General features: G+C 64.7%; 415 protein-coding genes, 7 tRNA genes, 2 rRNA genes, 1 other RNA gene and 4 pseudogenes (2 of these 429 cut by a window edge). 240 read left to right on the top strand and 189 right to left on the bottom strand.

Annotated elements, in window-relative coordinates; translation table 11 throughout:
* The 4 genes from ACV7JP_RS04410 to ACV7JP_RS04395 form a co-directional block, all read left to right on the top strand.
* A 23S ribosomal RNA gene (locus ACV7JP_RS04410) occupies positions 1–2,572 on the top strand (it extends 369 nt beyond the left edge of the window).
* A gap of 154 nt (positions 2,573–2,726) precedes the next feature.
* Positions 2,727–2,842: ribosomal RNA gene (rrf, locus tag ACV7JP_RS04405) — 5S ribosomal RNA — on the top strand.
* Positions 2,843–2,961: 119 nt separating this feature from the next.
* Positions 2,962–3,038: transfer RNA gene (locus tag ACV7JP_RS04400), tRNA-Met, on the top strand.
* 245 nt (positions 3,039–3,283) lie between these two features.
* Positions 3,284–3,574, top strand: a complete 291-nt coding sequence (locus tag ACV7JP_RS04395; protein ID WP_457798023.1) for a hypothetical protein — start codon at positions 3,284–3,286, stop codon at positions 3,572–3,574.
* Between the two features lie 274 nt (positions 3,575–3,848).
* On the opposite strand, the gene ACV7JP_RS04390 is transcribed toward ACV7JP_RS04395, so the two are convergent.
* The gene (locus ACV7JP_RS04390) at positions 3,849–4,073 is read right to left on the bottom strand and encodes a hypothetical protein (RefSeq protein WP_457798022.1); all 225 of its coding nucleotides are present in this window, start codon (positions 4,071–4,073) and stop codon (positions 3,849–3,851) included.
* Between the two features lie 194 nt (positions 4,074–4,267).
* Here ACV7JP_RS04390 and ACV7JP_RS04385 point away from each other — a divergent pair, with 194 nt between their 5' ends.
* The 7 genes and pseudogenes from ACV7JP_RS04385 (at position 4,268) to tnpC (ACV7JP_RS04355) (ending at position 9,187) form a co-directional block, all read left to right on the top strand.
* On the top strand, positions 4,268–4,867 hold the full coding sequence (locus ACV7JP_RS04385) for a glycosyltransferase family 2 protein (protein ID WP_457798021.1): 600 nt from the start codon (positions 4,268–4,270) through the stop codon (positions 4,865–4,867).
* Positions 4,771–5,316 (top strand): glycosyltransferase family 2 protein, encoded by a 546-nt coding sequence (locus tag ACV7JP_RS04380; protein ID WP_457799137.1) that lies wholly within the window; start codon positions 4,771–4,773, stop codon positions 5,314–5,316. The genes ACV7JP_RS04385 and ACV7JP_RS04380 overlap by 97 nt, the downstream gene beginning before the upstream one ends.
* 257 nt (positions 5,317–5,573) lie before the next feature.
* The gene (locus ACV7JP_RS04375) at positions 5,574–6,608 is read left to right on the top strand and encodes a hypothetical protein (RefSeq protein WP_457798020.1); all 1,035 of its coding nucleotides are present in this window, start codon (positions 5,574–5,576) and stop codon (positions 6,606–6,608) included.
* A gap of 177 nt (positions 6,609–6,785) precedes the next feature.
* Positions 6,786–7,031, top strand: a complete 246-nt coding sequence (locus ACV7JP_RS04370) for a transposase (RefSeq protein ID WP_457796555.1) — start codon at positions 6,786–6,788, stop codon at positions 7,029–7,031.
* A gap of 77 nt (positions 7,032–7,108) precedes the next feature.
* Positions 7,109–7,237 (top strand): hypothetical protein, encoded by a 129-nt coding sequence (locus tag ACV7JP_RS04365; RefSeq protein ID WP_457797107.1) that lies wholly within the window; start codon positions 7,109–7,111, stop codon positions 7,235–7,237.
* On the top strand, positions 7,234–7,590 hold the full coding sequence (gene tnpB / locus ACV7JP_RS04360; RefSeq protein WP_457798019.1) for an IS66 family insertion sequence element accessory protein TnpB: 357 nt from the start codon (positions 7,234–7,236) through the stop codon (positions 7,588–7,590). Before ACV7JP_RS04365 ends, tnpB (ACV7JP_RS04360) begins: the two co-directional genes overlap by 4 nt.
* A gap of 67 nt (positions 7,591–7,657) precedes the next feature.
* Positions 7,658–9,187, top strand: a pseudogene (tnpC, locus tag ACV7JP_RS04355) (IS66 family transposase).
* Positions 9,188–9,217: 30 nt separating this feature from the next.
* On the opposite strand, the gene ACV7JP_RS04350 reads toward tnpC (ACV7JP_RS04355), so the two are convergent.
* The 3 genes from ACV7JP_RS04350 to ACV7JP_RS04340 form a co-directional block, all read right to left on the bottom strand.
* Positions 9,218–10,096: a serine hydrolase domain-containing protein gene (locus tag ACV7JP_RS04350; protein WP_457798018.1), complete on the bottom strand. Its 879-nt coding sequence runs from the start codon at positions 10,094–10,096 to the stop codon at positions 9,218–9,220.
* Positions 10,097–10,191: 95 nt separating this feature from the next.
* A complete protein-coding gene (locus ACV7JP_RS04345; RefSeq protein WP_457798017.1) occupies positions 10,192–11,472 on the bottom strand; it encodes a hypothetical protein in 1,281 nt (426 codons plus the stop codon).
* The gene (locus ACV7JP_RS04340; protein WP_457799030.1) at positions 11,465–12,118 is read right to left on the bottom strand and encodes an ABC transporter ATP-binding protein; all 654 of its coding nucleotides are present in this window, start codon (positions 12,116–12,118) and stop codon (positions 11,465–11,467) included. The genes ACV7JP_RS04345 and ACV7JP_RS04340 overlap by 8 nt, the downstream gene beginning before the upstream one ends.
* Positions 12,119–12,242: 124 nt before the next feature.
* Here ACV7JP_RS04340 and ACV7JP_RS04335 point away from each other — a divergent pair, with 124 nt between their 5' ends.
* The gene (locus tag ACV7JP_RS04335) at positions 12,243–14,675 is read left to right on the top strand and encodes a rhamnosyltransferase WsaF family glycosyltransferase (RefSeq protein ID WP_457798016.1); all 2,433 of its coding nucleotides are present in this window, start codon (positions 12,243–12,245) and stop codon (positions 14,673–14,675) included.
* Here ACV7JP_RS04335 and rfbD (ACV7JP_RS04330) read toward each other — a convergent pair whose 3' ends face one another.
* The 3 genes from rfbD (ACV7JP_RS04330) to ACV7JP_RS04320 form a co-directional block, all read right to left on the bottom strand.
* Entirely contained in the window at positions 14,676–15,623 is a 948-nt protein-coding gene (gene rfbD, locus ACV7JP_RS04330; RefSeq protein WP_457798015.1) for a dTDP-4-dehydrorhamnose reductase, read from the bottom strand.
* A 47-nt stretch (positions 15,624–15,670) separates the two neighbouring features.
* Entirely contained in the window at positions 15,671–16,978 is a 1,308-nt protein-coding gene (locus ACV7JP_RS04325) for a UDP-glucose dehydrogenase family protein (protein ID WP_457798014.1), read from the bottom strand.
* A gap of 322 nt (positions 16,979–17,300) precedes the next feature.
* Positions 17,301–17,759 carry a hypothetical protein gene (locus tag ACV7JP_RS04320; RefSeq protein WP_457798013.1) on the bottom strand — a complete coding sequence of 153 codons (459 nt, stop codon included), beginning with the start codon at positions 17,757–17,759 and terminating at the stop codon, positions 17,301–17,303.
* A 360-nt stretch (positions 17,760–18,119) separates the two neighbouring features.
* Here ACV7JP_RS04320 and ACV7JP_RS04315 point away from each other — a divergent pair, with 360 nt between their 5' ends.
* Positions 18,120–18,311 carry a hypothetical protein gene (locus ACV7JP_RS04315; protein WP_457798012.1) on the top strand — a complete coding sequence of 64 codons (192 nt, stop codon included), beginning with the start codon at positions 18,120–18,122 and terminating at the stop codon, positions 18,309–18,311.
* Between the two features lie 13 nt (positions 18,312–18,324).
* Here the strand turns inward: ACV7JP_RS04315 and ACV7JP_RS04310 are convergent, their stop codons facing one another.
* The 6 genes from ACV7JP_RS04310 to ACV7JP_RS04285 form a co-directional block, all read right to left on the bottom strand.
* The gene (locus ACV7JP_RS04310) at positions 18,325–19,254 is read right to left on the bottom strand and encodes a patatin-like phospholipase family protein (protein WP_457798011.1); all 930 of its coding nucleotides are present in this window, start codon (positions 19,252–19,254) and stop codon (positions 18,325–18,327) included.
* A gap of 52 nt (positions 19,255–19,306) precedes the next feature.
* Positions 19,307–21,907 (bottom strand): PAS domain S-box protein, encoded by a 2,601-nt coding sequence (locus tag ACV7JP_RS04305; RefSeq protein WP_457798010.1) that lies wholly within the window; start codon positions 21,905–21,907, stop codon positions 19,307–19,309.
* Positions 21,908–21,928: 21 nt separating this feature from the next.
* Complete coding sequence (locus tag ACV7JP_RS04300) at positions 21,929–25,213, bottom strand: NAD-glutamate dehydrogenase domain-containing protein (protein ID WP_457798009.1); 3,285 nt, start codon at positions 25,211–25,213, stop codon at positions 21,929–21,931.
* Positions 25,214–25,254: 41 nt separating this feature from the next.
* Positions 25,255–25,680, bottom strand: coding sequence for an ATP-binding protein (locus ACV7JP_RS04295; RefSeq protein WP_457798008.1), 426 nt, complete (start codon positions 25,678–25,680; stop codon positions 25,255–25,257).
* 10 nt (positions 25,681–25,690) lie between these two features.
* The gene (locus tag ACV7JP_RS04290; RefSeq protein WP_457798007.1) at positions 25,691–26,023 is read right to left on the bottom strand and encodes an STAS domain-containing protein; all 333 of its coding nucleotides are present in this window, start codon (positions 26,021–26,023) and stop codon (positions 25,691–25,693) included.
* 404 nt (positions 26,024–26,427) lie between these two features.
* A tRNA-Ser gene (locus ACV7JP_RS04285) sits at positions 26,428–26,517 on the bottom strand.
* A gap of 221 nt (positions 26,518–26,738) precedes the next feature.
* On the opposite strand from ACV7JP_RS04285, the gene ACV7JP_RS04280 reads away from it, so the two are divergent.
* The 4 genes from ACV7JP_RS04280 (at position 26,739) to ACV7JP_RS04265 (ending at position 31,604) form a co-directional block, all read left to right on the top strand.
* Positions 26,739–26,828: transfer RNA gene (locus ACV7JP_RS04280), tRNA-Ser, on the top strand.
* 334 nt (positions 26,829–27,162) lie between these two features.
* Positions 27,163–28,968: a trypsin-like peptidase domain-containing protein gene (locus tag ACV7JP_RS04275; protein WP_457798006.1), complete on the top strand. Its 1,806-nt coding sequence runs from the start codon at positions 27,163–27,165 to the stop codon at positions 28,966–28,968.
* Positions 28,969–29,030: 62 nt separating this feature from the next.
* Entirely contained in the window at positions 29,031–29,861 is an 831-nt protein-coding gene (locus ACV7JP_RS04270) for a protein phosphatase 2C domain-containing protein (protein WP_457798005.1), read from the top strand.
* 3 nt (positions 29,862–29,864) lie between these two features.
* Positions 29,865–31,604: a serine/threonine-protein kinase gene (locus ACV7JP_RS04265; RefSeq protein WP_457798004.1), complete on the top strand. Its 1,740-nt coding sequence runs from the start codon at positions 29,865–29,867 to the stop codon at positions 31,602–31,604.
* 15 nt (positions 31,605–31,619) lie between these two features.
* Here the strand turns inward: ACV7JP_RS04265 and ACV7JP_RS04260 are convergent, their stop codons facing one another.
* Together ACV7JP_RS04260 and ACV7JP_RS04255 are read right to left on the bottom strand one after the other, a co-directional pair.
* Entirely contained in the window at positions 31,620–31,916 is a 297-nt protein-coding gene (locus tag ACV7JP_RS04260) for a hypothetical protein (protein ID WP_457798003.1), read from the bottom strand.
* A 671-nt stretch (positions 31,917–32,587) separates the two neighbouring features.
* Positions 32,588–34,336: a glycoside hydrolase family 99-like domain-containing protein gene (locus ACV7JP_RS04255; RefSeq protein WP_457798002.1), complete on the bottom strand. Its 1,749-nt coding sequence runs from the start codon at positions 34,334–34,336 to the stop codon at positions 32,588–32,590.
* Between the two features lie 99 nt (positions 34,337–34,435).
* Between ACV7JP_RS04255 and ACV7JP_RS04250 the strand changes: the two genes are divergently transcribed.
* On the top strand, positions 34,436–35,200 hold the full coding sequence (locus ACV7JP_RS04250) for a class I SAM-dependent methyltransferase (protein WP_457798001.1): 765 nt from the start codon (positions 34,436–34,438) through the stop codon (positions 35,198–35,200).
* A gap of 43 nt (positions 35,201–35,243) precedes the next feature.
* On the opposite strand, the gene ACV7JP_RS04245 is transcribed toward ACV7JP_RS04250, so the two are convergent.
* Genes ACV7JP_RS04245 through ACV7JP_RS04235 form a run of 3 tightly spaced genes read right to left on the bottom strand, consistent with a single transcriptional unit; the run spans position 35,244 to position 38,253 of the window.
* Positions 35,244–35,903 (bottom strand): HAD family hydrolase, encoded by a 660-nt coding sequence (locus ACV7JP_RS04245; protein ID WP_457798000.1) that lies wholly within the window; start codon positions 35,901–35,903, stop codon positions 35,244–35,246.
* Positions 35,900–36,646, bottom strand: coding sequence for a 3-deoxy-manno-octulosonate cytidylyltransferase (locus tag ACV7JP_RS04240; protein ID WP_457797999.1), 747 nt, complete (start codon positions 36,644–36,646; stop codon positions 35,900–35,902). Before ACV7JP_RS04240 ends, ACV7JP_RS04245 begins: the two co-directional genes overlap by 4 nt.
* Complete coding sequence (locus tag ACV7JP_RS04235; RefSeq protein WP_457797998.1) at positions 36,643–38,253, bottom strand: aldolase catalytic domain-containing protein; 1,611 nt, start codon at positions 38,251–38,253, stop codon at positions 36,643–36,645. Before ACV7JP_RS04235 ends, ACV7JP_RS04240 begins: the two co-directional genes overlap by 4 nt.
* 309 nt (positions 38,254–38,562) lie before the next feature.
* On the opposite strand from ACV7JP_RS04235, the gene ACV7JP_RS04230 reads away from it, so the two are divergent.
* The gene (locus tag ACV7JP_RS04230; protein WP_457797997.1) at positions 38,563–39,426 is read left to right on the top strand and encodes a hypothetical protein; all 864 of its coding nucleotides are present in this window, start codon (positions 38,563–38,565) and stop codon (positions 39,424–39,426) included.
* A gap of 168 nt (positions 39,427–39,594) precedes the next feature.
* Positions 39,595–40,332: a class I SAM-dependent methyltransferase gene (locus ACV7JP_RS04225; protein ID WP_457797996.1), complete on the top strand. Its 738-nt coding sequence runs from the start codon at positions 39,595–39,597 to the stop codon at positions 40,330–40,332.
* A 262-nt stretch (positions 40,333–40,594) separates the two neighbouring features.
* On the opposite strand, the gene ACV7JP_RS04220 is transcribed toward ACV7JP_RS04225, so the two are convergent.
* The 6 genes from ACV7JP_RS04220 to ACV7JP_RS04195 form a co-directional block, all read right to left on the bottom strand.
* Positions 40,595–41,008: a hypothetical protein gene (locus ACV7JP_RS04220; protein WP_457797995.1), complete on the bottom strand. Its 414-nt coding sequence runs from the start codon at positions 41,006–41,008 to the stop codon at positions 40,595–40,597.
* 111 nt (positions 41,009–41,119) lie between these two features.
* A complete protein-coding gene (locus tag ACV7JP_RS04215; RefSeq protein WP_457797994.1) occupies positions 41,120–41,560 on the bottom strand; it encodes a hypothetical protein in 441 nt (146 codons plus the stop codon).
* Positions 41,561–41,635: 75 nt separating this feature from the next.
* On the bottom strand, positions 41,636–45,442 hold the full coding sequence (locus tag ACV7JP_RS04210; protein WP_457797993.1) for a glycoside hydrolase family 99-like domain-containing protein: 3,807 nt from the start codon (positions 45,440–45,442) through the stop codon (positions 41,636–41,638).
* 406 nt (positions 45,443–45,848) lie between these two features.
* Positions 45,849–47,075 carry a patatin-like phospholipase family protein gene (locus ACV7JP_RS04205; protein WP_457797992.1) on the bottom strand — a complete coding sequence of 409 codons (1,227 nt, stop codon included), beginning with the start codon at positions 47,073–47,075 and terminating at the stop codon, positions 45,849–45,851.
* Between the two features lie 271 nt (positions 47,076–47,346).
* A complete protein-coding gene (locus ACV7JP_RS04200; RefSeq protein WP_457797991.1) occupies positions 47,347–47,640 on the bottom strand; it encodes an HdeA/HdeB family chaperone in 294 nt (97 codons plus the stop codon).
* A gap of 23 nt (positions 47,641–47,663) precedes the next feature.
* The gene (locus tag ACV7JP_RS04195; protein WP_457797990.1) at positions 47,664–47,960 is read right to left on the bottom strand and encodes an HdeA/HdeB family chaperone; all 297 of its coding nucleotides are present in this window, start codon (positions 47,958–47,960) and stop codon (positions 47,664–47,666) included.
* A 340-nt stretch (positions 47,961–48,300) separates the two neighbouring features.
* On the opposite strand from ACV7JP_RS04195, the gene ACV7JP_RS04190 reads away from it, so the two are divergent.
* From ACV7JP_RS04190 to ACV7JP_RS04180, 3 genes are read left to right on the top strand one after another with little or no spacing between them, the layout of a single operon-like run.
* Positions 48,301–49,464, top strand: coding sequence for an efflux RND transporter periplasmic adaptor subunit (locus tag ACV7JP_RS04190; RefSeq protein WP_457797989.1), 1,164 nt, complete (start codon positions 48,301–48,303; stop codon positions 49,462–49,464).
* Between the two features lie 11 nt (positions 49,465–49,475).
* Positions 49,476–52,613 (top strand): efflux RND transporter permease subunit, encoded by a 3,138-nt coding sequence (locus ACV7JP_RS04185; RefSeq protein ID WP_457797988.1) that lies wholly within the window; start codon positions 49,476–49,478, stop codon positions 52,611–52,613.
* Positions 52,614–52,631: 18 nt separating this feature from the next.
* Positions 52,632–52,940 carry a hypothetical protein gene (locus ACV7JP_RS04180; RefSeq protein WP_457797987.1) on the top strand — a complete coding sequence of 103 codons (309 nt, stop codon included), beginning with the start codon at positions 52,632–52,634 and terminating at the stop codon, positions 52,938–52,940.
* Here the strand turns inward: ACV7JP_RS04180 and ACV7JP_RS04175 are convergent.
* Complete coding sequence (locus tag ACV7JP_RS04175; protein ID WP_457797986.1) at positions 52,916–53,908, bottom strand: alginate O-acetyltransferase AlgX-related protein; 993 nt, start codon at positions 53,906–53,908, stop codon at positions 52,916–52,918. The two genes, ACV7JP_RS04180 and ACV7JP_RS04175, sit on opposite strands and share 25 nt — an antisense overlap.
* A complete protein-coding gene (locus ACV7JP_RS04170; RefSeq protein ID WP_457797985.1) occupies positions 53,905–55,077 on the bottom strand; it encodes a class I SAM-dependent methyltransferase in 1,173 nt (390 codons plus the stop codon). Before ACV7JP_RS04170 ends, ACV7JP_RS04175 begins: the two co-directional genes overlap by 4 nt.
* A 139-nt stretch (positions 55,078–55,216) precedes the next feature.
* On the opposite strand from ACV7JP_RS04170, the gene ACV7JP_RS04165 reads away from it, so the two are divergent.
* From ACV7JP_RS04165 to ACV7JP_RS04155, 3 genes are read left to right on the top strand one after another with little or no spacing between them, the layout of a single operon-like run.
* The gene (locus tag ACV7JP_RS04165; protein ID WP_457797984.1) at positions 55,217–55,471 is read left to right on the top strand and encodes a hypothetical protein; all 255 of its coding nucleotides are present in this window, start codon (positions 55,217–55,219) and stop codon (positions 55,469–55,471) included.
* Entirely contained in the window at positions 55,468–56,238 is a 771-nt protein-coding gene (locus ACV7JP_RS04160; RefSeq protein WP_457797983.1) for a hypothetical protein, read from the top strand. The genes ACV7JP_RS04165 and ACV7JP_RS04160 overlap by 4 nt, the downstream gene beginning before the upstream one ends.
* Complete coding sequence (locus tag ACV7JP_RS04155; RefSeq protein WP_457797982.1) at positions 56,235–57,383, top strand: GSCFA domain-containing protein; 1,149 nt, start codon at positions 56,235–56,237, stop codon at positions 57,381–57,383. Before ACV7JP_RS04160 ends, ACV7JP_RS04155 begins: the two co-directional genes overlap by 4 nt.
* Before the next feature lie 20 nt (positions 57,384–57,403).
* Here the strand turns inward: ACV7JP_RS04155 and ACV7JP_RS04150 are convergent, their stop codons facing one another.
* A complete protein-coding gene (locus tag ACV7JP_RS04150; protein ID WP_457797981.1) occupies positions 57,404–58,213 on the bottom strand; it encodes an ABC transporter permease in 810 nt (269 codons plus the stop codon).
* 163 nt (positions 58,214–58,376) lie between these two features.
* Here ACV7JP_RS04150 and ACV7JP_RS04145 point away from each other — a divergent pair, with 163 nt between their 5' ends.
* The 4 genes and pseudogenes from ACV7JP_RS04145 to ACV7JP_RS04130 all read left to right on the top strand — a co-directional run bounded on the left by ACV7JP_RS04145 (position 58,377) and on the right by ACV7JP_RS04130 (position 62,780).
* Positions 58,377–60,662, top strand: a complete 2,286-nt coding sequence (locus ACV7JP_RS04145) for a tetratricopeptide repeat protein (protein ID WP_457797980.1) — start codon at positions 58,377–58,379, stop codon at positions 60,660–60,662.
* 274 nt (positions 60,663–60,936) lie between these two features.
* Positions 60,937–61,386, top strand: a pseudogene (locus tag ACV7JP_RS04140) (HdeD family acid-resistance protein); the annotation flags it as partial.
* A 171-nt stretch (positions 61,387–61,557) separates the two neighbouring features.
* A complete protein-coding gene (gene aqpZ, locus ACV7JP_RS04135; RefSeq protein WP_457799029.1) occupies positions 61,558–62,274 on the top strand; it encodes an aquaporin Z in 717 nt (238 codons plus the stop codon).
* A gap of 104 nt (positions 62,275–62,378) precedes the next feature.
* Positions 62,379–62,780: an META domain-containing protein gene (locus tag ACV7JP_RS04130; RefSeq protein ID WP_457797979.1), complete on the top strand. Its 402-nt coding sequence runs from the start codon at positions 62,379–62,381 to the stop codon at positions 62,778–62,780.
* A 2-nt stretch (positions 62,781–62,782) separates the two neighbouring features.
* Here the strand turns inward: ACV7JP_RS04130 and ACV7JP_RS04125 are convergent, their stop codons facing one another.
* A complete protein-coding gene (locus ACV7JP_RS04125) occupies positions 62,783–64,357 on the bottom strand; it encodes a phytoene desaturase family protein (RefSeq protein ID WP_457797978.1) in 1,575 nt (524 codons plus the stop codon).
* 119 nt (positions 64,358–64,476) lie between these two features.
* Between ACV7JP_RS04125 and msrB the strand changes: the two genes are divergently transcribed.
* The 14 genes from msrB (at position 64,477) to ACV7JP_RS04055 (ending at position 82,502) form a co-directional block, all read left to right on the top strand.
* On the top strand, positions 64,477–64,893 hold the full coding sequence (gene msrB, locus ACV7JP_RS04120) for a peptide-methionine (R)-S-oxide reductase MsrB (protein WP_457797977.1): 417 nt from the start codon (positions 64,477–64,479) through the stop codon (positions 64,891–64,893).
* A 646-nt stretch (positions 64,894–65,539) separates the two neighbouring features.
* Positions 65,540–67,276, top strand: coding sequence for a formate--tetrahydrofolate ligase (locus ACV7JP_RS04115; protein WP_457797976.1), 1,737 nt, complete (start codon positions 65,540–65,542; stop codon positions 67,274–67,276).
* 89 nt (positions 67,277–67,365) lie between these two features.
* Positions 67,366–68,559 (top strand): aminotransferase class V-fold PLP-dependent enzyme, encoded by a 1,194-nt coding sequence (locus ACV7JP_RS04110; protein WP_457797975.1) that lies wholly within the window; start codon positions 67,366–67,368, stop codon positions 68,557–68,559.
* A gap of 119 nt (positions 68,560–68,678) precedes the next feature.
* Positions 68,679–69,620, top strand: coding sequence for a D-2-hydroxyacid dehydrogenase (locus tag ACV7JP_RS04105; RefSeq protein WP_457797974.1), 942 nt, complete (start codon positions 68,679–68,681; stop codon positions 69,618–69,620).
* Positions 69,621–69,755: 135 nt separating this feature from the next.
* Positions 69,756–70,616, top strand: coding sequence for an NADP-dependent methylenetetrahydromethanopterin/methylenetetrahydrofolate dehydrogenase (locus ACV7JP_RS04100; RefSeq protein WP_457797973.1), 861 nt, complete (start codon positions 69,756–69,758; stop codon positions 70,614–70,616).
* A 1-nt stretch (position 70,617) separates the two neighbouring features.
* Positions 70,618–71,247: a methenyltetrahydrofolate cyclohydrolase gene (fchA, locus tag ACV7JP_RS04095; protein WP_457797972.1), complete on the top strand. Its 630-nt coding sequence runs from the start codon at positions 70,618–70,620 to the stop codon at positions 71,245–71,247.
* A gap of 227 nt (positions 71,248–71,474) precedes the next feature.
* Positions 71,475–72,647, top strand: a complete 1,173-nt coding sequence (locus tag ACV7JP_RS04090) for a malate--CoA ligase subunit beta (RefSeq protein WP_457797971.1) — start codon at positions 71,475–71,477, stop codon at positions 72,645–72,647.
* A gap of 17 nt (positions 72,648–72,664) precedes the next feature.
* Positions 72,665–73,552 (top strand): succinate--CoA ligase subunit alpha, encoded by an 888-nt coding sequence (gene sucD, locus ACV7JP_RS04085; protein ID WP_457797970.1) that lies wholly within the window; start codon positions 72,665–72,667, stop codon positions 73,550–73,552.
* Positions 73,553–73,658: 106 nt separating this feature from the next.
* Positions 73,659–76,406, top strand: a complete 2,748-nt coding sequence (locus tag ACV7JP_RS04080; protein ID WP_457797969.1) for a phosphoenolpyruvate carboxylase — start codon at positions 73,659–73,661, stop codon at positions 76,404–76,406.
* An 82-nt stretch (positions 76,407–76,488) separates the two neighbouring features.
* Entirely contained in the window at positions 76,489–77,463 is a 975-nt protein-coding gene (locus ACV7JP_RS04075; protein ID WP_457797968.1) for an HpcH/HpaI aldolase/citrate lyase family protein, read from the top strand.
* Positions 77,464–77,661: 198 nt separating this feature from the next.
* Positions 77,662–79,026, top strand: coding sequence for a glycerate kinase type-2 family protein (locus ACV7JP_RS04070; RefSeq protein WP_457797967.1), 1,365 nt, complete (start codon positions 77,662–77,664; stop codon positions 79,024–79,026).
* 126 nt (positions 79,027–79,152) lie between these two features.
* Entirely contained in the window at positions 79,153–80,004 is an 852-nt protein-coding gene (locus tag ACV7JP_RS04065) for an NADPH-dependent oxidoreductase (protein ID WP_457797966.1), read from the top strand.
* 146 nt (positions 80,005–80,150) lie between these two features.
* Positions 80,151–81,449 carry an MFS transporter gene (locus ACV7JP_RS04060; protein ID WP_457797965.1) on the top strand — a complete coding sequence of 433 codons (1,299 nt, stop codon included), beginning with the start codon at positions 80,151–80,153 and terminating at the stop codon, positions 81,447–81,449.
* A gap of 51 nt (positions 81,450–81,500) precedes the next feature.
* The gene (locus ACV7JP_RS04055) at positions 81,501–82,502 is read left to right on the top strand and encodes a hypothetical protein (protein ID WP_457797964.1); all 1,002 of its coding nucleotides are present in this window, start codon (positions 81,501–81,503) and stop codon (positions 82,500–82,502) included.
* A 473-nt stretch (positions 82,503–82,975) separates the two neighbouring features.
* On the opposite strand, the gene ACV7JP_RS04050 is transcribed toward ACV7JP_RS04055, so the two are convergent.
* The 3 genes from ACV7JP_RS04050 to ACV7JP_RS04040 all read right to left on the bottom strand — a co-directional run bounded on the left by ACV7JP_RS04050 (position 82,976) and on the right by ACV7JP_RS04040 (position 88,251).
* A complete protein-coding gene (locus ACV7JP_RS04050; protein ID WP_457797963.1) occupies positions 82,976–84,787 on the bottom strand; it encodes an ABC-F family ATP-binding cassette domain-containing protein in 1,812 nt (603 codons plus the stop codon).
* A 288-nt stretch (positions 84,788–85,075) separates the two neighbouring features.
* Positions 85,076–86,560: a hypothetical protein gene (locus tag ACV7JP_RS04045; protein WP_457797962.1), complete on the bottom strand. Its 1,485-nt coding sequence runs from the start codon at positions 86,558–86,560 to the stop codon at positions 85,076–85,078.
* 89 nt (positions 86,561–86,649) lie between these two features.
* Complete coding sequence (locus ACV7JP_RS04040; protein WP_457797961.1) at positions 86,650–88,251, bottom strand: L,D-transpeptidase scaffold domain-containing protein; 1,602 nt, start codon at positions 88,249–88,251, stop codon at positions 86,650–86,652.
* 405 nt (positions 88,252–88,656) lie between these two features.
* On the opposite strand from ACV7JP_RS04040, the gene ACV7JP_RS04035 reads away from it, so the two are divergent.
* Positions 88,657–88,953 (top strand): type II toxin-antitoxin system HicB family antitoxin, encoded by a 297-nt coding sequence (locus ACV7JP_RS04035; RefSeq protein WP_457797960.1) that lies wholly within the window; start codon positions 88,657–88,659, stop codon positions 88,951–88,953.
* Here the strand turns inward: ACV7JP_RS04035 and ACV7JP_RS04030 are convergent, their stop codons facing one another.
* The 10 genes from ACV7JP_RS04030 to ACV7JP_RS03985 all read right to left on the bottom strand — a co-directional run bounded on the left by ACV7JP_RS04030 (position 88,954) and on the right by ACV7JP_RS03985 (position 95,867).
* Positions 88,954–89,148, bottom strand: a complete 195-nt coding sequence (locus ACV7JP_RS04030; RefSeq protein ID WP_457797959.1) for a type II toxin-antitoxin system HicA family toxin — start codon at positions 89,146–89,148, stop codon at positions 88,954–88,956.
* A gap of 447 nt (positions 89,149–89,595) precedes the next feature.
* Complete coding sequence (locus ACV7JP_RS04025) at positions 89,596–91,914, bottom strand: ATP-dependent helicase (protein WP_457797958.1); 2,319 nt, start codon at positions 91,912–91,914, stop codon at positions 89,596–89,598.
* A 295-nt stretch (positions 91,915–92,209) separates the two neighbouring features.
* Positions 92,210–92,455, bottom strand: a complete 246-nt coding sequence (locus ACV7JP_RS04020) for a ribbon-helix-helix domain-containing protein (RefSeq protein ID WP_457797957.1) — start codon at positions 92,453–92,455, stop codon at positions 92,210–92,212.
* Entirely contained in the window at positions 92,452–92,643 is a 192-nt protein-coding gene (locus ACV7JP_RS04015; protein WP_457797956.1) for a DUF4169 family protein, read from the bottom strand. Before ACV7JP_RS04015 ends, ACV7JP_RS04020 begins: the two co-directional genes overlap by 4 nt.
* Positions 92,644–92,647: 4 nt before the next feature.
* On the bottom strand, positions 92,648–93,241 hold the full coding sequence (locus tag ACV7JP_RS04010) for an SspB family protein (RefSeq protein WP_457797955.1): 594 nt from the start codon (positions 93,239–93,241) through the stop codon (positions 92,648–92,650).
* Positions 93,242–93,292: 51 nt separating this feature from the next.
* Positions 93,293–93,645: a transfer-messenger RNA gene (gene ssrA / locus ACV7JP_RS04005) on the bottom strand.
* Positions 93,646–93,722: 77 nt separating this feature from the next.
* Positions 93,723–94,040: a ComEA family DNA-binding protein gene (locus ACV7JP_RS04000; protein ID WP_457797954.1), complete on the bottom strand. Its 318-nt coding sequence runs from the start codon at positions 94,038–94,040 to the stop codon at positions 93,723–93,725.
* A gap of 100 nt (positions 94,041–94,140) precedes the next feature.
* Positions 94,141–94,392 (bottom strand): hypothetical protein, encoded by a 252-nt coding sequence (locus ACV7JP_RS03995; protein ID WP_457797953.1) that lies wholly within the window; start codon positions 94,390–94,392, stop codon positions 94,141–94,143.
* Positions 94,389–94,997, bottom strand: a complete 609-nt coding sequence (gene pth / locus ACV7JP_RS03990) for an aminoacyl-tRNA hydrolase (protein WP_457797952.1) — start codon at positions 94,995–94,997, stop codon at positions 94,389–94,391. Before pth ends, ACV7JP_RS03995 begins: the two co-directional genes overlap by 4 nt.
* A 246-nt stretch (positions 94,998–95,243) precedes the next feature.
* Positions 95,244–95,867 carry a 50S ribosomal protein L25/general stress protein Ctc gene (locus ACV7JP_RS03985; RefSeq protein WP_457797951.1) on the bottom strand — a complete coding sequence of 208 codons (624 nt, stop codon included), beginning with the start codon at positions 95,865–95,867 and terminating at the stop codon, positions 95,244–95,246.
* Positions 95,868–96,185: 318 nt separating this feature from the next.
* On the opposite strand from ACV7JP_RS03985, the gene ACV7JP_RS03980 reads away from it, so the two are divergent.
* The 4 genes from ACV7JP_RS03980 (at position 96,186) to ACV7JP_RS03965 (ending at position 100,780) form a co-directional block, all read left to right on the top strand.
* On the top strand, positions 96,186–97,283 hold the full coding sequence (locus ACV7JP_RS03980) for a hypothetical protein (RefSeq protein ID WP_457797950.1): 1,098 nt from the start codon (positions 96,186–96,188) through the stop codon (positions 97,281–97,283).
* Positions 97,284–97,440: 157 nt separating this feature from the next.
* Entirely contained in the window at positions 97,441–98,658 is a 1,218-nt protein-coding gene (locus tag ACV7JP_RS03975; protein WP_457797949.1) for a beta-ketoacyl-[acyl-carrier-protein] synthase family protein, read from the top strand.
* Between the two features lie 301 nt (positions 98,659–98,959).
* On the top strand, positions 98,960–100,255 hold the full coding sequence (gene murA, locus ACV7JP_RS03970) for a UDP-N-acetylglucosamine 1-carboxyvinyltransferase (RefSeq protein ID WP_457797948.1): 1,296 nt from the start codon (positions 98,960–98,962) through the stop codon (positions 100,253–100,255).
* A gap of 93 nt (positions 100,256–100,348) precedes the next feature.
* Complete coding sequence (locus ACV7JP_RS03965; RefSeq protein WP_457797947.1) at positions 100,349–100,780, top strand: SH3 domain-containing protein; 432 nt, start codon at positions 100,349–100,351, stop codon at positions 100,778–100,780.
* A gap of 97 nt (positions 100,781–100,877) precedes the next feature.
* Here ACV7JP_RS03965 and ACV7JP_RS03960 read toward each other — a convergent pair whose 3' ends face one another.
* From ACV7JP_RS03960 to ACV7JP_RS03925, 8 genes are all read right to left on the bottom strand, one after another.
* On the bottom strand, positions 100,878–102,092 hold the full coding sequence (locus ACV7JP_RS03960; protein WP_457797946.1) for an LL-diaminopimelate aminotransferase: 1,215 nt from the start codon (positions 102,090–102,092) through the stop codon (positions 100,878–100,880).
* A gap of 85 nt (positions 102,093–102,177) precedes the next feature.
* Positions 102,178–102,495, bottom strand: coding sequence for a hypothetical protein (locus tag ACV7JP_RS03955; RefSeq protein ID WP_457797945.1), 318 nt, complete (start codon positions 102,493–102,495; stop codon positions 102,178–102,180).
* 194 nt (positions 102,496–102,689) lie between these two features.
* Complete coding sequence (gene hemH, locus ACV7JP_RS03950) at positions 102,690–103,700, bottom strand: ferrochelatase (protein ID WP_457797944.1); 1,011 nt, start codon at positions 103,698–103,700, stop codon at positions 102,690–102,692.
* Positions 103,701–103,893: 193 nt separating this feature from the next.
* The gene (locus ACV7JP_RS03945) at positions 103,894–104,406 is read right to left on the bottom strand and encodes a chromate transporter (protein WP_457799028.1); all 513 of its coding nucleotides are present in this window, start codon (positions 104,404–104,406) and stop codon (positions 103,894–103,896) included.
* Between the two features lie 5 nt (positions 104,407–104,411).
* The gene (locus tag ACV7JP_RS03940) at positions 104,412–104,990 is read right to left on the bottom strand and encodes a chromate transporter (RefSeq protein ID WP_457797943.1); all 579 of its coding nucleotides are present in this window, start codon (positions 104,988–104,990) and stop codon (positions 104,412–104,414) included.
* Positions 104,983–105,900, bottom strand: coding sequence for a hypothetical protein (locus ACV7JP_RS03935; RefSeq protein ID WP_457797942.1), 918 nt, complete (start codon positions 105,898–105,900; stop codon positions 104,983–104,985). The genes ACV7JP_RS03940 and ACV7JP_RS03935 overlap by 8 nt, the downstream gene beginning before the upstream one ends.
* A 125-nt stretch (positions 105,901–106,025) precedes the next feature.
* Positions 106,026–106,847: a 3-methyl-2-oxobutanoate hydroxymethyltransferase gene (panB, locus tag ACV7JP_RS03930; protein ID WP_457797941.1), complete on the bottom strand. Its 822-nt coding sequence runs from the start codon at positions 106,845–106,847 to the stop codon at positions 106,026–106,028.
* A gap of 77 nt (positions 106,848–106,924) precedes the next feature.
* On the bottom strand, positions 106,925–107,059 hold the full coding sequence (locus ACV7JP_RS03925; RefSeq protein WP_457797940.1) for a hypothetical protein: 135 nt from the start codon (positions 107,057–107,059) through the stop codon (positions 106,925–106,927).
* 483 nt (positions 107,060–107,542) lie between these two features.
* On the opposite strand from ACV7JP_RS03925, the gene rpsF reads away from it, so the two are divergent.
* Entirely contained in the window at positions 107,543–107,971 is a 429-nt protein-coding gene (gene rpsF / locus ACV7JP_RS03920; RefSeq protein WP_457797939.1) for a 30S ribosomal protein S6, read from the top strand.
* Positions 107,968–108,204 carry a 30S ribosomal protein S18 gene (gene rpsR, locus ACV7JP_RS03915; RefSeq protein ID WP_457797938.1) on the top strand — a complete coding sequence of 79 codons (237 nt, stop codon included), beginning with the start codon at positions 107,968–107,970 and terminating at the stop codon, positions 108,202–108,204. The genes rpsF and rpsR overlap by 4 nt, the downstream gene beginning before the upstream one ends.
* A gap of 192 nt (positions 108,205–108,396) precedes the next feature.
* On the opposite strand, the gene ACV7JP_RS03910 is transcribed toward rpsR, so the two are convergent.
* Positions 108,397–110,214, bottom strand: coding sequence for a glucan ABC transporter ATP-binding protein/ permease (locus tag ACV7JP_RS03910; protein WP_457797937.1), 1,818 nt, complete (start codon positions 110,212–110,214; stop codon positions 108,397–108,399).
* 139 nt (positions 110,215–110,353) lie between these two features.
* Here ACV7JP_RS03910 and ACV7JP_RS03905 point away from each other — a divergent pair, with 139 nt between their 5' ends.
* Positions 110,354–112,333, top strand: coding sequence for a putative bifunctional diguanylate cyclase/phosphodiesterase (locus ACV7JP_RS03905; protein WP_457797936.1), 1,980 nt, complete (start codon positions 110,354–110,356; stop codon positions 112,331–112,333).
* Positions 112,334–112,369: 36 nt separating this feature from the next.
* Here ACV7JP_RS03905 and ACV7JP_RS03900 read toward each other — a convergent pair whose 3' ends face one another.
* From ACV7JP_RS03900 to ACV7JP_RS03880, 5 genes are all read right to left on the bottom strand, one after another.
* Positions 112,370–112,672 (bottom strand): HPr family phosphocarrier protein, encoded by a 303-nt coding sequence (locus ACV7JP_RS03900; protein ID WP_457797935.1) that lies wholly within the window; start codon positions 112,670–112,672, stop codon positions 112,370–112,372.
* 6 nt (positions 112,673–112,678) lie between these two features.
* A complete protein-coding gene (locus ACV7JP_RS03895) occupies positions 112,679–113,080 on the bottom strand; it encodes a PTS sugar transporter subunit IIA (RefSeq protein ID WP_457797934.1) in 402 nt (133 codons plus the stop codon).
* A 203-nt stretch (positions 113,081–113,283) separates the two neighbouring features.
* Positions 113,284–113,745: an HPr kinase/phosphorylase gene (locus tag ACV7JP_RS03890; protein WP_457797933.1), complete on the bottom strand. Its 462-nt coding sequence runs from the start codon at positions 113,743–113,745 to the stop codon at positions 113,284–113,286.
* Positions 113,742–115,556, bottom strand: coding sequence for a stimulus-sensing domain-containing protein (locus tag ACV7JP_RS03885; protein ID WP_457799027.1), 1,815 nt, complete (start codon positions 115,554–115,556; stop codon positions 113,742–113,744). Before ACV7JP_RS03885 ends, ACV7JP_RS03890 begins: the two co-directional genes overlap by 4 nt.
* A 108-nt stretch (positions 115,557–115,664) precedes the next feature.
* Positions 115,665–116,363 carry a response regulator gene (locus tag ACV7JP_RS03880; RefSeq protein WP_457797932.1) on the bottom strand — a complete coding sequence of 233 codons (699 nt, stop codon included), beginning with the start codon at positions 116,361–116,363 and terminating at the stop codon, positions 115,665–115,667.
* Between the two features lie 353 nt (positions 116,364–116,716).
* Between ACV7JP_RS03880 and ACV7JP_RS03875 the strand changes: the two genes are divergently transcribed.
* Complete coding sequence (locus ACV7JP_RS03875) at positions 116,717–117,472, top strand: HugZ family pyridoxamine 5'-phosphate oxidase (RefSeq protein WP_457797931.1); 756 nt, start codon at positions 116,717–116,719, stop codon at positions 117,470–117,472.
* A 63-nt stretch (positions 117,473–117,535) separates the two neighbouring features.
* Here the strand turns inward: ACV7JP_RS03875 and ACV7JP_RS03870 are convergent, their stop codons facing one another.
* Positions 117,536–117,775, bottom strand: a complete 240-nt coding sequence (locus tag ACV7JP_RS03870; protein WP_457797930.1) for a YdcH family protein — start codon at positions 117,773–117,775, stop codon at positions 117,536–117,538.
* A 521-nt stretch (positions 117,776–118,296) separates the two neighbouring features.
* On the opposite strand from ACV7JP_RS03870, the gene rpsL reads away from it, so the two are divergent.
* From rpsL to ACV7JP_RS03665, 41 genes are all read left to right on the top strand, one after another.
* A complete protein-coding gene (gene rpsL / locus ACV7JP_RS03865; RefSeq protein ID WP_026015930.1) occupies positions 118,297–118,668 on the top strand; it encodes a 30S ribosomal protein S12 in 372 nt (123 codons plus the stop codon).
* A 108-nt stretch (positions 118,669–118,776) separates the two neighbouring features.
* Positions 118,777–119,247: a 30S ribosomal protein S7 gene (gene rpsG / locus ACV7JP_RS03860; protein WP_165056196.1), complete on the top strand. Its 471-nt coding sequence runs from the start codon at positions 118,777–118,779 to the stop codon at positions 119,245–119,247.
* Positions 119,248–119,280: 33 nt separating this feature from the next.
* On the top strand, positions 119,281–121,356 hold the full coding sequence (fusA, locus tag ACV7JP_RS03855) for an elongation factor G (RefSeq protein ID WP_457797929.1): 2,076 nt from the start codon (positions 119,281–119,283) through the stop codon (positions 121,354–121,356).
* Positions 121,357–121,403: 47 nt separating this feature from the next.
* Positions 121,404–122,594 (top strand): elongation factor Tu, encoded by a 1,191-nt coding sequence (gene tuf / locus ACV7JP_RS03850; RefSeq protein WP_457796767.1) that lies wholly within the window; start codon positions 121,404–121,406, stop codon positions 122,592–122,594.
* A 118-nt stretch (positions 122,595–122,712) separates the two neighbouring features.
* Positions 122,713–123,021 (top strand): 30S ribosomal protein S10, encoded by a 309-nt coding sequence (gene rpsJ / locus ACV7JP_RS03845; protein WP_003613511.1) that lies wholly within the window; start codon positions 122,713–122,715, stop codon positions 123,019–123,021.
* Between the two features lie 56 nt (positions 123,022–123,077).
* On the top strand, positions 123,078–123,797 hold the full coding sequence (gene rplC, locus ACV7JP_RS03840; protein ID WP_457797928.1) for a 50S ribosomal protein L3: 720 nt from the start codon (positions 123,078–123,080) through the stop codon (positions 123,795–123,797).
* Between the two features lie 3 nt (positions 123,798–123,800).
* Positions 123,801–124,421 carry a 50S ribosomal protein L4 gene (gene rplD / locus ACV7JP_RS03835; RefSeq protein WP_457797927.1) on the top strand — a complete coding sequence of 207 codons (621 nt, stop codon included), beginning with the start codon at positions 123,801–123,803 and terminating at the stop codon, positions 124,419–124,421.
* Positions 124,418–124,714, top strand: a complete 297-nt coding sequence (locus ACV7JP_RS03830) for a 50S ribosomal protein L23 (RefSeq protein WP_457797926.1) — start codon at positions 124,418–124,420, stop codon at positions 124,712–124,714. Before rplD ends, ACV7JP_RS03830 begins: the two co-directional genes overlap by 4 nt.
* A 22-nt stretch (positions 124,715–124,736) precedes the next feature.
* Positions 124,737–125,576: a 50S ribosomal protein L2 gene (gene rplB, locus ACV7JP_RS03825; RefSeq protein ID WP_457797925.1), complete on the top strand. Its 840-nt coding sequence runs from the start codon at positions 124,737–124,739 to the stop codon at positions 125,574–125,576.
* A 3-nt stretch (positions 125,577–125,579) separates the two neighbouring features.
* Entirely contained in the window at positions 125,580–125,858 is a 279-nt protein-coding gene (rpsS, locus tag ACV7JP_RS03820) for a 30S ribosomal protein S19 (RefSeq protein ID WP_016917716.1), read from the top strand.
* Positions 125,859–125,861: 3 nt separating this feature from the next.
* Entirely contained in the window at positions 125,862–126,248 is a 387-nt protein-coding gene (rplV, locus tag ACV7JP_RS03815; RefSeq protein WP_457797924.1) for a 50S ribosomal protein L22, read from the top strand.
* A gap of 12 nt (positions 126,249–126,260) precedes the next feature.
* Positions 126,261–127,025, top strand: coding sequence for a 30S ribosomal protein S3 (gene rpsC / locus ACV7JP_RS03810; RefSeq protein ID WP_457797923.1), 765 nt, complete (start codon positions 126,261–126,263; stop codon positions 127,023–127,025).
* Positions 127,026–127,058: 33 nt separating this feature from the next.
* Positions 127,059–127,472 (top strand): 50S ribosomal protein L16, encoded by a 414-nt coding sequence (rplP, locus tag ACV7JP_RS03805; protein WP_016917719.1) that lies wholly within the window; start codon positions 127,059–127,061, stop codon positions 127,470–127,472.
* A 12-nt stretch (positions 127,473–127,484) separates the two neighbouring features.
* Positions 127,485–127,697: a 50S ribosomal protein L29 gene (rpmC, locus tag ACV7JP_RS03800; RefSeq protein WP_457797922.1), complete on the top strand. Its 213-nt coding sequence runs from the start codon at positions 127,485–127,487 to the stop codon at positions 127,695–127,697.
* A 6-nt stretch (positions 127,698–127,703) separates the two neighbouring features.
* Positions 127,704–127,946: a 30S ribosomal protein S17 gene (gene rpsQ / locus ACV7JP_RS03795; RefSeq protein WP_016917721.1), complete on the top strand. Its 243-nt coding sequence runs from the start codon at positions 127,704–127,706 to the stop codon at positions 127,944–127,946.
* Positions 127,947–128,148: 202 nt separating this feature from the next.
* Positions 128,149–128,517, top strand: coding sequence for a 50S ribosomal protein L14 (gene rplN, locus ACV7JP_RS03790; RefSeq protein WP_016917723.1), 369 nt, complete (start codon positions 128,149–128,151; stop codon positions 128,515–128,517).
* Positions 128,517–128,834 (top strand): 50S ribosomal protein L24, encoded by a 318-nt coding sequence (gene rplX / locus ACV7JP_RS03785; protein WP_457797921.1) that lies wholly within the window; start codon positions 128,517–128,519, stop codon positions 128,832–128,834. Before rplN ends, rplX begins: the two co-directional genes overlap by 1 nt.
* Entirely contained in the window at positions 128,827–129,459 is a 633-nt protein-coding gene (gene rplE, locus ACV7JP_RS03780; protein ID WP_457797920.1) for a 50S ribosomal protein L5, read from the top strand. The genes rplX and rplE overlap by 8 nt, the downstream gene beginning before the upstream one ends.
* Positions 129,460–129,610: 151 nt before the next feature.
* Positions 129,611–129,916, top strand: a complete 306-nt coding sequence (rpsN, locus tag ACV7JP_RS03775; protein WP_457797919.1) for a 30S ribosomal protein S14 — start codon at positions 129,611–129,613, stop codon at positions 129,914–129,916.
* Positions 129,917–129,929: 13 nt separating this feature from the next.
* The gene (gene rpsH, locus ACV7JP_RS03770; protein ID WP_457797918.1) at positions 129,930–130,328 is read left to right on the top strand and encodes a 30S ribosomal protein S8; all 399 of its coding nucleotides are present in this window, start codon (positions 129,930–129,932) and stop codon (positions 130,326–130,328) included.
* Between the two features lie 37 nt (positions 130,329–130,365).
* Positions 130,366–130,899: a 50S ribosomal protein L6 gene (gene rplF / locus ACV7JP_RS03765; RefSeq protein ID WP_457797917.1), complete on the top strand. Its 534-nt coding sequence runs from the start codon at positions 130,366–130,368 to the stop codon at positions 130,897–130,899.
* A gap of 12 nt (positions 130,900–130,911) precedes the next feature.
* Positions 130,912–131,274 (top strand): 50S ribosomal protein L18, encoded by a 363-nt coding sequence (gene rplR / locus ACV7JP_RS03760; protein WP_457797916.1) that lies wholly within the window; start codon positions 130,912–130,914, stop codon positions 131,272–131,274.
* A gap of 215 nt (positions 131,275–131,489) precedes the next feature.
* Positions 131,490–132,062, top strand: a complete 573-nt coding sequence (gene rpsE / locus ACV7JP_RS03755; RefSeq protein WP_457797915.1) for a 30S ribosomal protein S5 — start codon at positions 131,490–131,492, stop codon at positions 132,060–132,062.
* Positions 132,063–132,077: 15 nt separating this feature from the next.
* Positions 132,078–132,263, top strand: coding sequence for a 50S ribosomal protein L30 (gene rpmD, locus ACV7JP_RS03750; protein WP_016917731.1), 186 nt, complete (start codon positions 132,078–132,080; stop codon positions 132,261–132,263).
* Positions 132,264–132,273: 10 nt separating this feature from the next.
* Positions 132,274–132,750: a 50S ribosomal protein L15 gene (rplO, locus tag ACV7JP_RS03745; protein ID WP_457797914.1), complete on the top strand. Its 477-nt coding sequence runs from the start codon at positions 132,274–132,276 to the stop codon at positions 132,748–132,750.
* Positions 132,751–132,910: 160 nt separating this feature from the next.
* Positions 132,911–134,245, top strand: a complete 1,335-nt coding sequence (gene secY / locus ACV7JP_RS03740; RefSeq protein ID WP_457797913.1) for a preprotein translocase subunit SecY — start codon at positions 132,911–132,913, stop codon at positions 134,243–134,245.
* Complete coding sequence (locus ACV7JP_RS03735; RefSeq protein WP_457797912.1) at positions 134,242–134,823, top strand: adenylate kinase; 582 nt, start codon at positions 134,242–134,244, stop codon at positions 134,821–134,823. The genes secY and ACV7JP_RS03735 overlap by 4 nt, the downstream gene beginning before the upstream one ends.
* Before the next feature lie 261 nt (positions 134,824–135,084).
* Positions 135,085–136,380: an Hsp70 family protein gene (locus ACV7JP_RS03730; RefSeq protein WP_457797911.1), complete on the top strand. Its 1,296-nt coding sequence runs from the start codon at positions 135,085–135,087 to the stop codon at positions 136,378–136,380.
* A 234-nt stretch (positions 136,381–136,614) separates the two neighbouring features.
* Positions 136,615–136,983 carry a 30S ribosomal protein S13 gene (gene rpsM / locus ACV7JP_RS03725; RefSeq protein ID WP_457797910.1) on the top strand — a complete coding sequence of 123 codons (369 nt, stop codon included), beginning with the start codon at positions 136,615–136,617 and terminating at the stop codon, positions 136,981–136,983.
* Positions 136,984–137,110: 127 nt separating this feature from the next.
* Complete coding sequence (gene rpsK / locus ACV7JP_RS03720; RefSeq protein ID WP_014890740.1) at positions 137,111–137,500, top strand: 30S ribosomal protein S11; 390 nt, start codon at positions 137,111–137,113, stop codon at positions 137,498–137,500.
* 210 nt (positions 137,501–137,710) lie between these two features.
* Positions 137,711–138,730, top strand: coding sequence for a DNA-directed RNA polymerase subunit alpha (locus ACV7JP_RS03715; protein ID WP_457797909.1), 1,020 nt, complete (start codon positions 137,711–137,713; stop codon positions 138,728–138,730).
* Between the two features lie 287 nt (positions 138,731–139,017).
* Complete coding sequence (gene rplQ, locus ACV7JP_RS03710; protein WP_457797908.1) at positions 139,018–139,434, top strand: 50S ribosomal protein L17; 417 nt, start codon at positions 139,018–139,020, stop codon at positions 139,432–139,434.
* A gap of 5 nt (positions 139,435–139,439) precedes the next feature.
* Positions 139,440–139,841: a DUF4260 family protein gene (locus tag ACV7JP_RS03705; RefSeq protein WP_457797907.1), complete on the top strand. Its 402-nt coding sequence runs from the start codon at positions 139,440–139,442 to the stop codon at positions 139,839–139,841.
* Between the two features lie 206 nt (positions 139,842–140,047).
* Positions 140,048–141,499, top strand: coding sequence for a DegQ family serine endoprotease (locus ACV7JP_RS03700; RefSeq protein ID WP_457797906.1), 1,452 nt, complete (start codon positions 140,048–140,050; stop codon positions 141,497–141,499).
* 26 nt (positions 141,500–141,525) lie between these two features.
* On the top strand, positions 141,526–141,846 hold the full coding sequence (cutA, locus tag ACV7JP_RS03695) for a divalent-cation tolerance protein CutA (RefSeq protein WP_457797905.1): 321 nt from the start codon (positions 141,526–141,528) through the stop codon (positions 141,844–141,846).
* Between the two features lie 87 nt (positions 141,847–141,933).
* Complete coding sequence (sppA, locus tag ACV7JP_RS03690) at positions 141,934–142,905, top strand: signal peptide peptidase SppA (RefSeq protein WP_457797904.1); 972 nt, start codon at positions 141,934–141,936, stop codon at positions 142,903–142,905.
* A gap of 49 nt (positions 142,906–142,954) precedes the next feature.
* Entirely contained in the window at positions 142,955–143,245 is a 291-nt protein-coding gene (gene ihfB / locus ACV7JP_RS03685) for an integration host factor subunit beta (protein ID WP_457799026.1), read from the top strand.
* A 112-nt stretch (positions 143,246–143,357) separates the two neighbouring features.
* The gene (locus ACV7JP_RS03680) at positions 143,358–143,699 is read left to right on the top strand and encodes a LapA family protein (protein WP_457797903.1); all 342 of its coding nucleotides are present in this window, start codon (positions 143,358–143,360) and stop codon (positions 143,697–143,699) included.
* Positions 143,700–143,816: 117 nt separating this feature from the next.
* A tRNA-Thr gene (locus ACV7JP_RS03675) sits at positions 143,817–143,892 on the top strand.
* A gap of 310 nt (positions 143,893–144,202) precedes the next feature.
* A complete protein-coding gene (gene cas5c / locus ACV7JP_RS03670) occupies positions 144,203–145,090 on the top strand; it encodes a type I-C CRISPR-associated protein Cas5c (protein ID WP_457797902.1) in 888 nt (295 codons plus the stop codon).
* Positions 145,087–145,506 carry a type I-C CRISPR-associated protein Cas8c/Csd1 gene (locus ACV7JP_RS03665; RefSeq protein WP_457797901.1) on the top strand — a complete coding sequence of 140 codons (420 nt, stop codon included), beginning with the start codon at positions 145,087–145,089 and terminating at the stop codon, positions 145,504–145,506. The genes cas5c and ACV7JP_RS03665 overlap by 4 nt, the downstream gene beginning before the upstream one ends.
* A gap of 301 nt (positions 145,507–145,807) precedes the next feature.
* On the opposite strand, the gene ACV7JP_RS03660 is transcribed toward ACV7JP_RS03665, so the two are convergent.
* On the bottom strand, positions 145,808–146,077 hold the full coding sequence (locus ACV7JP_RS03660) for a hypothetical protein (protein WP_457797900.1): 270 nt from the start codon (positions 146,075–146,077) through the stop codon (positions 145,808–145,810).
* A gap of 438 nt (positions 146,078–146,515) precedes the next feature.
* Between ACV7JP_RS03660 and ACV7JP_RS03655 the strand changes: the two genes are divergently transcribed.
* From ACV7JP_RS03655 to ACV7JP_RS03640, 4 genes are read left to right on the top strand one after another with little or no spacing between them, the layout of a single operon-like run.
* Positions 146,516–148,777, top strand: a complete 2,262-nt coding sequence (locus ACV7JP_RS03655; RefSeq protein ID WP_457799025.1) for an acyl-CoA dehydrogenase — start codon at positions 146,516–146,518, stop codon at positions 148,775–148,777.
* Positions 148,774–150,057: an acetyl-CoA C-acetyltransferase gene (locus tag ACV7JP_RS03650; protein ID WP_457799024.1), complete on the top strand. Its 1,284-nt coding sequence runs from the start codon at positions 148,774–148,776 to the stop codon at positions 150,055–150,057. Before ACV7JP_RS03655 ends, ACV7JP_RS03650 begins: the two co-directional genes overlap by 4 nt.
* Positions 150,058–150,071: 14 nt before the next feature.
* Positions 150,072–152,162, top strand: a complete 2,091-nt coding sequence (locus ACV7JP_RS03645) for a 3-hydroxyacyl-CoA dehydrogenase NAD-binding domain-containing protein (protein WP_457797899.1) — start codon at positions 150,072–150,074, stop codon at positions 152,160–152,162.
* Positions 152,159–154,060 carry an acetyl-CoA hydrolase/transferase C-terminal domain-containing protein gene (locus ACV7JP_RS03640; protein WP_457797898.1) on the top strand — a complete coding sequence of 634 codons (1,902 nt, stop codon included), beginning with the start codon at positions 152,159–152,161 and terminating at the stop codon, positions 154,058–154,060. The genes ACV7JP_RS03645 and ACV7JP_RS03640 overlap by 4 nt, the downstream gene beginning before the upstream one ends.
* 36 nt (positions 154,061–154,096) lie before the next feature.
* On the opposite strand, the gene ACV7JP_RS03635 is transcribed toward ACV7JP_RS03640, so the two are convergent.
* Positions 154,097–155,260, bottom strand: coding sequence for an NADH-quinone oxidoreductase subunit D (locus tag ACV7JP_RS03635; protein ID WP_457797897.1), 1,164 nt, complete (start codon positions 155,258–155,260; stop codon positions 154,097–154,099).
* Between the two features lie 373 nt (positions 155,261–155,633).
* On the opposite strand from ACV7JP_RS03635, the gene ACV7JP_RS03630 reads away from it, so the two are divergent.
* The 6 genes from ACV7JP_RS03630 to ACV7JP_RS03605 all read left to right on the top strand — a co-directional run bounded on the left by ACV7JP_RS03630 (position 155,634) and on the right by ACV7JP_RS03605 (position 163,571).
* Positions 155,634–155,906, top strand: coding sequence for a hypothetical protein (locus ACV7JP_RS03630; RefSeq protein WP_457797896.1), 273 nt, complete (start codon positions 155,634–155,636; stop codon positions 155,904–155,906).
* 250 nt (positions 155,907–156,156) lie between these two features.
* On the top strand, positions 156,157–156,321 hold the full coding sequence (locus ACV7JP_RS03625; RefSeq protein ID WP_457797895.1) for a hypothetical protein: 165 nt from the start codon (positions 156,157–156,159) through the stop codon (positions 156,319–156,321).
* Positions 156,322–157,376: 1,055 nt separating this feature from the next.
* Entirely contained in the window at positions 157,377–157,736 is a 360-nt protein-coding gene (locus tag ACV7JP_RS03620) for a FixH family protein (protein ID WP_457797894.1), read from the top strand.
* Entirely contained in the window at positions 157,733–158,971 is a 1,239-nt protein-coding gene (locus tag ACV7JP_RS03615; protein WP_457797893.1) for a TolC family protein, read from the top strand. The genes ACV7JP_RS03620 and ACV7JP_RS03615 overlap by 4 nt, the downstream gene beginning before the upstream one ends.
* Positions 158,968–160,347 carry an efflux RND transporter periplasmic adaptor subunit gene (locus tag ACV7JP_RS03610; protein ID WP_457797892.1) on the top strand — a complete coding sequence of 460 codons (1,380 nt, stop codon included), beginning with the start codon at positions 158,968–158,970 and terminating at the stop codon, positions 160,345–160,347. Before ACV7JP_RS03615 ends, ACV7JP_RS03610 begins: the two co-directional genes overlap by 4 nt.
* The gene (locus ACV7JP_RS03605; protein ID WP_457797891.1) at positions 160,344–163,571 is read left to right on the top strand and encodes an efflux RND transporter permease subunit; all 3,228 of its coding nucleotides are present in this window, start codon (positions 160,344–160,346) and stop codon (positions 163,569–163,571) included. The genes ACV7JP_RS03610 and ACV7JP_RS03605 overlap by 4 nt, the downstream gene beginning before the upstream one ends.
* A gap of 1,021 nt (positions 163,572–164,592) precedes the next feature.
* Here ACV7JP_RS03605 and ACV7JP_RS03600 read toward each other — a convergent pair.
* Positions 164,593–166,872 carry a copper-transporting P-type ATPase gene (locus tag ACV7JP_RS03600; RefSeq protein ID WP_457797890.1) on the bottom strand — a complete coding sequence of 760 codons (2,280 nt, stop codon included), beginning with the start codon at positions 166,870–166,872 and terminating at the stop codon, positions 164,593–164,595.
* A gap of 394 nt (positions 166,873–167,266) precedes the next feature.
* On the opposite strand from ACV7JP_RS03600, the gene ACV7JP_RS03595 reads away from it, so the two are divergent.
* A complete protein-coding gene (locus ACV7JP_RS03595) occupies positions 167,267–167,584 on the top strand; it encodes a hypothetical protein (protein ID WP_457797889.1) in 318 nt (105 codons plus the stop codon).
* Positions 167,585–168,217: 633 nt separating this feature from the next.
* On the opposite strand, the gene ACV7JP_RS03590 is transcribed toward ACV7JP_RS03595, so the two are convergent.
* Positions 168,218–168,952 (bottom strand): YkgJ family cysteine cluster protein, encoded by a 735-nt coding sequence (locus tag ACV7JP_RS03590; RefSeq protein ID WP_457797888.1) that lies wholly within the window; start codon positions 168,950–168,952, stop codon positions 168,218–168,220.
* A 228-nt stretch (positions 168,953–169,180) separates the two neighbouring features.
* On the opposite strand from ACV7JP_RS03590, the gene ACV7JP_RS03585 reads away from it, so the two are divergent.
* Positions 169,181–169,993 carry an amino acid kinase family protein gene (locus ACV7JP_RS03585; protein WP_457797887.1) on the top strand — a complete coding sequence of 271 codons (813 nt, stop codon included), beginning with the start codon at positions 169,181–169,183 and terminating at the stop codon, positions 169,991–169,993.
* Between the two features lie 9 nt (positions 169,994–170,002).
* Complete coding sequence (locus tag ACV7JP_RS03580; RefSeq protein ID WP_457797886.1) at positions 170,003–170,836, top strand: amino acid kinase family protein; 834 nt, start codon at positions 170,003–170,005, stop codon at positions 170,834–170,836.
* Positions 170,837–170,928: 92 nt separating this feature from the next.
* On the opposite strand, the gene ACV7JP_RS03575 is transcribed toward ACV7JP_RS03580, so the two are convergent.
* The 6 genes from ACV7JP_RS03575 to ACV7JP_RS03550 all read right to left on the bottom strand — a co-directional run bounded on the left by ACV7JP_RS03575 (position 170,929) and on the right by ACV7JP_RS03550 (position 178,316).
* Entirely contained in the window at positions 170,929–173,145 is a 2,217-nt protein-coding gene (locus tag ACV7JP_RS03575; RefSeq protein WP_457797885.1) for a TonB-dependent receptor plug domain-containing protein, read from the bottom strand.
* Between the two features lie 13 nt (positions 173,146–173,158).
* Entirely contained in the window at positions 173,159–174,460 is a 1,302-nt protein-coding gene (locus tag ACV7JP_RS03570; RefSeq protein WP_457797884.1) for a di-heme oxidoreductase family protein, read from the bottom strand.
* Positions 174,457–175,797, bottom strand: coding sequence for an ABC transporter substrate-binding protein (locus tag ACV7JP_RS03565; RefSeq protein ID WP_457797883.1), 1,341 nt, complete (start codon positions 175,795–175,797; stop codon positions 174,457–174,459). Before ACV7JP_RS03565 ends, ACV7JP_RS03570 begins: the two co-directional genes overlap by 4 nt.
* Before the next feature lie 202 nt (positions 175,798–175,999).
* Entirely contained in the window at positions 176,000–176,794 is a 795-nt protein-coding gene (locus ACV7JP_RS03560) for a TOBE domain-containing protein (protein ID WP_457797882.1), read from the bottom strand.
* A gap of 98 nt (positions 176,795–176,892) precedes the next feature.
* Positions 176,893–177,438: a DUF2478 domain-containing protein gene (locus ACV7JP_RS03555; RefSeq protein WP_457797881.1), complete on the bottom strand. Its 546-nt coding sequence runs from the start codon at positions 177,436–177,438 to the stop codon at positions 176,893–176,895.
* 14 nt (positions 177,439–177,452) lie between these two features.
* Positions 177,453–178,316, bottom strand: a complete 864-nt coding sequence (locus ACV7JP_RS03550) for a xanthine dehydrogenase (protein WP_457797880.1) — start codon at positions 178,314–178,316, stop codon at positions 177,453–177,455.
* 689 nt (positions 178,317–179,005) lie between these two features.
* On the opposite strand from ACV7JP_RS03550, the pseudogene fdhF (ACV7JP_RS03545) reads away from it, so the two are divergent.
* Positions 179,006–181,884 (top strand): annotated as a pseudogene (fdhF, locus tag ACV7JP_RS03545) (formate dehydrogenase subunit alpha).
* 50 nt (positions 181,885–181,934) lie between these two features.
* On the opposite strand, the gene cysK reads toward fdhF (ACV7JP_RS03545), so the two are convergent.
* Positions 181,935–182,918 carry a cysteine synthase A gene (gene cysK, locus ACV7JP_RS03540; RefSeq protein ID WP_457797879.1) on the bottom strand — a complete coding sequence of 328 codons (984 nt, stop codon included), beginning with the start codon at positions 182,916–182,918 and terminating at the stop codon, positions 181,935–181,937.
* 51 nt (positions 182,919–182,969) lie between these two features.
* Positions 182,970–183,917, bottom strand: a complete 948-nt coding sequence (gene epsC, locus ACV7JP_RS03535; protein ID WP_457797878.1) for a serine O-acetyltransferase EpsC — start codon at positions 183,915–183,917, stop codon at positions 182,970–182,972.
* A gap of 326 nt (positions 183,918–184,243) precedes the next feature.
* Here epsC and ACV7JP_RS03530 point away from each other — a divergent pair, with 326 nt between their 5' ends.
* The 6 genes from ACV7JP_RS03530 to ACV7JP_RS03505 all read left to right on the top strand — a co-directional run bounded on the left by ACV7JP_RS03530 (position 184,244) and on the right by ACV7JP_RS03505 (position 189,775).
* The gene (locus ACV7JP_RS03530) at positions 184,244–185,191 is read left to right on the top strand and encodes a family 2A encapsulin nanocompartment shell protein (RefSeq protein ID WP_457797877.1); all 948 of its coding nucleotides are present in this window, start codon (positions 184,244–184,246) and stop codon (positions 185,189–185,191) included.
* 66 nt (positions 185,192–185,257) lie between these two features.
* On the top strand, positions 185,258–187,516 hold the full coding sequence (locus tag ACV7JP_RS03525; RefSeq protein WP_457797876.1) for a family 2A encapsulin nanocompartment cargo protein cysteine desulfurase: 2,259 nt from the start codon (positions 185,258–185,260) through the stop codon (positions 187,514–187,516).
* Positions 187,517–187,599: 83 nt separating this feature from the next.
* A complete protein-coding gene (locus ACV7JP_RS03520; protein WP_457797875.1) occupies positions 187,600–188,049 on the top strand; it encodes an RrF2 family transcriptional regulator in 450 nt (149 codons plus the stop codon).
* A 57-nt stretch (positions 188,050–188,106) separates the two neighbouring features.
* The gene (locus ACV7JP_RS03515) at positions 188,107–189,138 is read left to right on the top strand and encodes a sulfate ABC transporter substrate-binding protein (RefSeq protein WP_457797874.1); all 1,032 of its coding nucleotides are present in this window, start codon (positions 188,107–188,109) and stop codon (positions 189,136–189,138) included.
* A gap of 16 nt (positions 189,139–189,154) precedes the next feature.
* On the top strand, positions 189,155–189,421 hold the full coding sequence (locus ACV7JP_RS03510) for a hypothetical protein (protein WP_457797873.1): 267 nt from the start codon (positions 189,155–189,157) through the stop codon (positions 189,419–189,421).
* A 93-nt stretch (positions 189,422–189,514) separates the two neighbouring features.
* Positions 189,515–189,775 (top strand): hypothetical protein, encoded by a 261-nt coding sequence (locus ACV7JP_RS03505; protein ID WP_457797872.1) that lies wholly within the window; start codon positions 189,515–189,517, stop codon positions 189,773–189,775.
* 10 nt (positions 189,776–189,785) lie between these two features.
* On the opposite strand, the gene ACV7JP_RS03500 is transcribed toward ACV7JP_RS03505, so the two are convergent.
* Positions 189,786–190,211 (bottom strand): DsrE family protein, encoded by a 426-nt coding sequence (locus ACV7JP_RS03500; RefSeq protein WP_457797871.1) that lies wholly within the window; start codon positions 190,209–190,211, stop codon positions 189,786–189,788.
* 72 nt (positions 190,212–190,283) lie between these two features.
* Between ACV7JP_RS03500 and ACV7JP_RS03495 the strand changes: the two genes are divergently transcribed.
* Complete coding sequence (locus ACV7JP_RS03495) at positions 190,284–191,438, top strand: hypothetical protein (RefSeq protein ID WP_457797870.1); 1,155 nt, start codon at positions 190,284–190,286, stop codon at positions 191,436–191,438.
* A gap of 30 nt (positions 191,439–191,468) precedes the next feature.
* On the opposite strand, the gene smbP is transcribed toward ACV7JP_RS03495, so the two are convergent.
* The 13 genes from smbP to ACV7JP_RS03430 form a co-directional block, all read right to left on the bottom strand.
* Positions 191,469–191,822 (bottom strand): small metal-binding protein SmbP, encoded by a 354-nt coding sequence (smbP, locus tag ACV7JP_RS03490; protein ID WP_457797869.1) that lies wholly within the window; start codon positions 191,820–191,822, stop codon positions 191,469–191,471.
* 124 nt (positions 191,823–191,946) lie between these two features.
* Positions 191,947–192,429, bottom strand: coding sequence for an MEKHLA domain-containing protein (locus ACV7JP_RS03485; protein ID WP_457797868.1), 483 nt, complete (start codon positions 192,427–192,429; stop codon positions 191,947–191,949).
* Positions 192,430–192,453: 24 nt separating this feature from the next.
* Positions 192,454–193,968 carry a SpoVR family protein gene (locus ACV7JP_RS03480; protein ID WP_457797867.1) on the bottom strand — a complete coding sequence of 505 codons (1,515 nt, stop codon included), beginning with the start codon at positions 193,966–193,968 and terminating at the stop codon, positions 192,454–192,456.
* Positions 193,965–195,254 (bottom strand): YeaH/YhbH family protein, encoded by a 1,290-nt coding sequence (locus ACV7JP_RS03475; protein WP_457797866.1) that lies wholly within the window; start codon positions 195,252–195,254, stop codon positions 193,965–193,967. Before ACV7JP_RS03475 ends, ACV7JP_RS03480 begins: the two co-directional genes overlap by 4 nt.
* 42 nt (positions 195,255–195,296) lie before the next feature.
* Positions 195,297–197,240 (bottom strand): PrkA family serine protein kinase, encoded by a 1,944-nt coding sequence (locus tag ACV7JP_RS03470; RefSeq protein ID WP_457797865.1) that lies wholly within the window; start codon positions 197,238–197,240, stop codon positions 195,297–195,299.
* A 154-nt stretch (positions 197,241–197,394) separates the two neighbouring features.
* The gene (locus ACV7JP_RS03465; RefSeq protein WP_457797864.1) at positions 197,395–198,090 is read right to left on the bottom strand and encodes a class I SAM-dependent methyltransferase; all 696 of its coding nucleotides are present in this window, start codon (positions 198,088–198,090) and stop codon (positions 197,395–197,397) included.
* Between the two features lie 270 nt (positions 198,091–198,360).
* Positions 198,361–198,651, bottom strand: a complete 291-nt coding sequence (locus tag ACV7JP_RS03460; protein WP_457797863.1) for a hypothetical protein — start codon at positions 198,649–198,651, stop codon at positions 198,361–198,363.
* Positions 198,652–198,774: 123 nt separating this feature from the next.
* Positions 198,775–199,671: a glucose-1-phosphate thymidylyltransferase RfbA gene (gene rfbA / locus ACV7JP_RS03455; RefSeq protein WP_457797862.1), complete on the bottom strand. Its 897-nt coding sequence runs from the start codon at positions 199,669–199,671 to the stop codon at positions 198,775–198,777.
* Between the two features lie 9 nt (positions 199,672–199,680).
* A complete protein-coding gene (gene rfbD / locus ACV7JP_RS03450; protein WP_457799023.1) occupies positions 199,681–200,562 on the bottom strand; it encodes a dTDP-4-dehydrorhamnose reductase in 882 nt (293 codons plus the stop codon).
* A gap of 5 nt (positions 200,563–200,567) precedes the next feature.
* Complete coding sequence (gene rfbC / locus ACV7JP_RS03445) at positions 200,568–201,122, bottom strand: dTDP-4-dehydrorhamnose 3,5-epimerase (RefSeq protein WP_457797861.1); 555 nt, start codon at positions 201,120–201,122, stop codon at positions 200,568–200,570.
* A gap of 138 nt (positions 201,123–201,260) precedes the next feature.
* Entirely contained in the window at positions 201,261–202,313 is a 1,053-nt protein-coding gene (gene rfbB, locus ACV7JP_RS03440; protein WP_457797860.1) for a dTDP-glucose 4,6-dehydratase, read from the bottom strand.
* 155 nt (positions 202,314–202,468) lie between these two features.
* Positions 202,469–203,314, bottom strand: coding sequence for a class I SAM-dependent methyltransferase (locus ACV7JP_RS03435; RefSeq protein WP_457797859.1), 846 nt, complete (start codon positions 203,312–203,314; stop codon positions 202,469–202,471).
* Between the two features lie 34 nt (positions 203,315–203,348).
* Complete coding sequence (locus ACV7JP_RS03430; protein ID WP_457797858.1) at positions 203,349–206,018, bottom strand: glycoside hydrolase family 99-like domain-containing protein; 2,670 nt, start codon at positions 206,016–206,018, stop codon at positions 203,349–203,351.
* A gap of 343 nt (positions 206,019–206,361) precedes the next feature.
* On the opposite strand from ACV7JP_RS03430, the gene ACV7JP_RS03425 reads away from it, so the two are divergent.
* On the top strand, positions 206,362–206,943 hold the full coding sequence (locus ACV7JP_RS03425) for a nitroreductase family protein (protein ID WP_457797857.1): 582 nt from the start codon (positions 206,362–206,364) through the stop codon (positions 206,941–206,943).
* Positions 206,944–206,967: 24 nt separating this feature from the next.
* Here the strand turns inward: ACV7JP_RS03425 and ACV7JP_RS03420 are convergent, their stop codons facing one another.
* Positions 206,968–207,765: an ankyrin repeat domain-containing protein gene (locus ACV7JP_RS03420; RefSeq protein ID WP_457797856.1), complete on the bottom strand. Its 798-nt coding sequence runs from the start codon at positions 207,763–207,765 to the stop codon at positions 206,968–206,970.
* A 164-nt stretch (positions 207,766–207,929) separates the two neighbouring features.
* On the opposite strand from ACV7JP_RS03420, the gene ACV7JP_RS03415 reads away from it, so the two are divergent.
* From ACV7JP_RS03415 to ACV7JP_RS03405, 3 genes are all read left to right on the top strand, one after another.
* Positions 207,930–209,033 carry a DUF2235 domain-containing protein gene (locus ACV7JP_RS03415; RefSeq protein ID WP_457797855.1) on the top strand — a complete coding sequence of 368 codons (1,104 nt, stop codon included), beginning with the start codon at positions 207,930–207,932 and terminating at the stop codon, positions 209,031–209,033.
* A gap of 25 nt (positions 209,034–209,058) precedes the next feature.
* Positions 209,059–210,981 carry a hypothetical protein gene (locus tag ACV7JP_RS03410; RefSeq protein WP_457797854.1) on the top strand — a complete coding sequence of 641 codons (1,923 nt, stop codon included), beginning with the start codon at positions 209,059–209,061 and terminating at the stop codon, positions 210,979–210,981.
* Positions 210,982–211,104: 123 nt separating this feature from the next.
* Entirely contained in the window at positions 211,105–212,394 is a 1,290-nt protein-coding gene (locus tag ACV7JP_RS03405; protein WP_457797853.1) for an MBL fold metallo-hydrolase, read from the top strand.
* Positions 212,395–212,415: 21 nt separating this feature from the next.
* Here ACV7JP_RS03405 and ACV7JP_RS03400 read toward each other — a convergent pair whose 3' ends face one another.
* Positions 212,416–213,066 carry a response regulator gene (locus tag ACV7JP_RS03400; RefSeq protein ID WP_457797852.1) on the bottom strand — a complete coding sequence of 217 codons (651 nt, stop codon included), beginning with the start codon at positions 213,064–213,066 and terminating at the stop codon, positions 212,416–212,418.
* Positions 213,063–214,460 (bottom strand): sensor histidine kinase, encoded by a 1,398-nt coding sequence (locus ACV7JP_RS03395; protein WP_457797851.1) that lies wholly within the window; start codon positions 214,458–214,460, stop codon positions 213,063–213,065. The genes ACV7JP_RS03400 and ACV7JP_RS03395 overlap by 4 nt, the downstream gene beginning before the upstream one ends.
* 256 nt (positions 214,461–214,716) lie before the next feature.
* Here ACV7JP_RS03395 and ACV7JP_RS03390 point away from each other — a divergent pair, with 256 nt between their 5' ends.
* The gene (locus tag ACV7JP_RS03390; protein WP_457797850.1) at positions 214,717–215,142 is read left to right on the top strand and encodes a regulator; all 426 of its coding nucleotides are present in this window, start codon (positions 214,717–214,719) and stop codon (positions 215,140–215,142) included.
* A 48-nt stretch (positions 215,143–215,190) separates the two neighbouring features.
* Here the strand turns inward: ACV7JP_RS03390 and ACV7JP_RS03385 are convergent, their stop codons facing one another.
* From ACV7JP_RS03385 to ACV7JP_RS03365, 5 genes are all read right to left on the bottom strand, one after another.
* On the bottom strand, positions 215,191–217,143 hold the full coding sequence (locus ACV7JP_RS03385) for a carbamoyltransferase C-terminal domain-containing protein (protein WP_457797849.1): 1,953 nt from the start codon (positions 217,141–217,143) through the stop codon (positions 215,191–215,193).
* 429 nt (positions 217,144–217,572) lie between these two features.
* Positions 217,573–218,004: a PIN domain-containing protein gene (locus ACV7JP_RS03380; protein WP_457799022.1), complete on the bottom strand. Its 432-nt coding sequence runs from the start codon at positions 218,002–218,004 to the stop codon at positions 217,573–217,575.
* Positions 218,000–218,446: a helix-turn-helix domain-containing protein gene (locus tag ACV7JP_RS03375; RefSeq protein ID WP_457797848.1), complete on the bottom strand. Its 447-nt coding sequence runs from the start codon at positions 218,444–218,446 to the stop codon at positions 218,000–218,002. Before ACV7JP_RS03375 ends, ACV7JP_RS03380 begins: the two co-directional genes overlap by 5 nt.
* Positions 218,447–218,593: 147 nt before the next feature.
* A tRNA-Val gene (locus ACV7JP_RS03370) sits at positions 218,594–218,668 on the bottom strand.
* Between the two features lie 52 nt (positions 218,669–218,720).
* Positions 218,721–219,416, bottom strand: a complete 696-nt coding sequence (locus tag ACV7JP_RS03365; RefSeq protein WP_457797847.1) for an HAD family hydrolase — start codon at positions 219,414–219,416, stop codon at positions 218,721–218,723.
* Positions 219,417–219,531: 115 nt separating this feature from the next.
* On the opposite strand from ACV7JP_RS03365, the gene ACV7JP_RS03360 reads away from it, so the two are divergent.
* The 4 genes from ACV7JP_RS03360 (at position 219,532) to ACV7JP_RS03345 (ending at position 222,726) form a co-directional block, all read left to right on the top strand.
* Positions 219,532–219,927, top strand: coding sequence for a hypothetical protein (locus ACV7JP_RS03360; protein WP_457797846.1), 396 nt, complete (start codon positions 219,532–219,534; stop codon positions 219,925–219,927).
* A gap of 226 nt (positions 219,928–220,153) precedes the next feature.
* Positions 220,154–220,852 (top strand): ribose-5-phosphate isomerase RpiA, encoded by a 699-nt coding sequence (gene rpiA / locus ACV7JP_RS03355; RefSeq protein WP_457799021.1) that lies wholly within the window; start codon positions 220,154–220,156, stop codon positions 220,850–220,852.
* Positions 220,849–222,231: a glutathione-disulfide reductase gene (gene gor / locus ACV7JP_RS03350; protein ID WP_457797845.1), complete on the top strand. Its 1,383-nt coding sequence runs from the start codon at positions 220,849–220,851 to the stop codon at positions 222,229–222,231. The genes rpiA and gor overlap by 4 nt, the downstream gene beginning before the upstream one ends.
* Before the next feature lie 99 nt (positions 222,232–222,330).
* Positions 222,331–222,726, top strand: a complete 396-nt coding sequence (locus ACV7JP_RS03345) for a cytidine deaminase family protein (RefSeq protein WP_457797844.1) — start codon at positions 222,331–222,333, stop codon at positions 222,724–222,726.
* 236 nt (positions 222,727–222,962) lie between these two features.
* Here the strand turns inward: ACV7JP_RS03345 and ACV7JP_RS03340 are convergent, their stop codons facing one another.
* Positions 222,963–224,252 (bottom strand): acyltransferase family protein, encoded by a 1,290-nt coding sequence (locus ACV7JP_RS03340; protein WP_457797843.1) that lies wholly within the window; start codon positions 224,250–224,252, stop codon positions 222,963–222,965.
* Positions 224,253–224,537: 285 nt separating this feature from the next.
* On the opposite strand from ACV7JP_RS03340, the gene ACV7JP_RS03335 reads away from it, so the two are divergent.
* Positions 224,538–225,917: a class II 3-deoxy-7-phosphoheptulonate synthase gene (locus tag ACV7JP_RS03335; protein ID WP_457797842.1), complete on the top strand. Its 1,380-nt coding sequence runs from the start codon at positions 224,538–224,540 to the stop codon at positions 225,915–225,917.
* A gap of 101 nt (positions 225,918–226,018) precedes the next feature.
* Complete coding sequence (locus ACV7JP_RS03330; RefSeq protein ID WP_457797841.1) at positions 226,019–226,450, top strand: DUF1810 domain-containing protein; 432 nt, start codon at positions 226,019–226,021, stop codon at positions 226,448–226,450.
* Positions 226,451–226,498: 48 nt separating this feature from the next.
* On the opposite strand, the gene ACV7JP_RS03325 is transcribed toward ACV7JP_RS03330, so the two are convergent.
* The gene (locus ACV7JP_RS03325) at positions 226,499–227,641 is read right to left on the bottom strand and encodes a ceramide glucosyltransferase (protein WP_457797840.1); all 1,143 of its coding nucleotides are present in this window, start codon (positions 227,639–227,641) and stop codon (positions 226,499–226,501) included.
* Between the two features lie 205 nt (positions 227,642–227,846).
* Between ACV7JP_RS03325 and gltX the strand changes: the two genes are divergently transcribed.
* Positions 227,847–229,199 (top strand): glutamate--tRNA ligase, encoded by a 1,353-nt coding sequence (gene gltX, locus ACV7JP_RS03320; protein WP_457797839.1) that lies wholly within the window; start codon positions 227,847–227,849, stop codon positions 229,197–229,199.
* 23 nt (positions 229,200–229,222) lie between these two features.
* On the opposite strand, the gene ACV7JP_RS03315 is transcribed toward gltX, so the two are convergent.
* On the bottom strand, positions 229,223–229,798 hold the full coding sequence (locus tag ACV7JP_RS03315; protein WP_457797838.1) for an NnrU family protein: 576 nt from the start codon (positions 229,796–229,798) through the stop codon (positions 229,223–229,225).
* A 115-nt stretch (positions 229,799–229,913) separates the two neighbouring features.
* On the bottom strand, positions 229,914–230,264 hold the full coding sequence (locus ACV7JP_RS03310; RefSeq protein WP_457797837.1) for a hypothetical protein: 351 nt from the start codon (positions 230,262–230,264) through the stop codon (positions 229,914–229,916).
* Between the two features lie 149 nt (positions 230,265–230,413).
* Here ACV7JP_RS03310 and ACV7JP_RS03305 point away from each other — a divergent pair, with 149 nt between their 5' ends.
* The 9 genes from ACV7JP_RS03305 to ACV7JP_RS03265 all read left to right on the top strand — a co-directional run bounded on the left by ACV7JP_RS03305 (position 230,414) and on the right by ACV7JP_RS03265 (position 237,506).
* Complete coding sequence (locus ACV7JP_RS03305) at positions 230,414–230,986, top strand: hypothetical protein (RefSeq protein WP_457797836.1); 573 nt, start codon at positions 230,414–230,416, stop codon at positions 230,984–230,986.
* Between the two features lie 222 nt (positions 230,987–231,208).
* Positions 231,209–232,519 carry a tetratricopeptide repeat protein gene (locus ACV7JP_RS03300; RefSeq protein ID WP_457797835.1) on the top strand — a complete coding sequence of 437 codons (1,311 nt, stop codon included), beginning with the start codon at positions 231,209–231,211 and terminating at the stop codon, positions 232,517–232,519.
* A 72-nt stretch (positions 232,520–232,591) separates the two neighbouring features.
* Positions 232,592–232,996, top strand: a complete 405-nt coding sequence (mce, locus tag ACV7JP_RS03295; protein WP_457797834.1) for a methylmalonyl-CoA epimerase — start codon at positions 232,592–232,594, stop codon at positions 232,994–232,996.
* A gap of 4 nt (positions 232,997–233,000) precedes the next feature.
* Entirely contained in the window at positions 233,001–233,240 is a 240-nt protein-coding gene (locus ACV7JP_RS03290; protein ID WP_457797833.1) for a DUF1467 family protein, read from the top strand.
* Between the two features lie 158 nt (positions 233,241–233,398).
* Positions 233,399–233,474 (top strand) — tRNA-Lys (locus tag ACV7JP_RS03285).
* 189 nt (positions 233,475–233,663) lie between these two features.
* Positions 233,664–234,089, top strand: a complete 426-nt coding sequence (locus tag ACV7JP_RS03280) for a group II truncated hemoglobin (protein ID WP_457797832.1) — start codon at positions 233,664–233,666, stop codon at positions 234,087–234,089.
* 135 nt (positions 234,090–234,224) lie between these two features.
* Positions 234,225–235,244 carry a patatin-like phospholipase family protein gene (locus ACV7JP_RS03275; RefSeq protein WP_457797831.1) on the top strand — a complete coding sequence of 340 codons (1,020 nt, stop codon included), beginning with the start codon at positions 234,225–234,227 and terminating at the stop codon, positions 235,242–235,244.
* A gap of 4 nt (positions 235,245–235,248) precedes the next feature.
* Entirely contained in the window at positions 235,249–236,697 is a 1,449-nt protein-coding gene (locus ACV7JP_RS03270; protein WP_457797830.1) for a GntP family permease, read from the top strand.
* 269 nt (positions 236,698–236,966) lie between these two features.
* Positions 236,967–237,506, top strand: coding sequence for a hypothetical protein (locus tag ACV7JP_RS03265; RefSeq protein ID WP_457797829.1), 540 nt, complete (start codon positions 236,967–236,969; stop codon positions 237,504–237,506).
* A gap of 105 nt (positions 237,507–237,611) precedes the next feature.
* Here the strand turns inward: ACV7JP_RS03265 and ACV7JP_RS03260 are convergent, their stop codons facing one another.
* Positions 237,612–240,737: a chemotaxis protein CheB gene (locus ACV7JP_RS03260; RefSeq protein ID WP_457797828.1), complete on the bottom strand. Its 3,126-nt coding sequence runs from the start codon at positions 240,735–240,737 to the stop codon at positions 237,612–237,614.
* A gap of 89 nt (positions 240,738–240,826) precedes the next feature.
* Between ACV7JP_RS03260 and ACV7JP_RS03255 the strand changes: the two genes are divergently transcribed.
* On the top strand, positions 240,827–241,837 hold the full coding sequence (locus ACV7JP_RS03255; RefSeq protein ID WP_457797827.1) for a chemotaxis protein CheB: 1,011 nt from the start codon (positions 240,827–240,829) through the stop codon (positions 241,835–241,837).
* A 45-nt stretch (positions 241,838–241,882) separates the two neighbouring features.
* On the opposite strand, the gene ACV7JP_RS03250 is transcribed toward ACV7JP_RS03255, so the two are convergent.
* Positions 241,883–243,724, bottom strand: a complete 1,842-nt coding sequence (locus ACV7JP_RS03250) for a hybrid sensor histidine kinase/response regulator (protein ID WP_457797826.1) — start codon at positions 243,722–243,724, stop codon at positions 241,883–241,885.
* Here ACV7JP_RS03250 and ACV7JP_RS03245 point away from each other — a divergent pair.
* From ACV7JP_RS03245 to ACV7JP_RS03225, 5 genes are all read left to right on the top strand, one after another.
* Positions 243,683–244,318, top strand: coding sequence for a hypothetical protein (locus ACV7JP_RS03245; RefSeq protein WP_457797825.1), 636 nt, complete (start codon positions 243,683–243,685; stop codon positions 244,316–244,318). The two genes, ACV7JP_RS03250 and ACV7JP_RS03245, sit on opposite strands and share 42 nt — an antisense overlap.
* 462 nt (positions 244,319–244,780) lie before the next feature.
* Positions 244,781–245,596 carry a division plane positioning ATPase MipZ gene (locus tag ACV7JP_RS03240; protein WP_457797824.1) on the top strand — a complete coding sequence of 272 codons (816 nt, stop codon included), beginning with the start codon at positions 244,781–244,783 and terminating at the stop codon, positions 245,594–245,596.
* A 76-nt stretch (positions 245,597–245,672) separates the two neighbouring features.
* Complete coding sequence (locus tag ACV7JP_RS03235; protein ID WP_457797823.1) at positions 245,673–245,912, top strand: hypothetical protein; 240 nt, start codon at positions 245,673–245,675, stop codon at positions 245,910–245,912.
* Positions 245,913–246,017: 105 nt separating this feature from the next.
* A complete protein-coding gene (locus ACV7JP_RS03230; RefSeq protein ID WP_457797822.1) occupies positions 246,018–246,248 on the top strand; it encodes a hypothetical protein in 231 nt (76 codons plus the stop codon).
* A 351-nt stretch (positions 246,249–246,599) separates the two neighbouring features.
* Positions 246,600–246,863, top strand: coding sequence for a hypothetical protein (locus tag ACV7JP_RS03225; protein WP_457797821.1), 264 nt, complete (start codon positions 246,600–246,602; stop codon positions 246,861–246,863).
* Between the two features lie 68 nt (positions 246,864–246,931).
* Here the strand turns inward: ACV7JP_RS03225 and mmsB are convergent, their stop codons facing one another.
* On the bottom strand, positions 246,932–247,822 hold the full coding sequence (gene mmsB, locus ACV7JP_RS03220; RefSeq protein ID WP_457797820.1) for a 3-hydroxyisobutyrate dehydrogenase: 891 nt from the start codon (positions 247,820–247,822) through the stop codon (positions 246,932–246,934).
* Between the two features lie 16 nt (positions 247,823–247,838).
* Positions 247,839–249,335, bottom strand: a complete 1,497-nt coding sequence (locus ACV7JP_RS03215) for a CoA-acylating methylmalonate-semialdehyde dehydrogenase (RefSeq protein WP_457799020.1) — start codon at positions 249,333–249,335, stop codon at positions 247,839–247,841.
* Between the two features lie 99 nt (positions 249,336–249,434).
* Between ACV7JP_RS03215 and phhA the strand changes: the two genes are divergently transcribed.
* Positions 249,435–250,325, top strand: coding sequence for a phenylalanine 4-monooxygenase (gene phhA, locus ACV7JP_RS03210; protein ID WP_457797819.1), 891 nt, complete (start codon positions 249,435–249,437; stop codon positions 250,323–250,325).
* Between the two features lie 3 nt (positions 250,326–250,328).
* Here the strand turns inward: phhA and ACV7JP_RS03205 are convergent, their stop codons facing one another.
* The 3 genes from ACV7JP_RS03205 to hppD are packed head-to-tail and all read right to left on the bottom strand — an operon-like array spanning position 250,329 to position 253,745.
* Entirely contained in the window at positions 250,329–251,336 is a 1,008-nt protein-coding gene (locus ACV7JP_RS03205) for a fumarylacetoacetate hydrolase family protein (RefSeq protein ID WP_457797818.1), read from the bottom strand.
* 7 nt (positions 251,337–251,343) lie between these two features.
* Positions 251,344–252,636 (bottom strand): homogentisate 1,2-dioxygenase, encoded by a 1,293-nt coding sequence (gene hmgA / locus ACV7JP_RS03200; RefSeq protein ID WP_457797817.1) that lies wholly within the window; start codon positions 252,634–252,636, stop codon positions 251,344–251,346.
* Entirely contained in the window at positions 252,633–253,745 is a 1,113-nt protein-coding gene (gene hppD / locus ACV7JP_RS03195) for a 4-hydroxyphenylpyruvate dioxygenase (RefSeq protein WP_457797816.1), read from the bottom strand. Before hppD ends, hmgA begins: the two co-directional genes overlap by 4 nt.
* Before the next feature lie 105 nt (positions 253,746–253,850).
* Here hppD and maiA point away from each other — a divergent pair, with 105 nt between their 5' ends.
* From maiA to ACV7JP_RS03150, 9 genes are all read left to right on the top strand, one after another.
* On the top strand, positions 253,851–254,486 hold the full coding sequence (gene maiA / locus ACV7JP_RS03190; RefSeq protein ID WP_457797815.1) for a maleylacetoacetate isomerase: 636 nt from the start codon (positions 253,851–253,853) through the stop codon (positions 254,484–254,486).
* Between the two features lie 81 nt (positions 254,487–254,567).
* On the top strand, positions 254,568–255,737 hold the full coding sequence (locus ACV7JP_RS03185; RefSeq protein ID WP_457797814.1) for an isovaleryl-CoA dehydrogenase: 1,170 nt from the start codon (positions 254,568–254,570) through the stop codon (positions 255,735–255,737).
* Between the two features lie 18 nt (positions 255,738–255,755).
* Entirely contained in the window at positions 255,756–257,360 is a 1,605-nt protein-coding gene (locus ACV7JP_RS03180; RefSeq protein WP_457797813.1) for a carboxyl transferase domain-containing protein, read from the top strand.
* A gap of 6 nt (positions 257,361–257,366) precedes the next feature.
* Positions 257,367–258,158, top strand: coding sequence for an enoyl-CoA hydratase-related protein (locus ACV7JP_RS03175; protein ID WP_457797812.1), 792 nt, complete (start codon positions 257,367–257,369; stop codon positions 258,156–258,158).
* Between the two features lies 1 nt (position 258,159).
* A complete protein-coding gene (locus ACV7JP_RS03170; RefSeq protein ID WP_457797811.1) occupies positions 258,160–260,151 on the top strand; it encodes an acetyl/propionyl/methylcrotonyl-CoA carboxylase subunit alpha in 1,992 nt (663 codons plus the stop codon).
* A complete protein-coding gene (locus tag ACV7JP_RS03165) occupies positions 260,138–261,103 on the top strand; it encodes a hydroxymethylglutaryl-CoA lyase (RefSeq protein ID WP_457797810.1) in 966 nt (321 codons plus the stop codon). The genes ACV7JP_RS03170 and ACV7JP_RS03165 overlap by 14 nt, the downstream gene beginning before the upstream one ends.
* Positions 261,104–261,105: 2 nt before the next feature.
* Positions 261,106–262,275: an acyl-CoA dehydrogenase family protein gene (locus ACV7JP_RS03160; protein WP_457797809.1), complete on the top strand. Its 1,170-nt coding sequence runs from the start codon at positions 261,106–261,108 to the stop codon at positions 262,273–262,275.
* On the top strand, positions 262,275–263,330 hold the full coding sequence (locus tag ACV7JP_RS03155) for an enoyl-CoA hydratase/isomerase family protein (RefSeq protein ID WP_457797808.1): 1,056 nt from the start codon (positions 262,275–262,277) through the stop codon (positions 263,328–263,330). Before ACV7JP_RS03160 ends, ACV7JP_RS03155 begins: the two co-directional genes overlap by 1 nt.
* 66 nt (positions 263,331–263,396) lie before the next feature.
* A complete protein-coding gene (locus ACV7JP_RS03150; protein ID WP_457797807.1) occupies positions 263,397–264,563 on the top strand; it encodes an acetyl-CoA C-acyltransferase in 1,167 nt (388 codons plus the stop codon).
* 56 nt (positions 264,564–264,619) lie between these two features.
* Here the strand turns inward: ACV7JP_RS03150 and ACV7JP_RS03145 are convergent, their stop codons facing one another.
* Positions 264,620–265,741, bottom strand: coding sequence for a Glu/Leu/Phe/Val family dehydrogenase (locus ACV7JP_RS03145; RefSeq protein ID WP_457797806.1), 1,122 nt, complete (start codon positions 265,739–265,741; stop codon positions 264,620–264,622).
* Between the two features lie 171 nt (positions 265,742–265,912).
* Here ACV7JP_RS03145 and pdhA point away from each other — a divergent pair, with 171 nt between their 5' ends.
* From pdhA to ACV7JP_RS03115, 6 genes are all read left to right on the top strand, one after another.
* Entirely contained in the window at positions 265,913–266,998 is a 1,086-nt protein-coding gene (gene pdhA / locus ACV7JP_RS03140) for a pyruvate dehydrogenase (acetyl-transferring) E1 component subunit alpha (RefSeq protein WP_457797805.1), read from the top strand.
* On the top strand, positions 266,991–267,971 hold the full coding sequence (locus ACV7JP_RS03135) for an alpha-ketoacid dehydrogenase subunit beta (protein ID WP_457797804.1): 981 nt from the start codon (positions 266,991–266,993) through the stop codon (positions 267,969–267,971). Before pdhA ends, ACV7JP_RS03135 begins: the two co-directional genes overlap by 8 nt.
* Positions 267,968–269,062 carry a dihydrolipoamide acetyltransferase family protein gene (locus ACV7JP_RS03130; RefSeq protein WP_457797803.1) on the top strand — a complete coding sequence of 365 codons (1,095 nt, stop codon included), beginning with the start codon at positions 267,968–267,970 and terminating at the stop codon, positions 269,060–269,062. The genes ACV7JP_RS03135 and ACV7JP_RS03130 overlap by 4 nt, the downstream gene beginning before the upstream one ends.
* Before the next feature lie 252 nt (positions 269,063–269,314).
* Positions 269,315–270,373, top strand: a complete 1,059-nt coding sequence (locus ACV7JP_RS03125) for a glycosyltransferase (protein WP_457797802.1) — start codon at positions 269,315–269,317, stop codon at positions 270,371–270,373.
* On the top strand, positions 270,366–271,511 hold the full coding sequence (glf, locus tag ACV7JP_RS03120) for a UDP-galactopyranose mutase (protein ID WP_457797801.1): 1,146 nt from the start codon (positions 270,366–270,368) through the stop codon (positions 271,509–271,511). Before ACV7JP_RS03125 ends, glf begins: the two co-directional genes overlap by 8 nt.
* 72 nt (positions 271,512–271,583) lie before the next feature.
* Positions 271,584–272,459, top strand: coding sequence for a manganese catalase family protein (locus tag ACV7JP_RS03115; protein WP_457797800.1), 876 nt, complete (start codon positions 271,584–271,586; stop codon positions 272,457–272,459).
* Positions 272,460–272,502: 43 nt separating this feature from the next.
* On the opposite strand, the gene ACV7JP_RS03110 is transcribed toward ACV7JP_RS03115, so the two are convergent.
* From ACV7JP_RS03110 to ACV7JP_RS03095, 4 genes are all read right to left on the bottom strand, one after another.
* A complete protein-coding gene (locus tag ACV7JP_RS03110; protein WP_457797799.1) occupies positions 272,503–274,020 on the bottom strand; it encodes an FAD-dependent oxidoreductase in 1,518 nt (505 codons plus the stop codon).
* 12 nt (positions 274,021–274,032) lie between these two features.
* Entirely contained in the window at positions 274,033–274,824 is a 792-nt protein-coding gene (locus ACV7JP_RS03105) for an SDR family NAD(P)-dependent oxidoreductase (protein ID WP_457797798.1), read from the bottom strand.
* A gap of 106 nt (positions 274,825–274,930) precedes the next feature.
* Positions 274,931–275,557: a response regulator FixJ gene (gene fixJ / locus ACV7JP_RS03100; protein WP_457797797.1), complete on the bottom strand. Its 627-nt coding sequence runs from the start codon at positions 275,555–275,557 to the stop codon at positions 274,931–274,933.
* On the bottom strand, positions 275,554–277,413 hold the full coding sequence (locus ACV7JP_RS03095) for a PAS domain S-box protein (RefSeq protein ID WP_457797796.1): 1,860 nt from the start codon (positions 277,411–277,413) through the stop codon (positions 275,554–275,556). Before ACV7JP_RS03095 ends, fixJ begins: the two co-directional genes overlap by 4 nt.
* Positions 277,414–277,702: 289 nt before the next feature.
* On the opposite strand from ACV7JP_RS03095, the gene ACV7JP_RS03090 reads away from it, so the two are divergent.
* Positions 277,703–282,064 carry a PAS domain S-box protein gene (locus ACV7JP_RS03090; RefSeq protein WP_457797795.1) on the top strand — a complete coding sequence of 1,454 codons (4,362 nt, stop codon included), beginning with the start codon at positions 277,703–277,705 and terminating at the stop codon, positions 282,062–282,064.
* A 62-nt stretch (positions 282,065–282,126) separates the two neighbouring features.
* Here the strand turns inward: ACV7JP_RS03090 and ACV7JP_RS03085 are convergent.
* Positions 282,127–282,203 (bottom strand) — tRNA-Asp (locus ACV7JP_RS03085).
* A gap of 296 nt (positions 282,204–282,499) precedes the next feature.
* Here ACV7JP_RS03085 and ACV7JP_RS03080 point away from each other — a divergent pair.
* The 6 genes from ACV7JP_RS03080 to ACV7JP_RS03055 all read left to right on the top strand — a co-directional run bounded on the left by ACV7JP_RS03080 (position 282,500) and on the right by ACV7JP_RS03055 (position 288,430).
* Entirely contained in the window at positions 282,500–282,802 is a 303-nt protein-coding gene (locus tag ACV7JP_RS03080; RefSeq protein ID WP_457797794.1) for an FAD assembly factor SdhE, read from the top strand.
* Positions 282,799–286,335, top strand: a complete 3,537-nt coding sequence (mfd, locus tag ACV7JP_RS03075) for a transcription-repair coupling factor (RefSeq protein ID WP_457797793.1) — start codon at positions 282,799–282,801, stop codon at positions 286,333–286,335. The genes ACV7JP_RS03080 and mfd overlap by 4 nt, the downstream gene beginning before the upstream one ends.
* Positions 286,336–286,494: 159 nt before the next feature.
* A complete protein-coding gene (locus ACV7JP_RS03070) occupies positions 286,495–286,716 on the top strand; it encodes a hypothetical protein (RefSeq protein ID WP_457797792.1) in 222 nt (73 codons plus the stop codon).
* 188 nt (positions 286,717–286,904) lie between these two features.
* Entirely contained in the window at positions 286,905–287,690 is a 786-nt protein-coding gene (locus tag ACV7JP_RS03065) for a Spy/CpxP family protein refolding chaperone (protein ID WP_457797791.1), read from the top strand.
* Between the two features lie 174 nt (positions 287,691–287,864).
* Complete coding sequence (locus ACV7JP_RS03060) at positions 287,865–288,152, top strand: hypothetical protein (RefSeq protein WP_457797790.1); 288 nt, start codon at positions 287,865–287,867, stop codon at positions 288,150–288,152.
* A gap of 110 nt (positions 288,153–288,262) precedes the next feature.
* Entirely contained in the window at positions 288,263–288,430 is a 168-nt protein-coding gene (locus tag ACV7JP_RS03055; RefSeq protein ID WP_457797789.1) for a hypothetical protein, read from the top strand.
* 17 nt (positions 288,431–288,447) lie between these two features.
* On the opposite strand, the gene ACV7JP_RS03050 is transcribed toward ACV7JP_RS03055, so the two are convergent.
* Positions 288,448–290,055: a multicopper oxidase family protein gene (locus ACV7JP_RS03050; RefSeq protein WP_457797788.1), complete on the bottom strand. Its 1,608-nt coding sequence runs from the start codon at positions 290,053–290,055 to the stop codon at positions 288,448–288,450.
* A 234-nt stretch (positions 290,056–290,289) separates the two neighbouring features.
* Here ACV7JP_RS03050 and ACV7JP_RS03045 point away from each other — a divergent pair, with 234 nt between their 5' ends.
* Positions 290,290–291,315, top strand: a complete 1,026-nt coding sequence (locus tag ACV7JP_RS03045; protein ID WP_457797787.1) for a TonB family protein — start codon at positions 290,290–290,292, stop codon at positions 291,313–291,315.
* Between the two features lie 86 nt (positions 291,316–291,401).
* Here ACV7JP_RS03045 and ACV7JP_RS03040 read toward each other — a convergent pair whose 3' ends face one another.
* From ACV7JP_RS03040 to lgt, 3 genes are all read right to left on the bottom strand, one after another.
* The gene (locus ACV7JP_RS03040) at positions 291,402–292,178 is read right to left on the bottom strand and encodes a polyphenol oxidase family protein (RefSeq protein ID WP_457797786.1); all 777 of its coding nucleotides are present in this window, start codon (positions 292,176–292,178) and stop codon (positions 291,402–291,404) included.
* A gap of 129 nt (positions 292,179–292,307) precedes the next feature.
* Entirely contained in the window at positions 292,308–293,390 is a 1,083-nt protein-coding gene (locus ACV7JP_RS03035) for a class I SAM-dependent methyltransferase (protein WP_457797785.1), read from the bottom strand.
* Positions 293,387–294,211 carry a prolipoprotein diacylglyceryl transferase gene (lgt, locus tag ACV7JP_RS03030; protein ID WP_457797784.1) on the bottom strand — a complete coding sequence of 275 codons (825 nt, stop codon included), beginning with the start codon at positions 294,209–294,211 and terminating at the stop codon, positions 293,387–293,389. The genes ACV7JP_RS03035 and lgt overlap by 4 nt, the downstream gene beginning before the upstream one ends.
* 414 nt (positions 294,212–294,625) lie before the next feature.
* Here lgt and ACV7JP_RS03025 point away from each other — a divergent pair, with 414 nt between their 5' ends.
* Positions 294,626–295,156 carry a hypothetical protein gene (locus ACV7JP_RS03025; RefSeq protein ID WP_457797783.1) on the top strand — a complete coding sequence of 177 codons (531 nt, stop codon included), beginning with the start codon at positions 294,626–294,628 and terminating at the stop codon, positions 295,154–295,156.
* A gap of 108 nt (positions 295,157–295,264) precedes the next feature.
* On the opposite strand, the gene ACV7JP_RS03020 is transcribed toward ACV7JP_RS03025, so the two are convergent.
* The 3 genes from ACV7JP_RS03020 to ACV7JP_RS03010 form a co-directional block, all read right to left on the bottom strand.
* Complete coding sequence (locus ACV7JP_RS03020) at positions 295,265–297,472, bottom strand: 3-hydroxyacyl-CoA dehydrogenase NAD-binding domain-containing protein (protein WP_457797782.1); 2,208 nt, start codon at positions 297,470–297,472, stop codon at positions 295,265–295,267.
* Positions 297,473–297,599: 127 nt separating this feature from the next.
* Complete coding sequence (locus tag ACV7JP_RS03015; RefSeq protein WP_457797781.1) at positions 297,600–298,808, bottom strand: acetyl-CoA C-acetyltransferase; 1,209 nt, start codon at positions 298,806–298,808, stop codon at positions 297,600–297,602.
* A 267-nt stretch (positions 298,809–299,075) separates the two neighbouring features.
* On the bottom strand, positions 299,076–300,869 hold the full coding sequence (locus ACV7JP_RS03010) for an acyl-CoA dehydrogenase C-terminal domain-containing protein (RefSeq protein WP_457797780.1): 1,794 nt from the start codon (positions 300,867–300,869) through the stop codon (positions 299,076–299,078).
* A 366-nt stretch (positions 300,870–301,235) separates the two neighbouring features.
* Here ACV7JP_RS03010 and ACV7JP_RS03005 point away from each other — a divergent pair, with 366 nt between their 5' ends.
* The 3 genes from ACV7JP_RS03005 to ACV7JP_RS02995 all read left to right on the top strand — a co-directional run bounded on the left by ACV7JP_RS03005 (position 301,236) and on the right by ACV7JP_RS02995 (position 306,960).
* Entirely contained in the window at positions 301,236–305,819 is a 4,584-nt protein-coding gene (locus ACV7JP_RS03005) for a peptidoglycan-binding protein (protein WP_457797779.1), read from the top strand.
* Between the two features lie 127 nt (positions 305,820–305,946).
* Positions 305,947–306,231: a hypothetical protein gene (locus ACV7JP_RS03000; RefSeq protein ID WP_457797778.1), complete on the top strand. Its 285-nt coding sequence runs from the start codon at positions 305,947–305,949 to the stop codon at positions 306,229–306,231.
* Between the two features lie 138 nt (positions 306,232–306,369).
* Complete coding sequence (locus ACV7JP_RS02995; protein ID WP_457797777.1) at positions 306,370–306,960, top strand: hypothetical protein; 591 nt, start codon at positions 306,370–306,372, stop codon at positions 306,958–306,960.
* 61 nt (positions 306,961–307,021) lie between these two features.
* Here ACV7JP_RS02995 and ACV7JP_RS02990 read toward each other — a convergent pair whose 3' ends face one another.
* Genes ACV7JP_RS02990 through ACV7JP_RS02975 form a run of 4 tightly spaced genes read right to left on the bottom strand, consistent with a single transcriptional unit; the run spans position 307,022 to position 311,139 of the window.
* Complete coding sequence (locus ACV7JP_RS02990; RefSeq protein WP_457797776.1) at positions 307,022–307,324, bottom strand: DUF5132 domain-containing protein; 303 nt, start codon at positions 307,322–307,324, stop codon at positions 307,022–307,024.
* Between the two features lie 55 nt (positions 307,325–307,379).
* A complete protein-coding gene (locus ACV7JP_RS02985) occupies positions 307,380–310,322 on the bottom strand; it encodes an HAD-IC family P-type ATPase (RefSeq protein WP_457797775.1) in 2,943 nt (980 codons plus the stop codon).
* A gap of 12 nt (positions 310,323–310,334) precedes the next feature.
* On the bottom strand, positions 310,335–310,811 hold the full coding sequence (locus tag ACV7JP_RS02980) for a hypothetical protein (protein WP_457797774.1): 477 nt from the start codon (positions 310,809–310,811) through the stop codon (positions 310,335–310,337).
* Positions 310,804–311,139: a DUF5132 domain-containing protein gene (locus ACV7JP_RS02975; protein ID WP_457797773.1), complete on the bottom strand. Its 336-nt coding sequence runs from the start codon at positions 311,137–311,139 to the stop codon at positions 310,804–310,806. The genes ACV7JP_RS02980 and ACV7JP_RS02975 overlap by 8 nt, the downstream gene beginning before the upstream one ends.
* Positions 311,140–311,404: 265 nt before the next feature.
* Here ACV7JP_RS02975 and ACV7JP_RS02970 point away from each other — a divergent pair, with 265 nt between their 5' ends.
* Positions 311,405–312,580: a lytic murein transglycosylase gene (locus ACV7JP_RS02970; protein WP_457797772.1), complete on the top strand. Its 1,176-nt coding sequence runs from the start codon at positions 311,405–311,407 to the stop codon at positions 312,578–312,580.
* Here ACV7JP_RS02970 and ACV7JP_RS02965 read toward each other — a convergent pair.
* Complete coding sequence (locus ACV7JP_RS02965) at positions 312,549–313,730, bottom strand: AI-2E family transporter (protein WP_457797771.1); 1,182 nt, start codon at positions 313,728–313,730, stop codon at positions 312,549–312,551. The genes ACV7JP_RS02970 and ACV7JP_RS02965 overlap by 32 nt on opposite strands.
* A gap of 334 nt (positions 313,731–314,064) precedes the next feature.
* On the opposite strand from ACV7JP_RS02965, the gene ACV7JP_RS02960 reads away from it, so the two are divergent.
* From ACV7JP_RS02960 to lptA, 4 genes are all read left to right on the top strand, one after another.
* Positions 314,065–314,328 (top strand): hypothetical protein, encoded by a 264-nt coding sequence (locus ACV7JP_RS02960; protein WP_457797770.1) that lies wholly within the window; start codon positions 314,065–314,067, stop codon positions 314,326–314,328.
* Positions 314,329–314,394: 66 nt separating this feature from the next.
* Entirely contained in the window at positions 314,395–315,009 is a 615-nt protein-coding gene (locus tag ACV7JP_RS02955; protein ID WP_457797769.1) for a ribonuclease D, read from the top strand.
* A 47-nt stretch (positions 315,010–315,056) separates the two neighbouring features.
* Positions 315,057–315,833 carry an LPS export ABC transporter periplasmic protein LptC gene (gene lptC, locus ACV7JP_RS02950; protein ID WP_457797768.1) on the top strand — a complete coding sequence of 259 codons (777 nt, stop codon included), beginning with the start codon at positions 315,057–315,059 and terminating at the stop codon, positions 315,831–315,833.
* Positions 315,834–315,840: 7 nt separating this feature from the next.
* Positions 315,841–316,383: a lipopolysaccharide transport periplasmic protein LptA gene (gene lptA, locus ACV7JP_RS02945; protein WP_457797767.1), complete on the top strand. Its 543-nt coding sequence runs from the start codon at positions 315,841–315,843 to the stop codon at positions 316,381–316,383.
* 34 nt (positions 316,384–316,417) lie between these two features.
* Here lptA and ACV7JP_RS02940 read toward each other — a convergent pair whose 3' ends face one another.
* A complete protein-coding gene (locus ACV7JP_RS02940) occupies positions 316,418–316,915 on the bottom strand; it encodes a transglycosylase SLT domain-containing protein (protein ID WP_457797766.1) in 498 nt (165 codons plus the stop codon).
* Positions 316,916–317,218: 303 nt separating this feature from the next.
* On the opposite strand from ACV7JP_RS02940, the gene ACV7JP_RS02935 reads away from it, so the two are divergent.
* Genes ACV7JP_RS02935 through ACV7JP_RS02925 form a run of 3 tightly spaced genes read left to right on the top strand, consistent with a single transcriptional unit; the run spans position 317,219 to position 318,244 of the window.
* Positions 317,219–317,524: a DUF3175 domain-containing protein gene (locus tag ACV7JP_RS02935; RefSeq protein WP_457797765.1), complete on the top strand. Its 306-nt coding sequence runs from the start codon at positions 317,219–317,221 to the stop codon at positions 317,522–317,524.
* A 32-nt stretch (positions 317,525–317,556) separates the two neighbouring features.
* Positions 317,557–317,808, top strand: a complete 252-nt coding sequence (locus tag ACV7JP_RS02930; protein ID WP_457797764.1) for a type II toxin-antitoxin system Phd/YefM family antitoxin — start codon at positions 317,557–317,559, stop codon at positions 317,806–317,808.
* Positions 317,809–317,818: 10 nt separating this feature from the next.
* Positions 317,819–318,244 (top strand): type II toxin-antitoxin system VapC family toxin, encoded by a 426-nt coding sequence (locus tag ACV7JP_RS02925; protein WP_457797763.1) that lies wholly within the window; start codon positions 317,819–317,821, stop codon positions 318,242–318,244.
* Between the two features lie 162 nt (positions 318,245–318,406).
* Here ACV7JP_RS02925 and ettA read toward each other — a convergent pair whose 3' ends face one another.
* Both ettA and ACV7JP_RS02915 read right to left on the bottom strand, forming a co-directional pair.
* Positions 318,407–320,059, bottom strand: a complete 1,653-nt coding sequence (gene ettA / locus ACV7JP_RS02920; RefSeq protein WP_457797762.1) for an energy-dependent translational throttle protein EttA — start codon at positions 320,057–320,059, stop codon at positions 318,407–318,409.
* 193 nt (positions 320,060–320,252) lie between these two features.
* Positions 320,253–320,744 (bottom strand): YcgN family cysteine cluster protein, encoded by a 492-nt coding sequence (locus tag ACV7JP_RS02915; RefSeq protein WP_457797761.1) that lies wholly within the window; start codon positions 320,742–320,744, stop codon positions 320,253–320,255.
* Between the two features lie 137 nt (positions 320,745–320,881).
* On the opposite strand from ACV7JP_RS02915, the gene ACV7JP_RS02910 reads away from it, so the two are divergent.
* Genes ACV7JP_RS02910 through ACV7JP_RS02900 form a run of 3 tightly spaced genes read left to right on the top strand, consistent with a single transcriptional unit; the run spans position 320,882 to position 324,289 of the window.
* Complete coding sequence (locus ACV7JP_RS02910; RefSeq protein ID WP_457797760.1) at positions 320,882–323,104, top strand: transglycosylase domain-containing protein; 2,223 nt, start codon at positions 320,882–320,884, stop codon at positions 323,102–323,104.
* A 13-nt stretch (positions 323,105–323,117) separates the two neighbouring features.
* On the top strand, positions 323,118–323,705 hold the full coding sequence (locus ACV7JP_RS02905; RefSeq protein ID WP_457797759.1) for a DUF1214 domain-containing protein: 588 nt from the start codon (positions 323,118–323,120) through the stop codon (positions 323,703–323,705).
* Positions 323,696–324,289, top strand: coding sequence for a DUF1254 domain-containing protein (locus ACV7JP_RS02900; protein ID WP_457797758.1), 594 nt, complete (start codon positions 323,696–323,698; stop codon positions 324,287–324,289). The genes ACV7JP_RS02905 and ACV7JP_RS02900 overlap by 10 nt, the downstream gene beginning before the upstream one ends.
* A gap of 178 nt (positions 324,290–324,467) precedes the next feature.
* On the opposite strand, the gene ACV7JP_RS02895 is transcribed toward ACV7JP_RS02900, so the two are convergent.
* The 5 genes from ACV7JP_RS02895 to ACV7JP_RS02875 form a co-directional block, all read right to left on the bottom strand.
* Complete coding sequence (locus ACV7JP_RS02895) at positions 324,468–324,869, bottom strand: DUF1178 family protein (RefSeq protein ID WP_457797757.1); 402 nt, start codon at positions 324,867–324,869, stop codon at positions 324,468–324,470.
* A 2-nt stretch (positions 324,870–324,871) separates the two neighbouring features.
* Positions 324,872–325,135, bottom strand: coding sequence for a glutaredoxin 3 (grxC, locus tag ACV7JP_RS02890; protein WP_457797756.1), 264 nt, complete (start codon positions 325,133–325,135; stop codon positions 324,872–324,874).
* Between the two features lie 51 nt (positions 325,136–325,186).
* The gene (locus ACV7JP_RS02885; RefSeq protein ID WP_457797755.1) at positions 325,187–325,954 is read right to left on the bottom strand and encodes a ComF family protein; all 768 of its coding nucleotides are present in this window, start codon (positions 325,952–325,954) and stop codon (positions 325,187–325,189) included.
* A 253-nt stretch (positions 325,955–326,207) separates the two neighbouring features.
* Positions 326,208–327,362, bottom strand: a complete 1,155-nt coding sequence (locus ACV7JP_RS02880; protein ID WP_457797754.1) for a CobW family GTP-binding protein — start codon at positions 327,360–327,362, stop codon at positions 326,208–326,210.
* Entirely contained in the window at positions 327,359–328,900 is a 1,542-nt protein-coding gene (locus ACV7JP_RS02875; RefSeq protein WP_457797753.1) for a D-alanyl-D-alanine carboxypeptidase family protein, read from the bottom strand. The genes ACV7JP_RS02880 and ACV7JP_RS02875 overlap by 4 nt, the downstream gene beginning before the upstream one ends.
* Before the next feature lie 463 nt (positions 328,901–329,363).
* Between ACV7JP_RS02875 and ACV7JP_RS02870 the strand changes: the two genes are divergently transcribed.
* The 12 genes from ACV7JP_RS02870 to ACV7JP_RS02815 all read left to right on the top strand — a co-directional run bounded on the left by ACV7JP_RS02870 (position 329,364) and on the right by ACV7JP_RS02815 (position 342,744).
* On the top strand, positions 329,364–330,263 hold the full coding sequence (locus ACV7JP_RS02870; protein ID WP_457797752.1) for a LysR family transcriptional regulator: 900 nt from the start codon (positions 329,364–329,366) through the stop codon (positions 330,261–330,263).
* Positions 330,264–330,391: 128 nt separating this feature from the next.
* Positions 330,392–330,868, top strand: a complete 477-nt coding sequence (locus tag ACV7JP_RS02865; protein ID WP_457797751.1) for a formate dehydrogenase subunit gamma — start codon at positions 330,392–330,394, stop codon at positions 330,866–330,868.
* Positions 330,865–332,415, top strand: coding sequence for a formate dehydrogenase beta subunit (locus ACV7JP_RS02860; RefSeq protein WP_457797750.1), 1,551 nt, complete (start codon positions 330,865–330,867; stop codon positions 332,413–332,415). Before ACV7JP_RS02865 ends, ACV7JP_RS02860 begins: the two co-directional genes overlap by 4 nt.
* A 10-nt stretch (positions 332,416–332,425) precedes the next feature.
* Positions 332,426–335,305, top strand: coding sequence for a formate dehydrogenase subunit alpha (fdhF, locus tag ACV7JP_RS02855; protein ID WP_457797749.1), 2,880 nt, complete (start codon positions 332,426–332,428; stop codon positions 335,303–335,305).
* Positions 335,302–336,129, top strand: coding sequence for a formate dehydrogenase accessory sulfurtransferase FdhD (gene fdhD / locus ACV7JP_RS02850; RefSeq protein ID WP_457797748.1), 828 nt, complete (start codon positions 335,302–335,304; stop codon positions 336,127–336,129). Before fdhF (ACV7JP_RS02855) ends, fdhD begins: the two co-directional genes overlap by 4 nt.
* Positions 336,119–336,352 carry a formate dehydrogenase subunit delta gene (locus tag ACV7JP_RS02845; RefSeq protein WP_457797747.1) on the top strand — a complete coding sequence of 78 codons (234 nt, stop codon included), beginning with the start codon at positions 336,119–336,121 and terminating at the stop codon, positions 336,350–336,352. Before fdhD ends, ACV7JP_RS02845 begins: the two co-directional genes overlap by 11 nt.
* A 319-nt stretch (positions 336,353–336,671) precedes the next feature.
* Positions 336,672–337,181, top strand: a complete 510-nt coding sequence (locus tag ACV7JP_RS02840) for a YchJ family protein (RefSeq protein ID WP_457797746.1) — start codon at positions 336,672–336,674, stop codon at positions 337,179–337,181.
* A 224-nt stretch (positions 337,182–337,405) separates the two neighbouring features.
* Positions 337,406–338,293, top strand: a complete 888-nt coding sequence (locus ACV7JP_RS02835; RefSeq protein WP_457797745.1) for a flagellin — start codon at positions 337,406–337,408, stop codon at positions 338,291–338,293.
* Positions 338,294–338,466: 173 nt separating this feature from the next.
* Positions 338,467–340,089: a flagellar basal-body MS-ring/collar protein FliF gene (gene fliF / locus ACV7JP_RS02830; protein WP_457797744.1), complete on the top strand. Its 1,623-nt coding sequence runs from the start codon at positions 338,467–338,469 to the stop codon at positions 340,087–340,089.
* A gap of 8 nt (positions 340,090–340,097) precedes the next feature.
* Entirely contained in the window at positions 340,098–340,709 is a 612-nt protein-coding gene (locus tag ACV7JP_RS02825; RefSeq protein WP_457797743.1) for a hypothetical protein, read from the top strand.
* Complete coding sequence (locus ACV7JP_RS02820; protein ID WP_457797742.1) at positions 340,706–341,626, top strand: flagellar motor protein MotB; 921 nt, start codon at positions 340,706–340,708, stop codon at positions 341,624–341,626. The genes ACV7JP_RS02825 and ACV7JP_RS02820 overlap by 4 nt, the downstream gene beginning before the upstream one ends.
* Complete coding sequence (locus ACV7JP_RS02815; RefSeq protein WP_457797741.1) at positions 341,623–342,744, top strand: hypothetical protein; 1,122 nt, start codon at positions 341,623–341,625, stop codon at positions 342,742–342,744. Before ACV7JP_RS02820 ends, ACV7JP_RS02815 begins: the two co-directional genes overlap by 4 nt.
* A 50-nt stretch (positions 342,745–342,794) precedes the next feature.
* Here the strand turns inward: ACV7JP_RS02815 and ACV7JP_RS02810 are convergent, their stop codons facing one another.
* Positions 342,795–343,055, bottom strand: a complete 261-nt coding sequence (locus tag ACV7JP_RS02810) for a hypothetical protein (protein ID WP_457797740.1) — start codon at positions 343,053–343,055, stop codon at positions 342,795–342,797.
* Positions 343,056–343,259: 204 nt separating this feature from the next.
* Here ACV7JP_RS02810 and ACV7JP_RS02805 point away from each other — a divergent pair, with 204 nt between their 5' ends.
* The 7 genes from ACV7JP_RS02805 (at position 343,260) to ACV7JP_RS02775 (ending at position 348,653) form a co-directional block, all read left to right on the top strand.
* Positions 343,260–343,781, top strand: coding sequence for a flagellar hook-length control protein FliK (locus ACV7JP_RS02805; RefSeq protein ID WP_457797739.1), 522 nt, complete (start codon positions 343,260–343,262; stop codon positions 343,779–343,781).
* 37 nt (positions 343,782–343,818) lie between these two features.
* Positions 343,819–344,286, top strand: a complete 468-nt coding sequence (locus ACV7JP_RS02800) for a transglycosylase SLT domain-containing protein (protein WP_457797738.1) — start codon at positions 343,819–343,821, stop codon at positions 344,284–344,286.
* A gap of 77 nt (positions 344,287–344,363) precedes the next feature.
* Positions 344,364–345,239 (top strand): flagellar motor stator protein MotA, encoded by an 876-nt coding sequence (gene motA / locus ACV7JP_RS02795; protein ID WP_457797737.1) that lies wholly within the window; start codon positions 344,364–344,366, stop codon positions 345,237–345,239.
* Positions 345,236–346,162 carry a FliM/FliN family flagellar motor switch protein gene (locus tag ACV7JP_RS02790; RefSeq protein ID WP_457797736.1) on the top strand — a complete coding sequence of 309 codons (927 nt, stop codon included), beginning with the start codon at positions 345,236–345,238 and terminating at the stop codon, positions 346,160–346,162. Before motA ends, ACV7JP_RS02790 begins: the two co-directional genes overlap by 4 nt.
* Before the next feature lie 23 nt (positions 346,163–346,185).
* Positions 346,186–346,539 (top strand): flagellar motor switch protein FliN, encoded by a 354-nt coding sequence (gene fliN, locus ACV7JP_RS02785; RefSeq protein ID WP_457797735.1) that lies wholly within the window; start codon positions 346,186–346,188, stop codon positions 346,537–346,539.
* 13 nt (positions 346,540–346,552) lie between these two features.
* A complete protein-coding gene (locus ACV7JP_RS02780; RefSeq protein ID WP_457797734.1) occupies positions 346,553–347,569 on the top strand; it encodes a flagellar motor switch protein FliG in 1,017 nt (338 codons plus the stop codon).
* 10 nt (positions 347,570–347,579) lie between these two features.
* Positions 347,580–348,653, top strand: coding sequence for an EscU/YscU/HrcU family type III secretion system export apparatus switch protein (locus ACV7JP_RS02775; protein WP_457797733.1), 1,074 nt, complete (start codon positions 347,580–347,582; stop codon positions 348,651–348,653).
* On the opposite strand, the gene flgI is transcribed toward ACV7JP_RS02775, so the two are convergent.
* The 14 genes from flgI to ACV7JP_RS02705 all read right to left on the bottom strand — a co-directional run bounded on the left by flgI (position 348,647) and on the right by ACV7JP_RS02705 (position 359,931).
* Positions 348,647–349,750, bottom strand: a complete 1,104-nt coding sequence (gene flgI / locus ACV7JP_RS02770; protein ID WP_457797732.1) for a flagellar basal body P-ring protein FlgI — start codon at positions 349,748–349,750, stop codon at positions 348,647–348,649. The two genes, ACV7JP_RS02775 and flgI, sit on opposite strands and share 7 nt — an antisense overlap.
* Entirely contained in the window at positions 349,747–350,196 is a 450-nt protein-coding gene (gene flgA / locus ACV7JP_RS02765) for a flagellar basal body P-ring formation chaperone FlgA (RefSeq protein ID WP_457797731.1), read from the bottom strand. The genes flgI and flgA overlap by 4 nt, the downstream gene beginning before the upstream one ends.
* On the bottom strand, positions 350,193–350,981 hold the full coding sequence (gene flgG, locus ACV7JP_RS02760) for a flagellar basal-body rod protein FlgG (RefSeq protein WP_457797730.1): 789 nt from the start codon (positions 350,979–350,981) through the stop codon (positions 350,193–350,195). Before flgG ends, flgA begins: the two co-directional genes overlap by 4 nt.
* 12 nt (positions 350,982–350,993) lie before the next feature.
* Positions 350,994–351,320: a flagellar hook-basal body complex protein FliE gene (locus tag ACV7JP_RS02755; RefSeq protein WP_457797729.1), complete on the bottom strand. Its 327-nt coding sequence runs from the start codon at positions 351,318–351,320 to the stop codon at positions 350,994–350,996.
* Positions 351,320–351,739: a flagellar basal body rod protein FlgC gene (flgC, locus tag ACV7JP_RS02750; RefSeq protein WP_457797728.1), complete on the bottom strand. Its 420-nt coding sequence runs from the start codon at positions 351,737–351,739 to the stop codon at positions 351,320–351,322. Before flgC ends, ACV7JP_RS02755 begins: the two co-directional genes overlap by 1 nt.
* Complete coding sequence (locus ACV7JP_RS02745; RefSeq protein ID WP_457797727.1) at positions 351,736–352,116, bottom strand: flagellar basal body protein; 381 nt, start codon at positions 352,114–352,116, stop codon at positions 351,736–351,738. Before ACV7JP_RS02745 ends, flgC begins: the two co-directional genes overlap by 4 nt.
* Positions 352,117–352,182: 66 nt before the next feature.
* Positions 352,183–352,746: a methylated-DNA--[protein]-cysteine S-methyltransferase gene (locus ACV7JP_RS02740; protein ID WP_457797726.1), complete on the bottom strand. Its 564-nt coding sequence runs from the start codon at positions 352,744–352,746 to the stop codon at positions 352,183–352,185.
* A 48-nt stretch (positions 352,747–352,794) separates the two neighbouring features.
* Positions 352,795–353,448 (bottom strand): glutathione S-transferase family protein, encoded by a 654-nt coding sequence (locus ACV7JP_RS02735; protein WP_457797725.1) that lies wholly within the window; start codon positions 353,446–353,448, stop codon positions 352,795–352,797.
* Positions 353,445–353,810, bottom strand: a complete 366-nt coding sequence (locus ACV7JP_RS02730; RefSeq protein ID WP_457799019.1) for a DUF779 domain-containing protein — start codon at positions 353,808–353,810, stop codon at positions 353,445–353,447. The genes ACV7JP_RS02735 and ACV7JP_RS02730 overlap by 4 nt, the downstream gene beginning before the upstream one ends.
* A gap of 3 nt (positions 353,811–353,813) precedes the next feature.
* On the bottom strand, positions 353,814–354,338 hold the full coding sequence (locus ACV7JP_RS02725) for a GrpB family protein (protein ID WP_457797724.1): 525 nt from the start codon (positions 354,336–354,338) through the stop codon (positions 353,814–353,816).
* 77 nt (positions 354,339–354,415) lie between these two features.
* Entirely contained in the window at positions 354,416–355,933 is a 1,518-nt protein-coding gene (adh, locus tag ACV7JP_RS02720; protein ID WP_457797723.1) for an aldehyde dehydrogenase, read from the bottom strand.
* A 268-nt stretch (positions 355,934–356,201) separates the two neighbouring features.
* Positions 356,202–356,831, bottom strand: coding sequence for an RdgB/HAM1 family non-canonical purine NTP pyrophosphatase (gene rdgB / locus ACV7JP_RS02715; protein WP_457797722.1), 630 nt, complete (start codon positions 356,829–356,831; stop codon positions 356,202–356,204).
* Positions 356,832–357,039: 208 nt separating this feature from the next.
* Positions 357,040–358,278 (bottom strand): argininosuccinate synthase, encoded by a 1,239-nt coding sequence (locus ACV7JP_RS02710; protein WP_457797721.1) that lies wholly within the window; start codon positions 358,276–358,278, stop codon positions 357,040–357,042.
* Positions 358,279–358,596: 318 nt separating this feature from the next.
* On the bottom strand, positions 358,597–359,931 hold the full coding sequence (locus ACV7JP_RS02705; protein ID WP_457795810.1) for an IS4 family transposase: 1,335 nt from the start codon (positions 359,929–359,931) through the stop codon (positions 358,597–358,599).
* A 278-nt stretch (positions 359,932–360,209) separates the two neighbouring features.
* On the opposite strand from ACV7JP_RS02705, the gene ACV7JP_RS02700 reads away from it, so the two are divergent.
* From ACV7JP_RS02700 to ACV7JP_RS02690, 3 genes are read left to right on the top strand one after another with little or no spacing between them, the layout of a single operon-like run.
* A complete protein-coding gene (locus ACV7JP_RS02700; RefSeq protein WP_457797720.1) occupies positions 360,210–360,644 on the top strand; it encodes a Fur family transcriptional regulator in 435 nt (144 codons plus the stop codon).
* Between the two features lies 1 nt (position 360,645).
* Positions 360,646–361,473, top strand: coding sequence for a TPM domain-containing protein (locus tag ACV7JP_RS02695; RefSeq protein ID WP_457797719.1), 828 nt, complete (start codon positions 360,646–360,648; stop codon positions 361,471–361,473).
* On the top strand, positions 361,473–362,081 hold the full coding sequence (locus ACV7JP_RS02690) for a TPM domain-containing protein (RefSeq protein ID WP_457797718.1): 609 nt from the start codon (positions 361,473–361,475) through the stop codon (positions 362,079–362,081). The genes ACV7JP_RS02695 and ACV7JP_RS02690 overlap by 1 nt, the downstream gene beginning before the upstream one ends.
* 17 nt (positions 362,082–362,098) lie before the next feature.
* Here ACV7JP_RS02690 and ACV7JP_RS02685 read toward each other — a convergent pair whose 3' ends face one another.
* Positions 362,099–362,428: a hypothetical protein gene (locus ACV7JP_RS02685; protein ID WP_457797717.1), complete on the bottom strand. Its 330-nt coding sequence runs from the start codon at positions 362,426–362,428 to the stop codon at positions 362,099–362,101.
* 387 nt (positions 362,429–362,815) lie between these two features.
* Between ACV7JP_RS02685 and typA the strand changes: the two genes are divergently transcribed.
* Positions 362,816–364,639, top strand: a complete 1,824-nt coding sequence (gene typA, locus ACV7JP_RS02680; RefSeq protein ID WP_457797716.1) for a translational GTPase TypA — start codon at positions 362,816–362,818, stop codon at positions 364,637–364,639.
* A gap of 122 nt (positions 364,640–364,761) precedes the next feature.
* On the opposite strand, the gene ACV7JP_RS02675 is transcribed toward typA, so the two are convergent.
* Positions 364,762–365,013, bottom strand: coding sequence for a hypothetical protein (locus tag ACV7JP_RS02675; protein ID WP_457797715.1), 252 nt, complete (start codon positions 365,011–365,013; stop codon positions 364,762–364,764).
* Between the two features lie 186 nt (positions 365,014–365,199).
* On the opposite strand from ACV7JP_RS02675, the gene ACV7JP_RS02670 reads away from it, so the two are divergent.
* Positions 365,200–365,442, top strand: a complete 243-nt coding sequence (locus tag ACV7JP_RS02670) for a DUF6496 domain-containing protein (protein WP_457797714.1) — start codon at positions 365,200–365,202, stop codon at positions 365,440–365,442.
* A gap of 222 nt (positions 365,443–365,664) precedes the next feature.
* Here the strand turns inward: ACV7JP_RS02670 and ACV7JP_RS02665 are convergent, their stop codons facing one another.
* Positions 365,665–366,678, bottom strand: a complete 1,014-nt coding sequence (locus ACV7JP_RS02665) for an RluA family pseudouridine synthase (RefSeq protein ID WP_457797713.1) — start codon at positions 366,676–366,678, stop codon at positions 365,665–365,667.
* Positions 366,679–366,755: 77 nt separating this feature from the next.
* Here ACV7JP_RS02665 and ACV7JP_RS02660 point away from each other — a divergent pair, with 77 nt between their 5' ends.
* On the top strand, positions 366,756–368,129 hold the full coding sequence (locus ACV7JP_RS02660) for an NAD(P)/FAD-dependent oxidoreductase (RefSeq protein ID WP_457797712.1): 1,374 nt from the start codon (positions 366,756–366,758) through the stop codon (positions 368,127–368,129).
* Here ACV7JP_RS02660 and ACV7JP_RS02655 read toward each other — a convergent pair.
* A complete protein-coding gene (locus tag ACV7JP_RS02655; RefSeq protein ID WP_457797711.1) occupies positions 368,057–368,530 on the bottom strand; it encodes a DUF411 domain-containing protein in 474 nt (157 codons plus the stop codon). The two genes, ACV7JP_RS02660 and ACV7JP_RS02655, sit on opposite strands and share 73 nt — an antisense overlap.
* A gap of 130 nt (positions 368,531–368,660) precedes the next feature.
* Between ACV7JP_RS02655 and ACV7JP_RS02650 the strand changes: the two genes are divergently transcribed.
* The 4 genes from ACV7JP_RS02650 (at position 368,661) to ACV7JP_RS02635 (ending at position 371,992) form a co-directional block, all read left to right on the top strand.
* A complete protein-coding gene (locus tag ACV7JP_RS02650; protein ID WP_457797710.1) occupies positions 368,661–369,164 on the top strand; it encodes a Spy/CpxP family protein refolding chaperone in 504 nt (167 codons plus the stop codon).
* 57 nt (positions 369,165–369,221) lie between these two features.
* A complete protein-coding gene (locus ACV7JP_RS02645; RefSeq protein WP_457797709.1) occupies positions 369,222–370,016 on the top strand; it encodes a creatininase family protein in 795 nt (264 codons plus the stop codon).
* A 190-nt stretch (positions 370,017–370,206) separates the two neighbouring features.
* Complete coding sequence (locus tag ACV7JP_RS02640) at positions 370,207–371,652, top strand: DUF1254 domain-containing protein (RefSeq protein WP_457797708.1); 1,446 nt, start codon at positions 370,207–370,209, stop codon at positions 371,650–371,652.
* Positions 371,653–371,848: 196 nt separating this feature from the next.
* A complete protein-coding gene (locus ACV7JP_RS02635; protein WP_457797707.1) occupies positions 371,849–371,992 on the top strand; it encodes a hypothetical protein in 144 nt (47 codons plus the stop codon).
* Positions 371,993–372,159: 167 nt separating this feature from the next.
* Here the strand turns inward: ACV7JP_RS02635 and ACV7JP_RS02630 are convergent, their stop codons facing one another.
* Positions 372,160–373,716, bottom strand: a complete 1,557-nt coding sequence (locus tag ACV7JP_RS02630) for a glucan biosynthesis protein (RefSeq protein WP_457797706.1) — start codon at positions 373,714–373,716, stop codon at positions 372,160–372,162.
* Positions 373,717–374,400: 684 nt separating this feature from the next.
* On the opposite strand from ACV7JP_RS02630, the gene ACV7JP_RS02625 reads away from it, so the two are divergent.
* Positions 374,401–375,546 (top strand): type III PLP-dependent enzyme, encoded by a 1,146-nt coding sequence (locus tag ACV7JP_RS02625; protein WP_457797705.1) that lies wholly within the window; start codon positions 374,401–374,403, stop codon positions 375,544–375,546.
* A gap of 242 nt (positions 375,547–375,788) precedes the next feature.
* The gene (locus ACV7JP_RS02620; RefSeq protein ID WP_457797704.1) at positions 375,789–376,376 is read left to right on the top strand and encodes a GNAT family N-acetyltransferase; all 588 of its coding nucleotides are present in this window, start codon (positions 375,789–375,791) and stop codon (positions 376,374–376,376) included.
* A 21-nt stretch (positions 376,377–376,397) separates the two neighbouring features.
* Here the strand turns inward: ACV7JP_RS02620 and ACV7JP_RS02615 are convergent, their stop codons facing one another.
* From ACV7JP_RS02615 to ACV7JP_RS02580, 8 genes are all read right to left on the bottom strand, one after another.
* On the bottom strand, positions 376,398–377,003 hold the full coding sequence (locus tag ACV7JP_RS02615) for a phosphatase PAP2 family protein (protein ID WP_457797703.1): 606 nt from the start codon (positions 377,001–377,003) through the stop codon (positions 376,398–376,400).
* Between the two features lie 210 nt (positions 377,004–377,213).
* The gene (locus ACV7JP_RS02610) at positions 377,214–379,028 is read right to left on the bottom strand and encodes an aminopeptidase P family protein (protein ID WP_457797702.1); all 1,815 of its coding nucleotides are present in this window, start codon (positions 379,026–379,028) and stop codon (positions 377,214–377,216) included.
* Between the two features lie 138 nt (positions 379,029–379,166).
* Positions 379,167–379,580 (bottom strand): DUF2442 domain-containing protein, encoded by a 414-nt coding sequence (locus ACV7JP_RS02605; protein WP_457797701.1) that lies wholly within the window; start codon positions 379,578–379,580, stop codon positions 379,167–379,169.
* Positions 379,567–379,815 carry a DUF4160 domain-containing protein gene (locus ACV7JP_RS02600; RefSeq protein WP_457797700.1) on the bottom strand — a complete coding sequence of 83 codons (249 nt, stop codon included), beginning with the start codon at positions 379,813–379,815 and terminating at the stop codon, positions 379,567–379,569. The genes ACV7JP_RS02605 and ACV7JP_RS02600 overlap by 14 nt, the downstream gene beginning before the upstream one ends.
* Positions 379,816–379,976: 161 nt before the next feature.
* Positions 379,977–380,903 carry a 50S ribosomal protein L11 methyltransferase gene (locus tag ACV7JP_RS02595; RefSeq protein WP_457797699.1) on the bottom strand — a complete coding sequence of 309 codons (927 nt, stop codon included), beginning with the start codon at positions 380,901–380,903 and terminating at the stop codon, positions 379,977–379,979.
* A 73-nt stretch (positions 380,904–380,976) separates the two neighbouring features.
* Positions 380,977–382,758, bottom strand: coding sequence for an aspartate--tRNA ligase (gene aspS, locus ACV7JP_RS02590; protein WP_457797698.1), 1,782 nt, complete (start codon positions 382,756–382,758; stop codon positions 380,977–380,979).
* A gap of 247 nt (positions 382,759–383,005) precedes the next feature.
* On the bottom strand, positions 383,006–383,131 hold the full coding sequence (locus tag ACV7JP_RS02585) for a hypothetical protein (RefSeq protein ID WP_457797697.1): 126 nt from the start codon (positions 383,129–383,131) through the stop codon (positions 383,006–383,008).
* A 93-nt stretch (positions 383,132–383,224) separates the two neighbouring features.
* Entirely contained in the window at positions 383,225–383,410 is a 186-nt protein-coding gene (locus ACV7JP_RS02580; protein ID WP_457797696.1) for a DUF1192 domain-containing protein, read from the bottom strand.
* A gap of 226 nt (positions 383,411–383,636) precedes the next feature.
* On the opposite strand from ACV7JP_RS02580, the gene ppdK reads away from it, so the two are divergent.
* Entirely contained in the window at positions 383,637–386,315 is a 2,679-nt protein-coding gene (gene ppdK, locus ACV7JP_RS02575) for a pyruvate, phosphate dikinase (RefSeq protein WP_457797695.1), read from the top strand.
* A 144-nt stretch (positions 386,316–386,459) separates the two neighbouring features.
* Here the strand turns inward: ppdK and ACV7JP_RS02570 are convergent, their stop codons facing one another.
* Positions 386,460–387,131, bottom strand: a complete 672-nt coding sequence (locus ACV7JP_RS02570; protein ID WP_457797694.1) for a Crp/Fnr family transcriptional regulator — start codon at positions 387,129–387,131, stop codon at positions 386,460–386,462.
* Positions 387,132–387,237: 106 nt separating this feature from the next.
* Between ACV7JP_RS02570 and ACV7JP_RS02565 the strand changes: the two genes are divergently transcribed.
* Both ACV7JP_RS02565 and ACV7JP_RS02560 read left to right on the top strand, forming a co-directional pair.
* Positions 387,238–387,654: a secondary thiamine-phosphate synthase enzyme YjbQ gene (locus ACV7JP_RS02565; protein WP_457797693.1), complete on the top strand. Its 417-nt coding sequence runs from the start codon at positions 387,238–387,240 to the stop codon at positions 387,652–387,654.
* Positions 387,655–387,936: 282 nt separating this feature from the next.
* Entirely contained in the window at positions 387,937–389,196 is a 1,260-nt protein-coding gene (locus tag ACV7JP_RS02560) for a cell wall hydrolase (RefSeq protein WP_457797692.1), read from the top strand.
* Here ACV7JP_RS02560 and ACV7JP_RS02555 read toward each other — a convergent pair.
* From ACV7JP_RS02555 to ACV7JP_RS02545, 3 genes are all read right to left on the bottom strand, one after another.
* Positions 389,177–389,329: a hypothetical protein gene (locus ACV7JP_RS02555; protein WP_457797691.1), complete on the bottom strand. Its 153-nt coding sequence runs from the start codon at positions 389,327–389,329 to the stop codon at positions 389,177–389,179. The genes ACV7JP_RS02560 and ACV7JP_RS02555 overlap by 20 nt on opposite strands.
* Positions 389,330–389,451: 122 nt before the next feature.
* The gene (locus tag ACV7JP_RS02550) at positions 389,452–390,276 is read right to left on the bottom strand and encodes an aminotransferase class IV (protein ID WP_457797690.1); all 825 of its coding nucleotides are present in this window, start codon (positions 390,274–390,276) and stop codon (positions 389,452–389,454) included.
* A complete protein-coding gene (locus ACV7JP_RS02545) occupies positions 390,228–391,409 on the bottom strand; it encodes an aminodeoxychorismate synthase component I (protein WP_457797689.1) in 1,182 nt (393 codons plus the stop codon). Before ACV7JP_RS02545 ends, ACV7JP_RS02550 begins: the two co-directional genes overlap by 49 nt.
* 234 nt (positions 391,410–391,643) lie before the next feature.
* Between ACV7JP_RS02545 and ACV7JP_RS02540 the strand changes: the two genes are divergently transcribed.
* Positions 391,644–392,468 carry a TIGR00282 family metallophosphoesterase gene (locus tag ACV7JP_RS02540; protein WP_457799018.1) on the top strand — a complete coding sequence of 275 codons (825 nt, stop codon included), beginning with the start codon at positions 391,644–391,646 and terminating at the stop codon, positions 392,466–392,468.
* Between the two features lie 26 nt (positions 392,469–392,494).
* Here ACV7JP_RS02540 and ACV7JP_RS02535 read toward each other — a convergent pair whose 3' ends face one another.
* Positions 392,495–392,983 carry a hypothetical protein gene (locus tag ACV7JP_RS02535; RefSeq protein WP_457797688.1) on the bottom strand — a complete coding sequence of 163 codons (489 nt, stop codon included), beginning with the start codon at positions 392,981–392,983 and terminating at the stop codon, positions 392,495–392,497.
* 221 nt (positions 392,984–393,204) lie between these two features.
* Between ACV7JP_RS02535 and ypfJ the strand changes: the two genes are divergently transcribed.
* On the top strand, positions 393,205–394,101 hold the full coding sequence (gene ypfJ, locus ACV7JP_RS02530; RefSeq protein WP_457797687.1) for a KPN_02809 family neutral zinc metallopeptidase: 897 nt from the start codon (positions 393,205–393,207) through the stop codon (positions 394,099–394,101).
* 98 nt (positions 394,102–394,199) lie between these two features.
* Here the strand turns inward: ypfJ and ACV7JP_RS02525 are convergent, their stop codons facing one another.
* Positions 394,200–394,715 (bottom strand): transposase, encoded by a 516-nt coding sequence (locus tag ACV7JP_RS02525; RefSeq protein WP_457797686.1) that lies wholly within the window; start codon positions 394,713–394,715, stop codon positions 394,200–394,202.
* Between the two features lie 120 nt (positions 394,716–394,835).
* On the opposite strand from ACV7JP_RS02525, the gene ACV7JP_RS02520 reads away from it, so the two are divergent.
* The 3 genes from ACV7JP_RS02520 (at position 394,836) to ACV7JP_RS02510 (ending at position 398,850) form a co-directional block, all read left to right on the top strand.
* Positions 394,836–396,374, top strand: coding sequence for an NAD(P)H-hydrate dehydratase (locus ACV7JP_RS02520; RefSeq protein WP_457799017.1), 1,539 nt, complete (start codon positions 394,836–394,838; stop codon positions 396,372–396,374).
* Positions 396,375–396,607: 233 nt separating this feature from the next.
* Complete coding sequence (locus ACV7JP_RS02515; RefSeq protein WP_457797685.1) at positions 396,608–397,243, top strand: carbonic anhydrase; 636 nt, start codon at positions 396,608–396,610, stop codon at positions 397,241–397,243.
* Positions 397,244–397,281: 38 nt separating this feature from the next.
* Positions 397,282–398,850: a SulP family inorganic anion transporter gene (locus tag ACV7JP_RS02510; RefSeq protein ID WP_457797684.1), complete on the top strand. Its 1,569-nt coding sequence runs from the start codon at positions 397,282–397,284 to the stop codon at positions 398,848–398,850.
* Positions 398,851–398,892: 42 nt separating this feature from the next.
* Here the strand turns inward: ACV7JP_RS02510 and ACV7JP_RS02505 are convergent, their stop codons facing one another.
* From ACV7JP_RS02505 to ACV7JP_RS02495, 3 genes are all read right to left on the bottom strand, one after another.
* Positions 398,893–399,585: a tetratricopeptide repeat protein gene (locus ACV7JP_RS02505; RefSeq protein ID WP_457797683.1), complete on the bottom strand. Its 693-nt coding sequence runs from the start codon at positions 399,583–399,585 to the stop codon at positions 398,893–398,895.
* Positions 399,586–399,658: 73 nt separating this feature from the next.
* Positions 399,659–400,426 (bottom strand): glycerophosphodiester phosphodiesterase family protein, encoded by a 768-nt coding sequence (locus ACV7JP_RS02500; protein WP_457797682.1) that lies wholly within the window; start codon positions 400,424–400,426, stop codon positions 399,659–399,661.
* Complete coding sequence (locus tag ACV7JP_RS02495) at positions 400,423–400,905, bottom strand: RidA family protein (RefSeq protein WP_457797681.1); 483 nt, start codon at positions 400,903–400,905, stop codon at positions 400,423–400,425. The genes ACV7JP_RS02500 and ACV7JP_RS02495 overlap by 4 nt, the downstream gene beginning before the upstream one ends.
* A gap of 202 nt (positions 400,906–401,107) precedes the next feature.
* Between ACV7JP_RS02495 and ACV7JP_RS02490 the strand changes: the two genes are divergently transcribed.
* Positions 401,108–401,929 carry a cell envelope integrity EipB family protein gene (locus tag ACV7JP_RS02490; RefSeq protein ID WP_457797680.1) on the top strand — a complete coding sequence of 274 codons (822 nt, stop codon included), beginning with the start codon at positions 401,108–401,110 and terminating at the stop codon, positions 401,927–401,929.
* Between the two features lie 54 nt (positions 401,930–401,983).
* Positions 401,984–402,829 (top strand): DUF1217 domain-containing protein, encoded by an 846-nt coding sequence (locus tag ACV7JP_RS02485; RefSeq protein WP_457797679.1) that lies wholly within the window; start codon positions 401,984–401,986, stop codon positions 402,827–402,829.
* Between the two features lies 1 nt (position 402,830).
* On the opposite strand, the gene ACV7JP_RS02480 is transcribed toward ACV7JP_RS02485, so the two are convergent.
* The 5 genes from ACV7JP_RS02480 to ACV7JP_RS02460 form a co-directional block, all read right to left on the bottom strand.
* On the bottom strand, positions 402,831–403,889 hold the full coding sequence (locus ACV7JP_RS02480; RefSeq protein WP_457797678.1) for an SGNH/GDSL hydrolase family protein: 1,059 nt from the start codon (positions 403,887–403,889) through the stop codon (positions 402,831–402,833).
* Positions 403,890–404,047: 158 nt separating this feature from the next.
* The gene (locus ACV7JP_RS02475) at positions 404,048–404,284 is read right to left on the bottom strand and encodes a hypothetical protein (RefSeq protein WP_457797677.1); all 237 of its coding nucleotides are present in this window, start codon (positions 404,282–404,284) and stop codon (positions 404,048–404,050) included.
* Between the two features lie 90 nt (positions 404,285–404,374).
* Positions 404,375–405,106 carry a DUF1614 domain-containing protein gene (locus ACV7JP_RS02470; RefSeq protein WP_457797676.1) on the bottom strand — a complete coding sequence of 244 codons (732 nt, stop codon included), beginning with the start codon at positions 405,104–405,106 and terminating at the stop codon, positions 404,375–404,377.
* Positions 405,107–405,187: 81 nt separating this feature from the next.
* Positions 405,188–405,721 (bottom strand): restriction endonuclease, encoded by a 534-nt coding sequence (locus ACV7JP_RS02465; RefSeq protein ID WP_457797675.1) that lies wholly within the window; start codon positions 405,719–405,721, stop codon positions 405,188–405,190.
* A 42-nt stretch (positions 405,722–405,763) separates the two neighbouring features.
* Positions 405,764–406,582: a hypothetical protein gene (locus ACV7JP_RS02460; protein WP_457797674.1), complete on the bottom strand. Its 819-nt coding sequence runs from the start codon at positions 406,580–406,582 to the stop codon at positions 405,764–405,766.
* Positions 406,583–407,424: 842 nt separating this feature from the next.
* Here ACV7JP_RS02460 and ACV7JP_RS02455 point away from each other — a divergent pair.
* From ACV7JP_RS02455 to ACV7JP_RS02405, 11 genes are all read left to right on the top strand, one after another.
* Positions 407,425–407,898: a hypothetical protein gene (locus ACV7JP_RS02455; protein ID WP_457797673.1), complete on the top strand. Its 474-nt coding sequence runs from the start codon at positions 407,425–407,427 to the stop codon at positions 407,896–407,898.
* Positions 407,895–408,644: a DNA-methyltransferase gene (locus ACV7JP_RS02450; protein ID WP_457797672.1), complete on the top strand. Its 750-nt coding sequence runs from the start codon at positions 407,895–407,897 to the stop codon at positions 408,642–408,644. Before ACV7JP_RS02455 ends, ACV7JP_RS02450 begins: the two co-directional genes overlap by 4 nt.
* Positions 408,641–408,913: a hypothetical protein gene (locus ACV7JP_RS02445; protein ID WP_457797671.1), complete on the top strand. Its 273-nt coding sequence runs from the start codon at positions 408,641–408,643 to the stop codon at positions 408,911–408,913. Before ACV7JP_RS02450 ends, ACV7JP_RS02445 begins: the two co-directional genes overlap by 4 nt.
* On the top strand, positions 408,910–409,356 hold the full coding sequence (locus tag ACV7JP_RS02440) for a hypothetical protein (protein WP_457797670.1): 447 nt from the start codon (positions 408,910–408,912) through the stop codon (positions 409,354–409,356). Before ACV7JP_RS02445 ends, ACV7JP_RS02440 begins: the two co-directional genes overlap by 4 nt.
* Entirely contained in the window at positions 409,349–409,621 is a 273-nt protein-coding gene (locus ACV7JP_RS02435) for a hypothetical protein (protein ID WP_457797669.1), read from the top strand. Before ACV7JP_RS02440 ends, ACV7JP_RS02435 begins: the two co-directional genes overlap by 8 nt.
* Before the next feature lie 135 nt (positions 409,622–409,756).
* On the top strand, positions 409,757–410,167 hold the full coding sequence (locus ACV7JP_RS02430; RefSeq protein WP_457797668.1) for a hypothetical protein: 411 nt from the start codon (positions 409,757–409,759) through the stop codon (positions 410,165–410,167).
* Between the two features lie 39 nt (positions 410,168–410,206).
* Complete coding sequence (locus ACV7JP_RS02425; RefSeq protein WP_457797667.1) at positions 410,207–410,455, top strand: hypothetical protein; 249 nt, start codon at positions 410,207–410,209, stop codon at positions 410,453–410,455.
* A gap of 86 nt (positions 410,456–410,541) precedes the next feature.
* A complete protein-coding gene (locus ACV7JP_RS02420; RefSeq protein ID WP_457797666.1) occupies positions 410,542–410,742 on the top strand; it encodes a hypothetical protein in 201 nt (66 codons plus the stop codon).
* A 271-nt stretch (positions 410,743–411,013) separates the two neighbouring features.
* Positions 411,014–411,352, top strand: coding sequence for a hypothetical protein (locus ACV7JP_RS02415; protein ID WP_457797665.1), 339 nt, complete (start codon positions 411,014–411,016; stop codon positions 411,350–411,352).
* On the top strand, positions 411,352–411,642 hold the full coding sequence (locus ACV7JP_RS02410; protein WP_457797664.1) for a hypothetical protein: 291 nt from the start codon (positions 411,352–411,354) through the stop codon (positions 411,640–411,642). Before ACV7JP_RS02415 ends, ACV7JP_RS02410 begins: the two co-directional genes overlap by 1 nt.
* Before the next feature lie 27 nt (positions 411,643–411,669).
* Entirely contained in the window at positions 411,670–411,918 is a 249-nt protein-coding gene (locus ACV7JP_RS02405; RefSeq protein ID WP_457797663.1) for a hypothetical protein, read from the top strand.
* A 45-nt stretch (positions 411,919–411,963) separates the two neighbouring features.
* Here the strand turns inward: ACV7JP_RS02405 and ACV7JP_RS02400 are convergent, their stop codons facing one another.
* A complete protein-coding gene (locus ACV7JP_RS02400) occupies positions 411,964–412,296 on the bottom strand; it encodes a hypothetical protein (RefSeq protein ID WP_457797662.1) in 333 nt (110 codons plus the stop codon).
* A gap of 41 nt (positions 412,297–412,337) precedes the next feature.
* On the opposite strand from ACV7JP_RS02400, the gene ACV7JP_RS02395 reads away from it, so the two are divergent.
* From ACV7JP_RS02395 to ACV7JP_RS02370, 6 genes are all read left to right on the top strand, one after another.
* On the top strand, positions 412,338–412,781 hold the full coding sequence (locus ACV7JP_RS02395; RefSeq protein WP_457797661.1) for a hypothetical protein: 444 nt from the start codon (positions 412,338–412,340) through the stop codon (positions 412,779–412,781).
* Positions 412,782–412,800: 19 nt separating this feature from the next.
* Positions 412,801–413,256 carry a hypothetical protein gene (locus tag ACV7JP_RS02390; protein ID WP_457797660.1) on the top strand — a complete coding sequence of 152 codons (456 nt, stop codon included), beginning with the start codon at positions 412,801–412,803 and terminating at the stop codon, positions 413,254–413,256.
* A complete protein-coding gene (locus ACV7JP_RS02385) occupies positions 413,244–413,921 on the top strand; it encodes a hypothetical protein (protein ID WP_457797659.1) in 678 nt (225 codons plus the stop codon). Before ACV7JP_RS02390 ends, ACV7JP_RS02385 begins: the two co-directional genes overlap by 13 nt.
* A gap of 170 nt (positions 413,922–414,091) precedes the next feature.
* Positions 414,092–415,297, top strand: a complete 1,206-nt coding sequence (locus ACV7JP_RS02380) for a phosphoadenosine phosphosulfate reductase (protein WP_457797658.1) — start codon at positions 414,092–414,094, stop codon at positions 415,295–415,297.
* Entirely contained in the window at positions 415,285–415,941 is a 657-nt protein-coding gene (locus ACV7JP_RS02375) for an IbrB-like domain-containing protein (protein WP_457797657.1), read from the top strand. The genes ACV7JP_RS02380 and ACV7JP_RS02375 overlap by 13 nt, the downstream gene beginning before the upstream one ends.
* A gap of 262 nt (positions 415,942–416,203) precedes the next feature.
* Positions 416,204–416,647 (top strand): hypothetical protein, encoded by a 444-nt coding sequence (locus ACV7JP_RS02370; RefSeq protein WP_457797656.1) that lies wholly within the window; start codon positions 416,204–416,206, stop codon positions 416,645–416,647.
* Positions 416,648–416,988: 341 nt separating this feature from the next.
* Here the strand turns inward: ACV7JP_RS02370 and ACV7JP_RS02365 are convergent, their stop codons facing one another.
* The 19 genes and pseudogenes from ACV7JP_RS02365 to ACV7JP_RS02275 form a co-directional block, all read right to left on the bottom strand.
* A complete protein-coding gene (locus ACV7JP_RS02365; protein ID WP_457797655.1) occupies positions 416,989–417,267 on the bottom strand; it encodes a hypothetical protein in 279 nt (92 codons plus the stop codon).
* 153 nt (positions 417,268–417,420) lie between these two features.
* On the bottom strand, positions 417,421–417,705 hold the full coding sequence (locus ACV7JP_RS02360; protein WP_457797654.1) for a hypothetical protein: 285 nt from the start codon (positions 417,703–417,705) through the stop codon (positions 417,421–417,423).
* A gap of 52 nt (positions 417,706–417,757) precedes the next feature.
* The gene (locus ACV7JP_RS02355; protein ID WP_457797653.1) at positions 417,758–418,042 is read right to left on the bottom strand and encodes a DUF2829 domain-containing protein; all 285 of its coding nucleotides are present in this window, start codon (positions 418,040–418,042) and stop codon (positions 417,758–417,760) included.
* 61 nt (positions 418,043–418,103) lie between these two features.
* Complete coding sequence (locus ACV7JP_RS02350; RefSeq protein ID WP_457797652.1) at positions 418,104–418,508, bottom strand: septal ring lytic transglycosylase RlpA family protein; 405 nt, start codon at positions 418,506–418,508, stop codon at positions 418,104–418,106.
* Between the two features lie 185 nt (positions 418,509–418,693).
* Positions 418,694–418,834, bottom strand: coding sequence for a hypothetical protein (locus ACV7JP_RS02345; protein ID WP_457797651.1), 141 nt, complete (start codon positions 418,832–418,834; stop codon positions 418,694–418,696).
* Entirely contained in the window at positions 418,831–419,478 is a 648-nt protein-coding gene (locus ACV7JP_RS02340) for a hypothetical protein (RefSeq protein WP_457797650.1), read from the bottom strand. Before ACV7JP_RS02340 ends, ACV7JP_RS02345 begins: the two co-directional genes overlap by 4 nt.
* Positions 419,479–419,560: 82 nt before the next feature.
* Complete coding sequence (locus tag ACV7JP_RS02335; protein ID WP_457797649.1) at positions 419,561–419,704, bottom strand: hypothetical protein; 144 nt, start codon at positions 419,702–419,704, stop codon at positions 419,561–419,563.
* 314 nt (positions 419,705–420,018) lie between these two features.
* Positions 420,019–421,548, bottom strand: a pseudogene (gene tnpC, locus ACV7JP_RS02330) (IS66 family transposase).
* Between the two features lie 54 nt (positions 421,549–421,602).
* Positions 421,603–421,971: an IS66 family insertion sequence element accessory protein TnpB gene (tnpB, locus tag ACV7JP_RS02325; protein ID WP_457797227.1), complete on the bottom strand. Its 369-nt coding sequence runs from the start codon at positions 421,969–421,971 to the stop codon at positions 421,603–421,605.
* Entirely contained in the window at positions 421,968–422,096 is a 129-nt protein-coding gene (locus ACV7JP_RS02320; protein ID WP_457797107.1) for a hypothetical protein, read from the bottom strand. Before ACV7JP_RS02320 ends, tnpB (ACV7JP_RS02325) begins: the two co-directional genes overlap by 4 nt.
* A 77-nt stretch (positions 422,097–422,173) precedes the next feature.
* Positions 422,174–422,395 carry a transposase gene (locus ACV7JP_RS02315; protein WP_457797106.1) on the bottom strand — a complete coding sequence of 74 codons (222 nt, stop codon included), beginning with the start codon at positions 422,393–422,395 and terminating at the stop codon, positions 422,174–422,176.
* Positions 422,396–422,491: 96 nt separating this feature from the next.
* Positions 422,492–423,112: a hypothetical protein gene (locus ACV7JP_RS02310; RefSeq protein WP_457797648.1), complete on the bottom strand. Its 621-nt coding sequence runs from the start codon at positions 423,110–423,112 to the stop codon at positions 422,492–422,494.
* A 278-nt stretch (positions 423,113–423,390) separates the two neighbouring features.
* Positions 423,391–424,167, bottom strand: coding sequence for a hypothetical protein (locus ACV7JP_RS02305; RefSeq protein ID WP_457797647.1), 777 nt, complete (start codon positions 424,165–424,167; stop codon positions 423,391–423,393).
* 286 nt (positions 424,168–424,453) lie between these two features.
* Positions 424,454–424,669 carry a hypothetical protein gene (locus ACV7JP_RS02300; RefSeq protein WP_457797646.1) on the bottom strand — a complete coding sequence of 72 codons (216 nt, stop codon included), beginning with the start codon at positions 424,667–424,669 and terminating at the stop codon, positions 424,454–424,456.
* A gap of 388 nt (positions 424,670–425,057) precedes the next feature.
* Positions 425,058–426,914 carry a hypothetical protein gene (locus ACV7JP_RS02295; RefSeq protein ID WP_457797645.1) on the bottom strand — a complete coding sequence of 619 codons (1,857 nt, stop codon included), beginning with the start codon at positions 426,912–426,914 and terminating at the stop codon, positions 425,058–425,060.
* A gap of 14 nt (positions 426,915–426,928) precedes the next feature.
* On the bottom strand, positions 426,929–427,276 hold the full coding sequence (locus ACV7JP_RS02290; protein ID WP_457797644.1) for a hypothetical protein: 348 nt from the start codon (positions 427,274–427,276) through the stop codon (positions 426,929–426,931).
* Positions 427,276–427,623 (bottom strand): hypothetical protein, encoded by a 348-nt coding sequence (locus tag ACV7JP_RS02285; protein WP_457797643.1) that lies wholly within the window; start codon positions 427,621–427,623, stop codon positions 427,276–427,278. The genes ACV7JP_RS02290 and ACV7JP_RS02285 overlap by 1 nt, the downstream gene beginning before the upstream one ends.
* 9 nt (positions 427,624–427,632) lie before the next feature.
* A complete protein-coding gene (locus ACV7JP_RS02280) occupies positions 427,633–428,046 on the bottom strand; it encodes a hypothetical protein (RefSeq protein ID WP_457797642.1) in 414 nt (137 codons plus the stop codon).
* Between the two features lie 53 nt (positions 428,047–428,099).
* Positions 428,100–428,753, bottom strand: coding sequence for a hypothetical protein (locus ACV7JP_RS02275; RefSeq protein WP_457797641.1), 654 nt, complete (start codon positions 428,751–428,753; stop codon positions 428,100–428,102).
* 144 nt (positions 428,754–428,897) lie between these two features.
* Here ACV7JP_RS02275 and ACV7JP_RS02270 point away from each other — a divergent pair, with 144 nt between their 5' ends.
* Positions 428,898–428,986, top strand: the 5' portion of a protein-coding gene (locus ACV7JP_RS02270; protein WP_457797640.1) for a BrnT family toxin. The gene runs 217 nt beyond the window's last position; the window shows 89 of its 306 coding nt (coding positions 1–89); it begins with the start codon at positions 428,898–428,900; its stop codon lies beyond the right edge, outside the window.

Here is a 428,986-nt window from a genome sequence, read left to right as displayed (position 1 = left end):
AGCGAACCCGGTGAACTGAAACATCTAAGTAACCGGAGGAAAGGACATCAACGAGACTCCGTTAGTAGTGGCGAGCGAACGCGGACCAGGCCAACGCTTTTGATCTTCCAACTCGAACCGTCTGGAAAGTCGGGCCATAGCGGGTGACAGCCCCGTAGGGATTTCGAAGATTCAAGAGATACGAGTAGGGCGGGACACGTGCAATCCTGTCTGAACATGGGGAGACCACTCTCCAAGCCTAAGCATCCTCAGCGACCGATAGTGAACAAGCACCGTGAGGGAAAGGTGAAAAGCACCCCGACGAGGGGAGTGAAACAGTCCCTGAAACCGGATACCTACAAACAGTCGGAGCCCAAGGTTCGTCCTGGGTGACGGCGTACCTTTTGTATAATGGGTCAGCGACTTAAAGTAACGAGCAAGCTTAAGCCGATAGGCGTAGGCGCAGCGAAAGCGAGTCTGAACAGGGCGTTCAGTTCGTTGCTTTAGACCCGAAACCGAGTGATCTAGCCATGAGCAGGTTGAAGGTGCAGTAACATGCACTGGAGGACCGAACCGGTGTCTGTTGAAATAGACTCGGATGACTTGTGGTTAGGGGTGAAAGGCCAACCAAACTCGGAAATAGCTGGTTCTCCGCGAAAGCTATTTAGGTAGCGCCTCGCATGTATTCTCCAGGGGGTAGAGCACTGGATGGGCTAGGGGTCCCACAGACTTACCAAACCCAACCAAACTCCGAATACCTGGAAGAACTATGCGGGAGACACACGGTGGGTGCTAACGTCCATCGTGGAGAGGGAAACAACCCAGACCAACAGCTAAGGCCCCCAATTCGTGGCTAAGTGGGAAAGGATGTAAGAATCCCAAAACAACCAGGAGGTTGGCTTAGAAGCAGCCATCCTTTAAAGAAAGCGTAACAGCTCACTGGTCTAAATAAGGGTTCTCGCGCCGAAGATGTAACGGGGCTCAAGCCACGAGCCGAAGCTTTGGGTTCATCCGCAAGGATGAGCGGTAGCGGAGCGTTCCGTAAGCTGGTGAAGGAGCAGGCGTGAGCCGCTCTGGAGGCATCGGAAGTGCGAATGCTGACATGAGTAACGAGAAACACTGTGAAAGACAGTGTCGCCGAAAGTCCAAGGGTTCCTGCGTAAAGTTAATCTTCGCAGGGTTAGCCGGTCCCTAAGGCGAGGCCGAAAGGCGTAGTCGATGGGAATCACGTTAATATTCGTGAGCCAGCGGATGGTGACGCGTGGGGTAGATTGTCTGGACTTACTGGATTGTCCGGGCAGTGAACTCGCGCCAGGAAATAGCCTCCGCATCAGACCGTACCCGAAACCGACACAGGTGGACTGGTAGAGCATACCAAGGCGCTTGAGAGAATGACGTTGAAGGAACTCGGCAATTTACCTCCGTAACTTCGGGATAAGGAGGCCTTCGGCTCGCGCAAGCGGGTCGGAGGGCACAGACCAGGGTGGCAACTGTTTAACAAAAACACAGGGCTCTGCGAAATCGCAAGATGACGTATAGGGTCTGACGCCTGCCCGGTGCCGGAAGGTTAAGAGGAGAGGTGCAAGCCTTGAATTGAAGCCCCGGTAAACGGCGGCCGTAAATATAACGGTCCTAAGGTAGCGAAATTCCTTGTCGGGTAAGTTCCGACCTGCACGAATGGCGTAATGACTTCCCCGCTGTCTCCAACGTCAGCTCAGTGAAATTGAATTCCCCGTGAAGATGCGGGTTCCTGCGGTCAGACGGAAAGACCCCGTGCACCTTTACTGTAACTTTGCATTGGCATTCGTGTCGGCATGTGTAGGATAGGTGGTAGGCTTTGAAGCATGGGCGCCAGCTCGTGTGGAGCCACCCTTGAAATACCACCCTTATCGTCATGGATGTCTAACCGGGCGCCGTCATCCGGCGTCGGGACAATGCATGGTAGGCAGTTTGACTGGGGCGGTCGCCTCCCAAAGAGTAACGGAGGCGCGCGATGGTGGGCTCAGAGCGGTCGGAAATCGCTCGTCGAGTGCAATGGCATAAGCCTGCCTGACTGCGAGACAGACAAGTCGAGCAGAGACGAAAGTCGGTCATAGTGATCCGGTGGTCCCTCGTGGAAGGGCCATCGCTCAACGGATAAAAGGTACGCCGGGGATAACAGGCTGATAACCCCAAGAGTCCATATCGACGGGGTTGTTTGGCACCTCGATGTCGGCTCATCACATCCTGGGGCTGGAGAAGGTCCCAAGGGTTCGGCTGTTCGCCGATTAAAGTGGTACGTGAGCTGGGTTCAGAACGTCGTGAGACAGTTCGGTCCCTATCTGCCGTGGGTGTAGGAGAATTGAGAGGATTTGTCCCTAGTACGAGAGGACCGGGATGAACATACCTCTGGTGGACCTGTTGTGGCGCCAGCCGCAGTGCAGGGTAGCTATGTATGGACGGGATAACCGCTGAAGGCATCTAAGCGGGAAACCCACCTCAAAACCAGTTCTCCCTCGAGAGCCGTGGAAGACGACCACGTTGATAGGCCGGGTGTGGAAGCGCAGCAATGTGTGAAGCTTACCGGTACTAATCGCTCAATTGGCTTGATCGCTCTCATTTATCAACGCCCATCGCGCAACAACGGCGCAATGAGCAAACGGAAAGACCGGAAGCGAAATAGCGAATAGGGAGTAGCGAATAGCAATAATTCCATTCGCCACTCCCTATTCGCTATTCGCCCCTTGCTTCGAAATGTGTTTCGCCGGCCTGGTGGCCTTCGGCGAAGCGATCAGACCCGATCCCATCCCGAACTCGGCCGTCAAACGCTTCCGCGCCAATGGTACTATGTCTCAAGACCTGGGAGAGTAGGTCGTCGCCAGGCCTGCCAAACACATCAAATCCTCTTCAGCGATCGCGCATGCAAATGGCAAGCGAATAGGGAGTGGCGAATAGCGAGTAGACTAAACTATTCGCCATTCGCCACTCCCTATTCGCTCCTGCCGCGGGGTGGAGCAGCCCGGTAGCTCGTCAGGCTCATAACCTGAAGGTCGTAGGTTCAAATCCTACCCCCGCATCCAGGAAAACAAACCCATTCGCCATCCCCCTACGCCGTCGTTGACCGCAGACGGACGCGCGCGTAACCTCCATAAAGCAGTGGGTTCCTTCACAATAAATCTTTACCCAGGATTCTCGCTTCTCCTCCGCCCAGTTGCCCGCAATCCGTCCCGCTCCCCCCAGACAAGGCGACCAAAGGTCAATCTTGCCAACTCAATGCCGTCGCCTTCTAATACGATCCATGGCCCTCGAGCCACGGAAAGACGTTGTGAAGGAAGGGGCCTCCTTTGTCGCCCTGAGCTCCGAGCCTTGGCTCGCAATCATTCCCACGACGCCCTTCGAAAAGCCCGGATTCCTGCGGCTTTCCTACGCCATCCGCGAAGGCGACGCCCCCACGCGGCCGATTCTGCGTTACTGGTTCGGGCCGGAAATCTATCGCGAACATCTATTGCCCGCGCCCCATGAAGGCGTCGGCTTGTGGATCGGGCGTGTGCCGGGCGGGTGCACGGATGTCTGGATCAGCCCGACCAACCGTCCCGGCGCTTTGATTTCAGCCTGATAGACATCGCTCCCGCGAATATTCGCGACGTCTTCAACCGACTCAGGCGATTCCCGAAGCGACTTTTCTTCGCCGTGGCCGCTGGTCTCGTGGGGCTCGGCGAGGAGTCGGATCTGAATTGGCGCTGGGCGCTCGGGAGCGAGCCGATCACTTCTTATCCGGCCTGGCGCCGCGAGCGGCGCAGCCGCAAACTCGCCGAACCGAGTCCGCAACCGGACATAAAAAGCAGCGCGCGCTTTTGGTTTTTCGTCGATCTCGACGGCGCGTCCTCGCGTCAGATCGACGCAAGCTGCGCCTCGATCGAACGGCAATCGCTCAAGCATTGGCGCGCACGTCTCGTGGGAACGCCGGCCGATCGCTCCGGGCTCGAGCGGAAGGCGGCGTGGGAGAAGAAGCCGGGCTTCGATCGCAGGAGCAGCCGCGCGCCACCGACTTCCTCGCCCGCCTTTGCGCCGGCGACGTCGTTCACGAGGATGCGGTCGCCTGTTTTGACGCACATTTTTGCCGCCATCCCGAACATAGGCTGGCCTATTGCGACGAAATACGCGGCGACGCGGACCAAGCGGCCCCGGTTTTCAAACCCGGTTGGAGCCCGACGCTTCATCTGTCATATCCCTATATTGGTCGCGCCGCTTTCTTCAGAGCTATCGACGACGCGGCCGGCGCCGATGAATTCGCCGCCGGCCTGTCGCCGTGCGAGGCGGGCGCGTTGCGCCTCCCCTTGTTCGAATTTCCGGAAGCGACCGCTCCCAGCTTGAAAAATTCGACGCGGTCTGCCGCGACGCCCGGCCATCGGTCAGTATCGTCATCCCGACCCGCGACAAGGCCGATCTCCTCAAGGAATGCCTGCAAAGCCTTTTCGAGCGAACGAGCTATGGGAATTTCGACGTCGTCCTCGTCGACAATGACAGCGCCGAACCTCAGGCCCTCAAGCTGATCCAGGATTTCGAGGCGGCGCATGAACGACTGAAGGTCGTCAGATTTCCCGGCGATTTCAATTTCTCGAGGCTCAGCAACGCCGGAGCGCAAGCCTGCGCCGGCGAATTTCTGCTCTTCCTCAACAATGACACTCAAATCATCAGTCCGGACTGGATCGAGCGGCTTCTTTATTTCGCGCGCCAGCCGGATAAGGGCGCGGTCGGCGCAAGCTTCTCTATCCGAACCGCCGGACGCAACATGTCGGCGTGCTCCTCGGGATGGGCGGGGTCGCCGGCCATTTCGGCGCGGGGCTGGATGAATCCGAGCCGGGGTGGTGGGGCCGCAATCTCGCGCCGCATGAGGTTTCAGCCGTGACGGGCGCCTGCTTGATGGTGGCGCGCTCGAAATTCGAGGCGGTCGACCGATTCGACGAAATCCATCTTCCGGTCGATCTAAATGACGTTGATCTCTGCCTCCGCCTCGCCGAGCGCGGCTGGCGCACGATTTGTCATTCGCAGGTCGTTTTGATCCACCATCAATCGGCGAGCCGTGGCGGCGGATTGCGTCTGCAGCAGGTCTATGAGCGCGAGAGGCGTTTCTTTCGGGAGCGCTGGCGCGCGGTCATCCGGGACGATCCCTATTTCCATCCGGGCCTATCCCTGACGCCACGACGGAAATGCTTCCGTGAGCTCGGCTTGCGTCGCAGCGCCGTGGCGACTATTTTTCGAACGTTCCGTCAGAGGGACCGCATGAGCGAATCGCGATGCGCTGCGCGCCGGCTGGCGCGACTTTCCCTCGACAGCGCCCCGGCCAAAGGCAAATGAAGAAGCAGGAGCCTTCCAGACCCCGAAGCTTCTGGCATGGATTCGCGCGACGCAGAGGGCGCTTGCGCCCGATTCCCGCGCCGTAGCCTTGCGAGCAATCTCGGCGACGATCTTCGGCGCCGGCTCCCCGCTCTGTCCCAAGGCGCGGACATCGTATCCGACGCGCTGTCGACGATCGGCGCCGGAGGCGGCTGGATGCGGGCGAGTTTCCTCGCGGCGGTTGTGCTGCCGACTTTCGTTTTTTTCTGTATTCGGCCTTGTGGCAGTCCCAGCGTTATGTCGCCGAAACGCGGCTGACGGTGCGGGAAGCGCAGAAGAAGGAGCAGCACAAGCTCGGCGACGCCGCCGCGATGGTCGCGAAAATGACGGGCGCGTCGGGCGGCTCGCGAGACGTCCAGAACTCCTTCATGGTGCTCAATTACATCAAGAGCCGCGCCATTATCGTGGACCTGGGCGGACGCGCTTATCTCGATCGAAAATTCGGGGAGCCGGGGGTCGATTATTTCTCGCGTCTGTCGAAGGGATCGAATCTCGAGGATCTCTGGAAATACTGGCTCGGTCACATTTCGGCGAGCGTGGACACGCTCTCCGGCATTCTCACCGTGCGCGTCGACGCCTTCCAGCCAGACGACGCGCTTGATCTCGCCAAGGACATCGTTCGGCTGAGCGAGGAACTGGTCAATAAAATCACCTTGCGCAATCGCGGCGACGCCCTTGCGCGCGCCGAAAGCGAGGTGTCGCTCGCGCGCCAGAAGCTGGCCGACACGCGAGAGAAGGTTCTGCAGTTCCGCAACGAGAATTTCCTCATCGATCCCGGCTCGCGCGCCTCGAGCCTCGGCGAGATGATCGTGAAATTGACCATGGAGCGAATCGATCTCGTCAATGCGCTATCGACGGCCGCGTCGTCCCTTTCGAACGACGCGCCGAGCCAACGGTTCCAGCGAACCCGCCTCGCGGCGATCGACCAGCAAATCGCCGATCTCAAGAGGAAGCTGACGGACAGTCAGGGATCGGACGTGGTGTCGGCTCAAATCGCTTCATACGAAAAGCTCAAGCTCGAAGAGCAGTTCGCGGAGCGGCTCTACGCCATTTCGCAATCGGCCTATGAGAGCGCGCGGCAGGATCTGCAGCGCCAGCAGCTCTATCTGGTGACGATCGTCACCCCGACCATGCCGGAATCCGCGACCTATCCGAAGGTCGTCGGCAACACCATCCTGCTTTTCTGCACCTTGCTGATCGTCTGGGCGATCCTTGCGCTCGTCGCCGCCAGCGTCCAGGAACAATTGACCTGATTCGCCGATCTCGGCGAATTGGCCAAAGCGATCGCTTCGCTCAGGAATTTCGGCTTTGGAGCAACCTCACGATCAACGATCGTTCGAGAAACCGTTAAAGTGTAAGCGCTGTTCTGCTCCCACCTGTTTTGAGCGAGCGGTAGGGACGATAATCGGAGCGATAGAGGGCTCCGACACATGTCGATTTCAGAGCGTAAACATATGCCGGAGCCTGAAGCGTTTCCGGCGCGGCGGATCGAGGTCTTCACGGGCTCGGGGCGTCGGAGGACGTGGGGCGCGGATCAGAAAGCGGCGATTGTCGCTGAGAGCTTCGCGGAGGGCGCGAGCGTTTGTGAAGTGGCGCGGCGGCATGGTCTGACGCCGCAGCAGCTTTTACGTGGCGTCGTCAGGCGCGCAAAGAGACCGAGGCTCGCGAGGACGTAGGCGCGCCGCCATTGTTCGTTCCCGCAGTCACGCAAGGGCCTGCGCCCGCGCCGCTCACCAAACGCGAACGACGCGCTGTGCGCCAGGAAGTCGATTCGACGCCGACGATCGAACTTGAAGTTGATGGCGTCACGGTTCGGGTCGGACGCGGCGCGCAAGCAAAGACCATCGCTGCGGTGATCCGGGCGTTGAAAGCCGCCAAATGATCGGTCCGACGGGCGCGGTGCGCGTGATGGTGGCGACGAAGCCGGTCGACTTCCGCAAGGGCGCGGAGGGTCTCGCGGCGCTGGTGCGCGAGACGATACAGTGCGATCCCTTCGACGGCGCGATCTACGTCTTTCGCGCGAAGAGGGCGGACCGCATCAAGCTTGTCTTCTGGGACGGCACGGGTGTGTGCCTCTTCGCCAAGCGACTGGAGGACGGCGAGTTCCGCTGGCCGAAGATCGAAGACGGGGTGATGCGGTTGTCGGCGGCGCAATTTTCGGCGCTGCTGGAGGGGCTAGACTGGCGGCGCGCACACTGCGCGAAGGAGACGTCGGCGCCGGCCTTGTCGGGATGATGCGACACAGTGAATCAGGGCGTCGGAGAGCGTCGAAAGACGGCACAAAATATGGTCTTCTGCGTCTATGGCGCAGGCGGTCGAGACGCTTCCCGACGATCCTAACGAACTGAAGGCGATGCTCCTCGCCGAGCGGGCGCGCAACGATCGTCTCGTGCAGATCATCAAGGAGATGCAGCGCCATCGCTTTGGACGACGCGCCGAGACCCTTCCCGAAGACCAGATGCTGCTCGCGCTCGAAGAGGTCGAACAGACGGAAGCGGGCGCCGCCGCGGAGGAGGAAGCCAAGTCCGCCACCGAACGCGAGAAGGCGTCCAGAAAGCGCCGCACGAACCGTGGCGCGCTGCCTGCGCATCTCCCGCGCATCGAAACCATCGTCGACATCGAGGATAAAGCCTGTCCCTGCTGCAAGGGGGCGCTCCATCAGATCGGTGAGGATGTCTCCGAGCGGCTCGACGTCGTGCCGGCGCAGTTCCGCGTGCTGGTGACGCGGCGTCCCAAATACGCCTGCCGCGCCTGCGAGGGCGCTATCGTGCAGGCGTCGGCCCCGGCGCGGCTGATCGAGGGCGGCCTGCCGACCGAGGCGACAATCGCCCATACTGGTCTCCAAATACGCCGATCACTTGCCGCTCTATCGCCAAGCACAGATCTACGCCCGGCAGGGGATCGCCCTCGACCGTTCGACGCTCGCCGACTGGGCTGGCCGCGCCGCCTGGCATTTGCGGCCCGTGCACGAGCGGCTTCTGGAACACATCAGATCGTCGACAAAAATCTTCGCCGACGAGACAAGGGCGCCGGTGCTTGACCCCGGGCGCGGGCGCACCAAGACCGGCCAACTTTGGGCTTATGCGCGTGACGACCGGCCATGGGGCGGCGCCGATCCGCCAATCGCAGTCTATGTCTATGCGCAAAACCGAAAGTCCGAGCAGCCGCTCACGCATCTTGCCGGCTTCACGGGCGTCGTGCAGGTCGACGGTTACGCCGGCTATCGCGCGCTGACGCAGAAGAACAGCGTGTCGCTCGCCTTCTGCTGGTCTCACGTCCGCCGGCGCTTCTACGAACTCGCCGCAGCAGGTCCCGCGCCGATCGCCAGTGAGGCTCTGGCGCGCATCGGCGCGCTCTACGCCATCGAGAGCGACATCCGCGGGCAGAACCCGGACGACCGGCGCGCAGCGCGACAGGAAAATCCCGCCCGATCCTCGACGCCCTCGAGCCATGGCTGCGCGAGAAGCTCGCGCTGATCAGCCAGAAGACCAAGCTCGCCGAGGCGATCCGCTACGCGCTTTCACGCTGGGACGGCTTGACGCGCTTTATCGACGACGGGCGCACCGAGATCGACTCCAATATCGTCGAGCGCGCGATCCGTCCCATTGCCCTCAATCGCAAGAACGCGCTCTTCGCGGGTTCGGACGGAGGCGGCGAAAACTGGGCGATCGTCGCGTCGCTCATCGAGACCTGCAAACTGAACGGCGTCGATCCGATGGCCTATATGGCCGATGTCCTCGCGAAGATCGTCGACGGACATCTCGCGAGCAAACTCGACGAGCTCATGCCATGGGCCTACGCGCAGCCGGTCGCTCTCAAACACGTGGCCTGAAAACAGCGGTTACGTTAAAGTCGCCGTTCGTCAGGACAAGAGTTCGAAGACCTCCGCTTCGGCAATACGGTCCGAAGGCGGAGCCGTCCAAACTGCGGCCGCCTTGCGGCCTCGCGCATAAACCGCGATCCTGCTGCCGGGGCCTTCGCCAGTATGACCGAGCGGGTGATTTAGAGGATCGCTTGCCCATAGCATGAGGCCAAGCCCGTAGGCCGGATCGGGATGGTTGGCGCTGCGATGCTCGGGGAGCGGACGCCCTTTCACCATCTCGGCCAATGTTTCGGGCCTGAGCAGATTGCCTGCCATTAACGCCGACAATAAGCGAGCGGCGTCCGCGACCGTTCCGGTAATTAGGCCGTGATAGACCCAACCCGGATGATAATTGCTGGCGCTTCCCATTTGAACGCTCGCGAGATCAGCCGGCGTTGTGGCCAAGCGAGCAGTCGCCAGCCCGGCAGGTGCGAATACGAGCCGCCGAAGCGCCGCCGCCAATGTCTGACCGGACACACGCTCAATCAATCGCGCGACTTTGAAATATCCAATATTTGAATAGACCCAACCACTTCCGGGTTCGTAACGTGGTTGGCCCGCATCGAGCGCGGTGAGAAGCTGGTCGACCGGCCACGGCGACTTACCCGCCGCCACATCCTCATGGTACCGGGGCAGGGAGCCGTAGTCCGGCAGCCCTGCTTCATGGCGGAGAAGCTGGCGCAGGTTAAAGCGCTTGCCGTCTATCGGCTCATTCAGGGCGAGCAAGCCGCTTTCCACGAGGCGGAGAGAAGCAATTGCAAGAACGGTCTTTGCGAAACTCCACCAGGGAACCGAATCGGCGATCCCCGAATGGGTCACGACATGAGCTTCATCGATAAGGACGCCTGATTTCATGTCGTATAACACAGTTATCGCCATGATCGCGCGAAGCTGGCCTGCTACCGGACGAACTTTCGCTCTCGGGAATGGCGAGGAGGGGTCGGAGACCGAAATTCAAACTGAGGCGCCGCCGCTCACTTCGCCATATGATCGCGGACCAGAAAGGCGGCGCCGGCGAGAAGCGCCCAGGCGAACACGGCCGGCGCGACGATGATCGACCATTCCAGCCAGCGGCGCGGATAGACGGATTTTTCCGCGAGCGTCGGACGCAGGAAGGGGACAAGATAGGCCCGCTGGCGCTCAAGATCGATGCGGGCGCTTTCATAGGCTGACGACGCCAGCGCATATTGCTGCTGGGCGAGACTGAGTTCGACCTGCCGCTCCGAGAGAATGCCCGCCCGGCCGGCGAGCGAGGCGTTGTTCTCGGCGCTCGCGATCTCCGCCGTATATTCGGCGATCTGCTTCTTGAGGCTCTCCACGCGCGCATTGAGCAGCTTGACCTGCGGGGACTGCGTCGCCGCGGCGCTCGACTGAAGCGCCAGGCTTTCCTGCGCGGCGGCGAGATCCAGCCGAAGCCGGGTGATGATCTTGTTGATCGCCTCGGCCGCCGCCGGCGCGTCGAGAACGCCCTCCGCATTGCGCGCGTCCCGCATATTGGCGGTCGCGACCTTCAAATGCTCCTCGGCGCGCGTCAGCTCCGACTGGGCCTGCTCCAGGGCGTCGCGCCGCGAGCGCGTCGACATTTCATTGACGAGCTTTTCGGAGAGGTCGATGATCTTCTGCGAGAGGAGGAGCGAGTCTTCCGGCGAGAAGGCCCGCACTTGGACGGAAATGATCCCGGACATCAGATCGACGCTGGCGTCGACCCTCTTCTTCCAATATTTTTCCAAGGTTTCTATCGGATCATCCGGGTCGAAGCGCGAAAAATAATCGACGCCGGGCCGCGAGAAGATGCGCCTCAGATCGATGGTCTTGTCGAGCGTGTAGACCATCGACCGGCCCAGAATATATTTGGTGACGACCTGAGAGTCCTGGAGCTGCTTCTCGTCGCCGCCGCCGACGCCGAGCGCCGCAAACGAGCTTTCCGATCCATGCAGCGCGAATTTCGTCTCCGTCAGATATTGCTTGCTCGCAATCAGGCCCCAATAGACCGAAGCGGCGATCACCGGCGCCACGACGCAGGCCGCGAAGCTCGCCCAGAGGCCCTTCTGGAACGCCCGTTCGCCACGGCGGACGGCATAGCCGCCGCCCGTGATCATGCTCGACGGCGCGCGCGATCTGTTGGCCGCCCGACGCAGGGCGCGGGAGATGGATTTCGCGATGCGATCCGCGTCCTCGGGCCCGATCGCCTCATGCGGCCGGGGAAAGGCGACCTGTCGGGCGCTCGGCCCGTTCTGCAAGACGGGGTCAGGCATTGAGCTTCTTATAGAGTTCGATGGCGTCGTCGAGTTCGCGGAAGACATGCATCTGCCCGCCGGCGAGAACGATGCCGCGGTCGCAATAATCCTTGATGGTGTGCATGGCGTGGGACACCATGATGATGTCGGCCTTTTTCCGCCGCTTGTCGAATTCCTCCTTGCACCGCGCCGCGAAGCGGGCGTCTCCGACCGCCGTCACTTCGTCGATCAGATAGCAGTCGAAATCGATCGCCATCGAGAGGCCGAAGGCCAGGCGCGCGATCATGCCGGAGGAATAGGTCATGGTGGACACGTCCATATAGGCGCCGACCTCCGCGAAATCCTCTACGAAGCTGATGATCTTGCGCGGGTCGAGACCATAGACGCGGGAGATGAACTTGACGTTCTCCCGGCCCGTGAGCTTCGGATGGAGCCCGCCCGTAAAGCCCAGCGGCCAGGAAACCCGCACCTTGCGCCGAATGCGGCCGCCATTCGGCAACTCGCTTCCGGCGAGAATGCGCACCAGCGTGGACTTTCCGGCGCCGTTGACGCCGAGAATGCCATAGCTGCGCCCCGCCTGGAAATCGAGACTGATGTGGTTGAGGACGACCTTTCGATGTCCATTCGACTTGTAATATTTATAAACGTCTTCGAGCTCGATCATGTCCGATGTCGGTCGCGGATCCGGCGGATTCAAATATGCCATCATTCTGGCTAATCCATGACGCGAGCGGCTCGCCCGCTCCGCGGCTGGCTATTATAGCCAGAGCTAGAGTAGACAGATAGGCATGAGACAGGAAACCACTTTTCAGGCGGTGCGGCGGCACCTCCGCAATGGTTACGTCATCCTGACCACGCGCGGACCCGTCGCCCTGTACGGCGCGGCGATGCGCGAGGCCGCCAAGCTCATCGATTCGCCTGTCGGCGTCTTCCTGGCGCCGCGCGACATCTTCCGCGACGGGCCGCATTTTCTGCGGGAGCACGGGCTGCGCGCGACGATCGGCGCGGTGCTGCGCCAGACGGCGGCGACCTACGACCCGCCGCTCGGACGCCGCCGCAACCCCATCAACGACCCGCTGCGCGAGCGGGCGATCAATTATTATCACACCTATGAGCTGACCAAGCCCGATGGCGTCGTCCCGTCGCGCCGGCCCGCCAATGAGATGGATTTCGCGCTCGAAATCCCCTTCGCTTTCGCGCCGTCGCCCTCGGCGAGGGGGCCCGTCGCCGCGATCGTCCACGCCTTCTATCCCGAGATTCTGCCGCTTGTCCTCGAAAAGCTGGAGAACATTCCCGGCGCGGTCGATCTCTTCTTGTCGACCGACGCCGCTGAGAAGAAGCAGGCGTTGGAGGCGGCGTCGCGCGGCTGGCGCAAGGGCCGGGTCGAAATCCGGTTGACGCCCAATCGCGGCCGCGACATCGCCGCGAAGTTCTTCGGCTTTCGGGAGGTCTACGCCGATTACGACCTCTTCGTGCATCTGCACACCAAGCGCTCGCCCCATGGCGGCGCGGAGCTGGCGCGCTGGCGGGATTATCTCATGGACCACCTTCTCGGCTCTCCCGAGATCGTGCGCTCCATCCTCGCGCTCTTCGACGACCCGAAGATCGGCGTCGTCTTTCCTCAGCATCTTTTCGAGCTGCGCGGCATTCTGAATTGGGGGTACGACTACGATCTCGCGCGCGCTTTGATGAGGCGCATGGGCGTCGAGATCGACAAGAACATGGTGCTGGAATTTCCATCCGGCTCCATGTTCTGGGGCCGTAGCGCCGCCTTCCGGCCGCTGCTCGACCTCGATATCGGCTTCGACGACTTTCCGGAGGAGGGGGCGCATGTCGACGGCACGCTCGCCCATGCGATCGAGCGCGTCCTGCTGATGATCGCGGAGTCGAAAGGCTTCGAATGGCTGAAGGTCGCGCGGCGCGATCTTTATCCGATGCCCAGCACGCTTCTGACGGTCGACGGGCCGGAGGACATTCTCCGGCACCGCCTGAAAGTGTTCCAGCCCTGTCTCGGCAATGTCGATAACGGGCTGCGCCCGCAGGATCGCGGCATTGTCGAGATCAAGCCGCTGCTCTCCTATCCGTCCCGCAATCCGCGTCCCCGCCTCAATCTGCTGACGCCGACGGTCAATCCGCATCAGATCTTCGGCGGCGTCGCCACGGCGATTAAGCTCTTCACCGCGGTCGCCGACGCGCTCGGCGACGATTACGACCGCCGCATCGTCGCGACCGACGCCGACATCGAGCCGGAGGCCTATGAAAGTCTCCCGGATTATGAGGCCGTCCCCCATGCGGCGAGCCTCGATCTCGGCCGTCATCTGCTCGTCGACGCCTATGAGCGCGACGGCAGCCGCCTCGATCTGCGCGCGGGCGACATTTTCATCGCCACGGCCTGGTGGACGGCGCTTTTCGCGCTCGATCTCGAGCGCGACCGCGCGCGGCTATTCGGCGGCGAGCTGCCCTTCATCTATCTCGTGCAGGATGACGAGCCTTATTTCCAGGGCCGCAGCGCGCGCTACGCGCTCGCCGAATCGACCTACCGCCGCGCGGGCGCCATCGCCGTCATCAATTCCGAGGAGCTCTATACGGTGATGAGCCGGAAATACGCTTTCCGGGAAGCCTATTGCGCGCCCTACGCTATGGATGCGCAAATTTCCGCCGCGCTCCGTCCGGCCCCGCGCGAAAGGCTGATGCTCGTCTACGGGCGGCCGCATGTGAATCGCAACGCTTTCGAACTGATCTGCGACGGCCTCTTTCGCTGGCAGCAGCGCGATCCGATTCGCGCGAGCCGCTGGCGCATCCTCTTCCTGGGGGAGGAATTTCCCGAGACGCTCGTCTATCCGGTCCAGAACGCCTCCGTCGGCGGCAAGGTCAGCCTCGCCGATTATGCGAGCTATCTCAGCCGGGCGAGCGTCGGCATATCGCTCATGCTCTCGCCGCATCCGAGCTATCCGCCGCTCGAAATGGCCGAGGCGGGCCTTCTGACCCTCACCAACCAATTCGAAGGCAAGAACCTCACAAGCCGCTTCGACAATATCGTTTCGCTGGAGCTGCTAGAGCCCGCGGCGCTCGCCGACGCCATCGAGTCGGCGGTCGCCGCCATGGAGCCGCGCATCGGCGAGACGATTCCGCGCGTTGCGCCGCGCGCGCCGGTCTTACAGGGCGCGCAGATTTTCGAGGTCGCCGCTTTCGCCGAAAGGCTGCGTCGGTTGCGCGCCTGATCATTCCCGCGTCCGCAGCAGCCGGATCACGCAACTTTCGATCGACTGGCGCCAGGGCGGGAGGCTGATTCCATGGCGCGCTTTCAGCTTGGCGTTGTCCAGCCTCGAATTGGCCGGGCGGCGCGCGGGCGTCGGATAGTCGGACGTCCCGATGCGATTGATCCGCACCGCGCGGCGGCCGGCCTTTTCCGCGACGGCGAAGGTCGCCTCGGCGACATCCGCCCAGCTCGCTTCTCCCGCGCCGGTGAGATGGAAGACGCCGCGCAATTCGGTCGACGGATCGGCGACGAGGCGCCGCGCGAGAAGGACGAGAGCGTCGGCTATGTCGATGGCGTTGGTCGGATTGCCGAGCTGGTCCGCGACCACGCCCACTTCATCGCGCGTCTCGCCGAGGCGCAGCATGGTCTTCACGAAATTTGCGCCGAAGGGGCTGTACACCCAGGCCGTCCGCAGGATGACATGGTTGTCGTGGATCGCCGCGATCTTCTGTTCGCCCGCCAGCTTGGAGCGGCCATAGGCGCCTGTCGGGCCGGTCGGATCGTCCTCGCGATAGGGGCGGTCGAGCGTTCCCTCGAAGACGTAGTCCGTCGAGAGATGCAGCAGCGGTATCTTCAGCTCGGCCGCGGCTTCGGCCACATGGCCCGCGCCCTCGCCATTGACGCGCATGGCGACGTCCGGCTCGCTTTCCGCCTTGTCGACGGCGGTATAGGCGGCGGCGTTGATGATCGCGTCGCAACCCGCATGGCGCAGACTGGCGAGAACGGCGTTGCGCAGGCCGAGATCGAGCTGCGGACGGCCGAGCGCGATGATCTCCACATCCTTCGGCGCGCGCTCGATGAGGGCGCTGACGACCTGGCCTTTCAATCCCGTGACGGCAAGGCGAAGAGACATGGCCGCGCCTCCCTGGCTTCGCGCGCGATTGTAGGACGCGACGGCTCTAGGCGGCAAGGGAGCGGCGCCTCGCCCGGAGCGCGCTCTTCGCGCGATCCGCAGCCTTACTTGCGTCCGACGCTGATATAGGCGAATCCGCGCTTGCGGACGTCCGCCGGGCGGTAGACGTTGCGCAGATCGACGATGATCGGCTGCTTGAGCAGGCTTTTCACGCGGTCGAGATCGAGCGCGCGGAAAGCGTCCCATTCGGTGACGATGGCGAGCGCGTCGGCGCCCTCGATCGCCGAATAGGCGTCGTCGTGGAACGTCACCTCCGGCATGAGCGGCCGCGCCTGCTCCATGCTCTCCGGATCATAGGCGTGCACCTCGGCGCCGTCGCCCGCGAGCGAGGCCACGATGGCGAGCGAGGGCGCGTCGCGCATGTCGTCCGTATTGGGCTTGAAGGCGAGGCCGAGCAGCGCGATCTTCTTGCCGCGCACGGAGCCGCCGAGCGCCACGATGATCTTGCGCGCCATGGCCCGCTTGCGCGCGTCGTTCACCGCCACGACCGTCTCGACGATGCGCAGGCTCGCGCCTTCGTCCTGGCCGGTCTTGATCAAAGCCAGCGTATCCTTCGGGAAGCAGGAGCCGCCATAGCCCGGCCCCGCATGCAGGAACTTCGCGCCGATGCGCTTGTCGAGGCCGATGCCGCGCGCGACGTCCTGCACGTCGGCGCCGACCTTCTCGCACAGATCGGCGATCTCGTTGATGAAGGTGATCTTGGTCGCGAGAAAGGCGTTGGCCGCATATTTGGTGAGCTCGGAAGTGCGGCGGCCGACAAAGACGAGCGGCGGCGCGTTGAGCGAGAGGGGCCGGTAGATTTCCTCCATCACCTCGCGGGCGCGCGGATCCTCGACGCCGATGACCACGCGGTCGGGGCGCTTGAAATCCTCGATCGCCGCGCCTTCGCGCAGGAATTCCGGATTGGAGACGACGGCGAAATCCGCCTTGGGGTTCACTTCGCGAATGATGCGCTCGACCTCGTCGCCCGTGCCGACCGGAACGGTCGATTTATTGACGATCACGGCGAATCCGTCGCCGAGCGCCTGCGCGATCGTCTTGGCGGCGGCGAAGACATAGGAGAGGTCGGCGTGGCCGTCGCCGCGCCGCGACGGCGTGCCGACGCCGATGAAGACCGCGTCCGCGTCTTTCACGGCCGGCGCGAGATCGGTGGTGAAGGAAAGACGGTTCTGGCGAACATTGTTGGCGACGAGCTCGTCGAGGCCCGGCTCGAAGATCGGTATTTCGCCGCGCTTCAGGCGCTCGATCTTGGAGGCGTCGGCGTCGACGCAGATCACTTCATGACCGAAATCCGCAAAGCACGCGCCAGAAACAAGGCCCACATAGCCAGAGCCGATCATCGTGATTTTCATCGAAGCGAATTCTCCTTGCGTGGCGCGTCAACGGTCGGATGCGCGCTTGGCGCGTCACTCCATCGATTTCACAAGGCTCTTTGTCAATCTTCCTCGCTTCGGTCACGGAATGAAAACGCCGCGCGAGAAGTTTTTTGTGGAGGGCGTTTCGCCTCCAATCACGGCACTCTCTTTGAAAACGCCATAAAGTCAAAAGTTTGTGATGATTTTAGACGCAGCCCGGTCGGCTGCGCGGCGCGCCTCGCGTCATGAGCGCGACATGATCCGCGGGCAATGCGTCGTCCTTTGCGGCGCTTGCGGCTCCACGAAGATCGCGGCCGACTCAGCCGGCCGGTCCAAGCCACGCGGCGACGCGGTCGCGCCATTCCGCGAGGCTGCGCTTCGCCGCGAGCTTGCGCGCGCGGCCGGCGATCAGGCGATTCAGCGGCGCGCCCATGCGCATCACGCCGCCATAGCCGCAATCGCAGAGCAAGGCGTGGGCTTCTCGCTGCGAGAGACCAAAGAATGCGACGCCGTCTCCGACGCTGTCGCCGCTCATCCCCTCGAGACGGAGGAGGGGATCACGAAAGGCGATGGAGAGCGGCGACCCGTCCTGCTTCAGCGCGAGCCGTTCGCGCTTGCGATAGCATTCCATCGTGATGAAGAGCCGCGCCGGCTCGCGCGCCGCTTCGAGCAGGCAGGCGAGTCGCTCCAGCCGACGGCGCCGAAGCATCCAGGCGGGGCCATCCGGCCGCGACACGCGCGCGGCCAAGGAGAGTTCTTCGATGGTGCGAGGTTTCATCGGCGCCCGCCTGTCTTGCGTTGTTCCCGCGCGATCAAACTTGCCATGCGGCCGGGAGGTTCCCATCGAACGCGCGGCGCGCGCCGCGCGCAATTCCTGCGGCTTCGCTAATCCGGAAACGCCGAAGTTGCGAGCCATCGGCCTCGACCACGGCTTCCTGTCGCAAATTTCATAAAATCCAATGAGTTATGAAGTCGCTCCTTGATGCCGCCCATGTGCTTCCCATTTAAGCAGATAGAAAGCGACAGCAAGGCGATGAAACCGGCTCTAGACCCCGACGCACCGCCAATGGCTTGCATTAGATGCCTTGATCTTGCCCGGCGCTGGCTGACCCATTGCGACAAGCTCTCTTGCAGATCCATGCTCGACGCGCTCGCCAAGTTTTCCGACGTCCAGCTTGCGGATTCGTGCATATCGAGATGGGGCCTTGATCAGCCGCAGGGCGACGACAATGACATAAGCTGGTTCGAAGCGCATGAGGCGAGCCGCGAGCTGCTCATCTGGGCGTTTGCGACGCAACGCGCCTTCGCGACGGCCCAGGCTGATCCGTAAATCCCCCCGCAAATCAGCCGCTGGCCGCTCGCAACAAATCCATCAACTCGTCCTGCTTGCGGTGAACGGACAGCTCGCCTTCCGAAATCGCTTCCGCCGCGCGCTCGAACTCCAGCAAGCCGATATGCCCGACGCGCGGCGTGATGTGAACGTCCGGCGGATCGCCGGCGAGGCGCGAACGGGTCAGTCGATCCTGCATGATGCTCAATGAAGTGGTCATCACGCCGAACAAGCTTTCCTGATTCGCTTCCTGGCGGAAAAACGGAGGAGCTTCGTCCGCCACGGCGGAGTCCTGAACGCCGAGGACCAGCGGGTCGAATCCGATCGCCGTTCGCGGCGAGAGCGCGGTCCCGCGCATCTTGCCGATAATATCCGTGTTCAAATTGATGGCGATGACCAGATCCGCGCCCAAGGCCCGACATGGCGCGACGGGGAGAGGATTGACGAGCGCGCCATCCGCGAGCGCGCGCCCGCCCGATTTTACGGGCGGCAGCAGCCCTGGCAGGCCGATCGAGGCGCGAACGGCGTCGACGAGACCGCCATGCTGAAGCCATATCTCATGGCCGGTGACCAGATCCGTCGCGACGCCGACGAAAGCGCCCTGCAAATCCTCGACCCGTCGCGCGCCCAACAAGCTCCTCATCTCTTCGACGATGCGGTTGCCGCTGAGCAGGCTTCCGCGTCGGAAATGAAGATCGATATATCTGAAGATCCGCCGCCTCGTGAGGGAGAGCGTCCATTGCTCCAGCGCGTCCAGCTCCTTCGCCAGATAGCACGCGCCGACAAATGCGCCCGCCGAGGACCCGGCCACGATGTCGAAAGGAATTCCCAGCCGTTGCAGCGCCCTGATGGCGCCGATATGCGCCCAGCCCCTCGCGACGCCGCTGCTCAGCGCGAGCCCGATCTTGCGGCGTCCCAATGAGCGGGCGATCCCGGCGGCCATTTCCGGCGTCCTCCAAAGACCAGGCTGGTGAACCGGACGAGCGCGTTTCGCGTCACCTGACGTCCAGGACCACCAGCGCCATGTCGTCTCCAATCGCCGCCGGCGCGCAGAACGCCTTCACGTCTCGCAGAATATTATTGACGACCGCCGCCGGGGGGAGCGACCGCTTGGCCGCGAATCCGAGACAGAGTCGCTCCAGACCGAAAAAGTCGCCGGTCGGATCCTGCGCTTCGATCACCCCATCGGTGTGAAATAGAAGCCTGTCGCCGGGCGAAAGACGAATTTCGCGCTCTTCGAAATCGACGCAGCGCTTGGCGCCGAGAACGAGGCCGTCGCCGTCCAATTGCGTGCAGCGCGTCTCGCCCGATCGCAGCAGCAGGCCCGGATTATGGCCCGCATTGGCGTATTTCAATCGACGCATGCGGGGATCATAACGACAGCAGAACATCGTTATGAACAATCCCGACCGATCGAGGTCGTGATACAGCAGCTCATTGAGCTCGCGAAGCACATCGGCTGGATTGGCTCCCGCCGAACCGCGAAATTGCGCCCGCACCATGCTTCTGACCTCGGTCATGATCAGCGCCGCGCCGACGCTGTGGCCCGAAACGTCCGCGATGACCAGATCGACGCTTTCGCCATCCTGAAAGAAATCGAAATAGTCGCCGCCGACATGAGTCGCGGGCAAGCAGATTCCCGCGATTTCGGCTTCCGGCAGCCGCAGCGGCCGATCGGGCAAAAGCGAAAGTTGAATCTGCTTGGCGATCTCCAGGTCGCGGCGATTTTCTTCCGAACGGCGTTTTTCGGTCACATCGGTCTGGACGCCGATGTAATGGGTGATCTCCCCCGTATCGTCGGGAACGGGGGAAAGAAGCAGCTCGTTCCAGAACGCTTCGCCGTTCTTGCGGTAGTTTTTCAAGGTGACTTCGCAGCTCTGGCCGGTTTCGAGCGCATGCCGGATCTCCGCGATTGCGGCGGGATCGGTTCCGCGCCCTTGCAGCATATGCATGCCGCCCCTGAGCAGCTCGTCCTGCGTATAGCCGGTGATCCGGGCAAGCGCGGGATTGACATAGATGTTGGGATTTCCGGGCGCGCGGGCGTCCGAAATGACGATGCCGACATGGACCGCCTCCATCGCGCGGTTGCGCACGCGAAGGGCGTCCTCATATTCCTTCCGCGCCGTAATGTCCCGATCGACGCCGCGCCACTTCAGCAGGCGGCCGTTCTGGTCGAATATGGGCGTCCCGCTGGACTCCGTGAAAACCTGCCGGCCGTCCTTCCGCCGATAGCAATTGATGATTCGGTGGAAAGGTTTCGCCACGCCCGGACCGGGCGGGAAGGGCGACGTTTGCGCGTCGTCTCCATTGTTCCGCAAGACGCTCGCATAGCTTTTACCCAGCAAGTCCGCGGGCTCCAGCCCGAGAATGTCCCGCACGGCGTCGCTGCAATAGGTGTAGCGGCCCTCGGAGTCCTGCTCCCAAAGCCATTCGCCGACCATTTCGGCGACCTTGCGGAAACGCTCCTCGCTTTGGGCGAGCGCCTCCTTGTCGCGTCTTTGCTCCGTGATGTCCTGCTGAATCGAGAGATAGTGCCTGACGCTTCCCTGCTCGTCCCGCAAGGGGGAGATCGTCTCATAGGCCCAGTAGAGCTCGCCGTTCTTCCGGCGGTCCTGGATTTCCCCGCGCCACTCCGCGCCGGCTTTTATGGTCCGCCACAGACGCTGATATTGCTCTCTCGGCGTTTCGGCGGAACGCAGGATGCGCGGATTCTTTCCGACGATCTCGTCTTCCGCATAGCCGGTCAGCTTCGTGAAACAGCCATTCACATATTCTATGCGTCCGTTTTCGTCGGAAATCATGATCGCCACCGGGCTCTGCTCCACAGCGGCGGACAGCGTCCACAAACGGGTCTCGACCCTTTTTGTTTGCGTCAGATCATGCGTGACGCCGACGAAGAAGCGGCGTCCTTCCAGCCAGATTTCGCCGATCGAAAGGTAGATCGGGAAAACCGAGCCATCCTTTCGTTTCCCCGACACCTCCCGCCCGATGCCGATGATCTTGCGGATTCCCGTATTGCGATAGGCGGCCAGATAATGGTCATGCTCCTCCCGGTAAGGCGAGGGCATCAGCAGCTTGACGTTCGAGCCGAGCACTTCCTTGGCGTCGTAGCCGAACAGCCGCTCCGCGCCCGAGCTGAAGAACAGCACTTTTCCAAATTCGTCGATGATGACCAATCCGTCGGCCATTCCGCCAAAAATGGCTTCCAGCTTGACTTTGATGTCCTCGAGCGCGGCGCCGTCCAGACTCCAGGCCCCTTCCGGCCGCAGCCTCAGCAGGAATCCCACGACGCTTTTCGCTCCGAGGCGGTTGATCTCGCAGCTCGCGTCGATCTCTCTCTCGTCCTTCCGTTTGATCCTCACATCGATCCATTGCCGCGCCGGGGCGAAGAGCCAGGGGGCCGTCGGGTCCGCCGCGCCGCCCATGGCCATTTTCGGCCTGCCGGGGAAAGGACGGCCGAGCAGCTCCGCTTCTTCGAATCCGGTCATCTGCTCGGCGCGGCTATTCAAGGCCATTACCCGACCGCTGGCGTCGATCAGGCAGGCCGCCTCGTTATTCGCCTCCAGGAGCAATGTCGTGAGCGGCTTTTCTTGCACAACCCCATTCCTTCCCGCGCCTTATCCATGGGACGGTCGACGCGACGCTTCGCACGCTTCCGCCAGGGCTTGGAGTTCGGAGGCGAAGAGCGCGAAGGGCGCGATCGACTTCGGCTCGGCCTCGAGGATTTCCGAGCGCAGCCTTCGTAAGCGCGTCAATTGAGGCGCGGCGCCCGCGTGACGGAAAATCGCGTCCGGCGCATCCGTCCCCATCCGCAAGGCAATGGCGGCGATGCGGGCGGGGACGGCGCGAAGACGCTCATCGACCGAGGCCTGCAATCTTCCTTCCCAGGCGTCTCTCGCCGTCGTCTCGGCGGCGAGCGCGGCGATCTGGCGCAGCTCGAGGAAATCCACGAAGCTGTCGAAGACGCCGGCCGCCACGCCCATATCCTTGCCCGCCTGCTGAGCGAGCGCGACCAGAAAGGGAAAGTCGCGAAGCCTGTCGAGAAACAGCTCGCGGGAGGCCTCGGGCGCGTTTGAATCGAGCACCGACGCCTCGGCGCTTCTCGTGAAGTGGGCGAGATAATCCCGAAGATGGGCGCGCCATTCCTCGACCTGCCGATCCGGCCGGAGGCGGAGCCCTTTTTGCAGCGCCCACCGGCACAGATAGGCAAGCGAGTCCTCGAGCTGCAGGAGATACTGATATTGGCGGCCGCTGTTCATTCTTCCGTCCAGACTTCGGACCGCCTTACGCCAACGCTCCCCCTCCAGAACCAGGTCGAAGAACAGATAAAGCCCAACGGCGTCGAGGAGCATATCGGGCGCGAGAGGGTCGCCAAATAAGAGGAATCGCGCCCCCGCCTGATCGACGATCCTGTTGCAGACGACTGTGGCGGCGATCTCCTTGGCGAGAGGGTGGGACCTCATCCTTTCCCGATAGCGGGAGCGTATCGCATCCGGAAAATACGAGGCCAGCAGGTTTTCGATCCATTCGGCGTCGAAAAGGAAGTCCGTCTCCAAAAGCGCGCGCTTCAAGGCGAGCTTCGCGTGAGCGGTCAGCAGAGCGAGCTCGGGCCTCGTCAGCCCTTTTTCCGTTCTGGCGGCGAGCTCCCGCCGGCTGGGAAAGGCGTCACGCGACCGGTCAAACTCCCCCGAGACCTCAAAACGATCGGCGAGGTCCATATATGGGCCGATGTCGGCGACGGATCTTTCGCGCTCGAGCGAGATCGAGAGGCTTTGGCGATAATTGTCGTCCAGAACCGTGTCGCAGACCGCATCGGTCAGGCTCTCGAGAAGACGGCGGGCGCCGTCCGATCCGCCCGACGCCTCCCGATCCGGGTAGCGCAGAAGGATTTTCAGATTGACTTCATGATCCGAGAGATCGACGCCGGCCGAATTATCGACCGCATCCATGTTTATGCGTCCGCCGTTCAGGGCGTATTCGACGCGTCCTCGCTGCGTTAATCCGAGGTTGGCCCCTTCGGCGACGACTTTGACGCGCAACTGGCCGGCATTGACCCGCGCGCCGTCATTCGCCCTGTCGCCGACGTCTTCGTCGGTCTCCTCGCTCGCCTTCACATAAGTGCCGACCCCGCCCATCCAGAGGAGATCCGCCGGAGCCGTCAAAAGCAGGCGGATGAGAGTCTCTCCATCGACGAAGCGGTTCCTGCTCTGCAGCCACGATCGCGCTTCCGGGCTGAGCTCGATATCCTTCGCGTCGCGCCGGTAAATCCCTCCGCCGGCGGATATCTTCGAGGCGTTGTAATCCGCCCAGGTGGAGCGGGGCGTTTCGAAGAGACGGCGGCGCTCGTCATAGGACGACAAGGGATCCGGATTGGGATCGAGAAAAATATGTTCGCCGTTGAACGCGCCCAATAGCCTGATCGTGCGCGTCTCCAGCATCCCGTTTCCGAAAACGTCTCCGTCCATCGATCCCACGCCGACGACGGAAACCGGCTGATCGTCGACACTGCGTCCGAGCTCCCGGAAATGCCGCCGCACGCAGACCCAGGCGCCCCGGGCCGTTATTCCGAGGCGCTTATGATGAAAGCCGTTGGATCCGCCCGTGGCGAAGGCGTCGCCGAGCCAGAAGCCTCGCGACCGCGCGATTTCGTTGGCGATGTCCGACCAGGCTCCCGTGCCCTTGTCGGCGGCGACGACGAGATAGGGATCGGCGTCGTCATAGTCCACGCGGCCGGAGCGGCTGCGCTGGCCGGCTTCGTCGAAATCGTCGGTCAATTCGAGAAGAGCCAGGATAAAGCCGCGATAGGCGGCCTCTCCCAATTCTTCGCGCCGAGCGCCTTCCGGCCAAGGCGGCTTCAAGACGAATCCGCCCTTCGCCCCTTGCGGAACGATCAAGGCGTTCTTGATCATCTGCGTCTGCATGAGGCCGAGAATTTCGCTTCGCAGGTCATGGGCGCGATCCGACCATCGGATGCCTCCGCGCGCGACCTTGGCTCCCCGAAGATGTATGCCTTCCATGAAGGGCGCATCGACGAAGATTTCGACCATCGGCCTGGGAGACGGCGCGCCTATGACTCCCAGACTGTCTATCTTCAGCGCGAGCGTCTTCGATTTCCGATCGACGGAATAAAAATTCGTGCGAAGGGTCGCGTCGATCAGGTTGAACATGTCGCGGAGAATGCGATCATCGGTAAGGTTGGTCACCAAATCCAGACCGGAGCCGATGCGCTGCCTGATCTCGGCGACCGCGTCGAAAGAGCCGCGGCTGGCGTGATCCGGACGGAAGCGCGTATCGAAATAGGCGAAGAGCTGGCGCGTGACGTCGACCTGGCCGAGAATCGCCTGATAGAGCCGCGAACGATCGACGGGCCCGCCAAGTTGCAGATAATAGTTGCAATAGGTCCGAAGGACGCCGATCTCCCTCCAGCTCAGCTCCGCGAGCAGAATGAGCGCGTTGAGGGGATCGTCCTCCGCCTCTCCGGACAACAGGGCCGTCAGGGCCTCGAGGATTCGAGGCTTCGACCGCTGAAGCCTTGCGCCGTCGCCCGCGCTTATCAGGAAGCTTCGTATGAACCGCTCTTGCGCGGCGAGCTTTACGGCAAACCGGACCTGATCGACGACGGTCAGGCCAAGATTGTGCAGCACCGGGATGAGCTCGTCGAGCGCACGCGGCTCCGCCCCATAGATCCGGAGGTCGAATTCCGGCCGGTTACCAAGGCGGCGGAGGTCGATGGGCTCGCCGCCGGCGCCGAGCCTGAGCAGATCTCTCGCGCGTTGCCGCGGGGCGACCAGATCGCAATAGCCGGGAGAAAATTCGATCTCCGCGAGACGAAGGGAGTCTTTGAGGCGAGGCTTGCGTTTCGAGCGGCTCGCAAGGCGGCGCAGGTCGGTGTCTGTGTCCATGCCGAGCGCTCTCTAAGACGGTCCAGCCGCCGCACGTTGCGTCACTTCAGGCTCTTGTGCATTTCGAGAACATTGCCGGTCGGGCTTCTGTGATAGACGACCGAGTCCATCAGATTCCGGATAAAGAAAATTCCGCGACCGCGCTCGCCCAATTGCTCGACGTCGGGCGTCGGCACTTTGGAAATGTCGAATCCCTGGCCGTGATCATGGACGCAAATCCGGAGAATATTGTCCTCTATGGCCATACATACCTTCACCGTATGGTCCGTGGAGGCGTCGTCGCCATATTCAATCGCGTTCGCGACGGCTTCCGTCAAAACGAGATTGAGGTGATATCCGAGAGTGTCCTGATCATAGGCGGTCGATTCGAGCTCCTTCGCGACCTGTTCAGCGATATTGCCGATCAGGCGCAGATAGCGCATCTGATTTGGAACGACGATGTCCACGCTCATGACGGTCTCGGACATGTCTACATCGCTAGCTGACGCTCTGGCCGCCTAACGCATCCTGCAGGCGCGGATAGATTTCGAACACGCGATTGAGACGCGTCAGCTCGAACATCGACAGGACGCGGCGTTGGAGGCCGGACAAGACGAGCGTTCCCGATCGCTGGCTTGCATTCTTGTAACCCGAGAGCAGCGCGCCAAGGCCCGAGCTGTCGATGAATTTGACATCCGCCAGGTCGACGATGAGATGACGGCCGCCTTCCTCCAGCGTCCTTAGAATACGCTCCTTGAGCTCGCTCGAATTGTGGGCGTCGAGGCGCTCCTCTTTGACGGCGATGACGACCCGCTCATTCTGCATCCGCATGTCAAGGCGCATATCCCGTACCCGCTCAGTGGACATCGTCGCTGTCCGCAGGAAACTTACCTGTATCTAGATCGGCTCACCGGGCGGTCAATGCGCGCGGCGAGGCGCGCCTCCGGTCCTGCCCGTGCGATCGCGGGGCTCAATATGGGGGAGCGCCGTGAGCATCCGGATCTTGAACATGAGCGCGGCATGAACGGGCGACCGCCCGCGCTTCAGCAACGACAGCGCTCGCTCGGATTGAAGCGCGGCGCGGACTTCTCTCTTCGCCGATATGAACTCCCCCGGCTTCAGCCGTTGGAAATCGAGCCCCGCTGTGCCGTTGCCTGGGCTTCAGCGGAAGCCAAAAGGGCTAGGATTCCGCGCAAATGGAAAAAGCAGGAGGCGGCGCCTCTGATTTAAATTGCTGGCGGAGAGGGAGGGATTCGAACCCCCGATACAGTTGCCCGTATGCCGCATTTCGAGTGCGGTGCTTTCAACCACTCAGCCACCTCTCCGCGGCGCGCCGATTCGGCCCAAAAGGCCAGAAGCTTCGTGGCGCGTCGCCATTAGCATGCTGGGCGGCGGTCGATCAAGCGCCGCATCGCGGGTTGATTGCGGGGCGCCGGGGTTCGATTCGGGGCGCCGCCTGCGATAACTCGGGAAAGAAATGGGGTCGAAGGAATTATCGGACCGTCGCATTGCGTTCTGGGCCGTCATGAATATAGTGCGCGCCGACGGAGGGGTGGCCGAGTGGTTGAAGGCGCACGCCTGGAAAGTGTGTATACGGGAAACCGTATCGCGGGTTCGAATCCCGCCCCCTCCGCCAGTCGCCTCTGGCGGGGATTTAGTGTGGAACGGCGGCGGTCGTCGACGTCGCGCATTTCGGCGGATTATCCGCCTCTTCCTTCATTACGGCTGTTTTCGAAGTAGTTTCGCGCCGGAGCGGGCCGGTCCGTTCCGGTCCGTCGCGCCTGTCGCTAGATTTCCGAGATCGGCTCGGCGATCGGAAGCTTCGCCCTCGCCAGCGTCCGCTTAACAGACGCCTAAACCGTTATTGTCAATCGGGCGAAAAAGTGTCTATTCTGCGTCTGGACTGGGGCTAAGTCATTTTTACGAATTTCGTCAAACGGCCCCGCCTGTAGCGCATGCTGGGGGCGCGTATGAACATGGCGATCATCGAGCGAATTATCGTTCGGCATTTGTCGGGCACGAAGGCGAACCAGATCGAGCAATTGCCGCTTGGCGACCGAGGCGAATTCACGATCGGCCGCGATCCGTCCTCGGCGATCGCCTTCGATCCCGCCGGCGACAGCGTCGTCAGCCGGAAGCACGCGGTTATTCGCCTGGAGGGCGCGGGCGACAATCTCAAATTCAAGCTCTCGGACGCCGGAAGCAGCAATGGGACCTTCCTGAATGGCGAGCGGGTCGCCGGCGAGGTCGAGATCTTCCCGGAGGATAAAATCGAGCTGGGGCAGAAGGGGCCCGCCTTCGTTTTCGACGTCCAGCCGCGTCCCGCGAATTTCGCGGGACGCACGCAGGTGATCGGCGCCGCCGACGCCGCCGCGACCCGCCTCATCAAATCGGCCGAGACCGCGATCTCCACGGCCGTCAGCGCCTCGACCGCCGTGACCGATGAGGCGCCTTCCGTTCAGCAAAAGATCGGCGTCGGGCAGGAAACCGTGCAAAGGCTGCTCGGAGAGGAGCGCGGAAAGGCCAATCGGACGCTGACGGGCGTCATCGCGGCTGTTGTCGCCTTCTTCTTGATCGGCGGCGCGGCGCTGTTCTGGAAGCAGCGCCATGATCTTCAGGAAAAAGATGAGGAGGCGAGATTCGCGCAGCGCGAAACGGAAGAGCGGCTCTCGCAGATCCCCGACGACGTCAATCGCAAGATCGGCATGAAGCCGATCGACATCTACAACAAATACGCCAATGCCACCGTCGAAATCAGAAGGCTGTGGCGCCTGTACGACAAGCAGACGGGCAAGCCTCTCCAGCACAAGACGGTGATTTTCGACGGCAAGCTTTATCCCGCCTATGTCAGATTGCCCGGCAATCTCGGCATTGTCCGGTGGTTGACCCTCGAGGACGAGGCCGTCACCAATCTCAAGGTCGGCGGCGAGGGCAGCGGCAGCGGATTCGTTGTCGGAGAGCAGGGATTCATTCTGACCAATAAACATGTCGCCGCGCCCTGGCTCGTGCGCTACGGCTCCCACGGCGACGACATTGGCGTGCTCTATGACTACGCGCCGCCGTCGAAGAAAAGGGCGAAGCCGAAGGCCGCGCGGCTGATCAACATCACGAGCGCCGAGTTTTCCAAGGTCTATGACTGGATACCCGAATCGGGCGGCTATATTTTCCGCCCGGACGTTCCGACGGAGCTCGCCGGCAATACGCCCGATCCGACGACGAACGACAAGGGCTCCTTCGTCGGTCGCGACGACACGCTGGAAGTGCAGTTCCACGGCAGCCGCCTGAGCGTCAACGCCGAGCTCGTTCGCTCTTCGCCGGATTCCGACGCGGCGCTCATAAAAATCAATTCGCCTCAAACCTTGATCAAGACGGATCTCGCCACCGACGACACGGTTTCGATCGGCGAGAACGTCATCGTGCTCGGCTATCCCGCGATTTCCGTTGAAAACAAGATCATCCGCAACACCGAAGAGGCGGGGCGCATTCGCACCGTGACGGATGTCCTCACGGAAGCGACCGTCACGGAGGGAATCGTCTCGAAGCTCGCTACCGGCGTGAAGGCGACCGAGGGCGGCACTTTCGCAAGCGACATCGGCGACGCCATTCAGCTTGGAATCAATACGACGGGATCGGGGAATAGCGGCGGCCCCGTCTTCAACGCGTCCGGTAAGGTGATCGGTCTGTTCACCTATGGGCGCCAGCGCGACGGGGCCGCGATTTCCATGGCCGTGCCGATCAAATATGGACGCGAATTGCTGCAAGCCCAGAAACAGTAATCAGAGATAGTGCGATGGAGGCCGGGTCGGCGTCTGATTCTTCGCTGCGGATCGCAGGGGCGATGCGAACCGACGTCGGCTGCGTCAGACGGTTGAACGAGGACGCGGTCGCGTTCGTCACGCCCGCCGCGGACGCGCCGGACGGCCGGTTTGGGGCGCTCGCGATCGTCGCCGACGGCATGGGCGGGCATGCGGCCGGCGAGGTCGCGAGCTCGCTCGCCGTAGAGATCGTGTGGCGCATCTTCTATTCGATGGACGCGCCGCCTTCGCAAGTATTGCGGACCGCGCTGGAAGCCGCCAACAAGGCGATACTGGACTATGCCGCCGCGCATCCCGAATGCGCCGGGATGGGAACGACATGCACCGTCATCGGCGTGCGCGACCGCCGCTTATGGCTGGGACATATCGGCGACAGCCGCGCTTATATTCTGCGCGAAGGGCGTCTGACGCAGCTTTCCGACGACCAGACTCTTCATGCGCAAATGGTGCGTGACGGTCTCATGTCGCGAGAGGAAGCGGGAACCGGCCCCGGCAGCAACGTCATTCTTCAGGCCCTCGGGACGCGCGAAGAAATCGAGCCGACGGTCTGGGAGGAAGGTTTGCCGCTGCGCGCGGGCGACGCCGCCGTCCTGTGCTCCGACGGATTGTACAATCTCGTCGAGGACGAGAAGATCAGATCGGCCGTCGCCAATCATGCGCCGGCGGAGGCGTGCCTGCGGTTGATCGAAGCGGCGCGCGCCGGCGGCGGCTACGACAATATTTCGGTCGGCGTCTTCGTCGTCGAGGACGATGTTGCGGCTTCGCATGTTCAGTCCGCCACTCAGCGCATTTACGTCGGCGGCGCCGTTCAAGCCGCGGCGACGGCGACGATCCGCATTGAAGCCGAGGGGTAAGCCATGACCGACCCTCAAATGATCGGACATTACCGAGTTGTCAGCCTGCTCGGAACGGGCGCGATGGGCAAGGTCAACCGGGCGGTCGACACCTTCCTCGAACGCGAGGTCGCGATAAAGTCGCTGCGCGCCGAGCTCACGCAGGATCCCGACTTCGTCGGGCGCTTCAAGGCGGAGGCGACGAGCCTCGCGCGGCTGAACCATCCGAACATAACGACGCTTTATTCGCCAGTGCTCGACGGGGCGAATCTCTTCATGGTGATGGAGCTGGTTCACGGCCGCCCGCTTGACGACATTCTCCGGGAACGGGCCAAGCCCTTGCCGCTGAAGGAAAGCCTCGCGATCATCGCTCAGGCCGCGGACGGCCTCGCTTATGCCCATCAGACGGGCGTCATTCATCGCGACATAAAGCCGTCCAATCTCATGATCTCCGATGACGGCCGCGTGAAGATCATGGATTTTGGCATTGCGCGGGTGCGCGGCAGCGTCAGGATGACTCGCGCCGGAACGGCGGTTGGCACGCCGCTCTATATGTCTCCGGAACAGTGCCGGGGCGGCGAAGGCGACGAGCGCAGCGATCAATATTCCCTGGCGATTGTGCTCTATGAAATGCTCTCCGGCGCGCCGCCTTTCGCGGGCGCCACGGAATATGACGTGACGCAGGCGCAGATCAACGCGGAGCCGTCCGCGCTTGTCCCTCGGATATCCGGCGTCACGCCTGAAATCGAGTCGGCGATCATGACGGCGCTTTCGAAGCGTCCGGAGCAAAGATTCCCAAACATGCGCGCCTTCAGCGACGCGCTGGGGGCGACGGCCTTGCGGCTTGACGCGACGAACGTCATCAAGAGCGCGTCCCATCTCTTACAGGATGCGACCTCGGAACGGGACGTCGCCAGGCAGCCCGACTTTTCCACAAAGGCGCTCGCGCTGGCGAAAAGCCGCGCGGCGACGCTTTCGCGGCGGTTCCGGAACGCGCATCCCGCCCTTCAAGGGGCCATATACGGCGTCGCCGGCGCGACGCTCGTCGCCCTTGCCTATCTTGCGATCGATGGCTCCGCGACGCGTTCGACGGGGACAAGGGAGAAGCAGCAGGAGACGGCCGCCGGCCCAAAGGAATTGCAGCAGGTCGTCGTCGCTCGCCCGGACAATAATGCGCCCGCGCATCGCGACGTCAATTGCGCGACGTCCCTGTTTCCCTCGCCCAATGATCCGCTTGGCTGCAATAATAATCGCCCGCTCAAAACGGCGGAAACGAGTCTCTCGCCGGCGGCGATCGGCGAGTTGCGCTCGGCGATGAAGGAACGCAACCAATGGGACAGTGCTTTCGCCTTGGCGCAGAAGCTCGCCGAGGCGGGGGATCGCGAAGCCCAGTTTCATCTGGGCACCTTGTATCTGAAATCCGGAGCCCGCCAGAATTTCGAGGCGGCTTACGACTGGCTGAAGCGATCGGCGGATCAGAACTACTCCGACGCGCAGGTTTCGCTGGGACTGATGTATCGGGACGGCATTACGCCGGAAAAAAAGAAGAATTTCGTTGAAATGGTGAGCTGGTTCCAGAAGGCCGCCGCGCAAAACAATCCGCGGGCGAATTATTGGCTCGGCCGCGCTTACGAAAATGGCGTCGGCTCGCTGCAACGAGATACGGCGAAAGCGGAGGAGCTCTACACGAAAGCGATGCTTCAGGACCTGCCTGAAGCATCCAGCGCTCTCGAATCCATGAAGCAAAGGCGCGGAAGAAGGTAATCTTCCTTCTCGATATCAGTAGCCGCCCGTGCCCATCCCCCCGCCGCCGCCGCTGGAGGCGCCGCCGCCATGATGTCCCCCGCCGCGGCTGTGACGGCCGCCGCCATGATGAACGGCCGCGTGACCGCGGTGATGTGCGACGCGCGCGCGGGCGTGGCCATGTCCGTGAGACGCATGACGGGAATGGCCGCCATGCCGATAGCCGTAATGATGGTGGCGATGGCCGGCGAGGCCGCTCAGAACGATTCCCAGCAATCCGCCAAATTGGGCGGCGGCAGGCTGGGGGTCGAACAGGGCGGCGGGAACCGCCACCAAGCCCAGCAGCAACGCCTTTCGAAGAACATTGGGGCGCGAATGCGCGCGGTAAGCTTCCCCTTTGATAGAACTCGTGCCGAATTTACTCATCAACGCCCCCGATTCAAGACAAGTAACCAAGCTACTATTGTAGTGTAGTTTCCGCCTGTCAATATACCACAATCCGGGGGCGGCGCGCGCCTTTCGGCGCGCGAATGGAGTAGCGGAAAAACAAAAGGGAGCTGGGATTCGGGCGCGTCGCCGCTTCCGGACCGGAAGCAATGCGTCAAGGCGCGGCTAGGCTCGGTAAAGGCGTGACGATCGCGGACGACTCGCCTTCGCGTCACCTTGCCTCGAACATGTGCGCCAGCGCCTGGAGATCCTCGCAGGCGCTCCGCAATTGCGCGGACAGCGCTTCGAGCGCTTGCCTGGCGCCCGACTCCGTCTCAGGCTCGGCCGAGATCCGGAGATCATCCAAAGCCGATCGAATCGTAAGGCTGCTGATCAAGAGCGCCCGCCAATGATTTGGCCGTTCGTATCGCGTCATTGCGACTTCAGGCTACGATGCCGATCTTAAAGCTTTTACGACATTTCCATCGGCCTTGCGCGTTGCGGGCGACGGCCGCAATTGCGCCGCCAGCGCTTTCGGCGAGCTGATAATCGCCACCCGGCTCGCACCGGATGGATCGTTAAGGCCGGGCGCCTTTCGGAGCCAGGTATGGAACGCCAAATACGCCCGGGATTCGGCTGATGAGCGCCGCTCCGTCGCGCGCGTTCGGTTCGAGAATCCCCCCTTCATGCCATTCGTTCCAAGCGTAAAGCGCCAGGAAGCGGCTTGGTTCGCTATTCGGCCGTTCGTCCATCCAGGCATTGACGCCCCGGAGGCCTTTTTCAAAATTTCCGGCGGTGACTGGCTCCGCAAAATAAAAGATCGCCTGGGGCTCCTTCATGATTCCGAGACGAGGACGCTCGTCCATGTTCTCGGTAAAGCATGGCATAAACGCCCAGCCATGGGCGACGTCGGAAATCCATTGCGGTATCTTCGCATAATTTCCCGACAGGCTCTTTCGGTCGACCACCGGCGCGATACAGCTTCCCGCATCGAATAGACCGCTCGTACGGAACTTGTCGGGAATCTTGTAGTCCATCCGCGCCGTAATCAATAAATCCACGCCTATCAGCCTGTGCGCCGCATTCCGCAACGCCGCTATGAATTCGCCTAACGCGGTGAAATCTATGTCGCGCGGCTTCGACGCGTCGTCGTCGATCCTGAAGCCCGACGCATCGCAAATTTGAATAATCGGCCGGCCATCGCGCGTGCGCAGATAATTCGCACGAGAAATATATCTTCGGACGATCAAATCGGCGACGTTCTCATATTCGTTATGCGGCACGGACAAATACCAGCCGTGCTCGCAAACGGAAATCATGAAGTCGATATCAGAGCTGTTTTTGGCTCTGAGGAACGTTTCCAGGCCGTCATTTGATCGCTGGTATCCCGTGTCCTTGTCCCAGTACCAATAAAAATCAAAAAAACTGACGCCATGCGCGGTCGCCTGATCAATATGGCGCTCGAGCGTCTGCTCGTCGCCCTGATCGTACCATCCAATTTGCGGTTTGAGATAAGACCAGTCGCCTTCAAGCATGACCGGGCTCGAAGGATATCGGGGCTTCATTACCTCCGCCATCCGGCCGGTGTATAAATCGCGCACGCCGGCCCACCAATAATCGCTCTTTTCAAGATCAGTGCCGAAAAGCTGCTTTGTCTTCCGGGCCGCGGGTCCCTCGCCGCCGCGCCAGGCCCCCTTTGCGAACATGCCGAAGTAATATGCTCCAACCCGCTTGGGAAACGCATTGGCGAACACGTAGCCGACAATCGCGACATGCCGCAAGCCGTCCCGTGAATAAGAAGCCTTTTCGTCCTCGTCATCCTTCGCGGAGAGCGCACAGCGGGACTCGCTTTCGCCGCACCAAAGATGCAGAGATAGGAGCCCGGCCGATGGTTTCTCGAAAACATAACCGAGAAGGCCGGAGCGTTGAGCCGACCGCTGCGAAGGGCTCAACTCGCGCGCCGTGTAATAGAATGCGCCGTCTCCTTGGCGCAATCGATAAAGGGGTCTTGTCCCCTCGACCATTATGGAGGAGATCGCGAAGGCGTCGCCTTCGTCCTGCGCGCCCGGGCAGAAGCTGAAGATATTTTCGTTTTCCGCCGCAAAAACGCGCTCCGCCTCGCAGCGGTAGCGATGGATCGGGCTCAGATTTTCGGGATGGCGCCAAAGGTCCCAGACGGCTCTCGCCTGCGCGAAGACTGGCGCGGGCGCGGCGACGCATATTGCGAAGAGCGCGCACGCGACCCGCAACGACCTCCGGATTGCGCCATTCAGGACAGGCAATGCGGGAACCTCACGACGACCGCCCCAGTCTGAGCGGATTCGCATTCCAACTCCACGAATTTTTTAATATAATACAAGACCTTCGCCGGCCGGCAACCCAAGGCGGAAATCCGGGTTCGCCCAATCCCACTGGAGATGTGAATTATGTCGACCGCAAATAACGAAAATTACTATTTTGAGCACAATGGTTATTGCCCGGCCTGCGAGAAAAAGACGACCTTCATTGCGACAAGCCCTTACTTCCGGGGCAGCCTGAAATGTAAGAATTGCCAGTCCGTGCCGCGGCAGCGTCTCCTTATGCACGCCTTGACGACTTTTTTTCCTAACTGGCGCAGGCTCGCAATACATGAAAGCTCTCCCGGCTGGGATATTCTGAGCCGTCGCTTTGCGGAGGAATGTGAGTCATACGTTGCGAGCCAGTATGACACCGCCGTCCCCTTCGGGACCATTGTCGACGCCTACAAAATGCCGTGCAAGCTATATCAATGCGAAGATCTCGAACGGCAAACTTTCCCGGACGAAGTCTTTGACGTCGTCATCACGCAAGACGTGTTCGAGCACGTCTTTCGTCCGGACCTCGCGATCAAGGAAATCGCTCGCACCTTAAGACCTGGCGGCGCGACGCTGATGACGGTTCCGATCGTTCGCAAGACGGCGTCTTCCTTGCGTCGGGCGCGTCTAGAGAACGGGACCGTCGAACATCTGCTTCCAGCCGAGTATCACGGGAATCCGATCAGCAACGATGGCGCTCTGGTGACGATCGACTGGGGCTACGATATCGTTTCCTATTTGCAGCATCACTCCGGATTGTCCTTCATTATGCTTATGATGGACAATATTGATCTCGGAATTAGGGCCGGACTCAATGAAGTATTGATCGGCTTCAAAAAGGGCGTTCAGGAATTATGACGAGCGCTTCGAGATCGCATCCGCGCGGAAGCCGCCAGGAATCTCAATCAACGAGCGTGGAGCCGAGCTGAGTGAGATCGACGACGCTGCGTAATTCATGCCGCGCGACGTAATACGCGTAACCTTCAAACTCACTCCAGCCGCTCACAAAAATGAAATCCAATCCCTTGCCGGAAGCCGCTTCGTGATCGTAGCGGCTGTCTCCGAGGAATAAAGCGGGGCGTTGTATGTTCCCCGAGGCCAGCTCACGCGCGAGAATCTCATCCTTTGTATCGGGGCTTCCGAAGATTCCGCCGTCGAAGTAGCGCGCAATGTTCCGCAGAGAGAATATTTCACGCAGTTCAGCCTGATCGCCCCCTGAGGCCACGAGCCAACGGGCGCGCGGCGTTTTTTGGCGTAACAGCTCGATCCCCGGCGCCGTCTGACATGTCAGAAGCCCCTCGCGAACAGCGGAGGCATAGTTTTTCAGAAGCTCGTCCAGGCCGGGACCCTGCCGGCCCGGCGGGACGATATGGTTCAGGAAATAATCAAACTTCCGGTAGCGGGAGACGCCCCCATTGGCCAGGTGGTGACGCACCAGCTCATCCGCGGCGGCGTCGCCATAAGGCAGCGCCGCTTGGCGGAAGGCGTCCGTCTTCACGCGGTTGGAGTCGAGGATCACGCCGTCGCAGTCGAAAATTACGGTGGAATAGCCAAATTTCATCTCGCCATCCTGGCGCGAAGAACGGCCTCCACTTTCTCGACATCTTCCGGAATGTCGACAGCGACGCTTCCAGGCTTGGTTTCCACCATGACGATCCTGCGGCCGAGCTCAAGAAAGCGCAGGATCTCGATATCTTCGCATGACTCAAGATAGCTCTTGCGGCCGAAATTCTTGAAGTCGAGCAGCTCCTGCTTTGTGAAGCAATAGATACAAACTTGCTTCATATATCTTTTCGGCGCGCTTTTCTCTTCCTTGCTGGCAGGTAGCGCGGCGCGAGACATGTAAACCATTAGCTGGCTTTCATTCGCGACCACTTTCGGAAGATTCCGACTCTGCGGGTCTTCGTCGGCCGATATCCAGCAGAAGCCGTTTACGATATATTCCGGCGTTTCAAGCTTACGTCGGATACATTTCTGTATGTCGTCGGGATCGATGACGGGCTCGTCGCCCTGGACATTGACGTAAATGTCATAATCGATCATCTCACACGCTTCAGCCAGTCTATCCGTGCCCGTGAGAGCGGAAGGACTGGTCATCAATGCTTGAAAGCCCGCGGCTTCGACAATATCGGCGATACGCTTGTCGTCGGTCGCCACATAGACGTGATCCTTCCCGACGGCTTTGGCGGAGAGCTCGGCAACCCAAAGGATCATCGGCTTACCGAGCAGCGCTACTAACGGTTTGCCGGGATACCGGCTTGACGCATGCCTGGCGGGGATGACGATGCAGACCTTCACGCTCATATTCCATATATCGAGATTGCGCCCATATTCCTGTACTGGCTGGGCGTCACCGAAATGATCTTCGGCGTTCCGGCGACATCGCGGATCTGGCTCAGCAGATTTTCGACCTCGTCATTGCGCGGATCGCCAGCCGGATACCCGTCGAAGCCGGCCATAAGTATTTGGCGAGCTTTTCCGCTTGCCGCAATCGCTAAAGCGTAGGCTAGAACCAGAGATGTCGGCGCAATGCAGCAAGTGTCGAAAAACGCGAATACGCCGGGTTGCACGCCCAGGCCGAAATCCAGAACGTCCCTGCCTTTGAGCGCCATTTTCAAATCCACCGGCAGCATGGACATCGGGGCGATCAAAGGTTGAGGGAGGGTGGCGTACGTTTCGCAATCGGCCATTACGCGCACCGGATGGCAGGCGGCGCGCAGGTTGATCAGATCCGGGGCGATGGCCGATTGCGTATTGAGCGCGAGAACCAACGGCTTCTCGCGCCGAATGTAAGCTTCCAGAGCGCGCCTGTGAGCCGCTACGCCGGGCCCCGAGCCGAGAATCAGAACGTCGCGTCCGGATATCAGGCTTGCGGGAGACCAAGTTCCCCGCGGCGCCTCGCCATAGAAATTGCGCGCGCCATGCATGCGGTCCGCGTTGAACTTGTTGCCGCCCTCGTGGCGGAGACGCTCAATCACGGCAAGAATGTCCTCCTCGTCGTAACGAGTGTCCGCGAGCATTTCTTGAACATAAGTCGGGTGGATGCCGTATTTGCCGGATAGATAATAATACGGATTGGTGCCCCAGCCGCAACGCTGCTTCATGGGACGGAAATGCTTCCGAATGAGCGCCATGAGCGGAACGAAGTTCGCCCTTCGATTTCGCAGCGCCTCCGCCTCGATCACCAGCTCTTCGGTCCGGGCGTTTCCGGGACCGCGCCCCATGCCGGTGACCGTGGAATCGAGCCAGCTTGCTCCTTCCGCCTGAGCGCGAAGCGTATTTTGCAGGCCGAGCCCCATATTATCGTGGGCGTGCACGCCGATAGGCCCATCCCACGCCTCCCGCATCCAGCAAATGACGCGGGCGACGTCTTCCGGCGTCATGCTGCCCATGCTGTCCGCGAAATACAGTACGGACACCGGCCACTTTCCGGCTTCGCGCGCATAATCGAGCACTTCGTCCCGACTCCGCTCCGACACCTGCATCAGATTGATGCCGACCTTGTAGCCGCGATCCGCCAACCACCTTGCCGCAGGCAAGACGCCCCGGATTTCCCGGTAGTGGCAGGCGAAACGCACGAGTTCAACCGGCGAGGTCGTCGCCTGCTCAGGGAAAAGCCGCTCGAGCGCCGGCTCCAATCCAAGATCGGTGAGCATCTCCGCGCCGTTGAGCATCACGCCGATCGTCAGTCCGTCGGGCAGGACAAGCGAGCGGATGAATTCATCGGTGGCGAAGGCGTTGGGTCCCTTAAAGCCCTTGTTGTGCAAGGAGCGAAAGCCGATTTCCACAATATCGACCTGCGCGGCCTTCATTGCGTCGAGATAAGCCTGGATGAGTTCCGGCGAAAAGTCCCACGCATTATAGTAGCCGCCGTCACGCAACGTACAGTCCAGAAGCGTGCAATCAGTCACTGCAGCAATCCTCGGTTATTGCGCTCTTGCGTAAGCTATTCCGTCCGACCGGGAGCTTCAAGCCAAACTTTTGTGTTTGCTGTGTTTTTGTCTTGAAATCAGCTATTGGGACTGGCTGGCCCTTTCGGCTGCGCGGCGCGCGGGGACTCGGGCCCGAGCTTTGATCGCGGAGAGAGGCGGCCGGTCGTAGTTCTTGAAGAATCACGCTTTTTCATGCTACGCATAAATCAAGGTTGTGGATGTGAATGATGCCGCCGCCTGAATTCCCAGGCGGGTTATTCGAGGGCGAAACCGACGGTGAATAAGAATATGAGTAAAGTTGCCGTATTGTGCCCTATCGTTCGTCGTCCGGATCTCGTGGCGCAACAGCTCGACAACTATTTCGATTTCCACGGAGAGCATGGCGTTCACATACTTCATCCGGCGATCGGCAGCGGAAATCTTTTCGCTTCTTTGGACGATTTGGTCAGTCGACCTGTCGACTTCATCCTTAACGACGATCCCTGGCTCACGAGCTACAATAGCATCTTCGGTTCGATTTTATCTTCGCACGCCGTGCTCAAGGCCTATGGCGTCGCGGCTGATTTCGTCTATGTGCACACGGACGGCGACCTTCTTATAGAAGGGGACTTTATCCGGACGGTCAGAGAGGGTCGCAACGCTTTCACGTCGTATCCGGCGGGTCCCAACTGGACGCATTACGAAGCGATGATGAAGGACCAAGCTTTTCATGAGCTCAGAAAATATTGTTCGATAGACGACACGCAAATTTTCGTCGGCCGGCAAGAAGGATCGTTTTTCGAAACCGCTGTCTGGTTGGAGATGATGGAGCTGGCGCTGCGCTTTTTCCCGAGATCGCATTTCGAGGATCGCAGCAAGCATTGGCCGATAGAGGAGGCGATTCTCCCGACGCTGTGCATGCGTCTGTTGCAAAATAGCGACCATCCCAAAGGCCTTATCCTGACCAAGGACTGCAAGGTTTTTCGCGAGGGGCAGAATGCGCGCTTCCTGGAGGAAAACGTTCTCCAGATTTTCGACATCGAGCAGGCGCTGTCCGTTCATGAAAAAGAAGGCTGCTTTGGAATGAAGTGGTTTTCTCAGGATATTCATCATCCTGCGCGCAATTACGTCATGAACCGCAATCGCCGTCGGGCGATTGCCGATGAGCCTTGAGCATTCCGGACGGCGGCGAGGTTGCCCGGTGCGCGCAGAGGCTGCGCGCTTCGATCGTATGAAGCAACCAAACCGCTTGTGCGAATACCGTCTTCTCGCGCCGCCTTCCTGGGCCGTCGAGCTTCCATCGGTTGTTGTTGCGGGTGACGGTCACAGAGGGAGAAGAGAATGCGACAAAACTGGGTGAGCAACGAGCTTTGCCTTCTTGGCGACGTGCAGATTAAATTTGTTTCCGGGAATTTTTCGGAAGCGAAGACGACCGCGGATCAAATGATCGTTCTCAAGCCGCAGATCTGGTTCGAGCGATATAAGACTTTTATTCCCACCGACGTTCGTCGCATCGTCGAAGTCGGCATCTTTGAGGGCGGCAGCATCGTCTTACTGGCGGATCTGTTTCCGAACGCGGAAATCATCGGGATCGATCTCCGGAAGCAGAACGACTTCGTCTTGCAGCATATCGATGCGTTGGGATATGGCGATCGCGTAAAATTGCACTATGGCGTTTCGCAAACGGATCGGGCGGCTATCGAACAGATCATTTCTTCGGCATGGGGAGCCGAACCTATTGACCTCGTCATCGATGACGCCTCCCACGTCTATGATTTCTCGGTCGCGACTTTCGACATTCTTTTCCCCCGCGTTCGCGCCGGCGGTTTTTATGTCCTCGAGGACTGGGGATGGGCGCATTGGCCGAATTTCTCGGGCGATCTTGCAAATAGCGGCAGTCGAGCGCTTTCGAGCATGGTGCTTGAGCTGGTGATGGCGACCGCCGGCTATTCCCAAGCCGTCGCTGAGGTGCGCGCGCTCACCGCGATGGCTTTCATCAAGCGAGGCGAGGGCGCCGCTCCGCCTCTCGGCAAGATGATACGTCTAAACGGCAATAATCGTGTTTGGCACGGCGTGTAGCGAGCGTCTCGCGAAAAGGCGGGGATCTGGCCCGAAGCTTTGATTGTGGCGGAGGGCGGGGAAGCAGGCGTGGGCGCATCGGTCGCGATGCGCCGCCAATCCTCGAACTGCAATCAACGCTCGACAGCGCCAAGCATGGGACGCCGCGCCGGCGTCCGTTACGGCCGCCTTCATCGCAACTCGAAACCTTAATGTGAACGTGGGACGCGGATCGTTTTCGATCCCGTCCCACGCATTTATTACGCAAGGATCTTGGCGGTTCTCATTTGAGTGGGAAAAGCCTTCCCCAGTTCGCCACGTCCTTCACATATTCCTTCCTCGGCGCGCGCGACTCCAGTTCGCCTGAGGCGAAGAAATGCTTCGTCGCGGAATCGATCTTGCCCTCCCGCCGGGCTTTTGCGACATCCGGATATTGCCTGAGATACCAATATTCGTCGACGCGAATGGCGCCGCTTCGCCCTTCAAAAAATCCGTTCGCCACATAATGCTGGCGCGGGTCTTTGATTTTTCCCGACTTTACGGCCGCGTCGATGTCGGGGTTGTTCAGGAGATATTGGGACTTGTCGAAGTCCCCGCCCGATACGCTCAGCTGCAGCAGCAGCTTCAGCAGCTTGGCGGGCACCTGCACGTCGCCGTCACCCATTACAGCGTCTTTCGAAAGGCCGAGACGCTGCAAAATGAAGCTGAAACTAGGGACATACATGGGATTTCCTTTCTGGATTCCGCTGACCGCGCATCCGTCTCTGGCGTCAGGGGCGGAATTTAAGCGTTGGGCGGATAGCCGGCGTCAGAGCTTGAACGCGCGTTTCCATTCATTGATGTCGGACAGATATTCTTCCCGAGGGGCTCGACCCTCCACTTCTCCCACGCCGATGAAATGCATCGTCGCCGACCGCAGCGATCCGTCCTCGACGGCTTTCGCGACGTCCGGATAGTTTTTCTTGTACCAATCCTCATCGACTTTCGGGGTGGCGCCTTTCCGCCCCTCGAAGAAGCCGTGCCGGATGTAGTGGAACCTGACGTCGTCCACCTTGCCGTCTTTCACCGCTTCCGCCAGATCAGGGTTCGTCTCAAGGTAATTCTCCTTGTCGAACTCACCCACCGCTACCGCGAGTTGGAGAAGGAATCTCAACGAGGAGGCTGGGATCGTGACGATTTCATCGCTTTCCAGCGCTGCGCGGTTAACGTTGAGGCGCTGGGCAAAAAAGCCAAAGCTCGGTACGTACATTTCCGTTGTCTCCCGTGGTGTTGCTGTTGGGCGCCTTCTGCAATACAGGCGAAATAAGGTCGGCCGCAGGCGCGCCTATGCTTGGATGAGACCGAATTGCCGGTTCAATTCAAGGCGATAGGCTTCCTGTCGCTCCTTCACTGCGTCTGTAAGCGAGAACAGTTGAATTGCGAGGGCATGTGCGCGTGACACCTCATTGACATGGCTGGCGCCGCCCGTGGCGTGAGTCACGCTGGAGGCGTGCCGACGATGAACATTGTGAGGAGTGGCGCTATATCCGACGCGCGCTCCGGGCTGGGAAAGCGCGGATAGATAGAGCGCCCAATCCCCTGCAAAACGATAGTCGCGAAGAATCGCGTCGCACGCGTCGAGCGCCGCGAGTAGACTCGCTTTGCGCCAGACGACCGAGCTCACATTGAGAATGAGATTCTTGACGGACAGATATCGCCGGACGAATTCGAGCCCGTCAAAAATCTCGGTTTTCGTCAAAGCGTCCGGCTCGACCGTCGCGTAATAGCTTTTATAGCTGTCCCATTGGGGCGATCCGTCCGCATTTATGGTCCGGCTATCGCAGAACACGAATTTCACGTGTCCGTCCGAATCGAAGAGCTGCAGGACTTCCTGCAGGAACTCCGGTTCGGCGCTGTCGTCCGCCTCGGCGATCCAGATGAACTCGCCCTTGGCCATCGTCGCGGCCTTGCGCCATTGCGCGAACACCGACCCGGAATTTGCCTCGTTCGGCGCCAGGACGATTTCGCGATCAAACTGAGAAGCCGTCTCGGCGATGATTTCGAGGCTATTATCCTGCGAGCAATCGTCGAGCACGATCACCTCGCGAACAGGATGCGTCTGCGCGAATACCGACCCGAGCCGCTGCGGCAAATATTCCGCATAGTTGAAGTTCGGCACCGCGACCGAGACGGATCGCAGGCTTGGCAAGGAAAGGGACAACAAGGCCGCCGCATAATCCTCGAAATTGAATCGAGCCTTGATGCCGGCGCCGCGCTCCTTCCTCTTGGCGGGTTGCGGGGCGCAGATGATCGTCTCCACGACCGCCTCGCCCATCGCGACCGTGTCGCAGAACGGCACGACCTGGCCGATCGACGTTTCCCGTAGAAGATCGGGGATCCCACCCGCCTTGTCGAAGGCGATCACCGGCAGTCCGGCGCACATCGCTTCAAGGGCGACGGAAGGGTAGGGGTCCTCGCGCGAGGTGAGCACGAGGCAGTCCGCCGCGGAGTAGAAAGCGTCTACGTCCGTGCGAAACCCGGTGACGTGGAAGCGGCCGGTCGCGCATGCGGCCTCGACCTCCGGGCCGAGCCACTTCATCACTTGCGGGCAAACGTCGCCGACCCAGACGAAATGGATCTGCTCCCATTGCCTGCGCAGCAAGCGCCAGACTTGGATGAATAAATCGAAGCCTTTTCGAAGGTCGCCATAGCCGACGCCGATGACGATCGGGTTCGTCAGGCCGATCGAAAGCTCCTGACGCGCCGCCGCCGCTTTTTCCTCCGATGTCGTAACAGGATTGTACAGCCCCTGCGGCAAGACCAGGGATAGTTGCGGGTCCGGCGACGTTTCGGTTGCTTCGAAAACGGCGTCTCTGACCGCCGCGGCGGCGAAAACCACGCGTCGGGCCGATTCGAATGCGCGCTGCACCGGGCGAACCAGATTCCGCTCCGTGAGCATGCGCGGCAATTCGTGGATGAGGACAACCGTCTCCATCCCCGCTTCCTTCGCGATCGGCGCGACATGCGCCGCGGCGGCGGTGTTCACGATCGCGGTGAGATAGCCTCGTTGCCTGATCTCCTTGAGGAAGCTTCGGAGCTTCAACGCCTCCGACACGATATGCGTCTTAGCGACCGCCTCATATTCGGAAACCAGCGCGCCGCCGTCCAGAAGCAGGAAATTGACGTCAACGCCGTTCGCGCGCTTCAGCGTGCGGCCGATATTGAGCAGCAGATATTGCGCTCCCGCGGTGAAGGCGTCATGGCCGACAAGAAGAACGCGCGTTTTGGCGCTATATTTGCGGGTCCTGCCATACACCGCTCTCGCCGTGGCGTTTAAATATGCGGCGCCGAAGTGGAGATCCGGCTCCAGATAGGCGCCCTCACACCATTCGTTCCAGGCGTTCACGCAAACAAGCGGCTCCCCGAAAAAGGGATTGCTGCGCGCATGCGCGATGAGTTTCGTGAGCCATTTTTGATAGAGCTCGGGAGTGGAGCCCGTGATGACGAGCCCGCCGCCCTGACGACGGGCGTCGTTATCCCAGCTCGGCGTCAGCGTCTTGATGACGGGAAGCGACGTGGACGGCGGACTTTCGAGCGAGCTGCGAACGACGTCCTCATAGCTATATACCTGTCCCTTGAATTCAAAATCGAGCAAATGCAGCGATTGATTCTGCGTCCGAAGATTATTGACCAGCTTATGGGGCGGAAACTCAATCGCTCCGTCCATTCCGAATTTGCCGGGGTCCAGATCGCCGAACGCCTGGGCGCAGGCGAATATCGGGTTCTCTTTATGCTCGTCCCGCAAAATTTCGCGCCAACGCGCGATCGCCGCGGCCGCGTCGGGAATGCTCGACGCCCTGTAGATGAAGAAAAGCGGTCTGCCTTCAAGCCGGATATAGCGGGGGTCCTTGAAATGCCTCGCCAGGTCTGCGCAAAGGGCGGCGTCGTCCTCCTCGGCGTAGTCCTGCGAAATGAGAACTTCGCTCTCGGCGCCGTCCCAGCGCCGGGTCCAGTTTTCGTTCGCCCACATGATGCAGAAAGGGAAGTCCAGGCTGTCATCCGACAAAAAGCCCTCGATCGGCTTATGCATAAGCCGCTTCCCGTTGAACCAATAATAATAATAAACGAAGCCGAATATTCCCGAATCGCGCGCCAGGTCGATCTGGCGGCGCATGACTTCCGCTGATTCAAGATTGTAGAAGCCTAGATCTCTCGGAATGCGGGGCTGATAATGCCCCTGGAAGCGTGGCGATCCACGACCCACATTGGTCCATTCGGTGAACCCTTTTCCCCACCACTCGTCATTTTCGGGAAAGGGATGAAACTGCGGCAGATAATAGGCGAGCACCTTCGCTTGGGGCGCGCTCTCCCCGAGCGCAACGCTCTGAAACTCTTCGAAATAGGGTGACGGCTGCGTAAAGCGCCGAACCTCTCGCGCGACCGACGCATAGCCGTCGTCGGGCACGCCGCGGACGTTTGGTTCATGGCGGTGGGCAAAATAATGCAGGAGCGGGCACTCCGAGGCTTTGCCCGCCATATGACTCCAGAGATAGTAATTGGTGTCGAAGAGGGCGGATGGATTTCGTCCCTCCCGAAAGCCATATTCCACATAATGTTCGACAGGATCGACGTCCGCCTGAGCAATGTCTGGATATTTGGCGAGATATTGCGTGACGTCAAATTCCGGAATGGGACTGTATTGTCCGCTGCGGCGATTTTTCAGGTAATGCGCCAGAGCGTTGCTTTCTTCGGTCAGGCCGTAGCGACTCCGGTACCATATAGGATCGAACATCACACTCGGCCGGCGCCCTTCGCGCTCGCCGAAAAGCGCATAATGAACAAGGGGATTGATATTCGTCGTCGCAACGTCCGGATTGCAGGCGAGGTAATAGGCGGTTTCAAAATAAAAGTTCGGATTTCTCCCGTCGAGCGCGCCCTGAACGAAATAATCCTCATAAGGATCGTCGAGCTTATCGCCGAGGGCGCTATATCTTTTTCGATAAAAAGACACATCGATCAGTTGCAGCACCTCTTCCGGATCCACGAGATCGGGCAGACCGGCGCGCGTGAGCACTTCCCGAATTCTAACTGCAGCCATCGTCAGGGCAAGAGATGACGCCGCGTCCCCCTGCAACCGTCTGAAGAAATCCATACAGGTCCCCTACTATTGCCGGCAGCCAGCGCGAGGCCGGCTACTCAGGAACAATCTGCTTGTGCGCGAATATCATCAATAAAATAAATAGTTATCCGACGCAACCAAAGCGGGAGCGTTAATTTCGTTCTGGAGGCGCCTCTTCTTCAGGCGATTCCCGGCGGGCTGTTGAAAAACCTCCTGCGCTTTCGGGCGTTCGGGCATGACGCGATTCCCTTATCCTGACGACGAATGACGCGCCGCTTCGGCGAGCGATCGGCAATAAGCGCGGCTCTATCGCAAGCGCATGGTACAAGAAGATGACGCTCGCTTCGCCGCCCATGCATGGCGGACCGCGAAGATCCCTTCATCGGCCCGTCTCAAGCTCGCGGGCGGCCCGCGTCGCAATGGCGCGCGCCTTCCCGCGTCATTTCTTCGCCTGAAAGCCCGGCGGCGCATGATCCCAGGGATAGCTTGTCGACGCCTTGTCATAGGCGTAGCGATAGAGCGCGCGCATGAAGGTCTGGTCGAACTCTTCCGGATGAGGCGCCTGAAAGTCGTCGCCGACATAAGCGAGGTTGAAGGCGGCACCGGCGCGCTGCGTCACGAGATACATGCGGTAGAGGTCGCCGACGCCATTGTAGTTGATCATTGTCGAGACGGCCTTTTCGGCGATGGGCAGCGTTGTCTGCTCGACGTCGCTCCAGGCGGTGACGAGCCGCGAATTGCGGATGATATAGGCGACGGAGGATTGGCGCTTGTAGCCGGAGCGTTCCAAGGCGGCGCGCGTGTTCAGGCTTGGCGGGATCAGAAAGGCCTGGCTCACCGCGCCGCCGTCGACATGCATCTCCTGATAGGCCTTGCCGTCGGCCTCGACGTCGAAGATCACCGGCGGAAAGGCGGCGGGGATGGAGGCGGAGGCGAGCAGGATATGGCGGATGAGATCCGGGGCGCGCGGATCGCCGCTTGCGGCGAGCGCGCCGATGTTCCAGATCACGGGTCGGCCCGCGTCGAGATCGGTGGTCTGGATCAGCAGCAGCCGGCCCTTGTGATATTCGGCGGCGATTCGCGCGAGCATCGTCCCGTCCAAATAATGCGCGATCGTGCCATAGAGGGGCGCGCTGTCCGAGAGCGCGTCCTGGGCGAGCGCCGCATAGGGGACGAAGCGCTTCTCATAGACCTTTGACGGATTGATATTGGTGTAGACGTCGGTCAGCGCCGCGTCATATTCCGGCCCGAGAAATGCGAAAGGCGCGATCAGCGCGCCGGTGCTCACCCCCGTGACGAGCTTGAATTTCGGGCGGTCGCCGTGCTTCGTCCAACCGGCGAGCAGTCCCGCGCCGAAAGCGCCGTTGTCGCCGCCGCCGGAGAGCGACAGGACATGGGCCGTGGGAAGAACGCCGCCCTTCGAGACGCCAAGCGCCTTCGCCTCCCGGTCGAGCGAGAGCTCCTGTTCGGCCGACATGGCCGCCGGCTGATCGACGAAGAACCGGCCATTGGCGAGGTTAAGAACGCGCGTATGCTTGCGCTCGGAAATCGGAACCGGCGCGCGCGGATTGATCGCCGAGCAGGCGGAAAGCATAAGGAGCGAGATGGCGGCGAGCCGCCCGAGCGCGCAAAAGCGTTTCACGAAACCGGTCGTCGAGACACGCATCGACAATCTCTCTCATTTACGCGCCGCCGCCGCGCGCGCCCGAAAAGCTAAGGGTCTCGCGCGGCGACAATGCGCTCCATATCTTTGATCTGGAGCAACTTCTTATCGCTTGCACGTCAAGAGGCGCGCAGCAAGCGCGGGATGAAAGCTCTCTTGCGGCGGATGAAAATTTTCGCCCGGTGTGGCTGTAAGATCACGCAAATGACGGCGGCGGCGATCTTCATCGCCGCCGCCTCGAGCTTCCCGAACCGCCTTGGCCGGGCTATCCTGTTTAGCGGGCGTTCTTCTGAACCGCGTCCATCAGGGACGATTTCGGCAGCTTCTTGCAGTAGCGCGCGATCTTCTGACCGTTGCGCTTCACGTAGCGCGAGTCGATGACGGTGAGGTTGTTCTTCGACATGAAGTAGCCGCGCATCCAGTTCGCGATGAACTCCTGCGTGTCGGCGTCATAGCCCGCAAAGTCCTTGCAGGTGATTTCCGACATGTCGATCGTGACCTGCGCCGAGGCGGGCGCGGAGAGGGCGAAGCCGGCGGCGAGGCCGGCGAAAACGAGCTTGCGGATCATGTGAGTTGCCGTCCTTGCGATGATTACTTCTTCTCGAACGCGCGCTGCAGGCCGGCCATGACGGACTCGGACTTGTTGGCGGCGCACCACTCCATCACGCTGGCGACATTCTTCTGAAACAGCGCCGTGTCGATGAAGGTGCGGCCGCTCTTCTGAGCGAAAAAGCCGCTCATGAACGCCGCGAAATCGGACTGATCCTCGGCCGGCATGGCCAGAACCTCGCCGCAGGTGATCTTCGTCATGTCGATCTTGACTTGAGCCTGCGCTAGCGACGGCGCGAGCGCACCCGCCAAGGCCGTCACAAATATCAGCTTTCTCATTAGCTCTCCTCCAGAGAAACTTCTTAATATCAGCGCGCAAGGCCCTCTCCCCGCGCGCCGGCGGGCGGCTTGAAGCCGCAACCAGTGAGTATTGTTTCCGGGTGCAAAAACCAGCCGACGCAGGGGAGAACATGCCACAAAAGCATATTCAGGTCCAAGCTTTAGCAGAAGCTCGGCGTTAAACTTCCGCGAGAATATTCGTTAAACTTGATTTATATGGATTTGGGCCTCAGCGGCGGCCGCTCGCTGCAATGCGGTGGACGGGACAGCGACTCTGCCCTAGTTTCAGCCGTGGGACGGTTCACGGCGCCGTTCCCCTCCTCTCACAAGAGCAACAATCATGGATTGGACGCGGCTTCGCGCTTATCCCCGCCTCACATGGCTATCCATCGGCGTCTTCGCCTTGGCCGCGGCCGCGGTCGTCCGGACCGGCGTCGGCGCGCAGGAAGAGGCGCCGCCTCCTCCGGCGCCCGCCGTCACCGTGGCGCATCCGCTTGCCGAGACCGTGCCGCGCTGGGATGAATATACGGGGCGCTTCGCGCCCGTTCAGCGCGTGGAGGTGCGGCCGCGCGTCTCGGGCGCCGTCGAGAAGATCCATTTCACGGACGGCCAGATCGTGAAGGCCGGCGACCTTCTTTTCACGATCGATCCGCGGCCCTATCAGATCGCGGTGGACAGCGCGCGCGCGGAAGTTGTGCGCATGCAGGCGCAGACCTCGATGCTGTCCAAGGACGTCGCGCGCGGCGAATCGCTGGTCGGCGGCGGCACGATCACGCGGCGGGACATGGATCAGCGCCGCGGCGGCTCCGACTCCGCCCGGGCGCAGCTTCTCGGCGCCGAGGCCGCCTTGCGCAACGCCGAGCTCAATCTGGAATGGACTCAAGTGCGGGCGCCGATTTCCGGCCGCGTGTCGGATCGGCGCATCGATGTCGGCAATCTCGTCCAGTCCGGGACGACGCTGCTGACGACGATCGTCTCGCTCGATCCGATCCATTTCGAGTTCGACGTGTCGGAATCCGACTTCCTGCATTACGCCCGCAGCGGCGCGGCCCGGCAGAAGACGGCCAAGACGGTCGCCTATGTGCGCCTTGCCGACGAAAGCGACTGGAAGCGGACGGGCGCCATCGACTTTCTCGACAACCAGCTCAATGTCCATTCCGGCACGATCCGCGCCCGCGCCGTGCTCGACAATAAGGACCTGTTCCTCACGCCCGGCGCCTTCGGCCGCGTGCGCGTCAACGCCGGCAGTCTCGCCGCTTTGCTGATCCCCGACGCGGCCATCGCTTCCGATCAGACGAACAAGGTCGTCATGGCCGTCACGCCGGACAACAAGGTCGTCGCCAAGCCGGTTTCGCTCGGTCCCTTGCATAAGGGATTGCGCGTCGTCCTGTCGGGGCTCGATCCGAAGGATCTCGTCATCACCGCCGGTCTCGCCAATCCGATGGTGCGGCCGGGCGCCGCGGTCGCGCCGACCGAAGGCGCCATCGCTCCCCTGGCAAATTAGACGGAAGTCGCATGCGCTTTCCGCATTTCTTCATCGAGCGGCCGATCTTCGCCGCCGTCCTCTCCGTGCTGCTCACCATTGCGGGCCTCATCGCCCAGCGCACGCTGCCGGTGTCGGAATATCCCGACATCGCGCCGCCGACGGTGATGATCACGGCGACCTATCCCGGCGCCTCGGCCGAGGTCATCGCCCAGACGGTGGCGTCGCCCATCGAGCAGGAGGTGAACGGCGTCGACGACATGCTCTATATCGCCTCGCAATCGACGGGCGACGGTCTGCTGACGATCAACGTCGTCTTCAAGACCGGCGTGAATATCGACCTCGCGCAGGTGCTGGTGCAGAACCGCGTCGCCATCGCGACGCCGCGCCTGCCCGAGGAGGTGCAGCGCTTCGGCGTCGTGGTGAAGAAGGCCTCGCCCGATCTGATGATGGTCGTGCATCTGCGCTCGCCCGACGGCTCGCGCGGCCAGCAATATATTTCCAACTACGCCACGCTCTATGTGCGCGACGAGCTCGCGCGCCTCGACGGCGTCGGGGACGTGCGCGTCTTCGGCGCGCGCGACTATTCCATGCGCGTCTGGCTTGATCCCGACAAGGTCGCCGCGCGCGGCATGACGGCCGGCGAGGTCGTCGCCGCGCTGCGCGCCGCCAATCTCCAGGTCGCGGCGGGGGCCATCAATCAGCCCCCCGCCGCCTCGCCGGGCGCCTTCCAGCTATCGGTGCGCACGCTCGGGCGTCTCTCCGATCCGGCGCAATTCGCCGACATCGTGCTGCGCGCCGACGACAGCGGCCAGGTGCGGCTGCGCGACGTCGCCCGCGTCGAGATTGGCGCGCAGGACTACACGGTCAACGCCTATCTCGACCGCGATCCCGCGACCGCCATCGTCATCTTCCAGAAGCCGGGATCCAACGCGCTCGCCACCTCCGCCGCCGTCGAGGCGGCGATGGTCGAGATGGGGAAGTCGTTCCCCGCCGGCCTCGCCTACTCCATCGTCTACAACCCCACCGAGTTCATCCAGCAATCGGTGGACGAAGTGGTCCGAACGCTGGCCGAGGCCGTCGTGCTCGTCGTCTTCGTCGTCATCCTGTTTTTGCAGACATGGCGCGCGGCGATCATTCCGGTGGTGGCGATCCCGGTCTCCCTCATCGGCAGCTTCGCGGTGATGAAGCTTCTGGGCCTCACCTTCAACACGCTCTCGCTCTTCGGCCTGGTGCTCGCCATCGGCATCGTGGTCGATGACGCGATCGTCGTGGTGGAGAATGTCGAGCGCTATCTGGCGCAGGGCATGAGCCCGAAGGAGGCCGCGCACAAGACGATGGACGAGGTCGGCGGCGCGCTCATCGCCATCGCGCTCGTCCTCATCGCGGTTTTCATCCCCGTCGCCTATATCACCGGGCTGCAGGGCGCCTTCTACAAGCAGTTCGCCATCACCATCGCCTCGGCGACGCTCATCTCGGCCTTTGTGTCGCTCACGCTCTCGCCCGCTCTCGCCGCGATCCTTCTGAAGCCGCATGGCGCCCATGCGGAGGATCACGGCCTGGCGATCCTGCGCCATCCGCTGCGCGCCTTCTTCGACCGCTTCAACCATTTCTTCGATTCCATGTCGGAGCGCTACGGCGCCTTGACGGCGCGGCTGGTGCGCGTCGGCCTCGCCTCGCTCCTGGTCTATGGCCTGCTCATCGGCGTCGCGGCCGAGCTGCTTCGCCGCACGCCGACCGGCCTCGTGCCGACGCTCGATCGCGGCTATCTCATCGCCGCCTTCCAATTGCCGCCGGGCGCCTCGCTCGACCGCACCGACGCCGTCATGCGTCAGGCGACGAACATCATTCTCTCGAGGGCCGGCGTCGAATCGAGCGTCGTCTTCACGGGCTTCGACGGCGCGACCTTCACCAACTCCCCCAATGCCGGCGTGATCTTCGTCACGCTCAAATCCTTCGCGGAGCGCCACAAGGCGGGGCTGACCGCGGTCGGCATTCGCGACGACATTCGCATGGCGCTCTCCCCGATCAAGGAGGCCTTCGTCTTCGTGCTGGAGCCGCCGGCCGTGCCGGGCATCGGCACAGGCGGCGGCCTTAAGGGCTATGTGCAGGATCGCGGCGGCGTGGGTCTCCCGGCGCTCGAAGGCGCGACCTGGGGGCTCGCCGGCCCCGCCATGCACATGCCGGGCGTCGCGCAGGCCTTCACGCTCTTCAACACCCGCACGCCGCAGATCTACGCCGATATCGACCGCACCAAGGCGGAGATGATCGGCGTACCGATCTCGCGCGTCTTCGAGACCATGTCGGTCTATCTCGGGTCGGTCTTCGTCAACGACTTCAACATTCTCGGCCGCACCTACCGCGTCATGGCGCAGGCGGACAATCCGCACCGCCTGACGCTGCGCGATCTTTCCGAGCTCAAGACGCGCAGCGCCACGGGCGAGATGACGCCGCTCGGCGCCATCGCGACCTTCAAGGATACGACGGGCCCCTTCCGCGTGCCGCGCTACAATCTCTATCCGGCGGCGGAAGTGCAGGTCGATCTCAAGAAAGGCGTCTCCTCCGGCCAGGGAATCGCCATGATCGAGGCGCTCGCCAAGCAGACTCTGCCGCAGGGCTTCGGCTTCGAATGGACCGAGATCGCGCTGCAGGAGAAGCTCGCCGGCAACACCGCGATGCTCGCCTTCGGACTCGCGGTCGTCTTCGTTTTCCTGCTGCTCGCGGCGCTTTATGAGAGCGTCGTGCTGCCGCTCGCCGTCATTCTCATCGTGCCCATGTGCATTCTCGCCGCGATGAGCGGCGTGGCGCTGAAGGGGTTGGACCGCAATATCCTCGTCGAGATCGGCCTCGTCGTGCTCATCGGCCTCGCGGCGAAGAACGCCATTCTCATCGTGGAGTTTGCGCGCCAGGGCGAGGACGAAGGCAAGAACCGCTTCTCGGCGGCGATCGAGGCGGCGCGCACCCGCCTGCGCCCGATCCTGATGACGTCGCTCGCCTTCATCCTCGGCGTGCTGCCGCTCGCGGTTTCGCACGGCGCGGGCGCGGAGATGCGGCAGTCGCTCGGCGTCGCCGTGTTCAGCGGCATGCTCGGCGTCACCATCTTCGGCCTCGCATTCACGCCGATCTTTTACGTCTTGTCGCGCGCGCTGGCCGAGCGCTTCCGCCGATAGGAAGCTAAGGCGGCGGGAATGGCGCGCGACGTCGATCTGATGAGGCGGCTGCTGCTGGAGCTGAGGCGCCTGCAGCGTTCCCCGCCGGAAGGCTTTTTGCTGCCCCTCGACGAGATCGGTCTTCGTCTCTTCCGGCGCAAGACCGAGATCGTCGCCGCGCTCGATCTGCTGCGGGAGCTCGATTTCATCGAGGCGCCGGGCGCCTATGACGGCGCCTGGATCTTCCGGAAGCTCACCAGGCGGGGCGAGGAGCTCGCGGCCCTCGTCGCCGATGAAGACGACTGGAGCAAGGTGAAGGCGGCCTATGGCGACCTGCTCGGGCCCTGACGCCATTTCGCCCGCTTGTCGCGCAGCCACGCCTCGAAACGCCGGCGCCGGCCGAGCATGGCCTGCCTTATTTCCGTGGCGTGGAGGCTGAAGCGGTCATTGGGCGGCAGCGCCATGTAGCGCTCGGCGATCTCGGTGACGACGATGTCCGGCCTGGCGCGCTTGACGAGGCCCCAATCGACATTGGCCGACCAGACGAATTCGAGCTCGCGCACCGTCTCGGCGAAGAGCGCCGTGAAGAGATGGGGACTGACGCCCGAGAAGGAGTCTCCGAAAAGCATCAGCCGGCAATCATTGGGCGCCCGGGGATTTTTGAAGATCGCATGCGAGCCGACGTGGATCTCGCCGCCATATTCATGGGCCTCCAGAAGACGCACGACATTGTTGTGGTAGACGCGCGTCGCGTCCTGCAGCCAGGTCACCTCGCGGACGGGCTCATAGACGGGAGGATCGAGCTTGGAGCCGAGATCCATCAACCGAAGGTCGTCGACGAAAGGCCGCTCGACCAGCGCGTCGTTGCGCTCCAGGCCGAGCGCGTCGCAAAGCGTCTCATAGCCGAGCAGGCACCCCATCGGCGTCCAATGCGTGTCGGTGCGCCAGTAGAGGTCGACATTGTCGCGATGGGCGCGCATGAGCGCGATGAGATCGATATAGCCGCAAGCGGCGGGATCGCCATCGAAGAGGCGGACGAGGCGCAGGCCCGGCGCGAGATCGGGATCGACCAGCGGCGCGGCCAGCTTGTGCCCGTAGATCGTCAGCTTCTCCGGAATCACGATATGGGCGTAGCGCGCGCCGAGCGCGTCGCAGCGCGCCTTGCGCGCGATGATCGCGTCGCGCCAGCCCGTCAAGGCGGAATCGGGCAGATGGCCGCCGTCGCGCTGATAGAGCGTCGTGACGAAATTCGATCCTCCGGTCAGGAAGAGCCAGTCGTCGAGGCCTTTGTGCACGAGAAGGCTGGCGAGGCTCATCTTCCCGCCGAGTCCTTCGGGTCCGCCGGCTTGCGCGCGAAAAGAATCGTCGCCGCGGCGAGCTCGAACTGCTTTTCGACCGGCAGATCGCGCGCCCAGGGCTGCGCCAGCATCGGGCCGGGAAAGGCGACGAGGTCGCTCACCCGCAGCTTCAGAAAGGACTTCTTCGCGGCGGGCGGCAGGCCCTCCGCCCAGGAGCGCAATTGCCAGGCGATGGCCCAGACGGGATGTGTCGCCGGATTCACTTCCTGGCGCTCGATCGCGAGATAGGGCTCGAACAAGCTCCGCAGCCCCTCATGCGTCATGTTGAAATAATGATGCGGATAGCCGTGCAGCGGCTGCAGGAAGGGCACGCAGCATTTGAGCCAGCCGCCCGGCTTCAGAACGCGCGCGATCTCGCGGGCGCAGGCGAAAGGGTCTTTGACATGTTCGAGCACGGCGATGGAGACGACGCCGTCGAACGAACCGTCCCTGAAGGGCAGCTTGTCGGCGACGCCGATGACGTCCGTGGTCGGGTAGTCCTTCACCTCCAGATTGACGACATTGCTGTAATAGACCGGCCGAAAGCCCGCGCCGACGTCGAGCACCAGCCCGTCCGCGCAGCTTTCGATGAGGCGCACCGTTTCGTCGTCATAGCCGTTTTCGCTGACCGGAATGTCGTCGTCGAGCGCGTCTCGCGCGCGCGTATCCGCGTCGAGGAAGCAGAGCTTGCCATTGGCGTCGAGCGGGGCCTGCGGGTCAAAGAGGCGCGGGCGCAGCGCCGCGAGCTTTCGCGCGCGAATGGCGGGCAGGGGACTTTCCCGACGCTGGCGGCGTTGCTGGAAGCGCCCGATCGCGTCGAAATGCGCGCGCGCCGACGGGAACTTTCCCAGCGCGACGGCTTCCCGCGCATCCGGGTTCGCCGCAAGATAGCGCGCCTCGTCGAAATTCTCGGCCGTGGCCGCCTCTTCGTCGGAAACTTTTTGTCGCCGGCCTTCCACGGCGCCGAATTTTTTGAAATGCGCCCAGCCGGAAGCGAGCTTCCCCGATTTCACCACCGCCGCGACATCGGGATTCGCCGCCAGATAGCAGGATTCGTCGAAGGTTTCCTGGGTCGGAATCTCCTGGAGGGGCGCTGTCTGATAGGGATTGCTCATGAGATGGGGGCGCGGCTGCGAGGCAGGCAGCATTATCACAGGTCGCCCCCAAGAGAAAATTCGGCGACGCCCGGGGCGGGAGGGCGACTGCTTGGCCTTTCTTTCTGAGGGGCATATCTTGCCCCGAATAATCCGGCGGCCGGAAGGCCGCCTGATCCGCCAGAGGAAAGAGATGCCGGACAGCGAGGCGATAGAGGTCGAGGCGTTTTACCGGTATGGTTACCGGGGGCGGGAGATGATCGCGATCCGATCGCCCTTCGCCATGTCGTCCGATTCCGAAATCATCGGACGCCGCCTGCGCGTCGGCGCGGCCGAGCATCGCGTCCTTGGCGTCTGGCGCCAGATTTCCGGCCCCATCCAGAAAGGCGAGCCGATCGGCGCCGAGATCGAGGCGCCGGGCCCCGCGACCGGGCCCTCGGACGAATGAAGCTTCTCGGCCTCGGCCACAGCCATATCGTCGCCATCGCCAAGGGCTGCTACGAACTCCAGCACAGAGGCGCGACGGTCGGCGGGGAGAGTCTCGCATCCGCCTTCGTCTATCTCTACGATCCGGCGATCATGCCGACGATCGTCGAGGAGCCCGACGCGCCGCGGATCCATCCCAGGCTTGCGGAGATCATCGCGCGGGAACAGGCGACCTTCGGGCTGCTCTCCGTCGGCGGCAATGAGCATATCGCCATGTCGGTCGTGCAGCCCCGCGAGCCCGTCGATTTCATCCTCGGCGAAAATCCCGACCTGCCGCTCGCCGCGCGCGCCGCGATCGTGCCCGAGGCGGCGGTGCGGGAAACCATGCGCGAGAAGATGGCGCCGACGCTGGGCGTCCTCGCCGCCCTGAGGCGCGCGACGTCGGTCCCGCTATTTTGCCTCGAGCCGCCGCCGCCTCTGCCGGATTCGCGCATCCTCGCTTATCCTAAGGAATTTTTTCGAAAGGCCGTCGATCGCGGCAAGCTGTCGCCCGAGCTCTTCCGCTATAAGATGTGGCGCGTGCAGAGCGGCCTTTATCGTGCGGTCTGCGCGGCGGAGAATATCGAATTCGTCGGAGTCCCCGAGCGCTTCGTGACGCCGGCGGGCGTCCTTGCCGAGGAGGCGTGGGGGGGCGACGCCAGCCACGCAAATCAGCTATTTGGAGAGGCGATGGTGGCGAAGGCGATCGGGCGGATGGAAGCGCGGCTGGCGGCGGCTGTCGGAACATGAAGACCCATCCTTATTCCCGGCTGCCCTCTCACGCCTATTGGCGTCGGGCTGTCGCCGATGTTCCGCCCGGCGAACTTGATCCGGTCGTCGATCCGCCCTTCCGCGTCAGCGCGCGCGACAGGATCGTGACGGCGGGCAGCTGCTTCGCGCAGCATATCGGCCGGCGTCTCGCATCAAGCGGCTGCAATTATCTCGTGACCGAGGCGCCGCATCCCTTCCTCACCGAGGGAGCGGCGCGGGCGCTGAACTACGGCGTCTATTCGGCGCGCTACGGGAATGTCTATACGGCCCGGCAATTGCTGCAGCTTTTCGAGCGCGCCTTTGGCCGCTTCGCGCCGGAGGAGAATTACTGGATCGAGGGCGCGGGCGTCGTCGTCGATCCTTTCCGCCCGCAGATACAGGAGGGCGGCTTCAATTCCGTTCGCGAGCTCGATCTCGACCGGGAACGGCACTTCGCGGCGGTGCGGGAAGCGTTCGAGACGCTCGACGTCTTCATCTTCACCCTCGGGCTCACCGAGGCCTGGCGGTCCCGGGCGGACGGAGCCGTCTTCCCGCTCTGCCCAGGCGTCGCCGGCGGCGAGTTCGCGCCCGCCGCCCATGAATTCGTGAATTTCGGCGTGGAGGAGGTGGTCGCGGACATGACCGCCTTCCTGGAGCGCCTGCGCGGCGTCAATGCGGGCGCCCGCGTCATTCTCACGGTTTCGCCCGTTCCGCTGGTCGCGACGGCGGAGCGGCGGCATGTGGCGGTCTCGACCATGGCGTCGAAATCCATCCTGCGCGTCGCCTGCGACATGCTGGAGCGCCGCTTCGACCATGTCGCCTATTTCCCGTCTTACGAGATCGTCGCGGGCGGCTATTCCGGCGTCGACTATTTCGGCCCCGACCGCCGAAGCGTGACGCCCGAGGGCGTCGCGCATGTCATGGGCGTCTTCGATCGCCGCTTCATCAAGCGCAATCTCCTTGGAGAAGCGTTGCGCCGCACCGTGAAGGCGCTCGCGCCCGCGCCGAACGACGCCGTCGCCGATGCGATGCGGCTGATGTGCGACGAAGAAGCGTTGGAGCTGGCGGCGACGCCGTTGGACGAGGCCGAATCGGCGCCGGAGGCGCCGCCCGGCGATGATCCGGCGCAGCCGCGCGACGCATAGGTCGCAAGCCGCGCCTTCGTTTACGCCAGGATTTTTCCGCGGATGAAGCGCTCGCCGACCAATCCGAAAACGACGCCGAACATGGCGAGCCCCATGACCATCGTCTTATTGACCGGCTCCATCTCGTAGCTCGTATAATACGCGGCGCGCATCCATTCGACGAGTTGATAAATCGGATTGTACTCGATGTATTCGCGGACGTGCTCCGGCATCGAGCCGACCGGAAAATAGACTCCCGCGACCAGGAACAGGCCGATGGCGACGAAAATGAAGAACATGATGTAGAACATGCCGACGAGGGCCGCCATTATCGTATTGAAGAACCCCAGTCCGACGCCGAGAAAGATAGCCGCCCCCGTCGCGATGGCGGCCTCGTGAATGTCTATCGGCGCGAGGTCGACGTCCATTAGGTGAAGTCCGAGGAGAAATATTGCAAGGGCGATGATCGCGCTGAGCAGTTCGAGGATCGCGCGGCTGATCATCAGATGGATGGGCTGAATGAGCGGAATCGCCAGAAGCTGCCGATTTTCAAAGAGCGTGCGCGGCATCTCGCGCGCCGGATAAAGGCACAGAATGTAGGGAACGATGCCCGTGGCGACGAAGAGGCTGGGATTGTCGCCGATCGGCGCGACGATCGTTCTCACATAATACATCCCGGTGATCACCGTCATATGCAGCAGCGGGATCATCGTGCCCCAGATATAGCCGAAATGGCTGCGGCCGCCATAGCGCGTCCGCATGTCCTTGAGCAGGACCACGCCGACCAGATGATTGAACTTCGAAAATTTCGGGATGAAGCCCTCGAAAGGGTTCGCGCTGGACGGAGTCATCGACCTTCCGGATCTGCGTAATGAGCTGCGTCTTAGTTGCGAAGCAAGGCCAAAAAAAGACTCGCGCGGGCGCAAAGCGGGTCACCCGCGCCGTCGTCATATTGCCCTCCGGCGTCGCGCGGGCCACTCTCGCCGCGCCCGAGTCGCGGGCAAAGGGCCGTTCATGCTTTTCCATCCCCGCCTCCTGGCCGTTGTCGCCGCCTTCCTCCTATCGCTCGTCTCCGCTGCGGCGGCGGGGGAATCGCCGGCGCGCTTCGTCGGCTCCGGCGCCTGCGCCGCCTGCCATGAGAGGGAGCATGGCGACTGGCTGCGCTCGCAGCACAAGGCGGCGATGCAGGAGCCGAGCGAGGCGAGCGTGCGCGGCCGTTTCGACGGCGCGATTTTCAGGAAGGACGGCGCGGAGAGCGTCTTTTTCCGGAAAGACGCCAAGTTTTTTGTCCGAGCGGCGGGGCCCGATGGAGAACCGGGCGAATTCCCGGTCCGCTACGTCTTCGGCGTCGCGCCCTTGCAGCAATATCTGCTCGAATTGCCCGGCGGGCGCCTCCAGGCCTTCGGAATCGCCTGGGACTCGCGGCCCGCGGCGCAGGGCGGCCAGCGCTGGTTCAATCTTTATCCCGACCGCAAGCTCTCCCCCGGCGATCCGCTGCATTGGACGGGGATCGATCAGAACTGGAACTATCAATGCGCCTGGTGCCACTCCACCAATTTGCGGAAAAATTACGATCCCGGCTCGGGCGCCTTCGCGACGGCCTTTTCCGAAATCAGCGTGGGTTGCGAGGCCTGCCACGGCCCCGCTTCGAGACATGTGGACTGGGCCTCGAGGCCGAACGGGTCCGATCCGCTTCGCGGCTTCTCCTTCAGCCTGTCTCAGGCGGCCGTGAGCTGGAGCGCGGCGGGCGAGACGGCGACCCGCGCCGGTCCGCCCGCGAGCGACAAGGAAATTCTCGTCTGCGCCGGATGCCATGCGCGCCGCCAGCAATTCTCGGACGATCCGGTCGCGACCGCGCGCTTCTACGACGCCTTCCGCCCGGTCGCTCTGGAAGCCGGACTCTATCGCCCCGACGGCCAGCAGCGCGACGAGGTCTATAATTTCGGCTCCTTCATGCAGAGCCGCATGCATGAGGCGGGCGTCACATGCTCCAATTGCCACGAACCGCATTCAGGCGAATTGCGTCTCGACGGCAATGCGGTCTGCGGCCAGTGTCATGCGGCGAAGGTCTTCGACGCGCCCGCGCATCATCGCCACGCGCAGGGGTCCGCCGGCGCGCAATGCGCGAGCTGCCATATGCCGACGACCGTCTATATGGGCGTCGACGCCCGTCACGATCATTCCATGCGCATTCCGCGTCCCGACCGGACCGCTTCCCTCGCGACGCCCAACGCCTGCAACCAGTGCCATACGGAAAAGAGCGCCGCCTGGGCGGTCGAGACGCTCAAGGCCTGGGGCGCGGGGTCGAAGCCCGGCGCGCAGAGCTTCGCGGAGGCTTTCCAGCGCGCCGACGCCAATGCGCCGGGCGCGCAGGCCGAGCTGGCGCGGATCGCGTCGGACGCCGGCCAATCGGCGATCGCGCGGGCGAGCGCGCTGCAGCGCTTGAGCCTCGCGCCGTCGCCGGCCGCCTTGCCGGCCGCGAGGGACGCGCTCTCGGACAAGGAGCCGATGGTCCGCGCCGCCGCGATCGCCGTCCTCGCCAATGCCGACGCCGCGACGAAGCGCGAAGCGCTCGCGCCGCTCCTGTCCGACGAGACGCGGCTCGTGCGCATGGACGCCGCCCGCGCCCTTGCCGGCGAGGCCGAGGCGGCGCTCTCCGGCGAAGCGCGCAAGGCCTTCGACGCCGCGCTCGCCGAATATGAGGCAGGGCAGCGCTTCAACGCCGAGCGGCCCGAATCCCAGGCGAATCTCGGCGCGCTGAGCCTTGCGCGCGGAAGGATCGAGGCGGCGCGGGCCGCCTATGAGAAGGCGCTGGCGCTCGACCGGACATTCGTCCCCGCGGCGATCTCTCTCGCGGAGATCGCGCGCGGCGCCGGCGACGAGGCCGGCGCCGAGGCCGCGCTGCGCAGATCCCTCGCGTTGAATCCCGATTCTGGCGCGCTGGTCCATGCGCTCGGCCTCAGCCTGATCCGCCAGAAGCGGCGCGACGAGGCCTTGGCGAGCCTGGAGCAGGCGGCGCGGCTGGCGCCGGACGACGCCCGCTTCGCCTATGTCTATGGCGTGGCCCTCCACGACATGGGCGCGACCCGCAAGGCGACGGAGACGCTCGCGCGCGCCTTGTCGGACCATCCCTTCGACCGCGACATTCTGGCGGCGCTCGCCTCCTATGAGGCGGAGGCGGGGGAATACGCCGCCGCCTTGCCGCATGCCGAGCGGCTCGCCGAGCTCGAGCCGGAGGACCGGTCTATCCAGGGCATGGTCGCCGCCATCAAGGCGATGATCGGGCGGGAGGCGAGATAGCTTATGTCGCTTCCCCATTGACGAAAGCCTCGAAGAAAGCCGGGCCGCGGCGGCCATTCGCCTCTCGCCGAGCAGTCCGGACCGCCCCATTTCATCCGGGCAAGTGATTGGGTCGAAAAGCCTTGGTCTTCCGTCGAAGCATTTACTTGCCGTCAAGCTAAATGCAGCCGGAAATGTAGAGCTCGCTCTCGATTCAACTTTGCGTTGGCGTTCGGCGGCAAGCGCTGTTAGCTTTTCGTTGCGTTGCACATTTGCACATTGAGGAGGATGCGGAATGTCCAGTTTGTCCTCGGAAGATATCGTCCGGATAAGAGCGGCCGAGGCCGCGCCTTTCCGCCAAAAATGGGGATGGATGGTCGCCTTTGGCGCTTTCCTCGCCCTTGCCGGTTTTGCAGCCCTGGGCAGCGTCGTCGCCTCGACCGTCTTGACGGTGGTTTTCGTCGGCGCGGCGATGATCGCGAGCGGCCTCGTCGAGATCGCCTACGCTTTCGCCATGCGCTCCTGGAAGAAGTTTTTTCTCTGGATTCTGATCGGCCTGCTCTATGTCGTCGGCGGCGGCGCGGTGGTCGCCAATCCGCTGCTCGCGGCGGGCTTTCTCACGCTGCTCCTGGGCGCGGGGCTCGTCGCCTCGGGCCTGGTGCGCACTTTTCTCGCCTTTCAGCTTCCAAAGCATGCGCCCTGGGCGCTGGTCGCGTTCTCGGGCGTCGTCACCCTGTTGCTCGGCGGCGTCATCCTCGCGCAGTGGCCCACATCGAGCCTATGGGTGCTCGGAGCCTTTCTCGGCGTGGATCTGATCTTCGCCGGCGCGAGCTGGATGGGCTTCGGCCTTTCGCTCAAGCGCGCGGAAGGCGCGCATGCGACGGGCGTCGTCGGCAATGAAACGGGGAGCGTTCCGATGCTGGATGGTTTCGGCAAGGAGTTCGGCCGCAAGCTTTTCGCGGAATTTCTCGGCACGTTCTGGCTGGTTTTCGGGGGCTGCGGCAGCGCGCTCATCTCGGCGGGCTTCCCGCAGCTCGGCATCGGCTTCACGGGCGTTTCGCTCGCCTTCGGCCTCACGGTGCTGACCGGCGCCTACGCCTTCGGTCCCGTCTCGGGCGGACATTTCAACCCGGCGGTGTCGCTCGGTCTCGCTGCGGCCGGCCGCTTCTCCTGGAAGGAGCTCGGCCCCTACTGGATCGTGCAATTGCTCGGCGCGACGGCGGCGGCCTTCGTGCTGCTGAAAATCTGCCAGGGCAATATCGACTTCTCGCTCGCCAACGGCTTTGCCGCCAATGGCTATGAGGACCATTCGCCCAATGGCTACACATTGCAGTCCGGCTTCCTCGTCGAGACGGTGCTGACGGCCTTCTTCCTCCTCGTCATTCTCGGCACGACGGAGGGCCGCGCGCCCGTGGGCTTCGCGGCGCTCGCGATCGGCCTCACGCTGACTCTGATCCACCTCGTCTCGATCCCCGTGACCAACACCTCGGTCAATCCGGCGCGTTCGACCAGCCAGGCGCTCTTCGTCGGCGGCTGGGCCTTGGAGCAGTTGTGGCTCTTCTGGGTCGCGCCGCTGCTCGGCGGCGTCATTGGCGGCCTCATCCACCGCTTCACGCTCGCAGAGGACGCGTAGGCGCGAAAGCAATCCGGCGCGGGGCGCGAGCGGATCAAACGGAGCCGATAGGATGGACGGGCTCGGTCCTTATGGCTGAGCCCGCTTTCTTTGGAGGATGCGTCATGCGTTTTCTCGCCGCCGCGGCTTTCCTGCTTGGGTCATACGCCGCTACGACGTCGCTCGCCGCCTCGTCGTCGCTGGCGGGACGGTATCGCATCGTCTCCGTCGCCGGGGCGGAGGGATTCGACGCCGCCAGAACCCGCGCGGAGTTCGCCGCGAATGGCCGCTTCGCTTCGACGATCGGCTGCAACCGCATCGTCGGCGCGCCGAGGATTTCCGGTTCGGAGCTGAGCTTCGGGCCGATGGCGGCGACGCGTATGGCCTGTCCGCCGCCGCTCGATCGGGTCGAGCGCGCTTATCTCGAAGCGCTCCGCAATGTGCGCGGCTACAGGCGCTCGGGCAAGACGCTTCTCTTGCTCGGCGAGGGCGGCGAGACGCTCGTCACGCTGGCGCGCGCAAAGTAGCGCTATTCCTTCCCGTTCGCCTCGAGGCGGCGCTCCGCGAGGCGCGCCGCCTCGGCGCCCGAGAGCATGGCGCCGTTGAAGCCGTGCTCGCCGCCAAAGGCCGAAGCGAGATAGAGCCCGCCAATCGGCGTCGCCGGCGTGCGGGGGAAGCCCATCAGGATCGGCGCCTCCGGCGGCAGCGGCGCGAAGCCGTAGACGGCGCCTTCCGGCGTGTTGAGATAGCTCGACATGGAGAAGGCGTTGAGCAGCATGCGCGAGGTCACGAGGCTGGAGAAGCCGGGATATTCCTTTTCCAGCCGCGCCTGAATGGCGTCGAGCCAGGCCTCGCGCCGCGCGACCGCGTCTTCCTTGGAGACGCCCTTCCAATTATCCAGCCGGTCGAGGCCGAGCACGCTGAGCAGGATCGGCGGCTCGTCCCACAATCCCGCATCGACGGCGGTGAAGTTCGAAATGGCGTGGAGCGGCAACTCGCCCTTGGGCATCTCCGCCATCGCGGTCGCGCCGTCGCCATATTGGTCGAAGCGCCGCATGGTCGAGGGAAGCGAGATCGACAGGAAGTCGGTCAGCCCGACCGTCGAGGGCTTCGCTTTCAAGCCGAAATTCGCCGAGAAGAGAGAGGTTGAGAGCGGGCGGGCGCCGAAGGCCGCGTCCAATTTCGCGCGCGCGGGAGCGTCCATCATTGCGGCGGCGACGGAGGGCGCGCAATTCGCCATCACGACGCACGCCTCGATGCGCTCTTCGCCGTCATTCGTTCGGCGGGCGACGTGACGCGCCGCGATCGCGTTTCCGTCCGCGTCGGTCTCGATCTTCGTGACGAGACGCCCCATGCGCACGGCGCCGCCGGCCCTGGTGATGCATTTCGCGAGCTTGAGGCTCAATTGCCGCGAACCGCCCTTGATATAGGCGCCGCCCGAGGCGATATAGCCGCCCTGCGCGATGGCGTAGAAAATCCACCACAGCTTGCGCGGATCGTCGCCATAATAAGCGAGATTGGCGCCGAGCGCGCATTTGAGCGCTTCGGCGCCCGCGAAGTCGCGGGTGAAGATTTCATCGAGCGACTTCATCCAGCCCTCGGCGGCGGGCTGGACTTCCCAAAGGCCGCGCGTGAATTTGGCGAGCGAGCCTTCCTCGCGCGCCTGCTTCATCGTCCACATGGCGTCGTGGATCTGCTCCACCTCGCCGAGGAACCGTTTGATCGCGGCGCTTTTGTCCGGGAAGCGCGCGGCGAGGGCGTCATGCGCGGCCTCGAATCCCACGGGCAAAGCGAAAGGCTCGCCGACCGGACCGCCTTTCACCGTGTAGAGGGGCCCTGTCGGCAGCCATTCGATCTCGTCGAGAATGCCGAGCCGGCTCAGAATGTGATGCTTCACGTCGCGCGGATTGCGCGCGTCGGAGGTCTGGTGAAGCGAGGCCTCGACCCAGAGGTCGCCGACCTTATAGACCGAGGCGGCGCCGCCAATGCTGAAATTGCGCTCGAGCAGGCAGACGCTATAGCCGGCGTTGGCGAGCAGGGCGCCCGCGGTGAGGCCGCCCAATCCGGAGCCGACCACCACGGCGTCGTATTTCTTGTCGGTCATCGGGAAGTCGTCGCCTCTTTGCAATTGCCCGGGATAACGGGCGCTCTGGCCAAAGCCGGAATCGAACCCAACATAACATGGCGCGGCGCAAGGTCGCGGCCCCTTTCGAGGAAGCGTCAATGACAGATGAAATCTTCCCGATCACGCGCACGGACGAGGAATGGCGCGCGCGGCTGACGCGCGAGCAATATGACGTGATGCGCCGGCACGGCACCGAGCGGCCGGGAAGCTGCGCGCTCAATCACGAGAAGCGCCGCGGCGTCTTCCATTGCGCGGGCTGCGGCCAGCCGCTCTTCCGCTCCGGCGAAAAATTCGAGAGCGGCACGGGTTGGCCGAGCTTTTTCGATCCGCTGCCCGGCGCGCTGGGGTCGACGATCGACCGCAGCTACGGCATGGTGCGCACGGAAGCGCATTGCAGCCAGTGCGGTTCGCATCTCGGCCATGTCTTTCCCGACGGGCCTCCCCCGACCGGCTTGCGCTACTGCATCAACGGCGTCGCGCTGAATTTCATTCCGGAAGCCGAGCCCGTTCGATAAGATGCAACGATCGGGCGATAGGCCTGACGCTGCGACAGCCCCGTGCGACAAAAATTTTTTTACCTGCCTGTTTCCTGCGCGATTGGTCCCGCCCATACCCCCATCCAGGATGGGCGAGGGCGGGGCCGACCTGACCATAAAATCACGCAGGCCTCATCGCTATCCCCGCCTTGTCGGTCTGACGATATTTTAGATGAATGTGTTTTTCCTTCCGGAATGACCCTTTCAAAAGGTCCGTATAGGCCTGCCCGTTCGGGCAGTGTCCGGATAGAGGCCCTGCCTCGCTTGAAGAATATGCGGCGTGGATTGGGCCCATCTTCGCGCGAGCGGGACGAGCCCGAATGCTGCGCTGCGGCGTCGCGCAATATCGCGCGCGCGCCTGCTTGACGGGCAGTTTTTATTGCCGTCATACGAAATGCTACAATCACGACGTTCGATGGGCTCATTGCGCGCGAGGGCGGGTCCGGCTCGAGTCCGGCCTCAATGGGCGAAGGCGAACTTGCTAAGGTCGTTGAAAAAGGCGGAGGGGCAAGCCTCCCGCCCGGTCGCGAAGCGCGAGAGGCGCGATTGCCGCGCGGTCATGCGCGCGAGCGGCTGAAAAATTTCAAGGGTCCGTCAACACGGGCTCGAGAGGGAGTGGAGCTATATGTCGTCAACTACGTCAGCCGCCGCGCCGGGCGCGAGCGGGAAAGACAATCAGCACCTTTCGCCCAAGTCGGACATCGAGATTTCCCAGGCCGCCAAGATGCGGCCGATCATCGAGATCGCCAAGGAAAAGCTCGGCGTCCCGGCCGAATTCGTCCAGCCCTACGGCCACTACAAGGGCAAGATTTCCCTCGACTACATCGCCTCGCTGGAAGGCAAGCCGAACGGCAAGCTGATCCTCGTCACGGCGATCACGCCCACGCCCGCCGGCGAAGGCAAGACGACGACGACGGTCGGCCTCACCGACGGGCTGAACCATATCGGCAAGAAGGCGCTGTGCTGCCTGCGCGAGCCCTCGCTCGGCCCTTGCTTCGGCGTGAAGGGCGGCGCGGCCGGCGGCGGCTACGCTCAAGTCGTGCCGATGGAGGACATCAATCTCCACTTCACCGGCGACTTCCATGCGATCGGCGCGGCCAATAATCTGCTCGCGGCGCTCATCGACAATCACATCTATTGGGGAAATCAGCCGGCGATCGATTCGCGCCGCGTCTCCTGGCGCCGCGTCGTCGACATGAACGACCGCGCCCTGCGCTCGATCGTCTCCTCGCTCGGCGGCGTGTCGAACGGCTTCGCCCGCGAGGACGGCTTCGACATCACCGTGGCTTCCGAGGTCATGGCGATCTTCTGCCTCGCCTCGAGTTTCGCCGATCTTCAGCAGCGCCTCGGCAACATCATCGTCGGCCAGACGCGGGACAAGAAGAGCGTGCGCGCCTCCGAGGTGAAGGCGGCGGGCTCCATGGCCGCGCTGCTCAAGGACGCCATCGCGCCGAATCTCGTGCAGACGCTCGAGAACAATCCGGCGATCATCCATGGCGGCCCCTTCGCCAATATCGCGCATGGCTGCAACTCGGTCATCGCCACCAAGGCCGGCCTCAAGCTCGCCGACTATGTGGTGACCGAAGCCGGCTTCGGCGCCGATCTCGGCGCGGAGAAGTTCTTCGACATCAAATGCCGCAAGGCCGGCCTCAAGCCCGACATCACCGTGATCGTCGCAACCATTCGCGCGCTCAAGATGCATGGCGGCGTCGCCAAGGACGATCTGAAGGCCGAGAATGTCGCGGCGGTGGAGAAGGGCTTCGAGAATCTGAAGCGCCATATCGGCAATGTCCGCAAGTTCGGCGTGCCGGCGCTGGTCTCGATCAACAAATTCTCCTCCGACACGGCGGCCGAGATGGCGGCGCTCGACAAGCTCTGCAAGGGGGAAGGCGTGGATTGCGTCGTCGCCGACAATTGGGGCTCGGGCGGCGCCGGCGCCGCCGATCTCGCCCGCGCGGTTGTGCAGACGATCGAGACGCAGCCCTCGAACTTCAAGCCGCTCTATCCGGACGACATGCCGCTGCCCGAGAAGGTGCGCACCATCGCCAAAGAGCTCTACGGCGCCGCCGACATCTCCTATGATTCGAGCATCAAGGCGCGCTTCGCGGAGCTCGAGAAGGAAGGCTTCGGCCACTTCCCGGTCTGCATCGCCAAGACGCAATACAGCTTCTCGACGGATCAGAACGCCAAGGGCGCGCCCTCCGGCCACATCATTCCGATCCGCGAGCTGCGTCTCTCGGCCGGGGCCGAGTTCATCGTCGTGGTCTGCGGCGACATCATGACGATGCCGGGCCTGCCGAAGGTCCCGGCCGCCAATAATATCGCGGTGGATTCGAACGGCCGCATCGCCGGCCTGTTCTAAGCGCCTCGACAAAAGGAACGCCCCGGCGTCCGGCGGACGCCGCGGGTTCGTGAAACCCGGAAACCAATGCGCTCGAAAGGAGCATCTAAATGCAGAATTCCCGCGTTCCCGGCAAAAATTTCCTCTTCGTGCCGGGCCCGACCAACCTGCCCGACCGTATCGTGCGCGCCATGGCGGTCGCCTCCGAAGACCATCGCTCGCCGACCTTCCCCGACCTCGTGAAGCCGCTGTTCCCGGGCCTTAAGAAGGTTTTCGGCACCGAGAAGGGCCATGCCTTCATCTTCCCGGCTTCGGGCACCGGCGGCTGGGAAGCCGCGATCACCAACACGCTGTCTCCCGGCGACAAGGTTCTCGCCCAGCGTTTCGGCCAGTTCTCCCATCTGTGGATCGACCTCTGCAACCGCCTCGGCCTCGAGGTCATCAAGCAGGAGCGTCCCTGGGGCACGGGCAATGATCCGGACCTCATCGAAGAGACGCTGAAGGCCGACAAGAACCACGAGATCAAGGCCGTTCTCGCCACGCATAACGAGACCGCCACGGGCGTGACCTCGGACATCGGCGCCATCCGCAAGGCGATCGACAACGCCAAGCATCCGGCGCTGCTCTTCGTCGACGGCGTGTCCTCGGTCGCCTCGCTCGAGTTCAAGATGGACGAATGGGGCGTGGACGTCATCGTCTCCGGCTCGCAGAAGGGCTTCATGCTGCCGGCCGGCCTCGCGCTGATGGCGGCGAGCCCGAAGGCGATCGAGGCGGGCAAGACCAATAAGGGCCGTCGCGCCTATTTCGAGTTCCAGGACATGATCGCGCAGAATGCGAGCGGCTATTTCCCCTATACGCCGTCCGTCCCGCTGCTCTACGGCCTCAAGGAGTCGCTCGCGATCCTGTTCGAAGAGGGCCTCGACCAGGTCTATAAGCGCCATCACCACCTCGCCGAGGGCGTCCGCGCCGCGGTCAAGGCCTGGGGCCTCAAGACTTGCGCCCAGGAGCCGAAATGGGATTCGGACACGGTCACGGCGATCCTGGTTCCGGAAGGCTTCAACGCCGCCAAGGTCATCGAGACCGCCTATAAGCGCTACAACCTCGCGCTCGGCGCGGGCCTGTCGGAAGTCGCCGGCAAGGTCTTCCGCATCGGCCATCTGGGCGACCTCAACGAGCTGATGCTGCTCGGCGCCATCGCCGGCGCGGAGATGGCGATGCTCGACAACGGCATTCCGGTCACGGCCGGCTCCGGCGTTGCGGCGGCCCAGGCGGTCTACCGCGCCAATCCGCTGTTGAAGATGTAAGAGCGAGTAGCGAATAGGGAGTAGCGAGTAGCGGATTAGGCGAAGATGCGATCTATTCGCTATTCGCCATTCGCTATTCGCTCCCCAACTCAAAAAATGTTCCGGGGAGCTTCGTCACCATGTCGCACAAAATCGTCTTTCTCGACCGCGAAACGCTCGACGCCAATGTGCGCAAGCCGAATTTCCCGCACGAATATACGGAATACGCCCAGACCTCGCCGGACCAGATCGTCGAGCGCGCCAAGGATTGCGACATCGTCATCACCAATAAGGTGCCGCTGCGCGAAGCGACGCTGAAGCAGCTCCCCAAGCTGAAGCTCATCGCCGTCGCCGCCACGGGCACGGACGTGATCGACAAGGCCTACACCACGGCCAGCGGGATCACCGTCTCGAACATCCGCAACTACGCCTACAACACGCTGCCCGAGCATGTCTTCGCGCTGCTCTTCGCGCTGCGCCGCAATCTCGTGAACTATGTCGACAGCGTGCGCCGCGGCCGCTGGGGCTACGCCAATCAGTTCTGCTATTTCGACTATCCGATCTACGACATCGCCGGCTCGACGCTCGGCATCATCGGCTATGGCGCGCTCGGCAAGCAGGTTCAGCTGCGCGCCGAGGCGCTGGGCATGAAGGTGCTCGTCAACGACGTCATGGACATTCCCGGCAAGGTCGACGTCGCCACCATCCTGCGCGAGGCGGACGTCATCACGCTGAACATTCCGCTGACGCCGGAGACGAAGAACATGATCGGCGCGAAGGAGCTCGCGTCGATGAAGAAGACCGCCAGCATCATCAATACGGCGCGGGGCGGCATCATTGACGAACAGGCGCTGGCCGACGCGCTGCGCAATGGCGTAATCGCCGGCGCGGCCCTCGACGTGCTGACGGTCGAGCCGCCGAAGAACGGCAACATCCTGCTCGATCCGACGATCCCGAATCTCATCATCACGCCGCACGTCGCCTGGGCCTCGAAGGAGGCGATGCAGGTTCTGTCGGATCAGCTTATCGACAATATCGACGCCTTCGTCGCGGGCGAGCCACGCAATGTGGTGACGGCGTAAGGGCACGAACAAAGGTTCCGTCATTGCGAGCGAAGCAATCCAGAGCCGCAACGACCTCGCTGGATTGCTTCGTCGCTTCGCTCCTCGCAATGACGGGGGGAAGCGGCGAGACGTCCGCCAACGAACGAGACGCATATGACCAAGAAGCTTCTTTTCCTTTTCGACACCGATCCCGTCGCGAGCGTCTTCGATACGGTTGTCGGCTATGACGGCGGCGCCGATCACATTATCGGCTATGGCGGCGTGACGCCGGAGAATGTCGGCGCGCTGGTCGACGGCTGCATCTATACGCGCGGTCCGAAGGAGAAGCAGTTCACGGCGATCTTCGTCGGCGGCGGCTCCATGGTCGCGGGCGAAGCCGTGTTCAAGGCGGTGAAGAAGCGCTTCTTCTCCAATTTCCGCGTCTCGGCCATGCTCGACTCCAACGGCTCGAACACGACGGCCGCCGCGGGCGTCGCGCTCCTCGCCAAGGCGGGCGACCTCAAGGGCAAGAAGGCCGTGGTGCTCGCCGGCACCGGCCCGGTCGGCATGCGCGCCGCCGCCATGCTGAACATTGAGGGCGCCGAGGTCACGATCACCTCGCGCGAGCAGGCCCGCGCCGACGCGGCCGCCAAGGCGATTCAGGAGCGCTTCGGCTTCACGCCGAAGGCGGTGGAGGCCAAGGACAACGCCGCCCGCGCCGAGGCCATCAAGGGCGCGCAGATCGTTTTCGGCGCCGGCGCCATCGGCGTCGAGCTGCTCGCCGAAGCGGACTGGAAGGATAATCCGACGGTCGAGCTCCTCGCTGACTGCAACGCCCAGCCGCCGCTCGGCGTGGCGGGCGTCGAGGCGACCGACAAGGCCAAGGAGCGCCACGGCAAGATCGTCATCGGCGCGCTCGGCCTCGGCGGCCTGAAGCTGAAACTGCACCGCGAATGCGTCGGCAAGCTCTTCGAGAGCGCCGACAAGGTGTTCGACTGCGAAAACATTTACGCCCTTGCGAAAGAGCTGGCCTGATATGAGCGCGAAGACGGAAACGATCGGCAAATTCCTCGACGAGCTGGCGAGCAGCGCGCCGACGCCGGGCGGCGGCGGCGCGGCGGCGCTGTCGGGCGCCATGGGCGCCGCGCTCGTGTCGATGGTCTGCAATCTGACGATCGGCAAGAAGAACTATGAGGCCGTCTCCGAGGATCTGAAAAAGACCCTCGCCCGCGCTGAGGAACTGCGCGCCGAGCTGACCAGGGGCATTGACGAGGACGTCGTCGCCTTCAACACGCTGATGGGCGCTTATGGCCTGCCGAAAGCGACCGACGAGGAGAAAGCTGCGCGCACGGCCGCGATCCAGGAGGCGCTGAAGACCGCGACGCTCGCGCCGCTCGCGACCTGCAAGGTCTGCTACGAGGTGATCGCGCTGTCCAGGGAAGCCGCCGACAAGGGCAATCTCGGCGTGATCAGCGACGCGGGCGTCGCCGTGCTCGCGGCGAACGCCGGCCTGCGCTCCTGCGCGCTCAACGTCTTCATCAACGCCAAGTCGATCAAGGACCGCGACTTCGCCGAAACGCAGCTTGCCGAGGTCAACGCCTTGCTCGCCAAGGCGGCGGCGGAGACGGAAGCGGTCTACGAGGTCGTGCGCGGAAAGATCGGCTAGTGGCGAGCGTCGGACCCCCACCCCGACCCTCCCCCTTCCAGGGGGAGGGAGCAGGAGCGCCAAGCCAGCGTTCCCTCCCGGGTCAGCATTCCCTCCCCCTGGAAGGGGGAGGGTTAGGGAGGGGGTCTAAGCCTTGGTCGAAACGACTCGCCGGCATTGAGACCGGCGGCTGACGCGGAGCGCGCCGGCCGCCCAATAAACGCGAGAGAACCGCGAGGGAGAAACCGATGGACGTCCACGAGTACCAAGCCAAGGAAATTCTGGCGGCCCATGGAGTCGCGATCCCGCCGGGCACCGTGGCCTTCAGCCCGGACCAGGCGGTGTACGCCGCGACCGAACTCGGGGGCTCCCACTGGGTCGTAAAGGCGCAGATCCATGCGGGCGCGCGCGGCAAGGCCGGCGGCGTCAAGCTTTGCCGCACCTATCACGAAGTCCAGCAGGCGGCGCGCGATCTTCTCGGCAAGCGGCTCGTGACCTCGCAGACGGGTCCCGAAGGCAAGCCCGTGCAGCGCGTCTATGTCGAGGTCGCTGATCCCTTCGAGCGCGAGATCTATCTCGGCTATGTCCTCGACCGCAAATTGGAGCGCGTGCGCGTCATCGCCTCCAAGCATGGCGGCATGGATATTGAGGAGATCGCCCGCACGGCGCCGGACGAACTGCTCCAGGTGATCGTCGAGCCGGCGGTGGGCCTGCAGCAGTTCCAGGCGCGCGAGCTCGCCTTCCAGCTCGGCCTCAATCTCAAGCAGGTCTCGCGCGCGGTGCAGACCATCATGGGCGCCTATCGCGCCTTCCGCGACAATGACGCGACCATGCTCGAGATCAACCCGCTCGTCATCACCAAGGACGACAAGGTGCTCGCGCTCGACGCCAAGATGTCCTTCGACGACAATGCGCTGTTCCGCCGCCGCAACATCGTCGACATGAACGATCCCTCGCAGAGCGATCCGCGCGAGGCGCAGGCGCATGAGCACAGCCTGAACTATATCGGCCTCGACGGCGAGATCGGCTGCATCGTCAACGGCGCCGGGCTCGCCATGGCGACGATGGACATGATCAAGCATGCCGGCGGCAATCCGGCGAATTTCCTCGACGTGGGCGGCGGCGCCTCGCCCGAGCGCGTCGCCAACGCCTTCCGCCTCGTCCTTTCCGACCGCCGCGTAAAGGTCGTGCTGGTCAATATCTTCGCCGGCATCAATCGCTGCGACTGGGTCGCGCAGGGCGTCGTCGACGCGGTGCGTCAGGAGCGGATCGAAGGCGTGCCGCTCGTCGTCCGCCTCGCCGGCACCAATGTCGAAGCCGGCAAGAAGATCATCGCCGAGAGCGGCATTCCGATCATCCAGGCCGACACGCTCGCCGACGCGGCGAACAAGGCGGTCGCCGCCTGGCAGAGCGTGAAGTAAGCGCCGGGGAGGACATCATGAGCATTCTCATCGACGAAAAGACCCCGATCCTTGTCCAGGGAATCACCGGAGACAAGGGCAGCTTCCATACCAGGGAGATGATCGACTACGGCAGCAATGTCGTGGCCGGCGTCACGCCGGGCAAGGGCGGCAAGACCCATCATGGCGTGCCGGTGTTCAACACGGTGAAGGAGGCCGTGCGGGCGACGGGCGCCCAGGCCTCGATCACCTTCGTCGCGCCGGCCTTCTGCGCCGACGCCATCATGGAGGCGGCGGACGCCGGCATCCGCCTCATCTGCTCGATCACCGACGGCATTCCCGCGCAGGACATGATGAAGGTGAAGCGCTATTTCCTGCGCTTCCCGAAAGATCGCCGGCCCATGCTCGTCGGACCGAACTGCGCCGGCATCATCTCGCCCGGCAAGGCGATGCTCGGCATCATGCCCGGCCATATCTACAGCAAGGGCCCGGTCGGCCTCATCTCGCGGTCGGGCACGCTCGGCTATGAGGCGGCGTCTCAGCTCAAGGAGGTCGGCCTCGGCATCTCGACCTCGGTCGGCATTGGCGGCGATCCGATCAACGGCTCGTCTTTTCTCGATCATCTGGTCCTCTTCGACAAGGACCCGGAGACCGAGGCCGTGCTGATCATCGGCGAGATCGGCGGCCCGCAGGAGGCCGAGGCCTCGGCCTGGATCAAGGAGAACTTCTCCAAGCCCGTGATCGGCTTCGTCGCCGGCATGACGGCGCCGAAGGGGCGCCGCATGGGCCATGCCGGCGCGATCATTTCCGCGACCGGCGACAGCGCCGCCGAGAAGACCGAGATCATGAAGTCCTACGGTCTGACCGTGGCCCCCAATCCGGCGGAATTCGGCGCGACCGTCGCGCAGGTGCTCAAGCGCGCCTGACGCGAGCGCATAACGCAGCGCTCTCTTCGTATGAAGGCCTGCGCCGGCGATAGCTGGCGCCGGCCGCCAGCCGCCACAGGCGTTCTCGCACGCGCAGGGAGTCCTCATGACCGCCGAGATACAGAACACGAGACCCGCGATCAGCCTGCCCTCGGCTTTCGCGACGCGTTCTGTCACGGAGGCCTCCGCTTTTCTGCGCGAGCAATTGCTCGCGGTCATCCGCCGCCACATGCCGGAGATCGAGGCCGTGGTGCGCGACAACAAGGCCGGCGCCGGCCTGGCGCCGCGCCAGATGGCGCGCGCCCTGCAGGCGCAGGGCATTCTCTTCCAGCTCGTCTCCATCGCCGAGCAGGCCTACGCCATGCGGCGCCGCCGCCGCATCGAGCGCGAGAAGGGCCACGACAAGCTGCTCGGCACCTTCGACTATGTGCTGTCGAGCGCCGCCAATGCGGGCGTGCCCGCGTCGGAAGTGCATGCGCAATTGCAGACGCTGCGCATCCGCCCCGTCATCACCGCGCATCCGACCGAGGCCAAGCGCGTCTCGATCCTCGAGAAATATCGCCGCATCTATCTGCTGCTGCGCGAGCTGGAATCGACCCGCTGGACCGATCGCGAGCGCGAGGCGCTCGTGAAGTCGGTCTATGACCAGGTCGAGCTTCTGTGGCTCACCGGCGAGCTGCATCTCGAAAAGCCGACCGTCGATCACGAGGTCGCCTGGGGCCAGCATTTCTTTCAGGAGAGCCTTTTCGATCTCGCGCCCGAATTGCTGTCCTCCTTCGAGCGCGCCCTGAAGCGTCATTATCCGCACGAGAAGTTCGAGGTCACGCCCTTCTTCCAGTTCGGCTCCTGGATCGGCGGCGACCGCGACGGCAATCCTTTCGTCACCAATGAGGTGACGCGGCGCACCATGCGCCAGAACGCGACGGCGAGCCTCAACTACTATCGCAATCGCGCCGTCGAGCTCGTGCGCATGCTGTCGATCAGCGAGCGCGCCGCGGCCGTTCCGCCCGCCTTCAGGGAAGAGCTCAACCGCCGTCTTTCCGAGCTTCACGACGGCGCCGCCATCGCGCAGCGCAATTTCAACGAGCCCTATCGCCAGTTCGTCACGACGATCCTGCGCAAGATCGACAATACGCTCGCGGCGACGAATGACGACCCGACCTCCGGCCCGCGCTACACCAGCGCCGACAAGCTCATCGGCGATCTGCTGCTGCTCGAGTCGGTCTTGACGGAAGCCAAGAGCGACGCGCTCGCGACCGACCTGGTGCGCCCGCTGCGCCGCGCGGTGGAGATCTTCCGCTTCAGCACCGTGCGCCTCGACATTCGCCAGAACACGACGCGCACCACATCGGCCCTGCATGAGCTGTGGCGGCTCAAGACGGGCGGAGAAACGCCGCCGGAGGTGACGACCGAGGCATGGCGCGCCTGGCTGTTGCAGGAGCTCGAGACTCCGCGCGGCGCGCCGATCCCCCGCGACACGCTGACGGCGGACACGCGGGACGTCGTCGAAATGTTCGAGGTCGTCGCCGATATGCGCGCGCGTCTCGACCGCGAAGCCTTCGGAAGCTTCATCCTGTCCATGACGTCCTCGGCCAACGACGTTCTCGGCGTCTATCTGCTGGCCAAGGAAGCCGGCCTTTTCGCCGACGCCGCCGGCGTCGATCACGTCACCCTGCCGATCGTGCCGCTCTTCGAGACGATTGGCGATCTGCAAGACGCGCCGGCGATCATGCGCGACCTTCTGCAAATCCCGGTCGTTCGCCGCAGCACCCACGCGCAGGGCGATCTGCAGGAAGTGATGATCGGCTATTCCGACTCCAACAAGGATGGCGGCTTCCTCTCGTCGAACTGGGAGTTGTTCAAAGCGCAGGCGCGCCTCACCGAAGTCGGGCAGGAGATGGACATCGCCATCGCCTTCTTCCACGGACGCGGCGGCTCGGTCTCGCGCGGCGGCGCGCCGACGGGCCACGCCATCGCGGCGCAGCCGGCGGGCTCCATTCGCGGCCGCTTCCGCGTCACGGAGCAGGGCGAGGTCGTTTCCTTCAAATACGCCAATCGCGGCACGGCGGCCTATCAGATGGAGCTGCTCGCCTCCTCGGTCTTCGCCCATGCGCTGAAGTCCGAACGCGAGGACGCGCTGGTGCCGCGCAAGGATTTCGACGAGGCTCTCGAGGAGATCTCCTTCGCCTCCTTCGCGGTCTATGAGCGGCTCGTCGCCGATCCCGATCTCGTGACCTATTTCCAGGCCGCGAGTCCGCTCGAGGAGATTTCGCTGCTCAATATCGGCTCGCGTCCGGCCCGCCGCTTCGGCGCCAAGAGCCTCGCCGATCTGCGCGCGATTCCCTGGGTTTTCGCCTGGGCGCAGAACCGGCATTCCATCACCGGCTGGTACGGCGTCGGTTCGGGCCTCAAGGCCTTTCTCGAGGCGCGCGGCGACCGGGGCCTCGAATTGCTGCGCTGGATGTTCGAGGATTCACGGCTCTTCCGCCTGATCATGGACGAGGTGGAAAAGACGCTGGCGCTCGTCGATCTCTCCATAGCTCGAGCCTATGCCAGCCTCGTCGCCGACGAGGCGGTGCGCGAAAAGATCTACAAGCTGATCGAGGATGAATGGCGTCTTACGCGCGAAATGGTGCTGCGCGTGACGGGCGACCGCGACCTCACCGAGCGCTTCAAGGAATATGAGGCGCGGCTCACCCATCGGCTGCCGGTGATCAACGAGGTCAATCGCGAGCAGGTCGAATTGCTGCGCCGCTTCCGTTCGGCGCAGGACGAGGCGGAGAAGGAGGACGTGAAAGTGCCTCTGCTCATCTCCATCAGTTGCATCGCCGCGGGCCTTGGAGCCACCGGCTAAATGCATCCTGGCGCGTTTCCGGGGCCGGTTTCATTTCGGCGGGAAGCGCTTTCAAACCTGAGAAGAAGGAAGGGGAATTGTTATGAGCTTTACCTTGATCGAGCAGGCCACGCCGCGCCTGCACCGCTCCGAGCTGGCCGTGCCGGGCTCGGCGCCGGGCATGTTCGAGAAGGCCGCCGCCTCCAAGGCCGATGTCGTGTTCCTCGACCTCGAGGACGCCGTCGCGCCGGACGACAAGGAGCAGGCGCGCAAGAACATCATCCAGGGCCTCAACGACATTGATTGGGGCAAGAAGACGATGACGCTGCGCATCAACGGCCTCGACACGCATTACTGCTATCGCGACGTCGTCGACGTTCTCGAAGCCTGTCCGCGTCTCGACGTCGTGCTGATTCCCAAGGTCGGCGTGCCGCAGGACGTCTACGCCATCGACATGCTCATCACCCAGATCGAGCAGTACAAGAAGCGCGAGAAGCGCATCGGCATCGAGATCCTGATCGAGACCGCGCTCGGCATGGCCAATGTCGAAGCCATCGCCCAGTCGTCCAAGCGCCTCGAGGCCATGTCCTTCGGCGTCGCCGACTACGCCGCCTCGACCCGCGCCCGCACGACCGTCATTGGCGGCGTGAACCCGGATTACGGCGTGCTGACCGACAAGGACGCCAATGGCAATCGCGAATATTACTGGGCCGACCAGTGGCACGCCGCGCAGACCCGCATGATGGTCGCCTGCCGCGCCTATGGCCTGCGTCCGATCGACGGTCCGTTCGGCGACTTCAACGATCCGGAAGGCTACAAGGCCGCCGCCAGGCGCGCCGCGGTGCTCGGCTATGAGGGCAAGTGGGCGATCCACCCTTCCCAGATCGAGCTCGCCAACGAGGTCTATACGCCCTCCGAGGCGGAAGTGACCAAGGCCCGTCGCATCCTCGAGGCGATGGCCCAGGCCGCCAAGGAAGGCAAGGGCGCCGTGTCGCTCGACGGCCGCCTCATCGACATCGCCTCGATCCGCATGGCCGAGGCGCTGATCGAGAAGGCCAACGCCATCAGCGGGTCGTAAGGGACTCCCCCCTCCCCCCTCTCCCCGCTCAGCGGGGAGAGGGTTGGGGCAAGGGGCGAGGCGTCAGCCCGACGCTTGAACGCTGCAGCTATTGCCGCGTTTTCCGTTCCGGCCTAAACCCCAGCCCCTCACCCAACCTCTCTCCGCAAGCGGGGAGAGGAGTATTGGCGCCTCCCTTTGCTAGGTACGGAAACACGAATGCCCGCCGATCCCCGCCAGCTTCTCCGCGCCATGTTCGACGCCGCCGTCGGCGCGGCGCATCCTTCCCTGTGCCTGCCGCCGCATCTCGAAAAGATCGCGCCGCCCAAGGGCCGCACGATTGTCATCGGCGCCGGCAAGGCGGCCGCCTCCATGGCGGCGGCGGTCGAGGCGCATTGGAAAGGCGGGCCGCTCGAAGGCCTGGTCGTCACGCGCTACGAGCACGGCGCGGAAACGACGCAGATCGAGGTGATCGAGGCCTCGCACCCCGTGCCCGACGCCGCCGGCCGCGAGGCGGCCAAGCGCATCCTCGACAAGGTTCGGGGCCTGACCGAGGACGATCTCGTGCTCGCGCTGATTTCGGGCGGCGGCTCGGCGCTGATGGCGCTGCCGGCCGAGGGCGTGACGCTCGAAGAGAAGCAGGCCGTCAACAAGGCGCTCTTGAAGAGCGGCGCGAATATTTCCGAGATGAATTGCGTCCGCAAGCATCTCTCCGCCATCAAGGGCGGCCGTCTCGCCCGCGCCGCCGCGCCCGCGCGGGTGGTCGCCCTGATGATTTCCGACGTGCCGAATGACGATCTCTCCGTCATCGCCTCCGGCCCGACGGTTCCCGATCCGACGACTCGCCACGACGCGCTCGCGGTCATAGCGAAATACGGCATCAATGCGCCGGAAGCGGTGATCCGGCATTTGTCCAGCGACGCCTGCGAGACGCCGAAGCCCGGCGACGCAATTTTCAACCGCGTGGAAAACATCCTCATCGCCACGCCGCAGGGCTCGCTCGACGCCGCCGCGGCGGTGGCGCGCGAAGCGGGCTACACGCCCTGCATTCTTGGCGACCTTGAAGGCGAGTCCCGCGATGTTGCGCTCGTTCACGCGGGCATAGCGAAGCAGATCGCCATTCACGGCCAGCCCTTCGAGCCGCCGGTCGCCATCATCTCCGGCGGCGAGACGACCGTCACGGTGCGCGGCAACGGCAAGGGCGGGCGCGACGCGGAGTTCCTGCTCGGCCTCACCTTGGCGCTGGAAGGCTTCGGCGACATTTCCGCCATCGCCTGCGATACGGACGGCATTGACGGCGTCGAGACGAACGCCGGCGCCATCATGACCGCTGACAGCTTCGCCCGGGCCCAGGCCCAGGGCGTCGACCTCAAGGCGCTCTTCGCCAATAATGACGCCTTCACCGCCTTCGAGGCGCTGGGCGACCTCGTGGTGACGGGCCCGACGCGCACGAATGTCAACGATTTCCGCGTCATCCTCGTGCCGCGCCGCGCCAGGGCCGACGAGCCGCGCGCCGCCTTGCCGGCGGGAAAGACGGACGGAATCGGCGGCCAGGTTCTGCGCTGGTTCGGCCTCGGCAAGTAACGCGCCCGTGGTTGCTGCGGCGCCGCAAGGTTCTTGGAGCGGCGCGCGCGGCTTGCTAGATTGAGCGGGACACGCGCCGGGCTTCGCGCCCGGCGCAGTTTTGTACGGCCCAATCCCGGAAGCCCAATGAACAAGCCTGTGAGCCCCGAGACTTTTGACGCGCGCGGCGCCGCCGCCATGTTCGAGCGCTACCGCCGCGCGGATTCGCCCAAGCCCGCGATCTGGAACGACACGCTCGACCTTATCCTCGCGCACCGCTCGCACCGCAATTATCTCGATGAGCCCCTGCCGCAAGGCGCGCTGGAGACGATCGTCGCCGCCGCGCAATCGGCCTCGACCTCCTCCAATCTCCAGGTCTGGAGCGTCGTCGCGGTCGAAGATGAAGGCCGCAAGAACCGCCTCGCCGATCTCGCCGGCGGACAGAAGCACATCCGCGACTGCAAGCTGCTGCTGGTCTGGCTCTGCGATCTCGCGCGTCTCGAATTGCTCGGCAAGGAAAAGGGCCGCGACGGCGCCGCGCTCCCTTATCTCGAAATCTTCATGACCGGCGTCGTCGACGCCGCGCTCGCTGCGCAGAACGCCGTCGTCGCGCTCGAATCGCTTGGGCTCGGCTGTTGCTATATCGGCGCCATGCGCAACAAACCGGAGGAAGTGGCGAAAGAGCTGAATCTGCCGCCCAATGTCTTCGCGGTTTTCGGCATGACGATCGGCGTCCCCGATCCCGCCGCCAATGCCGGCGTCAAGCCGCGTCTCGGCCAGGGCGCCGTGCTGCATCACGAGCAATATCATTGGGACGACGCGCAGCGCGAGGCGATCGAGACGCTCGACGTCGTGTTCAAGGACTTCCAGCGCGAGCAGAATTTGCCCGAGCAGGGCTGGATCCGTCAGGTCCTGTCGCGCGTGCGGGGCGTGGACGCCATGAGCGGGCGCGACCGGCTGCGCGACGCGCTGAAGGCGCTCGGCTTCGAATTGCGTTAAGGCTATGGCGAGGGCGTCCTCGTCATTGCGAGCGAAGCGAAGCAATCTAGAGCCCGGTGACGGCGCTGGATTGCTTCGGAGTTCAAGCTCCTCGCAATGACGGCGGTTCGCCACACGAAACGCTCTAGCAAAAGGCGGTTCCGCAAGTGACGCTCACGGTCGACAAGCCCGCGACGCAGGCCGCCGACGGCGACGCCATTGTCGCCAAGGTGGCCCGGCGCCTCATCCCGCTTCTCGTCGCGGGCTTTTTCGTCGCCTATCTCGACCGCGTGAATGTCGGCTTCGCCGCGCTCACCATGAACAAGGAGCTCGGCTTCACCCCGGAGTTCTACGGCTGGGCGGCGGGCGTCTTCTTCATCGGTTACTGCCTCTTCGAGGCGCCGAGCAATTATGTGATGCACCGCGTCGGCGCGCGGTTCTGGATCGCGCGCATCATGGTCAGTTGGGGGCTGATCGCCGCCGTCACCGCCTGCATCTGGAGCGAGGAAAGCTTCGTCGTCCTGCGCTTCCTGTTGGGGGCGGCGGAGGCGGGCTTCGCGCCGGGCGTCATTCTGTATCTCACTTACTGGATACCGGCCGCGCAACGCGCGCATATTCTTGCGGCCTTCCTCATCGCCGTGCCCTTGGGCAGCGCCATCGGCTCGCCGATCTCGGGCGTCATCCTCTCGACAATGGACGGCGTCGCGGGCGTCGCCGGCTGGCGCTGGCTGTATTTTCTGGAAGCGCTGCCTTCGATGCTGCTTGGCGTCGTCTGCTTTTTTTATCTCCCCGATCGTCCCGGCGACGCCCGATGGCTCGAACCCGACGAGCGCCGTTGGCTTGCGGCGGCGCTCGCGCGCGAGGAGCCGGCGCGGGAAGCAAATCACTGGCGCGCGCTCGCCAACCCGCGCATCCTCATCCTCGGCGTCGCCTATTTCGGCGTGGTGATGGCGCTTTATGGCCTGAGCTTCTGGCTGCCGCAGATCATCAAGGGCTTCGGCGCGTCGACCCTCGCGACGGGATTTCTGGCGGCGATCCCCTATGGCTGCGGCGCCCTCGCCATGTGGTTTTGGAGCAAGAGCTCGGACCGCAATGGCGAGACGGTCTGGCATACGGCGATCGTCGCGATCGTCGGCAGCATCGGGCTCGCGGGGGCGGCCTATGCGCCGTCGCATCTCCTCGCGATGATTGCGCTGACATTCGCCGCCATCGGCTCCGTCGCGGCGCTGCCCACCTTCTGGAGCTTCTGCACCCTGGCGCTCGGCCCGGCCGACGCGGTGGTGGGCGTCGCCGTGATCAATTCCATCGGCAATCTGTCGGGGCTCGCCGGGCCGTGGCTGGTTGGCCTCATCAAGGGCGCGACGGGGGAGTTTTCGGATGCGCTGCTCGCCTTGGCGGCGGGACCGCTATTGACGGCGGCGCTGATTTTACGGGTTGAAAAAATCCGCTCGGGAGATGACGGATAAGCGCCTTGGCTGTAAAGTCCAACGCCGAAAATTTTTTCAGGAGGTTTTTCCATGAGCGCAGTCGACGCCATTACGACCACGGCAATTGCAAGTTTCAAAACCGTCGCCGATTTCGCTAAGTGGTTACTGGAGGTTGTCGCGGCCAATCCGCGCGGGGCCATTCTATTCGTCGTCGCTTTCGGCTCGGGCGCAACCTTCTTAAAAGTCTTGTTCTGGCCTCAGAGCCCGGGTGGATTTGGCGAAGTCGCCTTTCTAATCCTTCTCGGACTCGGCGCATTCCTCGGGATTATGGCGCAGCTTGGGCTCTCGGCGAAAAATCTGGGCATCGTTGACGCGCGGCAACCTTTCGGCCTGCCTGACGGGTCTGTCCGGGCGATTCTGACAATGGCGTTTATTGTTCTTGTCGGCGTGCTGGCAAGCTATCTCGTCACTGGCACGGATGGCAGAAAAGCGTTCCTGGATAATCCAATTCCGCTCGCGGTCGGCGTTCCGCTCACGGTCGCCGAGCGATATCAAAGGGACCACGCCGCGGACGGCGTCATCACAATCGGCCCCAGCGGCAAAGTAAAAGATGGCTCTTCCGATGCTTATGACGTCGGAATACTGCCAAGAGTGGATCATCGGCTCGGAGACGATGTCTCAAAGCAGATTCTTACGATGCTGTCGACGATCCTTGCGGCCATGATCGGTTTTTATTTTGGATCGACCCCCGCCGGAACATTCGATCCTGCGATCGTGAAGCGCTCCGACTACAGCAGCAGAATAACGGACCTGCTGTCTCGCGCGCCAAGCGTCGATTCCTTGCGAGAAACGATGGAAAAGCTGAAAGATCAGATGACGCCCGAAGAGGCGGCGTCTGCGACCAGGTTCACGGAGCGACTTGGCGAGCTGCGTAAGGCGATAGACGCCGCCAGAGACGCTCAGAACTCGCAGTCCACGTCATCGGACGAAATGCAAAGCGCTGCAATCGCGCTTGATAGCGCGGCGGCGGAGCTGGCGGCGATCAACGTTTTCGCGAAGCAGATACTCGATCGCGTGTCGAAGACCGCCTGAGATAGACATAATTGCGGGCTCGCGACGCCGGGCGACCGACCTCGCTTCGCGAGGCTGCCTTCTTTCACAAGCGGGAGAAGGGATGCGCGTCTTTATCCCTTCTCCCGTGAAACGGGAGAAGGTGGCCCTTGCGTAAGCAAGGGCCGGATGAGGGTCGCCTCAGCTACGACAATGTGGCGTGCCGTGCTTTACCTTGCCCGATGCCGATTGGCTCCAAAGGTGCTGGACCGGAGCAGGTCGTTCGAGTCTCGGTTGGTTGCGAAAGCCCTCGTCCCACTCCGCTTCGCGAGGCTGCGTTCTTCCGCAAGCGGGAGAAGGGATATGCGCCGGCGCCGCTCGTTATCATAAGTTTTCGCCTGGAACGTCATGGCGAGGAGCGAAGCGACGAAGCAATCCAGAATTGCGCGCGCTGCTCTGGATTGCTTCGCTTCGCTTCGCTCGCAATGACGCCCTTTGGGATGGATCGAGTTCCCTCACCCCTCAATCTCCTCCCGCTTGATCTCCAGCTCCAGCCACTCCTCCTCCGCCGCCGCCAGCTCGCATTCGATGGAAGCGAACATCTCGCTCGCTTTCGCAAATTTCGCGGCGTCCTTCGCGTAAAGCTCGGGATCGTCCAACAGCGCCTGCAATTTCGCGCGGCGGGCCTTCAGTTCCTCCATCTTCGCCGGCAGGATGCTAAGCGCATGCTGTTCCTTGAAGGAGAGCTTCGCTTTTGCGGGCGCCTTTTCGGCGGGCTTTTCCTTGGCGATCTTTTCCTTGGGCGCCGACGTCACCGCGCCGCGCGCGTCGACGCCGCGCCCGCGCTGCGCGACCATGTCGCTATAGCCGCCAGCATATTCGAGCCAGCGGCCGTCGCCTTCGCTCATCAGCACGCTCGTCGCGATGCGGTCGAGAAAGTCGCGGTCATGCGAGACGACGATCAGCGTGCCCGGATAATCGGCGAGCATTTCCTCCAAGAGATCGAGCGTTTCGAGATCGAGATCGTTTGTCGGCTCGTCGAGCACGAGAAGGTTCGACGGCTTGGCCAAAGCGCGCGCGAGCATCAGGCGGCCGCGTTCGCCGCCCGAGAGCTTGCCGATGGGCGTGCGCGCCTGTTCGGGCTTGAAGAGGAAGTCCTTCATATAGCCGACGACATGGCGCCGCTCGCCATTGATCTCGACCGTGTCGGAGCCGCCGCCGGTCAGCGCGTCCTGCAAGGTGGTCCCGGGCTTGAGGCTCGCGCGGCTCTGGTCGAGCGTCGCCATTTCGAGGCCGGCGCCGAGCTTCACCTTGCCGCCGTCCGGAGGCAGGACGCCGGTCAGGAGATTGACCAGCGTCGTCTTGCCCGCGCCATTGGCGCCGACAATGCCGAGCCTGTCGCCGCGCAGCACGCGGGTCGTGAAATTGTCGACGATGACGCGCTCGCCATAGCTTTTGCTGATCCGGAAAGCTTCGATCACGAGCTTGCCGGAAAGATTGGCCTCGCTCGCTTCGAGCTTGACCTCGCCTGTCGGCATGACGCGGTTCCTGCGCTCGGCGCGCAGCGCGTGGAGGCCGGCGAGGCGCTTGACGTTACGCTTGCGGCGGCCCGAGACGCCGTGGCGCAGCCAATGCTCCTCATTGGCGATCTTGCGCTCGAGCTTGTGCGCCTGCCTCTCTTCTTCCTCCAGCTCCCGGTCGCGCCAGGCCTCGAATTCCGCGAAGCCGCGCGAGAGATGCTTCGCCCGGCCGCGGTCGATCCAGACGGTTTCGCGCGTGAGGTCCTGCAAAAAGCGGCGGTCATGGCTGATGACGACCATGGCCGAGCGCGAGGCGGAGAGCCGTTCCTCCAGCCACAGGATCGTCGGCAGGTCGAGATGGTTCGTCGGTTCGTCGAGCAGCAGAATGTCGGGCTCCGGCGCCAGAACCCGCGCGAGCGCCGCCCGGCGCGCCTCGCCGCCGGAGAGTTTTGTCGGGTCCTCGTCTCCGGTTAGGCCGAGCTCAAGCAGTAGCGTGCGGGCGATATGCGGATCGTCGAGGGGCCCGAGTCCCGCCTCGACATAGGCGGCCGTCGTCGCGAAGCCGGAGAAGTCCGGCTCCTGCGGCAGATAGCGCAGGCTTGCGCCCGGCTGGAAAAAGCGCGCCCCGGCGTCCGATTCGAGCTCTCCCGCCGCGATCCGCAGCAGGGTCGATTTGCCGGACCCGTTGCGGCCCACAAGGGCGATGCGCGCGCCGGGCGCGACGGAAAGGTCGGCGCCCTCCAGAAGCGGTTTGCCGCCAAGGGTGAGCATGACGCCCTGCAGGGCGAGAAGGGGAGGGGGAGCCATTGCGCGCGAACCGGGCCTTGTCTTTTCGAGAGAGGCTTTTTCTATCGGTCCGCGCCGTTTGTCACCTGCTTCAACCCGCGCCTCCAAGGGAGATCAGCCAAACGCGGGGCATGATCGGTTCCCCCTGCGGGGTCGGGTGGGGTCAAGCCCGAACGATGCCGTGGCGGCGCGAACCCCACCCGGCGGTCTTCGACCGCCGACCTCCCTGTAAAGGGGAGGTACGGGGCGTTGCGGCCGCCGGCGATTGTCGTTCGCCTGATTGCCGCCTGCCGGCCGGCCGCCCGACTTTCAAGGAATATCCTGCCGCATCAGGAGCAATTGCCCGCCCTGGACGATCTCGCCTTTTGGCTCGATGTCGTAATGCGCCTGAACGGAAAGCAGGAAGGCGCGCTGGCGGGGCGAGCCGAGAAGCGGGGTCACGTCGACGATTCCCGACGATTCTTCGTCTATGGTGAGCCCGCCGTCCTTCTTGAAGAGATCCTTGTCGAACGCCGCGAGCGCGGCGAGTTCCTGCGTCTTGGGATCATATTGCAGGATATGGGCGAGATAGGGCGTTTTGCCGGGGTCCTCCTGAAGGACGATCCGTCCCTCCGCCGTGACGGTCATATTGTCCAGCATGTGATATTTCTCGCTCGCCCCTTTCGGGACGAGCGCGTCGGAGCCGTTCAGAAGCAGCCGCAGCGTCCCGCCCCGCTCGGGATGCGAGACGTCGTCGAATTCGACGGCCCAAAGCCGGCTCGGCAGGTCGAAATCGGCCGTGACGTTGAAGTAGAAGCGGTTCGGATCGACTGTATCCCAAGCGCCGTCCTCCGGGCGCTGGAACTCCGTCACGCCCTTCGATTTGCTCAGAAAATCGAGCGCCTCGCCGGAGAGCTCCGCGACATTCCCCAGCTCGACGAGGGTGAAGCGCGCGGGGGTCTCCGGATTTCTGTCCGTCGGCTCGACCGGCATATTTTCGAGCTTCAATCCATAGAGCCGTCCATGCGCCAGGCCGGCCTTTTCGACGGGTTCGCCCGAGGCCTGCTTTTCGCCGACATAGAAATAGACTTGGCCGATGGGACGCGAGTCGTCCGTCATCGCGACGATGGTGCGCCGGCCGCCGCGCGGATGGGCGAGAAGATTTTCGAAAGCCATCTTGCCGAGCCAGGGAAGCTCATACGACGTCCCCGCCGCGTCGCCGGTGACGATATGGGCGAAGGCCCGCCCGCCCTTTTGCCGTTCCTCGCCGCTCAGGAAGATGCGCCCGTCATATCCGAGCTTGCTTTCGGCGTCGTGAAAGGCCGAGCCGCCGGCGAGATCGCCCGAGCAGAGATTGCCGAGCGGCTCCGCGACCGACTCATAGGACCCCGTCGCGCGATTATAGAGCTTGACCGTCTTGATCAGATCGTCCCCGCTGACGACGCGCAGGCTCGCTTTGTCGATGACAAGCTTGCCGACGAAGGCGCCGGCGGCTCCATGCGCGCGCTTGACGCCGTCGGTCTGGCCAATCTCGTGGTTCATCAAAACGGTGATCGTGCCGTCGCCATTGTCGAAGGCGCCGAGACCGTCCGGAACGCCCACCATGCGCCAAAGCGCGCCGTCGGCCTTTTGTGCGACCGGATCGCCGGCCGTGAGCAGGGATACGAAGGAGACGCCGGGGGCGATCGCTTTGAGATAGGGCGCCGTCATCGTCGAGGGGCCGGTCGTTTCGGCCGCGCCGGCGCTCCCGGCAAAGGGCGTCGAACCAAAACCAATGAGAACGGCGCAAAGGCCGCCTCTGATCGCCTGTCGCATGCGAAGCTCCCGATGGAAGGTCGGAGCTGTTCTGTCCGGCGCCGATGACGGAATATTGACAGGCGCGGGCGGCCCGCGGCCTGCGCGGATCAGCCTCCGAGCCCCAGCGCCTTGCGCACCCGCGCGGAATAGCCGTACAAGTCCGGCCGCTGCGCCAGCCGCCCCGTGTCGTCCACATAGGCCGTGAAATAGACGATGTGGACCGGCAGGGGCTTGGAGAGATTGATGTAGCGCTCGCTGGGGCCGACGAGCTTCTTCACGCGCTCCTCCGACCAGCCGCTGCCGGGGCCGAGCACGGCCGAAGCCAGCGCGAAGGGCTGGTCGACGCGCATGCAGCCATGGCTGAAGGCGCGATGCGACTGCGCGAAGAGGCCGCGCGACGGCGTGTCGTGCATATAGACGGCGTAGTCGTTCGGGAAGACGAATTTGATGCGGCCGAGCGCGTTCTTCTCGCCCGGCGGCTGGCGCACCACCATCTGCCCGTTGCGGTAGGAGACCTGATAGCCGGCGCCGACGCCGCCATGCCACTCCTTCTGGATGATCGACTGCGGCACGTACCAGGACGGATTAACGATGATCTCCTTCATGGCGTTGGAGAAGATCGGCGTCGGCGTCTCCACCTTGCCGACGATCACGCGCGCGCGATGCGCGACCATGTTGTTGCGGATGACGGCGAGCTCGAAATCGGGGATGTTCACCTCTATTCGCTCGTCGCCCATGTCGCGCGGCAGCCAGCGCCAGCGCTCCATATTGGCGAGGATTTCCGCCTCGAGCGCCGAGGCCGAGGGGCCGCCGAGCGTCTCCATGCGGCGACGCTTGGACTTCGCGGCGGGCATGGCGTCGGTCTGCGCCACGCCTTCCTCGGCGGCGGCGAAGCGCTCATTGGCCTCCGGCAGGCCGGCGCGCCGGCCGCGCAGCTCGGCGAGCTTCTCGCGCAATTGCTGATAGCCGTAATGCGGCGGGTTGAAATCCTGCAGCGTCTCGCCGGCGCGATAGCCGGCGCTCGCGACCTGCGCGATCGCCTCCGCCGGATCGGGCAGCCAGGTTTTCGCGCCGATCAGCCGCGACAGGCGCTGCGGCTCCAGCCGCCCGCCGCGCGCCTGATTGGCGTAGGTCGCGACAGCCTCGGAGAGAGCCAGTTCGTCGGCGACGGAGGGCGCGCCGCTATCGGCGGCGGGGATGGCGAACCCGCGCAGATCGAGCCCGTCTTCATTGGCCGCGCGCAGCCGCGAGACAGCCGAGGCGGCGCCTTCGCGCCAGCCATTGGCGTCGGTCCAGAAAGGCTCGAATTGGCGCGCCGCATAGGCGGCCGCGATCCTGGCGCGCATGGCGCGGCGGGAGGCGTTGCGGGCGATGTCGGGCGCGTTGGTCCAGTCTTCCAGCGCCGAAGCGAGCGCGCGCTGATTCTCGGGCAGCAGATTCCAGGCCAGGTCGAGTTCGTCCGGCGCGGCGGGCTCGACCCGCAGCCCGGCGGCCGTGACGGCGACGACCGGCGGCGCGTCGGGCTCGACTGCGAGATCGTCCAGCGGCTGGGCGGTCGGCGCCTTTGCGAGGCCGGTCAGCGCGACGGCGGCGGGCGGCGTGAAGAGATCGGCGCGGCGCGGCGCGGCCTCAGCCGGCGCAGCCGCGAGCGCCGCCGTCAGCGCGGCGGCGGAAAAGGCGAATCGGGCAAAAACAATCCGAGCCTGCATGGCTCTCCTCGCACGAAACCGGAACCCGGCGCGGATTCGTAAACCAAAACCGTTAAGGATATTGCCGCTGCATCGCCGGATGACGCGACGGTTTCGACACAATATCTAGCGCGAGGGAGTCGGGCTGTTAATCAGCGCACATACGGCGGGCGCGCGCCTATGTCGCAAAAAGCGACACTGTGGCGCGGGGGCAACATGCCGGATGGCGGGGGCGGGCGGGCAGCCCGTCATGGCCGGGCTTGTCCCGGCCATCCACACCGGGACGTGATTGGGCGATTGCCGATGCAGTCCGGCGTGGATGCCCACGACAAACGCGGGCATGACGCGGGGGAGAACCGGCTCTCTCCTCCATAGCGGGTTTTGGCGTCTGGCGTTATGATGGGTGACTGTTGCAGAGGCCGCCAGATGAAGCCCTATATCGTCATCGTCCACAAGGACGAGAACAGCGCCTATGGCATGACCTTCCCCGACGCGCCGGGGTGCTTTTCGGCCGCCGATGAAATTGATGACCTCTTCGCGATGGCGAGCGAGGCGTTGGAGCTTTGGGGGGAGGGGATGCGTGAGGAAGGGCTGCCGATTACGGAGCCGAGGGATTTCGAGGCGCTGCGTGCTGATCCCGAATGGGCGGAGCAATTGAAGTCCGCCGACATTGTTATTGCGGTGGCGGCGCCGTGGGCGCAAAGGCGCGAGGCCGCCGAGTAATCAGTCCTTCGCCCAGCCGGCGCTCTCGTAAATGTTGATGATAGTTTTCAGCGGCATGTCTTTCTTTGGATGAGGAACGGTCACGCGGCCGGGCTTTACCGGGTGCTTGAACTGACGGTGCGAGCCCTTCGACCGCATGAGCCGCCAGCCTTCCCTTTCGAGGCGGCGGATGATGTCGCGGCTGTTCGTGAGCATGAGGCGCCTTCTGATTCGCAGGCGCTGATTATCTCCCTTGGGGGGAATGTTGTTTGCGTCGATTTCGAGTTACGAGTCTTATCCACATTATGGGGACGAATTACGGGAATTACGTGCATAAAATGACCTATTGCTTTTGACGTGCTCGAATCGCTCCGCCTCCAAAAAGCTCTCCAGCCTTGTCGAAATCCACCGTGCATTTGTTGCCGTCGACCGCCGCCACCGTGCCGGGGCCGAATTTGGTGTGGAACGCGGGCGTCCCGGCGCCGTGGCGCCAGCCCGGCATGGCCGGGCTGCTTATCGGAACCATCCACCGTCATGGCCGGGCTTGTCCCGGCCATCCACGCGGCAGTGCAGGCGCGGGCAATGAGTGGGATTGCGACGATCACCGACGCGAGGCCGGCGTGGGATGCCCGCGACGAGCGCGGGCATGACGGGGGAGAGAATTCACCCCGCGTCCAAAAAGCTCTCCAGCACCATCTTCCGCCCGGCCTTGTCGAAATCCACCGTGCACTTATTCCCGTCGACAGCCGCCACCGTGCCGGGGCCGAACTTCGTGTGAAAAACCCGCGTTCCGGCGCCGTAGCGCGAGCCCGTCGAGGAGCGCGCAATGACCTGGCCTTCGATCGTCAGGGGCTGCTTCGAACGAGAGGGGCGTGACGACGGTTCGGCGCGGGCGGCCTGGGCGCGCTTCCAGCCGGGCGTCGAATAGTCCGAGCCATATGTGTCGAGATTGGCGAAGCGCGAGACGGCGTAGCCGCCATATTGCGAGGCGCTCGGCGCCTCCACGACCTCGACATGCGTCGGCGGCAGATTGTCGACGAAGCGCGAAGGGACGGTCGGCTGCCAGAGGCCGCGAATGCGGCGGTTGCTTGCGAAGAAAATCTTCGCGCGGCGCTTCGCGCGCGTGAGGCCCACATAAGCGAGGCGGCGCTCTTCCTCCAGCCCCGCGCGGCCCTGCTCGTCGAGCGAACGCTGATGCGGAAAGAGTCCTTCCTCCCAGCCGGGGAGATAGACCGTCTCGAATTCGAGCCCCTTCGCCGCGTGCAGCGTCATCACCGAGACGCGCTCCTGCTCCTTCGACTCATCCGCCTCCATCACGAGCGAGACGTGCTCAAGAAAGGCCGCGAGATCGGGGAACTCCTCCATCGCGCGCACGAGTTCTTTCAGGTTTTCGAGGCGGCCGGCGGCTTCTGGCGTCTTGTCGTCGCGCCACATCTGCGTATAGCCGGATTCGTCGAGCACCATTTCGGCGAGCTCATGCTGGGGCTTCGAGTCGATGAGAGACCGCCAGCGATCGAAATCAACGATCAGGCTTTTCAGCGCGCCGCGCGGCTTGGGCTTCAACTCTTCCGTTTCGGTGAGAAAACGCGCCGCCTGCATCAGCGGAATACGCTCTCGCCGCGCATATTCGTGCAACAATTGCACCGTCGCGTCGCCCAATCCGCGCTTTGGCGTATTGATGATGCGCTCGAAAGCGAGGTCGTCGGCGGGCTGCGCGACGCAGCGCAGATAAGCGAGGGCGTCGCGAATTTCGGCGCGCTCATAGAAGCGCGGGCCGCCAATGATGCGGTAGGGCAGGCCGATCTCGACGAAGCGCTCCTCGAATTCGCGCATCTGGAAAGAGGCGCGCACGAGAATGGCGATCTCTTCGAGCGAATGGCCCTTGCGCTGCAATTGCTCGATGTCCTCGCCGATGACGCGGGCTTCCTCCTGGCTGTCCCAGACGCCGGTGAGCGTCGGCTTCTCGCCGTCCTCGCCGTCGGTGAACAGCGTCTTGCCGAGGCGGCCTTCATTATGTGCGATGAGATGCGAGGCGGCGGCGAGGATATGGCCTGTCGAGCGGTAATTGCGCTCGAGCCGCACGATCTTCGCGCCGGGAAAATCCTGCTCGAAGCGCAGAATGTTCTCGACCTCCGCGCCGCGCCAGCCATAGACGCTCTGATCGTCGTCGCCGACGCAGCAGACGTTCCGGCGGCCCTGCGAGATCAGCCGCAGCCAGAGATATTGGACAATATTGGTGTCCTGATATTCGTCGACGAGGATATATTTGAAGCGCTTCTGATAGTCCGCGAGCACGTCGGGGTTCTCGCGAAAGAGTCGCAGCGTTTCGAGCAGCAGATCGCCGAAATCCACGGCGTTGAGAATTTTGAGGCGCTCCTGATAGAGCGCATAAAGCGCCCCGCCTTTGCCGTTGGCGAAACTCTCCGCTTCGCCGGCCGGAACCTGGTTGGGAAGAAGTCCGCGATTTTTCCAGCCGTCGATGCGCTGCGCCAGCGCCCGCGCGGGCCAGCGCTTGTCGTCGATATTCTCGGCCTGCAGCACCTGCCTTAAGAGGCGGATCTGGTCGTCCGTGTCGAGAATGGTGAAATTGGGCTTGAGGCCGACAAGCTCGGCGTGGCGGCGCAGGATCTTCGCGCTGATGGCGTGGAAGGTGCCGAGCCATTGCATGGCCTGCGCGCCCTCGCCGACGAGCGTCTCGATGCGCTCGCGCATCTCTCGCGCGGCCTTGTTGGTGAAGGTGACGGCGAGAATTTCATAGGCGCGCGCTTGGCCCAGCGCGAGAATATGGGCGATGCGGGTCGTGAGCGCGCGCGTCTTGCCCGTGCCGGCGCCGGCGAGCACCAGAACCGGCCCGTCCAGAGTCTCGACGGCGGCGCGCTGCTCCGGGTTCAGACCGTCGAGATAGCGCGGCCGCTGCGCCGCCGCGGCGGCCCGCGCAGCGAGCCCGCCCTCTCGCGGCGCGTAATCGTCGAAACTGGACAAGGGGTTGCTCCTGATGATTCCGCCGCCAGCATATAGGAGAACGGAACGCGAATCACGAATTGGCGTGCGAGAGCGCAAATGCTGGGGGGTTCTATCCTTCCCCACAGCGAGAGGGCGTCCAAAGGACACCCAAGCGCCGATAAAGTTGCGTCGACGCCCCTCGTGCTTCGAGACGGCTCCTCCGGAGCCTCCTCAGCATGAGGGGCTTCTTGCCGCTTCGTCAGAAACTTAGGCCTCATTCTGAGGAGCGAGCGAAGCTCGCGTCTCGAAGGACGAGGCCGCTCGCGGAGGTTTGTCAGCGAACTTCGTTAGCTGCGCTCACCCTCTCCAACACAAACACGCGCAACGCCGAAGATAAATTCGCCTCGCCGCGCCCGGCGTCCACCTTCGCCACGAGCGCCGCGAGTGAAACGCCCTCCGCCGCCGCAATCTCCTTCAGCGCGCGCCAGAAGGGCTCCTCCAGCGAGACGCTGGTGCGGTGGCCGGCGATGACGGTGGAATGCTTGACGACGCGAATGGATGTTTGCGCTGCGTCGTTCACGCGGGCTCTTCCGGCTTCTCGAGCCGGTGCGCGTCGAGCTTCGCCGCCGCCAGCCGCCTCTCGGCTTCGGTCAGCGCGCGCTCGGCCTTTGTGCGGCCGAAGGCGACGCGGTTCGCCTGCGCGGCGTCTTCCTTCTCGCGCCGGTCGCGCGCCTTGCGGGCGCGGCGGAGATTGACGACGTCGCCCATGAAATCAGGTCTTCTTGCGGAAGGCGTCGATGGAGACGACCTTGGCGTCGCCTTCATCCTCCGCGCCCTCGGCGGCCGGCGCTTCCGCGCTCCGGGCCGCGGCGAGCTTTTCTTCCTGTTTCTCCGGCTTGGGCGCGGGCCTTGCGGGCGCGGCCTCGGTCGTTTCGTCGACGGCGCGCAGGGCCGGGCGCTGCGGCGGCGCTTCTTCCTCCTCCTCCTCGTCCTCGAACTCCCCGATGTCCGAGGCCTCGAAGCGCAGGCAGAATTCGACCGACGGATCGTAGAAATCGGTGATCGCCGCGAAGGGGATATAGAGATGCTCGGGGATGGAGCGGAAGGACAGGGTGACGCCGAAACCCGTGGGGCCGACTTCCAGATTGGAGAACTGGTGCTGCAGAATGATGGTGAGCTCGTGCGGATATTGCTCGGCGAGACGGCGCGAGATCTTCACGCCCGGCGCGTCGGTGCGAAAGATGATGGTGAAATGGTGGTCGCCGGGAAGGTAGCCGCTCGCCGCGACGTCTCCCAGAACTTTTCGCACGACGCCGCGCATCGCGTCCTGAACCAGAAGATCGTAACGAATAAGGTCCGTCGCCATGCGCTTTTCCCTGGCGCCTGACCTTCCCGAATCGCCCGCGCCGAAAATTAAAGTGGAGGCTTCTGTTGCCAGGCGCCTCCGAGCCCCGCCTAGAAGCGCTAACTCCTAGGACTTGATTCCCAGCTTAGGCGCTGCATTACGCAGCGACGGCCACCGGAGCATAGTTGTCGTTGGCAACTATAAGGTTTGACCCGATAACGGCGGTATCATGCCGAGCGAAAAATCACCCTTTACGCCCCCGTCGATCCTGTTTCGCCCCCGCCGCAGCCCGTCGTGACGGGCTCTGGTGGAGGCGCCGGGTACCGCCCCCGGGTCCGGATGGTTTATTACGGTGTTCGTTTATCGCCATAGCCGGTCATACCGGCGAGACGAATATAGGCGCTCCTTCGATTTTAAGGAAGGGGCGCATGTAACAGTCGCGTGAATAAGGAAGACGCCCGGCGCATGCGGGCGGGCGCCTCCCGATCGCGGCGCGATCCGGTCAGCGGACGAAGAGCTGGTCCTTCACCGGCGTCAGAATCTCGCCCGAGACGATCCTGCGGGCGGTCAGGTCCTCGACGGCCTTGAACGGGCGCCCTTTCACGATGGCCTCGGCGATCGTCTTGTCGAAGCCCTTCACCGCCATGAGCTGCTCGACGGTCGCGGCGTTCAGATCGAGGCGCCGGGCCTCGGTCGCCATCTTGGCCGAGGGGACTGGGGTCGCGCCCGGCGCGGCCGCCGCGGGCTTCGTCGCGGCGGTTTCGGCGAGCGCCAGGGCGGCGGCGAGAAGGGCGGCGGCGAGAAGGACGTTGCGGATCATCGCTTGAACTCCTGAAGGTCGAGACCTCGTCTCGATGGATCGCAGCGTCGTCCACTTGCCCTGAACCGCCGCTGAGAGCGGCGTTCATCCGCGATTTAACTCAAGGTCTCCGCCGCACGCAGGCGGGCTCCGCCGGCAGGCAGGCGACGCCGGCCATCGAGCAGTCGGCGCCGTCGGCCCCGCGGGCGCAAACGACGCAGCCGTCGGTCCACTCCGCGCAATCCGGGTGATCGTCGCCGAAAGCCGGGACCGGCCTTTGATCGGCGTGCGAGGCGGCGCCGGAAGGGGCGGGGCCGTCGGCCAAGGCGACGCCGGCGAGCAGAAACGTCAGCAGCGCCGGGAGCCGGATCATTCCCTTTCGCCCACCCGTTTCACCGCGCCGAAGCCTTTCGCCTCCATGGCGAGATGCAGCTTGTTCTGCAGTCCGGCGTCGTCGCCCTTCACGAGCAGGGCGGCGTTGTCGGCGAGGGCGTCGCAGAGCGCCTCGACCCACGGCTCCTCGCTCTTGGCGAAGTCGTTGAGGACGTAGCCATGCACGAGCGACTTGTCGCCGGGATGGCCGATGCCCATCCGCACGCGCTTATAGTCGTTGCCGACATGGGCGGTGATGGAGCGCAAGCCGTTATGGCCCGCGACGCCCCCGCCGACCTTGATGCGGCACTTCGCCGGCGCGAGATCGAGCTCGTCATGGAAGACGACGATGTCGGCCACGGGAATCTTGTGGAAGCGCGCGGCCTCGCCCACCGAGCGGCCGCTTTCGTTCATATAGGTCTGCGGCTCGAGCAGCAGCGCCTTCTCGCCGGCAATATTGCCTTCGCTCACAAGGCCCTGAAAGCGCGCGCGGGCGGTCGCGAAGCCGTGGCGGCGCGCAATGGCTTCGATCGCCATGAAGCCGATATTGTGGCGATTCCTGGCGTATTGGCGGCCGGGATTGCCGAGGCCGACGAAGAGCAGCATGGAAGGACCCGAAAGAAAATGGCCGGAAGAGTCCGGCCATTAACACAAGACGAGACGTCCCGCTTACCAAGGCGATCCGGTGAAGGTTTCCTCGTCCTGAGAGCGAGCGAAGCTCGCGTCTCGAAGGACGAGGAAACCTTCATTCCCGCAATCTGGACTCGCCCTCGTGCTTCGAGACGCCGCCTTTGGCGGCTCCTCAGCATGAGGGCGAGGAGCGTTGTCCTTCACCCGATCGCCGTGTCCCGCTTACTTCTTTCCCTTGGCCGGCGCGGCCGCGGCGGCCGGGGCCGCCTCTTCGCCGCCGCCGGCCGGCGGGGCGAGGCTCGCCACGGTGAAGTTCCGGTCCGGATTGGTGGGCTTGCAGCCCTCCGGCAGCGGGATCTGCGCGATCGTGAGCGAATCGTTGAAGTCCATGCCCGCGAGGTCGGCGGTGATCGCCTCGGGGATGTTGTCGGCCGGCACGTACATCTCCACCGCATGGTAGACGATGTTGAGCGAGCCGCCGCGCTTCAGGCCGGGAGACTGCTCCTGATTGACGAAATGGACCGGCACGTTCACCTTGAGGCGCGAGCCGGGCTTCAGGCGCAGAAAATCGACATGAAGCGGGAAGTCCCGCACGACGTCGAGCTGATAGTCGCGCGGAATCGCGCGCTCCTTCTTGCCGTCGATCTCGAGCTCGAAGATCGTCGTGAGGAAGTGGCCCGCGAAGATCAACTGGGTCGTGACCTTCTTGTCGAGCGAAATCGGCGTGGGCGCTTCGCCGCCGCCATATACGACTGCTGGAATGCGGCCCTCACGGCGAACGCTGCGGGCGGCCCCCTTGCCGGTCCCGCTGCGCACCGTGGCCGCGAGCGTCTTCATCTCGGCCATTGTCGGTGTCCTTTAGAAAAGAAAAAGCGCCGCTCGCCTCCAGGGGTGTCGGAAACGCAGGCGCCGGGCGGCAGCTTATAGGGGAGAGGATCGGAAGAGGCAAGGCGGCGCCGCCGCGGTACGCTTGCGCCGTCCGCCGAACGATGTTTGCCTGGGCGTATTTCCGATGCGGTTTTTGCCTGACTGCTTCGCGACGCGCTCGCGCGTCATTGCAAGCGGAAGGCGAAGCAATCCACGACGTCCAGCAAGCGGCTCCCGGATGCTTCGTCGCTTCGCTCCCGCAATGACGGGGAGCGCGATAATAGACGGAACCGGTATATGATGCGCCTTTGGTTTCTCTCCTTTTTCGCTTTCTTGCATCTTCTCCCCACGGCGAGCGCGCGCCCGAGGCGGGAGAGCCCGCCGCCGCCCGAGATGAAAATCACGCTCATGCGGAGCGGCGCGATCGACTGTCTGCCCGATTGCGTCGAATGGATCGCGCTCGAGGGCAAGTTCGACGGGCATACGCCGAAGCAGTTTCGCGAGGCTCTGGCGCTCGCTAAGTCCGCGCATCCGCCGATCCTGATCAGTTCGGGGGGCGGCGACGTCGACGCCGCGATGGCGATCGGCCGGATTATCCGCGCCAGGGGCCTCGACGTGATCGTGACGCGGGCGGAAGCCCTGGCGCCCGATCCCGCCGCGGCGCCGGCGGCCGATAATCGCGGGATAAGCGCAAAGCCGCAGGCCGTCGTGGATTACGGCCGCCCTGTCCTCAAGGGCGCCTTCTGCGCGTCCGCCTGCACGCTCGTCCTCGCATCGGGCGTTCGTCGCGTCGTCGCGCCCGGCGTGGGCGTCGGCGTCCACGAGATGCTTGTGCCCGAGCAAGACCAGCTTCAGCGCGTCCGCTATTATCAGACCCGGACCCTCGCCAGAGGCGGGCGCGTGGTCTCCAAGGAGACGCGGGTGGTCGGCGAGCGCGCGTTCACCCGTCATATCCCGCGCCACGACGCCCGCGCCGACGATTACAAGCGGGTCCTCGCCTATCTCGGGGAGATGGGGCTGCCCGCCGGCGAGATCCTCAAGGTGATGAAGACCGCCGCGCCGGAGGGGATGTCCTGGCTGTCGCGCCCGAGTCTGGAGCGTACAACCCTGCTCGCGACGGACTCTGCTACGCCGCAGGTTTTTCTCGGCCTTGAAAAGAGGGCTGTCGCCAAGACGGCGGCGGAGCCGGCGCCGGCTTCGGCGTCTTCCGAAAGGGCTGTCGCCCGCAATTCTGTCGACCAGTTCGCCAGGAGCGTAGGCGTCACGCCGGGCTGGATCATGCCCCTTGCTCTCGCCGTTCTGGCGATGTGCGCCGCGATTGCGATTTCGCTTGGGCGCGGGATGCGGCTCAGCGCTCCGCCGCCCGAGCGGCGCGATCCGCCGCTCGATCTGTGAGGCGCGGTCGCGATCCGGCGCCGCATTTCACAGCAGAGTCGCGCCTCTCTATAGTCCCGCCGTCGGCAAGGGTTGCGCTCGGCGGCCTCTTGCGTCACGCAAGCGGCCGGGGCGCGAATCGTTCCTGCCGCGTTTAAGCTAGGGAGATCAATCCGTTATGACGACAGAACATAATCGCCGCCGGGTCGTCGTCACGGGCATGGGCGCGGTTTCGGCCGCGGGCGTCGGCGCTGGCCCGCTCTGGGCGGCGGCGAAGGGCGGCGTTTCCTGCATTAGGCCGCTCAAGCTCGCGCGCGCCTATCCCGGCCGCATCAAGATCGCCGCGCAGGTGCCGGATTTCGATCCCGCCGCCCATCTCCAGGCCGAGCTTCTTCCTTATTGCGACGAATTCACGCAATACGCCGTCGTCGCGGCCGACGAGGCCGTGAAGCAGGCGGGCTTTTCCGGCAAGGAAATCGGCGGCCCGCGCACCGCGGTCATCATCGGCACCGGCATTGGCGGCGCCCATACGATCGACGACAATTGCTATCGGGAATATGCGGAGGGCCTCCGCCCCGACACGCTTTCCGTGCCGCGCCTCATTCCCAGCGCCGCGCCGACGACGCTGGGCATGCGCTACGGCGCCAAGGGGCCGACCTTCGCGCTCGCCTCCGCCTGCTCCTCGGCGACGCAGGCGATCGGCGAGGCTTTCGAGATGCTGCGGGCCGGCCGCGCCGACCGCGCCATCGCCGGCGGCGCGGAGGCCTGCGTCATCAATGGCTCCATGCGCGGCTGGGAAGGGCTGCGCGTGCTGACCCCCGATTTCTGCCGGCCCTTCTCCGCGAAGCGCAACGGCATGACCATCGGCGAGGGCGGGGCCGTCTTCATTCTGGAGACGCTCGAATCCGCGCAAGCGCGCGGCGCGGCGCCGCTCTGCGAGCTCGCGGGCTACGGCACGACGAGCGACGCTTTCGATCCCTTGCGCGCGGATGTCGACGGCCCGGCGCGCTGCATGCGGATGGCGCTGGAAAGCGCCGGCCTCGAGCCGAAGGACGTCGATTATCTCAACGCTCACGGCACGGCGACCTACGCCAACGACATCACCGAGTCGGAGGCCATGCGCGCGGTCTTCGGCGACAAGCCGCCGCCGGTCTCCTCGACCAAACCCATCCACGGCCACGCGCTCGGGGCCTCGGGCGGGCTGGAGCTCGCCGTCACCATCAGCGCGCTGCTCGAACAGATCGCGCCGCCGACGATCAATTTCATCGAGCCGGACCCCAAATGCCCGGTCGACGCCATTCCCAACGAGGCGCGTAAAATGCCGATCCGCACGGCGCTGTCCAACTCCTTCGCCTTTGGCGGAGTCAACGGCACGCTGGTGGTGAAGGCGCTGTAAGGCGCGTCTCGCGCGGCGGGGCGGCGATGTGCGCCGCCGCGCTTGTCACCCCTCTTGCAAAGGCCTAGGAAAGTCCCGCTTCCTAATGGACGCTCTTTCACGGCTGGTTGGCGATGACGGAAGAAGGCAAGGAGCCGGGCTCCGCCCCAAAAGGGGCGGATTCGGGCGAAAAAGCTGGCAAGGCCGGAGCCAGGAAGAACGCCGCCGCCCTTTCCGCGGCGCTCCGGGCCAATTTGGCGCGCCGCAAGGCCCGTGAGCGGGCGCTGCGGACGACCGCGCAAAAGAGCGACAGCGAGGGATAATGGACAAGATCAAAATCATCGGCGGCGAGCCCCTCAACGGCGTCATTCCCATTTCCGGGGCCAAGAACGCCGCTTTGCCGCTGATGATCGCCTCGCTCCTCACCAAGGAGACGCTGACGCTCGAAAACATGCCGCTGCTCGCCGACGTCACGCAGCTCGAGCGGATATTGGGCAATCACGGCGTCGATTTCACCATTTCCGGCAAGCGCAAGGGCGATACCGAGAACGCCGGCCGCACGGTGCATTTCACCGCCCGCGAGATCGTCGACACGACGGCGCCTTATGAGCTCGTCTCGCGCATGCGCGCGAGCTTCTGGGTCTTCGCGCCGCTGCTCGCCCGCATGGGCGAATGCCGCGTGTCGCTGCCGGGCGGCTGCGCCATCGGCACGCGTCCGGTCGACCTTCTGCTGAAGGCCCTGCAACAGCTCGGCGCCAGGATCGAGATCGAAAACGGCTATGTCGTCGGCTCGGTCAAGGACGGCCTTGTCGGCGGCGAGATCGATTTCGAGAAGGTCACGGTCGGCGGCACGCATACGGCGCTGATGGCGGCCACGCTCGCGCGGGGAACGACCGTCATCCGCAATGCGGCGCGCGAGCCGGAGATCGTGGATCTCGCCGAATGCCTCGCCAAAATGGGCGCGAGGATTTCCGGCGCCGGAACGCCGACCATCGAGGTCGAGGGCGTGACCTCGCTCGACGGCGCGCGCCATGCGGTGATGCCCGATCGCATCGAGGCCGGCACCTACGCCATGGCCGTGGCGATGACGGGCGGCGACGTGCTGCTCGCCGGCGCCCGCGCCGACAGCTTGCAGGCGGCGCTGGATGTGCTGGCGCAATCCGGCGCGACGGCCTCGGAGACGAATGAGGGGCTGCGCATCTATCGCAACGGCGCCGGCATCGCCCCGGTCGACGTCGAGACCGCGCCCTTCCCGGCTTTCCCGACCGACCTTCAGGCGCAGTTCATGGCGCTGATGACGCGGGCCGGGGGAACCTCTCGCATTCGCGAGACGATCTTCGAGAACCGCTTCATGCATGTTCAGGAGCTCGCGCGGCTCGGCGCCCATATCAAGCTCGAGGGCGATACGGCGATCGTGACGGGCGCCGATCATCTCGAAGGCGCGCCGGTCATGGCGACCGACCTTCGCGCCTCCGTGTCGCTGGTCATCGCGGCGCTCGCCGCGCGCGGCGAGACGACGATCAACCGCGTCTATCATCTCGATCGCGGCTTCGAGCGGCTGGAGAAGAAGCTCTCGGGCTGCGGCGCGCAGATCGAGCGCGTCGGCGGGCAGGGCTAGGCGGCGCGCCGGGGCATTAACCTACAATAATACTATGAAATAAGCTGCGAGCGTATACAATCTCTCGGACGAAACGAGGTCCGGGAGGCGCTGATGAAACGCGCGGTCATGATCGCGATCCTATTTTTGCCCGCCGCGGCGTTGGACGCCCGGGCTGCGCCCGGATGCGTCTATCAGGACGCCTATCTGTTCTCCTCCCCCGATTATGTGGGCGGTCTGATCGGGACAATCCCCGCGCCCGCGCCGGTCGAGGTGGTTCAGCGCGGCAAGAAGTGGAGCCTGATTTCTTACGACGGGCAGACCGGCTACGTGTCCACGAGCCATCTTTCGCGCAATTCGAGGGCGCAGGCCGATCCGCCGCCGAGCGTTTATGACGAGTCGGTCGCCGCGCCGACGCCGTTTTGGACAGGGTCCTGGGGACCGGACTGGACGAGCCGCACGGAATGGAGCCGAGAGAGCGCCGTTCCGCCGAGCGATCCCGCATGGGCGGCCTGCGGCGGTTCTTCCGGCGCTAAGCCGCGATAACCGCCCATCCGTCATTGCGAGCGAAGCGAAGCAATCCAGAGCCGTATCGCCGCTCTGGATTGCTTCGTCGCTTCGCTCCTCGCAATGACGGGGAGGCTTACCCGCGCGCGACGAGGGGCACGACGTTGTGGAGCTGGTCCGCCGAGTCGAAGAAGCGGCGCAGATTGCGGGCGGCCTGGCGGATGCGCTGCTCGTTCTCGACCAAAGCGAGGCGCAGATAGCCTTCGCCATGCTCGCCGAAGCCTTCGCCCGGCGCCACGGCGACGTCGGCCTTCTCGATGAGGAGCTTTGAAAACTCCAGGCTCGACATGGAGCGGAAGCGCTCCGGCACGGGCGCCCAGGCGAACATGGAGGCGGAGGGCGCCGGGATCGGCCAGCCGGCATGGGCGAAGCTCTCCACCATCACGTCGCGGCGCTTTCTGTAGATGGCGCGCATCTCCTTCACGCAATCGTCCGGGCCGTTGAGCGCGGCGGTCGCCGCCACCTGGATCGGCGTGAAGGCGCCATAGTCGAGATAGCTCTTCACGCGGCCGAGCGCCGCGCAGAGACGCTCATTGCCGACGGCGAAGCCGATGCGCCAGCCGGCCATGGAGAAGGTCTTCGACATCGAGGTGAACTCCACCGTCACGTCGATCGCGCCGGGCGCCTGCAGCACGGAGGGCGGCGGATCGTCGTCGAAGAAGACTTCGGCGTAAGCGAGATCGGAGAGGATGAAGATGTCGTGCTTCTTCGCGAAGGCGACCAGGTCCTTGTAGAAATCGAGCGAGGCGACCTCGGCCGTCGGATTGGACGGATAGCAGACGATCACCGCGATGGGCTTGGGGATCGAATGGATCATCGCGCGTTCGAGCGCCGAGAAATAATCCGGCGTCGGCGCGGAGGGCACGGAGCGGATGACGCCGCCCGCCATTAGAAAGCCGAAGGCGTGGATCGGGTAGGAGGGGTTCGGGACCAGCACCACGTCGCCGGGGGCCGTGATCGCCTGCGCCATATTGGCGAAGCCCTCCTTGGAGCCGAGCGTCGCGACGACCTGCGTCTCGGGATCGAGCTTCACGCCGAAGCGGCGGGAGTAATAGCCGGCCTGGGCGCGGCGCAGCCCCGCAATGCCCTTGCTCGCCGAATAGCGGTCGGTGCGCGGGCGTCCGGCTGTCTCGACGAGCTTGTCGACGACATGCTTGGGAGCGGGCAGGTCGGGATTGCCCATGCCCATGTCGATAATGTCGGCGCCCGCCGCGCGGGCTTTGGCCTTCAGGCGGTTCACCTGCTCGAAGACATAAGGGGGCAGGCGCTTGATGCGATAGAAGTCCGACATTGCTCGACCGGTTTCGATTCAGGAAGGCCGCGACTCTAGACCCTTGGCGCGGCTTCGCCAAATGGGCGCGAATGGGGAGGAAGATTTAATTCGGGATCTTCACCCGCGCCGCCCGGCGCCGATTTTCCGCCGCGGCCCGATCCAGCGCGGCCCCCGCCGCCTGCAACTCGGCGGCGCTTTTCTTGTGGTCGGACTGCGGGGCCGGGGCGAGGGGCACATAGTCGAGCCGCTCGGGCCGCGATTCGCGCACGAAATCCGGCGCCGCCGGCACGGGCTTGCGCAGGCCGAAGGCGTCGAAGAGGCCGCCGATCGCCTGGCCGCCGGTCGAGGGCGCCTCCTGAGCGGCGGCGGGGGCCGCGAGGGCGAGAGCGGCGGCGATCACGGCGAGGCGGAAGGTCTGCATGGGCCTATCGAAGCGGCGAATTTTGGCGCGAGCAAGAAGGCTTGGACGAGGGCGCCGCAGCGCTCTCCCTCGCCCCGCTTGCGGGGAGAGGGCCGGGGTGAGGGGCGAAGCGAGCGCGAGTGGCGACCAAGCTTTGCGAAGCGGCCTTGCCCCTCACCCTGACCCTCTCCCCGTTTTCACGGGGAGAGGGAATTTCACACCCAGCCGGCCAAGTCCCGCCGCGCGAGCGTTTCGATCAGCGCCATGCCTTCCGCGCTGTCGTTCAGGCAGGGCAGGCGGGCGAATTTCTCGCCGCCCTTCTCCAGGAAGAGGTTGCGGATTTCGGCGCCGAGCTCCTCGATCGTCTCCAGGCAGTCGGCCGAGAAGCCCGGCGCGACCACGGCGAGGCGCTTGACGCCCGCCGTCGCGAGTTCGCCCGCCACGTCGCTCGTATAGGGGCCGATCCATTTCGCGCGCCCGAAGCGCGACTGGAAGGAGAGTCGGAGCTTTTCTTCCGGCATGCCCAGCGCCTCGCGCAGCAGCCGCCAGGTCGCCTCGCAATGGGTCCGGTACGGATCGCCGCGATCGACCTGCAATTGCGGCAGGCCGTGGAAGGAGGCGAGCAGGATTTCGGGCTCGAAATCGAGCGCGGCGAGTTCGCGCCTTATGCTCGCCGCGAGCGCGGCGACGTAAGCCGGCTCGTCGTAATACGGCGCGCCGATGCGCAGCGCCGGCTGCCTGCGCATGCGCCTCAAGGCCGCGAAGGCGGCGTCGGCCGCCGAGGCGCTGGTCGAGGCGGCGTATTGCGGATAGAGCGGCAGCAGCGCGATGCGCGCGCAGCCTTTCGCCATCAGGGCGTCGATTTGAGCGGGGATCGAGGGGGAGCCGTAGCGCAGCGCGTAATCGACGATGACAGGCGCCTTGCCGCCGAGCGTCGCGGCCCAGGCCGCAAGCTTCTCGGCCTGAAGGCGCGTGATGGTCTTCAGCGGACCCTCGCCGGTTTCTTGGCTCCAGATCGATTCGTAGGCCTGCGCCGATTTCTTCGGCCGCGTGTTGAGCACGATTCCATGGAGCACGGGCAGCCAGACGAGGCGCGGCAGGTCGACGACGCGCGGATCGGAAAGAAACTGCGCCAGATAGCGGCGCACCGAAGGGACGTCCGGCGCGTCGGGCGTGCCGAGATTAACGAGCAGAAGGCCGACGGGGGTCTCGAAGGAAGCGGTCATATGGCGAATATCGTTCGGGCGCGCCCCCTCTCCCCGTAAGAACGGGGAGAGGGCTGGGGTGAGGGGCAAGGCCGCGACATGCAGGTTGAGGTTTCATTGAGGAGCTGCCGCGCAATCCATTCGCTTGGCGGCTTTGCCCCTCACCCTTACCCTCTCCCCGCAAGCGGGGCGAGGGAAAAACCCCGCTCATGGCTCAGCGAAACAGGAAGGCCCCCGCGACGCCCGCGAGCGCCATCAGCGGCAGCGGGTTCATATGCGTGACCATGAGTATCGCGAAGACGGCGATTGCGATGGCGGCGCCGGTCCAGCCCGCGACCGCCGCCTTGGCGATGGCGAAGACGCCCGCGAGCAAGAGGCCGATCGACACCGCGCTCAGCGCGCGCTGGATCGAGGCGCGCCACGGCCAGCCCGCGAGATGCTCCCAGATTCTGCCGACCCAGAGCGTCAGCAGCCCTGTCGGCAGAAAGAAGGCGAGCGTCGCCGCCAGCGCGCCTACAGGTCCGGCGACCCATTCGCCGATTCCGGCGATCATCATCATATTCGGCCCCGGCGCCATCTGGCCGAGGCTGTAAAGGCGCACGAGCTGGTCCGCCGTCAGCCAGTGGAAGACGTCGACGGTCAGCGTCTTCATCTCGGGATAGGCGGCCATGCCGCCGCCAATGGTCAGGAGCGACAGATAGGCGAAGACCCCGACGAGGCCGATCATCTGCTTCACGGGCCGTCCTTTCGCGGGCGAAACCAGAGGATCGCGACCGGCGCGACGGTGAAGAGCGCAAGAAGAACCGATTCGTGAAGCAGCGTCACGAAGGCGAGCGTCGCGGCGGCGAAGAAAGCGTCGGGCGGCTTACGGATGGTCTTTCGCCCGAGCTCGACGGTCACGTAAAGCACCATGCCGACCGCCGCCGCCGAAACGCCGTGCAGCATGGCGTTGACGACGGGAAAATCCTTATGCGCCGAGCCATAGGCGGCGGCGGCCGCGACCATGATCAACCCGCCGGGCAGGCAGACGCCGAGGACCGCCGCCGCGGCGCCGGCCGCGCCGCGCAGCCGGTCGCCGACGAGGATCGCCATATTGGACGCGTTGAGCCCCGGCAGCGATTGGCAGATCGAGAGAAGCTCGACGAAGGTCTCGTCGTCGAGCCATTTCAGCGAGCCGACAAGGCTCGATCGCAAATAGCCGATCACGCCGCCGCCCAGGCTCGTCGCGCCGATCATGAGGAAGGCGAGGAAAATCCTCGCGATCGAGACTGTCGGGCTGCCGGGCGGGGAATCCCGCAAAGTCTCACTCATGGCTTTGCGGCGGGGCGCCCTTCAGGCGATAGACCGCGCCCGTCTTGGTCGTGCCGAGGCTGATCCAATCCTGCGCCTCGCGCTGCAGCAGCCTGAAGAATTCGTCGCATTTCAACAGCGCCTTGGCGCTCAGCTCCTCGCGCCGCTGGAATTTGCATTGGAAGGAAAATTCGCCGACGAGCTGATGCTGGTCGCCGCGCGTGCGCCAGACGGCGACATTGCTCTCCGCCTCGAATCCCTTGCCGAAATCGAGCGCGCCGAGCTTTTGCAGCACCTCTTCGACCGCCGTCCGGTTCACGAGCTCGAGACGTTCGCCGTCATTGCGCAGCAGCGGCCGCAAGGCGGGAAAGACCTCGATGAGCGTTTCATGCGCGGTGAGGTCGTTGCTGAAACGCAGCGGATCGAGCTTGAATTCGACATTGTGAGAATAGAGCGAGCGCATGCCGCCGATGCGGTCCTTGCGCGGCAGCCATTCTTCCTTGAACTTGATGCGATACATGCCGGGAATGCTCGGCCGCATGTCGAGCCGGGAGGCGGCGTCGAGATCGGGATGGCGGAACTTGAAGACGATCTCCGGCTCGCCCGTGGGAAAGCCGTCTTCATAGGCCGTGCGGCGGCGCAGGATGAAGGCGTTGTTGTAGAGCGTGAAATCCTTCGTATCGAGGAAAAGGACCTCGCGAATCTGCGGGCGGACGCCCTCGCAGGAGTCCGTATCGAAATCGACGCGCGCCTCTTTCGCCGCCCTGCGAACGATCTTCTCGAATTCGCGAAAGCTTTGGACGGAAGTGAAGCGCAGGCCGTTCAGGATGATTTTCGCTTCGAGATAATGGACTTCGTCGAGCGGGTGGCCGTCGGCGTAGAAAGGCTCCTCGGGCGCGCTCGTTGCGGGATTGAAAGGATGATCGGCCAAACGCGCCCCCTCGCGATATAGGACGGACCGCCGGAGAGCGGCGCGCGGCCGCCCGGTAAATTGGCGGGGCGTCGAGGGTTTGTCTCATCGCCGCGCCGCCTTGGTCAAGCGCGCGGGCTGCGTCATCAGCCGCGCGTCCGGACCCATGCCTCGAAGGCCGCGCGCTCGTCATCCGCCATATGAAAGGCGTGCTCCGGACCGGGAAAGTCGCCGGCGCGCACTTCCGTCGCATAAGCGAGAACCGCGTCGCGCAGCGCGGCGCCGACCCGCCCGTAACGGCGATTATGCTTGAAATCGCGCATCGTCAGGCCCGCGAGGTCGTTGACGACGAGCACCTGCCCGTCCGTCTCCGGCCCGGCGCCGATGCCGATCGTCGCCGACCGGATCGCGCGGGTGATGCGCCCCGCGAGCTCCTGCGGCACCAGCTCCAGCACGAGAAGCTTCTGCCCGGCGGCGTCGGCGGCCAGCGCGTCGTCATAGAGCCTGGCGGCGGCCGCGGCGGTCTTGCCCTGCCGGCGCTTGACGTCCTGATGCTGCGACTCGAGCCCGAGATGGCCGCAGACGTCGAAGCCTTCCGCGACGAGCGCCGCGACGACGTCGGGCTGGGCGCCTTCGAATTTCACGCAATCGGCGCCGGCGGCGCGCAGCGCGCGGGAGCTTTCGAGCGCCATTTCGGGCGTGTCATAGGTGGCGTAGGGCAGATCGCCGATGAGGTAGACGTCCGGCGCGCCCCGCCGCACCGCGGCGATGTGATGCGCCATGTCGGAAAGCGTCACCTCGCGCTCGTGGGAATAGCCGAGAATATTCACGCCGACGCTGTCGCCGACGATAATGGCGTCGACGCCGGCTTCCGCCTCGATGCGCGCGGTGGGCGCGTCATAGGCGGTGATCACGACGATCTTCTCGCCGCGGCGTTTCTTTTCGAGGAAGAGATCGGCTTGCGACATGCAAGGCTCCCGCTGTCGGTGGTCTTCCGCTCGCCCCTGTTTTCAGAACGGCGACGCGCGATGGGGGCGAATCCGCGTCAGCGCGCGGCGTCCTTGCAGGCATGCGGCTGGCCGGGAACGCGAATCTCCTGGAGCCCGCCGCATTTGTCGCAGCCCGAAAGCGCGAGCGAAAGGGCGAGGAGCGCCGTTGCGATCGCGATTTTGCCTTTCATGCCGCTCCCCTCGATCCCTTTGCGCGCGGACCATAGCCGCGCGCAAGGGCGCCGGCAAGGATCGGGGACCTTCAATCGTTCCGGGCGCCGGGGCAAGCGGATGAGGCCGGGCATGACCGAATCCCGCCCCTTTACGGCTACCGCTGCGCACATCTCGAAAGTCGCCGACGCCGTCATGGCCGGGCTCGTCCCGGCCATCCACGCCGCGCAACTTCGCAAATGCGCGACGGCGCGGGCGCATCCGCCCTTGCATCCTGGCCAAACCTGCGTATAAGGCGCGGATCGTGAGGTTCCCGGCCGGGGGCTGAACGGAAGCGCCGCGTCCTTAAGGATCGTTTAAGGACAGGCGAGGGGCCCGCCCCGTCTTCCCGTGTCTCCGCCTTCGAACTTTCCTTCTCGAGCCTTTCCCCGGAACCTTTGTTCCCAGAAGCGCTCGAAGGGCTTGGCGCCGGAACGGCTCGCGACAATGGAAAGGCGAAAATCATGGCTCTCTACGAGCATGTCTATCTCGCCCGTCAGGACATTTCTCCCCAGCAGGTGGAGGCTCTGACCGGGCAGTTCAAGAATGTCATCGCGTCGCTCGGCGGCACGGTCGGCAAGGTCGAATATTGGGGCGTCAAGTCCCTGGCCTACCGCATCAAGAAGAACCGCAAGGCGCATTTCACGCTCATCAACATCGACGCCCCGCCGGCCGCCATCGCCGAGCTGGAGCGCCAGCAGAGCATCAATGAGGACATTCTCCGCGTCCTGACGCTGCGCGTCGAGGAGCTGGAGGAAGGCCCGTCCGCGCAGCTCCGCAAGCGCGACGATGACGACCGCGGCGAGCGTCGCGGCCCCGGCGGCCCGCGCGGCGATCGTGGCGAGCGTCGCCCCCGTCGTGAAGAAGGCCGCACCGAAGGAGAAGCCGAATGAGCGCCGCGCCCCGTCGTCCCTTCTTCCGCCGCCGCAAGTCCTGCCCCTTCTCCGGCGCCAACGCCCCGAAGATCGACTATAAGGACACGCGCCTGCTCTCCCGCTACATCTCGGAGCGCGGCAAGATCGTGCCGTCCCGCATCACCGCCGTCTCGGCCAAGAAGCAGCGCGAACTGGCCCAGGCCATCAAGCGCGCCCGCTTCCTGGGCCTGCTGCCTTACGTGATCCGCTAAGAGATCGCTTTTGACCGACTTGCGGCCGCGCCCCGAAAGGGGCGCGGTTTTTTTATGTGCGCTTGAGCCTTTCCCTGGTCATGGCGCTTGTTCCCGCCGTCGCAGGCCCGTCATTGCGAGCGAAGCGAAGCAATCCAGGGGCGTCATCATGGCTCTGGATTGCTTCGCTACGCTCGCAATGACGGGGGCGGACTATCCCGCTCGCGCCTGCGGGGCCGTCGGCTCGTGCAGCCCTTCCAGCCCCGCCGTCGGCTGCGGCGGCTCGGTCATGAATTGCGCGGCGGCCAGCGTCGCGAAGCGGCCGCCCTTGGCGACCAGCGCTTCGAAGGAGCCGCTTTCGACGATCTCGCCCTGATCGAAGACGAGGATGGAGTCGGCGTTGCGCACGGTCGCGAGGCGGTGGGCGATGACGAAGGTGGTGCGCCCCCTGGTCGCCGCCTCCAGCGCCTTCTGGATCTGCTTCTCGGTCGTCGCGTCGAGCGCCGAGGTCGCCTCGTCGAAGACGAGGATCGGCGGGTTCTTCAGCAAGGCGCGGGCGATGGAGAGGCGCTGGCGCTCGCCGCCCGACAGCGAGCGGCCGCGCTCGCCGACGCGCGTGGCGCGCCCGTCGCTCTGGCGCGAGACGAACTCCGAAGCCTGCGCCAGTTCGAGCGCTTGCGCAATCTCCTCATCCGTCGCGTCCGGATTGCCGATGCGCAAATTCTCCTCGATCGTGCGCGCGAAGAGCATCGGCTCCTGGAAGACGACGCCGATGTTCCGGCGCAGCGACAGCAGCGTGAATTCGCGAATGTCGCACCCGTCGATCTTCACCGCGCCCTCGTCCGGATCGAAGACGCGATGCAGGAGGCCGAGCGTCGTCGACTTGCCGGAGCCGGTGGCGCCGACCAGCGCGATGGTCTGGCCGGGCTTGGCCGAGAAGCTGACATTCTTCACCGCCTTGCGGCGGGCGTCATAGGAGAAGGCGACGTTCTCGAAGGCGACGGCGCCGGCGAGGCGGCCCGCGTCGCGCGCGCCGGGCCGGTCGGCGACGGCGGCTTGCGTGTCGAGAACCTCGAAAAACTCGCCGATCTTCGCCGATTGCTGAAAGAGAATGTTAACGAAACCCACGACTTGCTCGAGCCGGCCGATGAGCATGGTCGCGAAATTGGTGAAGGTGACGATCTCGCCGATCGTCGCCATGCCGTTCAAGTGGAGCCAGGCCCCGAGCATGAAGATGCACAGAATGGTAAGAGTCGCCGAGGCGCGGCTCGCCACGGCGACGAGCGCCCACCAGGAGAGCACCGGCATTTGCGCGGCCAGCACCTCCTCAATGATGCGGCGAAGCGCCCGCGACTCGCTCTCGACCCGTGTAAAGCTCTGAACGACGGGGATATTTCCCAAAGCGTCGGAAGCGTGCTCGGCGAGCGAGGAATTGTGGCGCTCGACCTGGCCCTGCAAGGCCTCCGTGCGCCGGAGGACGTAGCTCGTCGTCAGGTAGAAGACGACGACGAGCGCCATCAAGAGGCCGCCGAGCCGCCAATTGAGGAAGAGCGTCGACGGCAGAAGAATGAAAAGCGCGACGAAGGAGGCGCAATTTTCGCGAAAGAAGGACAGCCACAGGCCGAACATGGCCCCGGAGCCGTCGAGCATCGTCTTAAGGAGGCGTCCGGAATGCACATTCGTATGGAATGTGAGGGGAAGATTAAGGACATGCTCGAAATATTCGGACACGACGGCGAGGCGGCGGCGATGCGCGAGCCGGTCGGCGTTCAGTCCCACGAGGATGGCGCCGCCGATCGAGAACAGGCCGAAACCCGCCCAGGCCAGGAGGAGCGGCAGCAAGTCGCCCCAGGTCAGCGTGTGGCCGGGGGCCTGCGCCTGCGTCATGCGGTCGATGATGCGGCCAAAGAGTAGAGGTTCGGCGAATTGCGCGATCGCGAGCGACAGATTTGCAGCCACCAGTATCATGGCGAGCCGCGCCTGCGGGCGCAACTGGCCGAGGACGCGCGCATAAATCTTGAGGACCGTCATCGTCTCGCCCGCTCTTTCGCCCCAGGAGGCGCTTACAGGCGCGGGTCGCGTCGCGCAAGAGCTTGGCTGAGGCGTTCGTTTCCGCAAAAGTTCGAGTCGCCGCCGCCGGCGCGGCGATTGGCGTCGAGAGGGATCGTCAATGCTTGATCCCTTCTGGCGGAACGCGCGATCCTGCGCCCGGCGGTTGCGGGAAATGCTCGTCTATCCGAAAGATCCCGTTCGGGCGGCGCGGCTTCAGGAAGAGCAGTTCGCCGCGCTGCGCCGCAATACGCCGGGCATGATGGCGGCGAATATCGGCAACGCGCTCGCGCTGCTGTCGACGCTCATCGACACGCCGCTCGGCGCGCGGGTCGCGATCTGGACCGATGCGCTGCTTTTTGTCTCGCTTTACATTTATCTCCGCGCGCGGCGGCGCGGCGCCGAACCCCGCCCGGCGGCGGCGGGCCCGTCCAGCATCGGGCGCCGCGCGGTGGTCAATGCGGCCGTTCTCGGCGCGCTTTGGGCGGCCGTGCCGCCGCTCTTCTTCCTCGAGGCCAGTCCGGGCGCGCGGCTCATGGTCATTTCGCTCACCGCCGGCATGTTGTTCGGCGGCGCCTTCGCCCTGGCCCGCGCGCCGCTCGCCGCCACGGTTTTCGCCGGCCCCATCGTGCTCACCGCGGCGGCGACCCTGATCGCGGGCGACGATCCAGACCTGACGCGCATCGCGGTGGTGCTCTGCATCTACACGCTCGTCCTTCTCCGCAGCGTCTATGTGGAGGCGGAGAGTTTTCGCGACCGGGCGCTGTCGCAGATGGACGCCGAGCGCGAGGCCCGCACCGACGCCCTCACCGGCCTGCCGAACCGCTTGGCCTTCACCGACGCCATCGAACGCGAGCTCGCGCGCGTCAGCCGCTATGGCGGAGGCTTCCTGCTGCTCTGCGTCGACGTCGACAATTTCAAGACCATCAACGATCGCTATGGCCATCCCGCCGGCGACGAATTGCTGACGCAGGCGGCGCGGCGCATGCGGGCTTCCTTGCGGGCCTCCAATCTCGTCGCCCGCCTGGGCGGCGACGAATTTGCGATCATCGCCGCCGAGGTGACGACGCAGGAGGCGGCCAGCGCCGTGGCGCGGCGCGTCGTCGCCTGTTTCGACGAACCTTTCACGCTGGAGGGGCGGGCGGTTCAGGGCGCGGCGAGCGTCGGCGGGGCGCTGGCCCCGCGCGACGGCAAGGATCAGCGCTCGCTTTTCAAAAGCGCCGACGTCGCCCTTTACCAAGCCAAACAGAATGGCGGCTGGCGACTTTTCGAGCGCGCGGGGGAAAATGAGTCGGCCGAGGCGCCGCTCACGGAGCGCCATTTGCGGCTGGCCTTGTCGGACGGCCAGCTTTCGCTCGTCTATCAGCCGATCCTGAACGTCGCGACGGGCGAGATCGCCGGCTTCGAAGCGCTGCCGCGCTGGAATCATCCGTCGCGCGGCCAGATTCCGCCGGGGGTCTTCCTCCCCCTCGCCGAAGAGACCGGCCTCATCCACGACATCGGCCTCTGGGCGGCCGAAGCCGCGAGCGCGGCCGCGGCGCGCTTTTCGGATCGATTCCGGGTCTGCGTCAACGTTTCGGCGCTCCAGCTTCGCCAACCCGACTATGCGCGGCGCCTGCTGGAGGCGATCGCGCGCGCGCAACTTCCACCGACCCGCCTGGAAATCGAGATCGCCGAAAAAGCCATGCACGGCGTCGATCAGGCGTCGGACGAGCAAGTGCGAAAACTGTCCGAAGCGGGCGTCGCAATGTCGCTCGACGATTTTGGGTCCGGCTTCGCCTCGCTCGCGCAGTTCTGCAAATTGCCGTTGAAACGGGTGAAGGTCGACGGCCTGCTGGTGCGCGAGGCCCCGACGCGAAAGGATTGCGCGGCGATCGTCACCGGCGTGGCGCGGATGGCGAAAGGCTTCCACATGGTCGTCGGCGCCGATGGCGTCGAGACGCGGGAACAGCTCGACTGGCTGCGCGAGAACGGCGTGGGCGAAGCGCAGGGCCGTTTCATCGCCGCGCCCATGCCGCTCGACAGGCTCGAGGCTTTCGTGGCCGCCTGGAGTCCGGCGCGGCTGACGAGCGCGCCGGCCTCGGTCAGGATGCGCGCCTAAAAGGCGCGGCGAGAGGTCGGAGCCGGGCGATCCTGCTTATTCGTCTTCGCCGAAGCGGTTGGCGACCAGCGCCTCGAGCGCGTCGAGCGCCTCCGCCGCCTGGGGGCCGGCCGCCGAGACCGTGATGGTCGAGCCCAATCCGGCGCCCAGCGTCAAGATGCCCATGATCGAACTGCCGCCCACGGTCTCGCCGTCCTTGGCGACCGTGACCTCGGCGTCGAACTTCTCGCAGCATTGCACGAACTTCGCCGTCGCGCGCGCGTGAAGCCCCTTTTTATTGATGATGGGAAAATCGCGGGAAACGGCGCTTTCGGCCGCCTGTTCTTGCGCGTCGGGCATAGAGGATCACTTCGGGTTCAGAACTCGGCTCGCGATATACACGTATTTTCGGCCGGCGTCCTGCGCCTGAAGCACCGCCTGCTCCAGCGTCGCCGTGTCGCGCACGGAAGCAAGCTTGATGAGCATGGGGAGGTTGACGCCGGCGAGAACTTCCACATTGCTCCCATTCATGACCGAAATCGCCAGATTGGAGGGCGTGCCGCCGAACATGTCGGTGAGAAGCACGACGCCCTCGCCGCTATCGGCCTTGTGTATCGCTTCGAGAATGTCGGCGCGGCGACGCTCCATGTCGTCCTCAGGACCGATGGAAATCGACACGAGCTGCTTTTGCGGGCCCACCACGTGTTCGAGCGCGGCGCGGAACTCCGTGGCGAGGTGGCCGTGGGTCACCAAGACCATTCCGATCATTCGACCCTACCACTCATGAAGACGTCTCGCGTTGCGCGATGCCAAGTGACGGTTGTTCTGCAAAACCCGCCGCGGCCTTTCGCCCCCAGCGGCAGCATATACAAGCGGAGCCGCCGCGCCCATCCCATTTTGCCTCGGCGCTCGTCAGGCGCGCCATTTTGTGCGTCGCCGCGAAATTGGCAAGCAAAAAGCGCGACCGAACCTCAAATTGTCGTAATTCCCTGAAGGAAAAAGATGATTCGTGCAACCGAGGCATTGCCGCAATCCGCCGCGAACAGGCGTGGCAGGATAATTCCGCGCACCGACGCCGATTTTTCGTCTTCTTCTGGGTGGCGCGGCGGCGTTTCTCCCGGCGCGCAGACGTCGACGACGGCGTGCAGGACGCAGGCGGGCTCGCATTCGACGCGGATCAGGCCGAGACCCCGCGCTTCGATCATGCCGGCAATGGCCGGGTGCGGCCGCGCCACGAGCCGTCCGCCGCGCGCTTCGACGCTGACGCGGTCGTCGCCGACGAGCCGCGCGAAATCGCCCCGCGCCTCGAAGCGCGAGATCAGGTCGAGGGTCAGCGCGCTTTTTCCGCTTCCCGGCGGACCCCGCAGCAGCAGGCCTTTTTCGCCGAGAACGAGGGCGTTGGCGTGGATATAGGACGAAGGCGCGCCGGTCATCGCGCCGCGGGGAGCCAGACGACGAAGCGCGCGCCCAGAACCTCGTCGCCGGGCGCCGGCTCGTCCGTGCCGTCGGGATGGGCCTGGGTGCGGTTCAAGGCGCGAATGCGGCCGCCATGCGCCTCGATGATCTGCCGGGAGATGGCGAGGCCCAGTCCGGAATTCTGTCCGAAGCCCTGCTCCGGGCGATCGGTGTAGAAGCGTTCGAAGACGCGTTCGAAGGCGCCTTCGGGAATGCCGGGACCGTCGTCGTCCACGATGATCTCATAGCCGTCGAGCGGCGTTCCCCCGGGACCCTTGGCGCGCTCCGGCCAGAGCAGGACCCGCACGCTGCCGCCCGGCTTCGAGAAGGAGCGGGCGTTGTCGATGAGATTGTTGAACACCTGGCCGAGCCGCGAATCGTGGCCCCGCACGCGCCAGCGCCTGCGCATCGGCTCGTTCGACGAGTGCCGAACCGTCATCTCGATGCTCACGCCGTCGCCGCGCTCCACGCTGCGCGCAATGCCCACCACGGTGATCAGCGCCTTGAAGAGATCGACGTCGCCCATGTCGGCGCGCGCAAGCTCCGCGTCGAGGCGCGAGGCGTCGGAAATGTCGCTGATCAGCCGGTCGAGCCGACCGACATCGTGCTTGATGATGGCGAGCAGGCGGTCGCGGGAGGCGTCGGTCTTCGCAATCGGCAGCGTCTCGACGGCGCTTCGCAGCGAGGTGAGCGGATTCTTCAGCTCATGCGCGACGTCGGCGGCGAAATGCTCGATGGCCTCGATGCGGTTGTAAAGCGCCGTCGTCATGTCGCGCAGCGCGGCGGAGAGATGGCCGATCTCGTCCGGCCGGTCGGAGAAGTCCGGGATCTCGTGGCGCGATTTGGCGCCCCGGCGCACGCGCTCGGCGGCTTCGGCGAGACGGCGCATGGGCTCGGTGATGGTGTTGGTGAAGAAGAGCGAGAGCAGCAGCATCACGCCGGCCGAGACGAGGAAGATGCGGATGATGCCCCAGCGTTCCTGGGCGATGACCGCGTCGATGTCGCCGCCCATGGTGGAGAGCAGCAGCGCGCCGCGCACCGAGCGGAAGCGCTGCACCGGCACGGCGACGGCGATGATGGTCTCGCCCTTGTCATTGGCGCGCACGACCGAATGCGCGCGTCCCTCCAGCGCGCTCGCGACTTCCGGATAGGTCTTGCCGTTCCCCATGCCGATATCCTCGTAGAGGGGCAATTCGGGTCGGCGGGTCAGACGGCGCAGAAGGTCGAGCGTCTTTTGGAGGAAGGAGGAGGCGTCGATCGTCGTCGTTCTGCCGGGGGAGGGCAGATCGAAGCGCAGAATGTTGGAGCGGCCCGAGACCGAACGCGAATCGAGCAGCAGATAGCCGTCGCGGTCATAGATGCGCGCGCGCAGCCGCGTCGGCGAGACGAGGCGCTTGAGCAGCGGTCCGACGCGCTCCGGATTGAGGGAGAACTCCATCGCAAGCTGGCCCTCGCCCGGCGTCGCGCTTTCGCCCGGCGCGAGCTTGAGAAGCTTTTCCGGGTCGATCGTGATGGCGTCGGTGTCGACGGTCGCGGAAGCCGCGACCGCGGCGGCGATGATCTCGCCCTGCGTCTGCAGGCTCTGCACGCGCGCGTCGATCAGGCCTTCGCGGAACTGGTTGAGATAGAGAAAGCCGCCGAGCAGCGCGACGAGGCCGCCGAGATTCAGGACCACGATGCGGCGCGTCAGCGACGAGGAGAGATGCGACTGAATCGCCCGCGAGAGGCGGCGCAGGCGGATGTTGACCGTGCGGGCGCGCCGCGCCGGCGGCCTTGCGGTCGTGTCCATTTGCCGAAAGGAGGCGGCGTCGAACGGGGCGGAGTCGCCCGGCTCTCCCGTTTCCTCCGCGAGGACGTCGCCGGTCTCGGATGCGCTCATGAAGCGTCCGCCCCGCCGCTACATTTCCTTGAAGCGGTAGCCGACGCCATAGAGCGTCTCGATCATCTCGAAATCGGGATCGACGACCTTGAACTTCTTGCGCAGCCGCTTGATGTGGCTGTCGATGGTGCGGTCGTCCACATAGACCTGATCGTCATAGGCGGCGTCCATCAGCGCGTTGCGGCTCTTCACCACGCCGGGGCGCTGCGCGAGCGATTGCAGGATCAGGAATTCGGTGACCGTCAGAACCACGGGGTCGCCGCGCCAGGTGCAGGTATGACGCTCGGGGTCCATCACCAGCGCGCCGCGCTCCAGCACCTTGGCCTCGGTCTCCTTCTGCGCCGCCGCCTCCTTGGGGTTGGCGCGGCGCAGGATCGCCTTCACGCGCTCGACGAGCAGGCGCTGGGAGAAGGGCTTATGGATGAAGTCGTCGGCGCCCATTTTGAGGCCGAAGAGCTCGTCGATCTCCTCGTCCTTGGAGGTGAGAAAAATCACCGGAAGGTCCGATTTCTGCCGCAGGCGGCGGAGAAGCTCCATGCCGTCCATGCGCGGCATCTTAATATCGAAGATCGCAAGATCCGGAGGATTGGCGCGCAGGCCGTCAAGCGCCTGGGCGCCGTCCGTATAGGTCTGCACGCGATAGCCCTCGCCCTCGAGCGCGATGGAGACCGAGGTCAGGATGTTGCGATCGTCGTCGACGAGAGCGATGGTCGGCATGATCGTCCTTTGCTTGTTGGCGGCGATAGACGCGTCTGGCGACTTGCGGAGCGCGGATCGCGCGCCCTCTGCGGCGCGGCGCTTTCCATCATCGCCCGGGACTTACGGGTTTCTGCCGACCCTGACTAAGCTCCCGATCTATCGCGGCTGAAATGTGGCCTACAAAGCGGCCAGATACGCCCGATGCGCATTGAAGAGGCGCCTGTGCTGATCCAGAGCAGATTCTCTTCGAAAGCGTCTGTCAACTTATCCGAAAGTGCGCCAGCTGCGACAGACTTACGCCTCTCTTATATACACGTTTGGCCGGCAAAGCGACCCCGGCGCCCTTTTGAGATAGAAATGCAGGCAAAATCATGACGATAGCTAAAGAAGACGGGCCCGTTCGGGATCCGCGTCAGGATCCTTCCTTCGATCCGGCGGGCGAATCCAAGCGCCTCTTGCGCAGCGTTCGAACCGCCACGCTCGCGACGCTGACCGAAGACGGAGCGCCCTTCGCGACCCTGACCGCCATCGCCACGGATCATGACGGGGCGCCGATCCTGCTTCTTTCCAGGCTCGCGCGCCACACTCGCAATCTTGAGCGGGACGGCCGCTGCTCGCTGCTGCTCCCGCAGGGCGGGCGGGGCGATCCCATGGCCCATCCCCGATTGACCCTCGTCGCCAAGGCGGCGCGCACGCAGAGCCCCGGCGTCCGCGCGCGCTTCCTCGCCCGCAATCCCAAGGCGCAGCTCTACGCCGATTTTCCGGACTTTTCCTTCTGGCGGGCCGAGATCGAGTCCGTGCATCTCAATGGCGGCTTTGCGCGGGCGGCCGATTTCGGGCCGCAGGCGCTGTTGACCGACGTGAGCGGCGCGGAATCACTCATCGCGGCGGAGGCGGACGTCATAGGCCATATGAACGCCGACCACGCCGACGCGCTGGCGCTTTACGCCGAGAAGCTCGCGGGCGCGAAGCCCGGCCAATGGCGGGCGAGCGGAATCGATCCGGAAGGGCTCGATCTGATCTGCGGCGACGAAACGGCGCGCGTCGCCTTCCCGACGCCGATCAAGGCCCCGGCGGAAGCGCGGGCGGTCCTGGTCGAGCTGGCGAAGCTCGCCCGGGAGAAATAGGCGGGCGCCGGATCGCTTCGCGCATCCGCGAAGCCGGCGAAGCGATCCAGCCGGCGAAGCGCCTCAGACCGTCGCGAGGAAGCCCGCGATCTCGTCCTTGAGCGTCAGACGCTTCTTCTTGAGGTCCTCGATCGTCGCGTCGTCCGCCGGCTCGACATTGGCCTCCATGCGATGAATCGTGCGGTTCAGCGTATGATATTCTTCGGCGATGCGCGCGAAGTGGGCGTTGCCGGCCTTCAGATTGTGAATCGCCTCGGCGTGTTCCGGGAATTCCTCGTGCAGCTCATGCGCGACATGGCTCATACCGATCTCCGAACCCTTGTTTCTCTTCTCAATGCGGCGTCTTCCGGCGCCGGCGACCGACACTATACCGCGCGCGCTGTCGCGGCGACGCTTTGAAATGCGGCCTTCCGTCGCGCTCGCGCCGGGCCGCTTCGCATCGGCGCCGGAAAGGTCTCTCGGCGCCAAAAATTAGCGTCATGTGAGCGAATCTTCGCTTGACGCGCCGGAAAGCCGCGATTAGGTTCCGCCCACTTTCGACAGGCCGTAAGTTCACGCCGTCGATGAGCGCCGAGCTCTCGATCCTTCGAACTTATACGCTGTCGCCTTGCCTGTGACCGCCAAGTAGGTTTGGTAATCATACGTCGCTTCGCGGCGACGGACAGGAAGGCACGATCCCGGGCGATCCGGGGTCCTCTGCGTCAGGAGCGCCTTGGCCTTGCGGCCATCGGCGCTTCGCTCGTTTGCGCGTCTTTGACGATGCGCGTGCGGGTTACCCCGAACATCCGCCATTCGCGTCTAAAAGCGAAGCGAAGGACTTTTTGATGCCGACGATCAGCCAGTTGATCCGCAAGCCGCGTCACCCGAAGACGTATCGCGAGAAGGCCCGCCATCTTGGCGCCTGCCCGCAGAAGCGCGGCGTGTGCACGCGCGTCTATACGACGACGCCGAAGAAGCCGAACTCGGCCCTTCGTAAGGTCGCCAAGGTGCGCCTGACCAATGGCTTCGAGGTGATCGGCTACATTCCGGGCGAAGGCCACAACCTTCAGGAGCACTCCGTGGTGATGATCCGCGGCGGCCGCGTGAAGGATCTTCCGGGCGTTCGCTATCACATTCTGCGCGGCGTGCTCGACACGCAGGGCGTCAAGGATCGCAAGCAGCGCCGTTCGAAATACGGCGCGAAGCGTCCGAAGTGATCGCCGCCTAGCGGCGATCATCCCCGGGTTCGGCCCGTGGATCGCAAACACTGCCAGCGGATGGCCGGGACGAGCCCGGCCATGACGAGGAAAAAGAGAGATTAGCTCATGTCGCGACGTCACCGGGCGGAGAAGCGCGAGGTTATCGAGGACGCCAAGTTTGGCGACATCGTTCTCGCGAAGTTCATGAACTCCATCATGTACGACGGCAAGAAGTCGGTCGCGGAAGCGATCGTCTATGGCGCGCTCGACCAGGTCGAGGCGAAGGCCAAGAGCGATCCGCTCGCCGTCTTCAAGCAGGCGCTGGACAATGTCGCGCCGGCGATCGAGGTGCGCTCCCGCCGCGTCGGCGGCGCCACCTATCAGGTGCCGGTCGAGGTGCGCAACGAGCGCCGTCAGGCGCTGGCGATCCGCTGGATCATCACCGCGGCCCGCGCCCGCAACGACAAGACCATGGTCGATCGTCTCTCGGCCGAATTGTTGGACGCGTCCAACAATCGCGGCGCCGCCGTGAAGAAGCGCGAAGACACGCATCGCATGGCGGAAGCCAATCGCGCCTTCTCGCATTACCGCTGGTAACGCGCAGCCGAAGCTCTCATCGAGGACATTCACATGGCCCGCTCGCATCCGATCGAGGACTACCGCAACTTCGGCATCATGGCGCATATTGACGCCGGCAAGACGACGACGACGGAGCGCATCCTCTATTACTCCGGCAAGAGCCACAAGATCGGCGAGGTGCATGAAGGCGCCGCGACGATGGACTGGATGGAGCAGGAGCAGGAGCGCGGCATCACGATCACCTCCGCCGCGACGACGACGTTCTGGAACGGCAAGCGCCTGAACATCATCGACACGCCCGGCCATGTCGACTTCACCATTGAGGTCGAGCGTTCGCTGCGCGTGCTCGACGGCGCGGTCTGCGTTCTCGACGGCAATCAGGGCGTCGAGCCGCAGACGGAAACCGTCTGGCGCCAGGCTGATAAATACAATGTTCCGCGCATCGTCTTCGTCAACAAGATGGACAAGATCGGCGCGGACTTCTTCCGCTGCGTCTCGGATATCTCGACGCGCGTCGGCGGCCGTCCGGTCTGCATGCAGCTCCCCATCGGCGCGGAGAACAACTTCAAGGGCGTGATCGACCTCGTCCGCATGAAGGCCGTCGTCTGGGAAGACGAGGGTCTCGGCGCGAAATATCACGACGAAGAGATTCCGGCGGACCTGCTGGACAAGGCCAAGGAATATCGCACCGCCCTCATCGAGGCGGCGGTCGAGATGGACGACGACGTCATGGCCGCCTATCTCGACGGTCAGGAGCCGGACGAGCAGACGCTGAAGAATCTCGTCCGCACGGCGGTCCGCAAGATCGCCTTCCATCCGGTGTTCTGCGGCTCGGCCTTCAAGAACAAGGGCGTGCAGCCGCTGCTCGACGCCGTCGTCGATCTGCTGCCCTCGCCGGTCGATCGCGAGGCGATCAAGGGCGTGGATATGGATACGGGCGAGGAGATGGTGCGCAACCCCTCCGACGCCGAGCCCTTCTCCATGCTCGCCTTCAAGATCATGGACGACCCCTTCGTCGGCACCATCACCTTCGCGCGCGTCTATTCGGGCAAGATCGAGTCGGGCACGACCGTTCTGAACTCCACGAAGGACAAGAAGGAGCGCATCGGCCGTATGCTGCTGATGCACGCCAACAACCGCGAGGACATTAAGGAAGCCTATGCGGGCGACATCGTCGCGCTCGCCGGCCTCAAGGAGACTCGCACCGGCGACACGCTCTGCGACCAGCAGAAGCCCGTCATTCTGGAGCGCATGGAGTTCCCCGATCCGGTCATCGAGATCGCGATCGAGCCGAAGTCCAAGGCGGACCAGGAGAAGCTCGGCGTCGCGCTGCAGAAGCTCGCCGCGGAGGATCCGTCCTTCCGCGTGACGACCGACCAGGAGAGCGGCCAGACCATCCTCAAGGGCATGGGCGAGCTGCATCTCGACATCAAGGTCGACATCCTCAAGCGCACCTATAAGGTCGACGCCAATATCGGCGCGCCGCAGGTCGCTTATCGCGAGCGTCTCGGCAAGCGCATCGAGATTGACTACACGCACAAGAAGCAGACCGGCGGCACCGGCCAGTTCGCGCGCGTGAAGATCATCTTCGAGCCGAACGAGCCGGGCGCGGGCAATCAGTTCGAGAGCCAGATCGTCGGCGGCGCCGTGCCGAAGGAATATGTCCCCGGCGTTCAGAAAGGCATCGATTCGGTGATGACCTCGGGCGTCCTCGCGGGCTTCCCGGTCGTCGACCTCAAGGCGACGCTCATCGACGGCGCCTTCCACGACGTCGACTCGTCGGTGCTGGCCTTCGAAATCGCGACCCGCGCGGCGACCCGCGAGGCGCTGACCAAGGGCGGCTCGGTCCTGCTTGAGCCGATCATGAAGGTCGAGGTGGTGACGCCGGAGGAATATACCGGCACCGTCATCGGCGATCTGAACTCGCGCCGCGGCCAGATTCAGGGCCAGGACATGCGCGCCAACGCCGTGGTGATCAACGCCATGGTGCCGCTGGCCAATATGTTCGGCTATGTGAACAATCTGCGCTCCGGCACGCAGGGCCGCGCCAGCTATACGATGCTCTTCGACCACTACGAACAGGTGCCCGAGGCCGAGTCGAAGAAGGTGCAGGCGAAATACGCCTGATCGTTCGACCGCTAGGGCAAACAGGAACTCTCTGAAGGAGAACGGCAATGGCCAAGGAAAAATTCTCTCGCACGAAGCCGCATTGCAACATTGGGACGATTGGGCACGTCGACCATGGCAAGACGTCTTTGACGGCGGCGATCACCAAGGTTCTTGCGGAGACGGGCGGGGCGACGTTCACGGCGTACGACCAGATCGACAAGGCGCCGGAGGAGAAGGCGCGCGGCATCACCATTTCGACGGCGCATGTCGAATATGAGACGCAGGACCGCCATTACGCGCATGTGGACTGCCCCGGCCACGCCGACTATGTGAAGAACATGATCACCGGCGCGGCGCAGATGGACGGCGCGATCCTGGTGGTTTCGGCGGCCGACGGCCCGATGCCGCAGACGCGCGAGCACATTCTGCTCGCGCGCCAGGTCGGCGTGCCGGCGCTGGTGGTGTTCCTCAACAAGGTCGACATGGTCGACGATCCGGAGCTGTTGGAGCTCGTCGAGCTCGAAGTGCGCGAGCTTTTGTCGAAATACGACTTCCCCGGCGACGACATTCCGATCGTGAAGGGCTCGGCGCTGTGCGCGCTGGAGAACAAGAACCCCGAGATCGGCCATGACGCGATCCTGAAGCTGATGGCGGAAGTCGATCGCTATATTCCGCAGCCGGAGCGTCCGAAGGACCAGCCCTTCCTGATGCCGGTGGAGGACGTGTTCTCGATTTCGGGCCGCGGCACGGTGGTGACGGGCCGCATCGAGCGCGGCGTGATCAAGGTGGGCGAGGAAGTCGAGATCGTCGGCATCCGTCCGACGACGAAGACGACGGTGACGGGCGTCGAGATGTTCCGCAAGCTTCTGGATCAGGGCGAGGCGGGCGACAATGTGGGCTGTCTGCTGCGCGGCACGAAGCGCGAGGAAGTGGAGCGCGGGCAGGTTCTGTGCAAGCCGGGCTCGGTGAAGCCGCACACCAAGTTCAAGGCCGAGGCCTATATCCTGACGAAGGAGGAGGGCGGCCGCCACACGCCGTTCTTCACGAACTATCGTCCGCAGTTCTATTTCCGCACGACGGACGTGACGGGCATCGTGACGCTGCCCGAGGGCGTCGAAATGGTGATGCCGGGCGACAATGTGACGATGGAAGTGAACCTGATCGTGCCGGTGGCGATGGAGGAGAAGCTGCGCTTCGCCATCCGCGAGGGCGGCCGCACCGTCGGCGCCGGCGTCGTCGCCAGCATCATCGAGTAAGAAGCGGATCTGGACCGCGGGTCTTTCGGCTCGCTCTTGTGAAAACGGCCGCGCGCGGAAGAGCGCGCGGCGCATGAAAGCGGGCTCAGGGAAGCGCGCGGTCCCAAAGGACGAGACAATGAACGGTCAAAACATCCGGATTCGCTTGAAGGCGTTCGATCACCGGATTCTCGACACGTCGACGAAGGAAATCGTCTCCACGGCGAAGCGCACCGGCGCTCAGGTTCGTGGCCCGATCCCGCTGCCGACCAAGATCGAGAAGTTCACGGTGAACCGTTCGCCGCACATCGACAAGAAGTCGCGCGAGCAGTTCGAGATCAGGACGCATAAGCGCGTTCTCGACATCGTCGATCCCACTCCGCAGACGGTGGACGCGCTGATGAAGCTCGATCTCGCCGCGGGCGTCGACGTCGAGATCAAGCTCTAAGAACGGATTGGGCGGCGCCCGTTAAGAGGCAGCCGCTTCGCGAAGGAATATCGAACATGCGGTCGGGCGTCATCGCGCAAAAGGTCGGAATGACCCGCATCTTCACAGAGGCGGGCGAGCATGTGCCGGTCACGGTGCTCAAGCTGGACGGCTGTCAGGTCGTCGCTCAGCGCACCAAGGAAAAGAACGGCTACACCGCCGTTCAGCTCGGCATCGGCCGCGCCAAGGTGAAGAATGTCTCCAAGGCCGAGCGCACGCGCTTCGCCGCGGCCAAGGTGGAGCCGAAGATAAAGCTCGCCGAGTTCCGCGTGAACGAGGATGCGCTGCTGCCCGTCGGCGCCGAGATCACGGCCGACCACTTCGTCGTCGGCCAATATGTCGACGTCACCGGCACGACGACCGGCAAGGGCTTCGCCGGTCCGATGAAGCGCTGGGGCTTCGGGGGCTTGCGCGCCTCGCATGGCGTTTCGATCTCGCATCGTTCGCATGGTTCGACCGGCGGCCGCCAGGACCCGGGCAAGACCTTCAAGAACAAGAAGATGGCCGGCCATATGGGCGTCGACCGCGTGACCACGCAGAATCTGCGCGTCGTGCAGACCGACGTCGAGCGCGGCCTGCTGCTCGTCGAAGGCGCCGTTCCCGGCACCGCCGGCGGCTGGATTTACGTGCGTGACGCCGTCAAGCGCGCGCTCCCCAAGGACGCGCCGCAGCCGGGCAAGTTCCGTCTCGCCGAGACGGACGCCGCTCCCGCGCAAGAAGAAACGAAGGAGGACTGAGCCGTGAAGATCGACGTCACGTCGTTCGACGGTCAGGCGGCCGGTTCGATCGAACTTTCCGACGAGGTGTTCGGCCTCGAGCCGCGCGCGGATCTCATCCACCGGATGATCCGCTGGCAACTCGCCAAGCGCCGCGCCGGCACCCATGCGGTGAAGAACCGCGCGGACATCGCCCGCACCGGCAAGAAGATGTACAAGCAGAAGGGCACTGGCGGCGCCCGCCACGGCTCCGCCCGCGTGCCGCAGTTTCGCGGCGGCGGCCGCGCCTTCGGTCCGCAGGTCCGCAGCCATGAGCATGACCTGACGAAGAAGGTCCGCGCGCTCGCTCTGAAGCACGCTCTGTCTGCGAAGGCCAAGGATGGCGGCATCATCGTCTGGGACAAGGCCGAGCTCGCCGAGCCCAAGACGAAGATCCTTGCGGGCGGCTTCGCCAAATCGGGCCTGGTCAGCGCGCTGATCATCGACGGCGCCGCGCCGGAAAAGAACTTCGCGCTCGCCGCGCGCAACATCCCGCAGATCGACGTGCTGCCGGTCGAGGGCGTCAATGTTTACGACATCATCCGCCGCGAGAAGCTGGTTTTGACCCGCGCCGCCGTGGACGCGCTGGAGGCGCGCCTGAAATGAGCAAGGACGTCCGCCATTACGACGTGATCGTCGCCCCAATCATCACCGAGAAGGCGACGCTCGCTTCCGAGAACAACAAGGTGGTCTTCAAGGTCGCGAAGACCGCGACCAAGCCGCAGATCAAGGCGGCGGTCGAGGGTCTCTTCGACGTGAAGGTCGAGTCCGTGAACACCCTGGTCCGCAAGGGCAAGGTGAAGGCGTTCCGCGGCGTGCGCGGCCAGCAGAGCGACGTCAAGAAGGCCGTCGTCACGCTCGCCGAAGGCCACAAGATCGACGTGACGACCGGATTGTAAGAGAAGGCGTGGGGACAGAAAAATGGCGCTGAAGACATTCAAGCCGGTCACGCCGAGCCTTCGCCAGCTCGTCATCGTCGACCGTCGCGACCTCTATAAGGGCAAGCCGGTCAAGACCCTCACCGAGGGCAAGACCTCGAAGGGCGGCCGCAACAATAACGGCCGCGTCACCGTGCGCTTCCGCGGCGGCGGCCACAAGCAGGCCTATCGGCTGGTCGACTTCAAGCGTCGCAAGCTCGACGTCGTCGGCAAGGTCGAGCGTCTGGAATATGACCCGAACCGCACGGCCTTCATCGCGCTGATCCGCTATGCGGACGACACGCTCGCTTATATCCTCGCGCCGCAGCGCCTTGCGGCAGGCGACGAAGTGGTGTCGGGCAATCAGGTCGACGTGAAGCCGGGCAACGCCATGCCGATCGCCAATATTCCGGTCGGCACGATCGTCCACAATATCGAGACGAAGATCGGCAAGGGCGGCTCGATCGCCCGTTCGGCCGGCACCTATGCGCAGATCGTCGGCCGCGATCAGGGCTATGTCATTCTCCGTCTGAACTCCGGCGAACAGCGCCTGGTCCATGGCCAGTGCTTCGCCACGATCGGCGCGGTGTCGAACCCGGATCACATGAATACCTCGATCGGCAAGGCCGGCCGCTCGCGCTGGCTCGGCCGCCGCCCGCATAATCGCGGCGTCACCATGAACCCGATCGACCATCCGCATGGCGGCGGCGAAGGCCGCACCTCGGGCGGCCGTCACCCGGTGACCCCGTGGGGCAAGCCGACCAAGGGCAAGAAGACCCGCTCCAACAAGTCCACCGACCGTTTCATTGTGTCCTCGCGGCACAATCGCAAGAAGAAGGGCTGATCCATGGCTCGCTCGATTTGGAAAGGCCCGTTCGTCGACGGCTATCTGCTGAAGAAGGCGGAGACCTCGCGCGCTTCCGGCCGCTCCGAGGTCATCAAGATCTGGAGCCGCCGCTCCACGATCCTGCCGCAATTCGTCGGATTGACCTTCGGCGTCCACAATGGCCAGAAGCACATCCCGGTGAATGTCAGCGAAGACATGATCGGGCACAAATTCGGCGAATTCGCTCCGACGCGCACCTTCCACGGTCACGCGGCGGACAAGAAGGCGAAGAGGGGCTAAGCAATGTCGAAAGAGGCCAATCCGCCCCGGCTCGCGGAGAACGAAGCCAAGGCCGTCGCGCGGATGATCCGCGTCTCGCCCCAGAAGCTCAATCTTCTCGCCCAGCTCATCCGCGGCAAGAAGGTCGACCGCGCGCTCGCCGATCTGGAGTTTTCCCGCAAGCGCATCGCGCATGAAGTGAAGAAGACGCTGGAAAGCGCCATCGCCAACGCCGAGAACAATCACGGCCTCGACGTCGACGACCTGATCGTCGCCCAGGCCTTCGTCGGCAAGGCGCTGGTCATGAAGCGCTTCCACGCCCGCGCTCGCGGCCGCGCGAGCCGGATCGAGAAGCCTTTCTCGAATCTCACGATCATCGTGCGCGAAGTCGCAGCGCAAGCGAACGCCTAAAGGATCAGAACCATGGGTCAGAAGGTCAATCCGATCGGGCTGCGCCTCGGCGTCAACCGCACCTGGGACTCGCGCTGGTTCGCGGGCAAGGGCGAATACGCCAAGCTCCTGCACGAGGACATGGCGATCCGCGAGGCGGTGTCGAAGACGCTGAAGCAGGCCGCCGTCTCCAAGATCGTCATCGAGCGCCCGCACAAGAAGTGCCGCGTCACCATTCACTCGGCCCGCCCGGGCGTCGTGATCGGCAAGAAGGGCGCGGACATCGACAAGATCCGCAAGCTCGTTGCCAGGCTGACGGGCAGCGAGGTCGTGATCAACATCGTCGAAGTGCGCAAGCCGGAGACGGAAGCCGCGCTCGTCGCCGAGTCGATCGCCCAGCAGCTCGAGCGCCGCGTGGCCTTCCGTCGCGCCATGAAGCGCGCCGTTCAGTCGGCGATCCGCCTCGGCGCGCAGGGCATCCGCATCAACTGCTCGGGCCGTCTCGGCGGCGCCGAAATCGCCCGCCTGGAATGGTATCGCGAGGGCCGCGTGCCGCTGCATACGCTGCGCGCCGACGTGGATTACGGCACGGCGACCGCGCACACCGCCTATGGCGCCTGCGGCATCAAGGTGTGGATCTTCAAGGGCGAGATCCTCGAGCACGATCCGATGGCGCAGGAGCGCCGCGCGGCCGAGGCGGCCTCCGCCGGCGGCGATCACCATGAGCGTGACCGCGAGCGCGGCGATCGCGACCGCCGTCGCCGCGAGCCGCGCGAACCCCGCGGCGACGCGGCGTAAGGCGCAACAGGCAAGAGATTAAGAGCACCGATCATGCTGTCACCCAAGCGCACCAAGTTCCGCAAGGCCTTCAAGGGCCGCATTCACGGCGCCTCGAAAGGCGGCTTCTCGCTGAACTTCGGTCAGTTCGGCCTGAAGGCGCTCGAGCCCGAGCGCATCACCGCGCGCCAGATCGAGGCGGCCCGCCGCGCCATGACGCGCCACATGAAGCGCGCCGGCCGCGTCTGGATCCGCATTTTCCCGGACGTGCCGGTCTCCAAGAAGCCGACCGAAGTCCGCATGGGCAAGGGCAAGGGCGCGCCGGAATTGTGGGCGGTGCGCGTGGCGCCCGGCCGCATCATGTTCGAGGTCGACGGCGTCCCGGCGCCGCTGGCGCGCGAGGCCCTGACCCTCGCAGCGGCCAAGCTGCCGATCAAGACCCGTTTCATCGAACGCATCGCCGAGTAGCAGGAGGACGACATGAAAGCCAAGCAGCGCCTCTCCGACATCAAGGCGATGACCGACGACCAGCTCAACGACGAAGTGCTGAAGCTCAAGAAGGAGCAGTTCAATCTGCGCTTTCAGCGGGCGACCGGCCAGCTCGAGAACACCGCCCGCGTGCGCGTCATTCGCCGCGACATCGCCCGGGCCAAGACCATCGCCGCGCAGAAGCGCAACGAGAAACAAGGTTAAAGCGCCATGCCGAAGCGAATTCTCCAGGGCGTCGTCGTCTCCGACAAGCAGAACAAGACCGTGGTGGTGAAGGTCGAGCGCCGTTTCACCCATCCGCTGTTCCAGAAGACGGTCCGCCGCACCAAGCATTATCACGCGCATGACGAGAACGGCGCATTCAAGGTCGGCGACACGGTCTTCATCGAGGAAACTGCGCCGATCTCGAAATTGAAGCGTTGGCGGGTTGTGGAAAACGCCGCGAACGCGTAAATACCCCGCTTGAGCCGGTTCACAAAAGGGTCAAGGACCCGGGCGTTGACCGCTTAAGCCCTGAAAAATCAGCGCGCTTCTCGATCGCATGGCGCATGCGATGGGGAAGCGCGCTGGAATTGGAAATGAGGTTTTCCGGACGAAGTCGGCCGTCGCGATTCTGCGCGGCCGAAACCAGACCGGAGTGAAAGGCGGGTAAGCCATGATTCAGATGCAAACTAATCTCGACGTCGCCGACAATTCTGGCGCCCGCCGCGTGATGTGCATCAAGGTGCTGGGCGGCTCGAAGCGCAAATATGCCGGCGTCGGCGACATCATCGTCGTCTCGATCAAGGAAGCGATTCCGCGCGGCCGCGTGAAGAAGGGCGACGTGCTGAAGGCCGTCGTCGTGCGCACCTCGAAGGACATCAAGCGTTCGGACGGCTCCGTGATCCGTTTCGACTCCAACGCCGCGGTGCTGATCAACAACCAGCAGGAGCCGATCGGCACCCGCATCTTCGGACCGGTGCCGCGCGAGCTGCGCGCCAAGAACCACATGAAGATCATCTCGCTCGCGCCGGAGGTGCTGTAATGGCCGCCAAGATCAAGAAGGGCGACAAGGTCGTCGTTCTCGCCGGCCGTGACAAGGGCAAGACCGGCGAAGTGCTGCGCGTGATCCCGGACGAGGGCCGCGCCATCGTCAACGGCGTCAACATGGTGAAGCGCCATCAGCGGCAGACCAAGGACCGCGAGGCCGGCATCGTCAACAAGGCGGCGCCGATCGACCTGTCCAACATCGCGATCGCCGATCCGAAGGACGGTCAGGCGACCCGCGTCGGCTTCAAGATTCTCGACGACGGCCGCAAGGTCCGCGTCGCCAAGCGTTCCGGAGAATTGATCGATGGCTGAGGAAAAGAAAGCCAAGGCCAAGGCCCCCAAGGCGAAGGAAGCCCCGGCGACCGCCGCGGTCGCTCAGGCCAGCATTGCGGGCTATACGCCGCGCATGAAGAAGCATTATGACGAGGTCGTGCGTCAGCAGCTCATCGAGCAGTTCGGCTACAAGAACCCGCTCGAAGTGCCGACGATCGAGAAGATCGTGCTGAACATGGGCGTCGGCGAAGCCGTCAACGACACCAAGAAGGTGACGTCGGCCGCCGGCGATCTCAGCCTCATCGCGGGACAGAAGCCGGTCGTGACGCGCGCCCGCAAGGCGATTTCGACCTTCAAGGTTCGCGAGAACATGCCGATCGGCGCGAAGGTGACGCTGCGCAAGACCCGGATGTACGAGTTCCTCGATCGACTGATCACCGTGGCCCTGCCGCGCGTGCGCGACTTCCGCGGCCTCAATCCGAAGTCCTTCGACGGCCGCGGCAATTACGCGCTCGGCATCAAGGAGCACATCGTGTTCCCCGAGATCGATTACGACAAGGCGGAGTCGATCGTGGGCATGGACGTGATCGTCTGCACCACGGCCAGGACCGACGACGAGGCGCGCGCCCTGCTCAAGGCGTTCAATTTCCCGTTCCGGCAGTGAGGAGACGGATGATCGACCCCTCCCTGTCCCTCCCCTTTCAGGGGAGGGAACCCTAACGACCAGCGGGTCTACTCCCTCCCCCTGCAAGGGGGAGGGTGGGGGTGGGGGTCGAGCCGGCTCCTCAAACGCGGATACTGAAAGGCAAAGTTAGATGGCGAAGAAAAGCGCGATCGAGAACAACAAGAAGAAGGCGAAGCTCGTCAAGACCTACGCCGGCCGCCGCGCGCGGCTGAAGGCCCAGGCCACGGACAAGTCGCTCTCCATCGAGGAGCAGTTCGAGGCTCGCCTGAAGCTCGCTCAGCTTCCCCGCAATTCGGCGGCGATTCGCATTCGCAACCGCTGCGAGATTTCAGGCCGCCCGCGCGCCTTTTATCGCAAGCTGAAGATGTCGCGCATCGCGCTGCGCGAGCTCGGGTCCAAGGGTCTGATCCCGGGCCTCGTGAAGTCGAGCTGGTAAGGAGACTCTTGAAATGGCGATCAACGATCCGTTGGGAGATCTCCTCACCCGCATCCGCAATGCGCAGATGCGCCGTAAGGACAAGGTGTCGACGCCGGGTTCGAAGCTGCGCGCCCATGTCCTCGACGTTCTGAAGGAAGAGGGCTATATCCGCGGCTATTCGACCACGGATTTCGGGAATGGCCGCACCGAGTTCGAGATCGAGCTGAAATATTTCGACGGCGAGCCGGTCATCAAGCAGATCGAGCGCGTCTCGCGTCCGGGCCGCCGCGTCTATGCGGCTGTCGACGCCGTTCCGCGCGTGGCCAACGGCCTCGGCGTGACGATCATGTCGACGCCCAAGGGCGTCATGGCCGATCACGCGGCTCGCGAAAACAATGTCGGCGGCGAGGTGCTGTGCAAGGTCTTCTGACCTTGCGCCGCGTTCAGACTGAACAGGATTTGCAACAATGTCTCGTATCGGCAAAAAGCCTGTGGTCGTCCCGGCCGGCGTCACCGCCAAGGTCGACGGCCAGCTCGTGTCCGTGAAGGGCGCGAAAGGCGCGCTCGAATTTCTTGTGCCGGACGACGTCTCCGTCGTTCAGCAGGACAACGCGATCAAGGTCGATCCGCGCAACGACACCAAGCGCGCCCGCGCGCTGTGGGGCACGTCGCGCGCGCGCGTCAACAACCTCGTCATCGGCGTGACGTCGGGCTTCGAGAAGAAGCTCGAAATCACGGGCGTCGGCTATCGCGCCGCCGTTCAAGGCAAGGTCCTCCAGCTCGCGCTCGGCTATTCGCATGACGTGAACTATCCGATCCCCAACGGCATCAGCATCGCGACGCCGAAGCCGACGGAGATCACGATCAGCGGCATCGACAAGCAGCAGGTCGGCCAGGTCGCGGCCGAGATCCGCGCTCTGCGCGGCCCCGAGCCCTATAAGGGCAAGGGCGTCAAATACGCCAATGAATTCATCTTCCGCAAGGAAGGCAAGAAGAAGTAAGGGTAAGCCGCCATGGCCAAGGATGTCAGCATCGAACAGCGCCGCAAGGCGCGTGTCCGCAAGGCGATCCGCGAGCGCGCCTATGGCCGCCCGCGTCTCTCCGTGTTCCGCTCGTCGAAGCAGATCTACGCCCAGATCATCGACGACGAAAAGGGTCAGACCATCGCATCCGCTTCCTCCATCGAGAAGGCGAATCGCGAGTCGCTGAAGACGGGCGCGAATGTCGAAGCCGCGAAGGTCGTCGGCAAGCTCATCGCCGAGCGCGCCGCCGAGAAGGGCGTGACGCAGGTCGTGTTCGACCGCGGCGCCTATATGTATCACGGCCGCGTCAAGGCGCTGGCCGACGGGGCGCGCGAAGGCGGGCTGGAGTTCTAAGAGATTCGCCCGCTCATCCCCTCGCCCCGCTTGCGGGGAGAGGGTTAGGGTGAGGGGCAAAGCCGATTGTCGATTGCCGGCAAAAGGCGGAGCGGCGGGTGTTGCAGCGTGCGGGGCGTCGCCTCGCCCCTCACCCCAGCCCTCTCCCCGCAAGCGGGGAGAGGGGGCAAAACGAAGCGAGCGGCGCTTGCGCCGCGTAAGTGACGGAAAAAGAAATGGCGCGTGAAGGTGAAGGCGGTCGCGGTCGCGATCGGGACAGAGAAGAGCGCGACAGCGAATTCGTGGATCGTCTGGTCCATATTAATCGCGTCGCGAAAGTGGTGAAGGGCGGCCGGCGCTTCGGTTTCGCCGCGCTCGTCGTCGTCGGCGACCAGAAGGGCCGCGTCGGCTACGGCCACGGCAAGGCGCGCGAGGTGCCGGAAGCGATCCGCAAGGCGACGGAGGCCGCCAAGCGCGCGCTGATCCGCGTGCCGCTGCGCGAGGGCCGCACGCTGCATCACGACGTCTATGGCCGTCACGGCTCGGGCCGCGTCATCCTGCGCGCCGCCCCGGCCGGCACGGGCATCATCGCCGGCGGCCCGATGCGCGCCGTCTTCGAGACGCTCGGCATGCATGACGTCGTCGCGAAGAGCCAGGGCTCTTCCAACCCCTACAACATGATCCGCGCGACCTTCGACGCGCTTTCCCGCGAGGATTCGCCGCGCTCCGTCGCGGCCCGTCGCTCGCTGAAAGTGTCGGCGCTGCAGGCGCGTCGCCAGGGCGTCGACGCCGACGCCGTCGACGCGTAACCGGGAGGCTCTGACATGGCGAACAAAATCACCGTCGAGCAAACCGGCAGCCCGATCGGCCGCCCCGAGCGACAGCGCCGGACCCTACTCGGCCTCGGCCTGACGCGCATCGGCCGCAAGCGCGAGCTGGAGGACACTCCGGCTGTCCGCGGCATGATCGCCAAGGTGGCGCATCTCGTCAAAATCGTCGGCGAGAAGTGAGGACGCGGCAATGAAACTCAACGAACTCTCCGACAATCCGGGCTCCAGCAAGAACCGGATGCGCGTTGGCCGCGGCATCGGCTCCGGCAAGGGCAAGACGGGCGGGCGCGGCGTGAAGGGCCAGAAGGCCCGCACCGGCGTCGCCGTCAAGGGCTTCGAAGGCGGCCAGATGCCGCTGCATCGCCGTCTGCCGAAGCGCGGGTTCCACAACCCGTTCTCGGTCGACTATAACGAGGTCAATATTGGCCGCATCCAGGCGGCGGTCGACGCCGGCAAGCTGGACGCCTCGGCGCCCGTCACGCTCGAATCGCTCATCGCGGCGGGCGTGGTCGCCAAGCCGCGCGACGGCGTGAAGATCCTCGGCCAGGGCGAGATCAAGGCGAAGCTCGCCTTCGAGGTGGCGGCGGCGTCCAAGGGCGCGATCGCCGCGATCGAAGGCGCCGGCGGCTCGGTGAAGCTCCTCGCGGGCGACGGCGCCTCGGCCTGATGCAATGTTTTTAGGCGGCCGCTCTCGCATGGGCGGCCGCTTTGCCTTATAGAAGCCTCACGCAATCGCCGGGCGCGCGAAAGGGCGGGCCGCCGCTCCCCGCGCCCGCCAACAAAAAGGCGCCGCAGAAAGAACCGGCGCGACAAAGGGGAGTTCCTCCATGGCATCGGCAGCCGAGCAGCTCGCGGCCAACGTCAATCTCTCCGCCTTCGGCAAGTCCGAGGAACTCAAGAAACGCATCTGGTTCACGCTGGGCGCGCTGATCGTCTATCGCCTCGGCACCTATGTGCCGCTCCCGGGCATCGATCCGGACGCCTTCGCGAAGAGCTTCTTCGGTCAGTCCAAGGGCATGCTGGAGCTGTTCAACATGTTCGCCGGCGGCGCCGTGCAGCGCCGCGCGATCTTCGCGCTCAACATCATGCCGTATATCTCGGCCTCGATCATCATTCAGCTCCTGACCTCCGTCTTCCCGACGCTCGAGGCGCTGAAGAAGGAGGGCGAGCAGGGCCGCAAGGTCCTCAATCAATATACGCGCTATCTCACCGTCGCGCTCGCCACCTTCCAGGCCTACGCCATGGCGATCGGCCTCGAGGGACAGCAGGGCGTCGTGACGGAGCCTGGCCTCTTCTTCCGCATCACGACGGTCGTGACGCTGGTCGGCGGCACCATGTTCCTGATGTGGCTCGGCGAGCAGATCACCTCTCGCGGCATCGGCAACGGCTCGTCGCTGATCATCTTCGCCGGCATCGTCGCCGCCTTCCCTTCGGCGATCGTCTCGACGCTGGAGCTCGGCCGCCAGGGCGCGATCTCGACCGGCATCATCCTCGGCGTGATCGCGATGTCCTTCGCCGTCATCGCCTTCATCGTCTTCATGGAGCGCGCGCAGCGCCGCCTGCTAATCACCTATCCCAAGCGCCAGCACGGCAACCGGGTCTATGAGGGCCAGACCTCCTTCCTGCCGCTGAAGCTCAACACTTCCGGCGTCATTCCGCCGATCTTCGCCTCCTCGCTGCTGCTGCTGCCGACGACGGTCGCGAATTTCTACCAGTCGACGGGCTCGGACAGCGTCTTCGCGACCATCTCCGCCTATTTCGGCCATGGCCGCCCGCTCTATATGCTGGCCTATGTCGGCCTCATCGTGTTCTTCGCCTTCTTCTACACGGCCATCGTCTTCAACCCGACGGAGACGGCGGACAATCTCAAGAAGCATGGCGGCTTCATCCCGGGCATCCGCCCCGGCGAGCGCACGGCGAAGTTCATCGACGATGTGCTCATGCGCATCACGGTGCTCGGCGCCGCCTATCTCGCCATTATCTGCCTGCTGCCGGAAGGGCTCATCGCCTATGCGAATCTGCCCTTCTATTTCGGCGGCACCTCTCTGCTCATCGTGGTGAGCGTCACCATGGACACGGTCGCTCAGATCCACGGCCATATGCAGGCGCAGCAATATGAGGGGCTGATCCGCAAGACCAAGCTCAAGGGACGCCGTAAATGAGACTGGTCCTTCTCGGCCCCCCGGGCGCCGGCAAGGGAACGCAGTCCGCACGTCTGGTCGAGAAGCTCGGCGTTCCCCAGCTTTCCACCGGAGACATGCTGCGCGCCGCCGTCGCCGCCCAAACGCCCATCGGCCTCAAGGCCAAGGCGCTCATGGACGCCGGCCAGCTCGTGCCGGACGATGTCGTGATCGGCATCATCGACCAGCGGATCGACGCGCCCGACTGCGCGAACGGCTTCATCCTTGACGGCTTCCCGCGCACCGTCGCCCAGGCGGCGGCGCTGCGGGCGCTGCTCGACCGGAAGGGCCTCAAGCTTGACGCCGTGCTGGAGCTGGTCGTGGATGAGAATGCGCTTGTCGACCGAATGCGCAAGCGCGTCGAGGAGACCAAGGCCGCCGGCAAGGAAGTGCGCGCGGACGATAATCCGGAGAGCTTCAAGACGCGCCTCGACGCCTATCGCAAGCAGACCGCGCCGGTCTCGGCGCATTACGCCGAGCGGGGCGAGCTGAAAAAGGTCGACGGCATGCTGCCCATCGACGATGTGACGGCGGCGATAGACAAGACCCTCGGTCACTGATAATCGGAAGAAGGCCGGCTCCGCCGCGCTCAGTTAGCTGACAAGCCTCCGAGGGCGGCCTCGCCCTTCGAGACGCGAGCTTCGCTCCTCCTCAGGACGAGGCCTAAGTGATTGACGCAGCAAGAAGAAGCTCCTCATGCTGAGGAGCCCGCAAAGCGGGCGTCGCGAAGCACGAGGGGCGTCAGGCCCACTTTCAGCAGTCTGGACCCGGCTTCGCCGGGCCGTTTCTTTTCCACTCTTCCGACGTCAGAGAACGCCCAGATGGAAGCAAAGTCCTTTTGCGGCCTCGATTTCGGCACGTCCAACTCGACGGTCGCGCTCCAAGGCGCGGGAGATATCGAATTGATCGCATTGGAAGGCGCCTCCCGCACGCTTCCAAGCTCGATCTTCTTCGACTTCTCGACCGGCGCGCCGGTCTTCGGCCGCGCGGCGATCCGGGCCTATGTCGACGGGGTCGAAGGCCGGCTGATGCGCAGCCTCAAATCCGTCCTTGGCGCGTCGCTCATGGACGAGACGACGCGCATCAGGACCAAGACCTATACGTTCAAGGACATTATCGGCCTGATCGTCGGCCGATTGAAACGAGAGGCCGACGCCGCGGCGGAAACCGACGTCAGGCGAGTCGTGCTCGGCCGTCCGGTTTATTTCGTCGACGACGATCTTGCCGCCGACCGCCGCGCGCAGGACGCGCTGGAGGAGATCGCGCGGGCGCAGGGTTTTCGGGAGATCGCCTTTCAATACGAGCCGATCGCCGCCGCGCTCGCCTATGAGCAGACGGTTCGCGCCGAGCAATATGCGCTCATCGCGGATATTGGCGGCGGCACCTCGGACTTCTCGATCGTGCGCGTCTCGCCGGAGGGCAGATTCCGCGCGGACCGGGCGTCCGACGTCCTCGCCAACAAAGGCGTGCATATTGGCGGCACGGATATCGACCGGCTCTTCAGCCTGAAAACGGTCATGCCCCATCTGGGTCTGGGGACCGAGATGCGCATGCCGTTCAGCGACAAGGCGATCCTCGTTCCCAACGGTTTCTATGTCGATCTCGCCACCTGGCACCGGATCAATCTGCTCTATGCGCCGAAGGTCGCGCGCGACATCGAGGAATTGCAGCGCTACGCCCTGGCCCCGGAGAAGATCGCGCGTCTCGCCGAGGTCATCGAGACGCGGCGCGGCCATTCGATCGCGCTCGCGGTCGAACAGGCGAAGATCGAGCTTTCGGAGGCGGCGTCCGCCGTCATCGACCTTTCCGAGGTCGAGCGCGGATTTGCGGCGGAAGCGGACCCGAAGACGCTGAACGACGCGATCGCCGACCAGCTTGGCTCCTTGACGCGGACGCTGACGGAGACGCTCGCGGCCTCGGGCCTGTCGGGAGACCGCATCGGCGCCGTTTTCCTGACCGGCGGCTCCACGGCGATCCCGGCGGTGCGCGCGGCGGTCACGGGCGCGACGCCCGGCGCCAAAATCATCGACGGCGACAAATTCGGCGCCGTGGGCCTCGGACTGGGTCTGGACGCGCGGCGCAAATTCGGTTCTGATATGTTGCGTCGCAGCGCCTGAGCCGCGCGGGCAGGGAAGAAATATCTTCTCCCCTGCGCATTTTCCTTGACTCGCGCGCAATCGCTGGTTATCCGCTCATTTCCGACGAAATTCCAGGAAGTTCTCTTCGGAGGGCTTCCGTTTTTGCGTCTTCGGAAAACCCAAATCGAAACCCCGCAAGGGCCGGGCTCCACCGGACGCGGGGCCGTCATCCTCCGGCAGGTCCTCGGGCCGCCGCCCGAAATGGAGAGAATCGTGGCTCGTATTGCAGGCGTCAATATCCCCACCAATAAGCGCGTCGTCATCGCGCTTCAGTATATTCACGGCATCGGGCCCAAAAAGGCGGAAGAGATCTGCGAGAAGGTCAATATCCCGGCCGAGCGCCGCGTGGCCCAGCTCACCGACGCCGAAGTTCTGCAGATCCGCGAGGCCATCGACCGGGACTATCTCGTGGAAGGCGATCTGCGCCGCGAGGTCGCGATCAACATCAAGCGCCTGATGGACCTCGGCTGCTATCGCGGCCTGCGCCATCGCCGCCAGCTTCCGGTTCGCGGCCAGCGCACGCACACCAACGCCCGCACCCGCAAGGGCAAGGCGAAGCCGATCGCCGGCAAGAAGAAATAATTCCCGGGCTTCGGCAGTCGGGCTTCGGTAGTCGGGCGAGCCGATTGCCGACTGCCGATCTGCCGACTGCCCCTCAGGTGGAGCCGCTGGCGTTACGGCGGCGTCGATATCGAAAGGCAAGGAATAGATGGCCAAGGACACCACCCGCGTTCGCCGTCGCGAGCGCAAGAACATCGTCTCCGGCGTCGCGCACGTCAATTCGACGTTCAACAACACCATGATCACCATCACCGACGCGCAGGGCAACACCGTCTCCTGGTCGTCGGCGGGCTCGATGGGCTTCAAGGGCTCGCGCAAGTCGACCCCCTACGCCGCGCAGATGGCCGCCGAGGACGCGGCCCGCAAGGCTGGCGAGCATGGCGTCCGCACGCTCGAGGTCGAGGTTTCCGGTCCCGGCTCGGGCCGCGAATCGGCGCTGCGCGCGTTGCAGGCGGCGGGCTTCACCGTCACCTCCATCCGCGACGTGACGCCGATCCCGCATAATGGGTGCCGCCCGCGCAAGCGCCGTCGCGTCTGACGCCGGGGCGTGGAGAGCGCCTTCCGGCCGCGCGCGCCGCGCGACAGGCATGAACCGCCCCAGATATGGCCGGGGCGGTCTGTCAAAAGGCTTCATCAGCTTTTGAGGAGCCGCTCGAAAAGCCCGCTGCTTTCATCCGAGCATATTTCGCGCGCGGTCCGTCTTCTCCCCGCCGGGCCGCGTTCAGGAGCTTCAAGGAAAGGCGTCCCAGTGAGCATCCAGAAGAACTGGCAGGAACTCATCAAGCCGAACAAGCTCGACGTGACCCCGGGCGACGATCCGCGCCGCGTGGCGACGGCCGTCGCCGAGCCGCTGGAGCGGGGCTTCGGCCAGACGCTCGGCAATTCCCTGCGCCGCATTCTTCTTTCGTCGCTGCAGGGCGCGGCGATCACCTCGATCCATATCGACGGCGTTCTGCATGAATTCTCGTCGATCCCGGGCGTGCGCGAGGACGTGACCGACATCGTCCTCAACATCAAGGACATCGCCATCAAATATCAGGGCGAGGGCGTGAAGCGCCTGACGCTCAAGAAGACGGGCCCCGGCGCCGTCACCGCCGGCGACATCCAGGCGACGGGCGACGTTCAGATCCTCAACCCCGACCTCGTGATCTGCACGCTCGACGAGGGCGCCGAGATCCGCATCGAATTCACGGTTTCGACCGGCAAGGGCTATGTCCCGGCCGACCGCAACCGCGCCGAGGACGCCCCGATCGGTCTTATCCCGATCGACAGCCTCTACTCGCCGGTCAAGAAGGTCAGCTATCGCGTCGAGAACACCCGCGAGGGCCAGGTGCTCGACTATGACAAGCTGACGCTGACCATCGAGACCAACGGCGCCATCACGCCCGAGGACGCGCTCGCCTTCGCCGCGCGCATTCTGCAGGACCAGCTCAACGTCTTCGTCAATTTCGAGGAGCCGCGCCGCGAAGAGGCCGCCCCGTCGATCCCGCAGCTCGCCTTCAATCCGGCGCTGCTCAAGAAGGTCGACGAGCTGGAGCTGTCGGTGCGTTCGGCGAACTGCCTGAAGAACGACAATATCGTCTATATCGGCGACCTCATCCAGAAATCGGAGGCGGAAATGCTCCGCACCCCGAATTTCGGCCGCAAGTCCTTGAACGAGATCAAGGAAGTGCTGGCGCAGATGGGCCTGCATCTGGGCATGGAAGTCCCCGGCTGGCCGCCGGAGAATATCGACGATCTGGCGAAGCGGTTCGAGGAGCATTATTGAGCGGATAGGGAGCGGCGAATAGCGAATAGGAGTTTCTCTATTCGCTAGTCGCCATTCGCTTTTCGCCCATAAGGACGGCCGTTCCTTGGCGTGGTGGGCGCATAGGCGACGGAGCGCCGCAATGAGATTATTCCCTCTCCCCGCTTGCGGGGAGAGGGTTAGGGTGAGGGGCGAGGGGTTTAGCGCCGCTTTGCCCCTCACCCCGGCCCTCTCCCCGTGAACGGGGCGAGGGGGATAAGAGACGGCCGTTCCTTGGCACGGCGGCCGCATAACCAACGGAGAGCCACATGTATCACGGTCACAAGAAGCGCCGTTTCGGCCGCACCCATGAGCACCGCAAGGCCATGTTCGCCAATATGGCGCAGGCGCTGATCAAGCATGAGCAGATCGTCACCACCCTGCCCAAGGCGAAGGATCTGCGTCCGGTCGTCGAGAAGCTCGTCACGCTCGGCAAGCGCGGCGATCTGCACGCCCGCCGCCAGGCCATCGCGCAGATCAAGGACGTCAAGCTCGTGGGCAAGCTCTTCGACGTGCTCGGCCCGCGCTACAAGGACCGCAATGGCGGCTATACCCGCGTGCTGAAGGCGGGCTTCCGTTATGGCGACAACGCGCCGCTCGCCGTGATTGAATTCGTCGACCGCGACGTCGACGCGCGCGGCCAGGACTCGGGCCCGGTCCCGGGCGAGGACGAAGAGGCGGCGTAAGCGATATGCAGGCGATCGGCGCGGCTTCGGGCTTCGTTTCCGGCTGGCCGAGACTTCTGTTGAGACTCGAGGGGGCGGCGCTCATGGCGGCCGCCCTTTTCTTTTATGCGACCGCCAGCGGGGATTGGGGCCGGTTCGCGCTTCTGTTTCTCCTCCCCGATCTGTCGCTTCTCGCCTATCTCGCCGGGCCGGCGACGGGAGCCGTCATATATAACGCCGCCCATACGACGATCGGCCCGCTCGCCTATGGCGCGCTCGGCGCGGCGCTCGGGCAGCCCCTCCTACTGCAGCTCGCCGCCATCCATCTCGCCCATATCGGCTTCGATCGCGCGCTTGGCTTCGGCCTGAAATATGGCGCGGCTTTCTCATCGACTCATCTCGGCCCGGTCGGCCGCCCGCGCGGGTAAGCCAGGGCGATCAGGCGATGGTTTCCTCATTTTAAGGAGCCGCCGAAGGCGCGAGGGCGGGGAGGGGACTTACCGAGCCCGGCGGCGGCTCCTCGGCATGAGGGCGAGGTTCACCTGATGGCCCCTGGCGGGTAAGCGGGGCCGTCTCGCATCGGTCGGCTTTCGCCCCTATATTCGCGACCATGCGATTCATTCTGGAGCGGCCGATGCGCCTGACCTTGCGGTACTTCTTTTTCGCAGCCCTTGCCTGCGCGGCCGGCCTTTCCGCCGCCTCTCCCGAGCGCATGGCGTCGCCGGCTCTGGCCCAGGTCTCGACGCTCGACGGCCCCGCCGTCCCGAAAAGCCGGGCGGAAATCGCCTATTCCTTCGCGCCCGTCGTCAAGAAGGCGCAGCCGGCGGTCGTCAACGTCTTCGCCTCGCGCGTCGAGCGCATGCCGGCCAATCCCTTCCTCGACGACCCGATCTTCCGCCGTTTCTTCGGCGAGGGCGGGGGCATGCCCGGCCGGCCCAATACGGCGCAGTCGCTCGGCTCCGGCGTCATCGTCGATCCGGCGGGCCTCGTCGTCACCAATAATCACGTCATCGAAGGCATGACGGACGTGAAGGTGGCGCTCGCCGACAAGCGCGAGATCCCCGCCAGGATATTGCTGCGCGATCCGCGCACCGATCTGGCGGTCTTGAAGCTTACGGAGGGCTCGAACTTCCCGACCATGGAGCTCGGCGATTCGGACGCGCTCGAAGTCGGCGACCTCACGCTCGCCATCGGCAACCCGTTCGGCGTCGGCCAGACGGTGACCCAGGGCATCGTCTCGGCGCTGGCGCGCACCCATGTCGGCATTTCCGACTACGGCTTCTTCATCCAGACCGACGCCGCCATCAATCCCGGCAATTCGGGCGGCCCCCTCGTCGACATGAACGCCCGCGTCGTCGGCATCAATTCCGCGATCTTTTCCAAGTCCGGCGGTTCGGTCGGCATCGGCTTCGCCATTCCCGTCAATATGGTCAAGAGCGTGCTCGCCGCGGCCAAGGGCGGCGGCAAGATGGTCAAGCGCCCCTGGCTCGGCGCGACGCTGCAGAACATTTCGCAGGAGATCGCCGAAGGCTTGGGGCTCGATCGCCCGACCGGCGCGCTGCTCGCCGACATCGATCCCAAGGGACCGGCCGCCGATGCGGGCCTCAAACGCGGCGACGTGATCGTCTCGGTCGACGGCCAGACGGCCGACGACCCGGAGTCGGTGGGCTATCGCCTCGGCACCAAGCCGCTCGGCGGGCAGGCCACGCTCGGCGTGCTGCGCGGCGGCAAAAAGATCGTCACCCAGATCCGCCTGACCCCGGCGCCGGAGAATCCCCCGCGCGACGCCGTGAAGCTTAAAGGCCAATCGCCCTTCGCCGGCGCCACCGTCATCAACATCTCGCCCGCCGTCGTCGAGGAAATGCCGGTGCAGGGCGCGACCAACGGCGTCGTGGTCTTTGAGATTGAGGAGGGCTCCTTCGCCCAGCAGCTCAATTTGCAGCGGGGCGACATTGTGATCGCGGTCAACGACCAGAAAATCGATTCGACTCGCGATCTGGAAAAGGCGACGTCGAGCCGCTCCTATTACTGGAAGATCACGCTGGCGCGCGGCGGGCAGGTCTTCACCACCGTGGTCGGCGGATAGGGCGGGCTGCGATCCGGGAGGGCTGGGTGAGCGGCGTCTCGATTCTCGTCACCACGATCGACAAGAAGGAGAAGGCGACCGCCCTCGCGCGGGCCGCCCTCGCCGAGAAGCTCGCCGCCTGCGTCCAGATTTCGCTTATTTGCAGCCATTACGCCTGGAAGGGCGAATATTGCGAGGAGGCGGAATTCCGGCTGGAAATGAAGTGCCGCACCGAGGATTATGCGGCGCTCGCCGCTCTGGTGCGGCGTCTCCACAGCTATGAGACGCCCGAAATCCTGCGCATCGACGTCGCCGCGGCCGACCCCGGCTACGCCGCCTGGCTGCGGGACGCGACCGGGCGCGATTGATCGGCGCGAACGCGGCCGGGGCGCTTTTCAAACCGGCGAACTCAGCTTACCTACAGCGCCAAAACAAAGCTTCTCGAAGGACAGTTCATGCCGGCGACAACGGATTACCTTCTCGATCGCCGCCGCCTGCGGCGCAAGCTCGGCTGGTGGCGCATGGCCGCCATCGCCGCCCTGGGCGTCGCCGGGCTGATCGCGGTTTCGCGCATCTCCGGCGCCGATTCGCCCGACAAGCTCACCCCGCATGTCGCCCGCCTCTCGCTGCAGGGCCTCATCACGGGCGACAAGGATACGATCGACCTCGTCAAGAAGATCGGCGAATCGAAGCAGGCCAAGGCCGTGCTGCTGGCGATCGACAGCCCCGGCGGCACGACGACCGGCGCGGAGAAGCTCTATGACGAGCTGCGGCGCGTCAACGAGAAGAAGCCGGTCATCGCCGTCGTCGGGACGCTCGCGGCCTCGGGCGCCTATATCGCCGCGCTCGCCGCCGACACGATCGTCGCGGAGAATAATTCGCTCGTCGGCTCGATTGGCGTGCTTTTCCAATATCCGAATTTCCACAAGCTGCTCGATTCGGTCGGCGTGAAGGTCGAGGAGATCAAATCCTCGCCGCTCAAGGCCTCGCCCAACGGATTCGAACCCACGAGCGACGCGGCCAAGGCGGCGATCGCCAGCCTGGTGGCGGATTCCTATGGCTGGTTCAAGAATCTCGTGAAGGAACGCCGGGGTCTCGACGACGCCGAACTCGCGAAAGTCGCGGACGGCCGCGTCTTCACCGCGCATATGGGACTTCCCCTGAAGCTCGTCGACCTCATTGGCGGCGAGCGCGAGGCGGTCGCCTGGCTCGAGGCGAACAAGAAAATCGCCAAGGATCTTCCTGTCAGGGACTGGAAGAAGAAATCGGGCATTGAGAGCCTGGGCCTCGTCGAAAGCGCCGCCATCGCGGCGCGGCTGATCGGCCTCGAGACGGCCGCCGGCGCATTGGAGGGGGCGGCGACGGCTGAAAGGCGCGCAAGTCTTGACGGTCTATTGGCGATTTGGCAGGGTTTCGACGTGCGTTGAGCCGGCCAAGAGCGGCATTTTCGACAGCACGCACCATGCAGGTTGGATCATGATCAAATCAGAACTTATTCAGCGAATTGCGCGCCGCAACGGGCATCTCTATCAACGCGACGTCGAGACGATCGTAAGTACGATTCTCGACGAGATCACGTCGGCGCTCGCGCGCGGCGACCGGGTCGAGCTTCGTGGTTTCGGCGCCTTCTCCGTCAAGAAGCGCGACGCCCGCACGGGCCGCAATCCGCGCACGGGCGCGCAGGTGTCCGTGCAGGAGAAGTGCGTGCCCTTCTTCAAGACGGGCAAGGAGATGCGCGAGCGTCTGAACGAGAATTACCAGGGCTGACACGCCGAATGGCCGCGCTCGCTGCGAGCGCGGCGGAGACATGACGCCGGGCTCCCGCGGCCGACGCGCTGTCGAACCCATCCGGCGCGCCGCCGACCATAGGGAAGAGGTCATGAAGTCCGTCCTGCGCATCATCGTCTTCGTTCCGCTGGCGCTGATCATCCTGTTTTTTTCGATGGCGAATCGCGGCGCGGTGAGGATCGGGCTCGATCCCTTCGCCGCAAATGACGCGTCCGCGCCTTATGTCGAGGCGCCGATGTTTCTCGTCGTCCTGGCGTCGATGGCGATCGGCGTTCTCGCGGGCGGCGTCTCCTCCTGGCTGGGCCACCTGCCGGTGCGCCGCGCGGCGAAGGTCGCGCGGGCCGAGGCCAAGAAGACGCGCCTCGAGATCGAGAAGCTGCGCCAGCAGGCGCTCGCCGAGCTCCCCGCCGACGCCAAGGGCGGCAAGCGCTGACGCGCGGCGAGCGGCGCAACGGCGATTTGGCGGGCGCGGCAAAAACTTGACCCCAAGCCGCTTGAAAAACCCGCCGCGCGCCGATAAGAGAAACCCGCGCCGCAACAACCGCGCAAAGCCGCAATAGCTCAGCTGGTAGAGCACATCATTCGTAATGATGGGGTCGGGGGTTCGAATCCCTCTTGCGGCACCAGCACCTCTTCTCATGGCGCCTCATAGATCCTCATAAAGAACGCAAAATCAGCTAGTTAGGCGCTATCCGTTGGTCATGGCGGAACATGGCGAACCGTTACAGCGCATCAATTTGGGGTAGGTTCGGGGTCACGCGGCGAATTTGCCACTTGCGATACCCCCGATGCGCCTGACAAACTTCGAAATCAGAAACGCCAAGCCCGACGGGAAGGCATACAAGCTCACAGACGGCGGCGGGCTTTGTCTCCTGATCCAGCCCAATGGCTCCAATATCTACCCATAGCATTCATTTGGCAGGGAAAATTGCCCAGATGGATTATTTTGCTCATTCGCTCCCGGATCGGCCCAAATCGGAATGGCAACAGCTTGCCGAACACCTTCGCTCGACGGCGGATCGCGCCAGCCGGAACGCCGAGAAATTCGGCGCCGGCCGCGCAGCGAAACTTGCCAGCCTGCTTCACGATCTGGGCAAATACACGCCGGAATTTCAAAAGCGGCTCGAGGGCGGCGACCCGGTCGATCACGCGACGGCGGGCGCAAGGGAGGCGATGGCTCTCGCTGCGCAGCCGGTCGACAGATTGATCGCGTACGATGTGATCACCCCTTCCGCCGCGCGCGGCGTTCTCGAGGCCATCCATTGGAAGCCGGCGATCCGCTGGGTGATCGACGCAATCCATGTGCTGGAGCCGATCCGCTTCGCGTCGATCCGCCGCAACGAGGTCGGCTCCAAGGCGCCCGCCGGCAAGATCGCGAGCGCGATGAAGCGCGGCTCCATCGAAGGGTTGCATCTTCATGTCGACGAGGATCGCCAGCAGCGCGCCGCCACCGTGCTGGTGAAGCCCGCTTATGTGATCGAGGCGCATTTCGACATGACGGCGCGGGCGGGCGCGGAAGACAGCGTCGGCAAACATCTCGACATGTTCAACCGCCGCGCGGCGCGTGGCCAGTGCTTTCACCAGCCCTGCCTCGGCACGCGGGAATTCGTCGCGCAATTCGAGCTTCTGCCCGCCGATGCGCCCGCGCCTGCGCCGAGCGCCAAGACGGCGTCTCAGGGCTTCGGAACACCGCGCGACCTCGGCCTGATGCTTTGGGACATCGACCACGCCGCGCCCGGGCGGCCGTCCATGTTCTTCAACGCGCGGCTGGAGGACGGCGTAATGCGCGTGCCGCCGCCGGGTTCGCCGGAGATCCGCCGATGAGCATCCTCGCTTCGCTGGTCCAGGCTTATGAGCGGCTGCCGAATGCGCCGGCGCTCGGCTATTCGACCGAGAAAGTCGGCTTCGTCATATCGCTCGACGCCAATGGGCGCATCGCGCATCTTTCCGACCTGAGAATCGCGGATGGCAAGAAGCTGTCGCCGCGACCGATGCTCGTGCCGCAGCCCGTCAAACGCACAGTCGCGATTGCGTCCAATTCACTTTGGGACAAGACATCCTATGCGCTTGGCGTGACGGCGGGCGAAGGCAAGCGCACGGCGGAGGAACACGCGAAGTTCGTCGCGCATCACGAGGAATTGCTCGCGGGCGTGAACGATGAAGGACTCGCGGCCTTTCTTGCGTTTTTGCGAGACTGGAGGTCGGAGCGTTTCGCCGAACTCGGCTGGCCCGACGGATAGAAACGCGAATACGGAGCCAAAAGGTGACGCCATGACGGACGTCGTGCCCTTCGCGGGCGCGTGGATCGAAACATGATTGAGGACGACACGGTTGCCTGGCTGGGCGGTTGCGCCCCGCGGGCGCGTGGATCGGAACGTTCTTGGACGACGGTCAAATACTCGCCCGATCTCGATCCCATCGAACAGGTCTTCGCGAGGCTGAAGATCCCGCTCCGAAAACCGCCGCGCGATCGCCGTCGCAGACGCAATCGCCAACTGCGCCAAGGCCGCAGGAGATGCGTCAATATAAATGGAAACGGCTCTAGATTGACGCAAGTCCGCCGACCGCCTTTAGCATTGAGGCGTCCACGATCGAAGGATCCAAGGCGGTGTCGTCCGTCGCCTTTTTGAGCTGAACCCGGTTTATCCGCGTCATTGTGCCAGGCTTTGAGTTTTCGGGTGGCCCCACAGGTCCCGTGGAGACCGCGAACTCAAAGGAAAGCGCCCACTTTCCGGAGGTAATGCCTGCGCTCGTCAGTAGCGCGGCGGTCACTTCATGAAGCTCAAAGGATAGTTCCGTCGGCTCAGCCACCTTTGTGTCTCCTGCCTTGGCGGGAAAACGCGCGAGCAACGGTTTTGTTCGCGTATCTTGAAAGAGATCCTCCGGGGCCGTCTCGGCGCTCCCTTGCGCTTCAACGCCGCGTCCGCAGCGTTCCCGCGCATAAGCGATCGGACCTGCTCGCGCGAGATCTGACGCATGATCGCTTCCGGCGCCGGCGATAGACGAGCGAACGCTTCCTTGCAGGCTCGCGCTTGCGCTCGAAGGAAAATCTGGGCCTCGCGCCATTATCGGCGATCGTAAAGACCGAGGTCGGGGAATGCGCTCCCTTTGCATGGCGGCTTCCTGGTGGTCGCCCTAATTCTTCGACGACTCGAACGCCCGGCGTCGTGGCGGCCGCGCTCGGGGCGGAATAAGCCGTCGGGGCTCGAATAGGGGCGTTGCAACCTGATAGGAGCGAAACGCTTGAGCTTGGGACATGTCAGGCGGAAACTCCTCTCCGAGCCCATTTACAGATGGGCCCGTGGCGCTCTGCCAAAAATGTCCGCTACCGAGCGCGAGGCGATCGAGGCGGGCGACGTATGGTGGGATGCGGAGCTTTTCACCGGCAATCCGGATTGGAAAAAGCTTCTTGACACGCCGCCGGCGCGCTTGAGCCCTGCCGAACAGGCCTTCCTCCTCGGCCCCGTGGAGGAACTGTGCGGGATGCTCGATGAATGGAAGATCCAGTTCGAATGGCGCGACCTGCCGGCCGGCGTCTGGGACTTCCTGAAACGGCATAAATTTTTCGGAATGATCCTCCCGCCCGAATATGGCGGTTTGGGCTTTTCAGCCTATGCGCATTCACAGGTGATCCGCAAGATCAGCACCCGCAGCGTGACCGCCGCCGTCACTGTCATGGTGCCCAATTCGCTTGGGCCGGGAGAGTTGCTCGTCCAGTTCGGGACCGACCAGCAAAAAGCCCACTGGCTTCCCCGATTGGCCGACGGGCGCGATATTCCGTGCTTCTGCCTCACCAGTCCGGAAGCAGGCTCGGACGCCGCCTCGATGATAGACAGCGGAGTCGTATGTCATGGCGACCATAACGGCGCGCCTGCGCTCGGCATGCGGCTTAACTGGTGCAAACGCTACATCACGCTTGGCCCTGTAGCCACCCTGCTTGGACTCGCCTTCAAGGCTTACGATCCAGACCGGTTGCTGGGCGGCGAGGAAGACCTCGGCATTACTCTCGCGCTTGTGCCGGCCGACGCCCCGGGCGTGGAAATCGGCCGACGCCACTTGCCCGCGTCTCAAGCGTTCCAGAATGGCCCGAATTGCGGACGCGACGTATTCGCGCCGCTTGACTGGATCATTGGCGGAAGAGAGCGAATCGGCTCCGGCTGGAGGATGACGATGAGCGCGCTCGCCGCCGGGCGGGGAATCTCTCTGCCAGCCTTGGCGGGCGCCGCCACGGCGTTCAGCGCGCGTTCGACCGGCGCTTATGCGCGGGTCCGGGAACAATTCGGCATTCCCATTGGCGGCCTCGACGGCGTGCAGGATCGCCTCGGCCATCTGGCCGCGACGACCTATCGGATCGACGCGGCGCGGCGTTTGACCTGCGCCGCTTTGGATCAGGGCTATAAGCCGGCCGTCATCTCGGCGATCATGAAGGCCGACGCCACCGAGCGCATGCGCGAAGCGGTGGAGGAGGCGATGGATCTCCATGGCGGAAAAGCGGTCATGGACGGACCTCGCAATTATCTCGGCAATTTCCACCGCGCCACGCCCATCGCCATCACCGTCGAAGGCGCAAACCTGTTGACGCGCTGCCTGATCGTCTTCGGGCAGGGCGCCATTCGTTGCCATCCTTATCTTCTCGAGCAAATGCGCGCGCTGGCCGATCCGAACGACGGGATTGAACGGTTCGACCGCGCGCTGTGGCGCCACGCCGGTCATTTCTTCGTCAATCTGGGCCGCGCTTTTGTTCGAAATTGGGGCGGCGGCCTTATCGGCCCGGCGCCGCCAGCGGGCGCCATGGCCCGCCATTACAAGCAACTGTCGCGCTACGCGGCCGCTTTCGCGCTAATTGCCGATTTGGCGCTGGTCACGCTGGGCGGCCAACTCAAACGGAAGGAGATGATATCGGCGCGATTGGGAGACGTTCTATCCGAGCTTTATTTTCTTTCGGCCGCGCTCAAACGCTTCGAAGACGAAGGCAGGAACGAATCGGACGAGCCGCTCGTCGATTATTGCGTCGCGGCGGGGCTCCGCCGGATCGAAACGCTTTTCGCGGAAACGCTCGCCAATTTTCCGAATCGGGCCGTCGCGCTAGCGGCGGGGCTGATCATCCAGCCATTCGGCCAGAGGGGAATCGGACCGTCGGACGAACTGGCGCGGCGCTGTGCGGCGGTCCTGATGCAGCCGGGCGAGGCGCGCGATCGGCTCACGGCCGACGTTTTCCGCGGATGCGGCAATGACGCCGTCGCGCAACTGGAGCGGGCCTTCGACCTCACCGTCGAAACGGCGCCGCTGCGCCGGAGGCTGCGCGAGGCGAATATCGACTCGATCGAGGAGGGTCGGCGACGAGGCGTGATCGGCGCAAGCGAGGCCGAGCGGCTGCGCGTTACCGATGTCGCGGTTTCCAACGTGATCGCGGTCGATGACTTCGATCCTCGCGAGCTGACTTTGCGCGCAGAAGAGGATGAAACGCAATGGCGGAGGCGGCACAGCGCTTCGGGCGCAAGAACGCCATGAAGCGGCCTGTCTTCATCGTCGATGGCGCGCGCACGCCCTTCATCAAGGCGCGCGGCAAGCCGGGGCCGTTCACGCCCGTCGATCTCGCGGTGCAATGCGGCCGGCCGTTGCTACTGCGCCACCCGGCCGTGGCGGCGGCCATCGATCAGGTCATCCTCGGCTGCGTCAACGTGATCGCCGACGAGGTGAACCCGGCCCGCGTCGCCGCGCTGCGGCTTGGCCTCGGCGAGGAAATGGTCGCGTTCACGGTGCAGATCAATTGCGGCTCCGGCATGCAATCGATCGACACGGCCTATCGCTACATCCAAGACGGCGCGGCCGACGTCATTCTTGCCGGAGGAAGCGAGGCCCTCTCTCACTCGCCGCTCGTCCTGCGGCGGGAGGCCGTCGATTGGTTCGGCCGATTCTCGACGGCGAAAACCATCTGGGAGAAGGCCAGGCGGCTCAGCGAGCTGCGGCCACGCTTTATGAAGCCCGTCATTGGGCTGGAGCGAGGGCTGACCGATCCGATCGTGGGTTTGAATATGGGGCAGACAGCCGAGGTTCTCGCGCATCTGTTCGCCATCTCGCGCCAGGACGCGGATCATTATGCGGTAACGAGCCATATGCGCCTGGCGCATGCCCAGGAGACGGGCCTTCTCATGGGAGAGGTCGTCCCGATGGCGGACAAGGACGGGAAGCTTTACGAAAAGGATGACGGCGTGCGTCCCGACACCTCGGCGGAGAAGCTGGCCGCGCTTTCGCCGGCTTTTGAGAAGCCCTATGGAAAGGTCACTCCCGGCAACAGCTCGCAGATCACGGACGGCGCCTCCTGGGTGATCCTCGCCTCCGAGGCCGCGGTCGCCGAGCATAGGCTGGATCCGCTGGCGCGCATCCTCGATTCCGAATGGTCGGCGCTCGATCCCTCGATCATGGGACTGGCTCCGACTCTCTGCGCGACCTCGCTTCTCGCGCGCAACGGTCTCGCACGCGACGATGTCGATCTCTGGGAGATTAATGAGGCGTTCGCGGCGCAGATTCTCGCCTGCCTCGCGGCATGGGAAGACGAGAGCTACTGCAAGGACGCGCTGGGCCTCAAAACGGCCTTCGGCCGGATCGAGCCCGATCGTCTCAATGTCGATGGCGGGGCCGTCAGTCTCGGTCACCCCGTCGGCGCCAGCGGCAATCGCATCACGCTGCACCTCGCCAAAGCGCTGAAGCGCCTCAGCCTCAGACGCGGGATCGCGACGGAGTGCATCGGCGGCGGACAGGGCGGAGTCATGTTGCTCGAAGCGGCTTGAGATGGAGGAGCCTGATGGCTGGCAAGGTCTGGTCCGCTCTTCGAGGGCGAGAATTGGAGATGGGGCCGAGGGTCGATCCGTCCTGGAAAAGCGCGAACTGGCTGCTGAAGCGGGACGCGGCCGACGTCGCCTGGCTAATCCTGGACCGCGCCGGGGAGAGCGTAAACACGCTGTCCGAGGCTGTCCTGTCCGAACTGGACGAATGTCTCGGCCAGCTCGAGGCCGAGGCGCCCAAGGGTCTTGTCCTGCGCTCCGCCAAGCCTTCCGGCTTCATCGCGGGCGCCGACATCGCCGATTTTAGCGGATTGCGGGACGCGCAGGAATTGAAGGTCCGTCTCCATCGGGCGCAAGCTGTCGTCGACAGGCTGGACGCCCTCGCTTTTCCGACTGTCGCCGTGATCCATGGGTTTTGCCTCGGCGGCGGGCTGGAGCTCGCGCTCGCCTGCGACGATCGAATCGCGCTGAGCGGCGCATCGTTCGGATTTCCCGAAATCAAGCTCGGTCTTCATCCAGGCCTTGGCGGCGCGGCGCGCCTCACCCAATTGATCGATCCCCTGGAAGCCATGACGATGATGCTGACGGGCAGATCGATCTCCGCTTTGAAAGCGAAATCGCTCGGCCTTGTCGACCTCGTCACGGAGGAGCGTCATGCGATGGCGGCGGCGCGCGCGGCGGTCGCGGGCAAAATCAAACGGTCCGGAAAAGGATGGAGAGCGCGCGCGCTTTCCTTGGCGCCGGTCCGAAAATTCGCCGCCGAAAAGATGCGCGCCAAAAGCCGCGAGAAAGCGCGGCAGGAGCACTATCCGGCGCCTTACGCGCTCATCGAGCTTTGGGAGCGCCACGGCGGAGGGGCGGATCTGTTCCAAAAAGAGCGCGAATCCTTTGCCGATCTCCTCGTCGGCGACACCGCGCAAAACCTCATCCGCGTTTTCTTCCTGCGCGAGAAATTGAAGAAGCTTGCGGCGAGCAGCCTTGATCTGCGTTACGCGCACATCGTCGGAGCCGGCGTCATGGGCGGCGATATCGCCGCATGGTGCGCGCTCAAGGGGTTGGAAGTTTCGATTTCCGATCCGGATCATACGGCTCTCGCCAAGGTCGCCAGGCGAGCGGGCGACCTTTTCTCGCGCCAACTCGACGCCCCCGCCGAAAGACGCGACGCGCTTGATCGTCTCGTCTTCGACTTCGAGGGTCGTGGCGTCGACCGCGCCGATATCGTCATCGAGGCCGTGCCCGAGGAGCTCGGCGTCAAGCGTGAAGTGTTTCGGGCCATAGAGCCCCGCATGCGGCGCGACGCCGTGTTGGCGACGAACACGTCCAGCATTCCTCTTGAGGAGCTGCGCGAGGGGCTCCAGCGGCCGGAGCGCTTTGTCGGCCTGCATTTCTTCAATCCGGTCGCCAGGCTCGAACTGGTCGAGCTCGTCCGTCACGATCGCTCGGGCGACGACGCGCTCGCTAGAGCGCGCTCTTTCTGCGGACGAATCGATCGTCTCGCGGCGCCGGTGACAAGCGCGCCGGGCTTTCTCGTCAACCGCGCGCTCACGCCCTATCTCCTCGAGGCGCTGGTCATGTTGGACGAAGGCGCCGAGGCTGAGACCATCGATGAAGCGGCCTTGCGTTTCGGCATGCCCATGGGGCCGGCCGAGGTCGCCGACCGCGTCGGCCTGGATATTTGCCTCGAGGTCGCCGACAAGCTGAGACAGTCCGTCGGCTTCCTGCCCGAGGCCCCCGCCTGGTTGCGCGACAAGGTGAGAAGAGGCGAGCTCGGGCTTAAATCCGGCAAAGGCCTTTACGAATATTCGGCCGGAAGGCCGAAGAAGCGCGACGTCGCGCCAGAGCCCGACGACGCCATAATCGACCGGCTCATTTTGCCTCTTGTGAACGCTTGCGTCGAATGCCTTCGAAAAGGAGTCGCAACCGACCAGGATCTCGTCGACGCAGCCATGATCTTCGCAACCGGGTTTGCGCCCTTCCGAGGCGGGCCCCTGCGCTACGCCAAAACGCGGGGCGTCGAGGCCGTTGTCGCCGCGTTGCAAGGATTGTCGCAAAAGCACGGCCCTCGATTCACGCCGGACGAGGGTTGGGCGGCTCTGGGCGCACCCGTTTGACCCTATATCACGACAATGTCCGTGCGCTCGTCGACCGAATATTGCAGCAGGTTGGCAAGGACATCGTGCTCGGCCTGCCGCTCGGATTGGGCAAGGCCAATCACGTCGCCAACGAGCTTTACGCGCGCGCCGCGGCTGATCCCGGCATCCGCCTGCGGATCTTCACCGGACTCACGCTTGAACCCAAGCGCTGGAAGACCGACTTGGAGCGGCGCCTGCTCGAACCTCTAAATGCGCGCCTGTACTCCGGCTATCCCCGGTTGAGCTATGCGGACGCCGTTCGAGAGAACGCCCTCCCGCCAAATATCGAAGTGAACGAGTTCTTTCTGCAAGCCGGAAACTGGCTTGACGCGCCGCTCGCTCAACAAAACTACGTGTCCGTCAACTACACGCAGGCGGCTGACCATCTATTGGATTGCGGGCTTAACGTTATCGCGCAGCTTGTGGCGAAAAGGGGCGCTGGCGCGGACGCCGTCCTGAGCCTTTCATGCAACCCCGACGTCACGCTAGACGTGCTTTCGAAAATGCAACAGAAGCGCAGGCGAGGACAGCGGGCGGTCATCGTGGGGCAGGTCAATAGCGAGCTCCCTTTCATGGGAGGCGAAGCCGCTCTTCCAGCAGCCGCCTTCGATCATCTTTTGGACGCCGAGGCTTACGATTTCCCCTTATTCGACGCGCCGCGCCTCCCCGTGTCGGACGCCGAATATGCGATAGGGCTTCGATGCGCCGCGCTTATCCCGGACGCCGGGACGCTTCAGATCGGCATTGGCTCGATCGGGGACGCCGTCGCATACAGTCTTTGTCTGCGCCATCAGCATAATGCTGTCTTTCGAGCGGCGCTGGATCGCCTCGACGCCGGGACCGAAGGAGCAGGGGAGCGCCTGGCTCCGAGGATAAGGCCCGCGCTTGGGCCATTCTCCGAAGGCCTCTATGCGGCGAGCGAAATGTTCGTGGAAGGCTTTCTGGATCTATATCGCGCCGGCGTTCTCGCGCGCCCGGTCGAAGACGGCGCCCTTCTTCACTCCGCCTTTTTCCTCGGTTCGACCCCATTCTATCGGGCGCTCAGGGAAATGCCGGACGCCGAACGCGGCCGCTTCCGGATGGCGGCTGTTTCCTTCGTCAACCAGGCGCAAGGAGATGGAGAGCGAAAGCGGCGGGACCGCGTCCATGCGCGTTTCATAAATACGGCAATGATGGCGACCGCGCTTGGGGCTGTCGTTTCCGATACCTTGGACGACGGACGCGTGGTGAGCGGGGTCGGCGGCCAGTACGACTTTGTGGCGCAGGCTTTCGCCCTCGACGGCGCCCGCTCCCTCATAGCCTTGCCGGCGACGCGCCATATTGGCGGGCGCCTGGTCTCGAGCATCGTCTGGCGCTACGGTCAGACGACCATTCCTCGTCAATTGCGCGATATCGTCGTCACCGAATATGGCGTCGCCGATTTGCGCGGCCGAACCGATCGCGATTGCATCGCCGCGATGAGCGCGCTCAGTGATTCCCGCTTTCAGGATGGCGTCGTAAGGGAGGCCAAGGCCGCAAGAAAGATCGAGAGGCGTTTCGAAGTTCCGGCGCCGTTCAGGCGCAACCTTCCCGAGCGAATCGAGGAAGCCTTGAAGCCAGCCAGAGACCAAGGCTTCTTTCCTGCTTTCCCGTTCGGATCCGATCTCACGGCGGAAGAGCAGAGGCTCTTGCCGGCGTTCAAATGGATCGAGAGCGTTTCAAATTCGAAATGGAAGCTGGCGCGCGCCGCGCTGGCCGGCCTTCTTGACCACGAGCCCACGGAAGGCGCCCGGCGCGCTCTCGCTCGATTGTCGCTAGATTATCCGCGCGGGCTCCGGGAGCGCTTTTTGAGAGCGCTCGTCAAGCACGCGCTCTCCACGCCGTCCGGGCGTTTTTAGACAGGCGATTCAAGATGCGCTCCCGCGGCGCATTGTCTATCTGTCAATTTCGCCAAAAACGATGTCAAGCGATCCGACAATCGCTGAAACGTCAGCCAGCATGTGGCCGTTTGCGAGGCGGTCCATGGCTTGCAGATTCGCGAAGGAAGGAGCCCGGATTTTGCACCTGTAAGGCTTGTTTGTCCCTTGCGAGACCAGATAGACGCCGAACTCGCCCTTGGGCGCTTCGACAGCCGCGTAGACTTCCCCTGCGGGAACGTGGAAGCCCTCGGAATACAGCTTGAATTGTTCGATCGTCGCTTCCATCGATCGTTTCATGACGCGGCGGTTTGGAGGCGCGATCTTGCCGTTTTGGATCATGACCGGCCCGGCGCCTTCCGGCGACAGCAGCTTATCCAGGCATTGCTTCATTATCCGCACGGACTGGCGCATCTCCTCCATCCGCACGCAATAGCGGTCATAGCAATCGCCATGCGACCCGACGGGAATGTCGAAATCGAGCGCTTCGTAACATTCGTAGGGCTGCGCCTTGCGGAGGTCCCAGGGAGCGCCGCAGGCCCGGATCATCACGCCGGAAAAGCCTCGCGCCCACGCCTCTTCGAGCGTGATTTCCCCGATGCCGACGTTTCGTTCTTTGAAAATGCGGTTCTCGCCTAGAATGGCGTCCAGGTCGTCGCAGACTTTGAGGAACGGCTCGCAAAACGCGCAAATATCCTCCAAAAGTCGTTGCGGCAGATCCTGATGGACGCCCCCGACCCGGAAGTAATTTGCATGCATCCGCGCGCCCGAAGCGCGCTCATAGAAGACCATGAGCTTTTCGCGCTCCTCGAAGCCCCATAGATTGGGCGTCAAGGCGCCCACATCGGAGGCCTGGGTGGTGATGTTCAAGAGATGCGAGAGCAGCCTGCCAATCTCGCAGAAGAGAACACGAATGAGCTGCCCACGCGGGGGCGGGGCAATTTCCAGCAGCTTTTCGATCGCCAGACAGAAAGCGTGCTCCTGGTTCATCGGCGCGACATAGTCTAGACGGTCGAAATACGGCAGCGCTTGCAGATAGGTTTTGTCCTCTATCAATTTTTCAGTTCCACGGTGCAAAAACCCGACATGCGGATCCGCTCTCAAAACCACCTCTCCATCGAGCTCCAGTATCAATCGAAGCACGCCATGCGCGGCCGGATGCACCGGCCCGAAATTGACCATGAAGCTTCGCTGCGGATCGGATTTTGCTTCGGACCAGTTCAACGGCGTCGCCTTTTGTCAGGCCGTTACGACGGGAGTCGAAGGCGCGGTCAGAATCGACGCCGCGCGGTAATTTCCGAGCTTCGCCGGAAGCGCTCCTCTTAAAGCTTGCTGCGGGCCCAGAACGCTCCCAGGGGAGGGCCAGTTCCAGGAGTTTTGGAGAAATCCGCCGGGCCGGCGCGCCAGGGCCGGTCTTGCTGACTTAATCCGTGGCGTGTCTGGGGGCTTCCGGCGGGACGGCGCGGGCGATGCGATATTGTCGCATTGTCCTAAAAAGCGGGGAAAATCTGGTAGCCTATCGTAGTGCGGCGATTCTGAACGGAGGAGTCATCCTATGGCTGTGCCGCCCAAGGATCGTATTGAAGTCGTGTTGATGTCTGATCAGGCTGCTCCGGCGCATCTGTGGGTGCAATCGACCGCCCAAGCGTCGATGCGCGTGGAGCTGGATAAGGAAAAGTCGGTGCGCGTTCTCGGCGGGACGCTGTTATTCTTGATTCTCGCCCTTTATTTCTTTCCGGGCGCGATGGTCATTCTTCTGCTGATCGGGCTGATGATCGGCTTTCCGCTCGCCCTTGTCGGAATGGCGGGATATTTTCGCAAGACGTAGAGGCGGCCTTCAGGCCGAAATGGCAAAGCAAAACGCCCCGCCGTTACATCCGCGGTCGGGGCGTTTCTCGTGCCGGCGGGCGCTGCCGACTCGGAAGAAGGCTATGCGCGCCCTTCGACGGAATCAACAAAAAGAAGCGGAGCGGAGGCTCCACTGATCCCTGACGCAGGCCGCGCGGCCTATTCTTTTTGAACAAGGAATTAACAACTCATGGATGTTATCTTTTTATTCAGCAACTGTGGAGAGAGGGATGCGACGGTCGATCCGGATCCAGCGCTTCGAACGCAATATGCCGACGCGCGAGAAACGAGCGGCGATCAAGGATCGGAGCCGCTCGGGCTTGCCAGGGTGGGGGTGGGCGGCGCTCTTGACGGGAGCCGTCTTCTTCATGGCGGCGATCGCCTTCTTCAGATAGGCTCTCGGCCGCGCATTGGCGCGTTTTGGCGGCGTCTGCGTTAACGTTAACAATTCGTCTAAAAACTCGCCGTCGTTGAAACGAACTCAAGCGGAGCGCGTTGTGTTCAAGGCGGCGATAAAATCCATGGGGGGAAAATGAAATCCATTGTCTCAGCTTTCGCATTCGCGCTTCTGGCGTCGACCGCGGTCCATGCCGAGGTTTCTTGCGAAAATGACCGGATATGCGCCGACAATCAGAAATGTGTCGACGGCTATTGCAAGGACGTAGCGGCCTTCAGGACGCATGGGTCGGCGGTCCAGCGCGAGGGAGCCAGTAAAATTCCCGATAGCGCCGACTCCTTGCCCCAGGGCAGGCATCAGCAAAAGGCGCGATAGCGAGTTGCCGCCTTTAAGACGCCGCGACGTCGAAACGCTGTAGAGGCGCGGCGAGTCCATATCGCGAGCAAGCGCCGGCTCGGCCCGGAGGCGGGAGACGTCTTGCGGGCCAGCCTCGCCGTGCTATTCTCCGTCCCCGGAGAACGCAATGAAGTTGAGCTGGCTGCGCCTTATCGTCTCCGCAATGGTCGTCATCGCCGCTCTGTCAGGGGCGGCGTCCGGCTTCGCCGCGCCGTCGGCTCATAGCTGCGCGGCCATGTCCGCGGCGGATGATTGCCCGGACCATCCCGCAGACCATGCGACCGCGCCGCTTCATTGCGATTCTCTTATTTGCGGGGCGCTTCAGCTAACGCCCCACTTCGCCCTCAGGCCGACAAACATAAAGGCGGTCGGGCAAGCGCGCCTGATATTCGACGACGCGGCGTATCGCGGCTTGTCGGCGCCGCCGGATCTTCGTCCCCCCATTCTCTAAGGTTCCGTTGCCGCCCGCTCGCCGGGGCGCGCGTCTTTCGTGGACGCGTCGGCGACAGGCTTCGCTTGGCGCTTCCAGGCGACCGCGCCTTCCTCTTATCATCTCGGCCGCCCCTCCCGGGGCGAGCGCCCATCGCGCAGCGACGCTTTCGAGCGACGCGAGAGAGAAAGCGAATGCAAAAGCATTTTTCGCCGCTTGCCGGCGCGATGGCCTTCATCGCGCTAAGCATGGGCCATGCCCGCGCGGCCGTGGAGGACTATGCGTTCGAGCTGGTCCAAACCCAGACGAAAAAGGGGCAAGGCGTCGTCGACGTGCGGCTGGTCCGCAAACCGGACGGCGAGCCGGTCGGCGACGCCGTCATCTTCGCCGCCAGATTGGATATGGCGCCGGACGACATGGAAGCGATGACGGGCGCGATCGAATTGGCGCAGAGCCCCGCGCCCGGCCTGTACCGGTTCAAGGTCGATCTGAGCGACGAGGGACGCTGGCGCATTTCCATCGCGGCGAAGATTCAGGGAGAGACCGGAACGCTCCAGGGCCGCCTGATCTTGAAGGCGACGCCATGAGGCGATTGTCTCCTCTCCTCTTCGCCGTCTCCCTCGCGGCCGGCGCCGTGGGCGCGCCTGTTTTCGCGGCGGAGCGGAGCCTGCCGGGCGCCACGGTCGAGAGCGTCGTCGCTCTGGCCGGAAGGCTCAGTCCCGAGCTTGCGGCGGCCGTCCTCGATGCGGACGCCGCGTCGCAGCGGGTGGGCGCCGCCGGGGTTCAGCCGGACCCCACGGTCACGCTGCAAGCCTGGGACGTGAACAGCCGGGGCGTCGGTCAGCGCTGGATCGGCGTCGAACAAACGTTCCGGCTATGGGGCAAGACCGAATTGGAGAAAGGCGTCGCCCAGGCGGAAGCCGACGCGGCGCGGCATCAGAGCCAGGCGTTGGAAACCGATCTCGTCGCTCGCGTGAAGACCGCCTATGCGCAATATTGCGCGGCCCAGCGCGCTTTGGAATTGTCGAAGTCGCTGAAGCGGCGCGTCGATGAGCTTCTGGAGCTGCTTCGCCTGCGCTACGGGGCAAGCTCGGTCGACCAGCAGGAGGTCGTCAAGGGCGAGCTCGAGGCGGCGAGCGCGGCCGCCGATGTGGCGCGGCGGGAAGGGGAAGCCAAATCGGCCGTCGCGCGCCTGAACGCGCTGATCGGCCGCGATGCGCGCGCGCCGCTCGCAGCCTCCAGGGGATTCCCGCCGCTGAAAGCAAAATTGACGCTTGCCGGCGTTCAGGATCTCGCGCGGTCGTCGAACCCTCAGCTTGCCGCGACGCATGCGCAGCTTCGCTCCGCCACGGGAACAAAGGAGCTGACCGACAAGAACTACTACCCGGACATTACGCTGGGCGCGACTTATGTGCAGCGGCCCGTCGGCGAGGATAGCGGCCAGTTTCTGCTCGGCTTCAAAGTGCCGCTGCAATATGAGGCGAAGGACGCCGAGCAGCGCGCGGCGAGCGCCAGTCTCGGGGCCGCGCGGGCGCGCAACGAGGCGCTTCGCATCCGGCTCGACGGAGACGTCGCCGAGGCGTGGTATCGGTTGGAGGCCGTCCGCAAGGCGATCAAGATTTTCGAACAGCGGCAATTGCCGCCCGCGCGGCTGTCGGTCGAAACGGCGCGCAGCGGCTTCGACGCCGGCGCGACGAGCCTGGCGATCCTCCTCGAATCCGAACGCCGGCTTCGCGCGGTTGAGCTGGAGCTGCTCGCCTTGAGGGTCGAGGAGCAGAGCAGATACGCCGACCTCGAACGTCTCGCGGGAGGTTCGCTATGAGCCGCGCAAAAGCCCTCGTCCTGGCGGCGCTCGTCCTGACGGCGCTCGGCGGCGCCGGCCTGTGGCTGTGGCGCGCGAAAGCTCCGGACCGCGCCCCCGCCGGGCCGCATGCGCATGCGACGGGGCCGGTCATCTATTACCGCGATCCTGACGGGCCCCGTTATTCCGCGGCGCCACGAAAGAACGCCGCGGGCAAGGATTATGTCGCCGTGCGCGCCAGCGAGGACGTCTCGTTCGAGAACAAGCCGCCGGAAGCCGCGCGGCTTCCGGCGTCCGGGCGCCGCATTCGCTACTACCGCAATCCGATGGGCCTTCCGGATACGTCGCCCGTGCCGAAGAAAGATCCGATGGGGATGGACTATGTGCCCGTCTATGAGGACGAGTCGCAGGACGTCTCGACGATCGCGATCAGCCCCGGCAAGCTGCAAAAGATGGGCGTGCGCTCGGAGCCCGTCGAGCGCCGGACTCTGACCGTTCCGGTTCGCGCGGCGGGCCGCGTGGAATTCGATCCGCGCCGGACGTCGGTCGTTTCCCTGCGCTTCGAGGGCTTCATCGAATCCGTCGAGAAGGTCGCGGAGGGGGATTATGTCCGCAAGGGCGAGCCGCTCATGCGCGTCTATGGGCCCGACCTGTCGAGCGCGGCGGCGGAATATGTCGCCGTGCTCAACGCGCATTCGGCGGCGCGGGCGGAAGGCGCGCGGCGGCGCCTCGCCAATCTCGGCCTCGACGACGCCGCCATCGCCGCCATCGCCCGCAGTCGCCGCGTCCCGCGCGTGATCCCCTGGCCCGCGCCGCGGGACGGTCATGTAGTCGAGCGAACGGCGCTGAGCGGGATGCGCGCCGCGCCGGGCGAGACGCTGTTTCGAATCGTCGACCACAGCGTCGTCTGGATTTTGGCCGACATCGCCGAGCGCGACGTCGAATCCGTGGAGCCCGGGCAGGCGGCGGTCATCCGCGCAAGGTCCTATCCGGGCCGTCCCCTCAAAGGGCGCGTCGCGCTCATTTATCCGCATCTGAACATGGAGACGCGCACGGCGCGGATCCGCATCGAACTCCCCAATCCGGAGGGGCGCCTGCTGGGCGACATGTTCGCCGATGTGGAAATCGAGACAGGCGGTAAGGAGAAGGTTCTCGCCGCGCCGGAAAGCGCCGTCATCGACGCCGGCAAGCGGCAGGTGGTGATCCTCGACAGGGGCGAGGGCCGTTTCGAGCCGCGCGAGGTCCGGATTGGCCGGCGCGGCGACGGCTATGCGGAGATTGCGAGCGGCGTCGCCGAGGGCGAAAGGGTGGTGACCGCCGCCAATTTCCTCATCGACGCCGAAAGCAATCTCAAGGCGGCGCTGCAGGCGCTCGATCATGGCGAGGCCGCGAAATGATCGGCCGTCTGATCGCCTGGTCGGCGCGCAATCTCCTGCTCGTTTTCATCGGAACCGCCTTCGCGATCGCGGCGGGCGTCTATTCGCTGCGCACCCTGCCGCTCGACGCCATTCCCGATCTCTCGGACGTGCAGGCCATCGTCTACACGGAATATCCGGGCCAGGCGCCGCAGGTGGTCGAGGATCAGGTCACCTATCCGCTGACCAGCGCCATGCTCACCTTGCCGCGCTCCAGAGTGGTGCGCGGCTTCTCCTTTTTCGGCGTCTCCTTCGTCTATGTGATTTTCGAGGACGGCGTCGACGTCTATTGGGCGCGCTCGCGCGTGCTCGAATATTTGAGCGCCGCGACCAAGCGCTTGCCGGCGGGCGCCGCGCCAGTGCTCGGACCCGACGCCACGGGCGTCGGCTGGGTCTATCAATATGCGCTCGTCGCCAAGGAGATGACCCTCGCCGAATTGCGCACGCTTCAGGATTGGACGCTCCGCTACGGGCTCGCAAGGGCCGAAGGCGTGGCGGAGGTCGCGAGCGTCGGAGGGTTCGTCCGCCAATATAATGTCATCGTCGATCCCAATCGCCTGCGCGCGCTCAACATCCCGCTCTCGCGCATTCGCGACGCCGTTCGCGCCAGCAACGCCGATGTCGGCGGCCGCACGGTCGAACTCTCGGAATTCGAATTCATCGTGCGCGGACGCGGCTATCTGAAGGGCGTCGCCGATCTTGAAAACATCGTGCTGCGCGCCGGCGGCGGAACGCCGCTCCTCCTGAAGGATGTGGCGCGCGTCGAGCTCGGCCCGGACGAACGCCGCGGCGTCGCCGAGCTCAATGGCGAAGGCGAGGTGGCGAGCGGCGTCGCGCTTCAGCGCTACGGCGCGAACGCGCTGACGGTCATCGACAATGTCAAGACGGCCTTGGCGCAGATCGCCCCGAGCCTGCCCAAGGGAGTCGAGATCGTCCCGGTCTATGATCGCTCCGAGCTCATCCATGCCGCGATCGAGACCTTGCGCAGCGCGCTGATCGAGGAAAGCGTCATCGTCGCGCTCGTTTGCGTCGTCTTTCTCCTGCATGTTCGCAGCGCGCTGGTCGCTATCGTCATGCTGCCGGTCGGCGTGCTGACGGCCTTCGCCGCGATGAAGGCGCTCGGGCTCGCCTCCAACATTATGAGCCTGGGCGGCATCGCCATCGCCATCGGCGCGATGGTCGACGCGGCCATCGTCATGATCGAGAACGCGCATAAGCGGCTGGAGCGGGCCTCGCCGGAAACTCCGCGCGTCGATGTCCTGATCGACGCGGCGACCGAGGTCGGTCCGGCGCTCTTCTTCAGCCTGCTCATCATCACGGTTTCCTTCCTGCCGATCTTCGCGCTGGAATCGCAGGAAGGCCGCCTGTTCAGCCCGCTCGCCTACACGAAGACCTTCGCCATGGCCTCGGCCGCGCTGCTGTCGGTCACGCTCGTGCCGGCGCTGATGGTCATTTTCGTGCGCGGCAAGATCGTTTCGGAGGAAAGAAACCCGGTCAATCGCGCGCTGATCTATGTCTACCGGCCGGTCATCCGCCTCGTGATGCGCGCGAAGATCCCGACGGTCCTTCTGGCGGTCGCGGCGGTCGCCTTCACGATCATGCCCGCGCGCCAGCTCGGTTCGGAATTCATGCCGGCGCTCAACGAGGGCGCGCTGCTCTACATGCCGACGACGCTGCCGGGCCTTTCCGTAACCAAGGCCGCGCAGTTGCTGCAGACGCAGGACCGGATCATCAAATCCTTTCCGGAAGTGAAATCGGCCTTCGGCAAGGCGGGCCGCGCCGCGACCGCGACCGACCCGGCGCCGCTCGAAATGTTCGAAACCGTGATCGATCTCAAGCCGAAGGAAGAATGGCGGCCGGGCGTCACGATCGACGGCCTGATCGCGGAGATGGACGCCGCGCTGCAGTTTCCCGGCGTCTCCAACGCCTGGACCATGCCGATCCGCAACCGCATCGACATGCTCGCGACCGGCATCCGGACGCCGGTCGGCGTGAAGATCATGGGGCGCGATCTTGCGCAGCTCGAAGGGCTCGCGCGCCAGGTCGAGAAGGTCGTCAAAAGCGTTCGCGGCGCCTCCTCGGCCTATGCCGAGCGCGTCATGGGCGGCTATTATCTCGATATCTCCCCCGATCGCGCCGCGCTCGCGCGTTACGGGCTGATGATCGACGACGTGCAGGCGACGATCGCCACCGCGCTTGGCGGCGAAACCGTGACCACGACGGTCGAAGGACGAGAACGCTATGGCGTGAATATCCGCTATCCGCGCGACTTCCGATCGAGCCCGCGCGCGATCGCGAGCGACGTGCTGATCCCGCTTCCCGGCGGCGGAACCATCCCGCTCGGCGAAGTCGCGAAGGTGGAGCTGGTTCGCGGGCCCACCTCGATCCGCACGGAGAACGGCCAGCTCGCGGTCTATATCTTCGTGGATATCCGGGATCGCGACATTGGCGGCTTCGTGACGGAGGCGCGGAAAGCCGTCGCCGAGGCCATCGAGTTCCCCGCCGGCTCCTATGCGGTTTGGAGCGGGCAATTCGAATATCTGGAACGCGCGCAGGCGCGCATGCGCATCGTCGTGCCGGTGACTCTCTCCATCATCTTTCTGCTGCTCTATCTGAATTTCCGCAAGGTCGCCGAGACGCTCATCGTCATGCTGTCCCTGCCATTCTCCCTTGTCGGCGGCGTCTGGCTGATGTGGCTGATGAATTTCAACATGTCCGTCGCCGTGGGCGTCGGATTCATCGCGCTTGCCGGCGTCGCGGCCGAGACCGGCGTCGTCATGCTCATCTATCTCGACGCCGCGCGGCGGGAGATCGCCGACCGATGCGCCGAGGAGGGGAGGGCCTTCACGAAGACCGACCTTCGCGAGGCCATCATGCTCGGCGCCGTAGAGCGCGTCCGTCCCAAGATGATGACGGTCTTCGCGATCATGGCCGGCCTGGTGCCGATCCTCTGGAGCACGGGCGCTGGGTCGGAGGTCATGCAGCGCATCGCCGTTCCGATGATCGGCGGCATGGTCTCCTCCACTTTGCTGACGCTCCTCGTCATTCCGGCGATTTATGCTTTGGCGAAAGGAATTGGGCTGCCGACGAACGCCGGCGCTTTTCGCGGGGGCGAAAAGGAGGAACGAGGTCTCAATCGCGTTCATCCGGGTGAGAAGTCTCTTCTTTTGGAAGAGGGGCTTCGTCCACACGGTCCGCTTCGTTAACCGTGTGACTTGCAGTCGCGGAAGGGGGGGCTTCCATGTCGGAACGAATGCATAAAAATGCATGCTGCTTCGCCATTTTGGCAAGAGCGTGGATGATCGTCCGGGCGGCGCGCCGCCTCATGTTTACCCTTTTCGTCGTCACGATCTTTGGGGGAGCGGGAGTTGCCGCTCTCGCCGCTCCAACGGGTCATCATTGCGCGGGGATGAGCGCCGGCGATTGCGTTTTCCCTCATGCTTCGGAAGGGATCGCTTCTCCGAACGATTGTTCTCCCAACCTTTGCGGCGCGGTCGCATTGCCGCCAATGTTCGCTGGGGCCATCGCCGTATACGCCGATTCGCTAAAAATGTCCGCGTTTCCTGTCAGTCCAGAAATTTTTGGACGTTCTGTCTCTCCTGGGCTCCGCCCGCCGATTCTCTAAGGATCGACCGCGGAGGCCGCCGAGTTAGCCGACTCATAAATGCGCGTCTACTCGGAGAGCTTCGAAGAGCCAAATAAGGAACCCGTGTGACCTTACACGTCGCCGGAGCCTACTATCCAAGGAGAAAAAGATGTCTAAGAGCGCACTCATCGCCGCCGCGTTCCTGCTTGCGGCAACCTTGCCGGCGATGGCTCAGAGCGAGGAACATCGCCGGCACAGCGCCATGCCGCATATCGGGGGGCATTGGCGGCACGGCCACCGAGATTGGAGCGAGTCCCAAGGACGGGGCCATGTTCATAATGTGTGCTGGGAATGGGACGCCGTGAATGGTTGGGAGTGGGTTTGCCGTTAAGGCAGACGCGCAATGATCAATAAGTAGCGAGCGCCGGCTGAACGGTTGTGCGAGCCGTTCGGCCGGCGTTCGTTTTTTCGTAAAGGCGAGTCAAGGCTGTCGCGTCGTCTAATGATACTCGCGCGTAGAACAAAACGGTGGCGTGATTCCTGGCTAGATCGCGCTGCGTTTAGGCGATTCGCCTAAACGCAGTTAACGTGATCGCCTCTAAAGGTTTAGAGCGCGCCTTTTTACGAAAAGCCAGCGCGCTCTATGCGGCGCCCGGAAAGGGCGGCGCTTCCAAAAGGCGTTTCGGCTCAATTTCCGCCTGGCGCAGCCGCAGCGAATTCGCCACCACGCTGACCGAGGATAGCGCCATGGCGGCGGCGGCGATGGTGGGCGAGAGCAGCAGGCCGAAGGCGGGATAGAGGGCGCCCGCCGCAACCGGCACGCCGGCCGCGTTATAGATGAAGGCGAAGAACAGATTCTCGCGGATATTGCGCATGGTCGCTCGGGAAAGCCGGCGGCCGCGGACGATGCCGCGCAAGTCGCCTTTCAGCAGGGTGACTCCCGCGCTCTCGATAGCGACGTCCGTGCCCGTGCCCATGGCGACGCCGACATCCGCGGCGGCGAGCGCGGGGGCGTCGTTCACGCCGTCGCCGGCCATTGCGACGATTCGGCCCGCCTGACGAAGGCGCGCGACAACCTGGCTCTTATGTTCGGGTAGAATTTCCGCCTCGACCTCCGTTATGCCAAGCCGCTTCGCGACCGCGCGCGCCGAGGTCCAATTGTCGCCCGTCAGCATGACGATTGAGACGCCATCCTCGATAAGCGACTTCAAGGCGTCCGGGGTCGTCTCCTTGATGGGGTCGGCGATCGCGATGACGCCTGCCGCCCGGCCGTCGATCGCGACGAAGATCGCCGTCGCTCCGTCCTGGCGAAGGCGCTCGGCCTCGTCCTCCAGAGGCCCGGGATCGATTCCGAGCTCCTCGAGAAAGCGCCGATTGCCGATTGCGACGAAGCGCGCGTCGATACGCCCGGTTACGCCCTTTCCGACGGGCGAGTCGAACTCCGCGGCCTCGGCGAGAGGCAGGCTTCTTTCGAGCGCCGCCTGGACGATCGCGACCGCCAGAGGATGCTCGCTCGCGCGCTCGAGGCTTGCGGCGACGCCCAGAAGCTCATTCTCCGAGAGGCCGGCCGCGGGACGTATCGCCGTGACGCGCGGCTTGCCTTCCGTCAGAGTCCCGGTCTTGTCGACGACGAGAGTGTCGACCTTCTCGAAGCGCTCCAGTGCCTCGGCGTTCTTGATGAGCACGCCGGACTGCGCGCCGCGTCCCACGCCCACCATGACGGACATGGGCGTCGCGAGGCCGAGCGCGCAGGGGCAGGCGATGATGAGCACGGACACCGCCGCGATGAGGCCATAGCTCATGCGAGGTTCGGGCCCCCAGATCGCCCAGGCGGCGAAGGCGAGGAGCGCCACGAGAATGACGAGCGGGACGAACCAGCCCGAAACCTGATCGGCGAGGCGCTGGATGGGCGCGCGGCTTCGCTGCGCCGAAGCGACCATGTCGACGATGCGCGAAAGCATCGTGTCCTTGCCGACCTTCTCGGCGCGCATCACGAAGCTTCCGGTCTGGTTGAGCGCGCCGCCGATGACCGCGTCTCCGACGCTCTTGGAGACCGGCATGGACTCGCCCGTGACCAATGATTCATCGACGGCGCTGCGGCCCTCGACAAGCACGCCGTCGACGGGAACCTTCTCGCCGGGACGCACCCTTAGCCGATCGCCGACATGCACTTGGTCGAGCGCGACCTCTTCATCCGTCCCATCTTCCTTGACCCGCTTCGCCGTGACGGGAGCGAGATCGAGAAGGGCGCGAATGGCGCCGCCCGTCTGCTCTCTCGCGCGAAGTTCGAGAACCTGCCCCAGAAGCACGAGCACGGTGATGACCGCCGCCGCTTCGAAATAGATCGGCACGGCGTTCCCGGCGGCTCGGAAGGTCGGAGGAAAGATCGAGGGCGCCAGAGTGGCGACGACGCTGTAAACCCACGCCACGCCCGTGCCCATGGCGATCAGCGTGAACATGTTGAGATTGCGCGTGGCGAGCGACTGCGCGCCCCGAACGAAGAACGGCCAGCCGGCCCAAAGCACCACGGGGGTCGCGAGCGCGAATTGCGCCCAGGTCGAAATATTGGACGGAAGGAGATGATGGAGATTGAAGAAATGTCCGCCCATCTCCAGCGCGAAGACAGGGATTGTGAGGGCGAGGCCGACCCAGAAGCGCCGCGTCATATCCGCGAGCTCGGCGCTTGGCTGCGAATCGGCGGAGGCGACGGCCGGCTCGAGAGCCATTCCGCAGATCGGGCAATTTCCGGGCCCCGTCTGGCGGATTTGCGGATGCATGGGGCATGTGTAGATCACGCCCTCGGATGCGTCGAGAGAAGGAGGACGCGTCTCCGCGCCGGCGACTTGCGGCGCGGGCGCCCGAAGATGTTCATGCCTCGCGGCGGGGCTCCCAGCAGGGTGATGATGATGTTCGTGGCTCACGCAATCCCCTCCGTTGGCGAAACGAAAAAGCGGGCTCTTTCAGCCAGCCTGATCTTACGCGTCATCGGCCGCTTTGCGCGCGGACGGCCGCGGCGCGTCAAAAGCCGCCGCTAAACCATAAAGCCTCTGGAAAGCAGGAGCGAGGCGCCGAGCAGGCTCGGCCTCCATAGTCGCCGTACAAAGGGAAGATTGAAAGAAGGCTTTGAACGGACGCGCGGAAGCGCCCGCGAGGTTGAGCCTCGCTCACGGGATTCGCTGCCGCCTCGCTTGACAAAGCGGCTTTCACGCCGAGTTGGCCCCAAATCTCGACATGACGTCGAATCGCTGGCTTTGGCGCCGCGGGAGTCGATCGCTCCGGCGCGGGCCATTGCGAGATTTTTATCGGGAGGAAGGCATGGCCTCGAATCGGATCAAAACTTTGGCTCTGGCGGCGGCCGTCGTGACTTGCGCGGGCGTCGGCTATTCGAGCGTCGCCGAGGCGCATCACCGGACGGCGCGGCATTATGGCTGGCATTCCGGCTGGCACAGGGACTGGCATAATCACCGCAGGGTCCATTACGGATATATGAGGCCGGCGACATACGCATATGGCGGCTACCCGGCCTATGGTTGCGCGACGCCGGGCTATTACGGCTATGCCGGCGACGGCGGATTGTTCGGCATGGGATTCGATGGCGGCGGCTTGTTGGGATTGGGACTTGGACCGCTCTAAGCCCGTCCCGGAAGCGAAGGAACAAAACGCCCCGCGCTTACGCCCGGCGTCGGGGCGTTCATCCTGTTGGAGCTGATCATGGCGCGCTCTGTCGCGCCCTCCGGATCGCTCCCGTGGAGCGGCGCGCGAATGAATGGCGTGCCCGTCAATCGGCCGCCGAAAAAGACCGAACATGCGCTTTTGTGCTTGGCAAAAGCGCAAACATATTGTCTATATATCTTGTCTATATAACGATGTGGCGCGGCGCAGCGCTCGCAAGACGGAGATGATCGATGGCTGAATCGCATTTGGAGCAACTCCGCATGTCAAGCCGGCGGACACGCCCCAGGGCGCCCTTGCAGCCGAGGAGCATCCCGATGTTTTCTCCCGCGCCGTTTCTCTGGAAGACGCCGCGGTTCTGATCCATGTGCGGTTCAGGCCCGATGGGACGGTTTGGGAAATCGCGGAATGTCCCGAGGGCCTGGCCAAGGATGAATGGTTCAAGAAGCTCTGCGCTCGGGTCGGCGACAAATATCAGGCGCGTTGCGGCGGGCGCGGGATGTTCCGCATCTCTCTTGCGCAATTGGAGGCGCTGAGAGCCCCGAAAGCTCATTAAAATTCGGCGGCGGCGAAGCTTTCCAATCGGCCCGGCGCTCATCCGGGCGCGACCGCGTCGAAAAGCGCCGCCGCCTCTTCATAGCTGAAATCCGGGAGCAACGCCGGCGCGAGCGGATCATCGCCTTGCAGCCAGGCCTCGATCGTGCGCGGAGCCTTGAGAGTCAGGTCGAGCGCCAGCGTGACCTCGTACAGGCCCCAGGCCAGCTTCGCCTCGCGCAGCGCATTCATGAGCGCGTTTTGCACGAGGCTGCGCACCACGAGATGGGGCTCCGATATCGCGGCGTCTTCTCCGCCGCCCTCGGCGGCGGAAACGCACGCCTGCCGGTCGAAGGCGGCGTGCCCGCGGCATGCGAGAGGCCTGAGCCGATAAGCGAGGCAGAGCCCTTTTTCGATAAAGGAACAGTCGCGCCTTTCGGCCATGCGGTCGAGTTCGCCGAGGCCGCCGACAGACCGGGCCGCTTCGCCGATGCGCCGGGACAGCATTATTCCCTGCGCTTCGAACGCCGCCGCATTGTGAGACACGAAGCGCGCCAGCAAGAAGATTTCAGGCGCCGTCGCAACGACTCGCAGGCGGCAGCAGGCCGCGCACTCTCCTTGGCATGCGATCGCCGGCGCCCCCTCGGTCTGGTTGGCGACGTTCTTCTCGAAAAGGTCGAAGGCTTGCGCGCAGAGGCCGCCGACGAGCGCGGCCTGGCCGCGGCGCGCGACGATCATGTCGCCGAATGCGCGGCTCGTCGCGCGAAAAAAGAAGGCCGGCCCGTCTTCGCGCATTGTCCTCTACCTCCCGGATTGTCCGACTATTGAGCGTTTCGGCGCGGCGCGATGTTTTTTGCGCGAGGCCCCGCGCGGATTTCGCGGATGGCGGCGCGCCAAAGAAAAGCGAGCGCAATTTTCGCATATTGCGAATAGAAGCGCGACGCTATACCGGAATCGCAGATCATGCCGCGATAGCGCGGACCGCTTAATTTCAATTTCTTCCTGCTCGCGAAAGGCGCGCCCATGGCCAACACGACGGAGGAGCTCGAGGCGCTCCTCATGCAGCGGTCGCTGACCGACTCGCAGCTTCTCTCCGCGGCGGAGGCGGCGGCGGACTTCCGGATCCTTCCGGACGCGACGGTGGTCAAGATCGGCGGGCAGAGCGTCATCGATCGCGGCCGCGCGGCCGTCTATCCGCTCGTCGACGAGATCGTCGAGGCCCGAAAGGCCCATAAGCTGCTGATCGGGACCGGCGCGGGCACGAGGGCGCGGCACCTCTATTCGATTGCGGCGGGGCTCGGCTTGCCGGCGGGCGTGCTCTCGCAGCTCGGCGCCTCGGTCGCCGATCAGAACGCCGCGATGCTGGGCCAGCTCCTCGCGAAATACGGGATCTCCGCCGTCGACGGGGCGGCCCTCTCGGCGGTCCCGCTCTATCTCGCCGAGGTCAACGCCGTCGTCTTCAGCGGCATGCCGCCTTATAATCTCTGGATGCGCCCCGCCCAGGAGGGCGTCATTCCGCCCTACCGCACCGACGCCGGATGCTTCCTCCTCGCCGAGCAGTTCGGCTGCAAGGCGATGATCTATGTAAAGGACGAGGACGGCCTCTTCACCGCGAATCCGAAAACCGCGAAGGACGCCAAATTCATCCCCAAAATCTCGGTGGACGAGATGAAGGCGCGGGGGCTGCACGATTCGATCCTCGAGTTCCCGGCGCTCGATCTGCTCAAGGCGGCGCGCCACGTCCGCCAGGTGCAGGTCGTGAACGGCCTTGTCCCGGGCAATCTGACCCGCGCGCTCGCCGGCGAACATGTCGGCACCATCGTCACCGCGAGCTAGAGAGTCGTCATGACCGACACCGCCAACAGCATCAAGCACGTCGCCTCGCCGCTCGCGCGCCAGACCCTTCTCGACAGCGAGCTGACCCGGCCCGTCGCCGGCGGCCGCCCGATCCGCCTCCTTCCCTGGCTGCAGGTCGTGAAGATCGGCGGCCGCTCCATCATGGATCGCGGCCGCGACGCGATCCTGCCGATCGTGGAGGAGATTCGGAAGCTCCTGCCCGAGCACCGCATGCTCATTCTGACCGGCGCCGGCGTGCGCGCCCGCCATCTCTACGGCGTCGGACTCGATCTCGGCCTGCCCGTGGGATCGCTGGCCCCGCTCGCCGCGAGCGAGGCCGGCCAGAACGGCCACATTCTCGCATCGCTGCTCGCGCCGGAGGGCGTCTCCTATGTCGAGCACCCGACCATTGCGAGCCAGCTCGCCATCCATCTCACCGCGGCCCGCGCGGTCGTGGGGAGCGGCTTTCCGCCTTATCATCACCATGAGTTCCCGACATCGCGCATTCCGCCTCACCGGGCCGACACGGGCGCCTTCCTGCTCGCCGACGCGCTCGGAGCGGCCGGACTGACGATCGTGGAGGACGTGGATGGGGTATATACGAACGATCCCAGGGGCCCTCACGGGGAAGAAGCGCAATTGCTCGGCGAGACGAGCGCCGCCGACCTCGCGAAGCTTGAAGGGACGCTGCCCTTCGACCGCGCGCTCCTCGAAGTGATGGCGACCGCGCGCCATCTCGAGCGCGTGCAGCTCGTGAACGGACTCGCGCCGGGCCGGCTCACCGCCGCGTTGCGCGGCGAGCATGTCGGGACGATCATCCGCACCGGCGCGCGCCCCGCCTGAGCGCGCGCTCTCCGGCGGCGGAAGGCGCGCCGGCGCGAGGATATGGAAGGGCGGCATCATGGAAACGCCGCCCTTTCCTACTGCGCGGGCGATCAGAAGGTCGCCTTCACGGCGAGATACATGCTGCGTCCGGGCTCGGGATAGCCATCGACGAGCGAGTAGAGCTGATCGAAAAGATTGCGGACGCCCGCGGTGACCTTGACGTTGTTCGTCACCTGATAGTCGGCGTTGAAGTTGGTCAGGAAATAGGCGCCCGTGCGGTAATACCATTGCCCGTTGGTGATGGACGTCCAGCGCGCGCTCGCCATTTCGATGCTGGGCGTGAGGGTGACTTCCGGAATCGGTCGATAGCCGGCATAGAGGAACAGCTTGATGTCCGGCACGCCGATGGGCTGGAAATTGGGGATATAGGGCGCATTGACCTTCCGGTGCATGACCGTCAGATTGCCGCCGAGCGAGAAATCGTCGCGCGGCTGGTAGTCGGCCGAGACCTCCGCGCCGGCGAAGCGGCCGTCGCCGACATTTTGCGACTGCGTGACGTTCGGTCCGAAAGCCGGAACCGGGACGTTCTGAATCAGGTTCTGAACGAAGCTATAGAAGAGATCGACGGAGACGCGCGCATTGGTCGCGAACTGGCTCGACCAGCCGAGATCGTAGTTGAGCGCCCGTTCCGGCTGGAGGCCGGGATTGGAGGTCGCCCCGCCGAAGCGCGTGCTGAAGCGCTCGAAGAGCGTCGGATAGCGGACACGGTCCGAGACGTTGAAATAGAGGCGGTCGCCGTCCTTCTCATTATAGCGCCAGATGATCGCGCCCTGATAGTTCGGCGCGCTCATGTCCTGCGGCGTGTAATTGACGACGCCCTGCGGAAGCGCGAAGCCCTGCGCCTGCCGCAGGTGACGCCAGTCATAGCTGAAGCCGCCGACGACATCGACATTCTTCAGCGGATGGAGCGTGTTCTCCACTGCGACCGAATAAGTGTCCTCCATGCTCGCGATCACTGGCTGTGACGAGCAGGGGATGTTGGGGCGGCAGCCCGCGCGCGTGTTCTGGTAATTCACGCCATAACTGTTCTGCCACTCGGTATGCGTATCGAGCCGGTAGAAGAAGAGGCCCTTCAGCGTGTCGATGTCGCCGAAGCTCGTTCCCGCCTCCACCTCGGCGCCGAGCGCGTAATCGGAATATTTGCTGTCGAAGGATTTCGGCAGCGACTGGACGTTGTAGCCGGGATCGTCCCAGGAGGAGAGCGCGTTCTCGAACTTGCTCCAATAACCGCGCGTCTTGACATAGGACGCGTCGCCGAGCGCGGTCTTCGAGAGGAAATACAGATTCTGCACCCGCCAATAGGGCCATTTCCAATAGCGCTGCGAGGCGACGGGGTCGTAGACATGCAGAGGCGCGCCCTTCACGCCGTCCTGGCGCGTGAAAGTGAACGAATATTCGTCCGTGTTGTTCGGCGTGACGCCGACCTTGGCGTTGACGCTGTAGTCCTGCGTATAGGTCTGGCCGCGGAAGCCCCAGCCCTGGTTCGGCATCGCCACATAACTCGCGGGCAGAAGCCATCCGTCGAATTTTTGCCAGGCGCCGCTGAGCTGAGCGTAGTAAAAATCCTTCTTCGCGCCGACGACGCCATAATTGCGCACGCCCTGATAGGTTCCGTCGCGCCCGAGCTCGAGACGGCTGCGGAATTCGGCTTCGATCTCGCGAGACGGCTTGCGGGAGACCATGTTGATCTGGCCGCCCATGCCGCCGGGGCCGTCGAGCACCGAGACATAGCCCTTGGCGATCTGCACTTCGGCGATGTCGGGCGTGAGGAAGCGCGCGAAATCGAGGCGGTTGTCGACCGGCAGATAGACGCGGACGCCGTCGATCGTCATCGGAACCTGCCAGCGATCAAAGCCGCGGACATAGATATTTTGTTCGTTGCGCGAGCCGCCGGTCGTCTGGGCGTTGACGCCGGGCGCGATATTGATGGAGCGGTCGAGCGTCTCGCGGGCGAAAGTCTCCATCTGCCTGTTGGTGACCGTGTAGCCGCCAAAGGCGTCCGTATGCTGCTTCGGCGTCGGCGCATTATCCGTTTCCCCCGCCGGCGGAGGAGCCGACCCGCCGCCGGCGGGCGCGGCCGGGGCGGGTTGCGCGATCTTTGTCGGCGTCGCGAGGCGACGTTCGCCGACCTTGATCTGGCCGAGCTCGAAGGCCTTGGGCGCGCGGACCTCGATCGGCGGCAGCGGCGTCTGCGCGGCGAGCGGAAGCGTGCAAGCGAGCAGGACGCCGCTCGATAGAGCGGTCGAATGGAGAGCTTTGGTCATCATGGTCCCCCAGCGGTCATAGAGAATTCAGAAAGGCGACGAGCGCGGCGCGCTCCTGTTTCGGCAGTTTGCGAAAGGCGTCCGCCGATGATTGCGCTTCGCCGCCGTGCCAAAGGATCGCTTCGTCGAGCGTTCGGGCGCGGGCGTCGTGCAGATAGTTCGCGCCGTCGCCGCCTTTGCCGGCGAGGCCGAGCCCCCAGAGCGGCGGCGTTCGCCAGTCGCGGGGACCCGCGTCGAAATCGGCGCGGCCGTCGGCGAGGTCCTCGCCCATGTCGTGCAGCAGCAGGTCGGTATAGGGGTGAATTTCGAGGCCGCTCAATTCGGGGAGCGCGGGAAAAGCGCCGAGGCGCATCGTGTCGCGATGGCAATCCGCGCAGCCGAGCGCCTTGAATTGCGCCTCACCCGAGACGACGATCGGATCGTCGGCGTTGCGTCTCGCGGGGACCGCCAGCCAGCGAATATAATCGACTGTCGCGCCGAGCTGCGCGTCGGAGAGATCCGCTTTCGCCGAACCGGCCTCGCGGCAAGCCTTCTGGTCCGGCGCGCAATTCTCGTTCGGAAAAAGCGACGACGTGACGCCGATGTCCTCCGCGAAGGCGTTGGCGATTTGCTGATCGAGGCTCGGCTGGTTGGCCTTGAGCCCGAAGCGGCCGAGCGTGCGCGCGCCGGCCCGCATGTTCCAGACGTAATTCGGCTTGCCCTTGCCGGAGAGGATCTCGCTCTCCGGCACGGCCTCCAGCAAGCCGAGGCCGAAGACCGGCGGCGCGTTCCGCAACGACATGCGCGTCGCGTCGCCCAGTTCGCCATAGGCGAGATTGCGCAACGCCGGCGCCGGGCGGCGCAGCGCCGCGCGCTCGCCGTCGGCGAAAGCGCGTTCGACGTCCTCATAGGCGATGACGGCCTGACCTTCGCCAGCGACGCCGGGGACGCCCTCGGGATTGAGCTGAGCGCCGTATGCGGGATGGGCGCGCGGTCCGCCATGCGCGTCGGCTCCCTCGACGCTCAGCCTCGCCACCATGTGACGCGCGAGGCCGTTTTCCGGATCGGGGGCCGCTCCGCGTCCATTCTTCACATGGCAAGCGATACAGGAAAGCCGATTATAGAGCGGCCCAAGGCCGATAAGATCAGGGTGGTCGGCGGAGGGACCGATGAGCCACGCCTGCCGAAACAGGCCGGCGCCGCGACGGAAGATCGCCGATTGCGTCGCGTCGAGGCCGCCGAGGGGCCGCGAGAAGGCCTCGGTCTCGGGCGCCGCCGCCTCGTAGCGCGCGGCGCCGAGCGACAGGAGGGCGGCGAGGGCCGCGGCCGCGCGCTTCACCGCCCCGCTCCAATTTTTTCGAGAATGTCCCACGCCCTGCCGCGCGCCGCGGCGATCGCCTCGCGCCATTGCGCGACGAGGCCGGGATCGACGGCGTCGCGGTTGGCGAAACGGTCGAGGAAGGATATGTCGCGCGCCTCGATGGAGGAGACGGGGACGTAGCTCGCGAGCCGGCGGGCTTCGGCCAGCGCCTCGGCGTTCCGACCGGCCTTCCCCTCCATCTTCTCGGCGAGATGGATGGCGCGCCAAAGCGCGGCGTTTTCGGCGTGGTTTTCGACGATCGCCAGATCGAAGAGAAGAACGAGGAGCGGCGGCCGGCGCCGGCCAATCTCGAAGTCATAATCGAGGATGACGCCGCTCGGCAGCTTGAAAGGATCGACGAGAGCCGCGGGCGCGCCCTCATAGGCGTCGGGCCGCGCCGGATGGCGCATGCTGTCTCGCTCCACCATCAGCTTCTGGCCCTCCTTGGAGAGGGCGAAGTCGATGAAAGCCTGCGCGGCGGCCGGGCGCTTCGTCGAAACCGTCATGGCGATATGCGCCGGTAGAAAGGCCGTGCGCTCGGGATAGATCATCTCGACCGGCGCGCCATTCGCCTTCGCGCTCGCCGCGAAGAAATCGATGGTCAGGCCGAAGACGGCCTTGCCTTCCCGCACCTGCGCGGTCGGTAGGGCCCCCTGATCGAGAAGGACGGCCTCGCCCGCCATCTCGCCGAGCGCGGCCCAGCCGGCGTCCCACCCCTCGCTTTGCAGGAGAATGTCGTAGAGCGCGGGAGAGAAGCCGACCTTGGCGGGGATCGGCATCGCCAGGCGGCGGGCATGGTCGGGATCGGCGAGATCGCCCCAGCGCTTCGGAGCCGCGAGCTTCTCCGCCGCCGCGAGCGGCGCGTTCATCGCCACCCCGTAGCCCGCTATGTCATAGGCCTCGAAGCGGCCCGAGGGGTCCGAAATCTGATGGCCGGCGAGCTTGCCGGGCAGGACGGCGCGATCGACCTCGATCCCGCGGAACGCGCCGCGCTCTTTCAGGACCGAGAAATTCGAAAGCGACGGCGCCCAATAGACGTCGGCGCCGCCCTGATCCGGCTTGCTGAGCTCGGCGAGCGCGTCCCGCGATTGCTTCCAGACATATTGTACGTGAACGCCTGGATTGCGTTTCTCGAATTCCCGCTCGTAGCGGGTCGTCAGCTCCTCGGGGAAGCTGGTGACGACGATGATTTTTGTGTCGTCCGCCCACGCTTCCCGGATATTTGGAGGCCCGAGCGACGCCCAGGCGGCGGAGAGGAGCGCGGCGAAGGGAAGCGCCGCGGGTCGGATGCGAGTCGATATGAGTTTTGTGTACATAACGTAAAAATAAAATTAGACTCGCATATACTGTCAATTACAGCTACGCTCAAAAAACGGTCATATAGCCGTAATGCAAGGCTGTTTCGCCAATAAGCTTGGCTGTGTTGCGACGGCGCAACACTCTATATGGATATTCTATATAGCGATTGGTCGGGTCGGCGCTCGCAGCCGACGGCTCCGCCGGGCGCGAAGCGGGCCGTCAGTCGGAGGCGAGGATGACGTTTTCGGGCGCGAAGCGGGCCGTCACCTGGCTTCCTTCATCGACGCGCATGGCCTCCACGGCCGTTCTGGGCAGGACCGCCGTCATCGTCTTTCCCGCCCCGATATCGATCAGCAATTCGCAGTTGCGCTCGGCGTCGGTGCGGCGCGTGACGACTCCCCGCAAAAGGTTGCGGGGGTCCGTCCGCGTCTGATCGGCGCCGATCAGTTCGACGAAGGAGGATTTCACCAGGGCGATCACCTTGCGCCCCGGGCGCAGGTCCAGATCCCGCGCGGCGTCGTTGGTGATGATCGAGTGGAGCGTGTGCTCGCCGGAAATCTGCAGCGTCACTTCGACGTCGACCGGCCATTTCCTGACCGAGACGACCTCGGCTCGAAAGACGTTGCGCGCGGAGATGCGGAGCCCGACGCCCCAAAGCAGGAAATCCTCGGAACCGTCCAGCCCTTCCTCGGCGATCAGCGACGACATGCGCGACAATCTGTCTTCCAGCCGATGGAAAGTCTCGATCAGCTTCCGTCCCTCCTGGGTGACTTCGGCGCCGCCGCCGCTTTTCCCGCCGGCCTTTGTGACGAAGGCGGGGCTGGGAAGAAGATTATTGATGGCCGTTACGGCGTCCCAGGCGGCCTTGTAGCTGAAGCCCACCGCCTTGGCCGCCTTGGAGATGCTGCCATGTTCGGCGACGGCTTCGAGAACTTTGATCCGGTCGCGGCCGATAAGCAGCTTGCCGTCGCTTCGAAGCGCCAGAAGGGCGTCGATCTTTTTCGATGGCGGCATTAGGGGGCGTCCGGCTCAATTCCGAGGCTCCTCTCATTGTGCCGTTTCGGCGAAAAAGTCAAAAACGCCGGCGGGCGTCGACTGTTGCAGGCTCATGCTTAGTGGCGATTCGACTCTTTTCCGATCCGCTCCCGCTGGGATCGCCACCATGCGGTCAGCGCCTCGACATGTGCGTCGACGCATTCCGAGAGTTCGCCGGCGAAGCGGTTCCAATCCTCGGCGAGCGGCGGCGAGACCGCCGTAATGACGGGAATGTCCGCGAGCATGGCGGCGCGGAAGGCGTCGCAAAAGCCGCTGCGGGCCGCTTCGAGCTTGCCGAATTTGCTCAATATCACCACATCCACGCCGCGCTCGATCGCGTCCTCGATCAATCCGCAGGCGAGCGCGAGCCCGCCCGGATCGAGGTTGCAGGCCGCCGAGCCCGCGCCAAGTTTTTGGGAAATCGGGAAGGTTTCGCCCGAGACGAGATCCTGGACGCCGAGGCTCTTGCAGCGGCTTTCCTCGCCGCAGCGAGAGACTTCCACGACGCCGGCGACGCGCAGTCCCTCCTGCCGCAATTGTTGCGCGAAGATCGAAAGCGTGCGCTGGCTCGCCGAGCTCGATCCGCCTCGCAGGGCGGCGATACGCTTTGTGGGATGGCTCACGCGACCTCCGTTTTTCAGTGAAACGACGATTGCGCCATGACGGCCAAGCGGTGCGCGGGCGTCCTTTCGATCGCCGCGACGACCGCTGCGGCGATCGCCTGGCCGCGCTCGTCGGTTCCGATCCAGCGGGCGTTGCGCCCGCGCGGATCGATCTCGACGAGCTTCACGCCCGGGGGCGCGACGGCTCCGTCGCGCGCAATTCCCCGGAGATAGCCGTCCATCGGCGCCCGGACCGGCAGGCCGTCCAGATAGCCGACGACAAATCCCCTGAAAACGAGCGCTCCGACATCGAGCGGCGTGCGCCAGGTTCCTTGCCGGGCGGAATAGACGAAGCGCTCCTTTCCCGCGCCGCCGAGATCGCGCGCGACGCCGTCGGCAAGCAGCGTCTCGCCCGCTTCCAGGAGATCGCCGGTCTTCGCCGGATGGGTTTCGATCGCAATGTCGCAGTTCCGGTGGACCGCAAACCTTGGTCCGATCCCGATAGCGAGTCGCGCGACGCCGCGCAGATCGGGCGTAACGCAATGCTTCTGCATCCTGGCGTCAACGATGATGGTGGGCGAACGGAGCGGGATAAGGTCGGTCAACTGCAGATGGGTCACGGCCACCTGGCCCGGCTTGCCCGCCGCGTCGATGATCTCGAGCGCGCTGTCGGCGCGCCGTCCGGTGATCCCGTCCACCTCGGCCCGGTCGTCGAACAGCGCGTCGTGAAAGGCCATGCCCCGGCGGATGACCGGCGGAAAGGGATCGTGGCTCAGGACGACCCGGAACCGCTCCCAGCTCAGGCGAACCGCGATCGCGGAGGCGATCTCATTCGTGCCCAGGATGATTGCATAAGGATCGGTCCGATCCGAGAGAAAGCGCGGGTAGCGATCGTCCATGGCTGAGCCCCCTTTTCGAGGCTGCGCAGCAAGGAATGGGCCAACGAACTTTATTGTAGATATATAGCGATTCCGCCGGACCGCCGATCGGGCGAAATCCGGACCGACGTTGCTTCCCGTGCAAATTGTCGGCAAGCGGACGCTCCCTGTCGACCGCTACGTCCCGCCATGACCGGCGCCGGGGCGCGGAAAGAGAGGAGGCCCTTTCATATGGGCTTCCGCCGGATCGCTTTGCGACGAGGCTCGCGGCGTCCTTGTGAGCTAAAGGCGAAGCAATTCGGAACGACTGAGAAACGGCTCCTGGAGCTTCGTCGCGGCGCGCGAGTGAATCAAACGGGCGCGCTTCAAGCAAGAAGAGGCGCTTCGGCTGAAGGCCAAATTCGGCGCAGCGGCGGCGGTTCGAAGCAATGAGCAGCACGAAAAAGCGAATATCGATATGTATTTAAAAAATATAATTATCCTACTTCTTTGGTAATTTATAGCATCGCTAGACCTATTTTGCATTCATTTTGCCGATGTTAAATCAATTCCGTCGCGAGCTATGTTAATTCTGAAAGCAAATAGGCTTATTTGCGGGGTCGCCTTGATCGTCGAATACGTTCGAGTCATTCATCCATTTGGGCGCCGCCGAGCCCATGGGCTGGCGGAATCTCGAAGAATGGTCGGGAAAACGAACAAGGATTTGAGCCATGCCGCTTATCAAGGAAACCGATTACGGCACGCCGGCGTCGCGGTCTCAGAATCTCGTCACGCTGACGATCGACGGCAGGAGCGTCACGGTCCCCGAGGGCACGTCGATCATGCGGGCGGCGATGGAGATCGGCGTGGAGATCCCGAAGCTCTGCGCCACGGACAATATCAAGTCCTTCGGCTCCTGCCGGCTCTGCGTCGTCGAGATCGAGGGCCGCAACGGCGCGCCCGCCTCCTGCACGACGCCCGTCGCGCCGGGGATTGCGGTGAAGACGCTGACGCCCCGCATCGACGCCATAAGGCGCGGTATCATGGAGCTGTATATCTCCGATCATCCCCTCGACTGCCTCACCTGCGCGGCGAATGGCGATTGCGAGTTGCAGGCGATGGCCGGCGCGGTGGGCTTGCGCGAGGTGCGCTACGGCTTCGACGGCAAGAACCATGTCTTCGCGCGCAATGATGGCAAGCACAACGAAGAATGGCTGCCGAAGGATCAGAGCAATCCCTATTTCACCTACGACCCTTCCAAATGCATTGTCTGCAATCGCTGCGTCCGCGCCTGTTCCGAGGTGCAGGGGCAGTTCGCGCTGACGATCGAGGGGCGGGGTTTCGACTCGCGCGTCTCGCCGGGCGCGCATGAAGCCTTTATGGAGTCGGAATGCGTTTCCTGCGGCGCCTGCGTGCAGGCCTGCCCGACCGCGACGCTCGTCGAAAATTCCGTCATCGCCATTGGCCAGCCCGAACATTCCGAAGTGACGACCTGCGCCTATTGCGGCGTCGGCTGCGCCTTCAAGGCGGAAATGCGTGGCGAGGAGATCGTTCGCATGGTCCCCTGGAAGGACGGCAAGGCCAATCACGGCCATAGCTGCATCAAGGGCCGTTTCGCCTATGGCTATGCGCTGCATCGCGACCGCGTTCTCTCGCCGATGATCCGCGAGAAGATCACCGATCCCTGGCGCGAGGTGAGCTGGGAGGAGGCGATTGACTACGCCGCTTCGCAGTTCAAGCGCATTCAGGAAAAATACGGCCGCCTCGCGGTCGGCGGGATCACCTCCTCGCGCTGCACCTGCGAGGAGACCTCTCTCATGCAGAAGATCATCCGCAGCGGCTTCGGCAACAATAATGTCGACACCTGCGCGCGCGTCTGCCACTCGCCGACGGGCTACGGATTGAGCCAGGCTTTTGGAACGTCCGCCGGCACGCAGGATTTCGACTCGGTCGAGGACGCCGACGTCGTCCTGATCATCGGCTGCAATCCGACCGACGCGCATCCCGTCGTCGGCTCGCAGATCAAGAAGCGGCTGCGCGAGGGCGCGAAGCTCATCGTCGTCGATCCGCGCCGCACCGAGCTGGTGCGCACGCCGCATATCGAGGCGGCTTACCATCTGCCGCTGAGGCCCGGGACCAATGTCGCGATCGTTACGGCGCTGGCGCATGTGATCGTCACGGAGGGCCTCGCCGACGAGGACTTTGTGCGCGCCCGCTGCGACTGGGACGAATATCAGGATTGGGCGGCCTTCGTTTCGGAAGCGCGCAACAGCCCCGAGGCGGTCGAGCAATATACGGGCGTGCCGGCGCATCTCGTGCGCGGCGCGGCGCGGCTCTACGCCACGGGCGGAAACGCCACGATTTATTACGGCCTCGGCGTCACCGAGCATTCGCAGGGCTCGACGACCGTGATGGCCATCGCCAATCTCGCCATGGCGACCGGCAATCTCGGCCGCAAGGGCGTCGGCGTGAACCCGCTGCGCGGGCAGAACAATGTGCAGGGCTCCTGCGACATGGGCTCCTTCCCGCACGAATATCCGGGCTATCGCCATGTCTCGACCGACGAGACGCGCCAACTCTTCGAGAAAGCCTGGGGCGTGACGCTCGATCCCGAGCCCGGCCTGCGCATCCCCAACATGTTCGACGCGGCGGTCGAGGGGCGCTTCAAGGGGCTCTACGTCCAGGGCGAGGACATTCTGCAATCCGATCCCGACATCAAGCATGTCTCAGCCGGCCTCGGCGCGCTCGACTGCCTGATCGTGCAGGATCTCTTCCTCAACGAGACGGCCAATTACGCCCATGTCTTCCTGCCGGGCGCGAGCTTCCTCGAAAAGGACGGCGTCTTTATCAACGCCGAGCGCCGCGTGCAGCGCGTGCGCAAGGTGATGCGCCCCAAGGCCGGCTATGCTGACTGGCAGGCGACGCAAATGCTCGCCAACGCCATGGGCTGCGACTGGGACTATAAGCATCCGAGCGAGATATGGGCGGAGATGGCGAGCCTGACGCCACCTTTCGCGGGCATCTCCTATGAGAAGCTCGACGAGGTCGGCTCCGTGCAATGGCCCTGCAATGACGCGGCCCCGGAAGGCATGCCGATCATGCATATTGACGGCTTCGCGCGCGGCAAGGGCAAATTCGTGATCACCGAATATGTGCCGACCGACGAGCGAACCGGCCCGCGCTTCCCGCTGCTGCTGACGACGGGACGCATCCTGTCGCAATATAATGTCGGCGCGCAGACGCGGCGCACCGAGAACAGCCAGTGGCATCCCGAAGACGTGCTGGAATCCATCCGCATGACGCCGAGCTGCGCGGCGTGCGCGACGGCGACTGGGTGCGCGTGCAGAGCCGCGCGGGCGAGACGACGCTGCACGCCAAGATCACCGACCGCGTGGCGCCGGGCGTCGTCTACACGACCTTCCATCACCCGCTCTGCCAGACGAACGTGGTCACGACGGACAATTCCGACTGGGCGACCAACTGCCCCGAATACAAGGTGACGGCCGTGCAGGTCTCGCCCTCCAACGGCCCGACCGAATGGCAGGAGCGCTATCGCGAGATGGCCGAGAACAGCCGGCGCATCGCCGGGCCGGCCGAAGCGGCGGAGTGAACTGGAAGCTCTTGCGGCGGCGCGAGCGCTTGCGCCGCCGGCTCCGTCGGTTACAGACCCTCGAAAAGCGCGGTCGAGAGATAGCGCTCGGCGAAGGAGGGAACGATCACGACGATGTTCTTGCCCTCGGCCTCCGGCCGCGCGCCGATCTCCAGCGCCGCCGCGATCGCGGCGCCTGAGGAAATGCCGACGGGGGCGCCTTCGACTTTCGCGACGAGTCGCGCCGTTTCGAGCGCGGTCTGATTGCCGATGGTGACGATTTCGTCGATCACGCTTCGATCGAGAACGGGCGGCACGAAGCCCGCGCCAATGCCTTGAATCTTGTGCGGTCCCGGCGGGCGGCCGGAGAGCACCGCGGAGTCTTCGGGCTCGACGGCGACGACGCGAAGCGAGGGACGACGCTGTTTCAAGACCTGTCCCACGCCCGTAATGGTGCCGCCCGTGCCGACGCCCGAAACGAAGACGTCGACCTCGCCATTCGTGTCGTTCCAGATTTCCTCCGCCGTCGTCACGCGATGGATCTCGGGATTGGCGGGGTTCTCGAATTGCTGCGGGATGACCGAATCCGGAAACTGCGCCAGGAGCTCGTCCGCCTTGGCGAGAGCGCCCTTCATTCCGAGGCTGGCCGGCGTGAGGACGAGCTCCGCGCCAAGCAGCGCGAGCATCTTGCGCCGCTCGAGCGACATGGAGTCGGGCATGACGAGAATGAGCCGATAGCCGCGCGCCGCCGCGACGAAAGCGAGCGCGATGCCCGTATTGCCGGATGTCGGCTCGATGAGCACGGTGCGGCCCGGCGCGATGCGGCCGTCTTTCTCGAGCCTCTCGATCATGGCGACGCCGATGCGGTCCTTCACGCTCGAGATCGGGTTGAAGAATTCTAGCTTCGCCAGAATATTCGCCTTCGCGCCCTTGACGCGCGCGATGCGGTCGAGCCGCACGATCGGCGTGTCGCCGATGGTTTGCGTGATCGAGTCGTAGACGCGCCCGCGTCCCGGCCGCGCGGCCGGCGTGAAATTCAGGCTGTGCACGGTCATTCGCCTTTCCCTTTCTTCATTGCCGAGGCTCTTTGGTCCGCCGATCGAAAGTCATATGCCCGCGCCATGGTCGAAAGCTTCGACATGCGCCTTTGCCTGGGTGATGTTGGCTCCCGGCGGCACGCTGTGCGTGAGCCACACATTGCCGCCGATGGAGGAGCCGCGCCCGATGGTGATGCGGCCGAGCACCGTGGCCCCCGCATAGATCACGACGTCATCCTCGATGATCGGATGGCGCGGCTTGCCTTTTTCCAGCGCGCCGCTGTCGTCGACGTTGAAGCGCTTTGCGCCGAGCGTCACCGCCTGATAGAGGCGCACGCGCTTGCCGATGATCGTCGTTTCGCCGATGACGACGCCGGTGCCGTGGTCGATGAAGAAGCCCTCGTCGATCGTCGCGCCGGGGTGGATGTCAATTCCCGTTTCCGAATGGGCGATCTCCGCGACGATGCGCGCGATCATGGGCGCGCCGAGGAGATAGAGTCGGTGGGCGAGCCGATGCCGGATGACGGCGGCGACGCCCGGATAGCAGAATACGACCTCGTCGAGGCTCCGCGCGGCGGGATCGCCCGCAAAGGCCGCGCGTATGTCCGTGTCGAGCAGCGCGCGCACCTCGGGAATCGCGCGCGCAAAGGCATAGACGATCTCCTCGGTGCGACCGGCGGCGACGGCGCTTGTCTCGCCGTCCTGCGCGGAGAGCTCGATCTCGCGGCGAATCTGCTCCCGCAATGTTCGCAGGCCGCGATCGAGCGTGCGCGCGATGAAGACGTCCGCGGCTTCCGGCGTCAGCCCGTAGGGACCGAAATGCCGCGGATAGAGGACGGAGACCAGCGCCTCCACGAGCTCGACAATGGCGGCCCGGGAGGGGAGATCGGGCAGGCGCCCGCCGCCATAGCGGCGGGTCTGTGAAGCCCTTCGCAAGGCGGCAAGCTCCGAAACGATCCCCGCTATGTCGATCGCACGAGCGTTTGGCCCAACCCAGTCGATTTGATCCGTCATCATCTCATGCCCGCGCGACAGCCCTAACTGTCTATCAATCTTATAGACTAAATCAGCAATAAGGGAAGCCCCTAATGGCCCGCAGCCTGCGCGGCCGCGCCATGGCTTATAAAAAAAGTAGATTTTGCAGACCTATTCTAATCCACTAGACAAGCGAGATATTTTATTCGAATAATACTTACAAATACGCTTGAACGCGGGGATGATCTGTGTAAAGTCCCAGGCGTCAAAAGCAACTCGTTGGCGGCCCCGCATATTGGCGCTCGGATCCGCAGCGCGGTCACGCGCGTGCGGGCGGCCGGCTCCGTCGACCTTTCCAGGAAGATTGCATGACTACAGAACCTGAAGTTCGCCGAACACTGAGCGAGGCGGCCGCGCGCCAGCTCGCCAACGCCACGAAGACGCGCCCGCAATGGTCGGGCATCACGCCGCGCTGGCTCGTGTCCTTCCTTCCGTGGGTTCCCGTCGAGGCGGGCATCTACCGCCTGAACCGGGTGAAGGAGTCCACGGCGCTGAGCGACGCGGACGTTCAGTGCAGCCCGGCCCGCGATCGCGACGCGGATCTCCCCGAGACCTTCGTCGATTACGAGGACGCGCCCCGCGAATATTCGATGAACGCGGTGACGACGATCCTCGACGTGCAGACGCGCGTCTCGGATCTCTATAATCATCCCTATGATCAGATTCAGGAGCAGGTCCGGCTCCTCACGGAGAAGGTGAAGGAGAAGCAGGAGGCCGAGCTCATCAACAATGCGGAATATGGCTTCCTCGCCAATGCGCATCCGTCGATGAAGATCAAGACCCGCAAGGGCGCGCCCACGCCGGACGATCTCGACGAGCTGATTTCCAGGGTGTGGAAGGAGCCCGCCTTCTTCCTCGCGCATCCGCGCGCCATCGCCGCTTTCGGCCGCGAATGCACGCGCCGCGGCGTGCCGCCGCCGACCGTCACACTGTTCGGCTCGCCCTTCATCACCTGGCGCGGCCTGCCGCTGGTGCCGAGCGACAAGCTCTATATCGACGAGACCGGCAAGACGAACATCCTGCTGCTGCGCACGGGCGAAAAGAAGCAGGGCGTCATCGGCCTCTTCCAGCCGGGCGTCCCTGGCGAGGTGGCCCCGAGTCTGTCGGTGCGCTTCATGGGCATCAACCGCAAGGCCATCGCGTCGTACCTCATCTCGCTCTATTGCTCGGCCGCCGTGCTGACGCATGACGCGCTCGGCGTGCTCGAGGACGTCGATGTGAGCAAGTTCCACGAATATGACGACAAGCGCGTCTGACCTGATTGGAAAGACCGCCGGCGGCCAAGCGCCGCCGGCGCATCGATAGCCGAGGAAGCCGCTTTCATGTCGCCAGCGAAGCCCGCCATTCCCGCTTCCGCCGATCTGCCGCTCGATAATGTTCCCGTTCAGGACGCCGGCCGTCACGCCGCGCCGATCGTCGATCCCGATATGATCGCGCGTCTCGCCAACGCTTTCTTCCAGCAGCCGCCCGTTTCGCCGGCCGATTCTCCGTTGCCCTTCGGCCCGCCGGTGCTGACGCCGAGCCTTCCCGACGCGCCGGCGCCCTCGGTCGTCACCACGGTCGCGCCATATGCGCCGGCCCGCGCTTCCTACGGCCCGCCGGACGTGCCGCAGACGACGATTCCCTCCGTCGTCCCCACGCCGAACATTCCGGCGCCTGCGGCGCCGACCGGCCTGCAGTCGCCCACGCGCCCGCTCGGCCTCGACCATATTCCGCAGCCCGGCGCGTCGCTCGGAAGCTCCGGCCCGTCCGGCGTCCCCGCGGATATCGACTACAGCCTGATTCCGCGCCTCCTCGCGAGCGACATGGCGCTCGTGCCGCCGAACCATGTCGCGGCTCCCGCGGCGATCGGCTTCGGCGAAGCGGGCGTGCCCGGCGGCGGCGCGCCCGCGCCGGCCGACAATCTCTATTTCCTGCATGAGCGGACGCTTCCCGCGAGCGCCCCCACCGCGCCGACCCCCTCCTATCTCTCGCCGCATACGCCCGCCGTCGCGCCGCAGCCGGAGCTGGGACATCCGAATATCCCCGTCTCGGCGCCCACCGCGCCCGCCGAGGCCGAGGCGAATCTCCCGGCCTCCCCCGAGAGTTTCGCGATCGCCGGTCCGTCGGAAGCGGACCCGCATCGCCTGTCGGACGCGGCCTCTCTCGCTGCGCCGCCCGTCGGCGGCGAGCAGTTTTCGAGCGGCTTCGAAAGTTTCCCGACGCCGGGGCAGTCAGGTCCCGCGGCGAGCGACGCGCTCTATTTCGTCAGCCATGGCGGCGGACATCCGAGCGTTGCGACGCCGGCGCAGCCGACCGCCGACGCCCCCCAAGGCTATGCGCCCGAGCTTTCCGCGAACACGGTCGAGACGCGCCAGGTCTTCGATCCCTATCGCGTCAAGCGCGACTTCCCGATCCTGCAGCAGCATGTGCATGGCAAGCCGCTCATCTGGCTCGACAACGCCGCGACGACCCAGAAGCCGCAATCCGTCATCGACCGGCTCGCGCATTTCTACGAATATGAAAACTCCAACATCCACCGCGCCGCGCATGCGCTCGCGGCGCGCTCGACCGACGCCTATGAGGCGGCGCGCGAGAAGACCCGCCGCTTTCTGAAGGCGCCGAGCGTCAAAGACATCGTCTTCGTGCGCGGCGCGACGGAGGGCGTCAATCTGGTCGCCCAGGCCTGGGGCCGCCGCAATGTGCGGGAAGGCGACGAGATCGTCATTTCCTGGCTGGAGCACCACGCCAATATCGTCCCCTGGCAGATGCTCTGCGCCGAGAAGGGCGCGCGGCTGCGCGTCGCGCCGGTCGACGATCGCGGCCAGCTCATTCTCGAGGAATATGAGAAGCTGCTGAACCCGCGCACGCGCATCGTCGCGGTGACGCAGGTCTCCAACGCGCTCGGCACGGTAACGCCCGTTCGCGAGATCACGGCCATGGCGCATCGCCACGGCGCCTGCGTGTTGATCGACGGCGCGCAATCCGTCTCGCATATGCCGGTCGACATGCAATCGATCGACTGCGACTTCTTCGTCTTCTCGGGCCACAAGGTCTTCGGGCCGACCGGCATCGGCGTCGTCTATGGCAAGAACGCCGTGCTCGAGCACATGGCGCCCTGGCAGGGCGGCGGCAACATGATCGCCGACGTCACTTTCGAGAAGACGATCTATCAGGGCGCGCCCGAGCGTTTCGAGGCGGGCACCGGCAATATCGCCGACGCCGTCGGCCTCGGCGCCGCGCTCGATTATGTCGAAAGCATCGGCATGGAGGTCATCGCCCGCTACGAGCACGACCTTCTCGTCTACGCCACCGAGAAGATGAGGATGGTCCCCGGCCTGACCTTCATCGGCACGGCGGCGGAGAAGGCCTCGGTGCTTTCCTTCGTGCTGGACGGCCATAGCCCGATGGATGTCGGCAAGGCGCTCGACCGCGAGGGCATTGCGGTGCGGGCCGGCCATCACTGCGCCCAGCCGATCCTGCGCCGCTTCGGGCTCGAGGCGACGGTGCGGCCCTCGCTCGCCTTCTATAATACTTGCGCGGATGTCGACGCCCTCGTCGCCGCGCTGCTGAAGCTTCAGGCGGGCCGAGCAGGCTTTTAGCTTGTATAGTCTATAGATAGAGTTGACTAATCAGCCGGGCGGCGCTAGCAATTCTGGACCTCGTCGATCCAGGATGTCGTCCGGTGCTAACGAAAAAGGGCAAATACGGGCTCAAGGCCATGGTGCATCTCGCGCAGGCGGAGCCCGGCCGGCCAGTGCCCGTTCTCGATATCTCGGAAAAGCAGAGAATTCCCAAGAAATTCCTCGACAGCATCCTCTGCGAGCTTCGCAATGCGGGCTTCGTCCAATCCAGGATGGGTAAGGGAGGGGGTTATTCGCTGGCGCGGCCGGCCTGCGACATCACGGTCGGAGAGCTGGTGCGGGCCATTGACGGCCCTCTGGCGCCGGTGCCCTGCGCGAGCAAGACCCGCTACCGCCGCTGCGACGATTGCTCCGACGAAAACACATGCGCCGTGCGCCGGATCATGCAGCGCGCGCAGGAAGCGCTCTCGAACGTTCTCGACAAGTGCTCGCTCCAGGAAATGCGCGATCGCGTGAATCGGAGCGAGGAAGCCCTCTTTTACGACATTTAGCTCGCGGCCCCTCCGGCGCCGAACGCTCATGGTCGCCCAGCAGGAAAGCGATTGACGATGCTGAACAAACTGGTTCTCGCCGCGCAGCCGCGCCAAGTCGCGCGCTTCGCGCTCCTCGCCGCTTTGGCGCTGTCGCCCTGGCCCGTCTCGGCCGGGCAGTCGCTCCTCAACGTTTCCTATGACCCGACGCGCGAGCTCTACAAGGCGGTCAACAAGTCGTTCGCCGCGGATTGGAAGAAGTCGACCGGCGAGGACGTCGATTTGCAAACGTCGCACGGCGGCTCCGGCGCCCAGGCGCGCTCGGTCATCGAAGGACTTTCGGCCGACATCGTCACTTTGGCGCTCGCCAACGACATCGACGCGATCGCCGCGAAGACGGGCAAGATTCCCGCGGACTGGCAGAAGCGCCTGCCCAATAATTCCTCCCCCTACACCTCGACGATCGTGATCCTCGTCCGCAAGGGCAATCCGAAGGCCATCAAGGATTGGGACGATCTCGCCAAGCCGGGCGTCGCCGTCATCGCGCCCAATCCGAAGACCGGCGGCGGCGCGCGCTGGAACTTCCTGGCGGCCTGGGCTTACGGGCTCAAAAGCTACAAGGGCGACGAGGCCAGGACGCAGGATCTCGTCAAGGCGATTTACGCCAATGTTCCGGTGATGGACACGGGCGCGCGCGGCTCCACGGTCACCTTCGCCCAGCGCGGCATCGGCGATGCGCTGATCACCTGGGAGAACGAAGCCTTCCTCGCCCTCGCGGAGTTCGGCGCGGATAAATTCGAGATCGTCACGCCGTCGGTTTCGATCCTCGCCGAGCCGGCCGTCGCGCTTGTCGACGGCAATGCCGACGCAAAGGGGACGCGCAAGCTCGCCGAGGCCTTCCTCGCCTATCTGTTCAAGCCCGAGACGCAGGCGCTGGTCGCCAAATACGGCTATCGGCCCGCCTTTCCCGAGCGCGCGGCGAAAAAGGATCTCGCGCGCTTCGCCAGGATCGAGCTCGTAACCATCGACAAGACCTTCGGCGGCTGGCCGGAGGCCCAGAAGAAATTCTTCGTGGATGGCGGAATTTTCGACCAGATCCAGAAGAAATAATGAAAGGGCGGCGGCCATGTCGGAACCCGAGGATGACGGCGGCGCGTTTCGTCTCGTCCGGCGGGCCGCCTGCGCCGCCGCGCTCGCGCAGGCGCTCTACTGGCTTTACGCAAAAGAGGCGCTCGGCCCCGGGCTTCGGCCGCTGAACGTCATCTTCCTCTGCATCGTGCTCCCGGCGCTGATCCTGAGCGCGAAGGACGAGGCCGCGCCGCTTTGCGCGGGCCTCGCGGCGGGCGCCTTTGCGCTGAATATCGGCCTCCTGGCGCTGCTCGGAGCCGGATGAGCGTCTTCCGGCTCTTCCTCTTGTCGAAAAGGCTATTTCAGGCAATTCTCGCCTTGGCGGGTTTTGCGCGGCGCGTTTTCAGAGGGTGGAGTCATGGGGCGCAATCATTTCCGGATCGCTTTGCTTCTCATGTGCGGCGGCGCCGCGTCGGCCGCCTCCGCGCAAGAGGCGCCGAAGGACATCATCGCCGCGCATGTGCGTTTGCAGGGCTACAAATGCGACGCGCCCAAAAGCGCGACGCGCGACGCCGCCGCATCGCGGCCCGGCGAGGCGGCGTGGGTGATCGTTTGCGAAAACGCGCGCTACAAGGTGCGCCTCATCCCGCATATGGCCGACGTCATCGAGCCGTTTTGAGGACAGCCGCTCACGGCCGAATGTAGAGATAGCCGTCGCGCTGCAACTCCGCGATGCGGACCGTGCCGGCTTCCGTAATCAAAAAGCCCGGCGCGAGATCCTTCTCCTCCATATTCTGGCCGCGCAGCGCCACCGCGCAGATATAGGGAGACATGCCTCGTTTCAGCAATCCCGCGAAACGATCCTGCGTCACGCCCGAGCCGTCGCGGCGGAAGGCGCGAATGGCGGGGCCGTGAACGACGAGGGCGAGCGTCACCGGCCCGCGGGCGTTCTCATAATGAGCGCGCATATTGTGCAGGACGAAATCGGCCTTCTCGAAATCCGAGAGATGGTAGACGACCTTCATGGGCGCCTTCGCTTCCTCAGCGGCCGCGCGCGCCCCGAACAAGCCCGCCATCGCCGCGAGGGTGCCGTTGAACACGCCGCGTCTGTTCATCCTCGCGCCCTCCCGCGTCCTTTCGAAAATATGGCATAGTACGCGCCGGCGGCGAAACGGGGAAGGGTGGCGATGAGGCTCTGGAATTGGGTCCTGGCGATCGGCGCGGCTTTTGCGCCGCTCGCGGCCGCGGGAGAACCCGCGCGCATCGAGAAGACGATCGCGGAGCACGGCAAGCTCTGCTTCGCCCGCGTCTACGACGCCGCGCATCTCAAGGCGCATCCGCGGCAGAAAGTGGCGCGCATGTTCTTCATGATCGGCAAGAACAAGGTCTCGACCTATTGGGAGGACCCCAATCTGCGCCATAGCGAGGAGAGCCCCGGCAAGCATGCGAGCGTCGACGCGCAGGACCCGGAAGGCGATTCGACTCATGTGGCCGCTCTCGTGACGTTGCGCGGCATGACGAAGCCCGAAAACGTCTCCGGCTGGTGCAACGCCGACGATTCCGCGAGCGCCGTAGGCCGTCTCAGTTGCGGCGGCGAATGCGACCGGCATATCGGCTCGATCCGGTCGGACGACGGAGCGCATCTTCTCCTCGACGGCGTCGAATGGGGTTTGCTGATCGACGCCGAGGCGGAGGCGGCGAAGCAGGAGGCGCTCAGGCTCGGGCCGGACGATCGCAGCTTCCGGCTCGAGCGGCGGCCGATCGAGGATTGCGTCGCCGAGGCGAACAGGACCAACTCGCCCTATGCGCGGCTGGGCGCGCCGCTGCGCGAGCGTCTGAAGCCGGACGCGCCCTTCTGCTATGGCCGCGACTATTCGCCGGAGCATCTCGCGGCGCATCCGCGGCAGGTCACGACCTCGATTCGCGTATCGCGCAGCGCAAAGGCCATTGACGGGGATCGCGCGAGGAATCTCCTGCCTGACTGGCCGGACGGCGCGAGCGTCGCGGCCGCCGTGACGACGCGCAAGGACGGCAGGCCGCGGACGATGTTCTATAGTTGCACACCTTATGAGGATCAGTGGGAGTGCGCGGCGGAATTCTGCGATCTTGCAAAAGGCGACTGCTCGCCGCAGGCGCGCGAGAACTCCAGGGCGGCGGACTGCCGCGCGGATAATTCGCGCACGATCTATCTGCGCCGGGGCGAGAAGGAGTTCATGATGCTCGGCAACCCGAATATGGGTCTGCCGCTCGAGGCCTATTGCGGACCCGGCAAGGAGACCGTCAGCGACGACAAGGTCTATCGGCTCGAGCCCATGCCGCTTTCGGCTTGCGAGGGCGGGTGACGGGCGGGCGCGAGAGCGCCCGCCGCCGAATTACTTCACGGACTCGAACTGCTGGAGAGCCAGCTCGGCCTGCTCGGTCGCTTTTGCGATGCGCTTGTCGTAGCTCGTGCCCTTGGCGAGCTTTACCGCCTTGCGCAGGAATTTGATGCCCTTGCGGATCGGATCGACCGGCGTCTGCCACACGGCGCTGCGCGCATGGTCGATGGCGTCGTCGGCATGCTCGACAAAGGAAGCGGCTTCCATCTGCTTGCCGGCGGCGATGGCTTCCCTCGTCTCGGAAATGGCCTGTTCCAGATAAGTGGGATCGGCGAAGGCCGGGCCCGCGAGGGCGCCGAGGCCGAGGCCCGCGCTCAAAGCCAAGATCATCAATCGACGCGACATCATCCCCCCGCCTCCTTCAAGGTCCATTGCTCGGAACCCGGCCCCCATACTGCGCATTTTTGCGCCGGCCTCAACTTCGGCGCGGCCGGGAGCCATGATTTGTCCCGGCCAAATCACGGCCCGTGATTTATAGAAAGGTCCAGCGGGCGAAGCTCGCGGCTTGGCCGGCGGCGTTTCCCGCCGCGTCCGTCACGTTCCAGATCGTGACGTTGGAAATGCGGAAGCGGCGGCCCGCCGCGCTGACGCGCACGCCCTCATAGCCGGTGACGAAGCCGTCGCGCGCGGTCTGCGCCAACAGGCGCTCGCGCGCTTCTCTGGCCAAGGGCTCCGCGGTCAGGCGCGACGGCGTGGCGAGAAGCTGCTCGGCGCTCATCTCCCATAGCGCCAGCGCGACGCGATTGCCGTAATTGAGCATCGGGTCGGCTTCGGGCCCATGGGACACGACGACGAAAGGGGCGGCGAGAAGGCGCTCGGCTTCGGCTTCGGCGCCGCCGCCGCGCGCGATCAGCTCCCGCCCGACGCGATCGCGGTGGGAATCGAGCAGAGCCGCCGAATGCGCGATCCAGCGAGTCCAAAGATCGGCGGCCAGTTCGGCGCTCAAGGTGGGCATCCTGCCTCGTAAGGGGGCGCGCCCTCACGGCTCGGGCGACGACATATGCGCCTTTAGCACTTCGTTCGTCGTCGCGTCGACCTCTTCGAGCAGCACTTCATAGCCCCAGAGCGCGGCGAGATGACGGAGCACGAGCGCGGCGTCGACGACCTCGAGGATCTTTCCGGCGAAGACCCGGTGATGCAGCACGAGCCGGCGGTTTCCGGCGAGATCGACGTCGACGATCTGAATGTCGGGCGTGTTGCGTCCCACTTCATAGTCGCTGGCGAGGCTTCGGCGCAGATCGTGATAGCCGCGTTCATTATGAATCGACTCCACTTTCAGCTTGGGCGCGTCCGTCTCGTCGACAATGTGGAAGAGCCGCCATTTGCGGATGAGATGCGGGCTGAGGAACTGCGCGACGAAGCTGTCGTCGCGATAATTGGCCCAGACGTCCCTGAGCACCGCCATCTCGTCTCCCGCGCCGGCGATGTCGGGGAACCATTGGCGGTCTTCCTCCGTCGGCTCCCGGACGATGCGCGCAATGTCGCGCATCATGTCGAATCCGAGCGCATAGGGGTTGACGCCGCCATAGGAAGGGTCGTGCGCCGTGGGCTGGCGGACCGCATTGGTGTGGGACTGCAGAAATTCGAGGAAGCTCCCGTCGCTGATCCGTCCGGACTCGTGCAGGCTGTTCATGATGCGATAATGGCAATAGGTCGCGCAGCCCTCGTTCATCACCTTCGTCTGCTGCTGCGGATAGAAATATTGCGCGACGAGCCGAACGATGCGCAGCACCTCGCGCTGCCAGGGGGCGAGCTTCGGCGCGGTCTTTTCCAGGAAGTAGAGAATGTTCTCCTGCGGCAGGCGCAGCAGCGCGCGCTGATGGTCGACGGCCCTTTTCGCCGCCTCGCCGGACCTCGGAACCGTTCGCCACAGATCGTCGTAGAGCCGCTCGCTTTCCTCGCGCCGCGCGCGGTCGCGCTTCTCCTCGTCGAGGAGGCTCATCGGCCGCTTGCGCGGATAGCGGTCGACGCCCTGCGGCGCGAGCGCATGGGCGGCGTCGAGCAGGCGCTCGACCTCCGCCTCCCCATAGCGCTCCTCGCAATTCGCGATGTAGTTCTTGGCGTAGGAGAGATAATCGAGAATGCCGGCGGGGTCGGTCCATTGCCGGAACTGGTAGTTGTTCTTGAAGAAGTGATTATGGCCGAAGGCGGCGTGCGCAATCACCAGCGCCTGCATGGTCGCGCTGTTTTCCTCCATCACATAGCTGATGCAGGGATCGGCGTTGATGACGATCTCATAGGCGAGCCCCTGCAGGCCGGCGCGATAGACGCCCTCGAATTGGGCGAAGCGCTTGCCGAAGGACCAGTGGCGGTAGAGCAGCGGCATTCCCGTCGAGGAATAGGCGTCGAGCATCTGCTCGGCGGTGATGACCTCGATCTGGTTGGGAAAAGTGTCGAGGCCGAGTTCGTCCCTCGCGACGGTCTCGACGGCCTCGTAGATTTTCTGAAGCGTCTCAAAGCTCCAGTCCTTGCCCTCGAAGAGCAGGCCGCTCATGTCGCCTCCTCCGCGCTGGCGCCGTCGCGGCGGCGGAAGAGCTCGCGGAAGACGGGATAGATGTGGTCGCGCCGGGAGACGCGCCGCATCTGGAAGTTGCGCGCCGTCGCGGCGAGCGGGGCGTAGGCGCTCCAGAGCGAGCTTCCGCCGACATAGGAAAGCGAATGGCTCTCATTCGTGTTGGCGACCTCGAGATAGGCGAAATATTGACAGAGCGGCAGGATCTTGTCCTGGAGCAGCCCTCGCGTGCGATCATTGTCGCTCATCATATTGTCGCCGTCCGACGCCTGCGCGCCGTAGATGTTCCAGCTTGCGGGATCGTAGCGGTCGGCGATGATGCGATCCATCTCGACAAGCGCGGAAGAGACGATCGTGCCGCCGGTCTCGGTCGAGCGGAAGAAGGTCTCCTCGTCCACCTCCTGCGCCTCGTCCGTATGGCGGATGAACACGATTTCGACGCGCTGGTACCGGCGCGTCAGGAAGACGTGCAGCAGCATGAAGAAGCGCTTGGCGAGATCCTTCATATGCTCCGTCATCGAGCCGGACACGTCCATCAGGCAGAACATCACGGCCTGCGCCACGGGCTTGGGAAAGCGCTCGAAGCGGCGATAGCGCAGATCGACGGGATCGAGGAAGGGGATGCGCATGCGGCGCGCGCGCGTGCGCAAGACCTCGTCCAGAAGCTCGGCCGCTTCGCTTCCCTTGGCGCCCGCAAATTCCTCTTCCAGCCGCTCGACCGTATGGCGGCGCGGCCGCCCCATGGCGATGCGGCGGGCGAGCGACATCTGCATCGTTCGCCCGAGCGACAGATTGGCCGGCGTGCCGCTCGTCGAATAGCCGGCGCGGCGCGAGCCGAGCTTCTGCGTGTCGACGAGCCCGCGCTTGGCGAAGTCGGGCAGCTCGAGATCGTCAAGAAAGATGCTGAGGAACTCCTCGCGCGTCAGCACGAATCTGAAGGCGTCCTCCTGCCCATGGCCGCGGCCGGGCTCCGTCCCGCCGCCGCCATCCTCGCCCGTCGGGCGGTCGATGAGATCGCCCTCGACGAAATCGCGATTGCCGGGCAGCACGAAGTCGCGCCGCTCTCCCGGCAAATGCTTGAACAGCGGCTCTCGGGCGCCGTCCGCTGGAACCGTGACCTCCTGCGCGTTCTCCAGATCCTCGATGGCGCGCTCGCGGCTCGCCTCGCGGACCGCGCGCTCCACCGTGTCCCTGACGCGGCGAAGGAAGCGCTGACGATTGGAGAAGCTTTTGCCCCCCGGGTTGAGCCGGCGATCGACGATGCGCATTGCTTCCTTCGCTATCCTTGCGCGCGCGCCGCAGCCCCAGCGTCAGCCTGCCTGCTTCACGCGCATGTACCATTCGACCAGACGGCGGACTTGCCGTTCCGTATAGCCGCGAGCGACCATGCGGTTGACGAACTCCGTATGCTTGCTTTCGGTTTCCGTGTCTTTTTTGGTTCCGAAGCTGATGACCGGCAGAAGATCCTCCACCTGCGAGAACATCCGCTTCTCGATGACGTCGCGGATCTTCTCGTAGCTCGCCCATGAGGGATTGCGGCCTTTGTTGGAGGCGCGCCACCGAAGGGCGAACTTCACCACCTCGTTGCGGAAGTCCTTGGGATTGGCGATGCCGGCAGGCTTTTCGACCTTGGTCAATTCCTGATTCAACAGTTCCCGATCCAACATCTGCCCCGTGTCGGGATCCTTGAAGTCCTGGTCCTCTATCCACGCGTCCGCATAATCGATGTAGCGGTCGAAAAGGTTCTGGCCATAGTCCTGATAGGATTCGAGATAGGCTTTTTGAATTTCCTTTCCGATGAACTCCGCATAGCGCGGCGCGAGCTCGGCCTTGATGAACTCGATATAGCGCTTCTCCGTCTCGGCCGGCAGTTGCTCGCGCCGCAGCGCCTGCTCCAGCACATACATGAGATGAACGGGGTCCGCGGCGACCTCGACCGTGTCGTGGTTGAACGTCGCCGCGAGCACCTTGAAGGCGAAGCGGGTCGAGAGGCCCGTCATGCCTTCGTCGACGCCGGCCGCCTCGCGATATTCGAGAATGCTGCGCGCGCGCGGATCAACCTCCCGAAGACTCTCGCCGTCATAGACCCGCATCTTCGAGAAGAGATTCGAGTTCTCGTGCGGGCTCAGACGCGAGAGCACGATGAAGCGGGCGAGCATTTCGAGCGTGTTGGGGGCGCAGCTTGCTTCCGCCAGCTCGGACTCCCGCAAAAGCTTCTCATAGATCCGCTGTTCCTCCGTCACGCGCAGGCAATAGGGAACCTTGATCACATAGATGCGGTCGATGAAGGCCTCATTGTTGCGGTTCGACTTGAAGCTTTGCCATTCCGCTTCGTTCGAATGCGCGAGCACGATCCCGGAAAACGGAATGGCGCCGATATTCTCCGTGCCGATATAGTTGCCCTCTTGCGTCGCCGTGAGCAGCGGATGCAGCATTTTGATCGGCGCCTTGAACATTTCGACGAATTCAAGAAGGCCTTGATTGGCGCGGTTCAGCCCGCCCGAGTAGTTGTAGGCGTCGGGGTCAGCCTGAGCATGCGCCTCCAGCTTGCGAATGTCCACCTTTCCGACGAGCGAAGAGATGTCCTGATTGTTTTCGTCGCCGGGTTCGGTCTTGGCGATGGCGATCTGGCGCAGGCGCGACGGCGTGACCTTCGCCACGGTGAAGCGCGTGATGTCGCCGTTGAATTCGTCGAGACGTTTCAGGCACCAGGGGCTCATGATGACGTTGAGCCGCCGGCGCGGAATGCCGTAGCGTTCCTCGAGCACCGACCCCGCTTCCTCGGAATTGAAGAGGCAGAGCGGGCTCTCGAAGACGGGGCTCAGCTCGGCGCCCGCCTTGAGCACATAGATCGGATTGATCTCCATCAGCGCCTTGAGCCGCTCGGCGAGAGACGACTTGCCGCCGCCGACCGGACCGAGCAGATACAGAATCTGCTTGCGCTCCTCGAGCCCCTGCGCCGCATGGCGGAAAAAGCTCACAATGCGCTCGATCGTCTCCTCCATGCCGTAGAACTCGGCGAAGGCCGGATAGACGCGGATGGTCCGGTTCATGAAGATGCGGCCGAGCCGCGGGTCTTTCGACGTGTCGACAAGCTCGGGCTCGCCTATGGCGTCGAGAATGCGCTCCGCCGCGCTGGCATAGGCTTTGGGGTTGTTCCGGCAAAGTTCAAGATAGGCCTCGAGCGACATCTCGCTCGCTTGGCGCTCTCGATAAAATTGAACGAAGTCAGCGAAGACGTCGGTGCTCGCCATAGAGGCCTCTCCTCGTGAACGCGACGGATTTTTCGCGTTCTGACAAGAAGTACCTGAGCAAGCGCGAACTGATTTTCAATATGAGGAGCGATAAGACAGAAGCACGCCAGTCTCGATGTGGTCGGGACTGGCCCGTGGGCGGCGCCGGCGCCGCTCAAGCTTTCGCGAAGGACAGCAGGCGATGCCATTTATGGGGCGTCGCGCCGTCCTGCTCTCTCAGGCCGGCCGCTTCGGCTTGCGCCAGCAGCAGGGAGCGGGGCTCGGGCAGATCGAAGTTCACAATATGCTCGCGGATCGCGTCCCGCTCCGATTGCTCGAGCGTCGCCATCGTGTCGCGCAGATAATCGGAATAGGCGTCGAGATAGGCCGGGAGGCTCTGGCCTTCCTCGCGGACAACGTCGGCGATGAGAAGAAGTCCGTCGGGGGCGAGCTTTTGCGCCGCGAGACGGAAGAACTCGGCTTTGCCCTCGGTCGGGAGATGATGCAGCGCGAAGCTGACATAGATGAGGTCGTGCGGCTCGGCGGCCGCGAGTTCGCTCATGAGGTCCGCCTGCGTCAATGAGACGGGACAGGCGAGGGCGGAGAGATTTTGCTGCGCCAATGCCAGCGCGGCCTCGGAAAGATCGGCGCCCTGATAGCTTTTCACCGCGAGGCCGTCGAGCAGCGGCGCGAAGGTCGCGGCGTCGCCGCAGCCGAGATCGAGAATGGAAAAGGGGCGCGCGCCGAAACGCGCGCGCAGGGCGGCCTTGATCGCCTGGCCGATCTCCCGGTGAAACATGTAATTCGCGGCGACGACCTTGGCGTAGGTGTCCCACACATGGAAAAAGCGGACGGCGGCGGGCTCGTTCATCCGAAGGGCTCCCGAAAAGTAAATCTGGCGGCTTCCTTAGCCGAAGCCGGGAGAACAGCCAATGTCGGGCCGGCGGCGCGAGGGCTGGTCGAGCAAACTCCATCCTGGCGAAATTCGCGCGCCGCGCCGACCGAGCGGCCCGGCGACGTGGGGAGCCACGCGCGGTCGATCAAGGAACGGGCGGCGGCGATCGACGGCGGATATTAAAAGGGACGATATGAGTCATCGCTCCGCCCGGCGCGCTTTCGCCGGGCGGAGGCCGCTTTTCGCTCAGTAATAATAGCGGGGACGGCGATGATAGTAGTAGTGCGGGCGCGGGGCCGTGGCCGCGCCGACAAGGGCGCCGCCGGCGGCGCCGATGGCCGCGCCGGCCAGGGTCGGACCCGCAAGGCCGCCGGAGGCGAGGGCGCCGATGCCCGCGCCGCCGAGGCCGCCGATAATGCCGCCGCCGACGGCGCGCTCGCCGGGCGTGTAGCAGCCGGCCAGCGGCAGGGCGGCGGTCAGCATTGCGGCGACGAGAAAGGCCTTTCTCGAAGAATGGCCGAGAGAGATGACTGGCATGGGAGACCTTCGGTTCGATTGCCGATGATTCGCGTCAGACGTAAGTCCGCCTTCGGCGTCGCCACAGGGAGAACCGCAATTTGAGTCGTTACGATGGCGCAGTCGGCGCGTCGGAAGGCGAGGTCAGGCGACCCGCTTCGGCTTCGGCGAATCTGCTTCTCTCAGAACCTGAAGAAGATAGGCGCCATAGCCGCTCTTCGAGAGACGCGCGGCCGCTTCTCGCATGGCTTGCGCGTCGATCCAGCCCTGGGTGAAGGCGATCTCCTCGAGACAGGCGACGCGCTGCCCCTGCCGCTGCTCGATCGCCTGCACATATTGCGCGGCCTCAAGGAGCGACGCCGGCGTGCCCGTGTCGAGCCAGGCGAAGCCGCGGCCGAGCCGCTCGACATTCAGCGACCCGGCTTCGAGATAGATGCGGTTGAGATCGGTGATCTCCAATTCGCCGCGCGGCGAGGGTTTCAGCGACGCGGCGTATTCGGGCGCGCGCGTGTCGTAGAAATAGAGACCCGTGACCGCCCAGTTGGATTTCGGCGCGGCGGGCTTCTCCTCGAGCGAAACGGCCTTGCCGTCCCAGTCGAACTCGACCACGCCGTAGCGGTCCGGATCCTTGACGTGATAGGCGAAGACCGTCGCGCCCTCCTTGCGGGCCGAGGCGGCGGCGAGGGAGTCGGTCAGGCCGTGGCCGTAGAAAATATTATCGCCGAGCACCAGCGCCGAATTATGTCCTTCGACGAAAGGCGCGCCGATCGTATAGGCCTGCGCGAGGCCGTCGGGACGCGGCTGCTCGGCGTAAGAGAGCGACACGCCCCATTGCGCGCCGGAGCCGAGCAGGCGCTTGAAGGCGGGGAGATCGTCCGGCGTTGAGATGATCAGAATCTCGCGCGCGCCCGCGAGCATCAGCGCGGACAGCGGATAATAGACCATCGGCTTGTCGTAGACCGGCAGCAATTGTTTCGAGGCCGCCAGCGTCATGGGATGCAGTCTGGTGCCGGATCCTCCGGCGAGAACGATGCCGCGCATATCGTTTCCTCAAGAATGGCCGAGCAGTCGATCCACGCAATGGGCAAGGGACGGACGCCAGTCGGGTAAAGCTACGCCGAAGGCCCGCCGCAGCTTGGAATTGTCGAGACGCGAATTGGCCGGGCGCCTCGCGGGCGTCGGGTAGTCCGCGGTCGCGATGCGCTTGACTGACACGGGCGGACGGCCGCGTCTGTGCGCCAGCGCAAGGATTTCCTCCGCGAAATCCGCCCAGCTCGCTTCTTTTGCGCCGGTCATGTGGAACACGCCGCGCAATTCGCGCGACGGATCCTTGACCATGCGCTCCGCGACAGCCAGGACGCCGTCCGCAATGTCGAGGGCTGAGGTCGGATTGCCGCGCTGGTCGGCGACGACGCCGAGCTCGGAGCGGGTCTCGCCGAGGCGCAGCATCGTCTTCACGAAATTCGCGCCGAAGGGGCTGTAGACCCAGGCGGTCCGCAGAATGGCGTGATTTTCCCCGGCCGCCGCGACGCGCCGCTCGCCTTCGAGCTTCGAGCGGCCATAGGCGCCGGTCGGCCCCGTCGGATCGTCCTCGCGATAGGGGCGGTCCAATTGGCCGTCAAAGACGTAATCGGTCGAAATGTGAATGACGGGCGCCGCAAGGCGCGCGGCGGCCTCCGCCACCGCGCCCGCGCCGTCGGCGTTGACGCGCGCGGCGGTTTCCTCGTCGACCTCGGCCTTGTCGACCATCGTATAGGCGGCCGCATTGACGATGACGTCGGGCCGCAGCGCCTCAAGCGCCCGCGCCACGCTCGCGGGGTCGGCGAGATCAAGCTCGGGACGGCCGAGGGCGATGATTTCCGCCCTGCCGGCGCCGCGCTCGATGAGCGAGGTGACGACCTGCCCCTGCTTTCCGGTGACGGCGACGCGCATGCCGGTCACGCGAAGGCGTCGGCAAGGTCGCGCAGACGCGGCCAGCGCTTGTCTTTTTCGGAAAGCAGCGGACCGTCGGGCGGGACCGGCCAATGAATGCCGAGATCCGGATCGTCGAAGGCGAGTCCGCGATCGTTCGGCGCGGAATAAAGCGCCGTCACCTTGTAGAGCACTTCCGTGTCGGGCTCCAAGGTGACGAAGCCATGCGCGAAGCCGATCGGCACGAGAAGCTGGCGCCAGTTCTCGGCGGAGAGCTCCACGGCGACATGCTTGCCGAAGGTCGGCGACGAGCGGCGAATATCGACGGCCACGTCCAGAATGCGGCCCCGCACGACGCGGACGAGCTTGTCCTGGGCGAAGGGCGCCGTCTGAAAGTGCAGGCCGCGCAGCGTGCCGACCGGCGCCGAGAAGGAATGGTTGTCCTGCACGAAGGCGTAATCGAGCCCGGCCTTCTTCCAGTCCGACTCCTTGTAGACTTCCGAGAAAAAGCCGCGCGCGTCGCCATGCTTTTTCGGCGTGACGATCTTTACCGCCGGTATTTCGGTGTCTTCGAATTGCATGGGCGTCTCAATCTGCGTTTGTCGTTGCGCGGCGCGCATAGACGCGAAAGTTGCAGGCCTTTGCGACGAGAGTGTGCTGAATTCCCCGGCCCGCGCGTTTTTTATGCCCCCATGATCGGGCGCAAGCGCAAAAGCGCGCTAGGTGATGCGCCCGAGCCGTTCGCCGCGATATTTCCCCGAGCGAATAGCGTGCCACCAGGGGGCGTTGTCGAGATACCACTGAACGGTCTTGCGCAATCCGGTCTCGAAGGTCTCTTGCGGGCGCCATCCCAGCTCGCGCTCGATCTTCGAGCAGTCGATCGCGTAGCGAAGATCGTGCCCGGGGCGATCGGTGACGAATGTGACGAGATTGCGATAGGAGCCGCCGGGGGACGGACGCAGCTCATCGAGAATGTCGCAGATCGTATGGACGACGTCGATGTTCTTCTTCTCGTTGCGGCCGCCGACATTGTACGACTCGCCGATGACGCCCTCGCGCGCGACGAGCGCCAGAGCCGCCGCATGGTCGTCGACGAAGAGCCAGTCGCGCACATTCTCGCCGCGGCCATAGACCGGGAGCGGCTTCCCTTCGAGCGCGTTGAGGATCATCAACGGGATCAGCTTCTCGGGGAAATGGTACGGGCCGTAATTGTTCGAGCAGTTGGTGACGACCGTCGGCAGGCCGTAGGTTTCGTGCCAGGCGCGGACGAGATGGTCCGAGCCCGCCTTTGAGGCGGAATAGGGCGAGTTCGGCGCATAGGGCGTGTCCTCGCGAAACAGTCCGTCCTCGCCCAGCGTGCCGAAGACTTCGTCGGTCGAAATATGCTGGAAGCGGAAGGTCGCCGCCTTTTCCTTCGGCAGCGCCCGCCAATATTCGAGCGCGGCGTCGAGGAGGGTGAAGGTGCCGACGACATTCGTCTGGATGAAAGCCGCCGGCCCGTCGATCGAGCGGTCCACATGGCTCTCGGCCGCGAGATGCATCAGCACGTCGGGCTGGAATTCGGCCAGCGCCACAGCGACCGCCGCGCGATCGCAAATATCGGCTTGCCGGAAGGAATAGCGGGGGTTTTGCGCGATGGGAGCGAGGGAGTCGAGATTCCCGGCATAGGTCAATTTGTCATAAACAAGAATTTCATCTGAAGAGTTCGTTATGAAACGTCGGGCGACCGCCGACCCGATGAACCCGGCGCCGCCGGTAATGAGGACGCGCATCAGGACCTCTCAATTGCAAAACGCGTTTCTCTCTAAAAGACTTAGAGTTGACATGCAACCGCCGAGGGCCGGCCCGTCCCGGCCTGCTCGGCTGAACTTTGGAAAACAATCGCATTTTTCGCGATTGCCCGATTTTCGTCCGATCGCGGCGTGAGCTAGCGCTTCTGCCCGATGACGACCGCCTGCCAAAACTGGTTTGGATCGTCCACATAGGCGAAGCATTGAAAATATCTGCCCCAGACCTCCCTGATATAGGCCTCGGGAATGATGGCGTCGCCATAGACGTCGGAGTCGAGGCCTTCCCCGCCGGACGTCGGAATGTAGCAGAACTTCTTATCGTCGAAGTCGCGATAGAGCGTCGGGATGATGTTCTTGAACTTCGCGAGGCCATGGTGCCAGCTCGTCGGCGACGGCGACGGGATTTCAAGGATGAAGTCGAGGAAGCGGCGCGGCTCGGTCGTATAGGCGATCACGCAGCCCGACCGCGCGACGCGGTGCAACTCGGCCATCCAGTAATCCGCGAGCTCTTTCGGCAGATGGCTGAAGACCGAGTAGGCGATGATCAGGTCGAACTTATTGTCGTCGAACGGCAACGGGCCGTGCGGGTCGATCTTGAGGAAATTGCCGGGCGTTCCCACGCCCTTGCAGACGGCCAGCGTCTCGGGCTCCACATCGACGCCGTGGAGGGAGTCGGAATCGATGTCGTTCCAGAGCATACGCGTATAGCGTCCCCATCCGCAGCCGAAATCCAGCGCCTGCGTCTTCGGGTGGAGAGGCATGCCGAGCGCCTCGGAATAGGCCTTCACAAATTTATAGAACTTGAACGCTTCCTGCAGGGCGTGACCGTCGGCCGATCCGACAAGCTTCCTCTGTAGATCCGGATGCGGGAAACGCGGCATCTCGACGCCGTTGATCTCCGGCTCAGTGACGCTTCGTATCAAGAGATCGAGCCATTGCTGGTCGTTTTGAAGGCTGAACAGGGTTTTGCCGTTGAGAATCATTCTGGTTGTCGCCTCTTATCTCTCGTTTGCGCGCTCAATAGGGCGCCGCCGCGTCGCCGCTGTTCGAATAGGGGAAAGCCTTGTATCCCTTGATCGCTAGAAGCGTGGGGAAAACGCGTTCGAAAGCGTGGGCGAGCGTGCCGTCGATGGCGCCGAGCTCGGGGCCGAATTCCTCCTCGCCGAGATCCATCTGAGCGATCTCCTGGAAGGGCGCGACGCGGAACCAGAACATCGTTCCGGCGACGAAGTCCTGGAACGGGGCTCCGGCTTCGCCGGCGAGCTCGAGCAGCGCCTCCATATTCGCCCGGTTGTCCCGGATGACGGAGGGCTCCGTCGCGGACATGAAGGACTCCTTCGGCGCCGCCAGCCCGATTTTCGCGTCGCTCGCAAAAGCCTGGAAGACGCACGCCACCGCCTCTTCGCTGACGAGGCCCTCGATCAACCCTTTGCGCCAGCGTCCCCCGGAGGCGAGGTGCAGCGATTTCTTCGCATGAAGCTTGCAGCCGAACTCATAGCCGAGATCCCGCGTTTCGCGCAGCGACCGCAGGAAAGGCAGCACGTCGCGACCGCGATTCTTCACGACGACCAGACGTGTCGGCTCGATAAGCTCTACGAGCCGCGACGCCGATTTGGCGCTCCACGTCTCCGGAATGGCGACGATCACGTCGAGCCTTCGCGATTTGCGCGCGGTCGACACCGCCAAAGCGAGTTCGTCTATGAGGTCCGAGTAGAAAATATGGGCGTAAAGCGCAGCGTCGGAGGTCGGCTGCCTTGTCGCGACCTTCGCGGCGATGGCTTCCAGCTCCTTGCGATTGGCGAGCGCGGGATCGCGCGACGCCGCGACGGCCCAGAGATAGGCGTAGCCGAATTTCCGGTCCGGTTCGAGATAGGTGCCCTCGCCCCATTCGTTCCAGGCGTTCACGAAGACCAGCCGCTCGGAGGGCTCGTTATACTCGCGGGAGAAGCGGTTCGCCCCTGAAAGCCAGCGATGGAACTCTTTGGGCGAGGCGTTGTGGAAGACGTGGCCGCGATTCTGCTTTCGCGCGACATTGTCCCAGGCGGTCATCACGCCCGGGAAATAAGCGAATTTCTTCGGCTCTTCCCGCATTCCGTCGAGGATTTCGAGATAGGCGTCGACCGCTTCCCTGTAATCGTAGATGCAGCCCGAGAAATCCGGATTGAGCAATTCGACGTCGGCCGTGATCTCTGGAATCGATACGGCGTGCGGCGGGAACTGCACGAGCGCGTCGAAGCCGATGGAGACGGGGTCCGAAAAGCCGAATGCGGTCGTCGCGACGAGATAAATCCCGGGCAGGCCCGCTTCAGCCGCCTTGCGCCGCCAGATTTCCGTCATCTTCTCGATATTCGTGACGATCAGCGGACGGTAGATGACGATGAGGGGCTTGCCGTCTATGCGGATATAGCGCGGATCCTCGATATAGCGCAGCAGATCCTCGAAGACGCGTTCATGGTCTTCATCCGAATGATCCTGCTTCATCAGGATCTCATGTTCGGCGCCGTCCCAACGGCGGGTCCAATTCTCGTTCGCCCAGCAGAGGCAGAAGGGAAAATTCAGGCTTTCGTCATCGCTGGCGAGCAGCGTCTCGATCGGCCGCTCGAGCAGGCGCTTGCCGCCGAACCAGTAATAATGGAAGCAGAAGCCCTGGACGCCGAAATGGCGGGCGAGCTCGAATTGCCGAGCCATGATCTCCGGCAGGCGAAGGTCGTAGAATCCGAGTTCGCCCGGCAAACGCGGCTGATAATGCCCGTTGAACTGGGCGACCGCCTTGGAGACGTTCGTCCATTCGGTGAAGCCGCGTCCCCACCATTCGTCATTTTCGCGGAACGGGTGGAACTGGGGCAGGTAGAAGGCGAGGACATGCGCGTCGTCCTCGGCGACGGTGGTTCGCGTGACGGGGAGCGGCGCGTAGTTCGGATCGCGCCCGCCGACGGAAACGGACAAAGCCTCGCGATAATATTCGGTGCAGAACTCCGGATTGTCGTCCGAGCCTCTCTTATTGTCGCCGAAGGGAGCTTCGATTATCGGGACGCCGATCGCCTGCGCGATTTCGCGGTCGCGAACTCTGTCGCGCGCCCCGCCGAACAGGCTGCGGGCGGTCAATTCCGCCACTTCGGCGATGGGGCCGCGCCTGGTCAGGAAGGTCGGGAGCGTGCGATAGGACGCGCGCAGCGATTTATAGAAGCTCTCCCACAGGGTCAGATGATCGGCGCCCAGATCCTCTATGGCGAGGCGGATGAGCGTAAAGCGGACCTGCGCTTCGGAGGGATCGAAGCGGATCGTGTAGAGCGGGCGCGCCGCCGAAATATCGCCGCACCAGACGTCGGGCGCGACCTGACGCAGAAACACGCAGAGATGATCGGCTTCGGAAAAGCCTTCGCCCACGTTCAAATAAAGGCGCGGACGGTAGATCCGCCCCTTGGTGACGCGGGCCTGGAAAAAGAACCGGTATCTGCCTTTGGGAAGCTGCAAATGCTCCTTGGTCTCAATATGGCACAGGATCATTTGCGGGTCGGGGCCTGTCGAGACGTAAGCGAAAGCGCCGCCGATTTCCGTTTCGACGAGATCGTAAAGATCCGTGCCCCCGACGGCGCGGATTTTGACCGGAACCTCCCTTTTTCGAACGGCGTTCTCGGCGGCGTCTAAGATGGCGTGGGCGGCTGTCTCGGTATTTGTCACGACCATTCCGACCGGTTGAGAGCGGGCAAGAGAGCCGAACTTTCCGGAAGTTCAGCTTTATACGCAGATGATCGCCCAGCGTGAGCGCCTGCGGAATAATGAAGAACCATTAGCGGAAGCTGATTCAACCCTGAGCGAGAGGTTATCATACCGCAGTGCGAGGGCAACATGGTCAGACACAGCTATGCGCCTGCCTGATTTAAAATATTTCCCATCGGGGCGCGCGGTCCCCCGCTCGGATCGGTTCGCGGGCGGCGCTGGGCCATGGGGACGCGCGCGATCGATCGCGCGCCGCGATCGGGGCGAAAGGATGGTAAGGAGGGACGGCGCGCCGCCCGGGAGGAGAGACATGGACCTGTTGCAAGCCATCGAAACGCGGTCAAGCGTCTCCACGCTGGCGGAGCCCGGCCCGACCGACGCGCAATGGGCGACCCTGCTGCGCGCCGGCGCGCATGCGCCCGATCACGGCCGCTTGCGGCCGTGGCGATTTCTGATCGTCCGCGGCGAGGCGCGCGGCCGGCTGGGAGACATTTTGGCGGACGCCCTGCTGGCGAGGCAGCCCGACGCGCCGCCCGAGGCGGTCGAGCGCGAGCGGCGGAAGCCGCTGCGCGCGCCGGCGATCCTCGTTGTGGCGGCGGCGCCGAGAGCGCATCCGGGCGTGCCTGAAATCGAGCAGATCCTCGCAGCGGGCGCCGCGACGCAAAACATTCTGCTCGCCGCGCATGCGCTGGGCCTCGGCGCCATGTGGCGCACGGGCGCCCCGGCCTTCGATCCGCGCGTGGTCGCGGGGCTCGGCCTGCCTCCGGAATCGCGGATCGTCGCCTTCGTCTATCTCGGGACGCCGGCGGCCCCGATCCGGCCCAGGGACGCCGAGGAGGCTGCGACGGCGGTGGAATGGGGCGAGGCCCCGCGCGAGTTCGTTCTTGTCTGACGGTCTTGCCGACAGTCTCGGCGCTCAATCCGCCGGCGGTGCCTTCCGGCGGCGGACCGCCTCGCGCATCAGGCTGAGGCACTCGGCCGTGGACGCCATGTCCATCGCGGACATTCCCAGCTCGGTCTCGAAGAGCGGATCGGCTCCCGCCGCGAGCAGGAGCGCCACGGCCTTGGCGCGCCCGGAGGAGGCGGCGAACATCAGCGGAGTCGCGCCGGTGGCGTTGACGTGCTGGAGCTCGGCTCCGGCGTCGATAAGAAGCTGTATGTTCTCGGAAATCTCCCCGACACAGGCGAGCCACAGCGCCTGGGCGCCGTCGGCGTTGACCGCATGGAGTTCGGCTCCGGCGCGCAGCAATTCCCGCACGATCTCCGGCGTCGAAATACGGACCGCATGCATGAGGGGCGTCGCGCCGTCCTTGTCGCGCGCATTGACGCTGGCGGGCGGGAAGCCGCGCGCGACGAGAAAGGCTTGTAGTTCCGCGCTCGGGACGGGCGCGCCCGGCTCGGCTCTCAGCGCCGCCGCCCAGGCCTGATAGCCGCCGTCGAGACTATAGGCTTCCGCAAATCCCGCTTCCGCGAGAAACTCCGCGACGGGCTGGCTGGAATGGCCGTGATAGCAACAGATGACGACCGGCGTTTCCCTCGGCGTTTCGGCCAGAAAACGGGAGAAGGACTCTTGCGTCGCCAGCCGCGCGCCTTCGATATGGCCGCGCCGGAAGGACTCGGCGTCGCGCACGTCGATCACCAGCGCTTCGCCGCCACGAAGCAGGTCCCGCGCGGCGGCGACGTCGATCCTGCGAAATTTCCCTGCATGCTTCACGGCTTGCTCCTTCCGCTTGCGCGTTCGCCGCGCGGCGATGCGAAGAAGGGGCCAGCCCGGGGCGGCGGCGAAAATCTTCCGGGCGAGGGACGCGAGTTGCCGATCGGCGAGGGATATGGTTTGATAAATCCAGGAGCTGAAATTATTTTTTATGAGCATCCATTATGGGTAGGAACATCGTCGTCTGCTGTGACGGAACGGCCAATGAGTTCACGGCCGATCGCACCAATGTCCTGAAGCTCTTTTTCACGCTGGTTCAGGACCCCGCGCGGCAAGCCGCCTTTTATCATCCGGGCGTCGGCACGATGGAGCCGCCCGGCGTGATTTCCCCATTGAGAAAGAAAATCATGCGCCTCGCCGGCCTCGCTTTCGGGGCGGGGCTCGAATCCGACATCTGCGACGCCTACGCCTATGTGATGAACAATTTCGAGGAAGGCGACCGCTTGTATCTTTTCGGCTTCAGCCGCGGCGCCTATACGGCGCGGGCGGTCGCCTCGCTGATAAAGATGTACGGCCTGATGCGAAAGGGGAGCGAACCGCTCATTCCCTACGCGTTGCGCATGATGGCCGGAGTCAATAACGGCTTCGGCGGGAAGACGGACGCGCAGAAGCAGGCGATCGGCGAGGTTTTCGAGCTTGCAAGCGAATTCAAGGCCTATTTCTCGCAAACGCCCTGCGCGCCGCATTTCGTCGGCGTCTGGGACACGGTGAGCTCCGTCGGCTGGATCGACAATCCCATCCATCTGCCCTACACGGCCGACAATCCCGACATTCTGCACGGGCGGCACGCCGTCTCGATCGACGAGCGGCGCGCATTCTTCCGAACGAATCTCTGGCGCCCGAAAAATCTTGATCAGGACATTGTCCAGGTCTGGTTCCCTGGCGTGCATTGCGACGTTGGCGGCGGCTATGCGGAAGCCGAGAGCGGGCTCGCCAAGGGCGCGCTCGCCTGGATGTTGCGGGAGGCGCAGGCGCACGGCCTGCTTTGCGAGCCGGAGAAAGTCGCCCTCATGCTCGGCGAGGTCGGCGGCGGCTATGTCAAGCCCGATCCGAACGGGCCGATGCATGACGAGTTGAAGGGTCTCTGGCGCCTTGCGGAATATTTGCCGAAGCGGCGCCGCGACCCGAAGACGGGCGAGTGGGAGCGTCGCTGCAATCGCGGCCGCAAGCGAAGCCTGCCGCCCCAATCGATGATTCATGTTTCGGCTTATGAGCGCGGCGGCGGCTATGGCGCGAATTTGCCGGCGGACGCAATCAAGGTGAATTGATTTTCATTTTTCAGTCGAGGGCGCCATGGGCGGGGACATTGATTCGACCAAATCTCTTTCTCGCGCCGATCGCGCGATGCAGGCGCATTTTCTCGAATCGGCGAAGCATCCGCCCCTGCCGAAGCCGGGGGCGCGCGCCTTGCGCATCTACGCCTATGACCCGGGCCATCAGACAAAGCCCGACATGTTCGACGTCAGCGTGACGACGGTCGACGTGCGGTGGGAGACGCTCACGCCGGGGCCGGCCGGCGAATATGTCGAGGTCGTCGACGTCGACCCGGCGAGCCTGGCCTGCTACGCCCCGATCGATCTCAACGACCCTTATCTCCTGGCGCAAAACGGCCTGCCGCCGTCCGAATCGTCGCCGCAGTTCCATCAGCAGATGGTCTATGCGGTCGCGATGCGCACGATCGACCGCTTCGAAAAGGCGCTGGGTCGCCGCGCATTGTGGGCGAGCCGAATCCTGCGCGACGAAAAGGGGGATTTCCAGCAGAGGAAATTCGTCCGGAAGCTGAGAATTTACCCTCACGCCCTGAGGGAGGCCAACGCCTATTACAATCCGGAAAAGGTCGCGCTTCTCTTCGGCTATTTCCAAGCGACGGCGGATGGCGACTCCGTCGTGCGCGGGACGGGAGTCTTCGCGGCGACCTCGCATGACATCATCGCCCATGAGACGACGCACGCGCTTCTCGACGGGCTTCATCCGCGCTATGCGGAGCAGAGCAACAGCGACATGGCCGCCTTTCACGAGGCTTTCGCCGACATTGTCGCGCTGTTCCAGCATTTCGCGATGCCGGATTCGCTGTTGCGGCAAATCCGGCAATCGAAAGGCTCGCTCGATCTCGCGAAAAACCTCGGCAATCTCGCCCAGCAATTCGGCGAGGCGACGGGGCTTCACGGCGGGCTGCGCAGCTTCGTCGGCAAGACCGGCGCGGAAATCGAGGAGCAGCGCAAGATCATCGCTGACGAGGAAGAGGATCCCCATCATCGCGGCGCCGTGCTCGTCGCGGCGGTCTTCGCGGCCTTTCTCACGATCTACGAGGCGCGGGCGAGCGAGATGATTCGCCTCGCCACCAACGGCTCGGGCAGGCTTCCCGAGGGCGACCTTTCATATGATCTCTCGCGCCAACTGGCGCGCGAGGCGTCGAAGACGGCCAAGCATGTGCTCGATATGTGCATTCGCGCGCTCGATTACTGCCCGCCCGTCAATTTGACTTTCGGCGATTATCTGCGCGCGCTCGTCACGGCGGATCGCGATCTGCAGCCGGAGGACCCGCGCGGCTATCGGGTCGCCTTCATAGACGCGTTTCGCGCGCGGGGAATTCTGCCGGAGAATGTGCAGCATCTCGGCGAGGACAGCCTGCTTTGGGAGCGGCCCGCAATCGATGAGAGCGGATTGGACGCTTTCAAGAAATTCCTCTGCGGCCTGGATTTGCGCTGGAACCAGAGCGTCGCCCGCGAGGAAGCCTGGAAGGCGTCCGAAAGCAATGGAAAGCAGATGTTTTGCTGGCTCCAAAGCCAGCCCGAATTTCGGGAGGCGCTGGGCTTCTTCGATCCTCAGAAGGACGTCGCCAATTTTCAGGGCAGCGGCCTCAACGGCGAGATCAGGAACATCGAGGTTCATTCGGTGCGTCCCTTGCGGCGCGCGGCGCCGGACGGTTCGGGGAGCGCGATGCTGGTCATCGAGCTCACGCAATCGTTCCGCGCCGAACCTCGCAAGGAGCGCTATCGCGGCGGCTGCACATTGCTCGTCGATCTGAGCGACGGCGAACTCAAATATGTCGTTCGCAAGAGGCTCTCGCAGTTCTCGATCAAGAAGCAGATCGACGTGCGTCTCGGCGCGGCTCAGCGCGCCGCGGCGCGCGGGATCGTCCATTTTGCCCCGAACGAACCGGCTGGGCGCGCGCATGCTTTCGCGATGATGCATCGCTGCGCCAAGGGAGAATGAGCGATGGCGCAGCAAGCGAAAGGGACGTCGACGAGAAGGCCGCGCAGGAGCTCCGCGGCCAGCGCAAAAAAGCCCGCGGCGAAGCCGGCGCCTCGACAGGGACGAAATTCGCCGCGCGCTTCGGTGCGCGTTTACCGGCACGGCCTCGGCGACTGCATTCTGGTGCGGATCAAGCGAAGGGGCGCGGAGGACTTCAAGCTGCTGATCGATTGCGGCGTCGTCACCGGATCGAAGCTGGAGAAGCTGCACAAGGCGGTCGAAAACGTCATCGACGTGACCGGCGGCTCGCTTGACGCCGTCGCCCTCACGCATGAGCATTGGGATCATGTTTCCGGCTTCGTCGATGCGAGGGAACCCTTCAAGAAGCTCAGCAAAGTCGGCGAGATCTGGCTCGCATGGACGGAAGACAAGAGCGACGAGCTTGCCGGCAAGGTAAAGGAAGAGATGGGCGCGGCGAAGCGCGCATTGCAAAAGAGCGCGCTTCGCTTCGGCGCCTCGTCGCCTGCGGCGGAGCTGCTCGAGGACATCGCCGTCATGGGCTCCTTCTCCGCCGCCTCCGGCCGAACCACGGCGGACGCGTTCGAGAATGCGCGCATGCTCTCCACGACGCGCCGCTATTGGAAGCCGACCGACGCGCCCTACGAGATCAAGGGCGCGAATGCGCGCATCTATGCGCTGGGGCCGCCGCGCGACATCAAGAAGATCCGGAAGATCAATCCGACGAAGAGCGCGCTGGAAACCTATGGGCTGGCCTTGAGCATCGACGGAGTGATGCCTTTCGGGCTGGCCGCGGCTCTGGAGGAGCCGGATCAATTTCTAAGAGTCGAGGGCTCGCCCTTCCATCAGCGCGTGACGATCCCGCAGGAGGAGGCGGAGAAGATCCCGTTCTTCGCCGAGACATATTTCGGAGGCGGCGACGACTGGCGGCGCATCGACGACGACTGGCTCGGGCCCGTCAATGATTTCGCTCTCGCCTTGCAGAGCTATACGAACAATACGAGTCTCGTTCTCGCGGTGGAGCTCGGCGCGCCCGGTCGCGGCGACGTTCTCCTGTTCGCGGCCGACGCCCAGGTCGGCAACTGGCTCTCCTGGCGGGATTGCGCATGGTCGGACATGACGGGCGACGATCTTCTCCGGCGCGTCATCTTCTACAAGGTCGGCCATCACGGGAGCCACAATGCGACGCTGAAGGCCGAAGGCCTGGAAAAGATGGTCGGCTTGCAGGCGGCCGTCATTCCCGTCGACGCCGAGATGGCCAAGAAGAAGCGCTGGGGGCATATGCCGCTGCCCGATCTGATCGACGAGCTGAAGAAGCGGGTCAAGGACGAGGGCTTCTTCCGCACGGATGAATGCGAGAAACGAAAATCCGAGAAGGTCGAGGTTACGGACGATTATGTGGAGCTGCATTTTTGACGCGGATTTGCGGCGACATGCTCATTCCGCCTGCTCCGTATCGACGAGCCCGGCGCCGATGGCGAGCCAGACGAGATGGGCGTCCGTCCGAGCGCCGATCTTGGATTTGATCTGATAGTGATAGTTCTGGACCGTCTTGGCGCTGAGATTGAGAAAGGCGGCGATCTCCTCCGTCGTTTTCCCCGAGGCGACCAGCCGCAGAATTTCCGTCTCGCGGGGGCCGAGACCCTCGACGATCGATCGACCCTCTCCGAGACGCTCGGCGGCCACCTCGCGCGCGACGTCGTCGCTGAGCGCGCGGCCGCCCCGCGCGACGGTCGCGACGGCCTTGACGAGATCGGCCGCGTCGCTGCTCTTGGTGACATAGCCCGCGGCTCCCGCCTCGAACGCCTTCAAGGCGAAGGCCGAGCCGCTATGCATTGTGAAGACGAGGATGCGGGCGCCTTTGTCCCATTGCCGGATGTGACGGATCGCTTCCAGCCCGCCGGCGCCGGGCAGGGAAAGATCGATGATCGCCACGTCGGGCGAGGCGTCGCGATAGGCCTGATAGGCGGACGCCGCATTGTCCGCCTCGCCGACGACTCGAAAGCCGGGCTGGCGTTCGAGCAGGCGGCGATATCCCTCGCGCACGATCGGGTGGTCGTCGACCAGCAGGATGGAGACCGCCGTCATGTCGCCGCGAGGCCCGCCGGCGCCGCGCCGCTTTGCGGCGCGAGCGGAATCCGCGCCGCGATGCGGAGCCCCTGCGCGCCTGCGCCGATGGCGAGGCTCCCGCCCAGCGCCGCGATGCGCTCCCGCATGCCCAATATGCCGTGGCCGGCGGAAGCGATCACGCTGGCCGGATCGCCGCCGCCATCGTCCTCGATCGTCACCGCAATCTCGGCGTCGCGGGAAAGCCCGCCTTCGACGCGAAGACGGACGTCGCTCGGGCGGCCGTGGCGCATCGCATTGGTGAGACATTCCTGCGCGATGCGGAAGACGCTAGTCGAGACCGCGCGGGGCAGGGACGCAAGATTCCCCGTCAGATCGAGATGCACGATCGCGCTGGCGCCCGGCCGCGCATTCCAGCCGGCGACGAGCTGAACGAGGCAGGCCTCGAGCCCCAGCTCCTCCAGATCCTGCGACCGCAGGCGCGCCAGCGCCTCGCGCAGCGTCGTCATCATCCGTCTCGCGGCTTTGGAGATGGAGCGCGCGTCCGCGGCGAGATCCGGCCGGTCGCCGGCGCCCGACTCGATCGCCGCCGCGAAGGCGAGGGTCGCGGTCAGGCATTGCCCGAATTCGTCGTGAAGATCCCGGGCCAAGGCGCGCCGTTCCTCCTCCTGAACCTCGAAGAGGCGCTTCGTCAGCGCCATGCGCTCGGCGGCCGTATGGGCGAGGCGCGCCGCGAGATCGTTCACCGCTCGGGCGATGTGGCCGAACTCGCCAGTTTCGCAGGTCTCGATCGGCCGGCGGTAGTTCCCGCCCTCCAGGCGCCGCAGGCCCTCTATGATGGTCTGCGTCGGCGCGAGCGCTCGGGCGATGGCTAGGGCGGCCAGGAGGCAGATCGCCATCGCCATGGACGCCGCGACGCCGAGGACGATCGCGATCCGGCTCCACGCCTGACGGACCGCCGCATCGGCGTCGGCCGTCGCGACGACGGCGCCGGTCTCCGGCTGCCGGACGGCGAGCCGGCGGGTCACGGCCGTCTCGGGGCCGAAAATTTCCCTGTAACCGCGTGCGAACCATTCCGGCGCCGCCGCTCCGACGCCTTCGAGACGGCTGCACAGCGCGCGCGGCTCCTCTCCGGCCGGCGCGAAGGCGATGCACACGCCGGGGGAGACGAGCTTTAAGGTGGAGAGCGACTCCCAGTTCGGCACGGGCAGCACCTTGTCGCGGCGCATGCTGCCGCGCCACAATATTTCCCGCCAGAAGAGGTTCTCCAGCTCGAAGGCGACGCGATCGGCGGTGGCGGCGGTTTCGGCTTCCACGGTCTTGTGAGCGTCGATCATCACAAAGCCCGATGTCGCCGCGAGCGTGGCGACGACGATCACGACGAGCTGGGCGATCAGTCGAATGATGAGGCGCATGAACGGCCCTCCGCGGCGCGAGGACGGAAATCTAGACGGCCGTTCGCCCGCCGCCAATGAGTCAGTCGGACCGTTTCCGGAACTCGGGCAAATTGCCCAAGGCCAGGCCGTCGCCCTTTCGCATGACGGCGAAATCTCTCCGATCCGCGCGCCCACGGGCAAATTCCCCGGCCGCGGCGGGGCGTCCCGCCCTAGGCGCGCGGCGCGGGATTCCCTCAAATTCCGTGGACGCAAACCTCACGAGGAAAATCACGCCATGGCCGCCGCTTTCGCCTTTGACGACAGAAATATCCGCTGGAAGCGGATCGATGGAATCGATTTCCTGTCGCTGTCGGTTCTCGACGCCGACGAGAAGAACGGCGTCATCCACGTCGTTTTCAAATTCGCGGCGAACCGCCAGATCGTTCTGCATCGCCATCTGACTCTCAACAAGACGATGACGATTCAAGGCGAGCATCGTCTCTATCACGCGGATGGCCGCCTCAAGGAGGTCAGGCCGGCGGGGCGCTTCACCGTCACGCCGCCTTCGGACGAGCCGCATCGCGAGGGCGGGGGCGACCAGGATGCGATCGTCCTCTTCGCCATTCACGGCGACGGCGCCCTCTATGAGGCGCTCGACGATGACTTGAACGTCGTCATGACGCTTGCCGCGCGCGACTTCGCGCAGCTTTACGACGGCTGAGGCGCGCCGCTTTATGGAATGCGCGCATGTCCCGCCGCAATTCGCCCTTTAGCCGAGCAGCCGCGCCGCCAACCGCCTGACGGCGCGCGCATGGCCGCGAAGCCCGCGTGCGAGATTGGCGAGCGCATGATAGGGCTTCCAGAGGAGGGTTGACTTCTCGTAGGCGATGAGGCCTTCGAGCGCCTGCTTTCGCGTTTCGAGCGAGATGATCTCGAAGGTCGCTTCTTCCAGCCTGGCCCCCCTTGCGCGCGCCTTCTGCGCGCTCCTCGCCGCCATGGCGCGCGCATAGGAGATTTCGGCCGAAGGATTCGCGGCTCTGGAGACGAGGCAGTCGCCGAGAACGAGGAAATCCAGCCCCGCCTCGAAGAAGCTGCGAAGCGCGTCCTCCGCGGTGGTGACGATCGGCTCCTCGTGAATATTGAAGGAAGTGTTTACGAGCGCGCCCACGCCCGTCAGGGCCGCATATTCCGTGAGGACGCGATGCAGGAAGGGCGCCGTCGCCGCGGAGACGAGCTGCGGGCGCGCCGTGCCGTCGACATGCACGACGGCGGGACAATCGGCTTTCGCTTTCTCCGTGCAGGGCGTGGTGACGGTCATATATTTGACCGCGTCGCGGACGACGTCCGAGATCACGAAATATTCGCTTGCGTCTTCCTCCCGGACGATCGGCGCGAAAGGCATGAATTCCGTCCGGGACAATTTCGCGTTGAGGCGCGTATTGACGGAGGCGTCTTGCGGCGAGGCCAGGATGGAGCGATTGCCGAGCGCGCGCGGTCCGAATTCCGCCTCGCCGCGCGCCAGCGCGACGATCTCGCCCTGCGCGAGCCGCTCGGCCACGGCGCGCGCGAGATCGTCGGGGCGGAGGAAGGCGATTTCCCGCTCGCGCAAGGCCGCTTCCTCGTCGTCCGACACGCGCGGCCCGAGATAGACGTGCCGGATGGGCGCGCCCGCGATCCTCTCGCGCTCGAAGCGCGCCTGCCACGCCGCGCCGATGGCGCCGCCGTCATCCGCCATTGCCGGGCAGATGAACAGCCGCTCAATGTCGCAAGCCGACAGGCGCTGATTGAGCCGGACATTGGCGAAGAGCCCCCCGGCGAGGCACAGGTTTCGCGTTTCCGGCCGCGCCTTCAGCGCTTGCTCGACGATCTCGCAGACATGCGCTTCGGTCAGATATTGGAGCGTCGCCGCGACGTCTTCCGGCGCGCCGCCGAGCATGTCCCGCAAGCGGCGCCGCTCCTCGGGAGAGACCGCCAGGCGCGGCTCGAGCGTCGCGTCGAAGCGGTCGAACCAGCGGATCAGATGATGGGTGGGCCGAGGCTCGACGACCCAGCTTTGCAGCACGTCGAGCACATGCGGGTCGACCTTGCCGTGGGCGGCGAGGCCGGTGAGCTTGCCTTCATGCTTGAACGGCCGGAAACCGAGAACCGCCGTCACGGTCGCATAGACATAGGCGACATTGCCGTAGCGCGCGGCGCTGAACCGGTCGACGGCGTCGATCCCCGACTCGCGCGACGCGGCGTAAACGCCGCCGAACCAGTGCTCGTTCGACTGCCCGCCATCATAGACGACGCAAAGCGCGTCGCCATAGCCGCTGGCCCAGAAGGCGGAAGCGGCATGGGCGAGATGGTGCGGGACATAGGCGATGGGCTTTTTTAGCGTCGCGAGCGCCTGCGCGAATTCGTCCGGAAAGGAGCGATCGAAATAAAGCGGCTGTCGCAGCTCCCATTTGCAGAAGGCCGACTGGTCGGACAGCGTCTCCTCATATCGATCCGATTCGGCGAAGGCCGCATAGGCGATCCTGTCCCACGGAATCCGTTCGAGAATTTGCGTGGGCCAGCGGCCGTCCTGCTTGACGCGCGAGATGCGCTCCAGCGAAACGGCGCTGACGAGCCCCCCGCTTGCGTCGACGACGGCGACGGCCGTGTCGTGCGACGAGCTGAAATTCATCCCGAGAACGGAGCCCTCGGGGATTTCCTCAAATGCGACGATTTCCCTGCCCAATTCACGCCCCTGAATACAATCGAGATATGGCCTCCTCGAAAATTCCGCCTGAAGCTTAATTCATGGCGGAGTTCGGGGCTAGGCGCCCGCCGCGCCGCGATCGGGCGAAATAGGTCTGATCGATTCCGGGGGTCGGAGCGCGCGTCTCGCGCGCCGGGCGATGCGAGAAATTCCGGCTTCGTTCTTGAGAAGGCGGCGCGCTTGCCTCCGAAAAGCGTCCTCGCATTCAGGGAAATCTATGGTGGGCGGCAAGGAGACGGATTGATGGTGAATTGACGTTCGGAATTAAATAATCGACCGGTATTTGCAAAGCTCAGCAACAGTCTTCGGAAGACCTTGAGCGTCAAGCGAAGCCAGATATTCCTCTGCGGTTTTTGGCGGTTCTTAAGCCGGGCTCGGCAGCGCTGCGCTGCAACAATGACCGGGGCGTTATCCAAGCCAAACTGGTGGTGGACGAATTCGTCCGGATGCAGAGGCTCGATGTTGAATTTTGCGAGGAAATCGGCAGGAAAAATCTGAAAGGTTGAAGGTGATGATGGCGTCACATTCGGCGTGAATTGCTGCGGCCAAGATGTGCCTGTCTCCAGGATCGGGGAGCTGGAGCCCGGCTGCTAAATCCCCGTAGCCAGAAACCAGGCAATCCGGCACGGCGCGGTTCATTAACTGTTTGGTCCGTTCAAGCCGCCGCTGGCTTAGATCGGGTTTGTCTTTGAGGAGGTTTCTGATCCATTCCTCATGCGCGGCCTCGGACCATTTCGCCCGGAAAAGCCTGGCTGCTGCGAGCTCCATCAAGAAATCTCGCAGCGGCGCCGGGTAGAGCACGCAGGCGTCTAAGAAGACGGTGTAGGCGGAGAGCTTAATAGCCGAATCCCAATTCTTGGGCTTGCTGCGCTAGCTCGTCCATAGCCTCTTGACGCTCCCGCTCGGCGCTGAGCCTATATGCTTCAAGATCGGCGAATTTGATGCGTCGATGCGTGCCGACCATGCGATATTCAATTCGCCCCTCTTCAAGAAGTCGGACCAAGTGAGGGCGCGACACGTTCAATAGATTAGCGGCCTCCTGTGTCGTCAGCTCCGCATGGACCGGTATCAACGTCACGGCGTTGCCATTGGCCATTTCAGTCAAGAGGTGATGCAGAAGATCGGCCGCCGCCTTGGGCAGCCGCAATACCTTGCCGTCATCTAAGCGCACCTGCAATTCGCCGGTTGCGTGGCGAGAACGGGAAAGCTCTCGGCTCGCGGCCGCCGCCAGCTCAGCTTCCTCAGGTGAGGGCAGCACGGGCCGCTCTATTGTGGCGGACATTACGGATCTCCGTGGCTGAGTGTCTTAAATCTAGCGCCGTCTGAGCTTCTTTTCAATAAACGAAACAAACGAAACAGGTCGGAGGTTCCGGATCTTCATTGAGGCGCTCAAGCATAGGCGTCAATATGCTTGTCTGATTGCTTTAAATGGTGGGCGGCACAGGGATTGAACCTGTGACCCCTCCCGTGTGAAGGGAGTGCTCTCCCGCTGAGCTAGCCGCCCGTCGCGAAATGTCGCGGAACGCCTTCCGTGTAAGAGAGGGGGAGGCGTTCCGTCAAGTGCGTCCGAAGGCCGAGGGCGGGAGAATCGCCTCCGCCGCCGCCCATAGCTCGTCGAAATGCGAGATCACCCGATCCGGCGCCAGTTCGGCCACGGGGATGTCCGTATAGCCGAAATCGACCGCCACGACCGGCGCGCCGGCGTTTTTGGCTGTGTCGACGTCGGTCTTGGAGTCGCCCACCATCACGGCGCGGCGCGGGTCGCCGCCCGCCGCCTCGATGGTCAGCTCCAGCGTGCGCGGGTCGGGCTTGTGCATGGGGAAGGTCCCCCGGCCGCAAATCGCCGCGAAACGGTCGGCCGCCTCGAGCTTTTCCAGAAGCAGCCGCGCCAGCGGCTCCGGCTTGTTGGTGCAGACCGCGAGCTTGAATCCGGCCGAAGCGAAGCGGTCGAGCGCCGCCAGCGCGCCGGGGAAGAGCGCGCTTTCGTCGGCGATATGGACCTCGTAATGCGCCAGGAAGTCCCGCACCAGCGGATCGACCCGCGCCGGCGCCAGGGGCGCGCCGTCGACGGCGAAGCCGCGCTCGATCAGGGCCCGCGCCCCGGCGCCGACGAGGCTGCGCGCCGCCGAGGGCGCGACCAAAGGCAGGCCCTCTCGCGCGAGCAGCACATTGAGCGTAGCGATGAGATCGCGGGCGGTGTCCGCCAAAGTGCCGTCGAGATCGAAGACGAGAATGGGAGGGCGCTGGATCATGGCGGCGGAGGTAAAGGCCCCGCTCGCGCAGATCAAGCGCCCGAGGCGAAATTAAAATTATGGCGCGCGCCGCGCGTGTAGACTGCCCCGACCGATTCGCAACAGGAGTGGCAAGATGCGTCTTTCGCAGTTTTTCCATGGGCGGCGCTTCCTGTTCCTTTCCGCCGCGCTTCTGGCCGCGGGGACGGCCAGCGCCGCCGGGGCCGCCGGCAATTACGAGTTCCTCGCCGCGCCGCAGACCGACCTTAACCGCGTCTTCCGCCTCGACAAGGCGACGGGCGAAGTCGGCGCCTGCCAATATGGCCTCAAGGAAGGCTCCTCGATCGGCGTGACGCTGTGCTACCCGCCCGGCGAAGGGGCCAAGGGCGGGACTTTCAGCGAATACGCCCTCGTCGCGTCCCGCCACACCGGCGAAGGCGGCGTCTTCCGCGTCGATCTGCGCTCCGGCATGATGTCGATCTGCTTCGTGCTGAATGAGAGCGCCGTCGTCTGCACGCCGCAGGCGAAATAAGAGCAGGGGCGTCAAGTGAAGGACAGCCATCCTCGCCTTCATGCTGAGGAGCCGCCGAAGGCGGCGTCTCGAAGCGCGAGGGCGAGCTCCAGATTGCGGGAATTGAAGGCTTCCTCCTCCTTCGAGACGCGAGCTTCGCTCGCTCCTCAGGATGAGGAAGCCTTCCCCCCGATCGGCCAAGAATTAAGAGAAGCGACCATTGACCACCGCTCTTTCCGCTGACGCCATGAAGCGCGCCGCCGCCGCCGCCGCGCTCGAATCCGTGACGCCCGGCATGCGGCTCGGGCTCGGCACCGGCTCCACCGCCGCGCATTTCGTCGATCTTCTCGGCGCGCGCATGCGCGAGGGGCTGGAGGTCGTCGGCGTGCCGACCTCGGAGCGCACGCGCCTCCAGGCGGAAGGGCTCGGCATCACGCTCTCGACCCTCGACGAGACGCCGGAGCTCGACCTCGCGATCGACGGCGCCGACGAGTTCGACGCCTCGCTGCGCCTCATCAAGGGCGGCGGCGGCGCGCTGCTGCGCGAGAAGATCGTCGCGGCGGCCTCGAAGCGCATGTTCGTCATCGCCGACGCGACCAAGCAGGTCGAGACGCTCGGCGCCTTTCCGCTGCCTGTCGAGGTCGACCGCTTCGGCGCGCGCGCGACGAAGATTCATATCGAGCGCGTCGCGCGCGGGCTTGGTCTCGAAGGGCCGGTCACGCTGCGCATGAAGGCGCCGGACGAGCCCTATCTCACCGATGGCGGCCATTACATTTACGATTGCGCTTTCGGCGCGATCGACGCGCCGGAAATGCTGGCGCAGAGGCTCGAGGCCATTCCGGGCGTCGTCGATCACGGCCTCTTCATCGGCCTCGCCACCGCGATCTTCGTCGCGGGCGCCAATGGCGTGCGGATCATCGGCGATGTGACGGGCGGCGCGCTATGAGCGGATATGACTATGATCTCATCGTCATCGGCGCGGGCTCGGGCGGCGTGCGCGCCGCGCGCGTCGCGGCGGGCCATGGCGCCAGGGTCGCGATCGCCGAGGAGTTCCGCGTCGGCGGAACCTGCGTCATCCGCGGTTGCGTGCCCAAAAAGCTTTATGTGCTCGCGAGCCGCTTCAAGGACGAGTTCGAAGACGCCAAAGGCTTCGGCTGGCGTGTCGGCGAGACCTCTTTCGACTGGCCGTCGCTCGTCGCGGCGAAGGAGAAAGAGATCACGCGTCTCTCGGGCCTTTATGAGCAGACGCTTGACAACAACAAGGTCGAATTGATCCGCGCCCGTGCGACCATCGCCGGGCCGAACGCCGTGCATTTCTCGGACGGCCGCACGGCGCGCGCGCGCTACATTCTCGTCGCGACGGGCGGCGCGCCCGTGCTCGCGCCGCATGTTCCGGGCCTCGAATGGGGCCTGTCATCCAATGAGATCTTCGACCTGCCGACCTTCCCGCAGCGTCTGCTGATCGTCGGCGCGGGCTATATCGCCGTCGAGTTCGCGAGCGTCTTCGCGCGGCTCGGCGCGCAAGTCTATCTCGCCTATCGCGCCGATCTTCCCCTGCGCGGCTTCGACGACGACTTGCGCAAACGCGTCGCCGAGGCGCTGACCCACGCCGGCGTCGCGCATCATGTCGGCGCGCTGCCGACGCGCATCGACAAGAGCGCGAAGGGCTACGCCGTCTCCATGAGCGACGGCGAGACGCGCGTGGTCGACGCGGTTCTGGTCGCCACAGGGCGCCGGCCGCTGACGCAGAATCTCGGCCTGGAGCGCGCGGGCGTGGCGACGCGTGAGAACGGCGCGATCATCGTTGATGCGCATTCGCGCACCAATGTCTCGAGCGTCTACGCCGTCGGCGACGTCACCGACCGCATCAATCTCACGCCGGTCGCGATTCGCGAGGGCCACGCCTTTGCGGATACGGTCTTCGGCGACACGCCGACGACGATCGATTACGACGGCGTGCCGAGCGCCGTCTTCACCACGCCGGAAGTGGGAACGGTTGGACTGACCGAAGCCGCCGCGCGGGACAAATATGGCGCGCTCGACATTTACGAGACGAGCTTTCGCCCCATGCGCGCGACGCTCTCCGGCCGAGCGGAACGCGTCTATATGAAGCTCGTCGTCGACGCCGAAAGCCAGCGCGTCGCCGGCGCGCATATTTTCGGCCCCGAAGCCGGCGAGATGGCGCAGCTCGTCGCGATCCCCATGCGCATGGGGGCGACGAAGCGCGACTTCGACGCGACCATGGCCGTGCATCCCACAATGGCGGAAGAGCTGGTGACGATGCGAGCGCCCGCAAGGAGGATCGCGCGCGACGGAATAGCATAGGACGCGACCCGACGCCGGTTCATTTTTTGAATCTGATTTGCACTGAAAATCCTGCAAGAGCGCAGGCGATGATGGTCGATAATGGTTGAGAGCCAAAAGATGCCTGTGATCTCCGATGAAGACCTCGTTTCGAGAGCGACCGCCGTCCTTATGCCAAGGAGATTGTCTCCAACCGTCGAAGTCGGCGAGGTGGGCTGCGCCTTGGTGACCGCCTCTGGAGCGGTGCATGTCGGCGTCTGCATAGACGCCACGTGCGGGATTGGATTTTGTGCCGAACATGCCGCGATCGCCAGCATGGTGACGCACCGCGAGAGTCGCATCGAAACGATCGTTGCAGTGGATTCCGAAGGAAATGTGCTGCCGCCTTGTGGGCGCTGCAGGGAATTGATCTGCCAGATCGACTCGGGAAATTTGGAAACCCGCATCTTGTTGCCGGATGAGAAAGTCAAAAGCTTGCGTCAGTTGCTTCCTGACCACTGGTTGGACAGCAAGTAATTTCCTAACCGACGATTCGATAAGGCCTGATTTTAGGGAGCGGTTCCATCCATGCCGGGACATTGCGCAGATGCTGTAAGGGGACGCCCCTAATTGGCGTTGACTCCCTCTCCCCGCTGAGGGCGTCGAAAGACGCCCTCAGCGGGGAGAGGGCTGGGGCGAGGGGCGAAGCCGCATCAGCAATGTGGCTGGAAAGCCCATCAAAATCCCGATGCGCACGCCGCCCGCCTCGCCCCTCACCCCGGCCCTCTCCCCGTTTTCACGGGGAGAGGGAGAGGAGCGGTCATCCGCTCGGGGGCGGTCGCGGCGGGAATGAGCCGATCGAGGGCGCCGCGCAGCGCGCGCCGCGCGGCGCCGGTCTTGGCTTCCGTCAGGCGCGAGAAGCCATAGGCGCCCGCGATCGCGGCGATAGCGCCTGCGATCGCCATCGCGTAATTCGCGCCCGTCGCCAACTGCATGGCCCAATCGCGTCCCAGAAAATGCCCAATGAGCGCCCGCGCGAAGATCACGACGGGCATGTGGGTCGCATAGAGCGAGAAGGAGAAATCCGCGAGCGGCGCATGGAGCTTCCAGCGCAGCGCCGAAAAACCCTGCTGCGGCGCGTCGCGGAAGGCGAGCAGCAGATTGGCGAAGAGCGCAGCGGCCGCGAGGTCCGCGACGAGGCTGACGGAGGGATGCGCTTCGAGAAGCGGGCCGCGCACGACGAGGCGGATGATCACGATCGCGGCCGCCAGCAAGCCGAGCGACAGCCGGCGCGACCGGATGAGCGGGCGCGGCGCGCGGGTCGCGAAGGCGCCGATGGACCAGATCGCGAAGCCGAAGAGGAACCAGTTTCCCCGCGCCGACAAGGCGACCGCCAGAGCGACCCCGAGCGCGAAGCCGCAAAGGCGCGGCCCGATCGCGTAATTGCGGGCGAATGGCAGCAGGAGCAGAGGAAAGGCGACATAGTACCAGAATTCGCAGGCGAGCGACCAGAGCGGCCCGTTCGTTCCGAAATGGGGAAAGACGAGGCTCTGAAGATTGAGGAAGCCGGCGAAGAAGAGCGCCGTCGAGAAATGGCCCTGAAAGGTCGGCCAGTCATAGACGCCCGAATCCGCGAAGAAGACGCGGCCGAGGGAGTCGAGCGCGAGCGTCAGGATCAGCGTCGGGATCAGCACGACATAGATGCGCGCGACGCGATGGACGAAATATTCGCGCAGGAAGGACTGTCCCGCCGCGATTCTCGCAAGCGCGCCGCCCCCGACGAGCCAGCCGGAAAGGACGAAGAAGCCGACGACCGCCTGATGGCCCATCTCGGTCCCGGCGAAGAACCACCAGAGATAGGCCGGCGGCGCGTGCGAGGCGCTCATAATGTCCGCCTGGTTGACGAACATGTTGTTGACATGGAGCGTCAGGACGGCGAGCGCGCCCATCCAGCGGGCGGCCTCGATCAATTGCGAAAGCAAGAAAGGCATCGGCCTCCGGTCGGGCTTCGGGCTGCCAATGCGGCGCTTATAGCCCCGGGCGACGGCCTTCGCCAGCCGCATGGGCAGGCGCCGGGGCCAGGGCGATCGGGTGAATGCCGGGCATGAAAGCGAAGCTGGGCCGGGTGGGGCCAAGCCCGAACGACGTAACGGCGGCGCGAACCCCACCCGGCGGTCTTCGACCGCCGACCTACGGGCGGCTAACCGCCTGAGATGGTTGTCGCCCGATCGCCCAGGGCGTGAAAGGGTCGCATTGATTCGATTTTTCCTCTATAAGCGCCTCTCGCGCCGAAGCTGCGGCGCCGGGGGCCGCCCGGTTGGGCGTTGATTTTCGCGGAGTTTGGGAAAGTGGAACGCTGGACGCCGGGCAGTTGGAGAAATTTGCCGATCGAGCAGACGCCGGTCTATCGCGACCAGGCGGCTTTGGCCGATGTGGAGTCCCAGCTCGCAGGCTTTCCCCCGCTCGTTTTCGCTGGCGAGGCCCGCAACCTGAAGCGCCAGCTCGCCGATGTGGCCGCGGGCAAGGCTTTCCTGCTCCAGGGCGGCGATTGCGCCGAGAGCTTCAGCGAGCATTCGGCGGACAATATACGCGACTTCTTCCGCGTCTTCCTGCAGATGGCGGTGGTGCTCACCTATGCGGCGGGCTCGCCCGTGGTCAAGGTCGGCCGCATCGCCGGCCAGTTCGCCAAGCCCCGCTCCTCGCCGGTCGAGAAGAAGGGCGACGTCGAGTTGCCGAGCTATCGCGGCGACATCATCAACGATATCGAGTTCACGGAAGCCGCGCGCGTGCCGGATCCGCGGCGCCAGCTTCTCGCTTATCGCCAGTCGGCGGCGACGCTGAATCTCATCCGCGCTTTCGCGGCGGGCGGCTTCGCCAATCTCGAAAACGTCCAGCGCTGGATGCTGGGCTTCGTCAAGAGCAGCCCGCAATCGGAGCGCTATCAGAAGCTCGCGGACCAGATCACCGAGACGCTCGGCTTCATGCGCGCCATCGGGCTCGACCCGGAGCATCATCCCGAGCTGCGCGGCACGGATTTCTATACGTCGCACGAGGCGCTGCTCCTCCCATATGAACAGGCGCTGACGCGCATCGACTCCACGACGGGCGATCATTACGCGACTTCCGGCCATATGCTGTGGATCGGCGACCGCACGCGCCAGGAGAATGGCGCGCATGTCGAGTTCATGCGCGGCATCAGAAATCCGATCGGCTTGAAATGCGGCCCGAGCCTGACGCCCGACGGCCTGCTGCGCCTGATCGACGCGCTCAATCCGGAGAATGAGCCGGGCCGCCTGACGCTGATCTGCCGCTTCGGAGCCGACAAGGTGCAGGACGCCCTGCCGGCGCTGCTGCGTGCGGCGACGCGCGAGGGCCGCAGCGTGGTGTGGTCCTGCGATCCCATGCATGGCAACACGATCAGCGCGGCGGGCTACAAGACGCGGCCCTTCGATCGGATCATGTCGGAGATTCGCGGTTTCTTCGGCGTGCATCAGGCGGAAGGAACCTATGCCGGCGGCATCCATCTGGAGATGACCGGCAAGGACGTCACCGAATGCACGGGCGGCGCCCGCGCCATTTCGGAGGATAATCTCCGCGACCGCTACCACACCTATTGCGACCCGCGCCTCAACGCCGAGCAGGCGATTGAGGTCGCCTTCCTGGTGGCGGAGCTCCTGAAGGCCGAGCGCGTCGCCCGCGGCCTGCCGGAGCAGCACGCGGCGGAGTAGTCGCAGCGCCGTCATTGCGAGCGAAGCGAAGCGATCCAGAAGCCGCGACGTGGCGCTGGATTGCTTCGTCGCTCCGCTCCTCGCAATGACGGAGAAGCGCGATGACGAGCAACGATCCCTTCAATCTCCAGCGTTTCCTCGACGCGCAGGCCGAAAGCTACGACCGCGCGCTCGCCGAGCTGCGCGCGGGTCGCAAGACCAGCCATTGGATCTGGTACGTCTTCCCGCAACTGAAGGGCCTGGGCTTCAGCGAGGCCAGCCGGTTCTACGGTCTCTCCGGCCTCGATGAGGCCCGCGCCTATCTCGCGCATCCTATTCTCGGCCAGCGCCTGCGCGAATGCGCCGAGGCGATGCTCGCGACGGGCGACAGCAATGCGGAAGACGTTTTGGGCTTCACCGACGCAATGAAATTTCGCTCGTCGATGACGCTCTTCGCGAAGGCGGCTCCGCAAGAGCCGCTTTTCGCGCAGGCGCTTGCGCGCTTCTTCAAGGGCGAAGAGGATCAGAAGACGCTCGATCTCCTGCAAGAATAAAGGGCGCGAAGCGCGCCCTTTATCGCCTTAAAATAATCCCCACGCGGATCAACCCACCGTATCTTCAACCTCGCGCACGGTCATGGCGTTGCCGTGCCACACGAAGTCGTCGAAGAGCAGCGCGTCGACGAACATCACGGGCAGCATGAGGTCGCGCATGATCAGCGCAAAAGGCATACGCCAGTCCTGCACGAAGCCGCAGACGCGGGCGAGGCGGATCTCGCCGAGATGAAGCGAGGCCATCACCGCCGCCGCCGCAAGCAGAGCCGCGCTCGCATCGCCGCCGAATTCCAGCGCCGCATAGGCGCCGAGCACCACGGCCGCGAAGCTGCCATTCATGAATTCCGGCGCGTAATGGCCGGGGAAGGTCACGCGGCGCAGACGCGCCCAGCGCACATGGCGGGAATAAACTTCATGCGCAGTGCGGTAGCCGAGCGGCTGCTCGAAGGGCATGTCGACGAGGCGCACCGTCATATTCTGGGCGCGGATGACCTTGGTCGAGGCGGCGTCCTCGGCGATCTCGGCGCCGAGCGCGCGGATGCCGCCGGCGCGGTCGAGAACCTCGCGCCGCCACATCATGTTCTTGCCCTGGGCGAAGCCGGCGCCGATCGCCTCGGCGCCATATTGCCAGCGCGCCTGGAAGGTGTTGAGGATCGCGCATTCGACGAGCGCCCAGAAGCCCTTCGGCCGCGAGCCGATCGGCATGGACACGGTCATCGCCGTGTCGGCTTCGAAGGCCGCGAGCAGGGTCTGCACATAATCGCGCGGCGGCAGCGCGTTGGAATCCGCGAGGATGACATAGTCGTAGCGCGCCGCCTCCCAGCCCTTGACGCAATTATTGAGCTTGGGATTGGCGCTCACATAATCGTCGCCGACGAGGAGCCGCGCATCGTGCCGCGGGTAATCGGCGATCACGCGCTCGACGAGCGGAATGATCGGATCATGCGGCGCCTGCACGCAGAAAATGATCTCGTAATGCGGATAGTCGAGTTCGAAGGTGGCGCGCAGCGTTTCCTCGCTGAAAGTCTCGAGGCCGCGCAGCGGACGCACGACGCTCACCCAGGGGGCGTCGGCGGGGGCCGGCAGATTGCGTTCGCGCGCCCGGCATTTGCGGCCCATCAGCCACATGCTGGCGAAGTTCATGACGAGGATGAAGGCGCACCAGGCGGCGCAGATATAGGCAAGGATCATCGAGGGTTCGGCTCAGGCGTCGAAACGGACGGATTGGCGGCGAAGGCGCAGGCTGGCCCCTGTCTGGCGGTCGCGGCGCGCGACGCCGGGGCGCGGCCAACTCAATATTCCGACTGACAAGGACGCCGGCTCTTGGCAAAAGGGGGCCGGCGCGAGAATCTTTTCCCGCTGCGCGCCTTGCGAAAACTCCTGACGAAGCTTCCTCATGACCTCTCCGATCGTTCGTTTCGCGCCATCGCCGACGGGCCGCATCCATATCGGCAATGCGCGGGTCGCATTGTTCAATTATTTATTTTCTGCGACGCACCATGGACGATTCATACTGCGGTTCGATGACACGGATTTCGCCCGGTCTACGGAGGAATTCGCGCGGGGGATCGAGGTCGATCTCGCCTGGCTGGGCGTCGTTCCGCACGAGGTTTACCGGCAGTCGCGGCGGGTCGCGCTATATCAGGCGGCGGCGGCGGCGCTGCGCGAGGCGGGGCGCCTCTATCCCTGCTACGAAACGCCCGAAGAGCTGGAGAAGCGCCGCAAGATTCAGCAGGCGCGCGGCCTGCCGCCGGTCTACGACCGGGCGGCGTTGAAGCTGAGCCATTCCGAGCGCGCGAAGCTCGAAGCCGAGGGCCGGCGTCCCTATTGGCGCTTCAAGCTGGAGCCGGGCGTCGTGAGATGGACCGATCTCATCCGCGGCCCGGCGCATATCGACTGCGCGGCGCTGTCCGACCCGGTGCTGATCCGCGAGGACGGCAGCTTCCTCTATACGCTGCCCTCCGTCGCGGACGACATAGACATGAAAATTACGCATATCATCCGCGGCGAGGACCATGTGACCAACACGGCCGTGCAGCTTCAGCTCCTGGCGGCGCTCGCGCCGCAGGCGCCGACGCCCGCCTTCGCCCATCATAATCTGCTGATCGGGGCGAGCGGGGAGGGCCTCTCCAAACGCACGGGCTCGCTCTCCATCGCCTCGCTGCGCGACGAAGGCTATGAGGCTCTGGCCGTCGCGGCGCTCGCGACGCTCACCGGCTCGTCGGACAATGTGCATGCCGTGCGTTCCCTCGAGGAGCTCGCGCAAAGCTTCGATCTTGCGCATGTCTCGCGCAATCCGGCGCGCTTCGACCCCGAGGATCTCTCGACGCTCACCCATCGCACCCTGGCGCTCCTCGAATTCGAGGATGTGCGCGAGCGCCTCGCCGCGCTCGACGTCGTCGGGCACAAGGCCGAGCCGCTCTGGCGCGCGGCGCGCGGCAATCTCTGGACCTTCGACGATATTTTGAAATGGTGGCGCGTCGTGGAGGGCGAGATCGAGGCGGTTCATGAAGACCCCGCTTTTCTCGCGGAAGCGGCCGCGCTTCTTCCCGAGGAGCCCTGGGACGAAAACAGTTGGGGCGCCTGGACCGGCGATCTGAAGACGGCGACGGGGCGCAAGGGCAAGACGCTGTTCCACCCGCTGCGTCTCGCCCTCACGGGCGAGCAGAGCGGGCCCGAGCTCGCGGCGCTGCTGCCGCTGATCGGGCGCGCAAAGGCGCTGGCGCGGCTGACGGGATCGTCTCATTGACGGCCGCGCCGGCGCTTCTCCCGTCAGCCGCGCAGCACAGCGACGCCGAAGAGATAGGGATGGAGCGCCAGGAAGAGCGCGAAGATCGCCGTGCCGGCGACGAGCGCGATGGCGTCGCCCCTTGTGAAGGCGTCGAGGCGCGGCGCGCCTTCGTCGCCCCGCCGCTTGACGGCGATGCGGTCATAGACGCCGAAGGCGAGGAAGGAGCCGAACAGGATCATGCCGCCCAGATCGCCATTGGCGAGCAGATGCGCGGCCGCCCAGCTCTTGATCGCGACGAGCGTCGGATGACGCAGCCAGCCCCTGATCCGGGACGGCGGCGCGCGGCGGCTGGCGAGGGCGACGAAGGCGAACCAGACGAGCGGCATGGCGACATGGCGCGACCATGTCGGCGGGTCCCAAATCTGGATGATCCCTTCCGCGCGGTAGCGGGCGAAGCCCCAGATGATCAGCAGGAGCCCCGCAAAGGCGACGGCGGAATAGGCGCCCTTATAGGCCGCCAGACCGTATCTCTTGATGAGCTTGGCGCGGGCGCCGCGCATGGTCGAAAAGACATGCGCGCCGATGAAAAGCGCAATGCCGAGAATGAGAATGGGCATGACTTGAACTCCTGGCCGAATTATGTGGAAAACCACGCATGACTGGGGGGACGGCTTTTGCCGAAACGCGGTCGCGACCGGCGCGACTGCGCCCGCGCGGCGCAATGGATCCGATCTAGAAGCAGCGCACCTGCGCCTCGGCCTGCGCGCGGCGCAGCGTCTCCAGCACGTCCCGCGCGGCGCCCGTATTGCGCATCATTCCGCCGATCTGCCCGGCCTGCTGGCTCAGGCTGGCGACCGTCTCCGCCGCGACATAGTCGTCGTAGCGGAGAATGCTGGCGATGACGTCGATCGAGCAGGAGCATTGGTCGAGCGACAGCCGCGTGTCGCCATTGGCCTTCATGCAGCCGAAGACGTAATCGGCGCGAGCGGAAGTCGGGTAGTCGTTGACGTCGGCGGCGCGCCCAGGCGCGGCGGAAAGCGGCAGGGCCGCGAGGGAAAGGACGGCGAGACGGCGGAAGCGCATCGGATTTCCTCATCGGGGGACGCCGCACCTTACCGTCGGGGCGCGCCGAGGTGAACTCGCCCCTTGATCTCGCGCCGTCCCGCCTCACAATTTATTGGCTGCGCGCCGAGGAAGCGGCGAGGAGGGGCGCTTTTGGACCGGAGAGCGGAATGTTCACGCTCCGCAACGTCTTGCTTTGCGCGCTCGCCGCCGCCGGCCTCGTCTGCGGCGCGGCGCTGGCTTCGGCCCATGGCGCGATGCGGCGGGTCGAGAACGCCTGCATTCTGAACGTCGGCCCGGACTTCATGTATTTTTCCGGCTATCAGCCGGCCGTCTCCCACAAGAAATTCTGCGAGGACGCGCCGACCACGGGCGACACCATCTTTTCGCTCGACTATGCTCAGCCCGAGATGCGCGAAATGACGGCCGAGCTGCGGATCGTGCGCGGCGACGGCGCCGAAGAGCCGGATAATCTGCAGGCGGTCACCGTCGCCTATCTTCCGCCGAGGATTTATCCGAATGGGACGATCAGCTTCGAGCACGTTTTCGCGGAAAGAGGCGATTATGTCGGCATCGTCACGGTCGATGGGCCGCATGGCGAGCACTGGGTGTCGCGCTTCCCCTTTTCGGTGGGACGCCTTTATTCGCCCCGAACGCCCTATTATCTGATCGCCGCCGCCGCGGCGTTCGCGCTGCTGATCCTTTTATGGGGCAAGGACGCGCCTCCGAAGAGGCCGGAATAAGGGCGGCTTGTCATTGCCGCGTCACCTTTTCTCCCTACGCCTTTTCTAGAACTTGACGGGCTTCGGCGCGGATAAGTTCAAGAACGCCGGGCCGGAGGTACGCCCGGCGTTTTTTTTGCCCGCACGCGAGATTCTCGCAGGGCATTAAGCCAAAAAGATTTGTTATTTTAAGGTCTTGCGCCGGACTGCCTGAATCGATCATTCTGTCCCCGGAGGGGTACGATGAGTGGTTTGGTTTGGCGATTCGCAGGTTTCGATTACAGCCCGCAGACAGGCTTGCGGAGGGACGGCCTTCAGATTCATCTCGGCCCCCAGGCGCGTCAATTGCTCGAGCTCCTCCTGGAGTCGAAGGGCGGAGTCGTATCCAAGGCGGAGATTGCGTCACGGTTATGGCCTGACCGTCCGCCGTCCGACGATTCGATTGATCGCTGCGCCTATCTTTTGCGCAGGCCGCTGCGCATGGCGGGCTTTGGCGACCTGATCGCCACCGCCTATGGGCGGGGCCTGTCGCTGCGCGCGAGCATCGAGATCGTGGATCCGAGCAAGGCGACCGCCCAGCCCGTCGAAGCCGGCTTGGACGGGCGCACCCTCAACCTCTGGAAAACGGCCTATGAGCTTGCGGGGAAGCGCACGCGGGACGGCTATGAGCGCGCGCAAGCGGCCGTCGCCGCCGCTGGAGAGCTCGATCCTTCCTCGCCGGCGGTGTGGTCGCTCGCCGCCGACATCGCGGCGGGCCGCGCGATTCGCGGCCTCATCCATCCCGCCAAGGCCGCCGCGATGATCGAGCGGGACGCCGGCCGCGCATTGGCGCTTGCGCCCGGCTTCGCCGCCGCGCTCGCGGTCCTGGGCTGGGAGCGGGCGGCGCTCCTGGGGAGGCTGGAGGACGGCCTCGCTTTGATGGATCAGGCGGTGGCCCAGGATCCGGATTACGGCAAGGCGCGCGCCTATCGATGCTGGGCCTATGTCGGCCTCGGCCGGCTCGGCGAGGCGCTTCAGGATGCGGAGGCCGGCCTGAGCGTGTCGCCGCATGATCAGGGCCTGCTGAGCCTGCGCGCCTGGCTGGAATTATGCGCGGGAGACCTCGACGCCGCCGCGGCCCAGGCGCGTCGCGGCTTGCAACTGAGGCCCGACGGCGGCTGGCTGCGCAGCGTGATCGCCATCGCCGCCAGCCTCGCGGGGCGGCATGCGGAGGCGGAGGAAGCGGTCCGGAGCGGGCTTCGGATCATTCCGGACGATCCGCCGCTCACCGCCATGCTGGCCTATGTGCTCGCCGCGGCGGGACGTGCGGCGGAGGCCGAGGAGTCGCTCGCGGCGTCGCATGACGGCGGCGAGTCCGCGCCGCCTCCTTTGTTCATGGCGGCGGCCCATCTGGCGCTGGCGCGGACCGAGGACGCCTTGCGCGCTCTGGAGCGCGCGCGCGACGACGGCTGTCCCTGGCTCATTTTCGCCCGCTTCGACCCGCGTCTGGCGCCGCTGCGCGCCGACATCCGCCGCCTGACCGAGTCAGCTCCGGCGGCGCCGCTCGACAGTTGAAATTGCGGCGCCGCGGCCTTATTGCCCCGTCAGGAGCGCGGCGCGGCCGCCCGCAATTGGGAGAAGAATTAAATGATCGGTCGTCTCAACCACGTCGCCATCGCCGTTGACAGCGTGGAGAAGGCGTCGGCCGTATACCGCAGCGCGCTCGGCGCGAGGGTGTCCGAGCCTGAGACAGTGGCCGAGCACGGCGTCACCGTCGTTTTCGTCGAGCTGCCCAACACCAAGATCGAGCTCCTCGAGCCCTTTGGCGAGAACTCGCCCATTGCGGGCTTCGTCGCGAAGAATCCTTCGGGCGGCGTTCATCACGTCTGCTATGAAGTCGACGACATTCTCGCGGCGCGCGACCAGTTGAAGGCCTCGGGCGCGCGCGTGCTCGGCGACGGCGAACCCAAGATCGGGGCCCATGGCAAGCCCGTGCTGTTCCTGCATCCCAAGGACTTCTGCGGCACGCTGGTCGAGCTCGAACAGGCCTGACGCCATGCCCTTCACGCTCCCGCTCGCTCTGGCGATCTATGTCACCATCTGGTGGATCGTGCTGTTCGCCGTCCTGCCGCTCGGGATCCGCTCGGCGGAGGAGGCGGGCGAGGAGCAGCCGGAAGGCGCCGACCCGGGCGCGCCCGTCGCGCCGCAGCTCGCGAAGAAGGCCGCGATCACCACCGTGATCGCGGCGATCATTTTCGTTTTCGTCGCGATCGGCGCCAGTTACGTGGCGGGCTGACGGCCGCGCAGCCAATAAAGCTGTTTCCCGCCGCCGCCCGGGGTTGACCCGCCCGACGGCCCCCGGTAGTTGAACGCAAGCCGCAACCGCGGCGACGGCAGGCGGACCGACCCGCCTGCTCGCGCATCCCCTTTGCGGGGCCGGCGCCAAATTGGATCGAGCGCGTAGCTCAGTCGGTAGAGCATCTGACTTTTAATCAGGGGGTCCTGGGTTCGAGTCCCAGCGCGCTCACCAAGAATCAAAGAGCTACAAATTCCCTGCGCGAAGCCCTCGGATCGCTCGGGGAAGCGCAGCGTAGCCCGCTCGCGCGACGCCGCGACCAGTCTCGCGGGGAACTCCCAACATGGCGCCGCCCGCGCCGCGACGATAACTTGCCCCATATGGGCGGCCGTTCCCTGGCGCCGATGTTGCTGGACGCTCGATATGACGAAGAATAACGCGCAGGACGCGACCGCCTTGTATGACGATATCGGCGGCGCGCCCACGGTCGATCGGCTCGTGGAAGCTTTCTACCGCAACATGGACACAATGGCGTCGGCGCGGGAGATTCGCGCGATGCACGCGCCGGACCTTGGCCCGACCAAGGCGATCCTGAAAATTTATCTGACCGAGTGGCTGGGCGGCCCAAAAAACTATTCGGCGAGCCGCGGCCATCCGAGGCTCAGAATGCGCCATGCGCGTTTCTCTATCGGCCCCGCCGAGCGCGACGCGTGGCTGCTGTGCATGAACGCGGCGCTCGAAGAGTGCATAGGAGACTTGGCGGCGCGCGGGATGATCGGCAAGCAGCTAGCCGGTCTCGCCGACTGGATGCGCAACGATCCCGGCAACGCGCACGACAGCGCGCGCTGAAGCTGTCTTTCTTGCCGGGACGGCGGCCCGCTCGCCTCCAGCAGATCGCAAGCAACGCTTGTCCAACGCTGACTCTGGCGACATCTCTTCCGGCGTAAGGCCGACCCGGTGCGCGGAGGGTGGAGGGGAGATGGGATGACGCGCGAAACGATCCCGGTCGATCTCGCCCTGCAAGGCGGCGGGGCGCATGGCGCTTTTACCTGGGGCGTTCTCGATCGGCTTCTCGATCAGGACTGGCTCAAGATCGAAGGCATTTCAGGAACTTCGGCTGGCGCGATGAACGCGGCGGCGCTCATTAGCGGCCATGTGGCGGGAGGCGCGCAAGGCGCGCGCGACGCGCTTGAACTCTTCTGGCGGCGCGTTTCGGAAGCGGGACGGTTCAGCCCCCTGCAACGCAGCCCCGTCGATGTCTTGCTTGGCCGGTGGACGCTCGACACTTCCCCTTTCTTCATTGCGACGGACCTGATGTCGCGACTGCTTTCGCCTTATGACCTCAATCCGAGGGGCGTCAATCCGCTTCGCCGAATCCTCGAGGAAGCGATTGACTTTAAAAAGGTCGCCTCCGCGCCCATCAAGATATTCGTCACCGCGACGAGCGTCACGACCGGCCGAGCCCGCGTCTTCAGAAACGCGGACCTCACCCCGGATGCGCTTCTCGCTTCGGCCTGCCTTCCGACAATGTTTCAAGCGATCGAGATCGAAGGCCAAGCCTATTGGGACGGCGGCTATTCTGGAAATCCAACCATCACGCCGCTTGTGCGCGAATGCGTCTCTCGCGACACCATCCTCGTCCAGATAAATCCCATTACGCGCGAGGAGAAACCGCGGTCGGCGACGGAAATCGCCAACCGCCTGAATGAAGTGTCGTTCAATGCGGCGCTTCTCAAGGAGCTCCGCATGATCGCGTTGCTGCGTCAGGCGGCGAATCCCGGCGACAGGGAAGGCGCGCGTTGGGCCGGCATGCGCATCCATCGCATTGCGACGGAAATGATGACCAAGCTCAGCGCCTCCTCGAAACTGCTCTCCGAATGGGCGTTCCTCCGCATGCTGCGCGACGAGGGCCGTCGTTCGGCCGACGCATTTCTCGACCTCCACGGAAACGACGTCGGAACGCGCTCCACGCTCGATCTCGATTCATTGCTCGAAGGAATATGACGCCATGGGATTGCTGGGCATTCTCGTGGCGTTGTGCGGCCTTATCTGGTTCGCTTATCGCGGGTGGAGCGTCCTGTTGCTGGCGCCGGCGGCGGCCCTCGTCGCCGTCGCCTTTGCGCGCGAGCCTCTGCTCGCGCATTGGTCGGTGACCTTCATGGCTGGCGCATCGCGCTTCGTCGCTCAGTTTTTTCCAATCTTTCTGCTTGGCGCGCTGTTCGGAAAGCTGATGGACGATAGCGGCTCCGTCATGGCGATCGCGCATTTTATGGCTGAAAAACTCGGCCCGCAGCGCGCCATCCTCTCGGTCGTGCTCGCGGGGGCTTTCGTCACCTATGGCGGGGTCAGCCTCTTCGTCGCCTTCTTCGTGCTCGCGCCGATGGCGCAGGAGCTATTTCGCAAAGCAGGCACGCCGCGCCGCCTGGCGCCCGCCGCCATCGCGCTCGGCGCCTCGACTTTCACCATGTCGGCGCTGCCGGGAACGCCGGCGATTCAAAATGCGATCCCCATGCCCTTTTTCGGCACGACCGCTTTTGCGGCGCCTGGACTTGGCGTCGTCGCGGCGCTGATCATGCTCGGTTTCGGCATGTGGTGGCTTATGTGGGCGGAACGCGCCGCGCGCCGGCGCGGCGAGGGCTATGGGGGCGCGCCGACCGCCAGCGTCGATGTGACGGAGGACCAGGCGATTCGCGAACGCGCGGCGATCGCCCGCGAATTCGATCTTGCAGAAATTTCGCACGGCCATCGCGCCGAGGGCCCCGGCATTTTTATCGCCGCGCTTCCCCTCATCGTGGTCGTGGGCGTCAATCTTGTCATGTCTCTCGGCGTCATTCCACGAATGGACGATTCGTTTCTCTCCGAGGAGCGCTGGGGTCCGACGACGCTCGCCGCCGTCGGCGGCGTCTGGTCGGTGATCGTGGCGCTGGCGGTGGCGATCGTCACGCTGATTTCGCTGAACTGGCGAAGGCTGACAGATATCCGCGGAAGCGTCGACGCCGGCGTGACCGCGTCAGCGCTGCCGCTGCTCAGCGTGGCGAGTCTGGTGGGTTTTGGCGCTGTCGTCGCCGCCATGCCGGCTTTCGCGGCGGTGCGCGCATGGGTGCTTTCGATCGAAGGCGGCCCGCTCGTTTCGCTCGCCATCGCGACCAATGTGCTCGCATCGCTGACCGGATCGGCCTCGGGCGGCCTCACCATAGCGCTGGATGCGCTCGGAGAAACCTATCTGCGCCTCGCGGAGCAGGGCGGGATCAATCCCGCGCTTTTGCATCGCGTCGCGGTGATTGGCGCGGGAACGCTGGACAGTCTTCCCCATAACGGCGCCGTCGTCACCTTGCTCGCCTTGTGCGGCTGCACGCACAAGGAAAGTTACTTTGACATTGTGATGGTCGCCATTGTGAGCGCCATCCTCGCGCTCGTCGCCGTCATCGCCCTGGGATCAGCTTTTGGTTCATTTTGACTTAGTCGCAGGGTCGAGACCTCCGAGGGGTCAAGCTTTTTTCGAAGTCGGCGGAATCGGGAACTGAGCGTTCATGTCCGCGCCGACGGCAAAATGATGCTCGGATCGGCTTTTGCCAATCAACTTTGTGGCTGGGAGGGCTATCTTCATAGCGCCGCATAATCGGCGGCGGGACGAGGCGGCATAGCGAGGCTTTGGAGGATTCCTGACGAGCAACCAAAGCCTGGCGACGCCATCCGCTGTCACAATCAGCTAGAAATGGGTGCGTCATGACTCAAGCTGAAAACGACTTCACCCTGCGCTCTCAAGGCTTTACCAAATGGCTAGGTGCGCGTTTGCCCTATTTCGCCGTCCTCATCCTGGCGATCCTGGGCGTCGCCTATACGAGCATGTCGGGGCGGCCCTTGTATGGATACTGGGAGTTTTTGGCTGTCGCCATCGGTCTCGCCTGCATCGCCATTGGCTGGCGCCAGACCCCTGACAAGGCCGCCCGAAGACAGTTGGTCATCACCCAATCGCTGCATTGGCTGGCGTTCTTGGTCGCGATGACCATCCTGCTGCTGCCGTGGGTCAACACCTTCCTTAGCGGTCCCGCGACTGGCTTCGCGCTGATGCTCCTGCTCGCGCTGGGAACTTTTGTGGCCGGAGTTCATGTTTCCGCGGACATTGCAATGCTGGGAATTGTCCTTGCGCTCACTGTGCCGGCGATCGCGTGGCTCAAGCAGGCCGCTCTCGTATTGGTCCTTATCGGCCTGGTGATCGGCGGCCTCCTGGTGGCTACTCGTCCGCACCCGGCTCAGGAAACGTGATGACTGAGGCGAGACCACGAACATGAGGGCGTTTCCTTGTGAAACGCCCTCTTGCGCCATTGCAGGTCCCGCACTCTTCCACCTTCGGACGCTTGTGACGGCGATCTAGGAGGCGGCGTCGCTTAGGTCTTCATCCTTCAGAGGGACGACGATCTGGCAAAAGATCTGACCGGCGTCGAGGCCGGTTTGCGTCTTGGTTCCCGGGAGCGTCTTCTCCATCACGGAAAGCGCGGCGCTTACCGTGGAATCCCAGGAGGCGGCGTGGTCGCCGCGCTCCGTCCATTTCAACTCGAAGAGCTGCTTGCCGACTTCCATCTTCCTTGTCTGCCAGTTGACCAGCACCGACTCCTTCCCGCCTGAGAGCGCGCCATGCTCGGCGGCCTGCCGGGAAAGCGCGAGGAGAACGAGTCCGAGCGGCAAGGCGATCGTCGGAGAGAGCGCCACCGACGGTCCGGCGAGTTGCGCCGCCTCGGCGCCATCGGCGCCGCAGCTCGCAAGCTGCTGTCGCACCATCGAATCGACGCTCGCGCCCCGCCACTCGCTTTCAACGAGCAACCCATTCGTCCGCATGAGCGCGTCGACGCCGCCCTGGAGCGCGCTCAGGGCCTCCGGCTTCGCATTGCCGCTCCCCAGGAGCGCGCCCGCCATGGTGCGCACAATATGGAGCGTGTTTTCCACGCGATGGGAGAGTTCGGCGAGCAGCATTTGCTGCCGCGCCTCCCACGCCGCTTCCGCTTCCCGCCGCTCGGTGACGTCGACGAATGTGGCGACGACGCCTTCGATCTTATCCTCGAGCGTCCGGTAAGGCCGCAGCCGCAGCAGGACCCATCTCCCCGACATCGTCCGCACGGTGCGTTCGATGGGGATGAGATCCGCGAGCACGCGCTGCGAGTCGGAGACGAGATCCTGATATTCAAGACGATGCGTGAAATCGCTGATCGGGCGGCCCTCGTCTCCCGCGACGATATTGAAGAATTCGGAAATGCGCGGCGTAAAGCGCTCGATCCGCAATTTCGAATCGAGGAACATCGTGCTGACGTCGGTCGCCGCCATGAGGTTCTGCAGGTCGCTATGCGCCCGCGACACCATTTCGAGCTTCACCTTCAGTTCGTTGTTGAGCGTTTGCAGCTCCTCGTTGATCGATTGCAATTCCTCCTTGCTCGTCTCGAGCTCTTCGGCTGTCGATCGATATTCCTCATTGATCGATTGCAGCTCTTCATTGGCGGCGCGAAGCTCTTCCGTCGCCGCCTCATATTGCTCGCGCGTCGTGCGCAGCACCATGCGGGTCGCGTGCAGTTCCTCGCGCAGTTGAGCGGATTGCTCCCCGGCTTCCGCGCCGGCGGCGGCGGCGGCGGCGGGCTCGGCGGCGCCGCCCTCGATGAACATGACCAGGGCGGCGCGCGGCGAGTCGTCGCGCTTGACGGGCCGGACATGGATCACGACCGCCTTGGGCGTGCCGTTGAAGCGTACCGGGATCGGCAGGCTTACCGTCGACTCGTTCTTTTCAAAAACGCGATGCAGAGCGGCGCGCAGCTCCAGTTGAAGCTCCGGCCGCACGATCTCCGCGGCGTCGTTCGTGATGGGTCCGCTGGGAAGAAGGACGAACTTGCCGCAGGTCTCGGACAAATTGACGACAAGGTGGCTTTCGTCGACGATCAGGCTCGGCGGCGCCAAGTCTTCGAGCGCGCGCTGATGGAGCGACGAATCGACGCTCGTTTGTTGGCGCGGCAGCCGTACGGGCCCCGATAAGTCGGGCACGCGGATGGATGTGAAGAGACGTGGGAGCGCCGGCAACTTATCTCTCGGCCGCTCGACGGCGCGAAAGATGTGCGCGTCGCGATCGAGGGGGATGAACAGGCCAGGGGGATTTTCGGCGCTCTCCGAAGTGCCGAGGAAAAGAAAGCCCCGCATCGTCAGCGAATAATGGAGGATCGAACAGAGTTGCTGCTGTAGGTCGCGGTCGAGATAGATGAGCAGGTTGCGGCAGGATATGAGATTGATATGCGAGAAGGGCGGGTCCTTGAGAACGCTATGCGACGCGAAGACGATCAGATCACGCACTTCCCGCCGAATACGATATTGTTCTCCCTCGCGCACGAAGAAGCGGCGGAGGCGCTCGTCGGACACATCCGCCGAAATCGACGCCGGATAGCGTCCTTCCCGCGCAATCGCCAGCGCCGCGTCATCGAGGTCGGTCGCGAAAATCTGAATGTCGGGCCGCGTCTCTCGCCGCGCCGCCTCTTCTAGAAGCAGAATCGCGATGGAGTAGGCTTCCTCGCCTGTCGCGCAAGCGGGAATCCAGGTACGGATGGCGGAGTCGTGTGACTCCGCCTCGTCGAAAAGCAGGGGAACGACTTCCGAGGCGAGGGCGGAAAAGGCGTCCGCGTCCCGAAAAAAGCTTGTGACGGAAATCAGAAGGTCGCCGAAAAGCGCGTGCGCCTCGTCATTGTGCTCACGCAGATAGGCAAGATAATTATCCAGCCGCTCATTATGCGTGACCTGCATCCTCCGCGCGATGCGCCGCATCAGAGTCGCGCGTTTGTAGCCGGAGAAATCCTGGCCCGTCTTCGACCTGAGGTGCGCGATAAGACGACGGAGCAGGTCCTCATTATCCGCGTTGGCGCGCAACAAGACATCCTTCCTGGTTTCGATCAATTTGGTTAGGCAGCGAGCCAGCTCCCGGACAGGAAGCACAAAATCGACGCCGTTCGCCAGCGCGTTTCTCGGCATTGACGGAAATTCGGCTTCATCCGGGTCCTGGACCAGGATGATGCCGCCTTTCTCCTCCATCGCGCGCACGCCGACCGCGCCGTCCGACCCGCCGCCGCTGAGAATGACAGCATATCCGTCGCCATGTTGCTCGGCCAGGGAGCGAAAGAACATATCGATGGGCGCGCGCTGCCCTCGCGGTTCGTCAAACGGGGCCGTTGCGATGGTTTCACCGGTGACGAGGAGTCGACGGTTGGGAGGGATGACGTAGACGGTGTCGGGCTTCAGCGCCGTCGATTCCTTGACCTGCAAGACGTGCATCCGCGTATGGTTCTGAAGGATCGCGGGCAACTCGCTGGAATGGGTGGGGTCAAGGTGGACAATGACGACGAATGCGGCTCCAAGGTGATCCGGCAGAACGTCGAAGAATTCCTGAAGCGCCGTGATCCCCCCGGCGGACGCTCCCACCCCGACGACCGGCGTCGGCCGATCGGCTGGAGGGGACTTATCGGTGTCGGCCATTTTTTTCTTTCCGTGGCGCCCTAACTTGTTGAGCCAGGCGACTTGCCCGAGAGAGGGGCGTATGCCTCACGAGCCTTGAGTCCGCGTCCATGCAGCACCCCGACATCGTCGCGATTGGCGCATCCGCCGGAGGCATTGAAGCGCTGATAACCGTTGTTGGCGGCCTGCCGGCGGATTTTCCTGCGAGCGTACTTATCGCCCAACACCTTTCTCCCGCAAGTCCAGGCATGCTTCCCCAGATTCTTAGCCAGGCTGGACCCTTGCCGGCGTCCAGCCCTGAGGATGGCGAGGCCCTCGCACCAGCAAGAATCTATGTCGCGCCGCCGAATCGGCATCTCTTGGTCGAAACAAAAGGCAGGCTGCGCCTGAGCCGGGGACCCAGGGAGAATCGCGCGCGGCCCGCCGTGGATCCGCTGTTCCGATCGGCGGCGCTCGCTTTCGGAACACGCGTCATCGGCGTCGTGCTCACCGGCTATCTCGACGACGGAACCGCCGGATTGCAGGCTATCAAGCTATGTGGCGGCGCGGCGATCGTGCAGGATCCCAAGGAGGCGGCCGCCCCCGCCATGCCGCTAAGCGCTCTGCAAAACGTCAATGTCGATTTCTGCCTGCCGCTCGTGAAAATCGGCCCGCAGCTCATCCGGATGACCGCCGCCGCGGCGCCCGAGCGACCCAATCCTGAAAAGGCTCTTGGAAACCTCGCGACGGAGGTCGCCATCGCCGCCGGAAGGCCTCCGGCCATCGAGCGCATCATGCAGATCGGCCAGCCTTCCAACTTTACGTGTCCCGATTGTCACGGCGCGCTGATGCGATTGCCCGGCGGCGATCCCATACGCTTCAGATGTCATACCGGCCACGCCTTCACGGCGCAGGCCCTGCTGGCCGGACTCGCCGAAAAGGCGGAAGACGCGCTTTGGAATGCGGTTCGCACGCTGCAGGAAGAGGGGATGCTGAAACGCCATATGGCCTCCCACGCCCAAGATAACGGCGAGGCCGCCGTCGCCCGGGAATTGCTGAATGACGCCGACGAGGCTTTGGCGGCGGCCGAGCAAATTCGGCGTATCCAGGAAGGGCTCGTCAAGCCGTCCGCGGAGGCGTAGGGCCGCGGCGAAAACACGGAAAGCCAGCGCTTCCGGTAAGCCCGTTCACGCCCGCGCAACCTTATGAAGCGTTTGTTCGAGCGCCTCTATCGAAGCGGGCTTGATGAGATGCGCGTCAAAGCCCGCTTCCTTGGTTCGGGCGCGCGCCTCCTCCTGACCCCAGCCCGTCAGCGCCACCAGCTTCAACTTTCTCCCCGTGTCGCCGGCGCGAATGCGGCGCGCCGTTTCGTAGCCGTCCATCCCGGGCATGCCGAGATCGACAAACACCACCTCCGGCGTAAATTCCCGGATGGCGGCTATGCCCGAGGCGCCGTCATAGACCACCCGCGTCTTCGCGCCCAAAGTCGAAAGCAGGATGGCCAGGCTGTCGGCCACGTCATGGTCGTCGTCTATGACGAGAGCGTGGGTAGGATGCGCTGAGGCGGCGCCTCTGCGTGGCCTGGACGGCGCCTTCTCCGCGGCGGAGTCCGCCACGGGCAGGCGTACGACGAGTTCGCTTCCTTGGCCTTGCCCCTTGCTTTTGGCCTCGATGGAGCCTCCATGCAATTCAACGAGCTTGCGCGTGAGCGCGAGGCCCACGCCGAGACCGCTGCGCCCCGGGCCCTTGCTGTGGGCCTGCACGAACAGGTCGAAGACATGCGGCAGCGTCTCGGGCGCTATGCCTATGCCCGTGTCGCAAACGGCGACGACCGCTGTGTCCCCCTGACGCTCCGCCCGGACGTCGATCATTCCTCCCGGCGGCGTGTATTTTGCGGCGTTGTTGATGAGATTCGCGAAAACCTGCACGAGCCGCACATGATCTCCCATGACGGCGATCTCCCCCGCGATCCCCGCCGGCAGGCGGAGATTGAATCGATGCTGGCTCTTTTCGAGGAGCGGCTGGGAAGTTTCGACGGCGTTCCGCAAGATCGCCGCGAGATCGCAAAGTTCCCGCCGCAGATCGATTTTGCCGCGTTCTATTCGGGAAATCTCGATGAGATCGTCGACGAGGCGCACGAGGTGCTGGACCTGCCGATCCATCATATCGAACAAAGCCCGGCGCTGTCCCGGCGAAGCGGCGTCCGGCGCCCCGCGCAGCACCTGGACGGCATTGTGGATCGGCGCGAGAGGGTTGCGTAGCTCATGCGCCAGAATTGCAAGAAATTCGTCCTTGCGCTGTTCGGCTTCGCGCCGAGCCTCTTCCGCCCGGATTTTTTCGGTGACGTCGCGCGCCGTAACGACCGCGCCGACGATCTCTCCATTACTGCCCCGAATGGGTCCGAAATTATAGCTTCCGATCCATTGGTCGCCCGTGTCTTTGCGTCGAAGCGAAAATATGACGCCGATCCCTCTCTCGCCGTTGATGGCGCGCCGATCCGGCCATTCCTGCGGCGGCGCGGGCCCCGCTTCGCTCCAATATTCGAGAAAGGCCGGGTCGCTCATGAAAGCGCTTTGACAGGCGGCCTCGTCCTTGAATCTGTGGAAGCTGACAAAGCTGCCGTTAAACTGCGCCAGCCGCCCGTCGCCGCTGTAGATCGCGAGCGCTTCGGACATGCTCGCGAGCGCCGCCTCGAGACGAGCCTGGTTCATCTCCAGGGCGTCCTCGATGGCGCGCCGGCCCGTAATGTCCCGGACGGCAAGGACGAGACCGCCGATTTTTCCCTCGCTTGTGCGCCACGGAGTCGCGTCCCAGGCGAGCCATTGACGGCGGCTGTCGGGCTGAAAGAAAAGATCCTCCCGTCGCGAGACGCAATTGCCGGCGAGCGTTAGCTGATGAAGCCGCCGCCACCGTTCCGGCGCGGCGGGCAAGACGTCGTATAGCGACTGGCCGGAAACATTTTTCCGAAAGCCGAAGAGTTCGAGCCATTGCTTGCTGAAGGCGAGGTGGCGCATCTCGTTGTCGAACATGGCGACGGCGACGGGCGCATGCTCAATGAAAGCGCACAGGCGCGTTTCGCTCTCGGTGAGCCGCTCGGCGAGCCCGTCTCCGTGCTTTCGAGCTCGGAACAAGTCGATCGCGGCGCGGACGACGACCGCCAGATTGTCCTGGCCGAGTCCCTCCCTGCTCAGTCGAATGACGCCGTCGATCTCAGGCCCAGGCGACGCTCCCGGCGCCTCGTCGAGGGCGACGACGGCGCAAGGCTGCGCGCCGTCTTTCCGAAGCGCGTCGAGGAAGTTCGGGCGGTCCGCCCCCGCGCCGACGAAAACGATGCAATCCGGACGAAATTCCTGCGCGACGCGACGATCGTCTCCGCCGTCGTCCGCCTCGGCCACCACAAAGCCGTCCCGTTCAAGCGCTTGCCCGACGAACCGACGGCTGTCCGCGGTGCTCCCGACGATAAGAACTCGATCGGGCTCTTCCCGCGTCTGCCGGGATACGTCGACGTGAATGCCCACGCAGCGGACTCCGTTTCTAACGCGGTAATCGAGCGCGCGCCGCACTTCTGTCCCCCGCGCCGAAAACAAAAGAAAGATCACGTTTTTATAACCGCTTTCCAGTGAACTTATTTAGGGCCTCGAAGAATATTTTGGAACCATCGAATCTATCAAGCAAAAGCGTGACGGGAAACGGACGGCGTCGTCCAATCATTTGGACATGCGGAGATTTTTCGGGTCCGGCGATCGCGCTGGGCGGGCCGCAATGCAATAATTGCGTTTCCAGGTCGAAGAAAACGCTATGGTCGCTGAAGTATCGCGTGTCTTTTCCGGTTGTTGTTCCTATTCAGGCGCATCTTTGTTCTCGATCACGCCCGGCGTCTGGAAGCGCCGTTCGCGGGATTTTCCGCCGTCGCCTATTTCCGCAATCTGACCAGCAAAATAGCTTTTTTGCGCTTCCCCTTGGTTGTAACGTCACGAAACTTCCCACAGTGGGAGCGGGCGCAGCGCGCCTGCGTCGCTCAAGCGTAAGCGTATCTTCCGCGTTTTTTCCGGCGTCCGCGTTCGCCCCCGAGGCAGGCTCGAGGCATGCATATCGTCGCATTCGTCACGCAGAAGGGCGGGGCCGGCAAGAGCACGCTCGCCTCCAATGTCGCCGTCGCCGCGCATCGGGCGGGCGAGCGCGTTTTCGTCTGCGACCTCGATCCGCTGCAATCGCTCGTCAAATGGTCCCGCGCGCGCGGGAGGCCGGACATTCCGGTTCAGCACATGCCGGCGGAAAAGCTCGACCGGGCGCTCGCGCAGCTCGAAAGCGAGGGGGTGACGCTCGTGGTCATGGACACGCCGGCGAGCGATACGGCGCAGGCCGACGAAGCGATCCGCGCCGCTAGTCTGTGCGTCGTCCCGGCGCGGCCGAACGCGCTGGACATCTGGGCGAGCGAGGTCACGATCGCCAAGGTGAAGGCCGCCGGCAAATCCTTCGCCTTCCTGCTCAACCAATGTCCGTCCGCGCAGCAGAGCGCGCGCGTCGAGCGCGGCGCGCTGGCCTTGCAGGAAATGGGCGCGCTGCTCGCGCCGATGGTTTCGACGCGCGTCGATTATCAGGAGGCGGTGCGCCGGGGTCTGGGCGTGGTCGAGCTCAATCCCAAAGGTGCGGCCGCGCGGGAGATGACGACGCTCTGGGAGTCGATCGGCGCGCGGCTGACCGACCGGGCGGCGGCGAAGGCGCAAGCCGCGCCGGCGCGGCTGCCCTATCAGGAGCTTTTCGACCAGGCGGTCAAAGCGAGCGGCGTCTATGCCGATTTCGTCAATACGCTGCTGCAATTCAGCCGCCCGAAGGCGCAGCCGGGGCCGGCGCCCGACCCGAATGACGCCGCGCCCGAGAAGCGCCAGCGCATCTCGTAGGGCGGGCGGACCTTCTGTCGCGACCCCGCGTTACCGATGGGCTGGCGCATTGCGCCTTCTTACCGCCGGAGGCCCGATGAGCGTCGCCGTTGAGACGTTGTTCCTGCTCGCCCTGCTCAGCGCCTTTATCGGCCTCGTCGCGCTGCTGGCGCTCGGCAGCCCGTCGGCGCAGCGGTCTCCGAGGTTGCGCGGGACGCTGGTCGCCGCCGTCGTCCTCGCCGCCGTCGCCGCGGTCGGATCCTATGCGATATACGCCGTGAGTCCGCATGAGGAGGCGCGGTCGGTTTACGGCTCGGATCGGAGGCCCGCGCCCTGACCGCGCGGAAGGCGGAGCCGGGGGCGCCGAAACCGGCGGCCGCCCGTCTTTAATTTCCGCCGGCAAATCCCAATATGGAGGCCATAATCGGAAGGCCGAGACTCAATGACAGACAGCACCAATGACGATATGGACGGCTTGGCCGATCCCTTCAGCTATGAGGATCTCGTGTCGCAGCGCGCAATGGCGTTCTATCACGTCGCCCGCCTGACCGACACGGTTCAGGACGAGGCCGTCAAGGAGCTTTGCCTCACCATGCTGCGCAAGCTCAACGCCAGCATCAAGGTCCCGTCCACCGCCGAATTGCGCGCGATCGAGGGCAGCAAGGGGCGCTGACGCGCGGTCGCCGCCCGGCGCTCGACTGTGGCGCTTCTGCCACAGCGCGCGCGGCTTTTGCGCGCCGTCGGCTTTGAACACAGTTTTGCCACAGCGCGCGCCTCCACTGACCTCGTGCTCTCCTTGGGCATTTCCTCCCTGAACTTGGGCCGCTGGCCAACCAGCGGCTCTTTTTTGTGAGGAATGGCGGCGCCTCCCTGTGGACAAGTGGCCAGAACGCCGTTTTCGGGCCGAAGGCAAGGCGTTAACCGTGGCCAGGGCGGTTTTCCGGCGGGCGCGGCTCGCGTATGATCGCCGCAGCCTGCGCCCATCTCTCGCGGGAATCGACATCAATCAAGAAGGGACCTGTGAATGCGCATCTTTATCCGGCTCTCGGCTCTGCTGGCGTTGTTCGTGGCGGCGCCCGCCATGGCTCAAGGCACGGTCGCCCAGCGCGAGGCCTGTGAGGACGACGCGAAACGTTTGTGCCAAGCGCAGATTCCGGATGTGGTCGCGATCGAGAGCTGCCTGAAGGCGGCCGTCGCATCGCTCACCGACGACTGCCGCGCCGAAATGGGCCTTGCGTCGCCGGCTTCCGACACGCCGAAGAGCGCCGGCAAGAAGAAGAAGCGCTGATCTGGCCCGGGCGCGGGCCTCGGCGCCGCGCCCGCCCCAGGCGAGACCGCGCCGCGATCGCGCGGAATCTACCGAGCCCCAGCTTTTCCGGCGAGCATCTCGAACACGCCGGAAAAGTCCTTTCCGCCGCCGCTCTGGGCTTGATAAAGCGCATAAAGCTGCGCCGCCGCCGCACAGAGCGGAGTCACGGCGCCCGACCTTGCCGCGGCCTCTTCCGCCAGCCGTAAATCCTTCAGCATCAGCGTGGTCGCAAAGCCCGGCGCATAGTCGTCGCCGGCCGGCGCGCCGGGGACGAGTCCCGCGACGGGACAGTACCGCGTCAAGGACCAGGACTGCCCCGAGGACGCCGAGGCGACATTGAAGAGCGTCTGTTCCGGCAGGCCGAGCCGGGCGGCGAGCCCGAAAGCTTCCGCCGTCGCGATCATGTTCACGCCCAGCATCAGATTGTTGCAGAGCTTCGCCGCCTGTCCCAGTCCCGGCGCGCCGCAATGAAAGACGCGCGCGCCCATTTTTTCCAGGATCGGCCTCGCCGCCTCGAAGGCGTCCTCGTTCGCGCCGCACATGAAGGTGAGGCTTCGCGCCCGCGCCCCGGCGACGCCTCCGGAAACCGGCGCGTCCACGGCGCGCGCGCCGTCGCGCGCCGCGAGCGCATGCGCCTGCTTCGCGCTTTCCATGTCGATCGTCGAGCAGTCGATGAAGAGCGCGTTTGCCGGCAGGCGCGCAAGCAAGGCGCCCCAAACCGCCAGGACCTGCGCGCCGCTTTGCAGCATGGTCACGACGGCGTCCGCGCCGCTTGCCGCCTCTTCGAGAGAGGCGGCGACATCGATTCCGAGCGCGGCCGCTCTCTCGCGCGCCGCGCCGGCGCTGTCATAGCCCGCGACTTCGAGGCCGCCCGCGGCGAGATTGAGGGACATCGGCGCGCCCATCGCGCCCAATCCGATAAAGGCGATGCGGGTCATGGCATGGACCCTTCCGTCACGACATTGTCGGCATGACGAAGCTCGCGCCTTCCGCCACGCCGCGCGGCCAGCGCGACGTGACGGTCTTCGTCTTGGTGTAGAAGCGGAAGGCGTCCTCGCCATGCTGGTTGAGATCGCCAAAGGCCGAGCGCTTCCAGCCCCCGAACGTGTAATAGGCGAGCGGCGTCGGGATCGGCGCATTGACGCCGATCATGCCGGCCTGAGCGCGGGACGCGAAGTCCCGCGCCGCCGCGCCGTCGCGCGTGAAGATGGCGGCGCCGTTGCCATATTCATGTTCATTGACGAGCGCGAGCGCCTCCGGATAGTCGCGCGCGCGGACGACGGAAAGCACGGGTCCGAAAATCTCCTCTTTGTAGATGCGCATTTGCGGCGTCACCTCGTCGAAGAGGCAGCCGCCCATGAAGAAGCCCTCCTCATAGCCCTGCATCCTGAAGCCGCGCCCGTCGACGAGAAGCTTCGCGCCTTCCTCGATTCCGAGCGCGACAAAATCTTTGACGCGCGCAAGATGCGCCTTCGTCGCCAGCGGACCGAAATCGGCCGTCTCGTCGTCCGGCAGGCCGATCTTCAGGCCTTCGACGCGCGGAACGAGGCGGTTCAATAATTCGCGCGCCGTGTCCGCGCCGACCGGAACCGCGACCGAGATCGCCATGCAGCGTTCGCCCGCCGAGCCGTAGCCCGCGCCGACGAGCGCGTCGACGGCGTGATCCATGTCGGCGTCGGGCATGACGACCATATGATTCTTGGCGGCGCCGAAACATTGCGCGCGCTTTCCGGCCGCGCAGGCGCGCGCATAGACATATTCGGCGATTTGCGTGGAGCCGACGAAGGCGATCGCCTTCACGTCGGCGTCGTCGAGAAGCGCGTCGACCGCTTCGCGGTCGCCATTGACGACATTGAGCACGCCGGGCGGCAAGCCCGCTTCCATCATCAATTCCGCGAGGCGAAGCGGGACGCTGGGATCGCGTTCGGACGGCTTGAGTATGAAGGCGTCGCCGCAGGCGATGGCGGGCGCGAACATCCACATCGGAATCATCGCCGGGAAGTTAAAAGGGGTGATCCCCGCCACGACCCCGAGCGGCTGCCGCATCGAATAAATGTCGAGGCCCGACCCGGCCGAATCCGTGAAGCCGCCTTTCAGGAGATGCGGCGCGCCGACGCAGAATTCCACGACCTCCAGGCCGCGTTGAATGTCGCCGCGCGCATCGGCGACGGTCTTGCCATGCTCGCTCGCGAGCAGCCGCGCGAGAGACTCATGCTCGCGCGCGATCAGCTCCAGGAATTTGAGCAGGACGCGCGCGCGGCGTTGCGGGTTCGTCGCCGCCCATTCCGGCTGCGCGTCTTTGGCGCTCTCCACCGCCGCTCGAATTTCCAGGCGCGAGGCGAGCGGCGCGCGCCGCGCGACGGCGCCGGTCGCGGGATTGAAAACCTCGCAATAGCGGCCGGCGCCTCCCGGCGCGCGGCGACCCCCGATGAAATGCGTAAGGTCGGACATGCCGCTGAAACTAGGGCGCGCCGCAGCGGCGCAAAGGCCCATGAGCGCCGATCGCCGCTTCAAGCGCGAAAGCCGCGAACTAAATAAGAAGACGGCTCCATGAGCGAGGCTCCTATGACTCCGGCGCCCAAGGAAAAGAATCGCTACGCCCGCGCGCCGCGCCGGGTCGATTGGACCATTGACCAGGACTGGGCGTCCTATACGCCCGAGGAGCACGACCGCTGGAACCGGCTCTTCGCCCGCCAGGCGAAGCTTCTGCCCGGGCGCGCCTGCGAGGCCTTTCTCGACGCGACGCGCAGGCTCGAGCTTTCAACGAGCGGCATTCCCGATTTCGCGAAGCTGAGCGAGCGGCTCGCCCCCCTGACGGGCTGGCGCGTCGCGCCCGTCGCGGGGCTCATTCCCGACGACGCCTTCTTCGAGCATCTCGCCAATCGCCGTTTTCCCGCCGGGGCTTTCATCCGGCCGGAGGACGAACTCGATTATCTCTCGGAGCCCGACGTCTTTCACGACGTCTTCGGTCACGTCCCGCTGCTCGCCGACCCGGTCTATGCGCGTTTCCTCGAGGCCTATGGCAAAGGCGGCGCAAGAGCGTTGCAGCGCGGCCAGCTTCACAATCTGGCGCGCCTCTATTGGTACACGGTCGAGTTCGGCCTCATCCGCACGCCGAGCGGGTTGCGGATTTTCGGCGCGGGAATTCTCTCCTCGCCCGGCGAAACCATCTTCTCCCTCGATGATTCGTCGCCGAACCGCATCGGCTTCGATCTGATCCGCATCATGCGCACGAACTACGTCATCAGCGACTATCAGCAGAGCTATTTCGTGATCGACGGCTTCGAGCAGCTTCTCGAGGAATGCTATCAGGATTTCGGCGGCCTCTATGACGCGCTCTCGCTGGCGTCCGATATTGCGCCGCATGAGATCGTCGCCGGCGATCGCGTGATCACGCGAGGCGACATGCGTTACTTCCATCGGAAAGGCGCGGCGGCCTGATTTTTACCTGGCCTCGACAGGCTGCTCGATGGCGCCGAAGATGGAATGCCGATCTTTGTCCAGCATCTCGATGCGAACGACGTCGCCGGCCTTGAGATATGGCGTCTCCGGCGCGCCGGTCAGCAGCGTCTCGACCGTGCGCTGCTCCACGATGCAGGAATAGCCGGCGCCGCCCTGGGCGACGGGCGCGCCCGGACCGCCATCCGCGGCGCGGTTCGAGACCGTGCCGGAGCCGATGATCGTCCCGGCGGAAAGCGGCCTTGTTCGGGCGGCATGGGCGATAAGACGGCCGAAATCGAAGGTCATGTCAACGCCCGCGTCGGGTTGGCCGAGCGGCGCGCCATTGATCGAGGTCAGCAGGGGAAGGGACAATTTCGCGCCGTCCCAGGCTTCGCCCAATTCGTCCGGCGTGGCGGCGACGGGCGAGAAAGCGGATGCGGGCTTGGACTGGAAGAAGCCGAAGCCCTTGGCGAGCTCGTCGGGCACGAGCGCGCGGAGCGTCACGTCGTTGACGAGCATGACAAGCCGGATATGCGCGCGCGCCGCTTCCGGCGAAAGGCCCATCGGCGCGTCGTCCGTCACGACGGCGATCTCGCCTTCGAGATCGAGGCCATACTTCTCGTCGATCAATGGAATGGGGTCGCGCGGCCCGAGAAATGCGTCCGACCCGCCCTGATACATTAGCGGATCCGTGCGGAAGGCCTCGGGCATGTCGACGCCGCGCGCCCGGCGGACGAGCGCGACGTGATTGACGTATGCGGAGCCGTCGGCCCATTGATAGGCGCGCGGGAAGGGCGACGCGCAATCGCGCTCCCGGAAGCGGAAAGTCGTCGTCCTCTGCGTTTCGACCTGCTCGGCCAAGGCGGCGAGCTTCGGCGCGACATTCGCCCAATCGTCCATCGCCGCTTGAAGCGTCGGCGCGATATCCCCGGCGAGCGCGGCGCGCGTCAGATCGCGTGACACGACAGCCAATCTTCCGTCACGACCGCCTTTCAAGGAAGCAAGCTTCATGGGCGCCTCATCGCTCCGTATTGAAACGCTTCGGCAGGCCCGACCAGCAATCGGCATAGTCCCGCTGCAGCGTCTCCAGCGACAAGGCGTAGTCGGTCGGATGCTGCGGCAAGCGTGTCTCGAACATGAAGGCGAGCGTGTTCTCGAGCTTCGAGGGGCGAAGCGCAGCCTCGGTCGCCGCAGCGACGGCGGCGGCGTCGGGTCCGTGCGGCAGCATGGCGTTGTGAAGCGATATGCCGCCCGGCGCGAAGCCCTCCGGCTTGGCGTCATAGGCGCCGAAGATCAGGCCCATGAATTCGCTCATCACATTCATGTGAAACCAGGGCGGACGGAACGTGTCCTCCGCCACCTGCCAGCGCTCGGGAAAAATCACGAAATCGACGTCCCCGACGCCCGCCTGGACGGACGGCGCGCTCAGCACGCAAAAGATCGACGGATCGGGATGGTCGTAAAGCAGCGCGCCCATCGGCGAGAAGCGGCGAAGGTCATATTTGCAGGGCGCGTAATTTCCGTGCCAGGCGACGACGTCGAGCGGCGAATGGCCGATCTCGCAGGAGAAGAAGCGTCCGCCCCATTTCACCGTCAGCCGGCAAGGTCGCGCCACATCTTCGAAGGCCGCGACGGGCGTGAGAAAATCGCGGGGATTGGCGAGGCCGTTGGCGCCGGCGACGCCGCGATAGGGCAAAGCGAAAGGCGCGCCGTAATTCTCGCACAGATAGCCGCGAGCGGAAGTGTCCCTCAATCGCACCCTGAATTTCACGCCGCGCGGGAGAAGGCAGACCTCGCCGGGCGAAACGTCGATGCGGCCGAACTCGGTGTCGACGAGAAGCGCGCCTTGCTGCGGGAGAAGGAGAAGCTCGCCATCGGCGTCGTAGAAATATTCGTCCGCCATGTCGGCGGTCGCGAGATAGACGCAAGCCGACATGCCGATCCGCGCATCCGCGTCGCCGCAACAGGTCATCGTCCGCACGCCTTCGATGAAGGCGACCGCGCCCTTCGGAATCGGAGTCGGACTCCAACGCAATTGATCGATCGGAGCCTCGCGCCGCGCCCGCGACGGGGCCGTCTTCCAGTCGGGCAGGTCTCTTAGCGCGAATCGGCGCGCATGCAGCACGGAGGGCCGAATGCGATAGAGCCATGAGCGCCTATTGGCGGGCGGCGGGGCGGTGAAGGCCGAGCCCGAGAGCTGTTCCGCATAGAGGCCATAGGCGCAGCGCTGTGGCGAATTTCGGCCCTGCGGCAGCGCGCCGGGCAAGGCTTCGGTCGCGAATTCATTGCCGAAGCCGCTCATATAGCTCATGCGTCGGCTCCCGGCCTCAGCGCCCCGCGCCGCAACTGATCCTCTTCGATCGACTCGAACAGCGCGCGAAAATTGCCTTCGCCGAAGCCGTCATCGCCCTTGCGCTCGATGAATTCGAAGAAGATCGGACCGACGACCGTCTTGGAGAAGATCTGCAGCAGGAGGCGCGGCTGCGCTTCGGGGCTGCTTGCGCCGTCGATGAGAACGCCCAATTCCTTCAAGCGCTCGACCGGCTCGCCATTGCCGGGAAGGCGCGTCTCCACCGCCTCGTAATAGGCGTCGGGCGGGGCGGGCATGAAATCGAGGCCGTTGCGCCGCAGCCGCTCGACCGTGTCGTAGATATTCCGGCAGGCGCAGGCGATGTGCTGAACGCCCTCGCCATTATAGGCGTCCAGAAACTCCTCGATCTGGCTCGTCTCGTCGGCGCTTTCGTTGATGGGAATGCGGATCTTGCCGCAGGGGCTCGTCATGGCGCGCGAATGCAGCCCGGTGAAGCGGCCCTCAATGTCAAAATAGCGAATCTGGCGGAAGTTGAAGAGTCGCGCATACCAGTCCGCCATGGCGTCCATGCGCCCCCGCCGGACATTATGCGTCAGATGATCGATCGCGACGAGTCCGACGCCCTCGGGCCGTGGATCGGCGTCGCCCGTCCAGCGGAAATCGACATCCCAGATCGAGCCCCTGTCGCCATAGCGATCGACGAGATAGATCAATGCCCCGCCGACGCCCCGAATGGACGGAATATGAAGCTCCATCGGCCCCGGCCGGGAAGGGACGATATCCGCGCCCAGCGCGGAGGCCCGGCTCAGGGCCCGCCCGGCGTCGCGCACCCGGAAGCCCATTGCGCATACAGACGGCCCGTGGTCGCGCGCAAACTCGGCCGCAAAGCTTTCGCGCTCATTGTTGAGGACGTAATTGACGTCGCCCTGGCGATAGAGCGTCACGTCTTTCGAGCGGTGCCGGGCGACGGCGGAAAATCCCATGGTCTCGAACAGCGCCGCGAGCTTCGCCGGCTCTGGATGCGCGAATTCCACGAACTCGAATCCGTCCGTGCCCATCGGATTGTCGCTCGAGAAAGCGGGGGCCAATTCGGGTGCGAGGGCCGGCATCGACTTCTTGCCTCAATCGAGGTTTCGCACTCGGAAAAATAAGGCGGCCGAGGCGCGCGTGTAGCCCTATCTGAACCTTTGTCGGGCCTTTCGGGAGTCCTTTCCATGATCCTTTACGATTATTGGCGCTCATCGGCGGCCTATCGCGTCCGCATCGCCCTGGCGCTCAAGGGAGTGGCCGTCGAGCGCCGCTTCGTGCATTTGACGCGGGACGGCGGCGAGCAGAAAAGCGCGGCCTATCGCGAGAAGAATCCGCAGGCGCTCGTGCCCGCGCTCGAGCTCGACGATGGCCGCGTGCTGACGCAATCCCTGGCGATCATCGAATATCTGGACGAGATTTTTCCCGAGCCGCGCCTCGCGCCGTCCGATCCCGTCCGCGCCGCGCGCGCGCGCGCCGTCTCGCTTGCGATCGCTTGCGACATCCATCCCCTGGGCAATCTGCGCGTCGCGGAATATCTGGCGCGCGAACTGGGTCTGAGCGAGGAAGCGCTCTCCGACTGGCGCCGACATTGGATCGCCGTGGGCCTCGAGGCGGTCGAAGCGATGATCGAGCCGGCGCCTTTCTGCTTCGGCCCGTCGCCGACTGTCGCCGACCTCTGTCTCGCGCCGCAGGTCTTCAGCGCCGAGCGCTTCGGCGTCGCGCTCGACGCCTTTCCGAACATCCGCGCGGCCGCCGCCGCCTGCGCCGCCCATCCGGCCTTTATGGCGGCGCGCCCATCCGCGCAGCCGGACGCCGGGTAAACGGCGCCGGCGCCTTGAAACGCCCGCGCGCCGGCAAATATAGCCGCTATGCCGCCGTCTGGCAGTCAGGAGCGAGGCGCGATGCGCCACTTTACGCCGGCCATGGATTTCGATCTCGGCGAGACGACGCAAATGCTGCGTCATGAGGTCGAGACGTTTGCGTCGAGGGAAATCGCGCCGCGCGCGGCGCGGATCGACGCGCTGAACGCCTTCCCCGACGACCTTTGGCGCAAGATGGGCCAGTTCGGCGTGCTCGGCGTGACCGTCTCCGATGAATATGGCGGCGCCGGTCTCGGCTATCTCGAACATGTCATCGTCATGGAGGAGATCAGCCGCGCATCGGCGTCGATCGGCCTGTCCTACGGCGCCCATTCCAACCTTTGCGTCAATCAGATCTACCGCAACGGCTCGAGAGAGCAGAAGCGCCGCTATCTGCCCAAGCTCGTCGCCGGCGAGCATGTCGGCGCGCTCGCAATGTCCGAGCCGGGCGCGGGGTCCGACATCGCCGGCATGTGCCTTCGCGCGGAGAAGCGCGGCGACGACTACTTCCTCAACGGAACGAAGATGTGGGTGACGAACGGCCCCGACGCCGACGCGCTGATCGTCTATGCGAAGACGCGGCCTTCGGCGGGCGCCCATGGCATCACCGCTTTCATCGTCGAAAGATCCTTCGAAGGCTTTCATTCCGGCGAGAAGCTGGACAAGCTCGGCATGCGCGGCTCGAACACGAGCGAGCTCATATTCGACAATTGTCGCGTTCCGGCCGAGAATGTTCTCGGCGCGCCCGAGGGCGGCGTGGCCGTCTTGATGAGCGGCCTCGATTATGAGCGCGCGGTGCTCGCGGGCGGCCCAATCGGCATTATGCGCGCCTGCATGGATCTCGTGCTCCCTTATGTCCACGACCGAAAGCAGTTTGGCCGGCCGATCGGCGAATTCGAGCTGATGCAGGGAAAGCTCGCCGATATGTATACGGCGCTCGGCGCGACGCGCGCTTACGTCTATGCGGTCGCCAAGGCCTGCGATCTCGGACGGTCGACGCGCAAGGACGCCGCCTCCGCCATTCTTTTCGCCGCCGAGCGCGCGACATGGATGGCGCTCGAGGCGATTCAGTGCCTGGGCGGCAATGGCTACACCAACGATTATCCGGCCGGCCGATTGCTGCGGGACGCCAAGCTCTACGAAATCGGCGCCGGCACGAACGAAATCAGGCGAATGTTGATCGGACGCGAATTGTTCGAGGAGACGAGCTGACGCCGCGCGGGAGAGCCGATGGCCGTCATTGAAACATCGATCGATCGGCGCGCCGCCGAATTCGCGCAGAACCGCGAGGCGATGACGGCGCTGGTCGACGGGCTGCGCGACGCATCCGCCGTCATTCGCCAGGGCGGCGGAGCCGAGGCGCAGGCGCGCTACATGGCCCGCGGCAAGATGCTCGCGCGGGAGCGCGTCGAAGCGCTCATCGACCCGCTGTCGCCCTTTCTCGAAATCGGCCATTTCGCCGCCCATGGCATGTATGACGGCAAGCTCGCCTGCGCGGGCGTCGTCGCCGGCGTCGGGCGGATCGAGGGGCGCGAATGCATGATCGTCGCCAATGACGCGACGGTGAAGGGCGGCGCCTATTTTCCCATGACGGTGAAGAAGCATCTGCGCGCGCAGGAGATCGCCGCGCAGAACCGGCTGCCCTGCATCTATCTGGTCGATTCCGGCGGCGCCAATCTGCCGACGCAGGAGGATGTCTTTCCGGATCGGGATCACTTCGGCAGGATCTTTTACAATCAGGCGAGGATGTCCGCCGACGGCGTCGCGCAGATCGCGCTTGTGATGGGCTCCTGCACGGCCGGCGGCGCCTATGTGCCGGCCATGTCGGACGAGACCGTCATCGTCCGCAATCAGGGAACGATTTTTCTCGCGGGACCGCCGCTCGTCGAGGCGGCGACGGGCGAGGTGGTTTCCGCAAACGAGCTGGGCGGCGCTGAAGTGCATTGCGCGCGATCCGGCGTGACGGATCACATGGCGGAAAACGACGCGCATGCGCTGGCGCTCGCGCGTATGATCGTCGGCCATCTGCCCCCGAGGCGGGACGGACCCGTCACGCAAGCCGCCCTGGAGCCTCGTTACGATCCGCAGGAAATCTACGGCGTGGTTCCGAGCGACCCGCGCAAGCAGTTCGACGCGCGGGAAATCATTGCGCGTATCGTGGACGACAGCCGATTCGACGAATTCCGGGCGCTCTATGGAACGACGCTGACGGCGGGTTTTTCCCGGATTTGGGGCCATGAGGTCGGGATCGTCGCCAATAACGGCATCATCTTCCCTGAAGCCGCATTGAAGGCGACGCATTTCATCGAGCTTTGCGCGCAGCGCGGCGCGCCGCTTGTCTTCCTGCAGAACACGACCGGCTTCATGGTGGGCAAGAAATATGAGGCGCAGGGCGTCGCCAAGGAGGGCGCGAAGATGGTCGCCGCCGTCGCGACGGCCGCCGTTCCGAAATTCACGGTCGTCATCGGCGGCAGCTTCGGCGCGGGCAACTACGCAATGTGCGGCCGCGCCTATTCGCCCCGCATGCTCTGGATGTGGCCCAATGCGCGCATCGGCGTGATGGGCGGCGAGCAGGCCGCGAATGTCCTGACGCGCGTAAGACGCGGCGCCAGCCAGGCGCGTGGCGAGAATTGGACGCAGGAGGAGGAGCGCGCCTACGCCGAGACGATCCGCGCCGAATATGAACGACAGAGCGAAGCGCTCTATTCGAGCGCCCGATTATGGGACGACGGCGTGATCGATCCCGTCGATACGCGTCGCGTGCTCGCGCTGGCGCTCGCCGCGAGTCTCAATGCGCCTGCGGAGCAGACGCGCTTTGGTCTCTTTCGCATGTGAGGGCGCATGGATCTTGTCGAGACGATGGATGATCGGGGCGTCGTCGCGCTGACGCTCAATCGGCCGCATCGGCGAAACGCCCTCGACGACGCCCTCGTGCGGCGGCTGACGGAGACGCTCCGGCGGCTCGACGAGGATCCCGGCGTTCGGCTCGTGGCGTTGAGCGGCGCCGGCGGCAATTTTTGCGCCGGCGGCGACATAGAATGGATGAAGGGCGCGGCCAAGGCGGGACCAGAGGAAAACGAGCGGGACGCATTGGCTCTTTGCGAAATGTACGCCGCGCTCGACCGGCTTTCGAAGCCCACCGTCGCGCTTGTGCAGGGCGCGGCGTTCGGCGGCGGCGTCGGCCTTCTGGCCTGCTGCGACATCGCTCTCGCGGCGAAAAGCGCCAAGTTCTGCTTGAGCGAAGTGCGCCTTGGCCTCGTTCCCGCTGTGGTCGGCCCCTATGTCGTGAGAGCGATCGGAGCCAGAGCGGCGCGGGCGCTGGCGCTTGGCGCCGAAATCGTCGGGGCCGATTACGCCTTCCATATCGGCCTCGTGCATGAAGTCGCGCAGGAGGGCGGCTTGCCCGCCGCGCGCGACCGTATCGTCGAAGCGCTTCTTCTCGGGGCTCCGGGCGCTCAGGCGGAGGTCAAGCGCCTCGTTCGGATCTGCGAGGAGCGCGCGCCGGACATGTCGCTGTTGAAGGAAACGGCGCGGCTTCTTGCGCAGCGGCGCGCTTCGGCGGAGGGCGTCGAAGGTTTGAACGGCTTTCTCGAACGGCGCCGGCCCGACTGGCGCGCGCGGCGCGGAGTCTGACATGTTCCGCAAGGCGCTCATCGCGAATAGAGGGGAAATCGCCTGCCGGATCGTCAGAACGGCGCGCCGGCTGGGCGTCGGCGCGGTTGCGGTCTATTCCGACGCCGACAAGGATGCGCTGCATGTCGAGATGGCGGACGAGGCCTGGCGCATTGGGCCGGCGCCCGCGCGCGAAAGCTATCTGTCGATCGACAGGCTGATCGACGCCGCGCGTCGCAGCGGCGCCGAAGCCGTTCATCCCGGCTATGGATTTCTCGCCGAGTCCGCGGAATTCGCGCAGCGCTGCGGCGAGGCGGGGCTGATCTTCGTAGGTCCGTCGCCGGAGACGATGCGCGCGGTCGGCGACAAGAGCGCGGCCAAGAAATTGATGCGCGACATCGGCGTGCCGACGCTTCCCGGCTATCATGGCGCGGCGCAGGACGCGCCGACATTTACGCGCGCCGCGCGCGAGATCGGTTTTCCCGCGGTGGTGAAGGCCTCGGCCGGCGGCGGCGGGCGAGGGATGCGCGTCGTCCGTGCGGAAGAAGAGCTGCCTTTCGCGTTGGAGAGCGCCGCGCGCGAGGCGCGGGCCGCGTTTGGAGACGGCCGTCTGCTGATCGAGAAATTCATCGAGCGTCCGAGACATGTCGAGGTCCAGTTCGTCGCCGATCGTTTGGGACATGTGGCGACTTTCGCCGAGCGCGATTGCTCGCTGCAGCGCAATCACCAAAAGATTGTCGAGGAGGCGCCGGCGCCCGGATTGCCGGCGGCGTTGCGCGGCGCGCTTTCCGAAGCGACGGAGCGGATCGTTCGGGCGTCCCGCTATGTCGGCGCGGGAACCGCCGAGTTTCTGGTCGAGGGCTCCGACTTCTATTTTCTCGAAGTGAATGCGCGGTTGCAGGTCGAGCATCCCGTCACCGAAATGGTCGCCGGGATCGATCTCGTGGAATGGCAGTTCCGGGTCGCCTGCGGCGAAGCGCTGCCGCTGGATCAAAGCCGGATCGCGATACGCGGCTGCGCCATGGAGGCGCGGCTCTGCGCGGAAGATCCGGCGAAGGGCTTCATGCCGTCGTCCGGCGTCGTGACGCATCTTCGGCTCCCCCGCGAAAGCGCCGGCCTCCGGCTGGAAATCGGGGTGAAGACGGGCGACCATGTCTCCATTTATTACGATTCCCTTCTGGCGAAGATCATTGTCTGGGACGGCGAAAGAGACGGCGCGGCGCGGCGTCTTCAACAGGCGCTCGACCATGTCGAGCTTGTCGGCGTGGCGACGAATCTCGATTTTCTGCGGCGGCTCGTTCGAGACGAAAGCTTCCTCGCCGGACAGGCCGATGTCCGCCTTGCGCAGAATCTCGCTTCGCGCGTCGACGTGAAGCCGGAAGCGGATGACGATCTGTTGCTGGCCGCCGGCGCCGCATGCTGGCGGGAGCGCGAAAAGGCCCGCGCATCCGCGCGTGATTCCGGCTCTCCATGGTCGGCCGCCGATGGATGGCGGCTCTATGGCGAAGAGACGAGAAGGCTTGCTTTCCGCTTCGAGGCGAGGCTTCTCGACTGCAAGGTGACGACGCGCGACGAAAGAGCCTTCGTCATGACGACGGCGCAGCGCGCGTCGCAGGTCACGGCGACGCGGAAAGGCGATCGCCTCGCGCTTGATATTGACGGCGTGCGCCGCGAAGTCGGGGCCGTGGCGCGAGCGGAAGGCTGGGTCGTCATCATTGGCGGCCGAAACCATTTTCTAGAATGGGTGGAGCCGCTCGCGCCGCCATCCCGTCCGTCCATTTCCGACAATTCCTTTACCGCGCCGGTGCCTGCTCGCGTGACCCGCATACTCGTCCGGCGCGGAGATCGGATCGGGAAGGGCGCGCCGCTGGTGCTGCTCGAGGCGATGAAGATGGAAATCCCCATCAAGGCGCCGCGCGCGGGGGTCATCGAGGAAATTTACTGCGGCGAAGGGCAGTCGGTGCGCGAGGGCGAGGAATTATTGGCTTGGCGGGCGACGAATGACGCTGCCTGATCGCATACGCATCGTCGAGGTCGGTCCGCGAGACGGCCTTCAGAACGAGCCGGTCCTCTTGCCGGCGGCGACGCGCGCCGAGCTGATCGAGCGCCTGGCCACGGCGGGTTTGAAGACGATCGAAGCCGGCAGCTTCGTCCCCGTGCATTCTATTCCGCAAATGGCGGATACGGCCGCCGTTCTCGCGGCGCTCGACGAACGTCTCGACGCGCGGCTCTGCGTGCTGGCGCCGAATATGGCGGCGTTGCAGGCGGCGCTCGCCGCCGGCGTCCGCGACGTCGCTCTCCTGACCGCGGCGTCGGAAAGCTTCTCGCTTCGGAACCTGAATCGCGGCGTGGATGAGAATCTCGAAAGGCTCGCGGCGCTTGTCGAGGTTGCGAAAAATCACGGCGTCGCGCTGCGCGGATATGTTTCCTGCGCTTTCGGTTGCCCGTTCGAGGGCGAAGTCGATCCTGCGCGGGTCGTCTCGATCGCCAAGGAGCTGCACCAAATGGGATGCTACGAAATTTCTCTCGGCGATACGATCGGCGTCGCAACGCCTCTAGAAGCGCGCAAGCTCGTCGAGTCCGTCGCGCGAGACATACCGATCGGCAACCTCGCCGGCCATTTCCACGACACGTACGGACAGGCGCTCGCGAACATATTCGCTTGTCTCGAGTCGGGACTCGCCGCCTTCGACAGCTCGGTCGCGGGCCTGGGCGGTTGCCCCTATGCGCCGGGCGCGACAGGCAATGTCGCGACAGAGGACCTCGTCTATATGTGTCGGGGTTCGGGGATCGAGACCGGCGTCGACCTCGACGGACTGCTCGGCGCGAGCGACTTTGTCTGCGAGCGTCTGGGACGCGCGCCTGAAAGTCGCGTCGCGCGCGCCCGCCGCGCGACGCGATGCGCGCGCGAAGCGTCGGAGCCGGCCGCGATCCTTGCGGCGTCGCAACACATCTCCGGAGATTAGCCGTGTCGATCTATTCGCAGAGCGGCCTCAGCGACGACCAGCGCGCCATCCGCGAGACCGCTTTTAAATTCGCGCGCGACGCCATCGCTCCCTTCGCGCTGCAATGGGACCAGGACAAGTTCTTTCCCGTCGAGACGCTGCGCGCGGCCGCCGCGCTCGGCATGGCGGCGATCTATGTCAGGGAGGAATCCGGCGGCTCGGGTCTGTCGCGCCTCGACGCCGCCATGATCTTCGAGGCGCTCGCGACAGGCTGCCCGTCCGTCGCCGCCTATCTTTCGATCCACAATATGTGCGCCTGGATGATCGACGCTTACGGCTCCGACGAGCAACGCCGGCGCTTCCTGCCTCGCCTCGCCAGCATGGAGACGTTGACGAGCTATTGCCTGACGGAGCCGGAATGCGGTTCCGACGCCGCCGCCTTGCGGACGCGCGCCGTCCGTCGCGGCGGCGCTTATGTTCTGACCGGCCAGAAGCAGTTCGTCTCCGGCGCGGGCGCCGGCGGCGGCGCGCATCTCTATATCGTCATGGCGCGCACGGACGGCTCCGGCGCCGCCGGCGTTTCGGCCTTTCTCGTCGAGGGCGGCGCGCCTGGGCTCGGCCTCGGCGCCAATGAGCGGAAAATGGGATGGAACGCGCAGCCGACGCGCGTCGTCTCTCTCGAAGAATGCGCGGTTCCGCTGGAGAATCGGCTCGGCGCCGAGGGAGACGGCTTCAAGATGGCGATGGCCGCGCTGGACGGCGGCCGGCTGAATATCGGCGCCTGTTCGCTCGGCGGCGCGCTGAGCGCTCTCGAAAAGGCGATCGGCTATATCCATGCGCGAAAGGCCTTTGGACGGCCGCTTGCTGATTTCCAGGCGCTGCAATTCCGGCTGGCGGACATGGCGACGGAATTGGAGGCGGCGCGGGCGCTTTTGTGGCGCGCCGCCTCCGCCCTGGACGCGCGCGACGCGGCGGCGACGCGCCTTTGCGCGATGGCGAAGCGCGTGGCCACCGACACGGGCTTCGCGGTCGTGGACAATGCGCTGCAAATATTCGGCGGATACGGCTATCTCGCCGACATCGGCGTCGAGAAGCTGCTGCGGGATCTGAGAGTCCATCGCATTCTCGAAGGAACGAACGAGATCATGCGCGTGATCGTCGCGCGCGATTTATTGAAGGAGCAGGGTTGCTGATGGAGCAGTCGGAGCTTCTCGTTTCACGCGAGGGCCGGGTCGGGCGCATCAGGCTCAACCGCCCGAAGGCGCTCAACAGCCTGACCTTGAACATGGTCAGGCTTTTCACGCGTGCGCTCGGCGCATTCGAGAGCGATCCGGCGATCGTTGCGGTTCTGGTGACCGGAGAAGGCGAGCGCGGCCTTTGCGCGGGCGGCGATATTCGCAGGCTTTACGATCTGCGCGACGGCGACAAGACTTATTACAGGGATTTCTGGCGCGAGGAGTATCAGTTGAACGCGGCGATCGCCGCCTATGGAAAGCCTTATATCGTCCTGATGGACGGGCTCGTAATGGGCGGCGGCGTCGGCATATCGGCGCATGGCGATTGCCGCATCGTCACCGAACGCACGCGTCTCGCCATGCCGGAAACGGGTATCGGCTTCATCCCCGATGTGGGCGGCACATGGCTGCTTTCGCGCGCCGGGAGCGCGGGCGTCTATATGGCGCTTTCGGGCGCGACGGTGGGAGCCGCGGATGCGCTTTATCTCGGACTTGCCGACGTATCGGTCGACTCTCGAGCGATTAACGATCTGATCCGAAGCCTTTGCGGAATTCGGGAGGCGTCGGAGGCGCAAGCGCTGCTGAAGCGCTTTGCGCAACCGCCGGGGATGGGCGAATTGGCGCAAAACAAGGCGGCGATCGAACGCGCGATGACGGCGGAAAGGGCCGAAGACATAATCGCCGCGCTCGCGGCCGAGGATTCCGCTTTCGCGCAAAAAGCGGCGCGCGCGATCAGCGGAAATTCGCCGACGAGCCTGAAGACCACCCACGCGCTCTTGAAGCGCGCGATGCGGGCGGCAGGCCTCACGGAATGCTTGATCCACGAATTCCACGCGGCGTGCAGCCTTCTTGCGTCCCACGACCTCTATGAAGGGATTCGCGCGGCGATCGTGGACAAGGACCGCTCTCCGAAATGGCGCCCCGCGACGCTCGAGGAAGTCGACGATTCGACAGTCGCGACCATCCTCGCCGGAGACGGCGGCGCCGAGCCCGTCTTTGCGCGGGCCGCGTAGAGCGCCTCTTCCTTCCTCGGACGCAAGCGCCAGATAGGAAGAAGGCTTCCGGCCGAGGAGCGTTGCGTGCAGGATCCTGTCGTCATTTTGGGCGCGGCTCGAACGCCGATCGGCGCCTTTCTCGGCGGGCTGAAGGATATATCCGCGCCGGCCCTCGGGGCGCGGGCGGTGGAGGCCGCCATATCGCGCTCGGGCCTCTCCGGAAACGAAATAGACGAATGCGCGATGGGTTGCGTTCTGACCGCGGGCCTGGGCCAGGCGCCGGCCCGACAAGCGGCGCTTGGCGCGGGCTTGAGCGAAGAAACGCCCTGCGTCACCATCAACAAAATGTGCGGCTCGGGCATGAAGGCGGTGATGGACGCCCATGATCGACTGCGGGCGGGCGAGGCGCGGATGATCGTCGCCGGCGGCATGGAGAGCATGAGCAATGCGCCCTATCTGCTGCCGCGGGCGCGGACGGGATTTCGCATGGGTCATCGGCAGGCGCTCGATCACATGTTTTTCGACGGGCTCGAGGACGCCTATGAGAAAGGCCGCCTCATGGGCTCCTTCGCAGAGGATTGCGCCGTCCATTACCAGTTCACGCGGGACATGCAGGACGAATTCGCGCTTTCATCTCTGCGGCGCGCGCAGCAAGCCGCACGGGAAGGCGCTTTCGGGCCCGAGATCGCGTCTTTCGGCGGCGCGTTCATTGCGCGGGACGAGCTTCCGCTCAAGGCGGACGCTTCCGCGATACCGAGGCTGCGTCCGGCCTTTCGTGAGAACGGCACGCTGACGGCAGCGAATTCGAGCGCGATCTCGGATGGCGCCGCGGCGCTTGCGCTGACGACCGCAAGGCGCGCCGAAAGCCTCGGCGCCGCGCCGCAGGCGATTATTGTCGGCCACGCCGCCCATGCGGGGCGGCCCGCGCAATTTCCGACGGCTCCGATCGCGGCCATTCGCAAGCTGCTCGAAAAGATCGGCTGGAGAGCTCAGGACGTCGATCTCTTCGAGATCAACGAAGCTTTCGCCGTCGTCGTGCTGGCGGCCATGCGCGATCTGGGCATCCCCCACGATAAAGTGAATATTCATGGCGGCGCTTGCGCGCTGGGCCATCCGATCGGCGCTTCGGGCGCGCGCATTGTCGTTACCCTCCTGGCGGCGCTCGCGCGTCATGATCTGATGCGCGGCGTGGCGGCTCTGTGCATCGGCGGCGGGGAGGCGACCGCCGTCGCCGTCGAGCGCCTTCGCTAAGGCGGCGCAAAAACGCGCCGGAAGCCCGCGCTCCGCAACCGATCGCGGCCCCCGTTCTAGCGCCAGCGTCGAAGCGACATCATCCGCCGCAGCCGATCCACGGCGAGCCTCGTCGCCGCTTCCACGGGAGAGGTTCCGGATCCGCGCGCGTTTTCGAGCGTCAAGCGCGTATTGCCGCCGACTTTCTCTTCGATCGCCTTCAAGGCCATGGCGGTCGTTCCGCCGCTATGTTCAACGGCGGCGGCGACGACGCCGCCGGCGTTCGCGATGAAGTCCGGCACGCTGACAATGCCGCGCTCGAACATGATCAGCTCCGCTTCGCGCGTCGCCGGCACATTCGCGCCTTGCACCACGAGCTTGCAGTCGAGATGCGCGGCGTTGTCCGCGCGCAAGGCGTCGGGGCGCGCCGCCGGGACCCAGATGTCGCAGGGAATGGCGACGAGCGCGTCATTGGCGATAACTCGGCCTCGGCCATATTCGACGACGCTCTTGCCGAGACGTTTCAGCCGCGCCAGGGCTTCTATGTCCAGGCCGTCCCGATCGATAACGGCGCCGGCGATATCCGCGACGCCGACGAGCCGCGCCCCCTTCTGTTCGAGAAAGCGCGCGGCGTGCTCTCCGACGGCGCCGAAGCCCTGCACGACGACGCGCGCGCCTTGCAGCGACAATCCCGCAAAAGGCGCCGCGACTTCCGCGGAGATGGCGACGCCGAAACCCGTGGCCCCGATGGCGTCGAGCGGTATGCCGCCAATTTCCGCCGGAAGGCCGACGGCGCGGCCGATTTCGTCATGAATCCATCCCATCGCCGTTTCGTCGGTGCCCATGTCGGGCCCCGGAATGTATTCGGCGAGCGGCGCGATGGCGGTTGCGAAGGCGCGGATCAATTGCTCCTTCTCGGCGCGCGGCATCGCCGGATTCGCGAAGATGACGGATTTCGCGCCGCCATGGCGCAAGCCGCAGGCGGCGTTCTTCAGCGTCATGGCGCGCGCCAATCTGAAGCACTCATTGACGCTCACATCCGGCGCCATGCGCGTTCCGCCAATCGCGGGCCCGGCGGCTACATTGTCGATCACGACGATGGCGCGAAGGCCGACGGAAGGCGTCTGCAGGTAAACGATCTTGGAAGGGCCGATTTCGTCGCCAAAGGCGAAAGGGTCCGCGAAAGAATCTGTCGCCATGACGCTTAGTTTGGACGCTAGGCCGTTCTTTCAAGTGCGCCTTTAGCGGATAGGCGCGCGCATGGCCTGCGGGGGCGTCGCCGTCAATTTTGGGGCCTTCCACGTGACTTCCATCCGCTCCGCGCTAACTGCTGACTGCATCGGGACGCTAGAAACAGCTCGAGCTACGTCATGGGCCTGCATACGAGCATAGACGCGCAGATCGAACTCGTTCGCTATCTGTCGCCCGAGGGGACGCTGCTCGCCTCGTCCGCGCCCGTCGACGACGAGACGCTCGTGATCCTTTACGAAGCGATGACGCGGGCGCGCATCTTCGACGGCAAGGCGATCGCGTTGCAGCGCACCGGGCAATTGGGAACATTCGCTTCCGCCCTCGGCCAGGAGGCTGTCGGCGTCGGGGTTGGCGCCGCAATGGCGAGACGGGACGTGCTCGTCCCTTCCTATCGTGATCATGGCGCGCAATTCACCCGCGGCATGAGCATGGCCGAATGCCTGCTCTATTGGGGCGGCGACGAGCGCGGAAGCGACTTTCGCGAGCCGCGGCTCGATTTTCCCAATTGCGTGCCGGTCGCGACGCAAATCGCCCATGCCGTCGGCGCCGCCTACGCCTTTAAGCTGAGACGCGAGGATCGCGTCGCCGTGACCTTTATCGGCGACGGCGGCACGGCGAACGGCGCCTTTTACGAAGCCTTGAACATGGCGGGCGTCTGGAACGCGCCCGCGGTCGTCGTGATCAACAATAACGGCTGGGCGATTTCGACGCCCCGATCGCTCGAAAGCGCGGCGCAAACGCTTGCGCAGAAGGGCGTCGCGGCCGGAGTCGAATGCCGCCAGGTCGACGGCAATGACGTCATCGCCGTCCATGACGTCGCGCGCCGCGCCATCGCAAAGGCGCGCGCCGGCGAAGGCCCGACATTGGTGGAGGCGCTCACCTATCGCCTCGGAGACCATACGACCGCCGACGATGCGACCCGCTACCGCGACCCTGAAGTCGTCCGCAGGGAATGGGCGCGCGAGCCCATCGCGCGGCTGCGCGCCTATCTCCTCGCCAGGGGCGTTTGGTCGAAGGAAAAGGAGGCGGCGCTCCTCAAGCGATGCGCGGAGGAAGTCGAGCGCGCCGTCGCCGACTATCTTGCGACGCCGGCGCAGAGCGTCGATGCGATGTTCGATCACCTTTACGAATCCCTGCCGCTCCCTTTGCACGATCAACGCGAATGCGCGCGCCGTTTTTCGACGGGTAGAAACGAACATGGTTGAGCTCAATCTTGTTGAGGCCGTGAACGCGGCCCTGGCCTTCGAGATGGCGCAGGACGAAAGCGTGTTGCTGCTCGGCGAAGACATCGGCGTCAATGGCGGCGTCTTTCGCGCCACAAAGGGATTGCAGGCCCGCTTCGGGCGCGAACGCGTCATCGATACGCCGCTCGCCGAAGGAGGAATCGCCGGCGTCGCAATCGGCATGGCCGCGATGGGATTGCGGCCGGTCGCCGAGATACAGTTCAGCGGATTCATCTATCCGACGCTGGACCAGATCATCAATCATGCGTCGCGCCTGCGCAATCGGACGCGCGGACGCTTGACCTGCCCGATGGTTCTTCGCTCGCCCTATGGCGCCGGCATTCACGCGCCGGAGCATCATTCGGAGAGCCCCGAGGCGCTTTTCGCGCATGTGCCGGGACTGCGAGTCGTGATCCCGTCAAATCCGGCGCGCGCCTATGGATTGCTGCTCGCCGCCATGCGCGATCCGGATCCCGTCGTGTTTCTGGAGCCGACGCGGCTTTACCGCCTTTTCAAGCAGGAGCTTGCCGATGACGGCGAAGCCCTGCCGCTCGACGCCTGTTTCCTGTCGCGAGAAGGACGCGACGTCACGATCGTCGCCTGGGGACCGATGGTGCGCGACGCGGAAATCGCGGCGGAGTCGCTTGAAGACCAAGGGATCGACGTCGAGATCGTCGACGTCGCGACGATCAAGCCCTTCGACTTCGAAACGATCATGCGTTCGATCGAAAAGACGGGCCGTTGCGTGATCGTGCAGGAAGCGCCGCGAACGAACGGCTTCGGCGCGGAGATCGCGGCCGAAATCGCCGAGCGCGCGCTTTATTCCCTTCAGGCGCCGATCCGGCGCGTCGCCGCCTATGACGTGGTGGTTCCGCTCTATCGCTTGGAGCGCGAATACATACCGAGCGTCGAGCGCATCGCCGACGCGGTCCGCAGCGTGATGGAGGGCGTATGAAGACCTTTCTTTTGCCCGACCTCGGAGAAGGCCTGCAGGAGGCGGAGCTTGTTGAATGGCGCGTGCAGCCGGGAGACGAGGTTGATGTCGATCAGCCGCTTCTGTCGGTCGAGACCGCCAAGGCGGTCGTCGAGATTCCGTCTCCCCGCGCCGGCCGGATCGAACGGCTTTTCGCGGGTCCCGGCGAGATCGTGCGCGTCGGCGCGCCGCTCGTCGCCTTCGAAGGCGAGCGCGAGGACGATGCGGGTACGGTGGTCGGCGTGGTCGAGACGAGCGCAAGCGTCTTGCGCGAGGTCACGACCGGACGAACGAACGCGCCGACGCGCGTCATCCCCGCCGTTCGGGCCTTGGCAAGACGCCTCAAGGTCGATCTCGGCATGGTCACGCCCTCCGGTCCGGACGGCTTGATCACCGCCGAGGACGTGCAGCGCGTGGCGAAGGTGCTGAGCGAGGTCGAGCCGGCGGAGCCCTTGCGCGGATTCCGCCGGGCGATGGCGCAGAACATGTCCTTCGCGCAAGCGGAGGTGGCGGCGGCGACCATCATGGACGACGTGACGATCAGCGCCTGGGAGCCGGGCGCCGACGTCACGATCCGCCTCATCCGCGCTTTGGCGAAAGCCTGCGAGGCCGAGCCCATTCTCAATAGCTGGTTCGAAAGCGCGACGCTTTCGCTGCGCCGCTTGCGGAAGATCGATCTCGGCATCGCCGTCGATACGCCGGACGGCCTGTTCGTGCCGGTGCTGCGCGACGTCGCGTCGCGGAACGCGTCCGATCTGAGAGAGGGCTTGAACCGCATGCGGGCGGACGTCGCCGCGCGACGCATTCCGCCTGAAGAGCTTCGCGGCGCGACGATCACTCTGTCCAACTTCGGAACGATTGCGGGCCGCTATGCGGCGCCGATCGTCCTTCCGCCGACCGTCGCCATTCTGGGCGCGGGAAGAATCCGGCGCGACGTCGTCGTCCGAAACGATGAAGTGGGAATCGGCCCTGTTCTTCCCTTGAGTCTGACTTTCGATCATCGCGTGGTCTCCGGAGGAGAGGCCGGGCGCTTTCTCGCGGCCGTCGTCGCCGAACTTTCGCGCCCGGCGTAAGCCGGCGGATTTTCAACGACGCCGCGCCCTCCGGGAAGCGCTTGCTACGGCGACGCTGGAACAAACGCGCTTCCGATTCCGTTACGACAAGGGGCAAATCCGTGTCTTTACAGCATTGGCGCTGGCGGGATCGCCGCGCCGAGGAGGGAGCACATGGCGCGCGCCGAGATGAAATATTCAAACGCTGCTACGCATCTTTTTTGTTTTTCGCATCTTCGATGGAGTTTCGTTTATCAACGGCCGCAGCATTTGATGAGCCGCGCGGCGCGTGAATTCAAGACCTGGTATTTCGAGGAGCCGCAGAGCTTCGACGGTCCGTCTTTTCTTCGCATCGAAACGGACCCTTCCGGCGTGTCGGTCGTCACGCCTTTCCTGCCGAATGCGCTGGGATCGAACGAACGCAACGCCGCCTTGAAACTGATGCTCGCGCAACTGCTTTCGCGCGTGCGGCCGGCGCGCCTCATCGCCTGGTACTATACGCCGATGGCGCTGCAATTCACGGAGGAGCTCGAGCCGGATCGCTGCGTCTACGACAATATGGACGAGCTTTCGGCCTTCGCCGGAGCGCCAAACGGCATTGTCGAATGGGAGCGGCGGCTGCTCGCGCGTTGCGACGTCGTCTATGTCGGCGGGCATTCGCTCTATCAGGCGAAAAGGGACCGGCACGAAAATATTCACGTGTTTCCCAGCAGCGTCGACGTCGCGCATTTTCGTCAGGCGCGCTTCGCCGCCGGCGAACCCGACGATCAGAGTTCGATTCCGCATCCGCGCATCGGCTTTTTCGGCGTCATCGACGAGCGCATGGATATGAGGCTTGTCGCCGAGGTCGCGGCGCGCCGGCCGGACTGGCGCTTCGTGATGATCGGACCGACGGCGAAAATCGACGCCGCCGCGCTGCCGCGCGCCGACAACATCCACTGGCTCGGCTGCAAGGATTATGCGGCGCTGCCGCAATATCTCGCGGGCTGGGACGCGGGCCTCATGCCCTTCGCGATCAACGACGCGACCCGGTACATCAGCCCCACGAAGACGCCCGAATTCCTCGCGGCCGGCGTGCCGGTCGTCTCCACGCCCATCACGGATGTCGTGCATCCATACGGCGTTCTGGGCCATGTCGAGATCGCGTCCGATGCGGAAGGCTTCGTCGACCGGATCGAGACAGTGTTGCGAAGACCCCGCAGGCGATGGCGGCAATCGGTCGACGCCTTCGTCTCATCCATGTCCTGGGACGACACCTGGGCAGGCATGCGCAGGGGCCTCGATGCGTTCATCCCGGAGAGAAAACTGAAGGCGGAGGCGCGTCGTGTTTGACTGGCTCATTGTCGGCGCCGGCTTTGCGGGAAGCGTGCTTGCCGAGCGTATCGCGTCGCAACGCGGAGAACGCGTTCTCCTGATCGACAAACGGGGACATGTCGGAGGGAACGCCTATGACAGGTACAATGACGACGGCATTTTGATTCACCAATATGGTCCCCATATCTTTCACACCAACGCCAAGTCGATTTTCGACTATCTGTCGCAATTCACGGACTGGCGTCCCTATGAGCATCGCGTTCTCGCGGAAGTGGACGGGATGCTGCTGCCGATACCGATCAATCTTGATACGGTCAATCGGCTCTTCAAGCTGGAGCTGGATTCGCAAGGCCTTGCCGCCTGGTTCGCCGAGCGCGCGGAAAAGCCAGACGAAATCCGGACCTCCGAAGATGTCGTGGTCAGCGCGGTCGGGCGCGAGCTTTACGAGAAATTCTTCAGATTCTATACGAAGAAGCAATGGGGCGTGGAGCCGTCGGCGCTCGACAAGTCCGTCACCGCCCGCGTTCCCACGCGGATCGATCGGGACGACCGCTATTTCAGCGACGCCTATCAGTTCATGCCGGCCGGCGGCTATACGCGGATGTTCGAGCGCATGCTGAATCATCCGAACATCAAGATTCTGCTGCAGACCAGGTTCGACGAGATCCGCGCGCAAATCCCGTTCCGCCGGTTGATCTATACGGGCCCGATCGACGAATATTTTCAGTTCCGCTTCGGCAAGCTGCCTTACCGCTCGTTGAGATTCGAGCACGTCACGGTGAATGAAAGGCGGCATCAGCCGACGGCTGTCGTCAATTATCCGCAAACCCAGGCCTATACGCGCGTCACCGAATATAAGCACCTCACAGGCCAGCAGCACGAAAAGACGAGCTTGACCTATGAGTTTCCATGCGAGGCCGGCGATCCATATTATCCTGTTCCACGCGCGGAAAACGCCGAGCTCTACAAGCGCTATGAACGGCTCGCGCTCGCGCAGAAGGATGTCTGGTTCGTCGGACGGCTCGCGACCTATCGCTATTACAATATGGATCAGGTCGTCGGGCAGGCGCTTGCGACCTTCCGGCGCATCAATCAGGAGATTCCTGCAGGCGCCGAACGGCGCGACGACCTTCCGGCCCCGGTGGCGGCGGAATGATCGTCGATTGAAGAGGAACCTCGCTTGTCGGCGGGCGTTTCGCGAGGAGCGCTTGCCGACGAGGAGTCGATAATGTTCACGCACAACAAGAAGCTGCAATATACGGTGCGGGTCTCCGAGCCCAACCCTGTGCTCGCGAGCCTGCTCCTCGAGCAGTTCGGCGGTCCGCAAGGGGAGCTGGCGGCCGCGATGCGTTACTTCACGCAGGCGCTCGCCGAGGACGATCCGGGGCGCAAGGACCTGCTGCTCGACATCGCGACCGAGGAGCTCAGCCATCTCGAAGTCATCGGCAGCATCGTCGCCATGCTGAACAAGGGCGTAAAGGGCGAGCTTGCGGAAGCGACGCAGACCGAAGCCGATCTCTACCGTTCGCTCACGCAAGGGGGCGACAGCCATACGCAGGCGATACTTTACGGCGGCGGGCCGGCGCTCACCAATTCCTCGGGCGTGCCCTGGTCGGCCGCCTATATCGATTCGATCGGAGATCCGGCTTGCGATCTGCGCTCCAATATCGCGGCCGAGGCGCGCGCGAAGATCGTCTATGAGCGCTTGATCAACGTCACGGACGATCCGGGCGTGAAGGAGGCTTTGGGCTTTCTGATGACGCGCGAGATCGCGCATCAGAAGTCCTTCGAGAAGGCGCTGTATTCGATCGAGGGCAATTTCCCGCCCGGCAAGCTGCAGGGCATCCCCGAATACGCCAATCTATACGTGAACGCCTCCCAGGGCGCGGGAGACGCGGAGGGTCCCTGGAACAGCGGCGACCAGTGGCGGCGGATGGACGACGTCGTCGGAGGGATTCCGGTCGATGGCGGGGATGGCGATGCGAGCGTCGGCCTGACCAGCGCCGAGCAGCGCGACCTCTCGAGCTTCGCGGCGCGGACGATGTCGAACCCTCTGTCCGATCCGCAGACGGGCGCCGATCTCGGTCAGTCCGGCTCCGCCTGACAGCGTCGTCGCGGCGTCGGGCCGCAGCAGCCGCGCAATCGCGTCACGACTCCCCGGCGCCGAGTGGGGAGACGGCTGGCGCGTTGAGCGGCTCTCCCTCCGGGGAGAATTGCGACCCGTGGCATGGACAGTCCCAGCATCTCTCGAAGCTGTTCCAGCGAACATGGCAGCCGACATGCGTGCAGGCGGCGGAGCGTCGGATCAAGGTTCCGGTCTCGTCGCGATAGACCGCGATCTTGTGGAATCCGTCCCTGATGATCGCGCCCTGGCCGGGCGTCAGCTCGTTGAGCGATGAAAGCTCGCCTGGCGCCAGATATTCGACGAAGCTCTTGAGGGCGGCGGCGTTCTCCTTGACGAACTCGCTTAAGGCCTTCGCCGGCTTGCGGCTCGGATCGTAGACCTCGCCCCAGGGGCTTTCGCCTTTCAAGATCAGGTCCGAAATGACCAGGCCCGCGGCGGCGCCGTGCGTCATGCCCTGGCCGGAATCGCCCGTGACGACATAAATGCGCTCATTGCCCGGGTTCAGGCCGATGAAGCCCATGCAATCGATGGGTTCGAGAACCTGTCCCGACCATCGCGCGATCTCCTGGCCGAGCTGGGGCAGCAGGCCGCGCATCCAATGGGCGAGCGAAAGGATGCGCGCATAGCCGTCATTCGCCTCGCCAGTCTTGTGGTCTTCGCCGCCGACAATGAGAATGTCGAATTCGCCCTCTCCCGGTTGCAGCCTGATGTAATGATAGGGGTCGAGCGTGTCCCAGTAGAGCGCGTCCGGCAGGCTGCCGCGCGGGATTTCGAAAGCGACGGCGTATGTCCGGTAAGGCGCCTGCTTGCTGTGAATCGTCAAGCGGTCGTTGATCGGCGCGTTTGTGGCGATGACGGCCGCGCCGGCTTCGATCTCGGCGCCCTGAGCGGTCTTGATCGTGACGGCCGACGCTTTCTCCTCGACTGAGACGACGGCGCTGTCGGCGAAGAAGCGTCCGCCGGCGTCTTGGATGGCTTTTGAGAGCGCCGCGAGATATTTCGTCGGATGGAAGGTCGCCTGTCGCGGAAATTGCAGCGTCGGCGCCGTCTCATAGCCGATCAGGGGCACGCCGGCGTGGCGCAGGGCGATCATGCCGACCTGCGCGCTGGCGATGAGCTCCTTGTCGATGATCGTCCGGTCCGTGGCGGGCGCGAGGAAGAGATAGGCGTCGATGCGCCTGAAGCTGCAGTCGCGGTCGAGCTCCCGCTGTATCGCCTCGATGCGGTCGATGGCGGCGGCCTGGCTTTCCTGCCAGCCTCTGGCGATGGCGACGCCGCGCATGTCGATGAGCGCGCGAAAGCCGTCGTCGCTATAGGAGGAGAGATGCGCCGTCGTGCGCGAGCTCATGCCGCCGCCGATCGGCCCGCGGTCGATGACGACGACATCCTTGCCGGCTCTCGCGAGCTCATAGGCGACCGACAGCCCGGCAATGCCGGAGCCGACGACCGCCACATCCGTCGTCGCCTTGCCCTCCAGCGGCGGGGCGTGGAATTCGACCGGGCGCCAGATCGATCTGCTGCGCTCCTTGCTCACATTCATGGCGCATTCCTTTCACGACCGGCGCATTGGCGCGGGCGCCGAAAGCTGGCGGTTGCGCCGCGCGAGAGCCCAGGCGGGCATGATATGCGCCGCGACCGTCATCAGCTTGTTGCGCCATCCGGTGACGATTTCGCGGCGCCCTTCCATCAAAGCCTCGAAGCCCTCCCGCGCCACCTCCGCGGCGTCGTCCTTCTTCGAGCGTCCCGCCGGCGTGTCGAGCATGCCGGCGCGGCGGAAGAACTCGGTCTCGGTCGCGCCCGGCATCAGGCAAGTCACGGTAACGCCCGTTCCCTCCAGCTCGTCGGCGAGCGCGGCGGCGAAATTGTCGAGAAACGCCTTCGTGCCATGATAGACGGCTTGAAAGGAGCCGGGGATGAAGCCGGCGATCGACCCCACGACGAGGATTCGTCCCGCTCCCCGAGCGCGCATGTCGCGGCCGACAAGCTGGGCGAGATACACCGTTCCCATAACATTGGTGTCGATCACCCGCCGCACCGCGGCAAAATCCTGATCGAGAAACGCGCCGCCCAGCCCTCGCCCCGCATTTGCGATGAGGACGTCGATCGGGCGCGTCAGCCGCTGCGCGAGGCCATGGAGCGCTTCGACGCCCGCCATTGTGGAGAGGTCGCATTGCAGCTCCCAGACGCGCGCGTCGTCGCCGCGCAGCGTCTCCGCAGCGCGGACGATCGCGGGCTCGTCCGCGGCGATGATGAGGTCGAAGCCGCGCGCGGCGCAGAGCTTCGCCAATTCATATCCGATGCCCGTTGAAGCCCCCGTGACGAGGGCGAGGGGACGCGCGCGCATGGCTCTCTCCGGTGACCCCCCGCAGATACGAAAGCGCCCGCCCTCTTGACGAGATAGGCGGGCGCAGCATGAACCGGCGGAAAAGGAGGAATGTTCCGGGCTTCGCCTATTCGGGCTCTCCATTCGCGCCGCCCGCCGCGAGGGCCATTTTCACGAGCTCCGCGAGATTGCCGGCGCGCATCTTGGCCATGATGTTGGCGCGATGCACCTCCGCGGTGCGGATGCTGATGCCGAGATCATGCGCGATCACCTTGTTGGAGAGCCCCTTGAGCAGGCCGGCGAGGATTTCGTTTTCGCGGCGCGTGAGGCTTGCGAGCCGGCTCTTGATCGCGGCGGATTCCCGGCTGCGCGTCTCCTCGGCGTCGCGGCGCTCGAGCGCCGCGTCGACCGCCGCGAGCAGGGCCGCGTCTTCGAAAGGCTTTTCGAGCAGATCGACGGCGCCGAGCTTCATCGCCTCGACGGCGAGCGGCACGTCGGCGTGGGCGGTGAGCACGATCACGGGATTCGTGATTCGCGCTTCCTTCATTCTTGCGATGAGCTCGATGCCGTTCATCTCGGGCATGCGAACGTCGGTGACGACGCAGCCGTCGCGATGCGCGGCGTCCACCTTCAGGAAGGCGAGCGCCGAGGCATAGGTATGCACCTTGAAGCCCTCGGTGCTGAGCAGAAGCCCGACGGCGTCCCGAACCGCCGCGTCGTCGTCGATGACGTGAACAACGCGCTGACCGCTCATGCGTCGGCATCCGCGTCTTGCAGCGGCAGCGCAAAGCTGAACGTCGCGCCGTCCCCGGCGTTCGGCGACGCCCAGATCCGTCCGTAGTGAGCTTCAATGATGGAACGCGAAATCGACAAGCCCACGCCCATGCCTTTCGTCTTTGTCGTCGTAAACGGTTCGAAGCGCCCGATCTCGCAGGATTCCGGAAGTCCGCAGCCGGAGTCAATCACATCGACGCGAATCGTGCCGTCGCCTGGATTGGCGGTTGAAATTACGAGTTCCCGGCGCTCGGACGATTGCATCGCTTCCATTGCGTTGCGAACGAGATTGAAAAGAACCTGCTTCAGTTGCGTGCGATCGGCGACGATCCGGTCTCGCGGGGCTTGGCGTCTCATCTCGAACTTGACCTTCGAATCTTCGCATTCCTCGATGGCTGCGTCGACGGCCTCCATTATCAGATCGTGCATGCCGACCAGAGTCTTATCCGGTTCGCCGCGCCGCACCAAATCCTTCAGGCTCGTAACGATGCGGCCCGCGCGCAGGGTTTGCGTCGTGGCCTTTTCCAGGACGTCGACGATCGCCGCGTCGTCCGCATGGGGGGACTTCTCGATGAGCCGCCGCGCCACGCGCAAATAGGTCGCGTTCGCCGCCAGCGGCTGGTTGATCTCATGCGCGAGCGCTGCGGCCATGCCTCCCATCGCGTCCAGCCGATTGCGATGGAGCTGCTCGATGTGGCGCTCGATCTTGCGCCGCTCGGTCAAATCCTTGATGATGGCGACCCGCAGGCTTTCTCTCTCAAACGCCGTCTCGGACAAGGTCATTTCCGCGGGAAAGGCGTCGCCATTCTTGCTCAAGCCGCGGATTTCGCGCCTTTCGTCAGCCGCCGGCTGCGTCCATTCGTTTGTCCCGCCAGCCTCGGGAGCGATCAGTTCGCGGATATTCATAGCGGCAAATTCGTCCGGGCGGTATCCAAACATGGCGGCGCCGGCGCGATTGATGGTTTGTATCCGCCCGACGGCGTCCATCGTCAAAACCGCGTCCGGCGCCGCGTCGATCGCCGCCTGAAGTCTTGCGGCGCTTTCGGCGAGCGAGAGTTCGGCGCGCTTGCGCGGCGTGATGTCGGAGGCGTAGCCGTGCCACACGACGAGGCCGCCGGCTTCGCGCACGGGCGCCGCTTGCGCTTCCATCCAGATCATCCCTTTGTCCGGGTGATCGAAGAGAAATTCGACAACCCACAAGGAAAGCTCGCGCGCCGAACGGCGCAGGCCCGCATTGAGCATGTCGAGATCATCCTTGCTCAGGCGCTTGAAGAAGACTCCGGCGTCGGCGCGGATGTCGGCGGGATCCAGGCCGAAGACCGATTTGGCTTTCGGCGAGACATAGCGATAGGCCACATGGCCCCGCGCATCGACATAGAAGGTTCCGACGACGCCCGGCGCGGCGACCACGACATTGGCGAGCAGCTCGGACGCGGCGCGGCCGGCATGTGCGCGCAGACGCATTCGGTGGAAAGCCTCGACGATGGCTAGCAGGAATGCGCTCGTCGTCAGAAAAAGAAAAATATTACTTGCGTCGGCCCCGGAAGGCGGCGGGAAGCCGAGACGCAAGAGCGCGCATGCGAGGGCCGCGACGGCGCCGGGCGCGAAGCCGCCGAGCAGGCCCGACAGGCTTACCGCGAGATAGTCGGCGGCCTCGGAGAGATCGCGGTTCGACGAAGCGAAGGCGAGCCGCGCGGCCGCCGCGCCGCCGCCCGCAAGCGCCGCGAGGGCGAATCGCGGGGCGGGCGGCGCGGCGTAAGCCGACGCGACGATGCGCTCGGCGGCCGTCAAGCATCGGCTTATGGATCTACACGCAACCCAGCGCATGTGCGGCATTGGTCCCGGGGAGGAGGAGGGGGAAGGTGATTGGAGACTACGCATTTCAGCATAGCGCTAAAGGAGTTCCTGCAACAAAGACAAGCTCAACGGACGCTCCTCCCAGCCTTCGGCTAAACTGTTAAATACAGCAAAGTTACATGTAGAGAAACTCCGGGAAAACACGTATGCAAAGGAAAACGAGATAAAATTACCCGAAAGTCCAGATAGCGCTTTGCTAACTAAAAAAGATAGGCATATTGCGTTCGCCGGGAAACAGTAGCGCATACCTGCGCGCGGGGGATATGAATTGATATTTATTGAGAACTTCCTCGGCGCCGATAGTAAAGCTGTAGCTTTCCTGGGCGCAGTTCTCGATGCGATTCCGCAAGAGGCGGCGCTCATCGAGCGAGGCGGCCGCATCGTGGGCGTCAATGCGCGCTGGGCGCGATCGCTGGGCGCTAACGGCGACGCCCTGGAGGTTGGCGGCAATCTTCTGGACCTTTTCCGCCGGCGCGTGGCGGACGATCCCGAGATCCGCCGCCTGCTGGAAGGTCTCGAGGCGGTTCTCTCCGGCGCGCGAGACGCATTCTCGGCCCGGATTCTCCGTGAGCGCCATCCCGTGTCGATCGAAGCGCGCGCGCTGTCCTCCGGCTTCGACGGCGCGCTGATGCTGAAAAGCGTCCCGGCAAGACTGGAAGATCCTTGCGACCCGGGCGAGGAGACGGTCGCCGAAACGGCCTTGCGCGAGAGCGAGCGGCGGGAGCGGCGCCGATCGGCCGAGCTTCAGGCGCTGTTCGACGCGGCGCCAATCGGCCTGGCCATCGCCCTTGATCCGCAGGGCGCGCAAATGCAGGGCAATCGGGCGCTCGCGCAGATTTTCGGCGCCGCGCCGGCGGGCGAGAGCTCGAAAGGCGCGGAGGAGCCGCCGGGCTTCCGCGTCTTTCGGAACGGACGCGAGCTGGAGGCCCGCGCCTTGCCGATGCCGCGCGCCTCCGCAGGCCAGGCCGTCGGCGGCGAGCTGCTCGACATCCTGCGCGAAGACGGGCGGACGATCACGGCCTTTGTCAAGGCGACGCCGCTCTACGACGAAGCCGGCGTCCCCCGCGGGGCGGTCGGCGCCTTCATGGACGTTACAAGGATAAGGCGCGCCGAGCTTGCGTCGCGGGAGTGCGAGCAGCGTTTCCGCAGCTTCGTTGAAGCCTATGCGCAGGCGGTGTGGGAAGCCGACAGCGAAGGCGTCGTCGTCAAGGATAGCCCGTCATGGCGCGCCTATACGGGCCAGAGCCGGGAGGAATGGCTCGACGACGGCTGGGTGGGCGCCATCCATTCGGACGACAGGGCCGATGCGGAGCGCGAATGGCGCGACGCGGTCGGATCGCGCAAGAACCTGGATGCGGAATTTCGGCTCAAGCATGGGGATGGCTGGCGCTGGACCAATGTTCGGGCGACGCCGATCCGCAGCCCTGACGGCGGGGTCGCCAAATGGATTGGGATGAATATCGATATCGAAGCGCGCAAGCAGGCTGAAGCGGCGCTGCGGGACAGCGAGGCGCAGTTTCGCGCGATGTTCGAACTGACGGGCGTGGGAATGGCGCAGGCCGACGTCGCGACCGGCCGCCTGCTGCGCGTGAATGAAGCGTTCGCTCATATGCTCGGCTATGAGCGCGCCGAGCTGCTCGGAACGCCTTTTCCCGAGATCACCCATCCCGAGGATCGGGCGGCGGATTGGGAGCGCTTCGCCAGAATGGCGCGCGGCGACGCCACGCTGTACGACACCGAGAAACGTTATGTCCGCAAGGATGGTTCGATCTTCTGGGGCCGCGTCACCGCGACTTTGACTGGACCGCCCGGAGAAGCGGTGCGAACGGTCGCCGTCATACAGGACATCACCCATCAGAAGCAGATCGAGACGCTGTTGCGCGAAAGCGAGGCTCGGCTCGAACAGGCGCTTGCCGCCGCGAATGCGGGGGTCTGGGAGTTCGTCCCGGAGACAGGCGCCTTCAAGGCCTCCGCGCGGGCGGTGGCGCTGCATGGTCTCGCGCCGGACGGGCCTATCGATCGCGGCCGGGCGCTTTCGGCCATCTATCCGGAGGATCGGCCCTGCGTCGAGGCGGCGCTTCAGCATTCGATTGAAACCGGAGCGCCTTTCGAAGTCGAGTTCCGCGCGCGCCAACCCGACGGGTCGCTGCGCTGGCTGTCCTCGGTGGCGGATGTGTGCGGGGATGGCGAGGATTTGAGGTTCGTTGGCCTCGTGCAGGGCATTGACGAGCGCAAGCGCAACGAAATGGCGCTGCGCGAGAGCGAGGAACGCCAGGCCTTCCTGCTGAAGCTCACCGACAATTTGCGCCAGATCGTCGATCCCGGGGAGATTCAGGCGGCGGCGTGCCGGCTGCTCGGGGAGCATCTTGGCGTGAACCGCGTCGCCTATGCGGACATCATCGGCGACGAATTCATTGTTCGCCACGGCTACGCCAATGGCGTCGCGCCGTTCATGGTGCGCATGCCGATCGCCGATCTCGGCGCAAAGTTCATCGAATGTTATCGGCGCGGCGAATCGGTCGCGATCGAGGATGTTTTCGCCGAGGCGGGTTTCACGCCGGCTGAGCGCGAACGCTTCGAGGCGGGCGAGATCCGCGCGCTTGCGAGCGTCATATTGACGAAGCAGGGGCGCTGGGTCGGCACGCTTTGCGCGCACAACGCCGCTCCGCGGGCCTGGACCTCTCTCGAAATCGGGCTTGTGCGCGAGGTCGCCGAGCGCGTCTGGTCGTCGGCCGAGCGCGCCCGCGTTCAAGCCGCCTTGCGCGAGAGCGAGTTTCGTCTGCAGCTCGCCCTGAACTCCGGCAATATCGGCATTTACGAGGAGAGCGTCGAGACCGGGGAACTGATCTGGGACGATCGGTTGCGCGCGCTCTGGGGGCTTCCGTCGGACGCGCCGGTCAGCCACGCCCTTTTCATGGAGGGCGTTCATCCCGCCGATCGCGAGCGGGTGCGGAACGCGATCGACAGGGCGGTCGACCCCAGGGGATCGGGCAGCGTCTCTGTGGAATACAGGGTTGTGTCGTTGTCCGATCGCGCGGAGCGCTGGGTCGCGGCGACCGGCACCGTCTTCTTCGAAGACGACCGGCCCGTTCGAATCGTCGGGACCTCGCAGGACATCACGGCGCGCAAGCGCGCGGAGGCCGAGCGTCAGAAGTTCGTCGCTCTCGCCGAGCAAAGCCTGGAGTTCATCGGCCTCTGCAATCTGGACTTCGCGCCGCTCTACATCAATCCCGCCGGCGCGCGCCTCGTCGGGCTCGAGCGGGAGCGGGCCTCTTCCACGCCGATCGCCGAGTTTTTTTTTCCGGAGGATTGCAACTACGTTTTTACGGAATTTCACGATCGCGTCAGGCGCGACGGCCACGCCAATGTGGAGATCCGCTTTCGGCATTTCCAGACGGGCGAGGCCTTGTGGATGCTCTACAATGTCTTCGTCCTGCGCGATCAGCACAACGAACCCATCGGCTTCGCGACGGTCAGCCGCGACATCACCGAACGCAAGCGCGCCGAGGACGCGCTGAAGGCCGCGGACCGCCGTAAGGATGAGTTCCTGGCCACGCTCGCCCATGAGCTGCGCAATCCGCTCGCGCCGATCCGCAACGCCGTCCATGTTCTGCGCCACGACGCGGCTGCGACGACGATGGGGGAGCGCGATCTCGCCTTGCTTGCAATGATCGACCGGCAGGTCGAGCATCTGATCCGTCTCGTCGACGATCTTCTTGAAGTGTCGCGCATCACGCGCGGCAAGATCGAGCTGAAGAAGCGGCGCGTCGATCTCGCCGAAATTCTGCGTCACGCCGTCGAGACCGCGCAACCGACGATCGACCGGGCGCAGCATCGCCTGCATGTCTCCCTGCCGTCCGAGCCGCTGGCGCTCGACGTCGATCCGGTCCGCCTGGCGCAGGTCTTCACCAATCTCCTCAACAACGCCGCGAAATATACGGAACATGGCGGCGACATATGGCTTATGGTGGAACGGCGGGAGAGCGAAGCGGTCGTCGCCGTGCGTGACAGCGGCGTTGGGATTCCGGCGGAGATGCTGCCGCGCGTCTTCGATCTGTTCACGCAGGTCGACCGAACCCTCGGACGCGCCCAGGGCGGCCTCGGGATCGGGCTCGCATTGGTGAAAAGCCTGCTCGACCTGCATGGTGGAGCGGTTGAGGCGCAAAGCGAAGGACTTGGCTGCGGCAGCTCCTTCATGGTCCGCCTGCCCATGCTTCCAACCAAGGACACGGAGGAGCCCATGCCGGCGACGGCCCCGACCGAATTCAGCGCGACGCGCCGGATCCTCGTGATCGACGACGATCATGACGTGGCTGACAGCCTCGTCATGTTTCTCGAAACCTTCGGCGCGACGGTGCGCGCCGTCTATAGCGGCGCCGCGGGCCTCGAGGCGGTGCCGGCGTTCAAGCCGGACCTCATCTTTCTCGACCTGGGCATGCCCGGCATGGACGGCTATGAGACGGCCCGCCGCATCCGCGCTTTGCCGGAGGGGCGCGATGTGAAGCTCGTCGCATTGACGGGCTGGGGGCAGGAGCAGGTCAATGACCGCGCGCGCGAGGCGGGCTTCGATCGCCAGCTCACCAAGCCGGCGGGATTCGAGGCGCTGCAGGAACTGCTGGGCGCGGCCTAGGCGTGAGCTTGCAATATCGCGAGAAGGAAATCCGGGATCAACTCGCTAAGTTTTTGATTTCATGGCGAGAGAGACGGGGCTCGAACCCGCGACCTCCGGCGTGACAGGCCGGCGCTCTAACCAACTGAGCTACTCCCCCGCGCGGCGCGTTGTTCGCGCGAGGACTGCGGGATAGGGCACAGAGAACGCGAAGTCAAGCGCTTCCGCGCTCGGCCTCTCCGGTCCCGCGGCGCCGGCGCCGTCCGGCGAGTTTTTCCTTTCCGCCAAGCCATATTGTGCGCTTCGGGCCGGGCTCGCGCGAAAAAGGACCGCGGCCGCAGCCCGCTTGCATCGTCAAAAACTCGATCATTGGCTGGGCGCCAGGCGACGCGTTCTCTTTTCTTTCTCGCGCGGCTGGTTTAAGCCTCTGGCCCGCTTTCCAACCCCAGCGACTTCATGAACGGCGACCGCCCCGAGATACGCGCCGAGGACGACCTCGACATTCGCCGCAAGCGCATTCGCGTGCGCGCCTGGCGGCGCGGCATGCGCGAAATGGATATTCTGATGGGCGGCTTCGTGGATGCGCGGCTCGCAGGCCTGGACGAGCCCGCGCTCGACGAGTTGGAGACGCTGCTCGATCTCCCCGACGAGGAGCTATGGCGTTGGCTCTCCGGGGCCGAGGCGCCGCCCCCCGCGCGGGACACGGCGTTACTGCGGCAGATCATGGAATTCCACCGCCACGAGGGTCCCATTCATTGAGCGCGGCCGTCAAGACGAAAGGCGCGCAAACGCTGGACGCCGCGCGCGCGCGCCTCGCCAAAGGCGAAAAGCTCGTCTTTTCTCATGCGCCCGAGGGCTTCGACGCTTTCGTCGCCGCCGATCTCGCCCGCGCTCTGGCGCGTGAAGCCGAGGGACGTCCGGCCGTCTTCGTGCATGTCGCGCGCGACGCCGCCCGCTCCGCCCAGTTCCGCGAGGCGCTGCGCTTCGCCAATCCCGACGTCGAGATCCTGGATATTCCCGGCTGGGATTGCCAGCCTTATGACCGCGTCTCGCCGCACGCCAATATCGTCGCGCGGCGCATGACGGCGCTATCGCGCCTCGCCCGCGCCCGCTCCTCCGCCGAGCGCCCGCGCGTCGTCACCACGACCGCCGATTGCCTGCTGCAGCGCTTGCCGCCGAAAAAAATGGTGTCGGCCGAGAGCTTCTCGGCGACGCCGGGCAATGTGGTGAAGCTCGACGAATTGGCGCTTTGGCTCGAGGCGAACGGCTTCCTGCGCGCGGGCACGGTGCGCGAGACCGGCGAATACGCCCAGCGCGGCGGATTGATCGACCTGTTTCCGCCGGGGCTTCCGGCGCCGATCCGCCTCGACTTTTTCGGCGACACGCTCGAGTCGATCCGCAGTTTCGATCCGGAGACGCAGCGCGCCACGGGCCAGCTCCGCGCGCTCGACCTCACGCCCATGAGCGAGTTGCGGCTTACCTCCGACGCCATGCGCCGCTTCCGCCAGAATTACGCGGCGAAATTTGGCGGGCAGACGCGCGGCGACGCGCTTTACGAGGCGGTGAGCGAAGGCCGGCGCCATCACGGCATGGAACATTGGCTGCCGCTTTTCTATGAGCGGATGGACACGCTTTTCGACTATCTCGGCGAAGCGCCGCTGATGCTCGACGCGCTGGTCGAGGACGCGGCGAACGAGCGCATAAAGCAGATCGCCGACTATTACGACGCGCGCAAGGAAGCTTACGATCTCGACCCGGCGGGCTCGAGCTACAAGCCGCTGGAGCCCGCCGCGCTCTATCTCACGCGCGACGAATGGCGCGCCGCGCTGGAGGCGCGCGGAACCGCGCAATTCTCGCCCTTCGCCTCCGAACGCGGCGACGCCATTGATTGCGGCGCGCGGCCGGGCCGCGACTTCGCGCCCGAGCGCAACGAACCGGAGGTGAACGTCTTCCAGGCGGCCGTCGATCATGTGCAGGCGCTGCGCGGCGACGGCAAGATTGTGATCGTCGCCGGCTGGTCGGACGGCTCCTGCGAGCGTCTTGGCCATGTCCTGCAGGAGCATGGGCTCAGGGATTTCGCGCTCGTCAATTCGCTTCCCGCGGCGCTCGGCCGCGGGCAGGGCGGCGTCGCGCTCGCCGTGCTCGGCGTGGAACATGGCTTCGAGACCGACGCTTATGCGCTGGTGGGCGAGCAGGACATTCTCGGCGACCGTCTCGTGCGCCGCCGGCGAAAGCGCAAGCCGACCGAGAATCTTCTCGGCGAAGTCGCCGCGCTCACGGCGGGCGATCTCGTCGTGCATGTGGATTACGGCATCGGCCGCTTCGTCGGATTGACCACGCTCGATAGCGGCGGCGTGCGCCGCGATTACATCGAGATGCATTACGCCGAGAGTCAGAAGCTCTTCGTGCCTGTCGAGAATTTCGAGCTGCTGAGCCGCTATGGCGGCGAGGACGCCGACGCGCAGCTCGACAGGATGGGCGGCTCGAGCTGGCAGGCGCGCAAGGCGCGGATGAAGAACCGCATCCGCGAAATGGCCAAGGGCCTTATCGCCATCGCCGCGCAGCGCCAGTTGCGCGCGGCGCCCAAGCTCGTTCCTCCGGACGGCCTTTACGACGAATTTTGCGCGCGCTTTCCCTATGACGAGACCGAGGACCAGCTCGCGGCGATCGACGCGACGCTGGACGATCTCGCGGCCGGGCGGCCGATGGACCGGCTGGTCTGCGGCGACGTCGGCTTCGGCAAGACCGAGGTCGCCTTGCGCGCCGCCTTCACGGCCGCGATCAACGGCAAGCAGGTCGCCGTCGTCGCGCCGACGACGCTGCTGGCGCGCCAGCATTTCAAGACCTTCAGCGAACGCTTCGCCGGCCTGCCGATCAGGATCGGCCGTCTGTCGCGCATGGTCGGCGCGGCGGAAACGCGCGAGACCAAGAAGGGCCTCGCCGAGGGAACGGTCGACATCGTCTGCGGAACGCACGCCATTCTTGGCAAAGGCGTCAGCTTCAAAGATCTCGGCCTCGTCATCATCGACGAGGAGCAGCATTTCGGCGTCGGCCACAAAGAGCGCTTGAAGGAGCTGCGCGCCGAGGTGCATGTTCTGACGCTTTCCGCGACGCCCATTCCGCGCACCTTGCAGCTCGCCATGACGGGCGTGCGCGAGCTCTCGCTCATCACGACGCCGCCGGTCGATCGTCTCGCCGTGCGCAGCTTCATCTCGCCCTTCGATCCGCTGATCGTGCGCGAAGCTTTGCTGCGCGAACGCTATCGCGGCGGCCAAGCCTTCTTCGTCTGCCCGCGCATCGAGGACTTGGCTGAGGCCGCCGCCTTTCTGCGCGAGAATCTGCCCGAGGCGAAATTCGTCATCGCGCACGGGCAAATGCCGGCGACCGAGCTCGAGGAGAAAATGTCGGCCTTCTATGACGGCAGGTTCGACATTCTGCTCTCGACCACCATCGTCGAATCCGGCCTCGACATTCCGACGGCCAATACGCTCATCGTCTGGCGCGCCGACATGTTCGGCCTGGCGCAGCTCTATCAATTGCGCGGCCGCGTCGGACGCTCGAAGACGCGCGCCTATGCGCTTTTCACCACGCCGGCCAACCGCACGATCACGCCGCAGGCGCAAAAGCGGCTCGAAGTGCTGCAATCGCTCGACACGCTGGGCGCGGGCTTCCAGCTCGCAAGCCACGATCTCGACATTCGCGGCGCCGGCAATCTCCTCGGCGACGAGCAGTCGGGACACATCAAGGAAGTCGGCTACGAGCTCTATCAGCAGATGCTCTCCGACGCGATCACGCTTCTGAAAGCGGGCGTCGAGGAGCCGCAGGAAGAAGCCTGGTCGCCGACCATCGCCATCGGCGCGCCGGTGACGATCCCCGAGGATTACATCCCGGACCTCACGCTGCGGCTGCAGCTCTACCGGCGTCTGTCGACGCTTGAAACCGATCAGGACATCGAGGCCTTCGCGGTCGAGATGATCGACCGCTTCGGCCCCATTCCGCCCGAGGTCGAACAGCTTCTCGAAATCGTCGCGATCAAGGCCATGTGCCGCCGCGCCCATATCGAGAAGGTCGACGCCGGTCCGAAGGGCGTCATCGTCTCCTTCCGCGACAATCACTTCGCGGACCCCGCCGGACTTGTGCGCTATGTCGCGGAACAGGGGAATTCGGCCAAGGTTCGGCCCGACATGCGGATCGTCTTCGTCCGGGAATTCGATTCCATGAAGCAGCGTCTCGCCGGGACGCGCCGCATCCTGCGCGCGCTGGCCGGCATCGCCGAGAAGAAGTCGGCGTAAGCCATACTTATCAATTATTTTCGATGCGCCGCCCGAGCGGACGCAGCCTGTCGCCGCAGCATCAATTTTCTGTTGCGCGCCTGAAAAACTCGATTCCTATAATACGGCGCGGGAGCTCAGCTTCCATTTACGGCATCGTAAATAACGGAGGAGGAAACGATGGCTTTCAAGAAGTCCGCGTTCGTCGCGCTCGTCGCTATCCCGGTTGTCTGCGGTTTCGGCGCGATGGCCGAAGAAGTGAAATGGGGCGCGCCGAACGTCGCCGGCCAGCCCGGCTACAAGGAGCCGCCGAAGGTCGACGAGATCCGTGGGCCGCGTCCCGCCAAGGACGATCCCAAGAACAAGGGCAGCTATCAGGTCAAGCGCGACGAAGCCAAGTAGCGCTGGAATCCTTGCGCGCATCGTGCGGTCGCCTTTGAGCGGCCGCATTTGTTTTTATGCGCCGCCATTTGACGCGCGACAAATGGCGGGATGCCTTGAACGGATTTCTGTGACAATGTTGCGGACCGAGCGGCGGCCGCGATGCATATCGCAAGTGCAGCAAATCAATAATTTCCAGGGAGAGGAACATGAGGGCGCGCGCTATCTTCATTACGACAAGCATCGCGACGCTTGCATTGGCGTTGGTTCTCGCGCGGGCGGAGCCGGCGCCGGAAATGGACCATGGCAAGATGGGCCATGGCGCCGGCGCCATGGCCCAATGGGCGGATCCCGGCAAGACGCAGGCGCCCGCTTCCGAGCCTGCAAAGCCTGACGCGGCGCCCGCGGAGGCGCCCAAGGCCGACGCCGGCAAAGCCGATGAACATGCCGGCCATCAAGGCGGCGCCTCTTCGGGGGCCGGCATGAACCATGGCGGCGGGATGATGGGCGGCATGATGGGAGGCCCAGGCGGGGGCATGGGCGGCATGTCCCATGGAGGCGGCGGCATGGGCGGCATGATGCAGCGCATGATGTGCGGCTTCGCCGAGCATCTGGAAGGTCGCCTCGCTTATTTGAAGGCGGAGCTGAAACTCACCGAGCAGCAGCTCTCCACCTGGAGCAATTTCGCCGACGCTTGGCGCGTCGCGGCGCAGAAGGCCCAAGCCAAATGCGCATCGCTGGATGACCGCCCGGATCATTCCAAGCCGCCGGTGCTGCACAAGCTCGACATGATGGATAAGCACATGTCCGACCATCTCGACATCGTGCGCGCGCAAAAGGCCGCGATCGAGCCGCTCTTCACCGCGCTGTCCGAGGAGCAGAAAAAGATTGCGAGCGAAGCGCTGACCTCGATCATGAAGGTCGGCATGTCCATGGGCGGCGGGATGATGGGCGGCACGAGCCATGGAGGCTCCGGCGGCGGCATGCAGCACTGAAGCGCCGGTTTGAAATGGAAGGCCTCGCATCGACGATGCGGGGCCACGCCGGCCCTAAAGTCGTCACAATGGAGGCCGCTTAATCGGGTCAGCCGTCTTGCGGACGATCTTCCCGCCACGGCGCATGGACATGCCGGCGTTTGACGTCGCGTCCGATCAACCAATAGGAAAGAGATGACGAAAATCCGCGTTTTCGCCTGCTGTGCGCTTGTGATGGCCGCCGTCCCGGCTTTTGCGAAATCTGGCGCCGTCGACGCCGTGAACGCGGTGCTTGCCCGCGCGACTCCGATCGCGCGCAAGGCGGAGATCGGCCGCCAGGTCGCGCGCATGTGCAATATGTCCCTCTCCGACGATCAGCTCGCCAGGGCGTCGGCCTTCATCGAGACGCACCGCGCCAAGGGCGCCCTCTGGGTGGCCGATCAGATCAGGCAGAGCGAGCTCAGCGCGGTCTGCAACATCTGATCCGCGCCGGACCAGCTCTGCGCGAGCCTTTTCTTCGGGCGCCGAGAGGCCGCCGGTCGAATGGCTCGGCGCTTGCTTGGCGGCTCCTTGTCCCGACAGCGAGCGCGCCCATGACCGTTTCCCAACTGATCGAAAAGCTCCGGCAAATGCCGAGCGACGCCATTGTGCTGCTCGAGGCCGAGGCGGGATTCGCCCGCGTCGCCGGAGTCAATCTCGAAAAGAGCGCGGCCGCCGGTCTTCCCGACGAGGTGATCCTGTTTACCGACGCCGAGGAATAGGATCGCGCGTCACCAACTCATTCGACCGAGAATTCGCGCATCATGCCCATATCCTCATGTTCGAGGTTGTGGCAGTGATACATGAAGCGTCCCTTGAAATCGCCGAAAGGCTTGGCGATGCGGACGCGCTCGCCGGGCGCGACGAGCGCCGTGTCCTTCAGGCCGCTGTCGATCAGCCCCTCGCGGATGGTCGCGTAAGAGCCGGCGTCGTCGCCATCGTAGCTGCGGCTCAATATTTCGAATTGCTGGCCGTGGAGATGGACCGGATGGGCCATGTTCATCATGCCCGTCATCCCCATTCCACCCATGCCGCCCATTCCACCCATGGCGCCCATCCGGCCCATCGCCATGCCGCCCATCTTGCCGCCATGATCGTGGAAGATCTCGAAGAGCTGCACCGTGTCGACGGGGACGCGCTCAATATCCATGACGTCGTCCTGGCCGTAGGTTCGGCCATTGATCGCCGCCGTCATATGTCCCATGGAAAGCGCGATCGGGCGCGGCCTGTCCGGATTGGCGATCTCCTCCCTGCGATAGCGCTTCAGCGTCGAGAGCCTTTCAGGGAGCTTCGGACTGTCGCTCGTCTCGCGGGTCACGGTCACGGTAAACAGCGGATAATCGTCGCCGACGATCAGCCCGCCGCCCATGCGCCGCGCCATCGGCGGCGCGAGGCCGTCAAATTCGCCGCTGCGCATCACGAGCTTCGCGCCCGCCTTACGGCCGCTGAAATCCGCCCATAGATCGAGACGCTCGCCCGGCGCGAGCATGGCGTAGGGGCGGGTTTCCGGCCTCTCCAACAGACCGCCGTCGACGCCGATCACGACAAGCGGCGTTCCGTCGTCCCAGCGCAGCTTGTAGATGCGCGCATTGGAGCCGTTGAGAATGCGTAGCCGATAGGCGCGGCTCGCGACCTCCAACCGATAATCCGGCCGTCCGTTGACGAGAATGCGGTCGCCATGGAAGCCGAACATGTCGCGATGCATCCCGCCCCAATAAGCGAGCTGGTTGTTGTCGTCGAAGGAGCGGTCCTGCAGCACGAGCGGGATCTCGTATTCGCCCGAGGGCAGGCCCAGCGCGCGCTCCTCCTCATCCGCCACGACGATGGCGCCGGCGAGGCCGTGATAGACCTGCGCCGCCGTGGCTTCGTGCGTATGCGGATGGTAGAAATTGAAGCCCGCGCGATTGCGCATCTCGAATTCGTAGACATAGGTCTCGCCGGGATCGATCGCGGCCATGGGATGCCCGTCGGCGTCCATGGGCGTATGCAGGCCGTGCCAATGGGTGATCGTCCGCTCGGGCAGTTCGTTGCGCAGGCGGATGCGGATCTTCTGGCCCTTCTCGAAGCGCATCAGAGGGCCGAGATAGCTGCCGGGAAGTGCGGCGAGCGTATTGGCCGGGCCTTTGATCAGATTGCCGGCGTAGCGCCAGACCTGGGTGGGCGCGCCGTCGAGAATGGCGACCGAATCGCGCTTGCAGACAAGGTCGATGTCGACGTCGGGGTTGAAGCGATCGGACGCCGGTCGCGGCGTCGCGCCCGACATGCCGGCACCCGGCATGAAAGACGGGACGGCGAGCGCCGCCGTAGAGATCAGCAAGCCGCGCCGCGTGAAACCAGATCCGCGCATTGAATCTCCCTTCGCGCGGCTCCCGCGCTATTCATTAGTTTAGCCTCATATAAGCGCTCGGCCGGCGAAAAAGCGCTGCGGCATAAGGCGGCATTGCGGCGGCCATGGCGCTTTGCCCCAAAAAACGCGAGAAGGTTTGCGAAGGGGGCGCCGCTTGTGGCATTTTCCCCATGATTTCACCCCTGTGCTTGGCGCGCAGGTCGCCCCGGCTCGCGGACGGGTTCCTCCATCGAGATGAACGAAACGGTCAGACAAAAGCCGCGTGGCGCGACGCTCGCCGCTGTCGCCATGGACCGGCTGTTCGAGCCGCGCCCGGGGGGCGGCGCGCCGCGTCCGCGCTTCCTGGCCTTCGTTTTGCTCGGCCTGCTGCTGCACCTCGCGCTGCTGGCCTTCCTGCTGTGGGAGGACAAGCGCAACGCCTATGCGCCGCCCCCGGCGGAGGAAATCCCCGTCGAGGTGGTCACCGAGCCTCCGCCCCAGCCGCCGCCGGAGGAGAAGAAGGAGGAGCCGCCGCCGGAGCCGCCGCCGCCGGAAAAGCAGGAGCAGCAGAAGCCCCCGCCGCCTCCGCCCCCGCCGGTGGAGGATGAGAAGCCTGCTTTCGACGCGCCCAAGGCCGAGAGCAAGACCAAGAGCGACGTCAATGCGCCGGAGGAGGCCGATCAGTCCAAGACCAAGCGCAATGAGCCGGAGAAATTCGCGCCCAAGGACGAAAAGCCGCAGGGGCTGAAGGACGCGCAGGACGACGCCGACGGCGACAAGCCGCCGGAGGCCGCCGAGCAGAAGGAGGTCGAGGACAAGCCCGACGCCGAGATCATCGAGCGCGCCGAAAAAGTTCCCACGCCGACCGACAAGCCCGAGACGAAGGATGCGAAGCCCGCGAAGAAGGGCGACGCCATGTCGATTGCCGATCAGGTGGCGGCGCTCGCGCCCTTGCCGGACTTCAAGCTCGCGGCCCCGCCCAAGCCGTCGCCGGTCGGCGGCGGCCAGGCGAAGACGACCTATCTCACCATCCTCTACGGCCTCATCATGCCGCATATGCGAATCCCGTCGCGCGTGCGCGAGATGCAGATGTCGTCGAAAGGAGTCGTGGCCTTCTATATCGACGAGATGGGCAATCTCACGCATCAGGCGGTCTACAAGACAAGCGGCCTCGCGGATCTCGACGCCGCCGCCCTCGCCGCCGTGCGCGCCGCGGCGCCCTTCCCCCCGCCGCCGCGCGGGCTGCCGCATTCGATGCTGTTTACCTATGCGACGAAGTAGGCCAGCCGCCATTGCGAGGAGCGAAGCGACGCGGCAATCCAGAGCCGCGCTGGATTGCTTCGCTTCGTTCGCAGTGACGGCGTTCGTCAAACCAACGCGATCGCCGACACGAGCCGCCCATAATCCGGCTCCCGCCGGTGCACGCTGCGGCGATAGCTGAAGCAGCGGGCCTCGTCGGCGTAAGTGTCGACGCCCAGCGCTTCGAAGGAGGCGATTTCGAGCCGCGCGACGCGCAGGGCGATGAAGCCCTGAAGGTCGAACATGGAATGTCCCTCGCGCGGCGAAGGCGCGAAGAAGCGCGCGTAATCGGCGTCTTCCGCCAAGAAGCGCGCGGAAAACTCCGGCCCCACCTCGTAGCTGTCCGGACCGATCGCCGGCCCCAGCGCGACGTGAATGTCCGCGCTGCGCGCCCCTTGCGCCTCCATGGCGGCGACGGTCGCCTCGATCATGCCGGCGAAGGCGCCCTTCCAGCCGGCATGGCAGGCGCCCACGACGCCCGCTCGCGCGTCGGCGAAAAGCAGCATGCCGCAATCGGCGCCGGTGACGCCGAGCGCGAGCGAGGCCTCGCGCGTGACCAGACCGTCGCAGCGCGGCCGGGCCTCCGGCTCCCATGGCGCGCGCACCGTGAGCGCCTCGGACGAATGGATCTGGAACGGCACGAGCAGGCGCTCGGGGGCCACGCCGACCCGCGCGGCCATGCGGGCGCGGTTCTCGGCCACGCGCGCAGGCTCGTCTCTCGAGCCGACGCCGCCATTGAGCGAGCCATAGACGCCCTCCGACACGCCGCCCTCGCGGGTGAAGAAGGCGTGGCGCACGCCGGGAAGATCGAGGTTGCGCGCGGCGAGAGCAGGGGGGATGGTCATACCGGTCCTGACGAAGCGTCTGTTTCCCTCTCCCCGCACGCGGGGAGAGGGCCAGGGTGAGGGGCAAGGCCCCGTTATGGCCCCTTGCCCCTCACCCCAGCCCTCTCCCCGTAAACGGGGAGAGGGAGCTTACCCGATAAAACCCGGCATGTCGGGCATGTCGGGATGCGTCACCGCCATTACCTTGAACAAGGCGCCCATGTGACGGCGCGGGTCCTGCGTGCCGGTAAGGCGGTCGAAAGCGTCGACAATGGCTTGCCGCTGCTCCGGCGTCGCGCGCTTCATCAGCGATTGCGCGCGCCGCTCCATGCCGAGCTGCAGCAGGAAATGCGCCTGCGTCACCGGCCCCATCACCTTGGCGCCCGCCGCCCTGGCGGCGCGGGCGAGGGCGGCGAAATCGACATGGGCGGTAAGATCGGCCTCGCCCGGAGCGGCGAGCGGATCGACATAGGCATGTTTCGAAACCGCCTGCAGACTGTCGCCGAGCGAGGTCTCCATATAGCCGTAGTCGATGAGGAGCAGCGCGCCGCCTTCGCGCACGAGGCGCCCGGCGATCTCGCCCATGATGCGTTGCGCGATCGCGCTCAGCTCGATGATCGAGCCTTCCCGCGCGGGGACGTTCAGCGAGGATTCGATCTTTTCCGAAAGGCCGAAGATGAGTTCGCCCGAAGCGTCGAGGCCCACGAGCCGCTCGCGCCATCCGGCCGCGGTCCTCACAAAATGACGCACCGGCAGCGCGTCGAAGAATTCGTTGGCGAGAATGAAGGCGGGGCCGGGCGGCGTGTCCCCGACATCGGCGCTCCAGCTCACCGGCTTGTCCGCATTGGCGAGCGTCCGCTGCTGCGCGGCGCGCAGCGTGGGGCTTGTCTCGACGAGATGCACGGTCACAGCCTCGAGAAAGGCCGGCGAGATGCGCGAGACGCGCAGAACGTCGGACATCAGCGTGCCGCGTCCGGGGCCGAGCTCGATGAGCCGCGCGGGAGAAGGCGCGCCGGACATGCGCCAGGCTTCGCTCGCCCAGACGCCGATGAGCTCGCCGAACATCTGGCTGATCTCCGGCGCGGTGACGAAATCGCCGGCCGCGCCGAAGGGGTCGCGCGTCATGTAGTAGCCGTGGCGCGGATGGCCGAGGCAAAGGCCCATATAGCGCTCGAGCGTCATCGGTCCCTCATGGGCGACGGTCGCGGCGATTTCCTGTTTCAGCGCATTCATGCGGGCGCGCTCCGGCGGCGCAGGGAGAGGAGGAGAAGCGCTCCGCCGACAAGGATGAGCGGCAGGGAAAGCGCCATGCCCATTGTGAGGCCGCCCGGCAGCGCTTCCTGCACCGGGTCCGGTTCGCGAAAGAATTCGCAGAAGATGCGCGCCAGCCCGTAGCCGACGCCGAAGAGCCCCGTGACGAGGCCGGGCCGCTTCAGGGCGCCGCCCCTAACGGCGAGGCCGAGAAGAACGAAAAGCGCCACGCCTTCGAGCCCTGCTTCATAGAGCTGGCTTGGATGGCGCGGCGCATCCCCGGCCGGCGGAAAGATCATGGCCCAGGGAACGTCGGTCGGGCGGCCCCACATCTCGGGCTTGATGAAATTGGCGAGCCGCCCGAAGAAAAGGCCGATGGGCGCGACGGCGGCGCAAAGATCCGTGACGGTCAGAAAGGGGAGGGCGCGGGCGTGGGCGAAGAGCGCCATGCCGGCGACCGCGCCGACCAGCCCGCCGTGAAAGGCCATTCCGCCTTTCCAGGTCTGAAGGATTTCAAGCGGGTGCGCGAGGTAGAAGCCGGGATCGTAGATCAGCACATGGCCGAGCCGCCCGCCGATGATCACGCCGAGCGCGACATTGACGAGAAGATCGTCGACGGCCTCTCGCGCCGGCCGCGCTTGCCCCTCCGCCCATAGGGCGTCCGCGCCCACCAGCAGGCGCAGGCCGATCCAGCCGAAAATGAAGCCGCCAATATAGGACAGCGCATACCAGCGGATCGGCAGGGGGCCGAGATTGACGGCGACCGGATCGATGACGGGGAAGGGAAGCAGGAAGAAAGGCATCAAATGGGTCCGGTAGGCGTGGTCCAGAACCCCGCCTTGGCGATCTTTTAACCGCGCCGCCGGGGGAAGTCATGATTTCTTTGGCGGCGCATGCGCGGCCGGCGCGGCCGCATACCTCAAATGGATGAGGCGGCGGCGGAACGCGCCGCCTATCGTAGGTACGAAGATATGACAGCGGCGCGATCCGGGGGCGTCTTGCGGGCTGTGAGAGTAATTCGTGAAATAATTCAAGTATATTATTGTCAAGTTCCGGCTTGTATGGCATTTCTTGCGCCAAGAAAAACGGCTAATAGCTTCAATTAATGAGATCAATTAGTGTTTCATGCTTGTCAATTGTGGTTATCCTGCATTAGATTTCCTTCGCTTGTTCTCGCGGACACTACGATTCTTGGTTTTGTACAAGGGAGAATATGAATGAAAGCGCTCCGGTTGGCGTCTGCGCTCATCGCGCTTTGCGCAGCGTTCTTGATCAATCCCGCCTGGGCCGCTCCGGCCCAGGTCTCGGGCTATTATGTCGTCACCATCAACGGCTTTTTGAGACTGCCGATCTCGCAAGGGGGGCAAGTCAACTGCACCGGCTCTCTGTTTGTCGTTCCGAATACGGCGGGGAATCCCGCCATTACGGCTCTCGGCGCCGCCGTATTGGCGAATAGCGCCACGTCGAACGCGTCCGCGAAAGCCGCTATCGACCCGAACAACCAAAATTTCACCTGCCCGATCACGGTTCCCTATTTCTTCAACTCTTTCGATTCGGCGACGCAGTCGCTCTATCTCGTGTACACGGTCAAGCTGAACGATCCGGGCTCTTTCAACTTCCAGGTCAATCCGCCTCAGGTCATTCCCGGCACGGGCGTGCGCTCGACGCGCCAGACCACGATCATCACGCCGTCGCCCAGCGGCACGGGCGTCGTCCAGAATCTCGGGCCGTACATCGTCTTCCTGTAAGGCGCAGAAGAACGTCGCGCGAGGACAGGCATTCGCAAAGCAAAAGGCCCGCGGCTCTCCCGAGCCGCGGGCCTTTTGTCCTTTCCGCTCCCGCGCCTGGATCGCGCGTCACGCCGCCTTCTTCCGCGGCGCGAAGCGCCCGTAAAAAGTCTCGCTTTTCGCCGCCATGTCACGCAGAAGCTGCGGCGGCTCGAAGCGCGGACCATGTTTGGCGGCGAGCGCGTCGCAGAGCGCGACGAAAGCCTTCGTTCCCATGCCGTCTATGTAGGAGAGCGTGCCGCCGGTGAAGGGCGCGAAGCCGAAGCCGAGGATCGAGCCGACATCCGCCTCGCGGGGATCGGTGATGACGCCTTCAGCCAGGGTGCGCGCGGCTTCGACCGCCTGGATCACGAGAAGCCGCTGCTTCAGCTCCGTCACGTCCAGCGCGTCGGGGTCAAGCTTGGCTTCCGCAAGCGCCGAAAGGCCGGGCCAGAGGCTCTTCCCGCCGTTGGGCTGATAATCATAAAAGCCCTTGCCGTTCTTGCGGCCGAAGCGCCCTTCCTTCTCGACCATATATTCGAGCACGCGCTCCTGGCGCGGATCGATCGCCGCCGCGCCGAGATCCTTCTTCGTCGCCTGCAGGATTTTCCAGCCGAGATCGAGCGCGACTTCGTCATTGAGCGAAAGCGGGCCGACCGGCATGCCGGCCATTCTGGCGACATTCTCGATCATTGCGGGCGGCACGCCTTCGGTCAGCATGATCTGCCCCTCGCGCACGAAATTCAGCACGCAGCGATTGGCGTAGAAGCCGCGCGCGTCGTTCACCACGATCGGCGTCTTCTTGATGACGCGGATGAAGTCGAGCGCCGCGGCGAGCGCGCGGTCGCCTGTCTTTACGCCCATGATCACTTCGACAAGCAGCATTTTCTCGACGGGCGAGAAGAAGTGAATGCCGATGAAATTCTCGGGAGCCTTCGACGTCTCGGCGAGCGAGGCGATCGGCAGGGTCGAGGTGTTGGAGGCGAAGATCACGTCGCCGCCCACAATATCCTGCGCGCGCCTCGTGACCTCAGCCTTCACGGCGCGATCCTCGAACACGGCTTCGAGCACGATATCGCAGCCCGCAAGCGCGGCGTAATCGGCGGTGGCGTCGACGCGCGCCATGAGCGCGCCCTTCTCCGCCGGCGTCGCGCGGCCTTTGGCGACCGAACCGGAAATGAGCTTCTCGATCGTGGCCTTGCCCTTGTCGGCGCTCTCCTGGTCGCGGTCGATCAGCACGACCTCGAGGCCGTTCAGCGCCGACACATAGCCGACGCCCGCGCCCATGAAGCCGGCGCCGAGAACGCCAATCTTCTTCAGCGCCGTCGGCGGAACGTCGGCGGGGCGGTGCGCGCCCTTCTCCAATTCGCCCTTGGAGAGGAAGAGCGAGCGGATCATGGCCGCGGCCTCCTTCGAGCGCAGGATAAAGGCGAACCAGCGCGCCTCGACGGCGAGCGCTTGCTCCATCGGCAATTGCAGGCCTTCATAGACGGCGTGCAGGATGGCCTTCGCCGCCGGGTAATTGTCATAGGTCTCGCGGCGATAAATCGCGTTGGCGGCGGGCCAGACCATCATGCCGGCGGGCGAGAACACCTTGCCGGAGGGATTCTTGAAATCCTTCGCGTCCCACGGCGCCTGCGCCTTTCCGCCATTCACGATCCAGGCGCGGGCGCGCGCGACGATTTCTTCGCGCGGCGCGACTTCATGCACGAGCTTCGCGCCGAGCGCGGCTTTCGGCTTCACCTGGTCGCCGCGGAACAGGAATTGAAGGGCGTCGCCCGTCTGCATGATGCGCGCGACGCGCTGCGTCCCGCCGGCTCCGGGGAAGAGGCCGACCTTGATCTCCGGCAGGCCGACTTTCGTCTTGTCGTCATCCGCCATCACGCGATAATGGCAGGCGAGCGCGAGCTCGAAGGCGCCGCCGAGGCACACGCCGTTGAGGGCGATGGCGAAAGGCTTGCCGCAGGTCTCGAGCTTTCGATAGAGAAGCGAGAGCTTGCGCGAATTCTCGAAGAAGAGCCGGTTGGCCGCCTCCTCGCCCTTTTCCTTCAGCGCCTTGGCGTATTCCGCCGCGCCCTGCTGCAGCATGGCGAGATCCGCGCCGCCGGAGAAGGCGCTTTTGCCCGAAGCAATGACGCAGCCCTTGATGTTGGCGTCGGCGACGACCGTGTCGACAATCTGCTCCAACTCGCTCATCACGTCGGGCGTGATGACGTTCATGGAGCGTTCGGGCATGTCCCAGGTCGCAAGCGCGACGCCGTCGGCGCCGGTCTCTAAGCGGAAGTTGACGAGGTTCATTGTCTTGTCCTCAATTCGATCTGTCGTCCGTCATTGCGAGGAGCGTAAGCGACGAAGCAATCCAGAGTCGCGACGCCGCCTCTGGATTGCTTCGCTTCGCTCGCAATGACGGCTGTGCATGTTCGTTTCACGCCCGCTCGATAATCGTCGCCGTGCCCATGCCCGCGCCGATGCAGAGCGTCACGAGCGCGGTCGATTTGCCCGAACGCTCCAATTCGTCCACCGCCGCGCCGACGAGCATCGCGCCCGTCGCGCCGAGCGGATGGCCCATGGCGATGGCGCCGCCATTGACGTTCACCGTCGCCGGGTCGAGATCGAACGCCTGCAGATAGCGCAGCACCACCGCCGCGAAGGCCTCGTTCACCTCGAAGAGGTCGATGTCCGCAAGCGTCATGCCCGCGCGCGCCAGAACTTTCTTCGTCACATCGACCGGACCGGTCAGCATGATCGCGGGCTCGGAGCCGATATTCGCGAAGGCGCGGATGCGCGCCCGAGGCTTGATCCCGAGCCGCTCGCCCGCCTCCTTCGAGCCCACGAGCACGGCCGCCGCGCCGTCGACGATGCCCGACGAATTGCCGGCGTGATGCACGTAATTCAGCTTCTCGATCTCGGGATAGGCCTGGATCGCCACCGCGTCGAAGCCGCCCTGCTCGGCATAGAAGGCGAAGGAAGGCTTGAGGCTCGCCAGCGACTGCATATTGGTGTCGGGCCGCATATGCTCGTCGCGGTCGAGAATCGTGATTCCGTTCACATCCTTCACCGGCGCGATCGATTTCGCGAATCGGCCTTCCTCCCAGGCCTTCGCCGCGCGCTTCTGCGATTCGACGGCGTAGGCGTCCACGTCGTCGCGCGAGAATCCGTATTTCGTCGCGATCAAATCGGCCGAGACGCCCTGCGGCATGAAGTAGGAAGGAATGGCGATGGTCGGATCGACCGGCCAGGCGCCGCCCGAGGCGCCGATGCCGACGCGGCTCATGCTCTCGACGCCGCCGCCGATCGCGAGCTCATGCTGGCCCGACATGATCTGGGCGGACGCGAAATTCACCGAGTCGAGACCCGAGGCGCAGAAGCGGTTGATCTGCACGCCTGGCACTTTGTACGAATATCCCGACGCGATCGCCGCCGCGCGCGCAATGTCGCCGCCCGCCTCGCCGACCGGATCGACGCAGCCGAGAATCACGTCGTCAATCTCGGGGCCGGCAAGATGGTTGCGTTCCTTGATCGCCGTCAGCGCGGTATTGGCGAGGCCGAGCGAGGAGACTTCATGCAGCGAGCCGTCCGGCTTGCCGCGCCCGCGCGGCGTGCGGACGGCGTCGTAGATGTATGCGTCGGGCATGAGGTTTCCTCTCAGTTTGTTCTTGCGTCAGCGGCGCAATTTTGCGGGGGCCGCGCCGCATTCGTCATGGGCGTCCGCGGCCTTGCCCCTCACCCAACCTCTCCCCGCAGGCGGGGAGAGGAGCGGATCCGGGGCTTCATCGGCAAAGCCGATTGCGAGCGCGCGCCCCCTCTCCCCGCGCGGCGGGGAGAGGGCTGGGGTGAGGGGCGAGGCCGCGTCTTGCGTCGTCCCTACTGGCGTCGGCGTTGGTCATTGTTTCTCCGGTCGTCAAAACATCTCCGGCGCCAGTGACATCATCGTGTCCGCGCCGGTCGTGATGCGCGCGAGGCGCAGGCCCGTTTCGGGCAGCATGCGCTCCATATAAAAGCGCGAGGTCGCGAGCTTGGCGTCCATCAGCGCCGCCGTCTCGGGTTCGCGCGCCTTCTTCTCCATCGCGGCGGCGACGATCCGCACCCACATCAAGGCGAGCGCGACGCGTCCCAGCAGGTGCAGATAGTCATGGGACGCCGCGCCGGCGTTGTCGGGTTTCGCCATGGCGTTCTGCATCAGCCACATCGAGGCCTTCTGCAAGTCGTTCAGCGCCGATTGCGCCGGAACGACATAGGGCTTCATCGCCTCGACGGCGCCGTGGGCGCCGAGCAGTTCCGCTCCATCCTTGAAGAAAGCCATGATGGCGCGCCCGCCCTCGCGCGGCAGCTTGCGGCCGACGAGGTCGAGCGCCTGAATGCCGTTGGCGCCTTCATAGATCATGGCGATTCGCGCGTCGCGCACGAACTGCTCCATGCCCCATTCGCGAATATAGCCGTGGCCGCCGAAGACCTGCTGCGCCTTCACCGCATTCTCGAAGCCGACATCGGTGAGCATGCCCTTGAGCACGGGCGTCATCAGGCCGAGACGGTCTTCCGCGGCCTGGCGCGCGGCGGCGTCCTCCGAGCGATGCGCGACGTCGCTGTCGAGCGCGGCGGAAAGCGCGAGGCCGCGCGCCGCCTCGTTGAAGGCCTTGATCTCGAGCAGCATGCGGCGGATGTCCGGATGCACGATGATCGGATCGGCCTTCTTGTCGGGATATTTCGCGCCGGTCAGCGCGCGGCCCTGCAGGCGCTCCTTGGCGTAGGCCAGCGCGTTCTGATAGGCGACCTCCGACTGCGAAAGGCCCTGGACGGCGACGCCGAGCCGCGCCTCGTTCATCATCACGAACATGGCGTTGAGCCCGCGATTCTCCTCGCCGATAAGGAAGCCCTGCGCGCCGTCATAGTTCATCACGCAGGTCGCATTGCCGTGAATGCCCATCTTCTCTTCGATGGAGCCGCAGGAGACGCCATTGCGCGGCCCCGGCGCGCCGTCGGCGTTCGGCAGGAATTTCGGCACGATGAAGAGCGAGATGCCCTTCACGCCGGCCGGCGCGCCCTCGATGCGCGCGAGCACGAGATGGACGATGTTCTCGGTCAGGTCGTGTTCGCCGGCGGAGATGAAGATCTTCTGGCCCGTGATGGAATAGGTCCCGTCGTCGCGCGGCGCCGCCTTCGTTGTCAGGAGCCCCAGATCCGTGCCGCATTGCGGCTCGGTGAGGTTCATCGTGCCGGTCCAGCGCCCTTCCGCCATCTTCGGAACGTAAAGCTGCTTTTGCGCCTCGGAGCCATGCGTCAGCAGCGCCGCGAGGGCGCCCTGCGTGAGGCCTGGATACATGGCGAAAGCCATGTTCGCCGAGGAGGCGAATTCGTTCATGGCCATGGAGAGCGTGTAGGGCAATCCCTGGCCGCCATATTCCTCCGGCACGGCGAGGCTGATCCAGCCGCCGCCGGCATAGGCCTGATAGGCGGATTTGAAGCCCGGCGGCGCGGCGACCGAGCCGTCGGCGTTGCGCTTGCAGCCATTGGCGTCGCCAGACTGGTTCAAGGGCGCGAGCGCCTCCTCGCAGACCTTTCCCGCCTCGGCGAGAATCTGGCTCATCACGTCCGGCGAGACGTCGCCGAAACCCTTCAGATTGCCGAACCGCTGGAACTGCAGCACGTCGTTGAGGAGGAACAGCGTGTCGTCAACAGGCGCTCTGTAGCTCGGCATCGAGGTCTCCATCAGGTCGTCCCGGCCCGCCGCTCGCGGCTCCGGGCGACGCCTTCGCGTCTTAGGTAGAGAGGGGCGCGAGTCCGCGCAATAGGGCGTGAACGCGGCTCAAAACGGCTTGAAGGGCCGTCGTGATCAATGTTCTTCTGAAGCGGCGGCGATTCGTGTAGCAGACGGATTTTCAGCAAACGTGAACGAAAGGGCCGGCCGAAAGGCAAAACTTAACCGCTTGTTTACCTTGATTGACGGAAAGTCGCGATCAACGGCGCCAGGGCGTCGGGCGTATGGGCGCGATTCGCGCGGTCTTGAGTTGGTTCCCCCAGTTTTTCTCGAGCTATCCGCAAGCCGGATCCGCCGGACACAGACATGACCAAGGCTTTTTCCCGCAAATCCCGGGGTCACGACGACGACATGCGCGAATCCCGCTCGGGGGCGCGCAAGTCGGAAAAAAGCCTCGGCGACTGGCTAGACGACGCCATTCGCGACGATGATCGCGACGAGGAAGAGTTCGACCATGACGACGGCGACCGCCTCGAAGAGGCGGCGCGCCGGCTCGCGCGTCCGAGCGGGGCGAATGAGGAGCGCCGCCGCGCGCGCGAAGACTATCGCCAGCCGCGCCGCTGGCGCGACGAGGCCGCCGACGATCTGCGCGCCGCCCCGCGCCGCGCGCGCGACGACGGTCCCGAAGACGAGGACGATCGTCGCGATCACGCCCCGCGGGGCAGGCGCGAATTCGAACGGCGCGACATCCCATCCCGCTACGAACGCGGCCGCGAGCGCCGCGAGCCGGAATATGCGCGCGGCCATGCGCGGGAGGAGCCGCGCCTCGATCCGAAGGCGATCGTCGCCGACGCCGCCGCCATCGTCGAGCGCCGGGTTGCGGCGAGCGAGCGCCAAACCGCCCGCGCCTTCGAAAATCTCGCCGATCTGATCAAGCGCGGCCAGCGACGGGGCGAGGGCGACGCCGTCAAGCGCGCTGTCGCGGCCTTCGCCCAGCGCACTGAGGAAAGCGAGCGCCAGACGGCGCGCGCGCTCGACAATCTCGCGGGACTGCTCGAAGACGGCCAGCGCAGCCGCGAGACGGCGGAAGAGGGGCTCGCTTACCTCGCCGAGCGTCTCGGGCGCATCGAGTCGCGTCTCGCCGAGCAGCCGGCGGCCGGCGGCGCCGTGAAGCCCATCCGCTCCGCGCTGGCGCGTCTCGAATCGCGCCTGGATCGTCTGTCGACCGGCGAGCGCGCCAGCGAGTTTGAGCAGATGCTGTCGAGCCTCGACAAGCGTCTCGCCGACATTTCCCGCCGCCTCGACCAGGACGCGCGCGCCGCGCAGACCGCGCCCGCGGCGCAGGCCTCCGCTTCGCCGGCGCCGAGCCTCGATCTCGCCGGCGCAAGTCCCGCCGCTCTGGATCAGGGCCTGCGCCGCGCGGAGCCGCTGACGCGCCGTCCGCTCGTCGACGCCATCGCCGAGATCACCCAGCGCCAGCGCGCGCTCGACCAGACCGTCGCGCCGCCGGCTCCGGCGCCCGTCCCCGCCGAGTCGGATTTATGGGAAGGCGAGCCGCCGGCCAAGCGCTTCGCCTCGCTCCATGCTTCGCTGGACGCGTTGACGCAGCAGTTCGAGATCGTGCGTCAGGACGCCGGCGAGCGCGCCGACCAGCAGATGGTCGTCATGCGCCAGATCGAGGGCCTGCGCCGCGAGGTCGAGGAGATGTCGCGCGCGGTCGGCGACCTCGCGCCGCGCGCCTCGGTGGCGGCGGTGGAGACGGCGCTGCGCGATCTCGCTCATCGCATCGACATGCAGCGCCATCGCGGCGTCGCCGATGATCTTCTCGCCCCGGCGGAACGCATCGCCGGCGAGCTGCGCGCGGTGATCAAGGAGCTCGACCCGAGCCCGATCGTGCGCAATCTCCACGCCGACGTGCAGACGATCGGCCGCCGTCTCGACGCCATCCAGCAGCCGAACGCCGCCGATGCGGCGGCGATTCGCCAGCTCTCCGCGCAGACGCGCGAGATCAAGGAGCAGCTCTCCGCCATCGCCGCGCGCCCGCTGCCGGTCGAAAAGATCGAGACGCGCCTCTTCGATCTCACCCAGCGCGTGGACGCGCTCGCGCATGCCGGCGTCGGCGCCGCCAGGGCCGCCGTCGCGCTCGACATGGGCGAGCTGGTGCGCTCGATCCGCTCGATCGTGTCCGCCGAGACCAGCGCCGGCTTCGATACGTTCAATCGCCGCCTGGAGCAGCTCGCGGCCAGGCTCGACGAAGCCGCGCTCAACGCCGGAGGCAAGCGCTTCGACGAGCTCGGCCAGCGGATCGACGAGCTCGGCCGCACGCTTTCCCGCCGCATCGAGGACAGCGTCGCGCAGAAGCCGGTCGACGTCGCCTCGCTCGAGCAGCTCATCGCCAGTCTCGCGGTGAAGATCGACTCGGCGCTCGACGACCGGCCGCATAATCCAGGCTTCGAGGAAATCGGCCGCAAGATCGAGCGTCTGGAAACCCGCATCGGCGAGCCGGTCGCCGCCGAGTCCATCGCGCGCATCGAGGCCATGCTGCAGCGGCCGGGCGCCGACCGCCAATTCGCCGAGCTCGCCCAGCGCATCGACTTCGTGCGCGAGACGCTCGCGCAGCGGCTCGACCAGGGCGCCGGGGCCGCGCCGGCCGCCGATATGCGTTACATTGAGGAAACGGTGCGAGGGCTCGACCAGAAGATCGAAGCCGCCATCGCCGCCAATTCCAGGACGCCCGACCTCGACTCGATCCAGAGCCAGCTCGAAGCGCTCTTCTACAAGGTCGACCGTCTGGAGGACGTCGGCGCCAACAGCCGCTTCGGCGCCGCGCTTTCCGACCCGCAGAGCAATGCGCAGCTCGCGGAGATCGCGACGCGCCTCGAGCGGATGCAGGCGGCCTTGTCGCAGCGCGCCGAGGAAGGCTACCGCGTCGAATCGCGGCAGAACGATCTCGCCGCCCTTGTCGAGCAGCTTGCGGGGCGCATGAACCAGGCGCTCGATCCGCGCGCGGATTCCGAGGCGCTCAGGGCGCTCGAGGCGCAGATCGGCGCGCTCTCGCAGCGGCTCGACCGCAACGACCAGAACGGGGCGGCGCTTGCAGGCGTCGAGACGCGGATCGGCGCGCTGGTCGCGCAGATGGAGGAGACCAAGGCCGCGACGACGCTCGCCGCCGAGGAAGCCGTGCGCCGCGCGACGCAGGACATTCTCCGTCAGGCCAACCCGGTTCCGGGCGCGCTGCGCGAGGCGCTGGAGCGCGAACTGACGGACATCCGCAAGATCCAGGACGAGAGCGGCCAGCGCACGCATGAGACGCTGCTCGCCGTGCACGAGACGCTGGAGCGCGTCGTCGACCGTCTGGCCGTCTTCGAGGACGAGCTGACGGAAATTCGTAGCGCGCCCCCGGCGCGGTTCGATGAGGACGCCGAACTCGCTCCCGCCCGCCGTCGCGAGGAGGCGCCGGCGCCTCTGATCCCGCGCGCGCCCGAGCCGGCCGTCGAGCCGCGCCGCGCGCCGCGCGTCGGGGCGGAGGGCGACGATCTGATCAATCTCCTGGTCCCGCCGGGGGCGCCGCGCCCGCTGCGCCGCGAGCCCGATTTCTCGCCCGCGGTAACCGAGGCGCCGCGCGCGGACTCGATCCAGACCGATTTCATCGCCGCCGCGCGCCGCGCCGCCCAGCAGGCCGCCGCCGACGCGGAGGCCGCCGAGAAGGCGCAGCAGGCCCGTCGCGCCGGACGGCCCGGGCCCGTCGCCGGCGCGAGCAAGGCCGCCGGTCTCGCCGCCACGCTCGAAGAGCGCAAGCGTCCGTTGCTTCTGGGCCTCGCCGGCGTCGTGCTGCTCGCCGGCGCTTTCGGCATGACGCGCCTTGCGCTGCAGGGCCGGGACGTCGAGCGCCAGGACCATCAAGCGATGGAAGCGGCGCCGGCCGACACGGAGGCGGAGGACGCCGCCCCGGCTCCCACGGCGGAGGCGCCGAAGGACGCGGCGCCCGCGCGCGCCGCCGCGCCGGCTCCCGCCGCTGCGACGCCGGGTCAGCCGGCTCCCCCGGTCTCGTCCGCGCCCGCCGCGCCGGCGCGCGTCGTCCGGCCGCCGGCCCTCGTCCCCGAGACGCCGCGGACCGCGCCGACCAACCCCTACGGCGCCTCGCCGCCGCGCATGATCGCGCCCCGCAGCGAGAGCGCGCCGCTCGACTCGACCCCGATCGGCTCCATTGGCGGCCTCAATCCGCTATCCGCGCCGGACGCGATCGGCGTCATCCGGTCGCTCGCCCAGCAAGGCGATCCGTCGGCGCAATATGAGCTCGCCGTTCGCTACGCCGACGGCCGCGGCGTCGCTCGCGACGCCAAGGCGGCGGCGCAGTGGTTCGAGAAGGCGGCGGCGCAGGGGCTCGCGCCCGCGCAATATCGCCTGGGCTCGCTCTACGAGAAGGGCGTCGGCGTCGAGCGCGACTACGCGCGCGCCAAGAAAAATTACCAATCCGCGGCGGACGCCGGAAACGCTCGCGCCATGCACAATCTCGCCGTGCTGCTCGCCGAAGGCGGCGACGGCGGCAAGCCGGATTATGCGGCGGCCTCCGAATGGTTCCGCAAGGCGGCGGAGCTCGGCGTGCGCGACAGCCAGTTTAATCTGGCGATTCTCCATGCGCGCGGGCTCGGCGTCAGCCAGAGCCTGACCCAGTCCTATCTCTGGTTCGCCGCCGCCGCCGACCAGGGCGACGCGGACGCCGCCAAGAAGCGCGACGAGGTCGCGGCGCGGCTCGACGCCAAGGATCTGTCGACGGCGAAGGCGCTCGCCGCGAGCTTCAAGGCCAAGGAGCCGCGGCGGGAGGCGAACGACGTTCTGCCGCCCAAAGGCGGCTGGGAGAGCTTGAAAGACCCGGCGGCGGGCGTCGCCAAGCCGTCGGCCGGCCCTGGCGGCAAGCCGATGCCGAAAGCGAAACTCTCGGCGATTTGAACGCGATGAGCGGCGGAAGCGTCAAGTTTTCGCCGCTCATTTACGTTTCATCGACTCTCTGACGGTTAACGTCGCGACGCGACGAGGCTTTTCGAGAGAAGCCCCATCGCCCTTCAGGAGAGTTGAGATGAGAAAGACCCTCGCCACGATCCTCGCCGCTTCGGCGATCGGGGCATTGACGCTCTCGGCCGCGCCCGCGCATGCCGATTCGGCCGGTCCGGCCATCGCCGCCGGCATTGGCGGTTTCGCGCTCGGCGCCATTGCCGGGGGCGCGCTGGCCCATCCCGCCCCGCCGCCGGTCGTCTATTACGACGCGCCGCCGCCGCCGCGCTGCTGGACCGAGCCCCGCCCGGTTTTCGACGAATATGGCGAGGTGATCGGCTCGCGTCCGCGCCGCGTCTGCGAGCGCTGACCGCGCCGCGACCGGGCAGGAGCGGCGGGGTTGGCGCGCGCCGCTTCGCCGCAAACGGTCCGGGCGTTTTGGTATGAGCATGGCACGTCGGTTGCTCGAACTCCGCCGATCGAATTCCAAACGGCGAAGAGTGACCACATGACCAGCATTGCCGACACCGCCTTCAAGACGCTCGAAGAACAGGGCCGCCTCCTCAATGCGGTGCTCAAAGGCCCCACGGAAAAGCCCGGCCGCTTTGGTTTTCGCGGCGAACTGGCCCTTCTTTTCCAGGAGCAGCTCGCCGACGAGAAGCGCCCGCCGGAGCGTTCGGTCGATCAGGTGATCGCGGTCGCCAATGTCGGAGAACCGACAATTCCGTTCTTCGCGTGTTACCTTCACTCCTTCGAGTGGCTGACCGATCTCGCCAACGTGACGAAGGGCCTGTTCTCGCCCGAGGGCAAGTATTTCATTTTCTGCAACAATATCGACCTCCTGTCGAAATATGAGGTCGAGATCGACGGCATCACCTACAATGTTCTGCCGATCGACGAGGCCACGGTCTATAACGAGCTGCTCGAGCTGCTTTATCTCGACAAGGGCGATCTGAAGAAGCTCTCCACCGCCGGCAAGACGGACGCCGTCGCCGACGCGGCGCTGGGCTTCAACCAGAAATTCGACGTGATCAGCTACGCGCAGGGGGTGGAGCGCATGGGCCCGGTGCGCAACAGAAACGCGAACCGGCCGGTCTGACGATTTCCCATCGCCCGAGAACCTGGACGCCGGCGACAGTTCGCCGGCGTCCGGACAGGATTTACGCGTGCGCGTGGCCGCGCTGGCCTTCCGCGGCCATGCCGCCGCGCGCCTGGCCGTCATGGCTCTGCGTCTCGTGCTGAAGCTCGGCCCGCGCCTCCTCGATAAGATCGCCCGTGGCCTCCCGCACCGTCGCATAGGTCTCGTCATAGATCGTCATGCCGGTCTTGATGACCCCTTTCACGACCGGCCGAAGAATTCGTCCCATGGCGGGGAGCAGCGTCGGCGCGAGAATGAGAGCGCCGACCCCGAGCACGATCGGGCCGGCTCCTTCCAGCTTCACCATATCGTCGAGCAACGCCATTTTCTTCCTCCGTAAGCAAGTCCGCTTGCGGAAAGTCGGCCGCCGGACAGGCGTTTCAAGGCGTATGTGACAGATTTATATCGGTTGGCCGCGCGTCCCGGATGGAGACCCGCGCCTTGGCCAATTCGTTGGCGAAAAGCGGCGCGACGGCGCCTGCGAGAGCGGCGGCGACGTCGAGGCCGCCCAGGGGAGCGACGCAGAGAAGCCGTCTCAGCGGCGGAAAGCCCAAGGCCAGAGCCTGCAGACCCAGCGAGCCGAGGACCACGCCGGAGAGAACGGGATTCTTCGGAAGGTCCGCGCTCAATATCCCGTGCTTTTCCGAGCGCGCGCCGAGCGCATGGAGAATTTGCGCGGAGACGATGCTCGCAAAGCAGATCGTGCGCGCGCGCGGCGACGGTCCGTATCGCGACACGCCGTAGAGATAGGCGCCAAGCGCGCCCGCCGTGATGAACGCCGCTTCGCGGCCGAGCCTTCGCGCCGATCGGCCATCGACAATCTCTTCATGCGCCGGGGCCGGCGGCGCGTTCATGACGTCACGGTGCGGAGGCTCCAGCCCGAGCGCGAGCGCCGGTCCGATATCCGTGACGAGATTGATCCATAGAAGTTGCGCCGGCGTCAGCGGCTGTCCGAGATTGGCGGCCGGCGCGAGCAGCATCAGAAGGATCTCGCTCATATTGGTCGCCAGCAGATAATGGATGGCGCGGCGAATATTGGCGTGGGTCGCGCGTCCCTGGCCGATCGCAGGCGCGAGGGATTCGAGGCGATCGTCCTGCAGGACGATGTCGGCGACGTCGCGCGCGGCCTCGCTGCCGCTGAAGCCCATCGCGATCCCGATATCCGCGGCCTTGAGCGCCGGGCTGTCATTGACGCCGTCGCCGGTCATCGCGACGACATGGCCCGCGCGCTGCAGGGCCTCGACGATTTCAAGCTTCTGCGCCGGCGTGACGCGCGCAAAGACATGCGGAACCGGCGTGCGCTCGCCCAGGCCTTCGAAACTCGAATCGGCTTCCGTCACGCGCAAGGCGCCGTTGCCGAGATCGAGCATGCGGGCGATCGCCTCGGCCGTCATGCGTTGGTCGCCCGTGATCATGACGGGGCTGACGCCGGCGCGGCGCAGGGCGCGGAGGAGCTCGGCGGCGCCGGGGCGCAACGGGTCCGACAGGCCGACAAGCCCCACGAAGACGAGGCCGTCGGAAGGGGCGTTCTCCCCGGTGAATTCACGATAGGCGGCGCCCAGCACGCGCTGGCCGTCGCTCGCCAGACGGATGTTCTCCTCCTCCAGATGGCGGCGCAGATCGGGGGAGAGCGCGATTCTCTCGCCGCGCATCAGAACATGGCTGCAAAGCCGCAGGACCTCTTCCGGACTCCCCTTCACGGCGGCGAGCGTCGCTCCGCGCGGCGCGGCGTGGAGCGTCGTCATGAACAAGCGGCGTTCGGAGCGGTAGGAGACGCGCTTGAGCGGATGGTCGCCGCGCAGCCGCCGGACGTCGATCCCGATCTCCCTGGCGAAATCGAGGAGCGCCGTCTCCGTTGACGAGGCCGTTAACGATTCGCGATCGTCGGCGTCGCCGCAAGGAGCCTCGTTGCACAGCGCGACGATCTCGCCGAGCTTGCGCAGGGCCGGCGTCGTCTCCGCGAAGCGGCCCGCCGCGTCGCGGCGATAGGCGGCTCCGTCGCAGCTCGCTTCCGACGCGGACATTCGATTGAAGGTCAAGGTGCCGGTCTTGTCGAGGCAGACAATGCTGACGGAAGCCAGCGTTTCGACGGCGTCGAGCCGCCGGATCAGAGCGTGACGGCGCCGCATCTCGCGCACGCCGAGCGCGAGCGTCGTCGTCGCGAGCGTCGGCAAGCCTTCGGGTATGGCGGCGACGGCGAGCGCCACGGCGTTCTTCGCGGTCGCGAACAAGCCGTAGCCCCGCAAAAGCCCGACAAGGAAGACCGCCGCGCAGGCGCCGCCGGCGAGAAAGGTGAGTTGCCGGCCGAGCAGCGCGAGCTGTCTTTGCAAAGGCGTGTCGGGCGCGCTCGCCCCGGCGAGAAAAATCTGCAGCCGGCCGATCTCCGTCGCCGCGCCGGTGGCGACGACGGCCGCGCGCCCGCTGCCGCCGGTGACGATGGTTCCGCGATAGGCGATATTGGTCCGGTCGGCCAATCCGGCATGGCGCCGTTCCAGCGGGATGGAGGATTTTCGCACGGGGGCGCTCTCGCCGGTGAGCGTCGCCTCGTTGATCGTCAGACCTTCGGCGGCGACGATGCGCGAGTCGGCGGCGATAATGACGCCGGGGCGCAGTTCGAGAATGTCGCCGGGAACCACGCGCTCGACCGGTATCGTCTCGCGCTTGCCTCCGCGGATCGCCGGAACCCCTTCGCTCGACGGGTGGGCGAGGGCGCGCACCGCGCGTTCGGTCTGCGCTTCGGTGGCGTAGCCGATCCCCGCATTGAGCGCGACCACGGACAGGACCACGACCGCGTCCGCCGCCGCGCCCGTGAAAATGGAGAGCGCGGCCGCGCCGACGAGCAGGGCGACGGGCAGGCTCTGAAACTGCTCCAGAAGCAGCTCCATTTTGTCCCGGCCGGGAATCGCGGGCAGCACATTCTCGCCATAGCGCCGCAGCCGGCGCTGAAAAGCCTTGGCCGATAGGCCCTGTAAGGAGCTGCGCAGCCGTTTCAGCGCCTCGTCGACGCCCAGCAAATGCCACGGCGCCGCGCGCGGCTGCGCGCTTGTCTCCAATTGGCCGGACCAGTATCGAAGAAGAACGTCCTCGATCGCGCCGACGATCGCCGCCGCCGCGACGCCAGGATCAAATCGCACGAGCAGCGTGCCGGTCGCGACGCTGGCGTCGGCCGCGCTGATCATATGCGCGCCGCGAAGCGCCCCTTCGAGCGCCCGCTTCATCCGCGGCGCGCCCTTCAGACCCGAGATCCGCAGTCTGAGCCGACCCGGAACGGCGGCGTGCACGATGCTCGCCCGGCCTTCGGCGAGCGGTCCTTCGAGCGTCATAGGCTGTTCCCGTCAGCGCGACTCCCGATCCGGACGGGGGGTCCAGAGCCGCAATCCTTCGCTCGCGTACCAGAGCAGCGTGACCGCCGGCGCGAGCGTCCTTCCGCGCGCGAACTGCAGAAGGCTCGTCGCGACGAGCGCGAAGACGATGTAGCCGCGCGCGTCGCCGCCGAAAAAGCGCGTGAAGCGCGCATTGGCGCTTTCAACCTGCCGGCGTAGCTGCGGCAGGCTCAGTTCCGGCTCCTGTGGCCGATCGACAATGTCGAAAGGCGCCTTGTCGCCCAGCGCGCGGACGGCGTTCAGCGCGTCGGCGGCCGTGATCAGCACGCTTCCCGTCGCGGGGTTCGATTCGATCTCCGCGCCCATCGCCTCGCGGAGCTGGGTCGAGACGGCGGAAAAATATCCCTTGTCATGGCGCCTCGCCGGAATCTTCAGCCGCACGCGCGACGGCGTCAGATGGACGATATGCGCCTCGGGCCTGTCAGCCATGGGCCTTCCTCTCGGCCTCGGCCTTCGCGCCGAAAGGCACCACATGCTCCTGCGCGCTCTGTTCTTGCGCGTCGGCGTCGCGGCCAGGCGGCGGGCCGCTTCTTTCCGTTTCGAGCTCGGACTGCACCTCGGCGACGACGTCGCTCATCGTCTCCGTCATTTCGCCCACGGCGCCGCGAAGCCGGTCATACATCAACAGGCCGGCGCGGACGGCGCTCTTCGCGACCGAGCGCTTTTGACCATTTTCCCGGTTCATAAGCGTCGCCGCGGCCCCGCCGGCGGCGCCGGCGGCCAAAGCGAGCAAAAGACTGCGACCGATGCGCGCCATGGCGAAAGCCTCCCTTTCTCTGTGGCGAGAGTGGCGCGCGCGGCAAAAAGCGGAAACCCCTTTCGCGGACGCGCGCGCTAAACTTTGGAATCGATCCCGTTTTCCGCGATCGGGCGCTTGCGGGCCAGTCGCGGCGTCACTTAGTGATAGAGTTGCGTAAGTCGCCTTCAAGCGCGGCGGCGCGGGCGATTCCGGCCGGGCGGTCAGGCGCCGGCGCGCATGGCGGCTCATGAAAAATTCTGCGCGTTGCGTTACGCTGAGCGGCATGAGAACGAATCATCTGGCCCTGGCTTCGGCCGCGCTTCTGCTCCTCGCGCATCCCGCGCGCGCGGATTGGTCCTCCTGCCTGGGCGGCCTGCGCCATGCGGCGGCGGGCGCCGGCGTCAGCCAGCAGACCGTCGCCTCGGCGACGGACGGCATGGAGCCGAACGACGCCGTGAGCTTCATGGACAAGCAGCCGGAATTCACGACGCCGGTCTGGGACTATGTCGCCGGCCTCGTCGACGAGGAGCGCGTCGAGGAAGGGCGCGCGATGCTGCACAAATATGCGAGCGCGCTGCACGCCGCCCAGTCGCATTACGGCGTCGATCCGGCGACGGTCGTCGCGGTCTGGGGAGTCGAAAGCGATTTCGGCAAGAGCTTCGGCAAGCGCTATGTCGTGCAGTCGCTGGCGACGCTCGCCTGCGAGGCCCCGCGCCGCAACGACTATTGGCGCAAGGAGTTCGTCTCGGCGCTGAAGATTCTGGACAGCGGCGACATCCGCCAGGACGAATTCATGGGCTCCTGGGCCGGCGCCTTCGGCCATACGCAATTCATGCCTTCGACCTTTCTCGGAACGGCCGTCGACCTCGACGGCGACGGACGCCGCAACATTGCGAGCTCGGCGGCCGATTCGCTCGGTTCGACGGCGAATTATCTGAGAAAGAGCGGCTGGCGCCCTGGCGAGCATTGGGGCTTCGAGGTGCGGCTGCCCGAGGGCTATGGCGGCCCCTCCGGCCGCACGCGCAAGCAGCCCATGTCCCACTGGGAGTCGCTTGGGATCACGCGGCTCGACGGCGGCGGGCTCGGGGGCGGCTCAGCCGGCCTGCTGCTGCCTGCCGGGCGCAACGGTCCGGCCTTCCTCGTCACCAGGAATTTCGACGCCGTCTACGCCTATAACGCCGCCGAGTCCTACGCGCTCGCCATCTGCGTGCTCTCGGACCGGCTGCGGGGGCGGCCCGGCATCCAGACGCCCTGGCCGACGGACGATCCCGGCCTCTCGCGCGCCGAGCGCCGCGAGCTCCAGTCGCTGCTGGCCCGCAACGGCTATGAGGTCGGCGATCCCGACGGCGTCATCGGGACCAAGACCAAGGAAGCCATTGCGGATTATCAGGGCCGCGTCGGCTTGGCGCGCAACGGCCGCGCCAGCCTCAAGGTGCTGAACGCCCTGCGGGGGCGGTGAGGCTTTCCGGCCGAGGCGACGCCGCGATCGTTTCGGGCGCCTCGGCTTTCGCCGCGTCGGCTGGCGCATTGCCCGCCATCTCCTCGGCGATCCAGGCGTTGCCCAGCTCCCAGACGACGGCGAGCACGACCGGTCCGACGAACAGGCCCGCCACGCCATGCGCCAGCACGCCGCCGATGACGCCGATGAAGATCACCGGGATCGGCGTCGAGAGGCCATGGGCGAAGATGAAGGGCTTCAGCACATTGTCCATGTAATTGACGGTCAGCATGCAGATGGTGAGACCGATGGCGGCGGGCGTGGAGAGGGTCGTCCAGGCCCAGAAGACCACTGGCGCGACGATGAGCAGCGGGCCGATCTGCACGATGCCCAGGACGAGAATGGCGATCGTCAGCAGGCTCGCGCCGGGGACCTCTGCGAGAGACATGCCGACGCCGCCGATCACCGCCTGCATGATGGAAAGGCCCATGACGCCGCGCGAGACGGCGTTGATCGTGGCGCCGGCGATGTTGAGATAATTCTCGCCATTGGTCGGATCGATCCGGCGGGCCAGCGCCCGCATGCCGACGAGAAGCTGCGACGCATAGGCGAGCAGGAAGCCGGACAGGATGACCGACAGCAGAAATTTCAGCGTGCCGACGCCCGCGTTGCGCGCCATGCCGAGCAGATATTCGCCGACCGGCTTGAGCTGCGGGAGAATCTGCGTCAGCGCGCTGCTCAGATTGGTCGAGGCGAGCTCCCAATAGGAGTAAAGCTGCGCGCCGATCAGCGGCCAGTCCTTCACCGAGACCGGCGGAGGCGGGATGGCGATATCGCCATTGTCGAAGCCGGCGATGACGCCCTTGACGGGATCGATGAAGCCCAGGCCCATCCACGTCACCGGACCGATGACGAGGGCGAGCGCCACGACGGTGATGAGGCCCGCCGCAATGGTCTCGCGGCCGCCCAGCAGACCGGCGAGCCGGTCAAGAAGCGGATAGAGCGCGACGGCGAGCACCACGCTCCAGACGATCATCGCCCCGAAGGGCGCGATGATGACGAAGGTCCAATAGGCGAGAAAGCCGATCACGAAGAGCCGGATCGACATTTCGATGAAGAGGGCGTTGAAGCGGCGCTCGCCGCCGCTGAAGGAGGTCAACTCGTCGGCCACGCGAAGATCCCATGTTGCGCTGCGCTGCAGCAAGAGTGGACGCGCCTCGCTTGCAAGGCAAGGCCAGTTGTTGGCGCGCTCTAAATTAGGCCGCGACCGGGAGGAATCGCCGTCGCCGAAAATGAGAAAGGCGCGCGCTCGCCCGTCCCCCCGAGCTCGAGCTCCTGTCGGTCGGGACAATTTGAGTCAAATCAAGCCTTCCCGAGCAAACATGACGTTACGGTCGCATGTTAACGACTTGCGCGTGCCTGCCGTCCATTCGAACCCACGACAATCTCGCTTTCGTCGAAACGAGCGCCGCGCTTCGCGGGCGCCGGGTTGGGAGCTATAGTAAATGAAGGAAATCGACGAAGCCGAGACCGGCCCCGAGCCGGAGAGCGACGACGTCAAGCTGGAGCAGGCCCTTGTGGAGGCGCATTATCTCGGCCTGTCGCTGCGGGCGCTGGCCGCGAACCGCAACTTCCGATACGCGGCGATCACCGCCTCCGTCTGCGAGTTGCTGATCGGCTGGGCGCGTTTCGTCGGCGAGCGCCTCGAGGCCGGGGAGCAACCCTTCGCCAAAGGCTCCGCCCCGCGTCGGCCGCCGCGCAGGAAATAGGCGCTTCGACAAGCTTTCCGTTTTTCAGATAGGATAGCGGCGGCATCTTCAAACGAATCGGACGCCATGACCATCAGACTGCATCAGGGCGATCTCCCCTCGGAGGCCGCCCTATCGAATATCGTCGCCATCGACACGGAAACGCTCGGGCTGAATCCGCATCGCGACCGGCTGTGCCTCGTGCAGCTCTCCTTCGGCGATGGCGACGCCGAATTGGTGCAGATCGCCAAGGGGCAGACCCGCGCGCCGCTTCTGGAGAAGCTGCTCGCCGATCCGAACGTATTGAAGCTATTTCATTTCGGTCGGTTCGACCTGGCGATTCTGGCCAAGACCTTCGGCTTTGTCCCGGCGCCGGTCTATTGCACGAAGATCGCCTCCAAGCTCGCCCGCACCTATACGGACCGTCACGGGCTGAAGGATCTGGCGCGGGAGCTGGCGGGCGTCGAAATCTCCAAGCAGCAGCAATCGTCCGACTGGGGCGCCGCGACGCTCACCGACGCCCAGCAGGCCTACGCCGCCTCCGACGTGCTCTATCTGCATCAGCTCAAGGAGAAGCTCGACGCCATGCTGGCTCGGGAAGGCCGCGCCGCGCTCGCCCAGGCCTGCTTCGATTTCCTGCCCGCGCGCGCTGAGCTCGATCTCGCCGGCTGGCCGGAGATCGACATTTTCTCTCACGAGTAAGGTGAGACGGCCCCGAATTCGCCACGCCGCGGCCCGATAACGGCGCCATGACTGAGGGCAGCGCCTCGCAAGCAAAGTCCCGCGCCGGCCATCCGGCGGCGGGCGACGGCTCCCGCTCCGGAGCGCCGGCCGGCGGCCGCGACCGGCTGGCCGCGCTCACGGCGCGGCGCGAGAGCGCCTTTCCCGAGGCGCTGCGCCACACGGCGCGGGTCACGCGGCTGCGGCGCTGGATCCTGTGGGGCGTCGGCGGAACGGTGGCGCTGGTGGGCGTCGGCCTCGCCGCGAGCTCGCTGCGCTTCCTGCCCATCGACCTCAATCTCTCGCGCGTCGCGCTTAAGGGCACGCGCATCGTCATCGAGACGCCGAAGCTCGTCGGCTACCGCAAGGACGGCAAGCCCTATGAGATACGCGCCCGCGTGGGCGTTCAGGACATTTCGACGCCCGACGTCTTCGATCTCGACGGCCTCGACGTGCGCGTTGAGACGGAAGGCGTAAATCCGATCGTGCTGACGGCGGCGAAAGCCAATTACAGCACCAGGAACGATCGGGCGACGCTCACCGGGGGCGTGAACGTCTCCGACGGCAAGAATTTCGACATGCGCACGGCGTCCGCCGCCATGGATTTCAAAGCGAGCATGATGACCTCCGACACGAAGGTCACGCTCAAGATCGAGGGCGGCGAGGTTGTTGCGGACAGGGTCGAATTTTCGCAAAAGGACCGCCGCGCCACCTTCTCCGGCAATGTCCGTTCCGTGCTCTACGGAGAGGACGCTCCGGCGCCGGCGGGCGTCGAAAAGCAGGATGGCCTGCGCGCGGCGCAGTGAGAAAAGAATGACACGCCAGACAGTTTACGCCCTCTTCGCCGCCTTGCTTCTCGCCGGCGCCGCGCCCGCTTACGGCAAGGGCCGCTCGGGCGGCATTCTGCCCGGCGCGACGGCCAAGGACCCCTTGAACATCGACGCCGGCAAGCTCGACTATTTTGACCAGGAGCAGAAGCTCGTCTATTCGGGCAGCGTCATCGTGACGAACGGCCCTTCCACGCTGAAGGCCTCGCGCATCACGATCTTCCTGGAGGGCAAGGGCCCCGCGCCGGCGGGCGCGACCAGCAATGACCGCGTGAAGCATATCGAGGCCGACGGGCCCGTCACGCTCGTCTCCAAGGACCAGATCGGCACGGGCGATCATGGCAGCTATGACAAGGCCGAGAACAAGGTCTATCTTTCGGGCAACGTCACGCTGACGCAGGGCGAGAACATCGTGAAGGGCGAGCGGCTTGTCTACGACGTGACGAGCGGCGTCGCGAGCATTCAGGGCGGCGGCGCCCAGGGCGGCCGCGTGCGCTCGACCTTCATGCCGGGTTCGGCGAAGCCGTAAGCCGAAATCCGCGCGCCTGGCGCCGTGCGCGCGGTTATTCCGGGCTCAGCGCTTCCTTGTGGAGGAGCCCCAGCATGCCGCGGCGCTTCGCCTCGTAATAATAGCCGCCGGCATAAAGTTGAATTGCGCGGGCTTCGCTGCCGCCCGAAAGCTTATAGGCGTTTGCGAGATAGGGGACGGCGTAGGTGAGATTGGTCTCGGCGTCGAGCAGGCCGTTGGCCGGGCCCCTATAGCCCATGCCCTTGGCGGTATCGTGCCGAATCTGCATCAGGCCCCAATAGGGTCCGTGGCGGGCGGCCGGATTGTAATTGCTCTCGCGACGCACCGAGCGGTGGATGAGCGACTCCGGAATGTCGTAGAGGCGCGCGAAATGGGCGATGCGCCCATGGAGCGGGCCTTTCCCGTCGATCGCTTCCTCGCTGCGCGGTTCATTGGCGTAGGATTCGGGCGCGGAAGCCACGGGAGAGCCGGTCTGGGAGCAGCCGGCAAAGGCGAGAGCCGCCAAGGTTGCAGCGCAGGCGGTTGATTTCATTATTAACCTTCCCCTCAAACCGCGCCCCGACAAAATCATTCGTCGTAAGTCGCCATGTCGAGATGGCGAAATCGTGGCGGCAAGGGCTCCTGCGTCTCGTCCCGCCGCGCGGCCAGGCTGTGCGCCCTCGCACGGACGGGCGGTTAGGAAAGAGTCATGTTGCGCGTGCTTGATGCAGCGATTTCAGGGGCAATCTGAGGGGCAGTTTCAGGGGCGTTTTCAGGATTGACGGCCCGGCCGCCCGAGGCGGCCGGGTCTTTTCGTTGCGAGTCGCGAGGCTAGTTTCAGTCGCGGAGGCTTCGCATGGCGCGGCAGGCGAAATGGTCGCAGGAGGTGACGCGCCACAGCAATGCGCTCGACCTCGAGCCGGGCGTGTTCACCTTCGACGATCCGAAGGCGATCGCGCAATCGCTGAAGCGTTCGGCCGAGGCGAGCAGCCGGCGGAAGTCGACGCCTTACCGTTCGGCGATGTCCATGCTGACCTTCTACATAAACCGCGCCGGCATGGATTTGCCGGCCGAGCGCCGTCGCGTGCTGGAGGCGGCGAAGGGGGAGTTGCGGAAGGCGTTTGGAAAGGACGCAGGAGCCTTGCCGCCCGGCAAAATATGACCTATTTTTTCAAAAAATGACTAGGATGTTCGATGGCTGACTATCCCGTCGCGATCGCGAAGGAGCAGCTCTCCCGTCTTATAGACGAGGCGTTGAAGGGCGAATGCGTGACCATCACCCGCCATGGCAAGCCGGTCGTCGAGCTGCGCCCGAGCCCGGCGACGCATGCGCCTTCCCCTCTCACGCGCGCCGATATGGACTGGCTGCGTCGGCGTCGCGCCGCTCGCCCGCCGCTCGGCGACGCGACGGCGATCCTGCGTCAGATGCGGGACTTGGGAAGTTGAGATTCTGCTCGTGAGATTCTATCTGGACGCCAATATCCTCTTGGCGCTTTTCATTCCCGATATTCATTCGCCGGCCGTTGACGCCTGGCTGGACCGCGATCCGGGCGAAATTTGCGTCAGCGACTTTGCGCGTCTCGAATTTTCGGCCGTCGTTTCGCGTCAGGTTCGAAACCGACTGTTTGACGAGCAGGCGGCTCGCGACGCGCTCGGCGACTTCGACGAATGGGCGCGGCGAATGACGAATCCCGTTGAGGTGGGACCACGGGATCTGTCGCTCGCCGACCGACTGACGCGCGATTTCGCGACGAAGCTCGCAGCCGCCGACGCCATGCATCTCGCAATGGCGTTGAACCATGAGCTGACGCTGGCCACCTACGATGCGCGCCTTTCCGAGGCGGGCAGGATGAAAGGCGCAACCGTCATCGCGCCGCAATAAAGCGTCATACTGGCTCCGTTTGATTCTTTGGCCGTCATTGCGAGGAGCGAAGCGACGAAGCAATCAGAGGCGTCAACATGGCTCTGGCTTGCTTCGCTTCGCTCGCAATGACGGGCTGGGGAGGGGGCTTAACGATGTATCATACGGTGACGCCGGCGGCTCTTACCGCGCAAACTTCTTGTATTTCAGCCGGTGCGGGATGACGCTGTCGACGCCGAGGCGGCGCTTCTTGTCTTCCTCGTAATCGGCGAAGTTTCCCTCGAACCATTCGACATGCGAGTCGCCTTCATAGGCGAGGATATGCGTGGCGATGCGGTCCAGGAAGAAGCGGTCATGCGAGATGATGACGGCGCAGCCGGCGAAATCGGCAAGCGCCTCCTCCAGCGCGCGCAGCGTATCGACGTCGAGGTCGTTGGTCGGCTCGTCGAGCAGCAGGACGTTCGCGCCGCTCTTGAGCATCTTGGCGAGATGCACGCGGTTGCGCTCGCCGCCCGAGAGCTGGCCCACCTTCTTCTGCTGGTCCGAGCCCTTGAAGTTGAAGGCCGAGCAATAGGCGCGGGAGTTGATCTCGCGCTTGCCGAGATAGATCACCTCATTGCCCTCGGAGATTTCCTCCCACACCGTCTCGCCGGCGTTCAGCGCGTCGCGCGACTGGTCGACATAGCCGAGCTGCACGCTTTCGCCGATGGCGATCGTCCCGTTGTCGGGCTTCTCCTGTCCGGTGATCATGCGGAAGAGCGTGGTCTTGCCGGCGCCGTTCGGACCGATCACGCCGACAATGCCGCCCGGCGGCAGCTTGAAGGACAGATCGTCGATCAGCAGCCTGTCGCCGAAGGCCTTGGAGATGTGCTCGAAATCGATGACGTTCTGGCCGAGCCGCTCCGCCACCGGAATGACGATCTGCGCGGTGGTCGGCGCCTTCTCGCTCTGCTTGGCGACGAGCTCCTCATAGCGCTGGATGCGGGCCTTGCTCTTGGCCTGACGGGCCTTGGGCGAGGAGGCGATCCACTCGCTCTCCGCCTCCAGCGCGCGGCTCCGGGCCTTGTCCTCGGAAGATTCCTGCGCGAGGCGCTTCTGCTTCTGCTTCAGCCAGCTCGTGTAATTGCCCTCGTAAGGGATGCCGCGGCCGCGATCGAGCTCGAGAATCCAGCCCGTCACATTATCGAGGAAGTAGCGGTCGTGGGTGACGATCAGGATCGCGCCCGGATAGCTGCGCAAATGCCCTTCCAGCCAGTTCACGGTCTCGGCGTCGAGATGGTTCGTGGGCTCGTCGAGCAGCAGCATCTCAGGCTGTTCGAGCAGCAGGCGGCAGAGCGCCACGCGGCGCCGCTCGCCGCCCGAGAGCTTGGTCACGTCGGCGTCATCGGGCGGACAGCCCAGAGCGTCCATGGCCTGGTCGACCTGGCTGTCGAGATCCCACAGGCCCTTGGCCTCGATCTCGTCCTGAAGCTTCGTCATCTCGTCCGCCGTCTCGTCCGAATAATTCATGGCGAGATCGTTGTAGCGATCGAGAATGGCCTTCTTCTCCGCGACGCCGAGCATGACGTTTTCGCGGACATTGAGCGCCGGATCGAGCTGCGGCTCCTGCGGCAGATAGCCGACCCTCGCGCCTTCCGCGACGAAGCCCTCGCCGGTGAATTCCTTGTCGATGCCCGCCATGATGCGCAGCAGCGTTGACTTGCCCGCGCCGTTGACGCCGAGCACGCCGATCTTGGCGTCGGGGTAGAAGGAAAGGTGGATATTGTCCAAGACCTTCTTCCCGCCCGGATAGGTCTTGGTGAGGCCCTGCATGTGGTAGATGAACTGGCGCGCCATAGGTGAACGTTCTCGGCTCTGGAGAATGGTTGCGCCGTCTTTAGCGCCTTTTGCGGGGAAGAGGAAACCGCCTTTTCGCAGGGCCGGAAGAGGCGGTTCGACGATCCGACAAGCGCCTGCGGCGCTGTAACTTTTCAAGTTCTACCTGACGGATCGCCGGCGCGGGGAAGGGGACGCTGCGATCGCCGCCCCGTCAATAGCGCGCCTTCTTCGGCCAGCGCCTCGGCCAGACGCGGATATAGTCGGGCGTCTCCTCCTCGTCGATCTCGGCCTCGCTGACCTCGACCTTGCCGCGCACCGAGACGCCGACGCGGTGCACGCTCTCGGGATCGCCGGAAATCAGCGGATGCCAGGGCGGCAGGGGCTTGCCCGCATTGCGCAGCACATAGGCGCAGGTCGGCGGCAGCCAGTCGATCTCCTGCAGCTTCGCGAGCGTCAGCCGCACGCAGTCGGGCACGTGGTCGCGGCGGTTCTTGTAGTCGCCGCAAAGGCAGGTGTCGTGGTCGAGCATCTTGCAGGAAACGCTGGTATGGTAGACGCGGCCCGTATCCTCGTCCTCGAGCTTGACCAGACAGCAGCGGCCGCAACCGTCGCAGAGCTTCTCCCATTGCGCGCGGGTCAGTTCCGCCAGCGGCTTTTCCCAAAACGGAACGCCCGCGCCTTTTTCGCCTTTTTCGCTCGCCATATCTTTTCCGTTCGGCGCTCCCGCCGCCCGACGGAAACCATAAACGCAATGAGGGGCGGGCGAGGCGTCGTCAAGATGGTTTAAAAAGTGCTAACGTCGCGCGCCGGGATTCTCGCCCGCGGGGGAGTTTGCGAGCCTTGTTCGAGCGTTTTACGTCCTCGCCTTTCATCAAGCGCATCAGGCGCATTCTGCTCTCGACGGACGCGCTCATCGATTCGAGCGTGTTCGACGGCCAGAGGCGCTCGCGCGAGCTTTACGAGGATTTCTCCACCTATATGGAGCGCTTCCATGTCTCGGGGCCGGCCCGGGTCGCGGTGGAGGTCGCCTGCGAGGGCCTCACGCTCGGACTTGGCGGGCTCATTGTTCTGCTCGCGCTTGCCGGCTCCGCCTTCCAGATGACGAGCGAGGGCGACTGGCTGAAGCAGACCGATCTCGCCGTCACCTTTCTCGACCGCTACGGCAATGAGGTCGGCCAGCGCGGCATCAAGCATGACGACGCCGTGCCGCTCGAGGAATATCCGGATTATCTGATCAAGGCCGTGCTCGCGACGGAGGACCGCCGCTTCTACGAGCATTTCGGCATCGACGTCATCGGCACCGCGCGCGCCCTTACCGTGAATGCGCGCTCGTCGGGCGTGGTGCAGGGCGGCTCGTCCATCACGCAGCAGCTCGCCAAGAATCTGTTTCTCTCCAACGAGCGCACGATCACGCGCAAGATCAACGAGGCCTTTCTCGCGCTGTGGCTGGAGCATCATCTCACCAAGCGCGAAATCCTGAAGCTCTATCTCGATCGCGTCTATATGGGCGGCGGCGCCTTCGGCATCCAGGCGGCGGCCGAGTTCTATTTCGGCAAATCGGTGAAGGAGGTCTCGCTCGCCGAGGCCGCCATGCTCGCCGGCCTCTTCAAGGCGCCGACGAAATATGCGCCGCACAACAATCTGCCGGCCGCCCGCGCCCGCGCCAATGACGTGCTCAACAATCTCGTCGACGCCGGCTTCATGAGCGAGAGCCAGATCATCGCCGCGCAGCGCAGCCCCGCGACGCCGGTCGATCGCCAGCGGCAGGAGAGCCCGGACTGGTATCTCGACTACGCCTATAGCGAGATACGCAAGCTCGCGGCGAGCGGCAAGCTCGGCGACAATCGCGTGCTGACCGTGCGCAGCGCGCTCGACTCGAATGTGCAGAAGCGCGCCGAGGAAGTGATCGAGAAGAATCTGCGTGAGCAGGGCCGCTCCTACCACGTGAAGCAGGCGGCGATGGTGGTGATGGAGCCCGACGGCGCGATGCGCGCCATTATCGGCGGGCGCGATTACGGCGCGAGCCAGTTCAACCGCGCGACGGACGGCTCGCGCCAGCCCGGTTCGTCCTTCAAGCCTTATGTCTATCTGACGGCGCTGATGACCGGCAGATTCAAGCCGACGACCATCGTCACGGACCGTCCGACCTGCATCGGCAATTACTGCGTTCACAATTACAGCGGCGGCTATGCGGGCTCCATGCCGCTCGCCATGGCCTTGGCGAAGTCGCTCAATACGGTCGCGATCCAATTGTCGCAGGCGATCGGCAATGGCGACTCCCGCATCGGCCGCGCCAGGATCATCGAGACCTGCCGCAAGCTCGGCATCACGACGCCGCTCGAGGACACGCCCTCTTTGCCGGTCGGGCAGAGCGACGTGATCCTGCTCGAACATTCCGCCGCCTACGCGGCCTTCGTGAATGGCGGCAAGCGCACGATCCCCTATGCGGCGATCGAGATCCGCAACCGCCAGGGCGATCTTCTCTACCGCCATGATCGCGACGCGCCGCCGCCGCAGCAGGCGCTGCCTTACGAGAAGATCGTCGATCTCGCCGGCATGATGAAGAAGGTCGTCGAGGAAGGCACGGGCAGGCGCGCCCAGCTCGGCGACGGCATCGACGTCATCGGCAAGACGGGCACCACCAACGGCTATAAGGACGCCTGGTTCTGCGGCTATTCCGGCACGATGGGCGGCTGCGTCTGGTACGGCAATGACGACAATGATCCGATGAACAACATGACCGGCGGCACGCTGCCCGCGGGCACTTGGCACGACGTCATGGCCTATGCGCATCAGGGCGTGGCGCTGAAGCCCATCGTCGGCCTGAAGCCGGAGGCCAAGCCCGACGTCGCGGCGGGCGGCGCCAATGGCGCGAAGGCGATCGAGCTCGGCGCGCCGCAGCGTCCGGCGACGCTCTCCAAGGGCGCGGTGCAGGCGCTGGAGTCGATCGAGAAGAAGGCGAAGACGGCCGGTCCCGGAAGGCAGGGCTCGAACGCCGCGCCGGCGACGATCGCACAGCGGCCGGACCGGAACGCCTTCCCGACGATCGGCGCGGTCGAGTAGCGGGGAGCGCGAGATGAACCGCCCTTACGCCAAATATCTCCGCGCGGGCTCCGTCATGATCGGCGGGCTCGCGCTCGGCCTGCTCGCGACCTTGTTTTCCCTCAACTCCGGCTACGGCTTCGATCCGCTGCGCGCCGGCCCCTGGACGGCCTGGCCCTCCATCGGCGGCGCCGAGATCGATCCTTACGCCCGCGCCGTCGTCGCGCGCTCGGGCGAGGCGCCGCTCGGGCGCGACCAGGGACTCGCCTTCGTCGCAAGCGACGATTCAGACGGCGCGCCGCTCGACGGCGCCTGCGAATATCGCATCGTCGATCCGCTTCCCGCGGCGCGCTTCTGGACCCTGTCGCTCGCGACTCCCACGGGCGCGCTCATCGACAATCCGGCGGGCCGCTACGGTTTTTCATCCGTCGACGTGTTGCGCCGGGAGGGCGGCGCTTTCGAGATCGTCCTCGCCCGCAACGCCCGCGCCGGCAATTGGCTGTCGCCGGGCGAGACGCGCCGCTTCGTCGTCATGCTGCGTCTCTACGACACGCCGCTCGACACGGACGCGCATCCCGATCCCGCCAGCTTTCCAAAAATAGTGAAACTGAAGTGCGCCTGACGCTTCCCGACCGTTTCTTCGATTATCTGCCTTGGGCGGCGGCGACGCTGCTGATTGCGGGCGTCGTGCATATCGTCTCGGTGCTGCTGATGCCGGCCGTCGCCCCGCGCGACGCCTATGCGCGGGTTCGTTCCGCCATGGGCGGGGCGCCGGCCAACAAGATCTTCCTATTGCCGCCAATGGCGCCGGGCGCGGAGCCGCTGCCTTTCGAAGACCCGGCCTTCGCCGAGGCCGTCTGCGTCTATGATCTCGGCAAAGGCATGCTGCGCGTCGCCGCCGTCGCGGATGGCGAAGACTATCTCGCCTTGTCCTTCCACGGGCTGGCGGGCCGCATGTTTCACGCCATCACCGACCGCGCCGCCATCAAGGGCAAGATCGACATTGTGATCGGCGACGCGCGGCAGATCGACGCGCTGCAAGGCGCGAGCGAGGAGGCGCCGCCGCAGGAGGTGCGCATCACCGCGCCGACGAAGCACGGCTTTGTGCTCGTGCGTTCCCTGGCCAAGCGCCCGTCGGATCAGGCGCGCGCAAGAGAGCGGCTCGCCGCCGTGACATGCGAGCGTTTCGATCCGCCGAAGGATTAGCGCTCGTCGCCTGTTCATGCGGTCGTTATTTGAGCAAGGCGATGATGGCGCGTCATTGCGGCTCTGGATTGCTTCGTCGCTTCGCTCCTCGCAATGACGGCGCGTAAGCCGGCTTGACCGTCATTGCGAGCGCAGCGAAGCAATCCAGAGCTTCGTCAAGGTAGGGCGGGCGCCCGCTTCAGTTGCCTTCGTTCGGCAGGCCGGGGATCGGCAAAATTTCGATGCCGTCCTCGAGCAGGGCCTTGGCTTCCTCAAAGGTCGCGCGGCCGCGGATCGGCCGCCTTTCGACGTCGCCGTCCTGAATGGCGCGCGCTTCCTCGGAAAAGCTGTCGCCGACATCCTCGGTTCCCGCGACCACTTTTTCGCGCAGCTCGCGGATCATCATGCGCAGCCGCTGGGCGTCGTCCTCGCGGCCGCCACGCGCCACATGCGGCGCCATGACGCCGCGCGCGACATTGGTCGAGGCGCAGAAAGGGCAGGAGACGAGGCCTTGCCGGCATTGGCTCTCGAAAGTCGCGCTGTCGCGAAACCAGCCGTCGAAATCATGTCCGCCGTCGCAGACCAGCGTGTAATGCATCATGCTCAGGCCTCCGCGGCGAGAAGCGGGTCGAGGCCGCCTTCTCCGTCCAGCGCATAGAGGTCGTCGCAGCCGCCAATATGACGCCCATCGACGAAAATCTGGGGGACGGTGGCGCGGCCGCCGGCGCGTGCGGTCATCGCCGCGCGCCCTTCCGGATCGCCCGCGACGCTGATCTCCTCGAAGGCCGCGCCTTTTTGCGTCAGGAGCTTTTTGGCTGCGATGCAATAAGGGCAGGTCGGGGTAGTGTAGATTTCGATCCGCGCCATCCGGTCGCCACCTGAATCGGGATTTTCGCCGCGGCGCTTATACGCTGGATGTCACGCGCTTGTCACGGCCCGCGCGAAGACGAGGAGATCGACCTGCGCGGCGCCCGCCTTCAGCAGGGCGCGCGCCGCGGCGTTGGCGGTGGCGCCGGTGGTGAGCACGTCGTCGATGAGCACGACGTTCCGGCCCTCGATCCGCGCGGCGCGCTCGGGCTCGATCCGAAAGGCGCCCGAAAGATTGACCGCCCGCTGGGCCCGGGAAAGCCCGACTTGCGGCGCCGTCGCCTTCACGCGCGAGAGCGCCTGCGTTTCGAGGGGGGCGCCGCATTCGCGGGAGACGACGCGCGCCAGCTCGGCCGATTGGTTGAAGCGCCTGGCGGCGAGGCGCAGGCGGTGAAGGGGGATGGGAACGAGCAGATCGGCCTCCGCGAGAATATCCGCGCCTGCGCGCGCCATCCAGCGCCCCATCGGCCCGGCAAGCTCGAGCCTGTCGTGATATTTGAGCCGATGGGCGAGCGAGCGCGCCTTGTCGCTGTCGTAGCGCGCGACCGCCCGGGCGCGACGGAAAACCGGCGGATTGGCGGCGGCCTCGGGCGAAATCAGGCCCGGCTGGTCGAGGTCCTGCTCGAAAGGCGTGCCCAGCCGCTCGCAAAAGGGCCGCTCGATGAAGGCGATCTCCCGCCAGCAGGCGGCGCAAAGCGCCCCATGCGCCGCCACCGCCTTGCGGCAGACGAGACAGCAGGGGGGATAGACGAGGTCGAGCAGAAAGGCGCCGGCGCGGCGGGCGGTGTCCGAGAAACGGCGAAAGGGCGCAACCTGCATCCGAGCAGTATATGCGCGGCTCCGGCGTCATTGCGAGCATAGCGAAGCAATCCAGAGCCGCGCGGCGAAAAAGTCGGCTTTTCGCGAGACGCGCGCTCAAGACTCGATCGAGGCTTTCCGCAAACGGCCTGTCTCTCCATTGCGGCGCGATCAAGCGTCGTCAATATTGCTCTGGTTGCCGCGTCGCTTCGCTCCTCGCAATGACGGCAAGGCTGCGGCCTCGTGGGTGAACGAAGGTCGGAGATGTGGGCGCTTATCCCAGCAGCCCGCCCCGCGCCGGCGCCAGCGGATTATTCGCCAGCGCCTCGGCGTCGGGCGTATCGACGGCGGGCATGTGAACGAGCGCCGCGTAAAGTCCCTCGACGAATTTGCGGTCGAGATCCTTCACGATGAAGACGATGCGCGTGCGGCGGTCGTCGTCGGGCCAGGCGTCGAGCCGGTGCGGCGGGTGGAAGACGTGCTGCACGCCGTGAATGACGACCGGCCGCCCCGGCTCGTCGGAGAGCGCGACGATCCCCTTCACGCGCAACAGGCGCGGCCCATGCGTATGGCGCAGCAGATCGATGAAGATGTCGAAGGAGGGCGGAGTGAAAGGCGCGTCGCCCGTCAGGCAGAAGGCCTGGATATGGTCGTCGTGACGGTTGACGTCGTGATGATGGCCATGATCGTGATGATGGCCATGGTCGTGATCGTGGCGCGGCGCGTTTTCGACCGCCTCCGCATTGAGCCATTCGCGCACGCGCGGCGTTTTGGCGGCGGGATCGTAGAGGCCGCAATCGAGCAGCGCCGCGGGCGTCGCTTCGGCCGCGTCCAGAATGCGCGCGCCGGGATTCAGCGCCGCGAGCCGCGCCTTCAGGCTCGACGCCTTCGCGGCGCCCTCGGAGAGGTCGGTCTTTGTGAGGACGAGGCGGTCGGCGACGGACGCCTGCTTCACCGCCTCCTCATGCGCGTCGAGCGTCGCCTCGCCGTTAATTGCGTCGACAACCGTCGCCACGCCGTCGAGCCGGAAGCGCAGCACGAGATAGGGGTGATTCATGATCGTGTGGAGGATCGGGGCCGGATCCGCGAGTCCGGTCGTCTCCAGCACGATGCGGCGGAAAGGCTTGATGCGGCCATTGTCGAGGCGGCGCAGCAGGTCCTCGAGCGCGCTGACGAGCTCGCCGCGGATCGTGCAGCAGACGCAGCCCGAGCTCATCATCACCATGTCGCCGTCGATCTTCTCGATGAAGAGATGGTCGAGGCCGATCTCGCCGAACTCGTTGATGAGGACGAGCGTATCGGACAGCTCGGGGCTGGCGAGGAGCTTGTTCAGCAATGTGGTCTTGCCGGCGCCGAGAAAGCCCGTCAGCACCGTCAGCGGAATGGGCGGCGGCGGGCGGCGGGCCGCCGCCGGGGAACTGTCGCTCACTGCGTCTTGACCTGCTGCGGCTTGTTGGCGGCCTGCGCCTTGACGGGCGCCTTGGGCTTATCGGCGGACTTGCCCGCGGCAGGCTTGCCCGTGGCGGAATTGGCCGGGGCGGCGGCCGGGATTTTGGAGGCGACCCTCGCCGGCGCGCTTTTGTCGGGGGCGGGCTTCGCCGCCTGCTTGGCGGGCGCCGGCCTGGCCTTGCCCTTGGCGGGCTTCGCGGCGGGCGCGGCGTCGTCCTGCACGATGCTGTCGACCGACGCCGGGGCCGGCAACGCCGCGATCGCGCCGCCGCGCCTGGCGCGCTTGCCCTTGCGCAGGCTCACCGCGTCCGGCGCCGCCTTGCTGATCGGCGAGGCCTCGCCCCCCGTCGGCTCGGCGTTGGCGTAGGCCGCGAGGTCCGTCTGCTCGCCGATCGGCGCCCCCGGCGCTCGGGCGCGGGCCACGGGCCCGACATAGCCCGGCGCACGGCCGGCGAAGACCTGCACGGGCTCGAAATGCGGACGCGGCAGGCGGGCGATGTCCTTGACGCTGATCGACTGCTGGGCGCCGCCCACGGCGTCGAGAAGCGGGATGCCGGTCGGCGCGGAGCCGACGGGAATCGACATGTCCTCGACCTCGTTCATGAACTCGGCCGTCGCCGCGCCGCGGTTGCGGCAGACGCTGTCGCGCATGTCGGGCGCGGCGGTCGGGCCGGCGCTGGCGAGAGAAGCGAGCGAGCCCTGGGCGCCGCCGGTCTGGAAGGCGCGGTCGAGCAGCGCCGCCGCCTTGGCCGTCCGGGCCGCCGCCGACGGCGCGCCGAGCACCACGGCGATGAGCCGCTGGCCGCCATGCGTCGCCGAGGCGACGAGATTGAAGCCGGCCGGGCAGGTGAAGCCCGTCTTCATGCCGTCGGCGCCGGGATAGCGGCCGAGCAGGCCGTTATGGGTCGGATGGACTTTCCCGCCGATCTGCATCGCGCCGATGTTCCAGAGATTGGAATATTCCGGGAATTGCAGATAGAGCGCGCGGCCCAGAATCGCGAGATCGCGCGCCGAGGTCACCTGGCGCGAATCCGGAAGGCCGTTGGGATTGACCCAGACCGACTGGGTCATGCCGAGCTTTTGCGACGCGGCGTTCATCTCGTCGGCGAAAGCCTCGACCGAGCCGGAGACGCCCTCGGCGATCGTCACCGCGATATCATTGGCCGATTTCACCATCAGCATGATGAGCGCGTTTTGCAGGGTGACTTCCTGGCCCACGCGAAAGCCCATCTTGGAGGGCGCCATGCGCGTCGCGCGCGGCGACACCATCAGCGGCGTGTCCATGGCGAGCCGCCCGGCGCGCGCCGCTTCGAGCGCGACATAGGCCGTCATCAGCTTGGTGAGCGAGGCCGGATACCAGGAAGCCGTCGCCTGATCCTGCGCGAGCACGGAGCCCGACGCCACGTCGATGACGAGGGAGGGCGTCGCTTGCGCGACCGAGGCGAAGGGCGCGCCGAGCGCCGAGGCGAGACATGACGCGAAGGCGCCGAGGCGGACAAATCGCTTCATCTTCGTCATGGGCAAAGGTCTCTTTATGGCCGCGCCGCCGGGAAAGGCGTAGCAAAAAGCATACTGCCCATCCCGAAACGGTTCAAATATGGGCAAATTGTGGCGGTCTCCAGACCCGGCTCGAACGTGGCCGGGCGGCAATCTTCGCGACAAGGCTCGCGGCGTCGCGGGGAGCCGAAGGCGAAGCAATCCAAAGCGCCTGAGAAGCGGCTCCCGGATTGCCGCGACGGCTTCGCCTCCTTGCGATGACGGGGCGCGCCGAGGAGTCAAACGGAACCGGCGTCGGCCGCGCCGCCGCGCGCGTTTCCCGTTAATTTTTCGGGCTTTTGGCGCCGGGATGTGATAAGCCTGCTCCGCGCGGAAAGACGGTCCTGGCGTAGCGTGCGGTCAAAGCTGGCGTTTCGGCGAGCCTCCGGTTTCCGCAAAGCCGCAGGCGCCGTCCCGGCCTCGGCGCGCAACGGAACGCTTCGAAGTGATCGACAAACTCGAATTTCTCATCACCGTCGCGAGCGAGAAGAGCTTCTCCCGAGCGGCGGAGCTTTGCGGCGTCACCCAGCCCACGCTTTCCGCCGGCATCAAGCAGCTCGAGGATTCGCTCGGCGTGCTGCTCGTCAACCGCTCCTCGCGGTTCCACGGCCTGACGGCCGAGGGCGAGCGGGTGCTGGAATGGGCGAAGCGCATCGTCGGCGACGCCCGCGCCATGCGGCAGGAGGTGCGCACCCTGCGCGAGGGCCTCTCGGGGCAGCTCAAGATCGCGGTCATCCCGACGGCGGAGGGGATCGTCTCCGCCCTCACCACGCCCTATCGCGACAAGCATCCCCATGTCCGCTTCAAGGTCGTCTCGGCCTCCTCGACGGAGGTGCTGGCCATGCTCGACAATCTCGAGATCGACGCCGGAATCACCTATCTCGACAATGAGCCGCTGGGCCGTGTCCGAACCGTGCCGCTTTGTTCGGAACGTTACCGTTTGTTGACGGCGGCCGAAAACCCGCTGGGCGATCGCGAGCGCGTGAGCTGGGCGGAGGTCGGGCGCATCGATCTCTGCCTTTTGACGCCCGACATGCAGAATCGGCGCATCGTGGAGCGGCTGATCGGCTCCGGAGGGGCGGAGCCCGCGCCGATTCTCGAATCGAATTCGGTGATTCTGCTTTATGATCATGTGAAATCCGGCCGATGGGCGACGATCCTTCCGGAAAAGCTCGCAAAAACATTGGGAACCGAGGCGCCGCTGCGCTCCATTCCGATCGTCGAGCCGGAGGCGGGGTATGAAATCGGCCTCGTCGCGCCGCTGCGCGACCCGGTCATTCCGCTCGTTGGCGCGCTCGTTGCAGAGGCAAAAGCGCTCGCGGAAAGCGGCAGACTGGCCGATTGATAGGCAAGACCTATGACGCAACGGCCGGGACGGTATTGATCAGGGGCGGGATTTCCGGCACTGTCATTGGAATAAAACCAATGAAAGGGCGCTTGTCTTGAGCTCGACGCCCCAAAGCGAGGAAAGAAATGGCTGGCGCTGCTCCTTATAGCGACGAGCGGGCGCGGGAGATCATTGCGGCCCATATGGGCCTCGAAGGACCTGCTTTGCCCATATTGCATGCGCTTCAAGCTGAATTCGGCTGCGTTCCCGAATCGGCCGTGAAGGAAATGGCGAATGCGCTGAATGTCAGCCGCGCCGAAATGCATGGCGTCGTCACCTTTTATCACGACTTCCATAGCGCCCCCCATGGCCGCCATCAGTTGAAGATCTGCCGCGCCGAATCCTGCCAGTCGATGGGCGCGGAGAGACAGGCGAACGAATTCCTCGCCCGCCACAAATTGGAGTGGGGCCAGACCACCCCCGACGGCTCCCTGACGGTCGAGCCGGTCTACTGCCTCGGTCTCTGCGCTCACAGCCCCTCCGCTCTATATGACGGGGAGCCGATTGGAGTGGTCGACGCCGCGACGCTCGACGAGCTGGTCGAGGAGGCGAAGCGCAAATGACCAAGATCTATATTCCGCTGGACATGGCCGCCGTGGCGATGGGCGCCGACCGCCTCGCCGAGGCCGTAGCGAAAGAGGCCGCCGCCCGCGGCCAGCAAATCGAGATCGTGAGAAACGGCTCGCGTGGAATGCTCTGGCTCGAGCCCCTGATCGAGGTGGAGACTCCCGCGGGCCGTGTCGGTTATGGGTCCGCCAAAGTGAAGGACGTCGCCTCGCTTTTCGACGCGGGCTTCCTGACGGGCGGCGCGCATCCGCTGAATATCGGGATCGTCGACGAGCATCCCTGGATGAAGCGCCAGAACCGCGTCACCTTCGTCCGCTGCGGCGTCATCGATCCGCTCTCGGTCCCCGAATATGAGGCCCATGGCGGCTTCAAGGGCCTGAAGCGCGCCTTTGAAATCGGCTCCGCCGCCATTGTCGAGGAAGTGACCAAATCGGGCCTGCGCGGCCGCGGCGGCGCCGGCTTCCCGACGGGCGTCAAGTGGAAGACGGTCGCCGATTGCGCGCCCGGGCAGAAATATGTGGTCGTCAACGCCGACGAGGGCGACTCGGGCACCTTCGCCGACCGCATGATCATGGAGGGCGATCCGCTCTCGCTGATCGAAGGCATGATCATTTGCGGCTACGCGATCGGCGGCTCCAAGGGCTATGTCTATCTGCGCTCCGAATATCCGGTCGTCGCCAAGGTCTTCCAGGCGGCGATCGAGAAGGCGCGCGAGGCGGGCTGGCTCGGCCGGAACATCCAAGGCTCGGGTTTCGACTTCGACGTCGAGCTGCGCATCGGCGCCGGCGCCTATGTCTGCGGCGAGGAGACCTCGCTGCTTGAATCGCTCGAGGGCAAGCGCGGCATCGTGCGCGCCAAGCCGCCGCTGCCGGCCCATGTCGGCCTGTTCGGCAAGCCGACGGTCGTCAACAACGTCCTCTCCATGGCGACGATCCCGATGATCCTGGAGAAGGGCGCGCAGCATTACGCCGATCTCGGCGTCGGCCGCTCGCGCGGCACCATGCCGCTGCAGATCGCCGGCAACGTCAAATATGGCGGCCTGTTCGAAACCGATTTCGGCATTCCGCTCGGCGTGATTGTCAACGACATCGCCGGCGGGACCCGGTCCGGCCGTCCGGTGAAGGCGGTGCAGGTCGGCGGACCGCTGGGCGCCTATGTGCCCGTGTCGCTGTTCGATCTTCCCTTTGACTACGAAGCCTTCGCCGCCAAGGACAGCCTCATCGGCCATGGCGGCCTGGTCGTTTTCGACGACACGATCGACATGCTCTGGATGGCGCGCTTCGGCATGGAGTTCTGCGCCATCGAAAGCTGCGGAAAATGCACGCCGTGCCGCATCGGCTCGACTCGCGGCGTGGAGACGATCGACAAGATCCGCGATGGCCGGGACGTCGAGAAGAATATCGAGCTTCTGAAAGACCTCTGTCACACGATGAAATTTGGCTCATTGTGTGCGTTGGGGGGCTTCGCGCCCTATCCGGTCGAGAGCGCGCTCCGACATTTTCCAGAAGACTTCCGCAAGCCGGCCCTTGAAGCCGCTGAGTGAGGTAGCCGCCATGACGCTTATCAAAGAGACAGATTACGGGACTCCAGAGTCCAGGTCCGAGAAGCTGGTCACCCTGACCATCGATGGTCGAAGCGTCACGGTTCCGGAGGGCACCTCCATCATGCGCGCGGCGATGGAGGCCGGGACGGAAATCCCGAAGCTCTGCGCCACCGACAGCATCAAGGCCTTCGGCTCCTGCCGCCTCTGCGTGATCGAGGTCGAGGGCCGCAACGGCACGCCGGCCTCCTGCACCACGCCGGTCGCGCCGGGCATCTCGGTGAAGACCCAGACGCCGCGCCTCGCCGCCATCCGCCGCGGCGTCATGGAGCTCTATATTTCCGACCATCCGCTCGACTGCCTGACCTGCGCGGCGAATGGCGATTGCGAGCTGCAGGACATGGCCGGCGCCGTGGGCCTGCGCGACGTCCGTTACGGCTATGACGGCTCCAACCACGTTTTCGCCCGCAACAATGGCGAGGCGAATTTCAACTGGAAGCCCAAGGACGAGTCGAACCCCTATTTCACTTACGACCCGTCCAAATGCATCGTCTGCAATCGCTGCGTGCGCGCCTGCGAGGAAGTGCAGGGCACCTTCGCGCTGACGATTTCCGGCCGCGGCTTCGATTCCCGCGTTTCGCCCGGCATGGACGAAGCCTTCATGGAGTCGGAATGCGTCTCCTGCGGCGCCTGCGTGCAGGCCTGCCCGACCGCGACGCTGACCGAGAAGTCGGTCATCGCCATCGGCCAGCCGGAGCATAGCGAGATCACGACCTGCGCCTATTGCGGCGTCGGCTGCACCTTCAAGGCCGAGATGCGCGGCGAGGAAGTCGTCCGCATGGTTCCCTGGAAGGACGGCAAGGCCAATCACGGCCATAGCTGCATCAAGGGCCGTTTCGCCTATGGCTACGCCATGCATGGCGACCGTATCACCAAGCCGATGATTCGCGAGACGATCGCCGAGCCGTGGCGCGAAGTCTCGTGGGACGAGGCGATCGCCTTCGCCGCCGACCGTCTGAAGGCGACGCAGGAGAAATACGGCAAGAACTCGGTGGGCGTGATCACCTCGTCGCGCTGCACGAATGAGGAAAGCTATCTCGTCCAGAAGCTCGCGCGCCAGGGCTTCCGCAACAACAACACCGACACTTGCGCCCGCGTCTGCCATTCGCCGACCGGCTACGGCCTCGCCCAGGCCTTCGGCACCTCGGCCGGCACGCAGGATTTCGACTCGGTCGACGACGCCGACGTCATTCTGGTCATCGGGGCCAATCCGACGGACGCGCATCCGGTCTTCGGCTCGCGCATGAAGGCGCGGCTGCGCGACGGCGCGAAGCTGATCGTCGTCGATCCGCGCCGCATCGACCTCGTGCGCTCGCCCCATATCCGGGCGGACTATCATCTGCCGCTCAAACCCGGCACCAATGTCGCGATGGTGACGGCGCTCGCGCATGTCATCGTGACGGAGGGGCTCGCCAATCTCGACTTCGTCAAGGCGCGCTGCGACTGGGACGAATATCAAGACTGGGCGGCCTTCGTGTCGCAGCCGCAATACAGCCCCGAGGCGCTCGAAGCGACGCTGGGCGTTCCGGCGGCCGACATCCGCGCGGCGGCCCGCCTCTACGCCACGGGCGGCAATGGGGCTATTTATTACGGCCTCGGCGTCACCGAGCACGCACAGGGCTCGACGACCGTCATGGGCATCGCCAATCTCGCCATGGCGACCGGCAATCTCGGCCGGCGCGGCGTCGGCGTGAACCCGCTGCGCGGCCAGAACAATGTGCAGGGCTCCTGCGACATGGGCTCGTTCCCGCACGAGCTGCCGGGCTATCGCCACATCTCCAATGACGAAGCCCGCAAGGCTTTCGAGAAGGATTGGGGCGTCGAGCTCGATCCGGAGCCGGGCCTGCGCATTCCCAACATGTTCGACGCGGCGATCGAGGGACGCTTCAAGGGCCTCTATGTGCAGGGCGAGGACATTCTGCAGTCCGATCCCGACACGAGCCACGTCTCCCGCGCGCTGGCCAATATGGACATCGTCATCGTCCAGGACCTCTTCCTGGTCGAGACGGCGAACTACGCCCATGTCTTCCTGCCGGGCGCGACCTTCCTCGAGAAGGACGGCACCTTCACCAACGCCGAGCGCCGCATTCAGCGCGTCACCAAGGTGATGAGCCCGAAGAACGGCTATGCGGACTGGGAGGTCACGCAGCTCCTCGCCAACAAGCTGGGCCTGGATTGGAACTATACCCACGCCGGCCAGATCATGGATGAGATCGCGCGTCTGACCCCGTCCTTCGCGGGCGTGTCTTTCGACCGTCTCGCCGAGGTCGGCTCCGTTCAGTGGCCATGCAATGACGACGCGCCGGACGGCATGCCGATCATGCATATTGACGGCTTCGCGCGCGGCAAGGGCAAGTTCGTCATCACCGAATATGTGCCGACCGACGAGAAGGTCGGCCCGCGCTTCCCGCTGCTGCTGACGACCGGGCGCATCCTGTCGCAGTACAATGTCGGCGCCCAGACCCGCCGCACCGAGAACAGCCAGTGGCATCCGGAGGATATTCTGGAAATCCACCCGCATGACGCGGAAGATCGCGGCGTTCGCGACGGCGATTGGGTGAAGGTGGCGAGCCGCGCCGGCGAAACGACCCTGCGCGCGCTGATCACCGATCGCGTCGCGCCCGGCGTCGTCTACACGACCTTCCATCACCCGACGACGCAGGCCAATGTCGTCACGACCGACAATTCGGATTGGGCCACCAACTGCCCCGAATACAAGGTCACGGCGGTGCAGGTCTCGACCAGCAACGGTCCGACCGAGTGGCAGCAGCAATATCGCGAGCTGACGGAACAGAGCCGCCGCATCGCGAGCACGATCGACGCGGCGGAATGACAGAACTCCCGTCGCCGACTTTGAGAGTGGATTGCCAGGCGCGCCGTCACGATGTGACGGCGCGTTCTTCTCGCGTGATCCCCGAGGAGACGGCGATCGCCTTCACCTATGGCGGCTCCACCCATGCGGTGATGATGGCCACGCCCGCCGACCTCGAGGATTTCGCCGTCGGCTTCGCCATCACCGAGGGTTTGGCGGATATTCCCCAGGACGTCGGCGAGGTCGAGATCGTCGCGACCGACGCCGGCGTCGAATTGCGGACATGGCTCGGCGGCGGCCGTCAGGAAGCCTATGCGGCGCGCAGGCGCTCAATGGCGGGACCGACCGGCTGCGGCCTCTGCGGCATAGAGAGCCTGGAGGCGGCGACGCGCGAACTGCCGGCGCTCGACAATGCGCTGACCGTGCGCGCGGAAGGCCTCATCGAGGCGATGGACCGCATGCCCGGCCTGCAAAGAATCAATCAGGAAACGCGCGCCGTACACGCCGCCGCCTTCTGGAATCCATCCTCCGGCGCGCTTGTCGTGCGCGAGGATGTCGGCCGTCATAATGCGCTCGACAAGCTTGCCGGCGCGCTGGCGCGGCAGGGCCTTGCGGCGTCGCAGGGAGTCGTGCTGATGACGAGCCGGGTTTCCGTCGAGCTCGTCCAAAAGGCGGCGCGCATCGGCGCCCCCATTATCGCGGCCGTGTCGGCGCCGACGGCTTTGGCGGTTCGCAGCGCCGAAAAATGCGGTATGACGCTCGTGGCCGTGATGCGGGGCCGCGACTTCGAAATCTTCACCCATCCAGGACGCATCCTCGAACAGGTCTCCCAAAATGTCGCATGATTCAGTCGAAAAGCTCGTGAAAATGGCCAACCAGATCGGCTCATTTTTCGCCCCGCAAAAGAGCGGCGCGGCCGGCATGGCTGAGCATCTCCGCAAGTTCTGGGAGCCTCATATGCGCGCGACGATCGCCGAGCACGTGAAACATGGCGGCGCGGGCCTCGCCCCCGTCGCGATCGAGGCGGTGAAGCTCCTCGACGCGGAAAAGGCGAAGGGCGCGGCCTAGATCGCGCCGCGATCGGACGAAATCGGCGGCCACAATAAAATCAGCGATCCAGGTTTAGAGCATGCTGCTCGCGAAGAGCCGGTTCCGCATTTTCATGGCGCGCTCCGTAGGAAGAAAGAGAAGCGCGCCGAGAGCGGCGCCGTTCTTTTCGCATGCGCCCAAATGTGGCGGGCGCGCTTTGTCCCGTCGCTTGGATCGCGGCGCCAAGCGAGCCGCTTGACCGCAGGAATATCGACCGACTCCAGAGCGCGTCTCGCAAAGGCCGAGTCCTTTTCGTCGCGTTCCGCATTCGCAGACCCAATCGAGAAACGAGCCGAGCATGACCGACGCGATCTGTCCCTGCCGCGTAACCGACGCCGACAAGCGCGACTATGCCGATTGCTGCAAGCTCTATCTTGAGGAGGGCAAGGCCCCGCCGACTGCGGAGGCGCTCATGCGCTCGCGCTACACGGCCTTCGTCCATGGCGACATCGATTATCTGCACGAAACGCTCGCGCCCGACACGCGTCACGATTTCGATCGCAAGGCCATTACGCATTGGGCGCGTCAATCGCAATGGCTCGGCCTCGACGTGCTCTCGACCGAAGCGGGGAAGGAGGGCGACGATAGCGGCTATGTCGAATTCGTCGCGAGTTTCGTCAATGAAGGCCAGCGCTATGATCATCGCGAGCGCTCGCTGTTCAGGAAGATCGACGGCCGCTGGCGTTTCCAGGAAGAGGCCAATCGCAGGAACGAGCCGATCGTGAAAGGCAGGCAGCCCGGCCGCAACGATCCCTGTCCCTGCGGCTCCGGCAAGAAATACAAGAAGTGCTGCGGCGCCGCCGCGTGAGGCGGACGCCGATTTAACGCTTCCTTAAGCGCGTTCCGCCAAAGTCCTGCGCAATGTCCGCGCCTTCCTGTAAGGTTGCGGCGTCGATCAGAGCGACACGCATCGATCGTGATCGACGAGAGCTTCGGACGGGCAAGGCCCGCGGCATGACGCCACTTCCGTCGAACCGGCGCAACACCGGTATGTCCCTTACAGTTCCAAGTTCCACAAGGGATCGACGAAACATGTCCAGCATTCTTGTAAACCCCTCCGCCATCACCGCGCTTCAGTCGCTGCGCATGACGCAGGCGTCGCTCAATACGACTCAGAAGGAAATCTCCACCGGACTCAAGATTTCGAGCGCCGCGGACAACGCCTCCACCTGGGCCATCGCCGAGGTGATGAAGTCCGACAAGGGCGTGCTTTCGACGATCAGCGACTCGCTCGCCGGCGCAAATTCCGTGCTCAACGTCGCCAACGCCGCGGTGAAGAGCGCACTGACCGTGATGAACGACATCAAGGCGGCTGTCGCGCAGGCCCAGCAGCCCGGCGCCGACCAAGCGAAAATTTTGACGAATCTGAAAGCCCTCGGCGAGCAGTTGAAGAGCGTCGTCTCTTCCGCCACCTTCACCGGCATCAACGTCACCGACGGGTCTCGCACCGGCTCGCTGAAATTCATCGCCTCCTACAATGACGGCGGCGGCACGGCCGCCTCCACCGTGGGCACGATCGATCTCACGATCGTCGATCTCGTCAATGCGGGCGGCACGGGCAAGCTGGAAGCCGCGCAGGCGACCGGCGCCGCGGCTGCGACGAATTTCACCGCGCTCGCCGCCGCGGACCTCGGCGCGGCCGTCATCGCCGATACGCTGTCGAACGCCGACAAGGCGATCGCCGATCTTACGGATTACGCCTCGGTGATCGGCGCCACGCAGACCCGCGTGTCGCAGCAGAACGACTTCATCAAGACGATGAGGGACGCGCTCACCACCGGCGTTTCCTCGCTCGTCGACGCCGATATGAACGAAGCCTCCACGCGACTGCAGGCGCTGCAGACGCAGCAGCAGCTCGGCGTTCAGTCTCTGTCGATCGCGAACCAGAACGCCCAGATGATTCTGAAGCTTTTCCAGTAAGGCTTCCCTTGCGGCGTCGGGCCGCGCCATCGCAGGCGCGGCCCTCCCTTTGATGGCGGTCCTGCCGTTAACCATTTGTTAAGAAATGGCTTGGGCATCGAGACGCAACGCTCGCGCAAGCCAATGCGACGAGTGTCGTGCGAAAGCCAGCAGGGAGCTTTCGCGACTTCGTCATGAATCGACTCAACGCTCTTTTCGAAAATCTCATGGCGCTCGGCGCGAGAAAGCTCGCCGCGCTCGGCTTGACATTCGCGCTCGTCGTCGCGGTCGTCTCCGTCGCCGCTTACTATTTGTCGCGGCCGAATTTCGAGACGCTCTACGCCGGACTCGACCGCGAGGATGTGAGCCGCATCGGCGCCGCGTTGAAGTCCTCGGGCGTTCCTTTCGACGTCAATCCGGAGGGAAGCGTCGTTTCGGTTCCCTATGGCCAAACCGCGCAGGCGCGCATGCTTCTCGCGGAGCGCGGACTCCCGCAAAGCGCCAATGCCGGCTATGAGCTCTTCGACAAGGTCGGCGCCCTGGGCCTCACCTCCTTCATGCAGGAAGTCACGCGGGTGCGCGCCCTGGAGGGCGAGCTCGCGCGCACGATTCAGCTCATTCGGGGCGTGAAGGCGGCGCGCGTCCATATCGTCATGCCCGACGAAGGTTCGTTCCGCCGCGCCAAGCAATCGCCTTCTGCATCGGTCGTCATCCGCACGGAAGGCCCGGACGATTCGAGCGCGGCCCAGGCCATTCGCCATCTCGTCGCCTCGTCGCTGCCGGGCATGACGGTCGACCAGGTCACCGTGCTCAACACCGACGGCATGATTCTCTCGTCGTCGGACGGCGAAGCGACAGACGCGATTCCAGTAAAGACGCTGACGCTTGAAAAGAATATCGCCAAGGACATTCAGGACAATATCCGCCGCACGCTCACGCCTTATCTGCGTTTGCCCAATTTCCAGGTGAGCGTGCGCGCGCGCATCAATACGGATCGGAAGCAGATCAGTGAAACGATCTTCGACCCCGACTCGCGGGTCGAGCGCTCGATCAGGACGGTGAAGGAAAGCGCACAATCGCAAAATTCCAGCAACGCGCAGACGACGAGCGTCGAGCGCAATATTCCGCAAAACAATGCAGGCGACGCTGACGGCAAGCGATCGACCGACGAGAGCAAGAAAAGCGAGGAGCTCACCAATTTCGAATTGTCCTCGAAGACCGTCACGACCGTGAGCGGCGGTTACAACGTCGAACATCTTTCCGTCGCCGTGCTCGTCAACAAATCCGCATTTTCCGAACCCGGAAAGGAGGCTCCGAAGCCGGAGCTCGTCGATGCGCGTCTGAAGGAGATCGAGCAGCTCGTATTTTCGGCGGCCGGACTCAAAAAGGAGCGCGGCGACATGCTCAAGGTGACGGCCGTCGATTTCATGTTCAACGAGCATGAGATCGGCCCCGTCGAAAATCCCGGTTTCATCGCGACGCTCGGCAGCCATCTCGGCGCGTTTATCAACGCATTGACGGCGATCGCCATCGCCGCGCTCGTCGTCGTTTTCGGGCTTGCGCCGGCGCGGCGCGCCCTTCTCGCCAAAGAGTCATCTGAACGATTGGAGCCGCCGCCGCTCATCGCGCAGGCGCCGCCCCTGGCGCTCGACGCCGCGGCGAAGGACATGACTCCGCTTCTCGCCAATCCTGGCCAGAGCCTCATCGAGGAGGCCCTCAGCGCCACGAAAGAAAGCGCGCGGCGGCGCCTCGAACAGCTCATTGAAAAGGACGACGCGCAAGCCGCTGCGGTGATGAAGCAATGGATGCGATCCTGAGACACGCCATGACGATTCACAATATCTCGGCCTATCTGCAATGTTTCGACACGATCGCGCCGCCGGACGCCGTCCTGCCGCCCGACGACGCGAAAGAAATGGAAAGCGGCGCCGGCGAGACGCGGGCGGCGCCCGAGATCGACGCCGACTCCCTTCGTCGCGAGTTCGAGGAGGCTTTCGACATGCGCATGGCGGCGGAGCGAAAAGCGCATGAGCAGGCAATGCTTCTCGCGCGCGAGCAATGGAACGGAGAAGAAGCCCGCGAAGTCAGCCTTTTTCTGAAGCAGACGCTGGAGGCGGCGCTTGCCGAGCTTCGCGCCGATATTGCGCGCGTCCTCACGCCCGTCATATCGCGGCTGGTGGCCGAGAAAGCGATCGACGAGCTCGTGCATGCCGTCCGCCGGGTCCTCGCGGATGAAAGAGCGCCGGTCCTCAAGCTCGCGGGCCCCGGCGAACTCATCGAAAAGGTGGCTCTCGCCCTCCACGCCGAGGCGATCGCAATCGAAAAGACCCAATCCGACGCCGTCGATGTCAGCGTCGATCTATCGGCGACAAGGATCCAGACGCGACTGCGCGCTTGGCGGCGACAACTGACAAATTCGGGAATCGACGAGGCATGATCGAGGAGACGCCGACGATCATCCGGCGCAAGCGCGGAGAGGACGAGGAAGAGCATCACGGCGGCGTCTGGAAGCTCGCCTTCGCGGATTTCATGACCGCAATGATGGCCTTCTTCCTGGTCATGTGGCTCATTAACTCGTCATCAAAGGAAACGAAGGCGGCGATCGTCCAGTATTTCAATCCAATTCAGCTTGTCGACGCCACCTCCGCCCATAAGGGGCTTCGCGATCCCACGCAAAAGGGCGAAGGGAAAAGTCCGCAGCCGAGCGAGAATGCGGACTCCCTGCGAGAGGAGCGGCCGAGCGAAAAAGAGGGGGCGCTGCACAGCGAGCCCATGAAGGCTCTTGATGAAATTGCGGCGCATGAGCGCGCGCCGGCGCCGCCGCAAGACGCGCCGCGCGATCCTTTCGATCGTATGCCGAAAAGCCTCGCGCCTCCGGGCGCGGCCGCAGGCGACGCAAAGGCCGCGAATGCGCTTCAAACGGAAATCGAGCGCATCGCCGCGCGGGAGATCCGGGCCCCCAAAGTCGAGGTGAAGCAAGGCGAGGACGGCCTCTTGATCAGTCTGACGGATGACGCGAATTTCTCGATGTTCGCCGTCGGCTCCATCGAGCCGCGTCCGCAGCTCGTGCGCATCATCGGCCAGATCGGAAAGATACTGGCGGCGCGGCGCGGCGAGGTCGAATTGCGGGGGCACACGGATGGGCGCTCATATTCCGGCAGAAGCTACGATAATTGGCGTCTTTCGAGCGACCGCGCGATCGTCGTGAACTATATGCTGATGCGCGGCGGCCTGCCCGCGCAACGCATCGGCCGAATCGTCGGCTACGCCGAGCGCCGTCTCAAGACGCCCAAAGATCCTCTCGCGCCGGTCAATAGACGCATCGAGATTCTGTTGCGAGGGGCCGAGCCGTGAGACGCGCCGGCTGGATCATGCTGCTTCTTTCCATCGTCGCCATGGAAGCGCATGCGCAGCCATTCGCCGATATGGTGCGCGACCTCAATTCGATGCAGAGCCGCATGGCGTTTGGCGATGCGGCGGCGCGCGAGCAGGCGGCGCGACAATTCGATCTGATCGAGCGGTCGATCTCCAAGGCGGACGCGCCGCTCTTGTCCGACGAGCGCAATGCGCGCGCGGCGATCATCTATCTCCTATGCGGCGGCGCGCCGGGAAAAGTTCGCGACCTCGTCCGATCGAGCCGCGTCAATGAGACTCTTTCCGCGCTCCTCGAAGCAAGTCTTCAATATGCCGACGGCGACGCCGCCGCGACGAATGCGCTCATGCATTTCGACGCGCGGCAATACCCGCCGGCGCTCGGGGGCCATCTCGCGCTCGTTCAGGCGGGACTTCTCATCGGGACGGACAATGCGCGGGCGATCGCCCTTCTCGATCTCGCTCGTCTTCTCATGCCGGGATCGCTCGTCGAGGAGGCCGCGTTAAGACGCGAAATATCGATTCTCGATCCGGTGCGCGACGCGGAGAAACTCGGCCTCCTCGCGGTGCGCTACGCGTCAAAATATGCATCTTCGCCTTTTGCGCGCCACTTCTGGGCGCTGCTTCCCGCCATCGCGCGCGGCGTTCCGACATCTTCCCTGCTCGCTTCGCGCTTCGCTGTCGTATTGGACAAGGCGCCGACCGGCGAACGTGCGGATCTTTATCTCGCATTGTCGCGCCGCGCCTTGCTGGCGGGGGAGTTCGAAGAAGCCGAAAAGGCGATCGAAATGGCGACAAAGGACATTCCCGGCGCTTCCGTCGAGCGGCGCATCAAGACATATCGCACGGTCCTGTCCGCGCTCGAAGACAGAAGGAGCTTCTCCGCGCTTCGCGCTTTGGAGACCGCCGGGCTTCCCCCGGAAGACATCGAGCTTGTCGAGCTTGCGGCGAGCGTCGGCGCGAAGCTGGAGGCGCCATCCGACAATAGGAATCAAACTGGCGACGACGCGGTCGAAGAGGAAAAATCTGAAATGGCGGAGAATGCGCGCAGGGCGCTCGCGCAAGCGGACGAACTCTTGAAACGGGCGGGTCGCCAATGAATCCCTTAGAGGAAGCGGTCGGATATTCGTCTCGCCTGCGCGCAAATCCGCTACAGGGCCCGGCCGAGCAGACTGCTGCGGAAGGACAGAATTTTGCGCGAATGATTCGCAGCGTCGCCGACGGCGAAAGGGGCGCGCGGATCGAAGACCATCGACACGATGTTGCTTCCGCGCCAGGAAATGAGACCGCGTTTCAAGGGCCGCTCCTTGTCTATGGGACGATCGCCGCGGCCCCTCCCGCGCTGCAAGAGGAGGCGCCGGTCGCGGCGGCGATACGCGCGGGCGACGCGATCGGAGCGCAGGCCGCGCAAATGGACACACGCCGCGCCGTCGCTCCGTCTTTTCCTTCGCGAGACGACGCCCCGTTGGGCGCTGCTCGCCAAGCTGTCGAGCGCCTGGATAGCGCCGCGCAAATTTCGCCTCTCGCCGCTGAGACAGGCGCCGAATTCGCTGAAGGGGTGAAGCCCGCAGGCGAAAGCAATGTCGATTTGCCGGCGATTTCTTCCAATCCGGGCATGAAGATCAGTATCGATGAGATTGCCGTCCATTTCCCGGCTGCGATCAGTCGATCGCTTTCGGAAATCGAAACTCCGGCCGAGAGTCCCTATATGGCGCGCCGCTTCAGCCTCGACCCATCGCGCCCGCGAGAGACGCTGAAGATTTTGAAGTTCTCGCTTGAGCCGGCGTCGCTCGGCGCGATTGCTGTGCGCATGAAAGTCACGCAGTCCCGAGTCGAAATTCGGATGGAGGCGCAGTCGGACGTCGCGCCGGCGCTGATGCAAGCGCGGGAGGCGCTGTCGGCCGCGATCGGCGATAAGGGGATGAGTCTGGACGCCTATGAGGTTCGCGCGCCGATCCAAGCGGCGGACGCCTTGTCCGCATCGGAGACGCCGATTGAGAAAGACGGAAATCGTCAGGGAGAGTTTTCGCATGACGAGCGACCGAGCCGCCAGGACAGGCAAGACGGCGAGAGGCGAGCGATGCGGCCGCGCGACGATCCTCCTTCTTCTCACGCTCCCCTCGGCTACATATTGTAGCGCCGCGCGGGCGGAGGCGAATCTTTGCGAGGCGGAGATGATTCGCGCCGCGCGCGAGAACGCCATGCCTGTCGCCGTGCTCTATTCGGTGGCGCTCACCGAGACCGGGCAACGGGGTTCGCTGCGCGCTTTTGCGATGAACGTGCATGGTCGTCCCGCCGCCAACGCGACTCTCGAAGAGGCGCTCGCGACTTTCGCGGCGGCGGGCCGGCGCGGCGAAACGCTCGTCGACATTGGCTGCATGCAGATCAACTATCGATATCATGGCCGCAAATTCGCTTCCGTCGAGGACATGTTCGACCCGGCGCGAAATGTCGATTATGCGGCGCGGTTCCTGAAGGATCTGAAGCGACGCGAAGGAAGTTGGACCGCCGCCGTCGCTCGCTACCATGCGGGTCCCGGCAATGCGCCGGCCCAGCGCCGCTATGTCTGCGCGGTCATAAGGAACATGGTTACGAGCGGCTTCGGCGCATGGACGCCGGAGGCCTTGTCCTTTTGCCGCTGATCGCGCTCCACATCAGGCTCGGGTAAGTCCCATTGCTTATGCAGAGCTTGTCTTGAAGACAGAAAGAGCGTGATAAAATGAGCTTCGTCATCGGTCTTGTCGTGACCATGGGCTGCATGCTCGGCGGCTTTGCGGCGCTCGGCGGACATCTGATTGTTTTATGGCAGCCTTGGGAATTCGTGATCATCATGGGTTCGGCGCTCGGCACATTCATCGTGGCCAATCCGACCAAGGTCATCAAGGATACGGGCAAGGCCATTTTGCAAGCGGTGCTCGAGAAGACGCCAAAGCGCAGGGATTATCTCGATATACTTGGCCTCCTGCATGTTCTCATGCGCGAATTGCGGAGCAAGTCGCGCACCGAGGTCGAGGCGCATATCGACCAGCCCGGCGAATCCGCGCTCTTCGCAGCGTTCCCCAATGTCCTCAAGAACGCCGAGATCACGACCTTCATATGCGATTATTGTCGCCTGTACATCATCGGAAACGTCAAGACCTTCGAAATCGAAAGCCTGATGGATGAGGAGATCGCGGCGATCAAGCATGACAAGCTGAAGCCCTATCAGGCGCTGACGGCGGTGGGCGACGGATTGCCGGCGCTGGGCATCGTCGCGGCGGTTCTTGGCGTGATCAAGGCCATGGGGGCGCTCGATCAATCGCCGGAGCTGCTCGGCGGGCTCATCGGCGCCGCGATGGTCGGAACCTTTGCGGGGATATTCGTCTCCTACGGCATCATGACGCCGCTCGCCTACAAGGTGAAGGTCGCGCGCAGCAAGGAATGCCACGTCTTTCTCATCATCAAGCAGACCTTGCTCGCCTTTATGAACGGAGCCTTGCCGCAGGTCGCCGTCGAACATGGCCGCAAGTCCATTCCCGCGCATGACCGGCCGACGATCGACGAAGTCGAAAACGAAACGCTGAATGGCGGCGCCGCCGTGGCGGAGGCCGCATGACCAATCGAGCGCATATGGCGGACGGGGGCTTCGACGAGCCGCTCGTCCTCATCGGCGAGGGAACGCTGGACCGCATGCCGGGTCTCGCGCTCCTCTTCGAAGAGACCGCCGCCCGCTATTCCCGTTTCCTTGGAAAATATGCGGAGGGCGCGGTTCTGTCGGTGGAGGGTCTCGAAGCGCTACGGGTCGGCGAGCTCGCGGAAAATTACGGAAGCCTCGGCCGGACGCTGGTCTATCGCGCCGCAAGCCTGGAGGCCCGCGCCGCATGCGCGGTCGATGAAGCGTTTCGGCATCTCGCTTTCGAATTGCTGCTCGGTTCGAGCGTCGTGGCGCCTGCGGCGGAACGCCCGATCACCCGCATCGAGGATTCGATCCTCGGCTTCGCCGCGCTCAATCTCCTCGAGGGGTTTGCGGAGGCCTTCTCGGCCTTCGCGCGCATCTCGTTCGAGCGCGACTGGGGCGCGGAGGAGGCCGGCTTCTTTTCGCTGGGGCCGAAAGCCGCTGTGGCTGTGCTCGCCCGGATGACTCTGCAATATCGCGAGCATTCCGGCCGGGCGCTCCTCGCCCTGCCTCGCGCCGCCCTCGATCCCTTCCGCAACATGCTGGCGCGCGCCCCGGGCGCCGAGGGGCAGGCCGCCGACCAGACATGGTCCGCCAATCTCTATGAGAACATCGTGCGGACGGAGGTCACGGCCGAAGTGAAGATCGAGGCACGGGGCTTCACGCTCGGCGACATTGCGCGGCTCGAGATCGGCGACGTTCTGCGTCTGCCGATCGCGCCGACGAGTCCGATACGCGTCGTGTCGGAAGGCCGGACGCTCTTCTGGTGCACGCTGGGACAAAAGGACGGAAGATACACGGTGCGGCTGGAGGAATTCTCGGATGAGCGGGAATCCTACATCGAGAACATTCTGGGCGTCTGACGGGGCGGAGGGAAAAGCCGACGATGAGCAATGTCGAACCTGATCAGGAGGGAGCCCATAAGCGGCGCGCGCCGGAAAGCGGGACGAGAGCGGGCGACGAGGCCCGCATCCAGGCGCGTCGCGTCGATTCGATTCTTCGCATCCCGGTGGTTCTTCAGGTCGTGGTCGGATCGGCGACATTGCCGGTCTCGAGCTTGTTGAAACTCGGTCGCGGCGCCGTCGTGCCGCTCGATCATCGGGTCGGCGATCCGGTGGACGTCGTCGTCAATGGACGGACGATCGCGCGGGGCGAAGTTGTGGTGGTGGAGGAGGACGGCGCGCGTTTCGGCGTTTCGCTGACGGAGATCTGCGAGCCGCAGCGCGAGCAGGTGGGCTAGCCGAAACCGGGCCATGACGGACCTTCCCGTGCAGGAAAAAAGCAGCCCGCTCGACGGCGCGGAAAAGGTCGCTGCGGTGCTGCTGGCGCTCGATCGAGAGGCGTCGAGCCGCGTCCTGAAACATTTCGACCAGAACGAGCTGCGCCGCGTGGCGCGCGTCGCCGCAAGTCTCGGCAGCGTGCCGCAAAGCGCGCTGGACGAGATCTGCGCCGGCCTGGTCGAGGAAATTCATGGCGGCGAGCCGGATCTTGTCGGCGGCCCCGCAATGGCGGAGGAATTGCTCGCAAGCGTCTTGCCCGACGAGCAGGTCGCCGACATCATGTCCGACGTTCGGGGAAGCTCGAACCAGTTTCTGTGGCGGCGCGTCGCCGCGCTGCCGGACAAGATGCTCGCCGACTATCTTTCCGCCGAGCGTCCGCAGACGATCGCCATCGTGCTGGCGCGAGTCGATCCGGCCGTCGCCGCGCGCGTTTTGGCGCAATTGCCGGCGCCGGTGCGCGCGCAGGCCATGCGCCGCATGTTGATCTCCAAGCCGGCCGCGGAGCCCGTCCTGCATCTCATCGAAGAGGCCTTGCAGGCGGATCTCTTCGCGACGACCAATGCGCCGTCGACCTCGGAGGTGAGCGCAAAGGTCGCGGGCATCGTCAACCAGTTGGAGCGGGACCAGATCAACGAAGTCCTCGCAGGTCTCGCGGAGGCGGAGCCGATTCTCGCGGAGCAGCTAAAGGCGCTGCTCTTCTCTTTCGAAGATATTGTCGGACTTGGTCAGCGCGCGCGGCTGGTCGTCTTCGATCAAGCGCCGACGGACCGCGTCATCCTGGCGTTGCGCGAGTCGGATGCGGCGATGCGCGAGGCCGTGCTTCCATGTCTCTCCGCGCGAACGCGGCGCATGGTCGAAGCCGAGCTCGCCGCCCCCGCGGAGCCGCCGCGACGTGAAATACTCGCGGCCCAGCGCGAGATCGCGAATCTCGTCGTGCGGCTCGCGGGTCAGGGCCTTATCGATCTGACCGCGGCCGACGGGTCGGCGTGAGGCGGCCGCCATGTCCGGGAGCGAGGACGCCGACTCCAAAACGGAAGAGGCGACGGAAAAGAAGATAAGGGATACGGTCGAGCAGGGACGCACGGCCGTTTCACGCGATGTCGCCACTGCGCTGGGCGTCTTCGCGCTGCTGGCCTGCCTTGCCTTTCTCGTCGAGTCGTCCGGTCCCCGGCTTATGGAGGGGCTCGCGCTGCTTCTCGCCAATTCGGGCGCGCTGCGTCTTCGCGCGGACGCCGACGCATATCGCTATCTGCAGGTCGTCGGATTCGAAGGCGCGGCTTTTCTCGCGCCGACGCTGCTCGTCATCACGCTTTCGGGGATCGCCGCCGCCTTCATCCAGGGCGCGCCCCGCATCGTCTTCGACCGCATTGCGCCGGAGCCTTCGCGCATCTCTCCGAAAGCCGGCTGGAAGCGGCTCTTCGGAGCTGCGGGAGCCGTCGAACTTGTGAAGGCCACGGTAAAGATCGCCGTCATCGGCGCCGCGGCGGCGATTGTCGTCCAAGGCGACCGATCCGCCTATGTGGACGCCTTGCGCATGGAGCCGCGCGGCCTGCCCGCCCTTGGCCTGCGGCTGCTTCTCCATCTCACGAGCGTCGTGGCGCTCTGTCTCGCCGTGATCGCCGCCGCCGATTTCGTCTGGACGAAATTCAAATGGCGGCGCGATCTGCGCATGAGTCGGCAAGAGCTGAAGGAGGAATTCAAGCAGGCGGAGGGCGATCCCTTCGTCAAGGCGCGCATGCGGTCGCTCGCCGCGGACCGCTCGCGCCGGCGCATGATCGCGGCCGTGCCGAAAGCGAGTTTCGTCATCGCCAATCCCACCCATTACGCCATTGCGCTGCGCTATGTGCGCGAGGAAGGCGGCGCGCCGCTCGTGCTCGCCAAGGGCAAGGATCTCGTGGCGCTGAAGATCAAGGAGATTGCGCAGGCCAACGACATTCCCGTGCTCGAGCGCAAGGAGCTGGCGCGGGCCATGTTCGACCTCGTTGAGGTAGACAAGATGATCCCGCAGGAATTCTACCGCCCGGTCGCGGAGCTGATCCATTTGCTCGACCGGCTGTCGGCGCGGCGTCATTGAATGATAAGATCGGCTTGTAGCGCGCCCGCGCTTTTGATCGCCTGAAGAATGGAAATGACGCCGGTCGGCTTCAGCCCGATCTGGTTTAAGCCCCTGACAAGCTGCTTCAATGTCGGGCCGGCCAGCGTCGCGACCTGTCCGGTCTGCTCGGCGGCGGAAATCGTCGTCTGCGTCGTCACCGTCGTGCGGCCGTTGGAGAAGGGCGCCGGCTGCGATACTTCCGGCGTCTCGGTGACGCGCACCGTCAGCCCGCCATGGGTGACCGCGACGGGCGAAATCTGCACGTCGGCGCCGATGACGACCGTGCCGGTGCGCTCGTCTATGACGACGCGCGCGGGCGTCTCCACAGGAACGCGCAATTCGCCGATCTCGGCGAGGAGGCGCGTCGCATGCGTTCCTTTTGGAAGCGCGAGAAGAACGCTGCGGTCGTCCCGCTCATGCGCGAGCGCCGTTCGGTAGCGCTGGCGAGAGAATTTGTTGACCGCATCGGCGATGCGGACCGACGTCGTATAATCGGGGTTGCGCAATTGCAGAACGAGCGGGCCGTCCTTCGGAACCGCCGGACGCGGCGGCTCGCGCTCGATCGTCGCGCCGTTCGGAATGCGGCCGACAGTCGCGACGCCATGGGTGAGCGTCTCGTTCTGTCCTTGCGCGGCGAAGCCGGAGACCGCGATCGGACCCTGCGCAACGGCGTAGACGGCGCCGTCGAGACCGGTGAGCGACGTCAAGACAAGCGTGCCGCCCATGAGCGAGGTGGCGTCGCCCATGGAAGAAACCGTGACGTCGATCGTCGAGCCCCAGCTCGCGAAGGGCGGCAGCGCAGCCGTCACCATCGCCGCCGCGACGTTGCGCGTGCGCATGCTGTTGTTGGGCCGGACATTGACGCCCATGCGGTCGAGCAGAGCGGAAGTCGATTGCTCGGTGAAGGGCGCGTTGCGCAGCGTGTCGCCCGTGCCCTGCAAGCCGATGACGAGCCCGTAGCCGACGAGCTGATAATCGCGCGGGCCGATGGGGGAGACGATGTCCTTGATGCGGACATCCGCCTCCGCGGGCGACATGAAGAGAAGGACGGCCAGAATTGCGCGGGGCTTCATCATCCCTCGCCGACTCGGACGGAGCCGTCGCTCTGGATGCGCCCGGAGATGAAGAGACCGCTGTCCTGGTTGCGCACGCGGATGAAGTCGCCGACGCCGCCGGGCTGCTGGGCGACGCCATAGGCGACGATCTGCAGCCCTTCCTCAAAGAAGACGATCCTGATCTGCGCGCCGACATGGACGATGCGCGGATTGTCGATAGCGATCGCCGGAATCGGCTGGCCGGGGAGCAGGGTCCGCCGCGCGACCTTGCCGACCAGCGTTTCACGCGCGCGCGCGTAAAGAGGCTCCGAACCGGGCGCGAGGGCATAGGCCCGTTCGTCGAGCATCGACTCCGCGATCATGTCCCCCGGATAGATGACGACGCGCGCGACCGGCAGCTTTTCCTGCGCCGCCGCTTGCGCGAGGCCCGCGACGGTCGCGAGCGCGACGAGGCGAAACCGGCTCATCTGACGCCTTTCGAGACCGTGCCGGCCATTTCGTCGGCGGCCTGAATGACCTTCGAATTGAGTTCGAAGGCGCGCTGCGCGGCGATGAGGCTCACGAGCTCCTTCACGGGATCGACATTGGAGCTTTCGAGATAGCCCTGATGCACGACGCCGAAGCCCGGATCGCCGGGAACGCCGACGATGGGCTGGCCGGAGGCGAAGGTCTGCCGGAAAAGATTGCCGCCAAGCGCCTCAAGGCCCGCATCATTGGGGAAGGTGGCGATGGTGAGCTGGCCGAGCTGTTGCGGCTGCGTCTGTCCGGCGATCATCGCCGAGACGATTCCGGTCTGGCTCACTGAGACGCTCAGCGTATTGTTGGGCACGGTAATCGTGGGGCTCAATTGATAGCCGTCGACGGTGACGAGCTGACCGTTGGCGTTCGCGCTGAAGGAGCCCGCGCGCGTATAGAGCGTTTCATTGTCCGCTCCGAGAATCTGAAACCAGCCACGACCGTTGAGGCTCAGATCATAGGCGTTGCCGGTATTGGCCATCGCGCCCTGCTGCTGCAGGCTGCGCACGGCGGCCGTGCGCACGCCGAGGCCGAATTGCGCGCCTTGCGGCACGGTCGCGTCGCGGCCGCGATTGGAGACGCCCTGAATCCGTTCCGTCTGATAGAGCAGGTCGGTGAATTCGGCGCGCGCGCGCTTGAAGCCGGTTGTGTTGATGTTGGCGATGTTGTGCGCGATGACTTCGATATTCTGCTGCTGCGCGCTCATGCCGGTCGCAGCGATGGCGAGTGCTCTCACGATGCGCGCTCCTCAAATCGCCATGCGGCTGATGTCCTGATAGGCGGCGACGGCCTTGTCGCGCAGCGCGATGGCCGTGTGCAGGTCTCGCTCCGCCTGCATCACCGCGCTCACGACGTTTTGCAGCGAAGCCTTGCCCTCCACGCCGGCGATGGAAGCGGCCTCGCCGTTCTTCACGGAGTCGATCGTCTGGTCCGCCAATTGTTGCAGGACGTCCCCGAAGGAGGCCGCGGCGGCTTGCGCGCCCGCGGCAAGGCGCGGCGCGCCGGCGAGGGTCGTGACGGCGGTCCCGGCGAGCGGGCCGATGGCGGCGGCGGCGATGGGCGCGAGCGGAAGCATCAGAGGCCTTTCAAGAGATCGACGGTCATTGCGAGAAGATCGCGCGACTGTTTCATGATTTGCAGATCGGCTTCATAGGCGCGATTGGCTTCGCGCATGTCGCCCATTTCCAGGAGAAGATTGACATTGGGGCGCTTGACGTCGCCATTGGCGTCGGCTGCGGGATTGCCGGGATCGCGATCAATCGAGAAAGGCGTCGGATCGACGCCGATGGCGTTGACGCGCACGAGCCGCAGGCCGCTCGCGCGATCGAGCTCATTGACGAAAGCGATGGTCTTGCGCGCGTAAGGATCGGCGCCGGCGGTTTTTCCCGTTGATTGCGCATTGGCCATGTTTTCGGAGACGACGCGCAAGCGCGCCGATTGCGCAGCGAGGCCCGCTCCCGCGACTTTCATCGAAGCGTCGAGCGGATCGATCATGCGCGCACCGCCGACATCCACATGCCGTGGAAGGCGCGCAGGAGGTTGGTGTCGAGCATGAAGGCGCCGCGCACCTCGCCCGCCTTGATCATTTCGAGCTCGGGCGACACGGTATTGCCGGAATGGGTCGCCTCCCAACCCTCCATGGGCCTGACGGCGGCGGCGAGCGCCTCCGTCTGCGAGGGACGCATATGCAGCGGATCGGCGCCGGCCATATCAAGCGCGCTGCGCTCCATCACGCGCGAGAAGGGCGTCAGGTCCTGCGCCTTGTAGCCCGGCGTATCGGCGTTGGCGATGTTCTGCGCGACGAGCGATTGGCGCGTCGACAGCCAGCTTTTCTGCTGGTCGATGAGACTGAAGAGATAGACCGGCTCCATTATCCGCCTCGCATGACCCGACAGGCGCCACGCTAGGGCGCGGCGCTTGCGTCGGGCTGGAAGCGGTCAGCGGGGCGGGGAGATTCCCTCGCGGGCGAGCAAAGCGCGCTTGCGCTCGACGCCGCCGCGATAGCCGGAGAGCGCGCCGTCGCTGCGCAGCACGCGATGGCAGGGAATGGCGATGGCGACCGGATTCGCGGCGCAGGCGCCCGCCACCGCGCGGGTCGCCGTCGGGGCGCCGATGGCTCTCGCGACGTCGGCGTAGCTCGCCGTCCGGCCGGGCGAGATGTCGCGCAGCGCCTTCCAGACGCGGCGCTGGAACGCCGTGCCGCGCGCGTCGATCGGGAAGGCGACGGGCGAAGAGGGCGCTTCGATCAGCGCCAGCGCCGCCGCGACGAGGTTGTCGCCTTCGTCACGCGTCTCGATCAACGGCATATTGCGGAAGCGCGCGCGCAGCTCGCCGCGCAATTGTTCCGCATCGTCGCCGAACCATAAGGAGCAAACGCCCTTGTCGCTGGTCGCGACCAGGGCAAGCCCGAGGCTGCATCTGTGGAGGCCATAGCGGATTGCTTCCGTCGCCTGCGGCGCGCGGCGTGCGGGTGAGCTGTCGGCGGCGTGCATCTGGGTCATCGGACTCTCCGCTTGTCTCCGGCGAGATGATAGCTCGTCTCGGCAAATTTAAGCGACCTCGAATTGTTCCAGCCGCCATATTTCGGCGGCGCCGGCTTGCGCCCATTCCTTCCAGGCGGGAAGGGCAAAGATCGCGCTGGCGTAGGATCGCGACTCCTCGGAGAGCGGCAAGCGATAATTGTCGAGCCGCCTCACGACGGGCGCGAACATGGCGTCGGCGGCGCAGAACGGGCCGAAAAGAAACGGCCCCTCGCGCCCGAAACGCGCCCGCGCATCCCGCCAGGCGTCGTCGATGCGCGCGGCGTCGCGGCGCGCCGCTTCGCTTACGGAGGCCGCGCCGGGTGGGCGGCCGAAATTCATCGGGCATTCCTGACGCAAGGCGGTAAAGCCCGCATGCATCTCGCAAGCGAGCGAACGCGCCAATGCGCGCGCCGCCATGTCGCGCGGCCATATTGCAAGATCGGGACGAAGCTCGGCGACGTACTCGATGATCGCCAGCGACTCCCAGACGCATCGGCCGTCGTGCAGAAGCGCCGGGACTTTCCCAGCGGGCGAGAAATGCAAAAGCTTCTCTTTCGACTCCGGCCGGTAGAGCGGAATCAGCACTTCGTCGAAGGGAATTTCGAACTGCTTCAGGACGAGCCAGGGCCGCATCGACCAGGACGAATAGCGCTTATTGCCGATGACGAGGGAGAGGCTCACGCGTTTTGCGCCTTCAATAGGCCCAGCTCGTCATCCGAGAAGAGACGCGAGCGGGTGAGGAACCGGCTTCCGGTGCCATTGTCGAGCGAGAACATGCCGCCCTGGCCCGGCACGACGTCGATGACGAGCTGCGTGTGCTTCCAGTAATCAAACTGCGCTTGCCCGATATAGAAGGGCGCGCCTCCGATCTCGCCGAGCTTCACGTCATGGTCGCCGACGAGGAAATCGCCCTGCGGATAGCACATGGGCGCAGAGCCATCGCAGCAGCCCCCGGATTGGTGGAAGAGGATGGGGCCATGCTCTCGGGTAAGACGCGCGATGAGGTCGAGCGCGGCGGGCGTGGCTGTGACTCTCTCGACTATGACCTAACCCTCCACATTGGCCGCTGCGATAATAGATTCGATGACATGTGTTTTGGCGGCCGCGTAGGCGTTCATGTCCGGCCAGCCCTCGCGCGCTAGCTCGCGCTTTGTCCTCTCGTACCGCTGGCGATCTTTCGCATTGGCGCGCAGCCGGTCGCGAAAGATCAGATTGCGCCTGATCTCGCCACATCCTTCGGAATAGACGTGGACATGAACGTCCTTCGCCGGCGTGCGGAACATCCGATGCTCATTCCAATCCGCTTCGCGTACGCGCAGTTCATAACCAGCGGCGCTGAGTTGCGGCAGATAGGACGTCTCATTGCCCGAGTCCACGACAACCACAAGGATGTCGATCACGGGTTTGGCGGCCAGCCCCGGGACCGACGTCGAGCCTATATGTTCGATCCGCAAGGCCGCGTCGCCGAGCGACGAAGCAATAAGAGCCTTGTGCCTCTCGAAAATGTCGGGCCACGCCGCGTCGTAATCAACGATCGCGATCCTGCGCTTTTCGGTTCCGCCAATCAGCAAGGTCCGCTCCCTATCCCTCGCACGCAAATGAGTCCTCTCCCCGCGCGCAGGGAGAGGGAGAAGGGCACGATAAAGCTTCAGAAGAACCCCAGCTTCTTCGGGCTGTAGCTCACCAGCATGTTCTTCGTCTGCTGATAGTGATTAAGCATCATTTTGTGATTCTCGCGACCGATGCCGGACTGCTTGTAACCGCCGAAAGCCGCATGCGCGGGATATGCGTGGTAGCAATTCGTCCAGACGCGGCCGGCCTGGATCGCGCGGCCGAAGCGGTAGCAGCGATTAATGTCGCGGCTCCACACGCCGGCGCCGAGACCATAAAGCGTGTCATTGGCGATATGCAGCGCTTCTTCGTCATCCTTGAAGGTTGTCACCGACACGACGGGGCCGAAGATTTCCTCCTGGAAGACGCGCATGCGGTTATGGCCCTCCAGGACCGTCGGCTGCACATAGAAGCCGCCGGCAAGGTCGCCTTCGAGCGTGTTGCGCTCGCCGCCGGCGAGCACCTTGGCGCCTTCCTGCTTGCCGATGTCGATATAGCTGAGAATTTTCTCAAGCTGCTCGGAGGAGGCCTGCGCGCCGATCATCGTCTCGGGGTCGAGCGGATTGCCCTGCTTGATGGCGCCGACGCGCGCGAGCGCGCGCTCCATGAAGCGGTCGTAAATTTTCTCGTGAATGAGCGCGCGGCTCGGGCAGGTGCAGACCTCGCCCTGGTTGAGCGCGAACATCACGAAGCCTTCGACCGCCTTGTCGAGGAAATCGTCGTCCTCGCGCGCCACGTCCTCGAAGAAGATGTTGGGCGATTTTCCGCCGAGCTCCAGCGTGACGGGAATGAGATTCTGACTGGCGTATTGCATGATCAGGCGGCCCGTCGTCGTCTCGCCGGTGAAGGCGATCTTGGCGATGCGGTTCGAGGAGGCGAGCGGCTTGCCGGCTTCGAGACCGAAGCCGTTGACGATGTTGAGCACGCCCTTCGGCAGAAGATCGCCGACGACTTCCGCCCAGACGAGAATGCTCGCGGGCGTTTGTTCCGCCGGTTTCAGCACGACGCAATTGCCGGCCGCGAGCGCGGGGGCGAGCTTCCAGGCCGCCATCAGCAGCGGGAAGTTCCACGGAATGATCTGTCCCACGACGCCGAGCGGTTCGTGGAAATGATAGGCGACCGTGTCGTGGTCGATCTCGGAAACGCCGCCTTCCTGCGCGCGCACCGCGCCGGCGAAATAGCGGAAATGATCGATGGCGAGCGGAATGTCGGCGGCGAGCGTCTCGCGGATCGGCTTGCCGTTGTCCCAGCTTTCCGCCGTCGCGAGAAGCGTGAGATTCTCCTCCATACGGTCGGCGACCTTGTTGAGGATGCGCGCGCGCTCGGTCGTGCTGGCCTTGCCCCACGCCTCCTTGGCGGCGTGCGCCGCGTCGAGCGCGGCCTCGATGTCGTCCTTGTCCGAGCGCGCGATCTCGCAGACCTTGCGGCCGGTGATCGGCGAGATATTGTCGAAGACGCGGCCGGATTTGGCGTCCGCCCATTCGCCATTGATGAAATTGCCGTAGCGCGGCTTGAAGGGCGGCTTCGCGGTCGCGAAAATCTCGTGCTTGGTCATGGGGGCCTTTCCTTCGGGTTTCCTCGACCCGCTTCTTTTCGCGGTTATTGCCTGCTTCGAAGATAGTAACGCACAGGCCCGCGCCAAGGGAAAGGGCGAGCCGTGATCCCCGGAATGCTTGGCCTTGGCGTTCCGATGCGGCGGCTCCGACTGTGGGGAGACGCGGATCCTATCCCCCATTGTGAGCGAAGCGAAGCAATCCAGGGCCACGATAGCCCCCTCGATCGCTTCATCGCGCCGCTCCTCGCACTGACGGGCGATAGGAGCGCTAATCGAGACAGGCTTTCGCCAGCGCCTGGAACGCCCTTGCGCGATGCGAGAGGGCGCGCGAGCCGTCGCCCGGCAAAGCGTGCTTTTCCGCCGACATCATCTCGCCGAAGGTCTTGTCGAGCTCATCGGGCTTGAAGATCGGATCATAGCCGAAGCCCTTGTCGCCCTTGGGCGGAAAGACCAGCACGCCGTCGACCCGCCCCTCGAACTCCTCGATATGGCCGTCGGGCCAGACCACGGCGAGGGCGCAGGTGAAATTGGCGCGGTAGGGCGGTTTCGCCCCGCGCTCTTCGAGCTTCTGGCGCACAAGCTCGCAGGCCGCCTTGAAGTCGCGATTCTCGCCCGCCCAGCGCGCGGAATAGATTCCCGGCGCGCCGTCGAGCGCGTCGACGCAGAGGCCGGAATCGTCGGCGAAAGCCGGCAGGCCCGAAGCCATGGCGGCGGCGCGGGCCTTCAGCGCGGCGTTGCCGCGAAAGGACGTCGCGGTCTCTTCGGGCTCCGGCAAGCCCATATCGCCGGCCGAAACCGCCTCAACGCCATGCGGCGCGAGCAATTGCCGCAGCTCCCAGAGCTTGCCGGGATTATGCGTCGCGATGACGAGCTTGCCGGAAATCTTGCGGTGGGTCATGCGGCGCCTTTTTCGTGACGACAGGGGCGGCGGGGGCGCCGAACGGGTCTTTATACCAATTCCATTTGACGCGTTCGCCGAGCGGCCGTCATTGCGAGGAAGCTTTGCCGACGAAGCAATTCCGAGCCGTGATGGGGCTCTGGCTTGCTTCGCTTCGCTCGCAATGACGCCGGGAATCGTAACGAAGCGATCTCAGGCGGAAGCCGTACTACTTCTTCGCGCCGCGCGCCGCGCGCCGGGCGAGCGTGCGCAGGCGCAGCGCATTCAGCTTGATGAAGCCTTCCGCGTCGCGCTGGTCATAGGTCCCGCCTTCCTCGAAGGTGACGAGGTCCTGATCGTAGAGCGACCACGGGCTCTCGCGGCCGACGAGCGTCGCCGAGCCCTTATAGAGCTTCAGGCGCACGGTTCCCTCGACATGCTCCTGGCTCTTGTCGATCGCCGCCTGCAGCATCTCGCGCTCGGGCGAGAACCAGAAGCCGTTATAGATGAGCTCGGCGTAGCGCGGCATCAGCTCGTCCTTGAGATGCGCGGCGCCGCGATCGAGCGTGACGCTCTCAACGCCGCGATGCGCGACGAGCAGGATCGCGCCGCCGGGGGTCTCATACATGCCGCGCGACTTCATGCCGACGAAACGGTTCTCGACCAGGTCGAGGCGGCCCACGCCATGCTTGCGGCCGAGATCGTTGAGGCGGGCGAGCAGCGTCGCGGGCGAGAGCGCCTCGCCATTGATCGAGACCGCGTCGCCATGCTCGAAGCCGATCGTGACATATTCCGGCTCGTCCGGCGCCTCCTCGGGATGGCCGGTGCGCGAATAGACGTAATCCGGCGTCTCCTCGTTCGGGTCCTCCAGCACCTTGCCTTCCGACGAGGTGTGCAGAAGGTTGGCGTCGGTGGAGAAAGGCGCCTCGCCGCGCTTGTCCTTGGCGATCGGGATCTGATGCGCCTCCGCGAAGTTGATGAGGTCGGTGCGGGACTGGAAGTCCCATTCGCGCCAGGGCGCGATCACGTTAATGTCGGGCTCCAGCGCGTAATAGCCGAGCTCGAAGCGCACTTGGTCGTTGCCCTTGCCGGTCGCGCCGTGGCAGACCGCGTCCGCGCCCGTCTTGCGGGCGATTTCGATCTGCTTCTTGGCGATCAGCGGGCGGGCGATGGAGGTGCCCAGCAGATAGAGCCCCTCATAGACGGCGTTGGCGCGAAACATCGGGAAGACGTAGTCGCGCACGAATTCCTCGCGCAGATCCTCGATGAAGACGTTTTCGGGCTTCACGCCCAGCAGCAGCGCCTTCTCCCGCGCCGGCCCCAGCTCCTCGCCCTGGCCGAGATCGGCCGTGAAGGTGATGACCTCCGCGCCATAGGTCGTCTGCAGCCATTTGAGGATGATGGAGGTGTCAAGGCCGCCGGAATAGGCGAGGACGACCTTCTTGATGTCTTTCTTGGCGCGGGTCATTTTCGGCTCGGGCTGATTGCTGGGTCGGCGCCGTTATAAACGGGCCGCCGCCGCACGCAAGCGCGCCGCCCGGGCCGACAGGGCGATTGAGGATGACGCTCCGGCGCGATATTTCTGCTCCGGTTCATGATGTGGCTTCGCCCCTCACCTCAGCCCTCTCCGCAGGCGGGGAGAGGGGCCGGCGCTAGTTCTCCCGCCGCCGTTTGCTGGCGGCGCCGATCCAGGAGGTCCCGGCAAGGGGAGGGCGATTGTATCTCCCGGTCATGATCCCGAACGGCGCCGCTCCTCCCCCTCTCCCCGCAGGCGGGGCTAGCAGATTCACACATCTGTGTTGGTTAGCGGCGGCGTTGGTTGGGTGACGGCGATGGCGTATTTTCCGTGCTGGAATTTGAGCCATCCGGCGAGCATGACGACGGGGCCGGGTTTTCCGTAATAGCCGGTCCAGCCGCCGAGGCGGGCGAGCACCCAGGACGCATAGGCCAGGGACCCTCGCGGATGTGGGTTCTTCTGACGCTGCGTCTTGCCTTCGAGGGTGGCGCAATAGGCTTCCAGCAGCGGTTGGTCCTTGGGCTCGAAGGCGTCGAGGAGCGGGCGCAGACGTTGCGGATCGCCGCCGTCCCGGGCGTGGACGAGTTGTTGGATCGTCACGGCCGCGATCAACGTCGCGGCCGCCAGGGTCTGGCGCGGCGCGTCGTCTTCCATCCGCACGGCCTCGATGTCGAAGCCGCCGGTCTTCATCGTGCGGAACAACTGCTCGATCGCCCAACGGCGTCGATACAGATCGACGACCTCGAGCGCTTGCGCGAGGCGGTCGACGGGGCGCGTCGTGATCAGACGCCAATGGACGTTTTCGCCTGGGGGCGGGTCGATCTCGCGCACGTCGACGAGATGGACCGCGATCGTCGAGGGGTCGTTCTGGGCCGCGCCGTTCCGGGGCCGCGCGAGATCAAAGCGCCCATGCCGGACGGCCAGTGTCGCTTCGCGCGCCGGCCGTCCGGGCCTCGCCGGAAGCGACAGCGTCGCCCGCCCGGCCTCCTCCAGCGCATCCAGGCGCGCAAACAGCCGCTCGCCATCCTCCAGCGCGCGGTCCTGCGCGGCGCGCACGAGGAGGTGAACTCCCGGCGGGCGCCGCGCGAAGGCGGAATAAATATCGCTCTCGCGATCGGCCACGACCGTGACCTCGCGCGCCAAAGCGCAAACTTTCGCCGCCGCCGCCGCGCCCTCCAGCCAGCGCCGGCTTTCCTTGTCCTCGATCGGCCGCTGACGCCGATCCGCCTTGCGTCCCGTCGCGCGTTCAAGGAACTGCGCGTGCGCCAGACCCACGATCGAACCGTCCTCGGCGTCGACGACGAGGGTCGGATGCAGATAGAGCCCGCCGCCGCCCTCGGACTTGACGACCGTCGTGTCCTGTATCGCCAGGACCGCGCGCCCGGCGCAACGCGCCGACGCGCGCGCGGCCGCCGTGGCGAACATCTCCGCGCCGGTCACCGCCCGATTGCGAAGAAAGCGCGTGATCTTAATCTCACCGGCCCGGTCGCCGCCGAGCCGACGAATGCGTATGCCCCCGCCGCCCTCCGCCACCAGCCGGGAAAGCAGAAAGGCCCCCTTTTCCAGTCGCGCGTCGCCAAAGCGACCCAGCGTCCGTCCGTCCATCGTCCGTCCCTCCGATTCCTTCAAATGGAATCAGACGCCCAGGCCACATGCAACCAAGATGTGTGAATGCGGTAGGCTCGCGGGGAGAGGGTTGGGGTGAGGGGCGAGGCGGCGCGTGCGCGCTGAGATTTCGATGGTTCCAGCGTGATATTCGTGATGTGGCTTCGCCCCTCACCTCAGCCCTCTCCGCAGGCGGGGAGAGGGGCCGGCGCCGATTGGCGGCGCGAACCGCCCGCCGCTCCCGCGCGGCCTCGTCTTTCGGCCGGGGGGCCGCTACAATGATCCTCATGAGAAGCCAGCCGCCGCATGACACGGCCAAAATTTCAGGGATGACCCCGGCGCGCCGGCGCGCGCTCGATATTCTGACCCAGGCTGGCCGGCCCGTCGGCGCCTATGAGATGATCGATCTCATGGCCGAGGCCGACGGCAAGCGGCCGGCGCCCGTCTCCGTCTATCGGGCGCTGGCCTTTCTGCTCGATCACGGCCTCGCGCACCGGCTCGAATCCAAGAACGCCTTCGTCGTCTGCGGCCATTCGCACGGGGCCGAGGAGCCGGTGGTTTTTCTCATCTGCGAAGCTTGCGGCGAGGTGAAGGAAGCGACCTCGGCCGGCCTCGCGCGCGAACTCTCCGCGCTTGCGGGCGAGGCCGGCTTCAAGGCGCGCACCCGCGTCGTGGAGATCGCCGGCCGTTGCGCCCGCTGCGCCGGCGCCTGACATGCGCGCCGCGGCTCCCCATCCCCGCGTCCATGCGTCGCGCGCGCTTTTCGTCATTGTTTTCGCCTTTCTCGCCGCGCTCGCCTTCGCCGCGCCGACCTATCCCGAACTCACCGGCCGCGTGGTCGACCAGGCCGGCGTTCTGCAAGCCTCGACCAAGGCCGGGCTTGTCTCGAAGCTGCGCGATCTCGAGGACAAATCCGGCATCCAACTCGTCGTCGCGACGATCAAGTCGCTCGACGGCTATGACGTCGAGACCTACGCCAACGGCCTCTTCCGCTATTGGAGGCTCGGCGAGGCGAAGAAGAACAACGGCGTTCTCTTCCTCGTCGCCCCCAGCGAGCGCAAGATGCGCATCGAAGTCGGCTACGGGCTCGAGGGCGTGCTAACCGACGCGCTGTCGAAAGTCGTTCTCGCCACGGCCGTCGCGCCGAAATTCAAGGCGGGCGACTATAATGCCGGCGTCGAGCGCGGCGTCGACGGCGTTGTCGAGATCCTCAGCGGCGACAAAACGGAATGGGCGAAGAAAATCCCGCCGCCGCCCTCGTTTTTCGAGGAGATGCTGCCGCTTCTTCTCTTCGCGCTGTTCGTCTTCATCTTCATCATGATGGCGCGCAGCGCCGGGCGGCCGGCCAATTACAGGCGCTATCGCCGCGGCGGGCCGCCCATCGTGATATTGCCCTCGGATGGCGGCTGGCGCGACAGCGGCTGGTCGGGGGGCTCTTCCGGCGGCTCCTCCTGGGGCGGCGACAGCGGCGGCGGGAGCTTCGACAGCTTTTCCGGCGGCGGCGGCTCATCGGGCGGCGGCGGCGCCTCGGGGGATTGGTGATGCGGCTTTCGGAGCAGGACCTGGAGCGCATCGCGCAAGCGATCGGGGAGGCCGAGAAAAAAACCTCCGGCGAGATCGTCTGCGCGCTCGCCCGCCGCGCGTCGGATTACGCCTATGTGCCGCCGCTCTGGGCGGCCTTCTTCGCGCTCGCCACGCCTTGGCCGCTCGCGGAATTCACCGACCTTTCCGCCAAGACGATCTACGCCGCGCAGATCGGCGTCTTCATGCTCTCGGCGCTGCTCGTGTGGCAGCCGCCGATCCGGCTCGCTTTGACGCCGCGCCTCGTGAAGAAACGCCGCGCCGAGCGCGCCGCCATCGAGCAGTTCTTCACGCGAGGGGTGGCCGGGACGAAGGGCCGCACGGGCGTGTTGATCTTCGTCTCCTTCGCCGAACATTACGCCCGCATCATCGCCGACGAAGGGCTGAGCGGGAAAATTTCGGATGAGGAATGGAGGGCGGCGCTGGAGCCCTTGTTGAGAAGCCTGGGGCAGGGGCGCTGCGCGGACGGGTTTGTGCTGGCGATCGAGGAATGCGCGCGGCTCCTGGCCCGCGTCGCGCCGCCGGGGGCGGAGGGGGACGAACTGCCGGATAAGGTTTATGTGAGTTGAGGGGAGCGCAGATTTCGCTAGGCAAAACAGATATTTGGATAAAATGATGAAAAAGCGGATTTTCCTGTGCCAACGAATTTCAGCAGTCCTTCGGCGCTCTGAGCGACAAGGCCCGGCGCGAGCCCGTCGTCATCACCAAGCATGGACGCGACTCTCTCGTCGTCATATCCGCGGATGAATGGGAGCGGCTGAAACGTCGAGACCGCCGCGTCGGTTTGACGAGCGAACTCCCGGACGAGTGGGTTGAGGCGGTGCGCGAAGCGAAGGTTTCCGAGGAATTCGCCGCGCTCGACGCCGAATTGAAATAACGCCGTGTCTCTGCCCGGGCCGGTTCCGGGCCTCGTCATCCGTTATAGCTACCAATGGCGCCGGGAGCATTTGGAGGGCCGCGAGGAAGGTCAGAAAGACCGACCCTGTTTTATAGTGGGTTGCTTCAACCCGGGTGGAGACCCCCTCCCAACCCTCCCCCTTTCAGGGGGAGGAAAGACCGGCGGCGCCTCTGCTCCCTCCCCCTGAAAGGGGGAGGGCCGGGGTGGGGGTTCAACTCGATCAAGTTGATTGAAGCCAGCTATCAGTATCTTTCTCGATCGAGTTACGCTCCTCACGCCTTCCCCCATTCCAATCTCCCTCGCCTTGGGCTAAAACCCGCCGCATCGCAACATAAGTCGCCGCCGCGCCGTCCGGGTTGAGCAAGCCCCACGGACCGGGTCGCGGCTGTTTCATCGAAAGCCGCCATGCAGCTTCGCAATATCGCCATCATCGCCCATGTCGACCATGGCAAGACCACGCTCGTCGACCGCCTTCTCCAGCAGTCGGGCGCGTTCCGCGAGAACCAGCGCGTCGCCGAGCGCGTAATGGATTCGAATGATCTCGAGAAAGAGCGCGGCATCACCATCATGGCCAAGGCCACATCCATCACCTGGAAGGATGTGCGCATCAACATCGTCGACACGCCCGGCCACGCCGATTTCGGCGGCGAGGTGGAGCGCATCCTCTCCATGGTCGACGGCGCCATCGTGCTGGTCGACGCGGCGGAAGGCCCGATGCCGCAGACGAAATTCGTCGTCGGCAAGGCGCTCAAGATCGGGCTGAAGCCCATCGTCTGCGTCAACAAGGTCGACAAGCCCGATGCGCGCGTCTCCGAAGTCGTCAACGAGGTCTTCGACCTCTTCGCCGCGCTAGACGCCAGCGACGAGCAGCTCGACTTCCCGATCATTTACGGCTCCGCCAAACAGGGCTGGATGGCCGAGGAGCCGGAAGGCCCGCAGGAGGGCATGGCGCCGCTCTTCGACCTCGTGCTCAAGCATGTGCCGGCGCCGGCGGTCGAGGAAGGCGGCTTTCGAATGCTCGGCACGCTTCTGGAGGCGAACCCCTATCTCGGCCGCATCATCACCGGCCGCGTCTTCTCCGGCGGCGTGAAACCCAACCAGCCCGTCAAGGTGCTCGACCGCAGCGGCAAGGTGGTCGAACAGGGTCGCGTCTCGAAGATTCTCGCTTTCCGCGGCATCGAGCGTCAGCCGATCGAGGAAGCCGAGGCCGGCGACATCGTCGCCATTGCAGGCCTCGAAAAATTCAACGTCGCCGACACGCTCTGCGCGCTCGACGTGACCGAGCCCTTGCAGGCGCAGCCGATCGACCCGCCGACGCTCTCCATGACCTTCCTCGTCAATGACAGCCCGCTTGCTGGCACGGAGGGCGACAAGGTGACGAGCCGTATGATCCGTGCGCGCCTCTTCAAGGAGGCCGAGGGCAATGTCGCGCTGCGTGTCGAGGACGCGCCGATGGGCGACGCCTTCATCGTCTCGGGTCGCGGCGAATTGCAGCTCGGCATCCTGATCGAGACCATGCGCCGCGAGGGTTTCGAGCTCGGCGTGTCGCGCCCCAAGGTCGTGTTCAAGAAGGACGAGGCGGGCGATCTTCTGGAGCCCATCGAAGAGGTCGTAATCGACGTCGACGAGGAGCATAGCGGCGTCGTCGTGCAGAAGATGGCCGAGCGCAAGGCCGAGATGATCGAGATGCGCCCCTCGGGCGGCAATCGCCTGCGCCTCGTCTTTCATGCGCCGACGCGCGGCCTTATCGGCTATCAGGGCGAGCTTCTGACCGACACGCGCGGCACGGCGATCATGAACCGCCTGTTCCACAGCTACGCGCCCTTCAAGGGCGAGATTCAGGGCCGCCGCAACGGCGTGCTGATCTCGAACGATCAGGGCGAAGCAGTCGCTTACGCCATGTGGAAGCTCGAGGATCGTGGTCCGATGATGATCGAGCCGGGCTGGAAGGTCTATCGCGGCATGATCGTGGGCGAGCATACGCGCGACAACGATCTCGAAATCAATGTGCTCAAGGGCAAGCAGCTCACCAATATCCGCACCCAGTCCAAGGACGAGGCGGTGCGCCTGACGCCGCCGATCCAGATGACGCTGGAAAAGGCGCTCGCCTATATCGAGGACGACGAGCGCGTGGAAGTGACGCCGAAGTCGATCCGCCTGCGCAAGGTCTATCTCGACCCGAACGACCGCAAGAAGTTCGGCAAGAAGGCCGGCGCGCTGGTGGAGTAATCTTTCTCCCTCTCCCCGCTTGCGGGGAGAGGGCCGGGGTGAGGGGCAAAGCCCCATTGGAAATCATCAGGAATATAACTTCAACGCCGTCGAAACCCCGGCATGCAGGCCGCGGCCGGCGATCAGTATTCATCCAGCACGTAACAGTCGAAGTCGCGGTTGAATCCGCTCCGCCAGTTTTTCAGATCATAGCGATAGCCGGGCGGCGGGTTTGGACCGCAGTCGCCGGCATAGGAAGGCGCCGGCCTTTCCAGGCGATACAGCGCGGGCGGCGGCCAGACGTTTCTGGCGAGAGCCTCGCTGGGGAAAAGGATCACGACCGCAAGCGCAACTGCTTCGACGCTTGGCGCTCGGCGCATATTGCACGGCGACATGTCAACCTCCGGCTTTCACTGCTCGCATCGTTCGGGAAACTTGCGCGCAGAGCCGAGGTTCCGAACGACTGCCCGCATAATCGGGCGGCCCCATCACATTTCTTGCCGGTGGGCCTAATCCTAAGCCGAGATCGCGGATCGCGCGCGGCTCCCGCGCGTTTGTCAGGTAAAGCGAGGAGGCTTCTCATGCCGAAGCAGTCGCCCGAACAGAAGAAAACCGTGGGCCGCGTCATGCACGAATACAAGCATGGCGAGTTGGAGAGCGGCGCCGGCGGCAAGGTCAAGAATCCGAAGCAGGCCGTCGCCATCGCGCTGCACGAGGCCGGCGCCTCGAAATATGAGAGCCCGCAAAAGAACGCGGAGAACCTGCGCAAGACGAAAGCGAAGGAGCGCAGCGGCAAGACGGCGAAGGCGCAGAAGGAGCGATAGGAACGGACCGCGAGCCTTCAGGCTCGCGCAGTTTGCTGACAAACCTCCGAGGGCGGCCTCGTCTTCGAGGCGCGAGCTTCGCTCGCTCTTCACGATGAGGCTGAAGTGATTGGCGCAGATGCAAAAGCCCCTCACGCTGAGGAGGCTGCGTAGCAGGCGTCTCGAAGCGCGAGGGGCGTCATGTCAGCTTTCTTAGCAAGCTGAGCCAGGTGAACGCTCGCCTCAGAGGCTGCTCTCCAGTGCCGCCAAATCCGCCGGCAGTTCGCTCTCGAACATCATCTCCTCGCCCGTGATCGGATGCTCGAAGCCGAGCGTCGCGGCGTGCAGCGCCTGCCGGCCCAACGCCTCCACCGCCGCGCGCGCGGCCTCGGGGAGCTTTGCGATCTTCGTCTTGAATCCCGCCCCGTAGGTCGCGTCGCCGATCAGCGGGTGGCCGATATGGGCCATATGGACGCGGATCTGATGCGTGCGGCCGGTCTCCAACTGGCAGCGGACGAGCGAGGCGACGCCGTAATCGGCGACCTTCTCCCAATGGGTGATCGCCTCGCGTCCGCGCGATCCGGGAACGACGGCCATGCGCTCGCGCTGGATCGAGTGGCGGCCGAGACTGGTCTCGATTGTCCCATGTGCGCGGTCGGGGACGCCCCAGACGAAAGCGAGATATTCGCGCGTGAGCGACAAGGTGCGGCCGTGGTCGGCGAAGAGCTTCGAGAGGCCGTGATGGGCGGCGTCGGTCTTGGCGACGACGAGCAAGCCCGTCGTGTCCTTGTCGATGCGGTGCACAATGCCGGGCTTCTTCACGCCGCCGACGCCGGAAAGACTGTCCCCGCAATGGGCGATGAGCGCGTTGACCAGCGTGCCGCTCTCATGGCCGCTCGCGGGATGCACCACGAGCCCGGCCGGCTTGTCGATGACGATGAGGTGATCGTCTTCGTAGACGATGTCGAGCGCGATGTTCTCGGCCTGCGGCTCGGCGGGGGCCGGGGGCGGCACGTCGAGCGTCACGGCGTCGCCGGCGGCGAGCTTTTGCGCCGGGTCGCGCGCCGGGCCGCCGCGCAGGGCGACGCGGCCCTCCTCGATCAGCGCCTTGATTCGGCTGCGGGAGAGATGCGCCTCGACGAGCTCGGGCCGCGCGGCGAGAAAGCGGTCCAGGCGCCCTCCGGCCTCGTCTTCCGCGACAAGAAAGTCGAAATGCGCGCCCTCTGCGTCGATTTGCTGCATGTCCTTGACCGTCATTTCGAAGTCTTCTTCCGCCCGAGGGACGCTCGTGCTAACTGGGGCGCGACAAGACGCCGATAGAAGCTTGGCAAGAGATGGGACAGAGCCATCCCCCTTTCGCATTTTCCCCCGCCCTTCGCGTGGAGGCCGCTCACATCAACGACGCCGTCGCTCCCTTTTGCGCCGTGATCGGCGCGGGGCCCGCCGGGCTGTTCGCCGCCGAAGCGCTCGCGCGCGCCGGCGCGCGCGTCGTCGTCTATGAGCACAAGCCGAGCCCCGCGCGCAAACTTCTCATGGCGGGCCGGGGCGGCCTCAATATCACCCATAGCGAGAATCTCGAACGTTTCATCTCCCGCTACGGCGCGGCGGCCAAGCGCGTCGCTCCCTTCATCCGCGCCTTTCCGCCCCAGGCGCTGCGCGATTTCTGCGCGGAACTGGGGGAGGCGACTTTCGTCGGCACGAGCGGCCGGGTCTTCCCGGCGAGCTTCAAGGCCTCTCCCTTGTTGCGCGGCTGGCTGGCGCGTCTCGCCAAATCGGGCGTGATCATCGCCTCGCGCCATTCCTTCCTGGGCTTCGCGCCGGATGGGGCCTTGAGGCTGAAAGGCCCGGAGGGCGAAGAGTTCTCCCGCCCCGCCGGCGCCGTGGTGCTCGCGCTCGGGGGCGCCTCCTGGCCCAAGCTCGGCTCCGAGGGCGGCTGGACGAACGCCTTGAGCGCGGCCGGCGTCGCCGTCACGCCGCTTTCGGCGGCGAATAGCGGCGCGCTGGTCGAATGGTCCTCGATTTTCCGCGCCGATTACGAGGGCCGGCCGATCAAGACCGTGCTGCTGCGGCATGGCGAGGCGACGGCGCGCGGCGATATGGTCGTCACCCGCGCCGGGCTCGAAGGCGGGCCCGTCTATGCCCTTTCCTCGCGGCTGCGGGACGCGGCGGCGGCCGACGGCGCGACGACGCTCTGCGTCGACCTGCGGCCGGATACGAGCCACGCCTGCCTCGCCCGCAAGCTCTCGCGCCGCGCGCCCAAGCAGTCGCATGCGACCTTCCTCAAGCGCGCCGGCTTCTCCAAGGTCGAGATCGGCCTGCTCCGCGAGGCGCGGCCCGAAGGCCTGCCGCGCGACGCCGAAGCGCTGGCGACGCTGATCAAGAGCGCGCCCTTGAGGGTCGTGGGCGTCGCCGGCCTGGAGCGCGCCATCTCCACGGCGGGCGGCGTCTCCTTCGACGAGGTCGACGCCGATCTGATGCTCAAGAAGCTGCCGGGCGTCTTCGTGGCGGGGGAGATGCTCGATTTCGACGCGCCGACCGGCGGCTATCTGCTGCAGGCGGCCTTCGCCACGGGGCTGGCCGCGGGCAGGGGCGCCGCCCGCTATCTGGGGCTTCTGGGCGCTACCCAGGCTGGCGGTCAGGCCGGCTTGTCGCCGCGCCATTTGCCGAATTCGCGCGCGCCCGAGGCGTCGAATAAATACAGCGCGTAGATCTCCGGCTCGCCCATCTCCATGCCGGGCGAGCCCATGGGCATGCCGGGTGCCGCGACGCCCGCGGCCTTGGGGCGCTCCTTCAGCAATTGCGCCACGGCCTGCGGCGGCACATGGCCCTCAATGACGTAGCCGTCGATTTCGGCGGTGTGGCAGGAGGCCATCCGCTCCGGCACGCCGAGCCTGGCCTTCACCGCCTCCATGTCCGCCTCCTTGATCTCTTCGACGGCGTAGCCTTCCGCGCGCATGCGCGCGGCCCAGCCGCCGCAGCAGCCGCAGGTCGGGCTCTTATGCACGATCATCTTCTTGGCCTCTTCCGCGCGCGCGCCGCCGGCGATGAGCGCCGCCGCCGCGGCTCCAAGGAAGCGCGCCGCCTCGCGGCGGGAGAATTCATGTGACATGAGCCTATCCATTCCTGAGCGTGCCGAGCCCCGCTTAAACATAGCGGGACATTACCGATCTTTAAATTGCCCATCTTGGCCGCAATGCGGAACAAGTGGGGCGTTGGATCGCCAGATAGGACAAAAGCTCATGCGTAAGAATCTCCTTGCCGCCTTCGCGGCGCTGGCTCTTCTCGGCGCGACCGGCGCTCGAGCGGCCAACGCCGAGCCCTTCACCCGCGCGCATCGCTTTTCCTCGCAGGACATGAACGCCTTCGCCGACGCGCGCATCGCCGCGCTGAAGGCTGGGCTGCAGCTCAAGCCCGAACAGGAGAAGAGCTGGCAGTCCCTGGAGGCGGCGCTGCGCGACTCCGCCAAGGCGCGCATCGCCCGCTACGAGCAATGGCGCGACAATGCGCCGTCGACCTTCGAATCCGACCCGATCGGCGCGCTGCAGCGGCGCGCGCAGAACATGACCGCGCGCGCGGCCGAGCTCGACAAGATCGCCGCCGCCGCCAAGCCGCTCTATGACGGCCTCGACGAGGCCCAGAAGCGCCGCTTCGGCGCGCTGCTGAGGACGACGATCGGCGAGCGGGCGCAATTGCGCGGCGCGGGCCATATGGGACATGGCGGCTTCGGCGCGGGGCCGGACTGAGCGGCGGAACTCCCGGCCGCTTTGACCTTTCCGGCGCGATCGGGCTTTAATCGTTCCATGCCGCCGTCCTGCTTCTGGTCCGAGCTTTCCCTGCGCGACTTTCGCGCCCGCGACATGTCGGGCGTGATCGCCGTGCTGCCGGTCGCGGCAGTCGAGCAGCATGGACCGCATCTTCCGCTCGGCGTCGACGCGATCATCATGGAAGGCTGCATCGAGCGCGTCGCGATGCGCCTGCCGCAGGATCTCCAAGCGGTGTTCCTGCCGATGCAGAGCGTCGGCGTCTCGATCGAGCATCGGGATTTTCCCGGCTCGCTCTGGCTGACGCAGGAGACCGCGTCTCATATGCTGCGCGACATCGCCGAGGGCGTGGTGCGCGCGGGCGTGAAGAAGATCGTGCTGATGAATTCGCACGGAGGCAATTCGGCCCTGATCTCGACCGCCGCGCTCGATCTGCGCGCGCGCCACGGCGTCCTCGCGGTCACCTGCTCCTGGGCGCGCTTCGGCTATCCCGACGGACTCTTCTCGGCGATGGAGCAGCGCCACGGCATTCATGGCGGCGAGATCGAGACGTCGCTGATGCTCGCCTTCCGGCCCGATCTCGTCGATATGGGACGCGCCAAGAATTTCCCGCCCGCGACGCTCGATTTCGAGCGCGACTTCGCCTGGCTGCGGGCCGACCGTCCGGCGGGTTTCGGCTGGATGACGCAGGATCTCTCGCCCGCCGGCGCGATGGGCGACGCCTCCAAGGCGACGGCCGAAAAGGGCGAGGCGACGGCCGATTATTGGGCGACCGCCTTTATCGAGCTGCTGCGGGACGTCGAGGCGTTCGATCTCGATCGGCTGCGCGGGTGAAGGCGAGAGCGGCGGCGTCCTCGCCATGGCCTTTCCGGGTGGCGGGGCGGGCCGCGATATGCTACGCGGTGGAAGGTTTGTTCATTACGCCGAAAATCTATCGGTTGCCGCGTCGCAACGACTTCAAATCCGTCCGTCCGTCATTCGTAAGCGGCGCGAGAGAAGCGAATGAATTTACGCCGGGGGCTTCATGAAAACAAAATGGCTGCCGCTTTTTCTCGTCGCGACAATAGGCGCGCTTGGCGGATGCAACGACAAGCAGGCGGGCTCCGAGCCGGAGACGACGAAAGTTCAGGCTGAAAACGAGGCGAAGGAGAAGGAGGCGCTGAAGGCTGGCGTCGAGGCCGTCGTTTATGGCCTGCCGCTCGTGATCATGGACGTCACGAAGGACAAGATGACGAATGTCGTGAAGGCGGACGCCTTCGCGGCGCCGATCAACCAATTCGTCAATGTGCGCGCCTTTCCCGACGCCTCCTTCAAGGATGTCGTGCGCGCCAATGTGGATACGCTCTATTCGTCCGCCTTCCTCGATCTCTCGGCCGAGCCGATCGTGCTGTCCGCGCCCGACACGCATGGCCGCTATTATCTGTTGCCGATGCTTGACGCCTGGACGAATGTCTTCGCATCGCCGGGCAAGCGGACGACCGGCACGAAGGCGGGCCATTTCGCGATCACCGGCCCCGGCTGGCGGGGGACGCTGCCGAAGGGCGTGACCGAGCTCAAATCTCCGACCAATATGGTCTGGATCATCGGCCGCACGCAGACCAATGGTCCGAAGGACTATCCGGCCGTCCACAAGATCGAGGACGGCTACAAGCTCACGCCGCTCTCTTCCTTCGGCAAGCCCTATGCGCCGCCGGCCGGCAAGGTCGATCCCGATCTCGACACGAAGACGCCGCCGGTCGATCAGGTGCGGAAGATGAGCGCCGAGGCTTTCTTCAATCGGCTGGCGACGCTCTTGAAATCGAATCCGCCGCCGGCCTCGGAGGCGCCTGTCCTTGAGAAACTGAAGGCGATTGGCGTCGTCCCCGGCGAGAAATTCGAATTATCGAAGCTTGATCCGGCCGTGGCCAAGGGGCTCGAACAATCGGTGACAGTCGCTCTGGAGAAGCTGCAGGCGGCCTCGAAGGAGGTCGGCGCGCCGGTCAACGGCTGGCGCATGCCGCCGATGATCGTCGGCAATTACGGCGACAATTACGGCGCGCGCGCGGTGGTCGCGCTGGTGGGCCTCGGCGCGAACCTGCCTCAGGACGCGGTCTATCCGTCCGCCTTCGTGGATGGCGAGGGCAATGCGCTGAACGGCGCGAACAAATATGTCATCCACTTCGACAAGGGCGCTCTGCCTCCGGTCAAGGCCTTCTGGTCGATCACGATGTACGACGCCGCGTCCTTCTTCGTCGCCAATCCGATCAACCGCTACGCGATCAGCAGTTGGATGCCGCTCAAGACCAATAAGGACGGCTCGCTCGACATCCATGTGCAGCCGCAGTCGCCGGGCAAGGACAAGGAGTCGAACTGGCTGCCGGCGGGCGAGAAGGAATTCAACATGACGCTTCGCATGTATTGGCCGGAGGAAAAGGCGCCGTCGATCATCGACGGAAGCTGGAAGCCGCCGGAGGTGAAGCGCGTCCCGTGATCGTGGCCGACGCAAAGAAAAGCGGAGGCGAGCGGGTGAACGCTGGGCATGAGCAAATCCCTCCCCTTTATGGGGAGGGCGGCCCTGCAAAGCAGCAGGGCCGGGTGGGGTAAAACCCTTTACGGGGAAGTATTGGGCGGCTCGCCGCCCAAGATTGTTGTTTGCCGGATCGCCCTGAAAGAAAAGCGAGGCCGCTTTGACGACCGAACCGCAAACCGATCCCGCGCTCGTCGCGATGATGCGCTGCTATCTGTCGAAGCCCAGGATCGCATGGCCCTATCTGGCGCTGCTCCTGGGCGCGCTGGCCTTTCTGACCGGCGCGCTGTTTTTGCCGGTCTGACGCCAATTCCGTTTGATCCCTTCGCCATGCGGCCGTCGTTGCGAGGAGCGTGAGCTCCGAAGCATCCAGAGCCGCGATAGCTGCTTCTGGTTTGCTTCGCCTTCGGCTCGCGATGACGCCGGGAGCCGCCGTAGCGAGGCAATCAGGCGGAAACTGTTTAACGTCGTTCAAGTCCCGGTCGGCGCCGACCAGGGCATGGTCCAGGTTTCCGTCAGCGTGCGCCCATTGGCGCGCAGGAAGAGGCGCAGATCGGCCGTCTCGCCGGGCTTGAGCGCGACGTCGAACATCACGCGCAGCCCGTCAATATGGTGATTCGCCGTCACGATGGTGCGCAGCACCTTGCCTTTTGACGCGGATCCCACCGCCTCCACCTGGCCGGGATCGGCGAGGTAATAGCCGAGATCGCCGCCCGCGAAATCCACGAGGAAGCGGCGGGCGCCGGGATCGTCCGGCTCCGAGGAGCCGAGCGCGCGCGCCGGCGCCTCGAATGTGTGCACGACCCGGCCATTGGGCGCGAGGCGCGGCATTTCGAGCCCCGAAGTGATTCGATAGGCGAAAGAGAAGGGCTTGCCGGCCTCCGGCGGCGTCGCCGGCGTCCAGCTCGCGACGATATTGTCGTTCGTCTCGTCCGTCGTAGGCAGCTCGATCAGCTCGACTCGGCCCTCGCCCCAGTCGCCCACGGGCTCGACATAGTAGCTCGGCCGATTCTGATAGGCGAGGTCGAGATCCTGATAGGATTCGAAGGTGCGGTCGCGCTGCAACAGGCCATAGCCGCGGACGTTCCTGTCCAGGAACGACGTCGAGCGCACGCGCAGCGGGTTCTCGAGCGGACGCCAGAGAAACTCGTCCGCGCCGTTGTGAATGAGCAGGCCGTCGGAGTCATGCAGCTCGCTGCGGAAGCCGTCGCGCACGCGGTGATCGTTCTCGCCGGTGAGATACATGGAGGTGAGCGGCGCCAGGCCGAATTTCACGCCGTCCCGGCGCGGGAAAATGGTCGCCTGAACGGCGACCGTGCTTTCCTGGCCGACCGTCAGATCGAAACGATAGGCGCCGGTCGCCGCCTCGCCGTCGAGCAGCGCGTAGATCGTCGCGCGATTGCTGCCGGTCAGGGGCGTCTCCACCCAGAACTCGCGGAAGAAGGGAAAGGTCTCCCTCGCCGTGCCCGCTTCGACGCAAAGCCCGCGCGCGGAGAGCCCATATTGCTGATCGCGTCCGAGGAAGCGGAAATAGCTGGCGCCGACGAAAGAGATCGTCTCGTCGTGAACATGCGGGTCGTTGACGGGAAAATTCAGGCGGAAGCCGGCGAAGCCCGTATTGATCGGCGGCGGCTTGTCCACCTTGAGCTTCCCGTAGTCGAACATGGCGGCCGAATAGGGGATCGGCGCCGCGATTCCGTCGCGGATCGTGTTCACGGTGACGGGGCGGCGATAGAGAAAGCCCAGATGAAAGGCCTGGAGCTGGAAGCTGCCGTTGACATTGTTGAAGATCGCGTGATCCGGCTTGAATTTGATGTTGCGCCAGATGTCGAAGTCGACCGCGTCGAACGGATCGGGAAGACGCGGAATCGCGTCCTCGAAGGGCGCGGCCAGGAGGGCGCGGGCGCGCTCGACGACATCGTCGAAGCCGAATTTCGGCGCGAGGCTCTGGCCGCGCGCCGGATATGCGATATGGACGCCTGTCGCGGCGAGGGCGCCCATCATCTGGCGCCGAGTGAGCTTGTTCATGCGAGATACCGAAAAGCGCCCTTTCTTCACCCGTTACGGCAAGGCGCGGAGGGCGATTGCTTAGCGAGATCGTCACAGTTCTGCAACTATGCCCATTGCTGCGCTGCGGTCGCGATTGCGCCAAGTTTGCGCCGCACAGCAAAATAATCGCCATGCGTGGCAAAAAATGCTTGTCATCGGTCGAAATCGGCGTATCTACGGATTTGCCCAAATCGCACGTGCCTGTGGTCGTGTGTCGGTCGGCGGGGATCCGGACAAGAGGCCGGTCAACCGCCGTTAGAAAACCGGCAGCCGGAGGCGAACCGGCGAACTCCGCCCTCAACGGAGGATCGCGACTTAAAGCAACGACGGACCGGGCTTTTTTGGTCTCTGTCGGCTCCTCCAAAGGCCGACTCACCGAAGAGGCTTGTCTTTCTTGCCGGGCGTGCGGACGGGGTCTCCCCTTCCAATCGATGGCTGTTCGGAACCGAAGCGGCATGCGCTTGCGCGCGTGTTTTTCGTTGTCTGACCGGCTGACGGCGCATCACCGGATCGTCAGCGCGCAAGCGTGAGCGGTCCTGGATTGCTGGCGCATTCGACCTTCGTCGCGTCTCCATCGCGCGCGAGGGAGCGGCGTCGTGCATCCGCCGAAGCAAACAGGTTCCTGGCGCGGCTCGACCCGCGCCCTTCGAAGGGGATGCCGCAATGACCGACCGTATCCACGAATTCCTCGCCGAGCGCCGCCGCGCGGGCCGCGACAACGGGCCGTGCCTCGTCGTCGATCTCGACGTCGTGCGCGAGAACTATCTCGGCTTCGCCAAGGCGCTGCCCGACACGCGCGTCTTCTACGCCGTGAAGGCCAATCCGGCGCCGGAAGTGCTGTCGCTGCTCGCCTCGCTCGGCTCCTGCTTCGACACGGCCTCCGTCGTCGAGATCGAGCAGACGCTCGCCGCCGGCGCCGCGCCCGACCGCATCTCCTTCGGCAACACGATCAAGAAGGAGCGCGACATTGCGCGCGCCTATCAGCTCGGCATCCGCCTTTTCGCAGTCGATTGCGTCGAGGAGGTCGAGAAGATCGCGCGCGCCGCGCCGGGCTCGAAGGTGTTCTGCCGCATTCTCTGCGACGGTTCGGGCGCCGAATGGCCGCTCTCGCGCAAGTTCGGCTGCGTTCCGGAGATGGCGACGACGGTGCTGGAGCATGCGCATCGGCTTGGCCTGCAGGCTTATGGCGTGTCCTTCCATGTCGGCTCGCAGCAGACCGATCCGCGCAAGTGGGACGGCGCGCTGAAGTCGGCGGCGGATATTTTCCGCGATCTCGCGGAGCGCGGAATCAACCTCCAGATGGTCAATCTCGGAGGCGGCTTCCCGACGAGATATCTGAAGAACGTGCCGGCGGTGAAGCAGTACGGCCATGCGATCTTCCGCGCGCTGTCCAAGCATTTCGGCAACCGCATTCCGGAGACGATCATCGAGCCGGGCCGCGGCATGGTCGGCAATGCGGGCGTCATCGAGGCGGAGGTCGTGCTGATCTCGAAGAAGTCGGAGGCGGAAGGCGAACTGCGCTGGGTCTATCTCGACATCGGCAAGTTCAACGGCCTTGCGGAGACGATCGACGAGATGATCCGCTATCCGATCCGCACGGAAGCCGACGGCGCGCCGGTCTCGCCCTGCGTCGTCGCCGGTCCGAGCTGCGATTCGGTGGACGTGCTCTATGAGAAGAAGCCGTATGACCTGCCGGTGTCGCTCGAGATCGGCACGAAGGTGCTGATCGAGGGAACGGGGGCCTACACGACCACCTATTCGGCGGTCGGCTTCAACGGCTTCCCGCCGCTCGAGACCTTCATCATCTGAGCGGTCGCCATCGCGCCGCAGCCAGGTCGCCGCAACTCGTTCATGGCCGAGCTTGTCCCGGCCATGTCAGCCCCCGTCATTGCGAGCGCAGCGAAGCAATCCGGAGTCGTGATGACGCCTTGGATTGCTTCGTCGGCTTCGCCTCCTCGCAATGACGGATTTGCCGAGTAGTCCAGGTCCCGTACGGCCGGCGCGTCGCGCGCCAGGCGCGAGGGTCGCTTGTCCTCATAAAGGAGGGACAGATGACCTTTGATCTTCACGCCCACATTCCCGCGCCCGTCGTCCCCGCGCCGCCACGCGCCGCCATCGCGATTCTCGACGAGACGCCGGCCGACGTCCCGGCGCGCGAGGCGCTGCTCGACGCGGCCTTCGGCCCGGCGCGCTTTCTGAAGACCTGCGAGCGTCTTCGCGAGGGCCGCGCGCCGGCGCAAGGCCTCGCGCTCGTCGCCAAGGACGATGTGGGCGAGCTGATCGCGACGATTCGCCTGTGGCCGATCTTCGCCGGCGGGCGCCGTCCGGCGCTGCTCCTCGGCCCGGTCGCGGTCGCGGAACATGCGCGCTCGCTCGGTCTCGGGGCCGCGATGATTCGCGCTTCTCTGGCCCGCGCCGAGGCGCTCGGCCATCGCGCCGTGCTGCTCGTCGGCGACGAGCCCTATTATCGCCGCTTCGGCTTCGAGCGCCGCTTCACGGAAAAGCTCTCTTTGCCGGGGCCCGTGGAGCGCGCGCGCTTTCTGGGGCTGGAGCTGGCGCCGGGCGCGCTCGAAGGCGCCGAGGGCCGCGTGAGCGCGGCCCCGCTCGGCGCGCCGCTCGAGCTGCCGCGCGCCGCCTGACGCGCGTCAGAGCCGCGCGCTCTAAAAGAAGGAGAGCGCGTAGCTCGACAGCGGGAAAGCGAGGGCGACGGCGAGACCGACGCCCGCAATGACGTCCGTCGGATAATGATGCGCCGTCGCGATGCGCGACCAGGCCATGGACAGCACGATGATCGCCGCCGAGACCGTCATGGCCGGCCAAGCGAGCACGATCGGCGCGAGCACGCCGGTGATCGTCATGGCGTGGCCGCTCGGAAAGCTGTGCTCGTCGAGCGTCTTCAGAAGCGAGGGCAGGCGCGCGTCCACATGGCAGGGGCGCTTCCGGCGAAAGCGGCGCTTGATGATCGGATAGAGCGCATGCAGCATCGCCGCATTGAGGCCGGCGAGCACGACCACATGCCAGCCCTTCGAGCCTAGGCCCCAGAAGACCAGCGGCAGCAGGATCAGATAGATCCATCCATTGCCGAGCTTGCTGACGCCGATGGCGAGGTAGCGGATGGCGGTCGGCCGCGCGGAGCGGGAGAAGAAATGCACCGCCGCTAGATCGGCCGCGAGGAAGCGCTGCAGCCAGAGGGCCGTGAGGCCGTTATGCGGCTTGGATGACGCGTCGCGCGTCAGCTTTGCCGCGAGGTCCGTCGTAAACGCCATAATGAATTGTTAGACCCGTCAGGCTGCGTTTTCGCGACGCTGCGACTGCGGTTTGATGACCGTTGGATAGAGCTTGCGTGACGGATAAATGATGTTTCCGTGACGGCTGCGGCCATATCCGTCATTGCGAGGAGCGGAGCGACGAAGCAATCCAGAGCGGCGGTCGCGGCTCTGGATTGCTTCGCTTCGCTCGCAATGACGGCTTTTCCTTCAGATCGCCCGCGTCGCCTCTCTCAGCCACTTTCGCGTCTTCGTATCCACCAGCGGCGAGAGCGTTTTGCGCACCTGCGCGTGATAGGCGTTGAGCCAGGCGATCTCTTCCGGGCTCATCAGCCTCGGCTCGACGCAATTCAGATCGAAAGGCGCGAGCGTGATCGTCTCGAAGCCGTACATCTCGCGCTCGGCGCCGGCGATCTCGCGCTTCTCGACGATGACGAGATTTTCCAGGCGAATTCCATATTCGCCCGCGCGGTAATAGCCGGGCTCGTTCGACAGGATCATGCCGGGCTGAAGCGGCGTCGCGCCGAGCTTGGAAATACGCTGCGGGCCTTCATGCACCGAGAGATAGGAGCCGACGCCATGGCCGACGCCGTGGTCGAAATCGAGCCCCGCCTCCCACAAATAACGCCGCGCGAAAGCGTCGAGCTGCGCGCCGGAGACGCCCTTGGGAAACACGGCGCGCGCAATGGCGATATGGCCTTTCAGCACGCGCGTGAAATGATCCTTCAACTGCCTGGCGGCGCGGCCGACGACGACCGTGCGCGTCACGTCCGTCGTGCCGTCGAGATATTGTGCGCCGCTGTCGACGAGATAGACGCCCTTGCCGATCCTGAGATTGCTCTTCTCCGTCACGCGATAATGCGGGATCGCCGCATGCGCGCCGAAGGCGGAGATGGTGGGGAAGGAGATGTCGCGCAGATCCCCATTCTCGCGGCGGAAGGTTTCCAGCGCTTCGGCCGCTGAGATTTCCGTGAGCGCGCCCTTGGGCGCGGCTTCGGCAAACCAGGCGAGGAAGCGCGTGAGCGCTTGCCCGTCGCGAATATGGGCCGCGCGCGCGCCGGCAAGCTCCGTCTTGTTCTTGATCGCCTTGGGCAGCGCCGCCGGGTCGTCCGTCACGCGCGGCTTGCCGCCCGCGTCGCGCAGCGTGTCGATGAGCTTTGCGGGGGCCGTCGCGGCGTCGAACAGCACTGTCTCGCCGCGTCCGCCGGCCTTCTTCAGGTCGTCGACCAACGCGCCGGGCGCGCGCAGCACGAGAAATTTTTCGAGCGCGCCGCGCGTCCTCGCGTCGAGCTTGGCGTCGTCTATATAGAGCGCCGCCGCGCCGTCCTTCGGCAGCCACGCAAAGCAAAGCGCGATCGGCGTATGCGCGACGTCGGCGCCGCGAATATTGAAGGCCCAGCAAATGGCGTGCGGGTCCGACATCAGCGCCGCGTCGGCGCCCTTCAGCGCCGCGCGCAATTTCTTGATCTTCGCGGCGGCCGTCTCGCCGGCGTAGCGCGCCGGGTGGATCGCGACGGGACCGGTGGGCTCCGGCGGACGGTCGGTCCATAATGCGTCGATGGGATTGGCGTCGAGCGCCACGAGCTCGATCTTCTTCTCCGCGACCGCCTTGGCGAAGCGCTCGATCTGGCCGCTCGTATGCACCCAGGGATCGTAGCCGATGCGGGCGCCTTGGCGGGCGTGCTCGGCGAGCCAGGCGGAAGGCGCCGTTTCGGAAATGTCGATCGGCTCGAATAATTTGCCGTCGATCTCCTGACGCACTTGGATCACATAGCGCCCGTCCACGAAGATCGCGGCTCCCTCCGCGAGCGCGACGGCGAAGCCGGCGGAGCCCGTAAAGCCCGTGAGCCAAGCGAGGCGCTCGGCGTTTTTTGGCACATATTCGTTCTGATGCGCGTCGGCGCGCGGGACGAGGAAGCCGTCAAGGTTCTGGCGCGCGAGCGCGTGGCGCAGCGCGGCGAGTCGGGCGGCGCTGTCCTGCGACGAAGAGGCGTCGGCGAAGGATTGGAATTTTGCTTCGAACATGAAGCAAAGCTAGTCCGCGCGCGGGCGCGGGGCAATGGCCGGTTTTCCTCTCCGCGAGACGGGAAGACCGGAAAAGGGAGCTTGGCGCGACCGGCGGCAATCGTTAAGCGGCGCATATCCGTTTCGAAAACGCTGGATTCAGACGGAGGCGGTTTTTCGTGGGCGGCCGCCCTTGCGGCCATTCGCGCGCGCGGCCGCGATCTTTGCGGCGGTGCGCGAACGTCCGCCTTGCGCGCCCAGCTCGCGCGCCATCCATTGCTTCGACCCGAACACCCCCTGCAACAGCGCCGGCACATACAGATCAGCGTCGAGCTTCGGCCAATGCAGCCCGAGGCCGGCGGGGCTGACCTCGATTTCCGCCAGCGCGTCGGCGGGCGCGCCGGCCAGCCCTTCCGCAAGCCGCGCTGGAAACGCCAGCTCGACACCCGTGTTGAGCTTGACGACGACCCGCGAGCGATGCCGGTCATAGCGCGCCGAGACGGCATGGCCCGCCTCGCGCAGCGCCGCCATGCGCTGTTCGGCTTGCTCCAACTGCTGTTCAGTAACCGCCATGAATCGCACTCCATTGCGCGCACAGATCGGCCAGATTGTCGTTCAGCGCGTTCTCGATCCCGCCCAGCTCCGTCAGCTTGAAACCGTAGCTTTCCCGCAATTCCAGCGGACCCTTCGGGCAATGCAGGATGAACACCGCTTCGCCTTCCGCCCCTTTGACATGGACGTGAGCGGGGCGATGGTCGTTTGGGTAGATCACGACCCGCAGGCCGCCCACGCGCAAGACGGTAGGCATCGTAGCGCTTATAGCAAAAACCCAAGCGGTAGGGAATAGTTCCCTTTGCCTGTCGGAAGGATTTCTGATCGACAAGGTTGCGGCCCGGCTGTCGGCATGGACAATGACATGATCGGCGGCGCGGTCCTGAGCGGCGAGGGCGGTTTCAACATCGGCATGGGCTAATGTGCCGATCGCGCGCGGCGCCGAGATTCAGCGCCTCTCCTCAGCACCAGCGTCGCCCAGCCGTCTATGTCGTCGCGCTCGGCGAGGGAGAAGCCCTGCGCGCGATAGGCGGAGAGAACGCCGGGGACGTCGCGGGCGAGCAATCCCGAAAGCGTCAGCTCCGCGCCCGGCGCGGCGGCGCCGGCGATGGAGGGCGCGAGGAGGCGCAGGGGCTTCGCCAGGATATTCGCGAAAATGAGGTCATATTGTCCGGCCATCGCCGCATGGCGCAGGCCGGCCGCTACGACGGGGCGCACATAGGGCCCGGCGCCGTTTTGGACCGCATTGGAGCGGGCCGTCTCGACGGCGACGGGATCGATGTCGCCGCAGGCGACCGACCGATGCAGCAGCTTCGCGGCCGCGATGGCGAGGACGCCCGTGCCCGCGCCCACATCCAGCACGCGGCGCGGACGCCGGCGCTTCACGATCCGATCCAGCGCGCGCAGGCAGCCCAGCGTCGTGCCGTGATGGCCGGTGCCGAAAGCGAGCGCCGCCTCGATCTCAACGCCAATATCGTTCGGCCTCAGGCGGTCGCGGTCGTGGGAGCCATGGACGACGACGCGGCCGGCGCGCACGGGCTCGAGCCCGGCAAGCGACTTCCGCACCCAGTCTTCCTTGGCGATTTCGGCGAATTCGGCGCGGGCGGCGGTCTCGGCGTCGCTCGCCGCCTCAATTAGCGCGCGGATCGTCTCCTCGTCGGGCGCCTCCGCGAAATAGACCTCGACCGTCCAGACCGGGCCGTCATCGACCTCGAAGGCGCCGGCGGCGGTCTCCGTGGGGTCGAATGTCTCGACAATGATGTCGGCGACGGCGCGGGCGCGCCGCTCGTCGGTGGAGAGGCGCAGCACATGGCTAGCGCCGTTGGGGGGAAGGCCTTCGAGCATGTCGCGCGATTAGCACGGCGCGCGGGCGCGGTCACCCTTGCGAGTGCGCCCGACCGTCCTGCCCGGGTAGCGCTTACGCCCCTTTCTCGGGCAGGTTCAGCCGGATATGCAGCTCGCGGAGCTGCTTCGTCGTCGCCTCGCTCGGCGCGCCCATCAGCAGGTCCTCGGCGCGCTGGTTCATCGGGAAGAGCGTCACCTCGCGGAGGTTCTCCTCCTCGGCGAGCAGCATCACGATGCGGTCGACGCCCGGCGCGATGCCGCCATGCGGGGGCGCGCCATATTGGAAGGCGCGATACATGCCGCCGAATTTCTCGAGCAGCACGTCCTCGCCATAGCCGGCGATCTCGAAGGCTCGTCTCATGATCTCGGGGCGGTGATTACGAATGGCGCCCGAGGAGAGCTCCACGCCGTTGCAGACGATGTCGTATTGATAGGCGAGGATGTCGAGCGGGTCCTTGGTCTCCAGCGCCTCCATGCCGCCCTGCGGCATGGAGAAGGGATTGTGAGAGAAGTCGATCTTCTTGTCCTCGTCGTTCCACTCATACATCGGGAAGTCGACGATCCAGCAGAACTCGAAGACGTTGGTCTTGGAGAGGCCGAGCTCATTGCCGATGCGGATGCGCGCCATGCCTGCGAGCTTCGCGGCGGGAGTCTCCTGACCGGCCGAGAAGAAGACCGCGTCGCCGGCCTTCACGCCCGCCTTGGCGGCGATCGCCGCCTGCACGTCGGCTGGGATGAACTTCGCGATCGGCCCCTTGCCGACGAGCGCGCCGCTTTCCTCTTCGAAGATGATGTAGCCCAGCCCCGGCGCGCCTTCCGAGCGCGCCCAGTCATTGAGCTTATCGAAGAAGCTCCTTGGCTGCGTCGCGGCGCCGGGCGCGGGAATGGCGCGCACGGTCTTGCCCTTGAAGGCCTTGAAGCTGACATTCTCACCCTCGAACTCCTCCGAGACGTCGACGATGATCAGCGGATTGCGCAGGTCCGGCTTGTCCGAGCCATATTTCAGCATGGCCTCGCGGAAGGGGATGCGCGGGAATTTTTGCGTGACGGGCTTGCCGCTCGAGAACTCCTCGAACACGCCGCGCAGCACCGGCTCCATCGCCTCGAACACGTCTTCCTGCGTGACGAAGCTCATCTCCACGTCAAGTTGATAGAATTCGCCGGGCGAGCGGTCCGCGCGGGCGTCCTCGTCGCGGAAGCAGGGCGCGATCTGGAAATAACGGTCGAAGCCCGCGACCATCAGAAGCTGCTTGAACTGCTGCGGGGCCTGCGGCAGGGCGTAGAACTTGCCGGGATGCAGCCGCGACGGCACCAGGAAGTCGCGCGCCCCCTCGGGCGAGGAGGCGGTGAGGATCGGCGTCTGAAACTCGAAGAAGCCGCCCGCCTTCATGCGCGAGCGGATCGAGTCGACGATGCGGCCGCGCAGCATGATGTTGGCGTGCAGTTTCTCGCGGCGAAGGTCGAGGAAGCGATATTTGAGGCGGATGTCCTCCGGATAATTCTGGTCGCCGAAGACGGGAAGGGGCAGCTCGCCAGCGGGGCCGAGAACCTCGATTTCCGTCACGTAGATTTCGACATGGCCCGTCGGCATGTCCGGATTCTCGGTGCCGGCCGGGCGCTTGCGCACCTCGCCGTCGAGCCGCACGACCCATTCCGAGCGCAGCTTCTCGGCGGTCGCGAAGGCCGGCGAATCGGGGTCCGCGACGCATTGGGTGAGGCCGTAATGGTCGCGCAGGTCGATGAAGAGCACGCCGCCATGGTCGCGGATGCGATGACACCAGCCGGAGAGGCGGATTTTCTGGCCGGCGAGGGCCTCGTTGGGCTCTCCGCAGGTATGCGAACGGTAGCGATGCATGGGCCGCTTTCGGTCTCAAATCTTCAGGGAATGCCGGAAGGGCCGGCGCGTGCGCGCCAAGAAGCGCAATGGCCTTGCCCCTGTCAAGCGGCGGGGTTCCGCCGTCAGGGCCCCGTCGGGTGAACGCCGGGCATGAACGACTCCCTCGCCGTAAAGGGCCACCGCGTGCACATATTTCGAAAGTCGCCAACCCCGTCATGGCCGGGCTCGTCCCGGCCATCCACGCCGCGCGATATTCGCAAATGCGCTACGGCTGGATCTTCATCGTGACGAGCCGAGCGTCCGCGGTGCGGAGAACATTGAAGCGGCAGGGTTTTTTCTTTTCGCTCTTGCACACCGTCCCGGCGTGGATGGCCGGGACGAGCCTGGCCATGACGGCCTCCCGGAGAAGTGTGACTCCGATAGCCGTAAAGGGGAGGCATGGGGGCGGCTAACCTCCCGATCGCCCTGCTTCTCGCGGCCCTCGTCACTTCCTGAAAAACGCCTCGGCCGCCGCGTTCGCCGCCCGTTTCGCTTCAGCGCCGGCTTCAAGCCGCCTGATCTCCTCCTTCAGCGCCGCGATGCGGGCTTCGATCTCGGCGACGGAGAGCAGGTCGAGCGGCTGGCCGATCTCAATGGCTGGGCGGGGGCGAGGCGCTTCTTCGTCGGTCATGAGCTTCCTCCAGACGTCTTTCTTACCCCAACGCCAGCCTTGGCGCATCGAAACCAACCGGCGGGGGCGGCCTCTCATCCGCCCGCCGAAGCGGATTGAAAAATCAGCCCTCGCCGCGACAATTGTTTAGGCCTATCTGCTATTGTGCGCCCGCGAAGCCGAACGGGGTTCGTCCGGCCGGGGCTTGGCCGGCCGTTCGACCGTCATTGGCGGGAAGACGAGAGCGATGACGAAGTGGGTCTATAGTTTCAGCGCGGGCGGGGCCGAGGGCTCGGCCGCCATGCGGGACCTTCTGGGCGGCAAGGGGGCGAATCTCGCGGAGATGGCGGCGTTGGGCCTGCCGGTGCCGCCGGGATTCACCATTACGACCGAGGTTTGCGCCTATTTCTACGCCAATGGGCGCGGCTTCCCGGCGGAGCTCGAATCGCAGGTCGACGCCGCCATGGCCGAGATCGGCCGCGTCGCCGGCCACGCCTTCAACGACCCGAAATGGCCGCTTCTCGTCTCCGTGCGCTCGGGGGCGCGGGCCTCCATGCCCGGCATGATGGATACGGTGCTCAATCTCGGGCTCAACGACGAAACCGTCGAGGCGCTGGCGAATTATTCCGGCGACGCCCGCTTCGCCTGGGACTGCTACCGCCGCTTCATCGAGATGTATTCCTCGGTCGTGCTCGGCGTCGAGCATCATATTTTCGAGGAGGCGCTGGAGGAGCTGAAGGAGGCCAGGGGCCTGACGCTCGACACCCAATTGACCGCCGACGATTGGCGCGCGGCGGTGAAGCAGTTCAAGGGCATCGTCGAAGCCAATGCCGGCGTCGGCTTTCCGCAGGACCCGCGCGCGCAGCTCTGGGGCGCGATCAAGGCGGTCTTTTCCTCCTGGATGAACCATCGCGCCATCGTCTATCGCCATCTGCACAACATTCCCGAGGAATGGGGCACGGCGGTCAATGTGCAGGCCATGGTCTTCGGCAATATGGACGCCGGCTCCGCCACGGGCGTCGCCTTCACGCGCAATCCCTCGACCGGCGTGAAGGAGCTTTACGGCGAATATCTGCTGAACGCGCAAGGAGAGGACGTCGTCGCGGGCCTGCGCACGCCGCAGCCGCTAACCGAGGCGGCGAGCCGCGCCTCCCCCGGCGAGAAGATCTCTCTCGAAGCCGCGATGCCGAAGGTCTTCGCCGAATTCGCGAAGATCGCCGACAATCTCGAACGCCACTACCGCGACATGCAGGACATGGAGTTCACCGTCGAGCGCGGCAAGCTCTGGATGCTGCAGACGCGGGGCGGCAAGCGCACCGCGCGCGCGGCTTTGAAGCTCGCCGTCGACATGGCGAATGAAGGGCTCATCACGCGCGAGGAGGCGCTGCTGCGCGTCGAGCCGACTTCGCTCGATCAATTGCTCCATCCGACCATCGACCCCGCCGCGCGACGCGACATTCTCGCGACCGGCCTGCCCGCCTCGCCGGGCGCGGCCTTCGGCGAAATCGTCTTCAATCCGGAGGAGGCGGAGACGCTCGCGACATCGGGCCGCAAGGTCATTCTCGTGCGCACCGAGACGAGCCCCGAGGACATTCATGGGATGCACGCCGCGGAGGGCATTCTCACCGCGCGCGGCGGCATGACCTCGCACGCCGCCGTCGTCGCGCGCGGCATGGGCAAGCCCTGCGTGACGGGCGCGGGCGCGCTGCGCATCGATTATGACGAGCAGTGCCTCACCGTCGCCGGCAAGCGCTTCGCCAAGGGCGACAAAATCACGATCGACGGCTCGGCCGGCCACGTCATTGCGGGCGAGGTGAAGATGCAGCGCCCGGAGCTCACCGGCGAATTCGCCGTGCTGATGGGCTGGGCGGACCAGGTGCGCCGGCTGAAGGTCCGCGCCAACGCCGAGACGCCGTCCGACGCCCGCGCCGCGCGCCGCTTCGGCGCCGAGGGCATCGGCCTCGCGCGCACCGAGCATATGTTCTTCGAGGGCGAGCGCATCGTCGCGGTGCGCGAGATGATCCTCGCCGACGACGCGGAAGGGCGAAAGGCGGCGCTCGCCAAGCTGCTGCCGATCCAGCGCGAGGACTTCAAGCATCTCTTCGAAATCATGGCGGGGCTTCCCGTCACGATCCGCCTGCTCGATCCGCCGCTGCACGAATTCCTGCCGCATACGGACGCCGAAATGGCGGCGGTGGCGCGCGCCATGGGCGCCGATCCGGTGAAGCTCAGGCGCCGCGCGCTGCAGCTTTCGGAGTTCAATCCCATGCTGGGCTTTCGCGGCGTGCGTCTCGCCGTGGTCTTCCCCGAGATCGTCGACATGCAGGCGCGGGCCATCTTCGAAGCCGCGATCGAGGCGAGTCTCTCGACGGGCGAGCCCGCGCATATCGAGATCATGGCGCCGCTGGTCTTCGCCGGCGGCGAGCTCAATCTCGTCAAGGCGCGCATCGAGGCCATGGCGAAGCTCGTCGAGGACGAGACGGGCGTTCGTCCGAGCTGCCATATCGGAACGATGATCGAATTGCCCCGCGCCGTGCTGCGCGCCGGCGAGATCGCCGCTTCGGCGGATTTCTTCTCCTTCGGGACCAACGACCTGACCCAGACGACGCTCGGCATTTCGCGCGACGATTCGGGCTCGTTCCTGAACGCCTATGTCGAGAAGGGGCTTTTGCCGCACGATCCCTTCGTGTCGATCGACCAGGAGGGGGTCGGCGAGCTTGTCGCGCTCGGCTGCGAGCGCGCCCGCAAGGCGCGGCCGGACATCGCGCTCGGCGTGTGCGGCGAGCATGGCGGCGATCCGGCCTCGGTGGCGTTCTTCGAGAAGATCGGGATCGACTATGTGTCCTGCTCGCCGTTCCGCGTGCCGATTGCTCGATTGGCGGCGGCGCAGGCGGCGCTCGGAAAGAAGGCCGAAGGGACGGCGTAACCGCCTGGGAGGGTCGGCGCGCGGCGAGTCGCGTCTTCAATCTTTCCCGTTGGAGCCGTCAAAAGCCCCTGCTCGCGGCATTGTCGCCGCGGCCTCACCCCAGCCCGAAGCGCTTCGCGCTTCGACCCTCCCCCTCAAGGGCGCTCACGAGCTTTCCATCTCTTCGTCCATGTGATTCGCCTCGAAGCGCCGCACGATGAGGCGCACGAGATAGAGGCCGAATTCCGGGTTCTGGAAATAGAGCTGCTCGAATTGCTCATAGGTGATCGTGAGCAGCCGCACGTCGCTGAGGCATTTGGCGGTCGCCGTGCGCTTGCCGGATTTGGTGAAGAGCGCCATCTCGCCGAAGATCGCGCCGGACTCCAGCGTCACGCCGCGCTCGACGATCTCGACCCTGCCTTCGACGATGACATAGGCCTCGTTGGCGACGTCGCCCTTCTCGAAGATGTAGTCCGTGGCGCGCACGCTTTCCGGGTGCATGAAGGGCTTCAGCCATTCGATGTTGAGATCGTTGGCGTTGGCCTCACGCACGCTGTCGATGAGGCGGTTCATCTCCCGCAGGCGCGAAAAGTTGAGCGGCAGGTTGATCGCGTGCTTGGCGATCGTCGGCAGGGTTCCCGTCAGGAGTCCGTAGGTCACGCCGAGCACGTTGCACACCATCGCGGTGATGCGCAGCGGGATCATTCGCTTCATATAGGCCGTGCCGACGACGGTCGCGGCCTCCGCCCAGGCCAGCGCCGTCAGCGCCGCTGCTCCGGCGTATTTGCCATTGTCGGAGGTCGCCCAGCTCGTCACCGCATCGATCAGATCGGACATTGTCTCTCCTTCGGTTGCTCGCGCTTAGCCTTTACCTTCCGCCAAGACAAGCGCAAGAAAAGCCTTTGCCGCTGGACTTTCCCGCGCGGCGGCGCACATTTCGCGCATGCGACAGGCGACAGGAATTCTCCGGATCGAGACCGGCGGACGCGGCTTTTACGAATTCACGGGCGGGCTCGCGGATTTCGTGCGGAGCCGGCGCATAGGCGAGGGGCTGCTCACCGTCTTTTGCCGGCACACTTCGGCCTCGCTCCTTATCCAGGAAAACGCGGACCCTTCCGTCCTGAAGGATCTTGAGGCGGTCTTCGCGCGGCTCGCGCCGGAAGGGGCGGGCTACGCCCATGATACGGAAGGCCCTGACGACATGCCGGCGCATATCCGCGCGGCGCTGACGCAGACGCAGCTTTCCATTCCCGTCATAAACGGGGCGCTCGCGCTGGGGACGTGGCAGGGGGTTTATCTTTTCGAGCATAGAAGACGGCCGCATCGGCGGGAGATTGCGCTGCATGTGATGGGGGAGTGACTGACGTCCCTCTCGCCGTGACTACGGAGAGAGGGGGCCGCATCACTCCTGCCGCGCCATCATCGCCCCACAAGAGGACTGCCGCGCGGGCGCGCATGCAACCGGCGCGGGCGCCTCATTCTGGCACGCAAGCGGCGCCGGCGCCGCAACCAATCCGCAAGCCTAATGCGCTGATAATCAAGATCAGAAAATTCTCGCAGTCGGGCGCCGGCGTCGGCCTGCGCGTCGGATCCGGGCAGGCTTATGCGTCGTCAGTCGAAAGCGCGTTGGGTTTTTGGCGTCATGGTTCCCTGGGTCGTCAGCGTGACGGCGCCCTGGGCGTTGGGCGTCGGCGTTCTCGTCTCCTTCACGGCGAGCGCCGGCCAGGACGCCGCCGGCGACTGGAATGTCGCGCCGCTCACCGCCCGCGCCCGCGCGATCGCCGCGCCCGCGACCCTGCAGCTCGCCTCTTTCGGCGAGATCGCCGCCGGCGAATTGGGGTTGCCGGGCCAGAGCCGGGCGCTGGTGCAGAGCGCGAGGCTGATGATCGGGGCGCCCGACGATCTTCGCTCCATCCCCGACGAGCGGGAGCCGCATGTCGATCTGAAGCCCGACGTGAAGCATTTTCCACAGGTCGACCGCACGCATAAGGGCGATCCCATCGTCGCCATGCGGCCCGGCTTCGAGACGCGCGTCATCAGCCCCTCCACGCTCGGCCTCGCCGAGCCCGCGCGTCTGACCTTTCGCATCGACGGCAGGAATGCGGCGCGCACGAGCCTGACGCTGGCGCCGCGCGGCGCGATGCCCGGCGACGAAGCGATTTACGAGGCCGAGGCCGCGCGCGCCGAGGCGATGACGACCACGCAAACCCAGCGGGCGACGGCGGCCGCCTCGCCATCGCAAAGCGCCTCGAGCGCCACGTCGCGGTCGAACGAGCCGCCGCGCGAGCCGGCCTATCAGGCGCTCGCCGAACGCGCGCTGCATGGCGCGACGCCCTCGGTCTCGCGCGCGGTGGCGCTCGGCTCCACGACCCCGGCCCAGGCGGACGCGCTTCCGATCGAGGTCTCGGCCTTTCCGCGCGCGACGCTGGCGCTGGGCGCGCCTTCAAAGTCCGGCGCGCGTCCCGATTACGCGTCCCTCATCGACCGCGACAATATGGACCGTGAGCGCCGCTGCCTGGCGGAAGCCGTCTATTTCGAATCGCGCAGCGAGCCGGAGGCGGGGCAGGCGGCCGTGGCGCAGGTCGTGCTCAACCGCGTTCAGAGCGGGCTCTATCCGGCGTCGATCTGCGGCGTCGTCTATCAGAACCGGCATCACTACAAGGCGTGCCAGTTCTCCTTCGCCTGCGAAGGCAAGTCGCTCCGCATCACGGAGCCGGAGTCGTGGGCGGCGGCGGTGCGCGTCGCCAATGAGGTGATGGACGGCCGCACCTATCTGACCGAGGTCGGCCGCTCAACGCATTACCATGCGACCTATGTGAAGCCGCGCTGGGCGCGGGCCTTGACGCGCATGGACATGATCGGCCGGCACATCTTCTACCGGCTCAAGCCGGGTCAGACTTGACCGGCCGGCGCTTCGCCTTGCGCCGCCACGCGCCGCCGGTATGGGCATAGACGAGAATCCAGGTCCAGATCGTGAGCGCGATCCAGGCGGAGGCGATGGGATGCGCCGTCGTCATTTCGGTAAAGGCGTGCATGTCGGAATCTCACGCGCTGAAGTTGTGCGTAGCTTTCCTCCCGCGACGTTAAAGGTCCGGTTAAGCGGGCGCCTAAGCTTTGGCGGTCGCCATTCATGCTTTCGAATATGACGAATGGCGCGTTAAGGGCGCCGCGCCGCGCGCGCAAGTCCGCGGACGGAATTGCCTAAGTAGAAGTCGGGCGGAAGATCGGAGATGCGCAATACCGCTTCCCTCGCGCGGCCTTGCGCAAGCAGGGCCGCGCGCAGCGTTCCGGCCAGAAGCCCGCAGGAAAGCGGCGGCGTCAGCAGGACGCCGTCGCCTGGGACGAAGAGATTGCAGCGCGCGCTTTCGCAAAGCTCGTCGCGCTCGTTAAGAAACAACACTTCATCGGCACCGTGCCGCTGCACGGCCCGCGCGAGCTCCTCCTCATAGAGGGCGCGCCGCGTCGTCTTGTGCCGTAGCAGGGGGTCGGCCGAGTCGAAACGGCGCTCCGCAAGCGCGACGCGCCAGACGGCTTCGGGCGGAACGGCGTCGATGGGCGTTTTGCTCACCTCGATCGCGCCGTCGCGGGAAAGGACAAGCCGAACGCGCAGCCGCTCGGCAGGGGCGGGAATCTGCTCCCTCTCCCCGCAAAGAGCGTCGAAAGACGCCCGTCTTTCGGCGGGCTTTGCGGGGAGAGGGCCGGGGTGAGGGGCAAGCGCCCCGTCGCCGCCTGCCCCTCGCCCCGGCCCTCCCCGCGGGCGGGGAGAGGGGGAAGCGTCGTCGGCGACAAAATCTGGAACAGCGCGTTCCAGCGCCGTCTTCACCTTCTCCTCGTCGTGACGAAAGCCCAGCGCCGCGCTCGACGCGGCGAGGCGGGCGAGATGCTCGGGGAGCAGGGCGTAGCCCTCCCCCGGCGTCCAGAGCAGGGTTTCGATCAGTCCGAAGTCTTCGCCCCGGTCAGGAAGCGGGCCTTGATCAGACATTCCTCATACTCTTGGGCGGCGCGCGAATCGGCGACGACCGCCGAGCCGACATTGCAGACAAGCTCGTTGTCGGGAAAGAGCGTCAGGGTGCGGATGGCGACGTTGAAGCGGAGGTCGCCGTCGGGCGCGATGAGCCCCAGCGAGCCGCAATAGACTCCTCTCGGCGCGCATTCGAGATCGCGGATGATTTCCATGGCCCGGATCTTCGGCGCGCCCGTCACCGAGCCGCAGGGGAAAAGCCCGGTGAAGAGGTCGGCGAGCGTCACGTCGTCGCGAAGGCGCGCCTCGATGCCCGAGGTCATCTGATGCAGCGTCGGATAGGTCTCGACGGTGAAGAGGTCGGTGACCTTCACCGAGCCGACTTCCGCGAGGCGCGAAAGATCGTTGCGCAGCAGATCGACAATCATGAGGTTTTCGGCGCGCGATTTCTCGTCCTCGACGAGATATTGGGCGCGGGCCATGTCCTCGGTCGGCATGAAGCCGCGCTGCGCCGTGCCCTTCATCGGCCGGGCGCGGATATGGCGGCCATGCGCCTCGAAGAAGACCTCCGGCGACAGGGAGACGACCGTCTCCTCGCCGAGCGCCACGACGCCGCCATAGGCCACGGGCTGGCGCTTGCGCAGGCCGCGATAAAGGGCGAGCGGATCGCCCTCATGGCGGCCATGGAGCGGGAAGGTGAGATTGATCTGATAGACGTCGCCCGCGAAGATGTAGTCGATGCACGCCTGGAAGCGCTCGGCATATTCCGCCTCCGTCCAGGCGGGGGTCAGCGGGATTTTGAGGGCGGGGCCTTCCGCCGGCGGCAAGGTCCAGGGCTTGGGGGCCTTGAAGGCGCCGAAAAGCAGAAGCGGCGCGCGCGGGCGCGGCGTCGTCTGCGTCCAGAATTTTGGCTCCAGCGCATAGCCGAGCTCGTAGGAGGCGTAGCCCGCGAGATAGAGCCCGCGCTTTGTCGCCGCCTCCATTCGGGCGAAGGCGTCCCTGGCCTCGCTCGGCTCTCGGGCGACGATGATCTCCTCGGGCTCGTCGAAAAGCAGCGCCCGGCCGCCCTCGCGCCCGTCCTCGAACACGACATAGGGCCGCGCCGGCGCTTGGAGCTGCGTCGGGGCAAGGGGCTTGGCGTCGGCGTCGGGCATTTCTCGGGGGGCTCGTTTCACGAAGATGTTACATAAGACCAGGACGATCGGGTGAATAGCAATCTTGCATGTCCGGCGCCCCTGCCTCCCCTTTTACGGGGAGGCCCGCCTTCCCCTATGAAAGGCCGCGCGTTTCCGCAATCGGATTTCGTCGACGGGAAGCCGAGGGGGTTTTGATCTCGGGCCCGGGGCGGGCTATTGAAGGCCATGTCCGCCTCGCAACCCCCGCAACCCCTGCGCATACTCTTCATCGGCGACGTGCTCGGCCGCTCCGGCCGCGCGGCGGTGACCCGCCACGTCCCGCGCCTGCGCGAAAAATGGGCGCTCGATTTCGTCGTCTGCAACGGGGAGAATTCGGCGGGCGGCTTCGGCATCACCGAGGCCATCTGCGAGGAGATGGTGAATGCGGGCGTCGATTGCGTGACGCTCGGCAACCACGCTTTCGACCAGCGCGAAACTCTCGTCTTCATCGAGCGCCAGCCGCGCCTGCTGCGGCCGATCAACTATCCGCCGGGCACGCCGGGCAGGGGGGCGAATCTCTTCGCCGCCGCGCGGGGCCAGCAGGTGCTCGTGGTCAATCCGATGGGCCGCGTCTTCATGGACGCGATCGACGACCCCTTTGCGGCGATGGAGAAGGAGCTCGGCGCCTGCCCGCTGGGCGTCGGCTGCGACGCGATCGTCGTCGACATGCACGCCGAGACCTCGAGCGAGAAGATGGCCATGGGCCATTTCGTCGATGGAAGGGCGTCGCTCGTCGTCGGCACGCACACCCATGTGCCGACCGCCGACGCGCAGATCCTGCCCGGCGGCACGGCCTATCTGACCGACGCCGGCATGACCGGGGACTATGATTCCGTCATCGGCATGGAAAAGGAGGAGCCGCTGCGCCGCTTCATCCGCAAGACGCCGGGCTCCCGCTACGAGCCGGCCAATGGCGAGGCGACGCTGTGCGGCGTGGCGATCGAGGTGGGCAAGGACGGACTCGCGGCGATGATCTCGCCCGTGCGGCTCGGCGGAAGGCTGCGGCAGGAATGGCCGCAGGAATGGGGCGCGCCGTAGCGGTTAAGGCTTGTGAGGCCTCCGCTTCAGCGCAGCAGCACATAGCCCCGGCGCTCCAGGCAGCGATTGACCACCAGCACATAGTCCTGCGCGGCCGCGTCGGCCGCCGCCGCGCCCTGCGCGCTTTGCGCCGCGCCGCTCGCGCCGATGGCGGCGCCCGCCGCATCGGCGGCGCCCGTTCCCGTGAAGAGGCCGGTCGCCGCGCCGAGGCCGGGGACGGGCGCGTAGCGCGCGACATTCGCCGCCGCCGAAAGCGCCGCGCCGGCGGTCGCCTGCTGCGCGCCGGCGGCCGCCTGCGCCTGCCCGGTTCGCGCGCCGCTCTCCTGCGGCGCGGCGCGATCGCGGCAAAAGGCGAGGTCCTTCGCGTATTTCTTTTCCTTGAACCCCTTGGCGTCGCGGTCGACGAGCGGATCATAGATCGCGCCCTGCGCGTCCTGCGCCCGGACCGGCGCGGCGGCGGCGAGCGCGAAGGCGAGAGCGAAGAGGAAGGAAAAAGCTTTATTGGTCGCAAACATATCGTCAGCCCCATTAACGTTGTCGGCCCCACGATCGACCGTCGCGGGAGCCCAAGCGGCAAGGCTTGTAAAACTTTTGTTAACCTCGCAAAAGGTGGCGCGTTGTCGCCCGTCCGACCGCGGCGCGAGGAGAAGGCGGGCGCGGAGGCGCCTACCATTGGCGGCGAAGGTCGATTAAATAGCGCAGAAACATAAGCTGCGACGCGAGCGGAGCCGGCCATATGAAATGGGAAGATCTACAGACATCCGAGAACGTCGAGGACCGCCGCGGCGAAGAGGGCGGCGGCATGTTCGGCGGCGGGCCGAGCATGGGCGGCGGCGGCATCGGCCTCGGGACCATGGTCATTCTCGGCATTATCGGCTGGGCGCTCGGCATTAATCCCGCCCTGCTGATCGGCGGCGCGGAGATGCTGGGCAAGATGCGCGGCGGCGGGCAGGTCGTGCGTCAGGACCGGCCGCACGAGACGTCCCAGCCGACCGATCAAATGGGGTTGTTCGTCGCCAAGGTGCTCGGCTCCAATGAGGAGGTCTGGTCGGCGGTCCTGCCCGAGCAGAAGGGAATCCAGTTCCGCGCCCCGCGCCTCGTCCTCTTCGACGGCGTCACGGATTCGCGCTGCGGCGCGGCGCAGTCGGCCATGGGGCCATTCTATTGCCCGATCGACCAGCGCATCTATCTCGACACCTCCTTCTTCCGCGACATGAAGCAGCGTTTCGGCGGCGGCGGCGATTTCGCCTATGCCTATGTGATCTCGCATGAGATGGGCCATCACATCGAGAATCTGCTGGGCATCCTGCCCAAGGTGCAGCGCGCCCAGGCCCGCGCGAGCAGCCGGGCCGAGGCCAACGCCCTTTCGGTCCGCGTCGAGCTGATGGCCGATTGCCTCGCCGGCGTCTGGGCCAATAACGGCAACGCCCGCAACCGTTTCCTGGAGGAGGGCGACATCGAGAAGGCCGTGGCCTCCGCTCAGGCGATCGGCGACGACCGGCTTCAGAAGGCGCAGCGCGGCTATGTCGTGCCCGACAGCTTCACTCACGGCTCCTCCGCGCAGCGCACGGAATGGCTGCTGCGCGGCCTGAAGAGCGGCCGCGTCGACGAGTGCAACACCTTCAGCCGGTAGGCGATACGCCCGTCATTGCGAGCGAAGCGAAGCAATCCAGGAGCCGTGTCGCGGCGCCGGATCGCCGCGTCGCAATGACGGTTTCCCGACGTTTCCGTTCAGAACGTCCGGCGCGCGCTGCTCTTCAGTTCGGCGCCGCGCAGCCGCCTTGCAAGCACCTTCAAATCCCCGCTGGCGGCGCTTCGCAGCGCGGTCTTGCGCGCGATGATTCCCACCGGCTCGGCCAGGCTTGGCGCGAGCCGCGTGAGGAAGGAGGTCGGCGCCGCGCGCAGCACCAGCGACCGCCCGCCCGCGCCATAGGCGAAGGCGTCGTTCACCTCGTCGACGAAGCCGCGCTCGACGGCGTGTCCGGCGAGCAGCAGCAGCGCCTCCTCGTGGCGCGCGAGGTCGAGCGCCCGCGCCAGCCCTTCCTCCTTGCCGGGCGCCTCGACAAGCGCGCAGCCCGCTTCGTCCGCGACGCGCTCGAGCCCGCGTCCCGGCGCGCCCACGAGCACGGCGTCGGCGACGAGTCCCTGGACGCAGGCCTCGACGAGAGACGCGAGGCTGCGCGCGACGGCGTCGCGACGCAAGGGCTGGGCTGGCGCGTCATAGGCGAGAAGAATGGCTGTCAGCATCGAGGGATGCATAGCCGAAACAAGAGCGCGACGGAATGTGGCGCCAAATAATCGTGCTTGGACGCCAATCCGTGGGCGCGCCCATTGCGCCGGCCGCCGCCTTCGGCCACCATCGCGCCCATGCCGCTGAGTCCCTTTCCGCTCGAAGTTCTCACAACCGATCAGATGGCCCGCGCCGATCGCCTCACGATCGAGAGCGGCGTGTCGGGCATCGAGCTGATGGAGAGCGCCGGCGTCGCGCTCGCCAAGGTGGCGACGCGCATCCTTCAGCGCACCAGCGGCCGGCGCGTGCTGGCGCTCTGCGGGCCGGGCAATAATGGCGGCGACGGCTATGTCGCCGCGCGATTGCTCAAGGCGCAGCGCTACAAGGTGCGCGTCGCCTCGCTCGTCCCGCCCGATCAGCTCCGCGGCGACGCCGCGCGGGCGGCGGCCGGCTGGACCGGCACGCTTCTTCCGGCGGATGAGTGCGACTTCCACGGCGTCGATCTCGTCATCGACGCCCTTTTCGGGACCGGCCTCGCGCGCGATCTCGACCCCGCCGCGCAGGCTCTGGTCAACCGCCTCAATCAATGGCGCCGCGAAACCAGGCAGAACGTCGTCAGCGTCGATATTCCGAGCGGAGTCGACGGCACCACCGGGGCGATTCGCGGGGCCGCGGTGGAGGCCGACGAGACCGTCACCTTTTTCCGCGTGAAGACGGGGCACCTTCTGCTGCCGGGCCGCTCGCGCTGCGGCAAGCTCACCTGCGCCCATATCGGCATCCGCGCGACGACGCTCGAATCGATGGCGGTGAAGACCTTCGTCAATACGCCCGACCTCTGGCTCTCCGCCCTGCCGCGCCCGAAGGTGGAAGGGCATAAATATACGCGCGGCCACGCGCTGGTCGTCTCCGGCGGCGCGTCCTTTACGGGGGCGGCGCGGCTGTCGGCGGCCGCGGCGCTGCGCGCGGGGGCGGGGCTCGTGACCCTCGCGAGCCCCAGCGACGCGCTGCCCGTCAATGCGAGCGCGCTCACTTCCGTGATGGTCCGGCCGGCGGATGGGGCCAAGGGGCTCGCCGTCGTGCTCGCGGACGAACGCAAGAACGCCGTGGCGATCGGCCCGGGGCTGGGCGTTTCCGAGGAGAGCTGCCGGCAGGCGGAGGTGGCGCTGACGCCGCAGGCCTATCGCCGCGCGGCCGTGCTCGACGCCGACGCGCTGACGAGTTTCGAGGGCGATCCCTTCCGGCTTTGGCGCGCGACGCGCGCGGCGCCCGGGCCGGTGGTCATGACGCCGCATGCCGGCGAATTCGCGCGGCTCTTCGCCGAATGCAACAGCGACCGCGCGCTGCGCTCGAAGCTTGACAGGGCGCGCGACGCGGCCCGCGTGAGCGGGGCGGTGCTGCTCTACAAGGGGCCCGATACGGTGGTCGCCGCCCCCGACGGCCGCGCGTCGATTCTGTCCTGGGCGAGCCCCTGGCTCGCGACCGCGGGCTCGGGCGACGTCCTGACCGGCGTCGTGGCCGGCCTGCTCGCGCAAGGGATGGACGGCTTTCTGGCCGCCTCCTGCGCGGTCTGGATGCATGCGCGGGCGGCGGAGCTGTTCGGGCCGGGCCTCATCGCCGACGACATTATTTCGACTCTGCCGCAAGTATGGCGCGAACTTTCCGGCGCCGGGCAGTGAAGCTTTTCGGACGTTTCATCCGGACGGCTGGCGTCACAAAAGAAAAATTCGGTGGAACTATCGCTTTCGCCCTGCGCTCCTTGTCTGGCCCGCCAGGTCTGACTAGACTGGGCCGGTTACGCGGCAGTGTTAGAGAAGCTTCACAAACAGCCTCCACAACACAGGGCGCGGGCGCGACGGGGTTGGCGGAAATTATCCCGGCGCGACCAACGGATGGACAGAGCGAACGACAAATGCGGTCACATGAGAAGCTCCTGCTGGAGAACAAGGCCTGGGCCGAAGAGACGAAGCACAGGGAACCTGACTATTTCGAGCGGCTGGCGCGCGGCCAGAAGCCCGAGTTTCTATGGATCGGCTGCGCCGACAGCCGCGTGCCCGCCGACATCATCGTCAATGCGGAGCCGGGGCTCATCTTCGCGCATCGCAACATCGCCAATCAGGTGATTGCGACAGACTTCAACTGCCTCAGCGTCGTTCAATACGCCGTGCAGGTCCTGAAGGTGAAGCACATCATCGTTTGCGGCCATTACAATTGCGGCGGCGTGAAAGCGGCGCTGTCGCATCAGCGCTCGGATTTCACGCTGCTCAACAAATGGCTGCTGCATGTGAAGGACGTCTACCGCCTGCATCGCGAGGAGCTCGACGCGATCAGCGCCTTCGAGGCGAAGGCCGACCGTCTCGTCGAGCTCAATGTGATCGAGCAGGTCAATCATCTGTCCTACACATCCATCGTTCAGAACGCCTGGAAGAGCGAGAGTCGGCCGCTGGTGCATGGCTGGGTTTATGCGCTCGACGATGGACTTCTCAAGCAGCTCATCACGCTTGGTCCCGAAAGCAAGATCGATCGCATCTACGAGTGGGACCAGTAGCGCCAGCTCACCGAACGACTGAACAGGAGACTTCAGCCGTGCTTCGCAAGCATCTCGATTACTATTTCCGCTATCTGGATCACGACATTCCGGCGGGGGTTGTGGTGTTTCTGGTGGCTCTGCCGCTCTGCCTCGGCATCGCCGTGGCTTCGGGCGCGCCGCCCTTTTCCGGCGTTATCGCCGGCATCATCGGCGGCCTTGTCGTGTCGGTCGTCAGCGGCTCGCAACTCAGCGTGTCCGGTCCGGCGGCGGGCCTCACCGTCATCATCGCCGCCGCTGTGGAGAAGCTCGGACTGGACGGCATGCTGCTCGCCGTCGCGCTTTCGGGCCTCATTCAGATCGCGATGGGCTTTGCGCGCGCGGGCGTGATCGGCGCCTACTTCCCTTCGGCGGTCATCAAGGGAATGCTCGCGGCGATCGGCCTCATCCTGATCATGAAGCAATTGCCGCACGCCGTCGGTTATGACGCGGACGCCGACAGCGACCTCTCCTTCCTGGAGGGCGACAGCCACACGACCTTCTCCCTGCTCTGGTCGTCGCTCGACTCCGTCTCGCCGGGCGCGACGGTCGTCTCGATCGTCTCGATTGCGATCCTGCTTTTGTGGGACTCCAAGTTGATCAGGGACAATCGTCGCCTCGCCGTTATCCCGGGACCGCTCGTCGCGGTCATTTTCGGCGTCATCTTCAACCAGATCGCTCAGGCGGTCGCGCCGTGGTTCGCCATTGCGCCCCAGCATCTCGTCACGTTGCCGGAGATCGCGGGCCCGCTTCAGTTCCTCGGCGAAATCCATTTCCCGAGCCTGAGCGGCCTGACGGACCTTCACGTCTATGTCACCGCCGGCACGCTCGCGCTGGTCGGCAGCCTCGAGACGCTCCTGAGCCTGGAAGCCGTGGACAAGCTCGATCCGCTCAAGCGCACCGCCCCGACCAATCAGGAGCTCAAGGCGCAGGGCGTGGGCAATTTCATCAGCGGCATGATCGGCGGCTTGCCGATCACGGCGGTCATCGTCCGCAGCTCGGCGAACATCGACGCCGGCGCGCATACGAAGGTCGCCTGCATCGTGCATGGATGGCTGCTGCTGCTCAGCGTGATGTTCCTGTCCGTCGTGCTCAACATGATTCCGCTCGCCTGCCTGGCGGCGGTGCTGCTGCTCACGGGCTACAAGCTCGCCAAGCCGAAGCTGGTGATGGAACAGTACGAAAAAGGCTTCAACCAGTTCGCCCCCTTCGCCGTCACGATCGCCGCGATCCTGATGACGGACCTTTTGAAGGGCATGGCGATCGGCATGGCGGTCGGCTTGTTTTTCGTGCTCTACGGCAATTACCACTCCGCCTTCACGCTCACGCGCGACGGCAAGAATTATCTGTTGCGGCTGCAGAAGGACGTGTCCTTCCTCAACAAGGCGCCGCTGCGCAATATTCTGGAGGATATCGAGGAGGACAGCTTCCTCGTCATCGACGGAACCCGCGCGACCTTCATCGACCAGGACATCATGGAGACGCTCGAGGACTTCATCAAGGCCGCGAGCGACAACAATATCCATGTCGAGCTGAAGAATGTGAAGGGCATGGCGGCGCCGGCGAATGGCGCCCTCGCCCCGGCCTGACGGCTTTTTCGCGGCGGCGAGGCTTTCTCGCCGCCGTCTGATTCATTGCCGCCGCATTTCGTCGAGATCCGCTCTCGCGAAGCCGCATGCCTGGGAGTCGGGCCCGCGCGCGCAGGCCTTTTTGTAGAATCGGCGCGCGGCGGCCTCGTTCCTTTGGGTTCCTTCGCCGTAGCGGTAGCTCTGCCCAAGCATGGCGCAGCCCCAGCCATCGTCATTCTTGCAGGCGATCTTGAAGCTGCGATGCTCGCAGGCCGCGAGCTCGTCGCCCGTCAGCCGTTGCAGCGGGTCGCTCGCTTCCATCGCGTTGCGCAGATGCGCGGCGCGATTCGTACAGCCGGACGGCTCGCCCTGCGCGCAAGCGGCCGCGAAGAGGATTTGCGCATATCGCGGCGGAACGAGATCTTCGCGCTCCTGAAGCGCCAGCGCCAGCCGATAGCAATGATCCTCGCTATGTCTCGTGAGGCACGCGCTCAGGCAGCCGGCCGGGTTCAGCGCGCATGCTTTTTCGGTCGCCTCTTCCTTGGCGGCGAAGAAGCTCCCGAGCGTCACGGCCGAGCGGAAGATTTCGGCCGGGCAGCTCTGATAGCTTGCGAGCATGGTCTGCTCGCGATCCATGGCGGCCATGAGCGCGCGCGCCTCCGGCTCGTTCAGCTTTGTCTTCTCTTCGGCCTGCGCCGAGGTCACGATCGACGCCGCAAGGCAGCACGCCACGAAATGTTTTGCGAAGGCGAACACGGCCTCCTCCTTCGAAGCTTTCAATGTCGAAGGGGAAGCTAGCCGCGGCGCTTCAGGACCGCCGTGCGTTCGCTCACAATGCGGGAATGAAGCTTTCGAAGACGATCTGATCCGCCCAAGGCGCCGCCGCCTCGGCCCGATCGTGCGAACGGACCGTCCAAACCGTGACGGGAAGGCGCAGGCCTTCGCGCAGAAGGAACGGAATGGCGTGGGGAAGATCTCCGACGTTCCAGGAAAGGAAGTCGGGCCGCGTGCGCCGATAATGCAGGAAATGGGTCATCTCGTCGCGACGCGCGGGCGAGAGCGCCGCCCAGTCCGCGCCGTCATAAGCGGCCTCCGCGACGATTCCCAACGGGATATGCGCGATCCCGAGCGCCGCCGCCTGCGCGCGCAGAAATGCGATCGGCTCGGGATCGAAGCTTTCGACGGCGACGGGGCCGCGATAGCGCGAAAGCGTTTCCGCAGCGCGTCTGGCGGCGGTGAGATCGCCGTCGAAACCGCTCTTGATCTCGACGACGAGCGGCGCGCGGCCGGCGACCGCCGCCAGAAACGCCTCGAAGGTCGGAATGGTCTCTCCGGATCCTTTGAGAGGGATCGCGGACAGCGCCGCCGCGTCGAGAGCGGCGACTTTGCCTTGAGCGCCGGTCAGTCGCTCCATCGTGTCGTCATGGAAGACGACGAGTTCGCCGTCGCGCGTCGGCTGCACGTCGCATTCGATGGCGAAGCCGGCGGCGATGGCGGCGCGGGCGGCGCCGATCGAATTTTCGATCACGCCGCGCGAGGGGTCGTGCAGTCCGCGATGCGCGATCGGACGCGCCGTCAGCCAGTCGAGCGCGCTCAACCGAGAATCTCGAAAATGCCCTCGATCTCGACGGCGGCGTCGAGCGGAAGCTGCGCGACGCCCACCGCGAAACGCGCATGCCGGCCGTTCTCGCCGAGCACGGCCGCGAAGAGATCCGAGGCGCCGTTCACGACTTGGGGCGTCTGTCCGAAATCGGGCGCGCAGTTCACATAGCCGCCAATGCGCACCGCCTTGAGCCGAGCGAGGTCGCCGACGGCGGCGTTCGCCTGCGCGAGCACGTTCAGCGCCGCCTGCCGCGCGGCGCCCTGGCCGTTCTCCAGGGACACGCTCGCGCCGAGCTTGCCCTTATGCGCCGGATCGAGGCCGCCGGCCGCCATCGGAAGCTGGCCGGAGACGAAAAGAAGATTTCCCGTGCGCGAATAGGGAACATAATTGGCGACCGGCGCGGCGGCGGGCGGCAGAACGAGCCCGAGCGCCGCGAGCCGCGCCGCCGGCGTCTCATTCGTGGGATTTGACATGATCGCTTTCCTTTTGGCGTTGGCGCACATCGCGCAAAAGCCGGCCGGACGATTGCGTTCAGCGCGAATTCCTGTCGCCCGCGCGAGCCCGCGAGAGCGGAACGCGCGCCAGAAAACATTTGCTCCAGCGCGGAGCTGACCCTAATTTCAGCGTAGTCGCGACGCAATGGCGGCGCCTCTTCTTCCCGGGTGAAATCGTCTCATGACTCATTCGCGCGCGCTTCTCGCCGCCGCTCTCGCCGCGAGCCTATCGCCGTCCTTTCCGGCCAGGGCGGAAGCGCCGCCGCTCGCCTCGCATCGCGCCGTTTACGAGCTCACGCTCGACAAGGCGACGGGCGCGAAAGCGCCGGCCCAGGCGCGCGGCCGCATCGTCTTCGACTTCGCCGCCTCCTGCGACGGCTATGTGCAGAACTTCCGGCAGATCACCGAGCTTCAGCCGGCGGAAGGCGCAACGAAGCTTTCCGACATGCGCTCCGCCACCTTCGAAGCGCTGGACGCGTCCGGCTATCGCTTCAAGGTCGAAACGAAGGTCGACAACGCCTCCGCGGAGGAAGTGGACGGCAAGGCGCAGAAGGGCAAGGATGCGCGCGTCAATGTCGATCTCGCCCGGCCCAAGCGCGGGCGCCTCGACATTGACGGTCCGGCCCTGTTCCCCAGCGAGCATCTGCGCCACATTATCGACGCGGCGCGCAAGGAGGAAACGCTTCTGGAGGCGCGAGTCTATGATGGGACGGGCGAGGGCGACAAAGCGTTCGACACGCTGACGGTTCTCGGCAAGGCCGTGAATGCGCCCGCCTCCGAGAAGGCGGCGCAGGCCGATGCGCTCAAGGGAATGAAGCGCTGGCGCGTCGCCATTTCCTATTTCGAGCCGGGCAAGCGCGACGGACAGCCCATCTACATTCTGTCTTTCGATCTGTACGAGAACGGCGTGTCGCGCGCGCTCAAGCTCGATTACGGCGATTTCGTTCTCAAAGGCGAAATGACGGAGCTTACGGTCCAGCCGGCGGCGGTCTGCAAGAAATAGCTTCTTAATGTCGACGCGGAGATTGTTCCTCCGAGAGGGAGCCTGCCGTGTAGCATGCTCTCCGAAAGCGCGCGGCGGGTTGCGCTTCTCGAAGGGGGCGCCATGACGACGATCGGCTCTTATCTCGCAATTTCCAGCGATCTCGGCAGATGGCGGGCCATCGCCGCCAGGGCGCCGGACGTTTCCGCGGAGACGAAATATTTTCAGGCGAATATCGGCAAGGCGACTTCCGCGGAGGCGCTGCTGAAGAATCGCCGTCTCTTCAATTACGCCATGAAAGCGTTTGGACTCGGCGACAAGACCTACGCCGTCGGAATGATGCGCAAGGCGCTCGAGCAGGGCGTCGAGGATCCCCGGGCGCTCGCGAACACGCTGCGCGACCCCGGAATCCTCGCTTTCGCCAAGGCCTTCGACTATGCGGGCAAGGGCAAGGCGGTTGCGTCGGCGAGCCTCTCGGAGACCGTCACAGGCCGCTATGTCGAGCAGGCGATGCAGGCCGAGCAGGGGAAGCAGAATCCGGGCGTCGAGCTCGCGCTCTATTTCCGGGAGAACGCGCCGCGGCTCACCAGCATTTACGGCGTGCTCGCCGACAAGAAGCTGCTGCAGGTCGTGCAGACCGCGCTCGACATTTCGTCGCGCACATCCTCGCAGCCCGTCGACACGCAGGCGCGGCTTCTGAAAGCGAAGATCAACATAGACGACTTCAAGGACGCCAAGAAGCTCGCGGCCTTCATCGCCCGATTCTCGGCGATGTACGACATGCGGAATCCGGGCGCGACGCCGCCATCCGTGACGAACGCCAACGCCATTCTTTTCGGCGCGTCCCTGGCGGAATCGGACGGCCCCGCCGGCGTCGACATTTCCCTGATCTTGCGCAGGCAGAACGCCCTGCGCGGGTGATTCATATCGCGCGCGCGACGAAGGCGCGCAGGCGCGACAGCAGGGAGCCCTTGCGCCAGAAGATCAGCCCGTGAATGGCGAGCGTCTGCTCGGCGAAAGGCGCGATCGGGGGCGCTTCGAGAAGTCCCTTATTGGCGGGCAGGCGCATCAGCGCGGCTTCATCCGCCGGCATGGAGATCTCCACCTCGCCCCGCGCCGTAATCTCTCCCGTGACGTAATGCAGCAGCATCAGCTTGCGGACGATGTCTTGCATTTGCGAACGCGGCGTTTTCCGGCAGGCGCGTTCGCCGGAACGGATGCTGTAGGGGCCGCTCCTGTCGTTCGACTGGAGCATCAGGGCGACAAGCGAACCTTCGCCCGGCCAGAAGCTCGTTCCGCCGCGGGCGATTTCAAGAAATTGCCCCTCAAAGACGCGCGACGACAAATTGTCGAGCGCGCAGGGACCCTGAACGAGGGTCTGCGTGGCGTCGACATAGTCAAAGCGATCGACCTTCTTCGGCGATGGCGACGGCGCGGCGACGCCCTGTTCGATCCGCGCGAATAAAGCGCGCGCGACTCGACCGGCGGCGTCGGTCGACAGATGGTTTTCATCCTGGAAATGCGCGGCCGCGAGGCCTTCGGCGAAAATCCCGCGAAGCCAGAGGTCGGGAACGGCGCGCCGCCGCGCCGCCGCCTCATAGAGCTTCCGTATCTTCCGAATGGCCTTGCTGCGCGGCTTGCCATCCTCGCCTGGGCGCGGCTCCAGGCACAGGAAGACGAGCCCGACGCCTCTCAGCGCGCAGAAATCCATCACCGCGTCGAGCGCGTCCTCGACAAGCGCGCTCCCCAGCACGCCCGCCTCGCACAGGAGGATGTCGTTCAGGCAATATTCGAAGATGACGAGGTCGGGCATGGCGGCGCCGTCGCGCGCGCGCTTCATCAGCGCCATCAGCCCGTAGAGCGAGCCGACCGCGCCGAGAAAGCGGTTCTCGATGCGGTGATCGGCCGCCATCTCGGCGAATTGCGCGGCCCAGCCGTCCTTGACGCCGGCGTTGGAGCCTCCCAGCAGGAGAATGTGCAAGCCGGAAACCTCTTAAAATTAGGGCGTCGGGTGAATGCCGGGCGCCGACCTCCCCGTAAAGGAGAGGCATGGGGCGGCTAACCGCCTTGTTCGCCCGACTGCCCTGCTCTCAAAATTCCGCGCTCTTCCGACGCGCGCCGGAACGTAGCCGGAAGACCTCAGCGATTCGCCTCGCTGGCCGCGGCGGCGTTCAGGCCGAAATAAAAGCCGCTCCAGCCCACGCCGCTCCTTTCCTCGGGCGCCTTCATCGGCTCGATTGGCTCTCCGGCGACGAGCGGGCGCGCCGCTTTCTTCGTTGTCAGGGTCTTCGCCGGCCGCGAAACGTCGCGGCTCGCAGCTTGGGTCGCGAGGGGAGCGACGAGGCCGACAAGGCAGATAATCAGGAGTCGATTCATGCTCAACCTCGGAAACCGCCGATCGGGCGGTTTCCTGCCACTGCGAGGCCCTTCGCGCAAGTGGCCTCTCGACGGCCGGGCTGCGCCCTTCTATCGCGACGCGCCGTAGCTTTCCGCGCTTCGGGCCCCACCGCCGATCAGGCTGGCGAGCAGCACCGAGAGGACGCCGGTCATGAAGATGCCGTCGAATGTGCCGGCGCCGCCGATCGACAGCAGCGGGACGCCGAGGCCGGCGAGCTTGTCGAGATTGAGAAGGTCGGCGCCGATCAGCACGCCGAGGCTGCCGCCCGCATAAGCGAGAGGCGCGAGATTGCGCCAGGAGACGACGGCCGCGACGATCGTCGCCGCAAGCGGGCCGACGAAGATCGGGAGCGCAATTCCGATTCCGCGCACCGGCTCGGCGAAAGCGTAGCTGATCGCCGCGACGCAGGCGGCCGCGACGAGTCCTCTTACCCACAGGGCGTTCCGCGACAAGAGGAAGAAGGACAGCAGCGTCGGGATCACGGCGCCGCCGACATTCACCGCGAGGACGGTTTGCGGCGCCAGGACGCGCGGCACCATATAGGGGATGCCGAAATAGACGATCTCGCGCTCGCTGACGAAAGGCCCGCCCCCGAGGGACGCGATCGGTATGTTCACATAGCTGCCGAGCAGCGACGCGATGAGCAGGAAGACGGCCGTCTGCGAGCTGACGCCGAGCTGCGTATAGGCGTATTGCAGGATGCGCAACTGTACGAGGACGACGAGGATCGCCACGACGCCTGCGAGCAGAAAGAAGATCGGCGGAGCCACCGGCAGATATTGCGCGTCGCCCAGATGCATTCCATGCTCCTTTCCGGCCTTCGGCTGGAAAATGGAGCGGCGCGCGGGTTTTTCCATGAGGGGAGAGCGACTCCGGACGGGCTATCTTCGCGATTGCAGCAGCCGGTCTATGCGACGCAGCTCGGAGTGGTGAAGCAGCAGGACGCCATTCGATTCCGCCAGCGCCTCCGCCGCCGGCGTGTAGCCGATCGTGGTGACGACGACGCCCCGCTGCGCCTCCGCATGGGCGACGCCGGCGGCGATTTCCTGAACCGCGCGATTGCCGACCGGCTTCGAATACATCTTGCACTGGACGACGATGCGGAGGCCGCGCTTCTCGGCCACGATGTCGACGCCCTGGTCGCCGCTCGCCGGCGTGACATGCGCGCGCCATTTCGCCCGCCGCAGCGCCGCGGCGCAATAATGCTCGAATTCTCCGGGGGTCATGTCCTCGCGGAACCGCGGCTCCGCGATCTCCTCATAGACGAGCACGGCGAGATGAAGCACGCCGAACAATGCGAGGCCCATAAAGGCGAGCCCGGGCATGCGCGGCCAGAAAAAGCCGGCCAGGGCCAGGAAGGCGAAAATCCAGACGACCCAGACGGCGACGCCGTCCTTTTGCCGCCGGGGCGTCATGTCTTGTCGGGAATTCGACAATCCTGTCGCGCGTCGCGAGGCTCAGCGCCAATTCTCGAAGGAGAACGGCTCGATGCCTTCATTCTCCATCTCGATGGCGAAGGCGACCCCGCGCGCGACGAGCTTGTTGCGGCTGCTGACGCCGGCGACGCGCGCGCCGGGATCGAGCGCGATTTCGACCACCGGCGAGCCTTCGACCACCGCCTGCTCCTTGCGCGCCAGGCCCTTGATGCGGCCGGCGGCCGGCGACGGAATCGCGGCGTCTCCGACGCGGCCGAGCGTCTCGCCCGCCGCGACGGATGAGCCGATCGTCAGATGCGCGCGAAACAGGCCCGCCGACGGCGCGCAGGCGAAAGCGTGCTCAGGCGCGGTCCGGCGCGGCCGGACATTGCCCCGCGCTTCTCCCGGAGCGACGATGGCGCCGGGATCATGCCCCTCGGTCTCGATGGCGAGGTCGCAGTCGAGGCCCGGCGTGAAATTCGGCCCGAGCCCGACGGCGAGCTCCGCCAGGTCGCGCAGGCCCACAGGCTCGGGCTCCTTGTCCTCTTTCGCGACGACGATCACGTTCCAGGGCCAGCGCTCGAGCGCTTCCTCCAGCCCGCCTCTCAGCAGGGGAATGAAGTCGCGGGTCCGAAGGCCGAGCATGAATTCGGAATTGACGTCGGCGCGCCGGGCCTCGATCCCGTCGAGCTGAGCGTAGCCGTCATACCAGGCGTCGGCGTAACACATGCGCCGTCGCAAGACGAGAGGCGCCGTCGAGCGGCAGAGCGCGACCGCATAACCCTCCGCGAACAGCGTGCGCGCCGTCGCCGAGGCTTCCTCGCCAATCCCGCAAACCAGCACGCTCAGCTCTTCGGACATCGTCACCCTCTGCAAAGGCGCATTTAAGCGCGCCAAGCGCGTGAAAAGCAAGAACCGGGCGAGTCTCGCAGGAGCCGAGCAGTCGCGTTCGCGTTCTGGAAGAACGCTTCCGGAACCTGAAAATTTCATTGTGCCGGCTTGGACTTAGTGCGCGCCATGCACGAAACTCGAACAAATATACAACTTTTTGGAAATGTCCTTGGATGACGGATATTTGCGCGTCGCGTACGCCCCGGTGAATCCTTGAGAGATCGGCGAAGCGCCCTAATTGCCGACGCCTCAGTGTGGAAGGCGGACATGCGCAAACTCACGCTTCTGACAATCGCAGCGCTTCTGGCGGCCGCTCCCGCGGCTCAGGCCCGGCGCGCTGGAAACTATGCCTATTCTGGCGACGTCCAGGCCTATGGCGGCCCCTGGCGCTATCAGCACCGGGACTGGAGCAGGCCGGGTCATCCCCTTGATCCCGGCATATGCTGGGTTTGGGATGACCGGATCGGCGACTGGGAGTGGGTGTGCTAAGAACACCTCGAAAAATAAAACGCCCCGCGCTTGCATTCGGCGTCGGGGCGTTTTCCCGAGATAGGAGAGCCGGCCAACCGGCTCAAACGCCCCGCCGTTACGGTCGGGGCGCCTCTCTTGCCGGCGGACCCGATCAAGACGCGCGAGTATTTGATTTCATTGGTAGGCCGGGAGGGACTGAGCGGAAACTTTTTCATTGCGTGCAAAACAAGTGAAATTGTTCTCCCCTCTACGAATAAAGCGCCCTTGATTTTTAAGGGTGCTTTTCGCGGCATGTTCTCACCTTCCCCCGTCTCCATGGCGGCCCTCTGGAGGGCGCTGAGATGAGCGGCGGCGACAAAATCTTCGGTGCGCCATCGTGCCATGGCTCCTACCTCTTGGGAACCGCCTGCGGCAAATGCCCGCGGTGCGAATCCGAAAAGCAGGCTCTCATATTCGCCGAGCAATGGCCGGTCGTCCGGGAGGCGGAGCCGCCGTCCCACATCGCGCAAAAGCTCCAACTCCCAACCGAATGGTCCGACGAGTCGCGCGACCTATGCGCCCTCGCGGCGGATAGGGTCTCCGCCTCTCTCGAATCCGTGACGCAGCTCTGCACAACCCCGGAGGATGGGCTCCGGGTCTCCATCTCGGCGCTCGCCGCGCCGCTTGGAGCCGCTGTCGGCTTCTACGCGGCGATGGTCGGACGGGAGCCGCAAGATGTCGATCGCCGCGAGCTCCTGGATGCTGTCTTGGAGCTTGTCGACGAAGTGATCGCCGCCCGCGAGGAAGGTCTCAAGACAGCGGGAGGGGCGGAATGACCGTCACCATCCTCCATGGCGACTGCCGCGACGTGCTGCAGAAATTCCCGGATGCAACATTCGATTGTGTCATTGCCGACCCGCCTTATGGCGAGACAAGCTTGGATTGGGATCGCTGGGTAGACAGATGGCCGTCCTTGCTCCGCCGAGTCATTAAGCCGACTGGCTCAATGTGGGTTTTTGGGTCGCTCCGTATGTTCCTAGAGCATAAGGATGAATTCGCGGGCTGGCGCATCTCACATGACGTTGTCTGGGAAAAGCACAACGGCACAGGCCTTTTCAACGACCGCTTCCGGCGCGTTCACGAACTTGCAGTGCATTTCTATCCCGACGGCCAGAAATGGTCGAATATATTTAAGGCCCCGCAGTTCACAAACGATAACCGCGCGCGAGTGGTGAGAAAAAAAGGCCGTCCGGCGCAATGGATTGGTGCGACCGGCGAAACGGTCTATCGTTCTGAAGATGGCGGCCCGCGCCTAATGCGCAGCGTCCAATTTGTGCGCTCTGAGCACAGCCGCGCCGTGCATCCGACCCAAAAGCCGCAGGGGATCGTCGAACCACTTCTTCTCTACGCATGCCCTATAGGCGGGACCGTCTTGGATCCGTTTGCGGGGAGCGGAACAACTGGGCTCGTCGCAAGACGGCTTGGGATCGACGCCACGCTCATCGAAGCGGACCGGGCTTATATCGATATCGCCGTCCAACGCATAGCCGACGACGCGCCTCTATTTGCGGAGACGACATGACCCCCGCTCAGCGCGAACTCGCCCGCCATGCCCTCGGGCTCCCGAACGAACAAAAGCGTTCGTATCGAAATCGATATTACGTCGACGCGACGGCGTCGACAGGGAGGCAATGGCTCATCATGCGCTCGCGCGGCTTTGCCGAAATGGTTCCACTCCCTGAATGCGTAGCCGATTTCTTCGCTCTCACGCGCGCCGGCGCCGAAATGGCGCTCGATCCAGGCGAGAGCTTGGACCAAGAGGATTTTCCGAAGATACGAGGTCACGAATGACCGAGCATCCCGGAAAGACAAAAGCGCAACGACGGGCTCTCGATGAAATTGGCGGAGGGAATTATTCGCCGATGATGGCGCGCGCGACACGCGAGGCATTGCTCTCGGCGGGGCTCATCGTCCCGATTGGAGAGCGCGTCATAGGCACAGGTCCGCTCGCGGCACGCGTGCCGTGCTGGGAGATGCCGATACCCGTCCATATGCAATGGTGCGCTTATTGCGCAGAGCAACCGGGCAACAAGCCGCCGTCCGAAACGGTCACGCTCGAATGCCCGAAATGCGGGAAGGCAAAGCAGGTCGCGCGCGACAAGACGGACCCGCCGACCGCCGCGCGCGTGCGCGTCGCCTGCCCTGAATGCAACGGCGGGGATTTCGATCTGATCGACTATTTCGACGCAGACGGGAAGCAAGTCGCGTTTGCCGGAGGGCTGGAGAATGGGTGAGAGAATCCCCGTGCCAGAGCTTGTGCGACTCGCACTTTTGGATGCTGCCGATTGGCAAAATAGCCTTGCCGACGCGTGGCCTCACGGATCTCCGCAGAGGCAAGAGGCGCTCAATCTTAAGGCTCAATACATGAGGCTCCACAACCGCCGCTACGGCAAACGCAAAGACCCATTCGAGAACGCGGAATACGTGACCTTGGAAGAACTGCGCGAGCGAGCAGAAGCCACCCGCTCCCCCGGGCTGAAATCAGGAGAGGGCGAATGATACATGCCCTTAGAATACTCGTAGCGATTAGTCTGATGGCGCTTGCGAAAGGTGTCGCGTGGGATATGCATTCTGCAGTTTTGATTGGGTTTGTATCAGGCGTGTTCTGCATGATGATTTGGGAGGACATTAGAAATGAACGCTGAGGAAAATCTCGATCTATCCCAACCCGTGCAAACGCGTGACGGGCGGCCCGTGACATTGTGGGAGCGTCGGCTCGCCAACGGCGATATAGTCGGAGTCATCCACAATACCGATGGTTTCGAATGGGCGACCGGTTGGACGCGCGAAGGCCGCCATCATCGCGATCGCATGCTTGACCTCGTAAGCGTCCCGCGCGAGCCCGTCATGCGGTCAGTGTGGGCCAGCGTTCACGCCCTCGCCGTCTCCCAGGCTTACGTCAAACTCAACCTAGAAGACACGCGAGAGATTGCGGAAAGGCGCGTCCAGCCGTGGCTAACGCCCGAGGGCGTAATAGAGATTATCTACAAAGATCAGCACGTCTTTGACGTCAAATTCCATCGTGCGGAGGCCCGCAATGTCTGACCTAGACGCGCTTATCGAGCGGGTGAGAAGGGCGAGCGCATGAGCACATGGTTTACCGACCAGCGCCAGGATTTCATCCGAGCGACGCTGGTCGCGTTCGGCCAGATCAGGCGCGCGGACATCGCTGAACGCTTCAAGGTCACTATCCAGATCGCTAGCAAGGACATTTCCGACTTCATGGCCGCGCACCCAGACGCCATCATATACGACGGACGAGCGAAAACCTACGTGTTGGACAAGGAAGCCCTCACCGCTCTCGAAGCGCAGGAAGACGGGAGGCGTGGATGACCTGCAGTTACCCAGGCATACTGCGGGCCGCGCTCGCAATAGCATATGATAACGGCGGCATAAATCGCTTTCGATCGGAGGCCCAGATGCGTCGCGAGTTTGACGCATGGCTGATCCGTCAGCCTAACGAGCTACTCGCCGAAATCGATCATTGGCTCGCTGGTTTGAGCGATGCTGATCTCGACACTGTGTGCTGCGGGGAAGAGTCAGAGATCGCTGCGTTGATGGAATCTGCGCCACCATTTACCGACGATCTTCTCAATGACTATTTTGATAAAGTTTGTTGAATGAGCAGCCGCCCAACATGCCCGCATTGCGGCCTCCCCGTTGGTTATCTGATCGATGGTAAATGGCACCCGGTCAAATGGTGCGGGCACAAGATCGATGGCGAGGTCTGGATTTTCGAGCCGGGAAAAGCGCCGCGGAAACGCGAGCAGAAAACGGGAGTCGGGAATGACGTGTGAGACATGCGGCGGGACTAGGCTTGTTTATACAGAAAAGTGGCCTTGGAAAGAGATCGAATGTTCTGAGTGCGAAGGCGGAGAGAAAGATCAAACGATGCGTGAAGAATTCGAATGGAGCACTGGCTTCTGCCTGAACTACCCTGCGGAGGCTTCGAAAGAGATCGCCCGCCTCCGTGCCGAGAACGAGCGGCTGGTGAAAGAATGCGACGACGCGAATGATGCTCTAACAATCGCGTATATGCAAGGAGCGGAAAGCGTTCGCGAGCGCATGGAAGCCGCAGAAGCCCGCGCCCAATCCGCCGAAGCCAAGCTGGCAGAGATGCGGGAGGCGGCGCGTGGGTTCATCACGGCATACGATGGGCAAGGAGATGCGTCAGAAGTCGCGCTACTAATCGATGCCCTCCGCGCTCTTGTCGAGAAGGGAGAGAAGTGATGGCGGTAAACGACAATCCTTGGCCTTATGGCTGCACAAAGCTCAATAGCTGCGCCAGGAACAAGCGCTGCATGTATGGTTGCGGACGGGATTGCGAAATTTCTGATTGGGAAATTGAAACAGCTAGCCAGGATCGTAAAGAAATACGTAAAGAAATAAACGAAAGGTTCTCCACCGCCGCTGCCATAGACGGGGATTTCAACGCCGGTGTCACTGCTTGCCAAGAATACCTCCGCAGCATCCACCACACGAACACCGCAGACATGCTCGAAAAGCTCAAGAAGGGGTGACGCCATGACGGACTGGAGTAATCAAAAATGAGCGACCAGATAATCCCCAGGGACTGTATCAAAGCTTATTCGCCAATCACCGCGCCTCGCGATGGTAGCCCCTTCTTGGGACTTCTCGTCACCGGCGAGAATGTGATCCTCAAATGGTGTGAGCCGTGGCACTGCTGGCACATGTGCGGAACGCCTGATCCTGATTACGATAATGACGAGTGGTTCGGCATCGGGATCAGCTTGCTCGACAGGTGGGCTCCGATTCCCACCTTGCTTGCGGAGTGACATTCTCGATAGTTGCTCGCGCCACTCAATTCCAGCGTTTTGCCGCTAAATCTCGACCTCCCGCACCGTCACAGTCCGCGTCACGCGGTAGACCCGCAGCGTGCCATCTTTGAACGCATACCACCACGGCTGACGCTCGCATCTCGGCGCCCATGCCTCGGCCTCGGCACGCGTTCTGAACCGCTTCGCGTCGTCCTTATAGGTTGTGGCTTTCGGGTTTCCTCTTACGTCCTCACTCAACCAGGCAAGCGTGTCATCCTCAATGATCAACCGTCCGCGCTCGGTCGTCGTGCGGCGGCAGCGGACGGATGCGATGACATATTCCTCGACGGTTTTTTGAACTCCTGCCACGGATTCCTGCTTGACATAATACCCCATACGGGGTATATATAACCATCGCCAATGAGGCGAGCCCAGAGATGGAGAACGAGGTGGCTGTTTTAACGCTGTTCGAGACCTATCGCGGCCTCAGGATTTTCACAGCCTGTGATGGGATGATTTTTGCCGAGCTGAATGGCGTCGGCGCGGCCCTCGAAAATTGCCGCACAATCGAAACCGCCCGCGAGGCGATTGATCGAATTCGCGAATTCGAATCGGCTCAAGAGGTGCCAGTCGTCGGAGAGCGCTGGGAAAACACCCATTACGGCCCGAGGAAATTCGTTACAGTCCTGACCGATGGCGACATGACGGTTGAGCGCGACGAGTTCGACGGCGGTCTGCGATTGATGGTCGCGGGAGAGTTCTCTGGATATGCATCGAATGGCGGCGATCCGCGCGAATTGATCCGAGCTGCTGTGGAACGGGAATCGTTGATCGCGAACGCGAATGCGTCCGCTGCTCGTGACGCCCATATCGACGTATAGTCTAAGGTCGGAGAGACGAATGTCTAATTTTAAATCGATTTTTGACGGCGTCACGGCGCAAACCACGAAATCGGAAATGCTCGCGCGGTTCGAACTTTTTGAAAAATCGCTCGACGCTTTGGCGTTCTCGCCTACGAACTACATCATTAATCGTAGTCATGCCGCTGGCAATCGCATCACTGCATCAGGCGGCGATGAGCCAGCCTACTACCCGAATTGCATGGATTCAAGGCTTGCAGCGCTCAGAAACGGAGGATGGAGGACGGCCGATTATGATCGAGGGTTCGACCCCGGCGCAATGCTCTATGAACCCGTCGTGACCATATTTTTCGCATATGAGACACTGCGCCGCTATCGCGGCAGCATTGAGGATTGGGACGGTAAAGAAAGCCGAAGTCCATCCTGGATGGTTGGACCTGCTTTCGTGAAACTCGGCGCGAGACTTGACTATGATTTCGCGCAATGCTCGCGATAATTTTGATCCACTCATCAGACGATGACGCCTGGCGAGCAGGCCAGTTCATTTTGAATGGTCGGCGACTGAACCTCAGTCGCCGGATGGAAATGAAAGCTATCGAGTCCGCGCTGACGCCGCGCGGGCTATGGCGCGTGACGCATTTTGTCGGAGATGTTCCATATCACCGCGCTCTACACGGGGTGAGAGATTACGCGAAAGCGAACCGATCCGGCTCACGCGGCGTATATATTTCATACGTCGTTACAGATGGAATCTATCTGGCCAAAGAGGATGGATCAGAGAGATTTATTCACATTCTAAATGGGCAAGCTCACAACATCTCAATAGAAGAAGCGAAAAAATGCCTAAGCGCCGCCGATAGGGATAAGATGACGAGAAAATCTCGAAAGAACTCGGCATGGATGGGACACCAAATGACCCCCGACGAATTTAGAGATGCGCGCGAGACGTGCGGCCTCTCTCTCGCTGACTGGGCCTATGCCCTCGGTTACAGGCACACTGAGCGAGTGAAAGCACGCCAACAAGCGTGGGACATGGAAAACGGGCATAAGGCAATCACACCGCCTGTTGCGCGGCTCGCGGAGATGTTCCGCCGCTATGGCGTCCCGGCTGAATGGATGAACGTCGAAGACGCGCGCAAACTGGCTAGGGAGCGCGGTTGACATAAGCCATGTATGTCCCTATATTAGGGGACATGGCGAGGGCGTTGCCCCGCCGAGATTGAGAGGGAGACCCCGATGGCCACGATTACCGCCTCCACCCCAACAGATCGCTGGTTTTGCCGCGCAGCGCTCGGCGGAATTGTCAAAATCACAGAAGATGAGGTGCGGGCATGTCTCGCAAACTAAGTCTCGGCGTCGACGTCCTGAGCGCAGCGCGTGAACGAATTGCGTTTGTTTTTGACTCCTTCCCGCGCGTCTACGTATCATTTTCCGGCGGGAAAGATTCGACCGTAATGCTCCACATGGTTATGGATGAGGCGATCAAGCGACGACGCGTCGTCGGGGTGCTGTTCGTTGATCTTGAGGCTCAATATCGGCTCACAATTGAGCATATCGAGGAATGCTGCCATCTATACGCCGATCACATCGATCCTCATTGGATCGCGCTGCCTATAGCGCTACGTAATGCCGTCTCTCAATTCGATCCGAAGTGGATGTGTTGGGATAGGTCCCGTCGTGACGACTGGGTGCGCCAACCGTCTGAACTATCCATCACAGACCCAAGCCGTTATCTGTGGTTTCGGGAGGGAATGGAATTCGAGGAGCTAGTTCCTGCGTTCGGGCATTGGTATTCACAGGGAGAGCTAACCGCATGCCTAGTCGGCATCCGCGCTGACGAAAGCCTAAACCGATTTCGCACGCTAATAATCGACAAAACACGATTCCAAAATCTGTCGTGGACGACATGGCTTGGCGGGTCTCTCTACAATGCATATCCAATCTACGATTGGAAGACAGAGGATATATGGACGTTCCATGCCCGTACAGGACGCGCCTACAACCGCATTTACGACCGGATGCACAAAGCCGGGCTCACCGTTGATCAGATGCGAATCTGCCAGCCATACGGAGATGACCAGCGCAAGGGGTTGTGGCTCTACAGTGTGATGGAGCCGGAGACATGGGGGCGCGTGGTGGCCCGCGTCAACGGCGCTAACAGCGGCGCACTCTACGCGCATGAGACAGGCGTCATGGCGGGGCGCATCAAGATCATTAAGCCGCCGGGGCACTCGTGGCAGAGCTACACTATGTTCCTGCTCGAATCTATGCCGCCAAAATCAAAATTGCACTTCGAAAACAAGATAGCAGTTTTCCTGAAATGGTATCAAACACGCGGTTATCCGAATGGCATCCCGGATGAGGCTGACCCGAAAGCGGAAGCGAAAAAGGAAATCCCAACATGGCGGCGAGTGTGCCGGGTGATCTTGAAGAACGATTATTGGTGCAAAGGCCTTAGCTTTGGCCAACATAAATCAACATCATACGAGAGATATCTGAAAGTCATGAAAGAGCGGAGGAAAAAATGGGGGATTTAATTTCTACCGCTGCGATCAATGACATAAAGCGTCATGCGCGCGAGCTGGCCTCCAGCATAGCCAAACTGGATCTGTCTGCGCGCATTGAGGCTCTCAATGAAGCGCGCGCCGAACTGCATGCAGTGAGCCCATTCGCGGGAGAGCCAGTAGATTATGTTGCCTGGGTAAAAAACGAAACAGTGAGCGCGAACGACTACAACCCGAATACAGTGGCTCCGCCAGAAATGAAGCTGTTGGAGCTTTCCATCTTGCAGGACGGCTACACGCAGCCGATTGTGACGCACGATCTAGGAGATAAGCGCGAGGTTGTTGACGGGTTCCATCGAAACCGTGTTGGCAAGGAAAGCAAAAAAGTGCGAGCGCGCGTGTCAGGATATCTCCCAGTCGTCACCATACGCGCCGATAGGACGGATGAAACGGCTCGCATGTCGGCGACAATCCGCCACAACCGCGCGCGTGGAAAGCACGGGGTTGAGCCGATGACTGGGATCGTTATGCATTTGTCGAGAAAAGGATGGGATGACGAGAAAATCTCGAAAGAACTCGGCATGGACGCAGACGAAGTTCTGCGCTTCAAGCAAGTGACCGGGTTGGCAGAGTTGTTTGCCGATCGAGAATTTTCAGAGGCATGGGATACAATATGACCCCTGATATGCTACGCGGGATCGGAGAGGCTATATACGGGCCAGAATGGCAACGAGCGCTCGCGCGCGCGCTGGGGCCCCGCCATCCTGATGGTCCACGCGAGTCGCTTGACGATCGGCTTGTGCGCAGATGGGCGAGTGGTGACAGGAGCGTGCCGAGTTGGGTGCCGGCCGCGCTTGCGGAGATGCTCGTTGAAGAGGCTGGTGAGATGCATCTCCGCGCCGCCGAATGTCTCCGCCTCGCCGATGAACTGAGACGCGCATGACGCTCCATGTGGCAATCGAGCACATCACCATCCTCACGGGATCCGCGCGAATTTCACGTCGCTCGGAGGTCTCCGACGACATTGTCGACCATATTCGCGCGGCTATCGCCGCCGGAGGCGATCTGTGGGATACCGGATGGCGCGTGCGACTGCACCAGGCGCCGGAGGGGTGCTGGGTCTACGAGTTGGAGAGCGCAGGCGAGCCCGTCGTCACATGCGTGCTGTGCGCTGACCCGGAGCGCTCTGCGGAGATGTGGGAGGCGGCGTCGCGCATAGGGACACTGCCTGGGACGGTCCTGCACCCGCCGACACAGATTCCATGGCTCGCGGCGGCGATAGCTCCGTCCGCAGCGCTGCTCTCCGACACGCATCGTCTCGTGTCACTCATGCGCGAGGCCGGCGATTTAGAGCGCTGCGTCGCTTGGGCGTTGCTGGAATAGGCGAGAAACGCAAAAAGCCCCGGTGGCCGCGAGGCCACCGGGGCTTGCCGCTCCCGCGGTCTTGAGGCGACGCCGCCGCGAATATCACAGATCGGGCGGCCGGCGCGCCTCTTTCCAGATTTGCACCCATGTAAGGATGATTTTGGAGACGACCAGGAGCCCAGCGAGGATCGGCCCCCAGGCCACAAACACATTGGACACGTCCTGTGCCGTCCAAAGCGGCGCTGATCCGACGACGCCGGCAGCGGCGAACGCCAATCGGTCGGATGCGGTCTGAAACATCCCGCCGAGCATATTCGATAGATGGTGAGACGGAGTCGGCACTGTGTTCCCCCAGCCATTTATTTCATAGAGCGACAAATCCGCGCCTGCTGATCCTGCGCGTCGAGATCATCGATCGCGCCGACAACATCCGGATCATGTGCGTATCGTTCAACCACGCGCGCGGCTCTCTCGAGATTTTGGCTCGTCAGCGGGACGTTGCAGATGCGAGAGAGCCCGACTTTAATTTCGGATTTCAGGACCGGCTTGTTTTGCTGCACGCTCTCGCAGCCGGCGAGCGATATCAGTAGCACTCCCGCCAACAGAGATTTGCTTTTGCGCATCGGCGATTTCGGCAATTGCTCCCTCCGTCTGGGCTTCTGCCTGTGAGGTCGCGGCGTCTCGATTGGCCGCGTCCCGCTCTTCGTCGAGCCGCCGCGTTCGCAGCGCGCCCAAGAGCACATTGAGGAGGGGAGCCAGAAGCTCCCCCACCAATTTGAGCCACGCGGGCATTACTTCTTCACGTTCTTGGCGTTGAGCCAGTTCATCGCGAGCGCGTCGATGAGCGCGCGGACGGCGCCCCAAACCGTTCCCGGCTGACCTTGCGGCAGAATCGCAGAGATGAAGCTGGAAAGGCCGCTGACGGCGAGAGGGACGAGCGCCGGCCAGAGGGGGGCGAGCCATGCGGGAAGGCCATCCGGCGCCGGGATAGTGGCGGCGTCTTGCGCCAGCGCCGGGAGGCAGAAGCACGCCATGCCGACGACGGCGCCGAGGCGGACGATTTCACGAATTTTCATTTCATATCTCCATTTTTGTGCATTTGCCGTGGCCCGGAAGTGCCGGGAATCGTCAGATGATCACCCAGTCTTCGGCGAGCATGTCGGTCTGCGACGCGAGCCAGCCCATGAGAATTTCTCCGGTCGCCGTCTTCATCGTGATGCACGGCAGCACGGTTGCGCACTGGTCGTATTGCTCGTCGGCGTAGGCCGCGTTGTTGGCCGACCAGAATTTGTCGGAACTGATCTTCCGTGGGCCGTCGCCGCTGAGCGAAAGCCACATGCCCTTTCCGTTCCAGCCCTCGCGGGCCACGCGCTTGCCAGCCTTGAGAGCGCGGATTGCATCACCAAAGTCCATTCATGTTCTCCATATTGAGGGGTTCCGCCCTCACAGTTGTCCCGGAGCCGCCGGGCGCGGATTAGTGAAGGACGGTCACAGAGACGCGCGCGACGCCCGCGCCGAGCATCCCAATGCGCGACGCCGCGCCGCGCGAGAGATCGAGGCTGCGGCCGGTCCAGGCCGCCGGACCGCGATCATTCACGCGGACCACGACCGAGCGGCCGCCCCGCGAAACCAGCAGGCGCGTCCCGAAAGGCAGCGTTCGATGGGCGGCGGTCAGGCCGCTAGCCCTGAAGCGCTCACCGCTCGCCGTAAGTGCGTTGAGATACTCGCCGCTGCCGTAGTAGCTCGCCGTCATGAGAGATGCGCCCACGGGGACACGCTGGGCTATTGAGGCACGGCTGCGGCGAGCTGGATCGGCGACGGCCGGCGTCGAGAGAGAGCAGACGAGCGCCAGCGCCCCCGCAATGAGGGTCTGTTTCATGGATAGGTCTTTCGTGCTATTGAGGATGTGCGAGAGCGGCGCTGCGAAGGCAGTAGCTAGGTTAGATTCCTAGGTCAGCTCTGGAGTGACGCGTCCTTCATGGGACGGAGTCCGAGGTGGGCGGTGCAATTCCGCTGTAGTGCCGTAGTCGGCTTCTGGGTGCGAGCCCCGGCCGCTCTCGCAATTCACCCACAATATTTCTTGCCAGTCCAATGGCCGAACCGGCCACTGTTCCCGCTGCGGTCTCCGAACATCAGACAATAGGCAACGATTGTCTTCCGGGCGATGCAGAGCGCGCCGATGAGCGCGAAGATATGCTCGATCATGCCGCGGCTTTCTGACGGGATTGACGAAGCGCGTCACGGAACGAATGCGCGTAGGCCGCGATGAGCCTCGCCTTGTCCGTCCCATTGATGATCCGCCGCGCGCCGATGTAGTCGACCTTGCCGTCGCCGATGTAGTTGGCGAGCTTCTTCCCCGTGAAAACGCCCTTGATCATCCCCTCAAAAGCCGCACGGAGCGCGATAGGCCACGTCATGAGGTCGCCGGGCTTCCTGGCTCCGAACTTCTTCGCGTTGGCCTCCCACGTCACCTGGACGAGCCCCTCTCCGACCCACGGATAATAGGGTTTGGACTTCAGATAGCGTTCGCCGCCCATCTCGCGAACCGGCTGCATCGTGTGCGCCGTTTCGTGCTTCACGGTCGCCAGAAGATATGCAAGTTCATCGTCGCTCATTTTCGGCCACGCTGAATCTCGATAATCGAGAATGCGCGTCACGCCGTCGACCTGTCCTTGCGTCATGCGCCCGGCGAACAAGGCGTGCCTTATGCGGTCGAAAAAATACTCGCGATTGATCGTAGTAGCGGCCATATGGCGCTCCTGGTTTGTTAGTGCTAGATTGGATAGGTGAAGGCGGCGGCGCGGAAACTTCCGGGCCAATACCCCGGTAACTGGCACAAAGCGCCCCATGCGGGATGTGCGATAGAAGCGTTACCCGCGCCCGATGCGGGGTGAACTCAGGCCGTAAGCATCTCGATAGATCGGTCCGCCTTCACACTTTACGCTTCCGTAGATCGTCCCATTTGAAGGGCGGGCGCTTCGCTTCCGCGACGCCGTCGCGTGCGCTCCACAGGATCAGCGCCGCGCCCATGAGCGACAGGCAAAGCACCGCTATCCAGAGCACATCTGTCGCCATCACAGCCTCCTGAGACCTTGCGCGAGGCAGAGCAGCCAATAGGCCATGGCGGTCGCGAACCGAATTCGAAACCGCCAGCGCGCTATCACGGGGCCGTAGTTCCGTCCGTGTAGACCCAGTTCGTCCCGTTACAGCGCGCAAACCACTTTCCGCTACCACCATCGGGGATGACGATGCGCGCGCCATTTGCATTCGATCCGCATGTCGGGAGCGAAGCGGCGGCAAACGATGGATCACGCCATCCCTCTACGAACCACGAACCACCGCCAGATGTCGCGCGCAGATCGACGGTCGATCCGATGTAACCGCTGTTTTCAGGCCACGTGTTTGAGAGCGACCGGCTGCGCGTAGGCCCATGGCATGAGCTCGTCGAGTTTGCTCGCGAGATGTCCGTCGACGATCTTCGCGAGGACATCGGCCATATAGGCCATCGGATCGACGCCGTTCAGTTTGCAGGTCTCGATGAGCGACGCGACGATCGCCCAGTTTTCGCCGCCTCCGTCCGAACCCGCGAAGAGCGCGTTCTTGCGATTGAGGGCAATGGGACGGATCGCGCGCTCGACGATATTGGAGTCGATCTCGGTGCGCCCGTCGTCGATAAAGCGCGTCAAGCCGTCCCAGCGTGAAAGCGCGTAGCGGATCGCCTCGGCGAGCTTGGTCTTCTGGCTGATCAGCGCGAGCTTCTCGCGCAGCCATGGCTCGAGGGCGTCGAGGATCGGGCGGGATTTTTCCTGTCGCGCTGCGCGCCGGTCGTCCGGGTTCTGCCCGCGGATGTCGCTCTCGATGGCGTAGAGCGCGCCGATGCGCGCCAGAGCCTCACTGGCGATCGGCGCGGGACCTGCTGCGGCGAGTTCGTAGAAGCGCCGGCGGACGTGAGACCAGCAGAAGGCGAGCGACACGCTGTTCTTCTGCGTCAGCGCGCGATAGCCGGCGTAACCGTCGACCTGCACGACGCCCGTGAAGCCGGCAAGATGCGTGAGCGGCTGCTCGGACTTTCGGTTTTGCGCATAGACATAGACTGCGATTGGCGGATCGGCGCCGCCCCATGGCCGGTCGTCACGCGCATAAGCCCAAAGTTGGCCGGTCTTGGTGCGCCCGCGCCCGGGGTCAAGCACCGGCGCCCTTGTCTCGTCGGCGAAGATTTTTGTCGACGATCTGATGTGTTCCAGAAGCCGCTCGTGCACGGGCCGCAAATGCCAGGCGGCGCGGCCAACCCAGTCGGCGAGCGTCGAACGGTCGAGGGCGATCCCCTGCCGGGCGTAGATCTGTGCTTGGCGATAGAGCGGCAAGTGATCGGCGTATTTGGAGACCAGCATGGGCGATTGTCGCCTCGGTCGGCAGGCCGCCCTCGATCAGCCGCGCCGGGGCCGACGCCTGCACGATAGCGCCCTCGCAGGCGCGGCAGGCGTATTTGGGACGCCGCGTCACCAGCACGCGGAACTGCGCCGGCACGACGTCGAGCCGCTCGGAGACATCCTCACCGATCTGATGGAGCGCCCCCTTGCAGCAGGGACAGGCTTTATCCTCGATGTCGACGATGGTTTCGATGCGCGGGAGATGCGCAGGCAGCGCGCCACGGTTCGTGCGGCGCTTTCTGGACGCCTTCTCGCGTTCGGTGGCGGACTTGGCTTCCTCCTCCGCGGCGGCGCCGCTTCCGTCTGTTCGACCTCTTCGAGCGCGAGCAGCATCTGGTCTTCGGGAAGGGTCTCGGCGCGTCGTCCAAAGCGATGGCGCTGCATCTCCTTGATGATCTGCACGAGACGATCGTTGCGCGCCCGCTCGGCGAGGAGCATCGCCTTCAGTTCGTTAGGATCGTCGGGAAGCGTCTCGACCGCCTGCGCCATAGACGCAGAAGACCATATTTTGTGCCGTCTTTCGACGCTCTCCGACGCCCTGATTCACTGTGTCGCATCATCCCGACAAGGCCGGCGCCGACGTCTCCTTCGCGCAGTGACGCGCCGCCAGTCTAGCCCCTCCAGCAGCGCCGAAAATTGCGCCGCCGACAACCGCATCACCCCGTCTTCGATCTTCGGCCAGCGGAACTCGCCGTCCTCCAGTCGCTTGGCGAAGAGGCACACACCCGTGCCGTCCCAGAAGACAAGCTTGATGCGGTCCGCCCTCTTCGCGCGAAAGACGTAGATCGCGCCGTCGAAGGGATCGCACTGTATCGTCTCGCGCACCAGCGCCGCGAGACCCTCCGCGCCCTTGCGGAAGTCGACCGGCTTCGTCGCCACCATCACGCGCACCGCGCCCGTCGGACCGATCATTTGGCGGCTTTCAACGCCCGGATCACCGCAGCGATGGTCTTTGCTTGCGCGCCGCGTCCGACCCGAACCGTGACGCCATCAACTTCAAGTTCGATCGTCGGCGTCGAATCGACTTCCTGGCGCACAGCGCGTCGTTCGCGTTTGGTGAGCGGCGCGGGCGCAGGCCCTTGCGTGACTGCGGGAACGAACAATGGCGGCGCGCCTACGTCCTCGCGAGCCTCGGTCTCTTTGCGCGCCTGACGACGCCACGTAAAAGCTGCTGCGGCGTCAGACCATGCCGCCGCGCCACTTCACAAACGCTCGCGCCCTCCGCGAAGCTCTCAGCGACAATCGCCGCTTTCTGATCCGCGCCCCACGTCCTCCGACGCCCCGAGCCCGTGAAGACCTCGATCCGCCGCGCCGGAAACGCTTCAGGCTCCGGCATATGTTTACGCTCTGAAATCGACATGTGTCGGAGCCCTCTATCGCTCCGATTATCGTCCCTACCGCTCGCTCAAAACAGGTGGGAGCAGAACAGCGCTTACGATCCGATCATGAATTGCAGGGGGATCGCCGGGGTAAGCCCGATAAAGCCTCCTCCGGAGCGCATCGCGCGAACGGTGGGGGAGAAGAAACTCATAAGGGAATTCGCCGGAAGGGCCGGCGTATTGCCGGCGGTGAAAGTCGCGCCAGAACCCCCGCCGCTGTCACTCGCCGATGCGGAGGGCGTCCCCACGCATCCTGTGCCAGGATTGGTGACGCGCACGCCGATAATGCCGCCATTGTAGATCATCGGCGTCCCAGCCCAGCCAGTGGGGCCGCTGCCGGAACACGTGACCGATATCGTCGTCGCCGCCGTGTAATTGCTGCCCGCCGCCGAGGGAGAAACGTAAAACACGGATCCGCCGCCGCCATAGTTCGAGAAATGGCGCGGGATGATCGACCGCACATCCGTCGAGTTCGACAGACCGAATACGCGTCCGCGCGGCCCGGAGATGACGAGATCGTAGATCACGTCGCCATTGGCGTCGGGGTCCACGAATTGATACGTCTGCCCGTTATCGTCATTGTCGGCGATATCGAGGCTTGAACCCTGCCCAGCCCAGATAATGTCGTTGGCGATAGTCGCGCCGCCGGACCTAACGAAATGGTTGTTATGCACAATGACCGGGCTGGCCGAGCCGCCGAGTTTGACGCCGCCGACATTGTCGTGCAGCCGGATTCCAGTCGTCGACCCCCGACATGACGATCGTGTTTTCGACGATCTTGATGCTCTTCGCAACCGTCGGCATCACAACGTCGTTGCCGTCTGTCTCTGTGTCGTATACGGCGAAAGCAGTTCCAGTTCCGCTCACTGTCGCGCGGTTGTGGGACACGTCGGAGATGTTCTGGCGCCGACGTTGTAGGCGGTTCCCTGATCTATCGTCACCTCGTTGTAGGCTATGATGCTGTTGTTCGAGCGCCGCAGTCGATGCCCCAAAGAGTCCCGAGCACATTTACCTTGTTGCCGCGCACGACCGGGCGCGTGGACAGCGCGCAGTTGATGCCGCCATATTGAACAACGCTGGCGTCGGATTTGTAAACGGTATTGTCGAGCGCCGCGACGTCATAGCCATAAAGCGCAATAGCGTAACCCGTATTGTCGAGAAAGCGGCTGTTGGCGACAGTGACATTCTGCGCGCGATTTACGCTTGGGTCATAGGGCGCGCCGAAGCCGCCGACGGTGATTCCGTCGCCGCCCGTCCGCTCAACCTGTAAATCCGAAAGCCAAATATCTTTGGAAAGGTTCGTCGCGGTCGGCGTGAGATAGGATTGCACGACAACGCCGGGGCCTGTCGTGTCGTGGATAAGGCTTGAACGCAAACTACCCTTGGTAACGCTGGCGAGATATACCGCGCCAAGCGTCTCGCAATTTGTTACGTTGATATTCACAATAGAAAATGAATTCTGCACGGCCGTGCCCTGGTTGCGGAGAACCAAGCAAGCGCCGAGCGTCCCGGAATTATTTTTGAATACGGAATCCTTAATCACAATATGCGTGTAGTCTTTGAACTGCACGCCCCACTGATCTGCGGTGACGTTCGCAGAATTCATATCGAACACTACGCCGTCAATATCTATATCTGTTGCGGATACGGTGAAGAAATCGCTGCCCGTCGCAGACGCGCGCTTGATCGTCGTGACGCCTTCGACACCGTGGAGCGTGAACTTCGACAATCCAGCGGCGGTGAAGTTCGAAACGAGACAGGTGACAGGGCCAATTGAGATCGGAAGTCCTGAAGCCGCTGCCCTTTGGAACGCCGCCGTATCGTTCGATACGCCGTTACAGATTGCTCCAAAATGCGTCTGGATGTCATATCCTATGCCACGGGAAGACCTCAGCGCATTACTGGCGATTCCTCGTGCGATGGGGTCTACGTCTGCACTAACCGGCGCTGAGGACAGCGCAAAAGAAAGGCCGCCATCATGGCGGCCAGCATCTGCGGCATCATATGGCGTCCTTCTATTTCTTCTCGTCGGCTTTCTGAACCGTCTTTCTGGCGTCTTCGATCTGCTTTCGAAGCGAGGCGATTTCAGCGCGCGCCTTGCCGAGCTCCACGCGGAGCTGCCCGGTCTCGACCAGATACTGGTTGGTCATTTCATCGACAGAAAGCGCGCTGGGCTCGGCAAGCGCCGGGAAGGCAACGAGCGCCATGAGCGCAACAGTAAACTTCTTCACGTCTTCCTCCTTATCATGGGCCGATGAGCCCATGGGCCGTGATGTCGGTCTCCAGCGCCCCATAGGTTCTGGAAAGCGTCTGGAGCGCATCGGCGATGGCCTGCACCTCCGCCTGAGTCGGGGATTGGAAATCGTCGCGGCGGTGTAAGTGGCGTAGGCGGAACGACTAATAGTGCCGGATACCGTTCCCCACCCCGTAACTCTGGCTCCGACAACCTTCGTCGATCCGGAGTAGAACGCCCCGTCGTTTCCAAGGAAAAATTTCTGCGTGTCGAGCCCGTCAGTGCTTACGCCGGCGATGCCGAATTGCGAGAAGACAAGGCCGAGGCCAGTGGATGCTGGCGTCGCGAAATCTCCTCGGATGAACCAAGCCTGCGATTGATCCGTGTTAGCGCCGAAAATCGCTTGCCCTTTGGAGCCTGTCGAAAGCTGGATGGCGTTGCCCTGCCGGTTCTGGAATGTGGTGGAATATGTGCCGGAGGCCGGAAAAGTTGTCTGCGAGAACGATCGCTTTCGTCGTCGGGTTATACCCGACCAAGGTCGACAGGAACGCAGGCGCGGCGACGGACACATACTGACCGCCTTGAACCAGGTCGATATCCGCGCCCGCGTCGAGTTGCGCGTTTTTCGAACCGTTCACATAAGTCACGTTGACCGTGTAATTCTGCTTCCCGTTCGTACCGTAGACTGCATGCGTCGTGATATTGATCGGGGCGTAAAATCCGGGGCGATGCACCGATACGATCGTCAAGCAAGATTGCGGAACGTAGAATGTCAGCGCCTCCGTGCTGTTATGCGTGTCGCAGTTGATGCCGATCGTGCTGTCCTGATAATTCGAGGCGTAGGGCCCAGTAGTCGTGGCCGGGCCGTAGGCGTTCGCTACGGCAAGCTCCATGCCAAGAGCTGTCGCATATTGCGAGCGTCGGACAACCTCGCCATAGAAAGACTCGCAAGCGGTCGTGCCGCTGGCCCCCGCGTCATATGCGCAGTCTACGCCCGCCGTGAAACCAAACGCTGAACGAAAAAGCGCATTATTGCCGTTGATCAAATAATTGTTCTTTACAACGCTGTAGCCGATCTGGCCCTTGTTCACGAGGTTCATGGTCGCGTCGCGCGGCATCCAACCCATGGACAGGTTGGTTCCCAGAATATTCGCGAGATCGGTGTAAGCCTGGCTCGTGGAATCCATGCTCATGCCGATGGCGTCGCCGATTTGGATGCGGTCGCCGAGTTTCGAGACCGCCGGCGGAGTCGCTAGGTTTGAGTAAAAGTCATTGCTCGGAACGCTCAGGAGCGAAAGCAGCTTCGAATTCGCACAGAAATTATCGGCTGCGAATGCGCACGTCGAGAATGCGACATCGCGCAAATCGACGCCATAGTTCGCAACGCGCGAGCCTGTGCCGGGCGCAGTGGTTCCGATGATGGTGCTTGAACTATCAAATGGCCATGTGGAATCAGGGCGGCCAAACCCGATGCCAAGCGTCCACGGCGTCAGTGTCGTATTGTCGCGAATGAACGTCATCATCGCGTCGTAAGTCGAGCCCTTGACGGCGTCGCTGTTGACCGAGGCGACCGTCACCACGCTCTTGTATTTTACACTCGCTCCAGACTGGACGGATGTGTCGAATTCCCCTCCGGTGACGCCGTTTACATATGTCGCGCCGCTTTCGAGTTGGGCGAGGCCATTGTTCCCGTAAACGTCTCCTTTCGACGTGCCGGAGTCTCCGCCGAGATTCGCGCTGACATAGGTCTGCGGGAACGAGGCGGAATGGAAGCAATGCGCCCCGCTGGTGCAAGGAAGCGGATTAGCGATAGTGAGGGTCGGCATGAAAGCATTGCGCGAGCCCTCTCCTGCCCCGGCTCCGATCACATGAGAGACCCAAAGGCCGTTGATGAAGGCTCCGGAGGTGGTGTTCGTCGCCGTGTCGGTCGGTGCGATAAGCGCATATGGTCCGAGACCGTTTCCTGTCAGCGACCCTTGCAAATAGAGGGATTGGTTCGCTGGGGAAAATCCTGTAGCCGTCGCATTCTGGCCGCTCCCCGATAGCGTCTTCCGCCAAACATCAACGGCGCCTGTCGTCGAGACATCTAAGATTGGATACCACTGCCCGCCAAGATAAATTCCGATTGTGCTGTTGGGAGAGCCTTCCTTCAGACCCATGGTGAGCGTCTTATAGTCGCTCGCCTGAGCAAATGACGCGACAATGAGGCTCGCGGCGAAAACCGCAAGGCGGAAAGCTTTCATGTTGCGGCGATCCTTTAGATGATCATTCCGGGGGCGAGATTGTAGGCGGCGTCAGCGGCAGCTTGCCCGATCTCGTCTTTGATGAAATTGTAGAGAGCGTCGTTTTTCGACGTTCTCCATCCCTTGTCCCAACTGATGCGAATGGCGTCGGATGGCGTCGCGTCTACGGCATTGTTGACCGCGTCATATGTGCCGAGCGTGCGCAGCGCATGATGAAGCTGCCCGACCCACACTGCGCCTCCGAATAGGGCCGTCGTATCCAGCCGGATCGTGTAGACGGCGCCTACCTTCTCCAGAACGAGCGGGCTCTCCACGATGATCTGAGCGGGGAATTTTACTTCATTCGTATGAAATCCCGACATCAGAACCCCTCATAGACAGGAAGATAGCCCAGGAGATAATGCGTTTTTGTCCCCGCCGTTTCGTATTTAACGTGCACGGCGTAGCGCCCATCAGAAAGAGACGACATAGACGAGGCTGGAAGGTCGATCGTGAGATAGCTATCGTTCTCGACGGTGACCAGGCCATCTCCTGAACTCGTGGCGTAAGCCTGCCGCCCGCGCGCATCCACGAAGACGATCGATGTTTCCAAATCCGCCGGCGGCGTTTCCCATAGCGGATCAGTATTGTCCTCAGATCGGAGCTGCGTCGCGTAATGCCAGTCTCCTTTGTTGGAGACAGGCGCACAAAGATCGTGCACCATCGTCATGGGCGCCCCTCACAGCTTCATATAGAATGTGACAAGGCGGCTCGGCTGCATGATGCTCGAGGGTAGGCCCTGACCGCTCGACTGGACGCTGATTCCGGTCATATCGGTTGTCGTGTTCCCTGAAGAACCGCCGCCGTTCGTCGCGCCTGCGGAAGCGCCTGCGGCATAATTGATGATGAAGTTCAGCCCGTGATCATGGCCGGGATCGGTGACGCTATGCGTATGCGCCGGCATCTCGGCGAGGGTTGCAGCCGCGGTTTGAGCCCCGGCATAGCCGCCGAGAAGCTGCGCGTCCGGGAAGAACGAGGCGCGGAAAGATTTCCCCGCCCCGCTGGTCCCTGCATATGCGGCATCGAGCGTCACCGTCGTCCCGCTGATGGCGGTAATCATACCGCTCGCAATGCTATCGATGATAATGGCCATGCCGCGCGCGAGGCCGGTAGCGCTGGCGACTGTGATTGTCGGAGAGCCGTTGGTCACCGTGCATGTGCCGGAGACCTGGATAGTGTTCGCCGCCGATGCTCCCATGTCGTCAGCGCCGACCGGGCGCGGCCGCGCATATCTGGGACGACAATCGTCTTGTTGGCCGACCAGTCGGCCGAGGCAGACGCCCCGCGCCCTCCGGAGACAGGCGCGAGCGAATTTGGCAGGGCATTCCAGAGATAAGAGAAAAGGTCTTGAGCCGCGCTGTTCGCGTATTCCGTCGCCCCGGATGAGGCATTGCCCACCGTCCGCCCGTTCATCCGCACCCAGCCGGAGCGCGCGGTTCCGGTGAAGTTGAACATCACGTCGCCGGTCTGAAAGATTTCATCTGCGGAGACGGACACGCCGCCGCCGCCGCCTGAACTGGGCGGGGCCGGGTTTCCAACGCGGGGGACATCGCGCAGCGGATAGTGAGCGGCCGTCGTGATACGCATACGATAGTCGATGAAATCGATGAAGACCGGCGGAAAGACCCCATTATAGTCCGCGACGACCGGCCACGCATGCGGCGTCGTCAGCTCATAGTCTTGATAGACGGTGAGCTTTTCCGACGTGTTGGCGAGGTAAAAATAAGCGAGCGCGCCATCGGCGATACGGCCTTGCTCGTCGTAGACCGGGGCGATTTGCGGGTTCCAGAGATGGGACATTAGTCTCTCTGACGATTGGATTGATTGTTGAAGATCACAACTGAGATGATGCGCTTACGGCGGCCTCTATGAAGAGTGGGCGCATTCACCGATCCAGCCATTTTCTTGTTGCATCTTATACGGAAATCCCGTATAGATTATCTCATGACGCAAGGCAGATTCGACCCCGCCAAAGACGCCGCAAACCGCGAAAAGCACAAGCTGTCGCTGGCCTTTGGCGATCGGATTTTCGA

The organism is Methylocystis sp. S23 (assembly GCF_054106005.1).
Note: the sequence above shows the minus strand (reverse complement) of the source record. Positions and strands in the feature narration are given on the sequence as shown.

Excerpts from the sequence above, each read along its gene's own strand:
- ACV7JP_RS03315 (WP_457797838.1), bottom strand. The coding sequence starts at position 229,798 with ATGCCCATTCTCATTCTCGGCATTGCGCTTTTCATCGGCGCGCATGTC.
- ACV7JP_RS02905 (WP_457797759.1), top strand. The coding sequence starts at position 323,118 with ATGAACCGCCCTTACGCCAAATATCTCCGCGCGGGCTCCGTCATGATC.
- ACV7JP_RS03595 (WP_457797889.1), top strand. The coding sequence starts at position 167,267 with ATGGCCTCGAATCGGATCAAAACTTTGGCTCTGGCGGCGGCCGTCGTG.
- ACV7JP_RS02935 (WP_457797765.1), top strand. The coding sequence starts at position 317,219 with ATGGCGCGGCAGGCGAAATGGTCGCAGGAGGTGACGCGCCACAGCAAT.
- ACV7JP_RS03625 (WP_457797895.1), top strand. The coding sequence starts at position 156,157 with ATGCGACGGTCGATCCGGATCCAGCGCTTCGAACGCAATATGCCGACG.
- ACV7JP_RS03375 (WP_457797848.1), bottom strand. The coding sequence starts at position 218,446 with ATGTCCGCCACAATAGAGCGGCCCGTGCTGCCCTCACCTGAGGAAGCT.
- ACV7JP_RS04215 (WP_457797994.1), bottom strand. The coding sequence starts at position 41,560 with ATGTACGTACCGAGCTTTGGCTTTTTTGCCCAGCGCCTCAACGTTAAC.
- ACV7JP_RS03900 (WP_457797935.1), bottom strand. The coding sequence starts at position 112,672 with ATGCCCGACGCGCAAGAACAGGCGGCCGAAAGCGCCGTTTCCCGCGAT.
- ACV7JP_RS03360 (WP_457797846.1), top strand. The coding sequence starts at position 219,532 with ATGCGTCTTTCGCAGTTTTTCCATGGGCGGCGCTTCCTGTTCCTTTCC.
- ACV7JP_RS02555 (WP_457797691.1), bottom strand. The coding sequence starts at position 389,329 with ATGCACGCCTTTACCGAAATGACGACGGCGCATCCCATCGCCTCCGCC.
- panB (WP_457797941.1), bottom strand. The coding sequence starts at position 106,847 with ATGTCGCAAGCCGATCTCTTCCTCGAAAAGAAACGCCGCGGCGAGAAG.
- tnpB (WP_457798019.1), top strand. The coding sequence starts at position 7,234 with ATGATCGGTCCGACGGGCGCGGTGCGCGTGATGGTGGCGACGAAGCCG.
- ACV7JP_RS03255 (WP_457797827.1), top strand. The coding sequence starts at position 240,827 with ATGCAGCACCCCGACATCGTCGCGATTGGCGCATCCGCCGGAGGCATT.
- ACV7JP_RS02650 (WP_457797710.1), top strand. The coding sequence starts at position 368,661 with ATGCGTAAGAATCTCCTTGCCGCCTTCGCGGCGCTGGCTCTTCTCGGC.
- fdhD (WP_457797748.1), top strand. The coding sequence starts at position 335,302 with ATGACAGAACTCCCGTCGCCGACTTTGAGAGTGGATTGCCAGGCGCGC.
- ACV7JP_RS02420 (WP_457797666.1), top strand. The coding sequence starts at position 410,542 with ATGCGTCGCGAGTTTGACGCATGGCTGATCCGTCAGCCTAACGAGCTA.
- ACV7JP_RS03975 (WP_457797949.1), top strand. The coding sequence starts at position 97,441 with ATGACGACAGAACATAATCGCCGCCGGGTCGTCGTCACGGGCATGGGC.
- flgI (WP_457797732.1), bottom strand. The coding sequence starts at position 349,750 with ATGATGAAGCCCCGCGCAATTCTGGCCGTCCTTCTCTTCATGTCGCCC.
- ACV7JP_RS03165 (WP_457797810.1), top strand. The coding sequence starts at position 260,138 with ATGACGCTGCCTGATCGCATACGCATCGTCGAGGTCGGTCCGCGAGAC.
- rpsL (WP_026015930.1), top strand. The coding sequence starts at position 118,297 with ATGCCGACGATCAGCCAGTTGATCCGCAAGCCGCGTCACCCGAAGACG.
- ACV7JP_RS03730 (WP_457797911.1), top strand. The coding sequence starts at position 135,085 with ATGGAAGCAAAGTCCTTTTGCGGCCTCGATTTCGGCACGTCCAACTCG.
- ACV7JP_RS04200 (WP_457797991.1), bottom strand. The coding sequence starts at position 47,640 with ATGATCCGCAAGCTCGTTTTCGCCGGCCTCGCCGCCGGCTTCGCCCTC.
- ACV7JP_RS03015 (WP_457797781.1), bottom strand. The coding sequence starts at position 298,808 with ATGCCCGACGCATACATCTACGACGCCGTCCGCACGCCGCGCGGGCGC.
- ACV7JP_RS04350 (WP_457798018.1), bottom strand. The coding sequence starts at position 10,096 with ATGGCGATAACTGTGTTATACGACATGAAATCAGGCGTCCTTATCGAT.
- ACV7JP_RS02825 (WP_457797743.1), top strand. The coding sequence starts at position 340,098 with ATGACGATTCACAATATCTCGGCCTATCTGCAATGTTTCGACACGATC.
- sppA (WP_457797904.1), top strand. The coding sequence starts at position 141,934 with ATGCCGGCGACAACGGATTACCTTCTCGATCGCCGCCGCCTGCGGCGC.
- ACV7JP_RS04255 (WP_457798002.1), bottom strand. The coding sequence starts at position 34,336 with ATGCGAATCCGCTCAGACTGGGGCGGTCGTCGTGAGGTTCCCGCATTG.
- ACV7JP_RS04275 (WP_457798006.1), top strand. The coding sequence starts at position 27,163 with ATGAACATGGCGATCATCGAGCGAATTATCGTTCGGCATTTGTCGGGC.
- ACV7JP_RS03925 (WP_457797940.1), bottom strand. The coding sequence starts at position 107,059 with ATGAAAGGCAAAATCGCGATCGCAACGGCGCTCCTCGCCCTTTCGCTC.
- ACV7JP_RS03050 (WP_457797788.1), bottom strand. The coding sequence starts at position 290,055 with ATGCGCGGATCTGGTTTCACGCGGCGCGGCTTGCTGATCTCTACGGCG.
- ACV7JP_RS04075 (WP_457797968.1), top strand. The coding sequence starts at position 76,489 with ATGAGCTTTACCTTGATCGAGCAGGCCACGCCGCGCCTGCACCGCTCC.
- rplB (WP_457797925.1), top strand. The coding sequence starts at position 124,737 with ATGGCGCTGAAGACATTCAAGCCGGTCACGCCGAGCCTTCGCCAGCTC.
- ACV7JP_RS03895 (WP_457797934.1), bottom strand. The coding sequence starts at position 113,080 with ATGATCGGAATGGTCTTGGTGACCCACGGCCACCTCGCCACGGAGTTC.
- ACV7JP_RS02620 (WP_457797704.1), top strand. The coding sequence starts at position 375,789 with ATGACCTTTGATCTTCACGCCCACATTCCCGCGCCCGTCGTCCCCGCG.
- ACV7JP_RS02370 (WP_457797656.1), top strand. The coding sequence starts at position 416,204 with ATGACGCTCCATGTGGCAATCGAGCACATCACCATCCTCACGGGATCC.
- ACV7JP_RS02780 (WP_457797734.1), top strand. The coding sequence starts at position 346,553 with ATGACGGACCTTCCCGTGCAGGAAAAAAGCAGCCCGCTCGACGGCGCG.
- ACV7JP_RS03905 (WP_457797936.1), top strand. The coding sequence starts at position 110,354 with ATGCTTGATCCCTTCTGGCGGAACGCGCGATCCTGCGCCCGGCGGTTG.
- rpsS (WP_016917716.1), top strand. The coding sequence starts at position 125,580 with ATGGCTCGCTCGATTTGGAAAGGCCCGTTCGTCGACGGCTATCTGCTG.
- ACV7JP_RS04040 (WP_457797961.1), bottom strand. The coding sequence starts at position 88,251 with ATGCAGGCTCGGATTGTTTTTGCCCGATTCGCCTTTTCCGCCGCCGCG.
- ppdK (WP_457797695.1), top strand. The coding sequence starts at position 383,637 with ATGACGAAGTGGGTCTATAGTTTCAGCGCGGGCGGGGCCGAGGGCTCG.
- aqpZ (WP_457799029.1), top strand. The coding sequence starts at position 61,558 with ATGCTGGATGGTTTCGGCAAGGAGTTCGGCCGCAAGCTTTTCGCGGAA.
- rpmC (WP_457797922.1), top strand. The coding sequence starts at position 127,485 with ATGAAAGCCAAGCAGCGCCTCTCCGACATCAAGGCGATGACCGACGAC.
- ACV7JP_RS02415 (WP_457797665.1), top strand. The coding sequence starts at position 411,014 with ATGCGTGAAGAATTCGAATGGAGCACTGGCTTCTGCCTGAACTACCCT.
- ACV7JP_RS02805 (WP_457797739.1), top strand. The coding sequence starts at position 343,260 with ATGAAGATCAGTATCGATGAGATTGCCGTCCATTTCCCGGCTGCGATC.
- ACV7JP_RS02340 (WP_457797650.1), bottom strand. The coding sequence starts at position 419,478 with ATGGGGCGCTTTGTGCCAGTTACCGGGGTATTGGCCCGGAAGTTTCCG.
- maiA (WP_457797815.1), top strand. The coding sequence starts at position 253,851 with ATGATCCTTTACGATTATTGGCGCTCATCGGCGGCCTATCGCGTCCGC.
- mce (WP_457797834.1), top strand. The coding sequence starts at position 232,592 with ATGATCGGTCGTCTCAACCACGTCGCCATCGCCGTTGACAGCGTGGAG.
- ACV7JP_RS02605 (WP_457797701.1), bottom strand. The coding sequence starts at position 379,580 with ATGGCGGTTACTGAACAGCAGTTGGAGCAAGCCGAACAGCGCATGGCG.
- ACV7JP_RS04335 (WP_457798016.1), top strand. The coding sequence starts at position 12,243 with ATGAGACAGGAAACCACTTTTCAGGCGGTGCGGCGGCACCTCCGCAAT.
- ACV7JP_RS02520 (WP_457799017.1), top strand. The coding sequence starts at position 394,836 with ATGCCGCTGAGTCCCTTTCCGCTCGAAGTTCTCACAACCGATCAGATG.
- ACV7JP_RS04010 (WP_457797955.1), bottom strand. The coding sequence starts at position 93,241 with ATGGCGACGGACCTTATTCGTTACGATCTTCTGGTTCAGGACGCGATG.
- ACV7JP_RS03130 (WP_457797803.1), top strand. The coding sequence starts at position 267,968 with ATGAAGACCTTTCTTTTGCCCGACCTCGGAGAAGGCCTGCAGGAGGCG.
- ACV7JP_RS02820 (WP_457797742.1), top strand. The coding sequence starts at position 340,706 with ATGATCGAGGAGACGCCGACGATCATCCGGCGCAAGCGCGGAGAGGAC.
- ACV7JP_RS03225 (WP_457797821.1), top strand. The coding sequence starts at position 246,600 with ATGCGCATCTTTATCCGGCTCTCGGCTCTGCTGGCGTTGTTCGTGGCG.
- ACV7JP_RS04240 (WP_457797999.1), bottom strand. The coding sequence starts at position 36,646 with ATGAGCGTGAAGGTCTGCATCGTCATCCCCGCCAGGCATGCGTCAAGC.
- ACV7JP_RS03010 (WP_457797780.1), bottom strand. The coding sequence starts at position 300,869 with ATGCCGAGCTACAGAGCGCCTGTTGACGACACGCTGTTCCTCCTCAAC.
- ACV7JP_RS03290 (WP_457797833.1), top strand. The coding sequence starts at position 233,001 with ATGCCCTTCACGCTCCCGCTCGCTCTGGCGATCTATGTCACCATCTGG.
- ACV7JP_RS03875 (WP_457797931.1), top strand. The coding sequence starts at position 116,717 with ATGACGATAGCTAAAGAAGACGGGCCCGTTCGGGATCCGCGTCAGGAT.
- ACV7JP_RS02585 (WP_457797697.1), bottom strand. The coding sequence starts at position 383,131 with ATGGCCAGGCTCGTCCCGGCCATCCACGCCGGGACGGTGTGCAAGAGC.
- ACV7JP_RS03485 (WP_457797868.1), bottom strand. The coding sequence starts at position 192,429 with ATGCCCACCTTGAGCGCCGAACTGGCCGCCGATCTTTGGACTCGCTGG.
- secY (WP_457797913.1), top strand. The coding sequence starts at position 132,911 with ATGGCATCGGCAGCCGAGCAGCTCGCGGCCAACGTCAATCTCTCCGCC.
- ACV7JP_RS02665 (WP_457797713.1), bottom strand. The coding sequence starts at position 366,678 with ATGACGGTCAAGGACATGCAGCAAATCGACGCAGAGGGCGCGCATTTC.
- ACV7JP_RS03305 (WP_457797836.1), top strand. The coding sequence starts at position 230,414 with ATGTTCACGCTCCGCAACGTCTTGCTTTGCGCGCTCGCCGCCGCCGGC.
- ACV7JP_RS04165 (WP_457797984.1), top strand. The coding sequence starts at position 55,217 with ATGCCGGACAGCGAGGCGATAGAGGTCGAGGCGTTTTACCGGTATGGT.
- ACV7JP_RS03415 (WP_457797855.1), top strand. The coding sequence starts at position 207,930 with ATGGGTAGGAACATCGTCGTCTGCTGTGACGGAACGGCCAATGAGTTC.
- ACV7JP_RS04080 (WP_457797969.1), top strand. The coding sequence starts at position 73,659 with ATGACCGCCGAGATACAGAACACGAGACCCGCGATCAGCCTGCCCTCG.
- rplN (WP_016917723.1), top strand. The coding sequence starts at position 128,149 with ATGATTCAGATGCAAACTAATCTCGACGTCGCCGACAATTCTGGCGCC.
- ACV7JP_RS02800 (WP_457797738.1), top strand. The coding sequence starts at position 343,819 with ATGATTCGCGCCGCGCGCGAGAACGCCATGCCTGTCGCCGTGCTCTAT.
- rpsN (WP_457797919.1), top strand. The coding sequence starts at position 129,611 with ATGGCGAAGAAAAGCGCGATCGAGAACAACAAGAAGAAGGCGAAGCTC.
- motA (WP_457797737.1), top strand. The coding sequence starts at position 344,364 with ATGAGCTTCGTCATCGGTCTTGTCGTGACCATGGGCTGCATGCTCGGC.
- ACV7JP_RS04050 (WP_457797963.1), bottom strand. The coding sequence starts at position 84,787 with ATGGCTCCCCCTCCCCTTCTCGCCCTGCAGGGCGTCATGCTCACCCTT.
- ACV7JP_RS02280 (WP_457797642.1), bottom strand. The coding sequence starts at position 428,046 with ATGGCCATTATCATCGATAGCATTGCGAGCGGTATGATTACCGCCATC.
- ACV7JP_RS02580 (WP_457797696.1), bottom strand. The coding sequence starts at position 383,410 with ATGACCGACGAAGAAGCGCCTCGCCCCCGCCCAGCCATTGAGATCGGC.
- rpsH (WP_457797918.1), top strand. The coding sequence starts at position 129,930 with ATGGCGATCAACGATCCGTTGGGAGATCTCCTCACCCGCATCCGCAAT.
- ACV7JP_RS02460 (WP_457797674.1), bottom strand. The coding sequence starts at position 406,582 with ATGTCCGAAGAGCTGAGCGTGCTGGTTTGCGGGATTGGCGAGGAAGCC.
- phhA (WP_457797819.1), top strand. The coding sequence starts at position 249,435 with ATGAGCGAGGCTCCTATGACTCCGGCGCCCAAGGAAAAGAATCGCTAC.
- pdhA (WP_457797805.1), top strand. The coding sequence starts at position 265,913 with ATGGGCCTGCATACGAGCATAGACGCGCAGATCGAACTCGTTCGCTAT.
- ACV7JP_RS03870 (WP_457797930.1), bottom strand. The coding sequence starts at position 117,775 with ATGAGCCATGTCGCGCATGAGCTGCACGAGGAATTCCCGGAACACGCC.
- ACV7JP_RS03110 (WP_457797799.1), bottom strand. The coding sequence starts at position 274,020 with ATGAATGTGAGCAAGGAGCGCAGCAGATCGATCTGGCGCCCGGTCGAA.
- ACV7JP_RS03250 (WP_457797826.1), bottom strand. The coding sequence starts at position 243,724 with ATGTTCGACAACGAGATGCGCCACCTCGCCTTCAGCAAGCAATGGCTC.
- ACV7JP_RS02405 (WP_457797663.1), top strand. The coding sequence starts at position 411,670 with ATGAGCGACCAGATAATCCCCAGGGACTGTATCAAAGCTTATTCGCCA.
- ACV7JP_RS03565 (WP_457797883.1), bottom strand. The coding sequence starts at position 175,797 with ATGTACACAAAACTCATATCGACTCGCATCCGACCCGCGGCGCTTCCC.
- ACV7JP_RS02615 (WP_457797703.1), bottom strand. The coding sequence starts at position 377,003 with ATGGCGTTTACGACGGACCTCGCGGCAAAGCTGACGCGCGACGCGTCA.
- cysK (WP_457797879.1), bottom strand. The coding sequence starts at position 182,918 with ATGACCGTGCACAGCCTGAATTTCACGCCGGCCGCGCGGCCGGGACGC.
- ACV7JP_RS03940 (WP_457797943.1), bottom strand. The coding sequence starts at position 104,990 with ATGAGTGAGACTTTGCGGGATTCCCCGCCCGGCAGCCCGACAGTCTCG.
- ACV7JP_RS03735 (WP_457797912.1), top strand. The coding sequence starts at position 134,242 with ATGAGACTGGTCCTTCTCGGCCCCCCGGGCGCCGGCAAGGGAACGCAG.
- ACV7JP_RS02440 (WP_457797670.1), top strand. The coding sequence starts at position 408,910 with ATGACCGAGCATCCCGGAAAGACAAAAGCGCAACGACGGGCTCTCGAT.
- ACV7JP_RS04390 (WP_457798022.1), bottom strand. The coding sequence starts at position 4,073 with ATGTGCGTCAAAACAGGCGACCGCATCCTCGTGAACGACGTCGCCGGC.
- rplR (WP_457797916.1), top strand. The coding sequence starts at position 130,912 with ATGGCCAAGGATGTCAGCATCGAACAGCGCCGCAAGGCGCGTGTCCGC.
- ACV7JP_RS03390 (WP_457797850.1), top strand. The coding sequence starts at position 214,717 with ATGGCCGCCGCTTTCGCCTTTGACGACAGAAATATCCGCTGGAAGCGG.
- ACV7JP_RS02570 (WP_457797694.1), bottom strand. The coding sequence starts at position 387,131 with ATGTCCGATCTGATCGATGCGGTGACGAGCTGGGCGACCTCCGACAAT.
- typA (WP_457797716.1), top strand. The coding sequence starts at position 362,816 with ATGCAGCTTCGCAATATCGCCATCATCGCCCATGTCGACCATGGCAAG.
- ACV7JP_RS02930 (WP_457797764.1), top strand. The coding sequence starts at position 317,557 with ATGGCTGACTATCCCGTCGCGATCGCGAAGGAGCAGCTCTCCCGTCTT.
- ACV7JP_RS03700 (WP_457797906.1), top strand. The coding sequence starts at position 140,048 with ATGCGCCTGACCTTGCGGTACTTCTTTTTCGCAGCCCTTGCCTGCGCG.
- ACV7JP_RS03145 (WP_457797806.1), bottom strand. The coding sequence starts at position 265,741 with ATGGCGACAGATTCTTTCGCGGACCCTTTCGCCTTTGGCGACGAAATC.
- ACV7JP_RS04035 (WP_457797960.1), top strand. The coding sequence starts at position 88,657 with ATGAAGCCCTATATCGTCATCGTCCACAAGGACGAGAACAGCGCCTAT.
- ACV7JP_RS03115 (WP_457797800.1), top strand. The coding sequence starts at position 271,584 with ATGTTCACGCACAACAAGAAGCTGCAATATACGGTGCGGGTCTCCGAG.
- ACV7JP_RS02470 (WP_457797676.1), bottom strand. The coding sequence starts at position 405,106 with ATGCATCTGGGCGACGCGCAATATCTGCCGGTGGCTCCGCCGATCTTC.
- rplP (WP_016917719.1), top strand. The coding sequence starts at position 127,059 with ATGCTGTCACCCAAGCGCACCAAGTTCCGCAAGGCCTTCAAGGGCCGC.
- ypfJ (WP_457797687.1), top strand. The coding sequence starts at position 393,205 with ATGAAATGGGAAGATCTACAGACATCCGAGAACGTCGAGGACCGCCGC.
- ACV7JP_RS03175 (WP_457797812.1), top strand. The coding sequence starts at position 257,367 with ATGGATCTTGTCGAGACGATGGATGATCGGGGCGTCGTCGCGCTGACG.
- ACV7JP_RS03275 (WP_457797831.1), top strand. The coding sequence starts at position 234,225 with ATGACGCGCGAAACGATCCCGGTCGATCTCGCCCTGCAAGGCGGCGGG.
- ACV7JP_RS03135 (WP_457797804.1), top strand. The coding sequence starts at position 266,991 with ATGGTTGAGCTCAATCTTGTTGAGGCCGTGAACGCGGCCCTGGCCTTC.
- ACV7JP_RS04070 (WP_457797967.1), top strand. The coding sequence starts at position 77,662 with ATGCCCGCCGATCCCCGCCAGCTTCTCCGCGCCATGTTCGACGCCGCC.
- epsC (WP_457797878.1), bottom strand. The coding sequence starts at position 183,917 with ATGATGACGGATCAAATCGACTGGGTTGGGCCAAACGCTCGTGCGATC.
- smbP (WP_457797869.1), bottom strand. The coding sequence starts at position 191,822 with ATGATGTCGCGTCGATTGATGATCTTGGCTTTGAGCGCGGGCCTCGGC.
- ACV7JP_RS02455 (WP_457797673.1), top strand. The coding sequence starts at position 407,425 with ATGAGCGGCGGCGACAAAATCTTCGGTGCGCCATCGTGCCATGGCTCC.
- ACV7JP_RS04310 (WP_457798011.1), bottom strand. The coding sequence starts at position 19,254 with ATGGCCGCCGGGATCGCCCGCTCATTGGGACGCCGCAAGATCGGGCTC.
- ACV7JP_RS02375 (WP_457797657.1), top strand. The coding sequence starts at position 415,285 with ATGGGGGATTTAATTTCTACCGCTGCGATCAATGACATAAAGCGTCAT.
- ACV7JP_RS03560 (WP_457797882.1), bottom strand. The coding sequence starts at position 176,794 with ATGCCGCCATCGAAAAAGATCGACGCCCTTCTGGCGCTTCGAAGCGAC.
- ACV7JP_RS04190 (WP_457797989.1), top strand. The coding sequence starts at position 48,301 with ATGGATTGGACGCGGCTTCGCGCTTATCCCCGCCTCACATGGCTATCC.
- ACV7JP_RS04150 (WP_457797981.1), bottom strand. The coding sequence starts at position 58,213 with ATGACTCCGTCCAGCGCGAACCCTTTCGAGGGCTTCATCCCGAAATTT.
- ACV7JP_RS03590 (WP_457797888.1), bottom strand. The coding sequence starts at position 168,952 with ATGCGCGAAGACGGGCCGGCCTTCTTTTTTCGCGCGACGAGCCGCGCA.
- ACV7JP_RS04315 (WP_457798012.1), top strand. The coding sequence starts at position 18,120 with ATGCTCGACGCGCTCGCCAAGTTTTCCGACGTCCAGCTTGCGGATTCG.
- ACV7JP_RS03280 (WP_457797832.1), top strand. The coding sequence starts at position 233,664 with ATGACGAAGAATAACGCGCAGGACGCGACCGCCTTGTATGACGATATC.
- ACV7JP_RS03180 (WP_457797813.1), top strand. The coding sequence starts at position 255,756 with ATGGCCGTCATTGAAACATCGATCGATCGGCGCGCCGCCGAATTCGCG.
- ACV7JP_RS03910 (WP_457797937.1), bottom strand. The coding sequence starts at position 110,214 with ATGACGGTCCTCAAGATTTATGCGCGCGTCCTCGGCCAGTTGCGCCCG.
- ACV7JP_RS02845 (WP_457797747.1), top strand. The coding sequence starts at position 336,119 with ATGTCGCATGATTCAGTCGAAAAGCTCGTGAAAATGGCCAACCAGATC.
- ACV7JP_RS02410 (WP_457797664.1), top strand. The coding sequence starts at position 411,352 with ATGGCGGTAAACGACAATCCTTGGCCTTATGGCTGCACAAAGCTCAAT.
- ACV7JP_RS04290 (WP_457798007.1), bottom strand. The coding sequence starts at position 26,023 with ATGCGGATGCAGAATGAGCGGGTCGTCATCGCCGTCAAAGAGGAGCGC.
- ACV7JP_RS03665 (WP_457797901.1), top strand. The coding sequence starts at position 145,087 with ATGAGCATCCTCGCTTCGCTGGTCCAGGCTTATGAGCGGCTGCCGAAT.
- gor (WP_457797845.1), top strand. The coding sequence starts at position 220,849 with ATGAGCGGATATGACTATGATCTCATCGTCATCGGCGCGGGCTCGGGC.
- ACV7JP_RS03480 (WP_457797867.1), bottom strand. The coding sequence starts at position 193,968 with ATGAGCGGCCTGCTCTTCGAGGGCAAGGACTGGAGCTTTGAGACGCTT.
- hemH (WP_457797944.1), bottom strand. The coding sequence starts at position 103,700 with ATGACCGCTTCCTTCGAGACCCCCGTCGGCCTTCTGCTCGTTAATCTC.
- ACV7JP_RS03580 (WP_457797886.1), top strand. The coding sequence starts at position 170,003 with ATGACCGACACCGCCAACAGCATCAAGCACGTCGCCTCGCCGCTCGCG.
- ACV7JP_RS03325 (WP_457797840.1), bottom strand. The coding sequence starts at position 227,641 with ATGATCCTTGCCTATATCTGCGCCGCCTGGTGCGCCTTCATCCTCGTC.
- fliF (WP_457797744.1), top strand. The coding sequence starts at position 338,467 with ATGAATCGACTCAACGCTCTTTTCGAAAATCTCATGGCGCTCGGCGCG.
- fixJ (WP_457797797.1), bottom strand. The coding sequence starts at position 275,557 with ATGAGCGGTCAGCGCGTTGTTCACGTCATCGACGACGACGCGGCGGTT.
- ACV7JP_RS02865 (WP_457797751.1), top strand. The coding sequence starts at position 330,392 with ATGGCTGGCGCTGCTCCTTATAGCGACGAGCGGGCGCGGGAGATCATT.
- ACV7JP_RS02515 (WP_457797685.1), top strand. The coding sequence starts at position 396,608 with ATGCGGTCACATGAGAAGCTCCTGCTGGAGAACAAGGCCTGGGCCGAA.
- ACV7JP_RS02335 (WP_457797649.1), bottom strand. The coding sequence starts at position 419,704 with ATGGCGACAGATGTGCTCTGGATAGCGGTGCTTTGCCTGTCGCTCATG.
- ACV7JP_RS03885 (WP_457799027.1), bottom strand. The coding sequence starts at position 115,556 with ATGGACACGACCGCAAGGCCGCCGGCGCGGCGCGCCCGCACGGTCAAC.
- ACV7JP_RS02630 (WP_457797706.1), bottom strand. The coding sequence starts at position 373,716 with ATGAACAAGCTCACTCGGCGCCAGATGATGGGCGCCCTCGCCGCGACA.
- ACV7JP_RS03435 (WP_457797859.1), bottom strand. The coding sequence starts at position 203,314 with ATGATTCTCAACGGCAAAACCCTGTTCAGCCTTCAAAACGACCAGCAA.
- mmsB (WP_457797820.1), bottom strand. The coding sequence starts at position 247,822 with ATGACCCGCATCGCCTTTATCGGATTGGGCGCGATGGGCGCGCCGATG.
- ACV7JP_RS03410 (WP_457797854.1), top strand. The coding sequence starts at position 209,059 with ATGGGCGGGGACATTGATTCGACCAAATCTCTTTCTCGCGCCGATCGC.
- lgt (WP_457797784.1), bottom strand. The coding sequence starts at position 294,211 with ATGCCTTTCTTCCTGCTTCCCTTCCCCGTCATCGATCCGGTCGCCGTC.
- ACV7JP_RS03240 (WP_457797824.1), top strand. The coding sequence starts at position 244,781 with ATGCATATCGTCGCATTCGTCACGCAGAAGGGCGGGGCCGGCAAGAGC.
- rpsR (WP_457797938.1), top strand. The coding sequence starts at position 107,968 with ATGAGCGCCGCGCCCCGTCGTCCCTTCTTCCGCCGCCGCAAGTCCTGC.
- ACV7JP_RS03965 (WP_457797947.1), top strand. The coding sequence starts at position 100,349 with ATGAAACGCGCGGTCATGATCGCGATCCTATTTTTGCCCGCCGCGGCG.
- ACV7JP_RS02595 (WP_457797699.1), bottom strand. The coding sequence starts at position 380,903 with ATGCTCGAAGGCCTTCCCCCCAACGGCGCTAGCCATGTGCTGCGCCTC.
- ACV7JP_RS03980 (WP_457797950.1), top strand. The coding sequence starts at position 96,186 with ATGATGCGCCTTTGGTTTCTCTCCTTTTTCGCTTTCTTGCATCTTCTC.
- ACV7JP_RS03260 (WP_457797828.1), bottom strand. The coding sequence starts at position 240,737 with ATGGCCGACACCGATAAGTCCCCTCCAGCCGATCGGCCGACGCCGGTC.
- ACV7JP_RS02975 (WP_457797773.1), bottom strand. The coding sequence starts at position 311,139 with ATGGCGCGCATCGGTCGCAGTCTTTTGCTCGCTTTGGCCGCCGGCGCC.
- ACV7JP_RS02790 (WP_457797736.1), top strand. The coding sequence starts at position 345,236 with ATGACCAATCGAGCGCATATGGCGGACGGGGGCTTCGACGAGCCGCTC.
- pth (WP_457797952.1), bottom strand. The coding sequence starts at position 94,997 with ATGCTGCTCTTCGTCGGCCTCGGCAATCCCGGCCGCCAATACGCCAGG.
- ACV7JP_RS03395 (WP_457797851.1), bottom strand. The coding sequence starts at position 214,460 with ATGCGCCTCATCATTCGACTGATCGCCCAGCTCGTCGTGATCGTCGTC.
- ACV7JP_RS02610 (WP_457797702.1), bottom strand. The coding sequence starts at position 379,028 with ATGTTCGAAGCAAAATTCCAATCCTTCGCCGACGCCTCTTCGTCGCAG.
- ACV7JP_RS02835 (WP_457797745.1), top strand. The coding sequence starts at position 337,406 with ATGTCCAGCATTCTTGTAAACCCCTCCGCCATCACCGCGCTTCAGTCG.
- ACV7JP_RS03495 (WP_457797870.1), top strand. The coding sequence starts at position 190,284 with ATGAGGCTCTGGAATTGGGTCCTGGCGATCGGCGCGGCTTTTGCGCCG.
- ACV7JP_RS03425 (WP_457797857.1), top strand. The coding sequence starts at position 206,362 with ATGGACCTGTTGCAAGCCATCGAAACGCGGTCAAGCGTCTCCACGCTG.
- ACV7JP_RS02755 (WP_457797729.1), bottom strand. The coding sequence starts at position 351,320 with ATGCTTCCGCTCGCGCCCATCGCCGCCGCCGCCATCGGCCCGCTCGCC.
- ACV7JP_RS02490 (WP_457797680.1), top strand. The coding sequence starts at position 401,108 with ATGACTCATTCGCGCGCGCTTCTCGCCGCCGCTCTCGCCGCGAGCCTA.
- ACV7JP_RS03365 (WP_457797847.1), bottom strand. The coding sequence starts at position 219,416 with ATGATCCAGCGCCCTCCCATTCTCGTCTTCGATCTCGACGGCACTTTG.
- rpsF (WP_457797939.1), top strand. The coding sequence starts at position 107,543 with ATGGCTCTCTACGAGCATGTCTATCTCGCCCGTCAGGACATTTCTCCC.
- ACV7JP_RS04210 (WP_457797993.1), bottom strand. The coding sequence starts at position 45,442 with ATGGATTTCTTCAGACGGTTGCAGGGGGACGCGGCGTCATCTCTTGCC.
- ACV7JP_RS02545 (WP_457797689.1), bottom strand. The coding sequence starts at position 391,409 with ATGCCCGACGCCGACGCCAAGCCCCTTGCCCCGACGCAGCTCCAAGCG.
- ACV7JP_RS03605 (WP_457797891.1), top strand. The coding sequence starts at position 160,344 with ATGATCGGCCGTCTGATCGCCTGGTCGGCGCGCAATCTCCTGCTCGTT.
- ACV7JP_RS02710 (WP_457797721.1), bottom strand. The coding sequence starts at position 358,278 with ATGACCCGCGCCAAGAAAGACATCAAGAAGGTCGTCCTCGCCTATTCC.
- hppD (WP_457797816.1), bottom strand. The coding sequence starts at position 253,745 with ATGCCGGCCCTCGCACCCGAATTGGCCCCCGCTTTCTCGAGCGACAAT.
- ACV7JP_RS02390 (WP_457797660.1), top strand. The coding sequence starts at position 412,801 with ATGTCTAATTTTAAATCGATTTTTGACGGCGTCACGGCGCAAACCACG.
- ACV7JP_RS02840 (WP_457797746.1), top strand. The coding sequence starts at position 336,672 with ATGACCGACGCGATCTGTCCCTGCCGCGTAACCGACGCCGACAAGCGC.
- ACV7JP_RS03995 (WP_457797953.1), bottom strand. The coding sequence starts at position 94,392 with ATGATCCGGCTCCCGGCGCTGCTGACGTTTCTGCTCGCCGGCGTCGCC.
- rplV (WP_457797924.1), top strand. The coding sequence starts at position 125,862 with ATGTCGAAAGAGGCCAATCCGCCCCGGCTCGCGGAGAACGAAGCCAAG.
- rplX (WP_457797921.1), top strand. The coding sequence starts at position 128,517 with ATGGCCGCCAAGATCAAGAAGGGCGACAAGGTCGTCGTTCTCGCCGGC.
- ACV7JP_RS03055 (WP_457797789.1), top strand. The coding sequence starts at position 288,263 with ATGACCGTTTCCCAACTGATCGAAAAGCTCCGGCAAATGCCGAGCGAC.
- ACV7JP_RS03475 (WP_457797866.1), bottom strand. The coding sequence starts at position 195,254 with ATGCGCATCGTCGATCGCCGGCTCAACCCGGGGGGCAAAAGCTTCTCC.
- rfbB (WP_457797860.1), bottom strand. The coding sequence starts at position 202,313 with ATGCGCGTCCTCATTACCGGCGGCGCCGGGTTCATCGGGTCGGCGGTC.
- ACV7JP_RS02425 (WP_457797667.1), top strand. The coding sequence starts at position 410,207 with ATGAGCACATGGTTTACCGACCAGCGCCAGGATTTCATCCGAGCGACG.
- ACV7JP_RS02430 (WP_457797668.1), top strand. The coding sequence starts at position 409,757 with ATGAACGCTGAGGAAAATCTCGATCTATCCCAACCCGTGCAAACGCGT.
- ACV7JP_RS03340 (WP_457797843.1), bottom strand. The coding sequence starts at position 224,252 with ATGCGGCTGGCGAAGGCCGTCGCCCGGGGCTATAAGCGCCGCATTGGC.
- ACV7JP_RS02485 (WP_457797679.1), top strand. The coding sequence starts at position 401,984 with ATGCTCTCCGAAAGCGCGCGGCGGGTTGCGCTTCTCGAAGGGGGCGCC.
- ACV7JP_RS02695 (WP_457797719.1), top strand. The coding sequence starts at position 360,646 with ATGCGCGCCGCGGCTCCCCATCCCCGCGTCCATGCGTCGCGCGCGCTT.
- ettA (WP_457797762.1), bottom strand. The coding sequence starts at position 320,059 with ATGGCGCGCCAGTTCATCTACCACATGCAGGGCCTCACCAAGACCTAT.
- ACV7JP_RS02290 (WP_457797644.1), bottom strand. The coding sequence starts at position 427,276 with ATGTCGGGATTTCATACGAATGAAGTAAAATTCCCCGCTCAGATCATC.
- ACV7JP_RS02960 (WP_457797770.1), top strand. The coding sequence starts at position 314,065 with ATGAAGGAAATCGACGAAGCCGAGACCGGCCCCGAGCCGGAGAGCGAC.
- ACV7JP_RS03610 (WP_457797892.1), top strand. The coding sequence starts at position 158,968 with ATGAGCCGCGCAAAAGCCCTCGTCCTGGCGGCGCTCGTCCTGACGGCG.
- ACV7JP_RS03185 (WP_457797814.1), top strand. The coding sequence starts at position 254,568 with ATGCGCCACTTTACGCCGGCCATGGATTTCGATCTCGGCGAGACGACG.
- grxC (WP_457797756.1), bottom strand. The coding sequence starts at position 325,135 with ATGGCGCGGATCGAAATCTACACTACCCCGACCTGCCCTTATTGCATC.
- rplC (WP_457797928.1), top strand. The coding sequence starts at position 123,078 with ATGCGGTCGGGCGTCATCGCGCAAAAGGTCGGAATGACCCGCATCTTC.
- rpiA (WP_457799021.1), top strand. The coding sequence starts at position 220,154 with ATGAAGCGCGCCGCCGCCGCCGCCGCGCTCGAATCCGTGACGCCCGGC.
- ACV7JP_RS03265 (WP_457797829.1), top strand. The coding sequence starts at position 236,967 with ATGACTCAAGCTGAAAACGACTTCACCCTGCGCTCTCAAGGCTTTACC.
- ACV7JP_RS03550 (WP_457797880.1), bottom strand. The coding sequence starts at position 178,316 with ATGGACGATCGCTACCCGCGCTTTCTCTCGGATCGGACCGATCCTTAT.
- ACV7JP_RS03525 (WP_457797876.1), top strand. The coding sequence starts at position 185,258 with ATGTCGCCAGCGAAGCCCGCCATTCCCGCTTCCGCCGATCTGCCGCTC.
- ACV7JP_RS03060 (WP_457797790.1), top strand. The coding sequence starts at position 287,865 with ATGACGAAAATCCGCGTTTTCGCCTGCTGTGCGCTTGTGATGGCCGCC.
- rpmD (WP_016917731.1), top strand. The coding sequence starts at position 132,078 with ATGGCGAACAAAATCACCGTCGAGCAAACCGGCAGCCCGATCGGCCGC.
- ACV7JP_RS02645 (WP_457797709.1), top strand. The coding sequence starts at position 369,222 with ATGCCGCCGTCCTGCTTCTGGTCCGAGCTTTCCCTGCGCGACTTTCGC.
- ACV7JP_RS04030 (WP_457797959.1), bottom strand. The coding sequence starts at position 89,148 with ATGCTCACGAACAGCCGCGACATCATCCGCCGCCTCGAAAGGGAAGGC.
- ACV7JP_RS04370 (WP_457796555.1), top strand. The coding sequence starts at position 6,786 with ATGTCGATTTCAGAGCGTAAACATATGCCGGAGCCTGAAGCGTTTCCG.
- lptA (WP_457797767.1), top strand. The coding sequence starts at position 315,841 with ATGACACGCCAGACAGTTTACGCCCTCTTCGCCGCCTTGCTTCTCGCC.
- fchA (WP_457797972.1), top strand. The coding sequence starts at position 70,618 with ATGAGCGCGAAGACGGAAACGATCGGCAAATTCCTCGACGAGCTGGCG.
- ACV7JP_RS03430 (WP_457797858.1), bottom strand. The coding sequence starts at position 206,018 with ATGGTCGTGACAAATACCGAGACAGCCGCCCACGCCATCTTAGACGCC.
- ACV7JP_RS02550 (WP_457797690.1), bottom strand. The coding sequence starts at position 390,276 with ATGTCTGATCAAGGCCCGCTTCCTGACCGGGGCGAAGACTTCGGACTG.
- ACV7JP_RS02675 (WP_457797715.1), bottom strand. The coding sequence starts at position 365,013 with ATGTCGCCGTGCAATATGCGCCGAGCGCCAAGCGTCGAAGCAGTTGCG.
- ACV7JP_RS03270 (WP_457797830.1), top strand. The coding sequence starts at position 235,249 with ATGGGATTGCTGGGCATTCTCGTGGCGTTGTGCGGCCTTATCTGGTTC.
- ACV7JP_RS03585 (WP_457797887.1), top strand. The coding sequence starts at position 169,181 with ATGGCCAACACGACGGAGGAGCTCGAGGCGCTCCTCATGCAGCGGTCG.
- fusA (WP_457797929.1), top strand. The coding sequence starts at position 119,281 with ATGGCCCGCTCGCATCCGATCGAGGACTACCGCAACTTCGGCATCATG.
- rpsC (WP_457797923.1), top strand. The coding sequence starts at position 126,261 with ATGGGTCAGAAGGTCAATCCGATCGGGCTGCGCCTCGGCGTCAACCGC.
- ACV7JP_RS04160 (WP_457797983.1), top strand. The coding sequence starts at position 55,468 with ATGAAGCTTCTCGGCCTCGGCCACAGCCATATCGTCGCCATCGCCAAG.
- ACV7JP_RS02745 (WP_457797727.1), bottom strand. The coding sequence starts at position 352,116 with ATGGAGCCGGTCTATCTCTTCAGTCTCATCGACCAGCAGAAAAGCTGG.
- ACV7JP_RS02360 (WP_457797654.1), bottom strand. The coding sequence starts at position 417,705 with ATGAAAATTCGTGAAATCGTCCGCCTCGGCGCCGTCGTCGGCATGGCG.
- rfbC (WP_457797861.1), bottom strand. The coding sequence starts at position 201,122 with ATGCAATTCGAAGACACCGAAATACCGGCGGTAAAGATCGTCACGCCG.
- ACV7JP_RS02860 (WP_457797750.1), top strand. The coding sequence starts at position 330,865 with ATGACCAAGATCTATATTCCGCTGGACATGGCCGCCGTGGCGATGGGC.
- rplO (WP_457797914.1), top strand. The coding sequence starts at position 132,274 with ATGAAACTCAACGAACTCTCCGACAATCCGGGCTCCAGCAAGAACCGG.
- fdhF (WP_457797749.1), top strand. The coding sequence starts at position 332,426 with ATGACGCTTATCAAAGAGACAGATTACGGGACTCCAGAGTCCAGGTCC.
- ACV7JP_RS02445 (WP_457797671.1), top strand. The coding sequence starts at position 408,641 with ATGACCCCCGCTCAGCGCGAACTCGCCCGCCATGCCCTCGGGCTCCCG.
- ACV7JP_RS03020 (WP_457797782.1), bottom strand. The coding sequence starts at position 297,472 with ATGAACCTCGTCAACTTCCGCTTAGAGACCGGCGCCGACGGCGTCGCG.
- ACV7JP_RS04225 (WP_457797996.1), top strand. The coding sequence starts at position 39,595 with ATGCGACAAAACTGGGTGAGCAACGAGCTTTGCCTTCTTGGCGACGTG.
- ACV7JP_RS02700 (WP_457797720.1), top strand. The coding sequence starts at position 360,210 with ATGATCCTCATGAGAAGCCAGCCGCCGCATGACACGGCCAAAATTTCA.
- ACV7JP_RS02940 (WP_457797766.1), bottom strand. The coding sequence starts at position 316,915 with ATGAAATCAACCGCCTGCGCTGCAACCTTGGCGGCTCTCGCCTTTGCC.
- rfbD (WP_457799023.1), bottom strand. The coding sequence starts at position 200,562 with ATGCGCGTCGCCGTCACCGGAAAGCAGGGGCAGGTCGTCACCTCGCTC.
- ACV7JP_RS02655 (WP_457797711.1), bottom strand. The coding sequence starts at position 368,530 with ATGTCACATGAATTCTCCCGCCGCGAGGCGGCGCGCTTCCTTGGAGCC.
- ACV7JP_RS04145 (WP_457797980.1), top strand. The coding sequence starts at position 58,377 with ATGCTTTTCCATCCCCGCCTCCTGGCCGTTGTCGCCGCCTTCCTCCTA.
- ACV7JP_RS03705 (WP_457797907.1), top strand. The coding sequence starts at position 139,440 with ATGCAGGCGATCGGCGCGGCTTCGGGCTTCGTTTCCGGCTGGCCGAGA.
- ACV7JP_RS03025 (WP_457797783.1), top strand. The coding sequence starts at position 294,626 with ATGAAAGCGCTCCGGTTGGCGTCTGCGCTCATCGCGCTTTGCGCAGCG.
- ACV7JP_RS02625 (WP_457797705.1), top strand. The coding sequence starts at position 374,401 with ATGACCGACCGTATCCACGAATTCCTCGCCGAGCGCCGCCGCGCGGGC.
- ACV7JP_RS04185 (WP_457797988.1), top strand. The coding sequence starts at position 49,476 with ATGCGCTTTCCGCATTTCTTCATCGAGCGGCCGATCTTCGCCGCCGTC.
- ACV7JP_RS03000 (WP_457797778.1), top strand. The coding sequence starts at position 305,947 with ATGAGAAAGACCCTCGCCACGATCCTCGCCGCTTCGGCGATCGGGGCA.
- ACV7JP_RS02970 (WP_457797772.1), top strand. The coding sequence starts at position 311,405 with ATGAGAACGAATCATCTGGCCCTGGCTTCGGCCGCGCTTCTGCTCCTC.
- ACV7JP_RS02525 (WP_457797686.1), bottom strand. The coding sequence starts at position 394,715 with ATGCTGACAGCCATTCTTCTCGCCTATGACGCGCCAGCCCAGCCCTTG.
- ACV7JP_RS04090 (WP_457797971.1), top strand. The coding sequence starts at position 71,475 with ATGGACGTCCACGAGTACCAAGCCAAGGAAATTCTGGCGGCCCATGGA.
- ihfB (WP_457799026.1), top strand. The coding sequence starts at position 142,955 with ATGATCAAATCAGAACTTATTCAGCGAATTGCGCGCCGCAACGGGCAT.
- ACV7JP_RS04205 (WP_457797992.1), bottom strand. The coding sequence starts at position 47,075 with ATGCGTGTCTCGACGACCGGTTTCGTGAAACGCTTTTGCGCGCTCGGG.
- ACV7JP_RS02995 (WP_457797777.1), top strand. The coding sequence starts at position 306,370 with ATGACCAGCATTGCCGACACCGCCTTCAAGACGCTCGAAGAACAGGGC.
- cas5c (WP_457797902.1), top strand. The coding sequence starts at position 144,203 with ATGGATTATTTTGCTCATTCGCTCCCGGATCGGCCCAAATCGGAATGG.
- ACV7JP_RS03080 (WP_457797794.1), top strand. The coding sequence starts at position 282,500 with ATGAACGGCGACCGCCCCGAGATACGCGCCGAGGACGACCTCGACATT.
- ACV7JP_RS03040 (WP_457797786.1), bottom strand. The coding sequence starts at position 292,178 with ATGACCATCCCCCCTGCTCTCGCCGCGCGCAACCTCGATCTTCCCGGC.
- rpsQ (WP_016917721.1), top strand. The coding sequence starts at position 127,704 with ATGCCGAAGCGAATTCTCCAGGGCGTCGTCGTCTCCGACAAGCAGAAC.
- ACV7JP_RS03880 (WP_457797932.1), bottom strand. The coding sequence starts at position 116,363 with ATGCCGACCATCGCTCTCGTCGACGACGATCGCAACATCCTGACCTCG.
- ACV7JP_RS03230 (WP_457797822.1), top strand. The coding sequence starts at position 246,018 with ATGACAGACAGCACCAATGACGATATGGACGGCTTGGCCGATCCCTTC.
- ACV7JP_RS03300 (WP_457797835.1), top strand. The coding sequence starts at position 231,209 with ATGAGTGGTTTGGTTTGGCGATTCGCAGGTTTCGATTACAGCCCGCAG.
- tnpB (WP_457797227.1), bottom strand. The coding sequence starts at position 421,971 with ATGATCGGTCCGACGGGCGCGGTGCGCGTGATGGTGGCGACGAAGCCG.
- ACV7JP_RS02985 (WP_457797775.1), bottom strand. The coding sequence starts at position 310,322 with ATGACGCTCGAAGGACCGCTCGCCGAAGGCCGGGCGAGCATCGTGCAC.
- sucD (WP_457797970.1), top strand. The coding sequence starts at position 72,665 with ATGAGCATTCTCATCGACGAAAAGACCCCGATCCTTGTCCAGGGAATC.
- ACV7JP_RS03205 (WP_457797818.1), bottom strand. The coding sequence starts at position 251,336 with ATGAAGCTTGCTTCCTTGAAAGGCGGTCGTGACGGAAGATTGGCTGTC.
- ACV7JP_RS02275 (WP_457797641.1), bottom strand. The coding sequence starts at position 428,753 with ATGTCCCATCTCTGGAACCCGCAAATCGCCCCGGTCTACGACGAGCAA.
- ACV7JP_RS03530 (WP_457797877.1), top strand. The coding sequence starts at position 184,244 with ATGACTACAGAACCTGAAGTTCGCCGAACACTGAGCGAGGCGGCCGCG.
- ACV7JP_RS04155 (WP_457797982.1), top strand. The coding sequence starts at position 56,235 with ATGAAGACCCATCCTTATTCCCGGCTGCCCTCTCACGCCTATTGGCGT.
- ACV7JP_RS04340 (WP_457799030.1), bottom strand. The coding sequence starts at position 12,118 with ATGATCGAGCTCGAAGACGTTTATAAATATTACAAGTCGAATGGACAT.
- ACV7JP_RS02885 (WP_457797755.1), bottom strand. The coding sequence starts at position 325,954 with ATGCAGGTTGCGCCCTTTCGCCGTTTCTCGGACACCGCCCGCCGCGCC.
- ACV7JP_RS03985 (WP_457797951.1), bottom strand. The coding sequence starts at position 95,867 with ATGGCCGAGATGAAGACGCTCGCGGCCACGGTGCGCAGCGGGACCGGC.
- ACV7JP_RS03400 (WP_457797852.1), bottom strand. The coding sequence starts at position 213,066 with ATGACGGCGGTCTCCATCCTGCTGGTCGACGACCACCCGATCGTGCGC.
- rfbA (WP_457797862.1), bottom strand. The coding sequence starts at position 199,671 with ATGCGCGGCATCGTTCTCGCCGGAGGATCCGGCACCAGACTGCATCCC.
- msrB (WP_457797977.1), top strand. The coding sequence starts at position 64,477 with ATGACAGATGAAATCTTCCCGATCACGCGCACGGACGAGGAATGGCGC.
- ACV7JP_RS04130 (WP_457797979.1), top strand. The coding sequence starts at position 62,379 with ATGCGTTTTCTCGCCGCCGCGGCTTTCCTGCTTGGGTCATACGCCGCT.
- ACV7JP_RS03650 (WP_457799024.1), top strand. The coding sequence starts at position 148,774 with ATGAAGCGGCCTGTCTTCATCGTCGATGGCGCGCGCACGCCCTTCATC.
- ACV7JP_RS04105 (WP_457797974.1), top strand. The coding sequence starts at position 68,679 with ATGTCGCACAAAATCGTCTTTCTCGACCGCGAAACGCTCGACGCCAAT.
- rpsK (WP_014890740.1), top strand. The coding sequence starts at position 137,111 with ATGGCCAAGGACACCACCCGCGTTCGCCGTCGCGAGCGCAAGAACATC.
- ACV7JP_RS02875 (WP_457797753.1), bottom strand. The coding sequence starts at position 328,900 with ATGACGAAGATGAAGCGATTTGTCCGCCTCGGCGCCTTCGCGTCATGT.
- ACV7JP_RS02740 (WP_457797726.1), bottom strand. The coding sequence starts at position 352,746 with ATGACCCAGATGCACGCCGCCGACAGCTCACCCGCACGCCGCGCGCCG.
- ACV7JP_RS02350 (WP_457797652.1), bottom strand. The coding sequence starts at position 418,508 with ATGAAACAGACCCTCATTGCGGGGGCGCTGGCGCTCGTCTGCTCTCTC.
- ACV7JP_RS03035 (WP_457797785.1), bottom strand. The coding sequence starts at position 293,390 with ATGAATGCGCTGAAACAGGAAATCGCCGCGACCGTCGCCCATGAGGGA.
- ACV7JP_RS02295 (WP_457797645.1), bottom strand. The coding sequence starts at position 426,914 with ATGAAAGCTTTCCGCCTTGCGGTTTTCGCCGCGAGCCTCATTGTCGCG.
- ACV7JP_RS04380 (WP_457799137.1), top strand. The coding sequence starts at position 4,771 with ATGGGCGGGGTCGCCGGCCATTTCGGCGCGGGGCTGGATGAATCCGAG.
- ACV7JP_RS02980 (WP_457797774.1), bottom strand. The coding sequence starts at position 310,811 with ATGGCTGACAGGCCCGAGGCGCATATCGTCCATCTGACGCCGTCGCGC.
- ACV7JP_RS04345 (WP_457798017.1), bottom strand. The coding sequence starts at position 11,472 with ATGCCTGACCCCGTCTTGCAGAACGGGCCGAGCGCCCGACAGGTCGCC.
- ACV7JP_RS04195 (WP_457797990.1), bottom strand. The coding sequence starts at position 47,960 with ATGAGAAAGCTGATATTTGTGACGGCCTTGGCGGGTGCGCTCGCGCCG.
- rplF (WP_457797917.1), top strand. The coding sequence starts at position 130,366 with ATGTCTCGTATCGGCAAAAAGCCTGTGGTCGTCCCGGCCGGCGTCACC.
- ACV7JP_RS04245 (WP_457798000.1), bottom strand. The coding sequence starts at position 35,903 with ATGAAATTTGGCTATTCCACCGTAATTTTCGACTGCGACGGCGTGATC.
- ACV7JP_RS04125 (WP_457797978.1), bottom strand. The coding sequence starts at position 64,357 with ATGACCGACAAGAAATACGACGCCGTGGTGGTCGGCTCCGGATTGGGC.
- ACV7JP_RS03170 (WP_457797811.1), top strand. The coding sequence starts at position 258,160 with ATGTTCCGCAAGGCGCTCATCGCGAATAGAGGGGAAATCGCCTGCCGG.
- ACV7JP_RS04265 (WP_457798004.1), top strand. The coding sequence starts at position 29,865 with ATGACCGACCCTCAAATGATCGGACATTACCGAGTTGTCAGCCTGCTC.
- ACV7JP_RS02560 (WP_457797692.1), top strand. The coding sequence starts at position 387,937 with ATGGTTCCCTGGGTCGTCAGCGTGACGGCGCCCTGGGCGTTGGGCGTC.
- ACV7JP_RS03470 (WP_457797865.1), bottom strand. The coding sequence starts at position 197,240 with ATGGCGAGCACCGACGTCTTCGCTGACTTCGTTCAATTTTATCGAGAG.
- ACV7JP_RS02990 (WP_457797776.1), bottom strand. The coding sequence starts at position 307,324 with ATGGCGTTGCTCGACGATATGGTGAAGCTGGAAGGAGCCGGCCCGATC.
- ACV7JP_RS02400 (WP_457797662.1), bottom strand. The coding sequence starts at position 412,296 with ATGGGGTATTATGTCAAGCAGGAATCCGTGGCAGGAGTTCAAAAAACC.
- ACV7JP_RS02495 (WP_457797681.1), bottom strand. The coding sequence starts at position 400,905 with ATGTCAAATCCCACGAATGAGACGCCGGCGGCGCGGCTCGCGGCGCTC.
- ACV7JP_RS03955 (WP_457797945.1), bottom strand. The coding sequence starts at position 102,495 with ATGCAGACCTTCCGCCTCGCCGTGATCGCCGCCGCTCTCGCCCTCGCG.
- ACV7JP_RS04170 (WP_457797985.1), bottom strand. The coding sequence starts at position 55,077 with ATGCTGCCTGCCTCGCAGCCGCGCCCCCATCTCATGAGCAATCCCTAT.
- ACV7JP_RS04045 (WP_457797962.1), bottom strand. The coding sequence starts at position 86,560 with ATGCGACAGGCGATCAGAGGCGGCCTTTGCGCCGTTCTCATTGGTTTT.
- ACV7JP_RS02915 (WP_457797761.1), bottom strand. The coding sequence starts at position 320,744 with ATGGCGAGCGAAAAAGGCGAAAAAGGCGCGGGCGTTCCGTTTTGGGAA.
- ACV7JP_RS02395 (WP_457797661.1), top strand. The coding sequence starts at position 412,338 with ATGGAGAACGAGGTGGCTGTTTTAACGCTGTTCGAGACCTATCGCGGC.
- rdgB (WP_457797722.1), bottom strand. The coding sequence starts at position 356,831 with ATGACCCACCGCAAGATTTCCGGCAAGCTCGTCATCGCGACGCATAAT.
- murA (WP_457797948.1), top strand. The coding sequence starts at position 98,960 with ATGGACAAGATCAAAATCATCGGCGGCGAGCCCCTCAACGGCGTCATT.
- ACV7JP_RS03235 (WP_457797823.1), top strand. The coding sequence starts at position 245,673 with ATGAGCGTCGCCGTTGAGACGTTGTTCCTGCTCGCCCTGCTCAGCGCC.
- ACV7JP_RS04250 (WP_457798001.1), top strand. The coding sequence starts at position 34,436 with ATGTCGACCGCAAATAACGAAAATTACTATTTTGAGCACAATGGTTAT.
- ACV7JP_RS03155 (WP_457797808.1), top strand. The coding sequence starts at position 262,275 with ATGGAGCAGTCGGAGCTTCTCGTTTCACGCGAGGGCCGGGTCGGGCGC.
- ACV7JP_RS02660 (WP_457797712.1), top strand. The coding sequence starts at position 366,756 with ATGGGACAGAGCCATCCCCCTTTCGCATTTTCCCCCGCCCTTCGCGTG.
- rplQ (WP_457797908.1), top strand. The coding sequence starts at position 139,018 with ATGTATCACGGTCACAAGAAGCGCCGTTTCGGCCGCACCCATGAGCAC.
- ACV7JP_RS04115 (WP_457797976.1), top strand. The coding sequence starts at position 65,540 with ATGTCGTCAACTACGTCAGCCGCCGCGCCGGGCGCGAGCGGGAAAGAC.
- ACV7JP_RS04300 (WP_457798009.1), bottom strand. The coding sequence starts at position 25,213 with ATGGACACAGACACCGACCTGCGCCGCCTTGCGAGCCGCTCGAAACGC.
- ACV7JP_RS03960 (WP_457797946.1), bottom strand. The coding sequence starts at position 102,092 with ATGTCGGACTTCTATCGCATCAAGCGCCTGCCCCCTTATGTCTTCGAG.
- ACV7JP_RS02315 (WP_457797106.1), bottom strand. The coding sequence starts at position 422,395 with ATGCCGGAGCCTGAAGCGTTTCCGGCGCGGCGGATCGAGGTCTTCACG.
- hmgA (WP_457797817.1), bottom strand. The coding sequence starts at position 252,636 with ATGAGCTATATGAGCGGCTTCGGCAATGAATTCGCGACCGAAGCCTTG.
- ACV7JP_RS02285 (WP_457797643.1), bottom strand. The coding sequence starts at position 427,623 with ATGACGATGGTGCACGATCTTTGTGCGCCTGTCTCCAACAAAGGAGAC.
- lptC (WP_457797768.1), top strand. The coding sequence starts at position 315,057 with ATGACTGAGGGCAGCGCCTCGCAAGCAAAGTCCCGCGCCGGCCATCCG.
- ACV7JP_RS03500 (WP_457797871.1), bottom strand. The coding sequence starts at position 190,211 with ATGAACAGACGCGGCGTGTTCAACGGCACCCTCGCGGCGATGGCGGGC.
- ACV7JP_RS02380 (WP_457797658.1), top strand. The coding sequence starts at position 414,092 with ATGTCTCGCAAACTAAGTCTCGGCGTCGACGTCCTGAGCGCAGCGCGT.
- ACV7JP_RS04270 (WP_457798005.1), top strand. The coding sequence starts at position 29,031 with ATGCGAACCGACGTCGGCTGCGTCAGACGGTTGAACGAGGACGCGGTC.
- ACV7JP_RS04295 (WP_457798008.1), bottom strand. The coding sequence starts at position 25,680 with ATGTCCGAGACCGTCATGAGCGTGGACATCGTCGTTCCAAATCAGATG.
- ACV7JP_RS03645 (WP_457797899.1), top strand. The coding sequence starts at position 150,072 with ATGGCTGGCAAGGTCTGGTCCGCTCTTCGAGGGCGAGAATTGGAGATG.
- ACV7JP_RS04325 (WP_457798014.1), bottom strand. The coding sequence starts at position 16,978 with ATGAAAATCACGATGATCGGCTCTGGCTATGTGGGCCTTGTTTCTGGC.
- rpsJ (WP_003613511.1), top strand. The coding sequence starts at position 122,713 with ATGAACGGTCAAAACATCCGGATTCGCTTGAAGGCGTTCGATCACCGG.
- ACV7JP_RS02450 (WP_457797672.1), top strand. The coding sequence starts at position 407,895 with ATGACCGTCACCATCCTCCATGGCGACTGCCGCGACGTGCTGCAGAAA.
- ACV7JP_RS04230 (WP_457797997.1), top strand. The coding sequence starts at position 38,563 with ATGAGTAAAGTTGCCGTATTGTGCCCTATCGTTCGTCGTCCGGATCTC.
- ACV7JP_RS02690 (WP_457797718.1), top strand. The coding sequence starts at position 361,473 with ATGCGGCTTTCGGAGCAGGACCTGGAGCGCATCGCGCAAGCGATCGGG.
- ACV7JP_RS02355 (WP_457797653.1), bottom strand. The coding sequence starts at position 418,042 with ATGGACTTTGGTGATGCAATCCGCGCTCTCAAGGCTGGCAAGCGCGTG.
- ACV7JP_RS03105 (WP_457797798.1), bottom strand. The coding sequence starts at position 274,824 with ATGCGCGCGCGTCCCCTCGCCCTCGTCACGGGGGCTTCAACGGGCATC.
- rplE (WP_457797920.1), top strand. The coding sequence starts at position 128,827 with ATGGCTGAGGAAAAGAAAGCCAAGGCCAAGGCCCCCAAGGCGAAGGAA.
- ACV7JP_RS03510 (WP_457797873.1), top strand. The coding sequence starts at position 189,155 with ATGTCGGAACCCGAGGATGACGGCGGCGCGTTTCGTCTCGTCCGGCGG.
- ACV7JP_RS03045 (WP_457797787.1), top strand. The coding sequence starts at position 290,290 with ATGAACGAAACGGTCAGACAAAAGCCGCGTGGCGCGACGCTCGCCGCT.
- rpsG (WP_165056196.1), top strand. The coding sequence starts at position 118,777 with ATGTCGCGACGTCACCGGGCGGAGAAGCGCGAGGTTATCGAGGACGCC.
- ACV7JP_RS04180 (WP_457797987.1), top strand. The coding sequence starts at position 52,632 with ATGGCGCGCGACGTCGATCTGATGAGGCGGCTGCTGCTGGAGCTGAGG.
- ACV7JP_RS03620 (WP_457797894.1), top strand. The coding sequence starts at position 157,377 with ATGGCCTTCATCGCGCTAAGCATGGGCCATGCCCGCGCGGCCGTGGAG.
- ACV7JP_RS04320 (WP_457798013.1), bottom strand. The coding sequence starts at position 17,759 with ATGAAACCTCGCACCATCGAAGAACTCTCCTTGGCCGCGCGCGTGTCG.
- ACV7JP_RS03125 (WP_457797802.1), top strand. The coding sequence starts at position 269,315 with ATGAGCCGCGCGGCGCGTGAATTCAAGACCTGGTATTTCGAGGAGCCG.
- ACV7JP_RS03070 (WP_457797792.1), top strand. The coding sequence starts at position 286,495 with ATGGCTTTCAAGAAGTCCGCGTTCGTCGCGCTCGTCGCTATCCCGGTT.
- ACV7JP_RS03945 (WP_457799028.1), bottom strand. The coding sequence starts at position 104,406 with ATGATCGGCCTCGTCGGGGTCTTCGCCTATCTGTCGCTCCTGACCATT.
- ACV7JP_RS04100 (WP_457797973.1), top strand. The coding sequence starts at position 69,756 with ATGACCAAGAAGCTTCTTTTCCTTTTCGACACCGATCCCGTCGCGAGC.
- ACV7JP_RS03515 (WP_457797874.1), top strand. The coding sequence starts at position 188,107 with ATGCTGAACAAACTGGTTCTCGCCGCGCAGCCGCGCCAAGTCGCGCGC.
- gltX (WP_457797839.1), top strand. The coding sequence starts at position 227,847 with ATGACCTCTCCGATCGTTCGTTTCGCGCCATCGCCGACGGGCCGCATC.
- ACV7JP_RS02475 (WP_457797677.1), bottom strand. The coding sequence starts at position 404,284 with ATGAATCGACTCCTGATTATCTGCCTTGTCGGCCTCGTCGCTCCCCTC.
- ACV7JP_RS03890 (WP_457797933.1), bottom strand. The coding sequence starts at position 113,745 with ATGACCGGCGCGCCTTCGTCCTATATCCACGCCAACGCCCTCGTTCTC.
- flgC (WP_457797728.1), bottom strand. The coding sequence starts at position 351,739 with ATGATCGATCCGCTCGACGCTTCGATGAAAGTCGCGGGAGCGGGCCTC.
- ACV7JP_RS03310 (WP_457797837.1), bottom strand. The coding sequence starts at position 230,264 with ATGCGCTTCCGCCGTCTCGCCGTCCTTTCCCTCGCGGCCCTGCCGCTT.
- fliN (WP_457797735.1), top strand. The coding sequence starts at position 346,186 with ATGAGCAATGTCGAACCTGATCAGGAGGGAGCCCATAAGCGGCGCGCG.
- ACV7JP_RS03465 (WP_457797864.1), bottom strand. The coding sequence starts at position 198,090 with ATGAACGAGCCCGCCGCCGTCCGCTTTTTCCATGTGTGGGACACCTAC.
- ACV7JP_RS02465 (WP_457797675.1), bottom strand. The coding sequence starts at position 405,721 with ATGACGCCCCGGCGGCAAAAGGACGGCGTCGCCGTCTGGGTCGTCTGG.
- ACV7JP_RS02705 (WP_457795810.1), bottom strand. The coding sequence starts at position 359,931 with ATGGACGGACGGACGCTGGGTCGCTTTGGCGACGCGCGACTGGAAAAG.
- ACV7JP_RS02345 (WP_457797651.1), bottom strand. The coding sequence starts at position 418,834 with ATGATCGAGCATATCTTCGCGCTCATCGGCGCGCTCTGCATCGCCCGG.
- ACV7JP_RS02670 (WP_457797714.1), top strand. The coding sequence starts at position 365,200 with ATGCCGAAGCAGTCGCCCGAACAGAAGAAAACCGTGGGCCGCGTCATG.
- ACV7JP_RS02640 (WP_457797708.1), top strand. The coding sequence starts at position 370,207 with ATGAAAACAAAATGGCTGCCGCTTTTTCTCGTCGCGACAATAGGCGCG.
- ACV7JP_RS03460 (WP_457797863.1), bottom strand. The coding sequence starts at position 198,651 with ATGCCAGTCATCTCTCTCGGCCATTCTTCGAGAAAGGCCTTTCTCGTC.
- ACV7JP_RS04015 (WP_457797956.1), bottom strand. The coding sequence starts at position 92,643 with ATGGGCGACGTCGTCAATCTCCGCCGCGCCCGCAAGGCGCGCGACCGG.
- ACV7JP_RS03095 (WP_457797796.1), bottom strand. The coding sequence starts at position 277,413 with ATGCCGCACATGCGCTGGGTTGCGTGTAGATCCATAAGCCGATGCTTG.
- aspS (WP_457797698.1), bottom strand. The coding sequence starts at position 382,758 with ATGCATCGCTACCGTTCGCATACCTGCGGAGAGCCCAACGAGGCCCTC.
- ACV7JP_RS03575 (WP_457797885.1), bottom strand. The coding sequence starts at position 173,145 with ATGATGACCAAAGCTCTCCATTCGACCGCTCTATCGAGCGGCGTCCTG.
- ACV7JP_RS02600 (WP_457797700.1), bottom strand. The coding sequence starts at position 379,815 with ATGCCTACCGTCTTGCGCGTGGGCGGCCTGCGGGTCGTGATCTACCCA.
- ACV7JP_RS02685 (WP_457797717.1), bottom strand. The coding sequence starts at position 362,428 with ATGACGAGGCCCGGAACCGGCCCGGGCAGAGACACGGCGTTATTTCAA.
- ACV7JP_RS03680 (WP_457797903.1), top strand. The coding sequence starts at position 143,358 with ATGAAGTCCGTCCTGCGCATCATCGTCTTCGTTCCGCTGGCGCTGATC.
- ACV7JP_RS04055 (WP_457797964.1), top strand. The coding sequence starts at position 81,501 with ATGAGCGCAGTCGACGCCATTACGACCACGGCAATTGCAAGTTTCAAA.
- ACV7JP_RS03345 (WP_457797844.1), top strand. The coding sequence starts at position 222,331 with ATGCCTGTGATCTCCGATGAAGACCTCGTTTCGAGAGCGACCGCCGTC.
- flgA (WP_457797731.1), bottom strand. The coding sequence starts at position 350,196 with ATGAGCCGGTTTCGCCTCGTCGCGCTCGCGACCGTCGCGGGCCTCGCG.
- ACV7JP_RS04000 (WP_457797954.1), bottom strand. The coding sequence starts at position 94,040 with ATGATCCGCAACGTCCTTCTCGCCGCCGCCCTTCTCGCCGCCGCCCTG.
- ACV7JP_RS03065 (WP_457797791.1), top strand. The coding sequence starts at position 286,905 with ATGAGGGCGCGCGCTATCTTCATTACGACAAGCATCGCGACGCTTGCA.
- ACV7JP_RS04175 (WP_457797986.1), bottom strand. The coding sequence starts at position 53,908 with ATGAGCCTCGCCAGCCTTCTCGTGCACAAAGGCCTCGACGACTGGCTC.
- tuf (WP_457796767.1), top strand. The coding sequence starts at position 121,404 with ATGGCCAAGGAAAAATTCTCTCGCACGAAGCCGCATTGCAACATTGGG.
- ACV7JP_RS02535 (WP_457797688.1), bottom strand. The coding sequence starts at position 392,983 with ATGTTTGCGACCAATAAAGCTTTTTCCTTCCTCTTCGCTCTCGCCTTC.
- ACV7JP_RS03005 (WP_457797779.1), top strand. The coding sequence starts at position 301,236 with ATGACCAAGGCTTTTTCCCGCAAATCCCGGGGTCACGACGACGACATG.
- ACV7JP_RS04110 (WP_457797975.1), top strand. The coding sequence starts at position 67,366 with ATGCAGAATTCCCGCGTTCCCGGCAAAAATTTCCTCTTCGTGCCGGGC.
- ACV7JP_RS03330 (WP_457797841.1), top strand. The coding sequence starts at position 226,019 with ATGACGAGCAACGATCCCTTCAATCTCCAGCGTTTCCTCGACGCGCAG.
- ACV7JP_RS03635 (WP_457797897.1), bottom strand. The coding sequence starts at position 155,260 with ATGGTCAATTTCGGGCCGGTGCATCCGGCCGCGCATGGCGTGCTTCGA.
- ACV7JP_RS02435 (WP_457797669.1), top strand. The coding sequence starts at position 409,349 with ATGGGTGAGAGAATCCCCGTGCCAGAGCTTGTGCGACTCGCACTTTTG.
- ACV7JP_RS02955 (WP_457797769.1), top strand. The coding sequence starts at position 314,395 with ATGACCATCAGACTGCATCAGGGCGATCTCCCCTCGGAGGCCGCCCTA.
- ACV7JP_RS02895 (WP_457797757.1), bottom strand. The coding sequence starts at position 324,869 with ATGATGCATTACACGCTGGTCTGCGACGGCGGACATGATTTCGACGGC.
- ACV7JP_RS03830 (WP_457797926.1), top strand. The coding sequence starts at position 124,418 with ATGAGCAAGGACGTCCGCCATTACGACGTGATCGTCGCCCCAATCATC.
- ACV7JP_RS02385 (WP_457797659.1), top strand. The coding sequence starts at position 413,244 with ATGCTCGCGATAATTTTGATCCACTCATCAGACGATGACGCCTGGCGA.
- ACV7JP_RS02775 (WP_457797733.1), top strand. The coding sequence starts at position 347,580 with ATGTCCGGGAGCGAGGACGCCGACTCCAAAACGGAAGAGGCGACGGAA.
- rpsE (WP_457797915.1), top strand. The coding sequence starts at position 131,490 with ATGGCGCGTGAAGGTGAAGGCGGTCGCGGTCGCGATCGGGACAGAGAA.
- ACV7JP_RS03215 (WP_457799020.1), bottom strand. The coding sequence starts at position 249,335 with ATGTCCGACCTTACGCATTTCATCGGGGGTCGCCGCGCGCCGGGAGGC.
- ACV7JP_RS03505 (WP_457797872.1), top strand. The coding sequence starts at position 189,515 with ATGGGGCGCAATCATTTCCGGATCGCTTTGCTTCTCATGTGCGGCGGC.
- ACV7JP_RS02565 (WP_457797693.1), top strand. The coding sequence starts at position 387,238 with ATGCGACAGGCGACAGGAATTCTCCGGATCGAGACCGGCGGACGCGGC.
- ACV7JP_RS03615 (WP_457797893.1), top strand. The coding sequence starts at position 157,733 with ATGAGGCGATTGTCTCCTCTCCTCTTCGCCGTCTCCCTCGCGGCCGGC.
- adh (WP_457797723.1), bottom strand. The coding sequence starts at position 355,933 with ATGACCAAGCACGAGATTTTCGCGACCGCGAAGCCGCCCTTCAAGCCG.
- ACV7JP_RS04065 (WP_457797966.1), top strand. The coding sequence starts at position 79,153 with ATGAACAAGCCTGTGAGCCCCGAGACTTTTGACGCGCGCGGCGCCGCC.
- ACV7JP_RS03630 (WP_457797896.1), top strand. The coding sequence starts at position 155,634 with ATGGCTGTGCCGCCCAAGGATCGTATTGAAGTCGTGTTGATGTCTGAT.